Raw genomic sequence first — 461373 nt, forward strand, 5'->3', positions numbered from 1 at the left:
GAGCAGGCGGGAACACCGGTCATTGAACTTGACGAAAAAGAGACGGCGGCGTCTGCTGTAAAAACGCTGCTAAAGGAACGGTACGGCCTTCAGACGATTGACAATGCCATGATCGCAATCAATGAAACATATGTAAAAGACAACAGCATCGTAACAGAAGGTGATACCATTGCCTTTATCCCTCCTGTAAGCGGAGGGTGAAAAAAGAGCCGGATGTGCATCATTGCCATCCGGCTTTTTTGTATATAGGCGCTGAATTCCAGAGAATATCTAAATGGGATTTAAAGGAATTTGCGATTAAGCTGGTTTTGACTGCATGAATAGGCTGAAGACAGTGCCTTCACAAGGCTTTGAGCCTCCCGTCATACCGGTCTGACAATGCTTTTTTTTACATAATTATGGAACGTAAAGCTGAGAATTTGTGTTACAATTTAGCATAAATACGCAAACGGCAAAAAAATTGAAACTTCTCTCAGCCTAAAGCGTACGTATAAACAGAATAATACATAGGAGGCATCAGCAATATGGAACCAAACCTGGAAAAAAGCAATACGGCAGTAACGGAAAAGCCGTCAATTTTCGGCGTCATTACAAGTCCTGTTGTGCAGTTTAAAAGATTAAAAGAAAAGCCGGTCATCGGCATTCCTCTCCTGATTGTCATCATTCTTATCGCGGCCGGCAGTATTTTGCGCGGGCTTGGGATGAATTATGAAGAAGTGCTGAACAGCTCATCTCTTGACGGTTTGACGGATGATCAGATTGAAATGACCAAAACCTTCGCTAAATTCGGCTCGATGTTCGGAGGAATCTTCGGGGGCATTATCGCTCTGTTTATCGTTCCGCTCATTTACTGGCTGTGCGTTAAAATTTCAGGCGGTGTGACAACTTACAAAAAAATGCTCTCACTCAGCCTGTTTACGGCATTTATTACCAATATCGGCTTAGTTATTAACGGTTTTGTTACTTATTTTACCGGTGCGGGCTCATTGTATGCCGTAACATCTTTGGCGAGTGTCATACCGGCCGGAGACGGCGTCGCGGTCTTTTTAAGCGCGTTCGACATTTTCAGCATCTGGAGCTATATTCTGCTCGCTTTGGGACTTCGCTATACAGGCGGCATTTCGAAAAAAGCGGCCTGGACTTCCGCGATTGTCCTGTTTGTTATTATGCTTTTAGTTTCAGCAGTCGGAGGACTGTTAAGTTCAGTGACAGCAGGTGTATAACATGAAAAAAATTTGGATCGGAATCGGCATCGCCGTAATTGTTGCAGTATTCATCGGTATCAATATTTATAAGTCTGCCGCTCCCGCGGGCGGCAGCGCCGGGAAAAAAATCGAAACCGGAACCATTGAAAATAGAGAAATCTCCTCTACGGTTATGGTTCCGGGAACACTTAAATTCTCTAAAGAACAGTATGTTTTTTATGAAGCGGATAAAGGAACTCTTGATAAAGTGAAAGTAAAAGAAGGCGACAAAGTAAAAAAAGGATCGTCGTTAGTCACGTATACAAATGAGCAGCTCAATCTTGATAAAGAACAAAACGAGTTGACAGAACAATCAAAACGGATGCAAATCGAACAAGTTGAAGAAAAACTCAGAGCATTAAACAGCAAGGAACAAGATCTGGCAAAACAAGTGGGAGAAGCGGAAGCCAAAAAACAAATTGAATCCGAACGGACTGATCTGCAGCTTCAGCAAAAAACGGCGGAAATCGAATTAAAGCAATCTGATTTGCAAAAGCAGTCTCTTGAAAATCAGGTGGCGAATCTCAATGTTAAGAGTGAGATGGACGGGACGGTAATCTCGGTAAATCAAGAAGCGGCTTCTAAAAAATCGGATATTCAAGAACCGGTTATACATATAGGAGACCCGGAACACCTGATCGTTGCCGGCAATTTGTCCGAATACGACACGCTGAAAGTGAAAAAGGGACAAAGCGTTACGATTACCTCAGACGCCATCCCCGGTAAAACGTGGAAAGGGAGAGTGGCGGCTGTCGGCCTCGTTCCTGATCAAAAGTCAAGCGCTGCTTCGGGGGAAAGCACGGAACAGGCTGTGCAGTATCCGTTTCAGGTTAAGCTGATCGGAAACCTTCCGGAGGGCAAGCCGGGGTTTAAATTAATTATGAACATTGAAACAGACAAACGGAAAGCCGATACGCTGCCGTCCTCCGCGGTCAAAAAAGACGGAGATGAGCACTGGGTCTTTACGGTAAAAGACGGGAAGGCCAAACGCGTGAAAGTTAAAGTCGGCGATACCGCAAATCAGCTTACGGAGATAAAAGAGGGGCTTTCAAAGGATGATAAAGTCATTCTGAATCCGGCTGACGGTTTGACTGACGGAACGGATGTGAAAGCATAGATGATTCAGCTTTCAAAGGTGAAAAAAAGCTATCAGATCGGCAAGGAGACGTTTGATGTTCTCCGTTCAATCGACTTGACGATTGAAGAAGGAGAATATGTGTCAATTATGGGACCGTCGGGATCGGGAAAATCTACGATCATGAATATCATCGGCTGTCTGGACAGACCGACGTCCGGCAGTTACAGGCTTGCGGGCGAAGATGTTTCTTCATGCACCGAAAAAGAGCTTGCGGCGGTCCGGAACAAATCAATCGGATTTGTCTTTCAGCAATTTCAGCTGCTGCCACGATTGAATGCAAGAAAAAATGTCGAACTCCCCATGATCTACGCCGGTATCGGCAAAAAAGAGCGTGAGGAACGGGCTGAGCATGCGCTGGAAAAAGTCGGTTTGGCGGATCGGATGCGTCACATGCCGAATGAGCTGTCCGGCGGCCAGAAGCAGCGTGTCGCGATTGCAAGAGCCATTGTGAACGAACCGAAGCTCATTTTAGCTGATGAACCGACCGGCGCGCTGGATACGAAAACAAGCATTTCCATTATGGAGCAGTTCACAGAGCTTAATGCAGAGGGCGTGACCGTGGTGCTTGTGACTCATGAGCCTGAAGTGGCGGACTGTACAAACAGAGTGATTTTCGTCCGTGACGGCATGATCGTTTCCCGCGATGCTGAGCAGAGGAGAGTGGGGGAATGAGCCTGTCAGAAAATCTCCGGATGGCCCTCAGTTCCGTAAGAGCTCACAAGCTGAGATCGATTCTGACAATGCTCGGAATCATTATCGGCGTCGGTTCAGTAATTGTTGTTGTGGCTGTCGGCCAGGGCGGAGAGCAAATGCTGAAGCAATCCATCAGCGGGCCGGGCAATACGATTGAATTGTTTTACATGCCCAGTGATGAAGAATTAACAGCCAATCCGAACGCCTTACAGGAAGCGAGTTTTACAGAAGAAGATATTAATGGATTAAAAGGAGTGGACGGCGTAAAGCAGGTTGTCGCTTCCGCGGTAAAATCCATGACGGCCCGTTACCATGAAGAAGACACGGATATTACGCTGAACGGCATTAACAGCGGCTACATGGACGTAAAAAAGCTGGACGTTCAAGATGGACGGACATTTACGGATAATGATTTTCTTTCCGGGAAAAGAGCGGGAATCATCTCGAAAAAAATGGCTGAAAAGCTGTTCGGGAAAACGTCTCCGCTCGGAAAAATCGTCTGGGCCGGCGGACAGCCCGTTGAAGTAATCGGCGTACTGAAAGAAGAGAGCGGCTTTTTATCGTTAGGACTCAGTGAAATGTATGTGCCGTTCAACATGCTGAAAACGTCTTTCGGTACTAACGACTACAGCAACGTTTCCGTTCAGACGGAGTCAGCTGATCAAATCAAATCAACAGGAAAAGAAGCGGCCCGTCTCTTAAATGACAATCACGGTACAAAAGAGGCCTATCAAGTCATGAATATGGAAGAAATCGCGGCGGGCATCGGCCAGGTCACGACCGTCATGACGACGATCATCGGTTCGATCGCCGGTATTTCTCTCATTGTCGGCGGGATCGGGGTCATGAATATTATGCTTGTATCAGTGACGGAACGGACAAGAGAAATCGGCATCCGCAAATCGCTCGGTGCCACGAGAGGACAGATTCTGACACAATTCTTAATTGAATCTGTTGTGCTTACATTAATCGGCGGCTTAATCGGAATCTGTCTCGGCTACGGGGGAGCATCACTCGTTTCCCTTATCGCAGGCTGGCCGTCGCTCGTTTCCTGGCAGGTGGTTTGTATCGGTGTGCTGTTCAGTATGCTGATCGGTGTCATTTTCGGCATGCTGCCCGCCAACAAAGCATCTCGCTTAGATCCGATTGAAGCGTTACGGTATGAATAATCGGCGCCCCATGCAGTCTGCATGGGGTTTTTTGTGTTTTAATGATTGAATGAATATAATAGACTTTTTTCATTTATGATAAAAAGAAAATGTCATACAATTGTCCCCCTTTTTGTCGAATTTACAGTTTACAAACCCTATGTACATACGTTAATATGAACAAATGTGAAAGATTTTGATAGTTATTGAATGAATTTGAGTGATTTTAGTTGCTAGAAGTAAAAAAAGCGTTTACAATTATCTTGCAGCCGAAATGAATACGTTTCCAAAGGAGGCGGAATATGCTCACTCCTGAAAGGTATCAGCTGATTATGGATCAGATTGAAAAGCGTGATGTGGTGAAGATTCAAGAGCTGATAAGCATGACAAATGCTTCTGAATCAACGATCAGAAGAGATTTATCAACACTTGAAGAGCGCGGATTTTTAAAGCGCGTTCACGGCGGGGCGTCTAAACTTTCCAACAGCAGGCAAGAACCCGATATGCTTGAAAAATCCTCCAAAAACCTTCAGGATAAACTGAAGATCGCAGAAGAAGCGGCATCTTTATTAGAAGAAGGTGACTGTATTTATCTTGATGCGGGAACAACTACATTGCACATGATTGATTTTATAGATCCATCTAAGGACATTGTGGTTGTCACAAACGGAGTTATGCATATCGACGCTTTAATAAGGAAAGGGATCCCCTTTTATCTTCTCGGAGGATATGTGAAGCATAGAACAGGTGCGATGATCGGCGGCGCCTCATTAACGGCGGTCAGCCAGTACCGTTTTGACAAAAGCTTCCTCGGGGTGAACGGCGTGCACATTGAAGCCGGCTTTACAACACCCGATCCGGATGAGGCTCTTCTGAAGACAAAGGCTGTGAGACAGGCGAAAAATGCGTATGTTTTAGCCGATCCTTCTAAATTCGGCGAGATTTCTTTCGCAGCGTTCGCCGCCTTGGGCGATGCCGCTATCATTACCACTGAAGCTGAAGAACTTGCATTCGATAATTACCAAGAAAAAACTGTCGTAAAGGTAGTGAAACCATGATTTACACTGTAACCCTCAATCCGTCTGTTGACTATATCGTTCACGTTGAAGATTTTGCCGTAGGCGGTTTAAACCGTTCCAGCTATGACACGAAGTATCCCGGCGGAAAAGGCATCAACGTTTCGAGATTACTGAAAAGACACCATGTGCCGTCAAAAGCATTGGGGTTTGTCGGCGGATTTACCGGAAATTATATCACGTCATTTTTGCAGCAGGAAGGTCTGGAAACGGCTTTTTCTGAGGTGGATGAAGACACGCGTATAAATGTAAAACTGAAAACGGGCGATGAAACGGAAATTAACGGACAGGGCCCGACGATTTCAGACGAAGTGTTCAATGCCTTTTTAGAACAGTTCTCCGCTCTGGAAGAGGGAGACATCGTCGTTTTAGCGGGAAGCATTCCTTCTTCCCTGCCGCATAACACGTATGAAAAAATTGCTGAGGCATGCAGAAAGCAGAATGCCCGGGTAGTCGTGGACATCTCCGGTGAAGCGCTGATGAAAGCGACAGAAATGAAACCGTTTTTGATGAAGCCGAATCATCATGAGCTTGGCGAAATGTTCAATACGGTCATTGATTCAGCCGAAGCTGCCGTTCCTTACGGTAAAAAATTGATTGAACAAGGCGCTGAACATGCGATTGTTTCGATGGCTGGCGACGGTGCGCTTTTATTTACGAAAGAGGCGGTTTTCCTCGCCAATGTTCCTAAAGGAAAGCTTGTCAATTCGGTAGGCGCGGGTGATTCCGTCGTCGCGGGATTCCTTGCGGGAATTTCAAAACAGCTGCCTTTGGAAGATGCGTTCCGTTTAGGAGTTGCTTCCGGAAGCGCAACGGCATTTTCTGAAGAACTCGGAACTGAAGAGTTTGTACAGCAGCTTCTTCCTGAAGTTAAAGTCACACGTCTATAGAGGAGGAAAGAAAAGTGAAGATAACTGAGCTGTTAACAAGAGATACAATTCATCTCAATATAGAAAGCAAAGAGAAAGAAAACGTTATCGATGAAATGGTGACAGTGCTTGACAAAGCCGGCAGATTAAATGACAGAGAGGCTTACAAAGCAGCCATTTTAAATCGTGAAAGCCAAAGCTCGACGGGAATCGGCGAAGGCATTGCCATTCCTCATGCGAAGACGGCGAGCGTCATTAACCCGGCCATCGCATTCGGCCGTTCAAAAGATGGTGTGGATTATGAATCATTAGACGGTCAGCCGGCACACCTGGTCTTTATGATTGCGGCAACCGAAGGAGCGAATAATACGCACCTTGAGGCATTATCAAGACTTTCAACGCTTCTCATGCGTGAGGAAATCCGCAAACAGCTTCTTGAAGCTGAATCAGAAGATGCGATCATTGACATCATCAATCAGCATGACAAAGATGACGATGAGGAAGAAGAAGAGCAGGAAGAACAGGCAGCGCCGTCAGGAAAAGGCAAAATCCTTGCCGTTACGGCATGTCCGACAGGTATTGCCCATACGTTCATGGCAGCTGACGCACTGAAGGAAAAAGCGAAAGAGCTCGGCGTTGACATTAAAGTCGAGACAAACGGCTCAAGCGGTATCAAACATAAGCTGACGGCTCAAGAAATTGAAGACGCGCCTGCGATTATCGTGGCGGCTGATAAACAGGTTGAAATGGAACGCTTTAAAGGCAAACATGTTCTTCAAGTGCCTGTGACGGCCGGTATCAGACGTCCTCAGGAACTGATTGAAAAAGCCGTTAACCAAGATGCGCCGATTTACGAGGGCAGCGGCGGAGGATCTTCCGCTTCAAATGAAGACGGTCCGAAACAGAAATCAGGCACAAGCATCGGAAGTACTTTCTATAAACACTTAATGAGCGGTGTCAGCAACATGCTGCCATTTGTCGTCGGCGGCGGAATTCTCGTTGCGATTTCATTCTTCTGGGGAATTCATTCAGCTGATCCGAAAGATCCGACATACAACACGTTTGCCGCAGCGCTGAACTTTATCGGTGACGGTAATGCGTTAAAGCTGATTGTGGCAGTTCTTGCCGGATTCATCGCAATGAGTATTGCGGACCGTCCGGGATTTGCGCCGGGTATGGTCGGCGGATTTATGGCTACGCAGGCGAATGCCGGATTTTTGGGCGGACTGATTGCCGGATTCTTAGCCGGTTATGTCGTAGTCCTTTTGAAAAAGCTGTTTGTCTTTATTCCTCAGACTCTTGACGGATTAAAACCTGTATTGATTTATCCGCTGCTCGGTATTTTTATCACAGGAGTTCTGATGCAATTTGTCATAAACACACCTGTCGCAGCGTTCATGAATTTCTTAACAAATTGGCTTGAAAGCCTTGGAACTGGAAACCTTGTCTTAATGGGTATTATTTTAGGCGGTATGATGGCTATCGACATGGGCGGCCCGCTCAATAAAGCGGCGTTCACTTTCGGTATCGCGATGATCGGGGCCGGAAACTATGCGCCGCATGCGGCCATCATGGCGGGCGGAATGGCTCCGCCGCTTGGAATCGCACTGGCGACAACATTCTTTAAACACAAATTCTCTAAACGTGACCGTGAAGCCGGTATTACGTGCTACTTCATGGGAGCAGCTTTCGTTACAGAAGGCGCCATCCCGTTTGCAGCGGCTGATCCGCTTCGCGTCATCCCTGCAGCCGTTGTCGGTTCTGCGGTAGCGGGCGGGTTGACAGAGTTTTTCCGGGTAACGCTTCCTGCACCGCACGGAGGAATATTCGTTGCATTCATTACGAACCATCCGCTGCTTTACTTAATGAGCATCGTGATCGGAGCGATTGTAACGGCGGTTATCTTGGGAATCGTCAAAAAACCGGTTGTAGAGAAATAAGCAAAAAGCGTCCTTTACGGGCGCTTTTTTCAATCATGTGCGCATAGAAGCGTTATGTATTTTATGATGAGTTATGATAAAGTAAAGATGGTACATGAACTGATAACAGTGATCGTCTAGGAGGAACCACGTTGACTGAAGAACAAAAACCTACTTCTGAAAAATCGGTAAAAAGAAAATCCAACACATATTGGGAATGGGGAAAGGCCATCATTATAGCGGTTGCACTTGCGCTGTTAATCCGCCATTTCCTGTTTGAACCGTACTTAGTGGAAGGATCATCAATGTACCCGACATTACATGACGGTGAAAGGCTGTTTGTCAACAAAAGCGTCAATTATATCGGAGAAATCGAGCGGGGGGACATCGTCATTATTAACGGCGATACATCGAAAGTCCATTATGTAAAGCGGCTCATCGGAAAACCGGGAGAAACGGTGGAAATGAAAAATGACACGCTTTATATAAACGGCAAAAAAATCGCAGAACCGTACCTCGCGAGCAATAAAAAAGAAGCTAAAAAACTGGGAGTCAACCTCACGGGAGATTTCGGCCCCGTAAAGGTTCCGAAAGGCAAATACTTCGTCATGGGCGACAATCGGCTGAACTCAATGGACAGCCGGAACGGACTCGGTTTAATTGCCGAAAACCGGATCGTCGGCACCTCGAAGTTTGTGTTCTTCCCGTTTCATGATATGCGTCAGACAAAATAAAAACGCCGCGCTGCCCGATTTGGACAGCAGGCGTTTTTTATTTGGCAAACGAGGCGGCGACGGCGATGAACAATACCGTGGCCAGCACTGATCCGACAATGGCCAGAACGCTGAAAAAAAGATTCACCTGCTTCTTCTCTTTGCCGCGTTTTTCAAGCATCCGTTTTGAAAAGAGATGCGAAAACGTATAAATGAGGGCAATTCCGACGTACAAGCCGATGTCACGTGCCGTAAAGCCTGTGACGGCCAGAAAAACCCCGGTGAAGAAAATCATAAGACAGTATTCTGTGAGTGTTAAAAGCTTCAACTTGTTCCTCCGTGATGAATATGTATATATATCTATTGTATCACAGCGCTCCGGGTTTGACGCCTGCATCTTTCAAACCCGTATATTCGCAGGGAAACATTTCTCTTCCCCTTTATTCATGGTATACTTTTAATGATGATAGACACGATGGAGGATTCTAAATGATTGCTGTAAATAATGTGAGCTTGCGTTTTGCGGATCGCAAGTTATTTGAAGATGTCAATATTAAATTTACGCCGGGCAACTGCTACGGATTAATAGGCGCAAACGGTGCCGGAAAATCAACATTTTTGAAAATTTTATCCGGTGAGCTGGAGCCGCAGACCGGCGATGTCCATATGAGCCCGGGCGAACGTCTTGCCATTCTGAAGCAGAACCACTTTGAATATGAAGACTTCGAAGTGCTGAAAGTCGTTATTATGGGACATAAACGTTTATACGAAGTCATGCAGGAAAAAGACGCGATTTATATGAAGCCTGATTTTTCAGATGAAGACGGCATCCGCGCCGCTGAGCTTGAAGGAGAGTTTGCGGAATTAAACGGATGGGAAGCTGAAAGTGAAGCCGCTATTTTGTTAAAGGGCCTGGGCATCTCTGAAGACCTGCATACGAAGAAAATGGCGGACTTAGGCGGTTCAGAAAAGGTGAAAGTGCTCTTGGCACAGGCGCTGTTCGGCAAGCCGGACGTTCTGCTGCTTGATGAACCGACCAACCACTTGGATCTGAAAGCGATTCAGTGGCTGGAAGAGTTTTTAATCAACTTTGAGAACACAGTCATCGTCGTATCCCATGACCGTCACTTTTTAAATAAAGTGTGCACGCACATCGCCGATCTTGATTTTAATAAAATTCAAGTGTACGTCGGCAACTATGATTTCTGGTATGAATCCAGCCAGCTTGCTTTAAAGCTTTCTCAGGAAGCCAACAAGAAAAAAGAAGAGCAGATTAAACAGCTTCAGGAGTTCGTGGCCAGATTCAGCGCCAACGCCTCTAAATCAAAGCAGGCGACATCAAGAAAGAAACTCCTTGATAAAATCACGCTTGATGATATCAAACCGTCATCACGCCGTTATCCTTATGTCAATTTCACGCCGGAACGTGAGATCGGAAATGACGTGCTGCGGGTTGAAGGCTTAACAAAAACGATTGACGGGGTTAAGGTGCTTGATAACGTCAGCTTTATTATGAACAGAGAAGATAAAATCGCTTTTACGGGACGCAACGAACTTGCCGTTACGACATTGTTTAAAATCATTTCCGGGGAAATGGAAGCTGACAGCGGCACATTTAAATGGGGCGTGACCACTTCTCAGGCGTACTTCCCTAAAGACAACAGCGAATATTTTGACGGCAACGATGCGAACCTTGTTGACTGGCTCCGCCAATACTCGCCGCATGACCAAAGCGAAAGCTTTCTGCGCGGTTTCTTAGGACGCATGCTGTTCTCAGGAGAAGAAGTCAACAAAAAATCAAACGTCCTTTCCGGAGGAGAAAAAGTGCGCTGCATGCTTTCAAAAGCGATGCTTTCCGGCGCGAATATCTTAATTCTGGATGAACCGACAAACCACTTAGATTTGGAATCCATTACGGCGCTTAACAACGGCTTAATCAGCTTTAAAGGCGCTATGCTGTTTTCATCTCATGACCATCAGTTTGTACAGACAATTGCCAACCGCATCATTGAATTAACGCCTAAAGGCATTGTTGACAAACAAATGTCTTATGACGAATTTCTTGAAAACGCGGATGTACAGAAAAAACTTGAAGAGCTATACGCGTAATAAAGAAGCAGGGGAGACTCTGCTTTTTTATTTATGAAAAAAGTTTTCAATCTTCTGACTTCCCGTTACAATAAATGAATACATAACTTGAAAAGAGACGGAGGAATGCATCATGAAGTTTTTAGTTGTCGGAGCTGGAGGAGTGGGCGGATATATCGGCGCGCGTCTTGCAGAAAAGGGAAATGACGTGACGTTTCTCGTCCGCAAGAAACGGGCGGAACAATTACAAGAGACGGGATTGACCGTCAAAAGTGAAAAAGGTGATGTTTCAATCAAGCCGAAATTAATCATGGCGGGCGAAGAAGGAGCATTTGACGCGGTTATCATCGCTTCAAAAGCGTATTCTTTGCAGGACGTCATTCGGGATGTCAAACCGTTTGTCAAACCTTCGTCGGTCATTATTCCTTTTTTAAATGGATACAGGCACTATAACCAGCTGTTTGAAGCTTTTTCAAAACGGCAGGTGCTGGGCGGCCTCTGCTTTATTGAGAGCGCCCTTAACGACAAAGGGGACATTCTTCATACGAGCGCTGCCCACCGCTTTGTTTTCGGTGAATGGAGCGGGGAACGCACGGAACGTATGAATGAGCTGGAAAACGCATTTGCAGGTGTGAAAGCGGATGTCATCATCAGCCGGGATATTGAAAAGGACATTTGGAAAAAATATATGTTTATTGCCGCGCAGGCGGGAGTGACCACTCTGTTTCAACAGCCGGTCGGACCGATTTTAGAAACAGAAGGCGGCCGCAACACGGCAAAGCGCCTCTTTGCTGAAATCGGCGCCATTTTCAAGGCTGCCGGCATCCCGAAAGATCCTGGTCTGGAAGAAGAGAGTTATCGCACATTGACAAGCATGTCTTACCATATGAAATCGTCGATGCTGAGAGATATGGAAAAGGGCAGGGTGACGGAAGGTGATCATTTACACGGATTTTTGCTTGAGAAAGCGAAAGGCTTGTCAGTTGATGCACCTGTTTTGGAAACCGTCTGCGCCAACTTGCAAATGTATGAAGCGAAATAAAAAAAGGAGGCCTAAGCGCCTCCTTTTTTTATTAAAATGCCCAGTTTCCGTTTCTGAAGATCGGTTCTCTTTTGCCGTCCGCCGTAATGCCGTCGATATTCATATCTTTGGAACCGACCATAAAATCTACGTGTGTAATGCTTTCATTTAAGCCCTCTTTGACAAGCTCTTCCCGTGTCATTTGTTTGCCGCCCTCAATATTAAAGGCATACGCGCTGCCGATCGCCAAGTGGTTAGAGGCGTTTTCATCGTACAGTGTGTTGTAAAATAAAATATTTGATTGTGAAATCGGTGAATCGTACGGCACTAAGGCCACTTCACCGAGATAGTGTGAGCCTTCATCGGTTTCGACGATGCCTTTTAAAATCTCCTCGCCTTTTTCAGCTTTCACATCGACAATGCGGCCGTTTTCAAAGGTAAGAGTGAAGTTATCAATAATGTTGCCGCCGTAGCTCAGCGGTTTCGTGCTGGAAACCGTGCCGTTCACCCCGTCACGCTGCGGGAGGGTGAAAACCTCTTCTGTCGGCATGTTGGCCATGAATTCGTGCCCGCTCTCATTCACGCTTCCCGCGCCTGCCCATACATGTTTTTTCGGCAGTTCAATGGTTAAGTCTGTTCCTTCAGCCTGATAATGCAGGGCGCTGTAATGTTTTTTGTTTAAGTGTTCCACTTTTTCATGAAGGTTTTGATCATGTTTTTTCCATGCTTCCACAGGGTTTTCTTCATTTACGCGGGTCGTTTTGAAAATTTCTTCCCATAAAAGCTGAACGGCTGTTTCTTCCGGCTGATCCGGGAACACTTTTTTCGCCCAGCCTGTTGAAGCGGCTCCGATCACCGTCCAGCTGACCTTATCTGATTGAATATATTGTCTGTATGTATGCAATGCTTTTCCGGCGGCTTTTTGGAACGCTGCAATCCGTTTGCCGTCAGTGCCTTTTAACAGGTCGGGGTCGGATGAGACGACAGAAATAAACGCAGCCCCTTTTTTCGCGAGCTCTTCTTTTCCTTTTGCTTCCCATTCAGGATACTCTTCAAACGCTTCAAAAGGTGCCATCTCGTATTTTAATCTGGACAGTTCATCGTCCTGCCAATTTACGGTGACGTTTTTTGCGCCTTTTTCATAAGAATGTTTGGCAAGCAGTCTGACAAGTTCCCGGACATCAGTTGAGGCATTGATTACGACATGCTGTCCTTTTTGGACATTGACGCCGACTTCTACCGCCAGCTGAGCATATGTATGTAACTTTTCAGTAAACGAACTCATCGTTCATTCCTCCTCATCGGTTTTTCTCATCATATCAAATATCGCCTCATAAAGGAAAGAAAGGAGCACAAACGAAAAAGACACAGCTTTTGCTGCGTCTTTACGGGTGATTCAGTTTTACGGCGCCGCCGGCCGGAGAATGGGGCATATTGGCCAGTGATATGCTCATACCCCCCAGAATAATTCCGCTTAAAATGACGGCTACTGCTACGCGTCTTCCCACATCTCTAAGCATATGCTTCCTCCTTAATGTTTCTCCAGTTCTCACAATATGAGCCGGCCGGAGAAAAAAGAAGCACAATCTTATTATTTAATCGCTTTTTGCAGCTTGTCGATGACGTCTAATGAACGTCCCGTGCCGATAGCCACTGATTCAAGCGGATTTGCCGCCAAATGAACGGGAACGACGATTTCATCTGTCAGCCATTCTTTCATCCCGTTTAAAAGGGAGCCTCCGCCGGTTAACACGACGCCGCGGTCAACGATATCACCGCTGAGCTCCGGCGGACAATCTTCAAGTGTCGCTCTGATCGCTTCAAGAATATGCAGGAGCGACTCACGCATCGCGTGCTGAATTTCATTAGATTGCAGTCTGATTGTCTTCGGCAGACCGGTTACAAGGTCACGTCCGCGGATTTCCATCGTTTCCGGCACATGTTCGATCAATGCAAAACCGATTTCCATTTTCACTTGTTCTGCCGTACGTTCCCCGATCAGCAGGTTGTATTTTTTTCTGACGAACGAGGCGATATCTTCATCAAGCTGGTCGCCGCCGATTCTGATCGAATGGCAGGATACGACGCCCCCGAATGAGATGATGGCGACTTCAGTCGTACCGCCGCCGATATCTACGACGACGTTTGCGACCGGCTCGTCAACAGGGAGGTCGGCTCCGATTGCAGCGGCTACGGGTTCTTCAATCAAGTGAACGTTTTTCGCTCCGCAGTTTTTGACAGCGTCACTGATGGCTCGTCGTTCAACGGCTGTTGAGCCTGAAGGCGTGCAGACGACGACATTCGGTTTGCGGAAAGTCATGCCGATTTTTTTTCCGGCTTTTTTCATAATGTGTTTTAATAAGTCAGTTGTCATATCATAATCAGCAATGACACCGTCTTTCATCGGCCGAACGGCGACGATTTTCCCCGGCGTCTTTCCGATCATGCTTTTGGCATCCGTTCCGATGGCAAGCACCGCTTTCGTTGTTGTATCTACAGCGACAACGGAAGGCTCGTTTAAAATAATTCCTTTATTTTTACTGTAAACAAGTATATTAGCGGTTCCTAAGTCGATTCCGATCTCAGTTGATTGAAACATGTTTTCACCCAATCCCTATCCTGATTTAATTGATTCTACATTTAAAGTTTCTGAGAAAAACCACGATTTTTGGGGGTTTCCGCCGGGAATGAAATGTTTTTGTAAAAAAGGAGGGAAAGTCTGTATCCCATATTTCAAAAGGATTTTCTTTTGTAAAAAAACATTCAGTTCCGGATGCTGAGAAACTTTTGCTCCGTTCCTTTCGTCTACGTTTATGAAGGATTTTCCTTGGACATAAAGAAGAGACATTAAAGGAAGTAGGGGATTTCTATGAAATCAATTGGTGTAGTAAGAAAAGTAGACGAACTCGGGCGTATTGTCATGCCGATTGAATTGAGAAGAGCATTGGATATCGCTATTAAAGATAGTATTGAATTTTTCGTTGACGGAGACAAAATTGTCTTGAAAAAATACAAGCCGCACGGCATTTGCTTAATGACGGGGGAAATTACTCCCGAAAATCAGGAGTACGGCAACGGCAAAATTATTTTAAGTCCTGAAGGAGCGAAAATGCTGCTTGAGGAAATCGAGGAAGCGTTAAAAGATAGATCATAATCAGCAAAAAGGGCGGAGCATCATTCCGTCCTTTTATTATGAACTTGTGCAAAAACTCACGGGAAAAGTAAGCGAACCTGCTCAATTAATTGGGAATAGTTATCATTTTTTAGTCAATAATGCAGTCAACAATGTTACAATATATGTAGAAATGCTAGCGGCAGGTGGGACTATGGGAAAATATCAAGCGCGTATCATTTCCTTAATCTTGGCAATGATTTTTATTATGTTTTGGGATTATTTATTTTATATGATTGAACGGAATCCGATTAACTGGCCCGTTGACATCACCTTTACCGCCGTCACATTAATCAGCGTCTGGCTGCTGGCTTATTATGTGGATAATAAAAAGCAGCTGCTGGCGGAGCTGAAGGACAGCGAGCAGAAAGCAAAGGCGCTTTCAGATGAGAAAAACCGGATCATGGACAATCTGCAGGAAATCGTTTTTCAGACGGATGCACAAGGGAATATTACATATTTGAATCAGGCCTGGACGGCGATTACGGGCCACTCCATCAGCGAATGTATGGGCACGATGTATAATGATTATTTTATAAAAGAAAAACATATCATTGATTATATTATCTCCCAAATCAAGCAGCAGTCCCCGTCAGGAATGTTTACGGCCAAATATATTAAAAGAGACGGCTCGATCTTTTGGGGAGAAGTCCATTATAAGCTGTATTATGACCGCAGACAGAAATTTGTCGGAAGCCTGGGGACGATGTCTGATATCAGTGAACGGAAAAAAGCGGTCGACGAGCTTCTGGAAACGAACGAACGCCTTGCCATGCAATCTCAAAAGCTGGCCATTGCCGGGGAGCTTGCGGCAGGAATCGCCCATGAAGTAAGAAATCCTTTAACGTCAGTCAGCGGCTTTCTCCAGCTGATGAAAGCCCAGTATCCGGAAAGAACGGATTATTTTGATATTATTTTTTCGGAGATTAAAAGGATTGACCTTGTGCTGGGGGAGCTGCTTCTGCTCGCCAAGCCGCAGACCGTGACGTTTACCGCTCATCATCTCAACCATATTTTACGGCAGGTGGCAACGCTTCTTGACACGAACGCGGTGCTGTCGAACACTGTAATTGAGAAGGATTTCAGGCAGACTGAGTCCTGTATGGTCAACGGTGACGAAAACCAGCTGAAACAGGTATTTATTAATATTATTAAAAATGCGATTGAAGCGATGCCTGACGGCGGGAATATTCATATTTATACAAAACGGGATGAAGAATACGCGGTGATCAGCATACAGGATGAAGGAAACGGCATGTCGAAAGAAAAGCTTGAAAACATCGGGAAACCGTTTTTCTCAACAAAAGATCAGGGAACGGGTCTCGGTCTTCCGATTTGTTTACGAATTCTGAAGGAGCATAATGGTAAACTTAACATTAAGAGCAAAAATGGAGAAGGCAGTACGTTTCAGGTGATTCTGCCGTTAGAAGCGGCTGCTGTCCAAAAGGAGGAAAAATAACTTGCTTCTTTTTGTATACGGTTTGTTACGGAAGCGTGAAGAAAACCATGAACTGCTGAAAGGCGCTCCGTGTGTGTGCGAGCAGGCTGCGATAAACGGCGTGCTGTACGAAACGGATAAAGGTCAGCCTGCGGCGTCTTTAGCAGAAACAGCTTTTGTGTACGGGGAATTGTATGAAACAGATCATCAGATGATCCGTAAGCTGGATGCGTATTATGCTGATTTTGATCGAAAAGAGGTTGCCGTGACGACGGATGCCGGGAATAAAACCGCCTTCGCATATGTCGTAAAGCCCGACCAGTGTGCTTCATTCAGCCGTATCAAAAGCGGAGACTGGAAAGAATACCGTTTTATGAAACGGGAGGATGACAGTCCGGTTTATTATTTCGCTTACGGCTCCTGTATGGACAATGCCCGGTTTAAACAGGCGGGGGTCGACCACTTTTTTGCCGAGCCGGTCGGAGGGGCGGTTGTTGAAGGGTATTCGACGAGATTCACATTAAGGCGTCCTGACGGTTCCAGAGCCGATCTTGTTGAAGACGGGGGACGAACTGAAGGCGTGCTGTACAAGCTCCCGTTTGAAGCGGCAACCTATCTGTACAAAAGAGAAGGTGTTGATAACCACACATACCGTCCCGCGTTCATAGAAGTGTGTGCCGGCGGCCGTGTATACAGAGGCGTCCTGATGTTTCTCGTTCTTGATAAAGCTGAGGAAATTGCGCCTCCGGGTCACTATCAGGAAGAAATCGAACGCGGAGCGGATCTGTATTTATCGCCCGCCTTTTCAGAAAAGCTTAAACGCTATATGAACTCATTGCCGAAAATGTGATACTATTCCTATTAGAGATATTGTTTAAAGGAGTACTGTTATGAGAAAAGAGTTTGCCGTTATCGGTCTCGGACGCTTCGGCGGAAGTATTTGCAAAGCATTAAGTGAAGAAGGCCTTGAGGTCATGGCGATGGATATTGATGAAGATAAAGTAAATGAATACGCCAAAATCGCATCACACGCGGTCATCGGCGATTCAACCGATGAATCGGTGCTGAAAAACTTAGGGCTGCGCAACTTTGACCACGTCATTGTGGCAATCGGCGAAAATATACAGGCGAGCATTTTAACGACGCTGATCTTAAAGGAACTCGGCGTGAACACGATCACGGTTAAAGCGCAGAACGATTATCATGAGAAAGTGCTTGCGAAAATCGGGGCCGATCACATCGTCCACCCTGAACGTGACATGGCAAAACGCATCGCCCACAACATCGTATCAAATAATGTGCTTGATTATTTGGAGCTGTCCGACGAACACAGCATTGTGGAGATCGTGGCCAACAGCAGGCTTGCGGGCAACACACTGCTTGATCTGGACATCCGGGCGAAGTACGGCATTAATATCGTGGCCATCAAGAGAGAAAAAGAAGTGATCGTATCTCCCCTGGCGACTGAAATGATCCAAAAAGAAGATATTCTCATCGTTATCGGCTCTCTTACGGACATTTCCCGATTTGAAAAAAGAGTGCTTCACACAAAGTGAAAAGCCGTCCGTAAAAGGACGGTCTTTTATTATGTCAGAATAGAAAGACATTTATCATGTAAGCGGTATTTTCTGCAATTTTTATTGACTATGATCAGGCGATCCGATAGCATATTGTACCATATACAGAAAAAGAGGAGGCCTCATTTTGAACAAAGAAACACTGGCTGAACGGCTGAATGCATCAGCCGGCAGACAAAAAGCCGATACCGTCATTAAAAACGGAAAAATCATGGATGTATTTAACCAGGAATGGATTTCTGCAGATATCGCCATTACGGGCGGAGTGATCGTCGGGCTGGGCGAATATGAAGGGGAAGAAGTCATTGATGCAGAAGGTCAAATGATCGTTCCGGGCTTTATTGACGGACATGTTCATATCGAGTCCTCTATGGTTACTCCGATTGAATTTGCTAAAGCCGTCCTCCCACACGGAGTGACTACTGTCATTACTGATCCTCACGAAATTGCGAACGTTTCCGGAGCAAAAGGCATTTCTTTTATGATAGAGCAGGCGAAAAAGGCGCCGCTGAACATCCGTTTCATGCTTCCTTCCTGTGTTCCCGCCGCTAGCTTTGAACGCTCAGGAGCCGTATTAAAAGCCGAGGATTTAAAGCCTTTTTATCAGGAGAAAGAGGTGCTCGGACTTGCGGAAGTAATGGATTATGTGTCTGTTGCGGAAGGTGAAGAGGATATGCTTCAGAAACTGCTTGATGCCAAGCGTCACGGAAAACGGATCGACGGGCATTTAGCCGGACTGTCTTCAGATATCATCAATATATACAGAACCGCAATGGTGTCAAATGATCATGAAGTGACGACAAAAGAAGAAGCGCTGGACAGAATCAGACGGGGAATGTATGTCATGCTGCGCGAAGGATCGGTGGCAAAAAATACGCTCAATGTGCTGCCGGCGGTGAATGAAAAAAACGCGCGGCGCTTTTTCTTTTGCACGGATGATAAGCATGTAGATGATCTGCTTTCAGAAGGAAGTGTGAACCACCAAGTCAAAATGGCGATAAAGGCGGGACTTGATCCATTCCTTGCGTATCAGCTCGCCAGTTTAAATGCGGCTGAGTGCTACGGTCTTGAAACAAAAGGGGCGGTAGCGCCGGGTTTTGACGCAGATCTGCTGTTTATTTCAGATGTACGGGAGGCTGCCGTCACGAAGACCATGGTCGCCGGCCGGACCGTTGCCGAGAACGGACGCACGGTTTATGAACAGTCTGCCGGTTCCTATTCGCCGGACCAGGCGCTGTTGGATACAGTGCGGCTGAAAGCGCCGCTGACTGAATCGGATTTTCATATACCGATTCAAGAGGGTAAGAAAATGAATGTAATCGAAATGATACCGAATCATTTGGAGACGAGAAAAAAAGAAGTGCCTGCACCGTCTGCTGACGCGTTTTGTCCTGATACAGAAAATGATTTATTAAAAATCGCCGTCGCAGAGCGGCACAGCGGCGAAAAAATGATAGGACTCGGGATTGTACAAGGGTTCGGGTTAAAAGAAGGCGCCATCGCCACAACCATTTCTCACGATTCCCATAATATCATCGCCGTCGGTACAAACGATGCCGATTTGGCAAAAGCAATCAACAGGCTCCGTGACACCGGAGGAGGATTAACAGCCGTGAAAAACGGAGAATTGCTTCATTCCGTTCCGCTTCCGATCGCCGGGCTTTTGTCTGATAAGTCGGCGGAATGGGTCAATGACAGCTTGGGCGTGCTTCATGAAAAGCTTCCTCTGCTCGGATTCACCGGTGATTTCAATCCGTTTCTCACATTATCGTTTTTAGCGCTTCCGGTGATTCCGGATATTAAAATGACAGCAGCCGGTCTGTTTGATGTCAAAGCCTTTCAGCATATTCCGCTGCAATAAAAAAACTGCACTCATTACGAGTGCAGTTTTTTTAGACCTCCATAATGATCGGAAGGATCATCGGGCGGCGTTTTGTTTTTTCGTATAGGAACGGAGCAAGTGTATCGGTAATTTCGTTTTTAATTTCGGACCACTGCGTTGTTTTCCGATCCATTACTTTCTCCAGATGGTTCGAAATCAGCTGCTGCGCGTCATTGATCAAATCACCGGATTCTCTCATGTATACAAAACCTCTTGAGATTAAATCAGGCCCCGCCGAAACTTTAAAGTCGTCCATATTGATGCTGACAACAACGATAACAAGGCCTTCTTCTGAAAGAATGCGGCGGTCGCGGAGCACGATATTGCCGATATCACCGATTCCGCTTCCGTCAATGTAAACGGAGCCGGACGGAATTTTGCCTGCCACAGCGGCTTCTTCGCCTTTGAGGGCCAGCACTTCGCCATTATCCATGATAAAGCAGTTTTCTTCGGGTATGCCGCAATCAGTCGCGAGTTTGACGTGCATTTTCTGCATTCTGTACTCACCGTGAATCGGCATAAAGAACTTCGGTTTGATCAGGCGGAGCATTAATTTCTGCTCTTCCTGTCCGCCGTGTCCGGATGTATGAATGTCATTCAATGAACCGTGAATGACTTCTGCGCCCGCACGGTACAGCTGGTTGATGGTGCGGCTTACGCTGATTGTGTTTCCGGGAATCGGAGAAGAAGAAAAGACGACCGTATCTCCGGGATTAATGGAAATCTGCCGGTGCGTCCCGTTAGCGATGCGTGATAACGCCGCCATCGGTTCACCTTGGCTTCCCGTACATAAAATCGTTACTTTATTGGCAGGCAAACGATTGATTTCGTTATGCTCAATAAACGTATTTTTAGGACAGGTAATGTAACCGAGATTTTGTCCGATTTCAATAGCCGATTCCATACTGCGTCCGAATACGGCAACTTTTCTGCCGTTTAAAACGGCTGCTTCAATCACCTGCTGAAGACGGTGTATATTCGAAGCGAATGTCGCAAATATAATTCTGCCGTCCACTTTTCGGAAAATATCGTGAATGCTTTCGCCTACGCGGCGTTCTGACATGGTGAAATCAGGAACCTCACTGTTTGTACTGTCAGAAAGCAGGCACAGAACGCCTTCTTTCCCGATTTCAGCCATCTTTGTCAAGTTTGCCGGTTCGCCTACCGGTGTGAAATCGAACTTAAAGTCCCCGGTATGTACGATATTGCCCGGCGGTGTTTTGACGACGATTCCGTATGAATCCGGAATGCTGTGTGTCGTTCTGAAGAAGGATACTGACGTCTTGCGGAACTTCACGATGTCGTCTTCACCGATGATGTTTAATTTGGTCTGTCTTAACAGCCCGTGCTCTTCAAGTTTATTCCGAAGTAAGCCGATCGCGAGTTTACCGCCGTAAACGGGAATATTTACTTGTCTGAGCAGGTACGGAATACCGCCGATATGGTCTTCGTGACCGTGGGTGATAAACAGACCTTTAATTTTATCTTCATTTTTTACTAAATACGTGTAATCGGGGATTACGTAATCAATGCCGAGAAGTTCATCTTCCGGGAACTTGATTCCCGCATCAATCAGTACAATTTCATCCTGAAACTGCACCCCGTACGTATTTTTTCCGATCTCGCCCAATCCGCCGAGGGCGAAAACGGCAGTCTGGTCATTTTTTACAAATTTCATTCCGCTCATAACTCCAATACTTTAAAATTTTCGCTCTGCTTCTCATATTCTAAAAAAGCACCGTCCACAGGCTGAACAAATTCAATGTTGTATTTCTGATCTTTCAGTTTCGTTCTGACGTCCCGTTCTGAAACGCCCTCAATGTAAAGTGAATCTGTTTTTTCCCGAACAGGTACTTCGTCAGCCTTCTCTTGATAAAATACCTTATAAATCATCCAAATCTCTCCTTAAATGCCGTATGTTAGACTCGCTTATTCTATTATATTCGAAAACGGATTATAAGGAAAGTCTCGAGCAAAAAAGGGACTTTCAAAAACCGAAAGATCCCTTCTACGCGATGACTTTTTTCCGGAGCATTCCGCCCCACTGTCTTCTGAGTTTCTTCCGTAATCGGCGCAGCATCGTATACCTCCTTTAAAGCCCTTTATAGCAGTAGTATGCGGAAAAAATGAATTTGTTTTCGTGGGTAAAACTGGAATTTCATCAAGGCGGTTTTCCGGAAGAAAAACTTTCTGTATGATGATATTGAAAAAGACACGACTGATAAACGGGAAAAAGGAGAAATTGACATGAAACCAAAATTGATCTTTTTTGATATTGACGGCACGATCTATGACCATGATAAACATATTCCCGATAGCGCAAGAAACGCCGTGAAGGCGCTTAAAGAGGCTGGCCATCACGTTTTTATCGCCAGCGGAAGGTCCCCGTTTATGGTAAAACCGATTCTGGAAGAGCTGGAGATTGAATCATTTATTTCATACAACGGCCAGTATGTCGTTTTTGAAGGTGAGGTCATTTATAAAAATCCGCTTCCTGAAGATGCGGTTGCGCGTTTATTAAAGCAGGCGGCAGAAGGGGAGCACCCCGTCGTATTTATGGCGGAAGACACGATGAAAACGACCGTCCCCGGACATCCGCACGTCTCGGAAGGAATCGGCAGTCTGAAAGCGCCTTATCCCGAAGTTGATGAAACTTTTTATAAAGGAAAAGAAATTTATCAGCTGCTTTTATTCTGCCGCGGACATGAAGAAAAAGCATATGCCGCTTTTCCGGAGTTTGATTACGTCCGCTGGCATGAATTGTCAACGGATGTGCTTCCGAAAGGCGGTTCAAAAGCGGAAGGCATTAAAAGAGTGCTTGAGCGGCTTCCGTACGGCGTAAGTGACACTTATGCATTCGGCGACGGACTAAATGATCTTGAGATGATCCGTTTTGTCGGCACCGGGGTGGCGATGGGAAATGCGGTTCCGGAATTAAAAGCTGCCGCCGATTTCGTCACAAAGCCGGTGGATGAAGAGGGAATCAGCTGGGCCGTCAAAGAACTGGGCCTTTTGAAATAAAGAAAACCGGCACTTTGGGAAGTGCCGGTTATTTTTAACGGTCAATGGCAATGGCGTTTTCAGGTTCTTTGAACGGATTTTCTTTATCAATATGGTCGTAAAACATCACGCCGTTCAGATGATCGATTTCGTGCTGAAACACGATGGCCGGAAAACCTTTGAGGCGGATGTCAATCTGTTCTCCTTCAAGCGTCACCGCCTTTACGCGGATGCGGGCGTAGCGCGGCACATAGCCGGGAATGGGTTCGTCTACCGACAGGCAGCCTTCTCCGCTCGTCAAGTAGCTTTTTTCCACTGAGTGGCTGACGATCTTAGGGTTAAAAAGAGCATAGCTGTATAAAGTGCCTTTCGCATCTTCTGCATGGACGGCGATCATCCGTTTTTTTACGTCTGTTTGGGGAGCGGCAAGACCGACGCCCGGACGAAGCTTGTATTTCTCGGCTAATTCAGGATTTTGGCTGTTTTTCACAAACTCAATCATATCAGCAAGATGCTGTTTTTCTTCGTCAGAAGCGGGAAGCTGAACCTCTTCAGCGATCTCTCTGAGCGCGGGATGTCCGTCGCGTACAATATTTTCCATAGTAATCAAGAAACTTCACTCCTAAAGCTTAATATGTAAATTATAGCGAATTTCTTTATCGCGGCGCAACGAAACAATTGGCCGGCCATAGCAGGCCGGCCGATGTTCATGGTGTATAATGTCAGCAGCCGCAGCCTAAATAAGCGGCACCGACGATGATTAATAAGATAAACAATACGACGATTAATGCGAATGTGCGGCCGTATCCGCCGCCGCAGCCGTAACCGTAACCGCCGCCATAACCATATCCGCCGCCGCAACAACCGCCGCCAAATCCGCCGCCAAATCCATATCCGTACATAAAAAAACCTCCTCTTTTAATTACGCTGACCCTCTGTCAGCAGGGCCGGCGTCTACTATAAACTATGTAAAAGCCAAAAAGATGTATGGTCATCCGCCCTGTTTTCTCAATTTTTTACGCAAGTATTCTTTGAAAGCACCGTAAGCGTCTTTACACGGTCATGCCAATTACAGCTCAGCTATTGTCAAAAAGCGTTCGGGCTTCTATAGTGGAAATTGTCAAGATTGGGGGATTTTAAGTGAATATGATTCAAAAAAAGGTATTAGCAGGAATCGGAGCGCTCGGCGCCGCAAGTATGCTGCTTGCCGGCTGCGGGGGAAAAGATCCGGTTGAATCGCTTCATGACTCGATGGAAAAAGCCGTTCAAGCGGAAAAACCGTTTCAAAAAGAGCAGAAAACATTAGAAAAATTGGAGAAAAAAGAGCATAAGCTATACGACAGCGCGGTTAAACTGAATATGGATGATTACCAGAAAATTGTCACACTGTCTGATCAGGCTCTGAGCAATGCAAATCAGCGAAAAAAACATCTGAAAGCAGAAAAAGACAGTATTGATGATTCAAAAAAAGCGTTTGAATCCGCAAAAAAAACTTCTCAAGAAATAAAAGATAAGAAAGTAAAAGAAAAAGCCGGGCATGCTGTCGCTTTAATGGAGAAAAGGTATGCATCTTATGATCTTTTGTACAAAAAGTACGAAAAAGCCATTTCACTTGATAAGGACCTTTATAAACTGATTAAAGATAAAAAGCTCACATTAGCGCAGCTGGAAGAGCAAATCAGCAAAGTAAACTCAGTTTACGAAAAGGTGCATAAACAAGCAGATGAGTTCAATCAATTTACTAAAGACTACAACAAAGAGAAAGAACTATTATTCCGCAAATAGTATAGTGAAGGCATATCGGCATGGGCTGATGAACTGATAACAACCGAGTTCAGCCGCCTGTAAAAAGGCGGCTGAAGAATTGGTATATACGTGTGTTTCCCATTGACAACAAGTAAATCATGGTATAGTATTTATTTAGGGAAATATTCACATAAAACCAATCGTTGTTTCGGCACGTTGGAATGTTTTTATTATATTGATATATATAAAACAGAATGAAAATGTGATTTTAATTATCAGAAAATTCCGTTTATTTATATTTACGGCGATATGATATTTGTACATGCTTTTTGCTTTTAAACCTTTATCCGGCATAAAGGTTTTTTTATTTTGCTTCGTAATGCTTATTAAGTAAGGGTGCTGAGAGTAAACGACAATTTTAAAATTGAAGTGAAAAACGTTAATCAAAATCGGAACGAAAAGAAACGGCAGAAATACGGAACAGGAGGAAAACAAAATGCTTGCTTACGTCTTTCCCGGACAGGGAGCGCAGTTTAAAGGAATGGGCAGAGACTTATTCGATGAATTCAGTGAGCTCATTAAAAAGGCAGATCATATTTTAGGATACTCCATAAAGGATTTATGCCTTTCAGATGAAAAAGAGAGGCTGACTGATACGAAGTATACACAGCCTGCAATTTATACAGTGAGCGCACTGCAATATTTAAAGGGTTTAAAAGAAGGTCATACACGCCCTGATGCTGTTGCGGGACATAGTCTGGGTGAATATACTGCGCTTTTTGCGGCCGGCGTTTTTAATTTTGAAACAGGTCTCCGGCTGGTTGCTAAAAGAGGCGAGTTAATGAGTGAGGCTTCCGAGGGCGGAATGGCTGCCGTGATCGGACTGGATGAGCATCACATAAAAAAAATACTTCAAAAGTATGATCTCGGCCAAATAGATATCGCCAATTACAATACATCTTCACAAATTGTGATAGCAGGGGCTGCAGAAGAGATAAAGCGGGCAACCTCTTTTTTTGAAAAAGAAGGGGCGAAAGCTTATATCGTATTGCAAGTCGGCGGAGCTTTTCATTCTCGTTTCATGGAAAGTGCACAGCGTGAATTTGCGGAATTTATCGAGGAGTTTCATTTTTCTGAATTGAATTTCCCAGTCATTTCTAACTATACGGCAAGACCTTATAAACAAGAAGATATCAAACGGAATTTAATTGAACAAATAACAAACTCGGTAAAATGGACTGAAAGCATCAGGTATCTAATGGGACAAGGCGTCACTCTGTTTGAAGAGATCGGTCCTGGAAACATTCTGACTAAATTAATTCAAACCATACAAAGAGATGAGGAACCGCTTACTATCAGTGCGCCGGAAGACAGTCTCTTTTTTTCTGAAGGGAACAAGGACAATTCGGAAAGCGGGAAAGAGCATAGCCTCTTGGCTGAAAATATAGAGAGCGGTGCAGCTTCACCGGTGTCCCGATTGGGTGATCAATCTTTCAAAGAAGATTACGGTTTGACATACGCGTATTTGGCAGGTGCGATGCATAGAGGGATCTCTTCCGCTGAAATGCTGATCCGCCTCGGGAAGAAAGGAATGCTGGGGTTCTTTGGCACAGCGGGTTTACCTATAAGGGAAATTGAACAGGCCCTTATTTCTATTAAGAAGACACTCAAAAATGGCCAGCCCTACGGAATGAATCTGCGATTTGAGCCGGATCATCAAGATAGAGAAAAGGAATTGATAGATTTATATATCAAGCATGACGTACGAGTAATAGAAGCGTCTTCGTATCTTTCTGTCAGCGCACCATTAATTTATTACAAAGCGCATCAGTTGAAGATAGACAAAAGCGGCAGGGTCATACCTCATAATCGGATCATTGCCAAAGTTTCACGGCCGGAAGTTGCGGCCGCATTTCTGAGTCCGCCTCCTCAAAGTATCGTAAAGAGAATGTGTCAGCACGGTATGCTGACGGAAGAGCAGGCGGAGTGGCTCAGCCGTATTCCTGCAGCAGACGATATCATTATTGAAGCAGATTGCGGAAGTAATACTGAACAGGGCTCATTGCCAGCGATGCTGCCGTTTTTTGTTAACCTGCGGGATGAAATGATGGAAACACACAAATACGCAAGGAAGATAAGGATCGGGGCTGCGGGAGGAATCGGGACTCCCGAGTCTGCCGCGTCTGCTTTTTTAATGGGCGCTGATTTTATTATGACGGGATCCATTAATCAATGTACAGTTGAAGCCGAAACAAGCGGTTTTGTTAAAGAAATGCTGAGTGAGACAGGAATATGCGATACTGCTTATGCGCCTTCGGAGACTCTGTTTGAGTTCGGAACAAAAGTTCAGGTGCTGAAAAAGGGCACGCTGTTTCCGGTCAGGGCAAATAAATTATTTCAAATCTACCAACAATATGAGTCTTTGAGTGAGATAGATGAAAAGACAAAGATTCAGCTCGAAAATGATTATTTTAACAAAACTTTTGATGAAATCTACGAAAGCTTAATAGAAAAACAGCCGAACCTCGCCCAAAAAGCTGAGCGCAATCAAAAATATAAGATGCTGTTACTATTTAAGTGGTATTTGCAGAGAGGATGTCTGCTTGCTTTGGAAGGGCAGGAAGAACAAAAGGTGAATTTCCAAGTTCATTGCGGCCCGTCTTTAGGCGCTTTTAATCATTGGGTAAAGGGCACGGATTTGGAATCATGGAGAAACAGACATGTCGATGACATTGGTGAAAAATTGATGAATGAGACCGAAAGTCTGCTAAGGCGCAGATTGGATACGTTATTTCTACACTAAAGAAGGGGCGGGTGGAGGCCAATGGTTCATTTGAATAAACAGAGTGCGGATATCGCGATAATCGGGGTTGCTTGCAGATTCCCTGATGCAGATCATTATCATGAATTCTGGGAAAACATAAATAGCGGCAAAGATTCCATCCGGGAAGTGCCGATTGAACGGTGGGATCCCGATCTTTATTATTCAGCTGATATCAGTATACCGAACAAAACAATCAGCAAGTGGGGAGGTTTTATTCATAAAGCTGACCATTTCGATCATAAGTTTTTTAATATCTCTCCCCGGGAAGCGAAAAACATGGATCCTGAGCAAAGAATCCTTTTAGAAGAAACTTGGCGGTGCATCGAAGATTCCGGGGTTTCTTTGCAGGATCTCCAGTGTAAAACCACTTCTGTTTTTGCGGGTATTATGAATTCTGACTACCGGCAGACAGGTCATGCTGAATCGGAAATCGACAGTTATGCCTGTTTAGGAAGTTTCGAAGCTATGCTTTCCAACCGGCTTTCATACACATTCGGTTTGACCGGAAAAAGCATGTCTGTAAATGCCGCTTGTGCATCATCGCTTGTTGCTTTACATGAAGCGGTTAAGTCATTGCGGACAAAAGAAAGCGATTATGCAATCGCATCGGGAGTAAACTTGAATTTCCAACCCGGAAAATATATTTCTTTTTCCAAAGCCAGAATGCTGAGTCCTGACGGCAAATGTAAAACCTTTGACGCAGCAGCGAACGGGTACGTTCCCGGAGAAGGGGCAGGCGTTGTATTGCTGCAGCGCCTTGGTGATGCAGTAAAAGCCGGTCACCATATATACGGGATCATAAAAGGGACAGCTGTTAATCATGGCGGTAAATCCCGTTCCATAACCGCTCCCAGAGCAGAAGCGCAGTGCCGGGTCATCTCAGAAGCTTTACACAACGCTGCTGTCGATGCTGCGACGGTTTCTTATGTAGAAGCACATGGCACAGGTACATCTCTGGGCGATCCGATAGAAATAGAAGCATTGACAAAAGCGTATCGGCAATATACTGAGGATACTCAATATTGCAGGATCGGAAGTGTGAAAACAAATATCGGTCATACAGAAGCAGCGGCGGGAATGGCCGGATTGATAAAAGTTCTAATGATGATGAAACACCGGAGGGTGCCGAAAAGCCTGAATGTACATACGGTAAACCCAATTATACAGTTTGAAAAAACACCGTTTAGGCCGGCGCTTGATTCAAGTGATTGGAAGGCGGCAGACGGGGCTCCGCTCAGGGCGGGAATCAGCTCCTTCGGTTTTGGGGGTGTCAACTCTCACGTCATCATCGAAGAATTTATACATACAAAAGACGAATCTGACAGGAAAGGAAGGGTACCCTTCCTTTTTTCCGCTAAAAGTGAAGAAAGCATGAAACAAATGATACATCATTGGAGAACCTTTGCTGACGATTCTGAGGAATTTTGCAAAATATCAAATGAAGTGATCAGCAGCACCCTTTTAACGGGGAGGACATCGTTTGATTACAGGGCTGGTTTATTGGCAGGCAGCAAGGAGGAATTTAAAAATCAGCTTAAAGAGGGATTGAGTTTTCGGAGGAAACAAGATTCTGAATGGGCGCTTGCCATCGGTGACTTCAAATGGGAAAGTTATAAACAATTTGCCGTTTTGAAACGGGTGTTCCCTGATTTAGAAAAGAACGTAAGGCCGGTGCTGAAGGGTATACCAACATTGCACAGTTCATTTAAAAGAAAATGGACGCCTGAGAAAATCCGCTTGTATTCTTTAGTTATCAATACGGAAATCATAAAAAGTATCCTGGCATCCGGTTTTAAGCCAAGCCTCATTACAGGCGCCGGAGACGGATATTACGTCGCTCTTGCAGCAGCGGATATCATCAAAATTGAAAAGGCCATTTCTGTAATCACAGGCGCTGAAAAACCTTCGCGCATATCCTGTAAGCCGCCGTCCATTCCATTTGTCAATCCGTACACTTCAAAAACGTACCCGCCGGTTCGATTAAATGAAGAATATGTAAGGATGCTGCTGAACGGTCTGAGCTTCCCGGCTGATTTTGCAGACCGCCTGTACGGGAAAACACGGCTGCTTCTTGAGCACCAATATACGTTTAAAGGGTTTTTAGAAGAGTGGGATAAAGCGGGGAAGACTCAGGAAATCGAGATTTTATCTTATATTGTGAATCGCACGGCGGATAAAAGAAACGCATTGCCGGCTGATGAGGAAGCGGCGATCATGGCTATCCTTGCCTCTATGAGAAGACTGTATAAGAGATGGGATTTAACAGATTATGATGGATTCTTTAATAATGATTATGTTCTGGAAATATTAAATTTACTGGATGAAGGAATCTTGTCTAAAGAACTTTTTCTGAGCATGTTATTGAAAAAGCAAGACGGAATTAAACAGGCTGTTGCTTGTATTAATGAGCAGCCGGCAGGTTTTTATGATAAAACTCGTTTTCCGTTGATGACAGAATACAATCAAATGGATGCCGTGTCTCAGGAGATAGCTGACCATATGCCGCTTCACACGGAAGAAAAGGGAACGGAGCCGGATGTGAATATTTCTGATTTTTCAGTTTTTCAATTTGGATCGCTCCCTCCATCAGCAAAACTAAACAAAGCGGCTGCTTTTGAAGCGGACAAACCAGCCGATGAGGCTCTATATCATTCATTTTTGCAAATGTGGCTTTCAGGAGAAGAGATTGAATGGGCGAAACTAGGTGACTATCATAAAAGAAAAGCCCCGCTTCCGCCTTATCCGTTTGAGCGCTGTCAATTTTCTTTAAACCCTCAGCCGGTAAAATCAGACGCGGCTTTTTCAGAAAAGAAGAATCAGGCACTTTATACGCCGGTATGGAAAGAAACCGCACTTGAGAATGAAGCGGGCAGCGGACAAGCCTGTACTATTTTGTTGTTCTCCGGGAATAAAGACTATTTTGAAGAGCTGAAAAAAAGAGAGGATACGTCCGCATATCTTATTATGCCCGGTGAGCGTTTAGAGCAGATAAGCGACAGTGTTTTCACGATCAACAGGCAGCGTCCCGAAGATTATCAAGGTGTCATTCGTCTGTTAAAGGAAAAAGGCGCAGCGCCCGATGCAATTTTGCATACGTGGTCTGAAAAACAGCCTGAACTGGAAGAAACACTCGAATCAGGAATTTATTCCGTGTTTTATCTGACTAAGGCTTTAATCAGCGAGAACCTTATAAACAAAGTAACGTTCATTTATACATTCAGCGCAGATCAAAAAGAAAAATTGCCGTATTTTGAAGGTGTGAACGGTTTTTTAAAATCGGTAAAACAAGAATATCCGCAGCTGCATTGTAAGACGGTTTGCTTTGAACATGATTCTGCATCCGTTTCATTTTCAGAAAGGGCTGACATTCTTTATAAAGAAATAAACACAGCGCCTGATCGGCATATTCATATCACTTACAGAGGCTGCGTAAGATATGCACGGATGTTAGTGAAGCAGAGAGAAACAAACAGAAAGACCGTTCAATACCCTGAAAAAGATAAAGTGTATTTAATTACAGGGGGATTCGGGGGGATTGGCAGTAAAGTCGCTGAATATTGCGCGAAAACTGAAAGATCCACCATTATCCTATCGGGGCGATCTGTTTTAAACGAAGATAAGCAGAAACATTTAGAATACCTGAACAGCTTTAAAGCAAAGGTTTATTATATACAGGCGAATATATCCGATAAAGAAGCGGTAAAAAAAATGATTGACGGTATTACCGATCAGCATGCAGGTCTTCATGGCGTCATTCATTGTGCAGGAGTTATCAGAGACTCGCTGCTTTTTCGAAAAACAAAGCATGAACTTTCAGAGGTGATTGCTCCGAAAGTTCATGGTGCATTGAATCTTGATCATGCAACGAGGTCGCTCGAATTGGATTTTTTCGCCGTTTTTTCTTCAGTCGTCTCTATTGCAGGGAACGAAGGCCAATGTGATTATGCATATGCCAACGGCTTTTTAGATCATTTTGCCGAATATCGGGAACAGAAACGGCAAAATTCTCTGCGCAGCGGCCGCACGCTGACAATCAATTGGCCTTTATGGCAAGACATCGGAATGGGGGCGAACCTGTCAGGTCAAGGGCGGACGTCTCTTTTTCATGGTTCCGGGCTCGAAGAACTTCCTGCTGAAGACGGAACGCAATGGTTTTCGCGGATTGTAACTTCGGGTCAGCTGCATAATATTGCAGTCTGCGGTGATCATGAGCGCTTTGAACAATTTATGCGGCAGAGATTTTTGACGGACGAAACAGAGACAGGCAGTGCCATTCCTTTGGCTCAAGGCGATATTTTGGATCAGACAGTTTTGTTTTTAACCAATATCATCTCCTCTGAGATCGGTGCAGAACGGGAAGAGATCGATCAAGATGTGCATCTGGCTGAATATGGAATGGATTCGGTTATGATTCATCAATGCAACACAAAGCTGGAGCAGTCACTGGGAGCAATTTCGAAAACGCTTTTATTTGAATTTCATACAATCAGAGATTTAGCAGATCATCTTATAAAGGAATATCCGGATCGGCTGGGGCGTTTATTTTCACGGGAGGAAAAAGGAAAACAGATTCAGAGCATTACCCCCGCCAGGCCGGAACAAAACATCACTGCACCTGCGGCGGAGGAAAGAGAACATCTTGACGGGGTAGCGGTAATCGGTATCAGCGGCCGTTATCCCGGGGCTGAAAATATCGAAGAATTGTGGGAGCTTCTATCAAAAGAGAGAACCGCAATCACAGAAATTCCGAAAGAACGATGGAATTATGAGACCTACTATGATCCAGACCCCGCTAAAGCGCATGAGGGGAAAATTTATTGCAAATGGGGCGGATTTTTAAAGAATGCTGAATCATTTGATTCTTTGTTTTTCCAAATATCGCCGAGAGAAGCAGAAGCGATGGATCCTCAGGAACGAATATTTCTCGAAACCGTGTGGAAAGCATTTGAAGATTCGGGATATACCATTGAAGGGTTGAGAAAGCAGACCGAAAAACATGTCGGTGTATTTGCGGGAGTGACGACCAATTCTTACAAGCTGCTCGGCGAAAGAATACCGACGGACAAAAACGATGTACTTCCAAATTCGTTCCCATGGTCTCTCGCGAACAGAGTGTCTTACACATTTGACTTTACAGGTCCCAGTGTCCCTGTAGATACGGCTTGCTCTTCATCCTTAACGGCAATTCACATGGCTTGCCAAAGTTTAACAAAGGGTGAGTGCTCGGTTGCGGTTGCGGGAGGAGTAAATTTGTATCTTCATCCTTCTGATTATTTATACCGATGTCAGATGGGGATGCTTTCAAAATCGGGAAAATGCAGAAGTTTTGGAGAAGGCGGCGACGGTTTCGTGCCCGGGGAAGGTGTCGGGGCTGTTATTCTTAAACCGCTTAAAGATGCCATACGTGATAATGATACTGTGTACGCCGTCATTAAAGGAACGGCAATTAATCATGGCGGAAAGACAAATGGCTATACGGTGCCTAATCCTGCCGCACAGGCGGATTTAATTCAAGGAGCTCTTAAAGCGGCCGGTTGGAGCGCCAGAAGTGTCAGCTTTATTGAAGCCCACGGCACGGGAACGCCGCTGGGTGACCCGATTGAAGTCCGAGGCCTGACCAAGGCGTTTAGAGCTTATACCGAAGATGTTTCATATTGCTCTCTCGGATCGATTAAATCTAACATCGGCCACCTGGAAGCGGCCGCGGGTATTGCCGGCCTGACAAAGATTATCTTACAAATGAAGTATAAAAAAATAGCCGCAACACTGCATGCTGAACGGGTGCATCCGGATCTTTATCTGGAAGAGACACCTTTTTGCCTCCAGCAGGAAACCGCCGACTGGATAAAACCCGCGAATGAAAAACATTCTGACAGCAAATATCCGCGGCGTGCAGGATTAAGTTCTTTCGGAGCGGGCGGGGCAAATGCTCATATCCTTGTGGAAGAGTATGAGTCTGCTGCTGACTGTCATACGAGGCGTGAGGAAAGTGAGGAACTTATCGTACTCTCAGCCAAGCATTCACTGAGTTTACGGGAATCCGCAAAACAGCTGGAGGAATATCTTCAAAAGGCCCGTCATAAGCAGGGCGAGTTTTTACAGCAAGCGGGAACAAACAAGCCGCTTCACCTTTCTGATATTGCGTATACCCTTCTTGAAGGGCGTGAAGCCATGCCGGAAAGGCTTGCTATCATTTCAAATAATATCGATGATCTGATGTTGAAATTAAATCACTTTTATAATGGAATTGATGATCACGAAATATTTAGAGGGAAAAAACTGAATCATAAACGCAGACAGCAGCAATCGGATCTTCCGCTCAAATCCGGCAGCACCACATTAGCCGAAATGGCTGAATTCTGGGTATCAGGAGGCAATTTAAGCTGGGATGACTTCCGCACCGGCAGAAAACCGAGAAAAATTGCCCTGCCGACTTACCCTTTCTTAAAAAATAGACTGTGGGTGTCAAATAAGGCGCAAACAACATCAGCAGCCGGTACAGCTCCTTTATTTGATTTTTCAGCAGGTGAGTGCCGATTTTATAAAACGCTTTCAAATTCTGAATATTATGTAAAAGACCATGTTGTACATGGGAAAACGGTTCTGCCCGGAGCGGCAATCATCGAAGCGGCCAGAGAAGCGGGAGAGAAGCTGTACGGAAAATCAGTCATAAAACTGAGTCAGGTTGTATGGGCGGTTCCGATAACCGTTGAAAAAGAAAAGACGATAATGATAGATCTGCTGCCGAATCAAAAAGACGGCAGATTTGTGGTGAAAACCGATATGCAACCTGAAGCGGCAGTTCACTGCCAAGGAAACATTATCACATGCGGAGATCAAGATGCCTCTCATACAGAGCATTTTCAATTGGACAGCTGGTTAACCGGACAGAAAAGATTAATCAGCGGCGCTGAGTGTTACAGGGATTTCCGGCAGAGCGGTTTGGACTATGGAACCAGTTTTCAGGTAATAAAACAGCTGTTTATCCATGAAAATGCTGTTCTTGCACGAATATCACTTCCTGAGAGCATTCATAAAAAATCCGGCACGCTGCTGGAACCGTGTTTATTGGATGGCATTTTTCAATCCACAACAGGGTTTACGTCCGGTCAGGAAGACGATCACACCGCATATTTGCCTTTTGAATTAGGTGAGCTGGAGATTCTTCACGCACCTTCGGCAAACGGCTATGCTTACATTACAGCTGCCGATGAAAGACAACATGATGATGTCAAAAGGTTTCATATACTATTTATGGATGAAAACGGATCTGTAAGTCTTAAAATAAAAAACTTGGCGTTGAAGGCATTAAGGGCTGCACCGCAGACTCAGGATGAGCGGCATTCAGTTAAGTATTACACAGATATGTGGAAGCAGGCCCCTATGCTTCATCAGTCTGAAGCCAGCGGTTTAAACAGCTGCCTTGTGATTTCACTCCGTCGGGATATATCAGAACCGCTGATCCGCCAGGCATATAAAGATATCGGCCTGAACATGATCTTTGTCCGCCATGGCGGCAGTTTTCAAGAAAAAGAAGCTGATTCCTTTGAATTGAACAGAGTCAAACTTGACGGCTATAAGAAATTGCTGGCGATTCTTAAAGAAAGACAAGTGACAATTGACCGCGTCATTTTAATCGGGATGAGCCCTGAAACGGGAATTGAGCATAACATTGATGAAAAGCTGGAAGAGGCTGTTTTGCCGGTTTTCAATGTAACGAAAGCTCTGTTAGCAACAATCCCAAGACATAAAATCCTGATATCACATGTATTTTTCACAAGGGAAAATCAAATCTTACCTTATCAAATGGCAATCAGCGGCTTTTTTAGGTCGCTTCATTTAGAACATCCAATGTTGTCCGGTAAAAATATTGAAATACAAAGCGACGAAATTCAGTTACAGCTGAACACCGGTCTGCCTGAATTAAAAAACCTTGTGAAAGAAACAATCATCAGCGATGATGCTTCAGAAATCAGATACAGAGATGGAATCAGGCAGGTAAAGCACTCTGCAGAAATTGAAAGTGCCGAGCCCCCCGAAAAGATGGAAGTAAAAGAAGGGGGAGTTTACCTCATTACAGGAGGAACGGGCGGTCTGGGACTGATTTTCGCCAGACATCTTGTGCGAAAAGGGAGAATAAAACTTGTCCTTATCGGCAGGTCAGAGCTTTCTGAGGAAGCCGTAAGCAATGTAAAAGAGCTCGAAAAAAACGGATCAGAGGTTTTTTATGTAAGAACCGATATTTCTGATAAGGAAAATGTCAACAACCTGATACAACTCGTCAAAAACAAATTAGGTCCTGTTAAAGGAATTATTCACAGCGCCGGTGTGATAAAAGATTCATTACTCATCAATAAGCGTGAAGAGGATCTCGATTCAGTTTTGGCCAGCAAGGTTTACGGAACAATATGGCTTGACCGGTATACAAACAGAGAACCTCTGGACTTTTTTGTTATGTTTTCATCTATCAGCGCAATAATCGGGAATGCCGGACAAACTGATTATGCTTATGCAAACCGGTTTATGGATTATTTTGCGGAAATGAGAGTGGCGGAAAATAAACCTGGAAAAACAGTCTCGATTAATTGGCCTTTATGGAAAGAAGGCGGTATGCAAATTGATATTCATTCAGAGAAGTTCCTTTATGACCGTTTCGGAATGCTGCCTCTGGGAAAACGGGAAGGCCTTGCAGCATTTGATCAAGCAATGACAGGGTGTGAACATCAAATAATGGTATTTAGCGGTAATGAATTAAAGCTGGAACGAATGATAACGATTGACAGCGGAAAAAGTGATCCGGCAATCGCCGACGAAAATCACGAACCGAAAGAGCTGTCAATAACTGAATCTTTAAAAAGCACTTTGACACGCATCATCACCGGCGTATTAAAAATTGAAGAACGGGAATTTGATTTTGAACTGCCGATAAGTGAATACGGATTTGATTCAATTATGTTTACAATGCTGGGCAACGAATTAAACGAAACTTTAGGAATATCAATGATGCCGTCAGATTTTTTCGGTCTTACTGATTTTAATGAACTTCTTGAGTTTTTAAAGAGTGAGTATTCCGAGGAACTTCATCTCTGCGGTTCTTTTTCTTCAGATGAATCTGCGGCGAAAGACCGGAGAGAAAATCTGATTGAGGGCATCGCAAAGATGATATCAAGTATTTTGAAGATTGACAGAAAGGAAATAGAAGAAGAGACTTCATTCGGCGAGTACGGATTTGATTCTATTACGTTTACCAGACTCGGAAATGAAATCAATCAACAATATGGTACGGAATTATTGCCGTCCATTTTCTTTGAATGCAATTCACTGGCTGAAGTGACTGATTATGTAATCGAGCAATACGGAGAAATCCTTTTTGCTGAGACAGAATCTTTTTCTGCAGCTGACGAAAAAACATTGTACAGCACGCCTCCGCCGGAATCTTATGAACATTCCCCTGAGCCTGAAAACAAAACCAGGCAAGAGGAAAGACATATGAATGAGCCGGTTGCAATAGTGGGAATAAGCGGCCGTTTCCCCCAAACAGATTCGCTGGAAGACTTTTGGGAAGGAATTGAAAAAGGGCGGGATATGATTACAGACATTCCTGAAGACCGTTGGAACTGGAAAGAGTTTGACGGCGATCCGGTCAGGGACGTCAATAGAACAAAAATAAAAAAAGGCGGATTTATCAAAGGCGCGGACAGTTTTGATCCGTTGTTTTTCGGGATTTCTCCCGCCGAAGCAGAATTAATGGATCCCCAGCAAAGAATTTTTATGGAGACTGTATGGAAAACAATAGAAGATGCGGGATATAAGCCGTCTGATTTGGCAGGGACGAAAACCGCGGTGTTTGCAGGGGTCGCCACAACGGATTATGCTGAACGTCTGAATGAAAATGGCGTCTCTGTTCAGGCGCAGACCGCAACCGGTTTAAATCATTGTATATTGGCAAATCGTATTTCTTACCAGCTGAACCTGACGGGTCCGAGCGAACCGATTGACACTGCCTGTTCAAGTTCGTTAGTTGCACTCCATCGTGCGGCTGAGGGGATTCAAAGAGGCGATTTTGAAATGGCGATTGCAGGCGGAGTGCATATTATGACAAGCCCTACTCTGTTTATAGCTTTTGATAAAGCAGGTATGCTTTCCAAAGACGGAAAGTGCAAAACGTTCGATAAAAGCGCTGACGGCTATGTAAGGAGTGAAGGGGCGGCTGCAGTATTGCTTAAGCCGCTCAGCAAAGCACAGGCAGACGGTGATCATATATATGGTTTGATTAAAGGGTCAGCTGTAAATCACGGCGGCCGCGCCAATTCTTTGACAGCTCCGAATCCGAACGCACAGGCGGACTTATTAACCGAAGCTTGGCGGAAGGCGGGGGTCAGCCCTGCCACTGCGGGATATATAGAAGCGCATGGCACAGGGACAAGTCTTGGCGATCCGATTGAAGTAAACAGCATCATAAAGGCATTTAAAACGTTATATCAAGAATGGGACATTCCTTTTGCGAAACAGAAATGCTGCGGAATCGGGTCTGTGAAAACAAACATCGGCCATCTCGAAACCGCTGCCGGAATAGCCGGAGTGATGAAAGTGTTACTGGCTTTTAAATATCGCAAACTTCCGGGACTCGCCCATTTTTCAGAACTCAATCCATACATCAAACTGGAAAATACGCCATTTTATATCACAGAAACCGCTCAAAAGTGGAATGCGATAAAAGATGAAGAGAACAACGATCTGCCGAGGAGAGCGGGTGTCAGCTCATTCGGATTCGGCGGTGTGAACGCGCATATTGTTTTAGAGGAATATAGGGAACCTCAAAAAGAAGTGCCGGAAAACAACGGTAACACACATATTTTTGTTTTATCTGCGAAAACCAAAGATCAATTACTTGAGTATATCCGGCTTATGCTTCAGTACTTGGATCGCGTGATTGCCGGTGACATGACCGTTAATGCCAGTGACATGGAATTTACATTGCAAAACGGCCGGGAAGCAATGAACGAAAGAATTGCCGTATGTGCAGCGAGTCTGACTGAGCTGAGAGATAAATACGTCAGCTTTCTTGATGACAGCAAGGTGCAAAAAGGCGTATTTATAAGCGAAAACACTGAAGAGCCCACAGCTGTTTCTGAATATATGATTGAGGAGGCTCTTCAAAGCGGAAAAGAGGAGCTGCTCGCACAATGGTGGGCCAATGGAGCCGAGTTTGAATGGAAGACAATCGGCAATAAGAAATTGAATAGAGTGCCGCTGCCAACTTATCCGTTTGCAAAAGAGAGTTATTGGTTCACCCCGAAAAAGAACAAAAGCGAGGTTAAGGTTAATAGCAAAAGTCTTCACCCATTAATCAGCGAGAATGTTTCAACATTAAAGAAACAAGCATTTAAAACTGTTATTTCCGGAACTGAATTTTTTGTCACTGATCATCTTGTTTCAGGAGACTATGTGCTGCCAGGAGCCGCTTCGCTTGAAATGGCTCTCGTGTGTGCGGAAATAAGCGGAGAAAGTAAAGTATATAAAATAAAAGACGTGATGTGGAACAGACCTATATTATATAAAGGAAAAACGCTGCACATTTATACCGACTTGGAAATGAAACAAGATAAGTTGAACGTAACGATATGTAAAGAGGGTCCGGATGGCGTGCAGCAAATCTGCACACAAAGTGAAACAGTATTCGGAGACATAAACAGCAATGCTGAGTATGTCGATATTGATAAGTTCAAACGCAGCAGTAAGGCTGTCATAAGCCGGGAAGAGTGTTATCACCGCTTCAGTCGTATGGGCCTGACATATCATAGCAGTTTTCAAACGTTGAAAGCCGTATACCGCGGTGATATGGAGTTAATGGCAGAATTGGAGCTTCCGGCTCATTTAGCGAAAGGGTTTTCACATTTTACACTTCATCCTTCATTAATTGACGGCGGTTTTCAAGCGGCGGCATTTTTGTTAAGAGATAATGAGAAAGACGGCTTATTTGTTCCATATTCACTTAGAGAGCTTCACATTAAGAGGGCGCTTACTGCCCGATGCCATGTCTCGGTGAGAGAAACCGGTTTTTATACGTATAACATTGATTTTATTAACGAGAGCGGCGAAATAGCCGTGAGCATGAAAGACTTTTCTGTCAGAAAAGTGACCGGGGGAGAATTAACCGCAGGACGTAAAAATGAAGATCAGGAAATTCTCTTCTTATTAGAACAATTGAAAAACGGTGAACTTTCTGCTGACCAAGTTTATCAGCTGCTGGAGGGAAAATAGTGCAGATCAAACAAATACTTTCCTTAATTGAAGAACAGCAAATGTCTCCTGATGCAGGACTGGAGCTAATTCGCACTTACAGAAAAGAACAAATGGAAAAAAAGGCGGAGCCGGAATCACAAGCTCCGTCCCCAACCATTTTTTTTAAGAACGATTGGGTAAGGACAAATAACATTGATATGCCGAATCAGCAGGCACCGGGGAATATGCTGATTTTTGATCAGGATAACCGTCTGTTTCAGCATGCCGAGATGATGAATGGAGATCATAACCGTGTCATTCTCGTAACGCCCGATTCTGATTATAGAATTGAACGGAATAGATGCACAATCAATCCTTCTGATGAAAATCATGTCGAAATGCTGCTGTCTGATTTGGCTGTAAACGGATTTACACCTGATGTCGTGCTTTATTTATGGAACGAAGAAATCAGAGAATTCACTGAAGAATCCGTTAATGAAACTCTTCGCAGAGGGATCAACTCGCTCTTTTTATTATCAAAAGCTTTAATGCGGAGAAACGAACCTGTTACATTATTGCATATTTATTGGACAAGCGGTCTGAATCAGCCGTTTCAGGAAGCTGTCGGAGGGTTCATGAAAACGGTAAACATGGAAAGCTCCAAGCTTCAAGCGAAAACCATACAGATTCGCCATGAGGATTCTGACAAAAATCCTCCGGTTTCCGAGATGTGGGATGCTGCAATCAGTGAAATACAGCGCTTTCGAACGGATGAATGTGAGGTTTTAATAGACTCACATACCCGTTATGTGAAAGGGCTGCAGCATATTGATAATCCGGAACACGATAACGGATCTGTAACGTATCAAAAAGGCGGTATATATATCATTACCGGAGGAGCGGGAAAACTCGGTCTGCTGTTTGCGGAACACATCGCTAAAGAAAACCAAGCCGTGATTATACTTACAGGCCGTTCTTTTTTAACCGCTGATCAAAAAGAACGGATCAGTAAGCTTAATGAGAGCGGCTCTATTGTTGAATATCAGCGGACGGACATCACAGATCGAACAGAGGCAGAGCGATTCATTTTCGGCGTTAAACAGCGGTACGGCAGCATAAACGGGATCATTCATGCTGCCGGCATCCTTCGTGACTCATTTCTTGTAAATAAAAGTCTCAGTGATTTTACGGACGTACTGAAACCGAAAGTTTACGGGACAATCTGGCTGGATGAGCTGACAAAAGACGAAGATCTTGATTTTTTTGTTCTCTTTTCTTCTTTTTCCGCTTATGGAAATGCCGGCCAAAGTGACTATGCGTACGCAAATCATTTTATGGACAGTTTTGCAGTGCTTCGATCCCAGCTCTCCCGAAACGGAAAAACCCTTTCAATCAATTGGCCGTTATTGAAAGATGGCGGGATGAGTCTCGACAGCAATGGAACCAACCAAATAAAAGAAAAATACGGAATGACTCCGATGCGAACTTCCTCTGTTTTGGAAGCGTTTCTGAAAATGCTGCGGTCTTCATTTACCAGCTTAATGCCTGCAGAAGGAAAGCGGGATAAAATGATAAAAGCGCTTTCTATTCAAAGAAATACAGCTGCAGCAGATCATGATACACTCACGGCGGAACACGATGAAGAAGAGGAACACGCTGCGAAAGAAAAAGTCAATGACTATTTAATCAAGATCATCAGCGGTGTCTTGAAAATCCAAGCTCATAAAATAAATGCGAAGGACTCTTTTGAGAAATTCGGAATCAACTCACTTATGATCATGTCACTTATTTCAAAGCTTGAAGATACTTTCGGGGATCTTCCAAAAACAATCTTTTTTGAATATCAGAACATTGAAGAGCTTTCAAACTTCTTCCTAACATCTTTTAAAGAAAAAGTGCTTAAGTCCGCAGGGGCAGCTCCGGTAACAAGAGTGCAAAAGAAAAGAGAAAATCTGAGTAAAAAACAGCATCGGCAGCAGAGGGTTGCAGCTGCACCGAGCATGGTTCCGCCGGGTGAGGATATTGCCATTATCGGTGTGAGCGGAAGATATCCGAATTCCGATACTCTTGAGGAGTTCTGGGAAAACATTGCCGGAGGGAAAAACTGTATTATTGAAATCCCTGAGGAACGTTGGGATTTCAGATCGAATTACAGTCCCGACAGAATGGAGAAGGGGAAAATCAACAGTAAGTGGGGCGGTTTTATCAGCGGTGTTGATCAATTCGATCCGCTGTTTTTCCACATTTCTCATAAAGAAGCTGAGCTGATGGACCCTCAGGAGCGAATTTTTCTCGAAACCTCCTGGCATACGTTTGAAGATTCAGGATATACAAAAGAGAAGCTTAACGGTATGAAAGCCGGTGTGTTTGTCGGAGCCATGTACGGACAATATCAATTATTCGGCGCAGAAGAAACTGCGCGGGGCAATCCGATTGCGCTCAGTTCCTTCTTTTCATCTATTGCGAACAGGGTTTCATACTTTTTTAATCTCTCCGGTCCGAGCATTGCACTGGATACGATGTGTTCATCATCGCTGACGGCCATTCACTTGGCATGTGAGAGCATTAAAAGAGGGGAAAGTGAAATTGCGCTTGCGGGCGGCGTTAATGTGTCCATACACCCCAGCAAATACCTTTGGCTGAGTCAAGGTAATTTTGTTTCCACCGAAGGATTGTGCAGAAGTTTCGGAGAGGGCGGAGACGGCTATGTCCCGGGAGAAGGTTCGGGCGCCGTCCTTTTGAAACCTTTGGAAAAAGCAATTGCTGATCAGGATCATATATACGGAGTAATTAAAGGAACATCTGTAAATCATGGCGGAAAAACCAATGGATTTACGGTTCCGAATCCGAATGCACAAGCTGAGCTGATTGCTGAAAATTTCAAGAAATCGGGCATCAGTCCGCGATCCGTCAGCTACTTGGAAGCACACGGAACGGGTACCTCGCTCGGAGATCCGATTGAGATTGCAGGATTGACAAAAGCGTTTGAGAAATTTACGGACGATAAACAATTTTGTGCCATAGGTTCAGTGAAGTCTAATATCGGACATCTGGAGTCTGCTGCAGGTATAGCAGCCCTTACAAAAGTTCTTTTACAATTTAAGCATCAGAAATTGGCGCCATCCATTCACTCGGAACAGCTGAACCAAAATATCCGATTTGAAAAGACGCCTTTTTACGTTCAGCAGAAAGAAGAAGAGTGGCGGAAAGAATCAGGCGCCTCCCGCAGGAGAGCAGCAATCAGTTCGTTCGGAGCGGGCGGAGCAAATGCCCATGTCATTGTGGAAGAATATCAAAACCATGCGGACACACAAACAATAAGCGGTCCGTTTGCCGCAGTTCTCTCTGCCAAAAATGAAGACAGACTGAAAGAATACGCTCGGCGCCTTCTGCAATTCACAGAGCGGGAGACAAAGGCCTCGGCAGCTGATATCGCTTTTACATTGCAGACATGCAGGGAACCGATGGAAGACAGACTTGCTGTTGTAGCTTCCGATTTGCCGGAACTAAAGGAGAAACTGAGAACTTTCTGTACTGAAGGAACAATTGGGGAGGGCGTATACAAAGGGAATGTTACGAAAGATTTTGATAAAGTCTTTATCTTTCATGATCAAAAGATGAAAGATAAATTCCTCGAGGTGATGATGGAGACAAAGGACTTGAATCTTCTTGCAAAATTATGGTCTTTCGGGGCTGATATTCAATGGAGAGAGTTATATGAAGAATATACCCCGCAAAAGGTCAAGCTTCCTTTATATCCATTTGCTGAGGAGTCTTACTGGGTGCCTCGAAACCAAAGTGCAGTATTTCCGGAAATATTGCCGCGGCAGTCTTCACTGCACCCGCTTCTGGATTCGAATGAATCTACTCTGGAACAGCAGTTTTTTAAAACGACATTAAGAGAAAAAGAGATTTGGTTAAAAGACCACATCGTAAAAAACAAGAGCATTCTCCCGGCAGCTGCTTTTCTTGAAATGGCATGCGCAGCGGGAACGCGGTCATATCGAAAGAAAAAGGTCACTCGTTTAAAAAACGTGATATTTGCCAGACCGGCCATGCTTTTGAAAGAGAGCCTGACCATTTACACTCACATTTCCGTAAAAGACGGCAGCATATTATTTAACATGTCACCTGACGAGGATGCTGCTGTAAGGACTGGATTTGTGACGGGGGAATTAGATTATGATCATCATTACAGTGATGATGATATAGAGAATATCGACAGACAAGAGATGATAAACAGAAGTGCTTTTGTCCGTGAACAAGATGAATGTTACGAGTATTTTCGGGAAAACGGGTTCCTGTATGGGCGTGCTTTTCAGCCGATTCAACGTTTATGGGGCGGAAAAACAGAAGCGGTTGCACACTTATTGCTGCCAAAAGAAGCCGCATATGCTCTTGAACATTATACATTGCATCCGTCTTTAATTGATGGGGCTCTGCAATCTTTGTTCGGCATTACGGACGGAAGAGAAGAGGCATCTGTTTATGTTCCTTTTTCAATAGGAGAGATTACGATTCGGAAAAAAGTTTCAGCAGAATGCTGGGCTTATGCGCGTAAAACAGGCCAAAAAGGTCAATCCGAGCTTATTTACGATATTCAGCTGCTTAATGAACACGGAGAGAGACTTGCAGGTTTAAAGGATGTAACCATTCGTAAAAAAGAAACGTTTTCCGCGGAGGCACAGAATCATGCAACAGCGGATTCCAATGGAAAGAACGAGAGAGTAAAAGAGCTCCTCAGACAATTAAAAGCGGGCGAACTGACTGCGGAGGAAGCAGATTATGCGCTGGAGCGTATGCAGGATTAGTTTATCATTTTGCGGCAGTGCCATTTGTAAAGGGGATGAAGATTTTTATGAAAGAAGCCCGTCATATTAGAAAAAAAGTACTTTCTGACATAGAAAGCGGCAACATTTCTTTGGAAGAAGGAGTAAAGCGGATACAGCAGCTTGGTTCTCATTCCGCAGGGGGTAACGGACAGGCGATATATTATCAGACGGTCTGGCAGCGGACAGATCTCAATATTCATGTAAAAGGCGGCCGACGTGAGGGCAGCCTTTTATTATTTGATAAAAATGAAGATGTGAGTAAAGAACTTGCTGCATTGCATGATACAAGGGTTATCTTGGTTAAGCCGGGGAAAGAGTTTCGAAAAACCGGGGACGGTGTATTTGAAATCGACCCCCGCTCTGAAAGAGATTACATAAACCTGTTAGGATGGCTTATAGAAGAAGAGAAGTCAGATATACGGGAAGCGGTGCATTTGTGGTCAGACATGCCGTTTGAAAAGACAGAGAGAGCGATTCGTGAACAATGCGACAGCGGAGTCTATTCTTTGTTTTTACTACAACAGGCGCTCTTCAAAAATAACTGCCGCAAACCGATCAAACTGTTATATGGATATTTTTCGCATCTTTCTGGAGAACAGCCTCTTTACGCGGCGGCAAGCGGATTTTTGCGGACATTGCAGCTGGAAAATCCGTTAATCTCAGCAAAAAGCATTGAGATGGAGCAGTCAATAGCAGCCGTTCACGCAGCTGATATCATACGCAATGAGCTGAGTGATTTCCAGCCTTCAGATGTAGAGATCCGTTATAAAGACATGCAGCGTTATGTTAAACAGCTCAAAATGTATGAACCCGAAAAAAATTCTCGAAGCGGAGATGTGCCGCTGAGAGAAAATGGAGTATATATTATCGCAGGGGGCGCGGGCGGATTAGGATTTACCTTTGCAGAATATTTGGCTTTTCAAACAAAATGCTGCCTTGTTTTAACGGGGAGATCTCCGCTTTCAGATCATATAAGAAAACAGCTGAGACGATTAGAGGATGCCGGTTCTTCAGCTCTTTATGTTCAGGCTGATATTACCAATAAGGAAGAAGCCGAATATGTAGTCAAAAAAGCCAAAACTTCTTATGGAAAAGTAAACGGGGTCATTCAGGGCGCGGGAATCATCCGTGACTCTTTCCTTCTTAACAAGTCACGAGAGGAATTCGATCAGGTAATCAGACCGAAAGTATTGGGTACGATGTGGCTGAATGATGCTGTTGAGAAAGAAAATCCTGACTTTTTCATTTGCTTCTCCTCTACTTCCGCAGTGTTGGGAAATGTCGGGCAATCTGATTACGCGTTCGGAAACAGTTATATGGATCATTTCATGAATATGCGTTCTGCCCAGGATTCTGATACGATTTCTCTCTCTCTGAACTGGCCGCTGTGGAAAGAAGTCGGCATGCAAGTGGATGAGCGCACGGTAGAGACAATGAAAAACGCGGGTTTTTATCCTTTAGAAAAAGAGGAAGGTAAAGAAGCGTTTGCAGTCGCATTGTCCTCCGGTTTTTCGCAATTTACTGTATTTTATGGAGATGAGCAAATTGACAATCATGTTCAGCAATTATATGAACGAAAAGACAATAGACAGGCAGATGAAGGAACAGGGAGAAATATCGAATCATTTGATTCAGAGAAACTGAAAGCTGAAACATCTGATTTCATCATAAAAGTGATTGCTGCAGAATTCAGGATGCCTGCGGACAAAATAGATGCAGAAGAGGCATTGGAAAAATACGGACTTGATTCCGTTATGATTATCAATATGACGAATGAGCTTGAAAAACATTTCGGCGCGCTCTCAAAAACGCTGTTATTCGAATATCAGACTGCGGCAGAATTGTCACAGTATTTCGTTGAGGAGCACAGGGATACTCTTCTTCATAAACTCCGGTTAGGAGAAAACGGGAGCAGCACCCCATCACAGAAGAAAAAAGATCATGAACAGACAGCCGATGTTAACGGGAAACAGAAAATCCAGATGAAAAATCAGGTGCAGCAGGAGAAGTATCATGACAATGATATCGCGATTATCGGTATCAGCGGACGTTACCCGATGGCAAATGATCTTGATACTCTGTGGGAAAACTTATTGAACGGTAAAGACTGTATAACTGAGATACCTGAGGATCGGTGGGATTCGGGGCTGCACTATCAGCCTGCAGCGGGCGACGAAGTAAAAAACCAAAGCAAATGGGGGGGATTTATTGACGATGTGTATCATTTTGATCCGTTGTTCTTTAATATTTCTCCTGCCGAAGCTGAATTAATTGATCCGCAGGAGAGACTGTTTTTAGAGACGGTTTGGCACACCATAGAAGATGCGGGGTACGCAAAGAAAACGCTTGAAAGAAAAAACGTCGGTGTTTTTGCAGGGGTTATGTACGGCCAATATCAGCTGTACAGCGTTGGTCACGAAGCGGCCGTTTCTTCCTCGTATGCATCAATCGCCAACCGGGTATCGTACTTCTTTAATTTCAGCGGGCCAAGTATTGCTTTGGACACGATGTGTTCCTCATCATTAACGGCTGTTCATTTTGCCTGTGAAAGTTTAATCAGGAATGAATGTGAAATTGCAATTGCAGGAGGCGTCAATTTATCCATTCATCCTCATAAATATGAACTCCTGACTCAAGGCGGATTTTTATCCAGTGATGGCCGGTGCCGAAGCTTCGGTTCCGGAGGAGACGGCTATGTGCCGGGAGAAGGGACAGGTGCCGTGCTGCTGAAACCTGTAAAAAAGGCTATTGCGGACGGTGATCAGATTTATTCAGTTATTAAGGCAACAGCCATCAACCACGGTGCTAAGACGAATGGATATACCGTGCCGAATCCCAAAGCTCAAAGTGAGGTCATTACGAGAGCCTTAAAAAAAGGATTTATTGATCCAAAAAGCATCAGCTATATAGAAGCTCACGGAACAGGCACCGCCTTAGGAGATCCGATTGAAATTACCGGTCTGACCAGAGCATTTTCAGATGCCGAACGCGATAAGAAAACATGCGCGATCGGATCGATTAAATCAAATATCGGACATCTTGAGGCTGCTGCAGGCATAGCGGGCATTACGAAAGTTATTCTTCAAATGAAACATAAAACGATTGTTCCGTCACTGACTCATTCTGCTGAATTGAATGAAAATATACCGTTTCAAAAAACACCTTTTTATGTACCGGACAGTGCCGAAAAATGGGAGTCATCCGTTCCCAGGCGTGCCGGAATCAGTTCTTTCGGGGCAGGAGGAGCTAATGCCCATGTTATTTTAGAAGAATTTGCGGATGAAGCTATCTCTCCTCTCGCGGCTGAAGAACCTGAACAGCTTTTATTTGTTTTTTCTGCAAAAAATGCCGACAGGCTGGCAGAATATGCAAAAAGCGCAAAAGAACATATAGCAGCCAGAGATTATCCATTAGAAACACTTAGAAATACAGCATTTACTTTACAAACCGGCAGAGAAGAAATGCCGCAAAGATTGGCTGTTATCGCCTCCACAAGAGATGAATTGCTTAAAGGACTGAAAGACTACATTCTCGGAAACGCGACGGATCATATTTTTACAAGCGGCAAAGACACAACAGAAGCTCAAAGGATGAATAAAGTTGAAATTGAAGAAGCAGCCGCAAACAGGGATCTTTTGAAGATTGCTGAATACTGGGTTGGCGGTAACGGGGTAGATTGGCCGTCACTTTATAAAGATGACACTCTGAGACGGGTATCAGCACCCGGATATCCATTTGCCAAAGAGCTATGCAGAATAGATGCGCAAAATATGGGAAGCCGCCGGATGAACGTTAATAACGATCTGCATCCTTACATTTCATGCAATATATCTGATTTTAAAGCACAGAAGTTTCTTATCAATGTAAGCGATACCGGTTTGTATATAAAAACAAAGTATCAAGACAAGGAAATGTTTCCGTTTCTCAGCCAGATTGAAATGGCGAGAGCTGCCGGAGCGATGGCTTCAGGGAATCCGATTATTAAATTAACAGAGCTCTCCTTTAGAGAACCGATGTTACAAAGCGGAAGCAATGAGCAGATCCGGATTGTATTAACCCCGGATAATCAGGGTGCATCGTATTCTATAGAAAAACAGAGCGACTCATCCATTTATTCCTCAGGGCGGCTCGAATTAGAAGGCGGGGCGTACGAGAACGGAAATGTTCATCTTGAGCCGTTTCTGTCTCAGCGCGCAGACCGCATACCGTACGAAGCGTTTTATCAGCGGCTTGCCGAATTCGGATACAGCTGCAGTGACAGTCTGAAAGCGGCAGAGTACTGCGTCAGCAGGAACGGACAGGTACTTTTAAAAATAAAAGCAAAGGCCGGGCCGAAAGGGTGCATAATCAAACCGGAAGTTATTGAGAGCGTATATCAAGCCGTCATATACCTTGCGGGGGAAAATGCCGGAGAGCTCCCGGAAAACATTAAAGAATGTACGATTTTTGATCATGAGACTGAACCCGTTTATGTATATGCAGAACAAACTGAAGAAAGCGATTCGGCTTATGATGTGTATGTATTAGACAATGCCGGCGGGATTTTGATGGAGCTGAGCGGGCTGGTTTTTGGCGAAAAGCCTAATAAAAATGTACGTTTTTATGAGCATAAGTGGGATCAAAAAAAACCTCTGATTGAAATCAAAGATAGGGAGCCAAAAACAATTCTGGTCTTTGCAAAAGATGAAGCATTAGCTGAAGCTCTGAAAAATCAATCAGACAGCCGTGTCATTCTCGTCACGCCGGATCAGCGGCAGACCGATCAAAATCTGCTGACATTCTGTGTAAACCCGGAAGTGACTTCAGATTACATTCGTTTATTCGAAGAATTGGAGAAAAAGGGGGTTGCTCCTGATGTCATCTTGCACACGGGAGAAACATTTTACGCGGGTGACCGCCTTCTCAGCGGCCTGGAATCAATTTTTTATTTATTAAAAGCCCTGAGCGCCCGCAGTGACGCCTCTCTTTATCTTCATTCTCTGCTTCTTGTTCACTCTTTTAAAGAAGGCGTGAATGATCCGTATACGGGCGCTCTTGCAGGCTGTTTAAAAACGGCAAATATGTTGGTGCCATCCGCAGAGAATGTGAAGTCAATCGGTTTTTCAGAACGTATATCAATTGAAAAAATGGCTGAATTTTGTCTTAACGAAATGGTTTCAGGCGTGGAACGGCAGGCTGAAGAAGTTAAATATATCAATGACAAGAGGTATGTTAAGACATTAAAGGAGTATGTGTTCAATCATACAGAGCACTCTCATCAGCTGAAACAGGAAGGGATTTACCTCATAACGGGCGGTTTGGGCGGTCTGGGCCTGATTTTCGCAAAATATTTGGCCTCTCAATATCAAGCAAAATTAGTATTGACGGGAAGGTCACCGTTAACTGCTGATAAACGCCATAACATTGACCGGCTGCAGGCGCTTGGAGGAGATGCGGTATATTATCAAGCTGATGCCGCAGATCAAAAGACGATGGGGCGGGTCATAGAAGAAACGAAACGGACTTGGGGCTCTATTCAAGGCGTTATTCATTCAGCTGGTCATGCCGATGATCGGTTATTTACAGAGATGAATCTGGCTGATTTTTCAGATGGCATGACTGCTAAAATTGAAGGCACGGTATGTTTAGATGAATTAACGAAAGATGAGCCGCTTGATTTCTTTATCGTATTTTCTTCTATTTCTTCGGTCTTCGGAGATTTTGGACAGGTTAACTATGCGTTGGGCAATTATTTTCAAGATCAATATATAAATTGGAGATCCGAACAGAGCCGCCGGCAAGAGAGACAAGGCAAGAGCATTTCGATTAACTGGCCGTTGTGGCGTAAAGGCGGAATGCATTTAAACAAAGAAGCTGAAGAAGCATATCTTTCCGCATCCGGGTTTGATTATTTGGAAACGGAAGAAGGGATAGCGGCTTTTGAGACGATTTTGGCAAGTGACTGCCCGCAAATTTCGGTTGTTACCGGGGATGCCGAAACGACACCAGCAAGAAAAGATCTGCCGCATCAAAAAGTAAATACGCTTCCGGTTCGTCAAGAGGAAATTTCTTATACAGCACCGGCTTATACAGACAATGTCCTGGAAGAACTGAAGCAAATGGTATCGGAATTATTGAAAATTAACATTGAACAGCTGGATACGGCAGAGAATTTCGGCAATCTCGGCTTTGATTCTATCAGTTTGAAAACATTAGCTGTCCGACTGAATAAAAAATACAAACTAAAGCTGACACCTGCCGTTTTCTTTACTTACAGCCATATTAAGTCTCTTTCAGAATTTCTGAACAGTGAACTGCGTACTGTTGCAAAAGGGAATACAGATGCAGAAAAAAACATTTCTGAAAAAAGGAAAGTAGTGCACGCTGGGAAAACCACCGGGAAAACCGTGAAGCCGCCGCGAAGTTTTCCGTTTGAAAAAAAGACAACAAGACAGGCTGACCATCATCCGGAGAAGCAGCCAGTTGCCATTATCGGGATGAGTTGTGTTTTTCCGGGAGCAAAAAATGCAGATGAGTTTTGGCTCAATTTAATCAATGAAAAAGATTTGATTCAGGAAATTCCCCCGGATCGCTGGGATTGGAAAAAATACGCCGAAGGCAAAGGAAGCAGCGAAGTATATTCGAAATGGGGCGGCTTTATCACAGATGCCGATAAATTCGATGAGGCGTTTTTCAATATTAATCCGCGGGAAGCAGAACTCATGGATCCTCAGCACAGAATTTATTTGCAGGAAACCTGGAAAGCGATAGAAGATGCGGGTTACAAAGCTTCAAAGCTGTCTGGCAAAAATATCGGGGTGTTTACGGGCATTCAATTTAATGATTACCGCCAGCTGCTGATGAGGCATTCGGACGGGGCGCACGCGTTTGCGGGAACCGGAAACAGCCAGGCGCTCATCAGCAATCGTGTATCCCACTATTTTAATTTCAGAGGTCCGAGTGAGTCCATTGATACAGCCTGCTCAAGCAGTCTTGTAGCAATCCACAGAGCTGTGCGCTCGATTCAAAATGGTGAAAGTGAGCTGGCGGTAGCAGGCGGGGTTTCGCTGCTTTTAGATCCAGTCACGCATATGTATACTGATAAACTCGGTATTTTGTCTAGGGACGGCCGGTGTAAGACGTTTGATAAACTTGCCGACGGTTATGTCCGCGGTGAAGGTGCAGCTGTTCTGTTATTGAAACCATTGCAAGCGGCAATGAATGACAGAGACAATATTTACGGAGTTCTGAGAGGAACCGGAGCAAATCACGGAGGAAGATCTGCTTCATTGACCGCTCCGAACCCGGAAGCTCAGGCAGAACTGTTAACGTCTGTTTACAAAAATGCCGATATTCCTGTTGATACGATATCTTACATTGAAGCACACGGAACCGGGACAGAACTGGGAGATCCGATTGAGATTGAAGGCTTGAAAAAAGCGTTTGGATCTTTTGAGCCGCATCCAGGAAAGAATCATGATCAATATTGCGGCATCGGTTCAGTAAAAACGAATATCGGTCATTTAGAGCCCGCCTCTGGAATGCCGGGGCTGATTAAAGTATTACTATCCATGAAGTATAAAACACTGCCTGCCACACTTCATGTCAAGGAACTGAACCCTTACATTCAATTAAGCGGAACACCGTTTCATATTGTCAATAAAACTATGAAGTGGGCCAGATTAATAGATCGAAAAGGAAATGAAATTCCGCGCCGTGCCGGAGTCAGTTCCTTTGGATTCGGCGGGGCAAATGCTCATGTCATCGTGGAAGAATTTGAATACGGACAAGATAAAGCAGTAACTGGCGAGCGGGAACAAATCATTGTTCTATCGGCCAAAACAAAGGAAAGACTGATGGTTAAAGCCAAAGAGTTAACAACGTTTTTACATGAAGAACTATCAGTTCAATTCAGTCAGCAAGAGGTGCAGGAACGTGATTTGCAAGAGGCGGTTCGGGAAGCGGCAGCGGGTATCCTGCGTTTAGATACCGCAGATATAGATGCAAAGACACCTCTTTCGGAATTCGGATTTGATCCGTTGGCTTATTCCGAATTAATCTCTTTTATAAACCAAATGTACGGCACAGAAATATCACTTGACATATTTCAGGAATTAAAGACACTGAGCGAGCTGTGCCGCTATATCAGCAGCATCCGGAATCGATCAGCTGATAAACCGTATAAGGGCAATTTTAGAGAGAAGTCCGGAATCAGTCTTGAAGAAATAGCATATACGCTGCAAACCGGAAGGGAACCATTTGAATGCCGCCTTGCGATCACTTGCTCGAATACAGGAGATCTTCTTGAAAAATTAAACGGTTACATCCAGGGGAGCAGGCTGCAAGGTGTTTATGAAGGAAATGTAACGGATTTTGATAGTCTGTACGCTCCTTTATTCGGCGGCCCCGAAGGTCATGCATATGTACAATCACTGATTCAGCAAAACAAGCCGGCCAAACTGGCTCAGTTGTGGACGATCGGTTGTGAAATCAGCTGGGAAGACTTGTATGAGGAGGAACTCAAACCGGTTAAACTGTCTCTTCCTCTCTATCCTTTCAGTAAGAACAGACATTGGATTCATTTAAATAAAGATGAAGCGCAGAAGGCTGAGGCTTTCTCGAACACTGAGCTTCACAACTCAAATAAAGATACAGCAGATGGAGAAATCATGTCGCTTCTTGAAAAAGCACAAACAGGTGAGATGAATACGAAAGAGACGTCAGAGCTGATAGAGGAGTTGCTTTTCCATGAATGAAAAAACGATGCAAATTGAGCAAATCGTGAAAAAGGTGAAAGAATGCAGCCTGACGCCTGAAGAAGGGCTGGAATTAATTAAGAGCTTGGGGACAACCCATCTATATGAAATGGTATGGGATAGACATGAATTTAAAGGCAGTAAAAAATTCCCGCATACGAAAGAGCCAATTTTATTTTTTTGCGAAGACGACAGCATGTATACCGTAATGAAGAGACAGCTTGAAGGTTATGAGGCGCCTTTCATTTACGTGACTTCCGGCGAGCGTTTCGAAGATTGCCGGAACGGTCGTTTTACAATGAACTTTGCAAAAGGTGAGGATTATGATGCGTTATGCGGGGTTCTGCGTTCTCAAAATATAAGACCCCGCCATATTATTCATTTTTTAGCTGCCGGGCTCTTCAAAAATACGGAAGATGCAATGAGAAAGCAGCTCAATAAAAGTCTGTATTCCTTGTTTCAAATGTTTCAGGCCTTCATGGCGAACAAACTTTGTCCGAAAGCAGAAATTTTGTATCTGTATGAAAATGCCGAGGGCGAGGTTCAGCCGATTTATAACGCGGTTGAAAGTTTTCTTAAGACCGTACAGGCCGAAAATCCGAATTTCACATGTAAGGCTGCAGAGCTGAAATCAATGTTTGACGAGCCGTTTACAAAGCAGCATATTGCAGATGTCATCTCTTTTGAATGGAACAACCAATGTAAAACGGACCACTTTACCTGCTATGAGCCGAGGCATTATTATAAAAGGCAGCTTCAAAGAGTAAAAAAAGAAGATGGGGAGAAACATAGTTTCAGTGTAAAAAAGAACGGTGTGTATTTAATTACGGGAGGAGCCGGCGGTCTCGGGTATCTGTTTGCTGAATATCTGGCGAAACAGGCAGAAGTCAAGCTGATATTAACCGGGCGTTCCCCGGCCTCCCGTGAAACGGCGCAAAAATTAAGTGCTCTTGAAAATCTCGGCGCTGAAGCCTTATATGTCCCGGCAGATATTTCAAAGGAAAAAGAGACGGACGCTTTGATTAAGCACATTAAGCAGACATTCGGAGAATTAAACGGAATTTTGCACAGTGCCGGACTTGTTAAGGATGCATTTATCATAAAAAAAACGAAAGAAAGCATAGAAGAAGTTATAGCGCCTAAAGTATTCGGAACCGTTTGGCTGGATAAAGCAGCTGAAGAAGAGCCTTTAGATTTCTTCGTTATGTTTTCATCCCTTTCGGCCGTTCTGCCTAATGCGGGTCAAAGCGACTACGCCTTCGCTAACGGATGTATGGACGGATTCACCCAGTATCGAAGCATTAAGGGACGTCCCGGGAAAACACTTTCTATTAATTGGCCGTTATGGGATGCGGGCAATATGACAGTCGGGCCGGGAGAGCTGCAGGCTTTAAGACATGCAGGGCTGGAACTTTTATCCGCCCAAGCAGGGCTTGCCGCTTTTCAGGACAGTATGAGCCGCTCTGCTTCTCAGCTGGCTGTTATCAGCGGAGACAAAGATAGAATAAGTGAATTACTCTCAACTGACCATAAAAAGATAGAGACTGTGCCTGAAAACAACAGTAATCTGCCGCAATTACATGAAAAAGATCTGAAAAAGCAAACGGTCCGTCTTTTGACAGAGATCGTCGGAGCGGAAACGGGAAGACCGGCGGACAGTATTTTACCCGAGGATACGTTTGACCGTTACGGAATTGATTCTCTAACGATTTTAGGTCTTAACTCCCGTCTGGAAAAGTATTTTGGAAGAGTGTCTAAGACTCTTTTCTTTGAATACAGCAGTGTTGAAGAGCTGTCAGAGTATTTTCTTGAACACTATCAGCATGAGTTGCAGAAGGCGTTTTTACCGGCAGCCGAACAGCGAATTGATCATTCGGCGCCGGCGAAACGAGAGAAGCTTTCCGTTTCCCGCATACCATCCGCACCTTCCGAGGAAGATATTGCAATTATCGGTATAGCCGGCCGCTACCCGATGGCGAAAGATGTGGAACAGTTTTGGGAAAATATTTCTTCCGGAAAAGATTGCATAACGGAAATACCGAAAGAGCGCTGGGATTTTCGGAAATATTATCACACAGGTGACAATGCCCGTCATGACAGCAAATGGGGAGGTTTTATAAAAGACGCTGATAAATTCGATCCGCTGTTCTTCTCAATTTCGCCTCGTGATGCCGAGTTAATTGATCCTCAGGAACGGTTATTTTTAGAGACGGCATGGCACACGTTTGAAGATGCGGGTTACACAAAGAAAAAGTTGAAACGGCATAAGACAGGTGTATTTGTCGGTGTCACCTACAGCCACTATCAGTTATTTGCAGCCGGTGCTTCAGATGATGAGGAACGTCAGGCGCTCTTGTCTTCTTATTCGTCTATCGCAAACCGGGTGTCATATTTCTTTGACCTGCACGGACCCAGCCTTGCAATTGATACAATGTGTTCTTCTTCACTTTCTGCTGTTCATTTTGCATGTGAAAGTATAAAAAGAGGAGAATCCACCCTCGCTATTGCCGGAGGCGTGAATTTATCTTTACACCCGGATAAATATACTTTACTTTCCCAAAATCATTTTGTTTCAAGCGATGGGCGCTGCAGAAGCTTTGGAGCGGGAGGAGACGGATATGTGCCGGGAGAAGGAGTCGGGGCCGTTCTTTTGAAATCGCTTTCTGCCGCGAAGGCTGACGGGGACAGGATTTACGGTGTGATTAAGGGAACATCTGTAAATCACGGCGGAAAAACAAACGGATACACTGTGCCAAATCCGGGCGAGCAGGCAAACGTCATCAGTGAAACTCTTGATAAGGCGGGGATTGATGCAGACAGCATAAGTTATATTGAAGCGCATGGCACCGGGACATCTTTGGGAGACCCGATTGAAATTTCAGGTTTAACCAAAGCTTTGCACAGCTCGAAAAGCGATTATCGTTGTGCAATTGGTTCGGTTAAGTCAAATATCGGACACCTAGAGGCTGCGGCGGGAATTGCTTCTATTACAAAAGTGCTGATGCAAATGAAGTATAAACAGCTTGCTCCTTCCCTTCATTCCGATAACTTAAATCCTAATATTGATTTTGAGGAAACACCGTTTTACGTGCAGTCTGAACTGACTGATTGGGAGACGCCGCAAAATCAAGCCAGAAGGTCAGGCATCAGTTCTTTCGGCGCTGGAGGATCTAATGCCCACATTATCATCGAAGAGTATAAGAATGAAGAAAAGATGGAAACGGTAAAGAGCAACAAGACGCAAATTATTCTGCTTTCTGCCAAAAATGAAGAACGGCTCAGACTCTTAATTGATGCATATATAAATGAACTGGAGCCAAAAACGTCACTAGCTGATGCCGCGTACACTTCGCAGACCGGGAGAAACGCTATGGAAGAGCGGCTCGCTGTTGAGGTTAGCAGCATTGACGATCTTCGCAATAAGCTGATGATGTATTTGCGGTCAGATCATAAGTTAAACGGTTTATATAGGGGAAAGGCCCGCCGAGGCGCTGGTCAAAAGAATGCCCTGTCAGCCGCCCACTTTAAAAGTGCAAGAGAAATGGCCATTCACTGGGTGAACGGAGGAGACGTTCAATGGGAAGAGATGTACACTGCGGAATTACCGAAGCTTATCTCTCTTCCCGCATATCCTTTTGAACGGAACAGATATTGGGTGCCTGCCGCAAAAGCTGCACAGAAACAGAAAAAAACAGGTGTACCGCAGAGTCTGCCCCATGCACCGACTGACTTATCATTTGATGTATTAAAAAAATCGTGGAAAAAACAAAAGGCTGCGCCTTCCGCTTTTACGAAAGGACAGGTGATGATCCTGGCTAATAGTGAAAGTGAGCGGCTTGCATTCGAATTGTTTGATTCAGATCCTCTGATTGAACCCGCTGTCATTTGCGCAGATAACTGGGATCATTCAAATGGGGAAGCCAAAAAAACGGCTCTAGCAGTCATAGAAGAAAATCCGGAAATCATCGGCATGATTGACCTGTCAGATTTGCGGAGTGATCAAAACGGGGCACACACCGGCACAATCGGGAAGCTGACACTGCTGCAGGAAATCATAAAGACACGTAAACAGCTTTTCGTTTTACATGTGACCAGAGGGCTGCAGACATTTCTGAATGACAAGCCGTCGTTAGCCGGAGCCGAAACAGCCGGACTATATAAAATGCTGAGTGCGGAGTATCAAAAGATAAAATCAAAAACAATAGATGTAGACGGGCATGTCGGGACTGCGGCGGAATTGAGACAGGTAATCACAGATGAAGCTTGCGCTGACGGGCTGTATAGTGAAATCTGCTACCGGAACGGTGAACGTTATATTCCATACGTCGAAAAATTACATGCAGCGGAAATAAACCGGAAACTATCCGGCCTGCCGGTATGCCGTACGGATCAAACCCTGGTTATTACAGGGGGAACAAGAGGGATCGGAGCAGAACTTGCCAGACATTATGCCGGCAAGGGAGTCAAAAAACTTGTGTTGATGGGAGTAACCGACCTTCCGGAATCTGATAAAATAGCCGGCATGTTAAAAGACACCGATGAAAAGTCACCTCTTTATTCGAAATTACAACTGCTGCATGAGTTGGATCAAAAGGGAGTTCAGGTGGAAGTGTATTCCGGGCCGCTCACGGAAAAAGAAAAATTACAACGCTTCTTTTCAGAGGTGAGACTGAAGTTCGGCAAAATCGGCGGGGTCATTCATTGCGCTGGTGCAGCCAATCATTCGAATCCGGCTTTTATTCATAAATCTGATAAAGAAATAAGAGAAGTATTTGAGCCAAAGGTGCAGGGGATGCAGGTACTTCATGACATTTTTATTGATGACAAACTTGATTTCTTCATTTTGTTTTCATCTGTTGCGAGCGCCTTTCCTTTATTAGGCGCCGGAACAAGTGACTATGCCGCAGCGAACGCTTTTATGGATTACTTTGCGGCGTATCAGCATGCAGCCGGCAGAACATATTATCAATCAATTAACTGGCCGAGCTGGAAGGACATTGGGATGGGCGAGGTGACAAGTCCATCATATCAGGCACTTGGTTTACTTTCACACTCAACAGAAACAGGTATTGCCATGCTGGATGAAATGATGACGATAAACGGATACCCATGCCTTATACCGGCAAAGACACATCCGGAGAAGTTCATGCTGCAGCAGCTGCTCCAGACAAGAATTCAAGCTGCTAAAAATAACCCGGATGCTGAGGAAAAAGTGATTTCTGGTCAGGGAGACAATGAAGCTATAATTAGGAAGTTAATGGAGATTTTTTCTGCGGAGCTGAAAATACCTTACGGGAATTTAGATCAGGATACGTCTTTTGCGGATTACGGAGTTGATTCAATCTTACTGGTTCAGCTTGTCAAAAAAGCGGAAGATGCATTTCAAATAAAAATTGAACCATCAGCTTTTCTGGAGTATCCGAGTTTTTCACAACTGGGCGTCTATTTAAACGAATTATTTGCAAGTGAGGGGATCAGTCCTCAAATTGATTCAGAAAACATTGAGGTTCGGAAAAAAGAGCAACATATAAATCAAAATGCTTCCGAAGTACGGGACAGCGGATCTCAAATACAACAAACCAGTCTGAACCAAATCGCTATTATCGGAATGGGCTGTGAGTTTCCGGATGCTCCGGACACAGAAACGTTCTGGACAAACTTGAAGAAAGGACAAAATAGTGTCCGCGAAGTCCCGGCGTCGCGATGGGATATTTCTTCATACTACTCTGACACCTATGAAAAGGGAAAAAGTATCAGTAAGTGGGGCGGATTTCTTCAAGATATTGAGTCTTTCGATCCCGCGTTTTTTAATATGAACAAAAGTGAGGCATCAGAGCTTGATCCGTTAATCAAAAAATGCCTTGAGGTCAGTGTCCAGACATTGAGAGACGGCGGCTATACAAAAGAAGAAGTATCAAACAAAGAAGTCGGCGTCTTCATCGGTTCGCGAACCGGGACGTTTATGTCCAAAATAGGTTCCCCTTCAAAAAATACGATCGTGGGTATAGGACAAAATTTCATAGGCGCGCATATCTCACACTTTTTTAATCTGAAAGGACCGAATCTGGTTGTAGACACGGCTTGTTCTTCTTCATTGGTCAGCGTCCATCTCGCTTGTCAAAGCCTGATGTCAAAAGAGTCAGATATGGCGATTGCGGGCGGAGTTGACATTTTGCTGGATCAAAAACCTTACGTCATGCTGAGTGAGGCTCGGGCACTTTCACCTGAAGGAAAGTGTCATACATTTGATGAGAAGGCAGATGGATTTGTACCGGGAGAGGGATGCGGCGCAGTCCTTTTGAAAAGACTTGATGACGCCCTTGCCGAAGGTGACAGAATTTACGCGGTAATTGACTCATCCGCGGTTAATAATGACGGACAGACAATGGGAATGACAACACCTAATCCGAAAGCGCAAAGCGCAGTGATAAAAAAAGCCCTGAAAAAAGGCGGAATTGATGCAGATACTCTCAGTTATGTCGAGACGCATGGCACCGGTACGATGATAGGAGATCCGATTGAATTAAAAGCGCTGACAGAAGTGTTCCGGGAGGTTACGGAAGAAACGCAATTTTGCGGAGTAGGCAGCGTAAAAACGAATTTCGGACATTTAATGAGCGCAGCGGGGATAGCGAGTATTATAAAGGTTGCCTTATCCATAAAAAATCAGATGCTCCCGCCGACATTACATTGTAAAACGCCAAATCCGCGTTTTAAATTTGATCAGTCGCCATTCTTTCCGAACACGTCTTTAAAAGAATGGCGTCCCAGAAAAGGGGTTTTGAGAGCCGGAATCAGTTCTTTTGGATTCGGGGGCACGAACGCACATATGATATTGAGCGACAGCCATCTCACATTAGGATATGGAGAGACAAAAAGACACCCGCTTTCTCCGATTATATTCAATAAGGAACAATGCTGGATCGACAATGGAGAAACTCCAGAAAAGGAAGAGTCAGAATTGCTGATTCCTTTACTTGATTTCAAAGAATTATAAAGAAAAGAAAAGGAATGAGACAGGTGGCCAGTAATCAAAACTATCAGTTCACATTAACAATTAAACATACGGACTATATTGTCAGGGATCACCGGGTGCATGGCACCCGGATTATACCCGGTGTCACATTTTTAGATATGATATACCGTATGGCGCTGAGCAAAGGTTTGCCTATTGAAGAACTCGAGTGTCAGAATATTTTGTATTTGGAACCTGTAGCAACATCGAATACCTTTGACAGAGAAATCCGCATCCGTTTTCAGGGATTGGAACAGGGATGGGAAATTCAGGCGAAGAGCAGAAAGGTAAAAGATGACCGCATCCTGGATGAAAGCTGGGATGAGAATATGACCTGCAGGCTCATGCAGAAATTCCCGGAAAGCATGAGTTCAATTCATATCGATGAAATCAAACATGCCTCCGTCCGTGAAGCCGATATGGAGATATGTTATGACTATTTAAAAAAGGTTGATATAGAGCATTTTGAATTTATGAAGAGTCTGGGGAAGGTTTATGCGTCTGATCATTCTGTACTTGCAGAGTTGTCGCTCAGCCAAATTGCCAATCAATATACCGGCTATTTTCAATTGCATCCCACTTTTCTTGATGCGTCTACCATCATATCGATCCTTTATCAGGCATGTCCCGAATATTTTACACAAGGATCTCCGGCAAGCCGGATGAAAACGTATATTCCCATTCATATTGAATCTTTCCGTATGACGAAGCGCCTGGAAGACAGGTGTTATGTGTACATAGAGAAGCAAGACCAAAATCATGATTCAGGGGATGTCATCCAAGTAAGCTACGGTTTGTACGATGCATACGGGGAGATGATCGCTTATTTTACGCGGCTGTCTGTGAAACATATTCGCTCAAAAGATTTAATTGAAAACCTAAAGCAGACTCGTTTGGAAACTGAAGCGGCTTCTCAGCCAAAAGACAGCCTGATCAGAAAAGATTCAATCATAAATCGAAGCGAAAGCATTGAGACACACCTTAAAGAATTAATATCCGGGGTTTCAAATATAGATCTGCGTGACATAAGGACAGACATTGGTTTTTATGAACAGGGCCTGGATTCAGCTTCTTTGCTTGCCATTGTCAAAGAACTTGAAAACAAAACAGGGGAACAGCTGTATCCTACACTCCTGTTTGAGCAGAAAACGATCCGGGAACTCGCCGCGTATATTAAAGAAAATCAAAAAATGTCCAGTTATTTCTTAACGCGAAATCAATCAGCTGAAAAGCCTGACATGAAAGAAAGTATGAACGAAAATCTTTCCGCTCTTATAACAGAAGGAGACATTCAGCAGCTGATCGCAGATATCAAAGGGACTGCCCCTGAAACACTCTCTGTGGTAAAAGGTTTTTATGAACAAGGCCTCGATTCCGTAACACTTGTGCAAGCCGTAAAGGCATTGGAAGAGAAAACAGGCAGGGAACTGTACCCTACTTTATTGTTTGAGTATCCGACGATTCAAAAACTTGCAAACTATTTTGCAGAGAGCGGCGAAAAAACTTCCGTTGAAAAAGACCTCCCTCTTCATCATGGAGAGAATCATACGGCTCTGACCTATTTAACGCCGCATTGGAGACAAAAGGCTGCCGCTTGGGACCCGAATTGCGGAAATAAAAAGAAAAGAACATGCCTGCTGTTTCAATATGACAGAGAGCTTTTTCATTTTATGCGGGAAAATGCTGAAAATGGATTCGAAAATACACAGATCATTCTCGTTTTATCAGGGAATCGTTTCTCCTATCACGGAGACGGTGTTTATGAGATAGATCACAGGGAGGAAGCTCACTTTGACAGGCTTGCAGCTGATCTGAAAAAAAGGGGGCAAATGCCCGACACCGTGGTTTACGGGTGGCCGGAAGGGTCATTTGCCGGCCCGGAAAAAATAAGTGAACAGCTTTCTAAGGGGGCTTATCCGCTATTCTTTTTCAGCCGGGCATTGATGCGCAGCAAGACGGAAAAAAAGGTTGTATCGCTTTTCCTTTATCCGGCGGACCATAAAAATGATCAGCCGCTTTACGCTTCAGTCCATGGCGCAGGGCAGTCTATTGTGCTTGAGAACCCGAAACTGGCCCTTAAGACAATCGGGATATCAGTTTCAGACAAGTCATCGTTGACGGAACTTACAGCTGAAATCATCAGAGTCGAATCTACGGAAGCTCATCCGGGAGAAACCGATCTTTATTATGAAGGAAATGTGCGCTGGGTCCGTGCCTTACGGGAAGCGGAACCGGCTCCAAACTCAGATTTCTCCTTTAAAGAAAACGGAGTATACATGATTACAGGAGGGGCCGGCGGCTTAGGCCTTATATTTGCTGAACATATCGCAGCCCAAACGAAAGCCAATATTATTTTAGCGGGCCGTTCTGAACTTACGGAAGACAAAAAGAACAAAATCAGCCGAATGAAAGCAGGCGGTTCTTCGGTTCAATATATAAGAGGTGATTTTTCAGATAGCCGTGATGCAGAGCGAATCATAAAAACCATTAAAAGGCAATTCGGAGAAATCAACGGTGTGATACACAGTGCCGGTGTGACGCACGACGCTTTATTGATTCAAAAATCAAAAGATGAAATTCAGGAAGTAATCGCTCCGAAAATAAATGGGACGGTCTTATTGGACAGCTTGCTGCAAACCGAACCTTTGGACTTCTTTGTGATGTTTTCATCAAGCACCTCGATGTACGGGAATATCGGACAGACGGATTACGCATTGGCCAACCGGTTCATCGATCTTTTCGCTGAGTGGCGTGAAGGAATGAGGCGGAAAAAAGAACGCTCCGGCGTCTCAGTAGCCATCGGCTGGCCGCTATGGGAAGACGGCGGCATGAAAGTGGATAAACAAACTGAAAAATGGATGAAACAAAAAATCGGTATGGTTCCTCTTAGTAAAACCAATGGGATCAAAGCTTTTCAAGATTCACTCTCTCTGAACGCATCACAGCTGATCGTGTTTGAAGGTGACAAAGAAAAATTGGAATCTGCACTTCAAGATACCTTCATAGAGGATGAAAACTGCGAGATCCAAATAAATGAGAAAGCTGATACAAGGCATGAGGACATTGCCATTATCGGATTAAGCGGAAAGTATCCGATGGCTGAAGACTTACCTGAATTTTGGGAGAATTTAAAGAGCGGAAAAGATTGTATTACAGAAATCCCGCCTGACCGCTGGAATATGGATGATTTCTTCAGCGAAGACAGAGATATGAAAGGGAAGTCTTACAGCAAGTGGGGAGGTTTTATCAGCGGAGCCGATCAATTTGATCCGCTTTTCTTTCATATTTCCCCAAGGGAAGCAGAACTTATGGATCCCCAGGAAAGGCTCTTTTTAGAAACGGCCAAACATTGTTTTGAAGACTCAGGGTACCCGAGAAACATGCTGGAAAAGATGAAAGTCGGTGTATTTGTCGGTGCAATGTGGGGCCAATATCAACTATTTGAAGGAGAAGAAAATGGAGTGGCTTTCTCGCCGGCGTCCGTCTATTCTTCAATTGCCAATCGGGTGTCTTATTATTTTCATTTAAAAGGTCCGAGTTTGGCTCTGGATACAATGTGCTCTTCATCACTGACCTCTATTCATTACGCATGCCAAAGCATACATTGCGGAGAGAGCGATATGGCATTAGCCGGCGGAGTGAATTTGTCAATACATCCGAATAAATATAAGTTCCTCAGTATGGGACAGTTTCTATCAAGTGACGGCAGATGCCGGAGTTTTGGAAAAGACGGAAGCGGTTATGTTCCCGGTGAGGGAGTCGGAGCCGTATTGTTAAAACCATTGAAAAAAGCAATAGAAGATCAAGATCAAATATACGGTGTGATTAAGGGAAGCGCCGTTAACCATGGAGGAAAGACGAGCGGATATTCCATACCGAATCCGGATGCGCAGGCGGAGGTCATTTCAGAAGCGCTTCGTAAAGCTGACATTGATCCGAATACCGTCAATTATATTGAAGCACATGGAACAGGGACGTCATTAGGCGATCCGATTGAAATTCAAGGACTGAAAGATTCCTATCAATTGAACCATCCTTGCGCCATCGGTTCGGTGAAATCAAATATCGGACATTTAGAATCTGCGGCAGGAATCGCTGCGGTAACGAAAGTGCTTCTCCAAATGAAGAATAAGCAGCTTGTTCCTTCTCTGCATTCCGATATTGTTAATCCGTTTATAGATTTTGATCAGGTTCCTTTTCAAGTGCAGCGGAAAGCGGCTGAATGGAATATTCCGCAAAACAGCAATGCTGTTCATCCTTTGAGAGCCGGGGTAAGCGCTTTTGGGGCAGGAGGAACAAACGCGCATCTTATATTGGAAGCGTATGAGCCGCCAAAAGCTTTTGATCATCAAAGCGGCCGAGTGATCTTTGTTTTATCGGCTCAAGACAAACAACGGCTGATAAAATATGCGGAGGTTATGGCTGATTTTCTATCAGAAAATGAATCGAAGGATAACAATGATAAACTGCGTCTTCAGGATATTGCCTATACACTTCAGACGGGACGCGATCATATGGAAGAACGGCTGGCGATAGTGGCAGATTCCGGGCGGGTCATTGCTGAAGAGCTCTCAGCTTATATCAGGGGTGAAAAAAGCAGCTTGAGCTATACCGGTAATACATTCGAATCAGAAGTTCACAATGAAATGCCTCACGTTTGTTCAGATTACGCCGAAGCAGCATCCAAATGGGTAAATGGAAGAAAGATAGATTGGGAGACTTTTGAGGTGAATCGGAATGCTCGCAGGATTTCTATTCCGGGACAACCGCTGATCAAACAGCGGTATTGGATAGCGGAAAAAGGGGAAGCACTTGTTTCAGCGGATATGAGTAAGCCGGGTCACCCTTTCTTGGGGAGTAACACGTCCGATTTTAATCAGTTCAGTTTCACGAAAAAAATCACCCGTAATCATCCGTTCGCACTAAGTCTGTCTGAAGGAAACGTGTCCTTTTTCCCTTATGCATCTTTGGCTGAAATGGCTATCGTCAATGCAGCGGCGGCATTTGGACAACCAGTTCAAACATTGACTGATTTATTGTGGACCGAAAGCATGAACGGAATAACTGATATACGGGAACTGATAATTACGCTGACGCCTGAGCGCGACTTTGCGCGGTTTGACATATATGCAAACACAAAAGATGAGAATAAAGTACGTCTTGCCAGGGGAAATGCGCATATTGTTAAGCCTGAAAGCGGTATGCTTCCTGAAGCGCTTGATATTGCTGAAGTCAAATCAAAAATGACTGAACATCCGGCTGAAGCGCCTTTTGTCATTGAATCAGCGAAAAACAGTGACGGAATGCTGGCGCTTCATTCATTGCCGGATGAGCTTTATGCAAAAAGAGAGAATTTTACGATCTCTCCTGAAGCGCTTGAGTCCGCGATTCAAGCCAGTGCGTTTTTTGTCAGCGGAGAAACCTTCCCGGAATTGATCGGAATGGGAGCGGCGGATGTCTATCACCCTCTCGCTCAAAATTTTTATGTCTATACTCAAAAAGAGAACCGGCAGAACAGCCGTGATGTAACGTGTCATATGACGTTTACAGATAAAAACGGAAGCATTCTGGCAGAGTGCAGAGATGTGAGATTCAGATATGGTCATGAAAAAGACACTGTTCAGACGGACGACGAACTCATTCGTCTCCTGCGTCAATTGGAAACCAATGATATTGATCAGAAGGCTGTATTGAAACAATTAATGGGGGAAGAATGATGAACGGAAAACGTGAACAACTCAGCGATATTCTTGATCTGATTCAAACAGGACAAATGTCGGCTGACGAAGGCTATGCCCGTGTGACATCCATTCAGAATCAAAAATCACGGGCATCGAACCATCCGCTTTTATATTACAAGCCGGAATGGACAGAATCGTTCATTCCGAGTAAGAAGAGCGTACCCTTGACGGGATTGCTCCTGATTTTTGCAGAAAATGAACGGCAAATACAAGAATTGAGCGGTTTGTTTAAGGACTGTACTCTCTTGTTTGTCATCCGCGGAAAAGAATTTGCTGTTTTACATGATGATACGATTTGTATGAACCACGTGAAAAAAGACGATTATCTAAAGCTGTTCCGATACATTCATGATCATTATCAGCTGCCCGAAAAGATTCTTCACTTGTGGTCTGATTCTCAGGCTGACATGAGTAAGGGAGGTATACAGAAACAATTGGAAAACGGATTGTTTTCTCTTCTGTATATTACACAGGCGCTGATTGAACTAAAATGGAAAAAGATAATAAAGCTGACGCATATTTTTCAAACAGAGAATAAAGAACAACTGCCGCTGCATCATGCTCTCGGCGGATTGGTGAAAACCGTTCACCAGGAACACCCCAATTTTCACTATCAGATTATCAATATCACGCAATCAGAGGGTGAGGGAGCCGCTCTTCCAGCGATAGCGGATATATATCAGAGAGAGTGTGACGAAAAACGGGATATCCATTTTGAAGTGCGCTATGAAAACGGGAGACGTTTTACGAAAAGCTATAATAAAGCCGGCTCATTCGATTTAACCCAGCCGCTGAAACATCATGGGAACTATCTGATTACAGGAGGCCTGGGCGGTCTCGGTTATATTCTGGCAAAACATCTGTCGGAACAATGGAAAGCGAATCTCATATTGACAGGGCGCTCTGATTTAACTGAAGAGCAGGAGAAAAAGATCGAATATTTAAGAAGTTCAGGTTCAACAGTTGAATATATCCGATCTGATGTTTCAAAACAAAGTGATGCTGAACGGATGTTTGCTTTTGCAAAAGAGCAGTTCGGCACCTTACATGGAGTATTTCACAGTGCCGGCGTACTCCGTGACTCTTTTATCTTAAGAAAGACAAAAGAAGAAATTAATCAAGTCACGGGTTCAAAAGTTTATGGCACGCTGTGGCTGGCGGAAGAAATCAAAAAAATGAAAGTTGAATTACTTGTCTTGTTTTCATCCACATCGGCAGTCTTCGGCTCAGCCGGCCAATGTGACTATGCTTTCGCCAATGCCTGTTTGGATCAGTATGCAGCAGTTATGACCGCAAAAGAGTCTGCCGGAAGGGTAGTGTCAGTCAATTGGCCGCTATGGACTTCCGGCGGGATGAATATTGACGATGAAGGAATATCCTACATGAAACAGGAACTCGGTCTTGACCCGTTAGATGACGGTGACGGAATACAGGCTCTGGAGAACAGCTTGTGTCAATCATCTGAACAGCTGATTGCCCTGAAAGGCCGTAAAGAAAAGATTGAGGATGTGCTGAAGCGTGCCGGCACAATCAGCTTACATTCAGACCAGCAGGAAGATGCCGATTTGCAAAACGATGAATTAAGACAAAATATCATCAGTTATCTGAAAAATATAATGTCAGAGGAATTGAAATTACCGGCCTCACTCATAGATGAAAAACAATATCTGGAGAAATACGGCATTGATTCAGTGATGATCATGCGTCTGACCAAAAAGCTGGAGCAAAGTATCGGCAGATTGTCGAAAACATTATTTTTTGAATATCATTCAATATCGCAGTTAGCTGAATATTTCCTGAGTCATCACAGCGAACGAATGATGAAACTGCTGAAACCGGCCGGCACATCTGAACTTGTCTCATATCAAAAAAAGCCAAAAAGAAAACCAGTGGAAACAAAAGCGCCGGTACGCTCTGAAGGAGAAGATTCAAAAGAGCACATGGCGGCCGATTCCCTTTCTGCTGATATAGCCATTATCGGTGTCAGCGGCAGGTATCCGGGTGCGGAAAACATCAGGGAGTTCCAGAATGTGCTGATGAATGGACAGGATTGCGTAAGCGAAATTCCCGATGACCGGAAAGAAATGCTGGAGGGAAGCTGCTATAAGTGGGGAGGTTTTCTGAAAAATCCAGACCGGTTTGATCCTTTATTTTTCCGGATATCACCGAAAGAAGCGGCTTTTCTTGATCCTGAGGAACGTCTCTTTTTAGAGACAGTGTACAATACCATAGAGGATGCGGGTTATAAACCTTCAGATCTGACCCGCAAAAAGGTCGGAGTATTTGCAGGCGTCACATATGGAAGCTATCAATTTTTCGGCGTTGAAGAATCACTTAAAGGAAATGAACTGGCCGTCGGGTCTCCATTTTCTGCAATAGCAAACAGAATATCGTATTTCTTTAACTTTAAGGGGCCGAGTATGGCGGTTGATACAATGTGTTCATCCTCTCTTAACGCCATTCACTTAGCCTGTGAAAGTATACGAAGAGGAGAAAGCACACTTGCTGTTGCCGGCGGGGTCAATCTTACGCTTCATCCGAATAAATATACATTATTAAATCAAAGCCGCTTCTTTGCAAGTGATGGCCGATGCCGGACATTCGGCGAGGGCGGTGACGGTTATGTACCGGGAGAAGGAGTGGGATCCGTACTTTTAAAGCCGGCGGCGGAAGCGGTAAGGGACGGAGATCATATTTATGCGCTGATTAAAGCGACAGCGGTCAATCACGGAGGGAGAACAAACGGTTTTACGGTTCCTAATCCAAATGGTCAGTCTGAACTGATACAGGAAGCGCTTCAGAAAGCTTGTATTGACCCTCGTACAATTAGTTATATTGAAGCTCACGGAACGGGAACTTCTCTTGGAGACCCGATTGAGATCACCGGGTTAACAAAAGCGTTTCGGGAATTTACGGAGCACACTCAATATTGTTCCATCGGTTCTGTCAAATCAAATATCGGCCATCTTGAGGCCGCAGCGGGAATTGCCGGTTTGACAAAGGTTCTTTTGCAAATGAAACTGAAAAAACTGTTTCCTTCCATACATGCGGAGACGTTGAATCCAAATATCGATTTTAAAGCATCTCCCTTTTATGTACAGCGGTCATTGCAAGATTGGAAGAAACCAAAACTGCAGGAAAACGGAAAAACAGTAACTGTTCCGAGAAGAGCGGGGATCAGCTCATTCGGAGCGGGAGGAACGAATGTTCATATCATTATAGAAGAATATGAAGAAACAAACGTCTCAACAGAACATGTTGAGAACGAACCGCATATTGTCCTGTTATCTGCCAAAGACAATGAACGTCTTCTTGAGTATGCCGAAAACATGAGAGATTTTATCCAGCGTTCACTAAGTCCTGAAGTAAAGGATAAGCAGCCTGATATGAAAGAAAAGGTGTATGAAGTACTCAAACCGTTTGTTTCGGAATTGCTTCATATCCATCCGGAAGAAATTAATATTGCTGATCACCTGAGTGAATTTGGCGTAGGGCCTTTGGAATTAAGCCGGATGGCGGATTTTATTAACGAAATGTTTCATATTGAACTCACGATGTATGAATTAACTGATTGCCCCTCCATTCAAGCGGTTACTGAATACGTATTGAAGGAATATGCCGGAGCGATAAGAAACCTGTTCCCGAATGAAGTGATGGAAGGCAGCCAATCGGAAAGCGTCGTTTTACGGGATCTGGCATACACTACACAATCGGGCAGAGAAGCGATGGAGGCCAGAGCGGCGATTATCGGTACCTCTCTTAAAGAAATGAAAGATAAATTATTTGAGTTTTGCCGCGGTGACAAGCAAGTTCCAGGCGTATATGTTAATCAGCAATCAGCAGATGCATTTGCTGAAAAAATGAAGGCGTTAACGGAAGGCAGAGCAGGTGAATTGTTTGTAAAGACCATTATTGAGAACGGTGAAGAGGAAAAGCTGGCTCAATTATGGGTTTGGGGGGCGGATATCGATTGGAAATCCGTTCATCAACATTTACAGCAGCCGGGTAAACGGATCTCAATTCCGACTTATCCGTTTGCGAAAGAACGTTATTGGGTTCCGTCCAGGACTGAGAAGACAGAGATCCCTCAGCATTCTTTTCAACATCACTTGCAAAAAAAATGGAGGGAGAATCCGTTTGTAAATCCATCCGAAACAAAAGAGTACGGACTGACAGTAGCATTTGTAAATCAAGACACAGAATCAATTGCCCGCACCATTTGTTCGGATATAGATCAGGAGAATCTGATTGTCATAAAACATCACTCTTCATTTATAAAACACTCTGATCAAATGTTTGGGTGTTCTTTATTAGATGAAAACCACGCATACGACGTTATCCGTGAGATCTTCTCGGGCGGTGAGCGGCAGGTCGAAAATATATTTGATTTCTCAGATATCGGAAACCAGAGTGAAAATCAGAACGGCATCCCATATGGTAAATTCTTATTTATACAAGAAATAATTAAGAGGAGTAAAAAGGAAACACCATTATCCATTTTACAAATCACCAATGGCTTGCAGGTATTTAAAGCGGAAAAACCAAAGCTGACGGGGGCAGAATCAGCGGCTTTTCTGAAAGCCCTTTCTGCGGAATACGGCTTTGTTCATGTGAAAACAATAGATATAGACAGCATGAAAGAAACGCATGAGCTGAAACAAATCTTTGAGAATGAAAGGGCGCAATGTACCGGAGAGAATGAAGTATGCTACCGCGGCGGCGTCAGATATGTTCCGTATTTTGAAGAAGAAAGAATCCATACCGGCGAGCCTGTTTCATTTCCTGTGGATAAAGCCATCGTGATTACCGGCGGGACAGGGGGCATTGGCAGAGCAATAGCTGAAGATTTGGTGAAACGGGGAGTAAAAAAACTCGTGCTGACGGGTACGCGTCCATTACCTTTGCGAAGTGAATGGGATCATTTGCTGAAAGAGGGCAGACAGGACGAAAAGACAGTCAGCAATATCAAACTGTTTCAAAGTTTTGAAGAGAAAGGTGTCAACTATCTGTATTACAGCGGTTCTCTCACAAATGAAGAGAAGCTGCGTTCATTCTTTCACCAAGTAAGCCTTGAATTTAAAGATATAAGCGGTGTTATACACTGTGCCGGACTGCACAGCGGCGGAAATCCGGCCTTTATTCATAAAAGAATGAGTGAATTTAGGACGGTGTACGGGCCGAAAGTCACTGGACTTCAGAATTTGGAGCGGATTTTTAATAATAGGCCGCTGGATTTCTTTATTCTATTTTCATCAATTGCTGCACAGTCACCCAAACTGTCGAAAGGAATGACTGATTACGCGTCTGCAAACGCATATATGGACTATTTCGCGGCTTATCATTTTCAAAAGGGGAGAACGTATTTCACGTCCATCAATTGGCCGAGCTGGAAAGAAGTCGGAATGGGTACTGTGACGAGTCCTTTATATGATGAATTGGGATTGGACTCTCTTTCCACACGGGAAGGACTGGCGATTTTGTATCATGCACTGGAGAGAAAATCGGCCAATATCATTCCTATCGTGAAAAAAGGAACAGTGTTTCATGCAGACAGTCTCCTGAACATCAATAAAACCGGCGGAGCTTCGGTTCCAGTCCGAAGACAGGAGACTCCCGACACTTTTGATCGTTCAGAAGGGCTTGTCAGTGAACTTTCTGCCGTATTTGCCGAGGAATTGAGCATGCCCCTTGAAAAGCTTAACCCAAATACGGATTTTCAGGAATACGGTGTAGATTCTATACTTCTTGTCAGCATTATACATCGTATAGAAGCAATGATTCAGAAAAAAATTGACCCTACTGTGCTTCTTGAACACAACACGATTCATGGTCTTGCGGAATATATCGGTAAGACGGCGCCGCCGTTGAAAAAACAAATCGAACAGACTGATTCTCAAAGCAGCAATCAGCAAGATATGCAGTCTGTGACGAGCCGAAATACAGAACTTCAGACGGCTTCCTCTGCAAAGATAGCTGTTATCGGAATCGGATGTAAGTTCCCTGGAGCGGCTGATAAAGAGGAATTTTGGGACAATCTGAGAAAAGGAAAGAATCATATTAAAGAAGTACCTGATTCCCGGTGGAATATAGAAGAAAATTACTCTCCGGTGCAGCAAAAGGGAAAAAGCATCAGCAAATGGGGAGGGTTTATCAATGGAATCGGCAGCTTCGATCCGGAGTATTTCCGCATGGAAGAGGAGAAAGCCATCCAAACGGACCCGCTGATAAGACATTTCTTAGAAACGAGTGTACAGACTGTACGGGATGCCGGTTATGAAGAAACGGAATTATCGGGAAAAAAAGTCGGCGTATTTGTCGGTTCCAGAATGGGCGGCTACGGTCACAAACTGCCGAAAGAAAGCAGCAGCCACATCGTCGGGCTTAGTCAAAACTTTATTGCTTCACATGTGTCGCATTTCTTTAATTTTCACGGTCCAAGCATGGTTTCTGATACCGCTTGTTCTTCTTCATTAGTCAGCATTCATTTAGCCTGCCAAAGCATAAAAAACGGTGATTCAGAGATGGCGCTGGCAGGAGGGGCGGATCTGCTTTTGGATGAAATTCCTTACCTGATGTTAACAGAAGGAGGAGCCCTTTCGCCGGACGGTCAGTGTTTTACTTTTGATGAAAGGGCAAACGGCTTTGTACCCGGAGAGGGTTTTGGCGCTGTTCTGTTAAAACCGCTGGAAAAAGCAAAAGCAGACGGAGATCGGATATACGGTATCATTGAAGCATCAGCTATTAATAACGACGGTGCGACAATGGGAATCACGACCCCGAATCCTAAGCTTCAAGAGCAGGTTATTCAAGATGCATTTGAAAAAGCCGATATCACTCCCGGATCAGTCAGCTACGTCGAAACTCACGGCACAGGCACGATGATTGGAGATCCGATTGAGCTTCAGGCTCTGACAAAAGTATTCCGAAGAGACACAAACAAAACGCAATTTTGCGGAGTAGGAAGTGTAAAAACCAATATCGGACACTTATTAAGCGCTGCCGGAGCGGCAAGTTTCATTAAAGTGATTTTATCAATATGGCATAAGGAAATTCCGCCTACATTGAATTGTGAAACGCCAAATCCCCGCTTTGAATTTGAAAAGTCGCCTTTTTATCCGAATACAGAGCTGAGAAGCTGGAAGGATGGAAAACGGAGGGCGGGCATCAGCGCTTTCGGTTTTGGCGGAACAAACGCCCACCTTTTGGTAAGCGGCCTGGATGATTCATATCATTCCGTCAGAACTCCGCTGCCGCCTGCCGAGTTTGTCAGAAAAGAGTACTGGCCGGATTCAAATCGGAAAAAACAAATCAAACAGAATAAAAAACGGCTTCTTGAAATTATTGATGAAACAGAGTAGCACCTGCTCTGTTTCTTTACTTTGTAAAAGAAGAAAGGTTGTCGAGTTGCATGAGGTTCAGCGTATTAGTCAAACATGACGATTATATTGTTTCAGACCATGTCCTTCATCAAGTGCGTACGATACCCGGCGTAACGTATCTGGATTTAATAACACGATTTTTAGCTGAGAAAGGGATATCACCCCGAAGTTTTGAAATCAAACATGTTTTATTCCGTGAACCTGTTGCGACGTCAGTCCATTTTGATAAAAAAGTCACCTTCCAGTTTACGGAACAAGAAAACGGCTGGCTTGTTGAAACAACAAGCAGGAAATGGGTCGCTGAAATGGCGGAAGGTGAAGCGTCAGTTAACTTGCAGGCGGAAATCATAAGAAAAAATGCGATAAACGAAAAGACAATTTCAATCGAAGAATTAAAGAAAGGGGCCGTCCGGACTTCGGATGCTGAATCCGCCTATCGTAATTTGCGCAGGGGCGGCCTGATTCATAAAGATTTTATGAAATTGGAAGGTACGGTATATGAAGGTGAAAATTATATTCTGGGAGAGGTCAGTTTAAGCGGACTTTCAAAAGAATATACAGATGACTTTTACATGCATCCCGCATTTTTGGATGGGTCTCTCAGCTTGTTGGGAATCCTTACATCAGACTTGCCGGATGAAGGAACAAATGCGTTTATCCCTATATATATTGAGACATTCCGGGCACTGCATAAAACAACTGGGTCTTGTTTTGTGTATATTAATAAAACCAGTATAACGCAGCCGCCTTCTAAAGACATTTTATATGCGGACATAGAAGTATACAGGCCTGATGGAGAGCTTGCTTTTTATTATGAGCGATTCGGTGTGAAAAGAGTCAGAAATGAAAAATCAATACAAAGGCTGGAGCATTCCCAAAAAGCTAAAGAGGTCGGCAGCGTAGCGAACAATAAAGAAATGATCAGAAATAATTTGATCCAAGAGATAGCCGGCATGATTGAAAAACCTGCTGAAACAGTGAAGAATGATAGTTCCTTTTACGAGATGGGCTTGGATTCTAAACAATTATTAGACTTATCCAAAAAATTAGAACTGATGTTAGGTTCAAAGCTGTACCCGACTTTATTATTTGATTACTCCACAATCGGTGAATTGACGGAATTTCTGCAGGAGAAATACGGAGCTGACATTACAGACTCTATCTCTGATACAGTTCAGCACCAAGACAGTCATAAAACATTAACAGATGAGCTGTCATCCATTATTGGAGAGGTTACAAACACACCGCCAAATAAAGCGGACAAACACCAATCTTTTTACGAACTGGGTCTTGACTCAAAACAGCTGCTGCATATATCGAAAATGCTCGAGGAAAGATTGGATACACAATTGTATCCGACATTGCTTTTTGATTATAACAATATTCATGATTTAGCGGCTTATTTAGAAGAAAAATATGATGTGCGTAATACGCCGGCCGCAGCTTTTAAAGAAAAAACGCAAACGAAAAAGCCGTCTGAAAAGCCGGTGCTTGATTCCTTGTATTTACAAAAAGAATGGATAGAATCGCCATTAAAGTCCGGAGAAGTACCTAAGGAAAATACATTGATTTTCGATTTCGACAGTTCATTGAGTGATGAAATCCGTAAGTACATCGGCAGTGAAAATGTTATTTATGCGGAAGCCGCCGCTGAATATGAAATAGTAAATGAAAAGCATTATAAATTTAATCCGGAGCAGTCTGCTCATTACACCAGACTGTTAGAAGATATGAAAAAGTCCGGAGCATTTCCGGCGTCAATCATTCATTACCTGTCAAAAAAAGCTTATACTGAGGCAGCGTTAGATTTGACTCACAGCTTTTATTCAATCCTTTATTTAAGCAAAGCGTTGATCCGTCAAAAAACAAAAGAAAACATCAACATTTTGTACGTACATGACAAGGGTCAATATACAAATCCGGTTTACGCCGCGATTGGAGGCTTTTTTAAAACGCTGAATGCGGAGCAGCCGAATATAAAGTGTAAAACGGTTGAGATTTCTTCAAGACAAACCATTGAAAAAGCACCTTTGCTTCTCAATGAATTAAGTGCCGGACATCATCAGGCTGTGAAATATGACGGCGATCAAAAAAGGCGGGTGACAGCATACAAAGACGCTTCGCTGCAAACAGGACAAAAGGCCGCAAAGTTTGCAAAAAACGGGGTGTATCTCATCATCGGAGGATTAAGCGGCATCGGCTGGATTATTTCAGCGTTTCTTTATGCAAATCACGGAGCCAGCGTTATCATTGCCGGGCGATCGAAAATGACAGCAGACATGGAAGAAAAATTAGACAGCATCCGATATGACGGGGCAAGCATTTCTTATATCCAGGCTGACATGTCAGATAAGCAGCAGGTCATCAAGTTAGCGGAAAAAATTCGTGCTGATTTTTCCGAAATCAACGGGGTCATTTACAGTGCAGGCGTGTTAAAAGACTCTCTCATTATGAATAAAACAGACGCGGAAGCTCAAGCGGTGCTGCAATCAAAGGTCAATGGTGTGATTCATTTGGATGAAGCGCTCAGAGATATGCCTTTAGACTTTTTTGTTTTGTTTTCTTCCATCTCCTCAGAAATCGGAAGTCTGGGTCAAGCCGATTACGCTTACGCCAATCGTTTTCTGGAGCATTTTGCCGAGTGGAGGGAATGTATGAGAAAGGCGGGGGGAAGATCAGGAAAAACCATCGCTGTAAATTGGCCTTTCTGGAAAGACGGAGGCATGTCAGTTGATCCCGGCATTCAAGATATTATGAAAAGGGAGTACGGACTTCACCCATTAGAAAATACTGCCGGAATCAAAGCTTTTGAACACTCGCTTCTCGGCCGAGGCCACCAGCTGATCGTGTTATACGGAGAAAAAGAAAAAATACAAAACGATTTCAAGCCGTTATCCGCCCGTTCAGCACCGCCTCTGGTAAGAGATTCAGCGATTGCAGCCGATTTTGATGCTTCGTCAGTCGTTACGGAAGAAGCCGAGAGTCCTTTCCGAATACTCGGCACGGCTTCCAATCGTCATCTCGACGATTATTTGCATTATTGGAGCAGACTGAAGAAAGGAGCCCTTCAGCACAATCAAAGCGATGCCGCAAAAAAACTCATCGCTTTTTACCAGACAGAAGAAACGGAAACCGTTCATTTTCTGGCAAACACAGAAAATGCCCGGCATATGGAAATATTGATGAGCGGTAAGGGTGAAACAATTTTACTGATTTGCGGTTTTGCTACCACTGCTTACATGTGGAAAGAACAAATGAAGGAGTGGGCAGATCAATTTAATGTAATTGTCATACACACACCGGGTTACGGGCTGAGTGAGGGGAGCGCCGATTTTACACTGAGCGGGCTGGCTCAGACTTTTATCGAAGTGCTGAACGAGATAGGGGTTGCTTGGCCGATCCACATTGCGGCAGCTTCTTGGGGAGGCATGATAGGGCAGAGGATAGCCTATGAATACCCTGAAAAAGTAAAAACGCTCATTCTTTCCGGAAGTTACACCGCATACGAAGAAGACCCTGAAAGCAGTGTCGAGGAAAAACTGAAAAATGATTTTATAGCTATAGGAAAGTCGCATGAATATGAAAGTTTATACAGTAATCAATTCTTAAATGCTTCTATTGAACGTTTTATGAAGATACATCAACAAGAAGGCTATTCTACGATCGGCTTTTTAAAAGACATTCATACAAGAACGCTTATCCTTACGGGTGAGAAGGAAAGCGTAGTTGATCAGAAAGAAACAAAAAGGCTGCAGAAACTGCTGAGCAATGCAGAATTAAAGAAAATTAAGGGAGCGGGGCATCTTCCGAACATCACACATCCGGAAGAATTTAATAAAGCGGTGTCAGAATTCATCAAGAAATCAGTAAGTAAGGGATGAAAACGATACATACAGTACAGGGGGAGAAAACAATGAAACAAACATTAAGCAATCCGGCATTTGATATGAAACAAATTAACGCTCTTAACGGCCATTATCAGACGATGATAGACAATGGAGATCTGCAATGTGCGAGTTATATGATGTCAAGAGGAGGTGAGGTTTTTGCAGCTGAGTCGTTAGGGGAATTTACCGGCGGACAAAAAGAAAAGCAAACATTTCAGCTTGATACAATCAGAGAAATCGGTTCTTTGACAAAAGTGTTTACCGCTGTAGCCGTCATGCAGCTCGTCGAAAAAGGTTTGCTCGATCTGAAAATGCCGGTCAAGCTCATTTTGCCAGCGTTTGATAAACCGGGTTTCGGAGAAATTAAAATTTTGCACCTTTTGACTCATACGGCGGGATTAAGTTTTGAGCTGGATATTCAAAAGGCTGAAGGCATTGACTTAACGAATGAGGAAGAATGGATAAACTATCTGGTTCGTACGCCTTTGGAGTACGGAGTGGATGAAGCATGGAACTATTCCAGAACCGGCTTTGTTATACTTGGCATCATTATTTCAAAAGTAACAGGCGTATCCTACGAACAGTATGTAACAAAGCATATTATTGAAGCGCTCGGATTAGAAAGAACGTATTTTTATGTGCCTGATGCTTTAAAAGAAGAAGTTTGTGTGATCAATGAGCACGAGTGCGTACAGCTGGAAAAAAGTCATCACCCGTATTTTCCGAATAAAGCGACAAGCGGTCTGTACTCTTCATTGCGAGATATTTGGAAGTTAGCTGAAATGTTTAGAAATAAAGGCAGATTGAAAGATAAGAAGCTGCTTGGAAGAAAAACAGTCGAAGCGATGCTGAGAAATCAAATAAAGCCCGGTCTTCCTTTTTACTTCTTCGGAGCGCCCAGAGAGGAAGGCGGCTTTGGTTTAGGCATTAATTTGTGGCCGGCCGGTGACCATTATTTCATGACAGAAGGCACCTTCTCACATCTTGGAATGGGGTGGTGCGGCATGTTTTCTGATCCAGCCGAAGATTTTACGTATGTATTTTTCACTCCGATTTCCGAGTTTCATCCTCATGCCGTGCTGACGCCGCTGAATATCGTGTGGGCGGGTATTGAATAATTAGACAAAAGCATCGTCCCGTCTGTTCGGCAGGCGGGGCGATTGCTAACTGCCCGTTTTTATCCCGCGGCATCTTTTCAAAGCCCGCCCCAAAGTTAAATAACTTAATTTACACTTTGTAATTTTTTTTAATTATAGTACAGTAGAGCATTTTTATAATACAGTTTAAAGTCTTTTATAGTACAGTTTGGCGCAATATGATCTTATGTTTTATAAGCGGTTTCAAAATGAGGTTATAAATAATTGACGGCTTTGTTTAATTACTGTAAACTATGGTTGTTGATCATATTGTACTAATAAAAAATCTTTTTTTATTAGTACAGTTTAAACGTCATTATCTTTGCTTAAGCGCTATGTGAATTTCTGAATGATTAATTTTAGAATTGCAGAGCATGATAAGACTGTTTTTAATACGGATGGCTAAACGGTATCCTAACCCTGTTAAATCAAAAGAAGAGGTGGTTTAAAAAATGGCTGCAAAGACAAAAACTTCAATTGTTGATAGCAAAAAACAATTTGATGCTATTCATAAGCAGTTTGAAACGTTCCAAATTTTAAATGCTGAAGGAGAAGTCGTAAATAAAGACGCAATGCCTGATCTTTCAGATGATCAGTTAAAGGAATTAATGAGAAGAATGGTGTATATCCGCATTTTAGACCAGCGTTCAATTTCTCTTTCCCGTCAAGGACGTTTAGGTTTCTATGCACCGACAGCGGGCCAGGAAGCTTCTCAAATTGCATCACACTTCGCGCTTGAACAGGACGACTTTATCCTTCCGGGTTATCGTGACGTTCCTCAGCTGATTTGGCACGGTCTTCCTTTACATCAGGCATTCCTGTTCTCAAGAGGCCATTTTAAAGGTAATCAGATGCCTGAGGGAGTAAATGCTTTATCACCTCAAATTATTATTGGTGCTCAAATTATCCAAACCGCAGGTGTAGCTTTAGGTCTTAAAAAGCGCGGTAAAAAAGCGGTAGCTATTACTTACACTGGTGACGGCGGAGCTTCTCAAGGTGACTTCTATGAAGGAATGAACTTTGCCGGAGCATTTAAAGCGCCAGCGATCTTCGTTGTTCAGAATAACCGCTATGCGATTTCAACTCCTGTAGAAAAGCAATCATCCGCACAGACAATTGCCCAAAAAGCAGTTGCCGTCGGTATTACAGGTGTTCAAGTAGACGGAATGGATGCACTTGCCGTTTACGCTGCAACCGCAGAAGCACGCCAGCGCGCAATTAACGGTGAAGGTCCGACTCTGATTGAAACTCTTACATTCCGTTACGGACCTCATACAATGTCCGGTGACGATCCGACTAAATATCGTACGAAAGAAATAGAAAATGAATGGGAGCAAAAAGACCCGCTCGTACGTTTCCGCAAGTTCTTGGAAAACAAAGGACTATGGTCTGAAGAAGAAGAGAACAAAGTGATTGAACAGGCCAAAGAAGAAATCAAACAAGCTATCAAAAAGGCTGACGGCGAATCAAAACCGAAAGTAACAGAGCTGATTGAGAATATGTTTGAAGAGCCGACGTTCAGCTTGAAAGAACAACTTGAAATTTACAAAGCGAAGGAGTCGAAGTAAGCCATGGCGCAAATGACAATGATTCAAGCGATCACTGATGCGTTACGCACAGAACTGAAAAACAATGAAAACGTTCTGCTTTTCGGGGAAGATGTAGGCGTTGCCGGAGGCGTATTCCGTGCAACTGAAGGCCTTCAAAAAGAATTCGGTGAGGACCGCGTATTTGACACGCCGCTTGCTGAATCCGGTATCGGCGGTCTCGCTCTCGGTTTAGGCCTGCAAGATTACCGTCCTGTTATGGAAATCCAATTCTTCGGATTCGTATATGAAGTAATGGATTCAATCTCAGGACAAATGGCTCGTCTCCGCTACCGTTCCGGCGGACGCTGGACTTCTCCGGTGACAATCCGTTCTCCATTCGGCGGAGGGGTTCATACACCTGAACTTCACGCTGACAGTTTGGAAGGCCTTATCGCTCAGCAGCCGGGTATTAAAGTTGTTATCCCTTCCACTCCTTACGATGCAAAAGGACTGCTGATTGCCTCTATCAGAGACAATGATCCGGTTGTTTTCTTAGAGCATATGAAACTTTACCGTTCTTTCCGTCAGGAAGTTCCTGAGGAGGAATACACAATTGAGCTAGGCAAAGCTGATGTGAAACGCGAAGGTACTGACCTTTCTATCATCACATACGGCGCAATGGTTCATGAGTCGCTTAAGGCTGCTGAAGAGCTTGAAAAAGAAGGCGTTTCTGCTGAAGTTATCGACCTTCGCACTGTAAGTCCGCTTGATATTGATACGATTATTGCTTCTGTTGAAAAAACAGGCCGCGCAATTGTCGTGCAAGAAGCTCAAAAACAAGCCGGCATCGCTGCCAACGTTGTAGCTGAAATCAATGACCGCGCGATTCTGAGCCTGGAAGCTCCGGTTCTGCGTGTTGCGGCGCCTGATACAGTATTTCCTTTCTCGCTTGCTGAGAGCGTATGGCTTCCAAACCATAAAGACGTTCTTGAAACTGCGAAAAAAGTTCTTGAATTTTAATCAGGCATCATAAAAGACGGTAAAGAGAGTCCTTTTCTCTTATATGAAGGAGTCTGTTTACTAGGTTCAATGCTTGCGAATGCATAACTAAAATTTGCTTAATCAACTAGGAGGTCGAAAACTGTGGCATTTGAATTTAAACTTCCGGATATCGGGGAAGGTATCCACGAAGGCGAAATCGTAAAATGGTTTGTTAAGCCGAACGACGAGGTAGAAGAAGACGATGTTCTGGCTGAAGTGCAAAATGATAAAGCAGTGGTAGAAATTCCTTCACCTGTTAAAGGAAAAGTATTAGAATTAAAAGTTGAAGAGGGAACAGTTGCAACTGTTGGACAAACGATTATTACGTTTGACGCACCTGGTTACGAAGATCTTCAATTTAAAGGAAGCCATGATTCAGGAGATGCGAAAACTGAAGCTCAAGTTCAGTCGTCTGCTGAAGCAGGGCAGGATATCTCTAAAGAAGAGACTCCTAAAGAGCCTGTAAAAGAAACCGGCGCAGGACAGCAGGACCAAGTGGAAGCTGATCCGAACAAACGCGTGATCGCGATGCCTTCCGTACGCAAATATGCCCGTGAAAAAGGCGTGGATATCCGTAAAGTAACAGGTTCAGGCAATAACGGACGTGTTGTAAAAGAAGATATCGACAGCTTTGCAAATGGAGGAGCGGCTCAAGAAGCGGCACCGCAAGAAACAGCTGCACCTCAGGAAACAGCTAAACCTGCAGCGGCTCAGGCTCCTGAAGGCGAATTCCCTGAAACACGCGAAAAAATGAGCGGTATCCGTAAAGCGATCGCAAAAGCAATGGTGAACTCTAAGCATACTGCACCGCACGTAACTCTTATGGATGAAGTTGACGTAACAAATCTTGTTGCTCACCGCAAACAGTTCAAACAAGTTGCTGCTGATCAAGGCATCAAGCTGACTTATCTGCCTTACGTCGTCAAAGCATTAACATCCGCTTTGAAAAAATTCCCTGTTTTAAACACATCTATTGATGATAAAACAGATGAAGTGATCCAAAAACATTACTTCAACATCGGAATTGCAGCGGATACCGAAAAAGGCCTGCTTGTGCCGGTAGTGAAAAATGCCGACCGTAAAGCCGTTTTCGAAATCTCTGATGAAATCAACAGCCTTGCTACAAAAGCGCGTGAAGGCAAGCTTGCACCTGCGGAAATGAAAGGCGCTTCTTGCACGATCACAAATATCGGTTCTGCCGGAGGCCAATGGTTCACACCGGTTATCAACCATCCAGAGGTTGCGATTCTCGGTATCGGCCGTATTGCTGAAAAAGCGATCGTCCGTGACGGTGAAATTGTAGCTGCTCCTGTCTTAGCTCTTTCTCTCAGCTTTGACCACCGTATGATTGACGGAGCAACTGCACAAAATGCGTTAAACCACATCAAGCGTTTACTGAACGATCCACAACTTATTTTAATGGAGGCGTAATGTTATGGTAGTAGGAGATTTCCCTATTGAAACAGATACTCTTGTGATTGGTGCGGGACCCGGCGGCTATGTAGCTGCCATCCGCGCTGCTCAGCTTGGACAAAAAGTAACAGTCGTTGAAAAAGCAACTCTTGGAGGCGTTTGTCTGAACGTCGGCTGTATTCCTTCAAAAGCGCTCATCAATGCAGGCCATCGTTACGAGAATGCAAAACATTCAGATGACATGGGGATCACTGCTGAGAACGTAACGGTTGACTTTACAAAAGTCCAAGAATGGAAAGCTTCTGTTGTAAATAAGCTTACCGGCGGTGTTGCAGGTCTTTTAAAAGGAAATAAAGTGGATGTTATAAAAGGGGAAGCTTATTTCGTAGACAGCAACTCTGTCCGTGTAATGGATGAGAACTCTGCGCAAACATACACATTTAAAAACGCAATCATTGCTACCGGTTCTCGCCCTATCGAATTGCCAAACTTCAAATATAGCGAACGCGTTCTGAACTCTACAGGCGCACTTGCGCTTAAAGAAATTCCGAAAAAGCTCGTTGTTATCGGCGGCGGATATATCGGTACTGAGCTTGGAACAGCGTATGCGAACTTCGGAACTGAATTGGTTATTTTAGAAGGCGGAGATGAAATTCTTCCTGGCTTCGAAAAACAAATGAGTTCTCTCGTTACCCGCAGACTGAAGAAAAAAGGCAACGTTGAAATCCATACAAGCGCCATGGCTAAAGGCGTTGAGGAAAGACCTGACGGCGTAACAGTTACATTCGAAGTAAAAGGCGAAGAAAAAACGGTTGATGCTGATTACGTATTAATCACTGTCGGACGCCGTCCGAACACTGATGAGCTCGGCCTTGAGCAAGTCGGTATCGAAATGACTGACCGCGGTGTCATTAAAACAGACAAGCAGTGCCGCACAAACGTACCGAACATTTACGCAATCGGTGACATCATTGACGGACCTCCATTGGCTCACAAAGCGTCTTACGAAGGTAAAATCGCTGCCGAAGCTATTTCAGGAGAGCCGGCTGAAATCGATTACCTCGGTATTCCGGCGGTTGTATTCTCTGAGCCTGAACTGGCTTCTGTCGGTTACACTGAAGCACAGGCGAAAGAAGAAGGCATTGAAGTCGTTGCAGCTAAGTTCCCGTTTGCAGCAAACGGACGTGCGCTGTCTCTTAACGAAACTGACGGCTTCATGAAGCTGATCACTCGTAAAGAAGACGGTCTTGTAATCGGTGCGCAAATTGCCGGCGCAAGCGCTTCTGACATGATTTCTGAATTGAGCCTGGCGATCGAAGGCGGAATGACTGCTGAAGATATCGCAATGACAATTCACGCTCACCCGACATTGGGCGAAATCACTATGGAAGCTGCCGAAGTAGCAATCGGAAGCCCGATCCATATCGTAAAATAATAATGTAACAAAGAAACAGCCCCCGTTTGTAAAAGCGGGGGCTGTTTTTATTGTGCAAGCACATGCTGCATAGGTTTGATGATATCCTCTTTTTTCTTTACGGATCCCTCAATCTTCATGACCACATGCCGATGATTGATCACCATCAGCGCAGGGAACGTGTTGATTTCCTCTTCCCATCCCTTTCTGTTGTCATAAACCTTCATTTGATCGACATGATGGGGATATTTCTTTTCTAAATCAAGAATCGCATCGTAATAAGGCACTTCTTTATCTATATGATTTTCATCGGAAAAAAACAAGATTTGAGTGTGATGAATGCTGTCGATCCGGTTTTTTGTGAATGGACTGACAGTAGAAACCGAACAGCTTGACAGAACGAACAGCATCAAAAAAAAGGGAATCACCGTACGGTAGCGCATCTATCTTACTCCTCTGTTTTATATAATATATGGGTTCATCCATTTAAAAGGACTATATCAAGTGTATCACGAGAGGTGAAAAACCTAAGGCTTGTTACTGAATTGTTATATAATTGAAACCGTTTTTAATGAAGAAATAATACGTGTGACAACTTGCGCAGCCGATGTGTAAAAAAGGCACATTGTTTTTCGTGAGAGCGCTGTTTTTTCGTTATACTGGGAGCAAAACCATATCAGGAGGGATTGTCATGTATAAAGCCGCTGCAGCTGTCATATGTATGTGCTTACTCGCCGGCTGCCAATCAAATGAAAAGATGCAAACAAACAAACCCCATTCTCAAGCCGCGGCCAATCATGCCAAACGGGAAAACCACCATACAAAAGAGGAAAAACAGAAAAAACAGAAGGCGGAGCCCCGTTACTATATCAATCCGAAAAGCTTTTCTGTGGAAAAAATGGATGAACAGAAAGAGAAAAAACCGATCGCATTGGTAACGATCGATGACGCGCCTGATCAGCATGCCGCTGAGATTGCGGACAAACTGCACGATCTCAATGCGTCAGCGATCTTTTTTGTAAACGGACATTTTTTGAAAAAAGATGAAAATAAGAAAGCGCTTAAGCATATTCATGAGTTAGGTTTTATGATCGGTAATCATACAATGACTCATCAAAACTTAAAAGATCTTTCCGAACAAAAACAACGGGAAGAAATCATTGGCGTCAATAAAGCGGTTGAAAAGGTAATAGGAGAGAAACCCGCATTTTTCAGGGCGCCTTTCGGAAGCAATACGGACTACAGTGACAGACTTATAAAAAAAGAAGGTATGGTGAAAATGAACTGGACCTTCGGGTATGATTGGGATCAGAAATATCAATCCAAAAAAGCGCTTACCGATATCACACTGAACAGTCCTTATCTGCGGGACGGGGCCAACATATTGATGCATGACCGGAAATGGACGGCGGAAGCCATGCCGGACATTGTAAAAGGATTGCGTCATAAAGGATATACTGTGATTGACCCTCGAGCTATAAAAAGACCGTAAAAAATAAATGTGTTATACAATTTATCAGTTGACATATTAAATGTGACATAATAATATAATAACAACAAGTGAAAATTAAGCGTTTTCAAATTCTGAGAAATGGGGAATGACAGATGGGTACAATTGTTTGCCAAGACTGTAACGAAGCGATTCATTACTTTGAGGATGAGAAGGTCACGACGTTATACGGAACATGCTGCGGACAATGCCAGTGTCATCTTGAAGAAGAGTAAAAAGCGTAAAAAGGCCCGAAACGATTTCGTTTCGGGCATCTTTATGTTTATTGGATGGCTTTTTGCTCTTTGATGACTCTGATCATTTCAAGCGTTGCATCTTCGGGACCCTGCACAGGAAGGCCGGCGTCCAAGTTTTTAAAAATGTAGCTGATATTTTCTTCAGTAATGATCTCACCCGGAATAAAGATCGGAATTCCCGGCGGGTACACCATGACAAACTCTGCGATGATCCGTCCCGCGGATTCTTTTAACGGAATGACTTCCGTATTTGCGTAAAACGCGTCTCTTGGCGTCATCGCTAACAGAGGAATTTCAGGAAGCAGAACTTCGGTTTGCTGATGAGCATAGTCATTGTCGGAAGCCTGCTTTGAAATGTCTGTAAGCGCGCTTACAAGACGGTCGGCATCTCCCGCTCTGTCGCCGGGGGTGAAAATACATAAAATATTATACAAATCGGACAGCTCGACTTCGATATTATATGATTCGCGGAGCCATTTTTCAACGTCATGACCCGTCAGTCCGAGGTTTTTGACCGAAATGATTAATTTAGTCGGATCATAACTGAATGCAGCTTTAGACCCTGTGATTTCTTCGCCGACACAGCGGATGCCTTCAATTTGATTGAGGCGTTCCCGTGTCTGATCCGCCAGCAGAATCGTATCTTCAAGAAGATCGCGGCCTTCTGTAGCGAGGCGTTTTCTTGCGACATCAAGTGAAGCGAGAAGCAGATAGGATGTTGACGTTGTCGTCAGCATGCTTAAAATCGACTGTACTCTTTCTTTGGAAACAAGACCTTCTCTCACATTTAAAATGGAGCTCTGCGTCAGGGAGCCTCCCAATTTGTGCACGCTTGTGGCTGCCATATCAGCGCCCGCCTGCATGGCGGACAGAGGAAGCTTATCATGAAAATGAATATGCACGCCGTGCGCTTCATCGACAAGCACAGGCACATCGAAAGAATGCGCGAGCTTTACAATGCTGCTCAAGTCAGCTGCCACACCGAAGTACGTCGGATTTATGACAAGCAGGCCTTTTGCGTCAGGGTGCTCCGTCAAAGCCCGCTCGGCGGACTCAAGCGTAATGCCGTGAGAAATTCCGAGCTCATCGTCAATTTCCGGGTGAATAAAAATCGGCACCGCTCCGGAAAATACAATGGCCGACATAATGGATTTATGAACGTTTCTAGGGATGATGATTTTATCTCCGGGTCCGCATACGGCCATGACCATCGTCATAATGGCGCCGCTCGTCCCTTGTACGGAAAAGAAGGTATGGTCTGCGCCGAATGCTTCCGCGGCCAGATCCTGGGCTTCTTTAATGATGCCCTTTGGCGCATGTAAATCATCCAGGGGTTCGATATTAATTAAATCTATGCTTAACGCGTTTTCTCCGATAAATTGTCTGAATTCCGGATCCATTCCCGCGCCTTTTTTATGGCCCGGAATGTGGAATTGGACAGGCTGTCTGTCCGCGTGCTTTTTCAGTCCGCTGTACAGGGGTGTTTCATGTTGCGGCAATTGTTTTCCCACCTTTATCATAATACCTACGGATTAGTTTGTATTACATTCAGTTTTATTACCCGTTTTTTAAACGTAAAACAAATGAATTATATTATGAACTTGAAAGAAAGTAAAGAACAATTTATGATCTATGGAAGATGCTTATTTTGAGCATGATTATAAAGGAGTGAAGACATTTGGAATATCAATATCCGATGAATGAGGACTGGACGACAGAGGAGGCCGTGGATGTCATTGCTTTTTTTCAGCAGGTGGAAAACGCCTATGAAAAAGGAGCTGACCGAGACAGACTTCTGAATGCGTACCGCCGCTTTAAAGAAATCGTTCCCGGGAAAGCGGAAGAAAAGAAAATCTGCAGCCAATTTGAAGCTGACAGCACCTATTCCCCGTATCGGACTGTGAAACAGGCGAAACAATCAGATCAAGCGATTATCAAAATGTAGACAAAGCGAGCCGGCAATCGGCCCGCTTTTTATGTTATGAGACTTTCTGAGTCAGTGTGTATAAAAAGGAAAGCTTCCTAAAAGCATCTTCAATGGTTTGCAGGAATTCATTGTTGTTCATGTTGATCACGTCTTCTTTTTGTAGCTGAATGCCGCACAAAAGCTCTGCTTTTTTCACTGTCTGCAGGCGTTCAAATAATGTTTTCAGCTGCTCCTGATCCATGTCGGACTGCTTGTACGCCCCTGGCTTCGTATGATCCGGCGACCATACAAAATGACCGGGAATCTGTTTTGTGATGTCCTCCTGCTTCGCTTCCAGCAATCTGCCGTATTCCTCTTTTATCGGAGATTCATAAATGATGGCAAACCATACAAACATATGGGTGTCCCATAAACCGATCTGAAAGTGAGGGAGTTTCTTATACCCGCGTTTGCTGTTGGCAAAGGCAACCCAGCTGTCAGCCGGCGGGTTGACAGATCTTCTCGCGTGCTTGGCGACATGCGGGAACATTTCATCGCCTGTCAATGCTGACAATGTCGGTGCGAAATGCTCTCCTAACAAGGTCAGCTTCGGGCGGACTTGTTCTTTTAACACCTCCATGCGCGGATCTAAACCTTCTATTGTAAATGTATCGAAGTCTTCTTTTGTAAAACGCATCTGAGTCATCTTTTTCCTCCTTATCGTAAGTATTCATATTTTACCACAGCCGCCGCCGGCCGCAAAAACATTGAGAACGTTTGAACCGAGAGGATTGGTGGTAAAAAACGAATAGGTAAACACACAATTTTAAGAATGTTGTTACAGCCGAATATAAGTTTCCATACGATATAAGAAGTATCATTAATAAATTGGAAAAATGGGATGCTTTTTTAACAAATGATCTCTGGAAGGGGCGAAAGACAATGAGGCAAGTGGTGAAGGAAGGATTCAGGGAGGAAAAAAATAACCGTGTAGCTGTCTGGAGACTAGAGGTTGATTATGAATTGGCAACCCTGTATGAGGCCATGCAAAAAGAGAATGAAGATCAAATCGATCTCAGCAAAAGAAAACTGGAACGTCTCAGAAAAGAATGGATTCGGCTTAACGGATAAAGAATAGTAAAAACGAACCGCAGGAAATGGTTCGTTTTTACGTGAGAAGGCATTTTTTTCATTTTCCTTGCTTTTTCATCGCCTTTATCAGTATGCTATAGAATAAGCTATACATAGAAAAGAGGTACACGGTATGACAAATTGGACGGAAATTGATGATATCGCAAAACAATGGGTAAAAGAAGCCGGAACGAGAATCAGGCAATCCATGCAGGAAAGCTTGACGATTGAAACAAAATCAAATCCGAATGATTTAGTCACAAATATTGATAAAGAGACGGAACGCTTTTTCATTGACCGTATACAGGGAACTTTTCCCGGACACCGAATTCTCGGAGAAGAAGGGCAGGGAGATAAGCTCCGCTCCCTTGACGGAATCGTCTGGATCATTGATCCGATTGACGGAACGATGAATTTTGTCCATCAAAAGCGGCATTTCGCGATCTCCATCGGCATCTTTGAAGACGGAAAAGGCAAAATCGGCTTAATTTATGATGTGATGCAGGACGAACTGTATCACGCATTCAGCGGAAAAGGGGCTTATCTGAACGACACGCCGCTTGCTCCTTTAAAAGAAGCTTCCATTGAAGAAGCCATTATTGCAATCAATGCAACATGGGTGACGGAAAACAGAAGGATTGACCCGAGTATTTTGGCGCCGCTCGTAAAACGGGTCAGAGGAACGCGTTCCTACGGTTCGGCGGCACTTGAGCTGGCCAGTGTTGCAGCCGGCCGCATTGACGCATACATTACGATGAGGCTCGCGCCGTGGGATTACGCTGCCGGCTGCGTGCTGCTGAACGAAGTCGGGGGCATTTACACGACCACAGACGGCGAACCATTTACGTTTTTAGACAACCACAGCGTGCTTGCGGGCAATCCGGCAATACATAAAATTATCTTTGACGACTATTTACATGCTGACAGGTAGAGATTTTGAAGAAGAAGATCTCGGGTTTCTGGAGCAGCTGGCGGCTGCACACCCGGTGTGGAAAAACGAAGAGTTCGGAACAAAAAATGCGGCGGAGTTTATGCTTGTATACTCCATGTACAATGGAACGTGGCTCGTATGGGAGATTGACGGCGCTCCTGCCGCCGTTAGTTTTCATTTGGAATGGGCGCCTTCAAACGGAAAACCGTGGCTCGGAACCGTGGCCGTCGCTCCGGAGGCAAAAGAGAAAGGAATCGGACGCGCGGTCATTGAAGAGATTGCGGGCCGGCTGAGAGGGGAGCATAAAGCGATGTTTTCAGCCGTTCCCCTGGACAGGCAGGAATGGGTTTTGTTTTTAAGCCAATGCGGCTTTGAACAGCTTAAGCTTGAAAAAGACGATCGGGAAAAGACATATATGATCATGGTGAAGCCATTGTGAAATGTTTCAGATATAAAAAAGAGACCGGATTTCTCCGGTCTCTTTTCTTGTTTACAAGCCGACCGCATTCCAGGCCGCTTCTACGCTTGCAGCGTCTTGAGAGCCGTAAAGGTCCCGCGCTGATTGAATCAAAGCTGCTTTTGCATCTTTAAAGTTTGATGACGGAGTGAGATATACCGTTAGTGCGCGATAGTAAATCTGCTCCGCTTTTTTCACGCCGATTTTTGTAATCGTGTTGTAAGCGGCTTTGTTCGGAATTCCGCTGTTTGTATGCACGCCGCCGTAGTCGCCGGCATCAGTGTTCGGAAGGTTTTGATAATTTTTGTAATGATCGGGCTGTCCGTATTTTGTCGGAGTGGATAAACTGCGGAGAGCCGGCTGGCTGACCGTAATATCTTCACCGATATCCCAGTCCTCAGTATCGTTGAAGTATCCGAATACATCAGAGAAGGATTCATTTAAAGCGCCCGGCTGATTTTCATAGTTCAGGTTGGCTGTTTCCTGTGTAACACCGTGTGTCATTTCATGGGCCGTTACGTCCATTGAACCGGAAAGAGGCGAGAAGAATGAGCCGTCACCGTCACCGTAAATCATTTGGTCGCCGATCCAGGCCGCGTTATTGTATTTGCTGCCGTAATGAACGGAAGATACGATTTTGCCGCCTTTATTGTCGTAACTGTTGCGTTTAAACGTCTGATAGAAATAATCGTACACTTTGCCGAGATTGTAATGCGCATCAACGGCAGCGCGCTGAGAAGAAGTTGTGAACTGGTTGGTAGTGCTTGATACGAGTGTGCCCGGCAGGTTATATTGTCGGTTTTGCAGATCGTACGTAATAATTTGCGTTCCGGTAGGTTTAGAAAGATCACGCATTACATATTTTCCGCTTTCAGAAGAAATATTTAATGAGACCGTTTTTCCTTTAAGAGTCGTACCTGTTCCGGTTGCAGCGGCATGCTCCACTTTGTTTTGCTTTTTCAGGACTTTCCCTGTTTCCGCATCAACGGTTACTTCCCAGTTAGCTGGTTCCGGTTCGATGTAGCGGATGGTTACATCATAGGCGAGGCGGTATTTACCGTCTTTTGTGGCCGCTGCTTTCAGCTCGGCTTTGTTTTTGTTTGCAACGTTGCCGTTAGAGACGGCTTCAGGTGATTTGCCGATTGCTTTAAAAGCATGATCCAGCGCCTGATTTGCAGATAATTTTTTGCTGTTTGCCGTTTTGGCAGAAGCATCGTTGTTTAATTCACCGTTAATCGCATAGACATTGTTGGATTTATCGACGTGAATAATGACTTGTGAGTCTTTCACAGGCACACCGTTAACGACAGGCACATAACGGAAATGCTTGTAGCCGAGATCATCAGTCGTGTGGTCAATCAGCTTCAGTCTCTCAGAAGGGTTGCCTTTGAAGACTTTGCCGTTTTGTTTCAAGTATTGCTTGATTGCTTTGTCACTGACTGAAGGCAATTCAGATTGCACCAAAGAATGCTTCGGCACAAAGTTCGTCAGGTTTTCTTTAAGCTGAGGATTCTCAGCGGCCTGAACACCCGGAAGACTGATGGTTAAACTCATAAAGGAAGCGGCGACAGCAACAGACAATTTCTTACCTAAACCCACAATAAATCCCCCTTTTTGAAAATAATGAAAACTTATATTGTTATAATAAACCAGCATTCTCTCATTCTGCAATATAAAACTAGACTCCGCTGATGAATTGATAGAATCGTCCCGGAAAGGCTTCCAGCGGCCAGCATCGGGGGATAAGCCGAGAGGCACGTGTTGAATCAGACATGAGTCGAATGATGCGATTTATTCTGAAAAAAATGACAAATGAAGTCGGGAAAAATGATAGGGGAAAAATGTTCCGATCTGTAAAACTTTTTTTATAGCCGTTTGTCTAAACGGGTGAGGCCTTAATAAACGAAAAGGATTGTTTCAGATGTCAGAGATTTTCAGTCATTTTATTCAGCATTTCGACAGGTATTTCAAGAGCTGTCTTACGAAGAGATTGCTGATGTTTTGGACTGGAGTCTTTCGAAGGTGAAGAGCACCCTGTACAGGGCGAGAATGCAGCTGAAACAGCACTTGGCGGAAAAAAGGAAGGACGGACAGATATGACTTGCTGTTTAGTGAGAGATTTACTCCCTTTATATATTGAAGGCGATTGTGAAACAGAAACGGAGCGGTTTATTTCCCGCCATCTTGAATCATGCGGTAAGTGCGGGAGTTTATATCATATGATGAAGGAGCCGTTTGACCTCGGCAGCCCTGAGATGAAGGCGCCAGCCTGTTATGCAGAAGAAGAAAGGCGGTTTAAGGAACGGTATTACGGGAAGCTGCTGATAAAAGCAGCCTGTTTGTTCGGCGCTGTTTTCTTTATCATGCTGGTCCTTAAACTGCTGATTTAAAAAAACGCCCGGCTGAATGACCGGGCGTTTTAATCCGTTTACTCAGCCGGATGAAAGGCTGTATAAATGCCTTCAAGCAATTCCTGGGGCAGTGAATTAAAGAATCCGGCACACAGCTTTGCTTCTTTTTTTCCTGCTCCTGCTTTTTCAGCAAGTTCCTGATCAAACGTATACACACCGTCTTCTTCAATCAGCGCAGATTGAAGGATATGAAGGCTTTGGGAAAAAGCGGTGAACAGCTGATCAACGATAAGGGCCTCTTTTTCCGTAAAGCCGAGCTCCACCGCTTTTTCTTTATTAAATGTATATTCGCCGTCCGTTTTCTCAATACATTGGGAAAGTACGGTTAAAAATTCGGTTGAACTGTCCCACAGCTTTTGAATGATCTGGGCTTGTTCTTGATCTAATCCCAATTCAACCGCTTTTTCGCCGTCAAAATAATAGACACCGTCTTTTTCGTAAATCGATTGGCTGATGATGTCAATGAGTTTTGCCGCGTCTTCCGGTGTCTTCTCTGCGGAAGCCTGCAGGGCATGCGGTTCATTTGCCTGGATCGTTTTTGCGCCGGCAGAATCAAGCGGACTGAATGCAAGCAAGGCGGCTGAGGCGGTTGCGGCGGCAGTTACAGCGGTTTTCTTCAAAAAAGATGTTTTCATTTCGTTCTCTCCTTGTCATGTGTATTTGCTTACAGCCACAAGTATAAAAAGACAATGATGGAATTGAAATAGGAGGTATGGTATTTTCTGCATAACGATGCCGGACTATTTCAGACTGCATATTCTGAGGGAATCTGCTGATGTAACTAGAATGGGAGCTGTCATTTCCGGCTTCCTGACTAGGCGGCGGGGGAGATAAGCCTTACATCTCAGCCTGTTTTGAGGATGTAAAAAAGCCTGAATCTTTGATTCAGGCTTCATTAGATATTTTCTTTCCATGTTTACGGAATTTTGCAAAGGGTCATGCTTTTAATCAAGCAGTCCCTGTTCGCGCATTTTTTTCTTTACGGTGAAACCGCTTCCCATCATGGCGATAACGAGAACAATGCTTCCGATGATGCCCCATGCGCTTTTCTCAGCGATTGATACGCCGATCAGCATCATGCTGAAGACTGCTGCGAATGCAAATAATAATAAGAGCCAATTCAATTTTTTCATATTTCCATCCCCTTTAACGTCATACTTTCAGTTTACAGAAAAACGTAACGCTTTTAAAGAGGATGTGTGGTATAATATGAAAGTTATCTAATTTTTTTAGGAGATGAAAATGTGAAACTTCGAAACGATCTTCGCAACATCGCGATTATTGCCCACGTTGACCATGGGAAAACGACTTTGGTAGACCAATTGCTTCACCAAGCCGGAACATTCCGTGCCAACGAAAATATTGCCGAACGCGCAATGGATTCAAACGATCTTGAACGTGAACGCGGTATTACAATTCTTGCGAAAAATACTGCGATTAACTATAAAGATACACGCATTAATATTTTGGACACTCCGGGACACGCCGACTTCGGCGGAGAGGTAGAACGGATTATGAAAATGGTTGACGGTGTTCTGTTAGTCGTTGACGCATATGAAGGCTGCATGCCGCAAACCCGTTTCGTACTGAAAAAAGCTCTTGAGCAGAACTTAAATCCGGTTGTCGTCGTAAACAAAATCGACCGTGATTTCGCCCGCCCGGAAGAAGTCATTGATGAAGTGCTTGATTTGTTCATCGAGCTTGACGCAAACGAACAACAGCTTGAGTTCCCTGTCGTCTACGCTTCTGCGATTAACGGAACGGCAAGTCTGGATCCGAAAAAGCAGGACGAAAATATGGAATCACTGTATGAAACGATACTTGAACATGTCCCTGCCCCGGCAGATAACGCCGAAGAGCCTCTTCAATTCCAAGTGGCGCTGCTTGATTACAATGATTATGTCGGCCGTATCGGTATCGGACGCGTTTTCCGCGGCACGATGAAAGTGGGTCAGCAGGTTTCATTGATGAAACTTGACGGAACGGTAAAATCATTCCGCGTAACGAAAATCTTCGGTTTCCAAGGATTGAAACGCGTGGAAATTGAAGAAGCGAGAGCGGGAGACCTCGTTGCCGTTTCGGGCATGGAAGACATCAACGTCGGTGAAACGGTTTGTCCGGCTGACCACCATGAGCCGCTGCCGGTTCTGCGCATTGATGAGCCTACGCTCCAAATGACATTTGTCGTAAACAACAGCCCGTTTGCAGGCCGTGAAGGCAAATATGTCACAGCCCGCAAAATTGAAGAGCGTCTGAACGCGCAGCTTCAAACAGACGTCAGTCTTCGTGTCGAACCGACTGCATCACCTGACGCATGGGTTGTTTCAGGACGCGGTGAGCTTCACCTGTCCATTTTAATTGAAAACATGCGCCGTGAAGGCTATGAGCTTCAAGTGTCTAAACCTGAAGTTATCATTAAGGAAATCGACGGCGTAAGCTGCGAGCCTGTTGAGCGCGTGCAGATTGACGTGCCTGAAGAGCATACCGGTTCTGTTATGGAATCAATGGGTGCGAGAAAAGGCGAAATGCTTGATATGATTAATAACGGAAACGGCCAGGTCCGCCTGATCTTTACCGTACCTTCACGCGGACTCATCGGCTATTCTACTGAGTTTCTGTCACTGACACGCGGTTTCGGTATCCTGAACCACACGTTTGACAGCTATCAGCCGATGCAAAAAGGCCAAGTCGGAGGCCGACGTCAGGGTGTGCTCGTTTCCATGGAAAACGGAAAAGCGACATCTTACGGAATTCAAGGTATTGAAGACCGCGGCGTCATCTTCGTTGAGCCCGGAACAGAAGTATATGAAGGCATGATTGTCGGCGAACATAACCGTGACAATGATCTTGTCGTCAATGTCAGCAAAATGAAACAGCAGACAAACGTCCGTTCCGCTACGAAGGATCAAACGACTACGATTAAGAAAGCGCGCATTATGTCGCTTGAAGAATCACTCGAGTACTTAAACGAAGATGAATACTGTGAAGTAACGCCGGAATCCATCCGTTTAAGAAAGAAAATCCTGAATAAAAACGAACGTGAAAAAGCGGCGAAAAAGAAAAAAACAGCAGGAATGTCTTAATCACTTGCAGAATTTGAAAAGGTAGAACCCGAACGGAAAAGGGGAGGGGGATCCTTTTGAATGAAGTAAGTGAACGGCTGTCGTTCTTTGCGGCTCTTTACCAAGTGGATGAGCATCCGCTGACGGGAATGTGGCTGTTATACGGAACGATCGTCGTGCTTTCGGTGATTGTATTTAAACTCGGCTTTGCCAAACGGCTGCCGGTGTTGAAGGCTGCGGCAGTTTATCTCTTTCTCGTGCTCGGCTGCACCGTGCTGACTTTTTTCGGTGTGTTTCTGCCGGTCGGAGAAGGGCTTGTTGTCGCCGCCTTGATTTTGATCATTTACAAAATCCGTCTGCACCAGTCCAAAAAAAGCCAGTCAGCTAAACCGCAATAAAAAAATGACCTTGCCTTCCGGCGGGTCATTTTTTATTCGGTTTATTTTTTCAGTTTATCTTTTTTCGCTTTTTGTCCGGGATGAAAGGAAAAGTGTCCGGTATTCAGCCGCGCCTCCGTTTTGACTTTGATTCGGTCATGGCATTCCCGGCACATATATGTATGAATCGGACGATTGCGGAGGCGTTTGGCTGTCAGTGTTTCATCATCAATTTGTTCGATTTTGTCGCAAATGGAACATTTTACTCTCATTGATTTTCACCTCTTTCACTATGACAAGCATTATAACATGGATGCCCCTCCTGCCAAAGGGAAAGAAAGCAGCGCCCTTCCTTTGGAGCGGGCGCTGCTTTTTACCGGCGGTTTTTCATATGATGATCCGATTGATCGTTCTGTTCGTTTTGCAGCTTGTTCTGGTCTCTTTGGTTCAGCTGATCATCATTCGATTGAGTCGGTGATTCTTTTTCATTGTCGGTCACATCATTCGGGACTTCCGGCATGACACGGCCGACGATGGCGGCAAGTTCGTCCAAAATGCCTGAAACGGGGCGGCCGGCCTTAATGTCGCTGCCCATGCCTCTCAGACGGGAAACCGTATCAGGATCAGCCACGACAACGGCATTGGCGCCGTAAGGATCGTTTTTTAACGCCTGGGCAACCGTGTATTTAATGCTCTCCACTTTGCTTCTTTCTAAATTGTCATCCACATCGATACCGACAACGGAGTATCTTCCGAGTACAACCGCGGTGGCATCTGAAATGCCGGGGATTTTTTCGGTTACCTCGACGAGATGCTTAGCGATGTCTGTCCGGCCGGGATTTTCAGCTGTCTCAGGAGCCGTATTTTTCACATGGATCGGTTTTGCATCGCGCTGATCGGCTGATTCGTTCTGAATATTGCGGCCGCGGCCGTCCTGTACAGCAGTGCAGCCGGTAAGGATAAACAAGGCTTGTATGATAATGAAAAGAATTCGCACGTCAGATTTCCTCCTTGAATGCTTTCATTTATTTTATTGTTGAATTAACCTTCTATCTTTATTCACCAAATCATATATTTTAGCAGGCATCCCCGTTTTTCGCGGAAAGAGAAGCACACGATGGGCTTTGATCCTTATTTCAGGAGGCTGAGACTTGAGTAAAATTTATGTGTTAGATACGAATGTACTTTTGCAGGATCCTAACGCCATTTTTTCCTTTGAAGAAAACGAAGTTGTCATCCCCGCCGTCGTGCTGGAAGAGGTCGATTCAAAAAAGCGGTATATGGACGAGGTCGGGAGAAATGCGAGGCACGTATCTAAGCTGATAGACGGGCTCAGGGAGAAAGGAAGGCTGCACGAGAAAGTTCCGCTTGAAAGCGGAGGAACGCTCAGAATTGAACTGAACCACCGGTCATTTCACCAGCTCCAAGAAATTTTTATCGAAAAAACGAATGATAACCGCATTTTGGCGGTGGCAAAAAATTTAAGCCTTGAGGAGGAAACGAAAGAAAACGGCCGCCTCGTCATCCTGGTCAGCAAAGATGTGCTTGTCAGGGTAAAGGCGGATGCCATCGGGCTTTTGGCGGAGGACTTTTTAAACGACAGAGTCGTTGACCATGATGAAATATATAGCGGGTACAAAGATATATTTATGAATAAAGAGCGGTTTGCCTCGTTTTATAAAGACAAACAAATTTCAGTCAAGGAGCTTCAGCAGCATCAGGTTTATCCGAATCAATTTGTGCTGATGAAAGATGAATTAGGAGGATCTTCGTCTGCGGTCGGCATGACAGATAAGAAAGGCGAGACCGTAAAAAGACTCGTTTTCGATGATGAGCACGTATGGGGAATCAGGCCGAAGAACGTCCAGCAGACAATGGCGCTTGAACTCCTGCTGAGGGAAGATATCCCGCTCGTCACCCTGATCGGAAAAGCGGGAACGGGAAAAACCTTGCTTGCTCTCGCGGCAGGGCTTCTGCAGACGGAGGATCTCGGTATTTATAAAAAACTGATCGTCGCGCGTCCCATCGTCCCGGTGGGAAAGGATATCGGATATTTGCCTGGCGAAAAAGAGGAAAAGCTCAAGCCGTGGATGCAGCCAATCTTTGATAATCTTGAATTTTTATTCAATGCGAAAAAGCCGGGTGAACTTGAAGCGATTTTGGCAGGAATCGGATCGATTCAGGTGGAGGCGCTGACATACATTCGGGGGAGAAGCATTCCGGATCAGTTTATTATTATTGATGAGGCTCAGAATTTGACGAGGCACGAGGTCAAAACGCTTTTGACTCGGGTGGGAGAGGGCAGCAAAATTGTCCTGATGGGCGATCCGGAGCAAATAGATCACCCATACTTAGACAGTTTAAACAACGGACTTGCTTATGTTGTAGAACGGTTTAAAGAACAAACCGTCTCCGGCAGCGTGAAGCTTGTGAAAGGTGAGAGATCCGGCCTTGCACAGCTTGCAGCCGATTTGTTATAAAACTTCGATTTCTGTGACGCCCGTTATCGGTTTTTCTAAGTCTCCGTCCACGTAAAAATGGACCGGGCCGCCGTCTTGAAGGGGTTTCCCCCCATCGCTGAAATGCGCGATTGCGTCCATCGCCTTTTCAAGCGCCACTTCGGTTCTTTCTGATTTTGAAATAAATGCGCACAGGACAGCGCTTTCTTTCGGCTCGGCATTTGCTAAAACAGCGCCGAGCTTCATGGCGAAGCTGCCGTTCATCAGTCTTTCTTTTTCATAACGTTTTTCGCTTTTTAAAGTCGGCGGCGAAATGCGCCCTTCTCTGATCACCCGTTCCGGATCAAGCGTATGCTCCTGGGTTTCTGCAGAGCCGTCCGGATGAACAGGCTGATTTTTTTCAAACGGAAACTTACGGTCATCGAAAATCCAGACACTCGGATCAATTGTAATCGGGTATGTAACATTGCCTTTTACTTGAATAACGCTCATGGTGAAGCCCCCCTTTACTTAAAGTATAAAAGTTTTCGCATGAATTGTCACTTTGCGTCGCAAATTAGATGTATACAACGGCAGCGAAGTGAGGATGATCGACATGGTATGCCGGCATTACCAAGAGCTGGACGCATTAGTTCAAGAAGCGAAAAAAAGGACCGAAGAAGGCAAAGTGGCAGACTATATTCCGGCTCTGGCTGAATCTGAACAAGACAGCCTTTCGGTCACGATTTATCATGCGGAAAATACATGTCTGACGGCAGGAGACGCCGACCGGACATTTACGCTGCAGAGCATTTCGAAAGTGCTTTCTCTGGCGCTCGTACTGATGGATTACGGAAAGGAAAAGGTGTTCAGCTGCGTGGGTCAGGAGCCGACCGGCGACCCGTTTAATTCCATGATTAAGCTTGAAACAGTGAATCCGGGCAAGCCTTTAAATCCGATGATTAATGCGGGAGCTCTCATCGTTACGGGTTTCATTAAAGGGCATTCGCCGAAAGACCGCCTGGATTACCTGCTCGGATTCATCAGAAGACTTGCGAATAATCAGGACATTACATATTGCAGACATGTCGCGGAATCGGAATTCAGTTCATCCATGATTAATCGGGCCATGTGTTATTACATGAAGCAGTATGACATTTTTAAAGGCGATGTTGAAGAGGTCATGGATTTGTATACAAAACAGTGCGCGATTAAGATGAGCAGTCTGGATTTAGCCAAAATCGGCTGTGTATTCGCCCTTGACGGCAAGCATCCGGAAACCGGGGAGCAGGTCATTAAAAAAGATGTGGCGAGAATCTGCAAGACGTTTATGGTGACATGCGGCATGTATAATGCGAGCGGGGAATTCGCGATTAAGGTCGGCATTCCCGCTAAAAGCGGCGTTTCGGGAGGGATCATGGGCATTTCGCCGTACAACTTCGGAATCGGTATATTCGGCCCGGCGCTTGATGAAAAAGGCAACAGCATCGCGGGTGTGAAGCTTTTGGAAATCATGTCTGAGAAATACAGGCTGAGTATTTTTTGAAACATTTTTTATCATAACATCTGCTTAAATCCTCTTGCAATTTCATCTGATACCCTTTATGATAAATAGAAGAATTAGGTACTCGCCTGGGGAACGGAGGGATACTTTTGGCTTCAGAGATTATAGTTGACCATCAGCAGAAAGCATTCGAGCTGTTGAAGTTAGATGCTGAGAAGATTTTGAAGCTGATCCGAGTACAAATGGATAACTTAACGATGCCTCAATGTCCTCTGTATGAAGAGGTCTTGGATACTCAGATGTTCGGACTGTCGAGGGAAATCGATTTTGCTGTCCGCCTGGGATTAGTTGACGAAAACGACGGCAAAGAGCTGCTGGACAGACTTGAAAGAGAACTGTCTGCTTTGCATGACGCGTTTACAGGAAAATAAATGATCAAACTCAAACTATTCAACGGTTTGGGTTTTTTTATAACCGTAAACCGTTTTTTTGCATCTTCTTTTCGTAAGACGGTCTCTTAATCTGCATTTCATCCGAAAAACTATAAAGAAACTGCGTAAATTGTTTATGAATTATAGTAAAATATAATACGCTATAGGTATTAAACGTAAGCTTTAAGCAGGAAAGAGGATGTTATGTTTAAAAGAATGTTAAAATCTTACGATTATTCATTGATATGCGCTATCATTCTGCTGTGCTGTTTCGGATTGGTAATGGTATACAGCTCAAGCATGATTACCGCCGTTATGCGTTACGGCGTGAGCAGCGACTATTTCTTTAAACGGCAGCTGTTCGCCGTCATCGCAGGGTTTGTGCTGTTTATCATCGCGGCCGTTTTTCCGTACAAAGTGTTCGCCCATCAAAAGATTCAGAAATTCATACTGCTTGCGTCAGTGGCTGCGCTTTGCGCGCTGTTTGTTTTCGGACATGTTGCCGGAAACGCGCAAAGCTGGTTTAAAATCGGCGGAATGGCCATTCAGCCGGGGGAATTTGTCAAGCTGACCCTGATACTGTACCTTGCCGCGGTATACGCAAAGAAACAAAGCTACATCGATCAGCTTTTGACGGGGGTTGCTCCGCCGGTGATCGTCACCGTAGTCATTTGTGCGCTTATCGCCATTCAGCCCGACTTCGGAACGGCGATGATTATCGGTCTGATCGCGTTTTGCGTCATTATGTGTTCGGGATTCAGCGGAAGGACCCTGCTCAGGCTGGTGCTCATGGCGGGAATCGTATTGCTCCTTGTCAGCCCGATCATCTATATGAAATGGGACGATATTTTGACACCCGGGCGTATGAGCCGGTTTGAAAGCCTTGAAAATCCATTTAAATACGCCAGCACATCAGGCCTGCAGATTATAAATTCGTATTATGCGATCGGCTCAGGCGGTTTTTTCGGTCTCGGTCTTGGAGAAGGCATTCAAAAATACGGTTATCTGCCTGAATCGCATACAGACTTTATTATGGCGGTTATTTCAGAGGAGCTCGGCATTTTCGGCGTCCTGTTTGTCATTGTGCTGCTGGCTTTTGTCGTGTTAAAAGGTTTTTATATTGCGAGAAAATGTGAAGATCCGTTCGGGAGCCTTTTGGCAATCGGGATATCCAGCATGATTGCGATTCAGACCTTTATCAATCTCGGCGGTGTCAGCGGCTTAATTCCGATTACAGGTGTTCCGCTGCCGTTTATCAGCTACGGGGGCTCATCAATGTTGTTGTTATTAATGAGCGCCGGTATATTGGTGAATGTCAGCATGCATGTCAAGTACTCAGAAAAGAAGAAAAAGAGGGAGCCCGTTCCGTCTAAGGGGGTAAAAAGACGGCAGACGGAAAAATCTGTGTATCTCTAAAAAACAAGTGTATACACAGGACGGATATTCCTTTATTATAAACTACATATTTATTAGGCCAAGGGGGAGAAAAGTTTGTCACAACAATCCATCCAAAAAGTGTTAGTAGCAAACAGGGGAGAAATTGCGATTCGGATTTTCCGGGCGTGCACAGAATTGAACATCAGAACGGTAGCCGTTTATTCAAAAGAAGATTCGGGCTCCTATCATCGCTATAAAGCGGATGAAGCTTATCTTGTGGGAGAAGGCAAAAAACCGATTGATGCGTATCTTGATATTGAAGGGATTATTGAGATCGCAAAAAGAAACGGCGTAGATGCCATTCATCCGGGCTACGGATTTCTCTCTGAAAATATCCAATTTGCGAGACGCTGTGAAGAAGAGGGCATCGTATTTATCGGACCGACGTCAGCGCATTTGGATATGTTCGGAGATAAGGTAAAGGCGAGGGAGCAGGCAGAAAAAGCCGGCATCCCCGTTATTCCGGGGAGTGACGGACCGGCTGAAACATTAAAAGATGTCGAACAATTCGCAAAAGTCCACGGATTTCCGTTTATTATTAAAGCATCGCTCGGAGGCGGAGGCCGCGGAATGAGAATCGTCCGAAACGAAAGCGAATTGAAAGAATCGTTTGAGCGGGCCAAATCAGAAGCGAAAGCCGCATTTGGAAACGATGAAGTGTATGTTGAAAAACTGATCGAAAATCCTAAGCATATTGAAGTTCAGGTGATCGGAGATAAAGAAGGCAATGTCGTCCATCTGTATGAGCGGGACTGTTCCGTTCAGAGACGCCATCAAAAGGTCATTGAGGTGGCGCCGAGTGTATCTTTGCAGCCTGAATTAAGGGACGAAATCTGTGAAGCGGCTGTGACGCTTGCGAAAAATGTCGGCTATATCAACGCAGGGACCGTGGAGTTTCTCGTAGCGGGCGGTGAATTTTACTTTATTGAAGTGAACCCGCGCGTGCAAGTGGAGCATACGATTACGGAAATGATAACGGGGGTTGATATCGTTCAGACGCAAATCCTCGTGGCGCAGGGCCACGGACTGCACAGCCGTGCCGTCAATATCCCTGAGCAGAAAGACATTTTTACAAACGGGTATGCGATACAATCACGTGTGACCACTGAAGATCCGCTGAATGACTTTATGCCTGACACGGGTAAAATTATGGCTTACCGCTCAGGCGGCGGCTTCGGCGTCCGCCTTGATACGGGAAACAGCTTCCAGGGCGCCGTCATCACGCCTTATTATGATTCACTGCTTGTCAAGCTGTCGACATGGGCGCTGACGTTTGAACAGGCATCAGCGAAAATGGTCCGCAACCTGCAGGAATTCAGGATCAGGGGCATTAAGACCAATATTCCGTTTCTTGAAAACGTGGCAAAGCATGAAAAATTCCTGACGGGCCAATATGACACATCGTTTATCGACACAACGCCTGAGCTGTTTGTTTTCCCAAAACAGAAGGACCGCGGAACAAAAATGCTTTCCTATATCGGCAATGTCACGGTGAACGGTTTTCCGGGAATCGGGAAAAAAGAAAAACCTGCATTTGATAAGCCTCAGACCGTTACGTTAGGTATCGAAGAAAAGCCGGCAAGCGGTACGAAACAGATCCTTGAGGAAAGAGGCGCCGAGGGGCTTGCAGACTGGGTGAAAGAGCAAAAATCCGTGCTCCTGACCGATACAACGTTCAGGGATGCCCATCAGTCCCTGCTTGCAACCCGGATCAGATCCAATGATTTGAAAAAAATCGCGAATCCTACGGCTGCCCTGTGGCCTGAACTGTTCAGCCTTGAAATGTGGGGAGGCGCGACATTTGATGTAGCGTACCGTTTCTTAAAAGAAGACCCTTGGAAACGCCTTGAAGATCTTCGCAAGGAAGTGCCGAACACATTGTTCCAGATGCTGCTTCGTTCATCAAATGCCGTCGGTTATACAAACTATCCGGACAATGTCATCCAAAAATTTGTCCGGCAGTCAGCGGAGTCAGGTATTGACGTATTCCGGATCTTTGACAGCCTGAACTGGGTAAAAGGGATGACGCTGGCCATCGATGCCGTCCGTGAAACCGGAAAAGTGGCGGAGGCTGCGATTTGTTACACGGGAGATATTCTTGATAAGACCCGGACGAAATATGATTTGCAATATTATCTTTCTATGGCGAAAGAGCTTGAGGCGTCTGGTGCCCACATTCTCGGCATTAAAGACATGGCCGGTCTTTTGAAACCTCAAGCCGCATACGAACTTGTCTCAGCGCTGAAGGAAACGATTGATATTCCCGTTCATCTTCACACGCATGATACGAGCGGCAATGGCGTCTTTCTCTATGCCAAAGCTGTTGAAGCGGGTGTGGACATCGTGGATGTCGCCGTCAGCTCAATGGCGGGTCTGACTTCACAGCCGAGCGCAAGCGGATTTTATCATGCCCTTGAAGGAAACAGCCGCCGTCCTGAAATGGATGTCCGGCAGGTGGAAAGACTGTCGCAATACTGGGAATCCGTCCGTCAGTATTACAGTGAATTTGAAAGCGGGATGAAGTCTCCGCATACTGAGATTTATAATCATGAAATGCCGGGCGGCCAGTACAGCAATCTGCAGCAGCAGGCAAAAGGAGTCGGCCTCGGTGATCGCTGGAATGAGGTGAAAGACATGTACAGCGTCGTCAACCGCATGTTCGGCGACGTGGTGAAAGTAACACCTTCTTCCAAAGTCGTCGGAGATATGGCGCTTTACATGGTGCAAAACAATTTAACAGAACAAGATGTTTATGATAAAGGCGAAACGCTTGATTTTCCGGATTCAGTCGTTGAGCTCTTTAAAGGGCAGATCGGCCAGCCGCACGGCGGATTTCCGGAAAAACTGCAAAAGCTCGTTCTGAAAGGACAGACGCCGATCACGGTAAGACCGGGTGAGCTGCTTGAACCGGTATCTTTTGAAGGCATTAAAGAAGAATGGAAAGAAACACATCAGATGGAATTGAGTGATCAGGACGCAATCGCGTATGCTCTTTATCCGAAGGTGTTTACTGAATATGTTAAAACGGCAGAACGCTTCGGCGATATTTCCGTATTAGACACACCGACTTTCTTCTACGGCATGACACTCGGTGAAGAAATCGAAGTGGAAATAGAGCGCGGAAAAACGCTGATCGTGAAGCTTGTATCTATCGGTGAACCGCAGCCAGATGCGACACGTGTCGTTTATTTCGAATTGAACGGCCAGCCGCGCGAGGTGGTCATTAAAGATGAAAGCATTAAATCGTCCGTACAGGAAAAATTAAAAGCAGATCGGACAAACCCAAGCCACATTGCGGCATCCATGCCGGGAACCGTCATTAAATTGTTAACGGAAACCGGGGCAAAGGTGAATAAAGGCGATCATCTGATGATTAATGAAGCGATGAAAATGGAGACGACGGTACAGGCGCCGTTCTCCGGGACGATACAGCAGATTCATGTGAAAAACGGTGAACCGATTCAGACAGGCGATTTACTGATCGAAATTGAAAAAGCGTAAAAAATGAACCTAAAAAAACCTGATCCGCCCCCGTGTGCGATCAGGTTTTTTATGTGAAAAGGCCGAAGCTTTAATGCTTCGGCCTTTTCATATGCCTCAGATGTTCCGCCGTTTTGATTCATAGCGGAAGCGGGCGATTAATAATAAGAAATAGCATAAGACGCCGAACAGGCCGGCAATAAAGAGCGAATGGGCAAGTGCAAAGCCGGTGGCCATTTCTGAATAAACAACCATGATTCCGGACAGCGCCTGTAATACAACAAAGGCAAGAGCCGCTATCCAGCCCCCAAGAATCTGTTTTTGGTCTTTGTAAGAGCGCACCGCATGTGCAAAAGCGACAAGAATCCATACGAACAGAAGCAGCGCTGCCGTTCTGTGGCCCATCTGCACCCATTCCTGAAAATGGGACGGAAGCCCGTGATTCAGCCTGCTGCAAAGCGGAACGTCAGGGCAGGCAAGGCTTGATTTCGTATGGCGTACATAAGCCCCCGTATAAACGACGATATACGTGTAAATCGAAAGGCCGATCATATGAAACTGCATTTTTCTGCCGATTCTGAGCGGCTTGACGAGCTTTTTGTCTGATTTATCAGCTTCGAATATGAGCAGCGTCAAAATCAGAACAGAAGCGAAAGAAATCAGCGATATGCCGAAATGAAGCGCCATAACGAGCGCATTTGATCCGAAAACAACCGCTAATGCGCCGAGAAGCGCCTGTAAAAATAAAAAGATAATGGACATAATGGCGAGAAAGGTTGTTTCACGGAAAACAGGCGTGACTTTTCTCCATGCCCAAAAAGCGAGACTCAGCACGAGAACGATTGAGACACCGCTTGCGAGTCTGTGGCTCCATTCAATGATAGAAGCGGCGTTAAGCTCCGGGAAAAACCGGCCGTGGCAAAGCGGCCACTGCCTTCCGCATCCGAGACCCGATCCTGTCTTTGTGACAAGAGCGCCGCCGATCAGCACGACGAGCATAACGAATGTCGTCAGCACGCCGAGCGCTTTCAAAGCTTTATTCATTTTACATTCACCTTCTTAACAAACTGGACAAAATGATATACGTACCAAGTGTAAGCGAATATGTGTTTTGTGGCAATTCTCAATTCTGTTTGTTCACAAAAATATAATAGAATCAGGACTTCTTAGATAATGGGGTTGATTATTCCAGATGGGTCTGATAGAAATAAAGTAACCGCTTTATTATGAAACCGGCGGATTTGGTAAAATTCATAAAAAGTTCACAAATAAATTCCTGTTTCTCGTTTAATATTTAAGAGGATGTTTTTTTACAGGTTATTATCTTGTATGATAGAGTTGCAGGTCTTAAAAAACCTGCTTTAGGTTTGTAAGGGAGGTTTACGTTATGGCTAATTCCAGAATTTTAAACGATACAGCTATAGACGGACAGATTGAAGAGACGACGGCATGGAAGGATTTCCTTTCGCTTATTAAAATAGGAATCGTCAATTCGAATTTAATTACGACTTTTACCGGCATGTGGCTTGCGTTACATATATCCGGTCTGAGTTTTTTAGGCAATTTAAACACCGTGCTTCTTACATTAATAGGATCTTCTTTGATCATCGCCGGTTCTTGTGCGGTTAACAACTATTACGACCGTGATATTGATCATTTAATGGAACGCACGAAAGTAAGACCGACGGTAACCGGAAAGATTCAGCCGAATCAAGCGCTGTGGTCAGGAATTTTACTCATTGCTTTAGGACTTATCATGCTTTTGATGACCACCGTGATGGCAGCAGTCATCGGTTTTATCGGCGTGTTTACGTACGTTGTTCTTTATACAATGTGGACGAAACGCCGTTATACGATTAATACGGTTGTCGGAAGTGTATCAGGCGCCGTGCCGCCGTTAATCGGCTGGACAGCGGTTGAAGGGCACATCGGTGTTGTCGCGTGGGTTTTATTCATGATTTTATTCATCTGGCAGATTCCGCACTTTTTAGCGCTTGCGATTAAAAAGACGGAAGATTACAGAGCAGCGAATATTCCGATGCTTCCGGTAGTGCACGGCTTTGAAGTGACGAAAAGACAGATTATCGTCTGGGTCGCATGCCTGCTGCCGCTGCCGTTTTTCCTCGGCAGTCTAGGTCTTCCGATCGTCATTCTCGGCACTTTGCTGAATGTCGGATGGCTTGTTCTCGGACTGATGGGATTCCGCATGAAAAACATCATGAAGTGGGCAACTCTTATGTTTGTCTATTCGCTTAATTACATGACCATTTATTTTGTAGCGATGGTGGTCTTTACGCTGTTTTAATTGAATAATGAGCTTGTTTGATCGCCAAAACAAACAATGACAACTAGTAAACGCCGCCTTGACCTTTTGTTTAATCAGGCGGCTTTGCTTTTATACATAGATGGAATTTTAAGTAAAAAATCTCATATTTTAAGAAATGAGGAAAAGAAGTATTTCGGCTGGAAGCAGATTTACTGCTTGTGCATCTCGTACTGATTCAAAAAAGGGGTTGGGTGAAATGTTAAAGCGTTGGCGTCTTTTATCATTATTAGCCTTAGTGCCGCTTTTATTGAGCGGCTGTGGAAAACCGTTTCTGTCCACACTCAAGCCTGCCGGCGAAGTGGCTGATAAACAATATGATCTGACGGTGCTCAGCACACTTATCATGGTTGTCGTCGTTGCGGTCGTAGCAGTTATTTTCTTTTACGTCATTGTGAGATTCAGACGGTCGCGTATAGGGGAAGACACGATACCGAAACAGGTGGAGGGGAACCGTTTTTTAGAAATCACCTGGACCGTTATTCCGATCCTGCTTCTGATTATTCTTGTCATTCCGGTTGTCATCGATACATTGGCGCTGGCGGATACGTCGCCGATGGATAAGAAAAACCGTAAAGCAGAGGATGCGCTCGTGATTAATGTAAGGGCGAATTTATACTGGTGGGAATTCGAGTATCCTGATTACGGGTTTGTGACAAGTCAGGAACTGATCGTTCCCACAGATGAACGCGTCTATTTCAAGCTGAAGTCCTCAGATGTGAAACACTCTTTCTGGATTCCATCAGCCGGGGGAAAAATCGATACGAATACGGATAATGACAATACTTTCTTTCTGACCTTCGATTCTAAACGCAGCAAAGAAGCGGGAGAATATTTCTTCGGGAAATGCGCAGAGCTGTGCGGACCTTCACATGCGCTGATGGATTTCAAAGTGAAACCGCTGCCGTCAAAAGAATTTAAACAATGGACGAAAGCGATGAAAAATTATAAGCATACAACAGATTCCGGTTTAGCCGCGCAAGGAGAAGAGCTGTTTAAGGAAAAAAACTGCCTGAGCTGTCATGCGGTTGAGCCCAATGATAAACGGGCTGAAGCGGCAAGAACGGCTCCGAACCTCGCTACCTTCGGTGAACGGGTCAAAGTGGCCGGCATTAAGGATGCGAATAAAGAGAATATAAAAGCCTGGCTGAAAAATCCGGACAGCATTAAACCGGGCAATAAAATGACAGGCACTTATCCGAAGCTCTCGGACGCTGAAACGGATGCGCTGTATGAATATTTAAAAGGGCTGAAAGCGGAGAACAAGTGAGGACAGGGAGATATCAGGGGGGAGGTCGTAAATGATGAATACGCTTACAGGACAGCAAAGAAAAAGCTCTTTGCTTTGGGATTATTTGACGACGGTTGACCATAAGAAAATCGCGATTTTATATATGATCGCCGGGGGGTTTTTCTTCGTCGTCGGCGGACTTGAGGCCATGCTTATCAGGATTCAGCTCTTGAGGCCGGGGAACGATTTTATGGGTGCTCAGCAGTTTAATGAAATTATGACGATGCACGGCACGACAATGATCTTCCTGGCGGCGATGCCGCTGTTATTCGGGCTGATGAACGCGGTTGTGCCGCTTCAGATCGGGGCGCGTGACGTATCGTTCCCATTTCTGAATGCGCTCGGATTTTGGCTGTTTTTCTTCGGAGGCATCTTTTTGAATCTGAGCTGGTTTTTAGGAGGCGCTCCTGATGCAGGCTGGACGTCGTACGCGTCGCTTGCGCTGAATTCGAAAGGGCACGGCATAGACTTTTTCGTGCTCGGCCTGCAAATATCAGGCTTAGGTACGCTCATTGCGGGGATCAATTTTCTCGCCACGATTATTAATATGAGGGCGCCGGGTTTGACGTATATGAGACTGCCGCTGTTTACGTGGACGACATTTGTGGCGTCGGCACTCATTTTATTCGCATTTCCTCCGCTCACCGTCGGTTTGGCGCTGATGATGCTGGATCGTTTGTTCGGAACGAATTTCTTTAATCCTGAATTGGGCGGCAATACGATAATCTGGGAGCATCTGTTTTGGATTTTCGGGCATCCGGAAGTATACATTTTAATTCTTCCCGCCTTTGGGATTTTTTCAGAAATCATTCCCGTATTTGCGAGGAAACGTCTGTTCGGTTATTCGTCTATGGTCTTTGCGATCGTGCTGATCGGCTTTCTCGGGTTCATGGTTTGGGTTCACCATATGTTTACGACGGGACTCGGACCGATCGCTAATGCGATATTTGCGGTTGCGACGATGGCGATCGCGGTGCCTACGGGCATTAAAATTTTCAACTGGCTTTTGACCATCTGGGGAGGAAATGTCAAATTCACGACGCCTATGCTGTATGCCGTCGCCTTTATTCCTTCTTTCGTACTCGGAGGAGTCACGGGTGTCATGCTGGCGGCCGCAGCCGCAGATTATCAGTTCCACGATACGTATTTTGTCGTAGCGCATTTCCACTATGTCATTATCGGCGGCGTTGTGTTCGGCATCCTGGCGGGGGTGCATTTCTGGTGGCCGAAAATGTTCGGGAAGGTGCTTCATGAAACGATGGGGAAAATTTCGTTCGTCTTATTTTTTATCGGGTTTCATCTTACCTTCTTCATTCAGCATTTCCTCGGTTTGATGGGAATGCCGCGGCGCGTTTACACATATCTGCCCGGCCAGGGGCTTGATACCGGCAACCTGATCAGTTCAATCGGCGCGTTTTTCATGGCGGGCGCGGCTGCTTTACTCGTCGTCAATATTATTTATACCTCAATAAAGGGGAAATACGTCGGGAACGACCCGTGGCTGGACGGTCGTACGCTTGAATGGGCGGTTTCTTCGCCGCCGCCGGAATATAATTTTAAACAGCTTCCGTTTGTCCGGGGACTTGACCCGCTGTGGATTGAAAAGCAGGCCGGAAATGAAGGGATGGCGCCTGCAGAGCCTGTAGAGGACATTCATATGCCGAACGGATCCATCATGCCGTTTATCATATCTTTCGGGCTGTTTGTCGCAGCGTTCGGGTTTTTATACCACTCCGATTATTCATGGGGGCTTCCGGTTATCTTCATAGGGCTCGGCATCACATTCTTTACCATGCTGCTTCGCTCTGTGGTCGATGATTACGGCTATCATATTCACAAAGAAGATCTGCCGAATGATGATAAAGGGGTGAAGGCGTAATGCAGCTGCAGGAAAAAATGACGGCTGAAACCTTTCCGGCTTCTCCTGAAAAAGCAACGCTGGAAGGGAAAAATAAGTTTTTGGGATTTTGGCTGTTTCTCGGCGGGGAAACGGTTCTGTTCGCCTCGCTATTTGCAACATTCCTTGCTTTACGGGAATCTAAAGCCGGAGGGCCGTCAACAGCTGAGATGTTTGAGCTGCCGATCGTATTTATCGCGACGATGCTTCTTTTAACGAGCAGCTTAACGAGTGTGTATGCGATGTATCATATGAAAAATTTCTCCTTTAAAAAAATGCAGGTGTGGCTTTTGGTTACCGTTTTATTGGGAGCAGGATTTTTAGGGGTAGAAATCTATGAATTTATGCATTACACTCACGAATTCGGCTTTACCATTACAAGCTCTGCGCTCGGCTCAGCGTTTTACACGCTCGTCGGCACACACGGAGCACACGTGGCGTTCGGGCTGTTGTGGATCAGCGCGCTGATGATCCGGAATGCAAAAAGAGGGCTCAGCCTTTATAATGCGCCGAAATATTATGTGGCCAGCTTATATTGGCATTTTATCGATGTCGTGTGGGTCTTTATCTTTACCGTTGTATATTTGATGGGGATGGTGGGATAACGATGGACGATAACAAAAACAGAGGGACTGTCAGTACGGATCTCGAATATCGAAAAAAGAAAAATGCCGAGGAGATGAAATATCAGGTCATATCCTTCGGCTTGATGATCGGTCTTACGCTTGTCGCGTTTTTGACGGTGGCTGCAGACGGCATTGCCGGATGGTTTACGATGCCGTTTCTGATCCTGCTTGCGGTCATCCAGGTCATCTTTCAGCTGTTTTACTTTATGCATATGAGCCAGAAGGGGCATGAAGCGCCGTCATTATTTCTGTATTCGGGAATATTTGTCGCGTTTATCACCGTGCTTGCATTTGTCACGATTATTTGGTGGTAATCGGGACGGCGGGGAGTGAGAGATTTGATTAATTTGGAAATGTTCGGGTTTCGCGCAATGTGGAGCCCGTATCTGTTTTGTATAACTGCCGTGATAACAGGTGTTTACTTTTACTGGTGCAGCCGGCATAAAGGACGTGTGTCCGCTAAGGAAAAGGTGCTGTTTGTGCTTTCCGCGCTATTTTTTTACGCGGCTGCGGGAAGTCCGGTTGATTTATTGGGCCATGTGATGTTCAGCGCCCATATGACGCAGATGGCGGTTCTGTTTTTAGTCGTACCGCCGCTGTTGATTTCCGGAATTCCCGGCTGGGCATGGAAAAAACTGATCTTCCGTCCTGTCGTAAAGCCGCTGTTTTCGTTCTTTTCAATGCCGCTTATCGCATTAGTGCTGTTTAACGGTATTTTTTCACTGTATCACATCCCGTTTATATTTGATTTCGTCAAAACGGATTCGCTGTATCACACGCTGATGAACGGACTCATCTTTGTAACGGCGTTTTTTATGTGGTGGCCGCTTGTGCATAAGGTGGACGGTCTGCCCCGTCTCAGCGGTTTAATGAAGCTGGGGTATATTATGGCAGACGGGATTTTGTTAACGCCGGCCTGCGCGCTCATTATGTTCAGCGGGGCGCCCATGTATGCCACGTATACAGATCCGGCGGCTTGGGCCGAAGCAATGAAGCTTTGCGTTCCTTTAGATTTGCTGGAGGAGATCCCTTTATCCGGACCGGAGATGTTTAACACGCTCCCTCCTCTGGAAGATCAGCAGCTTGGGGCAGTGCTGATGAAAATCATTCAAGAGGCGGTCTACGGAACATATTTGGCTGTCATCTTTTTTCAGTGGGTCAGAACGGAACGGGAAAAAGATACGCTGTCAGAGCCGCCGTATATCGAGCATACCGTCTCATGAAAAAAAGTACAGCAGAATATGCTGTACTTTTTTATTACATTTGCACTGTTTTTAATGACTCTTCCAATTCAAGCAGTAAAGCTTTGCTTTCAGCGACGACTTGTTCCGGAAATTCTTCAGCGCTGCCGTATTCTACGCCGTGCGGATAATAATGCTTTCCTAAAAGAGGGGCCTTCAGCTGAATTACGGCCCGGCTGCCGCCGACATCGCCCTCTTTTGCCGTTCCTTGAATCCGCAGATAAAATGTCCCCTCAGGTACTGAAAACTTTTTGTCGTAAGTCACTCTTTCATAATCCCATTGTCCAGCCAGAATGAGCCCTTTACCTTCCATCAGATCATTCAAGCGGCTGAGCTCCGCTGTTACCCCTTCAAGACCGCTGTTTTCAAACTTCAAACCTTCCCCCTCCTTTTAAAAATGCCCTTTCCTGACAATCATAGTATGAAAGCGTTACACTTTCAATGATTCATACGGTGAAAGTATGCAAAAAGAAAAATTTGACGACAATAGTAGCAGAAAAAAGGAGGAATTCCGCAATGACAAAGATCAATAAGCTCATGACGTCAGACTTGCAATATTGTACAGTATTAGATAATGTATATGAAGCTGCGGTGAAGATGAAAGACGCAGATGTCGGCGCCATTCCGATAGTGGATGAAGACGGCGCCACACTTGTCGGGATCGTGACAGACAGAGATCTCGTATTACGGGGAATTGCTTCAAAAAAGCCGAACTCTCAAAAAATAACCGACGCAATGACAGAGCGGGTTATCAGTGCAGAAGAAGACGCCTCTGTGGAGGAGGTGCTCCATTTGATGGCTGAACATCAGCTCAGAAGAATTCCCGTCACAAAGGATAAAAAACTGGTCGGCATTGTTACGCTCGGCGATCTTTCGTTGGCCGAGCAATCAAATGAGCAAGCAGGCCGGGCGCTGTCTGACATTTCTGAAGACGGCGGTCCGGAGGGGTTTATCCATTAAACATAAATCACGGACGATGCAAATAGGCTGTACTGTATAAGAGTAAACAAAAACAGAACGGTTTGAACATATGGGGGTGAGAGGTTGAAAAATATCGCAAGGGCTCTCGTTATCCTTTTGCTTATTTACGGAGCGTATGTTCTGTTTATACAATATGGATCGGCTCCTCAAAAAAAGACGGATCAGGAGGAGCCTCAGGTTTCCAATGAAGAAGAGAGCGGAAAACGGCTGAAAATGCCGTCATCCGGACTGCTTTCTCTCATGGGGAAATCTGCCGCCGATGTGAAAAAGAAACTTGGGGAACCGTCCCGGAAAGATCCTTCTGCCTACGATTACGAGTGGTGGGTGTACAACCAGGGGAAAGACCAATACGTACAAGTCGGTATTTTGAATGATAAAGCCGTGACTTTATACGCTTCGGGAAGCGGCATCAACGCAAAACCGTTTAAGATCGGCGAATCGACGGGCGAAGTTTTTAAAACGACGCAGGTTTCTCCTTTTGTCAATGTGACTGACAAGGGAAACACGTATCGGTTCGAGTTTTCTGAAGAAGATATCAATACCCGTCCCACCGTTAAGATAGGCGGAATGTATGTTCAGCTGTACATGGACAAATTTGACGGGAATCTGTCAAGCATCAGGGCATTTGATGCGGAAACACTTGTGAAACAAAGGCCGTATGAGGTCATGTACAGAGGAAAGCTGACAGAACCCGAGCCTGTTTCTGATAAAAAATGGAACGACATTGAACGAGCGAGTGAGCAGCAGATTCTCGATATTACAAATGTCATCCGCGTGAAACACGGACTTGCAAGGCTGAAATGGGACGAAGGCGCCGCAAAAGTGGCATTCGGCCACAGCAAGGACATGAAGGATAACAAGTATTTCTCTCACGTCTCAAAGAAATACGGGACTCTGAAGGACCGCTTGGAAAAAGGCGATGTGAAATACCGGGAGGCCGGTGAAAATATTGCCTACAACTATGTGGACGGTCCTGCAGCCGTGGAGGGCTGGCTGAACAGCGAAGGCCACAGAAAGGCGCTGTTAAGCCCGGATTATACGCACCTCGGTGTCGGCGTTGATCAGAAGTATTATACGCAAAACTTCATTAAGCCTTGGCAGTAAAAAACCGCAGAGGGGCGCGTCCCCCGCGGTTTTTTTATGTTTTTTCGCGAGCGGCGCTCCTGCCGAAAAAAACAATTTTTATATATACCTGCTTTTTTTCGCAATTTAGGCGAACATTAAGGCGCATGAACCGATACATTATAGCAGGCAAAACTTTTCGGAGGGGGTGAGAATTGTGGCGAATCAGCAATCACGGCAATCAATCGATGATTTTAAACAATTCGTAAAAAAGCATCCCAAACTGATCCAAAATGTTCGCAAGGAACAAAGAAGCTGGCAGGAAGTCTATGAAAATTGGGTTCTTCTGGGCGAGGATGATCCGATATGGGACCCTTTTAAAGACGAGGCCGTTCAGCCTTCTTCCGACGCGGAAACCAAACAGGAACCAGCTGAAAAAAACGATTTCGTTTCAAAAATGGTCACTGCCGTCAAAAAGATGGATATCAACCAAATGAATGAGCAGATCAATAAAATGAGCCAATCCATTTCATCATTGCAAAGCCTTTTAAGCCAATTTTCGGGGAGCAGCACGAAGCAGCCCCGGCAAGGCTCCGGACAACATCCTTTTTCGTTCAGAAAGGATTAAAGAAGGGGATCGTGTATGCGAAAAGAGGTTCAGGAATTCATATCCGCAGATGAGGAACGGAAACGGTTTATACGGCAGCGTCCCGTCTGGTACCGCAGACTTGCGAGAAAACCGGACGATCTCAATTCCTTTCAGCTTGACATGATGAATTTTTATGAAAAGACGATACCGCATCGGGTAAGCCAATTCTCAAACGGGATTCAAATGGCGCAGATGATGATGCAGATGGTTCACGCCATGCGTTCACAGGATTAAAAAGCGTTTAAACGCCGCATTTTCCAATTGGGTGGTTTCATGGTAAACTAGCAACTGGAGGTGCGTATTTATGTATGCAACAATTGAGTCCGTCAAGCTTCAAAGTGAAGCGGAGCAGCTTGCCGGCATGATTCTGCAGTCTGAGACGGCTGAAAATTACCGCGATTGTTACAAGCGTCTCCGTGAAGATGAAGAGGCAGGGCGGATCATTCGTTCTTTTATGAGCGTTAAAGAGCAGTATGAGGATGTGCAGCGTTTTGGCAAATACCATCCTGATTATAGAGAGATTTCCCGCAAAATGAGAGAAATGAAGCGGGAACTGGATTTAAACGATAAGGTGGCCGAATTTAAAAAAGCGGAGACTGAGCTTCAGTCGCTGCTTGACGAGATCAGCATTGAACTCGGAACGGCCGTCTCGGAGCATGTAAAAGTTCCGACGGGGAATCCTTATTTTGACGGCCTGTCATCCTGCGGCGGCGGGTGCGGTTCCGGCGGCGGCTGCGGATGCAAAGTTTCCTGACGAGACGGCCGTCTCGTCTTTTACATAAAATGAACAGAAAGTCAGGCGGGTGATCATGATGGAAAATAAGCGCCAAGGCATAATCGTATATCTGCATTCCTTAAAACACAGCAAAATGCTGAGAAAATTCGGCAACGTTCATTATGTTTCCAAGCGGCTGAAATACGTTGTGCTGTATTGCGATATGGACCTAATCGAAAAAACAATGGAAAAGATTTCTTCTTATTCTTATGTGAAGAAGGTAGAGCCTTCTTATAAACCTTTTTTAAAGCTGGAATTTGAATCAAAGCTTGATAAGGCGAAAGAGTACGATTATAAAGTCGGTATATAAAAAAATCCCCGCAGATACCTGCGGGGTCCTTCTATTCCTTAACAAGTTAAGGAGAAGGAAAAGGGAGAGGAGAAACCGGAGGAAGAACTTATGGGGAAACGTAAGTCTTCTCCGCGGTTGGCAACAACATCATTCATTGATGCTGTTACACGTAGTCTTGACAGGAATGTGAATATGTATACACGTTTTTCACGTTCATTGTTTGAAAGAATGCTTTATGATAAGATAGGGATTGTTTTGATACATAACGGCTCAGCCGATGAGTAACATCAAAGTTTTCAGAAAAAGTGGTGTGAATAATGAGAGTAATTTCCGGTTCAAGAAAAGGACGAGCCTTAAAGGCTGTGCCGGGCACATCAACAAGGCCGACGACGGATAAAGTAAAAGAGTCTATTTTTAATATGATCGGCCCGTATTTTGACGGAGGAACGGGGCTGGATTTGTTTGCGGGGAGCGGCGGTCTCGGGATTGAAGCGCTGTCGCGCGGATTTGACCGCTGTATCTTTGTGGATCGTGATTTCAAAGCCATCCAAACGGTAAAAGCGAATATCAAAGCGCTTGATCTGCTGTCTTCAGCGGAAGTATACCGCAATGATGCAGAGCGGGCCCTCTATGCCGCGGCGAAACGGGAAAAAGGTTTTGACGGAATTTTCTTAGATCCTCCGTATAAGGAACAAAAGCTGAAAGCGCTTATCGAAATGATTGATGAGCAGAACATGCTGAATGAAGACGGTTTTGTCGTAGCCGAGCATGATAAAGCCGTTGCGCTTCCTGAAGCCGTCGGCGCGCTTTCTGTAACAAGAAGGGAAATTTACGGGCTTACAGGAGTGACGATATACCGAAATAGGGGGTAATGATGTGGCAAGTATAGCTGTATGTCCCGGAAGTTTTGATCCCGTCACCTACGGACATCTGGACATTATCAGACGGGGGGCAAACGTGTTTGAGCAGGTGTACGTATGCGTGCTCAATAATTCTTCTAAGCAGCCGCTGTTTACAGTTGAGGAACGATGTGAGCTGTTAAGAGAAGTGACAAAAGACATACCGAATGTTACGGTCGAGACGTCACAGGGACTGTTAATCGACTATGCGAAAAAAAAGCGGGCGAAGGCGATTATCAGGGGGCTCAGAGCCGTTTCTGACTTCGAATATGAGATGCAGGGGACTTCCGTCAACCGCGTGCTCGACGAATCAATAGAAACTTTTTTTATGATGACGAACAATCAGTACTCTTTTTTAAGTTCAAGCATCGTAAAAGAAGTCGCAAAATATAACGGGCCTGTTTCAGAGTTTGTTCCTCCGGAAGTTGAACAGGCGCTGATGCAGAAATTTAAAGGATGAGAAGCGCTGATTGGCGTCTCATCCTTTTTTTGTCCGTGCTGACAGCCTGTAACAATAAATCAATGCGTATACGGCGAGAGCTGTCAGCGTGATGGCGGGCCCGGTTTCAACAAGTGTATTCCAGCCGCTGACGGCAGCAGATCCCGCTTCCTGATCGCGGAAAGGGAGGAATACGGACTGGTAAGGTTCGTCCAATGCAAGGTAAAGCGGCTTCCACAGTAAGAGAATAAAGAGTGCGGCATAAATGCCCTGAAGGATACGCGCCGCGAAAAACGGTTTAAAGCGGATATCTGTTTCCGATAAAATGCCGGCTACCTGGGCCTGTACGGAAAGGCCGCTGAACCCGAGAATAAAACTCACAATCATGGCTTTCGGCAGCAAGGCGGCATCAGCTTCACTGACCAGCTTGCTCCCAAGTGTAATTTCAAACATTCCGCTGATAAGAGGGATGTCCAGATTTGCCGGAAGATGAAAAAGCGAAAGCAGCGCGTTTGTAAATACAGAAAGCACATCCATGACTTGTACGATTGATAATAACCGGCTGAAAACCGAAAACAATATAATAAAACCGCCCACCATCAGCAAGGTTTGTACAGAAGAGGTGACGGCGTCGCCCAAAATTTTTCCGAGCGGCCGCTTTTCCGAAAGCCGCGCCTTGTGGAGGGCCAGAAATGCTTCCTTCAGAGAAGGGAGAGCGATCGTCTTTTTACCGGTATACTCCGCTTCTTCTTTCCGTCCGTATGAACGCATCGTCAGGCCGACGGCGATGTTTCCGAGATAGTGAGCCGATGCCAGCAGAATGCCGAGAGACGCGTTATGAAAAAAGCCGACTGCCACAGCAGCGAATATAAATAACGGATTGGATGAATTGGTAAAAGAGACGAGGCGTTCAGCCTCTACTCTGGAGATTTGTTTATCCTGGCGCAGCCGTGCAGTCAGCTTCGCGCCGGCCGGATTGCCTGAAGCCATGCCCATAGCCAGTACAAATCCGCCGACCCCCGGCACTCTGAAAATGGGACGCATAAAGGGTTCGAGTAAAAGGCCGACAAACTTGACAATGCCGAATCCGATTAAAAGCTCAGATAGAATAAAAAACGGAAGCAATGAAGGAAAAACTACCTCCCACCACATGGAAAGGCCGGTTTTGGAGGCTTCGAATGAGGCCTGAGGGTGTGAAATAACCGTAGCCGTCAAAAAAATGAAAAACAATGAAATCAAAAATGTATGAAACTTAGACAAATTCATTCTTACCTCCCCGATGCTAAAATTGCACACTGACATTTATATCATGATAAAATATAGAACAGACCTTAAAGGCGGCCGGGCAAGTACCTATTTGTCATCCTGTACTAATATACGAGCATAGGGGTTCAATTTAGACCATAGAATTCATGTATAGGATGTCTATTAGGGGGTTCGTCGCGTTGGCCAAACCTACAATCGGGTTAGCGTTAGGTTCGGGAGGGGCAAGAGGCATCGCTCATCTCGGAGTGTTATCCAGTTTACATAAGCATCAGATTCCAATTGATATGATTGCCGGCAGCAGCATGGGAGCATTAGTCGGAAGCTTTTATGCGGCCGGGCATGACGTGGCCACGATGAAAAAAGTCGCCAAAGCATTTAAGCGGCGGCTGTACGCGGATTATACGATGCCGAAGCTCGGATTTTTAAAAGGAGACCGCATCAGGCAGCTCGTTCATGCCTATACGTACGGCAAGCCGATAGAAGAACTGCGGATCCCGCTCGGCATCGTGGCCTGCGACCTTCAGACCGGCGAAAAACTCGTTTTTACGAAAGGTTCAGTGTCCGAAGCCGTCCGCGCGAGCATCAGCATACCGGGCGTTTTCGTTCCGCAAAAAATGAACGGACGTATGTTAGTGGACGGCGCGGTGGTCGACAGAATCCCGGTTTCCGCCGTAAAAGATATGGGTGCTGATATCGTCATCGCCTCTGACGTATCCCGGGTGAAAAAAACGGAAAAGGCGGCACATATTTTTGATGTAATCATGCAAAGTATGGATATACTGCAAAATGAATTGGTCCGTCACCAGACCATTGCCGCAGACGTCATGATCCGCCCTTCTCTTGAATCATTCAGCTCAAGTTCTTTTGCCAACATTGATCATATGATCACAGCGGGCGAAGAAGCCGCAGACCGGATGATCGGCCGGATTAAACAAGAAATAGAGAACTGGGAGGGCTAATTCATATGAAAGCAAAACATTTTCGCTGGGTGTTTATCATCCTGATCTTATTAATCGCTGTTACATTTATTAAGCTTCCGTATTACATCACACAGCCGGGAGAAGCATCAGAGCTGAGACCGCTGATTAAGGTGGACGGAGGCTATCCTGAAAAAGGAAGCCTTTCCTTGATGACTGTCAAAGTAGGCCCCGCCAATCCGTATACATATCTTTGGGCGAAAGTGCATCCTTACGAAGAAATCGTCCCTGATGAAAGCATAAAAGAAGAGGGCGAATCGGACTCGGATTATATGAAGCGCCAGCTGCAAATGATGAAAAGCTCCCAAGAAAACGCGGTCATTGCCGCTTATCAAAAAGCCGGGAAACAGGTGAAATACTCATTTAACGGCATTTATGCCAGTTCAGTCGTCTCTGACATGCCGGCAAAAGGAAAAATAGAGGTCGGTGATAAAATCATCAGCGCGGACGGGAAAACATACGAATCCGCTGAAAAGCTGATTGATTATATCAGCAGCAAAAAAGCGGGGGAAAAAGTAACGTTTCACATTGAACGGGACACGAAAGAAAAGACCGTTGACATTGTGCTGAAATCATTCCCGGACGACCCGAAAAGAGCGGGAATCGGTGTCGCATTATATACGGACCGGAACGTGAAAGTGAAGCCGGATCTTCATTTCAGCATTGAAAACATCGGCGGGCCTTCTGCGGGTCTCATGATGTCTTTAGAAATTTACAACCAGCTGACAAAACCTGACGAAACAAAAGGCTATAATATAGCCGGAACGGGGACAATCGACGTGGACGGCAAAGTCGGACCGATCGGCGGAATCGATCAGAAAGTCGTCGCCGCAGACAAAGCGGGAAAAGATATTTTCTTTGCTCCGAATCAAAACGGAGCTGAAAATTCTGATTACAAAAATGCGGTAAAAACGGCGAAAGCAATCAAGTCCGATATGAAGATCGTCCCTGTCGACACCATGCAGGACGCACTTGACTATTTGGATCAGCTGAAAGTAAAAAGCACCTGATACAGACAGGTGCTTTTTTTTACGCATTCAAAAAACGCTTTTCGTCTTCATCATAGCGGATCGGCGCTTGTGAAAATTCCTGTTTCTCAAACAATGTGCGTTCAGGTTCGTTTATCGGCAGGCTGTAAACCCGTCCCGCCAGTATGTCCAGATCCAGAGCGGGATGAGAGAAAGAAGAGAGCTTGCTGACGAGAGGTGCGGTAAGCTCTTTTTTCTTTGCCGACAGGTACGCCTGTCCTTTTTTCGTCATTCCGAGAAGACGGATATAAGGACCGCTTGAAGGCTTTAAGAGACGATGCATGTCTTCTTTTTTCGTCCGTGTCAGAATGTGCGTGTTTATCCGCTGCAGCCTCGTCCACGTGTATCGTTTTGTTTTCAATCGTTCCATCATTTCGCGATAGGATCGGGCTTGTCTGATGGTGCGCAGAATTCTGTGCTCAAGGCCTTCTTCCACTTCATAGATTCGGCTCAATTCTTCAGCGGAAAGAGTGCTGAGGCTGTATTTTACATATGAAAAATAGTCTTCCGTGCTGTGCCATATGCCGTATGAATTTCTGTATGCCTCCAGCTCACGCGCAGACGCTTCCGGGAGAAAGCTCCTTGCAGCCGCCGTTCCTTTTTCTATCAGCGCTTTCCGGATGCTTGTTGCGCTGGCTATCCGGCTGTTATCTCCGGGAAGCTCGGCGTCATGATATTGGGAAGCGATTCTGGCTGTCGTATAAGGCTTCATAGCGGAACCGGAGGTGTGTATCGCTCTAACGTAGTGAAAACCGAGAATATTGTTCGGCTTGGACAAATCGAGCATGTCCCGCCCTTTGAATATGTGTGAAAAAGCTTTTGAGGCGGCGGCCGGATAGCTGAGACCCTTTTTCAGCTCCTCTTTCAGAATCAGGCTGCAGTCATCTTCCTTTCGGCTGAACGCTTCAGACGCTTCAAGAAAGGATTCGATCCGCCCGTTTTCGCTGCCGAAAAACAAGCTGCTGCATCCTAAATGATGAAGAAGCGAAACGCTGCCGCGCGCGAATAATTCCGCTTTTTGTACGGCATATATATAAGGGAGCTCGATGACGATATCCACGCCGTTTTCCAGCGCCATTTTTGTCCGGGCCCACTTTGAGACGGCGGCCGGTTCCCCGCGCTGCAAAAAAGGGCCGCTCATCACCGCCGCCGCGACGCTGCTGTCCGTTTTGATTTTTGCTTGTTCCGCATGATAGCGGTGTCCGTTATGAAAGGGATTATATTCAACAACCAGGCCGACTGCTTTCATATTTGTCCCGCCTTTCTTGCTATGTTTTGCTTCGTGTGGTACATTTGCAAATGAAGTGCATATTTTAGTCCGTTTCGTTTAGTGTATGCATAGCCTATCCGGCTGTCAACGATTGCATGACGGCGGCATTATGCTGTAAAGAAAAAATATTGACAAAAACATTCTGAAAAGCTATAATCATGTTTGTTGCTTTCCTGAGGTGATACAAATGAAATGGACGATTTATCAGCTTCATCAAATCGCGAAAAAGAGCTTTGAATTTGATGAAACAGTTGAGTTAAATGAGCTGACAAAATTGAATTCTGATATCCGCCGCATTTCTCCCGTCCGGGTGAAGGGCCGCGCGGAGATTGAATCCAAACAAGTTTCGTTTGACTTTACGATTTCAGGCGAAATGGTTTTGCCGTGCTCAAGAACTTTAGTTGATGTGCCGTATCCATTTACAATCGCGACAAAAGAACTGTTTAGATTTCATAAGTCGGATGATATAGAAGATGAGGACGTTCATTTTGCTGAAGACGATACCGTCGACTTAACTCCGATCATAAAAGAAGAGATTCTTTTAGAAATTCCTATGCAAGTCTTTTGTGAAACTGAACAAAAAGAAGGAGCCGCTCCCCAAGTGGGGAAGGATTGGCAAGTGATTTCTGAGGAAGACAAGAAAAATCAAATCGACCCCAGACTTGCGGATCTGAAAAAGCTCTTAACACAAGATGATGAATCTTAACTCTTTAAGGAGGTGGGAATAATGGCTGTACCTTTTAGAAGAACTTCTAAAATGAAAAAAAGATTGCGCCGTACACATTTCAAACTAAATGTACCTGGTATGACAGAATGCCCGTCATGCGGAGAGATGAAATTGTCTCACCGTGTATGTAAAGCATGCGGATCATACAACGGCAAAGACATAAATGTTAAAAGCAATTAATGTATGAAGAAAAGCGCGGGAATCTCGGTTCCTGCGCTTTTCTTTTTTTTGCCCCTCCGGCCTGCTTCCGCCGAAAAAATTGTGAGCCCCAGTAGTCTATCTAATCTATCAGCGGCATATGCATGAGGTAAATGAGCAAATATGGAGGGAGATACGATTGACGATAACGAGACAAGACGCGTGGACGCAAGATGAAGATTTGCTGCTGGCCGAAGTGGTGCTCAGGCATATTCGGGAAGGCGGGACCCAGCTTTCCGCTTTTGAAGAAGTCGGCAGAGCGCTGACGAGAACGGCTGCCGCCTGCGGGTTCAGATGGAATTCTTATGTCAGAAAACAATATCAGTCAGGGATAGAACTGGCGAAAAAACAGCGGAAGGAATTAAGAAAGCAGATCGGGGTGCATTCCGCCAATCTGCCGGGAACCGTCAAACAGCCTCCGATCCGCAGGGCGGAAGGAGAAAAAGAGCTGTCCATTGATGATGTCATTTTGTTTCTGCAGCAATTTAAAGAGTCGCCAGCCGCAGCGGATATGCGTCATGAAAAAGAAAAACTCACAGAACAGCTGACCGCGCTGCAAAAAGAAGTCGAGGATCTGCGTGAGGAAAATGAAAGCTTGAGAAACAAGCTGGAGATGACGGAAGAAGATTATAAAGCGTTAATTGACATTATGGACAGAGCGAGAAGGATGGTCAATTCAAAAGAAGACGACAGAAAATCGGCGCAGAGCCTGTAAAATGAACCGGCCTGGGGGCGGCGCCCCGCCGGTTTTTTATTATGCCGTTTCTCCGGATGTCATTTCACCGTTCATATCGGGATGCCAGATATAAGGATTTTCTCCTTTATCACGCGCCATATCATATTTAACGGGCTCAAAATTCATCTTATCCCAGAAATCTGCTGATTTCATGCGTGAATTCGTCCTGATCGGCATTCTGAAGGATTTTGCAAAATCAACAAGCGCTTTTCCGTATCCGTTGTTTTGATAGCCCGGAAGAACCTCAAGCTTCCAAAGTTCCAAAAAGTCCTGACGGTGGTCAAAATACGGATTCGCGCCTCCGTTTACCTGATATAAACTCATTCTCGCCACTAGTTTATCCCCGAAGTAAATCCCGTAAAAAGGCGAGGTGCTGTCATTTTCAATGATATTATCCTGAAGATCTTCAAGCATCGACAGCTCCTGCATCCCGTATTCCTTAAACCTTTTAAATTCTTCGAGTGTCTTAAAGTTGATGAGCAGTCGCTCTATTTTCAACACAAACTCCCCCTTTGTTGTGTTCTACCATTATTGTAAACGCTTTAATTGAAAATTCCAACTATAATATGCTTGCCAGTCTTTTTGCTCAAAACGAAATTGAAGTAATTTGCGGCGGCTTCTGCTATGATAATATGGAAAAATGGAGATATAGGGTGTGACAGTGTGAAAATCGGAATTATCGGCGGCGGAGCGGTAGGCCTTTTATGTGCTTACTACTTATCGTCCCGCCATCAGGTAACGGTCATTACGCGGCGGACGGAGCAGGCTGATGCGATTAACTCAGGCGGTATACGGCTTTTGAAAGACGGAATAGAATGTACGGCGGCATGCAGAGCGCAAACCGGCCTCACTTCCGGATTCGACCTCTTAATCGCAGCCGTTAAACAGCACCAGCTAAGTGCTGTGTTGCGGGATCTTGAGACGATAAAAGGGACGAATGTGCTGTTTTTGCAAAACGGCATGGGACACATACACGACATTAAAGATTGGCATACGGATCATTCGCTTTATGTCGGCACTGTTGAGCACGGAGCAAAAAAGATATCAGATCATGCCGTTGAACATACGGGAGCGGGAGCCGTAAGATGGAGTGTATTCAGCGCATCCCGGCCGGAAACGCTCCAAAGCATCTTTTCCGGCATGCACCGGGATTTTCCCGTATATGATGAAAACGACTGGTATCGGCTTTTAACGGGAAAACTGATCATAAATGTATGCATCAACCCGTTAACTGCATTGCTGCGCGTGAAAAACGGAGAGCTGTTAAGAAATGACGCTTACAAAAAATATATGAGAAACGTGTTTGAAGAAGCGGAGACAATACTTGGCCTCGCCGATAGAGAAAAAGCGTGGAACAAGGTTTGCGAAGTTTGCAGACTGACGGAAAAAAATCATTCTTCCATGCTCGTCGATATCATGGCAGGCAGGCGGACAGAGGCCGATGCGATTATCGGCTACCTTGTAAAAGAAGCGGAAAGCCGCGGATTGCCGGCCGTTCATCTCCCGTTTTTACACCGCAGCATAAAAGCGTTAGAAAGAAACTGAAACAAAGTCTTTTGAGGTTTTCCGGTAACATGCTATACTCATTTCGGAAACCTAACTATTTATTGGAGAAAGGAAGTTCCAGACAGATGCAGCTAACTGAACTTTCCATCAAAAGTCAAAATAAGTTTGTGCAGCACTATATAGATGGAGAAAACATGTCTTCATTTTTTGATTATGATATTCATTCAGAGGACGTATGGCAAAAGCGGCTTCATGACCTGTCTTCGCGGCCGTTTGCCAGAGAAGAATTAGCGGATTATTTATCCTCCTATCACGAAAAATTTCACTCCGCCGCCATGCAGGCCTCCATCGAAAAACTGAGAGATCCAAAAAGCGCAGCGGTAGTAGGCGGCCAGCAGGCCGGTCTTTTAACGGGGCCTCTTTACACCATACATAAAATTATCTCCATTATCGTACTTGCCAGACAGCAGGAAGAGGCGTTGCAGATTCCTGTCGTTCCGATTTTCTGGGTGGCGGGTGAAGATCACGATCTGGAAGAAATCAATTTTGTGCATACGTCAACAGAGAATAAAGGTCCGGTGAAACAGAAACTGCCGCAGTCGTACTGGAAAAAAACATCGGCGGCTAAAACCGAGCTTGATCAGGAAAAATGCGCGGCTTGGATTGATGAAGTGTTCGCTGCTTTTGAGGAGACGGATCACACAAACACACTCCTTCAAAACGTGAAGCGATGTTTACGCTCATCAGAGACATTCACGGACTTTTTTGAACTGTTGATCGCCGACTTGTTTCAAGAAGAAGGCCTTATTCTGATGAATTCGGGAGATCCGGGGATTAAAAAGCTGGAAACGGGTATGTTTCAGCAGATTTTAAAACACAATCATGAGCTTGCCAAAGCCGTGTCAGACCAGCAGCGTCTTATGCGGGAAGCCGGTTATCACCCGATTATTGAATCGGACAAAGATCAGGCCAATCTGTTTTACGAACACGAGGGAGAGCGTTTCTTAATTGAAAAAGAAAACGGCGTTTTTGTCATTAAGGAGCTTGATCTGAAGTGGACGAACGACGAGCTTCATACCCATATGGAAGAAAAACCGGAATGTTTCAGCAATAACGTTGTGACAAGGCCGCTTATGCAGGAGTTTCTCATCCCGACTCTGGCGTTTATCGCGGGACCGGGGGAGATCAATTATTGGGGTGAGCTGAAGCGGGCTTTCTCATTAATGGGCTTTCGCATGACCCCGGTAATGCCGAGACTGAACATTACGATTTTAGAGCGCCATATTGAAAAGAAGCTTTCAGAACGGAATATCCCGCTTCAGGAAGCGATCGAACACGGCACCGGACACCTGAAAGACACTTATTTTGAAGAGCAGATTCCGGAAGAGTTTTCTTCTGTAATGGAACAGGCGAAGTCGCAGATTGAAGCTGTCCATAAACGTGCAAGGGACGAAGCGCTGAAGGTCGATTCAAGCCTTGAGCCGCTCTTACAGAAGAATGCCGCCTTCATTCAAGATCAGCTCTTGTTTTTAGAACGGACGGTAACGAAAAGAATTGAAGAAAAAGAAGGCTTTGTGCTGCGTGACTATGAAAGAATCCAAAACAGCATCAGACCGCTCGGCGCTCCGCAGGAACGGATTTGGAATGTGATGTATTATCTGAACCGCTACGGTCCAAAATTCTTCACAACCTTCAAACATCTGCCATTTTCTTTTCAAAACCAACATCAGATTGTCAAACTTTGAAATAAAGTTTTAAAGAACCCTGAATAGTTCAGGGTTTTTTTTTATGTGTAAACAGTGTAAAATGAGGTTGTGGAGAGAAGTGGCGGATAGTGGTGAGTTTAGGGGAGAAAGTGGGGGTCCTTATCATGTTTATGGGTGAATACCGGCATACTGTTGATGCAAAGGGCCGCATGATCGTACCCGCAAAATTCAGAGAAGGCCTCGGTGAGCAGTTTGTGCTGACAAGAGGACTTGACCAATGCCTTTTCGGCTATCCGATGAATGAATGGAAGCTGATTGAAGAAAAGCTGAAGGCTCTGCCGCTCACCAAAAAAGACGCCCGCGCATTTACCCGATTCTTTTTTTCCGGTGCGACCGAATGCGAACTGGACAAGCAGGGAAGGGTTAATATTGCGTCATCTCTTCTGAATTACGCAAAACTGGAAAAAGAATGTGTTGTCATCGGGGTTTCCAATCGAATTGAATTGTGGAGTAAGGTAATATGGGAACAATACACAGAAGAGCAAGAAGATTCATTCGCTGAAATTGCTGAAAACATGATTGGATTTGATATATAATGGATCTTCGTGCATCACAACAACAACTGACAATTCAATTCATTCCTGATAAAGGTGGGACCGACACAAATGTTTCAGCATAAGACAGTACTTCTTCGTGAAACCGTCGACGGTTTAAATATCAAACCGGACGGAACCTATGTGGACTGCACCCTTGGCGGCGCCGGGCACAGTACATATTTATTGCAGCAATTATCGGAAAAAGGACGCTTGATCGCCTTTGATCAAGATGACACGGCACTTGAAAACGCAAAGAAAACATTGTCCGAATACAAAGGACAGCTCATTCTGGTGAAAAGCAACTTTCGTTATTTAAAAGAGTGTTTACATGAACACGGCATTACGAGTGTCGACGGAGTTCTATTTGATTTAGGAGTATCCTCTCCGCAGCTTGATACACCGGAACGGGGATTCAGCTATCATCATGACGCACCGCTGGACATGAGGATGGACCAGTCGGCCGCCCTTACGGCGAAAGAAGTCGTAAATGAATGGCGGTATGAGGACCTTGTGAGGATTTTCTTTAAATACGGAGAAGAAAAATTCAGCAAGCAGATCGCCCGAAAAATTGAAGAGGCAAGAGAAAAATCGCCTATTCAAACAACCGGCCAACTGGTCGATCTAATAAAGGACGCGATACCGGCTCCGGCAAGAAGAAGCGGAGGTCATCCGGCCAAACGTGTATTCCAAGCCATTCGAATCGCCGTAAACGACGAGCTTCAAGTATTTGAAGAGGCCCTCTTGCAAGCGATAGAGGTGCTGAAGCCGGGCGGAAGGGTGTCTGTGATCACTTTTCACTCGCTGGAAGACAGAATGTGCAAGACGACATTCAAGGAAAAATCATCACTTCCCGAACTGCCTCCGGGTCTTCCTGTGATACCGGAAGAATTTGAACCGGAATTAAAACTGATTACAAGAAAGCCCATTACGGCATCAAAAGAGGAGCTTGAAGAAAATAACCGCGCCCGGTCAGCGAAGCTCCGCATTGCGGAGAAACGAAAATAACGGGCAGCAAATGACAACATTAAAGGAGGTCATCAGCCTATGAGCAACTTAGCTTACCAGCAGGAAAAACAACAACGGCCAGTGATAAGTCCCGAAAAAAAGGTGATTGTCAAAAAGAGGGCTTCCATTACACTCGGGGAAAAGGTGCTGCTCGTCCTGTTTGCCATTGCCGTTCTCTCCACATCAATGTTTATCGTATCAAAGGCATACGCGGCGTACCAATCCAATATTGAGGTGCAACAACTGGAGGAGAAAGTATCTGAGAAGAATAAGCAGATCGGTGATCTCGAAAAGACGGCTGCTGACTTAAGCCAGCCGCAGCGCCTGATGGATATCGCTAAAAAGCACGGTTTGAATCTGAAAGATAAAAAAGTGAAAAACATACAGGAATGATAACCCATGCCGAAAAAAAATAAGTTTATGAACAGAGGAGCAGCGATACTCAGTATTTGTTTCGCTCTCTTTTTCTTTGTCATTCTCGGGAGAATGGCGTACATTCAATTAACCGGTAAAGCAAACGGTGTAGAACTTGCAACAAAAGCGACCGAGCAGCACGAAAAAAAGCGGACGATAGAAGCGAGCCGCGGCTCTATTCTTGACCGGAACGGCAAAGTGCTTGCAGAGGACACGGCGACATATAAGCTCATTGCCGTGCTTGATAAAAAAATGACAAGTGATCCGAAGCATCCTCAGCATGTCAAAGACAAAGAGAAAACGGCGGAAAAACTGGCGACCGTTATCAATCTTGATAAAAGCGAGATTCTGGACATCTTAAACAGGGATGGCGCGAAGCAGGTGGAATTCGGTTCAGCCGGCCGCGATATCTCTTATGCGAAAAAACAAAAGATCGAAAAAATGAATCTTCCGGGTATTTCTTTCTTAAGAGATACGAAGCGCTACTATCCGAACGGCGTATTTTTGTCAAATGTTCTCGGGTATGCCGATGTGAATGAAAAAACAAACGAGATACAAGGCTCTTTAGGGCTTGAAAAAATACTGAACAACTATCTGACGGAACGCGACGGATCCGTCACTTACGAAAGTGATAAATCCGGCTGGAAACTTCCGAACAGCAAAGAAAAAATCACCGCACCTAAAAACGGTGACAATGTATATTTAACCATTGATCAGAAAATTCAAACCTTTTTAGAAGACAGCATGACGAAAGTAGCGGAAAAATATAAACCGAAAAAAATTATGGCGGCTGTCGTAGAACCGAAAACAGGCAAAGTGCTTGCGATGGGGCAGCGTCCGAGTTTTGACCCGAATATCAGAAACGTCACCAATTATTACAACGACTTAGTGTCGTACGCGTATGAACCGGGTTCAACGATGAAGATCTTTACGCTTGCCGCGGCGATTCAGGAAAATGTGTTTTCTGCAAACGAGAAATATAAATCAGGAACATATAAAGTGGGAGGCAAACCTGTTAAAGATTGGAACGATGGCGCCGGTTGGGGTATGACAAGCTTCCATGACGGCCTCATGAGGTCATCGAATGTTGCTTTCGCCAAACTGGCCAACGAAAAACTGGGGTTTGATCGGTTTAATGAGTACCTGCACAAATTCGGGCTCTATCAAAAAACAGGGATTGATCTGCCCGGTGAAGTATCAAGTAAAATTAACTACAAATATGATTTTGACAAAGCGTCTACGGCTTACGGCCAAGCATCGGCGATAACGCCGATCCAGCAGCTTCAGGCCGTCACGGCGATTGCCAATAACGGCAAAATGATGAAACCTTACGTCATTGATCATATTGTCGACCCCGATACGAAAAAAGTCGTCAAGCAGACAAAACCAGAGCAGGCAGGCACGCCGATTTCAGCCGATACGGCTAAAAAAGTCCGGAATCTGCTCGGAGAAGTCGTGACGTCAGACATCGGAACCGGAAAACCTTATAAAATTGAAGGATTTGACGTCGCGGGTAAAACGGGAACCGCACAAATTGCCGGGACGGGCGGATATTTAAGAGGAACGAGCAACTATGTGTTTTCATTCATGGGCATGGCGCCGAAAAATGATCCTAAGCTTGTCATCTATGTAGCCGTGCAGCAGCCGCAATTAAAAGCGGGGCAAAGCAGCTCTGATCCTGTCGCGGAAATCTTTAACCCGACGATGAAAAACAGCCTCCACTACATGAATATCGAACCGACGGAAAAAACAGATTCCGGTCAGGAAGAAACGAAAAGCCAAAAGATGCCTGACCTGACAGATAAGACGGTCAAGAGCGCTGAGAAGGAAGCGAAAAATGAACATCTCACACCGATTGTCATCGGCAGCGATGTTGCCGTAAAAGAGCAGTATCCGACAGCCGGAGAAGATGTGATCACCAATCAGAAAATCTTCTTAAAAACAGACGGAAAGATGACGATGCCGGATATGTCCGGATGGTCGAGACGGGAAGTGCTTCAATTCAGCAAAGTATCAGGCATTCACATCGATGTGAGCGGTGAAGGTTACGCTTCAAGCCAAAGTGTGAAAAAAGGCAAAGAACTGAAAGAAAATACCGTGATCAAGGTGAAATTTAAAAATCCTGATTAACGGGACAGAGAAGTCCGCGGATGCCCGCGGGCTTCTTTTTTATGCGCCGCCGTTCTATGTGTCCAAGCTGAGGCATAAATTGAAACAAGCCTAAATAAGGAGTGGACGGTCCCTTGCGCGTTTCAAATGTAACGGTTCGAAAACGTTTATTACTGGTTTTGCTTTTTGGCGTAATCATTTTTTTGATCATTGACAGCAGATTAGGCTATGTTCAATTTGTGATGGGAGAAAAGCTGACTTCACTGGCTAAGGATTCCTGGAGCCGGAATTTGCCGTTTGAGCCTGAGCGGGGAGAGATTCTTGACCGAAACGGCGTGAAGCTGGCTACTAATAAAAGCGCGCCGACCGTCTTTGTCGTACCGCGCCAGATCCAAAATCCCATCAAAACGGGCAAGCTTCTCGCGTCAGTTTTAAATATGTCGGAAGAGAAGGTCTACAAACATATTACTAAGAAAACCTCCATAGAAAAAATCTCACCCGAGGGGCGGAAAATTTCCAATAAAAAAGCGAAAGAAATCAAAGCGCTCGACTTAAAAGGGGTTTATGTGGCTGAAGACAGCATCCGCCATTATCCGTACGGAAGCTTTTTGTCCCATGTTCTCGGTTTTGCCGGTATTGATAACCAGGGTCTTCTCGGTTTGGAGGCTTATTATGATGATGACTTAAAAGGTGTAAAGGGATCCGTGAAATTTTATACGGATGCCAAGGGGAAGAAAATGCCTGATGAAGCGGATGATTACACCCCTCCGAAAGACGGACTTGATATGAAACTGACGATTGACGCCAAGGTTCAGACGATTATAGAAAGAGAGCTCGACAATGCAGCGGCGAAATATAACCCGGACGGAATGATTGCGGTCGCAATGAACCCGAAAAACGGGGAAGTGCTCGGCATGTCAAGCCGTCCTGATTTTGATCCGGCTGACTATCAATCGGTGGATCCGTCCGTTTACAACCGGAACCTGCCGGTATGGAGCACATATGAACCGGGTTCGACCTTTAAGATTATTACGCTTGCGGCGGCTCTTCAAGAGCAAAAAGTAAACTTGCAAAGAGACCACTTTTATGACAGAGGATTTGCCGAGGTCGACGGCGCCCGCCTCCGATGCTGGAAAAAGGGCGGCCACGGTTCGCAATCTTATCTTGAAGTCGTTCAAAATTCCTGCAACCCCGGGTTTGTACAGCTGGGGGAACGGCTCGGAAAACAAAAGCTGTTTCAATATATTAAGGACTTCGGTTTTGGAAAGAAAACAGGCATTGATCTGCAAGGGGAAGGAACGGGGATCTTATTCCCGCTTGACAGAGTCGGCCCGGTCGAACAGGCGACAACCGCTTTCGGACAAGGGGTTTCCGTCACGCCGATTCAGCAGGTGGCAGCCGTTTCCGCAGCAATAAACGGCGGAACGCTTTATACTCCGTTTATTGCCAAAGAGTGGGTTGATCCCGTTACGAAAAAAACCGTTAAGAAACAATCGCCGATTGCGAAAAGGCAAGTTATTTCCCAGGAAACGTCAAAGCAGATCAGATATGCTTTAGAAAGCGTCGTCGCTCAGGGAACGGGGCGGAATGCCTTTGTGGAAGGATATCGCGTCGGCGGAAAAACAGGTACCGCACAAAAGGTGAAAGACGGCAAATATCTCGAAAACAACCATATCGTCTCCTTTATCGGTTTTGCGCCGGCCGATGACCCGAGCCTTGTCGTGTATGTCGCGGTTGATAATCCGAAAGGCACGATTCAATTCGGGGGAACCGTCGCCGCGCCGATTGTCGGAAATATGATGAGAGACAGTCTGCCTGAGCTCGGCGTGAAACCGCGAAAAAATCAAATCGAGAAAAAATATCAATGGAACGACACAAAAACAATAGAGGTTCCGAATGTTGTAGGGATGTCTGTCTCTGATCTTGAGTCGCTGCTTGTCAATTTGAATATTGACTCCTCAGGAAAAGGAAGCAAAATTGTGAAACAATCACCTGCAGCCGGAACGAAAGTAAAAGAAGGCTCAAAGATCCGTGTTTACTTGAGTGAAGAATGAGTCTTTTTGAGGCAGCCGATTGTTTTCGGCTGCCTCTTATCATAAAGAGAAAAAAAGAAGATAACTTTTAAGATTAACTGGATGTATCCTTTTATTTACGCTAAAATATGAACTGTATGTTTAAAAGCCATTCTGACTTTTATAAACGGTTATCATGATAAAAGAATGAATAGAATTTCTGAGAGGTTTGATACAATGAAACTTACAAAGCTGCTTACATATTTAATGGCCGAACCTGTTCAAAATGACTTTCAAGACCCTGACATAACTTCAATTGAGATGGACTCCAGGGAAGTGAGAAAAGGGAGTCTTTTTGTGTGTATAAAAGGGTATACGGTAGACGGACATGATTTTGCCCAAAAAGCCGCAGAAAACGGCGCAGCGGCCATCGTTGCCGAGAAAGAGCTTGACGTCGATGTTCCTGTCATTATTGTCCGCCGGTCACAGCGGGCGCTCAGCGTTCTTTCTGACGCGTTTTACGGGCAGCCGACAAAGCAGCTTCAGCTTATCGGCATCACCGGCACAAACGGCAAAACATCAACGACGCACATGGTTGATGAGATTTTCAAAAAAGCGGGAAGACAGACCGGTTTAATCGGAACGATGTACATTAAAATCGGGGATGAGACATTCCCGGTCAAAAATACAACGCCCGAAAGCGTCACACTGCAAAAAACGTTCAAGAAAATGAATGATGAGCATGTTGACACAGCTATTATGGAAGTGTCTTCTCACGCTCTGTCACTCGGCAGGGTTCACGGCTGCGATTATGATATCGCCGTATTCACGAACCTGACGCAGGACCATTTAGATTATCACAAGACGATGGAAGACTACAGACAGGCTAAAAGCCTCCTGTTTTCCCAGCTGGGCGGCTCCTTTAATCACGAAAAGCCGAAGCGGGCCGTTTTAAACGCAGATGACAAAGCCAGTGCTTATTTTGAAAAAGTGACGGCGGCGCACATCCTTACATACGGAATCGAGAATGATGCCGATGTCATGGCGAAACAAATCGAGATCTCTGCGCAAGGCACAAGCTTTGAACTTGTTACGCCAAAAGGAACAAAGCAGATCACAGTTTCACTCGTCGGCCGCTTCAACGTGTATAACGTACTGGCTGCAGCGGCGACAGCGATCGCAGCGGGTCTGCCGTTTGATACGATCACAAGCGCTCTTGAAGAGCTGCAAGGTGTCAGAGGCCGGTTTGAACTGGTGAATCACAATCAGCCGTTTCCTGTGGTCGTCGATTACGCGCACACGCCTGACAGTCTGGAAAACGTCCTGAATACATGCAAAGACATGACAGAGGGCAAGCTTTTCGTCGTCGTCGGCTGCGGCGGTGACCGGGACAAAACGAAACGCCCGAAAATGGCGGAAATTGCGGTGCGGATTGCCGACGAACCGATTTTCACTTCAGATAACCCGAGAAGCGAGGACCCGCTGGCCATATTAAGAGATATGGAAAGAGGGGTAGAAGGCACTTACTATCACAGTATCGCAAATCGCGAGCAGGCTATCTTTTTTGCCATTGCCAACGCGAAAAAGGGAGATGTGGTTCTGATTGCCGGGAAAGGGCATGAAACCTATCAGCAGATCGGCAATGAAACATTCGACTTTGATGACGCCGAAGTAGCGGGAAGAGCTATTGTTGAGCTGAATAAAAAGTAAAACAGGAAAGAGTGTTAGAATGAGGGAAATGAAAAGAATTACGGGGACACAATGTGAATATGATAAATACGTATGTCGTTTGAACGAAACGGGAGGAGAAAAGAGCAATGCTTGAGCAAGTGATTTTATTTACAATAATAATGGGATTTTTAATCAGTGTTCTGATATCTCCGATTCTTATCCCGTTTTTAAGACGTTTAAAATTCGGCCAAAGTATCAGGGAAGAGGGGCCGAAATCACATATGAAAAAATCAGGGACGCCGACGATGGGCGGGGTCATGATTATTGTATCCATCGCCATTACGGCGATTGTCATGACGCAGAAATTTTCGCATCTGAGCGCGGAAATGTTTCTTCTGCTGTTTGTCACGATCGGATACGGCCTGCTCGGCTTTCTGGATGACTATATTAAAGTAGTAATGAAACGGAATCTCGGATTGACGTCGAAGCAGAAATTGATCGGCCAGATCATTATTGCCATAGTATTTTACGGAGTATATCATTATTGCCATTTTTCAACCGGCATCAGGGTGCCGGGCACACATCTGTCAATCGATCTCGGCTGGGGATACTTTATCCTCGTTCTCTTTATGCTTGTCGGAGGTTCAAATGCCGTCAACCTGACAGACGGTCTGGACGGTCTCTTGTCCGGTACCGCGGCTATCGCATTCGGCGCTTTCGCCATCCTTGCGTGGAACCAGTCACAATATGACGTTGCGATTTTCTCGGTTGCCGTTGTCGGCGCCGTTCTCGGTTTTCTTGTATTCAACGCCCATCCCGCCAAGGTATTTATGGGGGATACCGGTTCGCTTGCGCTCGGAGGAGCGATCGTGACCGTTGCCATTCTGACGAAGCTTGAAATTCTGCTCGTCATTATCGGCGGAGTATTTGTTATTGAGACCTTATCTGTTATCTTACAAGTCATCAGCTTTAAAACGACAGGAAAACGAATCTTTAAGATGAGTCCGCTTCACCACCATTACGAATTGGTCGGATGGTCTGAATGGAGAGTTGTCGTCACATTCTGGACTGCGGGACTGCTGCTTGCCGTTTTAGGAATTTACATCGAGGTGTGGTTATAAGTGGAAAACGAACTTTTTTTGCAAAAACAAAACTTTCTGGTCCTCGGACTGGCGAAAAGCGGATATGCGGCTGCGTCGATTCTTCATGAAAAAGGCATTAACGTCGTCGTGAATGATCAAAAAGCCTTTGAAGAGAACGAACCTGCCCAAAGGCTTGCAGAAAGAGGAATTGAAGTCATCTGCGGTGAGCATCCGACGTCACTTTTTGATCAGCATCACATTACCATTCTGATCAAAAATCCCGGAATCCCGTATGAAAATATCATGGTGGAGGAAGCGCAAAGAAGAGGCATCCCGGTCTGGACGGAAATCGAGCTTGCGTATTATATCACCAATGCAAAATTCATCGGCATTACAGGTTCAAACGGGAAAACAACAACGACGACCCTGATTTATGAAATGCTGAAAGCTGACTCGATAAAGGCGCTGATCGCAGGGAATATCGGCACTGTCGCCAGTGAAGTGGCTTATCATGCTGACGGTGATGAATGGATCGTCACAGAGCTTTCTTCGTTCCAGCTGATGGGGACTCATGCGTTCAGACCTGAAATCGGCCTGATTTTAAATGTGTTCGACGCTCATTTGGATTACCATCACAGCCGTGAAAACTATGAAAAAGCCAAGCAGAACGTGTATCTTCATCAGCTTGAGAGTGATACGGCCATCGTCAATCAAAGCGATGAAACAGTCGTGCGGCTTGCCGAAAGCGGAAAAGCCGGCACCGTTCCGTTTTCAGTCCACCAGGAACTGTCAAGCGGCGCATTCATTAAAGACGGAATGCTGATGTTCGGCGATGAAGCGATTCTGCCTGTTGATGACATCGTACTGCCGGGCGCGCACAATTTAGAAAATATTTTAGCCGCTGTAGCCGCGGCAAAAACGGCGGGCGCGTCTAATAAAGCGATTCAGAAGGTGCTGACAAGCTTTACCGGTGTCAAACACCGTCTGCAGTATGTAACTGCGATCCAGAATCGTAGATTTTATAATGACAGCAAAGCGACGAATATTTTGGCCACAAGCAAAGCGCTCTCCGCGTTCAAAGCACCGGTTATTCTGCTTGCAGGCGGACTGGACCGCGGCAACGGTTTTGACGACCTGAAACCGTATATGGACAATGTCAAAGCGGTCCTGACGTTCGGACAGACAGCGCCGAAGATAGAAAAACTGGGCAATGAGCTGGGAATACAACATGTCAAACGTGTCGATAATGTTGAACAAGCAGTATCTGCGGCGTTTGCGCTCTCAAATGAAGGAGACGTCATCCTCTTGTCACCCGCGTGTGCAAGCTGGGATCAGTTCAAAACATTTGAAGAACGCGGTGACATGTTTATAGATGCCGTGCATATGCTTAAGTAAGGGCTTGTCTCTGTTCATCGGCAGCCCTAAATGACTTATGCTTGGGGTGTCGATTGCTTTGACTACTAAAAAAACAGCGCCTGATTTGTTATTAGTTATCATTACGTTATTGCTTTTAACAATAGGATTAATTATGGTCTACAGTGCAAGTGCGGTATGGGCGGATTATAAATTTGACGACTCGTTTTTCTTCGCGAAACGGCAGCTGCTGTTTGCGGGGATCGGCGTCATTGCCATGTTTTTCATTATGAATGTGGATTATTGGACATGGCGCACATGGTCGAAGCTGCTTCTGATCATTTGTTTTTTTCTGCTTGTGCTTGTGCTGATTCCGGGAGTCGGAATGGTGCGGAACGGTTCAAGAAGCTGGATCGGAGTGGGAGCGTTCAGCATTCAGCCTTCGGAGTTTATGAAACTGGCGATGATTGCGTTTCTGGCTAAATTTCTTTCTGAAAAACAGAAGAATATTACGTCATTCAGACGCGGATTCGTTCCCGCGCTCGGAATCGTGTTTTCTGCATTTATTATTATTATGTGCCAGCCAGACCTGGGAACGGGGACGGTAATGGTGGGCACGTGCATCGTGATGATTTTTGTTTCCGGTGCGCGAATCGCTCATTTTGCGTTCCTCGGACTCATCGGTTTAAGCGGATTTGCGGCACTAGTTCTGTCCGCTCCTTATCGGATTAAACGGATTACCTCTTACTTAAACCCGTGGGAGGATCCGCTTGGAAGCGGATTTCAGATCATTCAGTCGCTCTATGCCGTAGGTCCGGGCGGACTGTTCGGGATGGGGCTCGGCCAAAGCCGGCAAAAGTTTTTTTACCTGCCGGAGCCGCAAACCGATTTCATTTTTGCTATTTTATCTGAGGAACTCGGCTTTATCGGCGGTTCGCTCATATTGCTGCTGTTCACTATTTTATTATGGCGGGGCGTCAGAATTGCCCTCGGCGCGCCGGATTTATACGGAAGCTTTGTCGCTATCGGTATTATTTCTATGATAGCTATTCAAGTCATGATTAATATCGGCGTTGTGACGGGGCTGATCCCGGTAACAGGAATTACGCTGCCGTTTTTAAGCTACGGAGGCTCATCACTGACGCTGATGCTCGCAGCGGTCGGCGTGCTTTTAAATGTCAGCCGGTACTCGAGGTATTGATCTGTATCTTACCTCATCACTCATGATTTATTCGTTATCTATAAAAAAACAGACAACATCAATAACCCTGTCCTAAAAAACAGGGTTATCGCTATGTGATTAAGGGGGACATACGAATGCGTATTGCAGTAAGCGGAGGCGGAACCGGAGGACATATTTATCCGGCCCTGGCCTTTATTAAAGAAGTTCAGCGCCGGCATCCGGATGTGGAATTTTTGTATATCGGAACAGAGAACGGTCTTGAGAAAAAAATTGTTGAACGGGAAAATATTCCGTTCCGCGCCATTGAAATTACAGGTTTCAAACGAAAACTTTCTTTTGAAAATGTAAAAACCGTCATGCGCTTCTTAAAAGGCGTGAAGAAAAGCAAATCATATTTAAAAGAGTTTAAACCAGATGCCGTTATCGGTACAGGCGGCTATGTATGCGGTCCGGTCGTATACGCGGCGGCAAAAATGGGAATTCCGACGATCATTCATGAGCAAAACAGCCTGCCCGGCATCACAAATAAGTTTCTCTCGAAATATGTTAATAAGGTAGCAATTTGCTTTGAAGAGGCAAAATCGCATTTTCCTGCTGAAAAAGTTGTGTTTACGGGAAACCCGAGAGCCTCTGAAGTCGTCTCAATTAAGACAGGCCGCTCATTAACTGAGTTCGGGCTGAAAGACAATCAAAAAACGGTGCTCATTTTCGGCGGAAGCAGAGGCGCGGCTCCCATTAACCGTGCCGTTATAGATATGCAGGAAGAATTGAAAACGAGACCTTACCAAGTGCTTTATATTACCGGGGAAGTACATTACGAGAAGGTAACGGCTGAGCTGAAAGGCGGAAAAGCCGCTGATAATATGGTGACAAAACCGTTTTTGCACCAAATGCCGGAGTACTTACAATCAATTGATGTCATTGTGGCCAGAGCCGGAGCGACGACGATTGCGGAGATCACCGCTCTCGGCATTCCGAGCGTGCTTATTCCGAGCCCGTATGTGACAGCCAATCACCAGGAAGTCAATGCGAAGGCGATCAGCCAGCATGACGCTGCAATCGTACTGAAGGAAACCGAGCTCAGCGGAGAAAAACTGATCGCTGCGCTGGACAAAATCGTCATGAATGAAGAAACCTTAAAAGACATGAGTGAGCGGACAAAATCACTCGGTGTTCCGGATGCGGCAGCCAGACTGTACAGTATCATGGAAGACATAAAAAAATAGAGCAAATGGAATGCGGAGGTTTATGATGGAGAACGTAATTCAGGAATTAAGAGACCGCGAAGTCGGCAAAGTGCTGGAACAAGAACCGCTCGCGAACCATACAACGATGAAAATCGGCGGTCCGGCGGACATTTTGATCATCCCCAACCGTGTGGAAGCGGTCAAAGATATTATGGATATTGTGAAGAAACATGATCTGCCATGGACGGTTATCGGCCGCGGTTCAAATCTGCTCGTGCTTGATGAAGGCATAAGAGGAGTTGTCATCAAACTGGGCGCGGGTCTGGATCATTTGGAGATTGACGGCGATCAGGTGACGGTCGGAGGCGGCTATTCGGTCGTCCGGCTTGCGACTTCCATGAGTAAAAAAGGAATGTCCGGTCTCGAATTTGCAGCGGGCATTCCCGGATCAATCGGCGGAGCCGTCTATATGAATGCCGGGGCGCACGGATCTGATATGAGTGAGATTCTTGTGAAAGCCCGTATCTTATTTGAAGACGGCACAATCGAATGGCTGACGAACGAAGAGATGGATTTCAGCTACAGAACGTCTGTTTTACAGAAAAAACGCCCCGGTGTCTGTCTCGAGGCAGTTCTTCAGCTTGAGCAAAAGGAACGGGAAGCCATTACGGCGCAAATGCAGCAGAACAAAGATTACAGAAAAAATACGCAGCCGTATTCAAGCCCATGCGCCGGAAGCATATTCAGAAATCCGCTGCCGAATCATGCCGGAAACCTCGTTGAAAAAGCGGGATTAAAAGGACATCAGATCGGCGGAGCGAAAGTGTCCGAAATGCACGGGAATTTTATCGTCAATGCCGGCGGAGCGACTGCCAAGGACGTTCTCGACCTGATTGAATATGTGAAAAAGACAATCCGTGAGCAGTATGATGTTGACATGCATACAGAAGTTGAAATCATCGGAGGGAATCGTTAAAAGGTTCTCTGATTACATGAGCTCATGTGATATACTTTTAACAAATGTCAAACGGCATCACAGCATGCCGTTTGTTTTTCAATCAGACGAATGTCAAGCTGTTTCATTCTTAGTGAGGTGGACAGGCAGTGAACCCAAATCATGAAAGAGAAAAAATCGTAAATATTGAAGAGCGGATTCCGAAAATCAAAGAGCAGCGGAAACAAAAAGCAAACCGCCGGCTGATTTCATTCATTGTGCTCTTTTTTATGATGGTGCTGATCATCGTGTACTTGCAGATGCCGATCAGCAAAGTGTCTTCTGTCACCGTTTCCGGAAACGAAAACGTGTCTGTAAAAGAGATCAACGCGCTTTCTGATATACATAACGGACAAACCGAGTTCTGGAGTCTGAACAAGAAACAAACAGAAGAAAAGATTGAGCAGAATAAGCTGGTGAAAAAGGCGGAACTTTCAAAAGTATTTCCTAACAAAGTCAGCATTCACATTGAAGAATACAAGACGATCGCGTATCTGCAGCGACATGATGTGTATTATGAAGTGCTCGAAAACGGCACTGTGCTGCCGAACGAAGTCACGCCGGATGACGCGGGCCCGATTTTGGTTGACTGGACAAACGCGAAAAAGCGGGTCAAAATGGCGGAGCAGCTTGATAAGCTTTCCGGTTCGCTTAAGCAGTCGATTTCTGAAATCTATTATACACCGGTAAAAATGGATCAGGACCGGATCAAGCTGTATATGAACGACGGGTATGTAGTTACCGCTTCTATTAAAACGTTTGCCGGCCGGATGAAGACCTATCCTTCTATCGTTTCCCAGCTGGATGGCGGGAAAAAGGGGATTATCCACTTAGAAGTCGCTACGTATTTTGAAGAATTTAACAAAGGTAAATCCGGCAAGAAAAAAGAAAATGATTAATAGTTCTAAAGAACTAATTTAAAGGCGGTTCAAAAGAATCTATTACAATCAGCGGGGCAGCCGATATAACCGATAGCGGAATCATTATGACTATGTTTGTTTTTGCCCGGGATATGGCTGCCGGACAAGCGGAAAATTCTCAATGCAATGGGCGTGTCTTCTGCAGTGAGCATTACATTTGGAATTTTCCTCCTGTTTCTTCTTTTTTCGGATGTTTCTGGCAATATCTATAGCTTTTCTGGAGGTTCATCTTAGTGTAGACTAAGGGAAAGCGGATATATTTGCATCTGGATTGCACAGTATGACACCGTGACAAGAAATCTTACGGTAAGGTGGGCCGTCTCTAAAAAAAATAAAAAAAATGCGATATAAAAGAGGATATACATAGAATATAACGAATAGTTTCATTAAACATAAATTGTGAGAAATCAGATAAGAATTTGTTGATGCTGTTGTTTTTGTTACACACTTGTAAAGCCACATTCATTGTATTGTTGTTCCGCAAATAATAGAATAGAATTTGATCGAAATGTGAGGAGGTGCCATAGAATGAACAACAATGAACTTTACGTCAGTCTTGACATCGGTACGTCCAATACAAAAGTGATCGTCGGAGAAATGACAGATGATTCCCTTAACATTATCGGAGTGGGAAATGTACCGTCTGAAGGGTTGAAAAAAGGCTCAATCGTTGATATAGATGAAACCGTTCATTCTATAAGAAAAGCGTTTGACCAAGCTGAAAGAATGGTAGGTTTTCCGCTGAAAAAAGCCATTGTCGGCGTTAATGGAAATTATATTCATATTCAAGATACGAACGGCGTTGTCGCTGTTTCCAGTGAAAACAAAGAAATTCACGTTGAAGACGTCCGCAGGGTAATGGAAGCGGCACAGGTCGTGTCAGTTCCGCATGAGCAGCTGATCGTTGACGTCGTTCCTAAACAGTTTATCGTTGACGGAAGAGACGAAATTACCGATCCGAAAAAAATGCTCGGCGTGCGCCTGGAAGTAGAAGGCACGCTGATTACCGGCTCCAAAACGATCTTACATAATTTACTTCGCTGTGTGGAGAGAGCGGGCGTTGAAATTACTGATATCTGCCTGCAGCCGCTTGCGGCCGGTTCGGCGGCTTTGTCAAAAGACGAAAAAAACCTCGGAGTCGCCATGATTGATATCGGCGGCGGCTCGACGACGGTGGCGGTATTTGAACAGGGGCACCTGAAGGAGACAGCCGTCATTCCGCTCGGAGGCGAAAACATCACGAAAGATGTATCGATCGGATTGCGCACTTCCACCGAAGAGGCTGAAAGAGTAAAAAAACAATTCGGACATGCATTCTACGATGAGGCTTCAGAAGATGAAGTATTTGAAGTCACCGTCATAGGAACGAATCAAAAGCAATCTTTTACACAGCAGGAAATTGCCAATATTATTGAAGCAAGAGTGGAAGAGATTCTTGAGATTGCCGCATCCGAAATTGAGCATATGGGAATTACAGATCTGCCCGGCGGCTTTGTGCTGACCGGCGGACAGGCCGCAATGCCCGGAGTGCTTTCATTGGCACAGGAAGTGCTGAGGCACAATGTAAGGGTCGCAAGCCCGAATTATATCGGTGTAAGAGACCCTCAGTATATGACGGGTGTCGGCTTGATACAATTTGCCTGCCGAAATGCCAGAATTCAGGGAAGAAAAATAGGCTTTCATATGCCGGAAGAAGCCGTGCAGGAAATCGCGGTCTCTCACGAAGAAGAACATCATCAGCGGCCAGAGGCGCAGCAGCGTCCAAAAGCAAAACAAAAAACACAAGCCGAACACAACAAACCGAGCAAAATGAAAAAACTATTAAGCATGTTTTGGGAATAGATTGATAGTCATTCGGCAGATTAGGAGGATTTAGCATGTTGGATTTCGAAACAAACATAGACGGCTTAGCATCAATTAAAGTAATCGGAGTAGGAGGCGGCGGTAATAACGCGGTCAACCGAATGATTGAAAATGAAGTGCAGGGTGTAGAGTACATTGCGGTAAACACGGACGCGCAAGCTCTTAACCTGTCAAAAGCGGAAGTGAAAATGCAGATCGGGGAAAAGCTGACCCGCGGTCTCGGAGCGGGAGCGAATCCGGAAGTCGGCAAAAAAGCCGCTGAAGAAAGTAAGGAACAAATCGAAGAAGCGCTAAAAGGCGCTGACATGGTGTTCGTTACAGCCGGAATGGGAGGCGGTACCGGAACGGGAGCCGCACCGGTTATCGCGCAAATCGCAAAGGACTTAGGCGCTTTGACTGTCGGTGTCGTAACAAGACCGTTTACATTTGAAGGAAGAAAACGCCAGCTGCAGGCTGCAGGCGGTATCACGGCAATGAAAGAAGCCGTTGACACACTGATCGTTATTCCGAATGACCGCATTCTTGAAATTGTCGATAAAAACACACCGATGCTTGAAGCATTCCGTGAAGCTGATAACGTGCTTCGCCAAGGGGTGCAAGGTATCTCTGACCTCATCGCGACGCCTGGTTTAATCAACTTGGACTTTGCCGATGTCAAAACCATCATGTCCAACAAAGGTTCAGCATTGATGGGTATCGGGATCGCTACGGGCGAAAGCCGTGCTGCTGAAGCCGCCAAAAAGGCGATCTCCAGTCCGTTACTGGAAGCGGCAATCGACGGAGCGCAAGGTGTTTTGATGAACATTACGGGAGGTACAAACCTGAGCCTCTACGAAGTGCAGGAAGCAGCCGACATCGTCGCTTCTGCATCTGACCCTGATGTCAACATGATTTTCGGTTCAGTTATCAATGAAAATCTGAAAGATGAAATCGTCGTCACCGTTATTGCGACCGGTTTTATCGAACAGGAAAAAGATGACTCAAAACCGCAGCGTCCGACTTTAAACCAAGGATTGAAGTCTCAAGGCCAAAACGCTGCGAAACGTGAGCCGAAACGAGAAGAAACACAGCATCAAAACACGGTGAACCGCCATACATCACAGCCGGCGGATGATGCCCTCGACATTCCTACATTTTTAAGAAACCGCAACAAACGCGGCTGATGTAAAAAAGGACAAGACCACATGGTTTTGTCCTTTTTCTTTTGTGCACAGTCTTCCTTCCTATCCCCGTAATCTACACAGTGAAAAAAGCAACTTTATACCTATGACGAATTGATTGTTTTTTAGTTTCATACGGTTTTCTACAGAATGTGACAATATCTGGATGGAAGATTGTCTACATTTAACGTACAGCATCGAAAATGACAAACGATTCCAATTATGAAGGAGGGATACATATTTTATAGGGCGTTACCAAATAAGGGGGGATACGATTGAAGAAAAAAACGAGAAACAGATTGACAGGCTCCGTTTTAAGCGCGATTGTCGTCAGTTCCCTGTTGTTTCCGGGTGCAGCCGGAGCGAACAGCACACCGGGGGCAGTTTCTTTCACCAAAGATCTTTCTTCCTCTAAGAGCATTCAGCATAAGATTTCCGATTCAGTTAAGAAGCGTTTTGAAAAAAATGATAAAGTCACGTTTCTTATCAAATTTAAAGAGAAAGCCAATACGAAAAAAGCGGTCAAAGAAGCAGAAAAAAACGCCAAGTCTCAATCGCTTTCCGTAGCAAAAACCGAATATCAAAAGCGGTCAGCCGTCGTTTCTTCTTTAAAACTGGCGGCTCATGAAGCGCAGCAGAATCTGAAAACATATTTGGAAAAACAAAAAAAGAAAGGCAAGGCTGATCACATCCATTCCTATTATATTGTCAACGGAATGGCAGTCACTGCTTCGAAAGAGGTAATGGAAAAAGCCGCCTCATTTCCTGAAGTAGAAAAAGTTCTTCCGAATGAAAAACGTCAGCTTAATCAACGACAATCAAAAGCTCCTTTTCAAATGAAGAAAAAACAAAAAGAGATCAAAGCAAAGGAAGGCATCGAATGGAATATCAGCCAAATTGATGCGCCGCAGGCCTGGGCCTCAGGATACGACGGAACCGGCACGGTTGTCGCCTCCATTGATACGGGAGTTCAGTGGGATCATCCGGCGCTAAAGGAAAAATACCGGGGTTACGATCCTGAAAATCCCGCAGCGCCGAATCATGAAATGAACTGGTATGATGCCGTGTCCCATAAAGACGCTCCCTACGATGATCTTGAACACGGCACTCATGTAACAGGGACCATGACGGGTTCAGAACCTGACGGCTCAAATCAAATCGGTGTGGCTCCGGGGGCGAAATGGATCGCAGTAAAAGCATTTTCAGATGACGGAGGAACTGATGCCGATATTTTGGATGCCGGTGAATGGGTGCTCGCGCCTAAAGATAAAAACGGCACGCCGCATCCCGAGATGGCGCCGGATGTTGTCAATAATTCCTGGGCAGGCGGTTCGGGAATGGACGAGTGGTACCGCGATATGGTGAATGCGTGGAGAGCGGCAGGGATTTTTCCGGAATTCTCTGCGGGAAATGAAGACTTATTTACACCGGGAGGACCGGGTTCAATTGCAAATCCGGCCAATTATCCTGAAGCATTTGCGACAGGTGCGACTGACATCGACAAGAAACTCGCTGATTTCTCACTTCAAGGCCCCTCACCGTATCATGAAACAAAACCGGACATTTCGGCTCCGGGAGTGAATATCCGTTCTTCGATTCCTGGAGGAACATACGAAGGCGGCTGGGACGGAACTTCAATGGCCGGGCCGCATGTGGCGGCGACGGCGGCTTTGTTAAGGCAGGCGAACGCCTCTATTACGGTCGATGAAATGGAAGACGTTTTGACGCGCACCGCGGAAAAGCTGACAGATTCCGTTTTTCCGGAATCACCGAATAACGGTTACGGCCACGGCCTCGTTAACGCTTTTGATGCCGTTTCTGCCGTAACGGACGGAATCGGAAGCGTAGAAGGCAAGGTCTCTTCTGCGGGCGAAGATCACAATCCGCCCAGCTTTCATCATGAACCGGTCTCAGTGGCTTACAAAGGGGCAAACCTTCCGTTAACGGTTACAGCAGAAGACGATGTAAGCGTAACTGAAGTCATCCTTTCCTATCAGGTTGATGAAGGAGAGTGGAAAACGACAGCCGCCATTCAAAAAAGCGGTGATGAAAAAAAGGGAACATACCAGGCGGAAATTCCGGATGTAACGGGAAGCAAGATAAGTTATAAATGGACCATAAAAGATTTCGGAGGTCACTCTGTAGAATCTGATACGTACCGGGCTGACGTGAAACCGAGCATTACGGCGGGATACAAAGAGGATTTTGAATCACAGCCGGCGGGCTGGTCCAGTTACGGGACACATGACCAATGGGAATGGGGGAATCCGAGTTCAGGACCCGGCGCAGCATTTTCCGGAGATAAAGTGTATGCGACGAATCTGTCCGGCCCTTATGCAGATTCAGCCAACATGAATTTGGTGATGCCTCCGATTCAAGTTCCGGAAACAGGACGGCTGTTTTTGCAATTTAAAAGCTGGCACAAGCTCGAAGAATTTTTTGATTACGGGTATGTGTTCGTTCTTCCGGAAGGAAAATCAAATTGGGAGCAGGCGGCCGTTTACAATGGTGACTCCGCAGGATGGAACGATGAAGAGGCAGATTTATCTGCGTATAAAGGCCAAAACATAAAACTCATGTTTAATATGCAGTCAGACGAAGTACTGAATGAAGACGGATGGTATATCGATGATGTCCGGCTTTCAAGCAGCTCTCTCGGCAAGGCGGCTAAAAAAAGTAAACACAATAGACAAACACCTCCCGGCCACCTGAAGAAAAAAGCTGTCAGTCCGAAACAGGCCAAACCAGCAGTGAAATCACCCGGAAAAAGAGTAAAACGTGAAACAAACCTCCTGCCGCTCAGAGCGCAAATCAGTGTCGCCGAGACGGGGAAATCCGTATATTCCGACCCTGCAAGCGGAAGCTACAGCCTGTCGCATAAGGCGGGAAGCTATACGCTGAAAGCCGAGTCTTACGGATTTAAGTCCGCTTCTAAACAAGTTTCTATTCAATCAGACAAAACCGCACAGGCGGACTTTACACTGGAGCAAATGCCGTCCGGCACGCTAAAAGGAACCATCACCAATCAGTCAACAGGCAAACCGGTAAAAGGGGCTGCGCTTTATGTGGCCGAGGATGCCGCAATTGAACCGGCGGTGACAAACGATAAAGGGGAATATTCGCTTAAGGCGTACGAAGGCTCCTACACAATCAAAGTAGCGGCAAAAGGCTATTACAATAGCGAATTTTCTGTTGACATCAAAGGGGATGCTGAAAAAAACGTCAAGCTTAAGCCGTATATCGGTTATGAAGGGGAAATTGCCTATGATAACGGGACAGAAGAAGCCGCGCTGTCATATTTTAAAGCCGGCAGCAAATCTGCCGTTAAGATGACGCTTAAAGACGGAAAAGGACACGGTATGCTGACGGGAGGCCTTTTTAAATTTTGGGGCGCAGACTGGCCTGATCCGGGAGGTACCGAATTTCAAGCAGAAGTATATGATGCATCCGGCCCTGACGGCGCTCCGGGCAGCAAAATTGCCGGCCCGTTCCAAGCTGAAGCGCTTCGAAACGGAGAATGGACCAAAGTGGATCTCAGCTCAAAAGGAATCGCGGTCGGGAAGGATTTTTATCTTGTGTTCCGCCAGACGAAACCTGACCCTTATACACCTGCCCTGTCATCTGATGACGGCAGTCCGTACTCGAACAGAAACTGGCAATACCTTGACGGCCGCTGGTCTAAAACCGATAAATCAGACGGAAACTTTATGATCAGGGCTTTGGTCGACTACGAAGCTTCTGTGCCTGACATAACGTCGCCTGAAGACCGGTCATTTACAAACAAGAAGTCAATCACGGTGAAAGGAACGGCTTCACCAAAAACCGCTGTCCGTCTTACCAATAACGGTAAAATCGCCGCAGAAACGAAAGCAGATGCAGAAGGCAATTTCCAGGCCGGCGTCACACTCACTAAAGATGCCAATCGGCTGACGGCGGCATCTGTGACAGACAGCGGGTCAACCGATGAGTCACGCCCTGTCACGGTCATACTGGATGAGGATAAGCCGGATGTGACGATTGACAGTCCGGCAAACGGTGATAAAACAAATAAAGAAACAGTGACCGTAAAAGGAAAAGTGCACGACGCCCATTTAAAATGGGTAAAGGTGAACGGAAAAAAAGCTGAAGTAAATAACGGTTCTTATCAAGCGAGAACCCTCCTGGAAAACGGCAGCAATGAGATCAAGGTCACGGCCTCAGATGAAGCGGGTAACAAAACAACGAAAAAGACGGTGATCGATGTCAATTACAATGCTCCCGTCATTTCCGGATTGGTTCCCGGAGCGGATAAGGAATTAAAAGCCGGAGAATCAGTGAAAATCGCTTTTTCAAGCGGAAAGAAATTAGACGCTTCCTTCGTTATCCGTCTGCCTCTGACAAACGCCCGGGCAGGGAACCAAAACGCAACAGAGCTTCCGCTGAGAGAAATTTCTCCGGGACGATATGAGGGTTACTGGACGGCGACTTCTTCCGTCAAAGCAAGCGGAGCAAAAATTGACGTTATCGCTAGAGATGACTACGGAAATGAAACGAGACAGACGGCTAAAGGAAAACTTTATATCAATGAGTAAAAACAGAGCGCTGCCAGATCACGGCAGCGCTTTTTTAGTTGAAGCGGACAATAGGAAAGCAACCCTTTCGGCCCTCGACAAATAAAACGGTTATCCCTTAAAAATTGTACTTTACCCTCAACATTAATTGACAGACTTTCCCACAGAGCTTGCTTTATACTTATGAAACAAGAGAGAGAAACAGATATGTAAGACAAAAGAGGAAAGGGGTCAGATGTGAAAATCTATCTGGATGTCATTTGGCTGTTGAACTTTTGTTTTGATTCTCTTTTGCTTTTATTGACCGCCTTTATTTTAAAACGCCAGGTAAAAAAAAGAAGAGTGGCCGCCGGCGGTTTCATCGGGTCAGCCATTGTGCTTCTGATGTTTACGCCTGTTTCTCCCTTTGTGGAGCATCCGGCGGGAAAAATGGCGTTTTCAGTAGTCATCGTGCTTGCGGCTTTTGGCTTTAAACGGTTCCGATACTTTTTTCAAAATTTGTTCGCCTTTTATTTCGCGACTTTTCTCGTCGGCGGGGGAATGATCGGCGTACATTCCCTGCTGCAGACAGAATCAATTGTGCAGCAAGGCGTAATGGTCACAAGCCAGACCGGATTCGGCGACCCGATCAGCTGGATGTTTGTAGTTATCGGATTTCCGGCCATATGGTTTTTTTCGAAAAAGAGAATTGAAGACATCGAGACGAAGTCCATTCAGTACGATGAACTTGTCATGGTGCAGGCGGAATTCAGCGGACAGACAATCCGCGCGAAAGGATTGGTGGATTCCGGGAATCAGCTGTATGATCCGCTGACGAAAACGCCGGTCATGATCCTTCACATTGACAAATTCGCTCCGATTCTCAGCGAAAAGGAAACGGCCCTCATCAAATCCGCCAGTCCGCTTGAAGTGATAGAGCAGCTTGATGATTCGTTCCGCCATGCGGATAAGCTGAGGCTGATTCCGTACAGGGGCGTCGGCCAGGACAATCAATTTTTACTCTGTTTAAAGCCGGATTACGTCACGATTTTAACAAAAGACGAAATGATCGCTTGTGAAAAATGCCTGATCGGCATCAGCTCGAAACCATTATCCGCAGACGGTGAATTTGACGGAATCGTCCATCCGAAGATGCTGACAGGGAAGGCTGTAAAACATGTTTCCTGACGAAAAGTCTGTTATTCATCATACTCAAAACGCGTTGTATTTAGAAGGGGGAGGAAGATGAAAAAACTTAAGCTGCGTCTGACATATTTGTGGTATAAATGGCTGATGAAACTCGGACTGAAAAGCGATGAAGTGTATTACATAGGAGGAAGCGAGGCGCTGCCGCCGCCTTTGTCTAAAGAAGAGGAGCAGATGCTCTTATTAAAGCTGCCGAGCGGGGATCAGGCGGCGCGGGCCATTCTGATTGAGAGAAACTTACGTCTTGTCGTTTACATTGCCCGCAAATTCGAAAATACCGGCATCAATATCGAGGACTTAATCAGCATCGGCACCATCGGTTTGATCAAAGCGGTAAACACTTTTAATCCGGAAAAGAAAATCAAACTCGCCACCTACGCGTCGCGATGTATCGAAAACGAAATTTTAATGTACTTGCGCCGAAACAACAAAATCCGTTCAGAGGTGTCCTTTGATGAACCGCTGAATATTGATTGGGACGGAAACGAGCTGCTGCTTTCGGATGTGCTCGGCACAGATGATGATATTATTACAAAAGACATTGAAGCCAATGTGGATAAAAAACTTTTGAAAAAAGCGCTTGAGCAATTAAACGAAAGAGAAAAGCAGATTATGGAACTGCGTTTCGGGCTTGTCGGAGAAGAAGAAAAAACACAAAAAGATGTAGCCGACATGATGGGGATTTCACAATCTTATATCTCCCGGCTCGAAAAGCGGATTATCAAAAGACTGAGAAAAGAGTTTAACAAAATGGTGTAAAATTTTTTCCATCTGACAGCCCTTACTGCTGCAAGGATTGCCGCAGCCGGATGTTTATTTCTGTAAAATGGCGGTGCATATTTTTCCCACCCGAGGAGATACTTAACGTTGTACAGCAGCTCCTAGTGGGAGGGAAAAACGTGTCAAGAAATAAAGTCGAAATTTGCGGGGTGGATACCTCCAAATTACCGGTGCTCAAGAATGAAGAGATGAGAAAGCTGTTTAGGCAATTACAGGATGAGGGCGATGATTCAGCGAGGGAAAAGCTTGTAAACGGCAATCTGCGCCTTGTCTTAAGCGTCATTCAGAGGTTTAACAACAGAGGAGAGTATGTTGATGACTTATTTCAGGTCGGCTGCATCGGACTAATGAAATCCATTGATAATTTTGACCTAAGCCATAATGTTAAGTTTTCAACATACGCTGTACCGATGATCATCGGAGAAATCCGCAGATATTTGCGGGATAATAATCCGATCCGCGTCTCGAGGTCGCTTCGCGATATCGCATATAAAGCGCTTCAAGTAAGAGAGCGGTTAATCAGTGAGACAAGCAGGGAGCCGACAGCAGAGGAAATCGCCAAAGTTCTTGAAGTGCCCCATGAAGAAATTGTGTTTGCCCTTGACGCCATCCAGGATCCGGTTTCACTGTTTGAGCCGATTTATAATGACGGCGGCGATCCGATTTACGTGATGGACCAGATCAGCGATGAGCGCAATAAGGATACACAATGGATTGAGGAGCTCGCTCTGAAAGAAGGCATGAGAAGACTGAACGAACGGGAAAAAATGATTTTGCGAAAGCGCTTTTTCCAAGGGAAAACCCAAATGGAAGTCGCTGAAGAAATCGGCATATCCCAAGCTCAGGTCTCAAGGCTTGAAAAAGCAGCCATTAAACAAATGAATAAGAATATCCATCAATAACGGAAAAAGCCTTTAAACCTTGTTTAAAGGCTTTTTTCATGCGATGGTTTACGTTTGCAAAAAAGTGATGTATTCTAATGTGTAAAAGTTTTTAGAAAATTTAAACAAAGTAAACGGGGGAAACTGCAATGATTTTACAGCTGGACAGTGTGTCATTAAAAAGAAACGGGAAATGGATTTTGAAAGATATCAACTGGCGCGTCGAGAAAAACGAAAATTGGGTGCTGTACGGATTAAACGGAGCCGGAAAAACGGCTTTGCTGAATATGTTATGCTCTTATTACTTCCCCACTTCAGGAGAGATGCAGGTGCTCGGCCACCAATTCGGCAAAACAGAGCTCGGTGACAGGCTCAGAAGGAAAATCGGCCTTGTTTCGGCAGGTCTTCAGCACAAATTATATGCCGCGGACTCCGCTTTTGAAATCGCCCTCAGCGGCGCGTACGCCTCAATCGGGCTGTACGAAACTCCGAGTGAGCAGGTAAGGGAAAAAGCGATCGGACTTCTGAAGGATTTGGGCGCCATCGGTTACGCCGACAGACGGTATGAAACATTATCACAAGGGGAGAGACAAAGAGCGCTGATTGCGCGGGCGCTTATGGCTGATCCGGAACTGCTGATTTTGGACGAACCCGTGACGGGTCTTGATTTTATGGCAAGGGAGCAGCTGCTGGACACGATTACGTCGATCGCCGAAAAAGAAAATGCGCCGTCCATCCTTTATGTCACCCATCACGCTGAAGAAATTCTGCCGGTATTTGATCAGGCGCTTCTTTTAAAACAAGGCGAGGTGTTCGCCTCCGGGAAAATCAGGGACATGCTTTCTGACGAGCGGCTTACAGCGTTTTTCGATATGCCTGTCAATGTCTTATGGAACAATGGCCGCCCGCTTTTAACCCGTGCAAAAGAGGCATCATCTGTAAAATAACATAAATTCACCCTGGGGGTGCTGCCATGCGGCTGAGAGAGACGTTTGTCTCAACCCTTAACGGACCTGATCCGGATCATGCCGGCGGAGGGAAGCGGTGAAAAAAGCGGAGGAAGATCCGTTTTTTACCCGTTTCATTTCATGAATGAAACGGGTTTTTTGATACAGCCAAAGGGGAGATTTCCAATGCATCAGATTGATATGCTGTTACACCAGGCGGAGAAACGGCGGCACGACTTCATACATATTGCTGAAAGACTGATAGCTTTTCCCACTCCGGCCCCGCCAGCAAGAAATACGGCAGAAGCCCAAAAGTGGGTGGCCGGATTTTTAAAAGAAACGGGCTGCTCGGTCGATATGTGGGATGTGTATCCGGAAGATCCGAATGTAGTCGGTGTTTTAAAAGGGACAGATTCAAGCAGGCATCAAAGCCTGATTTTAAACGGACACATTGATGTGGCAGAAGCCGGGGGCGAAGACTGGCACTCTGACCCGTTTCAGCCGCACGTAAAAGACGGCATGCTGATCGGAAGGGGCGCCGCTGATATGAAAGGGGGTTTGGCGTGTGTTCTTTTCTCTCTGAAGCTGATCCATGATGCCGGCATTAAGCTTCCGGGCGACCTCATTGTACAGTCTGTAATCGGAGAAGAAGTCGGTGAGGCGGGGACGCTGGAATGCTGTAAACGCGGCTATCACGCGGATTTTGCCGTTGTCGCGATACGAGCAGCCTGCATATTCAAGGGCAGGGCGGAGTCATCACCGGCTGGATAGAATTGAAAAGCAAACAAACATTTCATGACGGCATGAGGCGCAATATGATTCATGCGGGCGGAGGCACATTCGGAGCGAGCGCCATCGAAAAAATGGCGAAAATCATCACTGCCTTGGGAGAGCTGGAGCGCCACTGGGCGGTAACGAAAAGCTATCCCGGTTTTGCGCCCGGCACCAATACGATCAACCCTGCCGTCATTGAAGGCGGAAGACACGCAGCGTTTGTCGCCGATGAATGCCGGTTATGGATCACCGTCCACTTTTATCCGAACGAAACGCACGAACAAGCAGCCGCAGAAATCGAAGACTATATTAATCGTGTCGCTGACAGTGATCTGTGGCTCAAAGAAAACAGGCCGGTGTTCAAATGGGGCGGATCTTCGATGATTGAAGACAGAGGAGAGGTGTTCCCGGCGCTGGAAATCGACCCGGATCATCCGGCAGTTTCTGTCTTGGCTGCATCACACTCAGCCGTCAGAAAACAGGAGCCCGTCATTGATGTTTCCCAAACCGTAACTGACGGAGGGTGGCTTTATCATGCCGGGATTCCGAGCGTCATATACGGTCCCGGCGATTTAAAAAACGCCCACTCCGTAAACGAGGAAGTGTCCGTTGATGAGCTTATGGACTATACGAAAATTATGCTGAGATTTATCCTCGGCTGGTGCAGCCGCAAAAAAGATTGCCCGATGTGACAAGGTTCAGCCCGGCCGTTCATATAATAGGAAAAAGAACGGGCAAAGGGCGTGATACGGATGATCAGCATATCTGAATTTCAAATAAAAGATGTGGTAAACGTGTCGAACGGAAAAAAACTCGGAAGCATCGGTGATATTGATATTAACGTGACAACGGGAAAAATTCAGGCGATTATTTTAGGCGGCAGCGGAAAAGTTCTCGGTTTTTTCGGAAAAGAAGAGGAAATGATCATTCCTTGGCGAAATATAGTTAAAATTGGGGAAGATGTCATCTTAGTGCGTGTAAACGAACCAAAGGGGGGAGCGTAATCCTCCCTTTACTTGTAAAAAGCCGGAAATCTCAATGTTTCCGGCACATTTATTTATCTCATTTTTCAATCAGCCGCTAAACGTATGCTTAAAATTGTGTTAAAATGAGTGGGAAATTACGCTTTTTTAATGTTTGTCGAAAGGTTGGATCTCCATGAATACATATCACCCGTTTAGTCTTACCACCCCCTCGGCACTCATGATAGAAGACTGGAACTGTGTGAATCAGCTTAACACAAAGGTCATCGCCGGATTCACAACGAAAAACGGCGGGGTCAGCAATCCTCCGTATGAGTCATTAAATACCGGATTGCACGTCCGGGACGAAGCTCATGATGTTGTGACAAACCGTGAAGTCATAGCGTCCTTATGCGGTACTGATCTGGATTCCTGGGTGTTCGCCGACCAGACACATGAAAACCGCGTCCGGCGCGTGACAGCCGGGGATAAAGGAAAAGGAGCGAGAGACTATTCTTCCGCATTCCGCGGGACGGACGGGCTCTACACGAAAGATGCGAATCTTTTTTTGGCCCTTTGTTTTGCGGACTGTGTGCCCTTGTATTTTTATGACCCGGTGAAATCCATTATCGGCGCTGCCCATGCCGGATGGAAGGGGACGGTCAAACAAATCGGACGCATCATGACGGAACGCTGGGTAAACGAAGAAGGCTCCCGTTTAACAGATATTCAGGCTGTCATCGGTCCGTCCATCAGCGCGGGAAGCTATACAGTCGACGACCGCGTCATCAATGAAGTGCGGGCGCTGCCTTTTACGGCTGAATCCGCCATATGCGAAACGGAAAAAGGCCAGTATCAGCTTGATTTAAAAGAGGTCAACCGTCTTCTTCTGATACATTGCGGCATTCCGGAAGAAAACATTTCAGTCAGCGGTTTATGCACCGAACAAGAGCGTGAACTATTCTTTTCACACCGCCGCGACAAAGGGAAAACGGGACGCATGATGTCCTTTATCGGAATGAAGGAGGCGTAAGATCTTGCGTGTTGCTGATCAATTACGACATATAAACGAAAGAATAAACGAAGCATGTAACAGATCGGGCCGAAGCCCCGAAGATGTTACCGTCATCGCGGTTACAAAATACGTATCAGCCGAAAGGGCTCAAGAGGCCGTTGATGCCGGTATTACAAGTCTGGGAGAAAACCGGGATGCCGAGCTTATCCATAAGCAGGAAGTCATCAAAGGCAGCCCGGAGTGGCACTTTATCGGCAGTCTTCAGTCCAGAAAGGTGAAGGCCGTCGTTGACCGTGTATCTTATATTCATTCCTTAGACAGACTGTCATTGGCAAAAGAGATTGAAAAACGGGCGCAGCATGCGGTTCGCTGTTTTGTGCAGGTGAATACTTCGCTTGAGCCGTCTAAGCACGGTTTGAAAACAGAGGAGGTCATCCCCTTTATCAGAGAGCTTTCTGAGTTTAGAAACATTTCTGTAGAGGGCCTGATGACGATGGCTCCCCTGACAGACGATACAGAAACGATCAGAGCCTGCTTCCGGCAATTGCGTGATCTGAGGGATCAGGTGCAAAAACTGCATCAGACAAACGCACCGTGCCGGGAACTGTCAATGGGCATGTCAAATGATTATGAAATCGCTGTTGAAGAGGGCGCAACTTTTATCAGAATCGGCTCTTCATTAGTCGGAAATGAACCGGGGGGTGTAAACAAATGAGCATGAAAAATAAACTGAAAAACTTTTTCTCAATGGATGAGGAGGAGTACGAGTACGAATACATTGAAACGGAGCAGGATCATCCGGAAGAGCATGAACAGCAGAAAGATAAACAGCCTGCTTACGCTCAGAAGCCGCAGGGCAAGCAGAACGTAGTAAGCTTGCAAAGTGTTCAGAAATCCTCTAAAGTGGTGTTGAGTGAACCGCGTGTATATGCGGAAGCGCAGGAAATCGCCGATCATTTAAAGAACAGGCGGGCGGTTGTCGTCAATCTGCAGCGCATCCAGCATGATCAGGCGAAAAGAATCGTCGACTTTTTAAGCGGTACTGTCTACGCCATCGGCGGCGACATTCAGAGAATCGGTTCAGATATTTTTCTGTGCACGCCTGATAATGTCGACGTTTCCGGTACGATTTCGGAGCTTATAAATGAAGACGAACATCAGAGGTGGTAAAGCAGGATGATTCTTTATCAAATTTTTTCCGTTCTGAGTTATTTAATTTACATCTACTCGTTTGCCCTGATCATCTATATCTTTATGTCATGGGTGCCGAGTACGAGAGAAACGGCGGTCGGACGGTTTCTCGCAGCGATTTGCGAACCGTATTTAGAGCCGTTCAGAAGGATCATTCCGCCCATTGCCATGCTGGATATATCCCCGATTGTAGCGATTATCGTGCTTCGGTTTGCCACGACGGGACTTTGGGGCCTATACCGCATGATCGCAATGTATACTTGAATGCGACAGTTTGATACGGGCTTGGCACCAGCCAAGCCTCTTTACATAGAAAGGAAAGAACATGAGCGATATTTACCAGCACTTCAGACAAGACGAGCGGCCTTTTATTGATCAGGCGCTTGAATGGAAACAGATTGTCCTGGACCAGTATCGGATGAAGCTGACTGATTTCTTAGATCCCAGAGAACAGGTGATTGTAAAAGCCGTTATCGGCGACGCCTGCGGTCTTGCGTTTTTCGGAGGATATGACAGAGCTGAGCGCAAGCGCGCGATTTTATACCCTGAATATATGGAACCTGAACAGGATGATTTTGAGCTTCGGGCTTTTGACGTTCAATACGCTGAAAAATTCGTCAGCATTGACCACCGCTCTCTTCTCGGATCATTAATGGGGATCGGCTTAAAGCGGCAGAAATACGGCGATCTGATTTTTTCAGAGGAAGCCGTGCAGCTGATCGTCTCCGGTGAAATCGCCGATTTTGTCAGCACTCAGCTGACCAAGGCGGGCAAAGCGCCGGTAAAGCTTGAGAAAATCGAGCTTTCCGCTCTTCACATTCCCGCTTCAGATGTCGAAATAAGGGATGACACGGTTTCTTCATTGCGTCTCGACGCCGTCTGCGCTTCAATGAGCAGGCAATCCCGGCAGAAAGCGCAGGCGCTTGTGAAAAACGGGCTCGTTAAGGTGAATTGGAAAGCCATTGAAGATCCGTCTTATCAGGTTGCTGAAGGGGACATGCTCTCGATTCGCGGCTTCGGACGATGCAGTTTGGCAAAAGTTGACGGAAAAACGAAAAAAGACAAATGGAAAGTTACATTTGAACGGCAAAAATGAGTCGTTTTTTCAGTTTTTTTCTCCATCTGTGCCGTATTTGTTTTATAATGTGAACTAGATAACCGTACTGAAATGTAAAAATGGAGGTGGCAATATGCCATTAACGCCGAATGATATCCATAACAAAACGTTTACAAAAGGTTTTCGCGGATATGATGAAGATGAAGTAAATGAATTTTTAATGCAGGTCAGAAAAGATTACGAAATCGCACTCCGTAAAAAAACGGAGCTTGAGGCGAAAGTGAACGAGCTGGACGAAAAAATCGGCCACTTTGCCAATATCGAAGAAACGCTGAATAAATCAATTCTCGTAGCTCAGGAAGCCGCAGAAGACGTAAAGCGCAACTCGCAGAAAGAAGCGAAGCTGATCGTCCGTGAAGCAGAAAAAAATGCTGATCGCATCATCAATGAGTCGCTTTCCAAATCAAGAAAAATCGCAATGGAAATTGAAGAGCTGAAAAAACAGTCTAAAGTCTTCAGAACACGTTTCCAAATGCTGATTGAAGCGCAGCTCGACCTGCTGAAGAACGATGATTGGGATCATCTGCTGGAATACGAAGTCGACGCGGTATTTGAGGAAAAAGAATAATTTTCTGATTTTCTTGACATTCTCCGGCCCGTTCGAATATAATACGTTCATAAATTCAGATGAAAAGACGATTGAAAGGGACCGGCATGACTCAAAACAGGCTATAAAGCGACCCGGGGAAGGTGAAAGCCCGGGATGGCCGGAATCATGCAGATCAGCCCTTTAGTTTCCTTTCTGAACCGAGAGTAGGATAGGACGTTCCATCACGTTACGATGTTCGAGAGGAAAAGACGGATGATCCGTTTTTTCTAAAAGGGTGGTACCGCGAGATAAGCTTTCTCGTCCCTTATGGGATGAGAGGGCTTTTTTTATTTTCTGAAAAATGTTGTGGAGGAATGAAAATGGATTACAAAGATACGCTGTTAATGCCGAAAACAGATTTTCCGATGCGCGGAAATCTGCCGAATCGTGAGCCGGACATGCAAAAAGACTGGGAGGAGCAGGACATTTACCGTCTTGTTCAAGAACGGACGAAAGACCGCCCGAAATTCGTGCTGCATGACGGACCTCCTTATGCAAACGGAGACATCCACATGGGCCATGCCCTGAACAAAATCCTGAAAGACTTCATCGTCCGCTATAAATCAATGAGCGGCTACAACGCACCGTACGTGCCGGGCTGGGATACGCACGGACTGCCGATTGAAACGGCGCTGACGAAAAACAAAAAAGTAAACCGGAAAGAAATGTCAGTAGCAGAATTCCGCAAACTATGTGAAGAGTACGCTTGGAAGCAAATCGAGGGACAGCGTGAGCAATTCAAACGTCTTGGTGTCCGCGGTGACTGGGAAAACCCATACGTGACATTAAAACCGGAATACGAAGCGCAGCAAATCCGCGTATTTGGTGAAATGGCAAAACGAGGCTACATTTACAAAGGCCTTAAACCGGTTAACTGGTCACCTTCAAGTGAGTCTGCTCTGGCTGAAGCCGAGATCGAATATCAAGACAAACGTTCAGCATCTATTTACGTCGCTTTTGGTGTAAAAGACGGAAAAGGCGTTCTTGAAAACGGCGAGCGCATCATCATTTGGACAACAACGCCTTGGACAATTCCGGCGAACCTCGGAATCTCAGTGCACCCTGATCTTGAGTACAGCGTGATTGCAGTAGGTGAAGACCGCTTTGTCGTAGCAAGTGCCTTAGTCGAAAGTGTTGCATCAGCATGCGGATTTGATCAGTATGAAGTGACAAGAACGGTCAAAGGAAAAGACCTTGAGAACATTATCGCTGAACACCCGCTATATGGCAGAGACTCTCTCGTTATGCTTGGTGAACACGTAACAACTGATGCCGGAACAGGCTGTGTTCATACAGCGCCAGGACATGGGGAAGATGACTTTATCATTGGCCAAAAATACGGTTTAGATGTGCTTTGCCCGGTCGATGAAAAAGGTGTAATGACAAGCGAAGCTCCTGGGTTTGAAGGCATGTTCTATGATGATGCAAACAAAGCGATCACACAGCAGCTCGATGAAAAAGGCGCACTTGTGAAGCTTGAATTCATTACTCACTCTTATCCGCATGATTGGAGAACAAAAAAACCAACCATTTTCAGAGCGACAGCGCAATGGTTTGCGTCTATTAAAGATTTCAGATCAGACCTGCTGGATGCCATTAAAGAAACCAAATGGGTTCCTGAATGGGGTGAGCAGCGTTTGCACAACATGGTTCGGGACCGCGGAGACTGGTGTATTTCCAGACAGCGTGCGTGGGGTGTGCCGATTCCGGTATTTTACGCTGAAAACGGAGAACCGATTATTACAGATGAAACCATTGAACATGTTTCTGAATTGTTCAGACAGCACGGATCAAACATTTGGTTTGAAAAAGAAGCAAAGGATCTTCTTCCGGAAGGCTTTACGCATCCTGGCAGCCCGAACGGCACATTTACAAAAGAACAGGATATCATGGATGTTTGGTTTGATTCAGGCTCTTCACATCAAGCAGTGCTTGAAGAACGTGATGACCTCGTTCGCCCGGCTGATTTATACCTAGAGGGATCTGACCAATATCGCGGCTGGTTTAACTCTTCTCTTTCTACAGCAGTAGCCGTAACAGGAAAAGCGCCGTATAAAGGTGTGCTCAGCCATGGGTTCGCACTGGATGGAGAAGGACGCAAGATGAGTAAATCAATCGGTAACGTTGTTGTTCCGGCTAAAGTCATGAAACAGCTTGGTGCCGACATCTTAAGATTATGGGTATCGTCAGTGGATTATCAGGCGGACGTTCGCGTGTCTGACGCCATTCTGAAGCAGGTCGCGGAAGTATACCGGAAAGTCCGCAACACGTTCCGCTTCCTTCACGGCAACCTGTTCGATTTCAATCCAAGCGTCAATGCCGTGGATGTAAAAGATCTCCGCGAAGTGGATCAATATATGCTGATCAAGCTGAATAAGCTGATCGATAAGGTGAAAAAAGCGTACGATGAATATGAATTTGCGGTTGTTTATCACAGCATTCACAATTTCTGTACGATCGAGCTCAGCTCCTTCTATCTTGATTTTGCAAAAGATGTTGTGTACATCGAGCATGCGGATCATCCGGACCGCCGCAGCATGCAGACGGTCTTCTATGAAACGCTGCTGGCGTTAGTGAAGCTGACGGCGCCGATTCTCCCGCACACGGCGGATGAAATGTGGTCTCACTTATCATTTGTTGAAGAAGCGAGCGTGCAGCTGACAGATATGCCGGAAACCATTGCTGTTCCGGACAGTCAAGCGACAGAAGAAAAGTTCGACCGCTTCATGGAGCTTCGAAACGACGTGCTGAAAGCTTTGGAAACAGCCCGTAACGAAAAAATTATCGGAAGATCATTGGAAGCGAGCCTGACTTTGTATCCGAACAAAGAAAACCGCGACCTCTTGTCATCCATTAAAGAAAACATCGCGCAGCTGTTTATCGTCTCAGAACTGACAGTAAAAGACGAAAGTGAAGCGCCGGAAAACGCGCAAAGCTTCACAACAGGAAAAATGACCGTAGAAAAAGCGGAAGGCCAGATGTGTGAACGTTCCCGCGTAATTTCTAAAGATGTCGGAGCCAATCCGAAATATCCGACATTATCACTGCGCAATGCGGAAATCGTTGAAAAATATTATCAAAAATAATAAATGAGAAAGCGCCTGGTGACAGCCGGGCGCTTTTTTTACATGCCACTAATGTCATCGATTAGAACGACAGGAAAAATCTTATGGGCTTCAAATGGCGCTCTGGGGGCAACAATAAAGCTATAACATCAAGAGCAGGAGTTGTGATGAATGAATGATCAACTGACCGCAATCCACACGGAGCTTCTCATGATGAAAGAAGAACTTCAATCAAGATTATTCGAATATTCTTGCTTTCAAATGTCAGCATCTGTTGAACCTTCAATGAACGACCAAGAAGCAACTCTGATCTATCATATAAAAGAAGAACTTCAGGACGTTCTTCTTGCCCTGTCTAAGTTTGAAAACAATACGTACGGTTATTGTGAAAAAACAGGCGACCCTATTCCGATTGAAAAACTTGCGGTGCTGCCGACGGCCAGAACCGCTGATGATTTTTATTATCCCGCTCAATTTGAAAAGAAAACCCTTCCATATTGGGAACCCGGAGATTATGCATATGATCAGGCGCTGTATGAGTGACAGCGTCTGTTTGCATGCGCTTATGATCTGCCTTTACTCTGGCATCTTTTACTGATAAAATTCATAAAGGATAAAAGTAACTGTATACTGGAGGAACGTGTGTGCTTTATTATCTAATCGCTCTTTTTATTATTATTGCCGACCAATTGACCAAATGGCTTGTCGTCAGCCATATGGAATTGGGACAAAGCATACCTGTCATCGATCAGGTGCTTTATATCACATCTCATCGCAACACGGGAGCGGCGTGGGGGATTTTAGCCGGCCAAATGTGGTTTTTCTACGTCATTACCGTCGCCGTGATTATCGGAATCGTTTATTACATACAGCGTTATGCAAAAGGGCAGATGTTACTCGGAATTTCTCTCGGCTTAATGCTGGGCGGTGCGGCCGGAAACTTTATTGACCGGGCGGCGCGCCAGGAAGTGGTGGATTTTATTCATGTCATCATCGTGGATTATCACTATCCGATTTTTAATATCGCGGACTCCTCACTGTGCGTCGGTGTAATACTTTTATTTATTCATATGCTGTTTGACAGCGGGAAAAAGAAGGAGCAATAACATGAATCAATTTGAGATAACCGTTCAGCCTGAACAAAAGAGCGAACGGATTGATAAATTTTTGGCTTCAACGGGAGAAAACTGGTCACGCACTCAAGTGCAGCAATGGGTAAAAGAGGGATTGGTATCCGTTAACGGCAAATCCGTAAAAGCGAATTATAAAATGCAGCCCGGCGATCAGGTAAACGTCACCATTCCTGAACCGGAAGAATTGGACGTACTTGCAGAGCCGATGGATTTGGACATTTACTATGAGGATCAGGACGTCTTGGTTGTGAACAAACCGCGGGGCATGGTTGTACACCCGGCGCCCGGCCATGTGACTGGGACGCTTGTAAACGGACTGATGGCTCACTGCAACGACCTTTCCGGCATTAACGGCGTCATGCGCCCGGGAATCGTCCACCGGATTGATAAAGATACTTCCGGTCTGTTAATGGTCGCTAAAAACGATATGGCGCATGAATCACTCGTTAATCAGCTCGTCAATAAAACCGTGACCAGAAAGTACATAGCGGTTGTCCACGGGGTGATTTCACATGATGACGGAACGATTGACGCTCCGATCGGGAGAGATAAAAAAGACCGTCAAAGCATGACCGTAACAAGAGAAAGCAGCAAAAACGCCGTCACGCATTTCCACGTGCTTGAGCGTTTTCAAGATTTCACGCTCGTAGAGTGCCGTCTTGAGACCGGAAGAACGCATCAGATCCGTGTTCATATGAAATATATCGGGTTTCCTTTGGCAGGCGACCCGAAGTACGGACCGAGAAAAACCATTGATTTCAATGGTCAGGCGCTTCATGCCGGAATATTAGGTTTTGATCATCCGCGGACGGGAGAATACATGGAGTTTGAAGCGCCCCTTCCTGAAGATATGAAAAAACTCATTGAAGATTTAAGAAATAGCCATTGACAGCGACTTTCTTTTCTGAAATAATAAAAACAAGCTGAATAGATTCTTTAACACAGTCCAGAGAGGCTGAGAAGGATAACGGATAGGACAGAAGAGATACACGTGTGTCTTCGTCCTGGAAAGGAACCCCTCTATGCTCTGGCAGGAGGGGTTTTTTCTTCTTATATACGAATGGAGAGGTGTCACGAGTGAATCAAAAAGCTGTTATTCTCGACGAACAGGCAATCAGGCGGGCGCTGACAAGGATAGCCCATGAAATGATCGAACGGAATAAAGGAATGAATGACTGCATTCTTGTAGGGATTAAAACAAGAGGCATTTATTTAGCGAAGCGGCTGGCCGAGCGGATCGAACAGATTGAAGGGAATCCGGTCACCGTCGGGGAAATCGATATCACCCTTTACCGTGACGACCTGACGAAAAAAACGAGCAATGAAGAGCCGCTTGTAAAAGGCGCGGACATTCCGGCCGATATTACAGACCAAAAGGTCATTGTGGTTGATGATGTGCTTTATACCGGCCGGACGGTGAGAGCTGCGATGGATGCCCTCGTTGATGTCGGACGGCCGTCATCGATACAGCTTGCCGTGCTTGTCGACAGAGGGCACCGGGAGCTGCCGATCAGAGCGGACTATATCGGAAAAAACATTCCGACCTCAAAAGCTGAAAAAGTGATGGTTCAGCTGAGCGAAGTTGATCAGACTGATATGGTCGCCATTTACGAAAATGAATAATCACCTTTTTAAATGCATTCCAGAGAGTTTGCAAAGAGGATTTTAAAACACAAAGCCGGGCGGATCGACGCGGCCGGGTTTTGTATGCCTCTTTGCGCAAAAAGCAAAGAGGTTTTTTTATACCATTTGAAAGTCAACCGGGAGGAAAACGCCATGAGTAAGAAAAAAGTAAACCTGGGAGTCAGGGACGTCCCCAATCCATTGTCCTGGCTGTCATTCAGCCTGCAGCATTTATTCGCCATGTTCGGTTCAACCATACTCGTGCCGAAACTGGTCGGAATGAGCCCGGCAGTGGCGCTTGTCACGAGCGGAATCGGGACACTCGCCTATCTCTTGGTGACAAAAGGCCAGATTCCCGCTTATCTCGGCTCATCATTCGCCTTTATATCACCGATTATCTTGGTGAAGGCGACGGGAGGGCCGGGGGCTGCCATGGTCGGTGCTTTCCTGGCGGGAATTGTGTACGGCCTGATCGCATTGCTCATCAGGCAGCTTGGAACGGGGTGGCTGATGAAGCTGCTGCCCCCGGTGGTCGTCGGGCCGGTCATCATCGTCATCGGCCTCGGACTGGCAAGCACAGCCGTCAATATGGCAATGTATGCCGATCCGAATGCAAAGGAACTCGTCTACAGCTTGAAACATTTCAGTGTAGCCGGCGTCACTTTGGCCATCACCATTATCTGCGCCATCTTTTTACGGGGATTTTTAAGCCTGATTCCGGTATTGATCGGCATTATAGGCGGCTATCTGTTTGCGCTGACACAGGGCATCGTCAATTTCCAGCCGGTCATTGATGCAAAATGGTTCGCCGTTCCTGAATTTATCATCCCTTTCAAAGACTATACGCCGTCAGTGACATTGGGCATTGCGGCTGCGATGGTGCCGGTCGCTTTCGTGACGATGTCAGAACATATCGGCCACCAAATGGTGCTGAGTAAAGTCGTCGGACAGGATTTCATCAAAAAGCCGGGACTGCACCGCTCCATAATGGGGGACAGTGTTGCGACGATCATTGCTTCGTTAATCGGAGGCCCGCCGACGACGACATACGGCGAGAACATCGGTGTCCTGGCAATTACGAGAGTTTTCAGCGTCTTTGTCATCGGCGGCGCGGGTGTGATTGCGCTGTGCTTCGGATTTATCGGAAAAGTATCAGCGCTGATCAGCTCTGTTCCGTCCGCGGTTATGGGAGGCGTTTCCTTCCTGCTCTTCGGAATTATCGCCTCCAGCGGCTTAAGAATGCTGATTGACAACAACATTGATTATGAAAACAAGAGAAATTTGATTATCACATCCGTCATCCTCGTGATCGGCGTCGGAGGGGCTTTTATTCAAGTATCAAAAGGCGGGTTCCAAATATCCGGCATGGCGCTTGCGGCAATCGTCGGAGTCATCCTGAACCTTATCCTGCCGCATGCAAATGAAGAAGACGCGATTGCATCAGAAAAACAAAATCATATGTAAAACCTTTTAAAGAAAGTCCAGAGAGGCTTGGAAGGGTTATAACGGGAAGAAGCTGTACGCTGCTTCTCTCTTTAACCGCACCCCGAGTCTATAGACCGGGGTGTTTTTTTACGGCCTTCAAGCGGAAACGGAGGAGAAAAACATGAATCATTTAACGGCGATGTCTGAACTGAGCGCGGCTGAAATTACAGAACTGCTGCGTGAGGCAAAAGCGATAAAAGAGGGAACAGTCCGCCCCGATCTCGCGGGAAAATTTGTTGCGAATCTGTTTTTTGAACCGAGCACGAGAACGCGGTTCAGCTTTGAAGTGGCGGAAAAGAAACTCGGGATGAACGTGCTCAGCTTAGACGGCACGAGCACAAGCGTTCAAAAAGGCGAGTCCTTATACGATACGGTCAAAACACTGGAATCAATCGGAGCGGACGCCTGCGTCATCAGGCACAGCACGGATGAATATTACAAAGATCTGACCGGCAGAGTCAATATTCCGATCTTAAACGCCGGCGACGGCTGCGGCCAGCACCCGACTCAGTCATTACTCGATTTAATGACGATTCAAGAGGAATTTGAGGCCTTTCAGGGCCTGACGGTTTCCATTCATGGCGATATCAAACACAGCAGGGTGGCAAGGTCGAATGCCGAGGTGCTGACAAGGCTCGGCGCACGCGTGCTGTTTTCAGGGCCGCCGCAATGGCAGGATGAGAAAAACGCCTTCGGCACCTGTGTACAGACGGATGAAGCCATACAAGCTTCAGATGTCGTCATGCTGCTCCGCATCCAAAATGAAAGGCATCAGACAGAAGCCGACCAAAAAGGCTACCTGGAAGCATACGGGCTGACCGCAAAGCGGGCGGAGAGCATGAAGCGGAATGCCATCATCATGCATCCCGCACCGGTGAACAGAGGAGTCGAAATTGACACAACATTAGTGGAATGCGGAAAATCAAGAATCTTTAAACAAATGGAAAATGGCGTGTATATCAGAATGGCAGTCTTAAAAAGAGCACTGCAAACCAATGTAAAAAGGGGAGAAGCGGCTTATGTCTTATCTCATTAAAAACGGCTGGATGTTAAATGAACAGGGAGAAAAAGTGGCACAGGATATCCGGGTAACGGGTGAATTCATTTCGGAAACCGGGCTTCTGACAGCGAAAGACGGAGAAACGGTGATCGACGCTGACGGACTGTTCGTTTCACCGGGACTCGTAGACCTTCATGTCCACTTCAGAGAACCGGGCGGCGAGAAAAAAGAAACCATTGAGACGGGCTCTAAAGCCGCGGCGCGGGGCGGCTTTACCACAGTCGCAGCCATGCCGAATACAAGGCCGGTGCCGGATACGAAAGAGCAGATGGAATGGCTGCAAAACCGGATCAAAGAAACCTCATCTGTCAGGGTCCTTCCTTACGCATCCATTACGATCAGACAAACCGGCGAAGAAATGACAGATTTTGAGGCGCTTCATGAAGCCGGCGCATTCGCCTTCACCGATGACGGCGTCGGCGTTCAGACGGCCGGAATGATGTATGAAGCCATGAAACGGGCGGCTTCAATGAATAAAGCGATTGTCGCTCATTGTGAGGATAACTCGCTTATTTACGGAGGGAGCGTGCATGAAGGTTCTTTTTCAAAAGCGAACGGCCTGAACGGCATACCTTCCATTTGTGAAGCGGTACATATCGCCCGTGACGTGCTGCTGGCGGAAGCGGCGGGCTGCCATTACCACGTGTGTCATATCAGCACGAAAGAGTCCGTCAGAGCCGTAAGAGACGCAAAAAAAGCGGGAATCCGCGTGACGGCGGAAGTATCGCCGCACCACCTGCTGCTTTGTGACGAAGATATCCCGGGACTTGATACCAATTTTAAAATGAATCCGCCGCTTCGCAGCAAAGAGGACAGAGAGGCGCTGATTGAAGGGCTTTTAGACGGTACGATTGATTTCATCGCCACTGACCATGCGCCGCATACAGAAGAAGAGAAAAACACGGATATGAAGCTTGCGCCTTTCGGTATCGTCGGTTTAGAAACAGCCTTTCCGCTTCTGTACACACATTTTGTGAAAAACGGGGCGTGGACGCTGAAGCAGCTGGTTGATTTCATGACGGTAAAACCTTGCGAGGCATTTGATCTTCCGTACGGAACGCTTGCACCGGGGGCGCCGGCTGACATCACCCTGATTGATCTGGAAAAAGAAGCAGCCATTGACAAAGATACATTTTTATCTAAAGGAAAAAATACGCCATTCAACAAGATGAAGTGCTTCGGCTGGCCTGTTGCAACGATGGCTGCCGGTAAGCTTGCATACGAAGAAGGGAGACTCGTCAAATGAAAAGAAGACTAGTGCTGGAAAATGGAGCGGTATTTGAGGGTGAAGCATTCGGGAGCCTGGAGCATACCGCGGGTGAAGTCGTATTCAACACGGGAATGACCGGTTATCAGGAAATTTTATCAGACCCTTCTTACTGCGGGCAGATCGTGACGCTGACGTATCCTCTGATCGGCAACTACGGAATTAACAGAGATGACTTTGAATCCATCACTCCTTTTGTAAAAGGGCTGATCGTAAAAGAACTGTGCGAGCTGCCTTCCAACTGGCGTTCGGCTTACACGCTTGACGAGTATTTGAAAATGAAAAATATCCCCGGCTTACAAGGGATTGACACGAGAAAGCTCACAAGAATGATCCGCACGGCCGGCGCATTAAAAGGAACGTTTGCTTCAAGTGAGGAGAATGTCGGAGAGGTTCTGGCAAGGCTGAAAAAAACGGAACTGCCGAGAAATCAAGTCGCTCAAGTATCTGCGAAAACGGCTTATCCGAGTCCGGGCCGCGGCAAACGCATCGTACTCGTCGATTTCGGTATGAAGCACGGCATTTTAAGAGAGTTAAACAAAAGAAAATGCGATGTCATCGTTGTGCCGTACAATGTAACGGCGGAAGAAGTGCTTCAGCTCAAGCCGGACGGCATCATGCTTTCTAACGGACCCGGAGATCCGAAAGATGTGCCGGAAGCCATTGAAATGATAAAAGGCATACTCGGGAAGGTGCCGTTATTCGGAATCTGTCTCGGCCACCAATTATTTGCGCTGGCATCCGGAGCGGAAACGGAAAAAATGAAATTCGGACACAGGGGTTCCAATCATCCGGTTAAAGAGCTTGCGACAGGGAAAGTCGCTTTAACCGCCCAAAACCACGGATATACAGTTTCTTCAATAGATGAGACAGAGCTTGAAGTGACGCACATTGCGATCAATGATCAAACGATCGAAGGACTCAAGCATAAAACATTGCCGGCATTTACGGTTCAGTACCACCCTGAAGCTTCACCGGGGCCGGAAGACGCCAATCATTTATTTGACAGATTCATTGACTTGATCGAAACAACTGAGAAAGAAGGGGAAGCGGTATGCCAAAACGCGTAGATATTAAAAAGATTTTAGTGATCGGATCAGGCCCGATTATTATCGGACAGGCGGCGGAATTTGATTATGCGGGCACACAGGCGTGTCTCGCTTTAAAGGAAGAAGGCTATGAAGTCATTCTCGTCAACTCGAATCCGGCAACGATTATGACGGATACGGAAATGGCTGATCGGGTATACATAGAGCCGCTGACGCCGGAGTTTCTCACGCGTATTATCAGAAAAGAACGGCCGGACGCCATCCTGCCGACTCTGGGAGGACAGACAGGACTGAATCTTGCCGTCGAGCTGTCTGAACTCGGGGTTCTTGAGGAATGCGGAGTGGAAGTGCTCGGCACAAAGCTGTCCGCCATCCAGCAGGCGGAAGACCGCGACTTATTCCGTACGCTGATGAATGAGCTGAATGAACCGGTGCCGGAAAGTGAGATCATCCGCACTTTACAGGAAGCCGAGGAATTTGTCGGCCGGATCGGGTTTCCGGTTATCGTGCGCCCCGCTTACACATTAGGCGGAACGGGCGGCGGCATCTGCTCGAATGAAGCAGAACTGAAAGAGATCGTCGAAAACGGATTAAAACTCAGCCCCGTCCATCAGTGCCTTCTTGAAAAAAGCATTGCCGGTTACAAAGAGATCGAATATGAAGTCATGAGAGACAGCAGAGATCACGCGATCGTCGTCTGCAACATGGAAAATATCGATCCGGTCGGCATCCATACGGGCGACAGCATCGTCGTTGCCCCGAGCCAGACTTTGAGCGACCGGGAATATCAGCTTTTGCGCAATGTTTCATTAAAGCTGATCCGCGCGCTCGGCATTGAAGGCGGCTGTAATGTTCAGCTCGCGCTCGATCCCGACAGCTTCCAATATTACATTATCGAAGTAAATCCACGGGTGAGCCGCTCATCTGCCCTCGCCTCAAAAGCGACGGGTTACCCGATCGCAAAGCTTGCGGCGAAAATCGCAGTCGGGCTTTCTCTTGATGAAATGATGAATCCCGTAACGGGAAAAACATATGCGGCTTTTGAGCCCGCGCTTGACTATGTCGTTTCTAAAATCCCGCGCTGGCCGTTTGACAAATTTGAGTCGGCAAACCGCAGGCTCGGGACGCAAATGAAAGCCACCGGAGAGGTCATGGCTATCGGACGCACCCTTGAAGAATCGCTGTTAAAGGCGGTCCGCTCACTGGAAGCCGATGTCTATCACCTGGAACTGAAGGATGCGGAAGAGATTTCTGACGGACTTTTGGAAAAACGGATCAGAAAGGCCGGAGATGAACGGCTGTTTTATCTTGCTGAAGCGTTCAGAAGAGGCTATACAGTCGAGCAGCTTCATGAGTTTTCTGCAATTGACGTATTCTTTTTGCACAAGCTCTGTAAGCTGGTCGCTTTTGAAACAGAGCTGAAAGCGGAAAAAGGCAGCCTTACCGTCCTGCAGACAGCGAAGGAATTCGGTTTCTCCGACAAATATATCAGCCGGGAATGGAATATGCCGGAACAAGAGCTGTATCAAATGCGAAAAGAAGCAGCCATCAAGCCTGTATATAAAATGGTGGATACATGCGCGGCGGAATTCGAATCAGAAACCCCGTACTTTTACAGCACATATGAGGAAGAAAATGAGTCTGAGGTTACTTCAAGAAAAAGCGTCGTCGTCCTCGGTTCCGGGCCGATCCGTATCGGACAGGGCGTCGAATTTGACTATGCGACCGTTCATTCTGTCTGGGCGATCAAGCAGGCAGGCTATGAAGCGATTATTATCAACAACAACCCTGAGACGGTGTCCACTGATTTCAGCATTTCAGACAAGCTGTATTTTGAACCGCTGACGGTTGAAGATGTCATGCATATCATTGATTTGGAGCAGCCGGAAGGCGTTGTCGTCCAATTCGGCGGCCAGACGGCGATCAATCTTGCGGAAGAATTGAGCGCCCGCGGCGTCAAAATCCTCGGCACATCACTTGAAGATTTAGACCGTGCGGAAGACCGGGATAAGTTCGAGCAGGCGCTTGAGGCGCTGAATGTGCCGCAGCCGCTCGGAAAAACCGCTGTGTCGGTGAACGAAGCGGTCAAAATTGCCGCATCCATCGGCTATCCGGTACTTGTCCGCCCTTCGTATGTGCTCGGCGGCCGGGCGATGGAAATCGTCTATCACGAAGAAGAGCTGCTTCACTATATGAAAAATGCGGTCAAAATCAACCCGCAGCATCCGGTGTTAATCGACCGTTATCTGACGGGGAAAGAAATCGAAGTCGATGCCGTATCTGACGGCGAAACAGTCGTTATTCCGGGAATTATGGAGCATATCGAGCGGGCCGGCGTCCATTCAGGGGATTCAATCGCCGTCTATCCGCCTCAGTCTTTAAGCGAAAACATTAAGAAAAAAATCGAACAATACACTGTAGCCTTGGCAAAAGGCCTTAACATTATCGGGTTGCTGAACATCCAGTTCGTACTGTCGCAAGGTGAAGTGTATGTGCTTGAGGTAAATCCGCGGTCAAGCAGAACCGTGCCGTTCTTAAGCAAAATCACAAAGATTCCGATGGCGAATCTGGCGACAAAGGTCATTCTCGGCCAAAAGCTTGCTGATTTCGGCTATCAAGAGGGGCTGCAGCCTGAACAGCAGGGGGTATTCGTGAAAGCGCCTGTCTTCTCATTCGCGAAGCTGAGAAGAGTGGATATTACGTTAGGCCCTGAAATGAAGTCGACGGGAGAGGTCATGGGCAAAGATTCAACCCTGGAAAAAGCGCTCTATAAAGCGCTGATTGCTTCTGGCATTCAAATCCCGAACTACGGCTCAGTGCTGTTGACCGTTGCTGATAAAGATAAAGAAGAAGGACTTCTGATCGCGAAGCGGTTCCATGCTATCGGCTATAACATCATGGCGACGGAAGGAACGGCAGCTTATTTGAAAGACGCTCAGATTCCGGCTCAGGTTGTCGGGAAAATCGGCGAAGAAGGGAAGAATCTCATCGACGTCATCAGAAACGGAGAAGCGCAATTTGTCATCAATACGCTGACAAAGGGCAAACAGCCGGCCAGAGACGGCTTCAGAATCCGCCGCGAATCCGTTGAGAACGGAGTCGCCTGCCTGACATCTTTAGATACGGCCGAAGCCATTTTGCGGGTATTGGAAAGCATGACATTCCGGGCGGATCATATGCCTGCATCCGAAACCAATCAAAAGGCGGCCGTTACGATATGAAGAAAGCGCATTTGACTGTTCAATCCAACTTAGAGATTGCCGACCGGATTTATAAGATGGTGCTGAAAGGAGAGCTTGTCCGGCACCTTACCGAGCCGGGTCAATTTCTACATCTGAAGGTGAGTGACGCGGTCACGCCGCTATTAAGAAGACCGCTCAGCATTGCGGACGTCGATTTCGCCGCGGATGAAGTATCCGTTATCTACAGAGCTGACGGTGAGGGAACGCGTCTTTTGTCCGAGAAAAAAGAGGGCGGCAGGATAGACGTTCTCGGCCCTCTCGGCAACGGATTCCCCGTCCGGCGGATTGAACCCGGCAAAACCGCGCTGTTAGTCGGAGGCGGAGTGGGGGTTCCGCCTTTGCAGGAACTGTCAAAGCGCCTGACGGAAAAAGGCGTAAACGTCATTCATGTGCTTGGATTTCAATCAGCAAAGGATGTATTTTACGAACAGGAATGTCGTGCGTACGGAGACACCTATGTGGCGACGGCTGACGGAACATATGGAGAGAAAGGGTTTGTCACCGATGTCATCCGTGAAATGCAGCTCGAATTCGATGTCCTGCTAAGCTGCGGACCGACACCGATGCTGAAAGCTCTGAAGCAGCAGTACGGCCATAAAGAGGTTTATCTTTCGATGGAAGAGCGGATGGGCTGCGGCATCGGAGCCTGCTTCGCCTGCGTGTGCCGCACGGGTGAAAGCGATACATCCTATGTAAAGGTCTGCCTTGACGGGCCGGTATTTAAAGCTGAGGAGGTGGCGCTGTAATGTTAGAGGTGAATCTGCCGGGTCTCCAATTGAAAAACCCGATCATCCCCGCTTCCGGATGTTTCGGTTTCGGGAAAGAATATGCCGGATTTTACGATTTATCATGCCTCGGAGGCATTATGATTAAAGCCACGACGAACGAAGCCCGCTTCGGAAATCCGACGCCGAGAGTGGCGGAGACAAGCGCGGGAATGCTGAATGCCATCGGACTGCAAAATCCCGGCCTTGAGCATGTGCTCAATCATGAGCTGCCTTGGCTCGAACAATTTGACACGCCGATTATCGCAAATGTCGCCGGTTCTCAGGTGGACGACTATAAAGAAGTGGCCGAGCACATCAGCCAAGCGCCGAATGTGCATGCGCTTGAGCTTAACATTTCATGTCCGAATGTCAAAACGGGGGGGATTGCTTTTGGTACTGATCCCGTCATGGCGGCCGAACTGACAAAAGCAGTGAAAGAAGTTTCCGCAGTGCCTGTGTATGTGAAGCTTTCGCCTAATGTCGCAAACATAACCGAAATTGCTAAAGCGATTGAAGCGGCCGGTGCTGACGGTCTGACGATGATTAATACACTCATCGGGATGAGGCTCGATCTCAAGACGGGACGGCCGATCTTAGCAAATAAAACGGGCGGACTGTCAGGCCCGGCGATCAAACCGGTCGCCATCCGGATGGTATACGAAGTCAGCCAGGCCGTTCAAATCCCGATTATCGGGATGGGCGGCGTTCAGACCGCAGAGGATGCATTAGAATTTCTTCTTGCGGGAGCGAGTGCGGTTGCCGTCGGCACAGCAAACTTTGTCAATCCGTTCGTCTGCCCGGAAATCATAGAACAGCTCCCCCGTGTACTGCGCCAACACGGCTTTCAATCTGTAAGTGAATGCATCGGAAGGAGCTGGAAACATGAAAAACAACCTGCCCATCATCGCGCTTGATTTTGCATCAGGGGAAGAGACTTTAACGTTTTTAGACTTGTTTGAAAAGGAAAGGCTTTTTGTCAAAACGGGGATGGAACTTTTTTATCAGGAAGGCCCCGCCATCATTCACCAATTAAAAGAACGGAACTGTGATATATTTTTAGATTTAAAGCTTCATGATATCCCGACTACGGTCAATAAAGCGATGAAGCGGCTGGCCGGCCTCGGCGTTGATCTCGTCAATGTGCATGCGGCAGGGGGCGCACGCATGATGCGCGCGGCCCTTGAGGGACTTGAAGAAGGCACGCCGGCAGGCAGAAAACGCCCGTCTTTAATCGCGGTGACTCAGCTGACCAGCACTTCAGAGCAGGTGGCGAAGGAAGAGCTTCTGCTGCATAAGCCGCTGTTAGAAACGGTCGTGCATTACGGCAAAATGGCGGAAGAGTGCGGGCTGGACGGAGTGGTATGTTCGGTACATGAAACAAAAGCCATTTATGAAGCGGTCCGGCCTTCATTTCTGACAGTCACACCGGGCATCCGCACGGCCAGTGACGCAGCTGACGATCAAGTCCGGACGGCGACTCCGTCATTTGCGAAAGAAAACGGTTCGTCAGCCATCGTCGTGGGCCGCTCAATTACAAAAGCGGAAAACCCCGTTGAAGCATATGAAGCAATTAAACTGGAATGGGAGGGCGTTCGCCGATGAAACAGGCTATCGCAAAACATCTATTACACATTGAAGCTGTCTTTTTACGCCCGAATGAGCCGTTTACGTGGGCGAGCGGCATTTTATCACCGATCTATTGTGACAACCGTCTGACATTGTCGTATCCAAAAGTGAGAAATGATGTGGCGGACGGGCTCGGCAAACTGCAGAAAGAGCATTTTCCCGAGGCGGAGATGATCGCGGGCACTGCAACGGCGGGCATTCCGCATGCTGCGCTTCTCGCAGACCGTGCAGGCGCGCCGATGTGCTACGTCAGAAGCAAACCGAAAGCGCACGGCAAAGGAAATCAAATAGAAGGCGCCATTAAGAAAGGACAAAAAACAGTCGTGATTGAAGACTTGATTTCTACCGGGGGCAGCGTGCTTGAAGCTGCGGCGGCCCTTCAAAGAGAGGGCGCGGAAGTCCTCGGCGTCATTTCCATTTTTACATACGGACTGCCGAAAGCAAAAGAAGCCTTTAAAAAAGCGGGTCTTCCTTATTACTCGTTAACGGATTATGACACGCTGATTGAAGTCGCGCTTGAAAACGGTACGATTCATTCAGATGACATTGAGAAACTGAAATCATGGAAACAGAATCCCGAGTCAAAAGATTGGTTTAAAAAATAATGACAATAAAAACAGGCCTCAGGGCCTGTTTTATTATTCCTATCAAAAAACTCGGGTTGACTTCTGTTAGAATTGTGCTAAAATTTAGTACAAATCTAAAAAGCTTATCAAGAGCGGCTGAGGGACTGGACCGATGACGCCCGGCAACCTGCGTGTCATGCAAGGTGCCGCATCCAGAAAAATGCACAGCATTTTGAAGATAAGGGCTATACCGGGTCACTGTCTTTCATTCCGCTGGATTGAAAGTTTTTTATATGAAAAAAAGATTGAGGGATAAGACAACCGGCAGAAAACAACAGCTGTTTGATTGTCTCCGGGAGGAGGAAAGGAAAAATGCTAACGTATGACACATGGGAAGAGCCGGCGATTACATTTCCGGAAGACGATTCCTATAAAGGCGCGTTGTCCGTTTTAAAATGGGCATACGGCCACTACGGAGACCAGCTTGTTTACGCGTGCAGCTTCGGGATTGAAGGCATCGTCCTGATCGATTTAATTTCTAAAGTAAAGAAAGACGCGGAAATCGTGTTTCTTGATACGGGTCTTCACTTTAAAGAAACATATGAAACGATCGAAAAAGTGAAAGAGCGTTACCCGGGACTGAACATTATCCTGAAAAAGCCAAGCCTTACTCTTGAAGAACAGGCCGAGGCTCACGGAGATAAACTGTGGGAAAGAGAACCGAACCAGTGCTGCTACATCAGAAAAATTCTGCCGTTAAGAGAAGCGCTCGCGGGACATCCGGCATGGCTGTCCGGCCTTCGCCGGGATCAAGGGCCGAGCCGGGCGAATACGAATTTCCTGAATAAAGACGACAAGTTTCAATCGATTAAAGTATGCCCGCTGATCCATTGGACATGGAAAGACATCTGGAGATATACTTCCAAGCATGAGCTGGATTACAATATCCTCCATGATCAGGGGTATCCGAGCATCGGCTGTGAACCGTGCACTTCACCTGCGTTTACCGCGGAAGATTTGCGGAGCGGCAGATGGAACGGCATGGCGAAAACAGAATGCGGACTGCATGAATAAAGGAGCTGCACGATGGAATTAGCCGCTATTTTATTCTGCCTGTTTTTTGCCATGAATATCGGAGCAAGCGGAGCCGCGGCTTCAATGGGAGTCGCTTATGGGTCCGGCGCCGTTAAAAAGAAAACGTATGCGCTGATCATCTGCGCGGCCGGAGTCCTGTCAGGGGCGGTTATCGGCGGCGGAGAAGTCGTTAAGACGATCAGCGGCGGAATCATTCCCGAACAAACCATTACGCTCACCATTGTCTGCATTATTATCGGATCGGCGGCGCTATCATTATTCACGGCGAATGTGCTCGGCATTCCGCTGTCGACGAGTGAGGTCACTGTCGGGGCGATTGTCGGTGTCGGCGTCGCGTACAAAGTATTGTTTTTACAGCATCTTTTGGTCATCGTGATTTTTTGGGTGCTTGTACCGTTTGTCGCGTTCTGTTTCACGTTTCTCGTCTCGAAGGTATTCAGTTCTCTGAATATTCGAGTCATTTCGAGTCGGAAACAGAAGATTTTAGGGATTGTGCTGCTGATTGCGGGGTTTTGGGAAGCTTTTTCAGCCGGAATGAACAATGTCGCAAATGCGGTGGGCCCTTTGGTTGCTGCGGGCGTGCTCAGCGTGTCCAAAGGAACGCTGTACGGAGGCATCTTTGTCGCTCTCGGCGCTCTGCTTTTAGGACGCAAAGTGCTTGAAACCAACGGGAAAAAGATTACGAGATTTTCAGCCGGAGAAGGCATACTGCTTTCAGGAACCGGCGCGGGGCTTGTCATTATCAGTTCCGTCTTCGGTCTGCCGGTCCCATTGGCGCAAGTCACATCATCATCAATTATCGGTATCGGAATGGCCAAAAACGGGCCGAACGTTTTTCATAAAGAAGTCGTGAAAACGATGCTCAAAGTATGGGTCGTTTCGCCGTTTTTGTCACTGTCGATTTCGTATTTGCTTGTCTCCCTGCTGTTAAAAGGAGATTACTATTCCATCTTTATGATGGCCAGCGTGCTTTTGGCAGCTGGCGGAGCCGCCAGTCTGATGAAAGCCATCCGAAAAGAGAAACGCTCTGTCCATGAACAAGGCGGAGGCATTTAACTATTAATCTGAGTTTATTTATCTGTTAACTGGGAGGAATCATGTATTATGAGTTTAGCACCGCACGGAGGAACATTAATTAATCGGGTAAATGAGCAGTATGATCTTACATCCGTCCAAAAAGAAATTGAGCTTGATTTGATTTCGTTCGCTGATTTAGAGCTGATCGCGATCGGGGGGTACAGCCCGATTGAAGGATTTTTCACAGAAAAAGATTACGTGTCAGTCGTTGAAAATATGCGTCTGGCATCCGGGGTTGTCTGGTCCCTGCCGATCACGCTTCCGGTCGATTCAGAAAAAGCGGCTGAGCTTGCCGTCGGCGACACGGTGAAACTGACTTACGGCGGAGAAACATACGGCGTAGTCGACATCGAAGATATTTATACGCCGGATAAACAAAAAGAAGCCGTTCACGTATATAAAACCGATGATGCCGCGCATCCGGGCGTGAAAAAATTATTTTCACGCGGCGATACGTATGTCGGCGGGCCGATCACATTAGTTAAAAAAGCGTCAAAGCAGTTTCCCGAGTTTACATTTGAACCTGCCGATACAAGACGAAGCTTCGAAGAAAAGGGCTGGAAAACCATTGTCGGTTTCCAAACGAGAAATCCGGTCCACCGCGCCCACGAATATATCCAAAAAACCGCGCTTGAGACGGTTGACGGCCTGTTTTTGAACCCGCTCGTCGGTGAAACAAAATCAGATGACATTCCGGCGGATGTCAGAATGGAAAGCTACCAGGTGCTGCTCGATCATTATTATCCGAAAGACCGCGTGTTCCTCGGCGTATTTTTGGCGGCTATGCGGTATGCGGGGCCGAGAGAAGCCATTTTCCACGCGCTTGTCCGCAAAAACTACGGCTGCACGCATTTTATCGTCGGCCGCGATCATGCCGGCGTCGGTGATTACTACGGCACATATGAAGCGCAAGAGCTGTTTGATCAATTTACAGCGGATGAACTCGGGATTACACCGATGAAATTCGAGCACAGCTTCTTCTGCCAGAAATGCGGCAACATGGGAACGGCCAAAACATGCCCGCATGACAGAGAAGACCACGTCATTCTGTCAGGAACAAAGGTCAGAGAAATGCTGCGAAGCGGCGTCATGCCGCCGGCGGAATTCAGCCGTCCTGAAGTTGTCGAGGTGTTGATTAAAGGGCTGAAAACGAAAGAAGAAGCAGGCGTTTCTTAAGGAGGAAAATAGAATGACAAATCGTGATATCGTGTGGCATGAAGCCTCAATAACGAAAGAAGAATACCAGCAGAAAAACAAGCATAAAAGCTCTATCCTCTGGCTGACGGGCTTAAGCGGTTCAGGAAAATCCACGATTGCAAACGCCGCAGCGCGCGAGCTGTTTGAACAAGGCTATCAAGTCATCGTGCTTGATGGTGATAACATCCGCCACGGCTTAAACAAGGACTTAGGTTTTTCCGATGATGACCGCAAGGAAAATATACGCCGCATCGGGGAAGTGGCGAAGCTTTTCGTTCAGCAGGGAACCATCGTCATCACGGCTTTTATTTCTCCGTTCCGTGAGGACAGAGATCAGGTGAGAGAGCTTGTGGCGGAGGGCGAATTTAATGAAATCTATGTGAAATGCGACCTCGATATATGTGAAAAGCGCGATCCGAAAGGTTTATATAAAAAAGCAAGAAATGGTGAAATTCCGTTCTTTACGGGGATCGACTCACCGTATGAAGAGCCGAAAGCGCCTGAGCTCGTACTTGATTCAGGCAAATGTGAACGCGAAGAATGCACCGGAAGACTGGTTGACTTTGTGAAAAACAGCTTAGCATAATAGGTCCAAAAAGGCCGCGCAATCAGCCGGATATCCCCCGCAATGGCGGGATATGGTAAAATAGCTGAAGTGCGGCCTCGCGGCTGTTCTGGGAAGATTTCAAAACGGATCGGGGAGACATGCTATGGGGAAAGTATTTATCGTTGGAGCCGGTCCGGGAGATCCGGACTTATTAACGGTGAAGGCAATGAAAGCCATACAGAAAGCGGACGTTATATTATATGACAGATTGGTAAGCAAAGAGATTTTACAATATGCCGGAGAAGAAGCGGATCTGATTTACTGCGGAAAGCTCCCGGATTTTCACATTATGAAACAGGATACGATCAACCGTTTCCTTGTGAAGTATGCGAAAAAGGGGAAAACCGTTGTAAGGCTCAAGGGAGGCGACCCGTTTGTTTTCGGCCGCGGAGGCGAAGAAGCGGAGGCTCTCGCACAAAACGCCATTCCGTTTGAGATCGTTCCCGGCATTACATCAGGAATCGCGGCTGCTGCTTATGCCGGCATTCCCGTGACGCACAGAGAGGCGAGCTCCAATGTCGCATTCGTTACGGGACATTATAAACAAGAAGACGACTTTGAAGAAAAATGGAAAGCGCTGGCGACGGGCATTGATACGCTGGTGATTTATATGGGAATTAAAAATATCCGGCAGATTGAAAGAATGCTGCTGGAAAACGGCAGAGACGCCGGCACCCCGGCAGCCTTTATTCATTGGGGAACGACGGACAGGCAAAAAACAGTCGTCTGCACCGTCGGCACGCTTTCAGACACAGTGATAAAAGAAGAAATCAAAAACCCGAGCTTAATTGTTATCGGCGATGTCGTCAATTATCACTGCAAACTGGACTGGTATGCATCTGAACAGAAAAATCTGGATTTGAGCGAGGCGTTGTAAATGAAGCAGGCGATTTTATACATCGGGCACGGAAGCAGGCTGAAAAAAGCGCAGACAGAGTCGGCGGCGTTTTTAAAAGGGTGCATGCCGCACGCTGACGTTCCCATTCAGGAAATTTGTTTTTTAGAACTGCAGGAACCGTCTATTGAAGCGGGATTTGAAGCATGTGTCAGACAAGGCGCCACTCATATTGCGGCCGTGCCTTTGCTGCTGTTGACCGCTGCCCACGCAAAACATGACATTCCGGCTGAAATCGCCCGTGCGGCGGCCCTGCATCCCGATATAAAAGTGACATATGGTGTTCCGATCGGAGTGGACGATGAAGTCGTAAAAGCGGTGCATCATCGCATTGAAGATACCGGAGTGCCCATTGAGCAGGCGAAAGTGGTGCTGATCGGAAGAGGAAGCACAGATCCGGCAGTTAAGAACGCAGTCAGTGAGATTGCCGGAAAACTTGAGGTGATTACACCTGTTAAAGAAGTCATCCCTTGTTTTTTAACAGCATGTGATCCGCACTATAAAGAAGTGTTTGCCGGCCTTGAAGAGGATGACGGAGCACCCGTTTTTATCGTTCCATATCTTCTGTTTACCGGGCTTTTAATGACTGAGATTGAACGGGAAGTTCAAAAGCTTCAAACGGTCAATCAAAATGTTCATCTCGCTTCATACTTAGGTTTTCACCCGCATATTAAGCAGGCGTTTTTGAACCGTGTGTCAGAAGCTGTTCGAAATCCCGGCGGTCAGTTTGATTTTAAGGGGGGACAGTATGCTGCCTCTGCACATTAATTTAAGCGGAAAAAGAATTATCATCGCGGGCGGGGGCAATGTTGCCTTAAGAAGGCTAAAAACGGTGCTTCCGGAAGGCGCGGATATTACTGTAATCAGTCCCGATGCCCTGCCCGAAATTAAACAGCTGGCGGATGAAGGACGTATCCGCTGGGTTTCCCGTAAAATTGAAATGAAGGATCTCGCGCCCGCTTTCTTCATCATTGCCGCGACAAATGACCGCAGCGTGAATCAGGAGATAGCCGCGAGCGCTTCTGAAACGCAGCTGGTCAATTGTGTAAGCGATGCTGAACAGGGCAGCGTGTATATGCCGAAGATCATCCGCAAAGGGCGCATTCAAGTATCCGTATCAACAAGCGGCGCAAGCCCGGCACATACGAAAAGACTGGCTGAGGACTTAGAGCCTCTCATTACTGCTGATTTGGCTGAAGAAGTGGATCGATTATTTGAGAAAAGAAGAAGACCATAAAAAACACCTTGTCTGTCGGGACTGCCCCCCGTTTTTGAGACAGGGGTCAAAACACCTTTTAAACAGCCAATTGCCGATAGTTTATCGGTGATTGGTTGTTTAGTTTGGTTTGAATACGAATATTGTTATAATAATGAATGTATTCTATGACAGTACGTTCTACGATGGCAGTCGTAGTTCGATCAATGCTGTTAAGATAGAACGTTTCAGACTTTAGCGAGGAATGAAACGATTCGATGGAGGCATTATCAGCGGGCGTCCCTTTGCGGGACATGCTCATGGTAATGCCTTTTGTTTTAACAGCTTTTTGATACTCGTAAGATGTATACACAGAACCTTGGTCACTATGTAACACGCAGTTCTCAGGCAGCATTGGTAGCTGATCAAGTGTGTCTAAGACAAAGGCTGTGTCCTGCTTATCCTCAATAGTAAAAGCAATCACTTCTCCATTGTATAAATCTAATATACTGGAAAGGTACAATTGTTTCTGTCCATAAGGCAAATATGTGATGTCCGTTACTAGTTTTTCAAGAGGACGATCAGACTGAAAGTTCCGATCCAATATATTATCGACCACGGCATATGGCTGCCCATCCTTCTTGCGCTTTTTCACCTTAACCCGACACTGCCATTGATTTTTCTGCATAATACGTTGAACCGTTTTATGGTTAATACACATTCTCTTTTTTAGTATGGCTGTGATTTTTCGATATCCATATCGATACTTGTGCTCTCGGCACAACGTGCCGATTTGTTTTTCCAAATGGCGCTTGGGATGATCCTTCATCAGATTCTTCTTCCAACGATAATAAGACGCTCGAGAGATACCTAAATGAATACAGATATCCTGTACGGTCATTGTGCTGTGCAATATTTCTACAAGTTCGACTGACGTTTCGCTATCAACTTCCTTTCCAATTCGTTGTACTTTTTTAAAACTTCATTCTGTTGTCTCAGGTAACGAATCTCTGCCTGCAGTTTCTCTAAATCGGAAGAATACTCCTGACCTTTTCCGTAAGTGTATTGCTTTCCAACAGGCTGTTCGAATCGATGTGTATCACCAGCCTTATACCATCTAACCCATGTCTGAACCTGTGTCTTATTCTTAATATTCAACTCCTGTATGATCTCTTTCATAGGTACGCCTGCCAATCTCATTTCTACAGCCTTCTGTTTCGCTTCAACCGGATAACTCACTCTTGTCCCCATAGAAAAAACACCTCCAAGTCTAATTTCGGATAACAATCATCCGTATTCAAACTTGAAGGTGTTTTTATTTGTCTCATCTTATGGGGTCAGTCCCTGTCATCAGGCAGGGTGTTTTTTATACTGTCCTCACAGTCCCCGAATGTGAACAATTCAAAACGAAAGCGGGCAGTTTGAACGGTATATGCCGGCAAGCGGTCAGGATTGCGAAGTGATGCGGAATATGTATCTGATCCCAATGCCGCCTGGACTCCGCCCGCATGCAAAGGAACGGTCAGAGACCCGGCATGATTATATTGACTGCCCGGATGTGTTCAGATTTGGCGAGGGAAGGTGACAGTATCCGCCGCCAAATCAGGTGTGACCGTTTTAATCAGAGACGGCCCCAGCGGATCAGGCAGACATGACGGGAAACTGATCAGATACTGTATAGATCGGTTCTGACGGCTGGGAGAGTTTCGTCTCCGTTTATACGTAATAAAAAACACCTCCAAGCTGAGTGCGGGTTTCAGCTTGGAGGTGCGTTTATTTTTTCAGCCGTATGACAAGGTCGGCATCAGGTGTGACAAATACGGTATGCTGGCTGTCATAGGTGACAAATCCGGGCTTTGCGCCGTTTGGCTTTTTCACGTGTCTGATTTTTGTATAATCAACGGGAACGGAGCCGGAATCTTTCGCCTTGGAAAAATAAGCGGCGATCGCAGCCGCCTCCAGTATGGATTGTTCATCCGGATCGCTGCTTTTAATCACAACGTGGGAACCGGGAATGTCTTTCGTGTGGAACCATAAATCATCCCTTGCGGCAGCTTTTGTCGTTAAGTACTCATTTTGTTTATTGTTTTTGCCGACAAGAATCGTCAACCCCCGTGAAGATTCATATTGCTCCAAAACAGGGACGTGCTGCTTCTGTTTTTTCTGTCCTCGCTGCTGTTTCGGTCGCAGATATTTGCCTTCCACGAGCTCCTCCCTTATTTCGTGAATATCCTTTGTGGAGGCGGAGGAGAGCTGCTGGATCAGCTGATCGAAATAAGCGATTTCCTCCTCGGCCAGACGGATCTGTTCTTTTACCACCTCGACGGAATTCTTCGCCTTTTGATACTTTGTAAAATACATCTGCGCGTTTTCTGACGGTGTTTTGTTCGGATTTAAAGGGATCGTCACCGTCTTACTTTCTTCATCATAATAATTGATGACTTCCGCTTCTTTGTCACCTTTTTTCAGCATATACAAATTCGCCGTCAGCAGCTCGCCGTATAGCTGGAATTTCTTCGCATTCTCTGAGTAGTCGAGTGTCTTTTCCAGCTTTTTAATCTTATTGGCGTTCTTTTTCCGTTCGTTTGCGACAAACCGCTCGAGATCCTGAGCCTGCTGTTTGACGCGGTCGCGTTCCGCCTTGCCGAAATAAAACCGGTCCAACAGCTCACTCAGTGAGTGAAAGGTGCGCTCCTCACCGTTTACATGTGTGAGAGACAGGAGATAAAAGTATTCCTTTCCGCCGGCTGTCGTAATGTTCGGTGTAAACCTGCAATCTTTCACGGCATGGAACATTTCAATCAGCGTCTTCGGCAGCGTTATTTTGTTAGCGAGGCCCGCTCTGTGCACGGCTTCTTTTGCAAACAGCGGAGAAACACCGGAGAAGTGTCTGACGATCTGCTGGTCAAGCCGTCCTTCCTGAAAACTGAGATAACGCAAAACGTCCTCTTCATCCGCGGCCAGCGGCGAAATTTTTTCCTGAGCGGGAGGAAGCTTGTAATCATAGCCCGGCAGAACGGTCCGGTAGCTGTTCATCGACGGAGATAAATGCTTCAGCCCGTCGATGATGGCTCCTTCTCCGTCAGTCAGAATAATATTGCTGTGCCGCCCCATAATTTCAACATACAGCGTTCTGACGGTTTCGTCGCCGATTTCATTTCTGCTTTTTATCTGGAATATCATAATCCGGTCTAATCCGGCCTGTTCTATTTTCTCAATAAATCCGCCTTCTATATGCTTTCTGAGCAGCATACAAAACATCGGCGGCTCGCTCGGATTTTCATAGGCCTGGTTTGTCATGTGCACCCGTGAATAGCTCGGATGCGCCGATAATAATAATTTATGGTTTTTTCCGTTAGCGCGGATATGGAATATCACATCGTGCTTAAAAGGCTGATGGACTCTCGTAATCCGGCCTCCGGCGATCCGGCTGTTTAATTCATGTGTCATTCCGTATGTAAACATGCCATCAAAAGACATATAAAACACCCTTTCCTTCTTCCTGCATTCGATAATTATAGCATGAAAAGGGACGAGTCAGAATAAGCTTGTTTACAGAGTGACATCTCTAAAGCGAGGCAGGGGAGTGGACGAGAAGAATGAAGTTTCATGAAATGGGACAAACCGATTTGCTGAAAGCAACAAATACGTCCATTAAACAGGGGTTGACCGAAAAAGAGGTGAAAAAACGCCTTGAAAAGCACGGACCGAACGAGCTTCAGGAGGGCAAGAGGACACCGGCGATCGCCGTGTTTTTCGCCCAATTTAAAGATTTTATGGTGCTCGTGCTGCTGGCGGCAACCTTAATATCCGGGTTTTTAGGCGAATATGTAGATGCCGTAGCGATTATGGCGATTGTATTTGTCAATGGGGTTCTCGGTTTTTTTCAAGAGCGGCGGGCGGAAAAGTCTTTACACGCATTAAAAGAGCTGTCAACTCCGTATGTGTCAGCGTTGCGGGACGGGAGCTGGAAGAAAATTCAGTCCAAGGAGCTCGTTCCCGGCGATATCATGAAATTTTCAAGCGGCGACCGGATTGGCGCGGATGTGCGGATCGTTGAAGCGAAAAGCCTTGAAATTGAGGAATCGGCGCTGACCGGGGAATCAATTCCGGTGGTTAAACAAGCTGATAAACTGAGAAAGCCGGATGTTTCGTTAGGCGACATCAGCAATATGGCGTTTATGGGTACGATCGTAACGCGCGGCAGCGGTGTCGGCGTCGTCGTCGGTACAGGAATGAATACGGCAATGGGGAAAATCGCCGATATGCTGGAATCCGCCGGCAGCCTTTCAACACCGCTGCAGCGAAGACTTGAAGAGCTCGGCAAAATTTTAATTATCGTCGCGCTCCTTTTAACGGTATTGGTCGTTGCAGTCGGCGTCTTACAGGGACATGAGCTTTACAGCATGTTTTTGGCCGGGGTGTCATTGGCCGTCGCCGCGATTCCGGAAGGGCTTCCCGCCATTGTTACGGTGGCATTATCAATCGGCGTCCAGCGCATGATCAAACAAAAATCAATTGTCAGAAAGCTCCCGGCGGTTGAAACATTGGGCTGCGCCTCTGTCATTTGTTCTGATAAAACCGGCACGCTGACACAAAACAAAATGACCGTCACCCATATGTGGTCAGGGGGAAAAACATTTAAAGTGTCAGGCATCGGCTATGAGCCGGAGGGCGTTTTCACCCGAGATGAGCGGGAAATCAAGCCGAAAGATGAGAAGATTCTTGAACAGATGCTGGTTTTCGGCGCGTTGTGCAACACATCCGAAATCGCACTGAAAGACGGCCATTATGTACTCGACGGCGATCCGACAGAAGGAGCGCTGCTGACGGCTGCAAGAAAGGGCGGCTATTCAAACGATTGGCTCAGCGGGCACTACCGCGTGGTTGCCGAGTTTCCGTTTGACTCCGTCCGCAAAATGATGACCGTCATTGTAGAGGATCAGGAAAAAAAGCAGTTCGTCATCACTAAAGGAGCGCCCGATGTGCTGATTGACCGCTCGTCACATCTGATGTACGATGCAAGAAGCGCGCCATTTTCAGGAGAAAAGAAAGCAGAAACGGAAGCGGTTCTGAAAGAGCTGGCGTCGCAAGCTTTGCGTACGATCGCGATTGCTTATAAACCGCTTAAGCCCGGAGAAAAGCCGACAATGGAGCAGGCGGAAAAAAATCTGACGATACTCGGCTTGTCAGGCATGATTGATCCGCCCCGTCCGGAGGTCAGACAGGCGATTAAAGAATGCCGTGAAGCCGGCATTAAAACGGTTATGATCACAGGGGATCACGTCGAAACGGCAAAGGCCATTGCAAAAGATTTGCGTCTTCTTCCGAAAAAGGGGCGTGTGATGGACGGCAAGACGCTGAATGAGCTTACGGAGAAAGAACTTATCGAAACGGTCGATGATGTCTACGTCTTCGCACGCGTGTCGCCTGAACATAAATTGAAAATTGTCAAAGCGTTCCAGGAAAACGGACACGTCGTCGCCATGACGGGAGACGGGGTTAATGACGCGCCGGCCATAAAGCAGGCAGATATCGGTGTTGCCATGGGCGTGACGGGAACGGATGTGGCAAAGGAAGCCTCTTCTCTCATTCTGGTAGATGATAACTTTGCTACGATTAAATCAGCCATAAAAGAGGGACGGAATATCTATGAAAATATAAGAAAATTCGTCCGTTATTTGCTCGCCTCCAACGTCGGTGAAATTTTAGTGATGCTGTTTGCGATGCTTCTCGCTCTGCCGCTGCCGCTCGTTCCTATTCAGATATTGTGGGTGAACTTAGTCACTGACGGGCTGCCGGCGATGGCCCTCGGTATGGATCAGCCGGAAGGAGACCTGATGAGGCGGAAGCCGCGGCATCCGAAAGAAGGAGTGTTTGCGAGAAAACTGGGCTGGAAAGTCGTATCAAGAGGGTTTTTAATCGGAGCTGCAACCATTTTAGCGTTTATCATCGTCTATCACCGCAATCCTGAAAATCTGCCCTACGCACAGACCGTTGCATTCGCGACTCTTGTCCTGGCTCAGCTTATACACGTGTTTGACTGCCGGAGCGAAACGTCTGTTTTCTCCCGGAATCCGTTTGAAAATATCTATCTGCTCGGGGCCATCATTTCTTCTATCTTCCTGATGGTCATCGTCATCTATTATCCGCCGCTGCAGCCGATTTTCAAAACAGTGCCGATTACGCCGGGCGATTGGATGCTGATTATCGGTATGTCGGGCATACCTACTTTTTTGCTGGCGGGTTCACTTTTGACAAGAAAAAAATAATTCCATATGATATAATCTAGGGGTAATAGCATGTCTATTGCCCTTTTATTTTGATAACGGGAAAGAATTGGGTGTTTCATATGATACGGAGTATGACAGGCTTCGGCAGCGCAAGCAGCACAAAAGGCGATCTCTCGGCAACCGTTGAATTGAAATCCGTCAATTACCGGTTCAAAGAAGTGAACGCCCGCCTGCCACGGCCTTTGCTATATGTAGAGGATAAGCTGAAACAAACGATATTGCAGCATATACAGCGCGGAAGAGTAGAGCTGTTTCTCACTGTAAACAGTGACGCGCTCATAAAAAGAAGCCTGAACATCGATTGGGAGCTCCTTGATGAATATGTGAGCGCCGCACGCGTCATGAAAGAGCGCTACAGCCTGGCCGCAGAACCCGATGCAATGGAGTTCTTTAAATTTGAACATATTGCGCAGATACACGAAGAACAGATGCGTGATGACAAGCTTGAAGAAGTCATCAGGGAAGCCGCTGAGCTGGCTGTAAAGGAACTTTGTGACATGAGGGAAAAAGAAGGACGGCTTTTGGCGGAAGACTGCTTTCTGCACATTGAGCGGCTTGAGACGCTGTCCGAACAGGTGAAAGAGCGCGCTTCGGCCGTTGTTATTCAATACCGCGAGCGTCTTTACGCCCGAATGAAGGAATGGACGGAGGATGCGCTCGACGAAAGCAGGCTGATCACGGAATGCGCCATTTTCGCCGATCGTTCTGATATAACGGAAGAAATTACCAGATTGAAGAGCCATTTTGTTCAATTCCGTGATATATTAAAAGAAGGCGGGGCAGTCGGCCGCAAACTTGATTTCCTTGTTCAGGAGCTTAACCGAGAAGCGAACACGATCGGCTCAAAAGCCAATGATCATCAAATCACAAAGCTTGTCGTTGAAATGAAAAGTTCTATTGAAAAATTGAAGGAACAAGTGCAAAATATAGAATAGCGACTGTGCGTATTGTTTACAGACGGCCTCTTCAGGTTACACTAGAGACGTCTATTTTACAGGGGGAACGTAGAAGATGACGATTAAACTGATTAATATCGGATTTGGCAATATCATCTCCGCCAATCGGATGATTTCGATTGTCAGCCCGGAGTCTGCGCCAATAAAGCGAATGATCCAGGATGCAAGAGACCGCGGAATGCTAATAGACGCTACATACGGACGAAGAACCCGTGCAGTTGTCGTCATGGATAGTGATCACATTATCTTATCTGCCGTCCAGCCTGAGACAGTTGCACACAGACTTTCTGTGAAAGAAGAAATTATGGATGAAGGGCAGGGGTAATTGCCGCATGAAAGAAAGAGGGTTATTAATCGTTCTCTCAGGTCCCTCCGGAGTTGGAAAAGGAACGGTTCGGCAAGCAATATTTTCACAACAGGACACGAAATTTGAATACTCAATTTCAGTCACGACGAGAAACCCGAGAGAGGGCGAAGTCGATGGCGTCGATTATTTCTTTAAATCTAGAGATGAATTCGAACGCATGATTGAAAACAACAAACTGCTTGAGTGGGCAGAATATGTCGGCAACTATTACGGGACGCCCGTTGATTATGTCGAACAGACGCTTCAAGAAGGAAAAGACGTCTTCTTAGAGATTGAAGTGCAGGGCGCGCTCCAAGTGCGGAATGCATTTCCGGAAGGCCTGTTTATCTTCTTAGCGCCGCCGAGTCTTTCTGAGCTGAAAAACAGAATCGTGACAAGAGGAACTGAAACCGACGATTTAATCGAAAACAGAATGAATGCCGCAAAAGCTGAAATCGAAATGATGGACGCGTATGATTATGTCGTTGAAAACGACGATATCCAAACGGCTTGTGATAAGATTAACGCAATCGTTCTCGCCGAGCACTTAAAACGTGAACGCGTCGCTCCGAGATATAAGAAAATGCTGGAGGTAGAATAACTTATGTTAGATCCGTCAATTGACTCTTTAATGAATAAATTAGATTCTAAATATACGCTGGTGACCGTGTCTGCAAGACGCGCGCGTGAAATGCAGATCAAAAAAGACCAGCAGATTGAACATACCATTTCTCACAAATATGTAGGCAAAGCTTTAGAAGAAATTGACGCGGGCCTGCTTTCGTTTGAAAGAGAAGACAGCGAATAACAAGCACACGTAGCAACCTATCTCTACATAGGTTGTTATTTTTTTCCGTTTGGGATTTGTCCAATGCTTTCATAAAGGGGAGAAGACTTCATGAAAAACCGAAACATTTTGCTATGCGTAAGCGGAGGAATTGCCGTTTATAAAGCTTCCGCACTCACGAGCAAGCTGGTTCAGGCCGGCGCAAACGTCAAAGTGATTATGACTGAGTCCGCGCGTGAGTTTGTTTCTCCGCTGACATTTCAGGCGCTGAGCCGGAATGAAGTATATACAGATACATTTAATGAACAAAATCCGAAGGTGATTTCTCATATTGATGCCGCTGACTGGGCGGATTTAATTATTGTCGCGCCCGCTACGGCAAATATCATCGGCAAGCTTGCCAACGGAATTGCTGACGATATGCTCACAACGACGGTGCTGGCGGCTGAGGCCCCGGTCTGGGTGGCGCCTGCGATGAATGTCCATATGTATGATCATCCGGCGGTGAAACGGAACATCTCTGTGCTTTATCAGGACGGGGTCCGCTTTATCGAACCGAGTGAAGGCTATTTGGCATGCGGATATGTCGGCAAAGGAAGGCTGGAGGAGCCGGAGCTTATTGTTGAGCGTGTCAGAGAGCATTTTAAGGAGCCTGAAGACGATGCGCCGCTGAAAGGAAAACATATTGTCATTACGGCCGGTCCGACGCGCGAAGCCGTGGACCCTGTCCGCTTCTTCACAAATAAATCCACCGGCAAAATGGGCTACGCCGCTGCTGAAGCCGCCGTCCGTCTCGGGGCGCGGGTGACGCTGATTTCAGGCCCGGTGTCAATAGAGCCGCCAGTCGGGCTGTATCAGTTTCTTCCTGTGCAATCGGCAGCTGATATGAGAGAAGCCGTGCTTTCTGTGTTTGATTCATGCGACATGGTGATTAAGACGGCGGCCGTGGCCGATTTTACGCCGGCGGCTGTTTCTGATCACAAAATGAAGAAGAAAGACGGTTCGCTCGTGATCGAATTCAACCGTACGGCAGACATACTGAAAGAACTCGGCGAACGGAAAACACACCAGCTGCTGGTCGGATTTGCGGCTGAAACGCAAGACGTCGAACGCTATGCGCGCAGAAAACTCGAACAGAAAAACCTTGATATGATCGTTGCGAATGATGTGAAAGCAGAAGGGGCCGGATTTGGCACGGATACGAATGTCGTCACCTTCTATTTCCGGGACGGAAGAAAACGGGAGCTTGCGCTTATGTCTAAACTTGACGTTTCCTTTGAAATGCTGAAGGAAATGACCGCTTTGAAAGCCGAGGACCGAAAACCCGTATGAATGTAGCAGAAGTCATTGTCGATGTCAGCTCTAAAAACATTGACAGACCCTTTGATTACAAAATTCCCGATCATTTAAAAGGGATGATCGAAGTCGGCATGCGGGTGATTGTCCCGTTTGGCCCGCGCAAGCTTCAAGGATTTGTGACCGGTTTGAAAGATTCGTCTGAATTAAACGGCGGCTCAATGAAGGAAGTCGAGAAGCTTCTTGATTTGACGCCCGTTCTGACTGAGGAACTGGTGCAGCTGTCTTCATGGCTTTCTGACAAAACGCTGTCGTTTAAAATCACGGCGCTTCAGGCAATGCTGCCCGCCGCACTGAAGGCGAAGTACGAGAAAGAGCTGAAAGTCGTTGACGAAGAAACGCTGACACCGGACATCAAACAGCTTTTCAGGAATCAAAAAAGTCTTCTGTACTCGGATATTACCGATGAAAGCATTCTTTCGTCACTTCAAAAATTCGTGCGCAAAGGAAGCATTGATGTCACATATAAAGTCGCCCAAAAAACGAATAAAAAAATGATCCGCATGATCGAAGCGGGGGCGGACAAAGAAGAACTCGCCCGGCACGCAGATTCATTGACAAAGCAGGCTTCTAAACAGCTCGCCGTGCTTACTTATTTTATCGGCGGGGGAGCAAAGATTTCCGCGGCCGAACTTTGCAAAAAGACCGATTCCAGTTCCGCGACGCTGAAAACACTTCTTAAAAAGGGGCTTCTTACGGAAAGCTTTGAGGAGGTTTACCGCGATCCTTATCAGGACAGAATGTTCAAAAAAACAGAGCCGCTCTCTCTTACAGAAGAGCAGCAGGCCGCTTTTGAGCCGATTAAACAAGCTGTAGCCGATCATGTCCATCACGTCTTTCTGCTTCACGGCGTCACGGGAAGCGGCAAAACGGAAATTTACCTGCAATCCATTGAGAAAGTGCTGGCAAAAGGACAAGAAGCCATCGTGCTCGTTCCGGAAATCTCGTTGACACCGCAAATGGTCAACCGTTTTAAAGGCCGCTTCGGCTCACAGGTTGCGGTCATGCACAGCGGATTATCCACAGGTGAAAAATACGATGAATGGCGGAAGATTCAGCGCAAGGAAGTCCGGCTTGTCGTCGGAGCCAGATCGGCCATCTTTGCCCCGTTTGAAAATCTCGGCATGATCATTATTGATGAAGAGCACGAATCTTCCTATAAGCAGGAGGAAATGCCGCGGTATCATGCAAAGGACGTAGCCATCCGCCGGGCCGAGCATCACAGCTGTCCGGTCGTCCTCGGGAGCGCCACGCCGACATTGGAGTCATTTGCGCGGGCGAAAAAAGGCGTTTATGAGCTGCTTCCGTTAAAACATCGCGTGAATCGCCAGCTCATGCCTGACGTTTCTCTCGTTGATATGAGAGAAGAACTGAGAAACGGCAACAGATCAATGTTTTCAAGAGAACTGATGGAACAGCTGGAAGAGAAGCTTGCAAAAAAAGAGCAGGCCGTCCTTTTTCTGAATAAACGGGGGTATTCCTCGTTTGTGATGTGCCGGGACTGCGGTTATGTGCCGCAATGTCCGCATTGCGACATTTCGATGACTTATCACCGCTACGGACAAAGGCTGAAATGCCATTACTGCGGCCATGAGGAACCTGTCCCGGGAACATGCCCGGAATGCGGCAGCGAACATATCCGCTTTTTCGGCACGGGAACGCAGCGTGTGGAGGAGGAGCTTACCAAAGTGCTGCCTCAGGCGCGCGTGATCAGGATGGATGTGGACACCACTTCAAGAAAAGGCGCCCATGAAAAACTGTTGTCAGCGTTCGGTGAAGGGAAGGCGGATATCCTGCTCGGTACGCAAATGATCGCAAAAGGGCTTGATTTTCCGAACGTGACGCTCGTGGGAGTATTAAGCGCAGATACGACGCTTCACATCCCTGATTTCAGGGCCGCGGAGAAGACATTCCAGCTGCTGACGCAGGTAAGCGGCCGGGCCGGGCGGCATGAAAAGCCGGGAACGGTGGTCATTCAAACGTATACACCGTCTCATTACAGCATTCAGCTGACGAAAACGCACGACTATGAAACTTTTTTTCAGCAGGAAATGGCGCACAGAAGGGCCCAGTCATACCCGCCTTATTATTACGTGGCGCTGGTGACCGTTTCTCATGAAGAAGCGGCAAAAGCCGCGGTCACCGCAGAAAAGATTACAAACTATTTAAGAGCGGGATGCGGGCCTGATACGAAAATTCTCGGGCCGGCGGCTTCCCCGATCGCCAGGATCAAAGATAGATATCGCTATCAATGCGTGATAAAATACAGACAGGAAAACGAGTTGCAGATTCAGTTGAAAAAGATACTGGAGCACTATAAACGCAACATTGCGCAAAAGCATGTCATGATTTCAATCGATATGAATCCGTACATGCTGATGTAACATTAGTTTTTGGAGGGCAAAATTTTGGCTGTGAAAAAAATCGTCACACACCCGGCGGAGGTTCTGGAAACACCCGCTGATGAAGTGACAGTGTTTGATAAAAAATTAAAAAAACTGCTTGACGATATGTACGATACGATGCTCGAAATGGATGGCGTCGGCCTCGCCGCGCCGCAAATCGGCATTTTAAAAAGAGCGGCCGTCGTGGACATCGGTGAAGAAAGCGGCCGGATCGACCTTGTAAATCCGGTTATTCTTGAAAAGAGCGGTGAACAGACCGGAGTCGAGGGCTGCTTAAGCTTTCCAGGGGTTTACGGGGATGTCACCCGCCCGGATTACGTAAAGGTAAAAGCCTATGACCGTAAAGGAAAACCGTTTATTTTAGAAGCGGAGGGTTTTTTGGCCAGAGCCGTTCAGCATGAAATGGATCATTTAGACGGCATTTTATTCACATCAAAAATTACGGCTTACTACACTGAAGAAGAACTGGCAGAAATGGAAGGATGATTGGATGACAAGGATCGTTTTTATGGGAACGCCCGATTTTTCAGTTCCCGTCCTGCGCACGCTTATTGAAGACGGGTATGAAGTGGTTGGTGTCGTTACGCAGCCTGACCGCCCGAAAGGCAGAAAAAAAATCATGACGCCCCCTCCTGTTAAGGCTGAAGCTGAACGTCACGGCATTCCCGTGCTTCAGCCCGAAAAAGTAAGGCTCGAAGAAGAAATAGAAAAAGTGCTCAGCCTGAAGCCGGACCTGATTGTTACGGCGGCATTCGGACAGATCCTGCCCAAGCAGCTGCTGGACGGCCCGAAATACGGCTGTATCAACGTACACGCGTCACTATTGCCTGAATTAAGAGGCGGAGCGCCGATACATTATTCGATTCTCCAAGGCAAGAAGAAAACGGGCGTGACGATCATGTATATGGTTGAAAAGCTTGATGCGGGCGATATGATTTCGAAAATCGAAGTGGAAATTGATGAAACGGATAACGTCGGCACGCTTCACGACAAATTAAGCATAGCGGGGGCAAAGCTTTTGTCAGAGACCGTCCCGAACGTCATTTCCGGAAATATTAAACCGATCAAACAGGACGAATCAAAAGCGACTTACGCGCCTAACATTAAGCGTGAGCAGGAGCGGATTGATTGGGCAAAGCCCGGAGAAGAGATTTACAACCAGATCAGAGGTTTAAACCCTTGGCCTGTCTCCTATACAACTTTGAACGGTCAAAATATGAAAGTATGGGCTTCTGAAAAAGTTGCGGCAAAAACTGAAGCTGCGCCCGGAACAGTCATCCGCACGGAGCAAAACGGCATTGTCGTCGCATCAGGAAACAGCACCGCACTTTTAATTACTGAGCTGCAGCCGGCGGGAAAAAAACGGATGAAGGGCGAAGATTTTGTAAGAGGCAAAAATGTGCAGCCCGGTGACGTGTTAGGAGAAGCAAATGAAGAAAATTAATGTCCGGGAGCTCGCCCTTGAAGCGCTTGAGAAGCTTGAGCAAAATCAGGCATACAGCAACCTGCTTCTTACATCGGTTATCAAAACGAACACGCTCAGCGATCAGGACAGAGGACTGCTGACAGAGCTTGTCTACGGAACACTGCAAAATAAAATCGCCTTAGACTACATGCTGAAGCCTTTTATCCGCAAGCCGAATAAAGTGAAGCCATGGGTGATTCAGCTGCTTCGTCTGTCCGCGTATCAAATGGAGTATTTAGAAAAAATACCGGATCGCGCCGCCATTCATGAAGCGGTTGAGATCGCCAAAAAACGCGGGCATAAGGGCATTGCGTCCTTTGTCAACGGCATCCTCCGCTCTCTGCAGCGTGAAGGGGCGCCGTCATTCGCTGAAATTGAAGACCCGGTTCTCCGTCTTTCCACAGAGACAAGCCATCCCGAGTGGCTCGTAAAAGAGTGGGTCGAGGCGTACGGCTTTGAGGCAGCTGAAAAGATCTGCCGGATTCATCTCATTCCGCCGAAGCAGACGCTCCGTGTCAATCACATAAAGAGCGACAGGGCAACGGTGCTGAATGAGATGGAGAATGCCGGTCTTGAAGCTGAAGCCGGAGACCTTTCTCCTGATGCGATTAAGCTTTTAAAAGGAAGCATCGCGAACACGGCATTTTTCCAAAACGGCCGGGTATCCATACAGGATGAAAGCTCAATGCTTGTCGCGCGGGCGCTGGACCCGAAGCCGGGCGAAACCGTTTTAGACGCATGCGCCGCACCGGGCGGAAAGTCGGCTCACATTGCGGAACTGATGGAGAACGAGGGGAGCCTCACATCGCTTGATCTTCACCGCCATAAAGTGAAGCTGATTAAAGAGGGCGCAGAACGGCTCGGGCTTACGATCATCGACGCGCAAACGATGGATGCGCGAAAAGCGGGAGAGGCCTTTGGCGCAGAACGGTTTGACCGTGTTCTCGTTGATGCCCCTTGCTCAGGTTTCGGCGTCATCAGAAGAAAACCCGATATGAAATATACGAAGACGCCGGAGGACAGCAGACGGCTGTCAGAAATCCAGCTCGGCATTTTAAGGGAAATCGCCCCATTAGTAAAAAAAGGTGGCACACTCGTATACAGTACGTGTACAATGGACCGGACAGAAAATGAAGAAGTTATGCATGCGTTTATACAAGAACACCCTGAGTTTGAACCCGATTTGTCTCTTGAAAAGCGGCTGCCTGAAAAGGCGAGACCCTTTGTTCAGGATGGAAGCCTTCAAATTCTTCCGCATTATTTCGGAACAGACGGTTTCTTTATTAGCAGCATGAGAAAGAAGGGATAAAAAATGACACAATTAAAAAAGACAAGCGTACGGAAAGAGCTGCGGACTGAGCAGCCGTCCATTTACTCTTTTGAATTAGATGAAATCAAACAATGGCTGACCGAGAATGGCGAAAAGCCGTTCCGCGCAGCACAGATTTTTGAATGGCTTTATGAAAAGCGGGTTTCTTCATTTGATGAAATGACAAACCTCTCAAAAAGCCTGCGTGAAAAACTCGAGAGCAATTTTGTGCTGACAACGCTGAAAACGGCTGTAAAACAGACATCTCAAGACGGCACGATGAAATTTTTATTTGAGCTTCATGACGGTTATACGATTGAAACGGTTTTAATGAGACACGAGTATGGTAATTCTGTATGTGTAACGACACAGGTCGGCTGCCGGATCGGCTGCACATTTTGCGCGTCAACGCTCGGCGGACTGAAACGGAATCTTGAAGCGGGAGAAATCGTCGCTCAAGTCGTGAAAGTGCAAAAGGCGCTTGATGAAACGGATGAACGCGTCAGCTCAGTCGTCATCATGGGAATCGGAGAGCCGTTTGATAATTTCAATGAAATGCTCGCTTTCTTAAAAATCATTAACCACGATAAAGGGCTGAACATCGGAGCGCGTCATATCACAGTTTCCACCAGCGGAATCATTCCGAAGATTTACGATTTCGCCGATCAAAAAATGCAGATCAATTTCGCGATTTCTCTGCATGCTCCGAATACGGAAATCAGAAGCCGTCTGATGCCGATTAACAAAGCCTATAAGCTTCCTGACCTTATGGAGGCCGTCAAATATTACATCGAGAAAACAGGCAGACGGATCAGCTTTGAATACGGGCTGTTCGGCGGCGTAAATGATCAGGTCGAACATGCAGAAGAGCTTGCAGAACTGTTAAAAGACGTGAAATGCCATGTCAATTTAATTCCGGTAAACTATGTGCCTGAACGGGATTACGTCCGCACACCGAGAGATCAGATTTTCGCATTCGAAAAAACGTTAAAATCCCGCGGTGTAAATGTCACGATCAGAAGAGAGCAAGGCCATGACATTGACGCGGCCTGCGGTCAGCTTCGCGCGAAGGAGCGTCAAGACGAGACGAGGTGAAGAGGTTGATTACAGCCTTGAAAACAGATACAGGTAAAGTCCGTCGGCATAATGAAGATGCGGCGGGCATTTTCACAAAAGAAGACGCGGTGCTTGCGGTTGTCGCCGACGGCATGGGCGGTCATCTTGCCGGAGATGTAGCGAGCAGGATGGCGGTTGCGGCGATGGAAGAGCAGTGGAACCGGACCGAAACGGTTCCTTCTCTGCCGTCTGCTTGCGAGGATTGGCTGAAAGACCGGATTCATGAGGCGAATGTCAAAGTACATGACCACGCTAAAGCGAATGAAGAATGCCGGGGAATGGGCACCACTGTTGTTTGCGCCTTATTCACCGGGAAGTTTGTCACTGTGGCTCATATCGGTGACAGCCGGTGCTACCTGCTTCAAGAGGGGGAATTCACTCAGCTGACTGAGGACCATTCGCTTGTGAATGAGCTGGTCAAGACAGGGGAAATTTCGAAAGAGGACGCCGAGCACCATCCGCGGAAAAATGTATTGACGAGAGCGCTGGGGACAGATGAAACCATCAGTCCCGACGCCCGTTCTTTTGAACTGTCTGACGGCGATCAGCTGCTTTTATGCTCTGACGGACTGTCAAATAAAATAGAAGATCACGAGATCAAACAAATGCTTCAAGCCGAATCTGATCCTCAGGAAAAAGTAGACCTTCTCATCAGCAAAGCGAATCAAAATGGCGGCGAAGATAACATCACGGCTGTGTTGATTGAGTTTTCCGCAGATGCAAAAGAGGGTGAAGACAAGTGCTAACCGGCAAGCGGATCAGCGGGCGTTATCATATCCTCCGGCCCATTGGCGGCGGCGGAATGGCAAACGTTTTTTTAGCTGAGGACATCATTCTCGAACGTGAAGTCGCAATTAAAATTCTGCGGTTTGACTTTGTGAATGACATTGATTTTATCAGGCGTTTCAGAAGAGAAGCACAGTCGGCATCAAGCCTCGATCATCCGAATATCGTCAGTATTTACGATATCGGGGAGGAAGGCGATATTTATTACATTGTCATGGAATATGTGGAAGGCATGACATTAAAGGAATACATAAACGCACACGGACCGCTTCATCCGAAAGAAGCGCTGTCCGTTATGGAGCAGATCGTCTCGGCCATCGCCCATGCCCATCAAAACCATATCGTGCACCGGGATATTAAACCGCACAATATATTGATAGATCATTTAGGGCATATCAAGGTGACGGATTTCGGCATCGCCACAGCGCTTACGTCTACGACAATCACACATACGAATTCTGTGCTGGGCTCGGTTCATTATTTGTCTCCGGAGCAGGCGAGAGGCGGTCTGGCAACGAAAAAATCAGATATTTACGCGCTCGGCATCGTGCTGTTTGAGCTTTTAACAGGTAAAATCCCTTTTGACGGAGAATCAGCCGTCAGTATAGCGCTAAAGCATCTGCAAACAGAAACGCCTTCCGCCAGAAAGTGGAACCCTTCCATTCCGCAGAGCGTCGAAAACATTATTTTAAAGGCAACCGCTAAAGACCCGTTTCACCGCTATGAAAGCGCCGAGGACATGGAAGCGGACATCAGAACGGCTTTTGACGCCGGCAGGCTGAATGAACAAAAATTTTCCGTGCAGGATGATGAGGAAATGACAAAAGCCATTCCCGTTATTACTGACGGCGCAAAAGCCGCGCCTCAGGCGGAAACGCCGGGGGAGACGGATGATAAGGAACAGCAGCCCGCCAAAAAGAAAAAACGGAAATGGCCGTGGGTTTTGCTGGCCGTCTGTTTCATTTTCATTATGGCGGCTGTTCTTGCGGTCACCGTGTTTCCGTCTTTATTTATGCCTAAAGATGTAAGCGTCCCCGACGTACGGGGCATGAAGTACGAAAAAGCGGAAGCCCTGCTTGAAAAGAACGGGCTCCGGGCGGATCCTGATATAACGGATATTGAAGATGAAAAAATAGAAGAGGAATTAATGGTCAAAACGGACCCAAAAGCGGGGTCTACCGTTAAAGAAGGCTCTTCTGTAAAACTGTACAAAAGCATCGGAAAACCGAAAACCCAGCTGATCGACGTGAAAGGGCGGCAGATCGGCGATGCAAAAAAAGCGCTGAAGGAAAAAGGCTTCAAACATGTCAATGTCAAAGAAGAAAACGATGACAGCGAGGCCGGCACTGTAATTGATCAGAACCCGTCAGCCGGCACCGATATGGTCGCAAGCGACGATGAAGTCAATCTAACGGTCAGCCTCGGCCCCGCGGATGTTACGCTGAGGGACTTAAAGACTTACAGCAAAGAAGCGGCTTCAGGGTATCTTGAAGATAACGGCCTGCAGCTTGTTGAAAAACAAGCCCATTCAGATGACGTGCCGGAAGGACAAGTCATGAAGCAAGAGCCGGCAGCCGGCACTGCGGTTAAGCCGGGAAGTAATGTTGAAGTGACGTTCTCGCTCGGACCTGAAGAAAAACCGGCGAAAACGGTAAAAGAAAAAATCAGCATTCCTTACGAACCCGAACATGAAGGGGACGAGCTTGAAGTGCAAATCGCCATCGATGATAAGGACCACAGCATCTCTGATACGTATGACTCATTTAAAATAAAAGAGCCGACTGAAAAAACAATTGAACTGAAGATTGATCAGGGACAGAAGGGGTATTATCAAGTGATGGTCGATCATAAAGTCGTCAGCTACAAAACGATTGAATACCCGAAAGATAATGACTGACAAGGAGGGACCCTATGCCTGAGGGCAAAATTATAAAAGCGTTAAGCGGATTCTATTATGTCTTGGATGAATCACAGGACAAGATCATTCAATGCAGGGGCCGGGGCATTTTCAGAAAAAATAAAATAACGCCCCTGGTCGGCGATTATGCCGTTTATCAGGCTGAAAATGATAAAGAGGGCTACCTGCTGGAAATCAAAGAACGAACAAACGAGCTGATCAGGCCGCCGATTTCAAATGTCGATCAGGCCGTTCTTGTCTTTTCTGCCGTTCAGCCGGCGTTCAGCACGTCTTTATTGGACCGTTTTCTCGTCCTTGTGGAAGCCAACGGCATTCACCCGATCATCTGCATAACCAAAATAGACTTAGCTGCAGACGGGGAATCGAAAGAGGCGATACTTTCTTACGTGAAAGACTATCAGGCGATCGGTTATGACGTATATGTGACGTCATCAAAAGAAAACAGCGGCTTAACAGGCATTGTGAAACACTTCGAGAACAAAACGACGGTGTTTGCCGGTCAGTCCGGAGTCGGAAAATCTTCGCTTTTAAATGCGATCAGCCCAGAGCTTGAGCTGAAAACAAACGAGATTTCCACGCATTTGGGACGCGGAAAACATACGACGCGCCATGTGGAGCTCATTCATACATCAGGCGGTCTGGTTGCGGATACTCCGGGGTTCAGTTCGCTTGAATTTACCGGCATTGAGGAAGAAGAGCTGGGCAGCACATTCCCTGAGATCAGAGAAATAAGCGCCTCTTGCAAATTCAGAGGCTGTCTGCATCTTAAAGAGCCGAAATGCGCGGTAAAGCAAGCGGTGGAAGAAGGGGAGATTCAGCCGTACCGCTATGAGCATTACAAAGAATTTATGCAGGAAATAAAAGAGAGAAAGCCGAGGTATTAATATGATTAAGGTTGCGCCATCAATTCTTTCCGCCGATTTTGCTTCACTGGGCGAGGAAATTAAAGACGTGGAAAAAGGAGGGGCGGACTATATCCATATTGATGTCATGGATGGCCATTTCGTCCCTAACATTACAATCGGGCCGCTTATCGTTGAAGCCGTCCGTCCGGTGACTGATCTGCCGCTGGATGTCCATCTTATGATTGAAAACCCGGACCGCTACATCCCGGCATTCGCAAAAGCCGGTGCGGACATCCTTTCCGTTCATGCTGAGGCGTGTCCGCATCTTCACCGGACCATTCAATTGATAAAAGAGCAGGGAGTAAAAGCGGGAGTTGTGCTCAATCCGCATACGCCCGTCCAAATGATTGAACATGTGATCGAGGAGCTTGACCTTGTGCTGTTAATGACGGTTAACCCCGGTTTTGGCGGACAGCGCTTCATTCATTCGGTTCTGCCGAAAATCCGTCAGGTCAAACAGCTGGCTGAGGAGAAAGGCCTGTCTGAGCTTTTAATCGAGGTGGACGGAGGCGTTAATAAAGAAACAGCCCCTTTATGCGCTGAAGCGGGCGCCAATCTGCTTGTTGCCGGGTCTGCCGTATATAATCAGCCGGATCGGAAAAAAGCCATCGCTGACATCCGAAACGCGTAATAAACATGCTGAAAAAGAGCCCGGTGAAAGCCGCCGGCTCTTTTCGCGTCTAAGAGAGAGGAAAACATATGAAGACAATCAATATCGTTGCGGGCGGCCCGCGGGAGCTTATTCCCGATCTATCCGAATACACAGACGGAGATACGACGTGGGTCGGAGTCGATAAAGGGACGGTTGCTCTTTTGGAGGCCGGAATCATTCCGCAGGAAGCTTTCGGTGATTTTGACAGCATTACGGAAGAGGAGCTCATGCAGATTCAAAAAGCGGCGCCGGCCCTCCATGTGTATCAGGCGGAAAAAGATTATACCGATCTTGAACTCGCCCTTGACTGGGCTTTACAAAAAGAACCGGAAACCATTCGGATATTCGGTGTGACGGGCGGAAGAGCCGATCATTTTTTAGGGAACATCCAGCTGCTGTATAAAGCCTTACATAAGAATACCGATGTCGTGCTGATCGACCGGCAGAATGACATTCAGATGTTCGGGCCCGGCCGTTATACAATTGAAGAAAAAGCGAGCAGACGCTATATTTCTTTCATTCCGTTTACGGAAGCGGCAGACGGCCTGACACTCGACGGTTTTAAATATCCCCTTGATAATTGTCATATTCCTCTGGGTTCCACACTATGTATTAGTAACGAACTCATTCATTCACGAGGTACTTTTTCGTTTGCAAAAGGCATATTAATAATGGTAAGGAGCGCGGATTAGAAAAGCGGCTTCTGCCATATGCGGAAAAAACCATGAATCCTAAAGTGATGAACGCAGCGGATACGGGACTTATAGGAGGGGACAAAATGAAATTTTATACCATTAAATTGCCGAAGTTTTTAGGAGGAATTGTCCGGGCGATGCTGGGCTCATTTAGAAAAGAGTAAGCCCAAGAAGCTGAAATTGCCCTCTTTGAACGCATAAAAAACGCCTGCCGCATAAAAGGGCAGGCGTTCATTTTTGCTTATACACGCTCAACTTTACCGGATTTTAAAGCCCGGGCAGATACATACACTTTTTTAGGTTTGCCGTCAACAAGGATGCGGACCTTTTGAAGGTTGGCGCCCCAAGTACGCTTAGAAGCGTTCATTGCGTGAGAACGGTTGTTTCCGGCTTTTGTTTTTTTACCTGTAATAAAACATTTACGTGCCATTTGTTTCCCTCCTAACTGCGCGAAACATCTTTTCAAACATAGTGTCTCAGATGCTTTCGTTATACAATACTTTAAATAATTTACCACAGCTAAAAACCGTTTGCAACTATTGTTTCCCTTACTTTCAAGAAAAATCACTTGACATGTAAAACCAATCACATTTCCGCGCTGAAGGCCGCTGTCTGTATCTTTTCTTTTCATAATGGGATACATATAGTAGAATAATGATAACTCTATGCATCTGAAGGAGGAACCTGTGTGTCCATTGAAATGAAGACAAAATACGGACAGATTGATATATCCAACGAAGTCATCGCAATGGTTGCCGGAGGCGCTGCCATTGACTGTTACGGAATAGTGGGGATGGCCTCAAAAAACCAGATTAAAGACGGTTTGTCTGAAATCCTCCGGAGAGAGAACTTCGCAAAAGGCGTACATGTCCGTCAGGAAGCCGAACAAATACATATCGACATGTACATTATTGTCAGCTACGGCACTAAAATATCCGAAGTAGCCCACAATGTTCAGACGAAGGTAAAATACACAGTAAATCAAACAATCGGACTTGCAGTTGATTCTGTAAATATTTATGTCCAAGGCGTACGAGTAACGAACCCGTAGTGAGGAGGATGAGTATTGTCTAGACGAAACTTAGATGGGAGAGCTTTTGCGGCAATGATTCTGGCGGGGGCTGAGACATTGTCTCAAAACGCGTCCGCGGTGGATGCGCTGAACGTGTTTCCCGTGCCTGACGGCGATACCGGAACAAATATGAATTTATCGATGTCATCCGGTGCAAGAGAGGTAGAGCACATTGACTCACCCGACATCGGCAAAGTCGGCATCGCCCTGTCAAAAGGCCTGCTTATGGGGGCGAGAGGAAACTCAGGGGTGATCTTGTCCCAATTGTTCAGAGGTTTCACAAAGAGCATTGAAAACAAAAACCAAATAGACGCCCAAGAATTTGCCGCAGCACTCCAAGCGGGAGTGGATATGGCATATAAGGCGGTCATGAAACCGGTTGAAGGAACGATTTTAACCGTGGCCAAGGATGCGGCTAAAAAAGCGGTCGCCTCGGCCAAAGAAGAAACCGATATTATTTCGGTCATGGAGGCCGTTATTGAAGAAGCGGAAGCGTCGCTGAACCGCACGCCGGATCTGCTTCCTGTTTTAAAGGACGTCGGTGTCGTTGACAGCGGCGGAAAAGGTCTGCTTTGTGTATATGAAGGCTTTTTGGCTGCTTTAAAAGGAGAGGCCGTACCGAAAAAAGCGGTTCTTCCGGCACTCGATGATATGGTGAATGCCGAGCATCATAAAAGCGCGCAGAGCATGCTGAGTACAGAAGACATTGAATTCGGATTTTGTACGGAAGTGATGGTGAGGCTGGATCAAGATAAACGGACGTTCAAGGAAGAGACGTTCAGAAACGAACTGAGCCGTTTCGGCGATTCATTGCTGGTCGTGGCTGATGATACGCTTGCGAAAGTTCATATTCATGCCGAAGAACCAGGGAACGTACTCAATCTCGCACAGCGTTACGGCGATTTGATTAAAATTAAAATTGAAAACATGAGGGAACAGCATACTTCAATCATCAGCCAAGAACATGATGAAAAAAAGCCGGCCGGCGTTATGAAAGAAGCCCGCAAGCCTTTTGGCATCGTGACTGTGGCAATGGGAGAGGGCATTTCTGAATTGTTTACGAGCATCGGCGCTTCACACGTAATCGAAGGCGGCCAGACAATGAATCCGAGCACGGAAGATATTGTTGAAGCCGTTCAGTCTGTCAATGCGGAGACGGTTTTCATTCTTCCGAACAATTCCAATATTGTGATGGCTGCCAATCAGGCGGCGAGCGTGGCTGAAGAAAATGTCATTGTCATTCCGGCAAAAACGGTCCCTCAAGGCATGACCGCCCTGCTTGCGTTTAACCCTGACCAGCCGGCTGATGTAAATAAAGCCAATATGCTTGAGGCCATCCGGAATGTGAAAAGCGGACAGGTGACATATTCAGTCAGAGACACCCATATCGACGGCAAAGATATTAAAAAAGGTGATTTTATCGGCATTTTAAACAGTTCAATTATCGGCAGCGCCGAAGATCGGATTAGTGCGGCGAAATTGCTGCTGGATGAAATGATCGGGGATGAAGATGAAATCGTCACCATCCTGTACGGAGAGGACGCGACGGAAGAAGAAGCTGAGAAACTCGCTGAGTATATTGCAAGCGTCTGTGAAGATATCGAGGTTGAAATCCATAACGGCAGACAGCCTCTGTATCCATATATATTTGCGGCAGAATAGAAGGGCTTATCAGGCCCTTCTATTCTTATGCCTTTATTTACCTGCGGCAGTGCGGCAGTGTGCCTGCTTGCCAATTGAGAAATGTTCAATTAGTCTAAAGAAAAGCGCTGAATGAAGTGATGTTAAGGAGGAGCAAACCAGCATGAAGTATAGAAGCGTTTTTGATATTATCGGCCCGGTAATGATCGGTCCGTCCAGTTCACATACCGCAGGCGCCGCCCGGATCGGCAGAGTGGCCAGAAGCTTATTCAGGCGAGAGCCCCGCCGGATCGTTGTGTCTTTTTACGGTTCATTTGCGGAGACGTATAAGGGTCACGGCACTGATGTCGCGATTATCGGCGGCCTGCTTGATTTTGATACATTTGATGAGCGGATTAAAACAGCGATTCAAATTGCGGAAGAGAAGGGCATATATGTAGAGTTCCGTACAGAGGATGCCGTGCCCGTTCATCCGAATACAGCGCGCATCGTCATTTCTGATGATGAGGGAGAGCTTGCCCTTACCGGTATTTCCATCGGCGGCGGAAAAATAGAAATCACGGAGCTCAACGGTTTTGAGCTGCGTCTGTCCGGAAACCATCCGGCTATTTTAGTCGTTCACAATGATAAATTCGGCACGATTGCAGGCGTTGCCAATGTGCTTGCGAAATTCTCCATCAACGTCGGACATATGGAAGTGGCGCGTAAGGACGTCGGCCAGCTTGCGCTGATGACGATTGAGGTCGATCAGAATATTGAAGAAGAAGTGCTTGACGAGCTTTCAACACTTCCTAATATTATACAGGTTACTAAGATAGCTGACTAAAAAGTCAGGAGGAAAATGACATGTTTCGTAATGTAAAAGAATTAATAGAAATCACTCAAGAAAAACAAATTCCGATTTCGGAAGTGATGATCACCCAAGAGATGGAAGTGACGCAAAAAACGCGGGAAGAAATCTTTCAAGGAATGGAGCGCAATCTCTCCGTCATGGAAGCAGCTGTTGAAAAAGGGCTGAAGGGCGTCACGAGTCAGACCGGTTTAACAGGCGGAGATGCCGTGAAACTTCAGGCATACATCCAATCGGGAAGAAGCCTGTCGGGCAATCTGATTTTAGACGCCGTTTCTAAAGCTGTGGCGACAAATGAAGTCAATGCGGCGATGGGAACGATCTGCGCTACACCGACCGCCGGCTCTGCCGGGGTCGTGCCGGGAACGTTATTCGCCGTAAAGCATAAGCTGCACCCTACGACAGAACAAATGATCCGTTTTCTGTTTACAGCCGGCGCGTTCGGTTTTGTCGTAGCAAATAATGCGAGTATTTCAGGAGCGGCAGGAGGCTGTCAGGCGGAAGTCGGGTCAGCATCAGGCATGGCAGCGGCTGCGATTGTGGAAATGGCGGGCGGAACGCCTCAGCAATCAGCGGAAGCAATGGCGATTACACTGAAAAATATGCTCGGTCTCGTATGTGACCCGGTCGCCGGATTGGTAGAAGTGCCGTGTGTCAAACGAAACGCAATGGGAGCATCCAACGCAATGATCGCGGCGGATATGGCGCTGGCCGGGATTACAAGCCGCATTCCTTGCGATGAGGTGATTGACGCGATGTACAAAATCGGCCAGACAATGCCGACAGCACTGCGTGAAACGGGACAAGGCGGTTTAGCCGCGACACCGACGGGAAGAGAATTAGAGAAAAAAATTTTCGGAGGAGCGCTGAAATCAAGTGACACACCATCAGCAAACTAGTATAGCGGAAATTAAGGGCATTGGGCCGGAAACAGAAAAAACATTGCACGAACTTGGTATCTATGACATTTCTGATCTTCTGAATTATTTCCCTTACCGTTATGATGACTATGAGCTGAGGGATTTAGAAGAAGTAAAACATGAAGAAAGAGTGACGGTAGAAGGGAAGGTTCATTCAGAACCTTCTCTTACCTATTACGGCAAAAAACGAAACAGGCTGACATTCAGGGTGCTTGTCGGCAATTATTTAATTACCGCGGTCTGCTTTAACCGTCCCTACTTAAAAAAGAAACTGACGTTAGGTTCTGTCGTCACGATATCAGGGAAATGGGATAAACACAGACAGACCGTTTCCGTGCAGGAATTAAAAAACGGTCCTCATCAAGAAGATAAAAGCATTGAGCCTGTTTATTCTGTTAAAGAAAACGTCACCGTAAAAATGATGAGACGGTTTATTAAGGAAGCGCTGCAGCATCATTTGGACAGTGCGGCCGATCCGCTTCCTGAAAAATTGAGAATCCGCTACAAGCTGCCTGATTACAAACATGCCCTGCAGACGATGCATCAGCCTGAAACGAGGGAATCGTTACAGCAGGCAAGACGCCGGTTTGTTTACGAGGAATTCTTATTATTTCAGCTGAAAATGCAGGCGTTCCGTAAAGCGGAAAGGGAACAGTCAAAAGGCATCAGCCATGTGTTTCCTGCTGAAAAGCTCGCCGCTTTCACAGACAGCCTGCCGTTTTCGCTCACGACCGCACAGACGCGTGTGCTTCGGGAAATTACCGCTGATATGACATCCCCTTACCGAATGAACCGTCTGCTGCAAGGTGATGTCGGATCAGGGAAAACGGCCGTCGCCGCCATCGCTTTGTACGCTGCGATTTTGTCGGGGTATCAGGGGGCATTAATGGTGCCGACTGAAATTCTGGCCGAACAGCATGCGGATTCTCTCGTATCGTTGTTTGCAAATGAAGATGTAAATATCGCGCTTTTGACGAGTTCTGTCAAAGGAAAGCGGCGCAGGGAGCTTTTGGAGCGGCTTGCTCTCGGAGAGATTGATATTTTAGTAGGGACCCATGCTTTAATCCAGGATGAAGTGGAATTCAAAGCGCTGAGCCTTGTTATTACGGACGAGCAGCACCGGTTCGGGGTCGAACAGCGCAAAAAACTCAAGAATAAAGGTCAGGATCCGGATGTGCTGTTTATGACAGCTACTCCGATTCCGAGAACGCTGGCCATTACCGTCTTCGGAGAAATGGATGTTTCCGTGATAGATGAAATGCCCGCGGGGCGAAAACAAATCGAAACGTATTGGGTGAAACACGACATGCTGGAGCGGATTTTGGCTTTTATAGAAAAAGAGCTGAAGCAGGGAAGGCAAGCCTATGTTATCTGCCCGCTCATTGAAGAGTCGGATAAACTGGATGTACAGAATGCGATTGACGTATATAACATGCTGTCTGACGTTTACCGCGGTAAATGGAATGTCGGCCTGATGCACGGGAAGCTCCATTCTGATGAAAAAGATCAGGTGATGAGAGAATTCAGCGCCAATCAATGTCAGGTACTTGTATCAACAACCGTCGTAGAAGTCGGGGTGAACGTGCCGAATGCGACGATTATGGTCATCTATGACGCCGACCGTTTCGGATTATCTCAGCTCCATCAGCTCCGCGGCCGGGTCGGGCGGGGAGACCACCAATCTTTCTGCATCTTGATGGCAGATCCGAAATCCGAAACCGGGAAGGAACGGATGAGAATCATGTCGGAGACAAACGACGGCTTCGAGCTGTCTGAAAAGGACCTTGAACTGCGCGGCCCCGGTGATTTCTTCGGAAAAAAACAGAGCGGTATGCCCGAGTTCAAGGTGGCGGATATGGTTCATGACTACAGAGCTTTGGAAACGGCCCGCCAGGATGCGGCCAATCTGGTGTCTTCAGAGGCTTTTTGGAAAGATGACGAATACCGCATGCTGCGCGGTCAATTACTTTCAAGCGGCGTCCTGGAAGGGGAGAAGTTAAGCTGATTCTGCAAAATTTGGCGGCTTTCAAAAAACAATCATTGCATTCCAAACTATGAGATTATATACTACTATTAGTACCTAGTCTTAATTGTCCGGATGGTGTTTACAGATGAGAAGAAGCAAGAAAGAACGCCAAAAATTATTGCAGCAGACTATCAAATCGACACCCTTCATCACAGATGAAGAATTAGCGGGGAAATTCGGCGTCAGCATTCAGACGATCCGTTTAGACCGCTTAGAGCTCTCAATACCGGAGCTGAGGGAAAGAATTAAAAACGTGGCAGAACAAACGCTTGATGATGAAGTGAAATCACTGTCTTTAGACGAAGTGATCGGTGAAATTATTGATCTGGAGCTTGACGGCCAGGCCATTTCCATATTAGAAGTAAGACGCGAACATGTCTTCAGCCGCAATCAAATTGCGCGGGGGCATCATTTGTTTGCGCAGGCGAACTCACTCGCCGTAGCCGTCATTGATGATGAGCTGGCGCTGACCGCAAGCGCAAATATCCGCTTTACAAGACAGGTGAAAGAAGGCGAGCGCGTCGTTGCGAAAGCCAAAGTGACGGCAGTCGAAAAAGAAAAAGGCAGAACGGTAGTTGAAGTCAACAGCTATGTGGGAGAAGAAGTCGTGTTCTCCGGCAGCTTTGACATGTACCGTTCAAAACAATCATAAAGGTGGAGCATGCATGAGAATAGCTGTAGATGCAATGGGGGGCGACAACGCACCCAAAGCTGTTATTGACGGAGTAATGAAGAGTATTGAGGCATTTGACGATCTTCATATTACGCTGGTCGGTGACAAGACAACGATAGAATCACACTTGCCAACAACATCAGACCGCATCACTGTGTTGCACGCCGATGAAGTGATTGAACCGACGGATGAACCGGTCCGCGCCGTACGCAGAAAGAAAAACTCTTCTATGGTGCTGATGGCGCAGGAAGTGGCTGAAAACAGAGCGGACGCCTGCATCTCAGCGGGGAATACGGGTGCACTCATGACAGCGGGACTGTTTATCGTCGGCAGAATTAAAGGAATCGACCGGCCTGCGCTTGCGCCGACGCTTCCGACCGTTTCAGGCGACGGTTTCCTTCTTTTGGACGTGGGAGCCAATGTCGATGCCAAACCGGAGCATCTCGTCCAGTACGGAATTATGGGATCTGTATATGCCCGGCAGGTTCTCGGAATCAGCTCGCCCCGCGTCGGCTTGTTAAATGTCGGCACGGAAGAAAAGAAGGGAAACGACCTGACAAAAAAGACGTTTGAATTATTAAAAGAAACAAACGTGAATTTTGTCGGAAACGTTGAGGCGAGAGACTTGCTCGAAGGAGCTGCTGACGTCATCGTCACAGACGGCTTTACGGGCAACGTCACGTTGAAAACATTGGAAGGTTCAGCGTTATCGATTTTCAAAATGCTGAAAGATACACTGACTTCAAGTTTTGTTTCTAAGCTCGCAGCTGGAGTGCTGAAGCCGAAGCTGATGGAAATGAAACTGAAAATGGACTATTCTGAGTACGGCGGGGCGAGTCTTTTCGGTTTGAAAGCGCCCGTCGTTAAAGCGCACGGCTCTTCTGACGCACGCGCTGTTTACCATGCGCTGCGCCAGGCGAGAGAAATGGTCAGCCAAAACGTGGCCGCATTTATAGAAGAAGAAGTAAAAGAAGAAAAAACAGATGAGTAGTCTGGAGGTTACCGCATCATGAGTAAGATTGCATTTTTATTTCCCGGACAGGGATCACAATATATCGGTATGGGAAAAGACCTGTACGAACGCGAAGAAGCGTCAAAACGTATTTTTGATGAAGCGGATGAAACGCTTGAAACAAAGCTGAGCTCGCTCATTTTTGAAGGTGACGCCGAAGAATTAACCCTTACATACAATGCGCAGCCTGCGCTGTTGACAACGAGCATCGCCGTATTGGAAAAGTTTAAAGAATCCGGTATCACCCCTGATTTCACCGCCGGACACAGCCTCGGAGAATATTCGGCGCTTGTTGCGGCGGGAGCGATGACATTTAAAGATGCCGTTTACACGGTAAGAAAACGGGGAGAATTCATGAATGAAGCCGTGCCGGCCGGAGAAGGCGCCATGGCCGCTATTCTCGGCATGGATGCGGAGTCATTGAAAAAGGTGACGGATCAAGTGACGGAAAACGGTCATCTCGTACAGCTTGCAAACTTGAACTGCCCCGGCCAGATCGTAATTTCCGGAACGGCAAAAGGCGTGGAGCTGGCTTCAGAGGAAGCGAAAAACAACGGAGCAAAACGGGCAATCCCATTAGAAGTAAGCGGACCGTTCCATTCTGAATTAATGAAGCCGGCAGCGCAAAAACTCGAGGAGGTGCTCAGCGCCTGTGAGTTAAAAAATGCGGCTGTTCCCGTGATTTCAAACGTTTCGGCTGACGTTATGACAGAAAAAGACGATATCAAGAAAAAACTGATCGAACAGCTGTACTCACCTGTTCGCTTTGAAGAAACCATTAACAAACTGATTGACGAAGGCGTCACGACGTTTGTTGAAATCGGGCCGGGAAAAGTGCTTTCAGGCCTTGTGAAAAAAGTGAACCGCCGCCTTAAAACAATCGCGGTTTCTGACCATGAAACCATCGAACTGGCGATTCAAACGCTGAAGGAGGAGAATCAGGATGCTTAATGAAAAAACAGCAGTGGTAACGGGAGCGTCCCGCGGAATCGGGCGGGCGATCGCGCTTGATCTTGCGAAAAACGGCTGTAACGTAGTAGTCAACTACTCCGGGAATGAAGCGAAAGCGAACGAAGTCGTAGATGAAATCAAATCTTTGGGCCGAAACGCGATCGCGGTAAAAGCCGATGTATCAAATTCCGAAGAAGTACAAAACATGATGAAAGAGGCTGTCGCTGCATTTTCTTCAATCGACATTCTCGTGAACAATGCGGGGATCACAAAAGACAATCTTCTGATGAGAATGAAAGAAAATGAATGGGATGATGTCATTAACATTAACCTAAAAGGTGTATTCAACTGCACGAAAGCCGTGACAAGACAGATGATGAAACAGCGCTCCGGCCGGATTATCAACGTATCATCAATCGTCGGCGTCAGCGGAAACCCCGGCCAGGCAAACTATGTGGCGGCAAAAGCCGGTGTAATCGGCTTAACGAAGTCATCAGCCAAAGAGCTTGCGAGCCGAAATATTACGGTTAATGCCATTGCTCCGGGCTTTATTTCCACGGATATGACGGACAAGCTTTCTAAAGAAGTCCAAGATGAAATGCTGAAGCAGATTCCGCTCGCGCGTTTCGGTGATCCTTCCGATATCAGCAGCGTTGTTACGTTCCTTGCTTCTGAAGGATCGCGTTATATGACGGGCCAAACCCTTCATATTGACGGCGGAATGGTGATGTAAAGATTTGTTTTTAAAATTTCATCCTAGTTTCTCTAGTTTTTTAAAAACGAATCCTCTATAATACTTGAGGGGAGGTGAATTGCTATGGCAGATACATTAGAGCGTGTAACGAAAATCATCGTAGACCGCCTTGGCGTTGATGAAGCTGACGTCAAACTTGAAGCTTCTTTCAAGGAAGACTTAGGTGCTGATTCCCTAGATGTAGTTGAGCTTGTTATGGAACTTGAAGACGAGTTTGATATGGAGATTTCTGACGAAGATGCTGAAAAGATTGCAACAGTCGGCGACGCTGTGAACTACATACAAAACCAGCAATAAGCTGATGCTAAAAGTCCCGCCTGACAGCGGGGCTTTAGCCCTTTAATCGTTCGGTTACCGGCGTCTGACGCTGTACGCGCTGCCGATTCCGTTTACGGCGGGGAGCGCGGTGAACCTGATGTGCCTATGGAGGTTACTATGTCAAAACACTCACATTTTAAAGATAAAAAAAAGTTCTATAAAAAAATAGAGCAATTTAAAGAGTTCCAAGAACGGATTTCGGTTCATTTTCAAAACGAGAAACTTTTGTATCAAGCATTTACACATTCATCTTATGTGAATGAGCATCGGAAAAAGCCGTATGAAGACAATGAAAGGCTTGAATTTTTAGGTGACGCTGTTTTGGAACTGACGATCTCCCAATTCTTATTTGCCAAATATCCGGCCATGAGTGAAGGAGATTTGACGAAGCTGAGAGCCGCTATCGTATGCGAGCCGTCACTCGTCTCACTTGCCCATGAATTGTCATTCGGCGATCTTGTTCTCTTGGGAAAAGGAGAAGAAATGACGGGCGGCAGAAAGCGTCCTGCGCTTTTAGCGGATGTGTTTGAAGCGTTTATCGGCGCACTGTATCTGGATCAGGGCCTTGACCCGGTTCAGCAATTCCTGAAAGTGTACGTGTTCCCTAAAATAAACGATGGTGCTTTTTCTCATGTGATGGATTTCAAAAGCCAGCTTCAAGAATTTGTACAGCGGGACGGAAAAGGATCGCTTGAGTACAAAATTCTCAATGAAAAAGGGCCTGCCCACAACCGGGAATTCGAGGCGCTTGTCTCCCTTAAAGGTGAGGCGCTCGGTATCGGGAACGGACGTTCCAAAAAAGAAGCCGAGCAGCATGCGGCACAGGAAGCTCTTGCAAAAATGCAAAAACATCATACGAAACAATAAAATCCCCCTGTTTCCCTAGGGGGATTTCAGTATGTCTGCGCCTGATATAAGCGGGTGATTATGATAATATTGAGATACTTATACGATAAGGAGGATCTGGGATGTTCCTCAAACGTTTAGACGTTATAGGATTTAAATCATTTGCAGAACGGATATCCGTTGACTTTGTAAAAGGCGTCACGGCCGTTGTCGGTCCGAACGGCAGCGGGAAGAGCAACATTACCGAAGCCATCCGCTGGGTGCTCGGCGAACAATCAGCCCGCTCGCTTCGGGGCGGAAAAATGGAAGATATCATTTTTGCGGGAAGTGATTCGCGCAAGCGGCTGAACCTTGCCGAAGTCACGTTAACGCTTGATAATGAAGATCATTTTCTTCCGATCGATTACCACGAAGTCAGCGTGACGAGACGGGTGTACCGTTCCGGAGAGAGTGAATTTCTCATCAACAATCAGCAGTGCCGTTTGAAAGACATCATTGACTTATTTATGGACTCCGGGCTCGGAAAAGAAGCATTCTCTATTATCAGCCAGGGGAAAGTCGAAGAGATTCTCAGCAGCAAAGCGGAAGACCGCCGCAGTATTTTTGAAGAAGCGGCCGGCGTGCTGAAATATAAAACAAGAAAGAAAAAAGCGGAAAACAAACTGTTTGAGACGCAGGATAACTTAAACAGGGTGGAAGATATTCTCCATGAGCTTGAAGATCAGGTCGAACCGCTGAAAATCCAGGCATCAATCGCCAAAGACTACTTAGAAAAAAAGAAAGAGCTTGAGCATGTCGAAATTGCCCTTACCGCCTTTGACATCGAACAACTGCATGGCAGATGGTCGGGTTTAAAAGACAAGGTGCAGGCTGCTAAAGAAGAAGAATTGGCGGAATCATCGGCTCTATCCGCAAAAGAAGCGATGATAGAAGAGACGAGAGATAAAATCCACGCGCTTGATGAATCCGTCAACGAACTGCAGCAGGTTCTGCTCGTGACAAGTGAAGAGCTGGAAAAGCTGGAAGGCCGGAAAGAAGTGCTGAAAGAGCGCAAAAAAAATGCCGCGCAAAACCGGGAACAGCTTGAGGAATCCGTTACACATTACACGAACAAAGAAGCCGAACTGAAAGCCGACATTGAAAAACAGTCTGCCGTCTATGATAAGCTGCGTGCGGAAGTGAAGCGGTTAAACGCCCAAGTGAAAGAAAAGCAGCAGGCTCTCAGTCTGCATAATGAAAATGTAGATGAGAAAATCGAACAATTAAAAAGCGATTACTTTGAATTGTTAAACAGCCAGGCGTCGATTCGCAACGAGCTGCAGCTTTTAGATGACCAGATGTCCCAATCCGCGGTCCAGCAGGCGAGACTGACAGCAAACAATGAAAAATATCTTGAAGAACGTAACGATATTGCAGTCCGCAAAGCGGCGTGCGAAGAAGAATTGGCTGCCGTTGAAGAGGATATTCACAATCAGGTCGTCCGCTTTCGCGAAGTCCAGACAGCATATGAACAGAAAAAACGCCAATATGAAAAGAAAGAATCTGCGCTGTATCAGGCATATCAATTCGTCCAGCAGGCCAGATCCAAAAAAGATATGCTTGAAACGATGCAAGGCGATTTTTCAGGATTTTACCAAGGCGTAAAAGAAGTGCTGAAGCAGAAAGAGAAGCTTGGCGGCATCCGCGGCGCCGTTCTCGAACTGATTGCCACCGAACAAAAGTATGAAACGGCGATCGAGATTGCACTCGGCGCAGCGGCGCAGCACGTTGTCACAGACGACGAGCAGGCGGCGCGGAAAGCGATTCAATATTTAAAACAGAATTCATTCGGCCGCGCGACGTTCCTGCCGCTTACGGTTATGAAACCGCGCCAGCTCCAAACCCGTGATGAACAGACGGCTCAGAAGCATCCGTCTTTCCTCGGCACAGCGAGCGGGCTTGTCACATATGATGCCGCGTATCGGAATGTCATTCAAAACCTTCTCGGCACCGTGCTGATCACTGAAGATTTAAAAGGCGCGAATGAACTGGCCAAGCTTCTCGGGCACCGCTACCGCATCGTGACGCTTGAGGGCGATGTCGTCAATCCAGGCGGATCAATGACAGGCGGCGCGGTCAAAAAGAAAAACAATTCTCTGCTCGGCAGAAGCCGTGAGCTTGAGACGGTGACTGCGCGGCTTGCCGAAATGGAAGAAAAAACAGCTCTGCTCGAAAAAGAGGTCAAAACGCTGAAGCAGGCCATTCAAGAGCTTGAACATACGCTGAGCGGTCTCCGTGAAGACGGTGAAGCTTTCAGAACAAAGCAGCAGGATGTAAAAGGCAGGCTGTATGAACTCGAAGTCGCTGAAAAGAACATCAATACCCATCTGGAGCTTTACGATCAGGAGAAAGCATCACTGACCGAAAGCAGCCGGGAAAAAGAGACGCGCAAATCAGCTCTGGAAGAACAGCTGAGTGAGGCATCCGGCCAGCTGAAAGAGCTTGAGGAAGAGATGGAAAGGCTGACAAAACAAAAGCAAACCCTATCCTCAACAAAAGAAACGCTCTCTCATGAACTGACGGAATGTAAAGTGGCTGCTGCGAAAAAAGAACAGGCGTGCTCGAGTGAGGAAGACAACCTCAAACGGCTGAAAAAAGAGCTTGAAGAAACGCAGCTCGCTCTGAAAGAAACACGGGAAGATTTAAGCCTCCTGACCTCAGAGATGACGTCCAGCACAAGCGGTGAGGAGCAGCTTGAAGAAGCAGCCCATCACAAGCTTCACGATAAAACGAGAACGATCGAATTGATCGCCAGCCGGCGCGACCAGCGTGTGAAGCTCCAGCGGGCTCTTGATACGAACGAGCTTGAACTGAAAGAGATGAAGCGTCTGTATAAGCAAAAAACAGACATTCTGAAAGATGAAGAGGTAAAACTCGGCCGGATGGAAGTTGAGCTTGATAATCTCTTGCAGTATTTACGCGAGGAGTACAGCTTATCCTTTGAAGGAGCAAAAGAACAATATCAGCTCGAACTCGAGCCTGAAGAGGCGAGAAAACGGGTCAAACTGATCAAGCTTTCAATTGAAGAGCTCGGAACGGTCAATCTCGGCAGCATCGATGAATTTGAAAGAGTAAACGAACGGTATCAGTTTTTAACAGAGCAGAAAAATGACCTGACGGAAGCGAAAAATACACTGTTTCAAGTCATTGAAGAAATGGATTCTGAAATGACGAAGCGATTCCATGAAACGTTTATCCAAATCCGTTCTCAATTCAACGACGTGTTCCGTTCTTTATTCGGAGGAGGACGGGCTGAACTGAAGCTGACTGATCCGAATGATCTTCTTAATTCCGGGGTGGACATTATCGCGCAGCCTCCGGGCAAAAAACTGCAAAACTTAAATCTTTTGTCAGGGGGAGAACGGGCGCTGACTGCCATTGCCCTTTTATTCTCCATTCTGAAAGTAAGGCCCGTGCCGTTCTGCGTCCTTGATGAAGTGGAAGCTGCGCTTGATGAAGCCAATGTATTCAGGTTTGCGCAATATTTAAAAAAATACAGCGGCGACAGCCAGTTTATCGTCATCACCCACAGAAAAGGCACCATGGAAGAAGCGGATGTCCTCTACGGTGTTACGATGCAGGAATCCGGCGTTTCCCGAATGGTTTCGGTCAAACTGGAAGAAACAAAAGAATTCGTTCAGTAACGAGGAAAGAGGTTGAAAGATGAGCTTTTTTAAAAAATTAAAAGAGAAAATCACGAAACAGACAGACTCCGTCTCTGAAAAATTTAAAGATGGTCTTGAAAAAACAAGAAATTCCTTCTCAAATAAAGTGAACGAACTCGTCTCCCGCTACCGAAAAGTCGACGAGGATTTCTTCGAAGAGCTTGAGGAAGTGCTGATTGGCGCTGACGTAGGTTTTACAACCGTCATGGAGCTGATTGATGAGCTCAAAAAAGAAGTGAAGCTGAAAAACATCCAGGATCCTCAGGAAGTGCAGTCCGTCATTTCTGAAAAGCTTGTCGACATTTATAACAGCGGCGACGAACAGATTTCTGAATTAAATATTCAGGACGGGCGCCTGAACGTTATTCTGCTTGTCGGGGTAAACGGCGTCGGAAAAACGACAACGATCGGAAAACTTGCCCATAAGCTGAAGAATGAAGGCAAATCCGTTGTGCTCGCTGCCGGAGACACCTTCAGAGCCGGGGCGATTGAACAGCTTGAAGTGTGGGGGGAGCGTACAGGCGTGCCTGTCATTAAACAGGCTGCCGGAAGCGACCCTGCTGCGGTTATTTATGATGCCGTACACGCGGCTAAAGCAAGAGGAGCGGATGTGCTGATTTGTGATACGGCCGGCCGCCTTCAGAATAAAGTAAACTTAATGAAAGAGCTTGAAAAAGTCAAACGCGTCATCGAACGCGAAGTGCCTGAGGCTCCGCATGAGGTTCTCCTTGCGCTGGACGCGACGACAGGCCAAAATGCGATGGCGCAGGCGAAAGAATTCTCCAAAGCGACGAATGTGACGGGTATCGCGTTAACGAAGCTTGACGGCACCGCTAAAGGCGGTATCGTCCTGGCGATCCGCAATGAGCTTCACATCCCCGTGAAACTGGTCGGCCTCGGAGAAAAGGTTGACGATCTCCAGCGGTTTGATGCAGAATCTTACGTATACGGTCTCTTTTCTGATTTAGTTGAAAAAGCCGAGGATTAATGAATAAAAAACGAGTATAAAATGGACGGTTTTATACTCGTTTTTTTATACGCATTGATAGATCGGAATGGAGGGGGCAATTGTTGGACAAATGGCTGAAAGCTGAATTGGAAAGTAAGGTCGGAGCGATAAACCATATGTCGCTGCTGGATGAACAGGGAGGCACTTCAACCGTTCGAAAAATAGTGGCCGGCCAAGACGCATTTCTGCTGAAAAGTTCTTTTCAACAGAAGTATCGGGAATGGTTAATGAGAGAAGCCTTCGTTTTACAAAAACTGACGGAAACTCGTCGTCTGCCTGTTCCTATTTATTATGGGATGATACAGGAACAGCATGCCAGCCATATCATCATGTCATTTGAGGATGGAATCACCCTGACTTCGGCTTTAAGAAAAGCAAAAGGGGATACTGAAAAGAAAAAGCTGATCAAAAGTTTCGGCCAGTTTCTGCAACGTCTGCATGAAACCGAAATGGTCCCTGGTTTACAGCCGGAATCAGACTGGCTCGATCTGCAAATCAAACGAGCCGGGGAATATGTCAAAAAAGGACAAGCTGAAGGAAGTGCAGAGCTTTTGAAGGAATTGGACAGGTACAGGCCTGTTCCTGTTCAGCAGACAATGATACACGGTGACTGCACGACTGATAATGTGCTGGTGAAAGACGGAGAGGTCTATCTGTTTATCGATGCTGCGGGAATATCGGCGGGAGATCCGCGATATGATGAATCATTAGCGATCAGTCATTTTGTCACAAATGAAGCATGCCTCAATGCTTTTTACGAAGGCTATTGCCGCTATCGTGTATCAAAACAAGAATTCGAGTATTTTAACGACGGTCTATATGAATTTTTTTGAAAAAACTTATTATGTAAAAAGAGCATCATGCTTTGACAAGATAAAAACTTGACACACGCTCTGAAACCATGTAAACTAAGTTTTTGTAAAGGGATTTGACTTAACAAAGGGGAGAGCTCAAATGTCGCTCGAAAAAACGACGAGAATGAACTATTTATTTGACTTCTATCAGTCGTTGCTGACGTCAAAACAAAAGAGCTATATGTCGCTTTATTATCTGGACGATTTCTCCCTTGGTGAAATAGCCGAAGAGTATGACGTTTCAAGGCAAGCCGTTTACGATAACATCAAACGGACTGAAGCGATGCTTGAACAATATGAAGAAAAACTGCTCCTTTTTAAAAAGTTTCAGGAGCGTAAAGAAATGTTTACAAAGCTGAAAGAGCTTGCTTCCGGGTTGCAGGAAGAGGAAAAAATGACGGCTCTGATTGAAGCGCTTGAGAAATTAGATTAGGAGGCGGCAAACAATGGCATTTGAAGGATTAGCCGACCGACTGCAAAAGACGATTTCAAAAATCCGCGGAAAAGGAAAAGTCAGCGAACAAGACGTAAAAGAGATGATGCGTGAAGTTCGTCTTGCGCTTCTTGAGGCTGACGTTAACTTTAAAGTCGTAAAGGATTTTGTGAAAAAAGTAAGTGAACGGGCTGTCGGACAGGACGTTATGCAGAGTCTGACACCCGGTCAGCAGGTTATTAAAGTCGTAAAAGAAGAGCTTACCGAGCTGATGGGCGGCGAAGAAAGCAAAATTGCCGTCGCCAAACGCCCGCCGACCGTTATTATGATGGTCGGGCTCCAAGGTGCCGGTAAAACGACAACCACGGGGAAGCTTGCCAACCTGCTGCGCAAAAAACATAACCGCAAACCGCTGCTCGTGGCTGCGGATATTTACCGCCCCGCCGCGATTAAACAGCTGGAAACCCTGGGGAAACAGCTTGATATGCCGGTCTTTTCGCTTGGCGATCAGGTCAGCCCGGTGGAAATTGCCAGACAGGCGATTGAAAAAGCGAAGGAAGAGCATCATGATTATGTGATTTTAGACACCGCCGGACGGCTGCACATCGATCATGAACTGATGGATGAGCTCTCCGGCGTAAAGGAAGTCGCAAATCCTGAGGAAATTTTCCTTGTCGTCGACTCAATGACCGGTCAGGATGCGGTAAACGTCGCCAAAAGCTTTAATGACCAGCTCGGTTTAACGGGTGTCATTTTAACAAAGCTTGACGGGGATACCCGCGGAGGTGCGGCGCTTTCTATCCGCGCGGTCACCGAAACGCCGATTAAATTCGCCGGAATGGGAGAAAAGCTCGATGCTCTTGAAGCGTTCCATCCTGAACGGATGGCATCCCGGATTCTCGGAATGGGTGACGTGCTGACCTTGATTGAAAAAGCTCAGGCGACTGTTGATGAAGACAAAGCCAAAGAGCTTGAGCAGAAAATGAGAACGATGAGCTTCACATTGGATGATTTTCTGGAGCAGCTCGGCCAGGTCCGAAACATGGGGCCTCTTGACGAACTGCTGCAAATGATGCCCGGCGCAGGCAAAATGAAAGGCTTAAAAAACATCCAAGTCGATGAAAAACAGCTGAATCATGTGGAAGCGATCATTAAATCAATGACTGTTCTTGAAAAAGAACAGCCGGATATCATTAACGCCAGCCGGCGGAAGCGGATTGCCAAAGGAAGCGGAACATCCGTTCAGGAAGTCAACCGTCTTTTAAAGCAGTTTGAGGAAATGAAAAAAATGATGAAGCAGATGACCAACATGACAAAAGGGAAGAAAAAAGGCTTTAAATTACCTTTTATGTAATCGGTTATACATGATAAAACCGTTGTTAAGAAAAAACACTTTACAAACACTTTTATCATTGTTAATATACTATCTTGTTGAAATATTTTCGGAGGTGCTAGTAAAATGGCAGTAAAAATTCGTTTAAAACGTATGGGAGCAAAAAAATCTCCTTTCTATCGTATTGTTGTAGCAGATTCTCGTTCACCGCGTGACGGCCGTTTCATTGAAACAGTCGGCACATACAACCCGGTTGCAAAGCCGGCTGAAGTGAAAATCAACGAAGAGCTTGCTCTTAAATGGCTTCAAACAGGAGCTAAACCTTCTGATACAGTCCGCAACTTGTTCTCAAGCCAAGGAATTATGGAAAAATTCCACAACGCTAAACAAGGCAAGTAATGACTGATCAGAACTTGGAAGATTTGATTGTCAGCATTGTGGCTCCGCTTGTCGACCATCCGGAAGACATAACGGTCACAAAGGAAGAGACTGATCAAAAGATTGCGCTGCGCTTATCTGTCAATAAGTCAGATACCGGTAAGATTATCGGAAAGCAAGGCCGGACTGCAAGAGCGATTCGAACCGTCGTTTTTGCAGCTGGCGCACAGTCTTCTAAGAAAGTTCAATTTGAAATATTTGACTGAAAAAGGGAGAGGGCCGGCACCTCCCCTTTTTTTACACGTAAAAAAGGCAAATGAACAGAAATATGTTGGAAGAGTGGGGAGTCTGGTCCTATGCAGATTATTCACAGGGTAACCGTTATGCAGGTTCTGACCGAGCAAAGCAAGGAAAAGCTTTTGGCCTCTTTTGCAGAAAAAAAGCAAACGCTTGAACGAGAATGCAGCCAGCTCTATTTTCAGCTTAGAAAACATGAAAAAGATCAGCAGAATCCCGATGTAGCGGAATCTTTTAAAAAAGCCATTGAGAAAAGACAAGACAAAATCAAAATGATCGATTTCCAAATAAGCCAGACAGAGTCGCTCCCGCTTGGAAGCGAAGTGAAGGAAAAGGAGATCGATGCGCTGCTTTCAATCAATGTCGGTGATAACTGGCATGAAAAAACAGCGGCAAATACCATCGTCATAAAAGACGGGGTAGTAATTGAAATCCGCCCGAGGTGATAATATGACAAACAGATGGTTTAATGTAGGCAAAATTGTAAATACCCATGGCATTAAAGGCGAAGTGCGGGTCATTTCTAAAACGGACTTTGCCGAAGAACGGTACAAGCCCGGCAATACGCTCTATTTGTTTGCGGAAGGGGCTGCGGAGCCAATCAAAGTAACGGTAAGCGCCCACAGGCTTCACAAGCAGTTTCACCTGCTGCAATTCAAAGAAATGCCGAGTCTCAATGAAGTCGAACACCTAAGAAACATGGTGATCAAAGTCCCTGAAGAAGACTTGGGAGAGCTTGAAGAAGATGAATTTTATTTTCATGAGATCATCGGCTGCGAGGTTGTGTCAGAAGACGGGGAACTGATCGGCACAGTGAAGGAAATCTTGACGCCAGGGGCTAATGACGTATGGGTGGTTGCAAGAAAAGGCAAAAAAGATGCGCTCATTCCGTATATTGCTTCTGTGGTAAAGGATATTAATATAAATGAGAAGAAAATTAAGATTCATGTAATGGAAGGGTTAATAGACGAATGAAAATCGACTTTTTAACACTGTTTCCCGAAATGTTTCAAGGGGTGCTCGGCTCCTCCATTCTGCAAAAAGCACAGGAAAAAGAGGCTGTCCGTTTTGACGTCATCAATTTCCGGGCTTTTTCGGATAATAAACACCAAACGGTTGATGATTACCCGTACGGCGGGGGAGCCGGGATGGTGTTAAAGCCGCAGCCTGTATTTGATGCGGTTGAAAAGCTGACAGCCGGTACGGACGCCAAGCCGCGCATTATTCTCGTCTGCCCGCAAGGTGAGCGTTATACGCAGAAGAAAGCCGAGGAGCTGGCACAAGAGGAACATCTCATGTTTATTTGCGGACATTATGAAGGGTATGATGAACGGATCCGGGAACATCTTGTCACTGATGAAATCTCCATCGGGGATTTTGTGCTGACCGGGGGAGAGCTCCCTGCCATGATGATTGCCGACAGCGTTGTCAGGCTTTTGCCGGGCGTCCTCGGAAAAGAAGCATCCCACGTGGAGGATTCCTTCAGCACGGGGCTTTTAGAGCATCCGCACTATACGAGGCCTGCAGATTATAGAGGCTTAAAAGTGCCTGAGACCCTTCTGTCGGGCAACCATGCAAAAATACAAAAATGGCGCAATAAAGAATCAATCAGAAGAACCTTTTTAAGACGTCCCGATCTTCTTGAAAACTATCCTCTCACTGATGAGCAAAGAAAATGGATTTCCGAGTGGGAAAACGAATAGATTCTATTGCGCAGGCGATGAAGATATGATAAGATACTACTTGTGGCTTAAGGAGGCTTATCCTTCAGAAGCTTGAAAACGATGTTCCGCTGTGCCTTGCAGTTGTGGCCAAGAGCATCTGTTGGAAGGAGTTGAAAACGATGCAAAAACTAATTCAAGATATCACAAAAGAACAGCTTCGCACTGATCTTCCTGCGTTCCGTCCTGGTGACACTTTACGTGTACACGTAAAAGTTGTTGAGGGTAATCGTGAGCGTATCCAGATCTTCGAAGGTGTTGTGATCAAGCGTCGTGGTGGTGGAATCAGCGAAACGTTCACAGTTCGTAAGATTTCTTACGGTGTTGGCGTTGAACGTACATTCCCTGTACACACACCAAAAATCGCGAAAATCGAAGTTGTACGTTACGGTAAAGTACGTCGCGCTAAGCTTTACTACCTGCGTGAACTTCGCGGAAAAGCGGCTCGTATTAAAGAAATCAGACGATAATGATAACGAACGAAAAGAGCTTGTTACCCGTAACAGGCTCTTTTTTTATATGAAATTTGTAAAAGCAGAACAAGCAACGTAAAATACATAAGAGATCATCGGAACATCCGGTTCCGGTAAATAAGGCAGGTGTCGAAGTCACATGACCATTCAATGGTTCCCAGGCCATATGGCTAAAGCGAGACGGGAAGTAACAGAAAAACTGAAATTAATTGATATCGTATACGAATTGGTGGATGCGAGAATCCCGATGTCATCGAGAAATCCGATGATTGAGGAGATTTTAAAGAATAAGCCGCGCATTATGCTTTTAAATAAAGCCGATAAGGCGGATGCGGCTGTGACTGCTCAGTGGAAGGACCACTTTCAGGAACAGGGCATTCCCTCTCTTTCAATAAACTCCGTTAACGGGCAGGGACTGCATCAAATCGTGCCGTCATCGAAAGAGCTGCTGAAAGATAAGTTCGATAAAATGAAAGCAAAAGGTGTTAGGCCAAGAGCAATCCGCGCATTAATCATCGGCATTCCGAATGTCGGCAAGTCTACGCTCATTAACCGGCTGGCCAAAAAAAACATTGCCAAGACGGGAGACAGGCCCGGCATTACCACTTCACAGCAGTGGGTAAAGGTAGGCAAGGAATTAGAGCTGCTCGATACACCGGGAATTTTATGGCCTAAATTTGAAGATGAGCTTGTCGGCTTGCGTCTGGCGATCACCGGGGCGATTAAAGATACGATTATCAACCTGCAGGATGTGGCCGTCTTCGGGCTGCGCTTTCTGGAAGAGCATTATCCCGACCGCTTGAAGGAGCGCTACGGACTTCAGGAAATCCCTGAGGATATCGCCGCTCTTTTCGACGCGATCGGCGAAAAACGCGGCTGTTTGATGGGCGGCGGAATGGTTGACTATGATAAAACAACGGAAGTCATCATTCGGGACATCCGGACGGAAAAATTCGGCAGGCTTTCATTTGAAACACCATCAGAATAAAGACGCGCAGCGATGCGGGTCTTTATTTTTTCCGCAGAATACCGATATACATAATGTAAGGGAGAAGAGAACGTGAATACATTAACCGTAAAAAGCGTAAAAGAACGCCTGCAAGAGGTCAGGGACGAAAGCGCCCCCTTCCTTGCCCAATGTGAGAAAGACCCGAGAAAAAGCGTACAGACGCTTTTAGAGCAATGGCTGAAAAAGCACGCGAAGGAAAAAGCTCTTAAAGAGCAATGGCTGAACATGACGGCATACGAAAGACTGTCATCCAAAAAGGGCTTCCGCCTGATTGCGGGTGTTGACGAAGCCGGAAGAGGGCCGCTTGCCGGACCGGTTGTCGCCGGCGCCGTCATTTTGCCGGCAGAATGCGAGATTCTCGGTCTCACGGACTCGAAGAAATTGTCGGAAAAGAAGCTCGAGGAGTATTACAGCCGGATCACGGAAGAAGCGGCGGCTGTAGGAGTCGGCATTGTCCATGCGGACGTCATTGACCGGATCAACATTTATGAGGCCGCGAGACTGGCGATGGTAAAAGCCGTCAATGCTTTAACGGAAACACCTGATTATCTGCTTGTTGATGCCATGACCCTTCCGCTTGACATTCCGCAGTCATCAGTTATAAAAGGGGATGCCAAAAGCGTGTCAATTGCCGCCGGAGCCTGCATCGCAAAAGTAACGCGGGACCGTCTCATGGCTGAGTACGCCAAAACCTACCCCATGTACGGCTTTGAAAAAAATAAAGGCTACGGAACGAAAGAACATCTTGAAGCTCTTCAGGCATACGGACCGACAACTATTCACCGAAAAACGTTCGCTCCCGTTCAATCTTATTGTTAGAAAAGAGGCTTAAGACATGAACATAAGCGGCGAAATCCAAGCGGCTTTCAGACAGCTGACGGCGGAAATCCCTCCGGACCGGCAAGACGGCGGTAAAGACAGCGGCGCTCAAAGGCTGCTGTTAGGGAAGGTTCTCCGTTTGCTGGACGATCAAAGCGCTCTTATCCAAATCGGCGGCCGGACGATGCAGGGAAAACTTGAAACCCCCCTTCGTCCGCAGGCGTATTACTGGTTTTCTTATGACAAACAGCCGGCGGAAAAAACAGGCCGGCTTCATGTCATTGACCAATTCGAAGGAAGCCCGAAAACCGTTCAGGAAGCGGCGGGAAGACTGTTAAACGCTCTTTCTGTCAAACCAGGCCCTGTGTCTCTGCAGATTGCCGAAACGTTTATGCAGCAGAAGCTGCCGATGACGGAAAACAGCCTCAAAGCCTGCATCCGCTGGGCTGAATCGCTTCCGGCCGCTGAATTGAAAAAAGCGGCGGAAACAATCGTATTTGCGCTGAAACGGGAACTGCCCGCACATCCGGAAGTCTTGTCAGCCATTCATGCCGTTAAATATCCGGTTCCGACCCGTCGCCTCCTCTCAGGACTGCTTCAGGCAATCAATCAGGCTCCGCAATCGGCAAAAGAGCTGTCTGTGCTCAAAGAGGCGGTTTCTGACGTGTTAAACGCGGAAACGGATCTTCATGCAGAACGTCTCTTGAAGAAGCTTGCCGAGGCTGCACGCATGCCGATTTCAGAAACCGGGCTGATGAATGAAGGAGAACGGACGGAATCAAAACAATCACCATTTGTCCGAGAGACTCGTGAAAACGGAAAGGCAGTCTCAAGCCAGCCTTCTCCTCCGAGTGCACGGACAGATACGGAACTGCCTGAAAAAACGGCAAAACAGATTATAGAGAAATTAATGACATCGGCAGAAAAAACTGAAAACCGTCCCGTAAAAGTAACGGCGGAGATCATGAAGGCTTTCATTTCTCAAGAAAAAACATTGAAAACAACACCTGTTCTTCAAAACGCACATCTGACAGAACAGGAGGCGGCTGTTTTCGAAAAAGCCGCTCAGCTCACCGAATTGAAATATGCGGAAAAACATGATGTATTAAGCCTTTTGCAGAAAATCAAAAAAGGACTGGGCACCCGTGATGAATTATCATTCATTACAGCGCTTGAAAAAGGCGTGTCTCCGCAGCCGGAGAAACAAGCGCTGAAAACAGCCCTCCAAGCCGTCCGGACGCTTCAAGAAGCGCCCCAATCCGTTAAACAAGAGGCGGAACCGCTTATTCATAAATTAAACGGCCAGCTGTTTATTGAGCAGCATAACCCTTCTTTTACGCAGATGGTGCTGTCATTTCCGCTGGGAGCGTCCGCGTATGAGAATGATATCACAGTTCTCTTTAAAGGACGGAAGAAGCCGGACGGAAAACTCGATCCGTCACATTGCAGGCTCCTGTTTTTGCTGCATCTTGAAACACTGCAAGAAACCGTTGTGGACTGCATGATTCAGCAAAATGTAATGACCATTACGGTTGAGACTGATTTTGAGCTTCAGGCGGCCATCGACCCTCTCGTACCGGCTTTAAAAGAAGCCGTAAAAGAAACGGGCTTCAGCCTGTCAGGCGTCACGGCTAAAAAACGGCGCCCGAAAGACCAGAGCGCTCTTGTGGAAGAGTTTATAGAAAAAGACGGCGGAAGAAAAGTGGATGTGAAAATATGAAAGAGCAAACGCCGTTAAGAAGAGCTGTCGCCCTGCATTACGACCGGCAGAAAGACCAAGCCCCGAAGGTTGTCGCAACAGGCAGGGGGCACGTGGCGGAAAATATTATAAAAGAAGCTGAGAAGGCTGGGGTCCCCATTCAGGAAGACAGAACCCTTGTCGAATTAATGCGCCATTTGACGGTTGACGATCAGATACCGGAGGCGCTTTATGAAACCGTTGCCGAAATTTTTTCATTTGTTTACAGACTGGACGAAACCCTGAAAAACGAAAAATAAGGACCATTCATTTCCCGGACTCCGTTTAAATTTATATTTTCAATAAAATAAAAGTTAGAATGTTTGGAAGGATATAAAGATTTTGTTTTGAACCCTAGACAATTCTTCCAGTATTATATAGAATGAAAGCGCAGTCTATTTTTAGTTTTGCTACATAAGTTAGGAGGATGGGAAATGAATATCCATGAGTACCAGGGAAAAGAAGTCCTCAGAAAATACGGGGTGTCTGTTCCTGAAGGTAAAGTGGCTTTTACAGCAGAGGAAGCAGTTGAAAAAGCAGAGAGCCTGTCAAGCTCGGTTTATGTCGTAAAGGCGCAAATCCATGCTGGCGGCCGCGGCAAAGCTGGTGGGGTAAAGATTGCAAAAACAAAAGATGAAGTGAAAGAGTATGCCGAAGAACTGTTAGGCAAGACGCTCGTCACACATCAAACGGGTCCGGACGGACAAGTAATAAAACGCTTACTTATTGAAGAAGGCTGCGATATTAAAAAGGAATACTATGTCGGGCTTGTACTTGACCGCGCTACTTCAAGAATCGTTTTAATGGCGTCTGAAGAAGGCGGAACGGAGATTGAAGAAGTAGCGGAAAAAACACCTGAAAAAATTAAAAAAGCGGTAATTGATCCGGCTGTCGGCCTTCAGGGCTATCAGGCAAGGGAAATTGCATTCGCAATTAACATCCCGAAAGAGCTTGTCGGCAAAGCCGCTAAATTTATGCTCGGCTTATATAAAGCATTTGTTGAGAAGGACTGCTCCATCGCCGAGATCAACCCTCTCGTCGTTACGGGGGACGGAAACGTCATGGCGCTGGATGCTAAGCTGAACTTCGACAGCAATGCGTTATACAGACAAAAAGACATTATGGAATACAGAGATTTAGATGAAGAAGATCCGAAAGAAATCGAAGCGTCAAAATACGATTTAAGCTACATTTCCCTTGATGGAAATATCGGCTGCATGGTAAACGGCGCGGGTCTTGCAATGTCTACTATGGATATCATTAAACACTACGGCGGAGAACCTGCAAACTTCCTTGATGTCGGGGGCGGCGCAACCGCAGAAAAAGTGACGGAAGCTTTTAAAATCATTCTTTCCGATCAAAACGTAAAAGGAATTTTCGTTAATATTTTCGGAGGCATCATGAAGTGTGATGTCATCGCCGAAGGCGTTGTTGAAGCGACGAGACAAGTCGGATTGACATTGCCGCTGGTCGTGCGCCTTGAAGGGACAAACGTAGATTTAGGAAAGAAAATCCTGAATGAATCAGGCTTAAACATCACATCTGCGGAATCAATGGCAGACGGCGCACAGAAAATCGTATCCTTAGTTTAGGAAAGAATGAAAGGCAGGGGACCAGATAATGAGTGTTTTTATCAATAAAGATACAAGAGTTATTGTACAGGGGATTACAGGTTCTACCGCTTTATTTCATACAAAGCAGATGCTGGAATACGGCACGAATATCGTTGGCGGTGTAACACCTGGAAAAGGCGGAACGGAAGCGGAAGGCGTACCGGTATTCAATACGGTCGCAGAAGCGGTTCATACAACGGGTGCAGATGCGTCAGTTATTTACGTGCCGGCTCCGTTTGCGGCGGACGCAATTATGGAAGCGGTTGACGCGGAAATTGATCTTGTCATTTGTATCACTGAGCACATTCCGGTTTTGGACATGGTGAAAGTGAAGCGCTTTATGGAAGGCAAGAAAACGAGATTAATAGGGCCGAACTGCCCTGGTGTTATTACACCTGAAGAATGCAAGATCGGCATTATGCCGGGATACATTCATAAAAAGGGCCATGTAGGCGTTGTGTCCCGTTCAGGAACATTGACATACGAGGCTGTCCATCAGCTTTCAGAAGCCGGCGTAGGCCAATCTACCGCTGTAGGGATCGGCGGCGATCCGGTCAACGGCACGAACTTTATTGACGTGTTAAAAGCGTTCAATGAAGATCCTGAAACACATGCCGTCATCATGATCGGAGAAATCGGCGGCACAGCTGAAGAAGAAGCGGCTGAGTGGGTAAAAGCGAACATGACGAAGCCTGTTGTCGGCTTTATCGGCGGTAAAACCGCGCCTCCGGGAAAACGTATGGGCCATGCGGGCGCCATCATCTCCGGAGGAAAAGGCACGGCAGAAGAAAAAGTCAAAACGATGAACGCCTGCGGAATTGAAGTCGCGGAAACCCCTTCTGTAATGGGTGAAACGCTGATTAAGGTGTTAAAAGAAAAAGGCTTATTTGAAACGTGCAAAACGCACTGATCGAAGCAGGGGCAGCCGTAACGGCTGTTCCTGTTTTTGCTGAAAAAAAGAGGAGGTTTCCAGATTTGGATCAAGCATCGCGCTGTTTAATGGTCTGCAGTATTAATCAAATCATTTCCCCGTCTCTTCTATTAAAATGGTGGAAAGCTGATCATTCTCTGTCTTTTTTACCGAATCCGCATCCATTAACTGTTTTATCAGAAGGGAAAACAGCCCCGGAAGCAATTTTTCGGGAAATAGAGCGCAAGAATTCGGAACTTGATGAAGTTCTGTCCGATTACCGCCGCGAAGGCATTACTGTCATTCCGATTTCATCAAGCCGCTATCCAACATGGCTTAAAGCGATTTATGATCCGCCGGCTGTCTTGTATGCAAAAGGGAACACGCTGCTTCTTGAAAAAGGCAGAAAAATCGGGATTGTAGGAACGCGGAAACCGACGGAAGACGGAATAAAAGCGGTTGGGCATCTTTCCGCCGAACTCTCAAAAAAAGGCTGGATCATTGTAAGCGGGCTTGCATCCGGTATAGACGGATTGTCTCATAAGGCGAGCATCAGGGCAAAAGGGCTTACGATCGGCGTGATAGCCGGCGGATTCCATCACATCTATCCCCGGGAAAATCTCCTGTTGGCAGAATACATGGCTGAACGCCATCTCCTACTCTCAGAACATCCTCCTGAAACAAAGCCGAAAAAATGGCACTTTCCGATGAGAAACCGCATAATCAGCGGACTAAGTGAAGGAATTGTGGTCGTGCAGGGAAAAGAAAAAAGCGGTTCGTTAATCACAGCTTACCAGGCTCTCGATCAAGGCAGAGAGGTATTTGCCGTTCCGGGTTCCATATTTAATCCATATTCCGGAGGACCTATAAAACTCATTCAAGAAGGGGCGAAAGCTGTATTATGCGCAGAGGATATTGACGGAGAGCTGACCGCCCGATGCGTTCAGTATACGGAACCCTTTTGAAATATCGTTTGACAAACGGTATTGTAATATTTAATAATAGTGAGGATTTAAAGTTGCTCATTATTTTCATGTATAAAATGACGTTCATCATAAAGAATGAAATGTTGAAAGCCATAAAAAGGCAGCTCTAAAATGAATTGATACTTGAAAAGAGAGAGAACACCTCTTGAGGGGGATGAAAATGTCTGATTATCTAGTCATCGTGGAATCGCCGGCAAAGGCGAAAACGATTGAACGTTATTTAGGGAAGAAATATAAAGTCAAAGCTTCAATGGGACATGTCCGGGATCTTCCGAAAAGTCAAATGGGAGTTGACATCGAACAGAACTTTGAACCGAAATATATTACGATCCGCGGAAAAGGCCCTGTTTTAAAAGAATTAAAAACAGCGGCAAAGAAAGCAAAAAAAGTCTATCTCGCGGCCGACCCCGACAGAGAAGGGGAAGCGATTGCATGGCATCTCGCACACAGTCTTGATCTGGATCTCAGCTCGGACTGCCGGGTCGTCTTTAATGAAATAACGAAAGACGCCATTAAAGAATCATTTAAACATCCGCGCATGATTAATATGGATCTTGTCGATGCGCAGCAGGCGCGCCGCATACTAGACAGACTCGTCGGATACAAAATCAGCCCGATTCTTTGGAAAAAAGTAAAAAAAGGCCTCAGTGCGGGCCGTGTGCAATCCGTTGCGCTCCGGCTGATCATCGACCGGGAAAAGGAAATCAACGACTTTAAACCTGAAGAGTACTGGACGATTACCGGCTCATTTTTAAAAGGAAAAGAGACATTTGAAGCCGGATTTTTCGGGAAAAACGGCAAAAAGCTTCCTTTAAAAAGCGAAGAAGACGTAAAAGCCATCCTTGCTCAGCTGAAAGGCAATAAGTATACAGTTGACAAGGTTACGAAAAAAGAGCGCAAACGAAATCCCGCTCTGCCGTTTACAACGTCCACTCTGCAGCAGGAGGCTGCAAGAAAGCTGAATTTCAGAGCGAAGAAAACGATGATGATTGCGCAGCAATTATATGAAGGAATTGATCTCGGCAAAGAAGGGACAGTCGGGCTCATCACGTATATGAGAACGGACTCAACGCGGATTTCCAATACAGCCGTTGAAGAAGCGTCAGCTTTTATTGATCAGGCGTACGGAAAAGAGTACTTAGCGGGAAAACGGAAACCGGCAAAGAAAAATGAAAACGCTCAAGATGCCCACGAAGCGATCCGCCCGACTTCGGTGCTCAGAAAACCTGCCGACTTAAAAGCGGTGCTTGGAAGAGACCAGCTCAGATTATACAAGCTGATTTGGGAGCGCTTTGTTGCAAGCCAGATGGCCCCTGCCGTCCTTGATACGATGAGCGTCGATCTCAGCAATAACGGATTGACATTCCGGGCAAACGGAAGTAAAGTCAAATTCGCCGGCTTTATGAAAGTCTATGTAGAGGGTAAAGACGATCAGCTGGAAGAAAAAGACCGCATGCTTCCGTACCTTAAAGAGGGAGACACGGTTTTATCGAAAGATATTGAGCCTGAGCAGCACTTTACTCAGCCGCCTCCGCGTTATACAGAGGCGCGCCTGGTTAAAACGCTTGAAGAACTGGGGATTGGCCGTCCTTCGACATATGCGCCGACTCTTGACACCATCCAGCGCCGCGGTTACGTGGGATTAGACAATAAACGGTTTGTGCCGACTGAGCTTGGGCAGATCGTGCTGGATCTTATCATGGAGTTTTTCCCGGAAATCATCAACGTTGAATTCACGGCTAAAATGGAAAGAGACCTTGACCATGTTGAAGATGGCCAGACAGAATGGGTTCAAATCATTGACAGCTTCTATACCGATTTCGAAAAACGCGTGAAAAAAGCGGAAGCCGAAATGAAAGAAGTGGAAATTGAACCTGAATACGCCGATGAAGATTGTGAGTTATGCGGCTCCCGGATGGTTTATAAAATGGGCCGATACGGCAAATTTATGGCGTGCTCCAATTTCCCTGACTGCCGGAATACAAAACCGATTGTCAAACAAATCGGCGTAAAATGCCCTAAGTGCCATGAAGGAAACATTGTCGAACGAAAATCAAAAAAGAAACGCATCTTTTACGGCTGTGACCGTTATCCTGAATGCGACTTCGTATCTTGGGACAAACCGATTGAACGAAAATGCCCGAAATGTGAAAATATGCTCGTAGAGAAAAAGCTTAAAAAAGGCATACAAGTCCAATGCGTCGAATGCGATTATAAGGAAGAACCACAGAAGTAGCGGTGAGCAGAGCCTTGCTCACCTTCTTTGTGTGGAAGGGACAAACAACAGGAGATGAAAAGAAATGAACCAGCAAACAGTTAATGTAATCGGAGCAGGCCTTGCCGGAAGTGAAGCGGCATGGCAGCTTGCAAAAAGAGGAATTCAAGTGAAACTATATGAAATGCGGCCCGTCAGGCAGACGGCAGCCCATCATACTGATAAATTCGCCGAACTGGTATGCAGCAACTCCCTCCGTTCAAATACACTCGCCAATGCGGTAGGCGTATTAAAAGAAGAAATGCGGGCCCTTGACTCGGCAATCATTCAATCTGCTGATAAATGCTCGGTTCCGGCCGGGGGAGCGCTTGCCGTTGACCGTCATGAATTTGCGCAAAGCGTGACGGATCTCGTGAAAAACCATCCGAACGTAACGGTTCTTACTGAGGAAGTAACAGAGATTCCGGAAGGCCCGACTGTTATCGCGACCGGACCGCTTACGTCAGAATCGCTTTCACAGCAGCTGAAAGAGCTCACGGGAGAAGAGTATCTGTATTTTTATGACGCGGCGGCGCCGATTGTCGAAAAAGACAGCCTCGATATGGAGAAAGTGTACTTAAAATCCCGTTATGACAAGGGAGAAGCGGCGTACTTAAACTGCCCGATGACAGAGGAAGAGTTCGACCGTTTCTATGAAGCATTGACGACGGCTGAGACGGTACCTTTAAAAGAATTCGAGAAAGAAATCTTCTTTGAAGGCTGCATGCCGATTGAAGTCATGGCGAAAAGAGGCAAGAAAACAATGCTGTTCGGACCGATGAAACCGGTCGGACTGGAAGATCCGAAAACAGGCAAGCGCCCTTATGCAGTCGTTCAGCTCAGACAGGATGATGCGGCGGGAACGCTTTATAATATTGTAGGTTTTCAGACACATTTAAAATGGGGAGACCAAAAAGAAGTGCTTAAACTGATCCCCGGTCTTGAAAATGTTGATATCGTCAGATACGGCGTCATGCACAGAAACACATTTATCAACTCGCCGAGCCTTTTGAACCCGACATATCAATTTAAACAGCGGAACGATCTGTTTTTCGCGGGCCAAATGACCGGCGTAGAGGGTTATGTTGAATCTGCCGCTTCAGGTCTTGTAGCGGGAATCAATGCCGCCAAACTTGTGCTCGGTCAGGATCTTGTGACATTCCCGCAGGAGACGGCGATAGGAAGCATGGCTCACTACATTACGACGACAAATCAGAAGAACTTCCAGCCGATGAATGCAAACTTCGGCCTCTTAAAAGAATTGCCTGTAAGAATTAAAAACAAAAAAGAACGAAATGAAGAATACGCTAAACGCGCAATTGAGACTATTCAAACTATTTCGAAAACGATATAGCTTTTCATTGCAACTTCGATGCATTATATGATACCATTTAAAAGCCCTTCGGAGAGGGAGGTCTTCATAATGACTGAGAATGTTAACTTTTTTTTAAAGTTATTCGTTGAATATTTACAAATTGAAAAAAATTATTCACAATATACTATTGTGAATTATGTTAATTCGATTGAAGAATTTGGGATGTTTCTGCATGCTCAAAATATAAATGGAATGAAAGAAGCTGCATATCATGATGTGAGAATATTTTTGACAGAGGCTTATGAAAAAGGCCTGTCAAGAAAAACAATCAGCAAGAAAATTTCAGCTTTGAGAAGCTTCTATAAATTTTTAATGAGGGAAAAGCTTGTTGAAGAGAATCCGTTTCAGCTTGTTCATCTGCCGAAACAAGAGAAACGGATTCCGAAGTTTCTTTATGAAAAAGAACTTGAGGAACTATTCGCTGTTTCAGACAGAAGTCAGCCGTCAGGGATGCGCGATCAGGCCCTGCTTGAGCTTCTTTATGCGACCGGAATGAGGGTCAGTGAGTGCTGTACGCTCACTGTCGGCGATCTTGACCTGTTCATGGATACGGTGCTCGTTCACGGGAAAGGCAAGAAGCAGCGCTATATCCCGTTCGGCTCATATGCCCGTGATGCGCTGGACCTGTATATCAACAGCGGAAGGCAGTGCCTGCTTGAAAAAGCAAAAGAGCCTCATGATGTGCTGTTTGTCAATCAAAGAGGCGGCCCTCTGACCGCCAGAGGAATCCGGTATATTTTAAGCGGGCTTGTAAAAAAAGCATCCGGCACTTTACATATACACCCGCATATGCTTCGGCACACGTTTGCGACTCATCTGCTGAATGAAGGGGCTGATTTAAGAAGCGTCCAGGAGCTTTTGGGCCATTCCAATCTGTCTTCTACGCAGATTTACACGCATGTATCGAAGGAAATGCTGAGAAACACATATATGTCCCACCACCCGAGAGCTTTTAAAGAAAATTAAAAGGAGGCCCTTCTCATGTCATCTTTTCATGCGACAACGATTTTTGCCGTCCAGCATAACGGGAAAAGCGCTATGTCAGGAGACGGCCAGGTCACATTCGGTCAGGCTGTAGTCATGAAACATACTGCAAGAAAAGTGAGAAAGCTGTTTAACGGAAAGGTTCTGGCCGGATTTGCGGGATCTGTTGCAGACGCTTTCACACTTTTTGAAATGTTTGAGGCGAAGCTTGAAGAATACAACGGCAATTTAAAACGTGCGTCGGTTGAGCTTGCGAAAGAATGGCGCAGCGATAAAGTGCTGCGCAAGCTGGAAGCCATGCTGATTGTCATGAACCAGGATACCTTGCTTCTCGTATCGGGAACAGGTGAAGTGATTGAGCCGGATGACGGCATTTTGGCAATCGGCTCCGGCGGAAACTACGCCCTGTCAGCAGGAAGAGCGCTGAAAACCTATGCCGGAGAGAATCTGTCCGCCAAAGATATTGCAAAAGCCGCTTTGAAAATCGCGGGCGAGATTTGTGTGTACACAAACGATCAGATCATTTTGGAAGAACTTGAATAGAAAGGACTTGAGGCGCATGGAAAACAAACCGTTAACACCGAGACAAATCGTAGATCGGTTGGATCAATACATTGTAGGACAGCAGGATGCGAAAAAAGCTGTCGCCGTGGCATTAAGAAACCGCTATCGCAGAAGTCTTCTTGATGAAAAACTGAGAGACGAGATCGTTCCCAAAAACATCCTGATGATGGGCCCGACCGGGGTGGGGAAAACAGAGATCGCCAGACGGATCGCCAAGCTTACCGGTGCGCCATTTATAAAAATTGAAGCGACAAAATTTACAGAAGTCGGCTATGTAGGCAGAGATGTCGAATCAATGGTCAGAGACCTCGTTGAGACATCCGTTCGGCTCATTAAAGAAGAAAAAATCAGCGAAGTGAAAGAACAGGCTGAAGAAAATGCAAACAAACGTATAGTGCGGCTTCTCGTTCCGGGAAAGAAAAAACAAGCGGGTGTGAAAAATCCGTTTGAAATGCTTTTCGGAGGAAGCCAGGCGGCAAATGATGATGAAGCCGACCAGCAAGAAGAAGCAAGCCTTGAAGAGAAAAGAAAGCGCATGGCGCATCAGCTCGCATTGGGAGAGCTCGAAGACCATTACGTCTCCGTAGAGGTGGAAGAGCAGCAGCCATCGATGTTTGACATGCTGCAAGGCTCCGGGATGGAGCAGATGGGCATGAATATGCAGGATGCGCTGAGCAATCTGGTGCCAAAAAAGAAAAAACGCCGCAAAATGACGGTCAGAGAAGCAAGGAAGGTTCTGACCAATGAAGAGGCAGGCAAATTAATCGATATGGATGAAGTCGGCCAAGAGGCCGTGTTAAGAGCTGAAGAGGGCGGCATTATCTTTATTGACGAAATAGATAAAATCGCAAAAAACGGAGGGGCTTCTTCCTCAGCAGATGTATCGAGAGAAGGCGTTCAAAGAGATATCCTTCCGATTGTCGAAGGATCTACCGTCGTCACGAAATACGGCTCCGTCAAAACAGATCACGTGCTGTTTATTGCAGCCGGGGCATTCCATATGGCCAAACCGTCTGATCTGATTCCGGAGCTGCAGGGCCGCTTTCCGATTCGTGTAGAATTGAGCAAGCTGACGGTAGATGATTTTGTGAAAATTCTCGTCGAACCCGATAACGCGCTGTTAAAACAATATCAGGCTTTATTGCAGACAGAAGGTATATCTCTTGAATTTTCTGACGAAGCTATTCGTAAGATCGCCGAAGTGGCTTATCATGTGAATCAGGATACGGACAACATCGGAGCGAGAAGGCTTCACACGATATTGGAACGTCTCTTGGAAGACCTGTCGTTTGAAGCGCCGGACGTGACGATGGAAAAAGTAGCCATCACACCGCAATACGTTGAAGAAAAGCTCGGAACGATTGCAAACAACAAAGATCTAAGTCAATTTATATTGTGAAAATTTAATAAGAGGAATTCTAGGAGGATTATTTATCATGGCTTTACTACAAAAAACACGAATTATTAACAGCATGCTGCAGGCTGCGGCAGGCAAACCCGTAAACTTTAAAGAAATGGCTGAAACGCTTCGTGACGTCATTGATTCTAATATTTTCGTCGTCAGCCGCAGAGGAAAGCTTTTGGGCTACTCTATTAACCAGCAGATTGAAAATGACCGTATGAAAAAAATGCTTGAAGACCGCCAGTTCCCGGAAGAGTACACGAGAAATCTGTTCAATGTTCCGGAGACGTCTTCAAACCTTGATATCAACAGCGAATACACGGCGTTTCCTGTGGAAAACAGAGACCTGTTCCAAGCGGGCTTAACAACGATCGTGCCGATCATCGGCGGAGGAGAGAGACTGGGCACGCTCATTCTGTCCCGTCTGCAGGATCAATTTGAAGATGATGATCTCATTCTTGCTGAATACGGAGCAACCGTTGTAGGAATGGAGATTTTAAGAGAAAAAGCGGAAGAAATCGAAGAAGAGGCGCGAAGCAAAGCGGTTGTTCAAATGGCGATCAGTTCTCTGTCTTACAGTGAACTTGAAGCGATTGAGCATATCTTTGAAGAGCTTGACGGAAACGAAGGCTTGCTTGTGGCAAGTAAGATTGCGGACCGTGTCGGCATTACGCGTTCAGTAATCGTTAACGCGCTGAGAAAGCTGGAAAGCGCAGGCGTCATTGAATCCAGATCACTGGGAATGAAGGGGACGTACATTAAAGTTCTGAACAACAAATTCCTTATTGAATTGGAAAACCTTAAATCTCATTAAGACAAAAGCAGGATCCCTGAAAATGGGGGTTCTGCTTTTTTTATGGACAATAGGTGAAAAGTTGCAGTTTAAAGTTGCTTATTGGAATCTGATCTGAGATAATCCATCTTGCTGTGTGAAAAAAGGAGGAAGAAACAGAAATTCTGCTATTTTCAGTCTTATATTAAACAAATCCTTGTAGTACAAATATTCTAGGACTTAATACCTACATGCAAAATAGATATAATTGAGCACTTTTTTTTAGCCTAACTTCATAGACTTTAAGCCTGTTATTTCTTACAATAAGCATATGGTTTTACAATTCTCGACAAGGATTTTTAGGAGAAAAATATCTGAAATGGAGGTAAGTGGATTTGGACTTATTTTCTGGAACTATACAAAATCTTGAGAATGCCTTGGGGAGAGCGGACATTAAGCAAAAAGTCTTAACTAATAATATCGCCAATATAGACACACCGAACTATAAGGCAAAAAAAGTCTCTTTCCGAAATTTGTTAGATCAGGAAACATCCAATCTTGAGGCTGTAAAAACCGACTATCGGCACGTTGACTTTACGGGTTCGGGGGACGATTATTCTATCGTGTCCAGCAGTGATACATCGTACCAGCAAAACGGAAACAATGTCGATATCGACAAAGAAATGACAGATTTAGCCGAAAACCAAATTAATTATCAGGCTTTGGTTGAAAGAATGAGCGGCAAATTCAATTCTCTGAAAACCGTCTTGACAGGAGGAAAATAATGAGTGGCTTTCAAAGCTTAAATATTTCGGGTTCCGCTTTAACTGCACAGCGTGTCCGGATGGACGTCGTATCGTCCAACCTGGCCAATATGGATACAACGAGAGCGAAGCAGGTAAATGGCGAATGGGTGCCTTACAGAAGAAAGCTGGTATCTCTCCAATCCGGAGGCGAATCATTTTCGTCCCTTTTACATTCCAAGATGAACGGAACAGGAAGCGCGGGAAATGGCGTAAAGGTATCTGGTGTTACGGAAGACCCGTCCGCTTTTAATCTCGTTTATGATCCGGAGAATCCTGATGCGAATAAAGACGGATATGTACAAAAACCAAATGTAGATCCATTAAAGGAAATGGTGGATCTTGTCAGCAGCTCGAGATCATATGAAGCAAACGTAACTGCATTAAACGCCTCCAAAGGCATGCTTTTGAAGGCGTTAGAAATCGGAAAGTAAGGTGATGTAAGTGGTTAACGCTATTACTCCTTTTCAGCTTCAACAAACCCAAAATACTCAAAACGTAACGAATCAATTAAACCAAACTCAAAAAACTGATTCTTCAAACCAAACAAGCTTTTCGGAGCTTTTAAAAAACTCTATTGATTCGTTAAATGAGTCACAAGTGAAATCTGACCAAATAACGAACGAACTGGCTGCAGGAAAGGATGTAAACCTTGACGAGGTCATGATCGCTGCCCAAAAAGCAAATATTTCTCTGACGGCCGCTACCGAATTCCGCAATAAAGCCGTGGAAGCCTATCAGGAAATCATGAGAATGCAGATGTAGTGGTCAGATTGAAGAGAATGACTGGAATGACCGGGGGTTAACATGAATCGTACTCTAATGCAAATGAAAACCAAAACGGCAGCGTTTTGGAACAACAGATCAAAAACACAGAAGATACTCATGGTAAGCGGCTTGGCCGCATTCATTATTTTACTCATCGTCGTTATTATTTTTACTTCGTCTGAAAAGATGGTGCCTCTTTATAAAGATTTGTCCGCGGAAGAAGCGGGGAAGATTAAAGAAGAGCTCGATACGAAAAAGGTGTCTTCTGAACTTGCTGACGGCGGCACGGTCATTAAGGTTCCTGAGAGCCAAGTGGATTCGCTTAAAGTCCAGCTTGCCGCGGAAGGCCTGCCGAAAACGGGATCAATTGATTATTCGTTTTTCGGACAAAATGCGGGCTTCGGCCTGACGGATAATGAGTTTGACGTTTTAAAGGTTGAGGCGACTCAGACCGAATTGTCAAACCTGATAAATGAAATGGACGGTATTAAAAGCTCGAAGGTCATGATCAACATGCCGAAAGAAGCCGTGTTCGTCGGTGAAGATCAGCCGGCAGCGTCCGCTTCAATCGTTTTGCAGATGAAACCGGGCTACTCGCTTGATCAAAACCAGATCAACGGGCTGTACCATCTCGTTTCTAAAAGTGTTCCGAACTTAAAAGAAGATAATATCGTCATAATGGATCAAAATTCTACATATTATGACAAAAGTGACAGCGGTGCAGGGTCCGTTTCTGACAGTTATGCTTCTCAGCAAGGTATTAAGTCGCAGGTCGAAAAGGACATTCAAAAACATGTTCAGTCACTGCTCGGCACAATGATGGGGCAGGATAAGGTCGTTGTTTCCGTGACGGCGGATGTTGACTTCACGAAGGAAAAACGCACTGAAGACACTGTCGAACCTGTCGATAAAGATAACATGGAAGGCATAGCGGTAAGCGCCGAAAAAGTTGCGGAAACGTATAAAGGCGACGGCGCGGCCAACGGCGGCACGGCCGGAACGGGAAGCAATGACACCGCGAACTATGCCGAGACAAACGGCGGTTCAAACAGCGGGGACTACGAAAAAAGCAGCAATAAAATCAACTATGAAGTCAACCGCATTCATAAAGAAATCGCTGAAAGCCCGTATAAAGTGCGTGATTTAGGCATTCAGGTCATGGTGGAGCCGCCTAATCCGAAAAATGCCGCTTCCTTATCAGCACAGAGACAGGCTGATATACAGAAGATTTTAGGAACGGTCGTCAGAACGTCTCTTGATAAAAACGAAACGCAAAATCAAAACCTGACAGACAATGATATCAACAATAAAATCGTTGTATCCGTTCAGCCGTTTGACGGAAAAACAAGCCTGAACACAGATTCGGCACAATCTTCAGGTCTTCCGATCTGGGTATACATTACAGGCGGCGTACTGCTTGCGGCCATTATTCTGCTTATTATTCTCCTCATCAGAAAGAAACGCTCACAAGAGGATGAATACGAAGAATATGAATATGAAACACCGCCCGAGCCGGTTCGATTGCCTGATATCAACGAAGAGAAAATTGAAACGGAAGAAACAGTCAGACGAAAACAGCTTGAAAAAATGGCTAAAGAAAAACCGGAAGACTTTGCTAAATTGCTTCGAAGCTGGCTGGACGAGGATTAGGGGGAATGGAAAATGGCGAAACGTGATCAGAACAAGCTTACAGGAAAACAAAAAGCAGCCATCCTCATGATTTCCTTAGGCCTTGATGTATCAGCTTCTGTGTACAAGCATTTGTCTGAAGAAGAAATTGAAAGATTGACACTCGAGATTTCGGGAGTCAGAAGCGTCGATCATCAAAGAAAAGATGAAATCATTGAAGAATTTCATAATATCGCAATCGCTCAGGACTATATTTCACAAGGCGGTTTAAATTACGCCCGCCAAGTGCTTGAAAAAGCGCTCGGAGAAGACAAAGCGGTAAGCATTTTAAACAGGCTCACCTCTTCTTTGCAGGTAAAGCCGTTTGATTTCGCGAGAAAAGCGGAGCCCGAACAGATTTTAAATTTCATTCAGCAGGAACATCCGCAAACGATGGCGCTGATTTTATCCTACCTTGACCCGGTGCAGGCCGGACAGATTTTGTCTGAGCTGAACCCGGACGTTCAGGCTGAGGTGGCAAGAAGGATTGCGGTTATGGACAGAACGTCTCCTGAAATCATAAATGAAGTGGAGCGGGTCCTTGAACAAAAGCTGTCCTCCTCCTTTACGCAGGATTATACGCAGACCGGCGGCATAGAAGCCGTTGTTGAAGTGTTAAACGGCGTAGACAGAGGAACGGAAAAAACGATCCTTGATTCATTGGAAATCCAAGATCCTGAATTGGCGGATGAAATCAAAAAACGGATGTTTGTCTTTGAAGATATTGTCACCCTTGATAACCGTGCGATTCAGCGCGTGATCAGAGACGTTGAAAACGACGACCTCCTGCTTTCATTGAAGGTTGCGAGCGAGGAAGTCAAAGAGATCGTCTTCAGCAATATGTCACAGCGTATGGTTGAAACGTTTAAAGAGGAAATGGAAATTATGGGGCCTGTGCGTTTGCGTGATGTGGAAGAGGCGCAATCAAGAATCGTGGGCGTCGTCCGCAAGCTGGAAGAAGCCGGAGAAATTGTAATCGCGCGAGGCGGAGGAGACGATATTATTGTCTAATATCATTAAACAGCAATCATCATTTTCTCCTGAACAAAAACGGCGCAAGCTTTCCTTGCAGGAAGTCAGGAAAACACATTCCCATCCAGACCGGGAGGAACCCGAAAATCCAGAGGCTCTCATGGCTTTTGCCAAAGCAGAAGCCGACAGGGTGTCTGAAGAAGCGAAAAATCAATTAGAGCACACTCTTCTGCAGATTGAAGAAGAGAAAAACCGCTGGGCGGAAGAAAAACAAAGATTGATAGAAGAAGCAAAGGCAGAAGGATATGAAGAAGGCATGGCATTGGGAAAAGCCGAGGCTCAAGCTGAATACGCCAATCTCATCAGCCGGGCCAATGCCGTTATGGAAATGGCGAGACAGTCAGTCGAGGAAAAACTGGAAAGCGCTGAGGAAGAGATTATTGAGCTTTCCGTTGCGCTCGCTAAAAAAGTATGGCGGCAAAAAAGTGATGATAAAGAGGCTTTCCTTCTGCTGGTCAAACAGGTAGTAGCCGAAGTAAAAGATTATGATGACATCTCCATCTATGTGGACCCTGAATATTATGAGACGGTTCATCAGCATATGGACGAAATTCAGCAGCTGTTATACAAAGAATGCAGATTAAGCTTATATGCCGATGAAAAAGCCGCAAAGGGAACGTGCTCGATAGAAACTCCGTTCGGACGGGTTGATGCAGGCATAGACACCCAGCTGATGCAATTAAAGCAAAAACTTTTAACGGCGCTTGAGGCGGGAGCGGAGCAATGAAGACACAGTATTTAATAGACTCAATTGAAACAGCGGATCCGTACAAACGCTACGGCAAGGTTAAACGGGTCATCGGGCTGATGATTGAATCAAAAGGGCCCGAAAGCTCAATCGGAGATGTTTGTCTCATTTATCCGAAAGGCCATGCGAGAAAAGCGATTAAAGCTGAGGTTGTAGGCTTCCAAGATGAAAACATTCTGTTAATGCCTTATCTGGAAGCGGCCAGCATCGCGCCGGGCAGCATTGTGGAGGCCACTGGCGAGTCGCTCCGCATCAAAGTAGGCGCGGGTCTAATCGGACAAGTTGTCGACGCGTTCGGCGAGCCTCTTGACGGCCGGGCGCTTCCGAAAGGTTTGTCCCCCGTTTCGACGGAACAGCCGCCGCCAAACCCGATGAAACGCCCGCCGATACGGGAAAAGATGGGTGTCGGCGTCAGATCGATTGACAGTCTGCTGACGGTAGGAAAAGGGCAGAGAATCGGGATTTTTGCCGGAAGCGGAGTCGGAAAAAGCACCCTGATGGGAATGATCGCGAAGCAGACTGAAGCTGATTTAAACATTATCGCACTCGTCGGTGAACGGGGGCGCGAGGTGCGTGAATTCATCGAGAAGGATTTAGGTGAAGAAGGCCTGAAACGCTCGATAGTCGTAGTCGCGACCTCTGATCAGCCTGCCTTAATGCGTTTGAAAGCGGCGTATACGGCCACCGCCATTGCAGAGTACTTCCGCGATAAGGGCCGGAATGTGATGTTCATGATGGACTCTGTCACGAGGGTCGCGATGGCTCAGCGGGAAATCGGCCTGGCAGCGGGAGAACCGCCGACAACAAAAGGATATACACCTTCTGTGTTCGCTATTTTGCCCCGTTTGCTGGAAAGAACGGGCGCGAATGAACAAGGAACGATAACCGCTTTTTATACGGTTCTCGTAGACGGAGATGACATGAACGAACCGATTGCCGATACTGTGCGCGGAATATTAGACGGGCATATCGTTCTCGATCGGGCGCTTGCCAACAAAGGGCAGTTCCCGGCCGTGAACATCCTGAAAAGCATCAGCAGGGTCATGTCTAATATTTCAGACACATCGCATATAGAGGCGGCCAACAAATTCCGCGATCTTCTGTCAACTTATCAAAACTCTGAAGATCTCATTAATATCGGAGCTTACAAAAGAGGATCATCAAGAGAAATTGATGAAGCGATTCAGTTTTATCCGCAGCTTATTCAATTTTTAAAACAAGGAACGGAAGAACCTGCTCAATTGGAAGACAGCATTGCGGCATTGACGAGTCTGACAGGAAAAGAGGAATAAACATCGTGGCATACCAATTCAGATTTCAAAAGCTGCTGGAATTAAAAGAAAATGAAAAAGACCAAACATTGACTGAATACAGACAATCGGTTTCTGAATTTGAGACAGTGGCTGAAAAACTATATGAAAATATGAGCAAAAAAGAATTGCTCGAAAAAGACAAAGAATCAAAGCTGAAATGCGGGATGAGCGTTCAGGAAATGAGACATTATCAGCAATTCGTTTCCAATCTTGAGAACACCATCTATCATTATCAAAAGCTTGTCATCATGAAACGAAATGAAATGAATGAGAAGCAGGAACAGCTCACCGAAAAAAACATTGAAGTAAAGAAATTTGAAAAAATGCGGGAAAAACAATTTAATATGTTCGCACTTGAAGACAAAGCTGCAGAGATGAGGGAAATGGACGACATTTCAATCAAGCAGTTTATGATTCAGGGGCATTAGGAGCGAATGAAATGGCCGATAAAGAAAAGAGATCTGGAAAGTTCGGTTCAATCCTGCTTTTTATCATGATCCCGCTGATTTTTCTGATCATCGTCGCAAGCATCATCCTTTGGGCTGCCGGCGTTGATGTGATGAAGCCGATTCAGGAAACAGCCGCTAAAACGCCTGTTTTAAAAGAATTGGTTCCCGAAACGAAAGAAATGAAAAGCGCGGCGGAAAAGCAGAAGGAAGACAGAACGGCTTCTCTTGAAAAGACCATAAAGGAACAAAAAAGTGAAATTAACATTTTGAATAAAGATTTAGACACAAGTAAGTCCGAAATCGATAATCTGAATCAGAAAATCCGTTCACTGAAACAGGAAGCTGAACAGCAGCAGAAAACGAAGACGGATGAAACGAAAAAAGACGCTGCGGATTCAGCCGGAAAAGATAAAATGATCAACATCTATAAAAGTATGGACAGCGGTAAAGCGGCAAGCATTATCGTAAAGCTGAAAGAAAAAGAAGCCCTCGATATTTTAAACGGATTAAGTAAAAAGCAGCTTGCTGAAATCTTGACGAAAATGACTCCTGAACAAGCGGCTAAATATACAGAAAAACTATCCGCTGACGGAAATAAGGAGTGATGTAAGTTGAAGCTGCTTGAATTAACGGGTAATCGTACGCAGACTGTGCAAAACAGCAATGCGAAGATGAATGTAAACAGCTTAGGTCTATTTCAGAACTGGCTCCTGTCGGAAATCACTTCTCCCCGGCAGCCCGGAGATGAAACAAAAACAAGTGACGCAGAGCTGAATGATGCCCTATCGAAAATCGGTGATTGGCTGAAAGCCGGCCCGGAAGATAAAGAATTGCAGCTAAAAAAGCTGCTTGAGGCGGTAAAAGCTCTTGAAGGAAAGCAGACGGCTGAAACAGCTCTTCCTTTATTGAAACAGCTTGCCGAATCTGTAGAAGACATGTTAGCGGGCAAACAGCATGGGGCGAAGCCTGAAACGGATGAGCCGGATTCTTCCGCAAAAGACGGGGATTCCGTCAAGGATGCGCTTGAGAAGGGGCTGCTTTTCATTCAAGAAGCCGTATCCCAGCTCTTCACATCTCAGCAGGAACTGCCTGACAGCGCGCAGGCAAAGGCGGTTTACCAGGAAGGCGCCCGTTTATTAGAGGCATTGAAAAAACAAGGCGTCCCAGACCGCGTGATTCAAGACCTGCGGCAGACATTTTTTCCGAAAAACGAATCTGCATCTAAACTTTACCCCATGACAGCCGCTGAGCTGAAGAGCTTTCAAAGCGTCGCGGAGCAGCTTGCGGGCCTTTCTCAAAAGGGAACAAAGGAATGGGATATGGCTGAAACTGAGCTGAAAGCTTTTGTGTTATCTCAATCATCTGAATCATCCCAAGAGTCAGCCGGGAAAACAGAACAGCAAAACGGCGGCACGGTTTCTCACGCAAAGGCGTCTGACAGCAAATTGTCTGCACATATACTGTTGTCGGGAACGAGAAGCCTTGCCGGCATTCAGCAAACGTCCGCAGGAGCTGAACAGCAGCCGGCAGAAAATAAACCGTTAACGGATCAGGTCATAAGCGGCTGGAAACAGATGAAATACACGCCTTTCGGGAAAACAACCGGAAGCTTTACGATTCGTCTTAATCCCGAAAACCTCGGATTTGTCACAATTAAGGTGACAAACGAAAACGGGATGTTTCAAAGCAAAATAATCGCATCCAGCCAGTCCGCGAAAGAGCTGCTGGAACAGCATCTTCCTCAGCTGAAACAGTCGCTTCCGAATATGGCGGTCCAGGTCGACCGTTTTACAGTCCCGCTTCAAAGCGGGGATCAGCAGCCTGTTTACGGGCAGACGGCCGATCACAATAAACAGCAGCATCAGGGACAGAGAGAGCAGAAGAACCAGCAGCAGTCAGGCGATTTCGGAGATATGCTGGAGGAGCTTTCTCTCAATGAAATGGAGGAAGAATAGTTGACATCAGTAAACTCGGATTATGCCGCGGCGGGCGCTTCAACCACTTCAAGCGCGAAGAGCACCACCGCAGTAAACAGCAGCACGAATTTAGGGAAAGACGAATTTCTGAAGATCTTAATGACACAGGTTCAAAACCAGGACCCGCTCAATCCGGTTGATGACAAAGAATTCATCAGCCAGATGGCGACATTTTCTTCATTGGAGCAAATGATGAATATGAATACGACGATGACTAAATTTGTAGAAAATCAAGATCCGTTTACGATGTATGTGAACTGGATCGGCAAAAATGTCACATTCAGCGACAGCGACGGGAAGGATCAGACAAGCCCAGTCAATTCAGTCAAGCATTCAAACGGCAATTACGTGCTCGTGCTTGAAAACGGCAAAGAGGTCAGTCCGTGGAATGTCACGGCCGTCAGCGAAACATCTAAATAATAAGAAACTCAGGGGGAATTTAACATGTTACGTTCATTATATTCCGGTATCAGCGGCATGAAAAACTTTCAGACAAAACTAGATGTAATCGGCAATAACATCGCCAACGTCAACACAGTGGGATTTAAGAAAAGCCGCGTTACATTTAAAGATATGATCAGCCAGACAGTCGCCGGCGGTTCAAACGTGACCAATTCAAAACAAATCGGCTTGGGTGCCGCGACTTCTTCCATTGATGTTGTTCATTCAACCGGCGCCCCGCAGGCTACACAGAATAAAACCGACCTAGCCATTGACGGAGATGGCTACTTTCAGATTAATACAGGTGCGGGGATTGTTTACACACGTGCGGGGAATTTCGGAAAGGACAATCAAGGGAACCTTGTTACGACTGACGGGTACTATCTTGAAAAAATCGGCGGCGGCAAAATCAATATTCCGACTGATGCGAAAGATTACAGCATCGGTGCAGACGGAACCGTTACATACACTGATGCAGGGGATGAGGTTCATGATGCCGGACAAATCGGTCTGGTCACGTTCCCTAACAGCGCAGGTCTGGAAAAAATCGGAGGAAACCTTTACAGAGAATCATTAAGTTCAGGAGCTGCGAGCGCAGTCACCACTCCGGGCGAAAACGGAACGGGTAAGCTTTTGGCAGGCTATCTTGAAATGTCAAACGTAGATCTGACAGATGAATTTACCGAAATGATCGTTGCTCAGCGCGGTTTCCAATCAAACTCAAAAATCATTACGACTTCAGATGAAATCCTTCAGGAGCTGGTTAATCTGAAACGGTAAGGAGGGAGGAGAGGCGGTTAGGCCGCTTCTCCGGATTGCATGATTCAAGTCACCCGTTTAAACGGCCAGCCTTTTACGCTGAACGCGCTGTTTATCGAACAGATTGAGTGCTTCCCCGACACGACGATTACACTGTCCAACGGCAAAAAGTTCGTAGTGAAAGAACCGGAAGAAGCAGTTCTCAAAAAAGTCATATCGTTTTACCATAGCATACAAATATTTTCACTGGATCAGGGAATAGAGGAAGAAGAATGAAGAAAAAATTAGTCATCATTTTGCTGATTATTTTAATTGTCATCGCCGGCCTCGGAACGGCAGCATATTTTGTCGTCAGCGGACATTCCGGCAAAGATAAAAAGCCGACAATTGACGAAGTCGTTGCAGCCACTGTGTCTGTCGACGATATCACGACAAACTTAAAGTCTGACAGCATCATCCGTATCGGCATCAAGCTTGAAACCGACTCGGCTAAAGCGAAGGAAGAACTTGAAAAACGCGATTTTCAGGTGAAAGACAACATCATTTCCATTTTAGCTGACACAAGCGCCGGAGAGATTGAGGGAGATAAAGGAAGAGAAGCGTTTAAACAATCATTAAAAGAGAAAGTAAACAGCTATCTCCAAGAAGGAAAAGTTCAGAAAGTGTACATTACCTCCTTTAATCTGCAATAAAAACAAATTTGACAGAATACGGAGGTGAAGAAAATGTCAGGAGAAGTTCTCTCCCAAAATGAAATAGACGCACTGCTTTCCGCCATTTCCACGGGTGAGGCGGATGCGGAAGAGCTGAAAAAGGAAGTTAAAGAGAAAAAAGTAAAGGTATATGATTTTAAACGGGCTCTCAGATTCTCGAAAGATCAGATACGCAGTTTAACCCGGATACATGATAACTTTGCGAGGCTTCTCACAACACACTTTTCCGCCAAGCTCAGAACGTATATTCATATATCCGTCAGCTCAGTTGACCAGGTGCCGTATGAAGAATTTATCCGTTCCATACCGAACATGACGATTTTAAATTTATTCGATGTTCATCCGATGGAAGGCAGAATCATGATGGAGGTTAATCCCTCCATCGCATACGCAATGCTTGACCGCGTCATGGGAGGCATCGGCATCACTCATAACAAAGCTGACAGCCTTACGGAAATTGAAACGAATATTATTTCTAACTTATTTGAAAATGCACTGGGCAACTACAAAGAAGCTTGGCAATCGATTGCTGATATTGACCCTGAAATGACTGAATTTGAAGTGAATCCTCAGTTTGTGCAGATGGTTTCCCCAAATGAAACAGTCGTTGTCATTTCTCTCAATACACAGATAGGTGAAATCAGCGGTGTCATTAATCTTTGTATTCCCCATGTCGTACTTGAGCCGATTATCCCTAAGCTTTCCGTACATTATTGGATGCAATCAGACCGGAATGAAGCGAAGCCCGAAGAAACGAAGTTGCTTGAAAAGCGCATCATGACGGCTCAAATTCCCGTTGTGGCTCTCTTGGGCGCTTCTGAACTGACAATAGAAGAATTTTTAAGTTTGGAAGTCGGGGACTGTATAACTCTGGACAAATCAGTGACTGATCCTCTTACTGTATTGGTCGGAAACAAACCGAAGTTTTTAGGGCAGGCCGGCCGGGTGAATCGAAGACAGGCAGTGCAAATTTTAGATCACGACATAAGAGGTGAACAAGATGAACAATAGATTATCTCAAGATGAAATCGATGCTCTTCTTAACGGCACAAGCAGTCAGTCAGAGGATACAGAACAGCCTCAAGGGGCGAACTTGTCTGAACTTGAGCGCGATGCGATCGGAGAAATCGGGAATATTTCGTTCGGCAGCTCGGCTACGGCGCTGTCCACTCTTTTAAATCAAAAAGTGGACATTACGACGCCGAGTGTGACCGTCATTTCAAAAAGCAAAATCAGTGATGAATTTCCTCATCCGTATGTTGCCATTGAAGTGAACTACACAGAAGGCTTTGACGGCAGCAATTTGCTCGTCGTCGAACAAAGCGACGCGGCCATCATCGCGGATTTGATGATCGGCGGGGACGGCCGGGGCGCCGATCCGTCACTCGGTGAAATCCACCTGAGCGCCGTGCAGGAAGCAATGAATCAAATGATGGGCTCGGCTGCTACGTCAATGTCGACCGTGTTCAGTAAAAAGATTGACATTTCTCCGCCAAGGGTTGAACTTCTGGATGTGACGGAAGAAAAAGGGACTGACAGAATACCTGAGGATGACCTGCTCGTAAAAGTGTCATTCCGTCTGAAAGTCGGCGAATTAATCGATTCGAGCATCATGCAGCTTTATCCGATTACGTTTGCGAAAGATCTGATCGCAGACCTGATGACTGCAGACCAGCATGAGTCAGAGGCCGCAGAAACCGTATCAGAACCACAGGAAACATACGAAACGCCGCAGCCGGAACCTGCCATGCAGCCGGAGCCGCAGGCAAAACCCGAGCTTCCGAAGAGACAGGGAACCGCAAAAAAAGCTGCTCCTGTTCAAGTCGCTCCGGTAGAATTCCAGGCGTTTGATCATAACGAAGCGGCGCAAGGATCAAGGAATAACCTTGATATGCTGATGGATATTCCGCTTTCCGTTACGGTTGAGCTCGGCAGAACGAAGAGAAGCGTCAAAGAAATCCTTGAACTTTCTGCGGGAAGCATTATTGAGCTTGACAAGCTGGCTGGTGAACCTGTTGACATCCTGGTCAACCAGCGGATCGTGGCAAAGGGCGAGGTCGTTGTCATAGAAGAAAACTTCGGCGTGAGAGTCACTGATATTTTAAGTCAGGCAGACCGCCTTAACAATTTAAAATAAGCGAACATAGAGGAGAGAAACAGATTATGGCACACAGAATTTTAATTGTAGACGATGCAGCATTTATGAGAATGATGATCAAGGATATTTTAGTGAAGAACGGTTTTGACGTTGTAGCTGAAGCTTCAGACGGAGCGCAGGCAGTCGAAAAATTCAAAGAGCATTCCCCCGACCTTGTGACAATGGATATTACAATGCCTGAAATGGACGGGATTACAGCTTTAAAGGAAATTAAACAAATCGATCCGCAGGCGAAAATCATCATGTGTTCGGCTATGGGCCAGCAGTCAATGGTTATTGACGCGATTCAAGCCGGCGCAAAAGACTTTATCGTGAAACCGTTCCAAGCGGACCGCGTGCTTGAAGCTATTAATAAAACATTAAGCTAAAGGGTGTACGACTGTTGAAAAAGAGTCATGGTTTACTAGCTTTGATTTGTTGTTTCGTTTTACTCAATGTACATCCGTTCCCTGCTTTTGCGGCGGAGTCTGACAATTCCACCGTCAACGAATGGTTTGACAAACAATCAACAAACAAAACAGAGAAAAAAAGCGATACATCGAAACAAACGGCTGATCAAGAGATAGGGGATGCTTCTGCATCTTCTGTCTCCGCTTTTGATTTTGTAAAGATGATTGGGGCGTTATTATTCGTCATTCTGCTGATCTATGGATTTGTCAAACTGATGAATAGAAGAAACCGTCTGCTGAAGCCGTTTCAATATGTAGAAAATATCGGCGGAACGTCAGTCGGCCAAAACCGTTCCGTGCAGCTGATCAAAGTGGGAAACAGCGTTCTCGTAGTCGGTGTGGGCGAAACGATACAGCTTTTAAAAGAAATTGAAGATGAAAAAGAGCGCGAGGCGATTCTGAGCCAATACGAAGAGTCGATGTCTTCAAAAGTGGAATGGACCAAGCTCGTAAATCCGCGTAAGGATGGAGAAAAAAAGCCGCAAACGATGCTTCCGTCGTTTTCAAAAGCGCTGAAAGAACAGCTGAACGAGCTGAAACAAAGCCGTTCTGAAGGAAAGAAGAAAGGCCCTTATCACCATGAATGAATTCATTAATCTTTTTAATTCAAACAGTCCGACCGAAGTCAGCTCCACTGTTAAATTACTGCTGCTTTTGACTGTCTTTTCAGTGGCGCCGGGGATTCTGATTTTGATGACCTGCTTTACGAGAATCGTCATCGTCCTGTCTTTTGTAAGAACCTCACTGGCGACGCAGAACATGCCTCCCAACCAGGTTTTAATCGGCCTTGCGCTGTTCTTGACGTTTTTTATTATGGCGCCGACTTTTTCAGAGATTAATAAGGAAGCCTTAACGCCGCTGATGGACAACAAAATCAGTCTCGATGAAGCATATACAAAAGCCGAGAAGCCGATTAAAGAGTATATGAGCAAGCATACAAGGCAGAAGGATCTGGCGCTGTTTATGAACTATGCCAAAATGAAAAAACCTGAATCGATTCAGGATATTCCTTTGACGACGATGGTGCCCGCTTATGCGATATCAGAACTCAAAACCGCTTTTCAAATGGGCTTTATGATTTTTATTCCGTTTTTAATTATCGATATGGTCGTGGCGAGCGTCTTAATGTCAATGGGAATGATGATGCTACCGCCGGTTATGATCTCTCTGCCCTTTAAAATATTGCTTTTCGTTTTGGTCGATGGATGGTATTTAATCGTGAAATCTTTGCTTGACAGCTTTTAGGGTAGGTGCTAATTGTGAGTTCAGAATTTGTAATTTCCATGGCGGAAAAAGCCGTATATGTAACACTAATTATCAGCGGGCCGCTGCTTGCGATCGCGCTGATCGTCGGTTTGCTCGTCAGTATCTTTCAAGCGACAACTCAAATCCAGGAACAGACGCTTGCGTTCATTCCGAAAATCGTGGCGGTAATGCTTGGACTGATCTTTTTCGGTCCTTGGATGCTGTCGACGATTCTTTCGTTCACAACTGATCTGTTCTCTCATCTGAACCGATTTGCAGGGTAGAATCAAATGAATTCCATCATTGATTTATTTCCCGCTTTTTTATTGGTCTTTATCAGAATCTCTGCTTTTTTTGTAACGGTGCCGGTGTTCGGGCATCGGAATCTGCCGGCGGTTCACCGAATCGGCTTTGCTTTTTTTCTTTCGGTGATCTGCTTCAGCACGCTGAAACATGCGCCGGAAATAGAAATAGGGGAACAGTATATGCTTCTTGTCATAAAAGAGGCCGTTGTGGGCTTGAGCCTCGGGCTGATCGCTTTCATGATGCTGACAGCCATTCAGATAGCAGGTTCCTTTATTGATTTTCAGATGGGCTTTTCCATCGCCAATGTCATTGATCCGCAATCAGGAACGCAAAGCCCGCTGATCGGACAATTCGTTTATACGCTGGCGCTGTTATTTATGCTCAGCATAAACGCCCATTATCTTTTGTTGGACGGGATTTATTACAGCTTTCAGTATATCCCGCTTGATCAGGCATTTCCGTCGTTTGGAAATGATCACTTTGGACTTTTTATCGCAAAAAGCTTCAATGCCATGTTTATTATCGCTTTTCAAATGTCTGCGCCGGTTGTGGCCAGTCTGTTTTTAGTTGATTTGGCGCTCGGTATCGTGGCGAGAACGGTGCCGCAGCTGAATGTTTTCGTTGTCGGGCTTCCTCTGAAAATAGCCGTGAGCTTTATTATGCTGATCGTTTGTATGGCGGTGATGTTTGTCGTTGTCCGCAACATCTTCAGCCTTACCGTTGAAACCATGCGGAATCTATTGGCATTGGCCGGTGTGACATGATGAGGCTCAGACTGAATCTGCAATTCTTTGCCGGTGAAAAAACGGAGAAAGCCACGCCGAAAAAACGGAAGGATACAAGAAAGAAAGGACAGGTCGCGAAAAGTACGGATGTGAATACAGCCGTTTCTTTACTGATTATCTTTCTTTCGCTGATCGCGCTCGGTCCTTATATGCGGGACAGGCTGCTGTCCTTTATTAAAACGTTTTATACGAAATCGATATCATTACATCTGTCTGCATCTGCCGTGCATGAACTGTTCGTGGATACGGTGAAAGATATCAGCCTCATCCTCGCGCCGATTATGCTGGTCGCGCTTGTGGCAGGTGTCGTGAGCAATTACATGCAGGTGGGTTTTCTGTTTTCTGCGGAAGTCCTCAAGCCTGACTTGAATAAGCTCAGCCCGCTGAAAGGATTTAAGCGGATTTACAGCATGAGGGCGATTGTTGAACTGGTCAAATCCATTTTGAAGATTACTGTGGTCGGTTTTGCCGCCTTTATGGTGCTCTGGCTGCATTATGGCGATATTCTCCGCCTTCCGCTTTTGACTCCTGCGGAAGTGCTCACTTTCGTTTCCAAGCTCACTCTTTGGATGGGGCTTGCGGGATCAGGGGCTTTAATGCTGCTGGCCGGGCTTGATTACTTATATCAGCGTTTTGATTATGAGAAAAATATCAGAATGTCAAAACAGGATATAAAAGATGAATACAAAAAATCGGAGGGTGATCCGATAATCAAGTCCAAAATTAAGCAGAAGCAGCGGGAAATGGCGATGAGGCGGATGATGCAGGAAGTGCCGAAAGCGGATGTCATCATTACCAACCCGACCCATTATGCGATAGCTTTAAAATATGATGAAAAGAAAATGGACGCCCCTTACATTGTTGCCAAAGGGGTCGACCATCTCGCATTAAAAATCAGACAGATCGCCAAAGAACACGATGTCATGACGATTGAAAACAGGCCGCTCGCACGTGCGTTATATGATCAGGTTGACATTGACCAGGCCGTGCCGGAAGAGTTTTTCAAAGTCATTGCGGAAATTTTGGCTTATGTATATAAAACGAAACAAAAAGTATAGTGAATTTCAGATTCAAAAGGAGAGAAAAACAGCATGTCAACAAGAGATTTATCGGTTTTAATAAGTGTTGTCCTCATTGTGGCAATGCTGGTGATTCCATTCCCTCCATGGTTGTTAAGTATTTTGATCATCATTAATATCTCTCTTGCGTTGATCGTGCTTCTCACCACAATGAATATGCAAGAACCGCTGCAATTCTCGATATTCCCGTCATTGCTGCTGTTATTGACGCTGTTTCGGCTTTCGCTCAATGTGTCGACGACACGTTCGATTCTTTCTCACGGAGAAGGGGGAAAGGTTGTTGAGACATTCGGGAATTTCGTTGTCGGCGGAAATGTGCTGGTAGGGCTTGTTGTCTTCATTATCTTGATTATTATTCAGTTTATCGTCATTACAAAAGGCGCCGAGCGGGTATCGGAAGTGGCGGCGAGATTTACGCTCGATGCGATGCCCGGAAAGCAAATGAGTATTGACGCGGATTTAAATGCCGGCATGATTACGGAGCAGGATGCAAAGCACAGACGTGAAAAAGTCGCCCGGGAAGCGGATTTTTACGGCGCCATGGACGGTGCGAGCAAATTCGTCAAAGGGGATGCCATCGCGGGTATCATCATCGTGATGATCAATATTATTTTCGGAATCGTAATCGGCATGCTGCAGCAGGGGATGAGCATACAAGAAGCTGCGTCTCACTTTACAATGCTGACGGTCGGTGACGGTATCGTTTCTCAAATGCCGGCCTTGCTCATTTCAACGGCTACGGGGATTGTCGTGACGAGAGCGGCATCTGAAGGAAACCTCGGTCATGATATTACAGGCCAGCTGTTTGCTTATCCGAAGCTCTTGTATGTAGCCGCGGGAACTGTACTTTTGCTCGGTCTTCTTACACCGATCGGCATTCTGCTGACGGGGCCGATCGCCGGTCTGCTTGCATTCGGCGCTTACATGCTGTCCAAAGCGGATAAGCCGAGCGAAGAAGAGGAAGAAATTCTTGAAGAAGAGGCTCAGGCGGATGAACTGAAAAGCCCGGAAAGCGTTGTGCAGCTTTTACATATTGATCCGATTGAATTTGAGTTCGGATACGGACTCGTGCCGCTTGCAGACGCGGGGCAGGGCGGTGATCTTCTTGACCGCATCGTCATGATCAGACGTCAGCTTGCGCTTGAATTGGGACTTGTCATTCCGGTTGTGCGCATCAGAGATAACATCGCGCTCCAGCCGAATGAATACAGATTGAAAATTAAAGGCAATGAAGTCGCTAAAGGAGAGCTCCTGCTAGATCATTACTTAGCGATGTCACCGACGCCTGAAGATGACGTCATTGAAGGAATTGAAACGATAGAGCCGTCGTTCGGACTTCCCGCAAAATGGATAAGTGAAGCTGCAAAAGATGAAGCGGACATGCTGGGGTATACAGTTGTTGATCCGGCGTCAGTCGTATCTACGCATATTACAGAAAAAATTAAGCAGCATGCCCATGAACTGGTCGGCAGACAGGAAACAAAGCAGCTGATCGATCATCTGAAGGAAAATTATCCTGTGCTTGTTGAGGAAGTCACGCCAAACCCTCTTTCTGTCGGCGATATTCAAAAGGTGCTTGCCAAATTGCTGAGAGAAAAAGTTTCAATCAGAAACTTGGTGACCATTTTTGAAACTCTTGCCGATTACGGAAGATTAACGACAGATTCAGACCTTTTGACAGAATACGCGAGACAGTCGCTTGCCAAACAAATCACGGCACAATATGCGAGAGAGCATGAAACGCTGAAGGTCATCACATGCTCAGGCCGGGTGGAAAAAGCGATTGCAGACGGGGTTCAGCAGACTGAACAGGGCAATTACCTGTCACTCGACCCTGAGGTTTCAGACAGCATCATCCGTTCTGTCGCTAAAGAGGCCGAGCAGCTTTCCATCCGCCAGGAGTCGGCGATTCTTCTTTGCTCGCCTGCTGTCAGAATGTATGTAAAACAGCTGTTAGAACGGTATTTCCCTGATCTTCCGGTTCTTTCTTATAATGAGCTGGAAGCAAATGTTGAAGTACAGAGCATTGGAGTGGTGGATATTTAATGAAAATAAAAAAATTTACAGCCGCTTCAATGCAGGATGCCGCGAAGCAAATCAAAAAGGAACTCGGCAATGATGCCGTTATTTTACATTCCAAACAAGTAAAGAAACGAAAATGGCTGGGGCTGCGGTCGCAGCAGGCCGTCGAAGTGATAGCGGTTTTAGATCGTGACGTCAGGGAAGCGAGAAAAACGCCGCCGGCTGCCGCTGAAGAAGTGAAAAAGACGAAAACGGCGGAGAAAGCTGAGCCTGTTCAGCCGCCGCGTCTTCCGGATCAAAGTATTTCCGGCGAACTGGCGCATTTTAAAGAAGTGCTCCCTGAACCATTAAAAAAAGCCGAGAGACTATTGAAGCAAGCCGGGCTTCCTGATCATACGCAAAACGCCGTACTCAGTGAACTGCTCCGTTCTTCAATTGTTTCCGGAGATTTAACTGAAGATAATGTCAGCTCCAAACTGCAGGATTTGTTAGTGAAAAAACTCCCTTCGGCAGACAGGTGGCAGGAAGGGATTCAATCAAAATACGTCGTGCTTTTCGGTTCAACCGGGGCCGGCAAAACGACTACACTTGCGAAACTCGCGGCCTCATCAATGCTGACAGAGCATAAAAAAATTGCCTTTATGACGACGGATACTTACCGGATTGCCGCGGTCGAGCAGCTGAAGACATATGCGGAGCTGCTTCAGGCTCCTCTTGAAGTATGCTATTCAAAGGAAGAATGTCTGAAGGCACTGGAAAAATTCGCTGAATATGACCATGTTTTCATTGATACAGCCGGTAGAAACTTTAAAGAAGAGCAGTATATTACGGAATTACAAGAGATGATTCCGTTTGAATCAGGCTTACAATCCTTTCTCGTATTATCGGCATCTGCAAAATATGACGATATGAAACAGGTGCTGAAACAGTTTTCAGGTGTGCCGGTCAATCAATTCATTTTCACGAAAACGGATGAAACCGCCTCACTCGGCTCCGTGTTTCAAGTGCTGTCGGAATCAAGGATCGGCGCCGCCTATTTGACAAATGGACAGGATGTGCCTGAAGACATCCTATCGGCTTCACCAAAAGAGTTTGTAAGGATGCTTTTGACATGAAACCCGATCAGGCAGAGTCATTAAGAAGGAAAATGAGAGAGCGGCAAATGATCAAGCCGGAGCTTTATGAGAAAAAAGCGAAGACATTAGCCGTCATCAGCGGTAAAGGCGGCGTCGGAAAATCTAATTTAACATTAAACATGGCAGTTGCCCTGCAGGAAAAAGGAAAAAAAGCACTCATCATTGATCTTGACATCGGAATGGGCAACATTGATGTGCTGATCGGCGCTGCTTCTTCCCGCACCATTATTGATGTGATGGAGAATCGGCACGCATTGGCGCAATCACTGTCCTCCGGTCCGAAAGGCCTTCGCTACATATCCGGAGGAACGGGGCTTGAGGCGATCTATCAAGCAGACGGAGAGAAGTGGGCGGCTTTTATGAATGGTCTTTCCGCTGTATTAAGCGATTTTGATTACGTTCTGTTTGATATGGGAGCGGGACTTTCAAAAGAACAGCTGCCGTTTATTTTATCGGCGGAAGACATTCTCGCCGTGACAACGCCTGAGCCGACGGCCATTATGGATGCCTACAGCGCGATCAAACATCTCTTGCTCGCGGATGAACGGCTGACCGTAAACATTGCCGTCAATCGCGCCCGCGCCCAAAAACAGGCGCTGGACACGTACAACCGCCTTTCTCATGCAATTCACACGTTTTTAGGCGCGGAGGTGCGTTTCGCCGGCTCCATACCCGATGACCCGCTAGTAAGTCAAGCCGTCATTGACCAGGTGCCTTTTTTAATAAAAAGTCCTCAAGCAAAAGCCAGCAGGTCCGTCCGTCTTCTGACGGATGTCTTGTTTCAAACGGAAGAAAACAAACCAAGAGAAGAGAAACCGGCATTTATTGAGAGATTATCTTCTTTTTTATTGAGGAGGACTTTACAGTGATTCGTGTGCTTGTCGTTGATGACTCAGCTTTTATGAGAAAGATGATTACCGATTTTCTGGCTGCGGAAGTGCAGATAGAAGTCATCGGGACAGCCAGAAACGGGGAAGAGGCGCTGAAGAAAATAGAGCTTCTCAAGCCTGATGTTGTCACGCTTGATATTGAAATGCCGGTCATGAACGGAACGGACACATTGCGGAAGATCATCAGCATATATAAACTTCCCGTAATCATGGTATCGAGCCAGACACAGCAAGGGAAGGACCAAACGATCAACTGTCTGGAAATGGGCGCTTTTGATTTTATCACCAAGCCTTCCGGAGCGATTTCACTTGATCTTTATAAAATTAAAGAGCAGCTGATTGAGAGGGTGATTGCAGCCGGGCTGTCCTGCGCACAAAAACCTGAGGCGGCAGTGAAAGAGTCTTCTATCCCGGAACGTCCGGCTTTGGCGGGATTTGAAAGACCGAAAGCAAAATCCGCCAAGCAGGCCGTATTCATCGCGACCTCTACAGGCGGACCGCGGGCTCTGCAAAAGGTGATTCCGAAACTGCCGAAGGATTTAAAGGCGCCTGTATTTGTCGTTCAGCACATGCCTGAAGGCTTCACCGCTTCACTTGCAGACAGACTCAACCATTTGTCAGATATTCAGGTCAAAGAAGCGGAAAACGGTGAAGAAGCGAAAGACGGATGGGTGTACATCGCGCCCGGCGGAAAAAATATGACGGTTGCAGAGGAAGGCGGAAGGCTCCGCATCATTCTTGACGTTCATGATACGGAAAGCCGGCATAAACCGTCAGCCGATTATTTGTTTCGGTCGGCAAGCCGCTTATCCGATTACGAAAAGGTAGCCGTCATTATGACCGGCATGGGCAGCGACGGAACCGAGGGCGTAAAAGAAATGCTCAGAACAGGCGGCGTTAAAACGATTGCGGAATCGGACGAATCCTGTGTTGTGTTCGGAATGCCGAAGTCAGCGATAAAGGCGGGCCTCATTCATGAGATTAAACATGTGGAAGATATCGCGGCATCCATCACCGGATGTGTGAAAAAAGAGAGGGTGTGAATCAATTGGATATGAATCAATATTTAGATGTCTTTATTGATGAAAGTAAAGAGCACTTACAGACATGTAACGAAAAGCTGCTGCTGTTGGAAAAAGATCCGGCAGACCTTCAGCTTGTGCATGACATCTTCAGAGCTGCCCATACGCTGAAAGGCATGAGCGCAACGATGGGATATACAGATCTGGCGCATTTAACCCACCTGATGGAAAATGTGCTGGACGCCATCCGCAACGGAGAAATGCCCGTTACATCAGATTGGCTGGATGTGCTGTTTGAAGCGCTTGATCATCTAGAAGAGATGGTGCAGTCCATTATTGACGGAGGAGACGGCAAACGTGATATTTCTGAAGTGAGTGCGAAGCTCGACGTAAATGCGGTGCATGAGACTGCGGCTTCAGCCGAAACAGCAGAACCGCCGGCTTCAGAACAACAGGCTTCAACTGAATGGAATTATGACGAGTTCGAACGGACTGTTATTGAAGAGGCGGAAGAGCAAGGATTCAGCCGCTATGAAATAACGGTTTCCCTGAATGAAAGCTGCATGCTCAAAGCCGTGCGCGTGTACATGATATTTGAAAAGCTGAATGAAGCCGGGGAAGTCGCAAAAACGATACCCGCCGCGGAAGTGCTTGAGACGGAAGATTTCGGAACGGATTTTCAGGTGTGTTTCTTAACAAAGCAGCCTGCTGAAGAAATTAAAGAACTCATCAGCGGCATTTCAGAAGTGGAGAATGTCGAAATTTCTGCCGGTGCGCCGTTAAAAACGGCCGAAAAACCGCAAGCGGCTGAACCAGTGAAGGAAGCTCCGGTTAAAAAGACTGAGAAACAGCCTAAGCCGCAAGCGAAAACGGAAGAACAGCCGAAGCATCACAGCGGCTCGAAAACGATTCGCGTCAACATTGAAAGACTGGATTCTTCAATGAACCTTTTTGAAGAACTTGTCATTGACCGCGGGCGTCTTGAGCAGATCGCCAAAGAGCTTGACCACAATGAGCTGACTGAAACCGTTGAACGCCTGACCAGAATCTCGGGCGACCTTCAGTCTATTATTCTTAATATGCGGATGGTGCCGGTAGAAACCGTCTTTAACCGTTTCCCGAGAATGATCCGCCAGCTTCAAAAGGAATTAAACAAGAAAATCGAATTGTCCATCATCGGAGCTGAAACGGAGCTGGACCGCACGGTGATTGATGAAATCGGCGATCCGCTTGTCCATTTAATCAGAAACAGCATCGATCACGGCATTGAATCGCCTGAAGTGCGGGTGAATAAAGGAAAACCGGAATCAGGTCATGTCGTGCTTAAGGCATATCACAGCGGCAACCACGTCTTTATTGAGGTTGAAGATGACGGGGCCGGCCTGAACAGAAAGAAAATTCTTGAAAAAGCGCTCGAGCGGAGTGTAATCACCGAACGTGATGCTGAAACGCTTGAAGATAATGAGATTTACGAGCTTATTTTTGCTCCGGGCTTCTCGACTGCCGATCAAATTTCTGACATTTCAGGGCGGGGCGTCGGCCTGGATGTCGTAAAAAATAAACTCGAATCACTCGGCGGCTCTGTCAGTGTCAAATCCGCAGAAGGTCAAGGTTCTCTTTTCAGTATCCAGCTTCCGCTGACACTTTCAATTATATCCGTTCTTCTCATTAAACTGGAAGAAGAGACGTTTGCGATACCGATTTCTTCTATTATAGAGACGGCTGTTATTGATAAGAAAGATATCCTGCAGACGCATGACAGAGAAGTGATTGATTTCAGAGGCCAAATCGTTCCGATCGTCTATCTGAAAAAAGAATTCGGCATTACGGATTCAAAACAGGATGCCGATCAGTTCCATGTAATCGTCGTGAAAAAGGGCGATAAATCCACTGCTTTTGTCGTGGACTCTTTTATCGGACAGCAGGAAGTCGTACTGAAATCACTCGGCGACTATTTAACAAGCGTCTTTGCGATTTCCGGCGCTACGATTCTCGGAAACGGAGAAGTGGCGCTGATTATTGATTGCAATGCGCTGATCTACTAAAACGACACGAGGAGGTGCCCGAATGACTGCTGAAATCAAAACAGGTGAAAAAATGATTGTGTTTATGATAAACGGGAAAGAATACGCTATCTCAGTTTCCCAGGTGAAATCAATTGAAAAGTGGCAAAAACCGACGAGGGTCCCGGGTGTGGAATCTTATATCCGCGGTGTTATCAATCTGCGCGGAGTGATTACCCCGGTTCTTGATTTAAGAAAACGTCTGAATCAGCCTGAACAGGACATCACAGAAGAGACTCGGATTATCATCATTTCTTACCGTGACGCCGATGTCGGATGGGTCGTGGATGAGGCCAATGACGTCATCACCGTGCATGAAAATGAAATCGAATCCGCGCCTGAAAGCCAGACAAAGGAAACGGATGTGTGGATTAAACAGATCGTCAAGCAAGATAACAGGCTCCTCAATATTATCGATGCGCATGCGGTGCTGGATAAAGGTGCTTCGGCATCTGCGTCCGGAGAGCCTAATGCTTAAAGGGGAAAAGACAACATGAGTAAGTTTGAAGCGATCAAAGAAGAGCAGATGGATATTTTGCGGGAAGTCGGAAATATCGGGGCGGGTCACTCGGCTTCTGCAATGGCTCAGCTGCTGAACAGAAAGATAGACATGGAAGTGCCGTTTGCGACTTTATTGACATTTGATGAGCTTGCTGATTTTTTCGGCGGGGCTGAAACGCCGGTCGCCAGTATCTTTTTAAGAATGGAAGGCGACATGACCGGCTCTATCTTTCTCATCATGCCTTTCCATCAGGCGGAACAGTTTATCAGAGAGCTGATCGGAAATCCGGATTTTGATATTGACCAGTTGGGCGAAGATCATTTGAGTTCTTCTGCTTTACATGAGTTCGGCAATATTTTAGCAGGTTCCTATTTAACGGCATTGGCTGATTTGACAAAACTTGAGATTTACCCGAGCGTGCCGGAAATCTCACTTGATATGTTCGGCGCGGTTATCAGTGAAGGGCTGATGGAGCTCAGCCAAGTCGGAGAGCATGCCATTGTCGTGGATACTTCTATTTTTGACCAGGGCAGCCGGCAGGAGCTCAAAGCTCACATGTTTATGCTCCCGGACTATGATTCTTTTGAAAAGCTCTTCGTCTCATTGGGTGCGGCTTTATGAGCCGTGCGGAAGCCGCAGTCGTTAAAGTGGGGATTGCGGATGTTCAAGTCGCGCGTTACCCGGATAAAATCCGGACCTCGGGACTCGGTTCATGCGTGGGGCTGGTTTTATACGATAAAGACAAACAAACGGCAGGACTCGTTCACGTCATGCTGCCGGACTCCGGTTTATCAAAAACGGCGGAGCTCAACCGTGCAAAATACGCGGACACCGCCGTTAAGATGACGATTGATATGCTTTTGAAAGCCGGCTGCCGCAAGTTTGCCCTGAAGGCAAAACTCGCCGGGGGAGCGGAGATGTTTAAGTTTAAAATGACAAACGACCTGATGAAAATCGGTCCGAGGAATGTAGCGGCCATCAAAGAGCAGCTTTCATTGTATAACATTCCGGTCATCAGTGAAGATACGGGCGGCTCAAGCGGCCGGACGATTGAATTTGAGCCAAGGTCCTGCATGCTGCACATTCGAACTGTTAAACAAGGTGAAACAACGATTTAATAAAGGTATGAGGTAGGGGGATAACAATGCAATCCTTGAATTATGAAGATCAGGTGCTTTGGTCGCGCTGGAAAGAGTGGAAAGATCCTAAAGCCGGTGATGATTTAATGCGCCGTTACATGCCGCTGGTCACATATCATGTCGGCAGAATTTCCGTCGGACTGCCGAAATCGGTGCATAAAGACGATCTAATGAGCCTTGGTATGCTTGGTTTATATGATGCCCTGGAAAAATTTGACCCCGGCCGGGATTTAAAATTTGATACCTATGCCTCGTTTAGAATTCGCGGTGCAATCATCGACGGGCTGCGTAAAGAAGATTGGCTGCCCAGAACTTCACGGGAGAAGACAAAAAAAGTCGAAGCGGCGATCGAAAAACTTGAACAGCGCTACCTTCGGAATGTGACGCCTTCAGAGATCGCAGAAGAGCTGGGGATGACGGAGCAGGACGTAGTATCAACGATGAATGAAGGGTTTTTTGCCAATCTCTTATCAATTGATGAAAAGCTTCATGACCAGGATGACGGTGAGAATATTCAAGTGATGATCAGAGATGACAAAAATGTGCCGCCGGAAGAAAAAATCATGAAGGACGAGCTGATCGCTCAGCTTGCGGGCAAAATTCACGAGCTCTCTGAAAAAGAGCAGCTTGTCGTCAGTTTATTCTATAAAGAAGAACTGACTTTGACCGAGATCGGACAAGTCCTGAACCTTTCGACGTCGCGGATTTCACAGATTCATTCAAAGGCGCTGTTTAAATTAAAGCATCTGCTTGAAAAAGTAATTCAATAATGAACTCATGGTTAGCGAGTGAAAAACATGTCAACACTATTATGGCTTTTAAGCTTTTTGCTTCACGGCGTACTGCTTTATGCCGTCATTATTCTGTACACGAGGTTTTCAGCCCTCAAGGAGACAGAGCGCCAGCAGAAGAAGATTCTTGAAGAGACGGAAAACACCCTTGCAGCGTTTCTGCTTGAGCTGAAAGAAGAAAATGAAAGACTCGAAGACGCAAAAAGCCGTCAAGCGCCGGACGCAGAAGACGCCGAACCCCTGGCGGAACCGAAAGAAGAGCCTGATATTCCGGACCACATGGAAAAGCTCATCAGTGCAACGGAACGGGCTGAAAGTGATGAAAACAACGGCGCGCATTCGTTTGAAGAACGTGTTTCAGAATTATATGAACAAGGGCTCACCCCCGCGGAAATCGCCAAACGGATGCAGAGCGGAAAGACAGAAATCGAGCTGTTTTTAAAATTTCGCGGCAAAGCTGTAAAGGATTCTTGATTGTCGCATAAAGCTGTGTTATATTATGTCTTGGTGTTAAATACACACGCTTAACGATTTATGCAGAGGGTGCTGCAAACGGCAGTTCTGCACAAAAATGACCTAAGCGGAGGAAAAAAACCATTTTATTAGGAGGAAATCACATGTCAGTTATTTCTATGAAACAATTGCTTGAAGCTGGTGTTCACTTCGGCCACCAAACACGCCGCTGGAACCCAAAAATGAAGCGTTACATTTTCACGGAGCGTAACGGAATCTACATCATTGACCTTCAAAAAACAGTGAAAAAAGTAGAGGAAGCTTACAACTTCACGAAAAACCTTGCTGCTGAAGGCGGAAAAATCCTTTTCGTCGGCACAAAAAAACAAGCTCAGGATTCTGTTAAAGAAGAAGCTGTACGCTCTGGCATGTACTATGTCAACCAACGCTGGTTGGGCGGTACACTGACAAACTTCGAAACAATCCAAAAACGCATTAAGCGTCTGAAAGACATCGAGAAAATGCAAGAAAACGGTACATTTGAAGTACTTCCGAAAAAAGAAGTTGTTCAATTGAAAAAAGAATTAGAGCGTCTTGAAAAATTCCTCGGCGGAATTAAAGACATGAAGGATCTTCCTGATGCATTATTCATCATCGATCCTCGCAAAGAGCGCATCGCTGTTGCGGAAGCTCGCAAATTGAACATTCCTATCATCGGAATCGTAGATACAAACTGTGATCCTGATGAAATTGATGTCGTAATCCCTGCAAACGATGACGCAATCCGCGCTGTCAAACTTCTTACTTCTAAAATGGCAGATGCTATTCTTGAAGCGAAGCAAGGCGAAGAAGAAGCGGAAGCTGCTGAAGAGACTGCACCTGAAACAGAAACGACAACTGCGTAACCTAATCAAAAGGTGATAAGAGGGACTGCCTTTTATCACCTTTTTTCAAGAAAAATGTATCTATACATATCTTGTTTACACATATAAGGAGGAATTCAAATGGCTATTACTGCACAGCAGGTAAAAGAACTGCGTCAAAAAACAGGCGCTGGTATGATGGACTGTAAAAAAGCATTGACTGAAACTGACGGAGATATGGACAAAGCAATCGACCTTCTGAGAGAAAAAGGAATTGCGAAAGCAGCTAAAAAAGCTGACCGTATCGCTGCTGAAGGTTCTACTCTTATTAAAACTGACGGCAACAAAGGCGTTATCTTAGAAGTAAACTCTGAAACTGATTTCGTTGCGAAAAACGAAGGCTTCAAAGAGCTTCTGAACACGCTTGCTGACCACCTTCTTGCAAACGCTCCTGCTGATCTTGAAGAAGCAATGGGTCAAAAGATGGAAAACGGTTCTACTGTTGAAGAATACATTACAAGTAACGTTGCTAAAATCGGAGAGAAAATCACTCTTCGCCGTTTTGCTGTTATTTCAAAAGAAGACAGCGAAGCGTTCGGTGCTTACCTTCACATGGGAGGCCGCATCGGCGTATTATCCGTTCTTAGCGGAACAACTGACGAAGATCTTGCAAAAGACATCGCGATGCATGTTGCAGCGGTAAATCCTCGTTACATTTCCCGCGACCAAGTGTCTGAAGAAGAAGCAAACCATGAGCGTCAGATTCTGACTCAGCAAGCTCTTCAAGAAGGCAAACCGGAAAACATCGTAGCTAAAATGGTTGAAGGCCGTCTGAACAAATTCTTCGAAGAAATTTGCTTATTAGACCAAGCTTTCGTTAAAAACCCAGACGAAAAAGTGAAACAAGTTGTGGCTGCGAAAAACGCATCTGTTAAAACTTACGTCCGCTACGAAGTTGGAGAAGGTATTGAAAAACGCCAAGAAAACTTTGCTGAAGAAGTTATGAACCAAGTGAAAAAATAATGGCGGAAAGCCTTGGCGAATCTTTCGCGGCTTTTCAGGCAGTATAGGGGACACTACTTGTGTTCCCTATTTTTAAAACTATATTTACAAACCTTTTTTTCTCTTGCATAATAGGAAACGGCAATGTTTACACTTGGAGGTTATTATGGAAAAACCAAAATACAATCGTATCGTTTTAAAGCTTAGCGGAGAAGCATTGGCAGGAGAGCAGGGAAACGGCATTAATCCGACTGTCATCCAATCCATCGCTAAACAGGTAAAAGAAATCGCTGAGCTTGACGTCGAAGTGGCCGTAGTCGTAGGCGGCGGCAACTTATGGCGCGGAAAAACGGGCAGTGACTTAGGAATGGACCGTGCGACGGCCGATTATATGGGCATGCTTGCTACTGTCATGAACTCACTTGCCCTGCAGGACAGCCTGGAAACGCTCGGAATTCAGTCCAGAGTGCAGACATCAATTGAAATGCGTCAGGTCGCTGAGCCTTACATCAGAAGAAAAGCCATCCGCCACCTGGAGAAAAAACGCGTTGTTATTTTTGCCGCGGGAACAGGAAATCCTTATTTCTCTACGGACACAACCGCAGCGCTGCGTGCCGCTGAAATCGAAGCGGACGTGATCTTAATGGCGAAAAATAATGTCGACGGTGTGTATAATGCTGATCCGAGAAAAGATGAGTCAGCCGTTAAATACGAAAAATTATCTTATCTCGATGTGTTAAAAGACGGGCTGGAAGTCATGGATTCTACGGCTTCTTCACTATGTATGGATAATGATATTCCGCTGATCGTCTTTTCTATTATGGAAGAAGGAAATATTAAGCGTGCCGTAATCGGCGAATCAATCGGAACGATCGTAAGGGGGAAATAACGTTGTCAAACGAAGTATTAACACAAACAAAAGAACGCATGGAAAAAGCGGTTGCCGCTTATTCACGTGAATTGGCGTCAGTCCGTGCAGGACGTGCCAACCCATCTCTATTGGATAAAGTGACAGTAGAATACTACGGTGCCCAAACACCTTTAAACCAGCTGTCTTCCATCAATGTGCCTGAAGCGCGTATGCTTGTTGTCACACCGTATGACAAAACGGCAATCGGCGATATTGAAAAAGCGATTCTGAAAGCTGATCTTGGCGTAACGCCGACAAGTGACGGCACAATTATCCGCATCGCGATCCCGGCTCTGACGGAAGAAAGACGTAAAGAACTTGTCAAAGTCGTGAAAAAATACGCGGAAGAAGCGAAAGTAGCAGTCCGTAATGTCCGCCGTGACAGCAACGATGACCTCAAAAAACTTGAGAAAAACGGAGACATTACAGAAGACGAGCTTCGTGCTTCCAGTGAAGACGTTCAAAAGCTGACAGATGAATATGTGTCAAAAATTGACAGCGTCACGAAGGACAAAGAAAAAGAAATCATGGAAGTTTAATGAAAAACTATGTACAATAGATAATGTGAAAAGACCCTCTCATGTTTACAGGGGGTTTTTTTGTTAATACTGTTGATTACATTGATCATCAGCAACGCAACCTTTTTGGGTGACGGAGGAATCTCATGCTCAACATACTCAAAAATTGGAAGAATCAGCAGAATGCGGCTTCCAACTTAGAACGGTATACAAAAGAAGACATACTGAAGGGTGAAATTCCCGCACACATTGCCATTATTATGGACGGAAACGGACGCTGGGCGAAGAAGCGCTCACTCCCTCGGATTGCAGGACATCATGAAGGAATGAAAGTGGTAAAAAGGGTGACAAAGCTCGCAAGTCAGCTCGGCGTTAAAGTTCTGACTCTTTATGCGTTTTCAACGGAGAACTGGAAGCGCCCGAAGATGGAAGTCGACTTTTTGATGAAGCTTCCGGAAGAGTTCCTGAATACGTATCTTCCTGAATTAATAGAGGAAAATGTACAGGTGAAAATTATCGGAGATGAATCCGCGCTCCCTTCTCATACGTACAGGGCGATTGAGAAGGCCGTAAAAGATACAGAACAAAATGACGGGCTGATTCTCAATTTCGCTTTGAACTACGGCGGACGCACGGAAATCGTCAATGCGGCAAAAGCACTGGCTGAACAGGTGAAAAGCGGCACGCTGAATATCGAAGACATTGATGAAGCGCTCTTTTCCGGGCATTTAATGACAGAATCAATCCAGGACCCGGAGCTGCTCATCAGAACGAGCGGAGAAATCAGATTGAGCAACTTTATGCTTTGGCAGGTGGCTTACAGTGAATTTGTTTTTACAGATGTCCTGTGGCCCGATTTTAAAGAAGATCACTTTCTGCAGGCAGTGGGAGAATTTCAACAGCGGGGCCGGAGGTTTGGCGGAATTTAGAGGATGGTGGAAATGAAACAAAGATTGTTAACGGGTGTTCTGGCAGCGGCACTATTTTTATTTTTGGTTATTTTCGGAGGATTGCCGTTCACCGTATTTGTTTACGTGATGGGAAGTATAGCGCTTTTTGAGCTTTTGCGGATGAAAAAGCTCAGATTTTTTTCTTTTCCGGGTCTGATCAGCCTCTTGTTGTTATGGCTGTATATGATGCCGGACAAGTATCATTTTTTCGATGCGAAAATGGAAGTAACGATTTTCGCCGTATTGATTCTGCTCAGCTATACGGTGCTCGTGAAAAACACTTTTACGTTTGACGAAGTCGGGTTTATCGTTCTCGCGACGGTATATATCGGACTGTGTTTTCATTATTTTATTGAAATCAGAAACATTGAAACAAACGGGCTTTTGTATATCTTTTATGCCTGCGTTGTCATATGGTCAACGGACTCAGGCGCATATTTCGTCGGAAAGTCGCTCGGGAAGCGGAAGCTGTGGCCCGAAATCAGTCCCAACAAAACGGTGGAAGGGTTTCTCGGCGGTATTGTCATCGCCCTTATTTTTACGGCTGTTTTTCAGCTGTTTGCGCACCTTCCGATTTCATACCCGGTTCTTTTGGTCATCACGCTTGTTCTGTCTGTATTCGGACAGATCGGGGATTTGGTTGAATCAGCGCTTAAGCGGCACTATGATGTGAAGGATTCGGGAAAAATCCTTCCCGGGCACGGGGGCATTTTAGATCGATTTGACAGCTTTTTGTTTGTCATGCCGTTCTTATACTTTCTGCTTGCGCTTTTTTCATGAGAAAGGCTAATATGAAAATAAGACCGATCTGGACGCATAGAATGGGAGTGGCATTTTGAAGAATATTTGTCTTTTAGGAGCAACAGGATCAATAGGCGAGCAGACGTTAGACGTATTGCGCATGCATCAAGATCAGTTCCGTCTCGTCTCGATGACTTTCGGTAAAAACGCCGAGAAAGCGATCCCGTTGATCAGAACGTTTCAGCCGAAATATGTAGCAGTCGGCGACATGGATACATATCAAAAAGTGAAAGAAGCGACTTTTTCTCATGAATGTCAAATCGGCATCGGAGAAGAAGGCCTGATTGAAGCGGCAGTCATGGACGAAGTGGATATCGTGGTCAATGCGCTGCTTGGAAGCGTCGGTTTAATCCCGACTTTGAAAGCGATTGAACAGAAAAAAACAATTGCGCTTGCAAATAAGGAAACTCTCGTCACTGCCGGGCATATAGTGAAAGGACACGCAAAACGATACGGTGTTCCTCTTCTTCCGGTCGACAGCGAACATTCCGCTATTTTCCAGGCGCTGCAAGGCGAACAGAGCAAAAATATCGAGCGCCTGGTCATTACGGCATCCGGCGGCAGTTTCAGAGATAAAACACGGCAGGAGCTTGAGTCTGTAACGATTGCCGACGCCCTTAACCACCCGAACTGGTCGATGGGTGCAAAAATTACGATTGACTCGGCTACAATGATGAATAAAGGACTTGAAGTCATTGAGGCGCATTGGCTGTTTGACATTCCGTATGAACAGATTGACGTTGTATTACATAAGGAGAGCATCATTCATTCGATGGTTGAATTTCACGACAGAAGCGTCATCGCCCAGCTCGGAAATCCGGACATGAGGGTGCCGATTCAATATGCGCTGACATATCCGGACCGTCTGCCTCTGCCTGAAACTAAAAGGCTTGAATTATGGGAGATCGGAAACCTCCATTTTGCGAAAGCTGACTTTGAAAGGTTCCGCTGCTTACAATTTGCCTTTGAATCAGGTAAAATAGGGGGAACGATGCCGACGGTTTTAAATGCGGCCAACGAAGAAGCCGTTGCCGCTTTTCTTGCCGGACGGATTTCATTCTTATCGATTGAGGACCTGATTGAAAAAGCATTGGACCGCCACAGCGTAATTCAGGATCCGAGTCTTGCGGATATCCAAGAAGTGGACAAAGACACCCGGGGATACGTTAATTCAATACTCACATAAGGTGGTATGTTCGTGAATACAGTTATCGCGTTTATTATTATTTTCGGAACGCTCGTTTTTTTCCATGAGCTCGGGCATTTATTGCTCGCCCAAAGAGCGGGAATCCTTTGCCGTGAATTTGCGATCGGCTTCGGCCCTAAAATCTTTTCATTTAAAAAGAATGAAACCGTGTATACGATCAGACTCCTTCCGGTCGGCGGGTTCGTCCGCATGGCCGGTGAAGACCCGGAGATGATCGAAGTCAAACCCGGTTATACCGTCGGGCTTCTTTTTAATAAAGATGACGAAGTGGAAAAAGTCATCATTAATCAAAAGGAAAAATATCCCGACGCTTTAATTATTGAGGTGGAGACGGCTGATCTTGAGCACGAAATGAAGATTACCGGGTACGAGCAGGGGAAAGAAGATGAACTGGCGGGCTTTACTGTCAGTCAGACCTCCTTTTTTATCGTAGACGGAGAAGAAGTGCAGATTGCGCCTTACAATCGACAATTCGGGTCTAAACCCGTATGGAAGCGGATTAAGGCGATTGCTGCCGGTCCGATAATGAACTTCATCTTAGCGTATGTCATTCTCGTCATGCTCGGATTCATTCAAGGCGTGCCTTCGAATCAGCCTGAGATCGGGAAGCTGACAGACAATGGACGCGCAGCGGCTGCCGGTTTAAAAGAAGGCGACTATATCCAGAGCATTAACGGTGAAAAAATGAGGTCATGGACCGACATCGTGACAGCGGTAAAAGAAAATCCCGGAAAAAAAATCGATGTCGCCGTCAAACGGGACGGCAAATCGTTTCATATCTCGGTTACACCTGAAGCTGTAAAAGATGAAAATAAAAAAACAATCGGCCGCTTCGGCTCTTATGCGCCGACTGAAAAAGGCGCGCTTGCAGCGATTGCCTACGGCGCAACATCTACCGTTGATGTCACAAAAGCGATCCTGACCAATCTGAGCAAACTTGTGACAGGCCAGTTTAAGCTTGATATGCTTTCGGGTCCTGTCGGCATTTATGATATGACGGATCAAGTTGCAAAAACCGGTATTATCAACCTATTCCAGTTTGCGGCGTTTTTAAGCATCAACCTGGGAATTGTCAACCTGCTGCCGATACCGGCGCTTGACGGCGGGCGGCTGCTGTTTTTATTCATTGAAGCAATCCGCGGCAAGCCGATAAACCGTGACAAGGAAGCATTTGTTGTATTTATCGGCGTAGCTTTCTTAATGCTTCTTATGCTGGTTGTCACATGGAACGATATCCAGCGTTTATTCTTATAATTGACTAGTAAAAAATCAGAGGTGCGAAGACATGAGACAAAGTTTGACGCTTATTCCGACCCTGAGAGAAGTGCCGGCTGATGCTGAAGCAAAAAGCCATAAGCTTCTGCTGAGAGCGGGATTTATCAGACAAAATACGAGCGGGGTTTACAGCTACATGCCCCTGGCTTACAGGGTCATTCAAAACATTCAGAAGATCGTGCGTGAAGAAATGGAAAAAATCAACGCGGTGGAAATGCTGATGCCGGCCCTTCAGCAGGCTGAAACATGGCAGGAATCAGGCAGGTGGTATACGTACGGGCCTGAATTAATGCGTCTGAAAGACCGCCACGGCCGTGAATTTGCTTTAGGCGCGACACATGAAGAAGTCATTACTTCTCTCGTGCGCGATGAGGTGAAATCTTATAAGCGTCTGCCGCTCACTCTTTACCAGATCCAGTCTAAATTCAGAGATGAAAAACGCCCGCGTTTCGGCTTATTGCGCGGACGCGAATTCATCATGAAAGATGCGTATTCTTTCCATGCTTCTGAAGAAAGTCTTGAGGAAACATACCAAAACATGTACGGCGCATACAGCAGCATTTTCGCACGCTGTGAATTAAACGTCCGTCCCGTTATTGCCGACTCGGGCGCGATGGGCGGAAAAGACACGCATGAATTTATGGCTCTTTCTGAAATAGGGGAAGATACCATCGCTTATTCCGATGGATCCTCTTACGCAGCCAATACGGAAATGGCGGAAGTTGTCATGAACAGCGAGCCGTCAGATGAAACCCCCGAGGCATTGGAAAAAATTGATACGCCGAATGTCAAAAGCATTGAAGAGCTCGCTTCGTTCTTGCAGATCGAGCCGAGCGCCTGCATCAAATCAATGCTGTTTAAAGCTGATGACCGATTTGTTCTCGTGTTAGTAAGAGGCGATCATGAGGTCAATGACGTGAAAGTGAAAAACCTTCTGAACGCGGAAGTGGTTGAGCTTGCGTCTCATGAAGAAGTAGCAGAGAAACTTGGCACGGAGCCGGGATTTGCGGGGCCGATCGGCGCTGCCGGCGACATTGAGATTTATGCCGACCAAGCCGTAAAAGTAATGGTAAACGCCGTTAGCGGCGCGAATGAAAAAGACCGTCATTACCGAAACGTAAACATCGAACGTGACGCGTCAGTAAAAGCGTATGCCGATCTTCGAATCATTCAGGAAGGCGATCCGTCACCTGACGGAAAAGGCACGATCCGTTTCGCTGAAGGGATTGAGGTCGGACAAGTCTTTAAACTCGGCACGCGTTACTCTGAAGCGATGAATGCGACATACCTTGATGAAAACGGGCGTGCGCAGCCGATGCTGATGGGATGTTACGGAATCGGCGTGTCCAGAACGCTTTCAGCCATCGCTGAACAGCATCACGACGAAAAAGGCTTGATCTGGCCGAAAAGCGTTGCTCCGTATGATCTTCATATTTTGGCGCTGAATATGAAAAACGAAGCGCAAAAAGAGCTTGCTGAACAGCTTTACGGCAAATTCCAGGCGGAAGGTTATGAGGTATTATACGATGACCGCGCTGAACGCGCAGGCGTGAAATTTGCTGATTCTGATCTGATCGGCCTTCCGATCCGCATCACTGTCGGAAAACGTGCCGACGAAGGCATCGTAGAAGTGAAAATCCGCAAAACCGGTGAATCTGCCGAAGTTTCAGTGGATGAGCTTTCTGAATTTATCAAGACGAAGTAATCACCATAACGAATCATACAAAATCATGTTAAAATAGAGAAAAAAGAAGGTACCTCATCACCTGCGGAGGTACCTTCACTTATGATGTTTTAAGGGAGGGATACTGTCTGAATGGAACAGTTATCAGTAAACAGAAGACAGTTTCAGATTCTTCTGCAGCAGCTTAATATGACAGATGATACCTTCATGACATACTTTGAAGACGGAGAGATTGATAAACTGACAATCCATAAAGCAGAAAAGGTCTGGCATTTCCAATTTCGCTTTAAGGCTCTTCTGCCTTATCAAATATATGACTCATTCATGATGAGGTTAACACAATCGTTTGCTCACATCGCCCGTGTCACATCGTCTGTTCAGGTCATCGACCCTACAGTGACAGAGGAGCTTGTACAGGATTATTGGACACGCTGTATTGAAGAGCTTGAAGGAACCTCGCCGCCGATGGTGGCTCTTTTGAATCAGCAGAAGCCGAAGCTCAAGGGAAACAAACTGATCGTGAAAACAAAAACAGATACAGAAGCATCTGCGCTCAAAAATAAATACAGCGCGCTGATTCAGCACAGCTACCGCCAATTCGGCTTTCCGGAACTGCAGCTGGATACCGAAATTTTCGTATCTGACCAAGAAGTCCAGAAATTCCGCGAGCAAAAGCTTGCTGAAGATCAGGAGCGGGCGATGCAGGCGCTTATCGAGATGGAGAAGAAGGAAAAAGAGGGCGATGAGGATCAGGCACCGTCCGGACCGCTTGTCATCGGCTATCAAATTAAAGAGAACGAAGAAATCCGGACGCTTGACAGCATCATGGATGAAGAAAGAAGAATTACGGTGCAGGGGTTTGTGTTTGATGCTGAAACACGCGAGCTGAAAAGCGGACGCACGCTCTGCATTTTCAAAATCACGGACTATACAAACAGCATTTTAGTAAAAATGTTCGCCAGAGAAAAAGAAGACGCCGCTTTGATGAAAACGCTGAAAAAAGGCATGTGGGTGAAGGCGCGGGGAAGCATTCAAAACGATACATTCGTCAGAGACCTCGTCATGATTGCAAATGACGTGAATGAAATAAAAGCCAAAACCCGTGAAGACACCGCTCCTGAAGGCGAAAAACGGGTTGAGCTTCATCTGCATTCTCCGATGAGCCAAATGGATGCTGTAACGGGCATCGGAAAGCTTGTCGAACAGGCGAAAAAATGGGGACATGAAGCGATTGCGTTAACTGATCATGCCGTTGTGCAGTCTTTCCCGGATGCCTATTCCGCCGCGAAAAAACACGGCATTAAAATGATTTACGGAATGGAAGCCAATATCGTAGATGACGGCGTTCCGATCGCATACAATCCAGCTCACCGTCTACTGGAAGAAGACACATACGTCGTCTTTGACGTTGAAACGACAGGTCTGTCCGCAGTGTATGACACCATCATTGAGCTTGCCGCAGTCAAAATAAGAGGCGGAGAAATCATCGATAAATTCGAAGCGTTCGCCAATCCGCACCATCCGCTGTCAGCAACGACGATCGAGCTTACCGGTATTACGGATGACATGGTCCGCGACGCTCCCGATGTCGTTGACGTCGTACGGGATTTTAAAGAATGGATCGGCGATGACGTGCTTGTGGCTCATAACGCCAGCTTTGATATGGGATTTTTAAATGTGGCGTACAAGCGTCTTTTGAAAACGGAAAAAGCGAAAAATCCGGTCATTGATACGCTGGAACTCGCGCGTTTCCTGTATCCTGAGTTTAAAAATCACCGCTTAAATACGTTATGTAAGAAGTTTGATATCGAATTAACCCAGCATCACCGAGCGGTCTTTGACGCTGAAGCAACGGGCTACCTGCTGTTGAAAATGCTCAAAGATGCCGCTGAAAAAGACATTTTTTATCATGATCAGCTGAATGAGAATATGGGACAATCCAATGCTTATCAGAGATCAAGGCCTTATCACGCTACATTGCTTGCCGTGAATGAGACCGGCCTTAAAAATCTGTTTAAGCTCGTGTCCATTTCTCATATTCAATATTTCTACAGAGTGCCGCGCATTCCGAGGTCGCAGCTTAATAAATACAGAGAAGGTCTCTTAATCGGTTCTGCCTGTGACAGGGGAGAGGTCTTTGAAGGCATGATGCAAAAATCTCCTGAAGAGGTTGAAGATATCGCATCCTTCTATGATTATCTTGAAGTGCAGCCGCCGGAAGTATACAGACACCTTCTGCAGCTTGAGCTCGTCCGGGATGAAAAAGCGCTGAAAGAAATCATCGCCAACATTACAAAGCTCGGAGAAAAATTGAATAAGCCGGTCGTGGCTACGGGAAATGTCCACTATTTAAACGATGAGGATAAAATTTACCGGAAGATCTTAATATCTTCCCAAGGCGGCGCCAACCCGTTAAACAGACACGAACTGCCTAAAGTGCACTTCAGAACGACAGATGAAATGCTGGAGGCTTTCTCCTTCCTCGGTGCGGAAAAAGCGAAAGAAATCGTGGTTGACAATACGCAGAAAGTCGCTTCGATGATCGATGAGATCAAACCGATCAAAGACGATCTGTACACGCCGAAAATTGACGGAGCCGATGAAGAGATCCGTGAAATGAGCTATCAGCGCGCCAGAAGCATTTACGGTGAAGAGCTTCCCGAAATTGTGGAAGCGAGAATAGAAAAAGAATTAAAAAGTATCATCGGTCATGGATTCGCCGTTATTTATCTCATCTCTCATAAGCTTGTAAAACGGTCTCTGGATGACGGTTATCTCGTCGGCTCCCGGGGGTCCGTCGGTTCATCGCTTGTGGCGACCTTAACGGAAATTACTGAAGTGAACCCGCTCGCTCCGCACTACGTGTGCCCGAGCTGCCGATATTCCGAATTCTTTAATGACGGATCAGTCGGTTCCGGTTTTGACCTTCCGGATAAAAGCTGCCCGTCTTGCGGCACCCCTTTGAAAAAGGACGGACATGATATCCCGTTTGAAACGTTCTTAGGCTTTAAAGGTGACAAAGTACCCGATATCGACTTGAACTTCTCAGGTGAGTACCAGCCCCATGCCCATAACTACACGAAAGTATTGTTCGGTGAAGATAACGTGTATCGCGCGGGAACGATCGGCACCGTCGCGGAAAAGACGGCTTACGGATATGTGAAAGGCTATGCGGGCGATCACAACCTACACATGCGCGGCGCGGAGATCGACCGTCTGGTTCAAGGCTGCACCGGCGTTAAGAGAACGACCGGCCAGCACCCGGGGGGGATTATCGTTGTCCCGGATTACATGGATATTTACGATTTTTCACCGATACAATTCCCGGCAGATGCGACGGGGTCTGAATGGAAAACGACTCATTTTGACTTCCACTCCATTCATGACAACCTGCTGAAGCTTGATATATTAGGGCACGATGATCCGACCGTTATCCGGATGCTCCAGGATTTAAGCGGAATTGATCCGAAGACGATTCCGACAGATGATCCGGAAGTTATGAAGATTTTCCAAGGCACAGAATCGCTCGGCGTTACTGAAGAGCAGATCGGCTGTAAAACGGGGACGCTCGGCATTCCTGAATTCGGGACGCGATTTGTGCGGCAGATGCTTGAGGATACGAAGCCGACGACGTTCTCCGAGCTTGTCCAGATTTCCGGGCTTTCTCACGGAACGGACGTATGGCTCGGCAATGCGCAGGAACTGATACACAACAATACGTGTGAACTGAGCGAAGTGATCGGCTGCCGTGATGACATTATGGTTTACTTGATCTATCAGGGCCTTGAGCCTTCACTGGCCTTTAAAATCATGGAATTCGTCCGTAAAGGCAAAGGCCTGACGCCGGAATGGGAAGAAGAAATGAAAAAGAACAATGTGCCGAACTGGTATATTGATTCATGCAAAAAAATCAAATACATGTTCCCGAAAGCCCACGCCGCCGCATACGTGCTGATGGCGGTGCGGATTGCATACTTTAAAGTGCATCACGCGCTTTTATATTATGCTGCGTATTTTACCGTCCGCGCAGATGACTTTGACATTGATACAATGATTAAAGGCTCGACTGCCATCAGAGCGGTGATGGATGATATCAGCTCTAAAGGGCTTGATGCTTCGCCGAAGGAGAAAAACCTCCTTACCGTGTTAGAGCTTGCGCTTGAAATGTGTGAGCGCGGCTATTCCTTCCAGAAGGTCGATCTATACCGTTCGAGCGCTTCGGAATTTATCATTGACGGCAACAGTCTCATCCCGCCGTTCAACTCAATTCCGGGACTCGGAACCAACGCCGCTCTCAATATTGTGAAAGCGCGGAAGGAAGGGGAGTTCCTTTCAAAAGAGGATCTTCAAAAACGCGGAAAAGTGTCAAAAACCATTTTAGAGTATTTAGACCGTCACGGCTGTCTTGAGTCGCTTCCGGACCAAAATCAGCTGTCTCTGTTTTAAGCTTTGTGCACAGCCTCCGAGCGGAGTTTGATTTGCATTAAATATATGGTTATGGTATAGTTTTATTGGAAATGCTAACGATTACCGAGGCAAAGAGTGGGGAAACCCGCTCTTTTGTATTGAACAGGCAATTTTGCCTCGACATGTCCATCGTTTTCTCAATGCCCCTGCTCTTTTGAAGCAGGGTTTTTATGCAGAGGAACGGCTGATATGATATCGACAGCACAAGGAGGAAAAACATGAGCAAAAAAGTGACTGATACCGTTCAAGAAATGGCTCAGCCCATACTGGATGACCTTCAGCTTGAACTCGTAGACATTGAATTTGTCAAAGAGGGTCAAAACTGGTTCCTTCGCGTGTTTATTGATTCCGAGAACGGTGTTGATATTGAGGAGTGCGCCAAAGTCAGCGAAGCGTTAAGCGAAAAGCTGGATGAGGCCGATCCGATCACCCAGAACTACTTTCTTGAAGTATCTTCTCCTGGAGCCGAGCGTCCATTAAAGAAAAAAGCCGACTTCGAAAAATCACTGGGCAAAAATGTGTACATGAAAACGTACGAACCGATTGACGGTTTAAAAGTGTTTGAAGGCAAATTGGCTGAATTCGATGGACAAACTGTTACAATAGAGATGACGGTCAAAACAAGAAAGAAACGGGTCAATATTCCGTATGAAAAAATAGCTAACGCAAGATTAGCTGTAACATTTTAATGAATGAAGTATTAGTGTTTAAGGGGGGAGACCGCTAACATGAGCAGTGAACTATTAGATGCTCTCACTATTCTTGAAAAAGAAAAAGGCATCAGTAAAGACATTATCATCGAAGCAATTGAAGCTGCCTTAATTTCCGCGTACAAGCGAAATTTTAACCAGGCGCAAAACGTACGGGTCGATCTGAACCGTGAGACGGGCACGATCCGCGTGTTCGCAAGAAAGGATGTCGTAGACGAGGTATACGATTCAAGACTTGAAATCTCGCTTGACGACGCCCAGCACATCCATCCGAACTACCTTGTCGGAGATGTCGTTGAAATAGAAGTAACGCCGAAAGACTTCGGCCGCATTGCTGCGCAGACGGCGAAACAAGTGGTGACGCAGCGTGTCCGTGAAGCTGAGCGCGGCGTGATTTACTCAGAATTTATCGATCGTGAAGAAGACATCATGACGGGAATTGTACAGCGCTTAGACAGCAAGTTTATTTACGTGTCTCTCGGCAAGATTGAAGCGCTGCTGCCCGTCAATGAACAAATGCCGAATGAGAGCTATAAACCGCACGATCGGATTAAAGTATTTATCACAAAAGTCGAAAAAACGACAAAAGGGCCGCAGATCTATGTATCAAGAACGCATCCTGGTCTGTTGAAGCGTCTTTTTGAAATCGAAGTGCCGGAAATTTATGACGGAACGGTCGAACTGAAATCCGTTGCCAGAGAAGCGGGCGACCGCTCTAAAATCTCCGTCCGCACTGATGACCCTGACGTTGATCCGGTCGGTTCATGCGTCGGTCCTAAAGGCCAGCGCGTGCAGGCGATCGTCAATGAACTGAAAGGCGAAAAAATTGATATCGTCAACTGGTCTGATGATCCGGTTGAATTTGTTGCCAATGCGCTCAGCCCGTCTAAAGTGCTGGATGTCATCGTCAGCGAAGAAGAAAAAGCCACGACTGTCATCGTTCCTGATTACCAGCTTTCTCTGGCAATCGGAAAAAGAGGGCAAAACGCCCGCTTAGCCGCGAAACTGACAGGCTGGAAAATCGATATCAAAAGTGAAACGGATGCAAGAGACCTTGGCATCTATCCGAGAGAGCATGAAGAAGATGACGATTTAGAGCCGCTCTTTATGGAGCCTGAAACAGCCGAATCGGATGAATAAGAGGTGACTTTAGGTGAATAAGCGAAAAAAAATTCCTCTGCGCAAATGCGTGGTAACGGGGGAAATGAAGCCTAAAAAGGAACTGATCCGTATTGTCCGTTCTAAAGAAGGAGAGATTTCAGTCGATCCGACCGGAAAGAAGAACGGGCGGGGTGCCTATATCACCCTTGAGAAAGAATGCATCTTAGCTGCGAAAAAGAAAAACACATTGCAAAATCAATTTCAATCACAAATCGATGACCAGATTTTCGAAGAATTGCTGGAACTGGCGGAAAAGGTGAAAAAATAACATGTCTGGAATGGAATGGTTTCCCTTGCTGGGTCTGGCCAATCGAGCTCGTAAGGTCGTGTCGGGCGAGGACTTGGTTATAAAAGAAATTAGAAATGCGCGTGCAAAACTTGTTCTGCTGACAGAAGATGCATCTGCGAATACTGCAAAAAAAGTATCCGATAAATGCAATTATTATAAAGTGCCTTATAAAAAAGTCGAAAGCCGCGCGGATCTCGGCCGCTCTATCGGCAAGGAATCACGTGTCGTTGTCGCCGTCACTGACCAAGGTTTTGCGAATAAGCTGATCAGCTTGCTCGATTAATATTTTTGGGGGTGAACGAATGGCTAAAATGAGAGTTTACGAATATGCAAAAGCCATCAATGTTTCAAGCAAGGAAATTTTGACTGCGCTGAAAAACATGGATATAGTAGTAAATAACCATATGGCAATGCTTGAAGAAAAGACCATTAAGCAGCTTGATGCGAAATTTAAAAAAGGCGGCGCCGGCGTTACATCTCAGAAGCCTGCGGAAACGAACAAAAACAAGCCGCAAGGGATTAATCAGCAGCCTGCTGGGAATCAACCAAACAAAATTCGAGACGGAAAGAAGAATGACGTGCAGAATAATCAATTTAACAAAAACAAGAAGAACAACAACAACAAAAACAAAAACAAACGCAATCATAACAACAAAAATCAGTATCAGCAAAAACCGCTGAAGCCGAAAAAAGAGCTTCCTGAGAAAATTACGTTTTCCGGCTCTTTAACAGTCGGAGCTTTAGCCGAGGAACTGGGCAAAGAGCCGTCTGAACTCATTAAAAAACTGATGCTTCTGGGCGTAATGGCTACGATTAACCAGGAGCTTGACAAAGACACAATCGAACTGATCGCATCTGAATACGGTGTAGAAACAGAAGAAGTGATTGTGCTTGAAGAAACTGAGCTTGAAAAATATGAAGAGGCTGACAAAGAAGAAGATCTTCAAATCCGTCCGCCTGTCGTGACGATCATGGGCCACGTTGACCACGGGAAAACGACCCTCCTTGACAGCATCAGAAAAACAAAAGTTGTTGAAGGTGAAGCCGGCGGAATCACCCAGCATATCGGGGCTTACCAGATCGAAGAAAACGGCAAAAAAATCACGTTCCTAGATACTCCGGGACACGCGGCGTTCACAACAATGCGGGCGCGCGGTGCGGAAGTAACTGATATTACCATTTTAGTCGTAGCGGCTGATGACGGCGTTATGCCGCAAACAGTCGAAGCCATCAACCATGCGAAAGCGGCTGAGGTTCCGATTATCGTTGCCGTGAATAAAGTGGATAAAGAAAGCGCGAACCCTGACCGCGTCATGCAGGAGCTGACTGAATACGGACTCGTTCCTGAAGCATGGGGAGGAGAAACGATTTTCGTTCCTCTGTCCGCTCTTACAGGCAAGGGAATTGACGAGCTTGTCGAAATGATTCTGCTTGTCAGTGAAGTGGAAGAGCTGAAAGCCAATCCGAACCGTCAGGCAAAAGGAACGGTTATTGAAGCTGAGCTCGATAAAGGAAGAGGGTCTGTCGCGACACTTCTCGTTCAAACGGGAACATTGAATGTCGGAGATCCGATCGTTGTCGGAAATACATTCGGCCGCGTGCGGGCCATGGTCAATGATCTCGGCCGCCGCGTGAAAACAGCCGGACCGTCCACACCTGTAGAAATTACTGGCTTAAACGACGTACCGCAGGCTGGCGATCAATTCCTCGTCTTTAAAGACGAAAAAACAGCCCGTTCTGTCGGTGAAGCACGCGCTTCCAAGCAACTGGAAGAACAGCGCAGCGACAAAGCGAAGCTGAGCCTCGATGATCTGTTTGAACAAATTAAACAAGGCGATGTCAAAGACATCAATTTAATCGTAAAAGCTGACGTTCAAGGTTCAGCCGAAGCGTTAACAGCCGCTCTTCAAAAAATTGAAGTAGAAGGCGTAAAAGTGAAAATCATTCACACAGGCGTCGGTGCGATTACGGAATCAGACATCATTCTCGCATCTGCTTCAAATGCAATTGTTATCGGGTTTAATGTGCGCCCAGACGGAAATGCTAAGAGCACGGCTGAAGCTGAAAATGTAGATATCCGTCTTCACCGTATCATTTACAAAGTCATCGAAGAAATTGAAGCGGCGATGAAAGGAATGCTTGATCCTGAATACGAAGAAAAAGTCATCGGTCAGGTTGAAGTGCGCCAAACATTCAAAGTGTCGAAAATCGGCACGATTGCCGGCGGATATGTAACAGACGGCCACATTACACGTGACAGCGGACTCCGCCTGATCCGTGACGGCGTGGTCATCTTCGAAGGGGAAGTAGACGTTCTGAAACGCTTCAAAGATGATGTGAAAGAAGTTTCACAAGGATATGAATGTGGTATTACAATTAAGAAATACAATGACATTCGCGAAGGCGACATCATTGAAGCGTATGTCATGCAGGAAATCGAAAGAAAGTGATCGGATTTGCGGAATGTGAATGCATCATTTATGATGCGGGATCATTAAAGGAGAAACGAGCCGTTCTGAAGCGGATTATAACGAGGGTTCAGAATAAGTTCAACGTGTCGGCCGCAGAAATCGGCTATCAGGACACTTGGCAGCGGACCAGCTTCGGAATCGCCGTCGTCTCCTCCTCTCACGTTCAGGCGGAAAAGGAGATCCAGCGTGTACTCGCGTTTATTGACTCCTTTCCCGAAATAGAACGGACGATCACTAGAACAGAGTGGTTTTAACTTAGAGGTGATTGAATTGAGTATGAGAGCAAACCGTGTCGGCGAGCAGATGAAAAAAGAGCTCGGGGATATTATCAGCCGAAAGCTGAAAGACCCGAGAATCGGATTTCTCACTGTAACAGACGTACGTGTTTCAGGTGATTTACAAATAGCGAAGGTGTATATCTCCGTTCTCGGCGGAGAGAAAAAGAAAGAGGAGGCGCTGAAAGGGCTTGAGAAAGCGAAAGGATTTATCCGTTCCGAAATCGGCAGCCGAATCAGACTTCGAAAAACGCCTGAGCTTGAATTTGAATTTGATGAATCAATTGAGTACGGCAACCGTATTGAAACATTGATTCACGAACTGCATTCAGATAAACCGTCTGAATAACAAGGAAAGAGGATGGGCGAGTGTCGTCTGTCCTCTTTTCTGCGTTTTACGGGATACAATTGATAACAAAGGAGCGAAAGACATATGGTTAACGGAGTTCTCCTTTTACATAAACCGGTCGGCATGACTTCTCACGACTGTGTCATGAAAATAAGAAAACTGTTAAAAACAAAGAAAGTCGGACATACGGGAACGCTTGATCCGGCAGTGTCAGGCGTACTGCCGATCTGTGTCGGACGGGCCACAAAGATTGTTGAGTACGTCACCGACAAGTCAAAAACGTATGATGCTGAGATCACTCTCGGCTTCTCCACATCGACCGAAGACCAGACTGGAGAAACGGTCAGCGTAAAACCTGTCAAGGAGCCGCTGAAAGAAGCGGATATCAAAGCCGTTTTAGACGAACTGAAGGGACCGCAGGAGCAAGTGCCGCCGATGTATTCCGCTGTAAAGGTCAACGGGAAAAAGCTCTATGAATACGCCAGAGCCGGTATTGAAGTGGAGCGGCCGAAGCGGAATATCACGATTGAAGATATCGCGCTCACTTCCCCTGTCACTTATAAAGAAGACACAGCATCATTCCGCTTTACAGTCACGTGCTCAAAGGGCACTTACGTGAGAACATTGGCGGTGACAATCGGTGAAAAACTCGGCTATCCCGCGCATATGTCGCATCTCATCCGCACCGCTTCCGGCGATTTCAGCCTTGATGAGTGTTTCACGTTTGAGGAACTTGAACAGCAGGTTTCAGACGGCATGGTTGCAGAGCATGCCGTGCCGATTGAAAGAGCGCTCAATCATTTGCCGAAATGGGTCATAAGTGATACATTAGCTAAGAAAGCTGAAAACGGGTCAGTGTTTGACATCCCGGCGGAATTTTCTGCAATGACAGCTGACGCCCGTATAGCGGTCTGTACTGAAGACGGAGAATGTGTGGCCATTTATATGCCGCATCCTTCAAAAAAAGGACTGCTGAAACCGGCTAAAGTGCTCATGCAAAAAAGCGAACAATAAGAAAAAAGGTGACCGTTCTGTGAAGACGATACATATTTCTCATCCGCATCATTTACAAAAAGAAGAGCAGCCGGCGTCTGTCATGGCGCTCGGCTACTTTGACGGCGTTCATTTGGGACACCGGAAAGTAATCGGAACAGCCAGACAAATTGCCGAAGATAAAGGCCTGTCGCTGGCCGTTATGACGTTTCATCCCCACCCTTCTCATGTGTTGGGCAGGGACAAAGAGCCAAAGGATCTGATTACGCCGCTTGAAGATAAAATCAGCCAGATCGGGCGTTTAGGCGCTGATGTGCTGTATGTCGTAAAGTTTGATGAAGCGTTTGCGTCTCTGTCTCCAAAACAGTTTGCCGAGGAGTATATTTTAGGGTTAAACGCGCGGCACGCTGTGGGAGGCTTCGATTTTACGTACGGAAAATACGGAAAAGGCACGATGGAGACGCTGCCGGACGATTTAAATGGCAAGGCCGGATGCACGACTGTCGAGAAACAGACCGAGCAGGACAGAAAGATCAGCTCCACTTATATCCGGTCAGCGCTGCAGGATGGTGACGTTGAACTTGCGCACACTCTTCTCGGCCAGCCGTATTTTATCCGGGGCACTGTGATTCACGGAGACAAAAGAGGCCGCACCATCGGTTTTCCGACCGCGAATGTCGGCCTGCAAAACAGCTATATCGTGCCGCCGACAGGCGTGTATGCAGTGAAAGCCGAAATAAAAGGCGAGGTGTATGAAGGCGTCTGCAACATCGGCTACAAACCGACCTTTTATGAAAAGCGTCCCGATCAGCCGTCAATTGAAGTTCATTTGTTTAATTTTCAGCAGGATGTATACGGAGAAGGCGTTAAAATCGAGTGGTACAAACGAATCCGAAGCGAACGGAAATTTAACGGCATCGAAGAACTGACGGCTCAGATCGGGAAAGACAAACAAGAAGCGATCCGTTTTTTCAGCAAATAACGGAAAAAACATCAAAAGTACACAAATTTTCTTCTAAAAGATTTGCATATGGGCGCGATTTTTAGTATCATATGTTTCGTAGTCTTAAAACCATTGCTTGGCAATCCGAAGTCACCGACGGTTGCTAGGTAACTGGGGCTAATTATGATATGGAGGTGAAACAGGATGGCAATTACTCAAGAGCGTAAAAATCAACTCATCAGTGAGTTCAAAACACACGAATCTGATACTGGATCTCCAGAAGTTCAGATCGCTATCCTAACAGACTCAATTAACAACTTGAACGAGCATTTGCGTACTCACAAGAAAGATCACCACTCACGTCGCGGTCTTCTTAAAATGGTAGGTAAACGTCGTAATCTTCTTACGTATCTGCGTAATAAAGACGTAACTCGTTACCGTGAGTTAATTAACAAACTAGGCTTACGTCGATAATCGTAAAAAGCGGGAGGATTCCCGCTTTTTTATCGTATTAAAGCGAAAAAAATAATGATAAAAAAACAATGAAATCCTTTTACATACTACTTTGACATTGATATGTTCAATTCATTTCGTTCATAATAGGAGTAATTGATTATTTCACACATTAAGAGAGGAGCTCGTAATCGAATGGGACAAGAGAAACATGTCTTTACCATAGATTGGGCCGGCAGACAGCTTACAGTAGAAGCCGGCCAGCTTGCCAAACAGGCAAACGGCGCTGTCATGGTCCGCTACGGCGATACTGCAGTGCTCAGCACAGCAACCGCATCAAAAGAACCGAAACCGCTAGATTTTTTCCCGCTTACCGTTAACTATGAAGAAAGATTATACGCAGTAGGTAAAATTCCGGGCGGTTTTATTAAAAGAGAAGGCCGTCCAAGTGAAAAGGCCGTTTTAGCCAGCCGTCTGATCGACCGTCCGATCCGCCCGCTTTTCGCAGACGGATTCCGTAACGAAGTACAGGTCATCAGCATTGTCATGAGTGTTGATCAGGACTGCTCATCTGAAATGGCTGCAATGTTCGGTTCATCACTCGCTCTTTGCGTTTCCGATATCCCGTTTGAAGGCCCGATCGCGGGTGTGACGGTAGGCCGCATTGACGGGAAATTCGTCATCAATCCGACGGTTGACCAGCTTGAAAAAAGTGATATCAACCTCATCGTTGCAGGCACAAAAGACGCCATCAACATGGTGGAAGCCGGAGCGGATGAAGTACCTGAAGAAATCATGCTTGAGGCGATTATGTTCGGTCACGAAGAAATTAAGCGCCTGATCGCATTCCAAGAAGAAATCGTCGCAGCAGTCGGCAAAGAGAAAACAGAAATCCAACTGTATGAAATTGACGAAGAGCTCAGCGAAAAAGTAAAAAGCCTTGCGGAGCCGGATCTTCTCAGCGCCATTCAGGTTCACGAAAAACATGCTCGCGAAGACGCGATTAATGAAGTGAAAAATGCAGTTGTCGCGAAATTCGAAGAAGAAGAGCATGATGAAGATACGATTAAAAAAGTGAAACAGACACTGTCTAAACTTGTGAAAAACGAAGTGCGCCGTTTGATCACAGAAGAAAAAGTCCGTCCGGACGGCCGCGGCGTTGATCAGATCCGTCCGCTTTCTTCAGAAGTCGGCCTTCTGCCGAGAACGCACGGCTCCGGGCTGTTTACGAGAGGACAGACGCAGGCGCTCAGCGTATGTACATTAGGCGCCCTTGGGGACGTTCAGATTCTTGACGGTTTAGGCGTGGAAGAATCAAAACGCTTTATGCATCATTATAACTTCCCGCAGTTCAGCGTAGGGGAGACAGGCCCGATGCGCGGACCGGGACGCCGTGAGATCGGTCACGGTGCTCTTGGAGAGCGTGCGCTTGAGCCGGTCATTCCGAATGAAAAAGACTTCCCGTATACGGTCCGCCTCGTATCCGAAGTGCTTGAATCAAACGGTTCCACTTCACAGGCCAGCATTTGCGCGAGCACGCTTGCCATGATGGACGCAGGTGTTCCGATTAAAGCCCCTGTTGCGGGTATCGCGATGGGACTTGTGAAATCAGGCGAGTACTATACGGTATTAACGGATATTCAAGGGATGGAAGACGCCCTCGGTGACATGGACTTTAAAGTAGCCGGCACGGAAAAAGGCGTGACAGCGCTGCAAATGGACATTAAAATTGAAGGCCTTTCAAGAGAAATTCTTGAAGAAGCGCTTCAGCAGGCGAAAAAAGGAAGAATGGAAATCTTGAACAGCATGCTCAGCACGCTTGGTGAATCAAGAAAAGAACTTTCTCAATATGCGCCGAAAATTTTAACGATGAACATTAATCCGGATAAAATCCGTGATGTTATCGGACCGAGTGGTAAACAAATCAACAAAATCATTGAAGATACCGGTGTTAAAATTGACATTGAACAAGACGGCACCATCTTTATTTCTTCTACTGATGAAAGCAGCAACCAAAAAGCGAAAAAAATCATCGAAGATCTTGTCAGAGAAGTCGAAGTCGGCCAGCTTTACCTCGGTAAAGTCAAACGGATTGAGAAATTCGGCGCTTTCGTTGAAATCTTCAGCGGAAAAGACGGTCTCGTTCACATCTCTGAACTAGCGCTCGAACGGGTCGGCAAGGTTGAGGATGTTGTGAAAATCGGTGACGAAATCCTTGTGAAGGTAACTGAAATTGACAAACAGGGACGAGTGAATCTGTCGCGTAAAGCAGTGCTGCGCGAAGAGAAAGAAAAAGAACAGGAACAACAACAATCTTAAATGAAAACCTAACAAGGAGCCTGGGAGACCCGGCTTCTTTATTTTGAGAAAGACAACAGACGGGTTCTACCTTGTCCTCCTCATACATAATGTGTGGTGAGGGGGGAAGGACATGTTGAAAAAATTCGTGCCGTTTGCCGTTTTTTTATTTCTTTTTTTTGTTTCGTTTGAAATGTTAAAAAATCCGTATACAGTTGATTACATAGACGCAATGAAAAAAGACGCTGTAACTGTGTCAGCATCAAAAGATCCGCTCTATGAAGAATTACTGCAAAAAGCGTCAGAGTATGAAGTGAAGCCGCAAGACGCGCGGATTGATAAAATATGGAAGAGCATACCGGGATATAACGGTTTAAAAGTCAATGTGGAAAAATCCTATAAACAAATGAAAAAGGACGGAGAATTTCACGAAGACGGCCTTGTCTATGAGCAGGTAAAACCGAAAGTCCATCTTGATTCTCTCGCGCCCGAACCCATTTATAAAGGAAATCCCGACAAACCGATGGTCGCTTTCCTGATAAATGTCGCCTGGGGAAATGAATACGTGGAGCAAATGCTGCCTATTCTGAAGCAGCACCAGGTCAAAGCAACTTTCTTTCTTGAAGGGAAATGGCTGAAAAACAATCAGGAGCTGGGGAAAAAAATAGCGGCAGACGGACATGAAATCGGAAATCATTCATACAATCACCCTGATATGAGCAAACTGACTTCAGGAAGCATTTCCGAACAGCTTGACAAAACCAATGCACAAATCAGCGAGACGCTCGGCATAAAGCCGAAATGGTTTGCGCCGCCAAGCGGCAGCTTCAGAAAAGCTGTGGTCGATCTTGCGGCGGAAAAAGGAATGGGCACCATCATGTGGACCGTGGACACCATTGACTGGCAAAAACCGTCTCCGGCTGTTTTACAAACAAGGGTGTTGAGCAAAATACATAACGGAGCCATGATTTTAATGCATCCGACTGATCCGACTGCGAAAAGCCTGGATACACTGATTGCAAAAATCAAAGAAAAAGGCTACGCGCTCGGCTCAGTGTCTGACTTAATGGATGAAAACAGGCTGATGAAGTAGCAGGCGGCAGTTGCCTGTCTTTGAATAGGAGGAACAGACTTGATAAAACGCTATACATGCCAAAACGGTGTAAGAGTTGTGCTTGAAAATAATCCAACGGTGCGGTCTGTGGCAATCGGCGTATGGATCGGGACGGGATCACGTCATGAAACGCCGGATACAAACGGTATTTCGCACTTTCTTGAGCATATGTTTTTTAAAGGAACAAATACCAGGTCCGCACGTGAAATCGCAGAATCCTTCGATCGGATAGGCGGCCAAGTGAATGCCTTCACTTCAAAAGAATATACGTGCTATTACGCCAAAGTGCTGGATGAGCATGCAAACTACGCACTTGATGTGCTGGCTGATATGTTCTTTCATTCTGCTTTTGACGAAGATGAGCTCAAAAAAGAAAAGAACGTCGTATATGAAGAAATCAAAATGTATGAAGACGCGCCGGATGATATTGTCCACGATCTGCTGAGCAAAGCGACATACGGCAATCATTCGCTCGGCTACCCGATTCTCGGGACGGAGGAAACGCTTTCGTCATTTAACGGCGATTCTCTCAGACAGCATATGGATGACTTTTACACGCCGGACCGCGTCGTCATTTCTGTCGCCGGAAATGTAACGGAACAATTCATTAAAGACGTGGAGAAATGGTTCGGTACATACGAAGCGAAGGGCAAAGCAAGCGGCATCAGCGAGCCTGAGTTTCATTATGAAAAGCTGACCAGAAAAAAAGACACCGAACAGGCGCATCTCTGTCTCGGTTTCAAAGGCCTGAAAGTCGGAGATCCGGACATTTACGATTTGATCGTCTTAAACAACGTGCTGGGCGGAAGCATGAGCAGCCGTCTTTTCCAGGATGTGCGCGAAGATAAAGGACTGGCCTATTCTGTATACAGCTATCACAGTTCCTATGAAGACAGCGGTATGCTGACGATTTACGGAGGCACCGGCGCGAATCAGCTCGGACTTCTGTCTGAAACCATTCAGGAAACGTTATCGGTTCTAAAACGTGACGGTATCACCCCGAAAGAGCTGGAAAACAGCAAAGAGCAAATGAAGGGGAGCTTAATGCTCAGCTTAGAGAGCACAAACAGCAAAATGAGCCGGAACGGGAAAAACGAACTCCTGCTCGGAAAGCATAAGACCATGGATGAAATTATCACTGAATTAAATGCGGTCAGCCTGGAAAGCGTCAACGGCCTCAGCCGCCGCTTATTTACGGATGATTACGCACTATCGCTCATCAGCCCGACCGGCAATATGCCGGCCTCGTCTTAATCGGAAAAGCAGTCTGCCTCTATACGGGGCAGGCATTTTTTTTTGCTCCGGGTCATATAGTACAAGGGGGTGGCTATCATGAGGCTCAGTGAACTGTCAGGTAAAGAAATTGTAGACATTAAACGGGCAGAGCGGCTCGGCGTGCTCGGCCAGACCGATTTGGAAATTAATGAACAGGACGGACAAATTACCGCGCTGTTGATACCGACGGTAAAATGGTTCGGATTGCGAAAACAAGGCCACGACATCCGCGTCCCCTGGAACCATATCCAAAAAATCGGGTCAGACATGATCATTTTAGACGTTCCGGGGGAGATCACGCCTCCCGAAGAGTAGATCTTATTCTTTTTTGCAAGCACCGGCTCATACAGCCGGTGCTTTTTTCATGAAAAAGAACGCTGTACATTCACCGCCCTTTCTCTTTGCACATACGATGAAGAGGAGGATGACACTTAAAAGATCCAGTAACTGTAAAGAAGGTGAACGTTTCAGATGTTAACCGGATTGACAATTGCGATCATTGGCGGTGACGCAAGACAGCTTGAGATTATAAGGAAGCTGACAGAACAGCATGCCGATATTTATCTTGCAGGGTTTGACCAATTGGATGACGGTTTTACAGGAACCGTCAAATGCAAAATTGATGAGATTCCCTTTCAAAAAATAGACAGTATCATCCTGCCCGTATCGGCAACAACCGGAGAAGGCGTTGTTTCCACGGTTTTTTCAAATGAAGAAGTGGTATTAAAGCAGAGCTATCTTGAGCGGACACCGGAGCATTGCGTCATTTATTCAGGCATCTCCAACACGTATCTTGAGGGGATCGCCAGCGAAGCCGGCCGCAAACTTGTGAAATTATTTGAACGGGACGATATCGCAATATTCAACTCGATTCCCACTGTTGAAGGAACAATCATGATGGCGATTCAGCATACGGATTATACCATTCACGGATCAAATGTCGCCGTTCTCGGCATGGGGCGCACCGGTATGACGATCGCCCGGACGTTTGCGGCGTTAGGAGCGAAGGTAAAAGTGGGCGCGCGGAGTTCGGCTCATTTGGCCCGTATAACGGAAATGGGGCTTTCTCCTTTTCAACTTGAAGAGCTTACTGAACATGTAAATGATATTGATATCTGCATTAACACCGTACCGAGCTTGATTCTGAATCAAAGCGTTTTATCGCGCATGACGCCGAAGACCTTGATTTTGGATTTAGCATCCCGTCCGGGCGGAACGGATTTCAAATATGCTGAAAAACAAGGCATTAAAGCGCTGCTTGCTCCGGGTCTTCCGGGAATTGTGGCCCCGAAAACAGCCGGACAGATTATTGCAAACGTTTTGAGCAAGCTTTTGGCAGACTTAAAGAAAGAGGGGAAATAACCATGTCTCTGAAAGGGAAAAGAATCGGATTCGGATTAACCGGCTCGCATTGCACATATGAGGAAGTTTTTCCGCAAATAGAGGCGCTTATCAGTCAAGGAGCTGAAGTCCGGCCGGTCGTGACATCAACCGTTCAATCGACCGATACCCGCTTTGGGGAGGGGGGAGATTGGGTCAGAAAAATTGAAGAAGCAACAGGCTTTGAGGCGATTGATTCCATCGTAAAAGCGGAGCCTCTCGGGCCGAAACTTCCGCTCGACTGCATGGTCATCGCCCCTTTAACCGGAAATTCAATGAGCAAACTCGCAAATGCGATGACTGACAGCCCCGTCCTTATGGCTGCGAAAGCCACGATCCGCAACGGCCGCCCGGTCGTGCTCGGAATTTCGACAAACGACGGACTCGGTTTAAACGGAACGAATTTAATGAGGCTGATGTCCGCAAAAAACATATATTTCATCCCGTTCGGCCAGGACGACCACGTGAAAAAACCGACATCGCTCGTCGCCAGAATGGATCTCCTTCCGATTACGGTAGAAAAAGCTCTTTTGCACCAGCAGGTTCAGCCGGTGCTCGTACACCACCATGAATAAAAAATCATGATGACAGAAAATCATTCCGGAATAAAAAAATTCGATCAATCCGTGACTATTCTATGGTAAAATAAAACGTAAAATGCAAAGTCAATTCAACAAATGATGCTTAATTGGCGGAAGGAGTTTTACAGATGGGAAGAGGATTACACGTAGCAGTTGTCGGAGCGACGGGAGCCGTAGGACAGCAAATGCTGAAAACACTGGAAGACAGAAACTTTGAAATCGAAACACTCACACTACTATCCTCAAAGCGTTCTGCTGGTACGAAAGTAACGTTTAAAGGCGAAGAATATACAGTGCAGGAAGCTGTTCCTGAAAGCTTCGAAGGCGTTCATATCGCGTTATTCAGCGCCGGCGGAAGCGTATCACAAAGCTTGGCGCCTGAGGCTGTAAAACGGGGAGCCATTGTGATTGACAATACCAGCGCATTCCGTATGGACGAAAATACACCGCTCGTGGTGCCTGAGGTGAACGAAGGTGATCTGCACAAACATAACGGCATTATCGCCAACCCTAACTGTTCAACGATTCAGATGGTGGCTGCGCTTGAACCGATCCGCAAAGCGTACGGATTGAAAAAAGTCATTGTATCTACTTACCAAGCTGTGTCCGGGGCCGGCAATGAAGCGGCGAAGGAATTGTACAGCCAGACAAAAGCGATTTTAAACAATGAACCCGCAGAACCGTCCATTATGCCGGTTAAAGGCGACAAAAAGCATTATCAAATCGCATTTAACGCCATTCCGCAAATTGATAAATTCCAAGACAACGGCTATACGTTTGAGGAAATGAAAATGATTAATGAAACGAAAAAAATCATGCATATGCCGAAGCTGGAAGTGGCTGCGACATGTGTCAGACTGCCGATTGAAACAGGGCACTCAGAATCTGTTTACATTGAGCTTGACCGTGATGACGCAACCGTTGAAGATATGAAACAGCTTTTAAAAGAAGCTCCGGGTGTTACGCTTCAGGATGATCCGGCGGAGCAGCTTTACCCGATGCCTGCTGATTGCGTCGGCAAACGCGATGTATTTGTAGGAAGAATCCGTAAAGATTTGGACAGAGCAAACGGTTTTCATTTGTGGGTTGTTTCTGATAACCTGTTAAAAGGCGCCGCTTGGAACTCAGTCCAAATCGCGGAAAGCCTGCAAAAACTGAACCTCGTATAAAACAAACGTATTTTCTATAGGCGAACAGAAGAGAGTAAGGCTCTGCCTGCTCTCTTCTGTTACGTCAGACTAATTTGGAGTGAAAATAGTGAAGATCATTGTTCAAAAATTCGGCGGAACATCCGTAAAAGATGACAAAGGCCGCAAGCTTGCGCTAGCACACATTAAAGATGCCATCAGTGAAGGTTATAAAGTTGTTGTTGTCGTATCGGCGATGGGAAGAAAAGGAGACCCGTACGCGACAGATTCTTTAATCGGGCTCCTTTACGGCAGCCAGTCCGACATTTCTCCGAGAGAGCAGGATATGCTTCTGTCTTGCGGAGAAACGATTTCGTCCGTTGTTTTTTCCAGCATGCTGAAGGAAAACGGCATAAAAGCCGCAGCTTTAACAGGAGCCCAGGCCGGCTTTTTAACCAATGCCCAGCATACTGACGCCAAAATTATAGAAATGAAAACAGAGCGGCTTTTCGCTGCACTTGCCAGCCATGACGCTGTCGTTGTCGCAGGATTTCAGGGAGCGACTGAAAAAGGCGACACGACGACGATCGGCAGAGGAGGAAGCGATACTTCAGCAGCGGCGCTCGGCGCGGCGGTTGATGCTGAGTTTATCGACATTTTTACGGACGTGGAAGGCGTTATGACAGCCGATCCGAGAATCGTGGAAAATGCTAAGCCGCTTCCGAACGTCACATATACGGAAATCTGCAACCTTGCCTATCAAGGCGCGAAAGTCATTCATCCGCGCGCGGTGGAAATCGCCATGCAGGCAAAGGTGCCGATCCGCGTGCGCTCCACTTATTCAAAAGACAAAGGCACTTTGGTGACGTCCCATCATTCGTCTAACATCGGCAGCGATGTATTCGAACGGCTGATCACGGGGATCGCCCATGTGAAAGATGTGACGCAATTTAAGGTTCCCGCCAAAATGGGGCAATACAACGTTCAGACTGAAGTCTTTAAAGCAATGGCAAATGCCGGAATCAGCGTAGATTTCTTTAACATTACGCCGAGTGAAATCGTATATACCGTAGCCGGCAGTAAAACGGAAGCCGCGCGCAGCATTTTGGCTGAATTAGGATATGAGCCGACAGTGACGGAGAGCTGTGCGAAAGTGTCAGCGGTCGGCGCCGGGATAATGGGTGTTCCGGGTGTCACGTCAAAAATCGTCTCCGCACTTTCTGATAAAGGCATTCCGATTCTGCAATCTGCCGACAGCCATACGACGATCTGGGTGCTCGTTCATGAAAAAGATATGGTAACGGCCGTAAATGCGCTGCATGAAGTGTTTGAACTTTCAAAGTAAATGTGATTGAATCATGATGAGGTGAAAAAAATGAATGTCGGAAATATATCTACAGCGATGATTACCCCCTTTGACAGTAAAGGGAATGTAGACTTTCAAAAACTGTCTACATTAATCGACTATTTGTTGAAAAACGGTACGGATTCTTTAGTCGTCGCAGGCACGACCGGCGAATCTCCGACACTTTCAACGGAAGAAAAAATTGCACTCTTTGAATTTACAGTCAAAGAAGTGAACGGACGCGTGCCTGTTATAGCGGGTACGGGAAGCAACAATACGAAAGACTCCATTAAACTGACAAAAAAAGCTGAAGAAGCCGGCGTCGATTGCGTTATGCTTGTCACGCCGTATTATAATAAGCCTTCCCAAGAGGGGATGTACCGTCATTTTAAAGCCATAGCTGAAGAAACGTCTCTTCCTGTGATGCTTTACAACGTGCCGGGCAGAACGGTCGCTTCGCTTGCGCCGGAAACGGCCATCAGACTTGCGGAGATACCGAATATCTCTGCGATTAAAGAAGCGAGCGGCGATCTTGATGCCATTACGAAAATCATTGCCGAAACACCGGAAGATTTTTACGTCTATTCAGGTGATGACGGGTTAACGCTTCCTATTCTCGCAGTCGGCGGAAGAGGAGTCGTGTCAGTGGCCAGCCATATCGTAGGTTCTGACATGCAGCAGATGATTAAAAACTATACGAACGGGCAGACGGCAACCGCGGCACTGATTCATCAGAAGCTTCTGCCGATCATGAAGGAGCTCTTTAAAGCGCCTAATCCGGCTCCGGTCAAAACGGCGCTACAGCTGAAAGGCCTTGATGTCGGATCTGTGCGTCTTCCTCTTATCCCGCTGAATGAAGATGAACGTCTGAGCCTGAGCAGCGTCATCAGCGAACTGTAAGAAAAAATTTATACAGTTAAAATGCGCGGTCATTCTCATTTTTATCGTGAGTTTGACCGTTTTGTATACATATTGGTTTTCCCTAAACCTTCCGCTTCTTCTTGTTTTCTAAAATTGATATCAGTTATAATAGGAACAAGTGATGATGGACGGGTATGAGACTAGGAGGATACAGATTTTGAAAAAGAAAAATACAGAAAACGTCAGAATTATCGCCCTTGGCGGCGTCGGAGAAATTGGGAAGAACCTATATGTCATTGAAATTGACTCAGACATATTTGTAGTGGATGCAGGGCTGATGCACCCTGAAAATGAAATGCTCGGTATTGATGTCGTCATTCCGGATATTTCCTACTTAGTAGAACGGGCTGACCGCGTGAAGGCCATCTTTCTGACACACGGGCACGATGAAAACATCGGGGGCGTCTTTTATTTATTGAATAAGCTGTCGGTGCCGGTATACGGAACGAAGCTTACGCTTGCATTACTGAGAGAAAAACTCAAGCAGTACGGGCATAATCGAAAAGCTGATTTGCGTGAAGTTCACTCTAAATCAGTCATTACATTTGAATCAACGAAAGTATCGTTCTTTAAAACGATTCACAGTATTCCGGATTCAGTGGGAGTCAGCTTCAAAACATCACTTGGCTCTATTGTATGCACGGGAGACTTTAAATTTGACCAGACGCCTGCTTATCACCAATCATGTGATATTGGCGAAATTGCCAAAATCGGAAACAGCGGCGTGCTCGCCCTGCTTTCTGACAGCGCCAATGCGGAGCGCCCGGGGTATACTCCGTCAGAAGCATATGTAAGCGGTGAAATTTCCGATGCGATGAACAATTCAGAAAACCGTGTCATCATTGCTGTATTCGCGTCTAATATCAACCGGATCCAGCAAGTGATACAGGCTGCCGTCCAGAACGGCCGCAAACTTGCAATCGCCGGAAAAAATCTGCAAAACGTGCTTCAGCTTGGGCGCAAGCTCGGCTATATTGAAGCCGAAGATGAAATGTTTATTCCTGTGCAGGATGTGAAAAAATATCCGAAGCGGGAAGTGGCAATTGTTACAGCCGGAAGCCATGGTGAGCCGCTGGCCGCTCTTACGCGGATGGCCAAGCAGGCGCACAAGCAGCTTAACATTGAAGAAGGAGACACCGTTGTCATTGCATCAACACCGATTCCGGGGCATGAATTGATATATTCCAAAACCGTCAACCTGCTTGCCCGCGCCGGCGCTCAAGTCATTTTCGCCCAAAAACGCGTGCATGTGTCCGGGCACGGTTCGCAGGAAGAATTGAAACTCATGCTTAATTTGCTGAAACCGAAATATTTAATTCCGGTTAACGGTGAATTCAGAATGCAAAAAGCGCATTCCAAAATCGCAGAAGAGATCGGCATGAAACGCAGCGATATTTTCTTGATTGAAAAAGGTGACGTCGTTGAATTCCGCGGCCAGAATGTGAAAATCGGGGATAAAGTCACGTACGGAAACGTTCTGATTGACGGCCTCGGAGTCGGCGACATCGGCAACATCGTGCTGAGAGACCGCCGCTTATTGTCACAAGACGGCATTCTCATCGTCGTGATTTCACTCGATAAGCAGAAAAAGAACCTCGTATCAGGTCCTGAGATCATTACGCGCGGTTTCGTGTATGTCAGAGAATCAGAGGGTCTAATTGTACAAGCTACTGAGCTCGTCCGCTCTATCGTGACTGAAGCGACGGAAACATCTGCCGTAGAATGGTCCACGCTGAAACAAGCCATGCGTGATGCGCTGAATCAATTCCTTTATGAAAAAACAAAACGCAAGCCGATGATCATTCCGATCATTATGGAAGTATAATGTATACACAGCCGGAGCGCATGATGCTCCGGCTGTGTTTTTGTTCATGTCCCGGATGGAAATCATCATCTTTGTTCATAATACAAAGAGACATTCGGAAAGGGTGAAAGATAAAATGGATCATCGTATGGAAAACACCGAAGAACAGCAGCCCGAAAAATCAGATGCGAAAGACAGCATTATGAGCAAAATTCAGCAGCTGGGAGAGACATCTCTGCCGCAAATGTCCCAAGATACCAATATTCACTGCCTGACGATCATCGGCCAAATTGAGGGGCACGTCCAGCTCCCGCCGCAAAATAAAACAACCAAATATGAACACGTCATTCCGCAAATCGTCGCCATTGAGCAAAATCCGAAAATCGAAGGACTTCTGATCATCTTAAACACCGTCGGAGGCGATGTGGAAGCGGGGCTTGCGATTGCGGAAATGCTCGCATCCTTATCAAAACCGACCGTCTCAATCGTACTCGGCGGGGGACACTCGATAGGTGTGCCGATCGCCGTGTCATGTGATCATAGTTTTATCGCGGAAACAGCGACTATGACCATTCACCCCGTTCGGCTTACAGGTCTGGTTATCGGGGTTCCGCAAACATTTGAATACTTGGACAAAATGCAGGAGCGGGTCGTCAACTTTGTGACCCATCATTCAAATATTTCCGAAGAAAAATTCAAAGAGCTGATGTTTTCAAAAGGAAACTTAACCAGGGACATCGGGACGAACGTAGTCGGAAAAGATGCGGCTGATTACGGATTAATTGATGCCGTGGGCGGCGTCGGACAGGCGATAAAAAAGCTGAATCAGCTGATTGAGGAACGAAAGGGCGAGGAAGGAAGGATGATTCAATGATCCTTTATACCGTCATGCCCCAAGAAGTCGTTTACGGTCAGGATATAGAGCAAAGCGTGCATGAACAGGTAGATTACGCCGGCGTGCCGCTGCTAGTTGAGATGAAGGGAAATGAAGCTGAAGTCGTACAGATTTTAAGTACGAACCCGATGGATTTCTTGAATCCGGACATCGCTCCTGGACAAAAAATCAAGCTGAAAATCTAACCGGCATTCAGTCCGTTTCTCGGGGGCAAAATATGCTATAATAGGGGAATCCTACAGAAAAATGCAGCCGGCAAAAGGCTGCTTTTCTTCATGATGTATGATTTTACATTTTTTAACGCAGTAAGGTGATGAGTGTGGCAAAGAAAAAACGGAAATCTAAAAAGAAACAAGAGAGTAAGCTCAATCTAAAATACGAACTAAGCGGACTGCTCTGTGTTGCAATCTCAATTATTGCTGTTTTGCAGCTCGGCGTTGTGGGACAGACATTTGTGTACTTGTTCCGTTTTTTTGCCGGAGAGTGGTTTATTTTATGCTTAATTGCGCTCTTCCTTCTCGGAATTTCGCTGTTTTGGAAAAAGAAGAGTCCAAGCCTTTTAACGAGAAGAAAGGCAGGGTTGTACTGTATTATCGCCAGTATATTGCTGCTGTCTCACGTGCAGCTCTTTAAAAATCTGTCTCATCACGGGTCGATTCGGTCGGCAAGTGTCATCGGCAACACGTGGGAGCTGTTTATGATTGACATGAAACAGCAGGCTGCTTCCCCTGATTTGGGCGGCGGCATGATCGGCGCGGTACTGTTTGCAGCTTCCCACTTTTTATTTGCATCAACGGGTTCACAGATCATGGCGATCGTGCTGATCTTAATGGGGCTGATTCTTGTAACGGGCCGTTCACTGCAGGAAACGCTCAAAAAGTGGACGAGCCCCGTCGGCCGGTTTATCCGCGGTCAATGGCAGGCATTTCTTGAGGATATGAAGACGGTCAGAACGAATATGTCTTCGCCGAAAACAAAAACAAAATCGGGCAAAAAACAAAAAAGGGTTCAAAAGAAAAAAGAAGAGCCTGAACCGGAGGAAGAGGATGAGGAAATCATTTCGCCGATCATCCATTCAGAGCCGATTATTTCAAGCTTTTCAGACCGTCAGGAAGAGCCCTCCGAACCGCTGATTCCGGAAAAAACGCAGGAGGCTGCACAAGCGGCAAAAGATGAGCCTTCCGGCGGCGCTCAAGACAGTGGCGAAACGGCTGCGGCTCCGCCGATGACGTTTACAGAGCTTGAAAATAAAGATTATCAAATGCCTTCATTGGACATACTGGCTGACCCGAAACATACCGGCCAGCAGACCGATAAGAAAAACATTTACGAGAATGCAAGAAAACTCGAACGGACTTTTCAAAGCTTCGGCGTAAAGGCGAAAGTGACGCAGGTTCATCTCGGTCCGGCGGTCACAAAATATGAGGTGTATCCGGACGTCGGGGTCAAAGTCAGTAAAATCGTGAATCTGAGCGATGACCTCGCGCTCGCGCTTGCCGCGAAGGATATCCGGATCGAAGCGCCGATTCCGGGTAAATCGGCAATCGGCATCGAGGTGCCCAATGCTGAAGTTGCGATGGTTTCGTTAAAAGAAGTGCTTGAATCCAAGCTCAATGACAAGCCGGACGCGAAGCTTCTGATCGGCTTGGGACGAAATATTTCCGGGGAAGCCGTGCTTGCCGAACTGAACAAAATGCCCCATCTGCTCGTAGCGGGGGCAACGGGAAGCGGAAAAAGCGTCTGTGTCAACGGTATTATTACGAGCATTCTGATGAGGGCCAAACCGCATGAAGTGAAGATGATGATGATTGACCCGAAAATGGTTGAGCTGAATGTGTATAACGGCATTCCTCATCTGCTTGCGCCGGTCGTGACAGATCCGAAAAAGGCCTCGCAGGCTTTGAAAAAGGTCGTCAATGAGATGGAGCGCCGCTATGAGCTGTTCTCCCATACGGGTACGAGAAATATAGAAGGCTATAACGATCATATTAAGCGGTCAAATGCCGAAGAAGAAGTCAAGCAGCCTGAGCTGCCGTACATCGTCGTCATCGTTGACGAGCTTGCCGATCTGATGATGGTCGCTTCTTCCGACGTGGAAGATTCAATTACGAGACTTTCACAGATGGCGCGGGCGGCGGGAATTCATTTGATTATCGCGACACAGCGGCCTTCAGTCGACGTTATTACCGGTGTTATTAAAGCCAACATCCCGTCAAGAATCGCCTTCAGTGTCTCATCTCAGACCGATTCACGGACGATTTTAGACATGGGCGGCGCTGAAAAGCTTCTGGGGCGCGGAGACATGCTGTTTCTGCCTGTAGGCGCAAATAAGCCGGTGCGTGTGCAAGGGGCATTCTTATCCGATGAAGAGGTTGAGCATGTCGTCGATCATGTCATTACGCAGCAAAAAGCGCAGTACCAAGAAGAGATGATTCCGGAAGAAGTTTCGGAAACACACAGTGAAGTAACGGATGATCTCTATGACGAAGCGGTCGATTTGATTATCGGCATGCAGACGGCATCAGTCTCCATGCTCCAAAGACGGTTCAGAATCGGATATACGAGAGCTGCCCGTCTGATTGACGCAATGGAGGAACGGGGCGTCGTCGGGCCGTATGAAGGAAGCAAACCGAGGGAAGTACTATTATCTAAGGAACAATATGATGAGCTCTCTTCTTAAAAAGGAGAGAGTTTTCACTGAAAATGATATCACCAAAATCATTCCTATTTATTTTTTTATTAAAACATGATATAGTTGTCCCAATTGTTCAATAATTTATGAAAGTGGTTTACGGAGGGGAAACATGTCTACAAAAGCTGACAATCGTCACTTGTATCTAAAAGTGATTGAGCGAATCAAAGAGGATATACAAAACGGAATTTACACCGAAAAGGAAAAGCTTCCTTCTGAATTTGAGCTTTCAAAATCAATGGGTGTCAGCCGGGCAACTCTGCGTGAAGCTTTGCGTATCCTTGAAGAGGAGCATGTGATTATCAGAAGGCACGGTGTGGGCACTTTCGTCCATACAAAACCGCTGTTTCTTTCAGGTATTGAACAGCTCAACAGCGTGACGAAAACGATTCAGCAGGCGAACATGGTGCCGGGTACGATTTTTTTGTCGTCTCAGGTCATCACGCCGTCTGATGAAGATATCGCTAGATTCCGGCTTGAGCCTGAGCAGGAGCTTTTTTATTTGGAACGCGTGAGAACGGCAAGCGGCACTCCGGTCGTTTACTGTTTAGATACGATTCCGATGCACATTCTGCCGAATTCTTTCTGTCATGAACAGGAGTCTATTTTTGATCTTTTGGAAAAAAACTCCGGGTCTGTGATCAGCTATGCCGTTGCTGATATCGAACCGATCGGATATCACGATACGATTTCACCGGTTTTGGAATGCGAGCCGGAGACGGCGCTTTTATTGCTGAAGCAAACCCACTATAATCAGAATGATGAACCTGTACTGTATTCATTAAATTATTTCCGGGCTGATAAGTTCAGTTTTCATGTTGTAAGAAAACGTTTTTAAGACAGACGCGTCATGTGTCTGTTTTTTTTATTTGCCGTTTCAGTACATACTTTATTTTCTGCAAGGCACAATAAAACAGGAAACAACCAAGTATAGTGAATGGGTGAATAAGTTGAGTAAGAAGAAAAATGGAACGAAAAATATCATTGCTCTGGCTTCTGTACCGCTCGTGATGACACTCGGGAATTCCATGCTGATTCCTGTGCTTCCGATGATTGAAAAGAAGCTGTCCATATCGTCTTTTCAAGTATCGTTAATTATAACGGTCTATTCGATTGTGGCGATTATTTGTATTCCGATTGCCGGATATCTGTCCGATAAATTCGGAAGAAAAAAGGTTCTTCTGCCTTGTCTTCTCATAGCCGGTGCGGGCGGAGCGCTTGCCGCGATAGCTTCCACCGCGTTCAAGCATCCTTATCCCATTATCTTGGCGGGGCGGGTGCTGCAGGGAATCGGTTCGGCAGGGGCGGCTCCTGTAGTGATGCCGTTTATCGGTGATTTATTCAAAGGGGATGATGAGCGGATTACCGCGGGGCTCGGCGATATTGAGACGTCTAACACTGCCGGGAAAGTAATAAGCCCGATTCTCGGTTCGCTCTTGGCTGCATGGTTTTGGTTTATGCCATTTTGGTTCATTCCGTTTTTTTCGCTCATCAGTTTTTTTCTCGTATTGTTTTTGGTGGCTAAGCCGGAGGAACAAAAAGAAGCGCCTTCTATTTCCGAATTTGTGAAAAATGTCGGCCGCATATTTAAGCGTGACGGACGCTGGCTCTTTACGGTTTTTATCATCGGCTGCGTGATTATGTTTTTGCTGTTCGGGGTTCTTTTTTATTTATCAGACTCACTGGAGAAGAAATACGGCATTGACGGTGTGGCTAAAGGAGCGCTTTTGGCAATCCCGCTTTTATTTCTATCCGTCAGTTCATATATATCAGGCAGGAAAATCGGAAAAGACCAAGGCAAAATGAAGTTTTGCATCGTTTTCGGAATGAGTGCCGTGACACTGTCGTTTATCGGCCTATGGTGGAATCACAGTTTTTATTTATTATTTATCTTTTTGTGTGTCAGCGGTATCGGTATCGGAATGGCATTGCCGGCTTTAGACGCTGTCATCACAGAAGGCGTAGACAACGAGGAATCGGGAACCATCACCTCATTTTATAACAGCATGCGGTTTATCGGAGTAGCGGCGGGACCGCCGATCTTTGCTGCCCTGATGTCAAATGCAGGCTGGCTGATTTTTATTTTATCCGCTTTTTGCGGCATTGTGTCTGTATTTTTAGCGCTGTTAAATATCTCATCACAAGCAAAAGAAAAAAAGGAATCATTAAAGACGGTGTAATCTGCACTGTCTTTTTTTTATTTTATTTTGAAGATTGACATGATACCGTCAAGTCGTTATCCTTTTTAATAGTTAAACATATTAACTATCGGAAGGAGGGGGAAAAGGTGCATGAAGAAAAAGTAAAGCAGCTGATTCAGCGTTATTCCGATGTATACCTGCACGTCTTAAAAAAAATTGACAGCATTATCGCTGAAAAAGTGAACAAAGAACTGACATTGGATCAATATTACATCCTCCGCTATATTATGCTCAATCCCGATTGCAAATCAATTGAACTGGCCGCGGTGTGCCACGTCAATAAAAGCGCCATTACATCTATGACGAACCGCCTGTATGAAAAAGGCTACATCAATAGAGAACGCAGCCAAAGCGACCGCCGGAGCATACTTTTAAATGTCACGGAAAAGGGGACGGAAGTATTTCACCGTGTGGAGCGGCGGATTGAGGAACTCGTCCGATCATATATTATGTATTTTGATGAAGACGAGGCGGAGATGTTCGTGAATACATATGAAAAATTATATCGATTGATGATGACTGAGGAGGATCAGCAGACATAATGAAAAACATTATCCGAGCCCGCTGGATCATCGCCGCGGTGTGGGTCGCCGCAACGGTGATATTTATGCTTACAGCGCCTGATATGGCTGAATTGACACGGGAGAAAGGGCAGATTTCCGTACCGGACGGATATTCCTCTTCTTACGCCCATGAATTGCTTGATGAAATGTCTGATTCCGATGCACCGTCTTCTTCTGCCGTCATCGTATTTCACGAAAAAGGCTTAATGACAGACAAAAAAGATCGTCTGGAAAAAGCCGTCAGCACTTTATCTGAACATAAAAAAGCGCTTCAGATTAAAACGGTGACCTCATACTTCGGGGAGAAAAATGACGACATTAAAAAACAGCTGCTGTCAAAAGACAGACAAACGATGCTCGTTCAGCTGCAGCTTGATACATCCAAAAACGATATCATCGAAATAAAAAATAAAATTGATAAAGAGCTGAAACCGTACGGCGTATCATACGGCATTACAGGCCAATCGCTGATCGACGAAGATGTGTTAAAAAGCTCACAGGACGGCTTGAAAAAGACTGAATATATAACGGTCGCTTTTATCCTGATCGTGCTGATCCTTGTATTCCGGTCAGTGGTCGCTCCGTTCGTGCCGCTTTTATCAGTATTGATATCTTATTTAGTCAGCCAGTCGATTGTCGCATTTTTAGTCGATCAGCTGAATTTTCCGCTCTCAACTTTTACTCAGATTTTTATGGTTGCGATTATGTTCGGGATCGGCACAGACTACTGCATTCTGCTTCTCAGCAGATTTAAAGAAGAACTGTCGCATGGCGCTGACATAAGAGAAGCGATCGTCGTCACCTACAAAACGGCCGGAAAGACGGTTTTGTACAGCGGCGGTGCGGTGCTGATCGGATTTGCCTGCATCGGATTTGCGACATTTAAGCTGTATCAGTCGGCAGCAGCCGTTGCGGTCGGTGTCGCGGTGCTGCTGCTTGCGCTCATGACGATCGTGCCGTTTTTTATGGCTGTTTTAGGAAAAAGCCTGTTTTGGCCTGTTAAGGGCGATATTTCCCATCCTCAAAGCAAAGCATGGGAAACGTCAGGGCGGTTTTCATTTAAAAGGCCGCTCATCAGTCTTGCAATCGTTGCGGTATTCACCGTCCCGCCTATCCTTCTTTACAAAGGGTCGCTGTCTTACAACAGTCTTGACGAAATCGGGGATAAATATGAATCCGTCCGCGCGTTTCATACGATTTCAGACGCCTTCGGCCCGGGAGAACTTCTTCCGGCCACAGTCGTCATCAAAAATGATGAGACATTAAATACCGAAAAACACCTGATTGATATCGAAAAAATCAGCAGAGAACTTGAAAAAACAGAGGGTGTAAAAACGGTCAGAAGCGCCACGCGCCCTGCTGGAAACGGATTGAATCAATTATTTGTCACAAATCAGGCAAAGCAGCTTCAAGAAGGGCTTGATAAAGGCAATACAGGACTTGAAAAAATCACGGACGGATTAGGGCATGCCGCAAAGTCGTTAGCTGATTCACAGCCGCAGATCGAAGAGTCGGGGAATAGCGTCAATCAGCTTATTGACGGAACATTGTCTCTGAAATCCGGGCTTTCTGATATAGGAGAAAACCTGAATAAACTGCAGGCTGGCGTGAACGAGAATAAAGCCGGCGTCGCCCAGATGAGAAAGCAGATTGAAGAGCAAAAACAAATGCTGACTTCACAGCTCAAACAAAACAGCGGTCTCGCTTCAGAAACGCAAAACGCTTTAAAATTGGTAAAAACCGTCCTGCCGATGAAAGATGAAGCCAGCAGACAGCTTGCCGATTTGAACAAGCAGCTTGCCCGGCTGCCGTTTGCAAAATTGGAAGCGTCAATACCGTCAGTCAAAACCGATCCCTCTTACCAAGAAATCAAATCAGCCTTTACGGGTGTACAGTCAGCCGTTTCCAAGGCAAACGCGGATGCAGAAGCGTTTTCTAAACAGGTCGACAGTCAAAAGGCTCATCTGCAGCAAGCGGAAAAACAATTTGCCCGACTGGCAGCCGCTCAGAAGAAGATTGACACTCAAATTAACGCAATGATCAATGGTCTGACCAGTATTGAAAACGGTCTGCAGCAAGTGTCAGACGGACAGGGGGCTCTCGCGGGACAAATGCCGCGCCTTGAATCGGCGGCAGGACAGCTCGCGGAGGGCCAGAAAAAAATGAAGAGCGGTCTCGGTGATTTTTCTTCCCGGCTCAGCGAACTTTCTTCCGGCCTTAACGACAGTGTAAAAGGGCTTAAGAAAGTATCAAGCGGCATGATGGGGGCGAATGATTACCTGGGTGAGCTTCACAAGTCGTCAGACAAAGAAATGACAGGCTGGTTTGTGCCGAAAGACGCGTTGACAAACAGTGATTTCACAAGCGTGTTTAATACGTACATGTCAGATGACAGAAAAACGACAGAATTGACCGTCGTTCTTGATAACAATCCTTACTCAAATACGGCCATTCAAGATATTCAAGCGATCAAAGCGAGCGTAAAAAGGGCCATTCCGAACACGGATCTGAAGAATGCTTCCTTCGGCGTTTCGGGAGTCTCCAGCATGAATGCCGATCTGAAGGAAGTATCGGATTCAGACTTCAAACGGACGGCCATGTTTATGCTGGCGGGAATTTTTCTGATTCTCATCGTGATGCTGCGCTCCCTCATTATGCCTGTTTATTTAGTGGCGTCGCTCGTACTGACGTATTTCGCATCCATCGGCGTGACGGAATACATCTTTACACACTTCTTCGGGTACCCGGGCGTAAACTGGGCCGTGCCGTTCTTCGGCTTTGTCATTTTGATGGCTCTAGGCGTGGATTATTCCATCTTTTTAATGGACCGCTTTAATGAGCTTAAAAAAGAAGGAACGGAACCCGCAATGATCAGCAGTATGAAAAATATGGGTTCCGTCATCATTTCTGCAGCCATTATTTTAGCGGGAACCTTTGCGGCCATGCTGCCGTCAGGCGTTCTTTCCTTATTACAGATTGCAACCGTGGTATTAACAGGCCTTCTCATGTACGCAATTGTCGTCCTTCCGTTTTTTGTACCGGTCATGGTGAAAATATTCGGAAGCGCCAACTGGTGGCCTTTCAATTTGAAAAAATAACGTTAATGCCTCTGCCTGTTTTCGGGCAGAGGTTTTTTGTTTCCTTATAAATCCTCCAGTTGATATAATTACATCTGCGCACTCTTTTTTGCGAATGCTGAAATTTGGTCATAATACATACTATGAAAGAATGAACGAAGGAGGTTTCACATGACTTACGTAAATGAAATGAAGTCAAAGCACGGCGGGATCACCGCCCACATCGTAAAGACCGAGAAATTTAAAACCGTTTCGCTGACGTTTAAAATGCTGGCTCCTTTAACGAAAGAGCTCGTAACAAAAAGGGCGCTGTTTCCGCATGTGCTTCTGCGCGGAACAGAAAGCCGCCCGAAAACCGCTGATCTGCGGTCTTATTTTGATGAGCTGTACGGCACATCCGTTTCAGCTGATCTGACAAAAAAGGGAGAACGTCATGTCATTACGTTCAGACTTGAGATTCCTAATGAAAAGTATCTGAAGGACCGCACACCGTTATTGGAAAAAGGCCTTCATCTTTTATCAGAGCTTGTCTTTTCGCCCGCTTTGGAAAACGGCGCCTTCCTGCCCCTTTATGTCACGCAGGAAAAACGGACGCTGAAACAGCGGATTCAAGCCGTATATGATGATAAGATGAGATATTCTAATCTGCGTCTCGTTCAGGAAATGTGCAAAAGCGAACCGTATGCCCTTCACGTCAACGGCGAGTTCGATGATGTTGAACACATTACACCGCAAGATTTGTATGAAGCCTATCAAAAAGCCATACGCGAAGATCAGCTGGACCTGTACGTCATCGGCGATGTTGATACAGATCAGGTGAAAACGGCCGTTGATACGTATTTTAAAACGGAAGAACGGGAGCTACAGCCTTTTGAAAGAAGCGCGGCGAATGAACAGCCCGATCCGAAGGAAGTCATTGATGAAGAGGACGTCAAGCAGGGCAAGCTGAATATCGGATTCCGGACCAATACGACATATACAGATCCGGATTATCCTGCATTGCAGGTGTTTAACGGGCTGTTCGGAGGTTTCTCTCATTCAAAGCTGTTTATAAATGTCCGTGAAAAAGCGAGCCTCGCCTATTATGCAGCCTCAAGGGTGGAAAGCTTCAAAGGGCTTTTGATGGTCATGTCGGGCATTGAGGTGAAAAATTACAAGCAGGCCGTCACCATCATTGAAGAACAGTTTCAGGCTATGCAAAACGGTGACTTTTCAGAAGATGATATCGCCCAAACGAAAGCCGTTATTAAAAATCAAGTATTAGAAACCATTGATACGGCATACGGCTTAGCGGAATTTCTGTATCAGCAGGCCTCAGCCCAAGTAGAGATACCGATCGAAAGATTCCTTGACAATATCGAGAAAGTGACAAAAGAGGACATTATCAATGTCGGAAAGAACATTAAGCTGGATACGACTTATTTCTTAAAAGGGACGGGGGGAGCATCTTGACTAAACCGATAAACTTCGAACAGCTTCAGGAAACGCTGTATCATGAAAAAATGGCAAACGGCCTTGATGTCTATGTGCTGCCGAAACAGGGCTTTAATAAAACATACGCCGTGTTTACGACAAAGTACGGTTCCATTGACAATCAATTCGTTCCTTTAAATAAGGAAGAAATGGTACACGTCCCTGACGGAATCGCGCATTTTCTGGAGCATAAACTGTTTGAAAAAGCGGACGGCGACGTGTTTCAGGACTTCAGTAAGCAGGGGGCGTCGGCAAATGCCTTTACATCATTTACACGAACCGCTTATCTGTTCTCCAGCACTTCTAATGTGGAGAAAAACCTGGAAACACTCGTAGATTTTGTTCAGGACCCGTATTTCACGGAAAAATCAGTTGAAAAAGAAAAAGGCATCATCGGCCAGGAAATCAATATGTATGATGATAATCCGGATTGGCGGCTGTTTTTCGGCCTTATCGAAAATATGTATAAAGACCACCCCGTGAAAATTGACATTGCCGGAACGGTGGAGAGCATCTCACATATTACGAAAGATCTGCTGTATGAGTGCTATGAAACGTTTTATCACCCGAGCAATATGCTGCTCTTTATCGTCGGTCCCGTAGATCCTGAAGCGGTCATCAGCCAGGTGCGGAAAAACCAGGAGAAAAAGCCGTTTACAGACCAGCCCGAAATCAAACGTGAAGAAGTTCAGGAGCAGGAAGCGGTTTTCCGCCGGGAGCAGGAATTAAAAATGAACGTGCAAGGCTCAAAATGTCTTGTCGGCTTAAAGGCGAAAGACCCTTATAAAACGGGGCAGGAGCTGTTGAAGCACGAGCTCAGCATGAACCTCTTGCTTGAATGTCTCTTCGGAAAAAGCTCACCGCATTACGGTGACTTGTACGACAAAGGCTACATTGATGAGACCTTCAGCTTTGATTACACGGCTGAATACGGATTCGGTTTTGCCTCTGTCGGAGGAGATACACCGGAGCCGGATAAGCTCGCTGACGAATTAAAACGCATGCTGCTTGATGCAGAATCAGCCGTGACTGCGGAAAAACTTGATCTTGCGAGAAAAAAGAAGATCGGGTCATTCTTAAAAGCGCTCAATTCGCCTGAATATATCGCCAACCAATTCACACGCTACGCCTTTTTAGATATGAGTCTGTTTGATGTCGTAACCGTACTGGAGCAGATTACGCTGGAAGACGTAAAGCGGGTTATTAAAGAAGAAATATCAGAAGACAGGCTGACAGTCTGCAAAGTCGTGCCAAAATCATAACAAAAACATCCCTCACGCGCTGAGGGATGTTTTTCTGGGGAAAGAAGGAGTATTGATTGATGAAACAGACAGCGCTCGTAACCGGAGCAAGCGGCGGAATCGGACAAAGTATAAGTGAAGTCCTCGCAAAAAACGGGTATGACGTCCTTTTGCATTATCATTCTAATAAGGAAGCCGCACACAGGCTCGCGGAAAGGCTGAGCGCATCATTCGGCGTAAAAGCCTCCGTTATTCAGGCGGATCTGTCCTCACCGGATGGCGCGGAGACACTCAGCCGTTCCGTTAAGCAGCCTGTGGATGCTCTGATATTAAACAGCGGCAAAAGTCATTTCGGCCTGATTACGGACGTTACGGATGACACGGCGCGGGAGATGGTGCAGCTGCATGTGACGAGTCCGTTTCTTTTGGCGCGTAATCTGATGCCCGGCATGATCCGGAAAAAAAGCGGGGGCATCGTCGCGATCGGTTCCGTCTGGGGAGAAACAGGCGCATCGTGCGAGGTATTATACAGCATGGTCAAGGGAGCGCAGCATTCGTTCGTCAAAGCGCTTGCCAAAGAGCTTGCTCCGAGCGGCGTCCGCGTGAATGCAGTCTCGCCGGGTGCCGTTGATACAAATATGCTTGATCAGTTCACGTCTGATGAAAAAGAAGCGTTGGCAGAGGAAATTCCCGCGGGCCGGCTGGCAAAGCCGGAGGAAATCGCCGAAGCGGCGGCCTTTTTATTATCGGACAAGGCTTCCTATATTACGGGGCATATATTATCCGTAAACGGCGGCTGGCACTGCTGAAAAAAATGTGTGTATAGTTTGCATCTGTACGGACAAAATAATTTTGTAACAACAGATGAAATGGAGGAACCCAACATGTCAGTATTAGAAAACTGGGATAATTGGAAGAATTTCCTTGGCGACAGATTGAACTATGCGCAGGAAAAAGGGATGAGTGATGAAACGATCACTGACCTCGCTACAGAAATCGGCGGTTACCTTGCGAACGAAGTCGACTCGAAAAACCATCAGGAAAAAGTGCTTGCTGATCTTTGGAGCGTTGCTTCTGAAGATGAACAGCGCGCCATCGCAAATATGATGGTGAAGCTTGTTGAAAATAACAGCACTCATTAAGAGGGGGGATTTCTCCTCTCTTTTTTTATGTTTTCCTCTATAGAGCAACATTCTTCTTTCTAATTAGAGAAAAATGTTTTATGATAAAGGAAGGTAAAAATTTGCCACAATGGAGGGGGTATATCATTTGGCAAAGCTCGAATGGTATTTTGAATATGAAATTCAAGTGAACCGCCCCGGCCTGCTCGGGGATATTTCATCTCTTCTCGGGATGCTGTCAATTAATATTGTCACAATTAACGGTGTCGACCTTTCCAGAAGGGGAATGCTGCTCAGATGCCGGCATATAGATCAAATTAAACGATTGGAATCAATTTTAAAAACAATGGAGACCATTAAAGTAACGAAGCTGAGAGAACCGAGGCTTCGCGACCGTCTCGCAGTCCGCCACGGAAGATACATTCAGCGTGATGCCGATGACAAAAAAACCTTCCGTTTTGAAAGGGACGAGCTCGGTCTTCTGGTTGACTTTATGGCCGAGCTGTTTAAAAAAGAAGGACACAAACTGATCGGAATCCGGGGAATGCCGAGGGTCGGAAAAACGGAGTCCATCGTTGCGTCAAGCGTTTGTGCCAGCAAAAGATGGCTTTTCGTATCATCAACGCTGCTAAAACAAACGATCCGGAGCCAGCTGGTTGCCGATGAATACAGCACGGAAAACGTGTTTATCCTCGACGGCATCGTTTCGACAAGACGGGGATCTGAGCGCCATCTTCAGCTCGTCAGTGAAATTATGCGGCTTCCGGCGACAAAGGTCGTGGAGCACCCCGATATTTTTGTTCAAAATTCGGAGTATACGCTCGATGATTTCGATTATATTATCGAACTCAGAAATGATCCTGACGAAGTTATTACATATGAACATGCAGAAGAACCGCAAATATTTGATCAGACCGGTTTTTCAAGCTTTGATTTTTAATATTGGAAGGTGTTTGTTGTGACAGAATTAGCAATCCGGCTTAAAGAAGCCAGAGAGGAAAAAGGGATGTCATTGGATGAACTCCAGGCGGCGACGAAAATTCAGAAAAGATACTTAACCGCTCTGGAAGAAGGCAATTATGACGTCATTCCCGGCAATTTTTATGTGCGGGCGTTTATCAAGCAATACGCTGAAGCTGTCGGGCTTGATTCAGATCAGTTATTTGAAGAATATAAAAAAGACATCCCTAACACGTACCATGACGATGTGTCGGAAAAAATCTCCGGTCTCGCCATGCAAAGGGAGCTTCCTAAGTCCGCTTCAAAGGCGGCGGAATGGCTTCCGACCGTCCTTGTCGTCATCGGTGTCATTATCGTCATCGCGATCATTTATGCGATTATTCAGCTCGGAATGAGCAAATCCGGGCAGACAGACGGAGATAAGGCAGTCACCCAAAGTGAGAGCAAGTATGAGATTCCTAAGGATTCTGCGCTGAAAAACGACGGCAATACAAATAACGAAGCGCAATCTGACAGCAAAAAAGACAAAAAGGACACAAAAGCGTCAGAGCAGAAAAAGAAAGAAGAAAGCAGTGAAAAGACGGAGATCAAAGCGGCCGGAACGGAGGGCTCGGCTTCTTCATACAACGTCTCCGGGGCAGATAAGTATAAGCTTGAACTGATTGCTTCTGACAGCGCATGGATTCGCGTCCGTGATGACAGCGGCGGTTCTTTAAAAGAAGGAACGCTGCAAAAAGGCGAAACCTTTAAAAAAGACGTCACGGATCAAAAGCAGATTGAAATCCGCACGGGCTATGCCCCTAACCTGAAAATTAAAATCAACGGAGAGGTTCTGTCCTATGAGCTCAATCCGCATGATGTGATGGCGCAGACCATCACAATCAAGATGAAAAAATAAAAGGGGAAAAGTCATCTGAACGATTAAGATGACTTTTTCTTCACGTCCGAGTACATATATTGGAGGGGCTTTATGTTTAACTTACCGAATAAAATCACACTGGCAAGAATCGCTTTAATTCCTGTATTTATGATTATCATGCTTGTTCCTTTTCAGTGGGGCAGCGTTCATATAGGGGATGAATCGATTCCGGTCGCGCATCTTACGGGAGCTGTTTTGTTCATTATCGCATCAACGACTGACTGGGTGGATGGCTACTACGCCAGAAAACTGAACCTCGTGACAAATTTCGGGAAATTTTTAGATCCGCTGGCTGACAAACTGCTGGTGTCCGCGGCATTAATTACGCTTGTGCAGTTTGACCTTGCGCCGGCGTGGATGGTCATCATCATCATCAGCCGCGAATTTGCCGTAACGGGATTAAGACTTGTGCTGGCGGGAACGGGGGAAGTTGTAGCCGCCAATATGCTGGGGAAAATTAAAACATGGGCTCAGATCATCGCTGTTGCCGCGCTTTTGCTGCATAATCTTCCGTTTGAGCTCGTTTCTTTCCCGTTCGGCGATATCGCTTTATGGGTGGCCGTGCTGTTCACAGTCATTTCCGGCTGGGATTATTTTGCGAAGAACTGGGATGCGTTAAAAACATCTAACTAAGAAAGAAGGACTTAAAGATGGAAATAGCAAAAAAAGCAGAAATCATTGCAGTCGGCTCGGAGCTTCTGCTAGGCCAGATCGCCAATACGAACGCGCAGTTTATCAGTAAAGAGCTGGCGGAAATTGGTGTAAACGTGTTTTATCATACCGCTGTCGGTGACAATCCGGAGCGGCTTAAGCAAGTCATCCGCATTGCCGAAGAGCGCTCAGACCTGATTATTTTTTCAGGCGGCCTCGGACCGACCAAGGACGATTTGACGAAAGAAACCATTGCAAACACACTGGGGCGCCCGCTCGTTCTGAATGACGAAGCGTTCCGGTCGATCGAAGAATATTTCGCGAAAACAAAACGGACCATGTCGCCGAATAACCGCAAACAGGCGCTCGTCATTGAGGGCTCAGACGTTTTGGCGAATCATTTCGGCATGGCGCCGGGAATGCTTGCAGAGCACGGCTCAAGGCTTTATATGCTGCTTCCCGGGCCGCCGAGCGAGCTGCGTCCGATGTTTGAAAATGAAGCGAAGCCGCTGCTTCTTAAAAAGCTCGGTTCTAATGAGAAAATCGTTTCAACCGTGCTGCGGTTTTTCGGAATCGGTGAATCCCAGCTTGAAGCTGATTTAGAAGATATCATTGATGCGCAGACGAACCCGACGATTGCGCCGCTTGCTGCTGACGGAGAGGTCACGCTGCGTTTAACGGCGAAACATGCTGACGAAAAAGAAACAGAACGGCTTTTAAAAGAAACGGAAGCCGCCATTTTAGAACGTGTCGGTGAATTTTTCTACGGATATGATGATACGTCTCTGGTGAAGGAGCTTTCAAAAGCATGCAGACAAAACGGAATTACGATTTCTTCTGCCGAAAGCTTTACAGGCGGCCTGTTTTCAGAGTGGGTGACTGATTTAAGCGGTGCGTCTCAACTATTTGCAGGGGGTGTTGTCTGTTATTCCGACAGCGTGAAACAGCATGTGCTCGGCGTGAAAGCTGAGACGCTCGCAGCAAGCGGAGCGGTCAGCAAAGAGTGTGCGAAAGAGCTTGCAGCCGGTGTGAGAAAGCTGACCGGAAGCGATATCGGCATCAGCTTTACCGGGGTGGCGGGTCCCGACCCGCAGGAAGGGCATGCGCCGGGCCGCGTCTTTATCGGCATTGCGGCGGAAGGAAAAGAAGAGGTGCACGAATTTAACTTTGCCGGCTCAAGAACCGGAATCAGAAAGCGCGCCGCTAAATACGGCTGCCATCTCATTTTGAAAATGCTGGATCAAAAATAAAGTTTTAAAGAGGCGTTTTCTCTGATTTTTAAGTTTTACAAGGGAAATTATGCTCTTTTGCAGAAAAGCGAACGCGGAAAAAATCCGAATATGCGTTCGCTTTTTTCTTGGCAAATGCCAGTAAACAAGGTATAGTATATGTAGTGGCAAGATAAAGGAGGAAAAAATAAATGAGTGATCGTCAGGCAGCCTTAGATATGGCTCTTAAGCAAATAGAAAAACAATTCGGCAAAGGTTCCATCATGAAGCTCGGAGAAAAAACGGATACAAGAATTTCAACGGTGCCAAGCGGTTCCCTTGCACTTGATACCGCTCTCGGAATAGGCGGATACCCGCGCGGACGGATTATTGAAGTATACGGACCTGAAAGCTCAGGTAAAACGACTGTAGCGCTTCACGCAATCGCTGAGGTTCAGGAAAAAGGCGGACAGGCAGCATTTATTGATGCTGAGCATGCTCTTGATCCTGTTTACGCGCAAAAGCTCGGTGTCAATATCGAAGAGCTTCTGCTTTCTCAGCCGGATACGGGAGAGCAGGCGCTAGAGATTGCTGAAGCGCTGGTGCGAAGCGGAGCTGTTGACATCGTAGTCGTTGACTCTGTTGCGGCGCTTGTTCCAAAAGCTGAAATTGAAGGTGACATGGGTGATTCACACGTCGGTTTACAGGCGCGTCTCATGTCTCAGGCGCTCCGTAAGCTTTCCGGCGCCATCAATAAATCTAAAACAATCGCAATCTTTATTAACCAGATTCGTGAAAAAGTCGGCGTTATGTTCGGAAATCCGGAGACGACACCGGGCGGCCGCGCGCTGAAATTCTATTCTTCCGTGCGCCTTGAAGTGCGCCGTGCCGAGCAATTAAAGCAGGGCAACGACGTCATGGGGAATAAAACGAGAATTAAAGTCGTAAAAAACAAAGTCGCTCCTCCGTTCCGTACGGCTGAAGTGGACATTATGTACGGTGAAGGAATCTCCAAAGAAGGGGAAATCATCGACCTTGGAACTGAACTGGATATCGTGCAAAAAAGCGGTTCGTGGTATTCTTATGAAGAAGAACGCCTCGGTCAGGGCCGTGAAAACGCCAAGCAGTTCTTAAAAGAAAATAAAGACATCATGCTGATGATTCAGGAACAAATCCGTGAATATTACGGTTTAGACAATAACGGTGTAACGGACAAAGCGGAAGAAGTTCAGGAAGAGATGGAATTAGAAGAATAAAAACACGATCAAAAGAGCGGAATAAGCAATTTCCGCTCTTTTTTTTGTGTGTTTCAAAAAACACTGGCTGTTTCGGAAAATTTTATCTGGAATGTTACAACTTTTTTCACCCTTCACTCGTCTAACATCATGGCGAAAGTTGAAATTATATCTGAGGAGGAAAAAAGATGACGAGCCCCCGCCGCACAAGAATAAATAAAAAAAGAAAGAAGAAGCTGATGAAAACGGGAGGGCTGTTTCTTTTTCTGCTGCTTGTCACTGTTTTTATTATGATCTGGACCGTCACAGCGCATCACCGGGAGAAGGAATCCGTTAAAAACGCTCCCGCCGCTCAATCTGATACTTCAAAAGACCAGACTCAACAGAAAAAAGAAAAGACGCAAAAAGAGAAAACACCTAAATCAATCGATCACAATAAACAGATCAGCAATTACTTGCAACAGATCGGGTTCAGCGGCACAGCAATGATCGTAAAAGATGGAAAAGTTGTGCTGAAAAAAGGCTTTGGCTATGCGGACCGAAAACAAAAAATTAAAAACAATCCGGAGACATCATATTATATCGGTTCTTCACAAAAAGCGTTAATCGCGACGGCTGTCCTGCAGCTTGAAGAAAAAGGGCTGCTGCAGACGAGTGACCCCGTCAGTACATACTTGCCGAATTTTCCTAACGGCACGCGCATTACATTGAAAAACCTGCTCAATCATACGTCCGGCATAAACGGGCATATTGAGGGTCAGGGACCGATTTCTCCAATTGATTTAATCAAGGATATAGAATACCGCGGAATTAAACGGCAGCCCGGGGTTTGGGATTACAGGGATTCCAACTATTCAGTGCTTGCTTATATCGTATCTCAAGTCAGCGGGGAGTCTTATGAACAATATATAAAAGAACACGTGTTCAAACCGGCCGGAATGAAGCATGCCGGATTTTACAAAACATTTGTCAAAGCCAAATATCCTGCCGTCGGCTACAAAGTCGATGAGAGCGGCAGTCTTGTAACGCCGCACCTTTTGGACTTATCGCAGCTGTACGGGGCGGGCGACATGTATATGAGCGCTGAAGATCTCTATAAATTTGATAAAGCGATCGTAAACGGCACGCTCCTTTCAAAAGAAAGCTTCACAAAAATGTTTACAGCAGGAAGCAGTGCCGCTTACGGCATGGGGTTTTACATTGATCCGGGAAGCTATTCCAATCACGGTGTTATGCCCGGTTACAACATTTTGAACAGCTTCAGCCATTCGGCAAGCAAATATGTCATATTACTGTCAAACATTCAGAATAACGCCAAATTAGGACAGGTGAACAATAGAATTTACCAATTGCTTAACCAGCCGGACTAACAGAGCCGTCATTCACGAAAAGCGGATCTAGGTATGGTATGATATATACATGGGCGAAGATCCGAGCTGAAGGCGAATCGTTAAGCTGGCAAGCTTGACAAGTATTTCCGACACAATTACAATGAAGTTGTAACATTTGTTTTTTTAACATGATTGTTAAACCATTTAAACTTGACAAGGGCATGAGAGACTCATTCCCTGTGAAGGTTCTGTATGTTGAGAAAATCAGACAATGTACATGCCGGCACTTATTTAAGCAAAAACCAAGTTCATAGCAAGAGGAGGTGAAAGTATGACCCCAATGACGGTTCTCATCTCCATTTTGCTGACTCTGCTCGGTTTAGTTGTTGGCTACTATGTTCGTAAAACCATTGCCGAAGCAAAGATTGCGGGCGCACGCGGTGCTGCCGAGCAAATCCTTGAAGATGCAAAGCGTGATGCTGAAGCACTGAAAAAAGAAGCTCTGCTTGAAGCAAAGGACGAAATCCATACACTTCGAATAGATGCTGAACAGGAAGTTCGTGAAAGACGAAATGAGCTTCAAAAACAAGAAAACCGTTTACTTCAAAAAGAAGAAAATCTTGACCGTAAACATGAAGGAATTGATAAACGGGAAGCGATGTTGGAGAAGAAAGATCATTCTCTGAATGAACGACAACAACATATTGAAGAGATGGAAAGCAAAGTGGATGAGATGATTCGTATGCAGCAGTCAGAACTCGAACGCATTTCGAGCCTGACACGGGATGAAGCGAAACAAATCATTCTTGACCGGGTTGAAAATGAGCTTTCACATGACATCGCCATCATGACAAAAGAAACCGAAAACCGTGCGAAAGAAGAGGCAGATAAAAAGGCGAAAAACATTCTGTCGCTTGCTTTGCAGCGCTGTGCAGCAGATCATGTTGCCGAAACGACGGTATCGGTCGTCAATCTTCCGAATGATGAGATGAAAGGACGTATCATCGGCCGTGAAGGGCGTAACATTCGTACGCTTGAAACGCTTACAGGTATTGACCTGATTATTGATGACACACCTGAAGCAGTCATTCTTTCCGGATTTGATCCGATCAGACGGGAGACGGCAAGAATCGCTCTTGATAAACTCGTTCAGGATGGCCGTATTCACCCGGCGCGCATTGAAGAAATGGTTGAAAAATCCCGCCGTGAGGTAGATGACTATATCCGGGAAATGGGTGAGCAGACGACGTTTGAAGTCGGCGTTCACGGACTCCACCCGGATCTGATCAAGATCCTCGGCCGGTTGAAATTCCGTACAAGCTACGGGCAGAACGTACTGAAACATTCTATGGAAGTTGCGTTTTTAGCCGGTTTAATGGCTTCCGAGCTTGGAGAAGATGCAAAGCTTGCCAAGCGGGCCGGTCTTCTGCATGACATCGGAAAAGCAATTGACCATGAAGTGGAAGGAAGCCACGTGGAAATCGGAGTGGAGCTTGCGACCAAATATAAAGAGCATCCAGTCGTCATTAACAGTATTGCGTCACACCACGGAGACGAAGAGCCGACTTCCATTATCGCCGTTCTGGTTGCTGCCGCTGATGCACTGTCAGCCGCAAGACCGGGCGCGAGAAGTGAAACGCTCGAAAACTATATCCGCAGACTTGAAAAGCTTGAAGAAATCTCCGAGTCTTACGAAGGTGTTGAAAAATCATTTGCGATTCAGGCCGGCCGTGAAGTTCGCATCATGGTGAAGCCGGACTCCATTAATGATTTAGAAGCCCATCGTTTGGCACGTGATATCCGTAAACGAATTGAGGACGAGCTTGATTATCCGGGCCACATTAAAGTGACCGTAATCAGAGAAACTCGAGCCGTAGAGTATGCAAAATAAAGTGATGCTTAGCGCATCACTTTATTTTTTTGAGTCCCTGAAAAGGAAGGAATGGAATGTATGAGAATTTTATTTATCGGAGATGTTGTCGGTTCCCCGGGCCGCGACATGGTAAAAGAATATGTCCCGAAACTGAAAGCGAAACATAAACCGCATTTTACAATTATTAACGGAGAAAATGCAGCACACGGAAAAGGACTGACAGAAAAGATCTACCACAGCCTGATGGAAGCGGGAGCAGATGCCATTACAATGGGAAACCATACGTGGGATAAAAGAGAGATCTTCGACTTTATTGATGATGTGCCGCATCTTGTCCGGCCGGCGAATTTCCCGGAAGGTACGCCGGGCAAAGGCATTACCTATATTAAATCGAACGGAAAAGAGCTTGCCGTCATTAATTTACAGGGACGGACGTTTCTTCCGCCGCTTGATGATCCGTTTGCTAAAGCGGATGAATTAATAGAAGAAGCGAAAAAGCGCACGCCGTACATTTTTATTGATTTTCACGCCGAAGCGACAAGCGAAAAAATTGCGATCGGCTGGTACACAGACGGAAGAGCCTCTGCCGTGGTAGGCACCCATACACACGTGCAAACGGCAGATAACCGCATTTTGCCGAAAGGAACGGCATATATTACTGATGTAGGCATGACGGGTCCGTACGACGGAATTCTCGGTATGGACAGAGAAACGGTCATCAAGCGGTTTAAAACCAATCTTCCCGTCCGGTTTACGGTGGCGGAAGGTAAAACTACGCTGAGCGGAGTGCTCATTGACATCGACGATCAAACGAAAAAAGCCGTAAATATCGAACGAATATTAATCAATGATGACCATATGTTCTTTGAATAGGTGATCATGTGTTTATTTTATAAAAATATTAAAAGGAAAAGCAGGAATATAGCAACTTCTTAGTGAATATAGTAGAAATGGAAGGTAGCCCGCTATTTTTGAAAAGCATTGTGGGGATGGCTTTTTGGATAGCAACATCTAATAATGATTGTTCTAATGAACACTCACTTATCCATTGTAAAACTAAGGGGGAGCAGAAATGGAAATCTTAAAAGTTTCAGCAAAATCAAGTCCAAATTCAGTAGCAGGCGCGCTTGCCGGTGTATTGAGGGAACGCGGAGCCGCCGAAATTCAAGCAATTGGGGCGGGTGCCTTAAATCAGGCTGTTAAAGCGGTTGCGATTGCCAGAGGCTTTGTCGCGCCAAGCGGCGTAGATTTGATTTGTATTCCGGCTTTTACAGATATACAGATTGACGGAGAAGAAAGAACGGCGATTAAGTTAATCGTCGAACCCCGTTAAAAACAAAAACATGACATTCTCAACCTGCTTGCGTAAGGCGAGCGGGTTGTTTTTATTGTTGTCATATTTTCTCACAATATTATATTGATAGTACGAAGAGATGATAAATGGCTTTATTCATATAATATTCAAAAAAAATCCCGCCCATTTTTCCGGACGGAAGCAGTTGTTTTCTCGGAGTGGACACTGGTGTTTACCTCCTTTTTATATCATGTTACAATCCAGTTATTACAGTGTTTTTTCGAGGAGGAGTGTACATGTTGGGAGGAAAGATGAAAGCTATCGTCAAAAATGAAAACGCTTTCGGAGCAACTCTGAAAGAAATTCCCATACCTTCCATTAATGAGAATGAAGTTCTCATTAAAGTACAGGCCGCATCTATATGCGGTACAGATGTACATATTTATAATTGGGATCAATGGGCGCAGAAACGAATCAAAACACCTCAAGTATTCGGACATGAATTCAGCGGTATCGTAGCGGAAACGGGCAAGCACGTCACAAATGTCAAAACAGGTGACTATGTTTCGGCTGAAACCCACTTCGTCTGCGGTACTTGTGTCCCTTGTTTAACAGGAAAACATCATGTGTGCACCCATACAAAGATCCTCGGCGTAGATACAGCCGGTTCCTTCGCTGAATATGTCAAAGTGCCGGCTCGAAATGTTTGGAAAAATCCCGCTGATATGGACCCCGCCGTCGCTTCTGTTCAAGAGCCGCTTGGCAACGCGGTGCATACGGTGCTGGAAAGCAGCCAGCTTGCAGGCGGTTCCGCTGCAATTATCGGCTGCGGACCGATCGGGCTGATGGCGGTGGCAGTGGCTAAAGCGGCCGGTGCATCCCGTATTGCGGCCATTGATAAAAATGATTACAGGCTGGCTCTTGCGAAGAAATTGGGAGCCACGATCACCATTTCAGCTGATAAGGAAGATCCGCTTGAGGTGATCGACACCTTAACAGGCGGAGAAGGGATCGACCTTGTCTGCGAAATGTCAGGCCACCCGGCAGCTATAGCACAAGGATTAAAGATGGCGGCCAACGGGGGAAGGTTCCATATGCTGAGTCTGCCGGAACGTCCGGTGACGGTTGACCTGACAAATGACGTGGTGTTTAAAGGACTTACCGTCCAAGGCATCACAGGCAGAAAAATGTTTGAAACATGGCGGCAGGTATCGCACCTGCTTGAATCCGGCCTTGTTGATCTGACGCCGGTGATCACGCATCAGTTTCCGCTTGAAGACTTTGAAAAAGGGTTTGACCTGATGAGAAAGGGCCAGTGCGGCAAAGTCATTTTGATTCCATAAGGGGAGGGTTCTATAATGAAAGAATTTGAATTTCTAAAAGCAGAGCTTGATAAAATGAAAGAAAATAAAACGTGGCAGCAAATGAAACAAATTGAAACGAAGCAGGGTCCGTCGGTGGAAGTCAAAGGGGAAAACGTGATACAGCTTTCATCGAACAATTATCTCGGTTTGACGTCGCATCCAAGGCTTGTCGAAGCGGCCAAACGCGCCGCGGAAGAATTCGGAGCGGGTACGGGGTCCGTCCGGACAATCGCCGGAACATTCACAATGCACAATGAGCTGGAGAAAAAATTGGCAAACTTTAAAAAAACAGAAGCGGCACTTGTTTTTCAATCGGGGTTCACAACGAATCAGGGCGTCTTATCAAGCATTCTTACAAAAGAAGATATCGTGATCTCTGACGAACTGAACCATGCTTCCATTATTGACGGGATCAGGCTGACGAAAGCAGATAAAAAGGTGTACCGCCATGTTGATATGGACGATTTGGAAAGGGTGCTGAAAAAATCAATGAATTACCGCATGCGCCTGATCGTCACCGACGGCGTATTCTCAATGGACGGCAACATCGCTCCTTTGCCTGACATCGTCAAACTTGCAGAGGCGTACGATGCCTTTGTGATGGTCGACGACGCGCATGCTTCCGGCGTACTCGGAAAAAACGGAAGGGGAACGGTTAATCACTTCGGTCTTGACGGAAGAGTCCATATACAGGTGGGCACATTAAGCAAAGCCATCGGAGTGCTTGGCGGTTACGCCGCAGGGTCGCAGGTTCTGATCGATTACCTGCGCCATAAAGGGCGTCCTTTCTTATTCAGCACTTCTCATCCGCCTGCGGTAACAGCCGCATGCATAGAAGCCATTGACGTCCTGCTGGAAGAGCCTGAGCATATGGAAAAGCTATGGGAGAACACGGCGTATTTCAAAGACAAACTGGTTCAAATGGGGCTGACCCTCACAAAAAGCGAAACACCGATCGTGCCGATATTAATCGGGGAGGAAGAAAAAGCCCTGGCATTATCAGACCTTTTATTGACCCGCGGCGTCTTTGCACAAAGCATCGTGTATCCGACGGTCGCCCAAGGAAAAGCGAGAATCCGCACCATTATTACGGCGGAGCATACAAATGAGGAGCTTGACCGGGCCTTGGAAGTTATCCGTTCAGCCGCAAAAGAGCTGCAGCTTGTGTAAGGGGGAAATGATTCCCTCTTTTTTATTTCTTATTGATTCTTATTCTCAATAAGGTGTACAATAATAGGCTGGCGGTTGTGCCAAACGCTTTTAACCAGTATACTTGAGGGTGGAAGTTTCGGTTGAAAGGAGACATTCGAACATGAATGAAAAGCAAAAGCAGGAAAGCGGACAAGTGAATCCGGCGGACAAAACATCCGAAAAGGATTACAGCAAGTATTTTGAAGCCGTATATATTCCGCCTTCTTTAAAAGATGCGAAAAAACGGGGCAAAGAATCCGTTCAATATCATAACGATTTTAAAATCTCAGAAGAATTTAAAGGCCTCGGTGAAGGCAGGAAATTTTATATCCGCACGTACGGATGCCAAATGAACGAGCATGATACGGAAGTCATGGCGGGTATTTTTATGGCGCTCGGTTATGAAGCGACAAATTCGGTTGATGACGCGAACGTTATTTTATTAAACACTTGCGCTATCCGGGAAAATGCTGAAAACAAAGTGTTCGGAGAGCTCGGCCATTTAAAGGCGCTCAAAAAAAATAACCCGGACTTGATTCTCGGCGTCTGCGGCTGCATGTCACAGGAAGAATCAGTCGTAAACCGCATCCTTAAGAAGCACCCGTTTGTCGATATGATTTTCGGCACGCACAACATTCACCGTCTGCCGGAACTGTTATCAGAGGCATATTTATCAAAAGAGATGGTCATTGAAGTGTGGTCGAAGGAAGGGGATGTCATTGAAAACCTTCCGAAAGTCCGCAACGGAAAAATTAAAGGCTGGGTCAACATTATGTACGGCTGTGACAAGTTCTGCACATACTGCATCGTACCGTATACCCGCGGAAAAGAACGAAGCCGCCGTCCTGAGGAAATTATCCAGGAAGTCAGAAGACTTGCAAGTGAAGGCTATAAAGAAATCACGCTGCTCGGTCAAAACGTGAATGCGTACGGAAAAGATTTTGAGGATATGACGTACGGACTCGGTGATTTAATGGACGAACTGCGTAAAATTGATATTCCGAGAATCCGATTCACGACGAGTCATCCGCGTGACTTTGATGATCATCTGATCGAAGTGCTCGCCAAAGGCGGCAACCTTCTTGACCATATCCATCTTCCAGTTCAATCAGGAAGCTCAGCGATGTTAAAAATGATGGCGCGCAAATATGACAGAGAACGCTATCTGGAGCTTGTCGGAAAAATTAAAGCAGCGATGCCAAACGCTTCACTGACGACCGATATTATTGTCGGTTTTCCGAATGAAACCGATGAACAATTTGAAGAAACGCTTTCGTTATATCGCGAAGTGGAATTTGACAGCGCATATACGTTTATTTACTCTCCTCGTGAAGGCACGCCGGCAGCGAAGATGAAAGACAATGTTCCGATGAGGGTCAAGAAAGAACGTCTTCAGCGCCTCAATGATTTGGTGAAAGAAATTTCAGCCAAAAAAATGAAGGAATATGAAGGCAGGACTGTCGAAGTATTAGTTGAGGGAGAAAGCAAAAATAACCCTGACATTCTTGCCGGCTATACGGAAAAAAGCAAGCTCGTCAACTTCAAAGGGCCGAAAGACGCCATCGGCAAGATTGTACGCGTCAAAATCGAACAGGCGAAAACATGGTCGCTTGACGGTGTGATGGCAGGAGAAGCAATCGAGGTGAAATAATAATGACGCTTTACTCAAAGAAAGACATTGTACAGCAGGCTAGGAACCTTGCGAAAATGATTTCTGAAACAGAAGAAGTTGATTTTTTCAAACGCGCCGAGGCGCAGATTAACGAAAATGAAAAAGTCTCTGCGATTATTAATCAGATTAAAACCCTGCAAAAGCAAGCCGTTAACCTGAAGCACTACGAAAAGCTTGAAGCGCTGAAACAAGTGGAAAGTAAAATTGACGCCCTGCAGGAAGAGCTTGAAGGGATTCCGATCATTCAGGAATTCAGAGATTCCCAGATTGAGGTCAATGACCTTCTTCAGCTTGTCGCACATACGATCTCAAATCAGGTGACAAACGAAATCATTACATCTACCGGAGGCAACCTGCTGACGGGAGAAACCGGTTCAAAAGTAAAACATTCGAATAACAGCTGTTCTATTTAAACACGGGGCCTTCATCGGCCCGTGTTTTTTTGCTTTTGAGAACTAATTGTAATATGTACTAAATTTTCATTAACTCACCGTTTTGTCCCATTTTACTGGAAAGTTTTATCATACTTAAAAGTAAAGTTTCTGGGCAGGGCTGCATACAATGAAACAGAAACTTTGTATTTTTATATTTTTATTATAAAAATGCACATGAGACAAATGCCCAGCATAAGATAACACGAAGAAGAACAAGGAGGCCTGCCGGAATGTCTGAATACAGGGAAATTATTACGAAAGCGGTAGTTGCGAAAGGAAGAAAATTCACCCAATGCACCAACACGATCTCACCTGGAGAAAAACCGTCAAGTATATTGGGCGGCTGGATTATCAACCACAAGTACGATGCCGAAAAGATCGGGAAGACTGTAGAAATTGAAGGGTATTATGATATAAACGTCTGGTACTCTTACGCCGATAATACAAAAACAGAAGTTGTAACCGAGAGAGTAAAGTATGTCGATGTGATTAAACTCAGATACAGAGACACAAATTACTTAGATGACGAACACGAAGTCATTGCCAAAGTGCTGCAGCAGCCGAATTGTCTTGAAGTCACCATTTCTCCTAACGGAAATAAAATCGTGGTTCAGGCAGAGAGAGAATTTTTAGCAGAAGTGGTCGGTGAAACGAAAGTCGTCGTCGAAGTCAATCCTGATTGGGAAGAAGACGATGATGATGATTGGGAAGACGATCTTGATGAAGAATTAGAGGACATTAACCCTGAATTTTTAGTCGGAGATCCTGAAGAATAAGTTGAGGCTAGGGGAGTTTAACACCCCAAGTCTCTTTTTTATATATAAAGATATCACTCTTTTGTTTATGTTATAATGGGATTCGGATAAGAGAAGATACATAGTGAGGGATTAAATGATGGCTAGTTACACGCCTATGATACAGCAATACTTGAAGATAAAGGCAGAGCACCAAGATGCCTTTTTATTTTTTCGGCTTGGTGACTTTTATGAAATGTTTTTTGAAGATGCAAAAAAAGCGTCACAAGAGCTTGAAATTACACTGACAAGCAGAGACGGAGGTTCGGCTGATAAAATTCCGATGTGCGGCGTGCCGTATCATTCCGCGGCGGCTTATATTGAACAGCTGATTAAAAAGGGCTATAAAGTGGCGATCTGTGAGCAGACGGAAGATCCGAAGGCGGCTAAAGGCGTTGTAAAAAGAGAAGTCGTCCAGCTGATCACACCGGGAACCGTGATGGATGGAAAAGGCATTCATGAATCGGAAAACAACTTTATCGCTTCCGTTTCCGAATTCCGTGACGGATACGGTCTCGCTTTATCGGACTTAACGACTGGAGAAAACCTGGCCGTATTTATTGAGCGGATTGAAGATGTCATGTCAGAAATTTACTCAGTCAGCGCAAAGGAAATTGTCGTATCAAGCAAGTTTAACGAACATACAGCTGCTCAGCTGAAAGAACGGTGCGGCGCCACGATTTCCATCGAAGACGGGGAAATAACAGAACGCATTGAAATCGCAAAGCACTTGCCGGGCGAAGAGCTGACAGAGACGTTTATGCGTTTATATACGTATTTGCAGAAAACGCAAAAACGGAGCCTGGATCACCTGCAGCCGGTTCAAGTATATGAATTGGAAGAAGCGATGAAAATTGACCTGTATTCAAAACGGAATCTTGAGCTGACGGAAACGATCCGTTCGAAAAGCAAAAAAGGGTCATTGCTTTGGCTTTTAGACGAGACGAAAACAGCGATGGGCGGCCGGCTTCTCAAACAATGGATTGACCGCCCGCTGATCAGGGCATCCCAAATCGAAGAACGCCAGGAAATGGTCGAGACGCTGATCAATCATCTGTTTGAGCGTGAAGATCTGCGAGAGCGCCTGAAGGAAGTATACGATTTAGAACGTCTGGCGGGCCGGGTCGCATTCGGAAACGTCAACGCAAGGGATTTAATCCAGCTGAAAGAATCTTTAAAACAAGTGCCGAGCATCAAAGAGCTTGTAGGGTCTCTTAACCATAAAAAAGCAAAAGAACGCGCCGGCTTGATTGATCCGTGCGGAGATTTGCTTGACCTGTTAGAAGAAGCCCTTCATGAAAACCCGCCGTTATCGTTAAAAGAAGGCAATTTAATTAAAGACGGCTATCATCAGAAGCTCGATGAGTACCGTGACGCCAGCAAAAACGGCAAAGACTGGATTGCCAGACTGGAGCAGCAGGAACGCGCTTATACGGGCATCCGTTCATTAAAGGTCGGTTTCAATAAAGTGTTCGGCTATTATATTGAAGTCACAAAAGCAAACCTTCATCTGCTTGAGGACGGACGGTATGAGCGGAAACAGACCCTCACAAACGCCGAACGGTACATTACGCCGGAATTGAAGGAAAAAGAAGCGCTTATTTTAGAAGCGGAAAACAACATCTGCGAGCTGGAATATGAGCTTTTTGCCGGACTGCGTGAAAAGGTGAAACAATTTATTCCGCGCTTGCAGCGTCTTGCCAAACAAATGAGTGAGCTGGACGCACTGCAATGCTTTGCTACGATCAGTGAAAACAGGCATTACACAAAGCCCGTCTTTTCTGATAATGAAGTAAAAGTCATTGAAGGGAGACACCCCGTCGTTGAAAAGGTGATGGACAGTCAAGAATACGTGCCGAACAACTGCCTGATGGGCGATTCGCGGGAAATGCTCCTGATTACGGGTCCGAATATGTCAGGTAAAAGCACGTATATGAGACAGATCGCACTTCTATCGATCATGGCTCAGATCGGCTGTTTTGTGCCCGCAAAAGAAGCGGTTCTGCCGATTTTTGATCAAATCTTCACGAGAATCGGGGCAGCGGATGATTTGATTTCCGGACAAAGCACCTTTATGGTGGAAATGCTGGAAGCGAAAAACGCGATTGTGAACGCCACAAAAGACAGCCTGATCCTGTTTGATGAAATCGGCCGCGGGACATCAACGTACGACGGAATGGCGCTGGCACAGGCGATTATTGAGTATGTCCATGATCATATCGGCGCTAAAACACTGTTCAGCACGCATTATCATGAGCTGACGGTGCTTGAAGATAAGCTTCCTCAGCTGAAAAACGTTCATGTGCGCGCAGAGGAATATAACGGAACGGTCGTGTTTCTCCATCAAATCAAAGAAGGAGCCGCAGATAAAAGTTACGGCATTCATGTCGCCCAGCTTGCCGAGCTCCCGGACGATCTGATCAGCCGCGCGCAGGAGATTTTGAAACAGCTTGAGCAGACGGGAGATAAACCGGAGCTTCCGGCGGTATCTGAGAAAAAGTCCGCCGTCAGAGAAGAACCGGCACAGCTGTCCTTTTTTGCTGACGGTGAAAAAGAACAGAAGGCACCGGCTGTTTCTAATAAAGAAAAACAAGTGCTTGAAGCCTTTAAGTCAATCAATATTCTCGATATGACGCCGCTTGAAGCGATGAATGAAATGTACAAGCTGCAAAAAAAATTAAAATAGAAAGAGGTGACGGACTTGGCAAAAGTCATCCAGCTGTCAGATGAACTTTCAAATAAAATAGCGGCCGGCGAGGTGGTCGAACGGCCTGCCTCAGTCGTTAAAGAATTGGTGGAAAACGCCATCGACGCAAACAGCACAGTCATTGAAATCGACATAGAGGAAGCGGGGCTTTCGTCGATTCGGGTGCTCGATAACGGCGAAGGTATGGAAACCGATGATTGCAAGCGGGCTTTCCGCCGCCACGCGACCAGTAAAATCAAAGATGAAAACGACCTGTTCCGGGTGAGAACACTCGGTTTCCGCGGAGAAGCTTTGCCAAGTATCGCGTCTGTTTCTCATCTGGAAATCAAAACGAGCATCGGCGAGGGAGCGGGAACCCATCTCATTCTTCAGGGCGGGAATATCATTTCTGAGCAGAAATCCTCCAGCAGAAAAGGAACGGAGATTATCGTTACCAACCTGTTTTTCAATACACCCGCCAGATTGAAATATATGAAAACCGTGCATACGGAGCTCGGCAATATTACGGATGTTGTCAACCGGATCGCTCTTGCGCATCCGGAAGTATCGATCCGTCTCCGCCATCAGGGGAAAAATCTGCTGCAGACAAACGGTAACGGGGATGTGCGCCATGTGCTGGCCGCAATTTACGGGACGGCGGTTGCGAAAAAAATGATACCGCTCCATGTCAGCTCGCTTGATTTTGAAGTCAAGGGCTACATTGCGCTTCCGGAAATCACGCGTGCATCCAGAAACTACATGTCATCTGTCATTAACGGAAGATACATTAAGAATTTCCCGCTTGTAAAAGCGGTGCATGAGGGCTATCACACACTTCTGCCGATCGGCCGCCATCCGATTACGTTTATCGAAATTACGATGGACCCGATTTTGGTTGATGTCAATGTTCATCCGTCGAAGCTTGAAGTCCGCCTCAGCAAAGAGACGGAGCTGCATGAGCTGATCCGTGACGGGATAAAGGAAGTGTTTCAAAAGCAGCGGCTTATTCCGAGCGCCCAGCTCCCGAAAAAATCAGCGCCGGCACCGGCCAAAAACGAACAGCAATTTATGACATTCGAGGAAAGCGCGCCTGAGCGGAAACTTCCTGAAAAAACGCCGGAGCCGTCTTACTCACCAATGAAGCTGAGTTCGGTCGTAAAAGAGCCTGAGCCGGTAATAATAGAAGAAGAGATCCTCCCGAATGAAGCGGATCACGATGTGCCGCCGAAGATCGGTATGCCCGAAACGGCAGCGCCTGTTTCCGATACTCCGGAACCGGAAGCTGTCGCTGAAGAAATACGGGAAGAAAGAGTTCCGGTGATGTATCCGATCGGCCAAATGCACGGGACATATATTTTAGCCCAAAACGAAAACGGCTTGTATATCATTGACCAGCATGCGGCCCAAGAACGGATTAAATACGAATATTTCCGGGAGAAAGTCGGGCAGGTCGAGCCTGAAGTGCAGGATATGATCGTGCCGCTCACCTTTCATTACGCGGCAAATGAAGCGCTGATCATTGACCAGCATCAGCATGAGCTTGAAAGCGTCGGAGTATTTTTAGAAGCATTCGGCACGAACAGCTACATCGTCCGCTGCCATCCGGCCTGGTTTCCAAAAGGGGAAGAAGCTGAACTGATTGAAGAAATCATTCAGCAGGTGCTTGACGCCAAACAGATCGATATTAAAAAACTGCGGGAGGAAGCGGCCATTATGATGAGCTGCAAAGGCTCAATCAAAGCGAACCGCCATTTGCGAAACGACGAAATCAAAGCGCTCTTGGACGATCTGCGCCGAACGACAGACCCGTTCACATGCCCGCACGGCCGGCCGATCATTATCCACCACAGTACGTATGAGATGGAGAAGATGTTTAAACGTGTGATGTAGCAGGGTTCTGTGTGGGTTGTACCCCTCGTGCCCACATTTTGCCCACAAGCAGCCTTACTAGTTTGAATGACCCGGCCTTTCAGAGATAACTTTTGAGTTTTTTAATTTCTGGCATAATTGTTGCATCGGTATGCCGTCAATCATGAAAATGATTGGTTTAACATCCAGCTGCTTTTCCGTCATATAAAAATTGTTTTTGGAGAGTATTTGGGGTTGGCGATGTAGTATCCTGTGTTTGGTGTAACCGTCTATATCGTCAATTGACTGCATTAATAGTAAAATAATTGGAGAAAACGGTTCCTGAAAAATCTGTGAAGAATTTAAATCAAATTGGAATTTGGTGAGATGACAATGTGCAAGTCAAGGGGGACTAGTAATTAGCCCCCTTACATTTAGTTATTCCTGCGGTTTTTTCTATTTTTGATCAAACTGAAAACCACTAAGAGAACCACACCGATAGCAACAATATAAAATGAAATTTCTGCTGCTGCGGTATTAATATTCTTAAGAACAAGGATAAGTCCTATTAAAACTATAGGAATGATGCAAGTTAGAATTTTTATAGCTTTTGGGCTCGGTTCAGCATTACTTTTATGTTCCATAGTTACCTCCGATCTTAGCACTTTAGAAAATAATCACTTTAAAGCTTAACACAGGATAAATTTGTTAAACACCAACAATAGCCCCGTTTAAATGAAAAGCCTAAGAGTTTTAGTAATCCGCCAAGCGGCTGTTGGGTTGCCAGTTCTTTTAGAGCACCCGCATAGCACGCATCTTCAACTGCACCAGTAAAATTGTCGATCATATTAAGAATTATTTCAAAACGCCGATTCCGCCCATAGCAGCTTTAACTTTAGCAGGTATTGCATCCCAATCTGCTCTTAGTGCTTTTGCATCCCAGGGCAATTTACCTTGAGCAGTAAACTCCGACCCATATAACATAGTCTATTTGTCTAATGTTTAATATTTTATATTTACTTTTTACACTTAATGATTTTATGTTAGTTTTGTTTTTGCACAGTAAAAAGCTGCGCGGCGCTTTCGTGAATTGTTGCAGCTAGGGCTGATTTGAAAAGAGTGTAAATTACGCCGTACTTTTCTAAGTTCAATTATGTTAATGTCAACATAACGTTGAATTCGGTGTAAGAACTAAGGTATTCTGATATATTTCGAGAGCCCGTATGGTTTAGTTTATCTTGAAGAAAAGGATTGAAATAATAGTCTTGATTGCTGGTCATTTCTAAAAACTGATTATCCCCTTCGGCCGCTTCGGCAATTGCTTTTCAAAACAAAAGCTCAATTTGTTTTCTTTTTATCCGAAACCCATATTCATCCTTCATTTTCTGAATAAAATTACCTAAAGAATTCATCTAAATTAATATTCTGATTTACTTATATATCAGCATAGCAATTTGTAAAAAAGGTCCAGACTGGTGCTTTTGTCGGGAGCAGAAAGTTTTTTTAACTTTACCGGAAAATCCATGGAAAAACGTGGTGTCATCTGGTAAAGTGGTTACAGTCGGCTGGGCGGCGGCAGCAGTCTGCCCGGATCTTTTAAATGGGAATGGTGACAATGGATCATACATATGAAGTGCATCAAATCAAAACTTATCACCAGATGTGGTCCAACTATTGTTATATTATCGCAGACCGCTCAAAAAAATCTGCGATAGCGGTGGACCCGTCCTGGGAAATCGATAAAATAACCGATAAACTGCATGAATTGGATGTTGATTTATCCGCTATTTTATTAACACATTCGCATTATGACCATGTAAACTTGGCGGAGCCGCTTCAGCAAATCTATCATTCTGATATATACATGTCGTCGGCGGAAATCGATTTCTATCAATTCCGGTGCAGAAACTTAATAGCGCTTGAAGACGGCCAAACCTTTGCGGCCGGAGGGTTTATCATCAGAAGTATACTGACCCCGGGACATACGGCCGGGGGAATGTGCTATTTGCTATCTGATCATCTTTTTACCGGTGACACCGTGTTTACAGAAGGGTGCGGTATATGTGGGGACAGGGGCAGCTCAGCTGAAGATATGTTTCACAGTATACAGAGGATCAAAGCCTCCATTCCGCCGCATGTGCGTGTGTATCCGGGGCACTCCTTCGGGGAGAAGCCGGGTCAAAAAATGGAGAGTCTTTTGAAAAACAATATTTACTTTCAGATTGAAAAAAAAGAACATTTTGTGAATTTCCGCAACAGAAAAAATCAAAAAGGGCTGTTTCATTTTAAGTAATGTGTAATTTAGTTCTATCTAACTAGCTTTTCTTTTGAGGCAAGGAACTTCTGAAATGGAATGGAAGTTATTACTAGATTTCTGGTGATGAATGGCTGAGTAACGGGAGTTTGCGGAAGAGAACGCCGGGCAGGCCGGATGGGACATTCTGCTTACGCCTGTTCCGAAAGCCCTGAGTCCGCCTTTCGACAGGGAAAAATAGGCATTATTCAGGAGTTCGCATAGGATAAATTAACTTGACATGGTATTTTTGTGAAGTTACTATCAACTTGAACATGCTTCTTATCTGAATCCGAGAAAGGATGGCTGAGAAAATGATCACATACTTATTCCCCGGACAAGGTTCTCAAAAGCAGGGAATGGGGAGCTCATTGTTTGAAGAATTTAAAGACTTAACGGAGCAGGCTGATGAAACACTCGGATATTCTATGAAACGGCTTTGTCTTGAGAATCCGTATTCCAACCTTCACAAGACGCAGTTCACCCAGCCTGCTTTATATGTTGTAAACGCGTTAAGCTATTTGAAAAAAATCCAAGACAATGACATAAAGCCGGATTATGTGGCCGGCCACAGTTTGGGAGAATATAATGCGCTGTTTGCAGCAGGTGCTTTTGATTTTATTACCGGTCTGCAGCTTGTCCGTAAAAGAGGCGAATTAATGAGTATGGCCACTGACGGAAAAATGGCCGCTGTTATGGGGTTAACTGCAGCTCAAGTGTCAGACGCCCTTCAAACGCACGGATTACATACGATTGATATTGCCAATATGAATTCTCCTTACCAAGTTGTCATATCCGGACGCAAAGAAGACATTGAAAGAGCCAAAAGCGTATTCGAAGGATTAAAAGACGTTACGATGTTTCATCCGTTAAACGTAAGCGGCGCTTTTCACTCGAGATATATGAGTGAAGCAAAACAAGAGTTCGAAAAATTTTTACAGTCATTTCATTTTTCTGCTATATCAATTCCTGTCATTTCTAATGTTCATGCCAGACCTTATGAGCAAGACGGAATCCACTCCGTTCTGGCCGATCAGATCGACCATTCAGTGCGATGGAACGACAGCATCCGCTATCTGCTGGACAAAGGGCGGATGGAATTTGAAGAAGTCGGCCCGGGCCATGTGCTGACAGGACTTATTCACCGCATCAAAAAAGAAACTGAAGCTTCACCCGCCATGTAGCGGAATGCAAGTCAAAATTCTTATCTCACACAATAGTGCCAGCCATACAACATCACGACCACTTCACCTGCACACGACATCACGAAAAACTCACAAATCAATATTTTGAAAAAATAAAGAGCGAAAAGGAGAACAAATGAACCAGCCAATTGTTTTCATGTTTTCTGGACAGGGTTCCCAATACTATCAAATGGGGAAAGAGCTGTTTGCACATAACGCCGCTTTTCGGCAGAAAATGCTTGACTTGGACGATTTTGCAGTCAGCCGTTTCGGTTACTCTGTCCTAAAAGAGATGTATCATACAGGCAATCGTCTGTCTGATCCATTTGACCGCCTTCTTTTCAGCCATCCTGCCATTTTCATGGCTGAGTACGCACTTGCATATGCTTTGGAGCAAAGAGGCATACGTCCCGATTATGTGATCGGAGCAAGCCTCGGAGAGTATGCAGCGGCCGCTGTGTCGGGCGTGCTGAGCGCCGAGGATGCTTTAGATTGCGTGCTGGAACAGGCCCGAATCGTTACGGAAACTTGCCGTAACGGCAGCATGCTTGCGATACTGGGTGATCCGGCTTTATATCAAGATGATCCGCTGCTCGGCGAACATAGTGAATTGGCATCTGTAAACTATCATTCTCACTTTGTCATCTCGGGAGAGCGGGAACATATCAAAAAGATCATGGACGATCTGAGAGAAAAGCAGATTCCTCATCAGCTATTGCCGGTATCTTACGGGTTTCACTCAGCGCTGGTTGATCAGGCGGAACAGCCGTACAAGCGCTTTTTAGCTCGGATATCAATCCGGACTCCGTTTATACCGTACATCTCCAGTGCGACCGGAGGGGCTGAGACCGATATACAAGCGGACTTTTTCTGGGATATCGTAAGAAAGCCGATTCGATTCCGCGAAGCGCTTCAATTCGCAGACAGCCGCCAAAAAGGATTGTATATTGATGCCGGGCCTTCCGGAACATTGGCCGCATTTGCCAAACAGATTCTTCCTGCAGGATCGGCTGAACGCATCCGTGCCATTATGACGCCGTTTCATAAAGAACAAACACATTTGCAGCAAATAGAAGACAGCATTTTATCACCGCCCGGAAGGAGACTGTAAGATGATCAGCTTTGTTTTTCCAGGCCAAGGCTCGCAAAGAATAGGGATGGGAGAGGACCTGTTCGGCCGCTATCCTGAATTAACCGCAAAGGCCGATCACATTCTCGGATATTCCATTCAGGAGCTGTGCCGGGACGGAGAACGTCTCAATCAGACTCAATTCACTCAGCCGGCGCTCTATGTCGTCAATGCCCTCAGTTATTTGAAAAAAACAGAAGAAACCGGCTTGAAACCGGATTTTACCGCCGGACACAGTTTGGGCGAATATAACGCGTTATACGCTTCGGGCGCCTTTGATTTTGAAGAAGGCTTACAGTTGGTCAAAAAAAGGGGCGAACTGATGAGCCGCGCAAAAGGAGGCGGCATGGCAGCGGTGATCGGCCTGACTCATGAGCAGGTGACGGATGTTTTAAGAGAAAATCACTTGGATATGATTGATATCGCCAACATGAACACACCGCAGCAAATTGTCATTTCCGGATATAAAGAAGATATTGAAAAAGCAGCATCCGTTTTTGAAGCCGTAAACGGCGTAAAAATGGTTCACCGCTTAAATGTCAGCGGCGCCTTTCATTCCAGATACATGCTGGAAGCGAAGGAAGAGTTTTCACGGTTTATTGAATCTTTCCATTTTAAGCCGCTGTCCATCCCGGTAATTTCAAATGTGACGGCAAGACCCTATGAGCAAAGAGAGCTGAAAGAGACACTCACCGGACAAATAACGGGATCGGTGAACTGGACAGACAGCATCCGTTTCTTAATGGGAAGAAAGAACATGAGCTTTGAGGAAATCGGTCCCGGAAAAGTGCTGACGGGGCTGATACAAAGAATTACGGCTGAAGCGGAGCCGATAACAGATGAAATCAAAGTCCCGGCTGAGGCTGGAAAAAGCTCAATTACGGCGGCGTCTTTAGGAAATGAAGAGTTTAAGCGCGATTATCAATTGAAATACGCCTACTTGGCCGGCGGCATGTACCGCGGAATTTCTTCGAAGGAAATGGTTGTCAAACTGGCTGAAAAAGGAATGATGGGCTTTTTCGGAACGGGCGGTTTGAACATCGCGCACGTTGAGGACGCCATTTTGTCAATTCAGCATGAGCTTCGTGACGGCGGTTCCTTCGGCATAAATGTTGTACATAACATGAAGCATACAGATTCAGAAGAAAAAATGATTGATCTTTTACTGAAGCATGGGATTCAGAACTTGGAAGCATCAGCGTTTTTAACGGTTACTCCCGCTTTAGTAAGGTTTCGCGCTAAGGGGTTAAAACGCGGTGCCGGCGGCCAAATAATAGCGCGTCAGCGAATTATCGCCAAGCTGTCCCGTCCGGAAGTAGCGGAAGCGTTTCTCAGCCCGGCGCCTGATCACATTCTGCAGAAACTTGCAGCCGAAAACAAAATTACCGCTGAAGAAGCAAGTCTGATGAGAGAAATACCCGTTGCGCATGACATCTGCGTAGAGGCTGATTCAGGCGGCCACACTGACGGCGGAGTTGCTTACAGTCTCATGCCGGCGATCATCCGTTTACGAGATGACATGATGAAAAAATACCGATACGGCAAAACCGTCCGCATCGGAGCCGCAGGGGGAATCGGAACGCCCGAGGCTGCCATGGCCGCATTTATGCTCGGCGCTGATTTTATTGTGACCGGATCTATTAACCAATGCACCGTTGAAGCAGCGACGAGCGGCCTCGTAAAGGACCTCCTGCAGCAGATGAATGTACAGGACACGGCCTACGCGCCGGCCGGCGATATGTTTGAATCAGGCAGCAAGGTGCAGGTATTAAAGAAAGGGCTGTTCTTTCCGACCCGCGCCTCTAAGCTGCATGAACTGTATCAGCGTCACCGCTCAATTGAAGAAATTGATGAAAAGACACTCAGACAAATAGAAGAGAAGTATTTTAAGGCAAGTGTAAGCAGTATTTATCACAAAGTGAAGGCTCATTATTCGAATGAAGACATTTCAAAAGCCGAACGGAATCCGAAACAGAAAATGGCGCTCATATTCAAATGGTATTTCAGGCAAAGCTCTGCTTCGGCGATTAAAGGAGACCCGGATGCCAAGGTAGACTTCCAGATTCATTGCGGCCCGGCATTAGGCGCCTTTAATCAATGGGTGAAAGGTACGGAGCTGGAGTCCTGGAAAAACCGCCATGCCGATGGTATCGGCCTGCGGCTTATGGAAGAGACGGCCACGCTTTTGAATCAGAAGTTAGGTTCATTTTTGCAAACGTGTTGACAAGACGAAATGATAGATTGAAAACATGGAATATTCATAAAAGATGAAACAGGGAGGAACTGACAATGAGTAAAGAAAGAATCTTTGAATTGCTGCAGAACACAATCTACGAGGTTTTACCTGATTTAGAAGGCGAACAGCTTTCACAGGAAGACCGGTTAGTTGATCTGGGGGCGGATTCAGTGGACCGCGCCGAAATTATCACGATGATGCTTGAAGAATTATCACTGCAGATCCCGCGTGTTGAGCTGACGGGAGTGTCAAACATCGGCGAATTGGCGGAAAAGCTTTATGAAAAGGTACAGGCTGTCTGATAAAACGGTGGAAAAATCGGAAACTCAAAATTCATATTGGAGGCGAAGTTCATGGCGGCTGCCGGAATAGAAGCGATAAATGTGTTTGGCGGGACAGCATACCTTGATGTCATGCAGCTGGCGGAGTACAGAAACTTAGACCCTGCCAGATTTGAGAATTTACTGATGAAAGAAAAAGCGGTGGCGCTTCCGTACGAAGACCCTGTTACATTCGGCGTTAACGCGGCAAAGCCGATTATCGACCGATTGACAGAGGCTGAAAAAGACAGAATCGAGCTGCTGATTACCTGCTCGGAGTCCGGCATTGACTTCGGAAAATCACTCAGTACATATATTCATGATTACTTAGGCCTCAACCGGAACTGCCGTTTATTTGAACTGAAACAAGCCTGTTATTCAGGAACGGCGGGTTTGCAGATGGCGCTTAACTTTATTTTGTCGCAGACATCCCCCGGAGCGAAGGCGCTTGTCGTCGCGACGGATATTTCCCGGTTTTTAATTGCCGAAGGCGGCGATGCGTTAAGCGAGGATTGGTCTTACGCAGAACCGAGCGCCGGAGCGGGTGCCGTCGCCTTATTGATCGGTGAAAATCCAATTGTATTTCAGGCGGATGCGGGCGCTAACGGCTACTACGGCTATGAGGTGATGGATACATGCCGTCCGATCCCGGACAGTGAAGCCGGTGACGCCGATTTGTCATTGATGTCTTACCTCGATTGCTGTGAACAGACATTTCGCGAGTACAAAAACCGTGTGCCGGGCGCTGACTACAAAGAGACGTTTCACTATCTTGCCTTCCATACACCGTTTGGCGGCATGGTCAAAGGGGCCCACCGGACGATGATGCGCAAGCTTGCAAAAGCGAAAAACGCTGAAATCGAACAGGATTTTCAAACCAGAGTAGAGCCGGGGCTCCGCTATTGCCAAAGAGTCGGAAATATTATGGGAGCAGCCTCTTTACTGGCTCTTGCAAGCACGATTGACCAAGGGGGATTCGACACTTCTAAGCGGATCGGCTGTTTCTCCTACGGCTCCGGATGCTGTTCAGAATTTTACAGCGGCGTTGTGACGCCTGAAGGGCAAGCGCGGCAGCATTCTTTCAAAATAGAAGAGCATCTGAACAACAGATACAGGCTGTCCATGGAAGAGTATGAAGAACTGTTTAAAGGCAGCGGTCTGGTGAAGTTCGGAACCCGGAATGTCAAATTGGATATGAATATGATTCCGAACATTTTAGACCATCATGCCGGGAGCCCTCGTTTATATTTGGAAGAAATCACGGAATTTCATCGGAAATACAGGTGGATATCGTGACCTATGAAACGATAAACGTCCGTTTTCAGCAAAATGTCTGCTTCATCACCTTTGATCGGCCTGAAGCCAACAATACGATTAATGAGCGTTTAGTGGAGGAATGCCTGCATATTCTTTCTGAATGTGAAGACTCCGTGACCTCCGTAGTGCTTGAAGGGCACCCGGAGGTATTTTGTTTCGGGGCGGATTTTGATGAGATGTACCGGAAAATGAGGCAGGGAATGCAGCATGCGGAATCGCAGGAGCCGCTTTACCGTTTGTGGCTGGCATTAAAATCCGGGCCGTACATCACAATCGCTCGCGTCCGCGGACAAGTAAATGCGGGAGGTGTCGGTTTTGCCGCCGCGTGCGATATCGTCATTGCAGAGGAGAATGCTTCGTTCAGTTTATCTGAACTGTTATTCGGACTTTATCCGGCCTGCGTTCTGCCGTTTTTAATTCAAAGAATCGGATTTCAAAAGGCGCATTATATGACGATTATGACAAAGCCCGTGCCGGCACGCCAGGCGCTTGAATGGGGACTTTGTGACGTATGCGTCCCGGACTCAGCAACAGAGCTGAGAAAGCATTTGCTGCGTCTTCGCCCTCTGTCGAAAAAAGCAGTCATCCGCTATAAACAATACATGGATTCCTTAAACGACCTTGTTCATCGTTCGAAATCCATTGCTTTAGCCGAAAATCAAGCGATGTTTTCAGATCCGGATAACCAATCAGCCATCACCCGTTATGCAGAAACGGGACGGCTTCCTTGGGAAACGGAGAACAGTTAGGAGGATATCATGCCGAACGCCGCAGTTGAACTGCTCGAAATTGAACCGGATATTATCCAAGTGACAATGCAGGATAAAGCCCATAAAAACGCCTTCTCCAAAGAACTGACGGATGGATTGATGGAAGCATTCACCCGTATAAAAAAATCGTCAGTCTATAAAGCTGTGATTTTAACAGGATACGGCCATTACTTTGCTTCCGGAGGCACACAGGAAGGCCTGCTCAGGATTCAGCAGGGCATCACGAAGTTTACGGAAGACAAATTGTACTCTTTGGCGCTGGAATGTGATATCCCCGTCATTTCCGCCATGCAGGGCCACGGAATCGGAGGCGGGTTTGTCATGGGGCTTTTCAGTGATTTTGTCATTTTAAGCAAAGAAAGCGTGTATACCGCAAACTTTATGAAATACGGTTTCACCCCCGGAATGGGCGCTACCTTTATCGTTCCGGAGAAGCTTGGGGCAAGCCTCGGCCATGAAATGCTGTTAAACGGCGGCCACTACCGCGGCGGTGACCTGGAGAAAAGAGGGGTGCCTTTTCCGGTGCTTCCTCGGCAGGAAGTATTAGACTATGCGCAGGAATTGGCCCGTGAGCTTGCAGAAAAACCGAGAAACTCTTTAATTACATTGAAAAGGCACTTGGTGACGCCGTTTCGCGAGCAGCTTCCGGCTGTCATTGAGAAGGAGTTAATCATGCACGATGAGACGTTTCATGATGATGAAGTGAAAAAACGAATCACGACGATGTACGGAGTATAAGACATACATCTTACATACAGATGAAATGGAGGCAGCTCTATGAAAAGTGATATGAAGGCAAGCGGGTTACTCAAGCCATCTGTCAGCTATGGAAAATCATTGCGGCTTTCAGCGGATCAGCCGATGACGATTCCTGAAGTCCTGCACAAAACCGCCGCGGCAGCGGGAGATCAAAAGGGTATCACATATATACAGCCTGACGGCACCAAAGTGTACCAGACTTACAGCGGCCTGAAAAAGATCGCTCTTTCGATTGTGAAAGGGCTCCGCCAATCAGGAGTGAAGGCTCAGGATGAAGTCATATTACAGCTCAGTGACAATTCCCAGCTCATTCCTGCTTTTTGGGGCTGTGTTTTTTTAGGAGCGATCCCGGTTCCGCTTGCGGCCGCTCCGGCTTATACAGAAATGAACAGCGGGACGCAAAAACTGAAAGACGCCTGGACGCTTTTGAATCAGCCGTATGTCATCACAAGCCGTGACGTGCTGCCGGAGATGACTGAATGGGCGGAGGAGCAGGGGCTTTCCGGGTTTTGCGCTTTGGCGGCAGAAGATCTCAGTGCGCACGAAATGGATACGGACTGTCATCATCCCCGTCCCGAAGATTTGGCGATGCTGCTTTTGACCTCGGGAAGCACGGGCACGCCGAAAGCCGTGATGCTCAGCCATGAAAACATCGTCTGCATGGTCAAAGGAAATATTCAGATGCAGGGCTATACAAGTGAGGATGTCACGTTTAACTGGATGCCTTTTGACCATGTCGGCGGCATCGGAATGCTTCATCTGCGTGATGTTTATCTCGGATGTGAGGAAATCAACATACCGAGCGAATCCATTTTGATGGACCCTTTAAAATGGCTCGACCTGATTGATCATTACCGCGCTTCGGTCACGTGGGCCCCAAATTTTGCCTTTGGGCTGCTTGCTGATTTTGCAGAAGAGATTCAAACGCGGAAATGGGACTTATCTTCCATGCGTTACATGCTGAACGGCGGGGAGGCCGCGGTTGCGAAAGTCGGACGCAGAATCATGGAGCTTTTAGAGCCGCACGGTCTGCCGGCTAATGCCATCCGACCCGCATGGGGAATGTCCGAAACGTCTTCGGGCGTTATTTTCTCAGATGAGTTTACACTGGAAAACACGAATGACGACGATCGTTTCGTCGAGATCGGTCTGCCGATCCCGGGATTTAATATGAGAATTACGGATGACCGCAATCAAGTGGTGGAAGAAGGAGAAATCGGCCGCTTCCAAGTGTCGGGTCTGACTGTAACGAGCGGATATTATGAGCGCCCGGACTTAAATGAGAGTGTCTTTACAGAAGACGGCTGGTTTGAAACGGGAGATCTCGGATTTCTGCGTGAAGGCCGCCTGACGATAACGGGGCGCACGAAAGATGCCATCATTATCAACGGTGTGAATTATTACAGCCATGCCATTGAATCAGCCGTTGAGGAATTGCCGGAAATTGAAACGTCATATACAGCGGCATGCGCCGTCCGGCCGAATCAAAGCACGACAGATGAGCTGGCGATTTTCTTTGTGACATCTGTTCCGTTGGATGAGAACCGCATGACGAAGCTTCTTCACCACATTCACCAGCACGTGACACAGAGAATCGGCGTTACCCCTGATTATCTGCTTCCGGTCGCAAAAGAAGACATTCCTAAGACGGCGATCGGGAAAATCCAGCGCACTCAGCTGAAACATTCATTTGAACAAGGGCAATTTGATTCATTACATAATAACAGACAAGAAGGCGGCAATTCAGACACGGCTTCTGCAGAGAAAGAAATTGAACGGGATTTTATCCGTTTTCTGAAAGAGGAACTTTCCATCGCGGATGAGCTCGTTGATCCAAATACACCGTTTCAAAGTCTTGGCGTCAATTCCATCAAGATGATGAAACTCGCCAGATCAATTGAAAAAACGTATCACATCCGGCTGACAGCAAGAGAGCTGCACAAAAACCCGACGATTGGCGCTTTAGCGGCTTATACTGCTGAAAAAGCGGCAAACATGTCAGCGGACCATCATCCCCAAAAAGCCGAACCGCCGGCAGAACGGGAGAGACGGCAAACGGCGCCAGCGCTTTCAGAAGTCCAAAAAGGGCTGTGGACATTGCAGAAAATGTCGCCTGAAACGACTGCATACCATGTCCCGCTCTGTTTCCGATTCACATCCGGAATCGACAAAGAGAAACTGAAACAGGCGTTTCAGCTCGTATTAAAGCAGCATCCGATGCTCAAAAGCGCCGTGAATGAAACAGACGGCGGGTTTTATTTCATAGAAGCGGCAGATCCTTTTGTATTCTCGGAAGAAGATATTTCTGACGTCAATGAATCACAAATATCCGCTCTGATACGGAAAAAAGTGAAAGAGCCGTTTGTCAAAGAAAGCGGACCTTTACTGCGCGTGCAGCTGCTTTCAAAATCCGCCGAGGAACATTATCTTTTGACGGTCATTCACCACATCGTGTTTGACGGCATTTCATCCATTACATTTATTCACAGTCTGCTGGAACATTATCAGGCGCTGCTGGAGGGAAAAGAAGAGTTTACGGCTGCCGCTCCCGGTATTCATCCCGATTTCGCGGCTTGGGAAAAGCGGTATTTAGCGGGTGAAGAAAGCAAAGCTGCCCGCGCTTACTGGATGAAACAGCTCGAGGGCGATCTGCCTGATCTTCAGCTTCCGCCGATGCGCACGGACAGCAGTGTTCCGGAGTTTACAGAAGATACGCTGACACGCCGTCTTCCCGAACGGCTGCTGAATAATATAACGGCGTTTGCCGCATCCCGTTCGATTCATTTGTCTACCGTCATGCTGAGCTGCTATATGGTGCTTTTAAGCAAATATACGGATAAGGAAGATATTGTGACAGGCATGCCTGCAATGGTCAGACCCGAAGAACGCTTTGACGGAGTGGTCGGCCATTTCCTCAACATGCTTCCCATACGGAGCAGAGCCGGACGAAAAGAAACATTTGCTGACTTTGTTCAAAAGGTGCAGGATGCCGTTCTGGACGGACTGGATCACTCCTTTTATCCGTTTCCGAAAATGGTACGTGATGTGCATGCGAAACCCCTGCAGAACGGTTCGCCTGTTTTCAGCAATGCCTTTTTCTATCAGAACTTTCTGCAGCATTCCAGCTATCAATCGATGCTTGATGAATACAAGGAATTCTCCTGTGAGTTTGTAAAAGACATTCATCAGGAGGGGGAATATGATCTTGTATTTGAAATGTGGGAAGAAGCATCAGGTATGGATCTTACGATTAAATACAGCACCGAATTATTCGACGAAGCAGGGGCGGCCAGACTTTTCAGCCAATTTGTACAAGCTGCTGAAGCTTTGACGGCGAATCCGGATAGGCCGCTTGAGAACGTTTCTCTCATGACAAAAAGAGAGGAGCACATGATTCTTAAGACTTGGAATGAGACAAGCCGTGAATATCCGGATGCCTGCTTCCATGAATTATTCGAACGTCAGGCGGCAGAAACGCCGGACGCTTGTGCGGTCGTGTATGAACAGCAACAGCTGACGTACCGTGAGCTTAATGAAAAAAGCACGAAGCTGGCGCTCTATTTGCAGGCGCACGGTGCAGGCCCTGATGATCTCATCGGCATTTATACAGACCGTTCATTGCATATGGCTGTCGGACTTCTCGGCATTTTAAAAGCCGGGGGAGCGTATGTGCCGCTTGATCCTTCTTATCCCGCTGACAGATTGGAATATATGATCGCCGACAGCAGGATTTCAATGTGCCTGACGACAGCTGATTTAGAGCACTCTTTGAACTGGGGAGGCGTGCAGACAACTGCCATTGACCGCGATTGGTCTCATATTGAAAGTACAGCCGCGGAAAGAACGTCGCTGAAGCGGTTAGTGACACCTGACGATCTGGCGTATGTCATTTACACGTCGGGCAGCACGGGCAAACCGAAAGGCGTGATGATTCCGCACCGGGCGCTGACCAATTTCTTAATCTCGATGGCGAATGAACCGGGGCTTTCGTCCGAAGACAAACTGCTTGCCGTCACGACATATTGCTTTGACATCGCGGCCCTGGAGCTTTACCTTCCTTTAATTAAAGGAGCGGAGTGCAACATCTGTAAGACAGAAGTCACAAAAGACGCACGGAAGCTGAAAGAGCTGATTCAAGAGTACAAACCGACGATCATGCAGGCGACGCCGTTTACATGGAAAATGCTCTTTCATTCCGGATGGTCAAATGAAGAAAATGTGAAAATCCTTTGCGGCGGAGAGGCGCTTAGCGAACAATTGAAGCAGCAGTTTCTCGATACGAAAAGCGAGGCTTGGAATATGTTCGGGCCGACAGAGACGACAATCTGGTCCGCGGCGCAGCGGATAACGAAAAATGAGAGCGCGCTTACGATCGGGCGCCCGATCGCCAATACCCGCGTGTATATTATGGATTCCGGTCTCAACCCTGTTTTAGAAGGGGTGCCGGGAGAACTTTGTATTGCGGGAGACGGATTGGCAAGAGGGTATTTCAACAAGCCTGAGCTGACAGATAAAGCTTTCGTCAGCCACCGGCTCGAACTGGGATCAAAGCTTTATAAAACAGGCGATATGGCGCGTTTTCTTCCCGGCGGCCGCATTGAATACATGGGACGGATGGATACCCAAGTTAAAATCCGCGGCTACCGGATTGAACCCGGAGATATTGAGAGCAGGCTGAATGCCTATCCGGCCGTACAGGAAAGTGTAGTGGTTGTGAACAATCACTCCGGAAATGAGAAGCTTTGCGCGTTTTATATCCGGAAAAACGGAGAGCCGCTTCCGTCTGCAAAGGAATTGCGCAATCATTTGAAACAAGCGCTGCCGGCCTATATGACGCCAGCTTCGTTTATCCGTCTTGAAGAGCTGCCGCTTACGCCGAACGGAAAAGTGGACCGCAAGCTTCTTGCTGCCCGCGATCTGACGGAAAAGCAGCCGGACACACAAACATTTTCATCATCTCATATCCAGCAGGCGGTGCTGGCGATTTGGCAGGATGTATTGAAAAGCAAAGATGTAGAGCTTGATGACCGCTTTTTTGATGCGGGGGGAGATTCGCTTCTTGCCGTGACTGTCACTGACCGGATGACGCAGGAACTGGATTGTGAATTCAGTGTAACGGAGCTGTTTGAATACGCGACGGTAAAAGACATCAGCCGGTATATCGCTGAACAAAAACCGAAAGAAGCCTTTTTGGCTCCTGTACCGCAAAAGAAAGTGAATGCAGAAGACCGGGAACATCCGGCGGGAGAATTTCCCGATTATTACGAGGACAGCCTTGCGGTTATCGGTATATCCTGTGAGTTTCCGGGAGCGAAAGATCATTATGAATTTTGGAATAACATCAAAGAAGGCAAAGAAAGCATCACCTTCTTTTCAAAAGAAGAGCTCCGCCGATTCGGTATTTCTGAAGAACTGGCTGATCATCCCGGCTTCGTTCCGGCTAAATCAGTTTTAGAGGGGAAAGAAATGTTTGATCCCGGTTTCTTCGGCTTTTCACCGAAAGATGCGGAATATATGGACCCTCAGCTGAGAATGCTTTTGCTCCATTCATGGAAGGCAATCGAGGATGCGGGGTATATCTCCAAAGAAATTCCAGAAACAAGCGTGTATATGTCTGCCAGCACGAACTCTTACCGCAGCCTGCTGCCGGAGGAGACGACAGCACAGCTGGAAACGCCGGATGGCTACGTGTCATGGGTGCTTGCCCAAAGCGGTACGATTCCGACGATGATTTCTCATAAACTCGGGTTGAAAGGGCCGAGCTATTTTGTCCATGCCAACTGCTCATCTTCGTTAATCGGCCTGCATTCGGCTTTTCAAAGCCTGCAGTCCGGCGAAGCCAAGTACGCCCTTGTCGGCGGTGCGACCCTTCATACGGAATCAAGCGCCGGATATGTTCATCAGCCGGGGCTGAATTTTTCGAGCGACGGGCATATTAAAGCGTTTGACGCGGATGCTGACGGAATGATCGGCGGTGAAGGAGCCGGCGCCGTGCTCTTGAAAAAAGCGTCTGATGCCGTTAAGGACGGCGACCATATTTATGCGCTGCTGCGCGGAATCGGCGTCAATAACGACGGAGCGGATAAGGTCGGATTTTATGCGCCGAGCGTCAAAGGACAGGCTGAGGTCATTAAGAAGGTCATTGATCAGACGGGCATACATCCCGAAACGATCGCGTACGTCGAAGCTCACGGCACAGGAACAAAACTCGGTGACCCGATCGAACTGTCCGCACTTCAATCGGTGTACGGCCGATATACAGATAAAAAACAATACTGCGGCATCGGTTCAGTCAAAACAAATCTCGGGCATTTGGATACAGCGGCCGGAATGGCGGGCTGCATCAAGGTTGTCATGAGCTTATATCATCAGGAAATCGCGCCGAGCATCAATTACAAAGAGCCGAACCCGAATCTTCATTTAGAAGACTCTCCGTTTTACGTAGCGGAAGAAAAGAAAGAGTTAACTCGTGAGAACAGAGCGCACCGCATGGCTTTAAGCTCTTTCGGTCTTGGCGGGACAAACACACACGCGATTTTTGAACAATATCCGGATGCATCTGAAGCAGCAGACGCTGCGGGTCCGTTCATCATTCCGTTGTCTGCCAGAAAAAAAGACCGTCTGAAGGAGTACGCAAAACAGCTGCTGGCTTTTCTGGAAAGAAAAACGGACACAGACCTCGCTGATCTTGCCTACACGTTCCAAGTCGGAAGGGAAGCGATGGAAGAGCGCGCGGCCTTTATCACAAGCGGCACTGCGGAGCTGAAGCGGCAGCTTGCCGATTTTATCAATGATAAGCCGGCAGTAACAGGCTGCTTCAGAGGAGAAAAACAGCAGGCGAAAGATATTGCCTGGCTTTCTGATGATGATGACAGCGCTGAACTCATTGAGAAATGGCTTGCGAAAGGAAAAGGACCGAAGCTCTGTGAAATGTGGAGTAAAGGCGTCGCCATTAATTGGCACAAGCTTTACAAAGACAAGCATCCGAAACGAATCAGCGTGCCGGTCTACCCGTTTGCAAAGGAGCCGTACTGGCCGAAAAAAGCAGAAAAGAACACATCTGCCGCACACACCGGAGTCTCAGTTTTACACCCGCTCGTGCAGCAAAACACGTCGGATTTGGCCGTTCAGCGGTTCAGTTCACGGTTTACAGGCTCAGAATTTTTCCTAAAGGATCATGTGGTCAGGGAAAAAGCGGTGCTGCCGGGAGCGGCATATTTGGAAATGTCTTATGAAGCGGTAAAACGGGCGCTTGGCAGCTTATTAAAAGACCAAGACAGAATAACGCTCCATCATACCATCTGGATGAAACCGATCGTCGTTCACGAACAAGAGCGCCAGGTCCATATTGCGCTGTTCCCTGAAGAGGACGGCATCATCTCATATGACATTTACAGCGTAAACGCTGACGGCGAAGAAGTGCTGCACAGCCAAGGACGGGCCGAGATCATAAAGGCTGAACGAGAGCCTGAGGCCGACCTTTCTGCCATACAAAACAGGTGCACAGCGGACATTCTTGATCCGGCGGCCTTTTATCGGGAGGGCCGGAGCAGGGGGATGTTCCACGGAAAAGCCTTCCAAGGCATTAAGTCCGCCTTTATCGGTGATAAAGAAGTGCTCTCGGACATACAGCTTCCGGATTCTGTTTCTCACACGAACGGACAATTTACGCTTCATCCGAGCATCATTGATTCAGCTATTCAGACGGCGACGATCTGCATTATGCAGGAGTTTTCCGGACAAAAGCTGATTCTGCCGTTTGCACTGGAATATCTTGAAGTCGTCAAAGCATGCACGCCGGCTATGCGGGCGCATGCACGCTTCAGTGAAGGATATCAAACCGGTGATTCCGTGCAGAAAGCCGACATTGACCTGTTCGACGAAACAGGAGCGCTTTGCGTGAAGGTGAGAGGATTCTCTACGAGAGTGCTTGAAGGCGATGCAGAATCGGCTCAGCCGCCATCAGGATCGGAAAAGGTCTTGTTTGCACCGGTCTGGAAAGAAGCAACCGCATCCGAGAAAGCTTCTGTCCATGCTGATGAGCATTTGATCATACTTTCTGAAGATGCCTGCCGTATAAAAGATGAAGCGGCATCAAGCCTGAAAGACGCCGAACTGCTGATTGCAGAAGGTGAGGGTGAAACAGCCGCTGAACGCTTCCAAAGCTACGCGCAGACAATCGCTGAACACATCCGGCGGATCATCAGCGAAAAAAGGCAGGGCCGCATTCTGATTCAGACTGTTATTTCAGCAGACGGCAGCCAGCAATTGTTTGCGGGGTTAACAGGTTTGTTAAAAACAGCCGAGCTGGAATACGGAAAACTTGACTGTCAGCTCATCGAAATGGAATCAATCGGCGAAATGCCGGCTGTCGCTCAAAAACTGAAAAATGACAGTCATCGGCCGCATGATAAACATATCCGTTATAAAGGAGAAAAACGGTATGTGAAGGCTTGGGAAGAAATGCATCCCGCAGGGGGCGGCATCGTCTGGAAGGACGAAGGCGTATATCTGATTACGGGAGGGGCAGGAAGCCTGGGGTTGATGTTCGCAAAAGAAATCGCAGGTCGCGTAAAACATCCGAAAATCATTCTGACCGGCCGCTCAAATCTGACAGAAGCCAAACAGCGTGAGCTTGCTATGCTTCAGCACTCAGGCGCAAATGTCGTCTACAAAAAGCTGAATGCGGCAGACCGGCGGGAAAATGAAGCGCTGATAAAAGAGATTACGGCGGAATTCGGAAAGCTTAACGGAATTATTCACGCTGCGGGAGTGATACAAGACCGCTTTCTGCTGCAAAAAACGAAGGAAGAGTTCAGAGAAGTGCTTGATCCGAAAGTCATCGGAACCGCTTATTTAGATGAAGCCAGCAAAGACTGCAATCTTGACTTTTTTGTATTGTTCTCCAGTGTTTCCGGCGTTCTCGGCAATGTCGGGCAGGCTGATTATGCCGCCGGCAACGCGTTTATGGATGCATACGCCGCTTACAGGCAATCCCTTACGGAGAATGGCCTTCGGCACGGAAAAACGGTCGCCTTTAACTGGACGCTGTGGAAAGATGGCGGGATGCAGGCGGGAGACGAGACGGAGAGAATGATGAAAAAAGCTTTCGGCATGGTTCCGCTTCAAAAGGCGTCAGGCCTGGCTGCATTTTATGAAGGAATGGCTCAGGAAAAGCCGCAGCTTTTAGCAGCCGAGGGACACGCAGCAAAATTAAAACAGTCGTTCCTATCCGTTTCTGAAACTGAAAAGCCGCAGGTGGAGAAAATTGAGCCTGTATCCGCCGTTTCGGGAGACAAATGGCACGGTGCGCTTATCCGATTGGTCAGTTCAATTTTAAAAGTCGGCCAAGACGAGATTGATATTGATACGGAACTGAGTGAATACGGTTTTGATTCCGTATCGTTTACCGTCTTTACGAATCAATTAAATGAAGTGTATCAGCTGGAGCTGGCGCCGACGATCTTCTTCGAATACGGGACGATCCGCAGTTTAGCAGAGTATTTGACGGATGAGGCAGAAGCCGGCCTTCCTTCTCAGCCGGAAGAAAAACACGATGCAGAAGAATCTCTTCAAACGCTTCACACCGCTTTGACAGCCATGGTAAGCGGCATTTTAAAAGTGGACCGTGAGGACGTTGAGACAGATACGGAATTGAGTGAATACGGTTTTGATTCCGTATCGTTTACCGTCTTTACGAATCAATTAAATGAAGCGTATCAGCTGGAGCTGGCTCCGACGATTTTCTTTGAGTACGGAACGATCAGCAATCTCGCCGGATATTTGGCAAAAGAGCATCCGGGCCGTTTCGGCGAAAAGAAGAAAGAGTCTCCGAAAAAAGAGCAGCCAAAAGCCCAAAAACCGAAAATGCAGCGGAAAAAGCGCTTCGCAACGGTAATGAACGCCGCGGCAGCGACACAAGAGCCGCGCCGCTTGGACCCGGTTGCCATTGTCGGAATCAGCGGCCGATTCCCGGGTGCAAAGGATATAGAGGAATTTTGGCGCAATTTGAAAGAAGGAAAGGATTCGATCACAACCATTCCGAAAGAACGCTGGGATTGGCAAGCGTTTGATGGCGACCCGAATCTTGAAGGGAACAAAACGAATATCAAGTGGGGCGGCTTTATCGACGGAATAGCTGAATTTGATCCGCTGTTCTTTGGGATTTCACCGCGGGAAGCCCAATATTTAGATCCGCAGCAGCGGCTGTTATTGACTTATGCATGGCGGGCGATAGAAGATGCGGGCTGTAAGCCGGAAAGCCTCTCCGGCACAAATACGGGCGTCTTTATCGGCACCGGAAATACCGGTTATAAAGATTTGTTCACAAGGGCAGGTCTTGCGCCGGAAGGACATGCGGCGACAGGCAGCATGATTCCTTCCATAGGTCCGAACCGTTTGAGCTATTTGTTAAATCTTCACGGGCCGAGCGAGCCGATTGAAACGGCATGTTCAAGCTCGCTTGTGGCGATTCACCGGGCGGTATCCGCTATAGAAAACGGAGAATGCGACATGGCGATTGCCGGGGGAATCAATACGATTCTGACGGAAGAAGCGCATATCAGCTACAGCAAAGCAGGCATGCTCAGTAAAGACGGAAAATGCAAAACCTTCTCCAAAGATGCCAACGGGTATGTCAGAGGAGAAGGCGCGGGAATTCTGATGCTGAAGAAACTGACAGATGCAGAACGTGACGGCAATCCGATTTACGGCGTGATCCGCGGTACGGCTGAAAACCACGGCGGCCGGGCGAATACGTTAACCTCGCCGAATCCGAAACTGCAGGCTGATTTATTGGTGAAAGCATACCGGAAAGCGGGAGTGGACCCGAGCACCGTCACGTATATTGAAGCGCACGGTACAGGAACGGAATTGGGCGACCCGATTGAAATAAACGGTTTGAAAGCAGCGTTTCACGAGCTGGCGAAAACAAATCAAGAGCCTGAAGTCTCCGGTCACCGCTGCGGCATCGGTTCGGTCAAAAGCAATATCGGCCATTTAGAGCTTGCCGCGGGGGTATCAGGCGTGATGAAAGTGCTTTTGCAAATGAAGCACAAAACGCTGGTGAAAAGCCTGCATTGCGAGACGATCAATCCGTACATTCAGCTCGATGACAGTCCTTTCTACATCGTGCGGGAAAATCAGGAATGGACGGCAGCAAAAGATAGAAACGGAAATGCCATTCCGCGCCGGGCCGGGGTCAGTTCATTTGGCATCGGCGGGGTCAACGCCCATATCGTCATTGAAGAGTATGTCCCGAAAGCAGCCGCTCAGCCTGAGCACAGCCCGGAAAATCCGGCAATCATCCTTTTGTCCGCCAAATCAAAAGAAAAACTGTTTGAACAGGCGCAGCAGCTGCAAAAAGCGATCCGTCAAACGCCGTATACAGATCAAGACTTGGCGGGCGTCGCTTATACGCTGCAAACCGGAAGGGACGAAATGGAAGAGCGCTTGGCCATTCTTGCAGCGACGATGGCGGAATTGGAAACAAAGCTGGAAGCATTTACGAAAAATGAGAAAAACATCGCCGGGCTGTATACCGGCCAGTCTCACCGCAATAAAGATACGTTTGCCTTGTTCACGGCAGATGAAGATATGGACATCGTCATTGACGCCTGGATCAGAAAAGGAAAATTCGCCAAGCTGGCAGAAGTATGGGTGAAAGGCGGCGTATTGAATTGGAACCGGCTGTATGAAAAGGGTACGCCGCGTTTACTCAGTCTTCCGTCATATCCGTTCGCAAAAGACACGTATTGGGTGCCTGAGAATCCTGACAAAAATAAGGTCCATACAGAGGAACGGATGAAACGTATTTTGACGAAACAATGGGAACTGAGCCCGCTCGAACTGCGTGAACCGTGCGCACGTTCCGTTGCGATTTTGACAGGCCGGGACACGATCAATCTCGCAGAAGAGATCGCAGCGCATCTGCCGAATCACCGTATCATCACCGCATCAGACCTTACCGGTGAATATGACTGGCAGGCGTTTGACGGAGTCATCGACCTCCTCGGCGCAGCGAAAGAAGATTCTCAAGACATGGCCGGAATCAAATGGCTTCAGCAATTGATTGAGCATGGGCATAAAGAAGGGATGGCACTGCTTTGTGTCACGAAAGACCTTGAGTCACTAGATAAAGAAGCCAATCAAACAACAGGAGCAAAACGGGCCGGTCTGTACAGAATGCTGGCATGCGAGTACGGTCACCTGTCTTCAAGGCATCTCGACCTTGAAGGAGCGCTTTCGGATGACGAACTGGCGAAGCAGATTGCCGATGAGTTTCATGCCCGTACTGATGACGCGGAAGTTTGCCGGAGGGACGGCTTGCGCTACCGCGCCGTATTGAGCGGATCAGAAAATATGAATATGCAAGGCGAGAGAATTGATTTTTCGGACAACCATGTGCTTCTGATCACCGGAGGGACGAGGGGGATCGGTCTTTTATGCGCACGCCATTTTGCCGAACATTACGGAGTGAAAAAACTGGTGCTTACAGGCCGTGAGACCCTTCCGCCGCGAAGTGAGTGGACGGGCGGACTGAATGGGGTGCCGGCTTCTGTAAAAGCGAAAATTGAAGCTGTTCTCGACTTGGAATCCAAAGGTGTACAAGTGAAGGTATTGTCAGTCCCGTTAGCTGATGAAGCCGGGCTGAGACAGGAACTGAGTCAGATAAAACAGACGCTCGGACCTATCGGCGGCGTGATTCACTGCGCGGGTGTGACCGATAAAGAGACGCTCGCATTCATCAGAAAAACCGATGAAGACATACAGCGCGTGCTCGAGCCGAAAGTAGACGGGCTTCAGGCGTTATACAGTGTGCTCAGCGAAGAGCCGCTGAAGTTTTTCGTCTTGTTCTCTTCCGTGTCAGCTGCGATACCGGCGCTTTCGGCAGGACAGGCCGACTATGCCATGGCCAATGCGTATATGGACTATTTTGCAAACTCATACAAAGAGCAGCTGCCGATCGTAAGCATTCAGTGGCCGAACTGGAAAGAAACCGGAATGGGCGAAGTAACGAACAAAGCTTATAAAGAGAGCGGGCTATACAGCATCACGAATGCAGAAGGATTACAGCTCCTTGACGGAATACTTCTTGAATCAGCAAGGGGCCCGGTGCTGCCGGCCGTTCTGAATCCTAAGCTGTGGAAGCCGGAGCGGTTCCTGCGGCGGAGCAGGCAGGATCAGCCAATGAGTCCGGCTATGGTAAAACCGGCGGAAAAAACCGCTTATGCTGCCGCAGACAACGCTCAATTAACAAGGAAAACAGAAGAATGGCTGAAAGAATTATTTTCTGAAGAGCTGCGGATTGACCAGGACCAGCTTGAGACAGACGTATTATTCCAGGATTACGGAGTGGATTCCATTATTCTTGCTCAGCTTCTGCAGCGGATCAATCGGAATCTCTCGGCATCGCTTGACCCGTCCATTCTGTATGAATATCCGACGATTCAATCTTTCGCAAATTGGCTTCTCGAAGGATATACAGAAGTTTTGTCAGAACGGTTTGATTTGGCGGCGGAGCCTGTTAAGAAGAAGCCGGCTGAGCCGGTGATTGAAACACAAGCCGTTAAGGTGCAAGAAGAGGCGGCCGGAAAACAGATTCACCGGGAAGATATCGCGGTCGTCGGCATGTCCTGCCGGTTTCCGGGGGCGGCTTCCTTAGAGGCGTACTGGTCGCTTTTGGCTGAAGGCCGTTCGGCTATCGGTCCTGTTCCGGCTGAGCGATGGGGTTTGAAGACGCCTTATTACGCGGGGATGCTTGATGGAATTCATCAATTTGATCCGGACTTCTTTTTACTGGCTGAAGAAGATGTAAAGGCAATGGACCCTCAAGCTTTGGCCGCTCTGGAAGAATGCCTTAACCTGTGGTATCACGCTGGCTATACGCCGGATGAGATAAAGGGAGAAGCAATAGGTGTGTATCTCGGCGGACGCAGCCGTCACAGACCGGGTGAAGAGAAACTGCTGGATGCGAAAAACCCGATCGTCGCGCTGGGCCAGAATTATTTGGCCGCCAATCTCTCTCAATATTTTGATATGCGCGGCCCGAGCGTTGTCCTCGATACAGCTTGTTCTTCTGCTTTAGTCGGAATGAATATGGCCGTGCAGGCTCTTGTAACAGGAGAAATAAAAGCGGCCGTCGTCGGCGGCGTGAGCCTGTTTGAATCAGAAGAAACCCATAAATTATTTGAACAGCGCGGCATATTAAGTAAAGCGCAGTCGTTCCATGTATTTGACGAACGCGCCGATGGAGTCGTGCTGGGCGAGGGTGTCGGAATGGTTCTTTTAAAAACCGTGTCTCAGGCGATTGAAGACGGAGATTCTATTTATGCCGTAGTGAAGGCGGCATCCGTCAATAATGACGGAAGAACGGCAGGCCCTGCTACGCCGAGTCTGGAAGCGCAAAAATCCGTCATGAAGACGGCTCTTGAAAAAAGCGGAAAACAGCCGGAAGACATTACTCATATTGAAGCGAACGGTTCAGGCACGGTCGTGACGGATCTGTTAGAACTGAAGGCCATTCAATCCGTCTACCGTTCAAAAGACTCCGGCCCGCTCGGAATCGGATCTGTGAAACCGAACATCGGGCACCCGCTTTGCGCGGAAGGAATTGCAAGTTTCATAAAAGTTGTTCTCATGCTGAAAGAAAAGAGCTTTATCCCGTTTTTATCAGGCGAGCATGAAAACACACATTTTGATAGAGAAAAGGCCAATATTCAGTTCAGCCGCACTCTGGCAGACTGGCCGTCACCAATGCCGGCGGCAGGAATTAACTGCTTTGCCGACGGCGGAACAAACGCCCACGTCATTGTGGAAGCGTGGCAGGAAGACGAAGGGCGCCGAATCAAGCGCCATCCTTTAACACCGCCTGCATTAAATAAGCGGCTGATTTCGCCGGACAGCAAAGAAGAAACGAACGAAAAAGCTGCGGCAAACATCTGGGATACCTATGAAGTGGAGGTTTAACGTGAAGAACTTCAATAAGCAAATCACTTTATCGCTGAAAAATCCGTTTATTTTACATCATGACGTTTACGGACAAAAAGTCCTTCCGGGATTGGCTTATATTGATATGTTTTATCAGATTTTCAAAGAGCGCGGCTATTCATACGACGGGCTTCAGCTGCGCCATTTATCCATATATCAGCCGCTTATTGCGAAAGAAGACAGCGCCGTCAAGCTTACGGTTGAATGTACAAAGGTAAAAGAAGGGCGCTGGAAACTTACCGCAAAAGGGACTGAGGTCAGCGGCGGACGAGTCCAGCCGGAAGAACGCATTTACGTCAAAGCGGAAATGCACGAGACGGCACCCGCAATTTTCAGTGACACGCTTGATCTTGACTCTGTCAAACGCGAGGCGGAACGCACCATCGATTTAAATGAGCTGTATGCACAATGCAGAAGCCAGGAATTGGTTCACAGCGGATATATGAAAGCAGAAGGAGAAGTGTTTGAGGAGCGGGACGGCGTCATCTTTGATGTATCGCTCGGAAAAGACGCGATGGGACAGGCCGGGGGGTTTTTGTTCCATCCGACTCTCCTTGACGGAAGCGGCGTCGGCGCAAACCTATTGATCTCATCGCTGTTAAATGGGGAAAAGAGGCTGTTTCTGCCTCTTTTCTACGAATCTTTTTCAGCTTCCGAACCTTTGCAGGCCGGCTGCATCACGAGAATCAAACGTTCGTCGCTTCGGCAGGAAAAGGAGCTCATTTACATTACACTGGAGTTTTTTAACACATCCGGCCGAAAAGTAGCCGAGCTGAAAGATTTCACAAGCAAGCTCGTGCGGGATGCCGAGCTGATCAATACAGAACGAAAGACTGCTGAGAAGTCTCCTGAAAAAGCCGGTTTACCGGAAGTTGCGGCATCGCTTGAAGGCGGACACCCGCATGAGGAAGCAGAACGGTATGTCATGAATCTGATGGCGGAAAAAATCGGCAAGCCGCTTGAACAGATTGATTCTCAAGTCGGCTACTATGAAATGGGGCTGACATCGTCCGGACTGCTTGACGTCGTCGAAACGATCAGCGAAAAAATCGGCGAAACCCTTTCTCCGACTTTGCTGTTTGAATATACGACGGCAGCAGAGCTGGCGGCTTTCCTGACTGAGCAGTACGGGAGCCATTTCAGCGCGCCTCCGGCAAAAATGGCGAAGCCGGTTGAGCCGCAAACAGAAAACAGGCGGAAAAGCAGTGTTCCGCAAGATGAAGATATCGCGATTATCGGCATGGCCGGCCGCTATCCGCAGGCCGAAAATATTCATGAATTCTGGGAAAACCTGAAAGAAGGAAAAAACTGTGTCACCGAAATTCCGGAGTCTCGATGGGACTGGCGCCGGTTTGAAAATGTAAAGTCGCCTTCCGGGAAGAGCATTTCAAAATGGGGCGGATTTATCGATGATCCGGATTGCTTTGATCCTCAATTTTTCAGGATTACGCCGCGGGAAGCTGAAACAATGGACCCTCAGGAACGGCTGTTTTTACAAACCTGCTGGGAAACGATTGAGGATGCCGGCTATACGCCGAAGTCGCTCGCAGAGGCGCGCGGACGGAATAAGAGACAGCGCGTCGGCGTCTTCGCAGGGGTGATGCATAAGGATTATACGTTGGTCGGGGCTGAAGCTTCTTCTGAAGATCATGTATTCCCGCTTTCTCTTAATTATGCGCAAATTGCAAACAGAGTTTCATATTTTTGCAATTTTCACGGGCCGAGCATGGCGGTCGATACGGTCTGTTCATCTTCGCTGACTGCGGTTCACCTTGCTGCGGAAAGCATTCGGCGCGGGGAATGTGAATCGGCGGTTGCCGGAGGCGTCAACTTGTCGCTCCATCCGAATAAATATCTGACATACGGTTTATGGGACATGTTTTCAACAGACGGGGTTTGTCATACATTCGGGAAAGACGGAGACGGCTATGTACCGGCTGAAGGAATCGGTGCCGTTTTATTAAAACCGCTGCGAGAGGCGGTAAAAGACGGAGACCGGATTTATGCGGTGATAAAGGGCAGTGCCGTCAATCACGTGGGGACAGTGAGCGGAATTTCCGTGCCGAGTCCTGTCGCGCAGGCCGATTTGATTGAAGAATGCCTGGACAAAGCGGGCATCGATCCGCGCACGGTCAGTTATATTGAGGCGCACGGGACGGGAACTTCTCTCGGCGATCCGATTGAGGTTCAAGGCCTTGTCAAGGCGTTCCGCCAGTACACACAGGACAAACAGTTCTGTTCGATCGGATCAGTGAAGTCCAATATCGGCCATGCGGAATCGGCGGCGGGCATCAGCGGCTTAAGCAAAGTTGCCCTGCAGCTTCACCATAAAACTTTGGTGCCGTCTCTTCATTCCGAGGAGCTGAATCCGTATTTAGATTTTGAACAATCACCGTTTTACGTCCAGCATCATACCGAAGAGTGGCAGCAGCCTTCAGTGAAGGAAAACGGAAACGAAACCGTATATCCCCGGCGTGCAGGCATCAGTTCTTTCGGGGCGACAGGTTCAAACGTGCATCTCATTCTGGAAGAATTTATTCCGGAAGAATCACTCGAAACAAATGCTGAACCGGCGGAAGAACAGACATTCATTTTTCCGGTTTCAGCCCGGAATGAAGAACGGCTAAAAGAGTACGTTGCGAAGCTGTCTGCATTTATTCATCCCGGCCTGCCGCTTGAGGATGCGGCGTATACACTTCAGATCGGCCGTGAACAGATGGAGGAGCGGGTTGTTTTCACCGCACAGAATATGATACAGCTCAAAGAGCGGCTGGAAGGCTTTCTGGCAGGTAAAACGGTCAGCGGGTGCTGGCGGAACCGAGCTGATAAAAGCAAACAGGCAGAGCTTGCTCCGGACTTGATACATAAATGGTTTTCTTCCGGAAGTCTGGAGATGATTGCTGAGAAGTGGGCCGGCGGAGGAACAATGGATTGGAATCTCTTATACGGAGAAAACAAACCGAATCGGGTCAGCCTGCCGACATATCCGTTTGAAAAAACACGGTATTGGGTGCCGAAGGCGGAGAATAGAGAATCTCTGCCGCAAAAAAATGCAGGCATGCTGCATCCGCTCCTGCATGAAAATGTATCAAACATGTCAGGCGTCCGTTTCCGCTCTGCGTTTAGCGGCGGAGAATTTTACCTGAAAGATCACGTCGTCAAAAACGAGCGGACGTTACCGGGCGCGGCTTATCTGGAAATGGTTAGGGCGGCTGTTGAACACGCGGCAGAAACGAAGGAAGAAGGAACAGTCCGTCTGAAACATGTCGTATGGATACGTCCGTTTACAGCGGCGGATGAGTCCGCAGAACTGTATCTCCGTCTTTATGACGAAGAAAATGGGAAGATGGGATTTACGGTTTACAGTGAATCGGCTTCCTCGGAACAAGAGCCCGTTCTCTATGCGCAAGGAAGCGCGGCGTTTGTCCGAGCGGGCGAACCGGCCAAAATCGAGATTGACAAATTAAAAGAGTCATGCCGTCTGATCACACCTGACGCTTGCTATCAGGCATACAAACAAATGGGGATTGAATACGGGGATGCTCACAAAGCGGTCACGGAAATCTATGCAAAAGACAGCAAAGTGCTCGCGAAGCTCTCACTCCCGTCATCTATTTCTCATACAAAAGATCAGTTTGTCCTCCATCCGAGCCTTTTGGATGCGGCCTTCCACGCGACAATCGGGTTAATGCTTGACAGAGACGGGACTGACATACGCCCGATGCTGCCGTTTGCTCTCGAACAGATTGATGTGTTGAAAAGCTGTAAAAGCGATATGTGGGTATCCATTGCGTACAGCGGCGAAAGCAAGGCTGAAGATGCCGTGCAGAAGCTGGATATTGATGTATGTGACGAACAAGGCAATGTATGTGTGAAAATAACTGGTTATTCCGCACGGGAAATTGAAACGGATAAAACAGATACACTATATTTTGAACACGTATGGGAAGAGAAGGCCGCTGTACATGAAAAAGCGCCGATCCATTTCAAAGCCCGTCACGTGATGATATCTGACCGGTTTACGGATCAAATGAACAGCATACAGACAGACTTCAGCTGTCATGTGTTCCGTGATCAGCATAAGAGTGAAGACGAACGGTTTGAGGCTTGTGCGCTTCAAGCGTTCGAAGAAGTGAAGAAAATCCTCGCTTCAAATTCCGGCGGGCGCGAGCTCATTCAGATTGTCATGCCTCAAGAAGCGGATACGCAGCTCCTTTGCGGCTTAACGGGGCTTTTGAAAACAGCGGCGCTTGAAAACCCGAACCTGACCGGCCAGCTGATTGAATTGGAGCCGGACGTCAAGGCAGACACGCTGTCACGATATGTAAAAGAATGCAGCGCTCATCCTGATGACAAGCATATTCGCTATGAAAACGGCAGGCGCTATACGGCACAATGGCAGGAAACAGGGCTTGAACAGTTCGGCGCCAAAAAGCCGTGGAAGGATAAAGGTGTTTATCTGATCACAGGCGGTGCAGGCGGTCTCGGATTTTTGTTCGCCAAAGAAATCGCCCGGCATGCAAAAGACGCCGTTCTTATTTTAACGGGGCGTTCTCTGTTGGATAACCGTAAAAAAGCCCAGCTTCAAGAACTGTCCGATCTCGGCGCGCAAGCCGTGTACAAACAAATGGACATGACGGAAAAACAAGAAGTTCAATCGCTCACAGCGGACATCTGCCGGCAGTACGGCGGATTAAACGGTATCATACACAGCGCCGGAACGATAAAAGACAACTATATTCTGAAAAAACACAAAGATGAAATCCGTGATGTACTGGCGCCGAAAGTCTCCGGACTGGTTCATCTTGATGAAGCGGCAAAGGACATTGAGCTTGATTTTCTGATTCTTTTCTCTTCCGGAGCCGGAAGCGCCGGAAGCGCGGGCCAGGCTGATTATGCGATGGCCAATGCGTTTATGAACGCCTTCAGTGAAAAAAGAAACCGTAAAAAAGCCCGAAATGAACGCTATGGACACACCCTTTCAATCTGCTGGCCGCTTTGGAAAGACGGCGGCATGACGGTTGATGCTGAAACGGAAGCCATGCTGACAAAAGAAAGCGGCATGGTCCCTATGCAAACAGAAAACGGCATTCAGGCTTTGTACTGCGGGTGGGCGGCAAACACATCCCAAGTCATGGTGACGGAAGGCTACGCCGCAAAAATCCGGGCGTTTCTGAAAAAATCAGCGGATGATCAGCCGGATAAGGGCAGCGAAACCGAAGAACCGGCGGGTCTTACAGCAGGCGGAGAGAACATGCTTGCAGAAAAAACGGAGCATTTCTTGAAACAAGTGCTTTCGGAAGTGACCAAACTTCCTGTCGGCAAAATTGATGCCAAGGCGCCTATGGAAGATTACGGAATTGATTCGATTATGATTATGCATTTGACGGGCCGGCTGGAAAAGAGCTTCGGTTCATTGTCAAAAACATTGTTTTTCGAGTACCAGAATATCGAATCGCTGGCGCAGTATTTTATGAAAGCACACCGGGACACGCTGCTGGAAGTGACCGGGATGAAAACAGAAGAAACCCCTGCAGCCAAACCTGCGCTGTCTGAGAAAGCGAAAGTAAAGCCCGTTTTCAAACGGAATGAAGGCAAAAAAGGCTTTGCGCAAGTCCGTCCGGACACGCGGAAAAATCAGCAGCTGACAGAGCGTGAAGATATCGCGATTATCGGTATATCAGGACGATATCCGCAGGCCGAAAATCTTCAGGAATTTTGGAAGAATTTGAGTGAAGGCACTGACTGCATAACCGAAATTCCAAACGATCGATGGGATCACAGTCTTTATTACGACGCTGATAAAGATAAAGAAGGCAAGACGTACGGAAAATGGGGAGGATTTTTGAAAGACGTGGACAAATTTGATCCGCAATTCTTCTCTATTTCGCCCCGGGATGCAAAATTGATGGACCCGCAGGAGCGGTTATTCCTGCAATGTGTCTACGAAACGATGGAAGATGCCGGTTACACGCGCAAAAAGCTCACGGAAAAATCGGGTGATTTGCTTGGCGCCAATGTCGGTGTTTACGTCGGCGTCATGTACGAGGAATATCAGCTTTACGGAGCAGAAGAACAGGCGCGCGGAAAATCGCTTGCGCTGACCGGAAATCCGTCATCAATCGCGAACAGGGCTTCCTATGTATTCGGTTTTAACGGCCCGAGCATGGCTCTGGATACGATGTGCTCTTCTTCTTTAACAGCCATTCATCTGGCATGCCAAAGCTTGCGGAACGGGGAATGCGAGGCAGCATTTGCCGGTGGTGTCAATGTATCCGTTCATCCGAATAAATATTTGATGCTCGGCCAGAACAGATTTTTATCAAGCAAAGGCAGATGTGAAAGTTTCGGAGAAGGCGGGGACGGTTATGTGCCCGGTGAAGGAGTGGGCGCCGTACTCCTTAAGCCGCTTTCTAAAGCGAAAGCGGACGGTGATCATATTTACGGCCTGATCAAAGGAACGGCCGTGAACCATGATGGAAAAACAAACGGGTATTCCGTACCGAATCCGAACGCCCAAGCCGCGGTGATCAAACAGGCGTTAAAAGACGCGGGAACCGATCCGAGGGCGGTCAGCTACATCGAAGCCCACGGCACCGGGACTTCACTCGGCGATCCGATTGAAATCACGGGTCTGACAAAAGTCTTCTCAGAACAAACACAAGATAAACAGTTTTGCTCTATCGGCTCAGCGAAATCCAATATCGGGCACTGTGAAAGCGCGGCGGGCATCGCGGGGCTGACGAAGGTGCTGCTGCAAATGAAATACAAGAAGCTTGCGCCGTCACTGCATTCCCGGACGCTTAACCCGAATATTGATTTTCTCGCTACGCCGTTTAAAGTGCAGCAGACGCTTGAAGAGTGGAAAAGACCGGTCATAAATGAAAACGGAGTAAATAAAGAATTGCCGAGAACCGCGGGGCTTTCCTCATTCGGAGCCGGCGGCGTCAACGCTCATATCGTCATCGAAGAATATTCCGCTGATGAGGATAAGGAGACGGCTTTTGCCGCGCCTCATCCGTCGATGATCGTCCTTTCCGCGAAAAATGAGCAACGGCTTCAAAAACGGGCGAAACGTCTTCTTAATGCACTGCGGAGCGGGCGTTACCGGGAAGCGGATCTGAGCCGGATCGCATATACGCTTCAAGTCGGACGTGAACCGATGGAAGAGCGTCTCGGAATGATTGTCAGCAATTTGCGCGAGCTTGAAGAGAAGCTTGACGAATTTACGGGCGGCAAGGAGTCAATTGACCAGCTCTACCGCGGACAAGTCAAACAGAATAAAGACACGATGGCGCTGTTTACGGCTGATGAGGACATGGAAAAAACCATTGAGGCGTGGCTTGAAAAAGGCAAAGCCGCAAAGGTATTAGAGCTTTGGGTGAAGGGCCTTCCGCTGAATTGGGATAAGCTGTATCAAATGGGCAGACCGCAAAAAATCAGTCTTCCGGCCTACCCGTTTGCAAAAGACCGTTATTGGATCGACACATCAGCTGATGCAGCTGTCAAAAGACCGGCCGAAACACAGTCTGCGCCGATCGCACCGGCGGCCGCCCCGGAACCGGTCATTGAAGTAACAACTCTTCACGAGGAGACTGTCAAAGAAAAACCGTCAAACATTACACTGCAGACTTTGAGCGGCGCGAAACCGAAAAGAACCGTACAGCCCGCTTCCCGTCCGGCGGTTTCCGCTGAAAAAGTAAGTGCCGTATTGACCGAAAGTTTGGCAGACGTTTTATATATGGATGCCGACGATATCGACGCAGACGACACATTTATTGATATCGGCATGGATTCAATTACCGGTCTTGAATGGATAAAGTCTGTTAATAAAGCATACGGCACGTCCCTTACGGTGACGAAAGTATATGATTATCCGACAATCCGCCAGTTTGCGGCTTTCTTGCAAAAAGAGCTCGGGACAGAACCGATCCTTGAGGAAGCAACCGAACCGCAGAAAACAGAGGCCGTGAAAAAACCGTCAAACATCATGCTGCAGCCTTTAAACGCTCATAAGCAGCATGTGACACAAGCAGAAGCGGATATTCTGGAGGCGATGTCTGAAACGGCAGCTTCCGCCGAACCGGAAGAACCGATTGAAGCGGTGCATGACGAGTTATCAAAAGCACTGGCTGATGTATTGTACATGGAGCGGCATGAAGTAGATATTGATGAGGCCTTTATTGACTTGGGTATGGATTCGATTACCGGTCTTGAATGGATAAAGGCCGTCAATAAACGGTACGGCACGGACTGTAACGTAACGAAAGTGTATGATTATCCGACAATCCGCCAATTTGCCGATTTTCTGCGTACGCAGCCGTCCGTCCGCGGCAGAAAAAAACAGGCGGTTCCCGTACGTCCAAAGCCGCTTACGCAGCAACATGCCCCGCAGGAGAAAACACCTGCCGAGCCGGAGAGATTAACGGTTCAAAAGGAACCTGAACCGGTGCAGGCCAAACGGGAGCCTAAAGACGAGATAGCGGACGCGATAGCCATCGTCGGCATGTCGGGCAAGTACCCGGATGCGCCGGACCTAAAGACATATTGGGACAACTTAGCCCGTGCGAAAAACGCCATTCGCGACATCCCGCTTTCCCGCTGGGATGTAAACAAATACTATGATCCGGCCTTAAACAAGAAGGGCAAAGTATACTGCAGATCAATCGGTATGCTTGACGGCATTGAAGAGTTTGATCCGCTGTTCTTTAATATATCTCCGTCTGAAGCGGAACTTATGGACCCGCAGCACCGGATATTTTTACAGGAAGGTTTTAAAGCCTTTGAAGATGCGGGTTACAGCTCAAAAGAATTAAACGGGAAAAATTGCGGCGTTTATTTGGGGATTATGAACAATGAATACGGCATGATGTTAAACAAACATCAGACAGGAGGAAGCGCGACGGGCAACAGTTTCAGCATCGCGGCGGCCCGCCTGCCTTATTATCTCAATTTGAAAGGGCCGGCCATTCCGATCGATACGGCATGCTCTTCATCTCTCGTCGGGACTCATTTGGCGCGTCAGGCGCTGTTGAATCATGAAATTGACATGGCGCTTGTCGGCGGTGTGACCTTGTATTTAACGCCTGAATCATACATCAGCATGTGTGAAGCAGGAATGCTGTCTCCTGACGGCCAATGTAAAGCATTTGATAACAGTGCGAACGGATTTGTGCCTGGCGAAGGCGCGGGGGCGCTCGTTTTGAAGAGGCTGAAAGATGCGGAAGCCGATCAAGACCATATTTACGGAGTCATTATCGGATCTGGAATTAACCAGGACGGAAAAACCAACGGCATTACCGCACCAAGCGCGAAAAGCCAAATGGATTTAGAGCGCCGAGTGTATGAAGCGCACAACATCCACCCTGAGAGCATCACCTATGCGGAAATGCACGGCACCGGCACAAAGCAGGGGGATCCGATTGAATTAGAAGCCCTGTCTTCTGTATTTAAGGAAAAAACGGATCGCAAACAATTTTGCGCCATCGGTTCGGTTAAATCGAATATTGGGCATACGTCGGCGGCGGCAGGTGTAGCAAGCGTCCAGAAGGTTCTGCTGTCGATGAAGCATCAGCAGCTTGTGCCGACCCTACATTTCAGCACGCCGAATGAACATTTTGATTTCGATGACTCGCCTTTATTTGTCAATACCGAACTCAAACCTTGGGAAACAGGCGGAGCACCGCGGCGGGCCTGTGTCAGCTCATTCGGCTACAGCGGCACAAACGCTCATCTCGTTATCGAAGAGTATCAGCCGAAAGACCGGGGAAGCCGTAAGCCTGATGAGACAAACATTTTTGTGCTGTCGGCGAAAAAAGCGCCCCAGGTAAAAACCTATGCCGAGTCTGTGATCGAATTTGCAAAAGCCAATCAGAATATCAATCTTTCAGATATGGCGTACACGCTTCAAACCGGGCGTGATGCGATGGATTACCGTCTTGCGGTTACAGCCGGTTCGAGAGAAGAACTGATCAGCCGTTTAACCGATTTTGTAAACGGAAATACGGGTGAAGGGATATATGAAGCCCATATCAAAACGGCTAAAAAAGAAATCAAAGCATTTGAAACGGACGATGACCTGAAGCAGCTTGTGAGGTCATGGTTCGATAAGAAAAAATACGCCAAAATAGCGGAATTGTGGGCCAAAGGGCTCCAGATGGACTGGGACAGACTCTATCAAGGCGAAAAACCCCGCAGAATCAGTCTGCCGGCTTATCCGTTTGCGAAGGAGCCGTACTGGCTGCCTGAGCCGAAAGCCGTACCGCAGGAAACAGAAGACCGGCGCGAGGCTGTGCTTTTAGAAAAGCAATGGGTTCCGTGTGAGATCGATTCGGCCGGTGAGAAAAGCGGCAGGACTGTCATGATTCTGGCTGATGCAAGAACAGCGGAGCTAGCCGAAGAGACTGCAAAGCATTTCACTGACTCATTCATTCTCCCGGTCGATTCGGCTGACACTGCAGCTAGCGATTGGAATCACATAGATGGCGCAATCGATCTGACGGGATGCGGAGACGAAGACCCTTCACTGGACGGGATCAGCCGGCTCCAGACTCTGATTGATACAAGCCGCCGGCAGGCGCGGCCGCTGACGCTGCTATATGTAACAAAAGGCTTGGAGCCATTTCAGCAGAAAACGATTCAACTTGCAGGAGCGGCAAAAAGCGGCCTGTACAGAATGCTTCAAAATGAGTATCAAAACGTGACGTCCAGACACATGGATGCCGATACAGATACGGATCAGCAGACGCTTGCCAAACAGATTGCAGATGAATTTTCGGCGGACAGCACAGAACCGGAAATCTGCCGCCGAAACGGACAGAGATACCGTGCTTTATTCAGGGAGATTCCAAGCGGGAAGCGAGCAGAACATAAGCCCGCACCGTTTCCTGAAGACCATGTGCTTTTCATTACCGGAGGCACGAGGGGACTGGGTCTCTTATGCGCCCGCCATTTCACAGAAAAACACGGCGTGAAAAAAGTAGTGCTGACAGGCAGGGAGCCGATTCCTCCCCGTCATAAACGGTCAGCCGTTAATACGAGGCTGAAAGAGAAGATACGGGCGATTGAAGAGCTTGAAGCAAAAGGAGTGCAAGTGGCGGTGATCAGTCTGAAATTGTCTGATCATGATGCGGCGGCAGCGGAAATTGAAACGATCCGGCGCACGATGGGACCGATCGGCGGCGTCATTCATTGTGCGGGATCGGTTAATTCAGTAAATCCGGCATTTATCAGAAAGACTGCCGACGACATACAAGAAGTGCTGGAACCGAAAGTCGCAGGGCTTCAAACATTAAGCAGCCTTTTCACAAATGATCCTTTGCAATTTTTTGTCTTATTTTCTTCAGTATCTGCAGTCGTTCCGGCGCTCGCGGCGGGACAGTCGGATTATGCGATGGCAAATGCGTACATGGATTATTTCGCGGCGGCTCATCAGCATCAATATCCGTTAGTCAGCATTCAATGGCCGAACTGGAAGGAAACCGGATTGGGTGAAGTCCGCACAGAAAGCCTGAAGCAGACCGGGCTGCTGGGACTGTCCAACGCGGAAGGACTTGACTTGCTGGATCGTATTTTATCTGAAAACATCCGCCCGTCCGTTCTGCCGGCTATCGTTGATCGGAGCGAATGGCATCCTGACAGGCTGCTCTGTCAAGAGAAAAAACAAAAAGAGACTGAAGCCGTAATAACCGGCAAAGCCGCTGAAAAACATTCAGACAGAGAACTGCTTCTTGATACGAAGGCGTGGCTTGTGAAACTGTTTTCCGATGAGCTGAAAATCGCTCCGGAAGAGCTGGAAACAGACGAACCGTTTCAGGATTACGGGGTTGATTCGATCATTTTAGCGCAGCTTTTACAGCAAATGAATCAAGCGCTCAAAGAGGACTTAGATCCGTCTGTTTTATATGAACATCCGACGATTGACGCGTTTGCCGAATGGCTTGTATCCAATGGGCAGCCGCTGCTTGCAGAAAGGGAGGAACCTGATACAGAAATCTTGGCTCCGGCTGCCGTACAAACGGTTCATACTGAACAAAAGCGTGATGCCGTAACTGAAGACATTGCCGTCGTCGGAATGAGCTGCCGTTTTCCGGGAGCGGAATCGTTAGAACAATATTGGGACTTGCTGAGAAGCGGCAGGTCCGCAATCGGCTCCGTCCCAGCGGAACGTTTCGGATATGCAAATCAATACGTTGCGGGATTGATTGACAATATGGATCACTTTGATTCCGAATTCTTTTTCATTCCGGAAAACGACGCGAAAGCGATGGACCCTCAGGCATTGGCGGTGTTGGAAGAGAGCTTGAAACTTTGGTGCCATGCCGGCTATTCCCGTGAAGAAATCAAGGGTATAGAGGCCGGTGTGTATATCGGAGGCCGAAGCCAGCATCAGCCTGATCCTGAAATTCTTGCGAATACCCGCAACCCGATCGTTGCGGGCGGGCAGAATTATTTAGCGGCAAATGTTTCGCAATTTTTTGATCTGCGCGGGCCGAGCATCGTGCTTGATACGGCTTGTTCATCGGCTTTGACAGGAATGAACATGGCCGTTCAGGCACTGAGAAGCGGCGATATCAAAGCGGCGGTAGTTGGCGGCGTCAGCCTGCTGAACACGGATGCGGCGCACCGGATGTTCCAAGAGCGCGGGCTGTTAAACGAAAAGCCGGCATTTCACGTATTTGACAAGCGTTCAGGCGGAGTTGTCCTCGGTGAAGGCGTCGGCATGGTGCTGTTAAAAACAGTAAGCCAGGCGCAAAAAGACGGCGACACGATACACGCGGTCATTAAGGCCGCCGCCATGAACAATGACGGCAGAACGGCAGGCCCGTCAGCTCCTAATATGCAGGCGCAAAAAGATGTCATGCAAAGCGCGCTTTTCAAAAGCGGCAAAAAGCCGGAAGACATCAGTTATATCGAAGCAAACGGATCGGGTTCCGCTGTAACTGATTTGCTTGAGCTGAAGGCGATTCAATCCGTATACCGTTCTGGCCAGCATGTTCCGCTCGGCATCGGGTCAATTAAGCCGAACATCGGGCATCCGCTTTGCGCAGAAGGCATCGCAAGCTTCATTAAAGTCGTATTAATGCTGAAGCATAAACAAACGGTTCCGTTTCTCTCAGGAGACGAACCGATGCCGCATTTTGATATAACAAAGACAGATTTTCATTTTCATAAAACAGCCGGCGAATGGGATGCAGCCAGACCGTCAGCAGCCATCAACTGCTTTGCCGACGGCGGAACGAACGCCCACGTCATTCTGGAAGCTTGGGAAGAAAAAGATACCCGAATGAAAAGAAAGCCGCTGCCGGTACCGTCATTAAGACGTAAGGCTCTGGTAAAAGAACCTGACGTACTAGCGGAGAAACAAGAGCTTCCTGCGAAAAAAATGTTTTGGAAAGCATTTAAATGAGAGAGGAGTGGGAAGGAATGATATCGGAAAAAATCAATATCTCACTGGATCATCCCATCATGAAGGGCCATAAGGTCTTTGGTGAAGCGGTATTGCCCGGTCTTGCTTATATCGATTTGATTTATCAGGTTTTTCAGGAACACGGTTATGTATACAATGAGCTCGAATTGAAGCACGTTACGATTTATCAGCCTTTAACCGTAAGTGAAACGGCTGCAATCATTCTGACCATTCAATGTTCTGATAGCGGAGATGGAAAGTGGCTCATCTCCCTTTCAGGGCAGAAACAGCAAGGTGACGAGCTGTCAGACGATATACAATATGCGACGGCTGAAATGGTGAAAAGAGACGCTGTGACATTTGACGAAACCATTGATTTCAGCGATGTGAAGCAGTCAGTCAGATCTCTGAATCTTGATGACATGTATAACCGCTGCCTGGATCATGACTTGGTTCATTCCGGCATGATGAAATCGAACGGACGATTGTACGAAACAGAAGGCGGCATGCTGGCTGAGCTTTCTTGTGAAGAAGGAAAGGATTTCTTTTTATTCCATCCGGCCCTTTTGGATGCGAGCGGAATCGGGGCGAGCGGTTTGCTTTCTGAAACAAACCGGCTTCATCTGCCTTTATATTATGAATCGTTCACGGCCGCCGACAGGCTGCAATCAGAGTGCACGGCGCGTATCGCCGCTTCCGGCGTCCGTCAGGAAAAAGAACTCACAACGATGACAATCGAGTACTTCAGCCGATCCGGACAAAAGGTGGCGGAGCTTAAAAACATTACGGGAAAAGCGGTTCGGCTTGAAGAAGACGAGAATACAGCCGAACAGAATCAACAGGCTGCAGCTGAGCCGGAAAGCACAGATGAAAAAGACATCATTCTGTTTTTAAAGAAGCTTTTGGCTGATAAGCTTGGGCAGCCTTGGGAGACGCTGGACGTTCTTGCAGGCTACTATGAGCTTGGGCTGGATTCATCTTCTTTGCTTGAGATTGTACAGGATATCAATAAAAAGACGGGTGCGGACCTCGCGCCCACTCTTCTCTTTGAATATACAAATATAAAAGAACTCGCAGCCTATCTGAAAAAGACCGTTTCATTTGAATGTGCGGAACGTGCAGCCGAACCATCACGGTCTGAAGCTGAAGCGCCGGACGCGCCAGAACATCATAAAAACACCGGAGACATCGCGATTATCGGAATGGCCGGCCGCTATCCGAAAGCGAAAAGTGTGGCGGAGTTTTGGGAAAACCTTAAGGCAGGCACGGATTGCATCACTGAAGTTCCGAAGTCCCGATGGGATTGGAAAACATATCAAAACGTAACGTCCCCATCAGGAAAAACAGTATCAAAATGGGGCGGTTTCATTGACGATGCCGACTGCTTCGATCCGCAGTTTTTCAGAATCTCACCGCGTGAGGCGGAAACGATGGACCCGCAGGAGCGCCTGTTTTTAGAAACATGCTGGGAAACGATTGAAGATGCGGGGTATACGCCTGAAACGCTGGGAAATAAAGGGGAAAAACAGCATCAGATCGGCGTATTTGCAGGGGTGATGCATAAAGATTATTCCTTAATCGGCGCAGAACAATTATCTGAAACTGATCCTTTTCCGGTTTCACTGAATTATGCGCAGATCGCCAACAGAGTGTCCTATTATTGTGACTTCCACGGGCCGAGCATCGCGGTGGATACCGTTTGTTCCTCATCATTGACCGCCGTCCATCTGGCCATTGAAAGCATCCGCCGCGGCGAATGTGAGGCCGCGCTTGCGGGAGGGGTGAACTTGTCGCTGCACCCGGCGAAATATCTCAGCTACGGAAGCATGGGCATGCACTCAAGTGACGGCCGCTGCCGTACATTCGGCGAGGGCGGGGACGGCTACGTTTCCGGAGAAGGAGTCGGTGCGGTATTGCTGAAGCCGCTGGAAAAAGCCGAACAAGACGGCGACCGCATTTACGCGGTCATTAAAGGAAGCGCCGTTAACCACGTCGGGAAAGTAAGCGGAATTACCGTCCCGAATCCTGCTGCACAGGCAGAAGTCATTAAGGCCTGTATGAAAAAAGCAGGTATCAGCCCGCGGACCGTCAGTTATGTGGAAGCCCATGGCACAGGTACTTCGTTAGGAGACCCGATTGAAATTGAAGGTCTGTCAAAAGCGTTCAGTCAAGGGACGCAGGATCAGCAATTTTGTTCCATCGGTTCGGTCAAATCAAATATCGGCCACGCAGAATCAGCGGCGGGGATCAGCGGGTTAACAAAAGCGGCGCTGCAGCTTCATCACAAAACGCTTGTCAAATCACTGCATTCTGCGGAATTAAATCCTTACCTGAAATTTGAGGAATCTCCTTTTTACGTACAGCAGCAGACTGCTCCGTGGAAGCAGCTGTCAGCTGAAGAAAACGGTAAAGTCACACATTATCCGCGCAGGGCCGGGCTCAGTTCCTTCGGTGCATCAGGTTCGAATGCCCATATCATTTTAGAAGAATACATTCAGCCTGAACAAAAAGCGCCTGCACCTGAAAACGAGGCAGCAAAACTCATCCCGCTGTCAGCAAGAAATAAAGACAGGCTTCTGGCCTATGCGGAAAAACTAGCCCGATCGCTTTCAGAAAAGACGGTGCTGTCTGAACTGGCTTATACAATTCAGACAGGACGTCAAGCAATGGAGGAGAGAGCTGTCTTCCTTGTAAATGACATCCGCGACTTGAAGCAAAAGCTGAATGATTTCGTAAAAGGAAACGAAAACATCCCCGGTTTATGGCGCGGACAAGCTGAGCTGCCGGAGATGAGCGAAGCCGCTCCTGAGACGGACGATCCGAAACGGCTTGCCGCGTTATGGGCAGAAGGGAAAACAGTAGATTGGAATAAGCTGTACGGTTCGGGTAAACCGCGTAAAACAAGCGTTCCGACTTATCCGTTTGCAAAAGAACGCTATTGGATTCCGCAACAGAAAAAACAGGAGAAAAGCCCGTCAGGCACAGTGCTGCATCCGCTTTTACAAGAAAATACGTCAGATTTTTCGCAGCAGCGTTTCACGTCTCTTTTTACGGGAGATGAATTTTTCCTATCTGACCATGTCGTCAACGGACAAAAAATACTGCCGGGCGTCGCCTATTTGGAAATGGCCGCAGAGGCGGTCAAAAAGGCCGCTGCCGTGACGGAAAAAGACCATAGCGTCACACTCAGACAGGTTGTTTGGGTCCGGCCGGTCATGATTGAAGACAAACCGAAGGAAATACATATTGCCCTTTACCCAGAAGATAATGGTGAGATTACCTATGAAATATACAGTGAGGCAGAAAACGGCGAAGATCCGGTTATTCACAGCCAGGGTGAAGCGGTCATTACCGAACCGGGAAGCGCCCAGATTGATATCGAGTCTGTCAAAACTTCCTGCAATTTAGGAATCGTGACTGCGGAAGAATGTTACGGTGCTTTTGAGAAGATCGGTTTGGATTACGGAGAGGCATACAGGGGCGTACAGCAATTGCTGCTCGGAGAAGACCGATTATTGGCCCGTATTTCACTCCCAGCAGCCGTACATGACAAAAAAGAACAGTATACGCTTCACCCGAGTATGATGGACGCCGCTTTTCACGCATCCGTCGGTCTGCTTGTCCGCTCGATACATGATGATGCAGACAGCCACGAGCTTTCTTTGCCGTTTGCGATGCAGGAAGTGGAAGTGTTCGGACCGTGTCCTGAACATATCTGGTCATATATCCGGTACACAGAAGGCAGCAAAGCAGATGACAACGTAAGAAAATTTGACATTGATATGTGCGATGATGCCGGTACAGTTTATGTCCGGATGAAAGGCGCGTCTGTCCGGGCGCTTGACACAAGCCAAACAGCGGGCGGAGAAACCTCGGAGGCGCCTGTCGGCCATACGATGCTGATTCCGGCTTGGGAGCCTGTTGCGCTTGAAAAAGCCGGGGAAGCAGCGGCGGATAAGCAGACGGCAGTATTCGGCGGAACGGATTCGAGACATACGCGCATAAAAGAACACCTGCCGAACGCTTCCTATTATCCGATCAGAGGTACGGATGATATCACATCTCTTACGCACATGCTTGAAGGACAAAAAGAACTGGAGCAAATCATTTGGCTTGCTCCGCAGGCTGAGAGTGCGGACAGCCTCAAAGAACAGGAAAGAAACGTTCTTCATGTGTTCAAGCTGATGAAAGCATTACTTGCCTTAGGGTACGGAGAAAAACGTTTGGACTGGTGCATCGTCACAGCAAATGCCCAGCCGTTTTCGGATCAAGACAGCGCCGACCCGTCACAAGCCGCAGTCAGCGGACTTGCCGGAACAATGGCGAAAGAATATCCGCATTGGCATATCCGCATGATTGACACAGAAACGGACGGCAGCTGGCCGATCGAAGAGGCGCTCAGTCTTTCTGCCGGGAAAAACGGTCAAATTTGGGCGTACCGCAATCAGCAGCTGTTTGAGCGGCAGCTGATACCGCTTGACAATATGCCGAAAAACGGCACGCTGTACCAAACAGGCGGGGTTTATGCCGTGATCGGAGGCGCGGGGTATCTTGGCGAGGCATGGAGTGAATACATGATCCGCCGCTACAAAGCACGCATCATTTGGATCGGAAGAAGCACACTGAATGATTCCATACAGGCGAAACTCGACCGGCTCAGCGCATTCGGCCCGGCGCCTGAATATGTTTCCGCCGATGCCGCCGACAGTGCTTCCTTAGAGCGGGCTTATCAGTTCATAAAAGAGCGCCACACAAAAATGAACGGAATCATCCACTCGGCAATGGATCTGTCTGAGCAAAGCTTAAATAATATGAAGACAGAAGAGTTCAAATCGGTGCTGCGGGCAAAAGCCGATGTAAGTGTGTCCATGGCGGAGGTATTTGGACGGGAGCCGCTTGACTTTGCGCTCTTCTTCTCCTCGCTTGTGGCATTTATCCATAACGTGAAACAAAGCCATTATGCCGCGGGATGCGCTTTCAGTGACGCATTTGCGAAAGAACTTGATCAGACATGGAATTGTCCGGTCAAAGTGATGAATTGGGGCTATTGGGGCAACAGCGAAGCGGCTGAAGACGGCGATTTTATTCAGCTGATGGATCAGATCGGATTGGGATTGATCGAACCGGACGCTGCAATGGAGGCGCTTGAAACCCTTATGACGCTGCCGGTTGATCAGGCGGCTTTCATTCATACGACAAAACCGGTCGCAGTCGAAGGGATGAGTGAAAGAGAAAAGATTTCCGTTTATCCGCCTCAGCCGCTTGTCTTTTCACAACAGCCGAAGGTCGCTCCGCCCGGCGCACGTCTTGTTAGAGAGGCTGAACATCAGGAGCTCGATGATTATCTGTATCAGCTGTTGATCGCCCAGCTTAAAGAAGCAGACTTGCTGACGCCGCAAAGCCTTAAAGCGTATGAGCCCGAACATGAATACTTTAAAAAATGGCTCAATCAAACGATCGCTTTCCTTCTGGAACATGGCTATCTGGAAGGGAATGCGGATTCATATAAACTGTCGGCGCGAGCCGAAAACACAACCGCCTCCCTATGGAAAAAATGGGAGCAGGAAAAAGAGGAATGGCTCAACAACGCCGATACAAAAGCGATGACTGTTTTAGCCGAGACGATGCTTAAAGCACTGCCGGACATTCTGCGCGAAGACGTGCCGGCGACAGACATCATGTTCCCGCACTCTTCAATGGAACTTGTTGAAGGAATTTATAAGCACAATCAAGTCGCGGATTACTTTAACAGCGCCCTGTCAGATACATTAACGGCTTATGTGAAAGAAAACATCAGCAAACATTCAAAAGCCGAGATCCGCATCCTGGAAATCGGAGCGGGCACAGGCGGCACAAGCGCAGGCATATTTGAAAAGCTTAGGCCGTATCAAAACCATATAAAAGAATACTGTTACACCGATGTATCGAAAGCTTTTCTTGTGCATGCGGAGACGGAATACGGCAAACGGAATCCTTATCTGACGTATAAGCTTTTGAACGCAGAAGCGCCGCTTGCCGGCCAGGGCATAGAGCCGGGCGCATACGACATCGTCGTTGCGGCCAATGTGCTCCACGCGACGAAAGACATCCGCCAGACGCTGAGAAACGCCAAAGCCGTTTTAAAAGACAACGGTTTGCTGCTCTTAAATGAAATGGCGGGAAACAGCCTGTTCCCGCATATTACTTTCGGACTGCTTGAAGGCTGGTGGCTGCATGAAGATTCCGCCCTTCGTATTCCGGGGTGCCCGGGCTTGTATCCGGAAAGCTGGAAGCGCGTGTTAGAAAGTGAAGGCTGGCATTCTGTCTTCTTCCCGGCAGAAGCGGCACATGAATTAAGCCATCAGATTATAGCGGCAAAAAGCAACGGCATTGTTCGCCAAAAAACGCTTAACGCAGGGGCCGGAAAACGGACCGCTCCGCCAAAAGCAGCACATGCGCCGGAACTTCAGGCGCAAACAACGGTGCAAAAAGGTGACACGTCTTTAACAGAAAAAAGCACCGAGTACTTGAAAACGTTAATCGGAGAAACATTAAAAATTCCGCCGGCTCAAATTGATCCGAAAGCGCCGCTTGAAAAATACGGAATTGATTCTATCGTCGTCGTACAGCTGACAAACGCGTTACGAAATGTATTGGACCAAGTCAGCAGCACTTTATTTTTTGAATATCAGACGATTGAGGCGCTCGTCGCTCACTTAATCAAAACGAAAAAAGACGCGATGATCAAACTGACGGGACAAACGCCTGTTCAGGAAGAACGGAAGGCATCACCAGAACCGCAGGCTGTACAGCCGGCTAAGCCGCTTCGCACTGACTGGCGGCGGAGGAAAAAACGGGCAGCCAAAGAGACCGTCCGGCAAAGTTCGGTTCGCGACGTGGCCATCATCGGTGTTTCAGGACGCTACCCGCAGGCAAAAACAGCGGCTGAGCTTTGGGCTAATATTAAAAAAGGAAAAAACTGCATAGAAGAAATCCCGCGGGAACGCTGGAACTGGCAGGATTACTACGATGAAGAGAAAGGTAAAGAAGGCTCTATTTATACGAAATGGGGCGGCTTCATTGAGGATATGGACAAGTTTGATCCGCTGTTCTTTCAGATTTCTCCTTTGGAAGCGGAGCGAATGGACCCGCAGGAGCGATTATTTTTAGAAACGGCGTATGCGAGTATCGAGGATGCCGGCTATACGCCTGACAACCTGTGCCAGAGCAGAAAAATCGGTGTTTTTGCCGGCGCGATGAACAAAAACTACCCGACAGGCTACGGCTATTGGTCCATTGCCAACAGGGTATCTTACCTTTTTGATTTCCAAGGGCCGAGCATTGCCGTTGATACAGCCTGCTCCTCTTCTTTGACGGCCATTCATCTGGCGCTTGAGAGCATATACAGCGGTTCAAGCGAATGTGCGATTGCCGGGGGCGTAAACATAGTGACCGACCCGATCCATTATATGAATCTGTCAGTCATGAACATGCTTTCCGCAGGCGGCACGTGCAAATCGTTCGGAGACCGCGCGGATGGTTTTGTCGACGGAGAAGGGGTAGGAGCGGTCGTATTAAAGCCGTTGGACCGAGCGATTGCCGACAACGATCACATTTACGGTGTGATTAAAGGAAGCACCATTAACAGCGGAGGTAAAACGAACGGATACACCGTTCCGAATCCGAATGCGCAGGCCGCCTTAATAAAAGAAGCTTTCGAAAGGGCAAACGTCCCGGCGCGCACCGTCAGTTATATTGAAGCCCACGGTACGGGGACCGCATTAGGAGATCCGATTGAAATCGCCGGATTAACGAAAGCATTTGAAGAGGATACAACAGATAAACAGTTTTGCGCCATCGGCTCCGCAAAATCAAATATCGGCCATTGTGAAAGCGCCGCGGGCATTGCGGGTCTGACAAAAATATTATTCCAGCTCAAAGACCGACAAATTGCGCCGTCCCTGCACGCGGATCAGCTGAATCCGAATATTGATTTCGTGTATACGCCGTTTGCCGTTCAGCAGGAGCTCGGTGAGTGGAAACGTCCCGTCATCGGCGGCAAAGAGCTACCGAGAAGGGCGGGGTTAAGCAGTTTTGGCGCGGGAGGAGCAAACGCCCACCTCGTCATAGAAGAATATACGGCAGACAAAGAGCCTGATGAGACGCCGGCAGATCAGCCCGCCATCATCGTCCTGTCCGCGAAAAACAGCGAACGGCTCACTGAAAAAGCAAAACAGCTCAGAGACGCCATCCGTGAAAAAAGATACAGCGGCCGCGACCTTATGAGCATAGCCTTTACTCTTCAGACGGGCCGGGTGCCGATGGAAGAGCGTCTCGGTTTTATCGTCCATTCACTTCATGAACTTGAGGAAAAACTGAATGGATTTATCGCCGGACAAAACAGCGCCGGACTGCACCGTGACGGCACGGAAGAAAACAAACGGATGCTTGCCGTATTTTCGGCGGATGATGATATGGAAACAATCATAGACGCTTGGATCAGCAAACGGAAATATTCTAAGCTGCTTGAGCTTTGGGTAAAAGGATTGGACATCGATTGGGCGAAATTATACGGAGACCGTCCTCCGGCCCGCATCAGCCTGCCTGCTTATCCGTTTGCGAAAGAACGCTTCTGGCATCAGCAGCCTGTACAAAGCAAGGCCGCGCCCGTTAAGGCGCCGGCTGATGAAAATGATCCGGCGGAACAGTTTGAAGTGATGGCTTTTAGAGAAGTTCTTAAAGAACAGGCTCTGCCGGCTGCCGGAGAAAAGCAAGTCAAAACGGTGATTTCTTTCTTATCTGATCAGAAGAAGCAGCAGGAAGCCGTCTCTGTGATCAAATCGTATGACAGTGGCATTGACGTTATTTTTATCGCTCAGGGAGACCGGTATGAGGCTCTGTCCGCCGGCCGCTGCCAAGTGGTGCTGGAAGATCCGCAATCATATGTGAACGCTTTTGCGGATATTCAAAAAGAGTACGGTGAAGCTTCTGCCATTTTGTATTTATGGGCGCTTGAAGATAAAAGCTGCATCGAAGATTATTCATGTATCGTCCATATTCTCAAAGCAATGGCTGAGACCGGTCTGCAGCCGGAAAGGCTGTTATTGGCGGGGGAATATGCATCCGGTCTGGAAAAGTGCTACTTGGAATCATGGATCGGCTTTGAGCGTTCGCTCGGCATTGTTCTCCCGAAAACAAGTGTTACCGGCCACTTCAGAAAAGCCGGTGCGGCCATAACGGACTGGATGAGAACCATTTGGGACGAGCTGAAAGCTGAAACAGACCATACCGTTTTCTTGGAAGAGGGAAAACGATATGTCTATCACACCGAACCAACCGGACTAACGAAAGAAAACGGCAGGATCAGAACCGGCGGAACATATCTCATTACAGGCGGATTAGGAGGGCTCGGCTGCTTATTTGCCCGCCATCTCGCCCGGAACTACCAGGCAAATGTCATTCTCACGGGGCGGTCGCCGATCAATGAGGAAAAGAAAGAAAAAATGAAAGACCTGGAAAATCTCGGCGCGGGTGTTCTTTACGCCGAAGCCGATGTTTGTGATCCGATCGGAATGGGCGACTGCATCAAGCGCGCGAAAGAACGATTCGGAGCCATTCACGGCGTCATTCATGCGGCGGGCATCGAAAGCAGAACATCCGTCTTTGAAAATGAAATCGGGAATTTCCGCAGTACGCTTGAACCGAAAATAAACGGAAGCCTGCTTCTTGACGAGTGGCTGAAAAACGAAACGCCTGATTTCATCTGCTACTTTTCATCCACATCGGCTGTTTTAGGAGATTTCGGCTGCTGTGATTACGCGGTCGCGAACAGGTTCCAAATGGCGTATGCCCGCTATAAAAACGAACAATCCGAAAGCGGAAACGCTTTTGTCATCAACTGGCCGGTCTGGAAAAACGGCGGAATGGCCGTCGGCGGTGAAGAGACGACGGGCATGTACCTGAAATCAAGCGGCCAGCGCCTGTTAGAAACAGATGAAGGCATTGAGCTGTTTGAGCGCGTTATTTCTCAAGACAACACCCAGTGCCTTATCATTGCCGGCAAAAGAAGCCGTGCCGAACGATTTTTAGGCATACGGCGGGACGATTCATCAAAACCGGATGCGCTTTTGGAAACCGTGAGCCGCCGCATCCCGGAAGAAAGCACGGAAAAACGGCTCGAAGCGAATTTGAAAGAGCTGATACACAGTCTGCTGAAAATATCCAAAGATAAACTCGTCCTGCATAAAAACTGGGCGGAATTCGGATTTGATTCCATCTATTTAGCCAAATTTGCCGCTCTTTTGACGAGTCATTACGGCATTGAAGTCACTCCGGCGTTATTTTACAGCTATGCCACGCTCGGAGACGTCATCAGCTATTACCTGACAGAACATAAAGAAACGATCGAAACGTTTTACCGAACGGAAGAAACCGAAACAGAAGCCGCCGCTCCGGAAAGCAAGGAGTATACGGATCAGGAGATCATCGCCATGATGAAACAGGTCTCTGAGGGGACATTAGATTTTAAAAGAGTGCAAGACATCATAGAAGGGAGTAAGACCTATGAATCATAAAGAACTTCTCGATGCCTACAGATCAGGAACGCTCACCATCGCTGAAGTAGAACAAAAGCTTCAGGCTTTCAAGCGGACAACTGCAAAACGTCCGCTTTCTGAAGGCCAGAAAGGTTTGTGGATGCTTCAGAAAATGTTTCCGGAGATGAGCGCATATAACATTCCGTTATGCTTTCGTTTTCAAAAGCTGGATATCGAGACATTCAAAAACGCCCTTTTGTCCGTGCAGCGCCAGCACCCTATTTTGACCAGTGTGATAAAAGAGGAAAACGGCCTTCCGTATCAGATAGAAGATACGGATCGGCATTTTCCGATTGAAGAAATGGATCTTTCTGAATTAAGCGGGCGTGATGCGCTTACGTTTATTAAAGAAAAAGCAAAAGAACCGTTCTCGCTTGAAACCGGGCCGCTCCTGCGTGTTCAAGTATTCCGGCGGGCGAAGCGGGAGCCGATTGTGTTAATCACCATTCACCATATCATTTTTGACGGCGTCTCTCTTATGACGTTTATGTCGGCGCTGCTGGACGCTTATGTAAAAGCAAGCGAAGGCAAAGAACCTGTCATGCTTCAGCAGGCCGCAGATTATCATGACTTTGTGAAATGGGAAAAAGAGCTGCTGGAAAGCGAAGCGGGAAAAACGCATCTCTCTTATTGGAAAAAGCAGCTGGAGGGACCGCTGCCGGTGCTTGAGCTTCCGTCGGATTATCCGAGATCATCGGTTCAAACTTGCAAAGGGCAGGCGTATCAGCGCTTGCTTCCTGATGAACTGAACCGGCAGATTAAAGTTTGCGCCAAAAAAAATAATGTCAATGAATCCGTTGTGTATCTCGCTATTTTCAAAGGACTGCTCTATCAATATACGAATCAGGAAGATGTCATCGTCGGCATGCCGACGATGGGGCGTTCTGAGGCTCAATTTGAGTCTGTCATCGGATACTTTATTAATATGATCGCGGTCAGAAGCAGGGAGACGGGCGTCAAATCTTTTACGTCGTTTTTGAAGGAGCTGCAGCTGACACTGGCAGAAGGGCTGGACCATGCCGCGTATCCGTTTCCCGCGCTTGTCAAAGAATTGAAGACGGAACGCTCGCCCGCGGTGTCGCCTGTTTTTCAAACCGCGTTTTTCTATCAAAACTTCTTCCGGACAGAAGGAGCGGAAAAGCTGGCGGAACTATATCAATCACTCGGCATTGAAATGATAGAAGACATTCATCAGGAAGGCGAATTTGAGCTTGCGCTTGAAGTCTATAAAAAAGAAACGGGAACCGTCCTGCAATTTCTGTACAACCCGGATGTCTACAGCCCTTCTTTCATCGAACGAATGGCGGAGCATTATATGAAACTGGCAGAAAAGGTGCTTTCTGATCCGGAGATCGCTTTTGAAGCCTGTTCCGGCCTGCTCAATCAAAAACGGGATGAAAGCCGTTCATCCCATCAGCCGAATGAGCGCTGCATTCATGAAGTGTTTGCGGAAAAAGCCGGACGCCACCCTGACAGAGAAGCCGTCACATTCGGTGAAAACAGTCTTACATATCGCGAATTAGATGAACGAAGCACGGCGCTCGCTGTGTACCTGCAAGAAAAGGGCGTCACACCGGAATGCCCGGTCGGCATTTGCACGGAGCGTTCTTTTGAGATGGTCATCGGCATCCTCGCCATTTTAAAAGCGGGAGGCGCGTATGTACCGCTGGACCCGGCTTTTCCAAACGAACGGATGGCCCACGTGTTGACTGACAGCGGCGTGTCAATCGTATTAACGCAGGAAAAGACGCGCGGCATGATTGAACAGTTGGCCATCGGCGGTGTAAGCACGGTGGAAATTGAAAACAGCGGACGTTCTGCGAGCGGGGCAAAACTGACGCCGCGTTCAAAACCGCATCATCTCGCTTATATTCTATATACGTCCGGAAGCACGGGAAAACCGAAAGGCGTCATGGTTGAGCACAGGGCCATCATGAATACGCTGCAGTTTTTGGAAGCTGAGTATCCGGTCGCTCAAGAGGATGCCTATCTGTTAAAAACGAATTACGTATTTGACGTTTCGATTTCTGAATTATTCGGCTGGTTTATCGGAAACGGACGGCTTGTCATTTTGCCGCCTGGTGCAGAAAAAAATCCGCAGCTTTGCATGGAATATATCCAAACCCACCAGGTCACGCATCTGAATTTTGCGCCCGCCGTGTTTAATGTATTTCTGGAAACGGTAAAGCGGCATACGGCATTTACAGAAGACGGCCCTGTGAAATATGTGATGGTGGCCGGTGAGGCGTTTCCGAAAGATTTAGTCAAAAAGTCAGTTTCCATCTTCAAACATGCCAGAATTGAAAACATATACGGCCCGACGGAAACATCCATTTATGCCGCTTACTACAGCTGCGGCCAAAAGGAAATCGCAAGCAGGAATACGCCGATCGGGAAACCGATTCACAATACGCGGCTTTATATCGTCGATGAAAAGCTCAGCCCCGTCCCTGACGGTGTGGCCGGGGAGCTTTGCGTGGCCGGCGCCGGTCTGGCCAGAGGCTATTACAATCAGCCTGAGCTGACGGCGGCATCATTTATTGATAATCCGTTTAGTGAAGGAGAAAAACTTTACAAGACAGGTGATTTGGCCAGATGGCTGCCTGACGGAAATATAGAATATGCCGGCCGGATTGACAGTCAGGTGAAAATTCGCGGCTTCCGCATCGAATTGGGAGCGATTGAAACGAAATTGAGCGAACATCCGGACATTCTTGATCAGGCGGTTGTGGTTCAGGAAAAGAACGGACATAAAAAGCTGATTGCTTATTATACGGCCCGCTCCGGTCATACGACAGATGAAAAAGCGCTCCGCAACCATCTTTTATCGAGTCTGCCGGATTATATGGCGCCTGCCCATTTTATCCGCCTGGATGCACTGCCGTTAACACCGAGCGGAAAAGTGAACCGCAAAGACCTAAAACAGCGCAAGGTAATCGTTCACCGGTCTGAAAAGACGGGCAGACTGCCGTTATCAGAAGCGGAAGCGAAAGTGACCGCAATATGGGAAGACCTGCTGAATACGGCGGGCATCAAAATCGAAGACGGCTTTTTCGATGTGGGAGGCGACTCGCTTCTGGCTGTTGCGGCAGCAGAACGCATTAAACAGGAGCTGGAATGCGATTTTACCGTCACCGATTTATTCGAACACTCTACCATTCAGGCGATCAGCCGATTTATTGTTGAAACAAAACAGGCGGCTGAATCAGAGGCGTCCTGCCAAGATGAGAGAGAAAGAGAACAAACACCGCAAAACGGGGTGCCGTCTTACTTTGATGACAGTGTGGCGATAGTGGGGATTTCCTGCCAGTTCCCCGGCGCGAAAAATCATCATGAGTTTTGGAAGCAGTTAAGAGAAGGAAAGGAAAGCGTCCGGTTCTACTCGGAAGAAGAACTTCGGGAAGCCGGCGTGCCTGAAGATTTGATCGAAAATCCCGACTATGTGCCGGCATTATCGACGATAGAAGGAAAAGATCTCTTTGACCCTGAGTTCTTTCACATTTCTCCGAAAGACGCAGAATTTATGGATCCTCAGCTTCGGCTTCTGCTGCTTCATTCTTGGAAAGCCGTCGAGGACGCGGGATATGTATCGAAAGAGATTCCGAAGACAAGCGTTTATATGTCGGCAAGCAATAATTCGTATCGGTCGCTTTTGCCGGAAAAAACGACAGAAGGCCATGAATCTCCCGACGGCTATGTGTCATGGGTGTTAGCGCAGAGCGGCACGATTCCGACGATGGTTTCCCATAAGCTCGGATTAAAAGGGCCAAGCTATTTCGTTCATTCCAATTGCTCATCATCATTAGTCGGTCTTTATTCAGCCTACAAAAGCATAACGAGCGGAGAATCGGAATACGCGCTCGTCGGCGGAGCAACTCTGCATGCAGCGACCGGCATCGGCTATGTGCACCAAAACGGATTGAATTTTTCAAGCGACGGGCATGTCAAAGCATTTGACGCTTCAGCCGACGGTATGGCGGGCGGAGAAGGAGCTGCCGTCATTCTGCTGAAAAAGGCGTCACAAGCCGTTCAGGACGGAGATCACATATACGCCATGCTCAGAGGCATCGGTCTGAACAATGACGGAGCGGATAAAGTCGGTTTTTACGCACCGAGTGTAAAAGGTCAGACTGATGTCATCCAGCATGTTTTAGACAGCACGAATATTCACCCGGAGACGATTTCCTATATCGAAGCGCACGGCACTGGAACGACATTGGGTGATCCGATTGAAATGTCCGCGCTGCAGCAAGTGTATAAACGTTACACGGACCGGGAGCAGTATTGCGGGATCGGCTCCGTAAAAACGAATATCGGACATTTGGATACAGCAGCAGGTCTGGCCGGGTGCATCAAAGTCGCCATGAGTTTATATCATCGGGAGCTGGCGCCTACCATTAATTACACGTCACCGAATCCGAATATCAAATTCAGCGGTTCGCCGTTTTATGTGGCGGATAAGAGAAAACCGCTGCCGGAGAGAGAGACGCCGCACCGCGCAGCGTTAAGCTCATTCGGACTCGGAGGAACAAACGCACACGCCATTTTTGAACAGTATGAAAACAAAACGATCAGCGGATCAAATGACGGACAGCCGCCTTATATCGTTCCGCTGTCCGCGAGAAATAAGCAGCGTCTTACTGCCTATGCATCTTGTTTATCCGGCTTTCTGGATGAAGCCGAAAACGATGTTTCCTTGCATGATCTGGCATTTACGTATCAGACCGGACGTGAAGCGATGGAAGAGAGAGCCGTTTTTATCAGTCATGATCGTCACGATTTGAAGCGTCAGCTGCAGGATTTCATCAACGGCAATGACCAAAACATCTTACGGGGCGAAAAAGTGAGAAGCAGAGAAGTGTCAGCTCAGGAGATGGAAGAGCTTGCGGCATGTCAGACACGGGATGAAAAGCTGAAAGCACTCGCGGCGCTCTGGCTTGAAGGAGCGCGTGTCGATTGGGGCTTATTGTATCCGGATTCCGCGCCGCAAAGAATCAGTGCGCCGACCTACCCGTTCGCAGAGGAGCGCTTCTGGCCGGAAGAAACCGTGAAGCAAACGGATACCAAGCTTTTGCATCCGCTGGTACATCAGAATACATCCGTCTTGCAGGAGCAGCGGTTCAGTTCGGAATTCACGGGAAAAGAGTATTTTATTGCCGAGCATATCATTAAAGGAATGGCGATCGTGCCGGCTGCCGTTACCCTTGAGATGGCACGGGCCGCGGCGGAGAAAAGCATCGGCGGGGCAACAGAGGAATCTCTGGGCCTGCGCTTAAAGAATATTGTATGGGTCCGTCCGGTGATAGCCGATCAGGAGGCTGTCCGTGTCCATATCGGACTTTATGAAGAAGAGGACGGACAGATTCAATACAGAATGTACGGGGATAACGATTCTATCGGTGAAGAAGCTCCTCTTTATAATCAGGGCATCGCTGAAATCATCCGGAAGGAACCGGAGGAAGCGGCGGATATTGAGCAGCTGAAGCGCCGGTGCACACAGGGAACAATCGAATCTCAAGCGTTTTACAAAGGAATGATCGGTGCTGATTACGGGCCGGGTTACAAAGGGGTGCAGCTTGTATACAAAGGCGAAGACCGGCTGCTTGCTAAATTGAAGCTTCCTGAATCCGTCTCTCATACAAAAGCTGATTATATCCTTCATCCGAGTATGATGGACGGTGCGCTTCAGGCCGCCGAATATTTGCAAAACGTGACGAGAGCGCTGCTTGCAGAAAGCGGGGAACCATTCAAAGCCGCATTGCCGTTTGCTTTAGAGGAGCTGGACGTTCTGAATCCGTGCGCTGATGATATGTGGGTGCACGTCACGTTCAGTGCGAACAATAAAGCCGGCGATCCTATCCAAAAAGCCGATATTGATTTATATGACAATAACGGCGGGCTTTGTGTGCGGATGAGAGGTTTCTCAACACGGATCATGGAAGAAAACGCGGGTGCAGGCGATCCTGTCAGCCGTACGGACACATTGCTCGCTGAACCGGTCTGGAAAGAGCAGCCGGAACCGGCCGATCACGAGCCTTCGTATGAAGAGCATATTATTTTCCTTTGTGAGTACGATGAAGCCGTAAAACAGGCCGTGGAAGCAAAGCTTGAACATGCAAGCGTCATTATCTTGGACGATCGTCCCGCATCTATTGCAGAGCGGTATCATTCTTATGCGGGCCAGCTGTTTGACCATATCAAAACCATAATGAAAAGCAAGCCGAAGGGCCGCGTTCTTTTTCAGGCTGTTACGCGGTCAGCAGGCTTACAGCGGGTGTTCTCAGGCATTACCGGCCTCTTCAAAACCGCATGCCTTGAACATTCCAAGCTGATTTGTCAAATGATCGAAGCCGAGGAGAAAGAAAGTGCTGAAGGCATAGCGGAAAAAGCGTCCGAAAACCGTATGCATGCCGAAAGCGTCCATGTGAAATATGAAAACGGCAAGCGCTTTGCCGCTGATTGGGAAGAGATGGATATTTCTCAAGCGGAGCCGGACATTCCGTGGAAAGACGAAGGTGTTTATCTCATTACAGGAGGTGCGGGAGGTTTAGGTCTGATCTTTGCAAAAGAGATCGCAAACTGTACAAAAGACGCCGTCATCATACTAACCGGCCGGTCCGCTCTCAGAGAAAAGCAGAAAGACATGCTGGAAACAGTACGTGCTGCCGGCGCTTCTGTTTTCTACGAGCAGACCGATGTCACGGATGAAGCAGAAGTATACCGATTGATCCGCAATATCCGCAAACGGCATGGCAGGCTGGACGGGATTGTTCACAGTGCCGGCATTATAAAAGACAACTACATGGTGAAGAAGACGGCAGAGGAATACCAACACGTTCTCGCTCCGAAAGTGAAGGGCCTTGTGTATCTTGATGAAGCGTCACAACAGGAGAAATTAGATGTCTTTATTGTCTTTTCATCCTTATCAGGTGTGCTTGGAAGCGTCGGCCAGGCTGATTATGCGTCTGCAAATGTCTTTATGGAGATGTATGCCGAGTACCGCCGTTCTTTACAAGCCGCAGGACAAAGATACGGAAAGACGCTTTCTGTCAGCTGGCCGTTATGGAAAGAAGGCGGAATGCAGGCAGGAAAGCAGACGGAAGATATGCTGATGCAGGAGGCGGGAATCGCACCGCTCGGCACAGATGCCGGCATCAAGGCTTTATATCAAGGCTTGATGAGCGGGACAGCCCGGATGACGGTTGTTGAAGGAGATGTGAAACACATGAAAGCAAAACTGTTCCGCAAAGAGAATGATCATCCGGAAGCAGAGACCGGCGTACGTCATGACATTGATGCTGACAGCCTGCTTGAAAAAGTGAAGCATCTGTTAAAACAGCAGACGGCCTCACTGTTAAAAGTAAACATTGACAAAATTGATCCTCATGAAGAAATGACAAAATACGGGCTGGATTCCATCTCGATGACTGAGTTTACGAACCAGTTAAACAAAACGTACCGGCTTACGTTAACGCCGACGATTTTCTTTGATCATCCGACAATCCATGAATTTGCCGTTCATTTAATCAGTGAATACGAAGAGGAATTTGCCGGACGGTTTGCGGTAAATACAAAAACGGTTCAATCGGCAAGACCGGTAAAAGAGACTCAAATCACGCGCCCGGCCGTTAAGCGACGCCGCACTCTGCCTGAGACACTTCCGCAGACAGTGCAGCGGGGCCAAGGGCCGGAACCGATCGCAATCGTAGGCATCAGCGGGATTTTCCCGATGGCAGAAGACATTGAAGCTTTCTGGCAGAACCTGAAAGAAGGCAAAGACTGCATGACCGAGATTCCGAAAGACCGCTGGGACTGGCGGGACTATTACGGGGATCCCGCAAAAGAAGCCAATAAAACAAGCGTCAACCAAGGCGGGTTTATTGACGGAATTGCTGAATTTGATCCATTATTTTTCGGGATTTCACCCCGGGAAGCGGAGCAAATGGACCCTCAGCAGCGCCTCTTGCTGACGTACGCGTGGAAAGCGATCGAAGATGCCGGGTATGCGTCAAAGAGTCTCTCAGGCACAAAAACAGGTGTGTTTATCGGGACCGGAAATACCGGCTACGGTTCTCTTTTAGCCAATGCCGATGCGGAGATTGAAGGGTCATCCGCGGCGAATACAAGTCCGTCTGTCGGACCGAACCGTGTCAGCTATACGCTCAATCTGCACGGGCCGAGCGAACCGATTGATACCGCCTGCTCAAGCTCGCTCGTTGCCATACACCATGCCGTTTCTTCAATTGAAGAAGGAACGTGCGACATGGCTTTGGCGGGAGGAATCAATACGATTGTTCTTCCGGATGTGTATATCAGCTTTGATAAAGCGGGCGCGCTGAGTAAAGAAGGAAGATGCAAAACGTTCTCTGATCAGGCTGACGGTTTTGCCCATGGTGAAGGAGCCGGTCTCTTTTTCCTCAAAAAGCTGAAAGCCGCTGAGGCGGATGGGGACCATATTTACGGCGTCATTAAAGGAAGCGCGGTGAATCACGGCGGCCGCGCGGCATCTTTAACAACGCCTAACCCGAAACAACAGGCGGAAGTCATTAAAGCCGCATACAAAAAAGCGGGCGTTGATCCGAAAACAGTCTCTTATATCGAAGCGCACGGCACCGGAACAGAACTGGGAGATCCCGTTGAAGTTAACGGACTGAAACAAGCGTTCAGCTCGTTTGCAGACGGAAAAGAGAAAGCGGCCGGCTATTGCGGCTTAGGGTCGGTCAAAACGAATATCGGCCATTTATCCCTTGCCGCGGGAGCAGCGGGCATTATTAAAATTTTGCTGCAGATGAAGCATCGGACACTAGTAAAAAGTCTCCACTGTGAGACGGTAAATCCGTACATTCAGCTTGAAGACAGCCCGTTTTATCTGGTGCGGGAGACAATGGAATGGAAGACGCAGACGGACGAACGCGGAAACGAACAGCCTCGCCGCGCGGGCATCAGCTCATTCGGCATCGGAGGCGTAAATGCCCACGTCGTCATCGAAGAATACATCCCAGAAGACAGAGAGGAAGCAGATGATTTTCATATCGACCCATGTCTTTTCGTTCTGTCCGCCAAAAATGAAAAACGCCTGAAAGAGCAGGCAAAACAGCTGAAACGTGCGCTTACTGAAAAACGGTACGATCAATCCTCCCTCGTTTCTATGGCATATACCCTCCAAATCGGAAGGGACGCCATGGAAGAACGTCTGGCGGTTATTGCCGGATCTGCAGAAGAACTGCAGGAAAAACTGTCACAGTTTATCACTGGAGATAAGCACGCGGACTTGTACAGAGGAAGAATAGACAAAGGCACGCTGCAAATGCTGACGGAAGATGAAGAAATTCAAGAAGCCGTTGAAAAATGGATGGCACGCGGCAAATACGCGAAGCTGCTTGAATTATGGGTCAAAGGGCTGAACGTCGATTGGGCGAAGCTGTATGGAGACCGGCCGCCTAAACGCATGAGCCTGCCATCGTATCCTTTTGCAAAAGACCGCTATTGGGCGGCAAAAAGCACCGGAAAACACGAAAAAACAAGCACTGTATCTGCCGGAAAACAAGACGCGCTTCATCCGCTTCTGCACAGAAATACTTCAAACCTTGCAGAACAGCGGTTCAGTTCAATCTATACAGGAAAAGAATTTTACCTTGCGGACCATGTTGTAAAAGGGGTGCCGATTTTACCGGGAGTGGCACATCTTGAAATGGCGCGCGCAGCAATGGAACAGGCATCTGAAGTTCCGGCCGGACAAGGAAGCGTCAAGCTTAAGAATACGGTTTGGGTGCGGCCGATCACCATTGAAGACGAGCCGGTTCATGTCAACATCCGTCTCATTCCTGAAACGGCAAATGACGTTCAATTCGACATTTACAGCGGCCGGGAAACAGATCAGCCGTCCGTTTACAGCCAAGGGGCAGTATCAGTCCGCCCTGACGCCGAGGCTCCGGTCATTGATCTCCAAAAGCTGAGATCACAATCCGCCGAGACACCGTTTTCTGCAGATGAAGTGTACGATATGTACCGCAAAATCGGTTTTGATTACGGCCCGGCTTTCCGGGGTGTCAAAGCGATTTATACAGGTGATGATTTCGTATTGGGCAGACTGTCACTTGATGCGGCTTGTGCGGACACGGTACAGGAGTATGTCATGCATCCGGGCTTAATGGACTCTGCATTGCAGGCATCAAGCATATTAACCGGAACAAATGATGAAAAACTGATGCTTCCGTTTGCGGTTCAGGAGCTTGAAGTATTCAGCGCATGCGCTGCCGAGATGTGGGTTTACGCCAGACTTTCTGAAGACCACAAAGCCGGCCAGATTGAAAAACGCGATCTTGATATTTGTGATGAAAACGGCAAGGTTTGCGTAAGGCTGAAAGGTTTGTCATTCAGAACGGCTGAAAAAGAACCTGAGAAAAAAGAAAAAGCTCCGGAAACGCTCATGCTTGAGCCGGTATGGACCCGAAGCGATGAAACCGCCGTTCAAACGGAACCGGTTTTTGCCCGGCATATCGTGTTGCTTTGTGACACAGACGCCGGATTGAAACAAGCCGTTGAAGCCGCGGGAGCTGAATGTATTGAAATGACCTCCCGGCACGGGAAAGCGGCGGCGCGCTTCCGTGATTATACAGGACGGATATTGGAGACGCTGCAAAAACTGCTGAAGGAAGAGACGGATGGAGACGTCCTCATCCAGACGGTTCTCTCTAAAACAGATAAGCATCAGCTGCTCTCAGGCATTTCAGCTTTGTTAAAAACAGCCGGCCTGGAACATAAAAAACTGAAAACCCAGCTGATTGAAATAGAACCGGCGGAAAACGGCAGAATCACAGACATCATCAGAGAAAATAAAACACGGGCTGATGACAGCCATATCAAATATGAAAACGGCATCCGATACAGCGCAGATGTCAAAGAAACGGCCGTGTCCGGCGGCAAAATACGCATTCCGTGGAACGACGGAGGCATTTATCTCATTACCGGAGGAGCCGGGGGCTTAGGCTTTATTTTCGCGAAAGAAATCGCCCGCAAAGTCAAAGAGCCGACACTGGTTTTGACAGGCCGTTCCGCATTAAGCGAGAATCAGCGGATGCAGCTGCAATCGCTTGAATCACTCGGAGCAAAAGCGGAATACAAGCAGGCTGACGTAACAAACGCTCAAACTGCGGCAGACCTGGTCAAAACAATTGAGACGGAATATGGCGGCCTTCACGGCATCATTCATAGCGCGGGTGTGATGAAAGATCAATATATCGCAAAGAAAACAACCGAAGAGTTTTACAGTGTATTGGCTCCTAAAACGGACGGATTTGTCAACCTTGATGAAGCAACCGAGCATTTAGCGCTGGACTTTTTCATCGTTTTCTCATCCATTTCCGGCGTCACCGGGAATGCGGGACAGGCGGATTATGCGGCGGCAAACGCATTTATGGACAGCTATGCGGCATACCGCAACGCACTGGTTACCGCAATGTACCGCCACGGTCACACATTGTCGGTCAATTGGCCGCTTTGGAAAAACGGCGGAATGCAAGTCAATGAAGAAATGGCGAAGCTCACCGAAAAAAGAACCGGCGTAACGCCGATGCGCACTGAGACCGGAATAGAAGCTCTTTACAAAGCATGGAGCACGGGAAAAACAAGCGTGCTCGTCATGGAAGGAAACCGCGCCGTAATGCGGGAAAAGCTGCTTCAAAAGACTCCTGCATCCGCTTTTGCACCGGTTAAGAAAACGGAGGAAACGCCTGTGCCGAAAGACCTGACGGCAAAACTTCAGGAATTGCTGGCAAAAGAGGTTTCCGGGCTTCTGAAAATAAACATTGAAGAAATCGATATCGAATTGGAGTTTAATCAATACGGATTTGATTCCATTACGCTGACGGAATTCGCCAACAAGCTGAATGACACTTATCAGCTTGATCTGACACCGACCGTATTTTTTGAATATGCGACGATTCAAGCCTTGGCGCATCATTTAGCAGAAGACTATCAAACACAATTTGCCGGCAGCACACAGCCGAAAGAAGAAAAACAAAGCGGCGTAACTGATGATGGCGGTATCAGACTGGCAGGGAACAAACGATTTGCAAAAACTGCCGTACAGCCTGTTCAGACTGCGGCTGAACATAAACCGGAACCGATCGCCATTGTCGGCATGAGCGGAGTGTTTCCGAAGGCCGCAAATATTGATGAGTATTGGCGCAACTTAGAAGAAGGAAAAGACTGTATAACAGAGGTGCCGGCGGATCGCTGGGACTGGCGTGAGTATTACGGTGACCCGCTTAATGAAGCCAACAAAACAAATGTAAAGTGGGGCGGATTTATTGACGGAGTTGCGGATTTTGATCCGCTGTTCTTCGGAATTTCACCGCTGGAAGCCGAACAGATGGATCCCCAGCAGCGCTTGTTAATGATGTATGCGTGGAAGGCGATAGAAGATGCGGGATATTCCGCTAAAAGCCTTTCCGGCACGAAAACAGGCCTGTATATCGGCACGGGGAATACCGGATACGGCTCACTGTTTTCCGACCTGGATATCGGCGGTGCGTCAGCCGCGAATATGAGTCCGTCAGCGGGGCCGAACCGCGTCAGCTATATGCTTAATCTGCACGGGCCGAGTGAACCGATCGACACGGCTTGTTCCAGCTCGCTGGTCGCGATTCATCACGCCGTATGCGCCATTGAAAACGGGAACTGCGATATGGCGATCGCCGGCGGCGTGAATACCGTCGTCACACCGCAAGGCCACATCGCTTATGACAAAGCCGGCGCGCTGAGCAAAGAAGGGAAATGTAAAACATTCTCCGACAGGGCGGACGGATTTGCCGTCAGTGAAGGTGCCGGAATTCTGTTTTTGAAAAAGCTGTCAGAAGCGGAAAAAGCGGGCGATCATATCTACGGCGTCATTAAAGGCAGCGCGGTCAATCACGGCGGACGTGCGAACTCCTTGACGACGCCGAATCCGAAAGCCCAGGCGGAAGTCGTCAGAACGGCTTATGACAAAGCAGGCATTGATCCAAGAACAGTCACTTATATTGAAGCGCACGGAACCGGAACGGAGCTTGGCGATCCGGTCGAAATCAACGGCCTGAAATCCGCCTTTCAAAAGCTGTACGAAAAAACAGGCGATCCCGCCGTTTACGCGAGTCACTGCGGTCTGGGATCGGCTAAAACCAATATCGGCCACCTGTCACTGGCAGCCGGTGTCGCGGGTGTGATCAAAGTGCTGATGCAGATGAAGCATAAAACACTTGCAAAAAGCCTCCACAGCGAGGTCATCAACCCGTATATCAAGCTGAAAGACAGTCCGTTTTACATCGTACAGGAAAAAAGAGAATGGACGGCATTGAAAGACGAAAACGGCAATCTTCTGCCGCGCCGTGCGGGAATCAGTTCTTTCGGCATCGGCGGCGTAAACGCCCATGTCGTCATTGAAGAATATATCCCGAAGGAAGAAAGAAAAACAGCTGTTTTCACACACCCTCAAATCTTTGTGCTGTCGGCCAAAGAAGAAGAGCGTCTGCAGGAACAGGCGCAGCAGCTGGCGCAAGCTTCTTTTACGGATGCGGATCTTGCCGATGTTGCTTACACGCTTCAGCAGGGGCGTGATGCCATGGAAGAAAGAGCGGCCATTATCGCTTCCTCGGCTGAAGAACTGCGGGACAAGCTAAAGAGCTGTGCGAAAGGACGTTATGATATAGCGGGCATTTATAAAGGAAAAGCGGGTAAAACCTCCCTGAAATCCATTCTGGCAGGCGCAAACGGGGAAGCGGATATCGAAGAGCTGATAAGCCGCCGAGAGAATGACAAGCTTGCGGAATTATGGGTGCAGGGCGCGGATATCAAATGGGACGGCCTATATTCTGATATCAAGCCTCAACGGATGAGTCTTCCTGCTTACCCGTTTGCGAAAGAGCGGTACTGGATCACGGATAATCGGCCGAAAGCAGAGAAACCGCAAGCTGTGCCGACGTCGCGGGTGCTGCACCCGCTGCTTCACGAAAATGTATCAGATTTAACAGAGCAGCGGTACCGATCCGAATTTACGGGACAAGAGACGATTTTCACCGATCATCTTATTAAAGGCAAGCCGGTTATGCCGGGCGTTGCCTACTTGGAAATGGCTAGGGCGGCGGTTGCTCAGGCACTCAAAGGGCAAAAGGAACGTCCATCTGTCACCCGCCTGAAAAACATCGTTTGGGTTCGGCCGATCGAAGCGGGAAACCGCCCGATTGAAGCGCAGATCAGCCTGAACCCGAGGGAAAACGGTGAAATCGTGTATGACGTTTACACGGATTCACAAACAGAAGCAAGCGGCAGGCAGATACACTGTCAGGGGGCTGCCGGCATTCTCAGCGCCGGGGAGGCTCCGCACCGTGATATAGGCGCACTGAAAGCTCAATGCGGCCTCAGTATACTGACTTCTGAACAGTGTTACAGCTTATTCAGCAAAATCGGCATTGACTACGGTCCCGGACAACAAGGAATTCAGCAGATTCATATCGGAAGCAATCAAGCATTAGCTGAGCTCCGGCTGCCTTCCTTCCTCGAAGAAACGGCAGATCAATACGTTCTTCACCCGTGTATGCTTGATTCAGCTTTGCAAGCGACAATCGGTCTGAAGCTGCACGCAGATGATAACCAGCTGTCACTGCCGTTCGCCCTTGAAGAACTGGACATTTTCAGCCCGTGCACGACAAGCATGTGGGCGTATGTCAGCTCCCGGGGAACGGATGAAAAAATACAGCGTATGGACATTGACTTATGCGATGAGACAGGCCGGGTCTGTGTCAGAATTAAAGGGATTTCTTCCAGAATGATGGAAGGCCCCGCGCCGGAAACATCATTAAATGGAGCAAACCTTCTGGCTCCGGTGTGGGATCTCGCGGAATTCCGTGATCAAAGCCCGGCATATAAGACGGAAGAGGTTGTCTTTATCGCGGGGGATGAGGAAAGCGCGGCTTTTCAATTGCATCATCCTTCTGCGAAACGGCTTCATATCAACCCGGAGGATGAAATAGAGGCTGTTGCGGCTGAACTGAAAGCAACAGGGTCTTTCGGGCATATCGTATGGATCGCTCCTTTTCACAGCGCTGATGACATGGTAAAAGCTCAGGATGCGGGCGTCATTCAGATGTACAGAGTGATTAAGGCCATGCTTGCTTTAGGATATGGAGGCAAGCGAATCAGCTTGACTTCAGTCACAATAAAAACACAGTCCGTACAGCCGGCGGACATTATTGATCCGGCTCATGCAGGCATTCACGGTTTGGTCGGCTCGCTCGCAAAAGAGTATCCGAACTGGCAAACAAGGCTGATTGATGCCGGATGTCCGGAAGATGTTTCAAAGGCGGAGCTGTTCTCAGCGCCGTTTGATGAGCAAGGCAATACATGGGCGTACCGGAACAATCACTGGTACAAACAGCGCCTTATTCCTGTACAGCAGCCGGTGTCAAGCCGGCCCGCCTACCAAAAAGGCGGCGTTTATGTCGTCATCGGCGGTGCGGGGGGCATCGGCGAGGCATGGAGCGAATATGCCGTGAAAACATATCAGGCGCGAGTCGTTTGGATCGGCAGACGAAAACATAACAGCGCCATCCAGGAAAAAATCGACAGACTCAGCCAATTCGGCCCGGCGCCGATTTATATTGAAGCTGACGCGGCAAATCCGAATGAGCTCACACGGGCGTATGAAACGATCAAACGCACGCACCCGCAAATTAACGGAATCATCCATTCCGCAATTGTTTTAGAGGATCAGAGCCTGGCAAATATGCCGGAAAGCCGTTTGAAAAGCGTGCTCGCTGCGAAAGTCAATGTCAGCGTGAATATGGCCCGCGTGTTCCGAAATGAGCCGCTGGACTTTGCTTTGTTCTTCTCATCTGTTCAATCATTTGCACGAGCGGCCGGACAAAGCAATTATGCTGCCGGATGCAGTTTCAAAGATGCCTTTGCCGCTCATTTGGCTCAAGTTCGGCCGTATTCGGCGGCAGTGATGAATTGGAGCTACTGGGGCAGTGTCGGAATCGTATCATCTGCCGACTATCAAGAACGGATGAAACAGGCGGGAGTCGGATCAATTGAAGCGCCGGAAGCAATGGCGGCGCTTGAACGATTGCTCGGCGGCCCGTTGAATCAGTTCGTCATGATGAAACAGGCGGAAGAGCCGGAGGAAAAACCGCAAGAAATGATAGAAGTATACCCTGAACATCACGGCTCGGCGATGCAAAAACTGCGAAGCTATCAGCCTAAAGTAACAAGACATGTACAACAATTGAGTTAAGGAGGGGACGGCTTTGCAAAACACTGAAGATCTTCTTTACAAACTATTGGCAGGCCAGCTGAAATCTGTCGGATTTTTTACGGAAAACGAAACGCAGCCTGTCATGCAGGGGTTTTACGGCAGGTGGCTGGAAGAAAGCATCTCCATCTTGGTGCAAAAAGGCTTTTTGAAACAGTCAGGCAGTACGTATGTGTTAACGGGTCCGATAGAGCGTGCGGACGTTCTGTGGCAAGAATGGGATGAAAAGAAAGCTCCTTTACTCAAGGACAGCAGCAAACAGGCGATGATCACCTTAGTGGAGACCGCTCTCAGAGCTTTGCCGGATATTTTATCCGGCAGAGTTTCTGCCACTGATATTCTGTTTCCTGATTCCTCAATGGAATTGGTGGAAGGAATCTATAAAAACAATGAAACGGCAGACTACTTTAATGAGGTGCTCGCTGACACATTGACGGCTTTCATTGAAGAACGCCTGAAAGAAGACCCGAACGCGGAAATCCGGATATTAGAGATCGGAGCGGGGACGGGCGGGACGAGCGCGGCCGTGTTCAAAAGATTAAAAGAGTACAAACATCATATGAAAGAATATTGCTACACCGATCTGTCAAAGGCCTTTTTCATGCATGCTGAAAAAAAATACGGTCCCGACAATCCGTATTTGACTTATAAGCGGTTTAATGTGGAAGAGCCCCCGGCTTTGCAGGGTATAGAGGCGGGCGCATATGACGCGGTAATTGCGGCAAATGTGCTTCACGCGACAAAAAATATTCGGCGGACACTTCGCAATGCCAAAGCGGTGCTTAAAAAGAATGGGATTTTGCTATTAAATGAGATTAGCAGCCATTCGGTTTATTCTCATCTGACATTCGGTCTTTTGGAAGGCTGGTGGCTGTATGAAGACGCCAAACTGCGCATTCCCGGATGCCCGGGGCTGTATCCTGAAGCGTGGCAGTCTGCGCTGGAAAGCGAGGGATATCGGTACGTTACATTTATGGCGGAATCGTCACATCACCTCGGCCAGCAGATCGTGGCGGCAGAAAGCGACGGCGTCATCAGGCAAAAGCAGCCGGACGCGCAGGCGGTTGAAGAAACTGCGGCTTCCAAAGAGCCGGCTGATTTCACAGAACCGTCTTTCTCAGTCACAGACCAGACTGTGCAATTCATAAAAGAAACGTTAGCCAAGTCCATAAAGCTTGCTCCCGAGCGCATTCAGCCTGAGACGAGCTTTGAAAAATACGGCATCGACTCCATTTTGCAGGTGAATTTTATCCGCGAACTGGAAACATTGACGGGCGAGCTGCCGAAAACGGTCTTATTTGAACACACGAATACGAAAGAACTTGCCGAGTATTTGCTGGAAACTTACCCGGATAAGCTGCAACAGGCATTCGGAGCCGAACAAGCGCCTCCTGAAACAAAGCATCCGGAACCTGCAATGAATGAACCGGTGCCGCTTGTCACGGAAACGCGGCGGTTTATCACTGAACAAAAAGAGCCAAAAGCGCCAAAGCCGGAAACAGAAACAGAAACCGTCGCCGTTAATCGTTCTGATCGTGACGACATTGCCATTATCGGCATCAGCGGCCGCTATCCCGAGTCTGAAACCCTCGATGAGCTGTGGGAGCATTTAAAAGCCGGAGACAGCTGTATCACGGAAGCTCCGGAAAACAGATGGAAATCCGGTCTTCTGAAAACAATGGCAAAAGAAACACGAAAAGAAGAACGCAAAACACGGTACGGCGGATTTCTGCAGCATATTGAAGCTTTTGACCATCACTTGTTTGACATCCGGGAAGACCATGTGATGGAGATGACGCCTGAGCTCCGTCTAAGCTTAGAAACCGTATGGGAAACATTTGAAAATGGCGGTTACTCGTTAGAAAGAGTAAACGAATGGCAGGAATCAGACAGCGGCATCGGTGTATTTATGGGCAGTATGTACAATCAATATTTCTGGAATATCCCGTCATTGGAAAAAGCTGCGCTCAGCTCTAACGGAGGGGATTGGCATATCGCCAACCGCATTTCCCACTTTTTCAATCTAACGGGCCCGAGCATGGGCGTTACGACCGCATGCTCCAGCTCACTGAGCGCCATTCATCTCGCCTGTGAAAGCCTGAAGCTTAACAGCTGTTCCATGGCGATTGCCGGAGGGGTCAATCTCACGCTTGAACCGTCTAAATATGATGCGCTCGAACGGGCGAATTTGCTTGAACAGGGAAGTGAAAGCAAAAGCTTCGGAACCGGCACGGGCCTGATGCCGGGAGAAGGAGTCGGGGCGGTGCTCTTGAAGCCGCTCTCCAAAGCGCTTGCCGACAAAGACCATATTTACGGGGTCATTAAAAGCAGCGCGTTGTGCCATAGCGGCGGAAGGCAGATGTACACGGCTCCGGATCCGAAACAGCAGGCGAAGCTCATGGCGGCTTCCATCGACAAGGCCGGAATCAATCCGGAAACAATCAGTTATGTTGAATCAGCGGCAAACGGCTCTGTATTGGGAGATCCGATTGAGGTCATTGCCCTGACAAATGCGTTCGCGCAATATACTGATAAAAAACGTTTTTGCGCGCTTGGATCCGTCAAGTCAAATCTCGGCCATTTAGAGGCGGCTTCCGGCATGTCCCAGCTCGCGAAAGTGCTGCTGCAAATGGAGCGGGAAACATTAGTCCCGTCGATTAACGCAAAACCGCAAAATCCGAATATCAACCTTGAACAAACGGCTTTTTACCTGCAGGAAAAAACCGAGTATTGGGAGCGTATGAGGGATGCCGAAACGGGGGACATCATCCCGCGGAGAAGCATGATTAATTCCTTCGGAGCAGGCGGGGCATATGCAAATCTCATCGTAGAAGAATATATCAGCCCGAATTCCGATCAGGCCCGTCACGGCGATGAGGAATATATTTTCCCTGTGTCAGCGAAAACAAAATGGAGTTTTGAAGCCTATCTTGAGAGACTGGCGGCCTTTTTAGAAAAGACGCCATCTCTTCATCCGGCCGCCATCGCCTCCGCGCTGCAAAAAAGAACACATCATTCGGAGTATCGGGCGGCATTTACGGCTTCCTCCGTTCAGGAACTGTTGAAAAAGCTTGCCGCTTACCGCATGGATCAGCGGAATCTCAATTTCTCTGAATCTGATATTGAGCGGCGTGCGCGGCAATGGGAAAAAGGAGAGAATATCGCGTTTGATCAGTTGCAGCAAGAGCACGCCGTTCATCTGCCGGCCTACGCTTTTGACCACGGGACTTCTTTTCAATTCGGTGAATCAGAAAACGCTGCCGGCGTTCAGGCGGTATACAGTGATGACGATCCATACGTGAAAGGGCATCAATTCAGCGGAGAACCGGTACTCGTCGGCGCTACATATAACAGTCTGGCAGTCGATCGCTTTTGTGAAATTTTTCCTGAAGCGGAAGGAGGACAAATTAAAAAACTGAATTACGCGAGCCCCATTACCGTAAAAAAAGGCGATCGCATCGAGCTGAAAACAGAATCGAAACAAAATGGGGATGGATTTGAACTGAGCATAATGCATCGCAGCCGCACGTCTCCTGATTGGAGCATAGCGGCGTATGCCGAGTGCAGCCCGTATCTGTTTCAAAAGCAGCACGCGGATCTGGCGGCCATTCAGCGCTCTTACCGGGAAGTGGGCCGGATAGATGAGTTATACGGAGACGGAACGGGACCCGTCGTGTGGGGAGAAGAATTTAAAACGATCACCCGCCTGTACAAAGGCTCTGATGCCGTTTTAGCGAAAGTGAACCTGAACAATAGCGACTCACAACAAGCGCATCATTATGCCATAAATCCGTTAATCGCCAACAGTGCTTACTTGGCCTCACTTTCTTTATTGGATCAAACGGAGGCGGAAAGCTATCTGCCGTTCGGCATTAATTCCGTCACCTTCAGCAGCCCTGAAGATCTTACCGATTGCTGGCTGCACATCAAGCTGACCAAACAAACGGGGGAAATGATTCTGATTAACGCAGATGTCATCAGCAGCCGATCGGAAGTGGTGATGCGTTTTGAAGGCTATGCCCTGAAACGGTTCCGCCCGAAAACCGAACAGATGAATCAGCCGGCCCGAACGGCTGTTAAGAATGCGGGAGCACCGATTTCTGCCGGCAGTCTGACAGATGATATCCGCAGCTACGTCCTTGGCAAGCTCGCCAAGATGATGGGTGAACCCGGGCCATCTCTTCGTTCTGACGCGAATATCATGGAATTGGGACTTGATTCAGCGAGCCTGATCGGGCTGACAAAAGAGATCGGCCAAGAGGCGGACATCGATGTGAATCCAACATTGTTTTTCGAGTATCCGACCGCGGAGGAGCTGACCCGCCACTTCGCGTCAGCATATGAGAGCAAGTTTTCTCAATTTCTTGCCGATCATAAGCATTCAGAAGAGGCCAGGGTCACGGAAACAGAAGAGCGCACTTTACCGAAGAAACAGCATACGCCTTGTGATAACGCCGATATCAAGCAAGGAATCGCGATTATCGGTATGTCAGCTCAGTTTCCGCAATCCCCGGATATCCAGTCTTTTTGGGAGCACATCGTAAACGGGGATCACTGTATTACCGAAATTCCGGCGGACCGCTGGGACTGGCGCCGTTACGCCGATGATGAGAATGACACGAGTCTCAGATGGGGCGGTTTTATTGACGGTGTCGGCGAATTTGACCCGCTCTTTTTCGGAATTTCCCCTAAAGAGGCATCACAAATGGGGCCGGAGCAATTTCTGCTTTTGATGCATACATGGAAGGCAATGGAGGATGCGGGCCTGACAAATAAGGCGTTATCAAGCAGACCGACAGGCGTTTTCGTTGCCGCGGGCAACAGCGATCCGAACAATGGAACAGCCATCCCGTCCATCATTCCGAACAGGATATCATATGCCTTGAATTTACAAGGACCGAGTGAATATTACGAGGCTGCCTGCACGTCAACGCTGGTGGCATTGCACAGGGCGGTTCAATCAATCCGTCATAACGAATGTGAGCAGGCTGTCGTGGGCGCCGCCAATATTCTGCAATCGCCGAAGGGCTTTATCGGTTTTGACTCAATGGGATATTTAAGTAAAAACGGCCGGGCGAAATCGTTCCAAAAAGATGCCGATGGCTTTGTCAGAAGCGAAGGGGCGGGCGTTATCATCATCAAACCGCTTGAGGCGGCAATTGAAGACGACGATCATATTCACATGGTCATTAAAGGAACAGGAGTGTCTCACGGCGGTAAAGGCATGTCGCTTCACGCACCGAATCCGGCGGGAATGAAGGCCGCGATGAAAAAAGCGTACGAAGACACCGATGTTGATCCGCAAACTGTCACTTATATTGAAGCGCACGGCATTGCCTCCGAAATGGCAGATGCGCTGGAGTTTAATGCAATCAAAGCGGGTTACGGCGAGTCTGCAAATCAAGAGGAAATCGCGCCTTGTTATATCAGCACCGTGAAACCTTGCATCGGGCACGGCGAACTCGCTTCCGGACTGGCCGCCCTTATAAAAGTGGCGATGGCCATGAAGCATCATACCATCCCGGGCATTACCGGATTTACAGCTGCAAATGAGCAAATGGCCATTCAGAAAAGCCGCTTCCGTTTCACCGAAGACAATCAGGAATGGACACAGCTCACCGACCATACGGGCAGACCGATCCCGCGCCGGGCCGCAATTAACAGCTATGGCTTCGGCGGCATGAATGCGCATGTCGTTTTGGAACAGTACAGCCCGAGCCATAAAGACAAAGAATCTGTGCATGAACTGCAGCTTATCGTGCTTTCTGCTAAGAGCGAAGGGCGTCTTAAGGCGGCCGCAGGTCAGCTGGCTGATTTTGTGCAAACTGGAGATACTCCGTCATTGCGGGATATTGCTTATACGCTTCAGACCGGCCGTGAGGCGATGAACTGCCGCCTGGCACTCGTTGCCCGCAATCAAGATGAATTGCTGGAAAAACTGAAAGAGTACAGAGCATTTTCCGAAGAAAGCAATGGAATGAAAAGCTTCTTTACAGGCAGTCAGCAGACTGGATCAGGAGATATCGGCATTTTACTGGAAGGGACTCTCGGTACAGTCGTCACGGAGACGCTGTTGGCTGAAAACAATCTGGAAAAACTTGCATTTTGCTGGGTGAAAGGTGCGGATATACCGTGGGACAGACTCCACCAAGGCAAATCTGTTCAAAGAGTGCCGCTTCCGACATATCCTTTTGAAAACCATAAGTATTGGAACGGCGGTCAGCCAGAAGACATCAGCCTTGCACCGGTTTCACAGGACCCTCAGCTCTGCCGCGGGAGCGCAGCTGACATTGTGGCTGACATTCTGGGGATGAAGGCAGCGGAAATTGATCAAAATAAGCCGCTGACTGAATACGGCTTCGATTCAATCTCCTCTATTCAGCTGTTGAAGAAACTTGAGGACGGAGACAGCCGCATCAGTCTGGAGGCTCTTCAGAAATGCAGCACTCTTCAGGAGATCGGCATGCTGTTAAAAACGAACCAACCGCAGGAGACGGGCCGGAATTTTCCCGAACTCGTCAAGCTGAATGAAAGAGAAAAAGGCCGTCCTGTTTTTTGGTTTCACGGCGGAACGGGAGGCGTGGAAGCATACCAGCCATTCGCCAAAAAGAGTCAGCGACCTTTTTACGGCATCCAGGCAAGAGGTTTGACAGGGAAAGAGCCGCTGCAAGGAATCGAAGAGACGGCCGCTTCTTATAAGAGAATCATCCAAGCGGTACAGCCGAAAGGCCCTTATGACCTCGGCGGATATTCCTTGGGCGGCATGCTTGCATACGAAACCGCGCGCCTCTTGCAGGAGGAAGGTCATACGGTAAAAAGCGCCGTCATGATCGACACCCCGTACAGTGAAAAATGGAAAGAAAGAAAACCATCTGTTAAGTCAGTCATGCTGCAAACGATCAATACGATGCTTACAGCATATCTTAAGCCTGAAAACCTTGAAGAGGCATTAATCAGCAGAGAAGACATTACCGTCCAGGCTGAGGAAGAAGAAGTATTGAAAGAATTGATCGACCTTGCCAAAAAGCGCGGTCTGCCAAAATCCGAAGAAGCGATCCGGGTGCAGCTGGAGCAAATGATGAAGACGCAGCTCGCTTACGGAATGGAAGAGTATGACATGAAGCCGCTGCCTCATCCGGAAGCGCTGCAATGCTACTACTTCCGTAATAAAAGCGGTTTGTTTCTCGGAGATCTTGAACGTTATCTGACAGCAGAGGAAGAACAAATTCCGTTAGACCATGATGCGTATTGGAAAGAATGGGAACGCCAGATGAAACAGTTTCACCTGCTGGACGTCCACTCTTCCAATCATGTCACGATGCTGTCGGAACCGAAGCCGCAAAACGCCATTAAGGCATTCTGCGAAAAACTGTACGCAAACAAAGGAACGATAAGCGCAAATTTCCTTAAATCTTTCAGAAAAAAGCTGGACGAAACAAATGAGTTGGTAAAACGGTAATAGAGAACGGCCGGAGCAATCCGGCCGCTTTTTTTATCCATATAGAACTAAATTTACTATGTACTAAATTTTCATTGTTGTAATGATTTCTGTTTATAAGACATTAAAAAAACCCCCGATAAACAGGGGGGCGATATTAAAATCTGACAGGCAATGTTTCAAGCCCTCTCAAAAACACATTTTTTCTCCATGTTACATCCTCGGCCGCGCCTTTCAGCTCTATATTCGGAAACCGTTTTAAAAGCGCAGTAAAGGCAATGGATGCTTCCATCCGGGCGAGCGGAGCCCCGAGACAAAAATGAATGCCGAATCCAAAAGAGATATGACGGTTCGGTGTTCTCGCTATATTTAATGTATCAGGATCATCGAAATATTCCGGGTCCCGATTGGCTGAACCGATGCCGATAAATATCATATCGCCTTTTTTAATGGAAACATCTTTATAGGTGAAATCTTCAATCGCCCATCGATTTGCCATCATGATGACGGGAGAGGTATAACGCAAAAGCTCTTCGACCGCCGTCTGGATATTTTCCGGCTGCCGCTTTATCTTCTCCATCTGGTCTTTGTGCAGAAGAAGCGCCAGGGTGCCGGAGCCGAGAAGGTTAACCGTTGTTTCAAGCCCGGCAACGACTAACAAAAACAGCATGGAATACAGCTCTGATTCACTCAGCTTTTGGCCGTCCTCTTCAGCGTAAATAAGCTTGCTCGTCAAGTCTTCACCCGGATGTTTTCTTTTTTCTTCGATCAGTGTTTTCATATATTGTTTAAATTCTTTGAGAGCCTGGTTGGTCGCATCTTGTCCGCTTTCTGACGTGTCGACCATTGCGTTTGTCCACACTTGAAATTTGGCGCGGTCCTCTTTCGGAATTCCGAGCAGCTCGGAAATGACGATAAACGGAAGCGGTGCGGCGAAATCTCTCATGATATCAGGGTCTGCTTTTGTTTCCATTTCATCCAGCAGCTCTTCTGTGATCTGCTCTATCCCGGTGCGAAGCTGCTCAATCATCCGGGGAGTAAACCCCTGATGCACCAAAGATCGAAGTCGTGAATGATCCGGGGGGTCTTTTGCCAGCATCTGCTCTGAGACAAAATCGATATCTTCACTGACATTCAGCTTCGCGATCAGCTCCTTCGGCATGACTCGTTTTACATCTCTCGTAATTCTGCCGTCTTTCAAAAACGCCATACAATCATCATAACGCGTGATGAGCCAAGCCGGAAATGTGCCTCCAAAACGCTGCAGTTCGAATTTATGTATGGGGTCCTGCTCTCTGAATCTGCTTAAAACCGCAAAAGGGTTTTCGTGAAACTCGGGTGAGTGTGGGTGAAACATTGTTTTTTCCATCTGGATTTCCCCGCCTTCATGTTTTTGAAACGACATAACAAACAGCCGGTGCCTGCCGACCGGACGGCATTCCTCCTTTTATCTGCCGAAGACACTGATCACAACGGCTCATAAGTATGTCTAAAATATATAAGGAAACAGAAGCCGGTTCAATAGACAAATCGTAAAGCCGCCATTTTCGTTGATTATCAACAAAACAGCAAACTTTTTTTTCCATTTCATCATGTGTGTTAAATCCGGCTAATATACATATTTACGCTTCATATCAACTTCTTAAGGAGGATGTGAATGAATGCGTTTATGAAATGGGCGGCAAGTCTGCTTTTGGTGATCTCTCTTCAGTTCGGCCTTACGGGCGCCGGTATCCATTCGGACAGTGCTGCTCGTGCCGCATCCCGATACGATCAGGTGCTGTATTTCCCGCTGTCAAAATATCCGGAGACGGGAAATCATATAAAAGACGCCATTTCGACAGGTCATTCTGAGATTTGTACAATTGATCGGGGCGGAGCAGAGAATAGAAGGAAAGAATCATTGAAAGGAATTCCGACAAAGCCCGGGTTTGACCGTGATGAATGGCCCATGGCAGTCTGCACAGAAGGCGGGGCGGGGGCTGATGTCAGATATGTAACCCCATCAGATAACCGCGGGGCCGGTTCATGGGTTGGAAATCAAATGAGCGGATATTCCGACGGCACGAGAGTATTATTTATCGTTCAGTAGCTTCTCCGGTTCGCCGGAGTTTTTTTATGCTCTGAAAAAGCGGCACGCCGGCTGGACATATGAAATGGCAAAGAGTAAACTTATATGTTGGAATCAGCATGAGAAAGGATTGGATCACATTGACAGTGACTACATACCGAAATATTGCACTTTTACTTCTTTGTTTAACAGCGGGAATTGTGGATGTGATCGGTTATTTAAGCCTGGGACATATCTTTACCGCCAATATGACGGGGAACATCGTTCTGTTCGGCCTGGCGATCGGCAACTCGTGGCACCTTGCCGTACTCAAATCGTTAACCTCGTTAATCGGATTTATTGCCGGCGTTATTGCCGCGGCCCTGCTTGTGGGCAATAAAAAGAAATCATTCTGGCCCCCTGCGGTAACTGCCGCTTTAGCTATTGAAGGAGCTGTTTTGCTGCTGTTTGCTTTGTTCTCCTGCTTTTTTGCAGATGCCATTTCTGTTTATGTGCTGATTATGCTGCTCAGCTTCGCAATGGGAATGCAGACGACAGCCGCGAGAAAACTTGGTGTAGCGGGGATTTCCACGACCGTATTAACGGGAACGCTCGCTAATTTTTTTGAAGATCTCACCGCAAGGTTTTACAAAGCGGACAAGCGGAAGCAGTTTACAAGAGATGCTGTATTGCGCGCGCTTGCCTTGGTGCTGTATTGCTTTGGGGCGGTCATCGGCGCTTTTGCCGAACCGGATTATAAGTTTGCCGTGATCTGGCTCCCGATTATCATTATTTTAGGCATTATGCTTTGCGCACTCACGATGTTCCATGGATATTCAGAAGAAAAAAACCAATAAAAAAACGCCGCTGATGGGGACTGACCCCATAATATGAGACAAACAAAAAACACCTTCAAGTTTGAAAACGGATCGTTGTTATCCGAAATTAGACTTGGAGGTGTTTTTCTATGAGGGCAAGAGTGAGTTATCCGGTTGAAGTCAAACAGAAGGCTGTAGAAATGAGATTGGCGGGCGTGCCTGTGAAGGAGATCATGCAGGAATTGAATATAAAGAATAAGACGCAGGTGCAGACATGGGTCAGGTGGTATAAAGCTGGGGACACACATCGATTCGAACAACCTGTCGGAAAGCAATATTCTTATGGAAAAGGTCCAGAGTATTCTTCCGAATTAGAGAAACTGCAGGCAGAAAATCGTTATCTGAGACAACAGAATGAAGTGTTAAAAAAGTACAACGAATTGGAAAGGAAGCTGATAGCGAAACGCCAGTCGAGCTTGTAGAAGGATTGCGCAGCACAATGACCATAAAGGATATCTGTATTCATTTAGGTATCTCACGAGCATCTTATTATCGTTGGAAGAAGAATCTGATGAAAGATAACCCTAAATACCATTTAGAAAAACAAATCGGCACGTTGTGCCGAGAACACAAGTATCGATATGGCTATCGGAAAATCACAGCCATATTAAAAAAGGGAATGCGTATGAATCACAAAACGGTTCAGCGCATTATGCAGAAGAATCAGTGGCAATGCCGGGTTAAGGTGAAAAAGCGCAAGAAGAATGGGCAGCCATATGCCGTGGCCGAGAATATATTGGATCGGAACTTTCAGTCTGATCGCCCTCTGGAAAAGCTAGTAACGGATATCACATATTTGCCTTATGGGCAGAAACAATTGTATCTTTCCAGTATATTGGATTTATACAATGGAGAAGTGATTGCTTTTACGATTGGCGATAGACAGGACACAGACTTTGTCTTACACACACTTGATCAGCTGCCCGCACTGCCAGAGAACTGTGTGTTACATAGTGACCAAGGTTCTGTTTATACATCTTATGAGTATCAGAAAGCTGTTAAAACAAAAGGCATTACCATGAGCATGTCCCGCAAAGGGACGCCCGCTGATAATGCCTCCATCGAATCGTTTCATTCCTCACTAAAGTCTGAAACGTTCTACCTCGACAGGTTGGAAAGCACTATGACGACCATCGTAGAACAAACTGTCGAAACCTATATACACTATTATAACAACATTCGTATTCAAACGAAACTAAACAACCAGCCGCCGGTCACATACCGACAGCTGGCTGCTTAAAGGTGTTTTGATCCCTGTCTCAAAAACGGGGGTCAGTCCCGATTCAGGGCGTTTTTTCTTTTTATTGCTCTTTCCGGGTCCCGATTGTATAAACGGCCCGATCTGTATGTACCTTTAATCCGTCTTGCTCCTTTTGGATGGTGATGTCGCCGAGCAGAGGGATTTCATACGCATCTTGGGGAAGCGGGACATTTCCTTCCTCCGTATAGGTTGTGCCGTGCCCTTTTAAGACGAGTTCTTCGTCCGCTACATAGTCATCGGGATGGTTTGTCCGGCGGACGAGAACATCATCAAGGTGAAGCATGATCTGATCCATATCAGAAATCTCGTTTCGGCTGTCTGTCAGCTCTCCTTTTCTGATATCAAGCGTTTGTCCGATCTGTTTTTGCAGCCATTCAGACAATTCGGTGTTTGTAAGTGCCATTGTGATTCCTCCTTTTATCTACACCATACTTATTCCCTATTTTTTTAGAAATACACTGCCTTGCATTGATCTTTTTTTCTGACAGCCGGTTCTGAAGCATTCCGAGTTCCTTCATTATAAATGTTTCATCTGTTCACCTGAAAAACGGGGTCATCTGCAGGTTTAGACGACCCCGTTCTCATGATAAAAAGGTTACTCTTTCGGCACGGCGTTTTCAGCGTTTACTGCGCCCGCTCCGTAAATGTTCGGATCTTCATTTGTCCATTGATCCGGACTTTGTTTGATCAGTGTTTTCACTTCGTCAGGCGAAAGCTGCGGGTTCTGCTGAAGGATTAAGGCGGCAATGCCCGCACAGATCGGAGTGGCCATGGACGTGCCCGACAGACTGAAATACAAGGAGCCTACACGGTTTGATTTCTGTAATTTGTCAAGGTATGAACGCGGAGAACGGAGAGATACGATATCGACCCCGGGCGCAAGAATGTCAGGCTTCTCTTTTCCGTACACAGTCGGTCCGCGGCTTGAGAAAGAAGCGACCGTATCGTCCTCATTGCCGGCCGTATCATTGTCATCATAGGCGCCTACCGTGATGACCTTCTCGCTGACACCGGGGCTTGAAATCGTTTGAGCTTCCGGACCGGAGTTGCCCGCGGCGACGCAGACGACGATTCCTTCATTCCATGCCTTTTCAACGGCCTTGACGAGCGGGTCGTCCGTTTCTTTATCATATCTGAGCGCATCTCCGCCCAGTGACATGCTGATGATTCTGATCGGATTCTTTGTGTGTTCTTTATTATATTGTATGCACCATTCCACACCTTCAATGATATCAGCCAAGGTTCCTGATCCTGATTTGTTTAATACCTTGACTCCGATCAGATCGGCTTCCGGCGCCGGCCCCTGATATTTACCGGAAGATGAAGCGCCGCTGCTTGCGATATCACCGGCGCAATGGGTGCCGTGTCCGTTGTCATCATACGGTTCTGTCTTTTGGTTGACAAAGTCCGCAAATCCGATAACTCTGCCTTCTAAATCGGGATGCTGATAGATTCCGGTATCAATAACGGCGACGGTTACGCCTTTTCCTGTTAATACGGTGCCGTTACGTGTCACTTCTTTTGCATGAGACGATTCAGCTGCCGTATCAAGGAGCGCTTTTACTTCACGGTTTAAATAGATTTTACGGATATCCCGGCATTGCGAAAGAAGCATGTGAAGGGCGGACGGAGTGACTTCGGCGCTGCAGCAATTGATTGTTTGAAACTGCTTTTTTATGGTGCAGCGTTTTTCTTTTGATAAGACCTGTCCTGTGCTGTGAAAACCGGATTCATGGCAGCCCTCTTCAAATTCAATGATGACTGACATTTTCTTTCTGTTTTTCACCTTTTTTTCGAAAAACTTGTGCAAAAAGCAAGGTGTCCATTTGAAAGGTTTATATAACTGTAATACGTTTTCTCTGAGCGGCCAGTCCAGCTTATGAGCATTTGACCGCACCATTTGTACCATTGAGTAACCAAACATATATACTTTTCCTCCCATTCTGGCGATTCTCTCTATACCATATGAACAGGCCGTATGTTCGGTCAGTTTGTTTGTCCTTCAGGAGCGCTGGTTACTTGCGGCTTTTTCAGGAGAAGAAATCGAGTTGAAACAGAACGTTTGTTCGTTTATAATGAAGCCGGCGGAAGGAGGTATATACATGAACATAATATTGAGACATTCCTTGGAAAAACAGCTTCCGATTGATATTATATATATGAAAAAAGACGGTTCCATTTCAAAACGGACCATTATGATAAAAAAAGGGGATGAGCGGGCTGTAACGGCATTTTGCTGTACAAAAAGGCAGATGAGAACTTTTTTGACGGGCTCCATTCTGTCCTGTGCATTTGCTTCGGGAGGCGGATATTCATTTTTAAAAGCGTATTCTTGATGCCGTCCGTTTCCGGCCGTGAATCTCCCGCCCCTGAAAATTCGGGCGTTCCTCCCTTTTTTTTTGCCCTCTCTCAACCTTTTTTCACTGATGCCCGGCATTTGAGCGCTTGAACCGTGACAATCCATTGATTTTTCGAAACCGGGAAGTTTTTCACTGATGATAATGTTAATAGAATGTTAAGATAAGACCTATTGACAAAAATCCATATAATGAACATGTCATTTTTCAGAAAGGAGCAAAGAAGGAGAGCTGATGAAAAGAATTTTACTTAATGTCATCATTATCGTAGCAATGGTCTTACTAATAAGATGTGCTCATTATGCGTCAGACCCTGATCCCTCGAATTCTTCTGATACATACACAGATTTTAAAGATTTGGCTGAACATGAAGACCCCGATGATTATCATATATCGTACAATAAGCGAAAGGGGAGCCCCGTATTGATCATGTCGCCGCACGGAGGGAGAATTGAGGGCGGGGTGAGCGAGATCGTCCGCTCTTTCAGAGATGATTACTCAACCTATCTGTTTGAGGGATTAAAAACGCATGATAACCAGACTCTTCATATTACGAGCACCAGGTTCGATGAGCCTTCAGCAGTCGAAAGCATTAAGCAGCACCATTATGTTATCGCAGTTCACGGTTATAAAGGCGACGAGAAAAATACTCTTGTCGGAGGAAGCGACCGGAAGCGGGCGAAAAAATTGGTGAGAGCTCTCGAACGAAACGGATTTTCTGCAGAATTGGCAACCACAAAAACCGGTCTGGCCGGGGTTGACACCGAAAATATCAATAACCAGGCGCAAACCGGGCTGAGCATACAGCTTGAGATCAGCAGAGAACAGCGGGAAGCGTTTTTTGATAATTTTGATTACCGCGAAAGGGAATTCACAAAAACGGAGGAATTTTACCGGTTTGTCCGTACGATAAAAAGAGTGATCAATCAAGAGTATTCGTAAGCTTAAAAAAAGACAAACGAGTGAAAGATGAGTAAACTGAAAAAAAGGAGGTTTGTCCCTTGGCAAAACATCACTTTTATTTAAAAGCAAATTGGCCCGGAAATCGCAATGACGTCGGCGATATTAAAAGCGGCCGGCTGGAAACGGCTGTGTCCATTCCTAAGGAAATGGACGGACCCGGAGAAGGCACAAATCCTGATGAAATGCTGCTTGGAGCGGCCGCTACCTGTTATATTATAACGCTTGCGGCGATGATGGAAAGAAGCGGCCTGGATAAAGAAGATCTACATATGGAATCTGAAGGAATTGTAGACGTCACGAACGGTGTGTTCACGTACCAGAAAATCATTCACCGTCCGTTTATATTATTAAAGCCGGATGCAGCCGAAACGGACTTTACGCTCGCCAGGAAGTTAGCGCATAAAGCAGAGTCCTCATGTATGATTTCACGAGCGGTCCAAGGAAACGTGGAGATGGAGCTTGAGGTTGAAGTAAAAGCTGCCCGCGCTTGACGAGTTCAAACGGTCAGCTCCGGGCCGTTTGATTTTTTTTAGCTTTTTGAGACTTGGAACGGTTCAGCAGGATGACGCCCGTGATGACCAAAACAAGCCCGATCATCATTTTGACTGTCATGGCCTCCTTAAAAACAAAAAAGCCGACAATTGCCGTTAAAGCGGTGCCGACACCTGACCATGTCGCGTATGCGGCGGATAAATCAAGGCTTTTCAATGAGAAGCTCAAAAACATAAAAGAGGCTCCGATTCCGGCAATGACGCCGAGAGCGGGCCACAGGTGCGTAAAACCGTCCGACAGCTTCAGCATCGTGCTCCCGAACACTTCTGATACAATGGCTAATGCCAAGCAAAGTAATCCTTTCATCAGCATGCCTCTCCTTTCTACCAATTCATCAAAATGACACCGGCCAATAAGAAAAAGAGTCCGATGACGGCCTGCTTGTCCAGTTTTTCATGAAACCATTTCGCTCCGATAATGGATGCGAGCACCGTTCCGGCTCCGCTCCATGTTGCATAGGATAAGCTGAGCGGAATGAGATTCAGTGTCAGTGAAAGCATATAAAAGGCCAATGAATAGCCTGCCACTACAAGCGCGCTCGGCAAAAACCGCGTAAATCCGCGGGAGACCTTCAGCATGGCCGCGCCGATTGACTCTGATAAAATAGCAATTGTGAGGAAGATATAACCCAGAATCATATCAAATCCCCCTCTCATCATAATCCTTATGCCTTTTGTTTAAGGCAGTAAAATAAAATAATATCCGAACTTTGCCCGCCAAGTCAAGACATTAGGCCTATATAAAAAGGCCCCCGGGGAGGAGCCTTTTTGATTCGTCAATAGTAATACGGATAACCTCCGTACGGATAGCCGTAGCCGTAACCTCCGTACAAATACGGATTGAACAAAGCGCTTCCGACAAGCCCCCCGACAAGCCCTCCGACAAACGGTCCGCCGTAAAAACCAAACGGCCGTCCGAACCCGCCAAACCAAGGGCGGCCAAACCAAGGCCGGCCAAAACCAAAACCCGGCCGCCCGAAGCCGAATCCGAATCCGGGACGCCCGAATCCGAATCCCGGCCGTCCGAACCCAAATCCGGGCCGTCCAAACTGTCTCATATCACTATCTGCTTCGTATGTGTATTCTTCATTCATAATTTAGGTACCTCCAAGAATAAATTTGAGATGATAACAGAGTATTCAGCCCACCAATTTTTGATTGGGCGTTTATCAAAAAAATAAAGGAGTGAGCTTTTGTGGGCCTGTATCAGTCCGATTGGTCAAAAAAACCTCCGCACACACACGCATACCGGGCTGTTACGGATGTAGTGCAGGGACATTACCATTTGATCGAAGGCTTTTCGCAGCCGGAGAACGGCAGCAATACAGATGAGCATACACATTTCTATACGGGCATCACCTCGTTTGAAAACGGCCATTTTCATAGGTATTACGGCATTTCCGGCCCTGCCATCCCGAGGGTTGACGGAACACATTACCATGAGCTTTCAGAGACCACCTTTGCCGCCTACAATGAGCCGATTCAGATCCAGCACGGCGGCGTCGTTTACGATCCGCGGGAGGAAGGACGGAAAACGCACCGCCATACGCTCAAAGGAAAAACGAGAGAGGTTGTCGGAAACGAGCCGATCGGGTGGTAGCGGACGTTTAGCGCTCAGGAAAAAGGGCAAAATGGATAGGTGCCTGAAGAAATGAATGCTATAATTAGGGGGAGATTTATAAAAGAGAGTGATACATATTGAAAAATAAAAAACAGCCTGTCGTCATACTTGTCGGACCGACGGCAGTCGGAAAAACAAAACTAAGCATCGGACTCGCGAAAATGCTGAATGCGGAAATCATCAGCGGAGATTCCATGCAGGTATATAAAGGGATGGACATCGGAACGGCCAAAGTCACCGAAGAAGAGACAGAAGGCGTGCCGCATCACCTGATTGATATTTTGGAGCCGTCCGACACTTTTTCAACGGCGGATTATCAGAAAATGGTAAGGGGAAAAATCACCGAGATTGCCGATAGAGGAAAGCTGCCGATGATTGTCGGGGGGACGGGTCTGTACATTCAGTCCGTGCTGTATGACTATACGTTCACGGAAAACTCCGGCGACCCTGTATTCCGGGAGCGCATGGAGAAACTGGCGGCTGAAGAAGGGGCGGAAGCGCTTCATGCCAAGCTTGCGGCAGCCGACCCGGAAGCGGCGGCAGCCATTCATCAAAACAATACGCGAAGAGTCATCCGCGCGCTCGAAATCTTGCATGTATCGGGAAAAACAATGTCAGAGCATCTTAAAACCCAAAAACGGGAGCTGCTTTACAATGCTGTTCTTATCGGTCTTACAATGGACAGAGAAGTGCTGTACGGCCGGATTAACGAGCGCGTTGACCTGATGCTGGAAACCGGCCTTCTTGACGAAGTAAAGCGGCTGTATGATATGAATATACGGGACAGCCAATCGATTCAGGCGATCGGCTATAAAGAGCTGTATGAATATCTTGATGGAAAAGTGCCGCTCCCTCAGGCTGTGGAGCAATTAAAACAAAATTCTAGGCGATATGCGAAACGCCAGCTGACCTGGTTTCGCAATAAAATGCCCGTTTCATGGACAGATATGACCCCGCCTGTTGATATTGAGCAGAAAAAAAAGGAAATTTTCAAGTGCATAGCAGGAAAACTGGAAATTTAATCGAAACAGTATTGTATTGAGAACCAAGGAGGACGAAACATGAAACCGATTAATATTCAAGATCAGTTTTTGAATCAAATCCGAAAAGACAATACGTTCGTCACGGTGTTTTTACTCAACGGCTTCCAGCTTCGCGGCCAGGTAAAAGGCTTTGACAACTTTACCGTTTTGCTCGAAACGGAGGGGAAGCAGCAGCTTATTTATAAACATGCCATCTCCACGTTCGCCCCGCAAAAAAACGTCCAGCTTGAGCTTGAATAGACTTTTTGAAAAAAGACCATGAACAATGGTCTTTTTCTATGCGCATCTGTATATTGCAGGCTGTATATCGGAAACATAAAAGGGGGTTCGGAAAATCGTGTTCGAAAGTGAAAATGAACTGAGAAGAATCAGGATTACGCTCGTTTGGATCGCTGTTTTTTTGCTGTTTGGAGCTTGCAGCAATCATGAGACGGTGGTGACGGATGATGACGGCGGCTCATCGGATGCCGAACCGCAGACAGAAGGCATGGTGCAGCTGGAACATAATCGTTTCGGCATCGTCGAGGACGGTTACTTAAAAATATACCGCTATGATGAAAAAACGAATAAAATCGAACTGAAAAAAGAAGCGGCGCTGGATGAGCTTGAATAAATTTCACAAGCGTTCGAATTTACAAAGCGGGCCGCACAAGCTACACTAAGTACTGACATTGATCATGCAGAGGGTGAGACGATTGAAACACAAGGTGATAATCAACCATTGGGAAGAAACTTGTGAAGATGATTCCTGCTATGAATATGGAACCAGCATCATCGTTGACGGCAAAGAACTGATCAGAGAGGCTTCCATCACAAGCGCTCTGAAAGCCGTACTGAAAGAAATCGGTGCTGATGTGGAGATTGAAGAAACCGTTGAAAGCGAAAAAAAATGTGATTCTTACAAAAAATAAGAATAAAAGTCTAGACTACTAAGCAGTTTTTTTTCATGTTATGATAGACATCGGCTTACACATGACACCTTGAGTAGGATGAGAGATGATTCTCGTTCTGCTCTCTTTTTTGGGCGTTAATCGGGCCAGAGCCAAAGTCCGCTCTTTCAAAAATATGAATTTTTTATAAATCGATCTCAATATGTTGTGTTTTTCTGAGAGGTTAGTATACTATATATAGTGTTAAGAGATTCATTATTTTTGATAGGTCGTGATAAGGATGGTTCAAATCATATTTGATTCAAAGACAGGGAATGTTCAGCGTTTTGTGAATAAAACAGACTTTCAGCTGATCCGCAAGGTGGACGAAACGGACCACGTGGACACTCCGTTTGTTTTGGTCACCTACACGACAAACTTCGGTCAGGTACCGGCATCAACACAATCATTTCTCGAAAAATACGCCCATCTCTTATTAGGAGTCGCTGCGAGCGGCAACAAAGTATGGGGCGATAACTTTGCAAAAAGCGCCGATACCATTTCAAGACAATATCAGGTGCCAATCTTGCACAAATTTGAACTCAGCGGCACATCTAAAGACGTTGAATTGTTTACTCAGGAGGTAGAAAGAGTTGTCACAAAATCAAGTGCCAAAATGGATCCAGTTAAATAACGAAATCATGATCCAACAGGATGGAAAATTCCAGTTTGATAAAGATAAAGAGGCTGTACATAGCTATTTTGTTGACTATATCAATCAAAACACAGTTTACTTTCACGATTTAAAAGAGAAGCTGGATTATTTGATTGAAAACCAATACTACGAAGAGGAATTCTTAAGCCTTTACTCTTTTGAAGACATTAAAGAAGTGTTTAAGACAGCTTACGCAAAGAAGTTTCGTTTTCCTTCCTTCATGAGTGCGTTTAAATTTTATAATGACTATGCTTTGAAAACGAATGACAAGAAAAGAATCCTCGAGCGTTATGAGGACCGAATCTCAATCGTCGCGCTGTTCTTCGCAAACGGCGACACTGAGAAAGCAAAAGAATATGTAAACCTGATGATCAACCAGGAATATCAGCCGAGTACACCGACATTTTTGAATGCCGGCAGAAAACGCCGCGGAGAACTGGTGAGCTGCTTCTTGCTCGAAGTCAATGATTCCTTAAACGATATTTCACGGGCGATCGATATTTCCATGCAGCTGTCTAAATTAGGCGGCGGGGTTTCTCTTAATCTGTCCAAGCTTCGCGCGAAAGGCGAAGCGATTAAAGATGTTGAAAACGCCACAAAAGGCGTTGTAGGCGTCATGAAGCTTCTTGATAATGCGTTCCGTTACGCTGACCAAATGGGCCAAAGACAAGGCTCAGGCGCGGCGTATTTAAATATTTTCCACCGCGATATTAATGATTTTCTTGATACGAAAAAGATTTCTGCGGATGAAGATGTGCGCGTCAAAACGCTTTCTATCGGTGTCGTCATTCCGGATAAGTTCGTTGAGCTTGCACGTGAGGATAAAGCGGCTTATGTATTCTATCCGCATACGATTTATAAAGAATACGGCCAGCATATGGACGAAATGGACATGACGGCGATGTATGAAGAGCTTGTCGACAACCCGCGTGTCAAAAAAGAAAAAGTGAATGCGCGCAAACTGCTTGAAAAGCTTGCCGTTCTCCGTTCTGAGTCAGGTTATCCGTACATTATGTTCCAGGATAACGTAAACAAAGAGCACGCGAATAACCACGTATCAAAAGTGAAATTCTCGAACCTTTGCTCTGAAGTGCTTCAGGCGTCACAGGTTTCGGCTTACACAGATTATGACGAGGAAGACGAAATCGGCTTGGACATTTCCTGCAACCTTGGTTCATTAAATATACTGAATGTCATGAAACATAAATCGATTGAGCGCACGGTGAAACTCGCGACGGATTCCCTGACTCATGTATCTGAGACGACGGATATCCGCAACGCGCCGGCAGTCAGACGCGCGAACAAAGCGATGAAGTCCATCGGTTTAGGCGCTATGAACCTTCACGGTTACCTGGCCCAAAACGGCATCGCGTATGAAAGCCCGGAAGCAAGAGATTTCGCGAATACGTTCTTTATGATGGTGAACTTTTATTCCATTCAGCGTTCAGCTGAGCTTGCGAAAGAAAAAGGCGAAACGTTTGAGCATTATGAAGGCTCCACTTATGCAACGGGAGAATATTTCAATAAATACATCGAAAAAGAGTTCTCACCGGCATACGAAAAAATCGCTGCGCTCTTTGAAGGCATGCACATTCCGACAATCGAAGACTGGAAAGAGCTGAAGGCGTTTGTCGCTGAAAACGGCATGTACCACAGCTACAGACTGTGCATCGCGCCGACAGGCTCCATTTCCTACGTCCAATCCAGCACGGCGTCCGTTATGCCGATCATGGAACGGATCGAAGAAAGAACATACGGAAATTCAAAAACGTATTACCCGATGCCGGGGTTAGCGTCTAATAACTGGTTCTTCTACAAAGAAGCTTATGATATGGACATGTTCAAAGTGGTGGATATGATCGCGACAATCCAGCAGCATATCGATCAGGGAATCAGCTTTACCCTGTTTTTGAAAGATACGATGACAACTCGTGATCTGAATCGTATTGATCTGTATGCCCACCATAGAGGCATCAAAACCATTTACTATGCAAGAACGAAAGATACCGGGCAGGACAGCTGTCTTTCTTGTGTCGTTTGATTAAAGGAGAGTTTACAGTGACAAAAATTTATGACGCAGCAAACTGGTCAAAGCATGAAGATGATTTCACCCAAATGTTTTACAACCAAAATGTAAAGCAGTTTTGGCTTCCGGAAGAGATCGCATTAAACGGCGATCTTCTCACTTGGAAGTATTTGGGTAAAAATGAACAGGATACGTACATGAAGGTGCTTGCCGGCCTGACACTGCTTGATACAGAGCAGGGGAACACGGGCATGCCGATTGTGGCCGAGCACGTCGAAGGTCATCAGCGAAAAGCGGTTCTTAATTTCATGGCGATGATGGAAAATGCGGTGCACGCAAAATCATATTCAAATATCTTTATGACGCTTGCTCCGACTGAAACGATTAATGAAGTATTTGAATGGGTTAAACAAAATAAATATTTGCAGAAAAAAGCGCAAATGATTGTCGGGCTTTACAAAGCCATTCAAAAAGATGATGAAATTTCACTGTTCAAAGCGATGGTTGCTTCCGTCTATCTGGAAAGCTTCCTTTTCTACAGCGGTTTCTATTATCCGTTATATTTCTACGGACAAGGAAAACTGATGCAAAGCGGTGAGATCATTAACCTGATCCTTCGTGACGAAGCGATTCACGGCGTGTATGTCGGTCTCCTTGCTCAGGAAATTTATAATAAACAGACAGAAGAGAAAAAAGCAGAGCTTCGTGAATTTGCGATTGACCTTCTGAATCAGTTATATGAAAATGAACTTGAATATACAGAGGACTTGTACGATCAAGTCGGACTCTCACACGATGTAAAGAAATTCATCCGCTATAACGCCAATAAAGCTTTGATGAACTTAGGGTTCGATCCTTACTTTGAAGAAGAGGATATTAATCCGATCGTATTAAACGGATTAAACACCAAAACAAAATCACATGATTTCTTCTCCATGAAAGGGAACGGCTACAAAAAGGCGACGGTAGAACCGATTAAGGACGAAGATTTTTATTTTGGCCAAGATGAAGAGCAGATATAATATCTGCTCTTTTGGCTTGAATGGAGAGGTAAGACAGGAGGAACGGGCATGAATAAAATGGATGAAATCATCTTGGCTGCACCGCGGAGTGACGTCTTTCAAAACGAAATGCTGACATTTCAGGGAGTCAACAGTGAGAATGAACGTATCGTAAAAATCATGGCTCAAATTGAGGCGCATTTTTTTGAAATCAGAAGAGGCGACGCGGAAGAGGACCCGCGATTTAAACAGCCGATTCCGTATGTCGTCATCCGCTGCGATGATGAGGTGTTTGTGTATGAACGGCTCGCGGGCGGAGGGGAATCGCGCCTCCATAATAAGCTTTCTCTCGGCTTCGGCGGACACATGAACCCTATGGAAGGGGCGGCTTCATTTTCGGAAGTGCTGAAACAGAATACCGACCGGGAGCTGGCGGAAGAACTGTACATTCGCGAGGAGGACAAACAAAACATTGTCACACTCGGCCTGATTAATGATGATGAAAACGATGTAGGGAAGGTGCATATCGGCATCCTTTCTGCGCTTCAGTTAGCGTCTGCGGCACAAGTCGAAGTGAAAGAAAAAGATCAAATCGCCGGGCGCTGGATGAAACTGAGCGAACTGAAAGAGGAAAATGTGTATCAGCGTCTTGAAGCTTGGTCTCAGTTTGTCGCCGATATACTTCAATAACAAAAAACCCCTGTTCGTCCCAAAAAAGGGAGAGCAGGGGTTTTTTCATTTAGTCTTGCACAATGAAGGCATCAAATCCGGCTTTTTCGGCCCGCGCTGCCAACGCTTCAGCATAATCTCTGGAAGAGAATGCGCCGATCTGCACTTTAAATAAGCCGCCTTTTGGAAGCACAATCGCGTCAAAACCTTTAGACTCCGCATCAGCATTTGCTTTCACTTTGAATGCACCGATTTGCACTTTATATAAGTCAGCCTTTTTTTTTAGACCGAAAGCTTGCTCCAAGCCCTTGGCATGTCCTCTTGCAAGGCTTTCAATAAAACTGGCTGTTTTCAGTTTGTTTGCATCAGCTGACGTATCAACAAAACCATTCTCCGTCAAAATCGCCGGCATACTTGTCTCCCGCAGCACATGGAAGTTGGCTGTTTTTTTTCCTCGGTCATTAAAACCTGATGCTTGAATCACTTGCGTGTGGACGGCTGATTGGTAAGTCGAGGTCGGCGCTCCGACACCGGGGTAAATATAGCTTTCGAATCCGGTTCCGCCTCCTGAGTTAATATGAATGGATAAAAAATAATCTGCGCCCCAGCTGTTGGCGGCATCCGTTCTTTCCGTCAGGCTGACCGTCTTATCGCTTGTCCTGCTCATCGTGACAGAAACTCCTTCATACTCATTCGTCAGAATCGTGCGCAAAGCCAGCGCGATCTCCAGCGTGACCGCTTTTTCCTGAAGTCCGTTTCCGGTTGCACCTGAATCAGTTCCGCCATGACCGGGGTCTATAAAAATTTTAACCATTCTCCATCACCTCATTACAGCATATGATGATATTCAAAAGGTGCTTGTACGGCTGTCATTCATGAAAAAAATGAGAAACACACCCAACATTTCCCGGAAAATAAAAATAAATGGTTTGTCCTCCCGTTTCTGTTGAATACAATAAGAAATGAAAAATATTTCTCGGGAAAGCGCAGGATTCAACATCATTCCCGAAGAGAACGGAAAAAGTGACAAATAAAGAGGAAAACGGGTCTCATGATGATAGGCGGATGTCACGGAACCGCTTCATCATGAGTAAGATAAAGAGAGAACAGAGAGGTGAGCATGTTGGAGCGCGCTGTAACCTATAAAAATAACGGACAAATTAACATCATTCTTAATGGCCAAAAGCAAGTGCTGACAAATGCAGAAGCTGAGGCGGAATATCAGGCCGCCCTGCAAAAAAATGAAGCCAAACACAGCATTCTGAAAGAAATTGAAAAAGAAATGAACACATTAGTGGGTATGGAAGAAATGAAACGCAACATTAAAGAAATTTACGCGTGGATATTCGTCAACCAAAAACGGGCCGAACAAGGGCTGAAAGTCGGAAAACAAGCTCTTCATATGATGTTCAAAGGGAACCCCGGCACCGGGAAAACCACCGTCGCGAGACTGATCGGCAAGCTTTTCTTCGAAATGAACGTGCTTTCCAAAGGACATCTGATCGAAGCGGAACGTGCCGATCTGGTCGGTGAATACATCGGACACACGGCGCAAAAAACGAGAGATCTGATTAAGAAATCGCTCGGCGGCATTTTATTCATTGATGAGGCATACTCACTTGCAAGGGGCGGAGAAAAGGATTTCGGTAAAGAGGCGATTGATACGCTTGTCAAGCATATGGAAGACAAACAGCATGAATTTATTCTGATCCTGGCAGGGTACTCGAGAGAAATGACACATTTCCTGTCATTAAATCCCGGCCTGCAATCGCGTTTCCCTATCAGCATCGATTTTCCGGATTACTCTGTCACTCAGCTGATGGACATCGCAAAGCGCATGATAGCAGAGCGGGAGTATCAATTAAGCCAGGAAGCCGAGTGGAAGTTAAAAGATTACTTAATGACAGTGAAAAGCACGACAAGCCCCATTAAATTCAGCAACGGGCGCTTTGTCAGAAACGTGATTGAAAAATCGATCCGCGCTCAGGCTATGAGACTTTTAATGGGAGACCAATACTTAAAAAACGATTTAATGACGATCAAGAGCCAGGATTTACTTATAAAAGATGAGGCGGCAGCTCACGAATAGACCTCTCAGCCGGTCTGAGGGGTCTCTTTTTTATTTCTCTCTTTAAAACCCGCCGGATGTGTGGTATACGCCCTGCGGGTTTGGTATGATAGTACTACTGCCCAATACGACACAGAAAGGAACATCCATTTGAACGAACAGGAAGGAAAAAAAGAAACGGTCATTTTGGTCGGCTGCCAGCTTCCGCACATGACAGATGAGCACTTTGAACATTCCATGGAAGAGCTTGCTTCATTGACAAAAACGGCTGACGGAACGGTGCTGACCCGGATTACGCAAAAACGGAACAGAGCGGATGCCGCTACATATATAGGCAAGGGGAAAGTAGACGAGCTGAAGGCGCTGTGTGAAGAGCTTGAAGCGGATCTGGTCATTTTTAATGATGAACTGTCACCGAGCCAGCTTAAATCACTCGCCACTGCAATTGAAGCGAAGATCATCGACCGCACGCAGCTAATTTTGGATATTTTCGCAAAAAGGGCGAAGACGAGAGAAGGAAAGCTTCAGATCGAATTGGCCCAGCTTCAATACGCGCTGCCGCGTCTGAGCGGACAAGGAATCAATCTCTCAAGACAAGGCGGCGGAATCGGGACGAGAGGGCCCGGTGAGACAAAGCTTGAAACAGACCGGCGCCACATTAGAAACCGCATACACGAAATTAACGTGCAGCTGTCAACGGTTATCCGCCACAGAAGCCGTTATCGGGAGAGACGTAAAAAGAACGGCGTGCTTCAGGCTGCGCTCGTCGGGTATACCAATGCCGGAAAATCAACATGGTTCAATCAATTAACGAGCTCAGACAGCTATGAAGAAGATCTGCTGTTTGCAACACTTGATCCGATGACGAGAAAGATGGCGCTCCCAAGCGGCTACAGTGTCCTTTTGTCTGATACGGTCGGCTTCATTCAGGATCTGCCGACGACGCTGATTGCCGCTTTCCGCTCAACGCTTGAGGAAGTGAAGGAAGCAGACTTGATCATTCATGTCATTGATTCATCCAATGAAGATTATGCCGGGCATGAACAGACGGTCCTCGGTCTGTTAAAAGAGCTTGAGGCAGATGATATTCCGGTGCTGACCGCTTATAACAAACGTGATGAGACACTTCCTGACTTCATCCGGACAGCGGGAGAAGGCCACATCATGATCAGCGCCAGAATCGCCGGGGATGAAGCAAAACTAAAAGCGGAAATCGAAGCTTATTTGCGCCGGGAGCTGATGACGCCGTATGAAGTTCATGTGCCTGCCGCCGAAGGCAAATTGATGTCACGCATCAAATCAGAGACCATGATCGACAGCCTTTATTTTAATGAAGAAAATGAACGCTACGAAGTCTCAGGTTATGTACAGGAAGAACAAAGCATACTCGGAGAACTGAAGAAATTCATGTAAGGAAGGTATACACAACATGTTTGACACACTGACCCACGGCGCTCTTTTACAAAAAACCGCCGAAGAAACAGAAGCGGAAATCTCCGCCGTTCATAAAAGAATAGAAGAAATCAGTGAACGGAATGAATGGAGAGTCCTGCAAAGCTACAGAAAACATAAAGTAAGCGATACGCATTTTACGCCTTCAACCGGATACGGTTATGATGATATCGGACGAGATACACTGGAGAAGATCTATGCTGATGTGTTCGGAGGAGAGGCGGGACTCGTGCGGCCGCAAATCATTTCCGGAACGCATGCGATTTCAATCGCGCTCTTCGGTGTGCTGAGACCCGGGGACGAATTGCTTTATATCACAGGCAAGCCTTACGATACACTCGAGGAAATCGTCGGAGTAAGAGGCGGGGAGTATTCAGGCTCGCTTAAGGAATTTCAAATCGGATACAATGCAGTCGATTTAACATCAGAAGGCAGAGTGGACTTTGAAGCGGTCCGGGCTGCAATCCAGCCGAATACAAAAGTGATCGGCATCCAGCGTTCAAAAGGATATGCGAATCGTCCGTCTTTCAGAATAAATGAAATTGAAGAGATGATTCGTTTCGTAAAGGAAATCAAAGAAGATGTCATTGTTTTTGTGGACAATTGCTACGGAGAATTTGCAGAAGAGCGGGAACCCTGCCACGTCGGAGCGGATCTTATGGCCGGCTCCCTGATCAAAAACCCGGGCGGCGGCCTTGCTAAAACGGGCGGCTATCTTGTAGGGAAAGCCAAGTGGATTGAGGCCTGCTCTTACCGGATGACCTCCCCGGGAATCGGAAGTGAAGCCGGCGCTTCGCTCTATTCACTGCAGGAAATGTATCAAGGTTTCTTTCTCGCTCCGCATGTAGTGGCGCAAAGCTTGAAGGGAGCGGTATTTACCGCCCGTTTTCTTGAAAAGCTCGGCTTTACGTCAAACCCTGCATGGAATGCGCCGAGAACGGATCTGATTCAATCAGTTGAGTTTCAGGACCCTGATAAGATGATCGCTTTTTGCCAGGCGATACAATATGCTTCACCGATTAATGCGCATGTGACGCCTTATCCGAGCTATATGCCGGGATATGAAGACGATGTCATTATGGCAGCGGGCACTTTCGTACAGGGAGCAAGCATTGAATTATCAGCAGATGGACCTATCAGACCGCCTTATGTCGCGTATGTCCAAGGAGGATTAACCTACGCGCACGTGAAAAATGCGATTTGCAGCGCCGTAAATGCTTTAATGGAAAAAGAGCTGATTTAGGCCGTTTGCAATTTTCAAAGAATTTGATGTTAAGATTCCTTACATTGTGTTGACACAAAATATAACATCACCTATAATGAGACTAAGATAAGAAAAGGAGGAAATTGAGATGAGTGATAACATTCGCCGCTCAATGCCTTTATTTCCAATTGGGATTGTCATGCAGTTAACAGAACTTTCTGCCCGGCAAATTCGATATTATGAGGAAAATGGATTGATATTTCCAGCGAGAAGCGAAGGAAATAGACGATTATTTTCATTCCATGATGTAGATAAACTGTTAGAAATCAAAAATCTGATTGAACAAGGCGTCAATATGGCGGGGATCAAACAAATTCTGGATAAGGCATCTGCCGAACCGGAAGAAAAATCCGAAAAAACCGCCAAACCGATGAAGCACAATCTGTCTGATGACGAACTCAGAAAGCTTCTGAAAAACGAACTGATGCAGGCAGGCCGTTTCCAGCGGGGAAATACTTTCCGCCAAGGTGACATGTCCCGATTCTTTCATTAATCCGTTAGCAACTGTTTTGCTATATACATTTACCTTTTAGAGGAGGAGTTTTACGAAATGGCAAAGTACACAAGAGAAGACATCGTAAAATTAGTAAATGAGGAAAACGTAAAGTATATCCGCCTTCAATTCACAGACATTCTCGGAACGATTAAAAACGTGGAAATTCCTGTGAGCCAGCTTGAAAAAGCACTTGATAATAAATGCATGTTCGACGGTTCTTCCATCGAAGGTTTCGTCCGTATCGAAGAGTCTGATATGTACTTATATCCTGATCTGAACACATTTGTAATCTTCCCATGGACGGCTGAAAAAGGTAAAGTAGCACGCTTCATCTGTGACATTTACAATCCGGACGGCACGCCGTTCGAAGGTGACCCGCGTAACAACCTCAAACGGATTCTGAAAGAAATGAAAGAACTCGGTTTCAGCGATTTCAATCTTGGACCTGAGCCTGAATTCTTCCTGTTTAAATTAGATGAAAAAGGCGAACCGACGCTTGAATTGAACGATAAAGGCGGATACTTCGACCTGGCTCCGACTGACTTGGGAGAAAACTGCCGCCGCGATATCGTGCTTGAGCTTGAAGAAATGGGCTTTGAAATCGAAGCATCTCACCATGAAGTTGCTCCGGGTCAGCACGAAATCGATTTTAAATATGCCGGTGCCATCCGTTCTTGTGACGACATCCAAACTTTCAAACTGGTTGTCAAAACGATCGCCCGCAAACACGGTCTGCATGCGACATTCATGCCAAAACCGCTGTTCGGCGTAAACGGTTCCGGTATGCACTGCAACCTATCACTCTTTAAAGATAGCGTTAACGCGTTCTTTGATAAAGACGCTGATCTTCAGCTGAGTGAAACAGCAAAACATTTCATTGCCGGTATCGTAAAACACGCGACAAGCTTTACGGCTGTCACAAACCCGACAGTGAACTCTTACAAACGCCTTGTTCCGGGCTATGAAGCACCTTGCTACGTGGCATGGAGCGCGCAAAACAGAAGCCCGCTGATCCGTATCCCGGCTTCCCGGGGCATCAGCACGCGTGTTGAAGTCCGCAGCGTAGACCCGGCGGCAAACCCGTACCTGGCGTTAAGCGTATTGCTTGCAGCAGGCCTTGACGGAATCAAAAACAAACTTGAAGCACCGGCTCCGATTGACCGCAACATCTACGTCATGAGCAAAGAAGAGCGCATGGAAAACGGCATCGTAGATCTTCCGGCGACACTGGCGGAAGCTCTCGATGAATTCAAATCAAACGAAGTCATGGTTGCGGCGCTCGGCGAGCACCTGTTCGAACACTTCATCGAAGCAAAAGAAATCGAATGGGATATGTTCCGCACACAGGTTCATCCGTGGGAGCGCGAACAATATATGTCTCAGTATTAATCTCTCAATCCCTTGGCACTATTGGTGTCAGGGGATTTTTTGATTTGTTAACAAATTTAATAATTTAATATAGATCATACACCACCCACAAAACACCCACAAAAAATCAATAAAAAATTACTCCATAATTGTGGAGATATAATTCTCATTCATATGCTACACGTAAAAAAAGGTATGTCATCGCTATTGAAAAACTCCATATTGTATTCTCGTTTTTTATTTGTTTTGATGATCCATTCGTTTTTCTTTTCCAGCTACATCCAATTGAACCTCTTTTTTTGTGGAAAAACCACGCTTAGACTTTTCTTTAAATTTTTGAAGGAATCGGTTGATGCTGGTATCAGCCTGTTTCCTTCAATCAGAGATTCTTTCATATTAAATGAACTGAAGGTTAAGCAGATGGAAAGGGCGTTAGAAAACAGCCTGGACGATGAAGAACGCATGATCATTGAGAAAAAATACTTAGCAGCCAGCCAAACGAAAGACATTCATATTTATATGGAACTCGGCATGAAGAAGGACACCTATTATGAAATAAAACAGCGTGCCATTTTACGCATTGCTACAGCACTCGGAATAATCTGAGTGCTTTTTTGTAGTAAGCAGTTGCGTGGGTGGGATTTCCTATTTTAACGTTATATGGTGTATTTTTCATTATGACTATGTTAGTCTCCTTAAAGGAAGGACTTGAAAACAAAAATAGTAAGCTTGCTTCTTGTATTGAGTTTAGTCTGCGGATTTGCACTTCCTTCTTATGCTAAGACATCGATGAATGAAAAGGTAAAAACCAATGTTTCTGGAATGAATGTTATAAGTCAGTCTGAAGGTGAAGCATCTTATACAATCGAATATGGCGGAAAACAGTATTTTATTGATCAAAAAACTCTAGATAAAGGAACCTCTAAAGAGTCGATTAAAGTTGATCAATATTTGTTAACTGATGGCCATCGAACACTAGTCGATTCTGCTACAGTTAATATTTCCGATGAATCAAGTGAGATGTCAACTCTAGCAAAATGTAGAGGGAAACAAGGTGTTTCGGTAGCAATTCCTATAGTCAAGGTGAGCATGAATTCGTGTGTAATTAAAAAATTCTTAGATATTGTTGAGGATGCTGACGGTATGGCAGGGGCTATCGCCGGGATAGCAGCATTGATAAAAAAAATACCTGGGATTTCAGTATATGCTGGAGCAATTGCAGGGGCAATGTTTGCTGGTAAGTATGCCATAAAAAAAGTATCCGATAATGGAAAGTACGGAATTTCTTATAATTGGATAATTGGTACCCCTGTTGTTGTACCCTGGAGAAATGGTTAATTATTAAGGTGGTAATATCAAATGAATCGTATATTAGTCTCAATAGCTATTATTATATTCCTGATTGAATATATTGTAGCTCCACTCACAGATATAGATACCGGAAAATACGGCACGTTTATAGGCTTAATATTATTGAGTATTACGGTTCTAAGGCTATCTGATAATGACAAATCATAAACTTTTGAAGGGAGCAGACTTCGGTCTGCTCTTTTTTGTTTATTTTATTTGGGTGGGAAAACGACAAATAAGCGACAAATTCCCGACAAAACAGGGGACAAATTGGGGGAGAAAAGGGGAGACTATATATGTTTGAAATCTCGATAAACTTAACCTATCAACAAAACACGGGTGACGCGCCTAACCCTTATAAATGGCGTATCCGGATACGGAACAAAGTTGTTGAGGAATGAAGTCGAATGAGAGGAACATTCTGAGCCTGGATAGCAGCTAGTCTGCGGTGGCCGTATCGGGGAATAGTATTATCGTGGTTCATTGTGCGATCTTGCTATACTTGGCCTTCCTCTCGGAGTATATGTTAGATCAATTTAATAAGCAATTAGCATAAGGAGGTTAATGATTAAATTTATCTTGAACTTTCTTTCGACAAATTTTGCATATTGTTTCTTTGTCCTTTTCTTTCACCGATAATAAGGTGGGGGCGATTAAGTTGAATTTTGAATCGAAATATTTAGTAAGATGGGGATTACCAGGATGGGTGTTTATGATATTTATAACCCTGTTGTACTTAATAAACGAACCAGGGTATATACCCCAAATTCTAAAGTATAAAGGTTTCTCGCTTGTAGGCTTTACTGCACTAGCAGCAGCACTAGGAATAATTTTAGGGCATATCATTCATCAGATTAGCTTGTTTTTGTGGTTTGTAATTCCTGAATACAGAAAAAGAAAATGGTTAGTTTACTTTGATAGAGAGTTTAAGATAGACAAGCGAATCGTTGAAGAAGAAGAACTTGGTAAGGGAATCAAAAACATATACAGTTATCGTTTAGGGCAACTACATGGAAGAAGGGGCTTGCTTACAAGTTTAATGCTGTCATTTATGACTATAATAATCCTCTGTTGTACAGATCTAAACTTACTCAGCGTAAAAACGATAATACTTGAAAGTGGTAACGGTGCTCTAATAATGATTATGCTGATAAATTATTATTATTTTGATAGGAACCTAGAATATTTTATGGACAGAGTAAATGAGTTTGAAAATCAAAGTAATTCAAGTGATAACTCTCAATAATATAATAATGAATAAAATTGCACCTCTATTAAGGTGCTTTTTTATATTCTCTGTAAACTGCGTCCGGTAAAACTCAGGGTAGACTATTGGCGGTTAACAGTATGAGTGTGGGGAGAGGTTAAAACAACATTATTAGGCTGTTTTTTCAATCCAATAGGGAGGACGTTATTGTTTCTTAATTCCTTTTTTATGTATAATGAATAAAAAAAGGATGAATAATTTGGCTATAGTACCTCTCATTATAAGTAGTTTTGCAGCTCTTATATCTTTATCTAGTTATTTCTTAACACGTAAAAATCTTCAAATTAACGATGCTCCCCGTCTAATAGCTAGCAATATAAAAAAGAGACTCGAGAATCAAAAAGTTACTATTTCTTTTGAAGTGAAGAACTATGGAAAAGGGGTAGCTTTAAAAACCTTTTTAATTATCACCGTAAAAGGTGGAAATAAAAAGGGAGATCAACATTACTTATCTAAACCATTAGTAACTCTAGAACCTGGGAAAACAGGAGTTTTGGAAATAGTCTTTAAAAAAAAGGAAACAGAAGATCAAATCTCTGGTGCTATTTTGGTAAGTCAAGATTTTTTTGATAATTTTCATATAACAGAAACTAATTTACAATTCAACAATCAGCATTTGAAGGAGTTTAGTAAACCAGTTAAGCAGATTTCAAAAATATTAAGAATGTGTACTCATAGAAGAATAAGGAAAATGATGAACCTTGCAAGCGATCAAGGCAACACAGCTGTTGACAGAAAACAAAAAGAGCAAAAAGAAATTATTGAAGAATTACAAAAAGCATTTCGAAAGTAAAAAATCTCTTATTACTTATTGTATTTTTTAAAATTGAATCTTTAAACCTTACTATATTTAATGCTGGTGCTGAACATCATTGACATCATTACCGGTATGATAAAAGCATGGAAATTCAAGGAGCTTCGCAGCCGGATCGCATGGTTCGGCTATGTCCGTAAAATGCTCAGTTTCCTTGTGGTTATCGTGGCAAATGCTATTGATACGATTATGGATCTGAACGGCGTCATGACCTTTGCAACCGTTCTTTTTTATATCGCAAATGAGGGCCTGTCCATCACGGAAAATTTGGCACAGATCGGCGTTAAAATTCCGGCCGTCATCACTGACCGGCTTCACGTAATTGAAAGCGACAACGATCAGAAAACAGAAAAAGAGGACAAAGCTGCTGAGTAAATTCAGCGGCTTATTTTATTACTCAAAAGGAGACGATAAAACATGGTGAAAATCACTAGAGACTTTATTCCAGTGGGGCACAATAACAGACCGGGATACGCAATGAACCCGGCAACATCACAGTTCATAACACGGCAAACACGGCACAAGGGGCAAGCGCAGCCATGCACGCCCGTTATGAGAAAAATCCGGAAACACCCACCAGCTGGCACTTTACAGTAGACGACAAAGAGATTTATCAGCATCTGCCATTGAATGAAAACGGATGGCACGCGGGAGACGGAAACCGCGGAACCGGCAACCGGAAATCTATCGGCATTGAAATTTGCGAGAATAGCGATGGGGATTTTGAGAAAGCCGTGGCGAATGCTCAATGGCTGATCAAAAAGCTCATGAAGGAGCAGGGCATTTCCCTTGCAAACGTGGTCCCTCACCAACACTGGTCCGGTAAGTATTGTCCTCGTAAGCTACTTGATCGTTGGGACTCTTTTAAGGCCGGCATAAGCGGTGCCACATCTTCACCTGCGAAAACAGAATTCAAGATCGGCGGGGCGACGTACACCGTGAAGAAAGGAGATGCCCTTTCTGTCATTGCACAGAAAACAGGCGTAAGCATGGCAACCCTGCAAAGCTTGAACGGTATCAAGGACCCGAACTTTATCAAAGCCGGTCAAGTATTAAAGTTGACTGGCTCGGCCAGCTCTCCGTCCAACGGAAAGAAATCATCTTACACGCTGCCGTCAGGCGTTTTAAAAGTGACAAGCCCCTTAACTAAGGAGACGGCCGTAAAACAGATTCAAACAGCGTTGGCGGCTCTCTATTACTATCCAGACAAAGGGGCAAAGGACAACGGAATAGATGGCTATTACGGACCGAGGACAAAAGCAAAGCTTGAAAAATTAATTTGAAAGAATAAAAAAATAACCGATACATTAAATGGCGTGCTATTAAAAGTTAGGAGAGATATATGTGAAAAAAAGCTTGTTAGTGGTTTTTGTAATTTTAGCTTTTGCTGTGTTAGTAAGTTATGTACCAGTGCAGGCAGAACAAACATCATCAGATTCAAAAGAATGGGTGCCGGAGGCTAATTTACCTGAAAGTCGTACCTCTGCTATGACAGCAAGTGTTAACGGGAAAATTTATGTGTTGGGAGGAACCTATAACGGAAATTCTACGAGTACAACTTATGTTTATGACCCGAAAAGTAATGTATGGATACAGAAAAAAAGTATGCCTCAAATTGTATCATCAGGTTCAGCTGTTGTGGTAGGGGAAAAGATATATGTACTTGGAGGGTCTTATTGGAGCAATGGCACACGTGTTCAACTACAGACCGTTTTAATATACGATACTCAAAATGATACTTGGGAGAAAGGAACAGATATGCCTGTTAAAGGATCAAGTTTTGGTTCTGCAGCAGTTATCGGCAATAAAATTTATGTGGTGTGGGGGAACAATGAGGGTCCTTCATCTAACTATTGTTACGATACAGAGCAAAAATCATGGTCTAAAAAAAATGATTTACCTTTATCAATACATGGTGCAACAGTACAGACTGTAGACAATAAAATTTATTTAATGGGCGGCTCTGATCAAAATTTGATACCTCCGAAAACAACCTATGATGTTATTTATGAGTACAATCAGAGTACTGATTCGTGGTTGGAAAAACAAAATTTAATTACTGGTGTAGCATTTGCTGCATCTACTGTATTAAATGGGGAAGTTTACATCATAGGTGGAGCAACTAGCAATAAAGAGGTTTCCGCAAAAGTCCAAGTATACAATCCAAAAGACAATACAATATCAGAGTGTAAAGAAATTAAGAATGCTAGAATGGCGGCTGGAGCAGCAACTATTGGACAGGATCTTTATATTATTGGTGGGCAATCTAAATATGATCCAATAACAAATGCAAAACTAGGTGTTTTAGATTCTGTCGAGATGTTTTCTACCAATGCTCAAACAGATGGGAATACCGATACATCAGATAAACCAACATCTGATCAGCACAGTGAGGGTGATCGAGCTATCCTTACTATAACAATGACAACAGGACTTGAAAAAGAATTTGATCTTTCGATGGAAGAGGTAAATGATTTCATTAACTGGTACGATCAAAAAGATTCAGGAACAGGCCCTTCGAGATACGAGATTGACAAGCACAATAATAATATTGGACCGTTTGAGAACAGAAAAGATCATGTAATCTTTAAGAATATCCTTACTTTTGAAGTAAATGAGTACTCAACGAATACAAGCAATAATCAAAGTGCTAAAACCACTTAACACGTATAGTCCCAAAACAGCAAATGCGGTCAAACGGTTCCAATCTATATACGGGTTAACTGCTGACGGAATTTACGGACCAAAAACGAAAGTAAAACTGGAAATATTATCGAAATAACAAAAAACCCTTCTCAAAAGGGAAGGGCTTTGTTTATATGGACTTTTTGTTTCTATTCTTCGTAGAGCTTATCTACCAATTCCGTAAACGAATTACATATGTGACTCAGAGCACCCTCTGGGTTTTCAAATGCAATTTCATGATCCCAAAAAACAAGAGAGGGATTACTATGATTCTTTCTAAAATCGTAGCAGATCTCATTACCAAACACATCATCCGCAATAGGAATTACTTTATCTGGCATTCTGCCGTCTCGATAACGATTAGAAACGTTAATTATGTATGACTCACTATCCTCATGGAAACTATGTAAGTATCCGAAAGCAATCCCTTTTCTTCCTTCAAAATCAAAAGTCTCAGGAGTTGGGGTAGCGCCAGAATAGCTTTTGACATATTCTAAATAATCTTTTGGAAACTTTACTTGTAGCGTATTTTCAACTTCTTGAATTTCTTCGTTACTGATAGGATGTTCACCGAAATCCCATTCAACCATGTTATAACTCTCCTTTATCTGTATTCGGAACCTCCGCCCCAGATATTTCTTCCACCAGTGTGCCCTGTCTTACCATGTATATCTGAATCAACTAGCTGCATTATACCTTCATTTTGATGATGATGCCACGTAAACCCTTTTGGTTTTTTCCCTTTGATAATTTGCTTCAACTGCATTTCTGTAAAGTGATTTTTTAACTCGGGATTTTTGTTGATTTCTTGCAACAGGAGTTCGGTTGCTTTTTTAAACTGTACAGTATCTTTTTCAAGATATAATGATTTATCAATTTTCACTTCTACAATGGAATCAAATATTGGAAAACCATCTTTATCATAAGGTATACCTGTTATAGGATGCACATCATTTTTTAAATGACCATTTTTTAAGTTAGTTGTTACTGTATTTCCAAAGGCATCTTTATGTGTGAACGGCGCGGCCTGTGTCAGCATATCTTGCTTTTTTTGAATTTCTTTCTTTAAAAGCGGGGTGTTTTTTACGTTATAGGTGTTTTCAATATCTTTCGCTATTCCAACAAGGGCAGGTTCGTTTTTATTTTTCAATAAAGAGTTGATATAGTCTGTTCCGTTTTTTATTCCTGTGTGTACATGGCTTGCAGCACCAGGCTCCAATACTTTTCCTACCTTGGAGATGCCTGTTTTTGCGAGTTTGCTTGATACGTTAACCGTCGAGCCCACACCTTTCAGGCCGACAAGGCTGCCCACCGCATAGGAGACGTAGTGCGCTCTAGAGTACGTATCACCATTCACCATTTGATCATTCCACGAATCGGCTAGGTGTGTCCATATGATTTTTGCGTAAGACGGAGTATTCAATACAGTAGAAATCGTTTTAACAACCTTTTGTTCATCAGAGAGCTGATAAAAGTCCCAAGTGCCGACAGCGAGATCTTTCAGCCCTAACACAGTATCTTTCCCAACATCATAAAGGCCGACTGCAACCCCTTTGAAACCGTCTGTGAGTTCTTGCGTGTTTTGAATTTGAGTAAAGTATCGCTGCTGTTCTTTTGTCAGGTTTTCATAACCGATCGTTTTGGCCATTGAGTAGAACTCAGCAGCATTCTCATAGTCGAAATTGTTCAGTCTATCTTTCAGTTTTTCAATCTCACGTTCCCTTGCTTCTTTTTCCTTAATCGTAAGATAAGCATCAGAGTGTCTTGCAATCTCGCCTTTTTTCTTATGTATGTCGCTTTCACGGTACGCCTTGGCGTTGTAGTGAAGGGGAGTGGCGTTTTTCCCTTTGCCTGTGGCGTTTTGAAGCTGCTGGAAGTCAGCTTGGATGAACTGTTCGTTCGCTTCGGTTTCTGCGTATTCTCTGGTTAGATCGTGATCAAGCTTGCTGAGTTTATGTATTGTTTCGCTTCTTTTTTTGTCAGCTGAAGTAAGCTTCTGATCTGTGCTCTCGGTTGAAAACAAATCGAGCGAGATGATGTCTTCGATCTCACCGAGGATGGAGCGCATATCCTTTTTCTGCTCTTTCATAATCGCCTTTGATTTATTCAAGGCGTGAGTGAGCTCGTGCTCCAGAAATGATTCTTCTACATGAGACTGGGAAAGACCTGCTTCTTCGACTTTGCCGGGAAGGCTTGTGAGAAATGCGATTTTCATGTTAATAAGATCGAGCCACTGGTCGGCAAATCCAGCATGGTCTTGAAAGTACGCCTTTATATTATCCGCGCCTTTTCCGGAAAACTCATCGGCACCCAGATCGGCAACACCTTGGAAAGCTTTTTTCAATTCGATCATCTGATGCCGTAACTCTTTATACTCGTTTACACGTTTTTCTGCGGCAGAAAGTAATGTTTTCGCTTCAAAAACTTTCATAGACACACCCTTTCATATGGATTTATAACAAGATTTTACCATATGATTGACGTGCCTGCAGTTAACTGTTAACCTGCTTTGGCGGTACGAAGGGAGGGAAGTCTATGAAACTACGAGATATAAAGCCTGGGAAACTGGAAATTGCTTTTGCTTTCGCATAGTCAAAAAGGCTCTTTGAGTCAAAGAAGAGTAATGTTTTATCAGTGCTTCTGAATAATTTTTCAATTTTATGACTGACATCCTTTGCAGGATTTTGTTCAGTTTCATAAATCCCGTATGCAATGTATTCCGTTTCTGAATCTGATATGGCTTTAATAAGATGCCTGTCATATTCTTCATTGAGATCCTGACCGAATATAGTTAAGCCGCCGCCAATACGCCTTAAACTTCTATAACAATATGAAAGATACGGATTTTGCTTTATTTGTGTCAGTTTCATATTGGAATTACCCTCCGAAACATATAAGGGGAACTTCTTTTCTTCAAATTGTTCTGTTATTGCCATTAACAAGTCGCCGGAGGACGGGGTTTTTTTTATGTTTCCATACTCTTCATAAAAATGAAGGGCTCCATGCAGGTAAAATACACTCAGCTTATTTGTCTTTTCAAATACCTCTTCTGAAAAAATTACTGTTTGATCATGGTAAGACCTCCAGCCAAAGCCATCGCTTACTAATTTTTCGTCAAACATAGGAGCGCAACCCCAATATGTCAATAGATCATAATTTGTGGTAAAAATATTTTGCCTAAACATGTGAAAAGTCCAAGCTATCTTATCTTGATTTACGTCCCAAAAAGGCGGATGCATGTCCTTTACAGCTTTAATTAAAAGGTTTTTAATATTACGGTAACTTTCGTGCAGGTGATCAGACGATATTTGATATGCATTATTCACCGCTTCTGTTTTCAAGAGAGAATTAAGTACCATTTCGAAATTTGTAGTGTTTAATACTGTTTCAAACAGTTCTCTATCCACAGAAGTTAATTCATCCTTTATCTTTTCATAAAACCCTATGTAACCAAAACCGCGGTTAATAGCTTGTGAAAAACCATTGCCATACAAAAAATTATCTAATACTTCGGGATGATCTGTAACTATGTCTTCGAACTTATTCAATGTGATAACACCTCATTTTGTTTATTATGCGCCGCGTTGCGTACAAGTTAAACAGAGTAGTATACTTTTAATAACAAATTTCGGAGGTACAATAAGTGGAATACAAAACAATCACTGTTACAAAACCTCGTTTCGGAATCGGGAGAATCCTGTGTTTATTGGTTGGATTATTTCTTTTAGCCAGCGCGTTACTTGTGAGCCTGACTATCATCGGAATTTTTGCCGGCGCATTCTTATTGATATTGAGCCTACCTTTTTTCGCTGCTGCGAAAGGCGGGGCTCGATATACGTGTCCAAACTGCGGTTACCAAAAAAATGGGGTGGCTAATGGGAAGGTAAACGCCTCCTGCAAACGTTGCAGGCAGAACATAGCTGTCAATTGGATAGACAAGTCCACAAAAAATTCAGAAAGCATAAGTTAGAAAACACCCTTTCCTTAAATCGGAAGGGGTGTTTTTTACGTTTATGATATCCGCAACCTCACGAAATTACCACCCCCTCATAAGCCCTTCACGCGAAATTCCTTTCGTTTTCAGAGTAGTTCTATCAAAGAGAGGGAGCGTCTGCCCATTATTTCTTATTCCCCCCTAAAAACCTCTACTCGATTGTTTAAGGTGTTATTCCCTTTATATGTATATCTTTAGATTACAATAAAAATCCAAAAATGAATAGATGTGGGCACCCACAAAGACACCCACAAAACACCCACAAATATAATATACTTGATGATTTCTTATTCGAAGAGAAATAATAAAAAGTCTGTAATTCAACATTTATCATGCACTATGACATTGCAATATTGCCTAGGTTATAATCCGCACACAGGTTCATCCGTGGGAGCGCGAACAATACATGTCTCAGTATTAATCTCTCAATCCCTTGGCACTATTGGTGTCAGGGGATTTTTTGGTTTTGGTCATAAGATTAAAAGAACAACATTTTTGTCCTTGGCCAAAATATGACCAAAAAAAATTGAAGTTATGAATCTAACTCCATAATTGAGGACACGTATTTATTGTAATCCCTTATTCGGTTTAGGATGAAGGCTAAATGAAGCCAATTATGTTCTAAAAAATTGAACCGGCCATTTTTATTTTCAAAAAGCAGGAGCAGGAAATTCATCAATTTTGATACGAAGTAAACTATAAGGTTTCTGTCGTAAGTCCTTTCCATAATGAAATCTAGCCTGCCGATGTAATTGGTTCACGATGACATATAAGTATTCATCCGGACCAATCGAAAAAGTATCCGGCCATAAAATTCTCGGATCATGTGCGATGGTTTCCATTGTGCCATTCGGCAGCATCTTTCGAATACTATTGTTCTCATAATCTCCGGCATAAATGGCTCCTTTTGCATCTGTAATCATTCCATCAGACGCGCCTTTTTCTCCCCAATACGCCACATGATAAAGTAAATCCATGTCCGGTATATTTCTATCTCTCAGGGCTTCTGTTGAGATCGAGAACAGATGACGGCTGGTCAGTGGACAAAAAAATAATACCTTTCCGTCAGGAGAAATCGCAATACCGTCGGATGCCAGCCTAAACGGGGAAGTTGAACCATCCCTGTTACGATTCATCAAAATTTTGCCTTCTACTTTCGGTATAAAAGAGGAATCCGGTGAAGTTGGATTTGCTCCATTTAACCGTCTAAATGCGTTTCCGGTTTCTAAATCCACGACGATAATAGCTCCTGGTCCTTTGGAAGAAGAATCCGTTATATAGGCATAAGCTGCAGTTCCAACACGAAAATCAAATCGGACATCATTCAGGTAAGTTGTTGGAAGGACAACATCTTCTGTAAAGGTATAAACTCTTCTGATTGTATTGGTTTTTAAATCAACAGCGACTAATTTTGCCCCGCCTTTAATTGGTTCAGAAAAATTGGGTGCCGCCGTATCTAGTACCCAAAGGGTTCCTCTCCCATCAGTAACTACACTTTGGACACTGATGAAAGTCATTTTGATATTCTCAGGGTTAACCAAATTGGTTTGTAAATCAGGATAAGGCTGCAATTTATCCCCAATTATCTCCGCCACCGTAAATTTAACATCGTCTCCCCATTTCGGAAAACAAATGAAAATACGACCACTTTCTGAAACCGTAACACCGGTAGGCATAGCTCCATAAAATGCATAAACCAGTTCTAAATCACCGAAATAATTTTCAAAAGGCAGCATAGGTTTCATCATATCCTCCTCAACCAATTAAACGGGATATCACTTATATATGATTCCCATTTTTTCTAGTGCATGTTTCTTAATAAGTTTTTCTAAACAAAAGATGATGGAAGTGCTTATCATTTAATAAATCAGTCAGGTGACACAGGGGGTTTTTACTTAACGTCTGTCGAAGCAGTCGGCAATTACAACATGGTATGTCCTTTGCCGGTTTTAAATTCTCTGAAAAAAGAGTTGAAAAAGCAGAAAAGATTTTATAATATGAAATCAAGTTAGTTTGTTCGATCAACAAACTAATAAAACCACTTTAATTGTCCATCATGTAAAGGTCTTAAATGGGAGGGGGATAAGAGGCTCGATTTAATTGGAGGTATATAAAAAGCGAAAGCCAAGCTTTTATCCTGTTCACTGCTATCTGATCACCATTTGGATGTTGAAAATGCTCTGTGAAAGTAAACCGCTATCAATCTTTTGAAAGCGCTTTTATATGCCGCTCACTGGCCGATAATTTTAAAGAAATGTTATACCATTCATCATGTTCCTTATGTAAAGGATCGAAAAGGGGAGAAATCATGCTCAGTGAAAATGTAAAGAAGATCAGCATGGTTGAAAAAGTTGGATATGCGTCTGGAGATTTTGCATGTAATTTAATTTATGCAACAGTGTCTACGTATCTTTTGTTCTTCTATACAGATGTTTTTGGTTTATCGGCAGCAGCAGCCGGTACGATGTTTTTAGTGGTGAGAATCATCGACGCTCTCGCTGATCCTTTTATCGGAACAATAGTTGACAGAACAACTAGCAGGTTTGGCCGCTTTAGACCGTATCTTTTATTCGGAGCTTTTCCCTTTGTCATATTGGCCATCCTCTGTTTTACAACCCCGGATTTTTCGGATATGGGGAAATTAATATATGCCTATATCACCTATGTCGGCTTATCGCTTACATACACAATGATAAACGTGCCATATGGCGCGTTAACATCTGCAATGACCAGAAATAATCAAGAAGTTGTTAGTATAACGTCTGTCCGTATGTTATTTGCGAATCTTGGAGGACTTGTCGTTGCATTTTTTGTTCCCTTACTGGCTGCTTATTTAAGCGATAATTCCGGCAGCGAATCTCTTGGCTGGCAGCTAACCATGGGTATTATGGGAGTTATAGGCGGGTGCCTTTTAATCTTTTGTTTTAAAAGCACAAAAGAGCGTGTCACGCTTAAAAAATCTGAAGAAAAAATTAAATTTTCTGATATATTTGAGCAGTTTCGTGTTAATCGGCCTCTAGTTGTATTAAGTATTTTCTTTATTATTATTTTTGGAGTGAATTCAATCAGTAATTCGGTTGGCATCTATTACGTAACGTATAATTTAGGAAGAGCGGATTTAGTGAAGTGGTACGGTTTGTTGGGAAGTTTGCCTGCTTTGGTCATTTTACCGTTTATTCCAAAGCTTCATCAATTATTAGGGAAGAAGAAATTACTAAACTATGCATTATTACTGAATATGATCGGTCTCTTAGCATTACTTTTCGTTCCGTCAAGTAATGTATTCCTCATACTTTCCTTTCGATTGCTGGCCGCTGCAGGAAGTCTCACTGCCGGGGGGTATATGTGGGCGCTTATTCCTGAAACAATAGAATATGGAGAGTATAAGACCGGGAAAAGAATGGGCGGTCTCATATACGCTATTATCGGATTTTTCTTTAAATTCGGCATGGCCTTGGGAGGGGTTGTACCGGGTTTGGTTCTAGATCAGTTTGGATATGTGGCAAATCAGGTGCAAACGCCGGAGGCATTGACGGGAATTTTAATTACAACAACCATTATTCCCGTGTTCTTACTGGTTCTGGCCATGATTGATATTAATTTCTATAACTTAGATGAGAAAAAATATAAAAGCATGGTTCGAGAATTAGAGAATAGAGACAAAGTTTATTTGGATCATATTGACGATTTCAAAGCTTAAAAACATGATGAGTCAACAGAAAATAGCTGAGGAGGAGTTCAAAATGAAGATTATCAATCCAGTACTTAAAGGATTCAACCCCGATCCGAGTATTTGCAGGGTTGGAGAGGATTATTATATCGCTGTATCTACATTTGAGTGGTTTCCGGGAGTCCAGATACACCACTCAAAAGATTTAGTCAATTGGCACTTAGTTGCACATCCATTACAGAGAGTATCACAATTAGACATGAAAGGAAATCCTAATTCAGGCGGGGTCTGGGCGCCATGTTTAAGTTACAGCGACGGAAAGTTTTGGCTGATCTATACGGATGTTAAGGTCGTAGATGGCGCCTGGAAAGATTGCCACAATTATTTAGTGACTTGTGACACGATTGATGGTGATTGGGGGGAGCCGATCACATTAAACAGCTCGGGTTTTGATGCTTCTTTGTTCCATGATACGGATGGGAAAAAATATTTATTAAATATGTTATGGGATCAGCGTATTGATCGGCACTCCTTTGGAGGCATTGTCATGCAGGAATATTCTGATAAGGAGCAAAAACTAATCGGTAAACCGAAAGTGATTTTTAAAGGAACTGAAAGAAAGCTGACAGAAGCGCCGCACCTTTACCGTATCGGGAACTATTATTATTTATTAACCGCAGAAGGAGGAACACGGTTCGAACATGCTGCTACAATTGCCCGTTCTGCAAATATTGAGGGTCCATATGAAGTACATCCTGATAATCCTATCTTAACGTCATGGCATGCGCCGGAAAATCCGCTGCAAAAATGCGGACATGCATCAATTGTACAAACACATACAGGCGAGTGGTATTTAGCTCATTTAACGGGACGTCCCATTCATCCGGACGATGATTCAATTTTTCAGCAGAGAGGATATTGTCCTCTGGGCAGAGAAACAGCTATTCAAAAGCTCTATTGGAAAGATGGCTGGCCTTATGTAGAAGGCGGAAAAGAAGGGAGCTTGGAAGTGGATGCGCCTTCTATACCAGAAACAATGTTTGAAGACACGTATCCGGAAGTTGATGAATTTGAGGATGCAACATTAAATATTAATTTTCAAACGTTAAGAATTCCGTTTACGGAGAAATTAGGATCATTAACTCAAGTGCCAAATCATTTACGATTATACGGCCATGAATCCTTAACTTCGACATTTACTCAGGCATTTGTAGCCAGACGCTGGCAAAGTCTCCATTTTGAAGCGGAAACGGCTGTTGCGTTTTATCCGGAAAATTTTCAGCAAGCCGCTGGTTTGGTGAACTATTACAATACAGAGAATTGGACGGCTCTTCAAGTCACGTATGATGAAGAACTTGGCCGTATTCTTGAATTAACGATATGTGATAACTTTTCTTTTTCACAGCCATTAAAAAATAAAATTGTGATTCCTCGTGAAGTCAAGTATGTCTATTTAAAAGTGAATATTGAGAACGAAAAATATTTATATTTGTATTCATTTAACAAAGAAGATTGGCACAAAATCGACATTGCATTAGAATCGAAAAAATTATCAGATGATTACATCCGCGGCGGGGGATTCTTTACAGGAGCTTTTGTAGGGATGCAATGCCAAGATACGAGCGGTCATCATATTTCGGCCGACTTCAGATATTTTCGTTATAAAGAAAAATAATTAGCACATGAAAAAGGAGATTTCTATTTTAGAACTCCTTTTTCATATTAGAAGGTGCCTATGTCAGTATTGATTCAGAAATACGCCTAGAATAAAAAAACCCATCTTTAAAGATGAGCGTAAAACATAGAAGTATGTACATTTCAGTTATGAACCATGTCGAGAAAATGATCAATAACAATAGAGGACATTCCTAGAGCAGGGGCATTTTTTCCTAAGATAGATGGTAATAATTCATAGCTATTGTCTAGTTGGGAATAAACCCTGGATGACACTTCGCTTTTAATTGAATGTAAAACCATAGGATGCGATTCAATGATGCTGTTTCTTAAAATGATGGCTTGCGGATTAAATGTATTTAAAATATTGGTCAGGCCTATTCCTAAATAGAAACCAAAATTCTGTAATGCCTGTAAAGTTCCAACATCATTCAGATGGGCAAGGTCTATGATATCTTGGCTGGACACTTTTTTCTCTTTCGTCTGAAGAGATGTTAATAAAGCCTTCTCTGAAGCATACAATTCCCAGCAGCCTCGGTTTCCGCAGCTGCATTTAGGACCCTTAAAGTCTATTGTCATATGTCCCATTTCTCCAGAGAATCCGCCAACCCCTCTATATAAATGATTGTTGATCATAACGCCGATCCCTATTCCTGTACCGATACTTGCATAAATAATGTTATCGTGATTTTTTGCAGCACCAAATACTTTTTCTCCATATGCGCCGGCATTTGCCTCATTTTCAATAAAAACGGGCACATTGAACTTCTTTTGGATGAAAGATTTTAAGTCAATATCTCTCCAGTTGGCGTTCGGAGCGAAAACAATTTTTTGATTTTTGTCAATCAGCCCGGGCGCGCATATCCCTATACCAATAAGACCGTATGGAGATTGCGGCATTTTTGCAATAAAGTGATGAATCATCTCAATTAAAATATCTTTAGTGATTTCTGGAGAATTGCATTCCAAATGATGGTGTTGATCAAGGACGATCGTCCCTTCAAGATCTGTTAAAATGCCATTAACATAATCCACGCCAACATCTATTCCTACGGAGTATCCTGCTTTTTTATTAAAAACAAGCATGACGGGTCTTCTGCCGCCGCTTGATTGTCCCTGACCTATTTCAAATACGAGGTTTTCTTTCATTAATGTGTTTACCTGTGAGGAAACAGTTGATTTATTTAATCCGGTCATTTCAGATAATTTTGCTCTTGAAATAGGTGAATTTTTAAGTATTTCGTTTAGTAATAACTTTTGGTTAACTTTTTTGACAAAGGCTTGATCAGCGATATCCACTTCATCCACTCCATTTGTATAATCTTTAAATTAAGTTGAACGTTCTGTGTTATCGTGCGAAACGCAGTACATAGCGAATCCAACCTTTATTATATCTAATGTGTTCGTAAAAAACTAAAAAAAATATTGAAAATACTGATGAGGTTATATAAGATGAAAATAAGTTAGTTTGTTTAGACAACAAACTAATGTGCAACATGATATAAAAGCATTTGTATTTGAATGATCATGTTTAGAATTTATTTTTAAGGGGGAAATCACACATGGCTCACTCTCATTCCGGTTCGGTCAACTATTTTGAAAGCGCAAACAAAGTGATTTACGAAGGGAAAGAATCCACGAATCCTTTAGCATTTAAATACTATAATTCTCAAGAAGTAATTGGCGGAAAAACGATGAAAGAGCATTTGCGATTTTCTATTGCCTATTGGCATACATTTACCGCTGACGGCACAGACATTTTTGGCGCAGCTACGATGCAGAGACCGTGGGATCACTATAAAGGCATGGATCTGGCGAGAGCGAGGGTAGATGCAGCGTTTGAGCTGTTTGAAAAACTGGATGCGCCATTTTTTGCTTTTCATGACCGGGATATCGCACCGGAAGGAAGTACGTTAAAAGAGACAAATCAAAATCTGGATTTAATCGTGGATATGATAAAAGACTACATGAGTACCAGCGGCGTTAAGTTATTATGGAATACTGCAAACATGTTTACGAATCCCCGTTTCGTCCATGGTGCGGCGACTTCTTGTAACGCAGATGTATTTGCGTATGCCGCAGCCCAAGTAAAAAAAGGATTAGAAACAGCAAAAGAGCTTGGCGCCGAGAACTATGTATTTTGGGGCGGACGTGAAGGGTACGAAACTTTGTTAAATACCGATTTAAAATTTGAGCTTGATAATATGGCCAGATTTATGCATATGGCAGTGGATTATGCGAAGGAAATCGGGTATACAGGGCAGTTTTTGATTGAACCAAAACCAAAAGAGCCGACTACCCATCAATATGATACGGACGCAGCAACAACCATTGCCTTTTTAAAGCAATATGGCTTAGACAATCATTTTAAATTAAATCTCGAAGCCAATCATGCCACATTAGCCGGGCATACATTCGAACATGAATTACGCATGGCGAGAGTGCATGGCCTTCTTGGCTCTGTTGACGCGAATCAGGGTGATCCGCTTTTAGGCTGGGACACAGATGAATTTCCGACAGATTTATATTCTGCGACATTAGCAATGTACGAAATTCTGCAAAATGGCGGTCTTGGAAGCGGCGGATTAAACTTTGACGCAAAGGTCAGGAGATCTTCTTTTGAGCCTGATGATTTACTATATGCCCATGTTGCAGGGATGGATACATTTGCAAGAGGGTTGAAAGCCGCCCACAAATTAATCGAAGATCGTGTGTTTGAAGATGTGATTCAACACCGTTACCGCAGCTTTACTGAAGGGATTGGTCTTGAAATTGCAGAAGGAAGAGCTGATTTTAAGACACTTGAGCAATATGCGCTGAACAATCAGCCAATTAAAAATGAATCAGGGAGACAGGAGCGGTTAAAAGCGATATTAAATCAATACATTTTACAGGTATAATGAAAAAAGAAGCTCCAGATCCCGCTGTAAAAAGATGCAGGCAGCCAAGTTCCCGGAATGGCCCGTCATGAAGTTACTGTTATGGCGGGTCATTTCAATGGGGATCTATTTAGAGAGGAAGGAGTGAAAAAATGAAGTATGTCATTGGAATAGATCTTGGAACGAGTGCCGTTAAAACCATTTTAGTCAATCAAAACGGCAAGGTTTGTGCAGAAACGTCCAAAAGTTACCCGCTCATCCAAGAGAAGGCGGGATATAGTGAGCAAAATCCTGAAGACTGGGTGCAGCAAACAATTGAAGCATTGGCTGAATTGATTTCGATATCCAACGTTCAACCCGGGGATATTGACGGGATTAGCTATTCAGGACAAATGCATGGGTTAGTACTGCTTGATCAAGATCGGCAGGTGCTGCGTCATGCGATTCTTTGGAATGATACCAGAACGACGCCTCAATGTAGCAGAATTACCGAGACATTTGGCGATCATCTGCTTGATATCACAAAAAACCGTGTCCTTGAAGGGTTTACATTACCTAAAATGTTATGGGTGAAGGAACATGAGCCTGAACTTTTTCATAAAACCGCTGTTTTTTTGCTTCCGAAAGACTATGTGAGATTCCGCATGACTGGCGCCATTCACACCGAATACTCCGACGCGGCGGGAACGTTACTTTTACATATGACCCGCAAAGAGTGGAGCGAGGAGATTTGCAATCAATTTGGTATTTCAGCGGAAATTTGTCCTCCGCTTGTTGAATCCCATGACTGTGTAGGATCGCTGCTTCCGAGCGTTGCGGCGGAGACTGGGCTGTTGGAAAAAACAAAAGTGTACGCTGGGGGAGCAGACAATGCTTGCGGTGCTGTCGGAGCCGGTATTCTTTCTTCCGGAAAAACATTATGCAGTATCGGGACGTCAGGAGTCATACTTTCCTGTGAAGAAGACAAAGAAAGGGACTTTAAAGGGAAAGTGCACTTTTTTAATCATGGAAAGAAGGATTCTTTTTATACGATGGGAGTCACGCTCGCTGCAGGGTACAGCTTGGACTGGTTTAAAAGAACGTTTGCGCCGAACGAATCGTTTGAACAATTATTACGGGGGGTGGAATCTGTTCCGATAGGAGCAAATGGACTGCTGTACACTCCTTACTTAGTCGGTGAAAGAACGCCGCATGCTGATTCATCTATTCGGGGAAGCTTGATCGGAATGGACGGAGCCCATAAAAGAGAGCACTTTTTGAGGGCGATAATGGAAGGCATCACATTCTCTTTATATGAATCAATTGAGCTATTCCGCGAAGCGGGAAAATCAGTTGATACGGTTGTCTCTATTGGCGGGGGAGCTAAAAATGAAACGTGGCTTCAAATGCAGGCTGATATTTTCAATACGAGGGTGGTTAAGTTAGAGAATGAACAAGGTCCCGCCATGGGGGCTGCGATGTTAGCTGCCTTCGGAAGCGGGTGGTTTGACTCTCTTGAAGAATGCGCAGAGCAGTTCATTCATGAAGCAGCTGCATTTTATCCAAAAGAACAAAACGTTCAAAAATATAAAACACTATTCGAGTTGTATAAGAACATTTACGTTCACACAAAAGATCTCAACACAGCTTTAAAGAGTTTTAGACAAAAATGAAGAAAGAACCTCGCCAAATTGGCCAGGTTCTTTTTATATTGCACAAAAACAGACACGGTGATATAATCAGAACACGCGCGCTTTCTGTGTGAAAAGTCATAGTTATCCATCTTATATTATGATTATATCATGCTGAAAAGCTCTTGTCAAATTTTTTTGAAGGGGAGATATAGAATGAGTTCTTTGGTTCTCGGCATTCACGAAATTGAAAAAACACAGCCTTTGCTCGTTGGAGGAAAAGGGTTACATTTAGGGGAATTATCAAAAATTCAAGGAATACAAGTACCGGAAGGATTTTGTGTCACAACCGCAGGATATCAAAAAGCCATTGAACAAAACGAAACATTACAAGCGCTGTTGGATCAACTGACTATGCTGAAAGTGGAGAATCGCGATCAAATTGGTGAAGTCAGCAAAAAAATCCGGCAAACCATTATGGAAGCAGAAATTCCTTCAGGTGTAGTCAAAGCAGTTGCTTGCCATCTCTCCCGGTTCGGCGACGAACATGCCTATGCCGTACGTTCCAGTGCGACAGCTGAGGATTTACCGCATGCTTCTTTTGCCGGTCAACAAGACACCTATTTAAATATTACCGGCGTCGATGCGATCTTGCAGCATATCAGTAAATGTTGGGCGTCCCTATTTACGGATCGCGCGGTCATTTACCGTATGCAAAATGGGTTTAATCACAGCCAAGTTTATTTATCCGTTATCATCCAAAGGATGGTGTTCCCTCAGGCTTCGGGAATTGTATTTACCGCTGATCCGATGACCGGAAACCGAAAGCTGCTATCCATCGATGCCGGTTTTGGACTTGGTGAAGCACTGGTCTCCGGCTTAGTCTCTGCCGATTGTTATAAAGTACAGAACGGGCAAATCGTCGATAAGAGAATAGAACCCAAAAAATTGGCTATCTATGGACGAAAAGAAGGCGGAACGGAAACACAGGAGATCGCTCTTGATCAGCAAAAGGTTCAAACACTGACTGATGAACAAATTTTACAGCTGGCACGTATCGGGAGACAGATCGAAGCTCATTTCGGCCAGCCGCAAGATATCGAATGGTGTTTGGACCGCGATACTTTTTATATTGTCCAAAGTCGTCCGATCACAACGTTATACCCCGTTCCTGAAGCGAACGATCAAGAAAATCGCGTCTATATCTCTGTTGGTCATCAGCAAATGATGACGGATCCCATAAAACCCCTTGGATTGTCATTTTTTCTGTTGACGACTGCTGCACCCATGTGTAAAGCCGGCGGAAGGCTATTCGTTGATGTCACACATCAACTGGCATCTCCTACTGTCAGAGAAGTTTTCTTAAAAGGCATGGGGCAGCACGATCCGCTCTTAAAAGACGCACTTATGACCATAATAGAGCGAGATGATTTCATTAAGCCGATACCTGATAAAACGGCACCGATTCCCGGCAAAGGCAATGCAGATATGCCGGATCAAGCTGAGAACGATCCGGCCATTGTTTCTGATTTGATTAAGAGCAGTCAAGCATCGATAGAAGAGTTAAAACAAAACATCCAGACGAAATCAGGATCTGATTTATGTCGTTTTATTTTGGAAGATATCAAGGAATTAAAGAAGATTTTATTTAACCCAAAAAGTTCGGTGTTGATTCGAACTGCAATGGATGCTTCATCATGGATTAACGAAAAAATGAACGAGTGGTTAGGTGAAAAAAACGCAGCAGATACGCTTTCTCAATCTGTACCCCATAATATTACCTCGGAAATGGGGCTTGCGCTATTGGACGTCGCCGATGTGATCCGCCCTTATCCAGAAGTAATTGCCTATTTAGAGAATGTAAAAGATGATCACTTTTTGGATGGGCTGGTGACGTGTGAAGGCGGGCGGGAAACCCGTGACGCTATCTATGCTTATCTCAACAAGTACGGAATGCGATGTGCCGGAGAAATTGATATGACAAGAACTCGATGGAGCGAAAAACCAACTGCACTTGTCCCTATGATTCTTAATAATCTCAAAAACTTTGAGCCAAATGCCAGCCAGCGGAAATTTGAGCAAGGGCGGCAGGAGGCGTTGAAGAAAGAACAAGAGTTATTAGACCGATTGAAGCAATTGCCGGATGGTGAACAAAAAGCCAAAGAAACCAAACGAATGATCGGCATCATCCGGAACTTCAGCGGGTTCAGAGAATATCCAAAATACGGCATGATCAGCCGCTACTTCGTTTATAAGCAGGCTTTACTGAAAGAAGCCGAACAACTCGCAGAAGCGGGCGTTATTCATGAAAAAGAGGACATATACTATCTCACTTTTGAAGAACTTCAGGAAGTCGTACGCACACATAAATTGGATTACCAAATCATCAGCACACGAAAAGGCGAGTACCAAGTATATGAAAAACTATCTCCGCCGCGTGTTATCACATCTGACGGTGAAATCGTTACAGGCGAGTACAAACGAGAAAATCTCCCGGCCGGAGCGATTGCAGGGCTGCCCGTTTCCTCGGGAGTCATAGAGGGGCGGGCACGGGTTATTTTAAACATGGAAGATGCCGATTTGGAAGATGGGGATATATTAGTTACCCCTTATACTGATCCCAGCTGGACACCATTGTTTGTATCCATAAAAGGCCTGGTCACTGAAGTTGGCGGACTGATGACCCATGGAGCGGTTATCGCGCGTGAATACGGCTTACCTGCAGTTGTCGGAGTTAAAAATGCAACCCAATTGATAAAAGATGGGCAGCGAATACGCGTTCATGGAACAGAAGGCTCTATTGAAATATTATAATAGCGGGGGTATGCAGCGCGTCACCAGATATTTCCCGCATTTTAACTAAAAAAGACCGGAACCTCTTAAAGGAGGAATCCGGTTTTTTTTATGTGAAAATGACTTAATGTGTGAACACCGTATTTTGTGGGCGGACCCTTTTTAAATGAGTGTGGAAGGCCGCTAAGATACCAAACAAATAAGATTCAGTGACTAAATCTAACGAATGACAATTTTATAAGGGTGAGTAATATCCTTTTTAAGTTCACAACATCTGTAATCCTGATGAATTAAAAACGCCTTAGTAACAACTATTTAGGGGCTATGTTCATGAACAAGTCTTTATTCAAAAACAAAATGACATTTTGGGTTAATGGCGTTAAAGATGAAGATAAGTCTGGTGTCTTTGAAAGAGAAAGGTCTGCAGAAGATACAACGGGGCCATCATCAACATGCTGAGTGCTAAGTGTTGGACTGGATATGTATCAGATTGTTTAGGCGATAAGAATATTAGCCAATGGGCAATCACTGGTTTAGCTATTTTATATGGAACTGCTAGCAAATTGTTGATCTTCGGAATCGTTTTTAAAGAATGGATCAATGCTTTTTGGATTATTCGCCTCATTCTTCATAGCGGCAATATTGGCGCAGGCAGGTGAGGAAACGTTCCCGCTTACCAGAGCAAAAATAAAAAATGGTTATCTTAGATGGATTTTTTTAAAAAGTAAAAACGCCATAAAACTTCTTATGGCGTCTGTCCGAACTAAGGGATGCAATGTTTGGGAGACGAATATAAATCGTCAATGTGCTAGAAAAGGAATGCAGCACCTACAATGATTAACAAAATGAACAGCACAACGATCAATACGAAAGAACTTCCACCGTAATTTCCACCGTAGTTCCCCATATTATTGCCACCTCCTGTTGTTAGGATAGTACATAATATGCCGGACGATAAATTTCGACATAGATTTAAGTCTAAATAAGAAAAAATGGATGTTATGTCTAAAATGAAGAGCTTCTAAGAATATAAAATAATGGAAAGTTAACTGAAAGAGAGAAATGGATTAAACGGTTTGCTGTTTAAAGAGGAGGGATATGGCTAAACATGCAATAAAACTGTGTATGAAAGTGGTGAGCCATGAAGTTACTTCATCATGCAGAGCCACATACGAAGAGGTACAGGGAAATTATAGTTAACGAAAATATTCATCATTTCCCGGGCAAGCGCAGTATACGACAAATCAAAACAAATCACAAAGGGACGGAAGGTACGATACAAGGAGGCTGCTTGCGGGTTTGTGATGCCGATAAAGTTTCCGTTTCAAAAAGGTCATATGTTTATTCGAAACTTTACGTTTATTCCTGCAGAAGGCTTGTAAAAGAAAGTCGGCAAAACTGCCGACTTTCCTAACGGAATTTAAATCTCAACAGATCTAAAGAAACCATCGACACTATCACCGGTGCCGCTATCATATTTCAGGATGTATTCTCCTTTTTGGTTAACGCTGAATTCCTGAATGAACGTTTTCCCCGCATTTAATGTCGTAGAGGATAAGAGTGTATTCCCATTAGGATAATTAATGGTGAATTTGAAAGATTTGCTGCCGTCATTCGCAACAAAAACTCTGATTTTTCCTGGAGAGCTGCCTTGATAGTTGAATGAAACCTTACCGGTACCGCCAGAAAAAGGCTGACAGGCAATATACGGAGCGTCACATGACCAACCAGCAGGTTTCATAACTTTATCTGGATTTGGCAAGGATTTTGCAGAAACATCTTCAGTCCCCATTAATGGAATTAACCCAAAAGCAAGAGCGCCGGCAATAACTTTCTTTTTCATTCGTATTCCTCCTCTTAATAGTGAATGTGATACAGCTATAAATTTACAATATTTATAAAATAATTCCTTCTTTTTCAAATTGAGAGAAGAAGAAAAAATTTTAAGAGGACAAATAAATGTCACAAATTTACAATCCGTACACTGCAGTAAACTGGTCAAAGCATGAAGATGATTTCACTTAAAATGAAAAAGCGGCCTATTGGGTGGGGTATATTTGTAGGCAACGATGACCGGGGCGGCTGCGGATCAACTGAAACGAAGTATATTCCCAGGCAAGAAGTATTTCTTTAACCTGAAACTTTTATAAAGCATTAACGTATTACTTTATAAAGGTAAATAAGGAGGCTTCTGAATGGGATTAAAAAATTTCTTTAATACTGAGTTAAAATGCTCTATCTGCGGAAAAACATTAAAATCAGGGGATGAGATAACAGCTTATCTTACACTTCCGAGTGAGAATAAGATGCCTGTGGGGAGAATGGATAAAGTGTTAAGCAAACACTCTGATAAGGTCTGCTGTAAAAAGTGCAGTGAGTAGGTTTTTAGTGTTATGAGGAACCTCTGGCGGGTTTCCTCATAACAAATATCAACCAATTAAATTAGAAAAAAGCGAAATTGTGATGATTAAAGTAGATAAAGAACTGAGGGATACCAAAGGGATCATTTTTCGTTTACTTTGTTTTTTTGAAGGTTTGTTTAGCTCGTGGATCACTGCACCCCATAAAAGCATGGATGCTAAAATGATAAGACTCATATGTAACAACACTCCCTTATTTTTATGAATTTTACCATATTTATCACAAGGATGTCGATAGAACGAACATCTCTATAAAAAGAAGATTTTTATCTAAAGTTGTTGAGAGATTCAGTGAACTATTATGTAGATTAAATTGGGCCTCAAATTACTCAGTGAAGATGAAGCTGTATACATAAGCAAAGGTTCAACATGCGTTTTATTGAATATCAGATGAAGCGATAGAAGGGTTTATCGGGGTCGCAAAGCATATGGTTATTCGCATATTATGCGGTTGGGTGGAAAAATTAAGCTTTCTGCGTGGTATCTTGAAGTGACAGGAGGTGAGCGGCATAAATGTGTCAGAGCCAAAAGAGCACTTCCAACCCTAATAAGGAAAGGAATTGAGAATTGAAATTAGAACGTTTGTTATCAATCATATTCAAGCTCTTACATAATGAAATTTTATCTGCTTCCAGTTTAGCTGATGAATTTCAAGTATCAACGCGGACAATTTATAGAGACATCGAAGCGATTTGTGCAGCTGGAATACCAGTCGTTTCATACCAAGGGGCTAACGGCGGTTTTGGGATAATGAGAGGATACAAATTTGATAAAAGTTTAATCGGTTCTCATGATGTATTGAATTTAATTACAGTATTAAGCAGTTTGTCGAGTGTTTTTGAAGATAAGGAAGTTGAACACACGATAGATAGATTAAAATCTCTGGATACAAGCGAAAGCAGCAGGACTTTGTATGTTAACTTGGAAAACCTTAGAACAGAACCGAATTCATTAATCCGGCTGCGAAAAGCTATACAGGAAAAAAAGGCAGTACGCTTTGATTATGTCAGTAATAAGAATGAATTTACATCACGTGAAGTAGAACCTATCCACCTTCATTATAAGTTTCGTAATTGGTATGTATATGGCTTCTGCAGAGAACGTCAAGACGATAGAGAATTTAGAGTATCACGTATGATGAATATAACGCTTACTCAAGAAGAGTTTTTGCGCAGTCACAAAGTGAAAGATGAACCATCTTATTCAGAATCCAATGCGGAAGGGTTTGAGGATGTTGTCATTTGGGTTGATCCCAATTCTCTGGCAAAAGCTTTAGATCAATTTCAGAACGCGTCTAAAGTCATGAACAGTGATGGAAGTATGACGTTTACCATTTCTGTTTATCAGCCTCTTCATGCCGGATGGCTTATATCAATTCTCTTAAGTTTTGGCAGCGGAGCTAAAATGATAAAACCGGTGCAGCTGCAATCAAAATTAATCGCTGAAGCCAAAAAAATAATGAAAGTTTATCAAGATGTATGACGATCTGCTGTCATATATCTTTTTTTATAATCATAAGCATCAACTTTAAAGGAGAAGATGTTAAATGAACCATGCGAAAAATATGTATCAGTACCATGTTTGGGCGAATAAAGCGTTATTAGAAAGAATAAAGGAATTACCAAGTAACGTTCTTTATAAAGAGGTTCGCAGTTCATATCCTACAATTGCTCAAACGTTCAGTCACATCTTCGCGGTGGATGCTATGTGGCTGCAAGTACTTAAAGGAATAGACATGCAGGAAGCAGTGGAAGGTTCTGCGGCTTATGCAGAAAGGGCTCATTTATATTCTGCAGATGAATTTGCGGCGTCTTATGAAGAACTGGCTTCACAGTTTGAAGAATGGATGAATAGCCAAACAGATTTAGAACAAAAAATGAACTTAAATAATCCTTGGTTAGGTTACAGAGAAACTGCTTACTCAGAAATTTTATTCCATGTTGCCAATCACGGAACTTATCATCGGGGCAGCATAACAACTATGTTAAGACAGCAGGGCTACACTTCGGCAATGAATGACCTTGTATTATATTGGTATCAGGATTAGTTCAGAGAATACTTGCAAAATGAATAACCGCTGAATGGTCTGTAAAGTTTCTTTTCTGAACTAAATGACATCTGGGTGGGGCGCTGAGCAAGAATAGAGATCAAAGGCTGCCGTATCATTCCCGGCAGCCTTAATGATTAGGAAGTAAAATCGATAACCATACGGCCGGTCACTTTGCCTTGCTCCATTTCTTCAAAAATATCATTCACATCTTCAATCGGGCGTTTTGTCACTTTAGGTACAACTTTACCGTCTGCAGCAAATTGAAAAGCTTCCTTCAGGTCTTCTCTGGTACCTACTAATGAACCTACTACCTGAATTCCATCTAACACGAGACGGGGAATATCTAAATCCATTTTGTCCACCGGTAAACCGACGGCGACTACGCGAGCTCCTGCTTTTACAACATCAATCGCTTGATTGAAAGGGGTTTTAGAGACAGCCGTGATGACCACTGCATCAAGCCCTAAATCGTTAGTCACTTCTTTTGCTTTAGCGACGGGGTCTTCGTTTAAACTGTTTACAACCGCATCAGCGCCTAAGCTCTTAGCAAAATTCAATTTTTCATCGCTAATGTCGAAAGCGATCACTTTAGCGTTAAAGATGTTTTTTGCATATTGAACAGCCAAGTTGCCTAAACCGCCGACTCCAAATACACCGATCCATTGACCTGGTTTAATTTCACTGACTTTAACCGCTTTATAAGTTGTTACACCTGCACAAGTAATGCTGCTTGCTGCTGCAGGATCTAAATTTTCCGGCACCTTTATTGCATAATCAACCGCTACGATTGCTTCTTCAGCCATTGCGCCGTCAACTGTATAGCCGGCATTTTTTACATCCCGGCACAAGGTTTCACGGCCAGTTAGGCAATATTCGCAGCGGCCGCAGCTTTCAAACATCCAGGCAATAGAGACGCGGTCTCCCTTTTTTAAATTTGTTACGCCTTCACCAATCTCAGTTACAATGCCTATTCCCTCATGACCTAAAGTGACGCCAGTAACATCCCCGAAATCAGCATTTTTAACATGTAAGTCAGTATGACATACACCGCAGTATTCCATCTTAACTTTGGCTTCACCATGTCGCAAAGGACGTAATTCTTTTTGTACGATCGCTATACTTTTGTCTTTTGTTGCTACTACTGCTTTCACATCATACACCCCTTTTTATTATTCGCAGAAAATTGTTACTTATCTTACAATTTAGCACATCGCTCTTGTTTTGAAAACCCTTACATTATTTTACGGACAAGTGTTTCTGCAAAAATTGTGGGAGCTATGCAGGGAGGAATCTATGGATGATTTGTCATCCGAATGGTGTTTAAATGGGGGTTTGTCGTCTCCAAATGCCACAGAATGCTTTGAATTTGTGGTCGTAATCGTTCTGCCGATATTTGAGCTTAAACTGCAGAGAATTACACTGGCAGGAGATGATTTTACCCTTAGTGAAAAGAATTTCACGGGTAATCATTTGAAATTGAGCGCGGCTGATAAGGTGAATGGTGATGCAAACAGAAATCATTACTTATTGATCACAAAAGGAGCCGGCTGCGGAGATGTGTGCATTAAAGGCTTTTACGGATTCGAACACGATGAGCCGGATGCAGATTGGTGAGCGATACACAGTCAAGGTATTTCCTTGACCTTTTTTATGGCTATACTGATAATTAAAAGTAATCATAGTAAACTAAAGTTACAATAAAAGTAACGAAATACAAATTTTAAGGAGTTGCATAAAATCATTCTTTTAAAGAGAAGGGGATTAGGTTGGATCAGTTAATAAATCCTACGAAACATTCTTTTTATTTTAGGCTAAGTAAACATGACTGTTATAAAGTTAGAACAGGAAAGTGCTCCTTAGATTTAACTGATAAGGAATTTAATGCTTTAGAAGGCGAAGATCATGAATATGCACTAAAATGCAGAAGATTGGCTGCGCACTACATAAAACCAGACATGCATAAAAAACATTCAGGAATATATGCAAGCGTAAATGCTTGCGGTCATATTTCGTTTAGTAATGGTCAGCACAGGATGTGTATTTGTAAAAGGTCAGGTGTCGATAAATTACTTATTCATTTATCAAACAACGGAGATTATATATGTCATATATGTCAGGACAAAAACAAAAAAAAATTAACAGTTAAAGAAAAACTGAAGCAAAGGTTTTTTAAAAAGGATTCGAATAAACTTGCAAGAGAAAATGATTTTATTGATGATGAGTTTTTTGATTAAACCAATCTTTTATTTCAAATGGAGGGGTACATTTGGGTATACTCAACATTTTCAAGAACAAAGTTAAAAATGAACAAAATGAGAATAAAAATAATAATATTAACACTGTTGGCGTTAATAACGAAACAGAGATGGTATCGAAAAAAGAAAATTTCCCAATCTTGATTCAAGAGACAGGCTTCTCAAGGAAATATGAAGAAAAGTCTGCATTTTTCGAGTATATAGACTTTAAGGTTGCAGGAACATCACACTATCAAAAAGATATTAAGAAAGCCATCAAGACTGAGGATGAAGATAGCTTTTTCTTCGATAAAAAATATGATGGTATGACAAATAAAGAGATTCTAGAATCAACTTTTGATGAGCCGATATTTATTTATCATAATTCCCTTTTCTCAAATTGTGAATTGCGGTTAGAAGAGAACAACAAGTACGATCCGGAAGCTATAGCTGTCTATGTAAATGATTGCAAAGTAGGACATGTTCCTCGAAAGAATTTTCAAGAAGGCAAGAAATACATTTACGATCACTTAAAGAGTGGTATAAGGCACCCGATATCAGCAAGTTTGTATGGAGGGAAATATAAAGTTAACCGCGATGATACAAAGATTGAAACAGGAGAAACAGATTATAAAATTGAATGTCAAATAGTGATTAAAACAGACAAATAGACAATAAAACTAAGATATTGTAAGTGCGAAGTAAATGAACGGGGCGGTGACTTGAAGCTGAATTCAACAAGATTAAAGAGCTATACCTACACATTGGTTTTTTCAAGTTTGTCGTATGGTTTGATCTTCGGGCTATATATGTTTGTATACTCGGGTTTTGTGCCATTTGCATTGGTTACTGTGGTTATCATTGCTTTTTACGCATTTATTACTTACTTTTTGTTTGCTGTTCCTGTGCAACTATGGCTAAGAAAGAAGCCTAAAAAGTTTAGCTTGGTTCATCTTTTCATTTATACAGCAGTCGCTTTTTTAGCTGTGTTCTTGTTCTGGCACATAGATAATCCGTCAATTGATTTCACAGTTTTCAGAAGTTTCATTTATTACATAATGAGCATTGTTGCTGCGTTCATATATTGGTTCTGGGACTCTATATTTCTGAGAAATTACAATGTTCACTGCAAGTAAAGCTGGTGTTCCAAAAGAAAGCGGGTGAGGAAAAATGAAATACATTGAGTTGACTAGAGGCAATATTGATGACAATCATATTTGCTGTGCATTAGGTACGAAACAATATGAGGATGCGGTAAATGAAAAGAAGAGCTGGCTCAAGGATCGGATGATTGATGGCTTGGTGTTCTATCGCCTAAACGAACAGGCAAAAGTTTTTATTGAATATTTACCTGCAGAAGAAGCGTGGGTTCCGGTAAGCGCACCTCATTTTATGTTTATTAATTGTCTTTGGGTCTCAGGTAAATATAAGAATAACGGACATGCGAAACACTTGTTAGAAAAATGTGTGTCAGATGCAAAATCCCGCGGTATGGATGGGATAGTTCATATAGTGGGGAAGAAAAAACTCCCTTATTTAAGTGATAAGCATTTCTTTGAACATATGGGATTTGCTGTGCAAGATGAAGCAGAACCCTATTTTCAGTTGATGTCACTGACGTGGAATGAACATGCACATCCTCCTGTATTTAAAAAACAGGTGAAAAGTAATTCAGTTAATGATGAGGGAATCACAATATTTTATACAGCTCAATGCCCATTTGCAGTCGGATTGTTAAAGGATTTAAAGGAACTGACTGAAAAGAAAGGACTTCATTTTCAGGCCCGGCGAATAACGTCAAAAGATATGGCGCAAAAATCCCCGGCAGTTTGGACGACTTTCAGCGTGTTTTATAATGGGACATTTCTCACTCATGAGATGATGAGCGTGAATAAGTTTGAAAAAATACTCAATAAGCTTTTAATGGCTTAACTTTGTTTTAATTACTATTCCTCGTTTCTATATTCGATACTGAGGGTTTTTCACGAAAATTGTTCAGTACTTTACACCGCGGGTGGCAAATGAATGATTATTGTTTTTGACAAAGATGATAACGTCCATCATTATAGTAAAAATAGATTGAGATAAGTTCTTCAACAAACGAATAAGATCTGTTGAAGAAGTTCTTTTCAAAGATCGATAACAATGAAACAGGAGACTGCAAATGCAAAAAATTGAAACCCTTCGCTTAATTTTAAGAAATTTTACCGAGAGAGATGCGCAAGGTCTGTTGGAATATTCTGCACATCCGAGAGTGAATTGCTTTCTTGATGACAGAATGTCTACGTTAGAAGAAGCTGCCGTAAACGTTCAAAAAAGAAGCCGAGATGACTCTTATATTGCAGTTTGTTTAAAAGACAGTAATGATCTGGTCGGAGAACTATTTTATTTAAAAGAAGAGCCAGATACCTATTCTGTTTGTTGGAATTTCAATGCCCGTTTTGAAGGGAAGGGATACGCAAGTGAAAGTGCGAAGGCTTTCTTTGAGTATCTCTTTATGCAAAAAGAAGCAAGAAGGCTTTATGCATATGTTGAAGATAATAACTGCAGGTCACAAAAATTATGTGAAAGATTAGGAATGCGTAAAGAAGGTTATTTTCTTGAATTTATTTCATTTACTGCACACGAGGATGGAACACCTAAATATGAAAACACTTACCAATACGCATTGCTAAAGAAAGAATGGTTAAAACAAAAACATAGTTAATAGAATTTGTGGGGAAATAATCTCCCCTTTGTCGAAAAAACCTTGCTGAAAGCAGGTTTTTTTGTATTTAAGTTAAATACTTCATTAGGTTACCGATCATACCAATGGATTATGGAATTGAAAAAAGTACTTAGATTAGTAACGATCAAAAAGATTAAGCTTGAAGGTTGGGAAAAACATAAAATTCGTTATAGCAACGTTGTAAAATTGGAGAGAGGATGAATGTGATGGACATTTTGCAGTTTAACGACAGAAGGAGCGGGAAGTAATCGAATCAGCAATGATGCGCTCGAGAATGGAAAAGTGGTTGATAATCAAAATGTTAAAAGCTGTTCAGAATGAAATCACCAGTTTGATTATTGGAAATCCAGAATAACTGGTGGACGAGTTGTAACTGAAACTGATAATCAAGTGCTGGATATCATCAAACAAGCATACAATCTTGGAATGGTTGCGAAAGATAAATATGCTTTTGAGAAATCAAGCAATTAACGCTTATAAAACATCTATTTAATTTTAAATCGGCGTTTCAGGTGAACTTTATATGATTTCTGTTTTATTAAACATATTTAAAAACGAAATAAGAATTAAAATATGCAGACAAAGCAGCGAAGCATATCGCATAAAAGGTGTTATCAGATGTATGACCGTTCCTAAAAATAAAACTTATGAAGAAAGGAACTCTAACGTGAAATCAAATTTAGTTTCGTTTCTATTAGCATTGTCAGGATTTATATTCAGTATTTATATGCAGTCAATGGCTTACTGGAGCAATGACTCTATGCTGTGGTATTGGGTCGGTGCGGTTTTGTCGTATCTATTTGCTGCAGGATCAATGGTTACTCTGATTCTTAACAAAAACAAAGACTCAATTCTAACAATAAGTTGTCTCATTTTAATGATTGTAACCGTTATGCTTATTTTAGTCACAACTTTTTGGACGACTTTTATCATTATTGCATGGCAATCTGGGATGTGAAGCTAAGGGGAATATGATCTTCTTAGTATTTTTTTATTCCTGGGATTAGAATCCCTTTTTATTATTCTTTCAAATTAAATGTAACAATTCTAATATTCATACGTTCTAAATGATAAAGGCGGGATGTCATGAAAAAACGTAAAGTCATTAAAACATTGCTGGTTATTATCACTGTTCTCATAATAGCAGCAGGATTTGCACTGTTTTCTTTAATTTCAGGAGAAAAAGTTAAATATATCGGCTATAGCCAAAGCAAGACTGGGAAGCGTCAATCGAAAAATCAGGCAAGACATCTATCGGCCCTAACTATTTCTTGAATTTGTATTACAGAGGTAATAAAGTGAATGAAAAGAACACGGTGATTAAGAGATTAACATTATTTGTTGACGGCCGGAAATATGGTGAAGATAAAGACTATCATCTTTCAGAATACACCGGAGAGAAATTAGAAGGCGGCGGAACGGGAGAAGACCATATTCAAACGTTTGAATATATGCCGGAACATGAAGTGATCGGTCATGAAATCACTGTTGAAGCAGCATGGAAAACCGATCATGAGTCCTATTCAGAAAAATTCAATCTGAAAAGAACGCATTGGTATGACTGAAAGAATAAAAAGAGGGCGGTATAACCCTCTTTTTGACGCAGAGCCTTTATTTTTGTCTGTTTTTCCTCGATTTGCTGAAGTCGATAAAAGAGGCATTGGAGCCGATAAAATTACTTACTAAGACATACATAAAGAAACCATTAAAAGCTCCCTGCCGGCATCCGTAAAAAAGAATGGATAATGAGATAAGCAATACAGCCGTAAGCAAGTCTGCAGCCAGACCTATTTTACGGTGAGACCGGAAAAATTCTCTTAATCTTCTGATGTTGTTCAAAGCTGACACCTCTTGATGCTCATGTATAAGAAAATAATACCATTGAAATATATGTAATATCAATGAATAGGGTTGGAAACGGAGGGGTTCAAAGTTGGGCGATCTTGTGTAAAAGAAAGGATCAGGATGAATGTGACCAGCATCCACCCTGATCAATGGGGTTCACAGTGTTCTATTTCATTGTATTCCAATCGGAATAATATTACAAGGGTGAAAAAGAAATAAGCGGAATGTTTTCGGCTTCTTCTGCTTCTAGAGCGGGAAAAGGAAAGTGAGATGTTTGAATGAAAATAAATAATTATCTGAAGGAAAGGTTTCCGACTTTAAAATTAGTGCCCGGCATTTATCATCAATGGGACGTGGGAATTCATTTTTCTCTCGGCGGCAATATGTATCAATTTAATGAAAGCGGTACTTTGAATCTTGAGTATTTTCAGCTTGTCCATCATCAAACCGCAGCACTTTTCAATGAGCTGTTTGAACATAGCGATGACTTGTTTCTTGTTGCCAACGTGTATAAGCACAAAACTCAAGGTAATCACGCGAGAAAATTAAAGGTTTATCAGCCGTTTCTGAAGTGTAAGGATGATTTATATCGGATTCAAGTGAAGACCTGTCCATGCCCGGTCGAAGAAGAATATGAAATGCAGCAGTTTTCTCTATTATGTAAACGGAAAGATCTGCGTATTCCCAAATTACTTAAGGCAGCCGTCCACGAAGATTTTCCGCTGAAGCCAAGGTTCGGGGGCTGTTCCGTTGGGTATCCCGATGTTTTCTTTGTGAATATGACAAAAGATATTATTTTCTTTCTGTATGATGACAGAGGGTGTGAAGTCATTGCTCTTGATGCCGGAAGAATACGAAAGCTTTATGATCAATATCACGATTGGATTGAATTGGACTGAAAATGAACACATGAATTCGAATCCGCTTGTGCCGGCTTTGTTCTTGCCTAGTCCGGCTGCATGAGTATAATGGGCAGAATTGAAGGACGCCAGAAACTTTTTTTTCTCTCATACCGACCTTCTGCATGTTAAGCTTCTGTATTTATTTTGAACGAATTCCTATTTGTAAAACGGCTGAATAGAATAACATAAAAGCTTTTTTTACACAGTGCAGGAGGAGAGAAATGTGAGGGCTGAACACC

353 protein-coding genes, 7 pseudogenes and 2 riboswitches (2 of these 362 cut by a window edge) are annotated in these 461373 nt (G+C 46.0%); of the genes and pseudogenes, 318 read left to right on the top strand and 42 right to left on the bottom strand.

Features of this window, described 5'->3' with window-relative positions; genetic code table 11:
• The 9 genes from moaD to sipT form a co-directional block, all read left to right on the top strand.
• Positions 1-201, top strand: the 3' portion of a protein-coding gene (gene moaD, locus JNUCC21_RS07535) for a molybdopterin converting factor subunit 1 (protein ID WP_007409633.1). The gene continues 33 nt to the left of window position 1, outside the view; the window shows 201 of its 234 coding nt (coding positions 34-234); its start codon lies beyond the left edge, outside the window; the stop codon is at positions 199-201.
• A gap of 323 nt (positions 202-524) precedes the next feature.
• On the top strand, positions 525-1223 hold the full coding sequence (locus JNUCC21_RS07540) for a Yip1 family protein (RefSeq protein ID WP_060561749.1): 699 nt from the start codon (positions 525-527) through the stop codon (positions 1221-1223).
• A 1-nt stretch (position 1224) separates the two neighbouring features.
• Positions 1225-2361 (top strand): efflux RND transporter periplasmic adaptor subunit, encoded by a 1137-nt coding sequence (locus JNUCC21_RS07545; protein WP_060561748.1) that lies wholly within the window; start codon positions 1225-1227, stop codon positions 2359-2361.
• On the top strand, positions 2362-3054 hold the full coding sequence (locus JNUCC21_RS07550; RefSeq protein ID WP_007409637.1) for an ABC transporter ATP-binding protein: 693 nt from the start codon (positions 2362-2364) through the stop codon (positions 3052-3054).
• Positions 3051-4244 (top strand): ABC transporter permease, encoded by a 1194-nt coding sequence (locus JNUCC21_RS07555; protein ID WP_025284665.1) that lies wholly within the window; start codon positions 3051-3053, stop codon positions 4242-4244. The genes JNUCC21_RS07550 and JNUCC21_RS07555 overlap by 4 nt, the downstream gene beginning before the upstream one ends.
• Before the next feature lie 281 nt (positions 4245-4525).
• The gene (locus JNUCC21_RS07560) at positions 4526-5281 is read left to right on the top strand and encodes a DeoR/GlpR family DNA-binding transcription regulator (protein ID WP_007409639.1); all 756 of its coding nucleotides are present in this window, start codon (positions 4526-4528) and stop codon (positions 5279-5281) included.
• Positions 5278-6189, top strand: a complete 912-nt coding sequence (gene pfkB, locus JNUCC21_RS07565) for a 1-phosphofructokinase (RefSeq protein WP_003154572.1) — start codon at positions 5278-5280, stop codon at positions 6187-6189. The genes JNUCC21_RS07560 and pfkB overlap by 4 nt, the downstream gene beginning before the upstream one ends.
• 14 nt (positions 6190-6203) lie before the next feature.
• Positions 6204-8108, top strand: coding sequence for a fructose-specific PTS transporter subunit EIIC (locus JNUCC21_RS07570; protein ID WP_369878710.1), 1905 nt, complete (start codon positions 6204-6206; stop codon positions 8106-8108).
• Between the two features lie 131 nt (positions 8109-8239).
• Positions 8240-8821, top strand: a complete 582-nt coding sequence (gene sipT / locus JNUCC21_RS07575; protein WP_003154568.1) for a signal peptidase I sipT — start codon at positions 8240-8242, stop codon at positions 8819-8821.
• Positions 8822-8858: 37 nt separating this feature from the next.
• Here the strand turns inward: sipT and JNUCC21_RS07580 are convergent, their stop codons facing one another.
• Entirely contained in the window at positions 8859-9128 is a 270-nt protein-coding gene (locus tag JNUCC21_RS07580; RefSeq protein WP_021493749.1) for a hypothetical protein, read from the bottom strand.
• Between the two features lie 161 nt (positions 9129-9289).
• Between JNUCC21_RS07580 and JNUCC21_RS07585 the strand changes: the two genes are divergently transcribed.
• Positions 9290-10909 (top strand): ABC-F family ATP-binding cassette domain-containing protein, encoded by a 1620-nt coding sequence (locus tag JNUCC21_RS07585; protein WP_369878711.1) that lies wholly within the window; start codon positions 9290-9292, stop codon positions 10907-10909.
• A 112-nt stretch (positions 10910-11021) separates the two neighbouring features.
• Positions 11022-11930, top strand: coding sequence for a ketopantoate reductase family protein (locus JNUCC21_RS07590; protein WP_032871368.1), 909 nt, complete (start codon positions 11022-11024; stop codon positions 11928-11930).
• Between the two features lie 31 nt (positions 11931-11961).
• Here JNUCC21_RS07590 and JNUCC21_RS07595 read toward each other — a convergent pair whose 3' ends face one another.
• The 3 genes from JNUCC21_RS07595 to mreBH all read right to left on the bottom strand — a co-directional run bounded on the left by JNUCC21_RS07595 (position 11962) and on the right by mreBH (position 14508).
• Positions 11962-13194 (bottom strand): aminopeptidase, encoded by a 1233-nt coding sequence (locus JNUCC21_RS07595; RefSeq protein WP_007409644.1) that lies wholly within the window; start codon positions 13192-13194, stop codon positions 11962-11964.
• A gap of 100 nt (positions 13195-13294) precedes the next feature.
• On the bottom strand, positions 13295-13429 hold the full coding sequence (locus JNUCC21_RS07600; protein ID WP_003154559.1) for a protein YkpC: 135 nt from the start codon (positions 13427-13429) through the stop codon (positions 13295-13297).
• A gap of 71 nt (positions 13430-13500) precedes the next feature.
• On the bottom strand, positions 13501-14508 hold the full coding sequence (mreBH, locus tag JNUCC21_RS07605) for a cell shape-determining protein MreBH (RefSeq protein ID WP_003154558.1): 1008 nt from the start codon (positions 14506-14508) through the stop codon (positions 13501-13503).
• Between the two features lie 270 nt (positions 14509-14778).
• Here mreBH and JNUCC21_RS07610 point away from each other — a divergent pair, with 270 nt between their 5' ends.
• The 5 genes from JNUCC21_RS07610 (at position 14779) to ade (ending at position 19957) form a co-directional block, all read left to right on the top strand.
• Complete coding sequence (locus tag JNUCC21_RS07610) at positions 14779-15063, top strand: AbrB/MazE/SpoVT family DNA-binding domain-containing protein (RefSeq protein WP_003154557.1); 285 nt, start codon at positions 14779-14781, stop codon at positions 15061-15063.
• Positions 15064-15235: 172 nt separating this feature from the next.
• Positions 15236-16540: an ATP-binding protein gene (locus JNUCC21_RS07615; protein ID WP_007409646.1), complete on the top strand. Its 1305-nt coding sequence runs from the start codon at positions 15236-15238 to the stop codon at positions 16538-16540.
• Between the two features lies 1 nt (position 16541).
• Positions 16542-17369 carry a gamma-glutamylcyclotransferase gene (locus tag JNUCC21_RS07620; protein WP_369878712.1) on the top strand — a complete coding sequence of 276 codons (828 nt, stop codon included), beginning with the start codon at positions 16542-16544 and terminating at the stop codon, positions 17367-17369.
• Between the two features lie 40 nt (positions 17370-17409).
• A complete protein-coding gene (gene ktrC, locus JNUCC21_RS07625) occupies positions 17410-18075 on the top strand; it encodes a Ktr system potassium transporter KtrC (RefSeq protein ID WP_003154554.1) in 666 nt (221 codons plus the stop codon).
• Between the two features lie 148 nt (positions 18076-18223).
• Entirely contained in the window at positions 18224-19957 is a 1734-nt protein-coding gene (ade, locus tag JNUCC21_RS07630) for an adenine deaminase (RefSeq protein ID WP_043021212.1), read from the top strand.
• 31 nt (positions 19958-19988) lie between these two features.
• On the opposite strand, the gene rnjA is transcribed toward ade, so the two are convergent.
• Both rnjA and JNUCC21_RS07640 read right to left on the bottom strand, forming a co-directional pair.
• Positions 19989-21656 carry a ribonuclease J1 gene (gene rnjA, locus JNUCC21_RS07635; protein ID WP_007409649.1) on the bottom strand — a complete coding sequence of 556 codons (1668 nt, stop codon included), beginning with the start codon at positions 21654-21656 and terminating at the stop codon, positions 19989-19991.
• A 5-nt stretch (positions 21657-21661) separates the two neighbouring features.
• The gene (locus JNUCC21_RS07640) at positions 21662-21871 is read right to left on the bottom strand and encodes a DNA-dependent RNA polymerase subunit epsilon (RefSeq protein ID WP_003154548.1); all 210 of its coding nucleotides are present in this window, start codon (positions 21869-21871) and stop codon (positions 21662-21664) included.
• A gap of 354 nt (positions 21872-22225) precedes the next feature.
• Between JNUCC21_RS07640 and JNUCC21_RS07645 the strand changes: the two genes are divergently transcribed.
• Entirely contained in the window at positions 22226-22999 is a 774-nt protein-coding gene (locus tag JNUCC21_RS07645) for a Cof-type HAD-IIB family hydrolase (RefSeq protein WP_015239775.1), read from the top strand.
• Between the two features lie 34 nt (positions 23000-23033).
• Here JNUCC21_RS07645 and def (JNUCC21_RS07650) read toward each other — a convergent pair whose 3' ends face one another.
• On the bottom strand, positions 23034-23588 hold the full coding sequence (gene def, locus JNUCC21_RS07650; RefSeq protein WP_003154544.1) for a peptide deformylase: 555 nt from the start codon (positions 23586-23588) through the stop codon (positions 23034-23036).
• Between the two features lie 112 nt (positions 23589-23700).
• Positions 23701-23880, bottom strand: coding sequence for a YjcZ family sporulation protein (locus JNUCC21_RS07655; RefSeq protein WP_007409651.1), 180 nt, complete (start codon positions 23878-23880; stop codon positions 23701-23703).
• Positions 23881-24124: 244 nt separating this feature from the next.
• On the opposite strand from JNUCC21_RS07655, the gene JNUCC21_RS07660 reads away from it, so the two are divergent.
• The 14 genes from JNUCC21_RS07660 to lpdA all read left to right on the top strand — a co-directional run bounded on the left by JNUCC21_RS07660 (position 24125) and on the right by lpdA (position 83916).
• Positions 24125-24763 carry a YkyA family protein gene (locus JNUCC21_RS07660; RefSeq protein WP_032865273.1) on the top strand — a complete coding sequence of 213 codons (639 nt, stop codon included), beginning with the start codon at positions 24125-24127 and terminating at the stop codon, positions 24761-24763.
• A 457-nt stretch (positions 24764-25220) separates the two neighbouring features.
• Positions 25221-27527, top strand: coding sequence for an ACP S-malonyltransferase (gene fabD / locus JNUCC21_RS07665; protein WP_072589044.1), 2307 nt, complete (start codon positions 25221-25223; stop codon positions 27525-27527).
• Between the two features lie 21 nt (positions 27528-27548).
• The gene (locus JNUCC21_RS07670; RefSeq protein WP_369878713.1) at positions 27549-39812 is read left to right on the top strand and encodes an SDR family NAD(P)-dependent oxidoreductase; all 12264 of its coding nucleotides are present in this window, start codon (positions 27549-27551) and stop codon (positions 39810-39812) included.
• On the top strand, positions 39812-44584 hold the full coding sequence (locus JNUCC21_RS07675) for an SDR family NAD(P)-dependent oxidoreductase (RefSeq protein ID WP_369878714.1): 4773 nt from the start codon (positions 39812-39814) through the stop codon (positions 44582-44584). The genes JNUCC21_RS07670 and JNUCC21_RS07675 overlap by 1 nt, the downstream gene beginning before the upstream one ends.
• A 47-nt stretch (positions 44585-44631) precedes the next feature.
• The gene (locus tag JNUCC21_RS07680) at positions 44632-53340 is read left to right on the top strand and encodes an SDR family NAD(P)-dependent oxidoreductase (RefSeq protein WP_369878715.1); all 8709 of its coding nucleotides are present in this window, start codon (positions 44632-44634) and stop codon (positions 53338-53340) included.
• Entirely contained in the window at positions 53333-60337 is a 7005-nt protein-coding gene (locus tag JNUCC21_RS07685) for an SDR family NAD(P)-dependent oxidoreductase (RefSeq protein WP_369878716.1), read from the top strand. The genes JNUCC21_RS07680 and JNUCC21_RS07685 overlap by 8 nt, the downstream gene beginning before the upstream one ends.
• 23 nt (positions 60338-60360) lie before the next feature.
• Positions 60361-66072 (top strand): SDR family NAD(P)-dependent oxidoreductase, encoded by a 5712-nt coding sequence (locus JNUCC21_RS07690; RefSeq protein WP_369878717.1) that lies wholly within the window; start codon positions 60361-60363, stop codon positions 66070-66072.
• Positions 66072-73454 (top strand): SDR family NAD(P)-dependent oxidoreductase, encoded by a 7383-nt coding sequence (locus JNUCC21_RS07695; RefSeq protein WP_369878718.1) that lies wholly within the window; start codon positions 66072-66074, stop codon positions 73452-73454. The genes JNUCC21_RS07690 and JNUCC21_RS07695 overlap by 1 nt, the downstream gene beginning before the upstream one ends.
• 50 nt (positions 73455-73504) lie before the next feature.
• Positions 73505-77356: an alpha/beta fold hydrolase gene (locus JNUCC21_RS07700; protein WP_369878719.1), complete on the top strand. Its 3852-nt coding sequence runs from the start codon at positions 73505-73507 to the stop codon at positions 77354-77356.
• A 32-nt stretch (positions 77357-77388) separates the two neighbouring features.
• Positions 77389-78480, top strand: coding sequence for a serine hydrolase (locus tag JNUCC21_RS07705; protein WP_082997962.1), 1092 nt, complete (start codon positions 77389-77391; stop codon positions 78478-78480).
• Positions 78481-78950: 470 nt separating this feature from the next.
• Positions 78951-80066 (top strand): pyruvate dehydrogenase (acetyl-transferring) E1 component subunit alpha, encoded by a 1116-nt coding sequence (gene pdhA, locus JNUCC21_RS07710; RefSeq protein ID WP_150941195.1) that lies wholly within the window; start codon positions 78951-78953, stop codon positions 80064-80066.
• Positions 80067-80069: 3 nt separating this feature from the next.
• Positions 80070-81047 (top strand): pyruvate dehydrogenase complex E1 component subunit beta, encoded by a 978-nt coding sequence (gene pdhB / locus JNUCC21_RS07715; RefSeq protein ID WP_003154528.1) that lies wholly within the window; start codon positions 80070-80072, stop codon positions 81045-81047.
• 123 nt (positions 81048-81170) lie between these two features.
• Positions 81171-82499 (top strand): pyruvate dehydrogenase complex dihydrolipoyllysine-residue acetyltransferase, encoded by a 1329-nt coding sequence (gene pdhC, locus JNUCC21_RS07720; RefSeq protein WP_369878720.1) that lies wholly within the window; start codon positions 81171-81173, stop codon positions 82497-82499.
• Between the two features lie 4 nt (positions 82500-82503).
• Positions 82504-83916, top strand: coding sequence for a dihydrolipoyl dehydrogenase (gene lpdA / locus JNUCC21_RS07725; RefSeq protein ID WP_007409663.1), 1413 nt, complete (start codon positions 82504-82506; stop codon positions 83914-83916).
• Positions 83917-83963: 47 nt separating this feature from the next.
• Here the strand turns inward: lpdA and JNUCC21_RS07730 are convergent, their stop codons facing one another.
• Complete coding sequence (locus JNUCC21_RS07730) at positions 83964-84338, bottom strand: hypothetical protein (protein ID WP_007409664.1); 375 nt, start codon at positions 84336-84338, stop codon at positions 83964-83966.
• A gap of 248 nt (positions 84339-84586) precedes the next feature.
• Between JNUCC21_RS07730 and JNUCC21_RS07735 the strand changes: the two genes are divergently transcribed.
• Entirely contained in the window at positions 84587-85387 is an 801-nt protein-coding gene (locus tag JNUCC21_RS07735; RefSeq protein WP_007409665.1) for a polysaccharide deacetylase family protein, read from the top strand.
• A 113-nt stretch (positions 85388-85500) separates the two neighbouring features.
• Entirely contained in the window at positions 85501-85620 is a 120-nt protein-coding gene (locus JNUCC21_RS07740) for a GapA-binding peptide SR1P (RefSeq protein ID WP_003154518.1), read from the top strand.
• Positions 85621-85667: 47 nt separating this feature from the next.
• Here the strand turns inward: JNUCC21_RS07740 and JNUCC21_RS07745 are convergent, their stop codons facing one another.
• Entirely contained in the window at positions 85668-87140 is a 1473-nt protein-coding gene (locus tag JNUCC21_RS07745; protein WP_015239787.1) for an aminotransferase class I/II-fold pyridoxal phosphate-dependent enzyme, read from the bottom strand.
• Between the two features lie 179 nt (positions 87141-87319).
• On the opposite strand from JNUCC21_RS07745, the gene JNUCC21_RS07750 reads away from it, so the two are divergent.
• A complete protein-coding gene (locus JNUCC21_RS07750; RefSeq protein ID WP_007409667.1) occupies positions 87320-87586 on the top strand; it encodes a UPF0223 family protein in 267 nt (88 codons plus the stop codon).
• A 34-nt stretch (positions 87587-87620) separates the two neighbouring features.
• Here JNUCC21_RS07750 and JNUCC21_RS07755 read toward each other — a convergent pair whose 3' ends face one another.
• On the bottom strand, positions 87621-88253 hold the full coding sequence (locus JNUCC21_RS07755) for a DUF1054 domain-containing protein (protein WP_007409668.1): 633 nt from the start codon (positions 88251-88253) through the stop codon (positions 87621-87623).
• Between the two features lie 236 nt (positions 88254-88489).
• Here JNUCC21_RS07755 and JNUCC21_RS07760 point away from each other — a divergent pair, with 236 nt between their 5' ends.
• The 3 genes from JNUCC21_RS07760 to JNUCC21_RS07770 all read left to right on the top strand — a co-directional run bounded on the left by JNUCC21_RS07760 (position 88490) and on the right by JNUCC21_RS07770 (position 90048).
• A complete protein-coding gene (locus JNUCC21_RS07760) occupies positions 88490-88678 on the top strand; it encodes a hypothetical protein (protein WP_003154513.1) in 189 nt (62 codons plus the stop codon).
• Positions 88679-88811: 133 nt separating this feature from the next.
• Complete coding sequence (suhB, locus tag JNUCC21_RS07765) at positions 88812-89609, top strand: inositol-1-monophosphatase (protein WP_007409670.1); 798 nt, start codon at positions 88812-88814, stop codon at positions 89607-89609.
• On the top strand, positions 89596-90048 hold the full coding sequence (locus tag JNUCC21_RS07770; RefSeq protein ID WP_064108147.1) for a GNAT family N-acetyltransferase: 453 nt from the start codon (positions 89596-89598) through the stop codon (positions 90046-90048). Before suhB ends, JNUCC21_RS07770 begins: the two co-directional genes overlap by 14 nt.
• A 51-nt stretch (positions 90049-90099) precedes the next feature.
• Here the strand turns inward: JNUCC21_RS07770 and JNUCC21_RS07775 are convergent, their stop codons facing one another.
• Positions 90100-91665: a M4 family metallopeptidase gene (locus tag JNUCC21_RS07775; protein WP_007409672.1), complete on the bottom strand. Its 1566-nt coding sequence runs from the start codon at positions 91663-91665 to the stop codon at positions 90100-90102.
• 366 nt (positions 91666-92031) lie between these two features.
• Between JNUCC21_RS07775 and JNUCC21_RS07780 the strand changes: the two are divergent.
• Positions 92032-92166, top strand: a pseudogene (locus tag JNUCC21_RS07780) (RNA polymerase sigma factor); the annotation flags it as partial.
• Entirely contained in the window at positions 92163-92456 is a 294-nt protein-coding gene (locus JNUCC21_RS07785) for an anti-sigma factor (protein ID WP_015239790.1), read from the top strand. The pseudogene JNUCC21_RS07780 and the gene JNUCC21_RS07785, both read left to right, overlap by 4 nt.
• A 38-nt stretch (positions 92457-92494) precedes the next feature.
• Here JNUCC21_RS07785 and JNUCC21_RS07790 read toward each other — a convergent pair whose 3' ends face one another.
• Positions 92495-93112 carry a hypothetical protein gene (locus tag JNUCC21_RS07790; protein ID WP_038463860.1) on the bottom strand — a complete coding sequence of 206 codons (618 nt, stop codon included), beginning with the start codon at positions 93110-93112 and terminating at the stop codon, positions 92495-92497.
• A 309-nt stretch (positions 93113-93421) separates the two neighbouring features.
• Positions 93422-93610 (bottom strand): YlaF family protein, encoded by a 189-nt coding sequence (locus JNUCC21_RS07795; protein ID WP_003154504.1) that lies wholly within the window; start codon positions 93608-93610, stop codon positions 93422-93424.
• Between the two features lie 111 nt (positions 93611-93721).
• Here JNUCC21_RS07795 and typA point away from each other — a divergent pair, with 111 nt between their 5' ends.
• Entirely contained in the window at positions 93722-95560 is a 1839-nt protein-coding gene (gene typA, locus JNUCC21_RS07800) for a translational GTPase TypA (protein ID WP_015239792.1), read from the top strand.
• Positions 95561-95616: 56 nt separating this feature from the next.
• Positions 95617-95937, top strand: a complete 321-nt coding sequence (locus JNUCC21_RS07805) for a YlaH-like family protein (RefSeq protein ID WP_015239793.1) — start codon at positions 95617-95619, stop codon at positions 95935-95937.
• A gap of 41 nt (positions 95938-95978) precedes the next feature.
• Here the strand turns inward: JNUCC21_RS07805 and JNUCC21_RS07810 are convergent, their stop codons facing one another.
• Complete coding sequence (locus tag JNUCC21_RS07810; protein WP_007409677.1) at positions 95979-96188, bottom strand: YlaI family protein; 210 nt, start codon at positions 96186-96188, stop codon at positions 95979-95981.
• Between the two features lie 101 nt (positions 96189-96289).
• The gene (locus JNUCC21_RS07815; protein WP_012117484.1) at positions 96290-96913 is read right to left on the bottom strand and encodes a YhcN/YlaJ family sporulation lipoprotein; all 624 of its coding nucleotides are present in this window, start codon (positions 96911-96913) and stop codon (positions 96290-96292) included.
• 154 nt (positions 96914-97067) lie between these two features.
• Between JNUCC21_RS07815 and JNUCC21_RS07820 the strand changes: the two genes are divergently transcribed.
• Positions 97068-98396: a PhoH family protein gene (locus tag JNUCC21_RS07820; RefSeq protein ID WP_015417407.1), complete on the top strand. Its 1329-nt coding sequence runs from the start codon at positions 97068-97070 to the stop codon at positions 98394-98396.
• On the opposite strand, the gene JNUCC21_RS07825 is transcribed toward JNUCC21_RS07820, so the two are convergent.
• The gene (locus tag JNUCC21_RS07825) at positions 98391-98867 is read right to left on the bottom strand and encodes a hypothetical protein (protein ID WP_043021054.1); all 477 of its coding nucleotides are present in this window, start codon (positions 98865-98867) and stop codon (positions 98391-98393) included. The genes JNUCC21_RS07820 and JNUCC21_RS07825 overlap by 6 nt on opposite strands.
• A gap of 103 nt (positions 98868-98970) precedes the next feature.
• Between JNUCC21_RS07825 and glsA the strand changes: the two genes are divergently transcribed.
• The 4 genes from glsA to pyc all read left to right on the top strand — a co-directional run bounded on the left by glsA (position 98971) and on the right by pyc (position 105227).
• Positions 98971-99900, top strand: a complete 930-nt coding sequence (glsA, locus tag JNUCC21_RS07830; protein ID WP_015239797.1) for a glutaminase A — start codon at positions 98971-98973, stop codon at positions 99898-99900.
• A gap of 107 nt (positions 99901-100007) precedes the next feature.
• Entirely contained in the window at positions 100008-100289 is a 282-nt protein-coding gene (locus JNUCC21_RS07835) for a YlaN family protein (RefSeq protein WP_003154494.1), read from the top strand.
• 204 nt (positions 100290-100493) lie between these two features.
• A complete protein-coding gene (locus JNUCC21_RS07840; RefSeq protein WP_369878721.1) occupies positions 100494-101705 on the top strand; it encodes an FtsW/RodA/SpoVE family cell cycle protein in 1212 nt (403 codons plus the stop codon).
• A gap of 75 nt (positions 101706-101780) precedes the next feature.
• Complete coding sequence (gene pyc, locus JNUCC21_RS07845) at positions 101781-105227, top strand: pyruvate carboxylase (protein WP_369878722.1); 3447 nt, start codon at positions 101781-101783, stop codon at positions 105225-105227.
• Positions 105228-105323: 96 nt separating this feature from the next.
• On the opposite strand, the gene ctaA is transcribed toward pyc, so the two are convergent.
• The gene (gene ctaA / locus JNUCC21_RS07850) at positions 105324-106250 is read right to left on the bottom strand and encodes a heme A synthase CtaA (RefSeq protein WP_319937182.1); all 927 of its coding nucleotides are present in this window, start codon (positions 106248-106250) and stop codon (positions 105324-105326) included.
• A gap of 343 nt (positions 106251-106593) precedes the next feature.
• Here ctaA and cyoE point away from each other — a divergent pair, with 343 nt between their 5' ends.
• The 6 genes from cyoE to ctaG all read left to right on the top strand — a co-directional run bounded on the left by cyoE (position 106594) and on the right by ctaG (position 112566).
• Positions 106594-107511, top strand: coding sequence for a heme o synthase (gene cyoE / locus JNUCC21_RS07855; protein ID WP_003154486.1), 918 nt, complete (start codon positions 106594-106596; stop codon positions 107509-107511).
• Between the two features lie 217 nt (positions 107512-107728).
• Positions 107729-108799: a cytochrome c oxidase subunit II gene (gene coxB, locus JNUCC21_RS07860; RefSeq protein ID WP_003154484.1), complete on the top strand. Its 1071-nt coding sequence runs from the start codon at positions 107729-107731 to the stop codon at positions 108797-108799.
• A gap of 31 nt (positions 108800-108830) precedes the next feature.
• Positions 108831-110699, top strand: coding sequence for a cytochrome c oxidase subunit I (gene ctaD, locus JNUCC21_RS07865; RefSeq protein WP_007611227.1), 1869 nt, complete (start codon positions 108831-108833; stop codon positions 110697-110699).
• Positions 110699-111322 carry a cytochrome c oxidase subunit III gene (gene ctaE / locus JNUCC21_RS07870; RefSeq protein ID WP_003154482.1) on the top strand — a complete coding sequence of 208 codons (624 nt, stop codon included), beginning with the start codon at positions 110699-110701 and terminating at the stop codon, positions 111320-111322. Before ctaD ends, ctaE begins: the two co-directional genes overlap by 1 nt.
• A 2-nt stretch (positions 111323-111324) precedes the next feature.
• On the top strand, positions 111325-111657 hold the full coding sequence (gene ctaF, locus JNUCC21_RS07875) for a cytochrome c oxidase subunit IVB (RefSeq protein WP_007409686.1): 333 nt from the start codon (positions 111325-111327) through the stop codon (positions 111655-111657).
• Positions 111658-111681: 24 nt separating this feature from the next.
• Positions 111682-112566, top strand: a complete 885-nt coding sequence (gene ctaG / locus JNUCC21_RS07880) for a cytochrome c oxidase assembly factor CtaG (RefSeq protein WP_020953993.1) — start codon at positions 111682-111684, stop codon at positions 112564-112566.
• A gap of 34 nt (positions 112567-112600) precedes the next feature.
• Here the strand turns inward: ctaG and JNUCC21_RS07885 are convergent, their stop codons facing one another.
• Positions 112601-112960 carry a YugN family protein gene (locus JNUCC21_RS07885; protein ID WP_060675442.1) on the bottom strand — a complete coding sequence of 120 codons (360 nt, stop codon included), beginning with the start codon at positions 112958-112960 and terminating at the stop codon, positions 112601-112603.
• A 140-nt stretch (positions 112961-113100) separates the two neighbouring features.
• On the opposite strand from JNUCC21_RS07885, the gene JNUCC21_RS07890 reads away from it, so the two are divergent.
• The 8 genes from JNUCC21_RS07890 (at position 113101) to coaD (ending at position 117702) form a co-directional block, all read left to right on the top strand.
• Entirely contained in the window at positions 113101-113544 is a 444-nt protein-coding gene (locus JNUCC21_RS07890) for a CBS domain-containing protein (protein ID WP_014417702.1), read from the top strand.
• Between the two features lie 84 nt (positions 113545-113628).
• On the top strand, positions 113629-114669 hold the full coding sequence (locus tag JNUCC21_RS07895) for a CAP domain-containing protein (protein ID WP_007409690.1): 1041 nt from the start codon (positions 113629-113631) through the stop codon (positions 114667-114669).
• Positions 114670-114844: 175 nt separating this feature from the next.
• Positions 114845-115255 carry a YlbD family protein gene (locus JNUCC21_RS07900; protein WP_007409691.1) on the top strand — a complete coding sequence of 137 codons (411 nt, stop codon included), beginning with the start codon at positions 114845-114847 and terminating at the stop codon, positions 115253-115255.
• A gap of 15 nt (positions 115256-115270) precedes the next feature.
• Positions 115271-115510 carry a YlbE-like family protein gene (locus tag JNUCC21_RS07905; protein ID WP_003154475.1) on the top strand — a complete coding sequence of 80 codons (240 nt, stop codon included), beginning with the start codon at positions 115271-115273 and terminating at the stop codon, positions 115508-115510.
• A gap of 70 nt (positions 115511-115580) precedes the next feature.
• Complete coding sequence (locus tag JNUCC21_RS07910) at positions 115581-116030, top strand: YlbF family regulator (RefSeq protein WP_003154472.1); 450 nt, start codon at positions 115581-115583, stop codon at positions 116028-116030.
• A gap of 58 nt (positions 116031-116088) precedes the next feature.
• Positions 116089-116361, top strand: a complete 273-nt coding sequence (locus JNUCC21_RS07915) for a YlbG family protein (protein WP_003154470.1) — start codon at positions 116089-116091, stop codon at positions 116359-116361.
• Between the two features lie 299 nt (positions 116362-116660).
• A complete protein-coding gene (gene rsmD / locus JNUCC21_RS07920) occupies positions 116661-117215 on the top strand; it encodes a 16S rRNA (guanine(966)-N(2))-methyltransferase RsmD (RefSeq protein WP_007409693.1) in 555 nt (184 codons plus the stop codon).
• A 4-nt stretch (positions 117216-117219) separates the two neighbouring features.
• A complete protein-coding gene (gene coaD, locus JNUCC21_RS07925; protein ID WP_007409694.1) occupies positions 117220-117702 on the top strand; it encodes a pantetheine-phosphate adenylyltransferase in 483 nt (160 codons plus the stop codon).
• An 18-nt stretch (positions 117703-117720) separates the two neighbouring features.
• Here coaD and ylbJ read toward each other — a convergent pair whose 3' ends face one another.
• The gene (gene ylbJ, locus JNUCC21_RS07930) at positions 117721-118947 is read right to left on the bottom strand and encodes a sporulation integral membrane protein YlbJ (protein ID WP_072589069.1); all 1227 of its coding nucleotides are present in this window, start codon (positions 118945-118947) and stop codon (positions 117721-117723) included.
• Between the two features lie 179 nt (positions 118948-119126).
• On the opposite strand from ylbJ, the gene JNUCC21_RS07935 reads away from it, so the two are divergent.
• Both JNUCC21_RS07935 and JNUCC21_RS07940 read left to right on the top strand, forming a co-directional pair.
• Positions 119127-119906 (top strand): patatin family protein, encoded by a 780-nt coding sequence (locus JNUCC21_RS07935; RefSeq protein ID WP_007409696.1) that lies wholly within the window; start codon positions 119127-119129, stop codon positions 119904-119906.
• Between the two features lie 5 nt (positions 119907-119911).
• The gene (locus JNUCC21_RS07940; RefSeq protein WP_007409697.1) at positions 119912-120934 is read left to right on the top strand and encodes a SepM family pheromone-processing serine protease; all 1023 of its coding nucleotides are present in this window, start codon (positions 119912-119914) and stop codon (positions 120932-120934) included.
• Positions 120935-120953: 19 nt separating this feature from the next.
• Here the strand turns inward: JNUCC21_RS07940 and JNUCC21_RS07945 are convergent, their stop codons facing one another.
• Positions 120954-122201, bottom strand: a complete 1248-nt coding sequence (locus JNUCC21_RS07945; RefSeq protein ID WP_369878723.1) for a nucleotidyltransferase — start codon at positions 122199-122201, stop codon at positions 120954-120956.
• Between the two features lie 208 nt (positions 122202-122409).
• On the opposite strand from JNUCC21_RS07945, the gene JNUCC21_RS07950 reads away from it, so the two are divergent.
• The 3 genes from JNUCC21_RS07950 to gerR all read left to right on the top strand — a co-directional run bounded on the left by JNUCC21_RS07950 (position 122410) and on the right by gerR (position 123862).
• On the top strand, positions 122410-122928 hold the full coding sequence (locus JNUCC21_RS07950) for a DUF177 domain-containing protein (RefSeq protein ID WP_012117495.1): 519 nt from the start codon (positions 122410-122412) through the stop codon (positions 122926-122928).
• Positions 122929-122949: 21 nt separating this feature from the next.
• On the top strand, positions 122950-123129 hold the full coding sequence (gene rpmF, locus JNUCC21_RS07955) for a 50S ribosomal protein L32 (protein ID WP_003154457.1): 180 nt from the start codon (positions 122950-122952) through the stop codon (positions 123127-123129).
• Between the two features lie 157 nt (positions 123130-123286).
• Positions 123287-123862 (top strand): sporulation-specific transcriptional regulator GerR, encoded by a 576-nt coding sequence (gene gerR / locus JNUCC21_RS07960; RefSeq protein WP_015239811.1) that lies wholly within the window; start codon positions 123287-123289, stop codon positions 123860-123862.
• Between the two features lie 39 nt (positions 123863-123901).
• Here gerR and JNUCC21_RS07965 read toward each other — a convergent pair whose 3' ends face one another.
• Positions 123902-124384 (bottom strand): N-acetyltransferase, encoded by a 483-nt coding sequence (locus tag JNUCC21_RS07965; RefSeq protein WP_369878724.1) that lies wholly within the window; start codon positions 124382-124384, stop codon positions 123902-123904.
• Between the two features lie 162 nt (positions 124385-124546).
• Between JNUCC21_RS07965 and JNUCC21_RS07970 the strand changes: the two genes are divergently transcribed.
• The 50 genes and pseudogenes from JNUCC21_RS07970 to JNUCC21_RS08215 all read left to right on the top strand — a co-directional run bounded on the left by JNUCC21_RS07970 (position 124547) and on the right by JNUCC21_RS08215 (position 181626).
• Positions 124547-125428 carry a 2-dehydropantoate 2-reductase gene (locus JNUCC21_RS07970; RefSeq protein ID WP_032871411.1) on the top strand — a complete coding sequence of 294 codons (882 nt, stop codon included), beginning with the start codon at positions 124547-124549 and terminating at the stop codon, positions 125426-125428.
• 86 nt (positions 125429-125514) lie between these two features.
• Positions 125515-127134, top strand: a complete 1620-nt coding sequence (gene bshC / locus JNUCC21_RS07975; RefSeq protein WP_015239813.1) for a bacillithiol biosynthesis cysteine-adding enzyme BshC — start codon at positions 125515-125517, stop codon at positions 127132-127134.
• A 125-nt stretch (positions 127135-127259) separates the two neighbouring features.
• The gene (mraZ, locus tag JNUCC21_RS07980; protein ID WP_007409703.1) at positions 127260-127691 is read left to right on the top strand and encodes a division/cell wall cluster transcriptional repressor MraZ; all 432 of its coding nucleotides are present in this window, start codon (positions 127260-127262) and stop codon (positions 127689-127691) included.
• Positions 127692-127760: 69 nt separating this feature from the next.
• Entirely contained in the window at positions 127761-128696 is a 936-nt protein-coding gene (rsmH, locus tag JNUCC21_RS07985) for a 16S rRNA (cytosine(1402)-N(4))-methyltransferase RsmH (RefSeq protein ID WP_015239814.1), read from the top strand.
• Between the two features lie 39 nt (positions 128697-128735).
• The gene (ftsL, locus tag JNUCC21_RS07990; protein ID WP_015239815.1) at positions 128736-129089 is read left to right on the top strand and encodes a cell division protein FtsL; all 354 of its coding nucleotides are present in this window, start codon (positions 128736-128738) and stop codon (positions 129087-129089) included.
• A gap of 6 nt (positions 129090-129095) precedes the next feature.
• Positions 129096-131240, top strand: coding sequence for a penicillin-binding protein 2B (gene pbpB / locus JNUCC21_RS07995; protein WP_015239816.1), 2145 nt, complete (start codon positions 129096-129098; stop codon positions 131238-131240).
• Positions 131241-131353: 113 nt separating this feature from the next.
• On the top strand, positions 131354-133273 hold the full coding sequence (locus tag JNUCC21_RS08000; protein ID WP_025284695.1) for a stage V sporulation protein D: 1920 nt from the start codon (positions 131354-131356) through the stop codon (positions 133271-133273).
• 195 nt (positions 133274-133468) lie between these two features.
• Positions 133469-134941 carry a UDP-N-acetylmuramoyl-L-alanyl-D-glutamate--2,6-diaminopimelate ligase gene (locus tag JNUCC21_RS08005; protein ID WP_094031690.1) on the top strand — a complete coding sequence of 491 codons (1473 nt, stop codon included), beginning with the start codon at positions 133469-133471 and terminating at the stop codon, positions 134939-134941.
• 107 nt (positions 134942-135048) lie between these two features.
• Positions 135049-136023: a phospho-N-acetylmuramoyl-pentapeptide-transferase gene (gene mraY, locus JNUCC21_RS08010; RefSeq protein WP_007409707.1), complete on the top strand. Its 975-nt coding sequence runs from the start codon at positions 135049-135051 to the stop codon at positions 136021-136023.
• Positions 136024-137379: a UDP-N-acetylmuramoyl-L-alanine--D-glutamate ligase gene (gene murD / locus JNUCC21_RS08015; RefSeq protein ID WP_015417422.1), complete on the top strand. Its 1356-nt coding sequence runs from the start codon at positions 136024-136026 to the stop codon at positions 137377-137379.
• Positions 137380-137437: 58 nt separating this feature from the next.
• Positions 137438-138538 (top strand): stage V sporulation protein E, encoded by a 1101-nt coding sequence (spoVE, locus tag JNUCC21_RS08020; protein ID WP_015239818.1) that lies wholly within the window; start codon positions 137438-137440, stop codon positions 138536-138538.
• Positions 138539-138654: 116 nt separating this feature from the next.
• Entirely contained in the window at positions 138655-139746 is a 1092-nt protein-coding gene (murG, locus tag JNUCC21_RS08025) for an undecaprenyldiphospho-muramoylpentapeptide beta-N-acetylglucosaminyltransferase (protein WP_369878725.1), read from the top strand.
• Between the two features lie 25 nt (positions 139747-139771).
• Positions 139772-140683: a UDP-N-acetylmuramate dehydrogenase gene (gene murB / locus JNUCC21_RS08030; RefSeq protein ID WP_015388267.1), complete on the top strand. Its 912-nt coding sequence runs from the start codon at positions 139772-139774 to the stop codon at positions 140681-140683.
• Positions 140684-140811: 128 nt separating this feature from the next.
• Positions 140812-141600, top strand: coding sequence for a cell division protein FtsQ/DivIB (locus JNUCC21_RS08035; protein WP_007409710.1), 789 nt, complete (start codon positions 140812-140814; stop codon positions 141598-141600).
• Positions 141601-142149: 549 nt separating this feature from the next.
• Positions 142150-143463: a cell division protein FtsA gene (ftsA, locus tag JNUCC21_RS08040; RefSeq protein WP_007611286.1), complete on the top strand. Its 1314-nt coding sequence runs from the start codon at positions 142150-142152 to the stop codon at positions 143461-143463.
• Positions 143464-143498: 35 nt separating this feature from the next.
• The gene (ftsZ, locus tag JNUCC21_RS08045; RefSeq protein WP_044801395.1) at positions 143499-144647 is read left to right on the top strand and encodes a cell division protein FtsZ; all 1149 of its coding nucleotides are present in this window, start codon (positions 143499-143501) and stop codon (positions 144645-144647) included.
• Between the two features lie 272 nt (positions 144648-144919).
• Positions 144920-149215, top strand: a complete 4296-nt coding sequence (locus tag JNUCC21_RS08050) for a S8 family serine peptidase (protein WP_369878726.1) — start codon at positions 144920-144922, stop codon at positions 149213-149215.
• 216 nt (positions 149216-149431) lie between these two features.
• Entirely contained in the window at positions 149432-150361 is a 930-nt protein-coding gene (gene spoIIGA / locus JNUCC21_RS08055; protein WP_150941201.1) for a sigma-E processing peptidase SpoIIGA, read from the top strand.
• A 57-nt stretch (positions 150362-150418) separates the two neighbouring features.
• On the top strand, positions 150419-151138 hold the full coding sequence (sigE, locus tag JNUCC21_RS08060) for an RNA polymerase sporulation sigma factor SigE (protein WP_150941202.1): 720 nt from the start codon (positions 150419-150421) through the stop codon (positions 151136-151138).
• 140 nt (positions 151139-151278) lie between these two features.
• Entirely contained in the window at positions 151279-152061 is a 783-nt protein-coding gene (gene sigG / locus JNUCC21_RS08065) for an RNA polymerase sporulation sigma factor SigG (protein WP_003154420.1), read from the top strand.
• 128 nt (positions 152062-152189) lie between these two features.
• Complete coding sequence (locus tag JNUCC21_RS08070; RefSeq protein WP_072589078.1) at positions 152190-152987, top strand: ABC transporter ATP-binding protein; 798 nt, start codon at positions 152190-152192, stop codon at positions 152985-152987.
• A gap of 4 nt (positions 152988-152991) precedes the next feature.
• Positions 152992-153097, top strand: a riboswitch (TPP riboswitch).
• A gap of 76 nt (positions 153098-153173) precedes the next feature.
• A pseudogene (locus tag JNUCC21_RS08075) lies at positions 153174-154453 on the top strand (acetylornithine deacetylase).
• 60 nt (positions 154454-154513) lie between these two features.
• Complete coding sequence (locus JNUCC21_RS08080; protein ID WP_003154415.1) at positions 154514-154765, top strand: YlmC/YmxH family sporulation protein; 252 nt, start codon at positions 154514-154516, stop codon at positions 154763-154765.
• A 154-nt stretch (positions 154766-154919) separates the two neighbouring features.
• A complete protein-coding gene (gene pgeF / locus JNUCC21_RS08085) occupies positions 154920-155756 on the top strand; it encodes a peptidoglycan editing factor PgeF (protein ID WP_369878727.1) in 837 nt (278 codons plus the stop codon).
• A gap of 4 nt (positions 155757-155760) precedes the next feature.
• Positions 155761-156453 (top strand): YggS family pyridoxal phosphate-dependent enzyme, encoded by a 693-nt coding sequence (locus tag JNUCC21_RS08090; protein ID WP_007409718.1) that lies wholly within the window; start codon positions 155761-155763, stop codon positions 156451-156453.
• Entirely contained in the window at positions 156450-156908 is a 459-nt protein-coding gene (sepF, locus tag JNUCC21_RS08095) for a cell division protein SepF (RefSeq protein ID WP_007409719.1), read from the top strand. The genes JNUCC21_RS08090 and sepF overlap by 4 nt, the downstream gene beginning before the upstream one ends.
• Positions 156909-156914: 6 nt before the next feature.
• Positions 156915-157193, top strand: coding sequence for a YggT family protein (locus tag JNUCC21_RS08100; protein WP_003154408.1), 279 nt, complete (start codon positions 156915-156917; stop codon positions 157191-157193).
• A gap of 61 nt (positions 157194-157254) precedes the next feature.
• Positions 157255-158025 (top strand): RNA-binding protein, encoded by a 771-nt coding sequence (locus JNUCC21_RS08105; RefSeq protein ID WP_007409722.1) that lies wholly within the window; start codon positions 157255-157257, stop codon positions 158023-158025.
• 94 nt (positions 158026-158119) lie between these two features.
• Entirely contained in the window at positions 158120-158614 is a 495-nt protein-coding gene (gene divIVA / locus JNUCC21_RS08110) for a septum site-determining protein DivIVA (RefSeq protein WP_003154406.1), read from the top strand.
• 341 nt (positions 158615-158955) lie between these two features.
• On the top strand, positions 158956-161721 hold the full coding sequence (gene ileS, locus JNUCC21_RS08115) for an isoleucine--tRNA ligase (protein ID WP_012117512.1): 2766 nt from the start codon (positions 158956-158958) through the stop codon (positions 161719-161721).
• A 150-nt stretch (positions 161722-161871) separates the two neighbouring features.
• Positions 161872-162243 carry a TraR/DksA family transcriptional regulator gene (locus JNUCC21_RS08120; RefSeq protein ID WP_007409725.1) on the top strand — a complete coding sequence of 124 codons (372 nt, stop codon included), beginning with the start codon at positions 161872-161874 and terminating at the stop codon, positions 162241-162243.
• A gap of 101 nt (positions 162244-162344) precedes the next feature.
• Positions 162345-162806 (top strand): signal peptidase II, encoded by a 462-nt coding sequence (gene lspA / locus JNUCC21_RS08125; protein WP_369878728.1) that lies wholly within the window; start codon positions 162345-162347, stop codon positions 162804-162806.
• Position 162807: 1 nt separating this feature from the next.
• Positions 162808-163722, top strand: a complete 915-nt coding sequence (locus JNUCC21_RS08130; protein ID WP_072589081.1) for an RluA family pseudouridine synthase — start codon at positions 162808-162810, stop codon at positions 163720-163722.
• Between the two features lie 188 nt (positions 163723-163910).
• Positions 163911-164456: a bifunctional pyrimidine operon transcriptional regulator/uracil phosphoribosyltransferase gene (gene pyrR, locus JNUCC21_RS08135; protein ID WP_003154392.1), complete on the top strand. Its 546-nt coding sequence runs from the start codon at positions 163911-163913 to the stop codon at positions 164454-164456.
• Between the two features lie 153 nt (positions 164457-164609).
• Positions 164610-165920, top strand: a complete 1311-nt coding sequence (gene pyrP / locus JNUCC21_RS08140) for a uracil permease PyrP (protein WP_007409727.1) — start codon at positions 164610-164612, stop codon at positions 165918-165920.
• Between the two features lie 142 nt (positions 165921-166062).
• Positions 166063-166977, top strand: coding sequence for an aspartate carbamoyltransferase catalytic subunit (locus tag JNUCC21_RS08145; protein ID WP_064107849.1), 915 nt, complete (start codon positions 166063-166065; stop codon positions 166975-166977).
• The gene (locus tag JNUCC21_RS08150; RefSeq protein WP_094031696.1) at positions 166961-168247 is read left to right on the top strand and encodes a dihydroorotase; all 1287 of its coding nucleotides are present in this window, start codon (positions 166961-166963) and stop codon (positions 168245-168247) included. The genes JNUCC21_RS08145 and JNUCC21_RS08150 overlap by 17 nt, the downstream gene beginning before the upstream one ends.
• Entirely contained in the window at positions 168244-169338 is a 1095-nt protein-coding gene (locus JNUCC21_RS08155; RefSeq protein WP_043021066.1) for a carbamoyl phosphate synthase small subunit, read from the top strand. The genes JNUCC21_RS08150 and JNUCC21_RS08155 overlap by 4 nt, the downstream gene beginning before the upstream one ends.
• The gene (gene carB, locus JNUCC21_RS08160) at positions 169323-172538 is read left to right on the top strand and encodes a carbamoyl-phosphate synthase (glutamine-hydrolyzing) large subunit (RefSeq protein WP_369878729.1); all 3216 of its coding nucleotides are present in this window, start codon (positions 169323-169325) and stop codon (positions 172536-172538) included. The genes JNUCC21_RS08155 and carB overlap by 16 nt, the downstream gene beginning before the upstream one ends.
• Entirely contained in the window at positions 172535-173305 is a 771-nt protein-coding gene (locus JNUCC21_RS08165) for a dihydroorotate dehydrogenase electron transfer subunit (protein ID WP_132106053.1), read from the top strand. The genes carB and JNUCC21_RS08165 overlap by 4 nt, the downstream gene beginning before the upstream one ends.
• Positions 173305-174240, top strand: coding sequence for a dihydroorotate dehydrogenase (locus JNUCC21_RS08170; RefSeq protein WP_003154377.1), 936 nt, complete (start codon positions 173305-173307; stop codon positions 174238-174240). The genes JNUCC21_RS08165 and JNUCC21_RS08170 overlap by 1 nt, the downstream gene beginning before the upstream one ends.
• On the top strand, positions 174209-174928 hold the full coding sequence (gene pyrF, locus JNUCC21_RS08175) for an orotidine-5'-phosphate decarboxylase (protein ID WP_023356886.1): 720 nt from the start codon (positions 174209-174211) through the stop codon (positions 174926-174928). Before JNUCC21_RS08170 ends, pyrF begins: the two co-directional genes overlap by 32 nt.
• On the top strand, positions 174925-175557 hold the full coding sequence (gene pyrE, locus JNUCC21_RS08180; RefSeq protein ID WP_369878730.1) for an orotate phosphoribosyltransferase: 633 nt from the start codon (positions 174925-174927) through the stop codon (positions 175555-175557). The genes pyrF and pyrE overlap by 4 nt, the downstream gene beginning before the upstream one ends.
• Before the next feature lie 101 nt (positions 175558-175658).
• Positions 175659-175763: riboswitch (SAM riboswitch) on the top strand.
• Between the two features lie 127 nt (positions 175764-175890).
• A complete protein-coding gene (locus tag JNUCC21_RS08185; protein ID WP_003154369.1) occupies positions 175891-176592 on the top strand; it encodes a phosphoadenylyl-sulfate reductase in 702 nt (233 codons plus the stop codon).
• Positions 176593-176604: 12 nt separating this feature from the next.
• A complete protein-coding gene (locus JNUCC21_RS08190) occupies positions 176605-177669 on the top strand; it encodes an inorganic phosphate transporter (RefSeq protein WP_015239832.1) in 1065 nt (354 codons plus the stop codon).
• A 48-nt stretch (positions 177670-177717) separates the two neighbouring features.
• Positions 177718-178866 (top strand): sulfate adenylyltransferase, encoded by a 1149-nt coding sequence (gene sat / locus JNUCC21_RS08195; protein ID WP_369878731.1) that lies wholly within the window; start codon positions 177718-177720, stop codon positions 178864-178866.
• 13 nt (positions 178867-178879) lie between these two features.
• Positions 178880-179473, top strand: a complete 594-nt coding sequence (gene cysC, locus JNUCC21_RS08200) for an adenylyl-sulfate kinase (protein WP_007611313.1) — start codon at positions 178880-178882, stop codon at positions 179471-179473.
• A gap of 124 nt (positions 179474-179597) precedes the next feature.
• Complete coding sequence (gene cobA / locus JNUCC21_RS08205) at positions 179598-180371, top strand: uroporphyrinogen-III C-methyltransferase (protein ID WP_007409740.1); 774 nt, start codon at positions 179598-179600, stop codon at positions 180369-180371.
• Entirely contained in the window at positions 180372-181157 is a 786-nt protein-coding gene (locus JNUCC21_RS08210; RefSeq protein ID WP_369878732.1) for a sirohydrochlorin chelatase, read from the top strand.
• Positions 181138-181626: a bifunctional precorrin-2 dehydrogenase/sirohydrochlorin ferrochelatase gene (locus tag JNUCC21_RS08215; protein WP_076424117.1), complete on the top strand. Its 489-nt coding sequence runs from the start codon at positions 181138-181140 to the stop codon at positions 181624-181626. Before JNUCC21_RS08210 ends, JNUCC21_RS08215 begins: the two co-directional genes overlap by 20 nt.
• 58 nt (positions 181627-181684) lie before the next feature.
• Here JNUCC21_RS08215 and JNUCC21_RS08220 read toward each other — a convergent pair.
• Positions 181685-182835 (bottom strand): IS3 family transposase gene (locus tag JNUCC21_RS08220; protein WP_369878733.1). Its coding sequence is split into 2 segments (ribosomal slippage): positions 181685-182562 and positions 182562-182835, totalling 1152 coding nucleotides; the frame shifts between segments, so codons are not numbered across the junction.
• Positions 182836-183357: 522 nt separating this feature from the next.
• Positions 183358-185064, bottom strand: a complete 1707-nt coding sequence (locus tag JNUCC21_RS08225) for an NFACT family protein (RefSeq protein WP_369878734.1) — start codon at positions 185062-185064, stop codon at positions 183358-183360.
• A gap of 119 nt (positions 185065-185183) precedes the next feature.
• Here JNUCC21_RS08225 and JNUCC21_RS08230 point away from each other — a divergent pair, with 119 nt between their 5' ends.
• From JNUCC21_RS08230 to spoVM, 17 genes are all read left to right on the top strand, one after another.
• A complete protein-coding gene (locus JNUCC21_RS08230; protein WP_025284709.1) occupies positions 185184-187856 on the top strand; it encodes a calcium-translocating P-type ATPase, SERCA-type in 2673 nt (890 codons plus the stop codon).
• 80 nt (positions 187857-187936) lie between these two features.
• The gene (locus JNUCC21_RS08235) at positions 187937-188812 is read left to right on the top strand and encodes a YicC/YloC family endoribonuclease (RefSeq protein WP_007409745.1); all 876 of its coding nucleotides are present in this window, start codon (positions 187937-187939) and stop codon (positions 188810-188812) included.
• Between the two features lie 76 nt (positions 188813-188888).
• Complete coding sequence (remA, locus tag JNUCC21_RS08240) at positions 188889-189158, top strand: extracellular matrix/biofilm regulator RemA (RefSeq protein WP_003154355.1); 270 nt, start codon at positions 188889-188891, stop codon at positions 189156-189158.
• A gap of 7 nt (positions 189159-189165) precedes the next feature.
• On the top strand, positions 189166-189780 hold the full coding sequence (gene gmk, locus JNUCC21_RS08245) for a guanylate kinase (RefSeq protein ID WP_003154347.1): 615 nt from the start codon (positions 189166-189168) through the stop codon (positions 189778-189780).
• A 3-nt stretch (positions 189781-189783) separates the two neighbouring features.
• Positions 189784-189987 carry a DNA-directed RNA polymerase subunit omega gene (gene rpoZ, locus JNUCC21_RS08250; RefSeq protein WP_003154346.1) on the top strand — a complete coding sequence of 68 codons (204 nt, stop codon included), beginning with the start codon at positions 189784-189786 and terminating at the stop codon, positions 189985-189987.
• Between the two features lie 90 nt (positions 189988-190077).
• Positions 190078-191298, top strand: coding sequence for a bifunctional phosphopantothenoylcysteine decarboxylase/phosphopantothenate--cysteine ligase CoaBC (coaBC, locus tag JNUCC21_RS08255; RefSeq protein WP_003154345.1), 1221 nt, complete (start codon positions 190078-190080; stop codon positions 191296-191298).
• Entirely contained in the window at positions 191295-193706 is a 2412-nt protein-coding gene (priA, locus tag JNUCC21_RS08260) for a primosomal protein N' (RefSeq protein ID WP_369878735.1), read from the top strand. Before coaBC ends, priA begins: the two co-directional genes overlap by 4 nt.
• Positions 193707-193730: 24 nt before the next feature.
• The gene (gene def, locus JNUCC21_RS08265; RefSeq protein WP_012117530.1) at positions 193731-194213 is read left to right on the top strand and encodes a peptide deformylase; all 483 of its coding nucleotides are present in this window, start codon (positions 193731-193733) and stop codon (positions 194211-194213) included.
• Positions 194214-194217: 4 nt separating this feature from the next.
• Positions 194218-195171 (top strand): methionyl-tRNA formyltransferase, encoded by a 954-nt coding sequence (fmt, locus tag JNUCC21_RS08270; protein ID WP_369878736.1) that lies wholly within the window; start codon positions 194218-194220, stop codon positions 195169-195171.
• The gene (rsmB, locus tag JNUCC21_RS08275) at positions 195158-196501 is read left to right on the top strand and encodes a 16S rRNA (cytosine(967)-C(5))-methyltransferase RsmB (RefSeq protein WP_025284713.1); all 1344 of its coding nucleotides are present in this window, start codon (positions 195158-195160) and stop codon (positions 196499-196501) included. Before fmt ends, rsmB begins: the two co-directional genes overlap by 14 nt.
• A gap of 3 nt (positions 196502-196504) precedes the next feature.
• Positions 196505-197596: a 23S rRNA (adenine(2503)-C(2))-methyltransferase RlmN gene (rlmN, locus tag JNUCC21_RS08280; RefSeq protein WP_003154339.1), complete on the top strand. Its 1092-nt coding sequence runs from the start codon at positions 196505-196507 to the stop codon at positions 197594-197596.
• A 5-nt stretch (positions 197597-197601) separates the two neighbouring features.
• Positions 197602-198363: a Stp1/IreP family PP2C-type Ser/Thr phosphatase gene (locus tag JNUCC21_RS08285; RefSeq protein WP_007409750.1), complete on the top strand. Its 762-nt coding sequence runs from the start codon at positions 197602-197604 to the stop codon at positions 198361-198363.
• Positions 198357-200300, top strand: a complete 1944-nt coding sequence (gene pknB / locus JNUCC21_RS08290) for a Stk1 family PASTA domain-containing Ser/Thr kinase (RefSeq protein WP_012117534.1) — start codon at positions 198357-198359, stop codon at positions 200298-200300. Before JNUCC21_RS08285 ends, pknB begins: the two co-directional genes overlap by 7 nt.
• A 14-nt stretch (positions 200301-200314) precedes the next feature.
• Positions 200315-201205 carry a ribosome small subunit-dependent GTPase A gene (rsgA, locus tag JNUCC21_RS08295; protein WP_369878737.1) on the top strand — a complete coding sequence of 297 codons (891 nt, stop codon included), beginning with the start codon at positions 200315-200317 and terminating at the stop codon, positions 201203-201205.
• Between the two features lies 1 nt (position 201206).
• Entirely contained in the window at positions 201207-201857 is a 651-nt protein-coding gene (gene rpe, locus JNUCC21_RS08300) for a ribulose-phosphate 3-epimerase (protein ID WP_014417749.1), read from the top strand.
• Positions 201858-201925: 68 nt separating this feature from the next.
• On the top strand, positions 201926-202570 hold the full coding sequence (locus JNUCC21_RS08305) for a thiamine diphosphokinase (protein WP_015239840.1): 645 nt from the start codon (positions 201926-201928) through the stop codon (positions 202568-202570).
• 86 nt (positions 202571-202656) lie between these two features.
• Positions 202657-202737 (top strand): stage V sporulation protein SpoVM, encoded by an 81-nt coding sequence (spoVM, locus tag JNUCC21_RS08310; RefSeq protein WP_003154329.1) that lies wholly within the window; start codon positions 202657-202659, stop codon positions 202735-202737.
• Positions 202738-202814: 77 nt separating this feature from the next.
• Here the strand turns inward: spoVM and rpmB are convergent, their stop codons facing one another.
• Positions 202815-203003 (bottom strand): 50S ribosomal protein L28, encoded by a 189-nt coding sequence (rpmB, locus tag JNUCC21_RS08315; protein ID WP_003154328.1) that lies wholly within the window; start codon positions 203001-203003, stop codon positions 202815-202817.
• A gap of 258 nt (positions 203004-203261) precedes the next feature.
• On the opposite strand from rpmB, the gene JNUCC21_RS08320 reads away from it, so the two are divergent.
• The 124 genes from JNUCC21_RS08320 (at position 203262) to mutL (ending at position 330905) form a co-directional block, all read left to right on the top strand.
• Positions 203262-203624: an Asp23/Gls24 family envelope stress response protein gene (locus tag JNUCC21_RS08320; protein ID WP_003154327.1), complete on the top strand. Its 363-nt coding sequence runs from the start codon at positions 203262-203264 to the stop codon at positions 203622-203624.
• A gap of 15 nt (positions 203625-203639) precedes the next feature.
• Positions 203640-205307, top strand: a complete 1668-nt coding sequence (locus JNUCC21_RS08325) for a DAK2 domain-containing protein (RefSeq protein ID WP_015239841.1) — start codon at positions 203640-203642, stop codon at positions 205305-205307.
• Between the two features lie 142 nt (positions 205308-205449).
• The gene (sdaAB, locus tag JNUCC21_RS08330; RefSeq protein WP_003154325.1) at positions 205450-206112 is read left to right on the top strand and encodes an L-serine ammonia-lyase, iron-sulfur-dependent subunit beta; all 663 of its coding nucleotides are present in this window, start codon (positions 205450-205452) and stop codon (positions 206110-206112) included.
• 20 nt (positions 206113-206132) lie between these two features.
• Positions 206133-207035 carry an L-serine ammonia-lyase, iron-sulfur-dependent, subunit alpha gene (gene sdaAA / locus JNUCC21_RS08335; RefSeq protein WP_012117539.1) on the top strand — a complete coding sequence of 301 codons (903 nt, stop codon included), beginning with the start codon at positions 206133-206135 and terminating at the stop codon, positions 207033-207035.
• On the top strand, positions 207013-209061 hold the full coding sequence (recG, locus tag JNUCC21_RS08340; protein WP_012117540.1) for an ATP-dependent DNA helicase RecG: 2049 nt from the start codon (positions 207013-207015) through the stop codon (positions 209059-209061). Before sdaAA ends, recG begins: the two co-directional genes overlap by 23 nt.
• 106 nt (positions 209062-209167) lie before the next feature.
• A complete protein-coding gene (fapR, locus tag JNUCC21_RS08345; RefSeq protein ID WP_003154320.1) occupies positions 209168-209734 on the top strand; it encodes a transcription factor FapR in 567 nt (188 codons plus the stop codon).
• A 13-nt stretch (positions 209735-209747) separates the two neighbouring features.
• Positions 209748-210746 (top strand): phosphate acyltransferase PlsX, encoded by a 999-nt coding sequence (gene plsX, locus JNUCC21_RS08350; protein ID WP_007409758.1) that lies wholly within the window; start codon positions 209748-209750, stop codon positions 210744-210746.
• 18 nt (positions 210747-210764) lie between these two features.
• A complete protein-coding gene (fabD, locus tag JNUCC21_RS08355; protein ID WP_007409759.1) occupies positions 210765-211718 on the top strand; it encodes an ACP S-malonyltransferase in 954 nt (317 codons plus the stop codon).
• A complete protein-coding gene (fabG, locus tag JNUCC21_RS08360; protein WP_003154312.1) occupies positions 211711-212451 on the top strand; it encodes a 3-oxoacyl-[acyl-carrier-protein] reductase in 741 nt (246 codons plus the stop codon). The genes fabD (JNUCC21_RS08355) and fabG overlap by 8 nt, the downstream gene beginning before the upstream one ends.
• A gap of 84 nt (positions 212452-212535) precedes the next feature.
• On the top strand, positions 212536-212769 hold the full coding sequence (gene acpP, locus JNUCC21_RS08365) for an acyl carrier protein (protein WP_003154310.1): 234 nt from the start codon (positions 212536-212538) through the stop codon (positions 212767-212769).
• Between the two features lie 138 nt (positions 212770-212907).
• Positions 212908-213657 carry a ribonuclease III gene (gene rncS, locus JNUCC21_RS08370; protein WP_012117543.1) on the top strand — a complete coding sequence of 250 codons (750 nt, stop codon included), beginning with the start codon at positions 212908-212910 and terminating at the stop codon, positions 213655-213657.
• A gap of 101 nt (positions 213658-213758) precedes the next feature.
• Positions 213759-217319, top strand: coding sequence for a chromosome segregation protein SMC (smc, locus tag JNUCC21_RS08375; protein ID WP_039063090.1), 3561 nt, complete (start codon positions 213759-213761; stop codon positions 217317-217319).
• 19 nt (positions 217320-217338) lie between these two features.
• Positions 217339-218328, top strand: a complete 990-nt coding sequence (gene ftsY / locus JNUCC21_RS08380; protein WP_003154301.1) for a signal recognition particle-docking protein FtsY — start codon at positions 217339-217341, stop codon at positions 218326-218328.
• 83 nt (positions 218329-218411) lie between these two features.
• The gene (locus JNUCC21_RS08385) at positions 218412-219182 is read left to right on the top strand and encodes a phosphotransferase family protein (protein ID WP_072589091.1); all 771 of its coding nucleotides are present in this window, start codon (positions 218412-218414) and stop codon (positions 219180-219182) included.
• A gap of 121 nt (positions 219183-219303) precedes the next feature.
• Positions 219304-219636 (top strand): putative DNA-binding protein, encoded by a 333-nt coding sequence (locus JNUCC21_RS08390; RefSeq protein WP_003154299.1) that lies wholly within the window; start codon positions 219304-219306, stop codon positions 219634-219636.
• Positions 219637-219649: 13 nt separating this feature from the next.
• Positions 219650-220990, top strand: a complete 1341-nt coding sequence (gene ffh / locus JNUCC21_RS08395; protein WP_007409763.1) for a signal recognition particle protein — start codon at positions 219650-219652, stop codon at positions 220988-220990.
• Positions 220991-221095: 105 nt separating this feature from the next.
• Positions 221096-221368, top strand: coding sequence for a 30S ribosomal protein S16 (gene rpsP / locus JNUCC21_RS08400; RefSeq protein ID WP_003154296.1), 273 nt, complete (start codon positions 221096-221098; stop codon positions 221366-221368).
• Complete coding sequence (locus tag JNUCC21_RS08405) at positions 221368-221613, top strand: KH domain-containing protein (RefSeq protein WP_007611392.1); 246 nt, start codon at positions 221368-221370, stop codon at positions 221611-221613. The genes rpsP and JNUCC21_RS08405 overlap by 1 nt, the downstream gene beginning before the upstream one ends.
• 90 nt (positions 221614-221703) lie before the next feature.
• Positions 221704-222090 (top strand): YlqD family protein, encoded by a 387-nt coding sequence (locus JNUCC21_RS08410; protein ID WP_003154291.1) that lies wholly within the window; start codon positions 221704-221706, stop codon positions 222088-222090.
• Positions 222091-222094: 4 nt separating this feature from the next.
• Positions 222095-222619 carry a ribosome maturation factor RimM gene (gene rimM, locus JNUCC21_RS08415; protein ID WP_003154290.1) on the top strand — a complete coding sequence of 175 codons (525 nt, stop codon included), beginning with the start codon at positions 222095-222097 and terminating at the stop codon, positions 222617-222619.
• Positions 222616-223347 carry a tRNA (guanosine(37)-N1)-methyltransferase TrmD gene (gene trmD / locus JNUCC21_RS08420; protein ID WP_007409764.1) on the top strand — a complete coding sequence of 244 codons (732 nt, stop codon included), beginning with the start codon at positions 222616-222618 and terminating at the stop codon, positions 223345-223347. Before rimM ends, trmD begins: the two co-directional genes overlap by 4 nt.
• Before the next feature lie 140 nt (positions 223348-223487).
• The gene (gene rplS / locus JNUCC21_RS08425) at positions 223488-223835 is read left to right on the top strand and encodes a 50S ribosomal protein L19 (RefSeq protein ID WP_003154288.1); all 348 of its coding nucleotides are present in this window, start codon (positions 223488-223490) and stop codon (positions 223833-223835) included.
• A 142-nt stretch (positions 223836-223977) separates the two neighbouring features.
• Positions 223978-224826, top strand: coding sequence for a ribosome biogenesis GTPase YlqF (gene ylqF / locus JNUCC21_RS08430; RefSeq protein WP_007409766.1), 849 nt, complete (start codon positions 223978-223980; stop codon positions 224824-224826).
• 72 nt (positions 224827-224898) lie between these two features.
• A complete protein-coding gene (locus JNUCC21_RS08435) occupies positions 224899-225666 on the top strand; it encodes a ribonuclease HII (RefSeq protein WP_369878738.1) in 768 nt (255 codons plus the stop codon).
• Positions 225667-225682: 16 nt separating this feature from the next.
• Complete coding sequence (locus JNUCC21_RS08440) at positions 225683-227386, top strand: glycosyl transferase (protein WP_369878739.1); 1704 nt, start codon at positions 225683-225685, stop codon at positions 227384-227386.
• The gene (locus JNUCC21_RS08445) at positions 227383-227664 is read left to right on the top strand and encodes a FlhB-like flagellar biosynthesis protein (RefSeq protein ID WP_007409769.1); all 282 of its coding nucleotides are present in this window, start codon (positions 227383-227385) and stop codon (positions 227662-227664) included. Before JNUCC21_RS08440 ends, JNUCC21_RS08445 begins: the two co-directional genes overlap by 4 nt.
• Before the next feature lie 174 nt (positions 227665-227838).
• The gene (gene sucC / locus JNUCC21_RS08450) at positions 227839-228996 is read left to right on the top strand and encodes an ADP-forming succinate--CoA ligase subunit beta (protein ID WP_003154283.1); all 1158 of its coding nucleotides are present in this window, start codon (positions 227839-227841) and stop codon (positions 228994-228996) included.
• A 28-nt stretch (positions 228997-229024) separates the two neighbouring features.
• Complete coding sequence (gene sucD, locus JNUCC21_RS08455) at positions 229025-229927, top strand: succinate--CoA ligase subunit alpha (protein ID WP_003154281.1); 903 nt, start codon at positions 229025-229027, stop codon at positions 229925-229927.
• Positions 229928-229992: 65 nt separating this feature from the next.
• Positions 229993-230892: a DNA-processing protein DprA gene (gene dprA / locus JNUCC21_RS08460; RefSeq protein ID WP_150941213.1), complete on the top strand. Its 900-nt coding sequence runs from the start codon at positions 229993-229995 to the stop codon at positions 230890-230892.
• A gap of 181 nt (positions 230893-231073) precedes the next feature.
• A complete protein-coding gene (gene topA / locus JNUCC21_RS08465) occupies positions 231074-233149 on the top strand; it encodes a type I DNA topoisomerase (RefSeq protein ID WP_369878740.1) in 2076 nt (691 codons plus the stop codon).
• A 64-nt stretch (positions 233150-233213) separates the two neighbouring features.
• Positions 233214-234521, top strand: a complete 1308-nt coding sequence (trmFO, locus tag JNUCC21_RS08470) for an FADH(2)-oxidizing methylenetetrahydrofolate--tRNA-(uracil(54)-C(5))-methyltransferase TrmFO (RefSeq protein WP_032871468.1) — start codon at positions 233214-233216, stop codon at positions 234519-234521.
• A 69-nt stretch (positions 234522-234590) separates the two neighbouring features.
• Positions 234591-235508 carry a tyrosine recombinase XerC gene (gene xerC, locus JNUCC21_RS08475; protein ID WP_150941215.1) on the top strand — a complete coding sequence of 306 codons (918 nt, stop codon included), beginning with the start codon at positions 234591-234593 and terminating at the stop codon, positions 235506-235508.
• 15 nt (positions 235509-235523) lie between these two features.
• The gene (hslV, locus tag JNUCC21_RS08480) at positions 235524-236069 is read left to right on the top strand and encodes an ATP-dependent protease subunit HslV (RefSeq protein WP_003154267.1); all 546 of its coding nucleotides are present in this window, start codon (positions 235524-235526) and stop codon (positions 236067-236069) included.
• A 16-nt stretch (positions 236070-236085) separates the two neighbouring features.
• A complete protein-coding gene (hslU, locus tag JNUCC21_RS08485) occupies positions 236086-237489 on the top strand; it encodes an HslU--HslV peptidase ATPase subunit (protein WP_007611413.1) in 1404 nt (467 codons plus the stop codon).
• 37 nt (positions 237490-237526) lie between these two features.
• The gene (gene codY, locus JNUCC21_RS08490; RefSeq protein ID WP_003154263.1) at positions 237527-238306 is read left to right on the top strand and encodes a GTP-sensing pleiotropic transcriptional regulator CodY; all 780 of its coding nucleotides are present in this window, start codon (positions 237527-237529) and stop codon (positions 238304-238306) included.
• Between the two features lie 353 nt (positions 238307-238659).
• Entirely contained in the window at positions 238660-239049 is a 390-nt protein-coding gene (gene flgB / locus JNUCC21_RS08495) for a flagellar basal body rod protein FlgB (RefSeq protein ID WP_003154260.1), read from the top strand.
• Positions 239049-239501: a flagellar basal body rod protein FlgC gene (gene flgC / locus JNUCC21_RS08500; RefSeq protein WP_015239851.1), complete on the top strand. Its 453-nt coding sequence runs from the start codon at positions 239049-239051 to the stop codon at positions 239499-239501. The genes flgB and flgC overlap by 1 nt, the downstream gene beginning before the upstream one ends.
• Before the next feature lie 10 nt (positions 239502-239511).
• Positions 239512-239832 (top strand): flagellar hook-basal body complex protein FliE, encoded by a 321-nt coding sequence (gene fliE, locus JNUCC21_RS08505; RefSeq protein ID WP_007409777.1) that lies wholly within the window; start codon positions 239512-239514, stop codon positions 239830-239832.
• Between the two features lie 42 nt (positions 239833-239874).
• Positions 239875-241485 carry a flagellar basal-body MS-ring/collar protein FliF gene (gene fliF / locus JNUCC21_RS08510; RefSeq protein WP_012117551.1) on the top strand — a complete coding sequence of 537 codons (1611 nt, stop codon included), beginning with the start codon at positions 239875-239877 and terminating at the stop codon, positions 241483-241485.
• Positions 241486-241497: 12 nt separating this feature from the next.
• Positions 241498-242514: a flagellar motor switch protein FliG gene (gene fliG / locus JNUCC21_RS08515; protein ID WP_003154256.1), complete on the top strand. Its 1017-nt coding sequence runs from the start codon at positions 241498-241500 to the stop codon at positions 242512-242514.
• Positions 242507-243262: a flagellar assembly protein FliH gene (gene fliH / locus JNUCC21_RS08520; RefSeq protein ID WP_015239852.1), complete on the top strand. Its 756-nt coding sequence runs from the start codon at positions 242507-242509 to the stop codon at positions 243260-243262. Before fliG ends, fliH begins: the two co-directional genes overlap by 8 nt.
• Positions 243259-244575 carry a flagellar protein export ATPase FliI gene (gene fliI, locus JNUCC21_RS08525; RefSeq protein ID WP_015239853.1) on the top strand — a complete coding sequence of 439 codons (1317 nt, stop codon included), beginning with the start codon at positions 243259-243261 and terminating at the stop codon, positions 244573-244575. Before fliH ends, fliI begins: the two co-directional genes overlap by 4 nt.
• 5 nt (positions 244576-244580) lie before the next feature.
• Positions 244581-245024: a flagellar export protein FliJ gene (gene fliJ, locus JNUCC21_RS08530; protein ID WP_003154253.1), complete on the top strand. Its 444-nt coding sequence runs from the start codon at positions 244581-244583 to the stop codon at positions 245022-245024.
• 11 nt (positions 245025-245035) lie between these two features.
• A complete protein-coding gene (locus JNUCC21_RS08535; protein WP_007409780.1) occupies positions 245036-245650 on the top strand; it encodes a MotE family protein in 615 nt (204 codons plus the stop codon).
• 6 nt (positions 245651-245656) lie between these two features.
• Positions 245657-247000 (top strand): flagellar hook-length control protein FliK, encoded by a 1344-nt coding sequence (locus JNUCC21_RS08540; protein WP_369878741.1) that lies wholly within the window; start codon positions 245657-245659, stop codon positions 246998-247000.
• Positions 247001-247441, top strand: a complete 441-nt coding sequence (flgD, locus tag JNUCC21_RS08545; protein ID WP_012117554.1) for a flagellar hook assembly protein FlgD — start codon at positions 247001-247003, stop codon at positions 247439-247441.
• Positions 247442-247465: 24 nt separating this feature from the next.
• Positions 247466-248242 carry a flagellar basal body rod protein FlgG gene (gene flgG / locus JNUCC21_RS08550; protein WP_007409783.1) on the top strand — a complete coding sequence of 259 codons (777 nt, stop codon included), beginning with the start codon at positions 247466-247468 and terminating at the stop codon, positions 248240-248242.
• A gap of 39 nt (positions 248243-248281) precedes the next feature.
• Complete coding sequence (locus JNUCC21_RS08555) at positions 248282-248497, top strand: flagellar FlbD family protein (protein WP_003154243.1); 216 nt, start codon at positions 248282-248284, stop codon at positions 248495-248497.
• Positions 248494-248913, top strand: a complete 420-nt coding sequence (fliL, locus tag JNUCC21_RS08560) for a flagellar basal body-associated protein FliL (RefSeq protein WP_003154241.1) — start codon at positions 248494-248496, stop codon at positions 248911-248913. The genes JNUCC21_RS08555 and fliL overlap by 4 nt, the downstream gene beginning before the upstream one ends.
• Positions 248914-248946: 33 nt before the next feature.
• A complete protein-coding gene (gene fliM, locus JNUCC21_RS08565; RefSeq protein ID WP_369878742.1) occupies positions 248947-249945 on the top strand; it encodes a flagellar motor switch protein FliM in 999 nt (332 codons plus the stop codon).
• Entirely contained in the window at positions 249935-251071 is a 1137-nt protein-coding gene (gene fliY / locus JNUCC21_RS08570) for a flagellar motor switch phosphatase FliY (RefSeq protein ID WP_025284727.1), read from the top strand. Before fliM ends, fliY begins: the two co-directional genes overlap by 11 nt.
• Positions 251072-251097: 26 nt before the next feature.
• Positions 251098-251460 (top strand): chemotaxis protein CheY, encoded by a 363-nt coding sequence (gene cheY / locus JNUCC21_RS08575; RefSeq protein WP_003154238.1) that lies wholly within the window; start codon positions 251098-251100, stop codon positions 251458-251460.
• A gap of 14 nt (positions 251461-251474) precedes the next feature.
• Positions 251475-252128, top strand: coding sequence for a flagella biosynthesis regulatory protein FliZ (gene fliZ / locus JNUCC21_RS08580; RefSeq protein WP_003154237.1), 654 nt, complete (start codon positions 251475-251477; stop codon positions 252126-252128).
• On the top strand, positions 252121-252786 hold the full coding sequence (gene fliP / locus JNUCC21_RS08585) for a flagellar type III secretion system pore protein FliP (protein WP_012117556.1): 666 nt from the start codon (positions 252121-252123) through the stop codon (positions 252784-252786). Before fliZ ends, fliP begins: the two co-directional genes overlap by 8 nt.
• Positions 252787-252800: 14 nt before the next feature.
• Positions 252801-253070, top strand: a complete 270-nt coding sequence (fliQ, locus tag JNUCC21_RS08590; RefSeq protein WP_253599908.1) for a flagellar biosynthesis protein FliQ — start codon at positions 252801-252803, stop codon at positions 253068-253070.
• A 6-nt stretch (positions 253071-253076) separates the two neighbouring features.
• On the top strand, positions 253077-253856 hold the full coding sequence (fliR, locus tag JNUCC21_RS08595) for a flagellar biosynthetic protein FliR (RefSeq protein ID WP_369878743.1): 780 nt from the start codon (positions 253077-253079) through the stop codon (positions 253854-253856).
• Positions 253856-254935, top strand: coding sequence for a flagellar biosynthesis protein FlhB (gene flhB, locus JNUCC21_RS08600; protein WP_007409787.1), 1080 nt, complete (start codon positions 253856-253858; stop codon positions 254933-254935). The genes fliR and flhB overlap by 1 nt, the downstream gene beginning before the upstream one ends.
• A 33-nt stretch (positions 254936-254968) precedes the next feature.
• Positions 254969-257002, top strand: coding sequence for a flagellar biosynthesis protein FlhA (gene flhA / locus JNUCC21_RS08605; protein WP_007409788.1), 2034 nt, complete (start codon positions 254969-254971; stop codon positions 257000-257002).
• Positions 257002-258093 carry a flagellar biosynthesis protein FlhF gene (flhF, locus tag JNUCC21_RS08610; RefSeq protein WP_099566742.1) on the top strand — a complete coding sequence of 364 codons (1092 nt, stop codon included), beginning with the start codon at positions 257002-257004 and terminating at the stop codon, positions 258091-258093. The genes flhA and flhF overlap by 1 nt, the downstream gene beginning before the upstream one ends.
• On the top strand, positions 258090-258983 hold the full coding sequence (locus JNUCC21_RS08615) for a MinD/ParA family protein (RefSeq protein ID WP_015239860.1): 894 nt from the start codon (positions 258090-258092) through the stop codon (positions 258981-258983). The genes flhF and JNUCC21_RS08615 overlap by 4 nt, the downstream gene beginning before the upstream one ends.
• Positions 258980-260047, top strand: a complete 1068-nt coding sequence (locus JNUCC21_RS08620; RefSeq protein WP_015239861.1) for a chemotaxis response regulator protein-glutamate methylesterase — start codon at positions 258980-258982, stop codon at positions 260045-260047. The genes JNUCC21_RS08615 and JNUCC21_RS08620 overlap by 4 nt, the downstream gene beginning before the upstream one ends.
• A 5-nt stretch (positions 260048-260052) precedes the next feature.
• Entirely contained in the window at positions 260053-262071 is a 2019-nt protein-coding gene (cheA, locus tag JNUCC21_RS08625; protein ID WP_015239862.1) for a chemotaxis protein CheA, read from the top strand.
• 22 nt (positions 262072-262093) lie between these two features.
• A complete protein-coding gene (cheW, locus tag JNUCC21_RS08630; protein ID WP_003154225.1) occupies positions 262094-262567 on the top strand; it encodes a chemotaxis protein CheW in 474 nt (157 codons plus the stop codon).
• A gap of 15 nt (positions 262568-262582) precedes the next feature.
• A complete protein-coding gene (cheC, locus tag JNUCC21_RS08635) occupies positions 262583-263212 on the top strand; it encodes a CheY-P phosphatase CheC (protein ID WP_003154222.1) in 630 nt (209 codons plus the stop codon).
• A complete protein-coding gene (gene cheD, locus JNUCC21_RS08640; RefSeq protein WP_015239863.1) occupies positions 263209-263709 on the top strand; it encodes a chemoreceptor glutamine deamidase CheD in 501 nt (166 codons plus the stop codon). Before cheC ends, cheD begins: the two co-directional genes overlap by 4 nt.
• A 26-nt stretch (positions 263710-263735) precedes the next feature.
• The gene (gene sigD / locus JNUCC21_RS08645; protein ID WP_003154217.1) at positions 263736-264500 is read left to right on the top strand and encodes an RNA polymerase sigma-28 factor SigD; all 765 of its coding nucleotides are present in this window, start codon (positions 263736-263738) and stop codon (positions 264498-264500) included.
• 27 nt (positions 264501-264527) lie between these two features.
• Entirely contained in the window at positions 264528-264995 is a 468-nt protein-coding gene (locus JNUCC21_RS08650) for a hypothetical protein (protein WP_015239864.1), read from the top strand.
• A 143-nt stretch (positions 264996-265138) separates the two neighbouring features.
• A complete protein-coding gene (gene rpsB / locus JNUCC21_RS08655; protein WP_003154215.1) occupies positions 265139-265879 on the top strand; it encodes a 30S ribosomal protein S2 in 741 nt (246 codons plus the stop codon).
• Between the two features lie 99 nt (positions 265880-265978).
• Positions 265979-266860 carry a translation elongation factor Ts gene (gene tsf, locus JNUCC21_RS08660; protein ID WP_007611455.1) on the top strand — a complete coding sequence of 294 codons (882 nt, stop codon included), beginning with the start codon at positions 265979-265981 and terminating at the stop codon, positions 266858-266860.
• 145 nt (positions 266861-267005) lie between these two features.
• Positions 267006-267728, top strand: a complete 723-nt coding sequence (pyrH, locus tag JNUCC21_RS08665; RefSeq protein ID WP_003154213.1) for a UMP kinase — start codon at positions 267006-267008, stop codon at positions 267726-267728.
• Between the two features lie 2 nt (positions 267729-267730).
• Positions 267731-268288 (top strand): ribosome recycling factor, encoded by a 558-nt coding sequence (frr, locus tag JNUCC21_RS08670; RefSeq protein ID WP_003154212.1) that lies wholly within the window; start codon positions 267731-267733, stop codon positions 268286-268288.
• Between the two features lie 125 nt (positions 268289-268413).
• On the top strand, positions 268414-269196 hold the full coding sequence (locus JNUCC21_RS08675; RefSeq protein WP_007611457.1) for an isoprenyl transferase: 783 nt from the start codon (positions 268414-268416) through the stop codon (positions 269194-269196).
• A 3-nt stretch (positions 269197-269199) separates the two neighbouring features.
• Entirely contained in the window at positions 269200-269997 is a 798-nt protein-coding gene (locus JNUCC21_RS08680; RefSeq protein ID WP_007409796.1) for a phosphatidate cytidylyltransferase, read from the top strand.
• A gap of 55 nt (positions 269998-270052) precedes the next feature.
• On the top strand, positions 270053-271204 hold the full coding sequence (gene dxr / locus JNUCC21_RS08685) for a 1-deoxy-D-xylulose-5-phosphate reductoisomerase (protein WP_072589094.1): 1152 nt from the start codon (positions 270053-270055) through the stop codon (positions 271202-271204).
• Between the two features lie 6 nt (positions 271205-271210).
• Positions 271211-272479: an RIP metalloprotease RseP gene (gene rseP / locus JNUCC21_RS08690; protein WP_095532164.1), complete on the top strand. Its 1269-nt coding sequence runs from the start codon at positions 271211-271213 to the stop codon at positions 272477-272479.
• A 31-nt stretch (positions 272480-272510) separates the two neighbouring features.
• The gene (proS, locus tag JNUCC21_RS08695; RefSeq protein WP_007611460.1) at positions 272511-274205 is read left to right on the top strand and encodes a proline--tRNA ligase; all 1695 of its coding nucleotides are present in this window, start codon (positions 272511-272513) and stop codon (positions 274203-274205) included.
• 111 nt (positions 274206-274316) lie between these two features.
• Positions 274317-278630 (top strand): PolC-type DNA polymerase III, encoded by a 4314-nt coding sequence (locus JNUCC21_RS08700; protein ID WP_025284735.1) that lies wholly within the window; start codon positions 274317-274319, stop codon positions 278628-278630.
• 239 nt (positions 278631-278869) lie between these two features.
• Positions 278870-279340 carry a ribosome maturation factor RimP gene (gene rimP, locus JNUCC21_RS08705; protein WP_007409801.1) on the top strand — a complete coding sequence of 157 codons (471 nt, stop codon included), beginning with the start codon at positions 278870-278872 and terminating at the stop codon, positions 279338-279340.
• 39 nt (positions 279341-279379) lie between these two features.
• Positions 279380-280501, top strand: a complete 1122-nt coding sequence (gene nusA / locus JNUCC21_RS08710; protein WP_003154195.1) for a transcription termination factor NusA — start codon at positions 279380-279382, stop codon at positions 280499-280501.
• 13 nt (positions 280502-280514) lie between these two features.
• A complete protein-coding gene (gene rulR, locus JNUCC21_RS08715) occupies positions 280515-280790 on the top strand; it encodes a glucose-induced regulator RulR (RefSeq protein ID WP_003154193.1) in 276 nt (91 codons plus the stop codon).
• A 1-nt stretch (position 280791) separates the two neighbouring features.
• Entirely contained in the window at positions 280792-281094 is a 303-nt protein-coding gene (locus tag JNUCC21_RS08720) for a YlxQ family RNA-binding protein (RefSeq protein ID WP_003154192.1), read from the top strand.
• Positions 281095-281113: 19 nt separating this feature from the next.
• Positions 281114-283261: a translation initiation factor IF-2 gene (gene infB, locus JNUCC21_RS08725; protein ID WP_053573443.1), complete on the top strand. Its 2148-nt coding sequence runs from the start codon at positions 281114-281116 to the stop codon at positions 283259-283261.
• Positions 283258-283536 (top strand): DUF503 domain-containing protein, encoded by a 279-nt coding sequence (locus JNUCC21_RS08730; protein WP_003154188.1) that lies wholly within the window; start codon positions 283258-283260, stop codon positions 283534-283536. Before infB ends, JNUCC21_RS08730 begins: the two co-directional genes overlap by 4 nt.
• Positions 283537-283552: 16 nt before the next feature.
• A complete protein-coding gene (gene rbfA, locus JNUCC21_RS08735) occupies positions 283553-283906 on the top strand; it encodes a 30S ribosome-binding factor RbfA (RefSeq protein ID WP_003154185.1) in 354 nt (117 codons plus the stop codon).
• Between the two features lie 84 nt (positions 283907-283990).
• The gene (truB, locus tag JNUCC21_RS08740) at positions 283991-284920 is read left to right on the top strand and encodes a tRNA pseudouridine(55) synthase TruB (RefSeq protein WP_025284736.1); all 930 of its coding nucleotides are present in this window, start codon (positions 283991-283993) and stop codon (positions 284918-284920) included.
• Between the two features lie 19 nt (positions 284921-284939).
• A complete protein-coding gene (gene ribF / locus JNUCC21_RS08745; protein ID WP_025284737.1) occupies positions 284940-285881 on the top strand; it encodes a bifunctional riboflavin kinase/FAD synthetase in 942 nt (313 codons plus the stop codon).
• Positions 285882-286046: 165 nt separating this feature from the next.
• Positions 286047-286316, top strand: coding sequence for a 30S ribosomal protein S15 (gene rpsO / locus JNUCC21_RS08750; protein WP_003154182.1), 270 nt, complete (start codon positions 286047-286049; stop codon positions 286314-286316).
• 174 nt (positions 286317-286490) lie between these two features.
• Positions 286491-288614, top strand: a complete 2124-nt coding sequence (gene pnp / locus JNUCC21_RS08755) for a polyribonucleotide nucleotidyltransferase (RefSeq protein WP_015239868.1) — start codon at positions 286491-286493, stop codon at positions 288612-288614.
• 112 nt (positions 288615-288726) lie between these two features.
• Positions 288727-289686, top strand: a complete 960-nt coding sequence (locus JNUCC21_RS08760) for a polysaccharide deacetylase family protein (protein ID WP_012117569.1) — start codon at positions 288727-288729, stop codon at positions 289684-289686.
• A 39-nt stretch (positions 289687-289725) separates the two neighbouring features.
• Complete coding sequence (locus JNUCC21_RS08765) at positions 289726-290961, top strand: pitrilysin family protein (RefSeq protein ID WP_012117570.1); 1236 nt, start codon at positions 289726-289728, stop codon at positions 290959-290961.
• A 78-nt stretch (positions 290962-291039) separates the two neighbouring features.
• Entirely contained in the window at positions 291040-291297 is a 258-nt protein-coding gene (locus JNUCC21_RS08770) for a YlmC/YmxH family sporulation protein (RefSeq protein ID WP_003154176.1), read from the top strand.
• A gap of 156 nt (positions 291298-291453) precedes the next feature.
• Entirely contained in the window at positions 291454-292344 is an 891-nt protein-coding gene (gene dpaA, locus JNUCC21_RS08775) for a dipicolinic acid synthetase subunit A (protein ID WP_025284738.1), read from the top strand.
• Positions 292345-292346: 2 nt separating this feature from the next.
• Complete coding sequence (dpaB, locus tag JNUCC21_RS08780) at positions 292347-292937, top strand: dipicolinate synthase subunit B (RefSeq protein WP_007409809.1); 591 nt, start codon at positions 292347-292349, stop codon at positions 292935-292937.
• A gap of 134 nt (positions 292938-293071) precedes the next feature.
• Positions 293072-294112, top strand: a complete 1041-nt coding sequence (asd, locus tag JNUCC21_RS08785) for an aspartate-semialdehyde dehydrogenase (RefSeq protein WP_025284739.1) — start codon at positions 293072-293074, stop codon at positions 294110-294112.
• An 88-nt stretch (positions 294113-294200) separates the two neighbouring features.
• Positions 294201-295415, top strand: a complete 1215-nt coding sequence (gene dapG, locus JNUCC21_RS08790; protein ID WP_003154168.1) for an aspartate kinase — start codon at positions 294201-294203, stop codon at positions 295413-295415.
• 30 nt (positions 295416-295445) lie between these two features.
• Positions 295446-296315 carry a 4-hydroxy-tetrahydrodipicolinate synthase gene (dapA, locus tag JNUCC21_RS08795; protein ID WP_003154166.1) on the top strand — a complete coding sequence of 290 codons (870 nt, stop codon included), beginning with the start codon at positions 295446-295448 and terminating at the stop codon, positions 296313-296315.
• A gap of 178 nt (positions 296316-296493) precedes the next feature.
• Complete coding sequence (rnjB, locus tag JNUCC21_RS08800) at positions 296494-298161, top strand: ribonuclease J2 (protein ID WP_007409811.1); 1668 nt, start codon at positions 296494-296496, stop codon at positions 298159-298161.
• Positions 298162-298276: 115 nt separating this feature from the next.
• Positions 298277-299014: a ClpP family protease gene (locus tag JNUCC21_RS08805; RefSeq protein WP_003154162.1), complete on the top strand. Its 738-nt coding sequence runs from the start codon at positions 298277-298279 to the stop codon at positions 299012-299014.
• Complete coding sequence (locus JNUCC21_RS08810) at positions 299011-299220, top strand: YlzJ-like family protein (protein ID WP_003154161.1); 210 nt, start codon at positions 299011-299013, stop codon at positions 299218-299220. The genes JNUCC21_RS08805 and JNUCC21_RS08810 overlap by 4 nt, the downstream gene beginning before the upstream one ends.
• 134 nt (positions 299221-299354) lie before the next feature.
• Positions 299355-301715 (top strand): DNA translocase FtsK, encoded by a 2361-nt coding sequence (locus tag JNUCC21_RS08815; protein ID WP_025284740.1) that lies wholly within the window; start codon positions 299355-299357, stop codon positions 301713-301715.
• A 124-nt stretch (positions 301716-301839) separates the two neighbouring features.
• Positions 301840-302565 (top strand): GntR family transcriptional regulator, encoded by a 726-nt coding sequence (locus tag JNUCC21_RS08820; RefSeq protein WP_007409813.1) that lies wholly within the window; start codon positions 301840-301842, stop codon positions 302563-302565.
• Positions 302566-302596: 31 nt separating this feature from the next.
• Positions 302597-303907 (top strand): MFS transporter, encoded by a 1311-nt coding sequence (locus JNUCC21_RS08825; RefSeq protein ID WP_205829149.1) that lies wholly within the window; start codon positions 302597-302599, stop codon positions 303905-303907.
• Positions 303908-304014: 107 nt separating this feature from the next.
• On the top strand, positions 304015-304470 hold the full coding sequence (locus JNUCC21_RS08830) for a MarR family winged helix-turn-helix transcriptional regulator (protein WP_003154157.1): 456 nt from the start codon (positions 304015-304017) through the stop codon (positions 304468-304470).
• Complete coding sequence (locus JNUCC21_RS08835) at positions 304470-307589, top strand: MMPL family transporter (protein WP_072589099.1); 3120 nt, start codon at positions 304470-304472, stop codon at positions 307587-307589. Before JNUCC21_RS08830 ends, JNUCC21_RS08835 begins: the two co-directional genes overlap by 1 nt.
• 150 nt (positions 307590-307739) lie before the next feature.
• Positions 307740-309020 carry an EF-P 5-aminopentanol modification-associated protein YfmF gene (gene yfmF / locus JNUCC21_RS08840; protein ID WP_015239875.1) on the top strand — a complete coding sequence of 427 codons (1281 nt, stop codon included), beginning with the start codon at positions 307740-307742 and terminating at the stop codon, positions 309018-309020.
• A complete protein-coding gene (yfmH, locus tag JNUCC21_RS08845) occupies positions 309017-310303 on the top strand; it encodes an EF-P 5-aminopentanol modification-associated protein YfmH (RefSeq protein ID WP_072589100.1) in 1287 nt (428 codons plus the stop codon). Before yfmF ends, yfmH begins: the two co-directional genes overlap by 4 nt.
• 59 nt (positions 310304-310362) lie before the next feature.
• Positions 310363-311091: an elongation factor P 5-aminopentanone reductase gene (gene ymfI, locus JNUCC21_RS08850; protein ID WP_015239877.1), complete on the top strand. Its 729-nt coding sequence runs from the start codon at positions 310363-310365 to the stop codon at positions 311089-311091.
• A 75-nt stretch (positions 311092-311166) separates the two neighbouring features.
• Positions 311167-311424 (top strand): DUF3243 domain-containing protein, encoded by a 258-nt coding sequence (locus JNUCC21_RS08855; RefSeq protein ID WP_003154150.1) that lies wholly within the window; start codon positions 311167-311169, stop codon positions 311422-311424.
• Between the two features lie 127 nt (positions 311425-311551).
• On the top strand, positions 311552-312343 hold the full coding sequence (locus JNUCC21_RS08860; RefSeq protein ID WP_007409819.1) for a YmfK family protein: 792 nt from the start codon (positions 311552-311554) through the stop codon (positions 312341-312343).
• 18 nt (positions 312344-312361) lie between these two features.
• Positions 312362-313261 (top strand): RodZ domain-containing protein, encoded by a 900-nt coding sequence (locus tag JNUCC21_RS08865; protein WP_072589101.1) that lies wholly within the window; start codon positions 312362-312364, stop codon positions 313259-313261.
• 72 nt (positions 313262-313333) lie between these two features.
• Entirely contained in the window at positions 313334-313915 is a 582-nt protein-coding gene (gene pgsA / locus JNUCC21_RS08870) for a CDP-diacylglycerol--glycerol-3-phosphate 3-phosphatidyltransferase (RefSeq protein WP_007409821.1), read from the top strand.
• Between the two features lie 17 nt (positions 313916-313932).
• Positions 313933-315183, top strand: a complete 1251-nt coding sequence (locus JNUCC21_RS08875; protein ID WP_072589102.1) for a competence/damage-inducible protein A — start codon at positions 313933-313935, stop codon at positions 315181-315183.
• A gap of 170 nt (positions 315184-315353) precedes the next feature.
• Positions 315354-316397 (top strand): recombinase RecA, encoded by a 1044-nt coding sequence (gene recA / locus JNUCC21_RS08880; protein WP_003154145.1) that lies wholly within the window; start codon positions 315354-315356, stop codon positions 316395-316397.
• Positions 316398-316564: 167 nt separating this feature from the next.
• Entirely contained in the window at positions 316565-317746 is a 1182-nt protein-coding gene (locus JNUCC21_RS08885) for a serine hydrolase (RefSeq protein WP_015239879.1), read from the top strand.
• A 292-nt stretch (positions 317747-318038) separates the two neighbouring features.
• Positions 318039-319598, top strand: coding sequence for a ribonuclease Y (rny, locus tag JNUCC21_RS08890; protein ID WP_003154140.1), 1560 nt, complete (start codon positions 318039-318041; stop codon positions 319596-319598).
• A 60-nt stretch (positions 319599-319658) separates the two neighbouring features.
• Positions 319659-320453, top strand: coding sequence for a TIGR00282 family metallophosphoesterase (locus JNUCC21_RS08895; RefSeq protein WP_003154137.1), 795 nt, complete (start codon positions 319659-319661; stop codon positions 320451-320453).
• Positions 320454-320652: 199 nt separating this feature from the next.
• Positions 320653-320913 carry a stage V sporulation protein SpoVS gene (gene spoVS / locus JNUCC21_RS08900; protein WP_003154135.1) on the top strand — a complete coding sequence of 87 codons (261 nt, stop codon included), beginning with the start codon at positions 320653-320655 and terminating at the stop codon, positions 320911-320913.
• A gap of 257 nt (positions 320914-321170) precedes the next feature.
• The gene (tdh, locus tag JNUCC21_RS08905; RefSeq protein ID WP_043021104.1) at positions 321171-322217 is read left to right on the top strand and encodes an L-threonine 3-dehydrogenase; all 1047 of its coding nucleotides are present in this window, start codon (positions 321171-321173) and stop codon (positions 322215-322217) included.
• Positions 322218-322229: 12 nt separating this feature from the next.
• Positions 322230-323408 carry a glycine C-acetyltransferase gene (locus tag JNUCC21_RS08910; protein ID WP_139134431.1) on the top strand — a complete coding sequence of 393 codons (1179 nt, stop codon included), beginning with the start codon at positions 322230-322232 and terminating at the stop codon, positions 323406-323408.
• A gap of 142 nt (positions 323409-323550) precedes the next feature.
• On the top strand, positions 323551-325080 hold the full coding sequence (miaB, locus tag JNUCC21_RS08915) for a tRNA (N6-isopentenyl adenosine(37)-C2)-methylthiotransferase MiaB (protein WP_012117585.1): 1530 nt from the start codon (positions 323551-323553) through the stop codon (positions 325078-325080).
• A 2-nt stretch (positions 325081-325082) separates the two neighbouring features.
• Positions 325083-325514, top strand: coding sequence for a RicAFT regulatory complex protein RicA family protein (locus JNUCC21_RS08920; protein WP_003154113.1), 432 nt, complete (start codon positions 325083-325085; stop codon positions 325512-325514).
• Positions 325515-325765: 251 nt separating this feature from the next.
• Positions 325766-326311, top strand: a complete 546-nt coding sequence (gene cotE / locus JNUCC21_RS08925; RefSeq protein WP_003154111.1) for an outer spore coat protein CotE — start codon at positions 325766-325768, stop codon at positions 326309-326311.
• Between the two features lie 118 nt (positions 326312-326429).
• Positions 326430-329015, top strand: a complete 2586-nt coding sequence (gene mutS, locus JNUCC21_RS08930) for a DNA mismatch repair protein MutS (protein ID WP_069007018.1) — start codon at positions 326430-326432, stop codon at positions 329013-329015.
• A 15-nt stretch (positions 329016-329030) separates the two neighbouring features.
• On the top strand, positions 329031-330905 hold the full coding sequence (mutL, locus tag JNUCC21_RS08935) for a DNA mismatch repair endonuclease MutL (protein ID WP_069007011.1): 1875 nt from the start codon (positions 329031-329033) through the stop codon (positions 330903-330905).
• 392 nt (positions 330906-331297) lie between these two features.
• On the opposite strand, the gene JNUCC21_RS08940 is transcribed toward mutL, so the two are convergent.
• Positions 331298-331507: a hypothetical protein gene (locus JNUCC21_RS08940; RefSeq protein WP_369878744.1), complete on the bottom strand. Its 210-nt coding sequence runs from the start codon at positions 331505-331507 to the stop codon at positions 331298-331300.
• Positions 331508-332478: 971 nt separating this feature from the next.
• On the opposite strand from JNUCC21_RS08940, the gene JNUCC21_RS08945 reads away from it, so the two are divergent.
• The 13 genes from JNUCC21_RS08945 (at position 332479) to JNUCC21_RS09005 (ending at position 403588) form a co-directional block, all read left to right on the top strand.
• Positions 332479-333156 (top strand): MBL fold metallo-hydrolase, encoded by a 678-nt coding sequence (locus JNUCC21_RS08945; RefSeq protein WP_012117588.1) that lies wholly within the window; start codon positions 332479-332481, stop codon positions 333154-333156.
• A gap of 314 nt (positions 333157-333470) precedes the next feature.
• Positions 333471-334340, top strand: coding sequence for an ACP S-malonyltransferase (gene fabD / locus JNUCC21_RS08950; protein ID WP_025284752.1), 870 nt, complete (start codon positions 333471-333473; stop codon positions 334338-334340).
• Positions 334341-334476: 136 nt separating this feature from the next.
• Positions 334477-335451 carry an acyltransferase domain-containing protein gene (locus tag JNUCC21_RS08955; RefSeq protein WP_072589106.1) on the top strand — a complete coding sequence of 325 codons (975 nt, stop codon included), beginning with the start codon at positions 334477-334479 and terminating at the stop codon, positions 335449-335451.
• Position 335452: 1 nt separating this feature from the next.
• On the top strand, positions 335453-337693 hold the full coding sequence (fabD, locus tag JNUCC21_RS08960) for an ACP S-malonyltransferase (RefSeq protein WP_369878745.1): 2241 nt from the start codon (positions 335453-335455) through the stop codon (positions 337691-337693).
• A 65-nt stretch (positions 337694-337758) separates the two neighbouring features.
• On the top strand, positions 337759-338007 hold the full coding sequence (locus JNUCC21_RS08965; protein WP_012117592.1) for an acyl carrier protein: 249 nt from the start codon (positions 337759-337761) through the stop codon (positions 338005-338007).
• 51 nt (positions 338008-338058) lie between these two features.
• A complete protein-coding gene (locus tag JNUCC21_RS08970; RefSeq protein ID WP_061581364.1) occupies positions 338059-339321 on the top strand; it encodes a hydroxymethylglutaryl-CoA synthase family protein in 1263 nt (420 codons plus the stop codon).
• Positions 339318-340091: an enoyl-CoA hydratase/isomerase gene (locus JNUCC21_RS08975; protein ID WP_168984987.1), complete on the top strand. Its 774-nt coding sequence runs from the start codon at positions 339318-339320 to the stop codon at positions 340089-340091. Before JNUCC21_RS08970 ends, JNUCC21_RS08975 begins: the two co-directional genes overlap by 4 nt.
• Positions 340092-340100: 9 nt before the next feature.
• A complete protein-coding gene (locus tag JNUCC21_RS08980; RefSeq protein WP_094031721.1) occupies positions 340101-340850 on the top strand; it encodes a polyketide synthase in 750 nt (249 codons plus the stop codon).
• A gap of 39 nt (positions 340851-340889) precedes the next feature.
• Positions 340890-355838, top strand: a complete 14949-nt coding sequence (locus JNUCC21_RS08985) for an amino acid adenylation domain-containing protein (protein ID WP_369878746.1) — start codon at positions 340890-340892, stop codon at positions 355836-355838.
• 1 nt (position 355839) lies between these two features.
• Positions 355840-369267 carry an SDR family NAD(P)-dependent oxidoreductase gene (locus JNUCC21_RS08990; protein ID WP_369878747.1) on the top strand — a complete coding sequence of 4476 codons (13428 nt, stop codon included), beginning with the start codon at positions 355840-355842 and terminating at the stop codon, positions 369265-369267.
• A gap of 17 nt (positions 369268-369284) precedes the next feature.
• Entirely contained in the window at positions 369285-379820 is a 10536-nt protein-coding gene (locus JNUCC21_RS08995) for an SDR family NAD(P)-dependent oxidoreductase (protein WP_369878748.1), read from the top strand.
• Positions 379810-396111 carry an amino acid adenylation domain-containing protein gene (locus JNUCC21_RS09000; protein ID WP_369878749.1) on the top strand — a complete coding sequence of 5434 codons (16302 nt, stop codon included), beginning with the start codon at positions 379810-379812 and terminating at the stop codon, positions 396109-396111. The genes JNUCC21_RS08995 and JNUCC21_RS09000 overlap by 11 nt, the downstream gene beginning before the upstream one ends.
• Positions 396112-396124: 13 nt before the next feature.
• Positions 396125-403588: a beta-ketoacyl synthase N-terminal-like domain-containing protein gene (locus JNUCC21_RS09005; RefSeq protein ID WP_369878750.1), complete on the top strand. Its 7464-nt coding sequence runs from the start codon at positions 396125-396127 to the stop codon at positions 403586-403588.
• Between the two features lie 136 nt (positions 403589-403724).
• On the opposite strand, the gene JNUCC21_RS09010 is transcribed toward JNUCC21_RS09005, so the two are convergent.
• Positions 403725-404936: a cytochrome P450 gene (locus tag JNUCC21_RS09010; RefSeq protein WP_369878751.1), complete on the bottom strand. Its 1212-nt coding sequence runs from the start codon at positions 404934-404936 to the stop codon at positions 403725-403727.
• A gap of 288 nt (positions 404937-405224) precedes the next feature.
• Here JNUCC21_RS09010 and JNUCC21_RS09015 point away from each other — a divergent pair, with 288 nt between their 5' ends.
• From JNUCC21_RS09015 to JNUCC21_RS09025, 3 genes are all read left to right on the top strand, one after another.
• On the top strand, positions 405225-405659 hold the full coding sequence (locus JNUCC21_RS09015; protein WP_136396382.1) for a NucA/NucB deoxyribonuclease domain-containing protein: 435 nt from the start codon (positions 405225-405227) through the stop codon (positions 405657-405659).
• 59 nt (positions 405660-405718) lie between these two features.
• Positions 405719-406474, top strand: a complete 756-nt coding sequence (locus tag JNUCC21_RS09020; protein ID WP_369878752.1) for a YoaK family protein — start codon at positions 405719-405721, stop codon at positions 406472-406474.
• Positions 406475-406584: 110 nt separating this feature from the next.
• Positions 406585-407735, top strand: a protein-coding gene (locus JNUCC21_RS09025) for an IS3 family transposase (protein ID WP_369878753.1) whose coding sequence is annotated in 2 segments (ribosomal slippage) — positions 406585-406858 and positions 406858-407735 — 1152 coding nt in all. Because the reading frame shifts where the segments join, the coding sequence is not laid out codon by codon here.
• Positions 407736-407796: 61 nt separating this feature from the next.
• On the opposite strand, the gene JNUCC21_RS09030 is transcribed toward JNUCC21_RS09025, so the two are convergent.
• Together JNUCC21_RS09030 and JNUCC21_RS09035 are read right to left on the bottom strand one after the other, a co-directional pair.
• Positions 407797-408159, bottom strand: a complete 363-nt coding sequence (locus JNUCC21_RS09030; protein WP_007410383.1) for a hypothetical protein — start codon at positions 408157-408159, stop codon at positions 407797-407799.
• 192 nt (positions 408160-408351) lie between these two features.
• Positions 408352-409680: a S8 family peptidase gene (locus tag JNUCC21_RS09035; protein ID WP_012117603.1), complete on the bottom strand. Its 1329-nt coding sequence runs from the start codon at positions 409678-409680 to the stop codon at positions 408352-408354.
• Positions 409681-409858: 178 nt separating this feature from the next.
• On the opposite strand from JNUCC21_RS09035, the gene JNUCC21_RS09040 reads away from it, so the two are divergent.
• The 3 genes from JNUCC21_RS09040 to JNUCC21_RS09050 all read left to right on the top strand — a co-directional run bounded on the left by JNUCC21_RS09040 (position 409859) and on the right by JNUCC21_RS09050 (position 411567).
• A complete protein-coding gene (locus JNUCC21_RS09040) occupies positions 409859-410092 on the top strand; it encodes a hypothetical protein (RefSeq protein ID WP_015239897.1) in 234 nt (77 codons plus the stop codon).
• Positions 410093-410347: 255 nt separating this feature from the next.
• Entirely contained in the window at positions 410348-411055 is a 708-nt protein-coding gene (locus tag JNUCC21_RS09045) for a poly-gamma-glutamate hydrolase family protein (protein WP_012117604.1), read from the top strand.
• A gap of 59 nt (positions 411056-411114) precedes the next feature.
• Positions 411115-411567, top strand: coding sequence for an OsmC family protein (locus JNUCC21_RS09050; protein WP_012117605.1), 453 nt, complete (start codon positions 411115-411117; stop codon positions 411565-411567).
• 13 nt (positions 411568-411580) lie between these two features.
• Here JNUCC21_RS09050 and JNUCC21_RS09055 read toward each other — a convergent pair whose 3' ends face one another.
• From JNUCC21_RS09055 to JNUCC21_RS09065, 3 genes are all read right to left on the bottom strand, one after another.
• Positions 411581-411934, bottom strand: coding sequence for a multidrug efflux SMR transporter (locus JNUCC21_RS09055; protein WP_007410379.1), 354 nt, complete (start codon positions 411932-411934; stop codon positions 411581-411583).
• A 17-nt stretch (positions 411935-411951) separates the two neighbouring features.
• Positions 411952-412266 carry a multidrug efflux SMR transporter gene (locus tag JNUCC21_RS09060; RefSeq protein ID WP_007410378.1) on the bottom strand — a complete coding sequence of 105 codons (315 nt, stop codon included), beginning with the start codon at positions 412264-412266 and terminating at the stop codon, positions 411952-411954.
• 137 nt (positions 412267-412403) lie between these two features.
• Entirely contained in the window at positions 412404-412721 is a 318-nt protein-coding gene (locus JNUCC21_RS09065; protein ID WP_032866021.1) for a hypothetical protein, read from the bottom strand.
• A gap of 101 nt (positions 412722-412822) precedes the next feature.
• Here JNUCC21_RS09065 and JNUCC21_RS09070 point away from each other — a divergent pair, with 101 nt between their 5' ends.
• From JNUCC21_RS09070 to JNUCC21_RS09110, 9 genes are all read left to right on the top strand, one after another.
• On the top strand, positions 412823-413227 hold the full coding sequence (locus tag JNUCC21_RS09070; protein WP_014417831.1) for a YmaF family protein: 405 nt from the start codon (positions 412823-412825) through the stop codon (positions 413225-413227).
• Between the two features lie 98 nt (positions 413228-413325).
• A complete protein-coding gene (miaA, locus tag JNUCC21_RS09075) occupies positions 413326-414270 on the top strand; it encodes a tRNA (adenosine(37)-N6)-dimethylallyltransferase MiaA (protein ID WP_015239900.1) in 945 nt (314 codons plus the stop codon).
• Between the two features lie 39 nt (positions 414271-414309).
• Positions 414310-414531, top strand: coding sequence for an RNA chaperone Hfq (hfq, locus tag JNUCC21_RS09080; protein ID WP_003154064.1), 222 nt, complete (start codon positions 414310-414312; stop codon positions 414529-414531).
• A 97-nt stretch (positions 414532-414628) separates the two neighbouring features.
• Complete coding sequence (locus JNUCC21_RS09085) at positions 414629-414904, top strand: YmzC family protein (RefSeq protein WP_032871539.1); 276 nt, start codon at positions 414629-414631, stop codon at positions 414902-414904.
• Positions 414905-414986: 82 nt separating this feature from the next.
• Entirely contained in the window at positions 414987-415202 is a 216-nt protein-coding gene (locus tag JNUCC21_RS09090) for a hypothetical protein (protein ID WP_003154062.1), read from the top strand.
• A 259-nt stretch (positions 415203-415461) separates the two neighbouring features.
• Positions 415462-415854: a class Ib ribonucleoside-diphosphate reductase assembly flavoprotein NrdI gene (gene nrdI / locus JNUCC21_RS09095; RefSeq protein WP_003154061.1), complete on the top strand. Its 393-nt coding sequence runs from the start codon at positions 415462-415464 to the stop codon at positions 415852-415854.
• Positions 415814-417916: a class 1b ribonucleoside-diphosphate reductase subunit alpha gene (gene nrdE, locus JNUCC21_RS09100; protein WP_007611605.1), complete on the top strand. Its 2103-nt coding sequence runs from the start codon at positions 415814-415816 to the stop codon at positions 417914-417916. The genes nrdI and nrdE overlap by 41 nt, the downstream gene beginning before the upstream one ends.
• A gap of 17 nt (positions 417917-417933) precedes the next feature.
• Positions 417934-418923 carry a class 1b ribonucleoside-diphosphate reductase subunit beta gene (gene nrdF, locus JNUCC21_RS09105; protein ID WP_012117608.1) on the top strand — a complete coding sequence of 330 codons (990 nt, stop codon included), beginning with the start codon at positions 417934-417936 and terminating at the stop codon, positions 418921-418923.
• A 48-nt stretch (positions 418924-418971) separates the two neighbouring features.
• Positions 418972-419592 carry a hypothetical protein gene (locus JNUCC21_RS09110; RefSeq protein ID WP_369878754.1) on the top strand — a complete coding sequence of 207 codons (621 nt, stop codon included), beginning with the start codon at positions 418972-418974 and terminating at the stop codon, positions 419590-419592.
• Between the two features lie 49 nt (positions 419593-419641).
• Here JNUCC21_RS09110 and JNUCC21_RS09115 read toward each other — a convergent pair whose 3' ends face one another.
• The gene (locus JNUCC21_RS09115; protein ID WP_369878755.1) at positions 419642-420385 is read right to left on the bottom strand and encodes an N-acetylmuramoyl-L-alanine amidase; all 744 of its coding nucleotides are present in this window, start codon (positions 420383-420385) and stop codon (positions 419642-419644) included.
• A gap of 306 nt (positions 420386-420691) precedes the next feature.
• On the opposite strand from JNUCC21_RS09115, the gene spoVK reads away from it, so the two are divergent.
• From spoVK to JNUCC21_RS09180, 13 genes and pseudogenes are all read left to right on the top strand, one after another.
• Positions 420692-421660, top strand: coding sequence for a stage V sporulation protein K (spoVK, locus tag JNUCC21_RS09120; RefSeq protein ID WP_015417523.1), 969 nt, complete (start codon positions 420692-420694; stop codon positions 421658-421660).
• 129 nt (positions 421661-421789) lie between these two features.
• A complete protein-coding gene (hflX, locus tag JNUCC21_RS09125; RefSeq protein ID WP_369878756.1) occupies positions 421790-423052 on the top strand; it encodes a GTPase HflX in 1263 nt (420 codons plus the stop codon).
• A 16-nt stretch (positions 423053-423068) separates the two neighbouring features.
• Positions 423069-424334, top strand: coding sequence for an aminotransferase class I/II-fold pyridoxal phosphate-dependent enzyme (locus JNUCC21_RS09130; protein ID WP_012117612.1), 1266 nt, complete (start codon positions 423069-423071; stop codon positions 424332-424334).
• A 109-nt stretch (positions 424335-424443) separates the two neighbouring features.
• Complete coding sequence (locus tag JNUCC21_RS09135) at positions 424444-424848, top strand: MerR family transcriptional regulator (protein ID WP_007410366.1); 405 nt, start codon at positions 424444-424446, stop codon at positions 424846-424848.
• Between the two features lie 57 nt (positions 424849-424905).
• Positions 424906-426240: a type I glutamate--ammonia ligase gene (gene glnA, locus JNUCC21_RS09140; protein WP_007410365.1), complete on the top strand. Its 1335-nt coding sequence runs from the start codon at positions 424906-424908 to the stop codon at positions 426238-426240.
• 318 nt (positions 426241-426558) lie between these two features.
• Positions 426559-426825: pseudogene (locus JNUCC21_RS09145) on the top strand (ArpU family phage packaging/lysis transcriptional regulator); the annotation flags it as partial.
• A gap of 102 nt (positions 426826-426927) precedes the next feature.
• Positions 426928-427557, top strand: coding sequence for a hypothetical protein (locus JNUCC21_RS09150; protein ID WP_041482194.1), 630 nt, complete (start codon positions 426928-426930; stop codon positions 427555-427557).
• 670 nt (positions 427558-428227) lie between these two features.
• Positions 428228-428815, top strand: coding sequence for a hypothetical protein (locus JNUCC21_RS09155; RefSeq protein ID WP_144664669.1), 588 nt, complete (start codon positions 428228-428230; stop codon positions 428813-428815).
• 220 nt (positions 428816-429035) lie between these two features.
• On the top strand, positions 429036-429629 hold the full coding sequence (locus JNUCC21_RS09160) for a hypothetical protein (RefSeq protein WP_144664668.1): 594 nt from the start codon (positions 429036-429038) through the stop codon (positions 429627-429629).
• A 60-nt stretch (positions 429630-429689) separates the two neighbouring features.
• Complete coding sequence (locus tag JNUCC21_RS09165; protein WP_064107798.1) at positions 429690-430025, top strand: holin family protein; 336 nt, start codon at positions 429690-429692, stop codon at positions 430023-430025.
• 42 nt (positions 430026-430067) lie between these two features.
• A pseudogene (locus JNUCC21_RS09170) lies at positions 430068-430933 on the top strand (N-acetylmuramoyl-L-alanine amidase).
• 61 nt (positions 430934-430994) lie between these two features.
• The gene (locus JNUCC21_RS09175) at positions 430995-432314 is read left to right on the top strand and encodes a Kelch repeat-containing protein (protein ID WP_369878757.1); all 1320 of its coding nucleotides are present in this window, start codon (positions 430995-430997) and stop codon (positions 432312-432314) included.
• A gap of 4 nt (positions 432315-432318) precedes the next feature.
• A pseudogene (locus JNUCC21_RS09180) lies at positions 432319-432432 on the top strand (peptidoglycan-binding protein); the annotation flags it as partial.
• A gap of 52 nt (positions 432433-432484) precedes the next feature.
• On the opposite strand, the gene JNUCC21_RS09185 reads toward JNUCC21_RS09180, so the two are convergent.
• From JNUCC21_RS09185 to JNUCC21_RS09200, 4 genes are all read right to left on the bottom strand, one after another.
• Positions 432485-432925 carry an SMI1/KNR4 family protein gene (locus JNUCC21_RS09185; protein WP_048367302.1) on the bottom strand — a complete coding sequence of 147 codons (441 nt, stop codon included), beginning with the start codon at positions 432923-432925 and terminating at the stop codon, positions 432485-432487.
• Positions 432926-432939: 14 nt separating this feature from the next.
• Positions 432940-434766: a T7SS effector LXG polymorphic toxin gene (locus JNUCC21_RS09190; RefSeq protein ID WP_369878758.1), complete on the bottom strand. Its 1827-nt coding sequence runs from the start codon at positions 434764-434766 to the stop codon at positions 432940-432942.
• 61 nt (positions 434767-434827) lie between these two features.
• Positions 434828-435883, bottom strand: a complete 1056-nt coding sequence (locus JNUCC21_RS09195; RefSeq protein WP_369878759.1) for a DUF4917 family protein — start codon at positions 435881-435883, stop codon at positions 434828-434830.
• A gap of 1096 nt (positions 435884-436979) precedes the next feature.
• Entirely contained in the window at positions 436980-438074 is a 1095-nt protein-coding gene (locus JNUCC21_RS09200; protein WP_369878760.1) for an L-dopachrome tautomerase-related protein, read from the bottom strand.
• Positions 438075-438637: 563 nt separating this feature from the next.
• On the opposite strand from JNUCC21_RS09200, the gene JNUCC21_RS09205 reads away from it, so the two are divergent.
• Together JNUCC21_RS09205 and xynB are read left to right on the top strand one after the other, a co-directional pair.
• Positions 438638-440029, top strand: coding sequence for an MFS transporter (locus JNUCC21_RS09205; RefSeq protein WP_369878761.1), 1392 nt, complete (start codon positions 438638-438640; stop codon positions 440027-440029).
• 43 nt (positions 440030-440072) lie between these two features.
• A complete protein-coding gene (gene xynB, locus JNUCC21_RS09210; protein ID WP_369878762.1) occupies positions 440073-441674 on the top strand; it encodes a xylan 1,4-beta-xylosidase in 1602 nt (533 codons plus the stop codon).
• Between the two features lie 143 nt (positions 441675-441817).
• Here the strand turns inward: xynB and JNUCC21_RS09215 are convergent, their stop codons facing one another.
• The gene (locus JNUCC21_RS09215) at positions 441818-442972 is read right to left on the bottom strand and encodes a xylose repressor (protein WP_007410360.1); all 1155 of its coding nucleotides are present in this window, start codon (positions 442970-442972) and stop codon (positions 441818-441820) included.
• Positions 442973-443235: 263 nt separating this feature from the next.
• Here JNUCC21_RS09215 and xylA point away from each other — a divergent pair, with 263 nt between their 5' ends.
• From xylA to JNUCC21_RS09240, 5 genes are all read left to right on the top strand, one after another.
• Positions 443236-444573, top strand: coding sequence for a xylose isomerase (gene xylA / locus JNUCC21_RS09220; protein WP_369878763.1), 1338 nt, complete (start codon positions 443236-443238; stop codon positions 444571-444573).
• A gap of 131 nt (positions 444574-444704) precedes the next feature.
• Entirely contained in the window at positions 444705-446204 is a 1500-nt protein-coding gene (xylB, locus tag JNUCC21_RS09225) for a xylulokinase (RefSeq protein ID WP_369878764.1), read from the top strand.
• Between the two features lie 174 nt (positions 446205-446378).
• A complete protein-coding gene (gene ppsA, locus JNUCC21_RS09230) occupies positions 446379-448976 on the top strand; it encodes a phosphoenolpyruvate synthase (protein ID WP_369878765.1) in 2598 nt (865 codons plus the stop codon).
• Between the two features lie 309 nt (positions 448977-449285).
• Positions 449286-449414, top strand: coding sequence for a hypothetical protein (locus JNUCC21_RS09235; RefSeq protein WP_369878766.1), 129 nt, complete (start codon positions 449286-449288; stop codon positions 449412-449414).
• Positions 449408-449614: a hypothetical protein gene (locus JNUCC21_RS09240; RefSeq protein WP_369878767.1), complete on the top strand. Its 207-nt coding sequence runs from the start codon at positions 449408-449410 to the stop codon at positions 449612-449614. The genes JNUCC21_RS09235 and JNUCC21_RS09240 overlap by 7 nt, the downstream gene beginning before the upstream one ends.
• 149 nt (positions 449615-449763) lie before the next feature.
• Here JNUCC21_RS09240 and JNUCC21_RS09245 read toward each other — a convergent pair whose 3' ends face one another.
• Together JNUCC21_RS09245 and JNUCC21_RS09250 are read right to left on the bottom strand one after the other, a co-directional pair.
• Positions 449764-449862: a YjcZ family sporulation protein gene (locus JNUCC21_RS09245; protein ID WP_003154037.1), complete on the bottom strand. Its 99-nt coding sequence runs from the start codon at positions 449860-449862 to the stop codon at positions 449764-449766.
• A gap of 513 nt (positions 449863-450375) precedes the next feature.
• Entirely contained in the window at positions 450376-450798 is a 423-nt protein-coding gene (locus tag JNUCC21_RS09250) for a hypothetical protein (RefSeq protein WP_369878768.1), read from the bottom strand.
• Positions 450799-451150: 352 nt separating this feature from the next.
• On the opposite strand from JNUCC21_RS09250, the gene JNUCC21_RS09255 reads away from it, so the two are divergent.
• The 3 genes from JNUCC21_RS09255 to JNUCC21_RS09265 all read left to right on the top strand — a co-directional run bounded on the left by JNUCC21_RS09255 (position 451151) and on the right by JNUCC21_RS09265 (position 453422).
• A complete protein-coding gene (locus tag JNUCC21_RS09255; protein ID WP_369878769.1) occupies positions 451151-451336 on the top strand; it encodes a hypothetical protein in 186 nt (61 codons plus the stop codon).
• 606 nt (positions 451337-451942) lie between these two features.
• Positions 451943-452857, top strand: coding sequence for a YafY family protein (locus tag JNUCC21_RS09260; RefSeq protein ID WP_224181744.1), 915 nt, complete (start codon positions 451943-451945; stop codon positions 452855-452857).
• Between the two features lie 64 nt (positions 452858-452921).
• Positions 452922-453422 (top strand): DinB family protein, encoded by a 501-nt coding sequence (locus JNUCC21_RS09265; protein WP_369878770.1) that lies wholly within the window; start codon positions 452922-452924, stop codon positions 453420-453422.
• Between the two features lie 137 nt (positions 453423-453559).
• On the opposite strand, the gene adhP is transcribed toward JNUCC21_RS09265, so the two are convergent.
• Positions 453560-454576, bottom strand: coding sequence for an alcohol dehydrogenase AdhP (gene adhP, locus JNUCC21_RS09270; protein WP_369878771.1), 1017 nt, complete (start codon positions 454574-454576; stop codon positions 453560-453562).
• Between the two features lie 142 nt (positions 454577-454718).
• Here adhP and JNUCC21_RS09275 point away from each other — a divergent pair, with 142 nt between their 5' ends.
• From JNUCC21_RS09275 to JNUCC21_RS09315, 9 genes and pseudogenes are all read left to right on the top strand, one after another.
• Positions 454719-455039 (top strand): hypothetical protein, encoded by a 321-nt coding sequence (locus JNUCC21_RS09275; RefSeq protein WP_225307349.1) that lies wholly within the window; start codon positions 454719-454721, stop codon positions 455037-455039.
• 152 nt (positions 455040-455191) lie between these two features.
• Positions 455192-455659 (top strand): hypothetical protein, encoded by a 468-nt coding sequence (locus tag JNUCC21_RS09280; RefSeq protein WP_251248437.1) that lies wholly within the window; start codon positions 455192-455194, stop codon positions 455657-455659.
• 32 nt (positions 455660-455691) lie between these two features.
• Positions 455692-456330: an HIRAN domain-containing protein gene (locus JNUCC21_RS09285; protein WP_251248436.1), complete on the top strand. Its 639-nt coding sequence runs from the start codon at positions 455692-455694 to the stop codon at positions 456328-456330.
• 51 nt (positions 456331-456381) lie between these two features.
• Positions 456382-456795: a UPF0715 family protein gene (locus JNUCC21_RS09290; RefSeq protein WP_251248435.1), complete on the top strand. Its 414-nt coding sequence runs from the start codon at positions 456382-456384 to the stop codon at positions 456793-456795.
• Positions 456796-456829: 34 nt separating this feature from the next.
• Entirely contained in the window at positions 456830-457591 is a 762-nt protein-coding gene (locus JNUCC21_RS09295; protein ID WP_015239918.1) for an N-acetyltransferase, read from the top strand.
• 232 nt (positions 457592-457823) lie between these two features.
• Positions 457824-458366 (top strand): GNAT family N-acetyltransferase, encoded by a 543-nt coding sequence (locus JNUCC21_RS09300; protein WP_015239919.1) that lies wholly within the window; start codon positions 457824-457826, stop codon positions 458364-458366.
• A gap of 273 nt (positions 458367-458639) precedes the next feature.
• A pseudogene (locus tag JNUCC21_RS09305) lies at positions 458640-458880 on the top strand (hypothetical protein).
• Between the two features lie 30 nt (positions 458881-458910).
• Positions 458911-459345, top strand: a complete 435-nt coding sequence (locus JNUCC21_RS09310; RefSeq protein ID WP_015239920.1) for a DUF3902 family protein — start codon at positions 458911-458913, stop codon at positions 459343-459345.
• A 128-nt stretch (positions 459346-459473) separates the two neighbouring features.
• Positions 459474-459952 (top strand): annotated as a pseudogene (locus tag JNUCC21_RS09315) (DUF4944 domain-containing protein).
• A gap of 46 nt (positions 459953-459998) precedes the next feature.
• Here JNUCC21_RS09315 and JNUCC21_RS09320 read toward each other — a convergent pair.
• Positions 459999-460226: a hypothetical protein gene (locus JNUCC21_RS09320; protein WP_007410342.1), complete on the bottom strand. Its 228-nt coding sequence runs from the start codon at positions 460224-460226 to the stop codon at positions 459999-460001.
• A gap of 284 nt (positions 460227-460510) precedes the next feature.
• On the opposite strand from JNUCC21_RS09320, the gene JNUCC21_RS09325 reads away from it, so the two are divergent.
• Entirely contained in the window at positions 460511-461131 is a 621-nt protein-coding gene (locus JNUCC21_RS09325) for a DUF3885 domain-containing protein (RefSeq protein WP_369878772.1), read from the top strand.
• A 226-nt stretch (positions 461132-461357) separates the two neighbouring features.
• A protein-coding gene (locus JNUCC21_RS09330; RefSeq protein WP_369878773.1) for an LLM class flavin-dependent oxidoreductase crosses the window boundary here: on the top strand, positions 461358-461373 show its 5' portion. 1058 nt of this gene lie beyond the right edge of the window; the window shows 16 of its 1074 coding nt (coding positions 1-16); it begins with the start codon at positions 461358-461360; its stop codon lies beyond the right edge, outside the window.

Source organism: Bacillus sp. JNUCC-21, assembly GCF_041222765.1.
GTDB lineage: Bacteria > Bacillota > Bacilli > Bacillales > Bacillaceae > Bacillus > Bacillus velezensis.

Coding starts and splice junctions, on each gene's coding strand:
- cyoE (WP_003154486.1), top strand. CDS start 106,594: ATGGCTAATTCCAGAATTTTAAACGATACAGCTATAGACGGACAGATT.
- pyrE (WP_369878730.1), top strand. CDS start 174,925: ATGAAACAGGCTATCGCAAAACATCTATTACACATTGAAGCTGTCTTT.
- fliI (WP_015239853.1), top strand. CDS start 243,259: ATGAAGACACAGTATTTAATAGACTCAATTGAAACAGCGGATCCGTAC.
- mreBH (WP_003154558.1), bottom strand. CDS start 14,508: ATGTTTCAATCAACTGAGATCGGAATCGACTTAGGAACCGCTAATATA.
- JNUCC21_RS09115 (WP_369878755.1), bottom strand. CDS start 420,385: ATGGTTAAAATTTTTATAGACCCCGGTCATGGCGGAACTGATTCAGGT.
- JNUCC21_RS07940 (WP_007409697.1), top strand. CDS start 119,912: ATGAAAGCAAAACATTTTCGCTGGGTGTTTATCATCCTGATCTTATTA.
- divIVA (WP_003154406.1), top strand. CDS start 158,120: ATGCCATTAACGCCGAATGATATCCATAACAAAACGTTTACAAAAGGT.
- fabD (WP_369878745.1), top strand. CDS start 335,453: ATGATCAGCTTTGTTTTTCCAGGCCAAGGCTCGCAAAGAATAGGGATG.
- tdh (WP_043021104.1), top strand. CDS start 321,171: ATGTTGGGAGGAAAGATGAAAGCTATCGTCAAAAATGAAAACGCTTTC.
- fabD (WP_007409759.1), top strand. CDS start 210,765: ATGAGTAAGATTGCATTTTTATTTCCCGGACAGGGATCACAATATATC.
- pdhA (WP_150941195.1), top strand. CDS start 78,951: ATGGCTGCAAAGACAAAAACTTCAATTGTTGATAGCAAAAAACAATTT.
- JNUCC21_RS07740 (WP_003154518.1), top strand. CDS start 85,501: ATGGGTACAATTGTTTGCCAAGACTGTAACGAAGCGATTCATTACTTT.
- JNUCC21_RS08650 (WP_015239864.1), top strand. CDS start 264,528: ATGTCAACACTATTATGGCTTTTAAGCTTTTTGCTTCACGGCGTACTG.
- rplS (WP_003154288.1), top strand. CDS start 223,488: ATGCAAAAACTAATTCAAGATATCACAAAAGAACAGCTTCGCACTGAT.
- JNUCC21_RS09045 (WP_012117604.1), top strand. CDS start 410,348: ATGAAAAGAATTTTACTTAATGTCATCATTATCGTAGCAATGGTCTTA.
- miaB (WP_012117585.1), top strand. CDS start 323,551: ATGAATGAAAAGCAAAAGCAGGAAAGCGGACAAGTGAATCCGGCGGAC.
- JNUCC21_RS09325 (WP_369878772.1), top strand. CDS start 460,511: ATGAAAATAAATAATTATCTGAAGGAAAGGTTTCCGACTTTAAAATTA.
- fliL (WP_003154241.1), top strand. CDS start 248,494: ATGAAGAAAAAATTAGTCATCATTTTGCTGATTATTTTAATTGTCATC.
- sepF (WP_007409719.1), top strand. CDS start 156,450: ATGAGCATGAAAAATAAACTGAAAAACTTTTTCTCAATGGATGAGGAG.
- topA (WP_369878740.1), top strand. CDS start 231,074: ATGTCTGATTATCTAGTCATCGTGGAATCGCCGGCAAAGGCGAAAACG.
- JNUCC21_RS09010 (WP_369878751.1), bottom strand. CDS start 404,936: ATGGAAAAAACAATGTTTCACCCACACTCACCCGAGTTTCACGAAAAC.
- sdaAB (WP_003154325.1), top strand. CDS start 205,450: ATGAAGTATAGAAGCGTTTTTGATATTATCGGCCCGGTAATGATCGGT.
- mraZ (WP_007409703.1), top strand. CDS start 127,260: ATGTTTATGGGTGAATACCGGCATACTGTTGATGCAAAGGGCCGCATG.
- JNUCC21_RS08130 (WP_072589081.1), top strand. CDS start 162,808: ATGAATCAATTTGAGATAACCGTTCAGCCTGAACAAAAGAGCGAACGG.
- JNUCC21_RS07550 (WP_007409637.1), top strand. CDS start 2,362: ATGATTCAGCTTTCAAAGGTGAAAAAAAGCTATCAGATCGGCAAGGAG.
- spoVK (WP_015417523.1), top strand. CDS start 420,692: ATGTTGGAGCGCGCTGTAACCTATAAAAATAACGGACAAATTAACATC.
- ctaE (WP_003154482.1), top strand. CDS start 110,699: ATGCAGCTGCAGGAAAAAATGACGGCTGAAACCTTTCCGGCTTCTCCT.
- JNUCC21_RS08405 (WP_007611392.1), top strand. CDS start 221,368: ATGACTGATCAGAACTTGGAAGATTTGATTGTCAGCATTGTGGCTCCG.
- JNUCC21_RS07685 (WP_369878716.1), top strand. CDS start 53,333: ATGAATGAAAAAACGATGCAAATTGAGCAAATCGTGAAAAAGGTGAAA.
- ppsA (WP_369878765.1), top strand. CDS start 446,379: ATGAGTTCTTTGGTTCTCGGCATTCACGAAATTGAAAAAACACAGCCT.
- JNUCC21_RS07790 (WP_038463860.1), bottom strand. CDS start 93,112: ATGAAAACATCTTTTTTGAAGAAAACCGCTGTAACTGCCGCCGCAACC.
- JNUCC21_RS08995 (WP_369878748.1), top strand. CDS start 369,285: ATGATATCGGAAAAAATCAATATCTCACTGGATCATCCCATCATGAAG.
- rpsO (WP_003154182.1), top strand. CDS start 286,047: ATGGCAATTACTCAAGAGCGTAAAAATCAACTCATCAGTGAGTTCAAA.
- JNUCC21_RS09235 (WP_369878766.1), top strand. CDS start 449,286: ATGAACAAGTCTTTATTCAAAAACAAAATGACATTTTGGGTTAATGGC.
- rimM (WP_003154290.1), top strand. CDS start 222,095: ATGACAAACAGATGGTTTAATGTAGGCAAAATTGTAAATACCCATGGC.
- JNUCC21_RS08215 (WP_076424117.1), top strand. CDS start 181,138: ATGCTGCCTCTGCACATTAATTTAAGCGGAAAAAGAATTATCATCGCG.
- pyrH (WP_003154213.1), top strand. CDS start 267,006: ATGGAAAAACCAAAATACAATCGTATCGTTTTAAAGCTTAGCGGAGAA.
- JNUCC21_RS08760 (WP_012117569.1), top strand. CDS start 288,727: ATGTTGAAAAAATTCGTGCCGTTTGCCGTTTTTTTATTTCTTTTTTTT.
- flhF (WP_099566742.1), top strand. CDS start 257,002: ATGAAAATAAAAAAATTTACAGCCGCTTCAATGCAGGATGCCGCGAAG.
- JNUCC21_RS08680 (WP_007409796.1), top strand. CDS start 269,200: ATGGTGGAAATGAAACAAAGATTGTTAACGGGTGTTCTGGCAGCGGCA.
- coxB (WP_003154484.1), top strand. CDS start 107,729: ATGTTAAAGCGTTGGCGTCTTTTATCATTATTAGCCTTAGTGCCGCTT.
- JNUCC21_RS07760 (WP_003154513.1), top strand. CDS start 88,490: ATGAGGCAAGTGGTGAAGGAAGGATTCAGGGAGGAAAAAAATAACCGT.
- JNUCC21_RS08230 (WP_025284709.1), top strand. CDS start 185,184: ATGAAGTTTCATGAAATGGGACAAACCGATTTGCTGAAAGCAACAAAT.
- JNUCC21_RS07695 (WP_369878718.1), top strand. CDS start 66,072: ATGAACGGAAAACGTGAACAACTCAGCGATATTCTTGATCTGATTCAA.
- JNUCC21_RS07825 (WP_043021054.1), bottom strand. CDS start 98,867: ATGAGCGTTATTCAAGTAAAAGGCAATGTTACATACCCGATTACAATT.
- JNUCC21_RS08855 (WP_003154150.1), top strand. CDS start 311,167: ATGTCAGTATTAGAAAACTGGGATAATTGGAAGAATTTCCTTGGCGAC.
- JNUCC21_RS09250 (WP_369878768.1), bottom strand. CDS start 450,798: ATGAAAAAGAAAGTTATTGCCGGCGCTCTTGCTTTTGGGTTAATTCCA.
- xerC (WP_150941215.1), top strand. CDS start 234,591: ATGACTGAGAATGTTAACTTTTTTTTAAAGTTATTCGTTGAATATTTA.
- JNUCC21_RS07595 (WP_007409644.1), bottom strand. CDS start 13,194: ATGAGTTCGTTTACTGAAAAGTTACATACATATGCTCAGCTGGCGGTA.
- hfq (WP_003154064.1), top strand. CDS start 414,310: ATGAAACCGATTAATATTCAAGATCAGTTTTTGAATCAAATCCGAAAA.
- spoVM (WP_003154329.1), top strand. CDS start 202,657: ATGAAATTTTATACCATTAAATTGCCGAAGTTTTTAGGAGGAATTGTC.
- spoVS (WP_003154135.1), top strand. CDS start 320,653: ATGGAAATCTTAAAAGTTTCAGCAAAATCAAGTCCAAATTCAGTAGCA.
- sdaAA (WP_012117539.1), top strand. CDS start 206,133: ATGTTTCGTAATGTAAAAGAATTAATAGAAATCACTCAAGAAAAACAA.
- JNUCC21_RS08535 (WP_007409780.1), top strand. CDS start 245,036: ATGGCCGATAAAGAAAAGAGATCTGGAAAGTTCGGTTCAATCCTGCTT.
- hslU (WP_007611413.1), top strand. CDS start 236,086: ATGGAAAACAAACCGTTAACACCGAGACAAATCGTAGATCGGTTGGAT.
- coaBC (WP_003154345.1), top strand. CDS start 190,078: ATGAAAAACCGAAACATTTTGCTATGCGTAAGCGGAGGAATTGCCGTT.
- sigE (WP_150941202.1), top strand. CDS start 150,419: ATGAAAAAACTTAAGCTGCGTCTGACATATTTGTGGTATAAATGGCTG.
- sat (WP_369878731.1), top strand. CDS start 177,718: ATGAGTTTAGCACCGCACGGAGGAACATTAATTAATCGGGTAAATGAG.
- ffh (WP_007409763.1), top strand. CDS start 219,650: ATGGCATTTGAAGGATTAGCCGACCGACTGCAAAAGACGATTTCAAAA.
- flhA (WP_007409788.1), top strand. CDS start 254,969: ATGTCAACAAGAGATTTATCGGTTTTAATAAGTGTTGTCCTCATTGTG.
- sigD (WP_003154217.1), top strand. CDS start 263,736: ATGCAATCCTTGAATTATGAAGATCAGGTGCTTTGGTCGCGCTGGAAA.
- JNUCC21_RS09200 (WP_369878760.1), bottom strand. CDS start 438,074: ATGAAACCTATGCTGCCTTTTGAAAATTATTTCGGTGATTTAGAACTG.
- pfkB (WP_003154572.1), top strand. CDS start 5,278: ATGATTTACACTGTAACCCTCAATCCGTCTGTTGACTATATCGTTCAC.
- ileS (WP_012117512.1), top strand. CDS start 158,956: ATGGATTACAAAGATACGCTGTTAATGCCGAAAACAGATTTTCCGATG.
- tsf (WP_007611455.1), top strand. CDS start 265,979: ATGGCTATTACTGCACAGCAGGTAAAAGAACTGCGTCAAAAAACAGGC.
- ftsY (WP_003154301.1), top strand. CDS start 217,339: ATGAGCTTTTTTAAAAAATTAAAAGAGAAAATCACGAAACAGACAGAC.
- priA (WP_369878735.1), top strand. CDS start 191,295: ATGAATGTAGCAGAAGTCATTGTCGATGTCAGCTCTAAAAACATTGAC.
- JNUCC21_RS09165 (WP_064107798.1), top strand. CDS start 429,690: ATGCTGGTGCTGAACATCATTGACATCATTACCGGTATGATAAAAGCA.
- JNUCC21_RS08190 (WP_015239832.1), top strand. CDS start 176,605: ATGGAATTAGCCGCTATTTTATTCTGCCTGTTTTTTGCCATGAATATC.
- cysC (WP_007611313.1), top strand. CDS start 178,880: ATGACAAATCGTGATATCGTGTGGCATGAAGCCTCAATAACGAAAGAA.
- JNUCC21_RS08675 (WP_007611457.1), top strand. CDS start 268,414: ATGCTCAACATACTCAAAAATTGGAAGAATCAGCAGAATGCGGCTTCC.
- JNUCC21_RS09265 (WP_369878770.1), top strand. CDS start 452,922: ATGAACCATGCGAAAAATATGTATCAGTACCATGTTTGGGCGAATAAA.
- JNUCC21_RS09300 (WP_015239919.1), top strand. CDS start 457,824: ATGCAAAAAATTGAAACCCTTCGCTTAATTTTAAGAAATTTTACCGAG.
- hslV (WP_003154267.1), top strand. CDS start 235,524: ATGTCATCTTTTCATGCGACAACGATTTTTGCCGTCCAGCATAACGGG.
- fliG (WP_003154256.1), top strand. CDS start 241,498: ATGGCGAAACGTGATCAGAACAAGCTTACAGGAAAACAAAAAGCAGCC.
- recA (WP_003154145.1), top strand. CDS start 315,354: ATGAGTGATCGTCAGGCAGCCTTAGATATGGCTCTTAAGCAAATAGAA.
- rimP (WP_007409801.1), top strand. CDS start 278,870: ATGAGCAAAAAAGTGACTGATACCGTTCAAGAAATGGCTCAGCCCATA.
- JNUCC21_RS09065 (WP_032866021.1), bottom strand. CDS start 412,721: ATGAATGAAGAATACACATACGAAGCAGATAGTGATATGAGACAGTTT.
- pbpB (WP_015239816.1), top strand. CDS start 129,096: ATGCCGAAAAAAAATAAGTTTATGAACAGAGGAGCAGCGATACTCAGT.
- dpaA (WP_025284738.1), top strand. CDS start 291,454: ATGTTAACCGGATTGACAATTGCGATCATTGGCGGTGACGCAAGACAG.
- JNUCC21_RS07755 (WP_007409668.1), bottom strand. CDS start 88,253: ATGACTCAGATGCGTTTTACAAAAGAAGACTTCGATACATTTACAATA.
- fabD (WP_025284752.1), top strand. CDS start 333,471: ATGATCACATACTTATTCCCCGGACAAGGTTCTCAAAAGCAGGGAATG.
- JNUCC21_RS08145 (WP_064107849.1), top strand. CDS start 166,063: ATGAATCATTTAACGGCGATGTCTGAACTGAGCGCGGCTGAAATTACA.
- JNUCC21_RS07910 (WP_003154472.1), top strand. CDS start 115,581: ATGTATGCAACAATTGAGTCCGTCAAGCTTCAAAGTGAAGCGGAGCAG.
- JNUCC21_RS08210 (WP_369878732.1), top strand. CDS start 180,372: ATGAAGCAGGCGATTTTATACATCGGGCACGGAAGCAGGCTGAAAAAA.
- pgsA (WP_007409821.1), top strand. CDS start 313,334: ATGTTTAACTTACCGAATAAAATCACACTGGCAAGAATCGCTTTAATT.
- fliF (WP_012117551.1), top strand. CDS start 239,875: ATGAATCGTACTCTAATGCAAATGAAAACCAAAACGGCAGCGTTTTGG.
- ylbJ (WP_072589069.1), bottom strand. CDS start 118,947: ATGAATTTGTCTAAGTTTCATACATTTTTGATTTCATTGTTTTTCATT.
- rlmN (WP_003154339.1), top strand. CDS start 196,505: ATGACACAATTAAAAAAGACAAGCGTACGGAAAGAGCTGCGGACTGAG.
- carB (WP_369878729.1), top strand. CDS start 169,323: ATGCCAAAACGCGTAGATATTAAAAAGATTTTAGTGATCGGATCAGGC.
- JNUCC21_RS09035 (WP_012117603.1), bottom strand. CDS start 409,680: ATGTTTGGTTACTCAATGGTACAAATGGTGCGGTCAAATGCTCATAAG.
- JNUCC21_RS08305 (WP_015239840.1), top strand. CDS start 201,926: ATGAAGACAATCAATATCGTTGCGGGCGGCCCGCGGGAGCTTATTCCC.
- xylA (WP_369878763.1), top strand. CDS start 443,236: ATGGCTCACTCTCATTCCGGTTCGGTCAACTATTTTGAAAGCGCAAAC.
- plsX (WP_007409758.1), top strand. CDS start 209,748: ATGAGAATAGCTGTAGATGCAATGGGGGGCGACAACGCACCCAAAGCT.
- rsmD (WP_007409693.1), top strand. CDS start 116,661: ATGAGAGTAATTTCCGGTTCAAGAAAAGGACGAGCCTTAAAGGCTGTG.
- ftsZ (WP_044801395.1), top strand. CDS start 143,499: ATGTTGGATTTCGAAACAAACATAGACGGCTTAGCATCAATTAAAGTA.
- rsmH (WP_015239814.1), top strand. CDS start 127,761: ATGTTTCAGCATAAGACAGTACTTCTTCGTGAAACCGTCGACGGTTTA.
- JNUCC21_RS08225 (WP_369878734.1), bottom strand. CDS start 185,064: ATGTCTTTTGATGGCATGTTTACATACGGAATGACACATGAATTAAAC.
- JNUCC21_RS08920 (WP_003154113.1), top strand. CDS start 325,083: ATGACGCTTTACTCAAAGAAAGACATTGTACAGCAGGCTAGGAACCTT.
- JNUCC21_RS08235 (WP_007409745.1), top strand. CDS start 187,937: ATGATACGGAGTATGACAGGCTTCGGCAGCGCAAGCAGCACAAAAGGC.
- JNUCC21_RS09310 (WP_015239920.1), top strand. CDS start 458,911: ATGATTTCTGTTTTATTAAACATATTTAAAAACGAAATAAGAATTAAA.
- JNUCC21_RS07730 (WP_007409664.1), bottom strand. CDS start 84,338: ATGCGCTACCGTACGGTGATTCCCTTTTTTTTGATGCTGTTCGTTCTG.
- JNUCC21_RS08390 (WP_003154299.1), top strand. CDS start 219,304: ATGTCGCTCGAAAAAACGACGAGAATGAACTATTTATTTGACTTCTAT.
- nusA (WP_003154195.1), top strand. CDS start 279,380: ATGAGCAGTGAACTATTAGATGCTCTCACTATTCTTGAAAAAGAAAAA.
- JNUCC21_RS07655 (WP_007409651.1), bottom strand. CDS start 23,880: ATGTACGGATATGGATTTGGCGGCGGATTTGGCGGCGGTTGTTGCGGC.
- JNUCC21_RS07640 (WP_003154548.1), bottom strand. CDS start 21,871: ATGATTTATAAGGTATTTTATCAAGAGAAGGCTGACGAAGTACCTGTT.
- JNUCC21_RS09040 (WP_015239897.1), top strand. CDS start 409,859: ATGAACATAATATTGAGACATTCCTTGGAAAAACAGCTTCCGATTGAT.
- fabG (WP_003154312.1), top strand. CDS start 211,711: ATGCTTAATGAAAAAACAGCAGTGGTAACGGGAGCGTCCCGCGGAATC.
- rpmB (WP_003154328.1), bottom strand. CDS start 203,003: ATGGCACGTAAATGTTTTATTACAGGTAAAAAAACAAAAGCCGGAAAC.
- JNUCC21_RS08720 (WP_003154192.1), top strand. CDS start 280,792: ATGTCTGGAATGGAATGGTTTCCCTTGCTGGGTCTGGCCAATCGAGCT.
- cheC (WP_003154222.1), top strand. CDS start 262,583: ATGAGTAAGTTTGAAGCGATCAAAGAAGAGCAGATGGATATTTTGCGG.
- rpmF (WP_003154457.1), top strand. CDS start 122,950: ATGGCTGTACCTTTTAGAAGAACTTCTAAAATGAAAAAAAGATTGCGC.
- truB (WP_025284736.1), top strand. CDS start 283,991: ATGGTTAACGGAGTTCTCCTTTTACATAAACCGGTCGGCATGACTTCT.
- JNUCC21_RS08940 (WP_369878744.1), bottom strand. CDS start 331,507: ATGGAACATAAAAGTAATGCTGAACCGAGCCCAAAAGCTATAAAAATT.
- JNUCC21_RS09060 (WP_007410378.1), bottom strand. CDS start 412,266: ATGATTCTGGGTTATATCTTCCTCACAATTGCTATTTTATCAGAGTCA.
- xynB (WP_369878762.1), top strand. CDS start 440,073: ATGAAGATTATCAATCCAGTACTTAAAGGATTCAACCCCGATCCGAGT.
- JNUCC21_RS08810 (WP_003154161.1), top strand. CDS start 299,011: ATGATCCTTTATACCGTCATGCCCCAAGAAGTCGTTTACGGTCAGGAT.
- trmFO (WP_032871468.1), top strand. CDS start 233,214: ATGAACCAGCAAACAGTTAATGTAATCGGAGCAGGCCTTGCCGGAAGT.
- JNUCC21_RS08445 (WP_007409769.1), top strand. CDS start 227,383: ATGAAAGAGCAAACGCCGTTAAGAAGAGCTGTCGCCCTGCATTACGAC.
- JNUCC21_RS09110 (WP_369878754.1), top strand. CDS start 418,972: ATGAATAAAATGGATGAAATCATCTTGGCTGCACCGCGGAGTGACGTC.
- mraY (WP_007409707.1), top strand. CDS start 135,049: ATGCTTGAGCAAGTGATTTTATTTACAATAATAATGGGATTTTTAATC.
- JNUCC21_RS07945 (WP_369878723.1), bottom strand. CDS start 122,201: ATGAAAGCAGTCGGCCTGGTTGTTGAATATAATCCCTTTCATAACGGA.
- JNUCC21_RS08005 (WP_094031690.1), top strand. CDS start 133,469: ATGAAACTTACAAAGCTGCTTACATATTTAATGGCCGAACCTGTTCAA.
- cotE (WP_003154111.1), top strand. CDS start 325,766: ATGTCTGAATACAGGGAAATTATTACGAAAGCGGTAGTTGCGAAAGGA.
- JNUCC21_RS08155 (WP_043021066.1), top strand. CDS start 168,244: ATGAAAAGAAGACTAGTGCTGGAAAATGGAGCGGTATTTGAGGGTGAA.
- rncS (WP_012117543.1), top strand. CDS start 212,908: ATGTCAAAACACTCACATTTTAAAGATAAAAAAAAGTTCTATAAAAAA.
- fliY (WP_025284727.1), top strand. CDS start 249,935: ATGAACAATAGATTATCTCAAGATGAAATCGATGCTCTTCTTAACGGC.
- pyrP (WP_007409727.1), top strand. CDS start 164,610: ATGAGTAAGAAAAAAGTAAACCTGGGAGTCAGGGACGTCCCCAATCCA.
- flgC (WP_015239851.1), top strand. CDS start 239,049: ATGAGTGGCTTTCAAAGCTTAAATATTTCGGGTTCCGCTTTAACTGCA.
- JNUCC21_RS08100 (WP_003154408.1), top strand. CDS start 156,915: ATGATTCTTTATCAAATTTTTTCCGTTCTGAGTTATTTAATTTACATC.
- fmt (WP_369878736.1), top strand. CDS start 194,218: ATGACAAGGATCGTTTTTATGGGAACGCCCGATTTTTCAGTTCCCGTC.
- nrdI (WP_003154061.1), top strand. CDS start 415,462: ATGGTTCAAATCATATTTGATTCAAAGACAGGGAATGTTCAGCGTTTT.
- JNUCC21_RS09255 (WP_369878769.1), top strand. CDS start 451,151: ATGGGATTAAAAAATTTCTTTAATACTGAGTTAAAATGCTCTATCTGC.
- JNUCC21_RS08185 (WP_003154369.1), top strand. CDS start 175,891: ATGCTAACGTATGACACATGGGAAGAGCCGGCGATTACATTTCCGGAA.
- JNUCC21_RS09240 (WP_369878767.1), top strand. CDS start 449,408: ATGCTGAGTGCTAAGTGTTGGACTGGATATGTATCAGATTGTTTAGGC.
- JNUCC21_RS09055 (WP_007410379.1), bottom strand. CDS start 411,934: ATGAAAGGATTACTTTGCTTGGCATTAGCCATTGTATCAGAAGTGTTC.
- JNUCC21_RS08965 (WP_012117592.1), top strand. CDS start 337,759: ATGAGTAAAGAAAGAATCTTTGAATTGCTGCAGAACACAATCTACGAG.
- JNUCC21_RS07660 (WP_032865273.1), top strand. CDS start 24,125: ATGATTCAAAAAAAGGTATTAGCAGGAATCGGAGCGCTCGGCGCCGCA.
- JNUCC21_RS08120 (WP_007409725.1), top strand. CDS start 161,872: ATGAATGATCAACTGACCGCAATCCACACGGAGCTTCTCATGATGAAA.
- fapR (WP_003154320.1), top strand. CDS start 209,168: ATGAGAAGAAGCAAGAAAGAACGCCAAAAATTATTGCAGCAGACTATC.
- flgG (WP_007409783.1), top strand. CDS start 247,466: ATGTTACGTTCATTATATTCCGGTATCAGCGGCATGAAAAACTTTCAG.
- cobA (WP_007409740.1), top strand. CDS start 179,598: ATGGGGAAAGTATTTATCGTTGGAGCCGGTCCGGGAGATCCGGACTTA.
- ktrC (WP_003154554.1), top strand. CDS start 17,410: ATGAGAAAAGAGTTTGCCGTTATCGGTCTCGGACGCTTCGGCGGAAGT.
- remA (WP_003154355.1), top strand. CDS start 188,889: ATGACGATTAAACTGATTAATATCGGATTTGGCAATATCATCTCCGCC.
- JNUCC21_RS07610 (WP_003154557.1), top strand. CDS start 14,779: ATGAAATCAATTGGTGTAGTAAGAAAAGTAGACGAACTCGGGCGTATT.
- JNUCC21_RS08080 (WP_003154415.1), top strand. CDS start 154,514: ATGATCAGCATATCTGAATTTCAAATAAAAGATGTGGTAAACGTGTCG.
- ftsA (WP_007611286.1), top strand. CDS start 142,150: ATGAACAACAATGAACTTTACGTCAGTCTTGACATCGGTACGTCCAAT.
- rny (WP_003154140.1), top strand. CDS start 318,039: ATGACCCCAATGACGGTTCTCATCTCCATTTTGCTGACTCTGCTCGGT.
- JNUCC21_RS08700 (WP_025284735.1), top strand. CDS start 274,317: ATGGAACAGTTATCAGTAAACAGAAGACAGTTTCAGATTCTTCTGCAG.
- JNUCC21_RS08885 (WP_015239879.1), top strand. CDS start 316,565: ATGACGAGCCCCCGCCGCACAAGAATAAATAAAAAAAGAAAGAAGAAG.
- dpaB (WP_007409809.1), top strand. CDS start 292,347: ATGTCTCTGAAAGGGAAAAGAATCGGATTCGGATTAACCGGCTCGCAT.
- fliR (WP_369878743.1), top strand. CDS start 253,077: ATGAATTCCATCATTGATTTATTTCCCGCTTTTTTATTGGTCTTTATC.
- JNUCC21_RS08980 (WP_094031721.1), top strand. CDS start 340,101: ATGCCGAACGCCGCAGTTGAACTGCTCGAAATTGAACCGGATATTATC.
- rsmB (WP_025284713.1), top strand. CDS start 195,158: ATGAAGAAAATTAATGTCCGGGAGCTCGCCCTTGAAGCGCTTGAGAAG.
- rnjA (WP_007409649.1), bottom strand. CDS start 21,656: ATGAAATTTGTAAAAAATGACCAGACTGCCGTTTTCGCCCTCGGCGGA.
- JNUCC21_RS08440 (WP_369878739.1), top strand. CDS start 225,683: ATGAACATAAGCGGCGAAATCCAAGCGGCTTTCAGACAGCTGACGGCG.
- JNUCC21_RS07705 (WP_082997962.1), top strand. CDS start 77,389: ATGAAACAAACATTAAGCAATCCGGCATTTGATATGAAACAAATTAAC.
- pnp (WP_015239868.1), top strand. CDS start 286,491: ATGGGACAAGAGAAACATGTCTTTACCATAGATTGGGCCGGCAGACAG.
- ctaA (WP_319937182.1), bottom strand. CDS start 106,250: ATGAATAAAGCTTTGAAAGCGCTCGGCGTGCTGACGACATTCGTTATG.
- JNUCC21_RS09015 (WP_136396382.1), top strand. CDS start 405,225: ATGAATGCGTTTATGAAATGGGCGGCAAGTCTGCTTTTGGTGATCTCT.
- trmD (WP_007409764.1), top strand. CDS start 222,616: ATGAAAATCGACTTTTTAACACTGTTTCCCGAAATGTTTCAAGGGGTG.
- JNUCC21_RS09185 (WP_048367302.1), bottom strand. CDS start 432,925: ATGGTTGAATGGGATTTCGGTGAACATCCTATCAGTAACGAAGAAATT.
- JNUCC21_RS07735 (WP_007409665.1), top strand. CDS start 84,587: ATGTATAAAGCCGCTGCAGCTGTCATATGTATGTGCTTACTCGCCGGC.
- JNUCC21_RS08070 (WP_072589078.1), top strand. CDS start 152,190: ATGATTTTACAGCTGGACAGTGTGTCATTAAAAAGAAACGGGAAATGG.
- asd (WP_025284739.1), top strand. CDS start 293,072: ATGGGAAGAGGATTACACGTAGCAGTTGTCGGAGCGACGGGAGCCGTA.
- JNUCC21_RS07615 (WP_007409646.1), top strand. CDS start 15,236: ATGGGAAAATATCAAGCGCGTATCATTTCCTTAATCTTGGCAATGATT.
- ftsL (WP_015239815.1), top strand. CDS start 128,736: ATGAGCAACTTAGCTTACCAGCAGGAAAAACAACAACGGCCAGTGATA.
- glnA (WP_007410365.1), top strand. CDS start 424,906: ATGGCAAAGTACACAAGAGAAGACATCGTAAAATTAGTAAATGAGGAA.
- JNUCC21_RS09205 (WP_369878761.1), top strand. CDS start 438,638: ATGCTCAGTGAAAATGTAAAGAAGATCAGCATGGTTGAAAAAGTTGGA.
- JNUCC21_RS08770 (WP_003154176.1), top strand. CDS start 291,040: ATGAGGCTCAGTGAACTGTCAGGTAAAGAAATTGTAGACATTAAACGG.
- mutS (WP_069007018.1), top strand. CDS start 326,430: ATGGCTAGTTACACGCCTATGATACAGCAATACTTGAAGATAAAGGCA.
- JNUCC21_RS08170 (WP_003154377.1), top strand. CDS start 173,305: ATGTTAGAGGTGAATCTGCCGGGTCTCCAATTGAAAAACCCGATCATC.
- JNUCC21_RS07540 (WP_060561749.1), top strand. CDS start 525: ATGGAACCAAACCTGGAAAAAAGCAATACGGCAGTAACGGAAAAGCCG.
- ymfI (WP_015239877.1), top strand. CDS start 310,363: ATGAAACAGACAGCGCTCGTAACCGGAGCAAGCGGCGGAATCGGACAA.
- JNUCC21_RS07645 (WP_015239775.1), top strand. CDS start 22,226: ATGAAACCAAAATTGATCTTTTTTGATATTGACGGCACGATCTATGAC.
- JNUCC21_RS07785 (WP_015239790.1), top strand. CDS start 92,163: ATGACTTGCTGTTTAGTGAGAGATTTACTCCCTTTATATATTGAAGGC.
- rpoZ (WP_003154346.1), top strand. CDS start 189,784: ATGTTAGATCCGTCAATTGACTCTTTAATGAATAAATTAGATTCTAAA.
- proS (WP_007611460.1), top strand. CDS start 272,511: ATGAGACAAAGTTTGACGCTTATTCCGACCCTGAGAGAAGTGCCGGCT.
- JNUCC21_RS07545 (WP_060561748.1), top strand. CDS start 1,225: ATGAAAAAAATTTGGATCGGAATCGGCATCGCCGTAATTGTTGCAGTA.
- dapA (WP_003154166.1), top strand. CDS start 295,446: ATGAATGTCGGAAATATATCTACAGCGATGATTACCCCCTTTGACAGT.
- JNUCC21_RS07915 (WP_003154470.1), top strand. CDS start 116,089: ATGGAAAATAAGCGCCAAGGCATAATCGTATATCTGCATTCCTTAAAA.
- fabD (WP_072589044.1), top strand. CDS start 25,221: ATGCTTGCTTACGTCTTTCCCGGACAGGGAGCGCAGTTTAAAGGAATG.
- JNUCC21_RS07770 (WP_064108147.1), top strand. CDS start 89,596: ATGCTGACAGGTAGAGATTTTGAAGAAGAAGATCTCGGGTTTCTGGAG.
- JNUCC21_RS08105 (WP_007409722.1), top strand. CDS start 157,255: ATGAGCGATATTTACCAGCACTTCAGACAAGACGAGCGGCCTTTTATT.
- JNUCC21_RS08945 (WP_012117588.1), top strand. CDS start 332,479: ATGGATCATACATATGAAGTGCATCAAATCAAAACTTATCACCAGATG.
- pyrF (WP_023356886.1), top strand. CDS start 174,209: ATGAAAAACAACCTGCCCATCATCGCGCTTGATTTTGCATCAGGGGAA.
- JNUCC21_RS09190 (WP_369878758.1), bottom strand. CDS start 434,766: ATGAAAGTTTTTGAAGCGAAAACATTACTTTCTGCCGCAGAAAAACGT.
- flhB (WP_007409787.1), top strand. CDS start 253,856: ATGAGGCTCAGACTGAATCTGCAATTCTTTGCCGGTGAAAAAACGGAG.
- sucC (WP_003154283.1), top strand. CDS start 227,839: ATGAATATCCATGAGTACCAGGGAAAAGAAGTCCTCAGAAAATACGGG.
- gmk (WP_003154347.1), top strand. CDS start 189,166: ATGAAAGAAAGAGGGTTATTAATCGTTCTCTCAGGTCCCTCCGGAGTT.
- JNUCC21_RS08410 (WP_003154291.1), top strand. CDS start 221,704: ATGCAGATTATTCACAGGGTAACCGTTATGCAGGTTCTGACCGAGCAA.
- JNUCC21_RS07555 (WP_025284665.1), top strand. CDS start 3,051: ATGAGCCTGTCAGAAAATCTCCGGATGGCCCTCAGTTCCGTAAGAGCT.
- glsA (WP_015239797.1), top strand. CDS start 98,971: ATGGTATGCCGGCATTACCAAGAGCTGGACGCATTAGTTCAAGAAGCG.
- cheW (WP_003154225.1), top strand. CDS start 262,094: ATGACTGCTGAAATCAAAACAGGTGAAAAAATGATTGTGTTTATGATA.
- cheY (WP_003154238.1), top strand. CDS start 251,098: ATGGCACACAGAATTTTAATTGTAGACGATGCAGCATTTATGAGAATG.
- rpsB (WP_003154215.1), top strand. CDS start 265,139: ATGTCAGTTATTTCTATGAAACAATTGCTTGAAGCTGGTGTTCACTTC.
- fliM (WP_369878742.1), top strand. CDS start 248,947: ATGTCAGGAGAAGTTCTCTCCCAAAATGAAATAGACGCACTGCTTTCC.
- JNUCC21_RS09295 (WP_015239918.1), top strand. CDS start 456,830: ATGAAATACATTGAGTTGACTAGAGGCAATATTGATGACAATCATATT.
- JNUCC21_RS08150 (WP_094031696.1), top strand. CDS start 166,961: ATGTCTTATCTCATTAAAAACGGCTGGATGTTAAATGAACAGGGAGAA.
- JNUCC21_RS08555 (WP_003154243.1), top strand. CDS start 248,282: ATGATTCAAGTCACCCGTTTAAACGGCCAGCCTTTTACGCTGAACGCG.
- cheD (WP_015239863.1), top strand. CDS start 263,209: ATGAGCCGTGCGGAAGCCGCAGTCGTTAAAGTGGGGATTGCGGATGTT.
- rsgA (WP_369878737.1), top strand. CDS start 200,315: ATGCCTGAGGGCAAAATTATAAAAGCGTTAAGCGGATTCTATTATGTC.
- lpdA (WP_007409663.1), top strand. CDS start 82,504: ATGGTAGTAGGAGATTTCCCTATTGAAACAGATACTCTTGTGATTGGT.
- suhB (WP_007409670.1), top strand. CDS start 88,812: ATGACAAATTGGACGGAAATTGATGATATCGCAAAACAATGGGTAAAA.
- JNUCC21_RS09275 (WP_225307349.1), top strand. CDS start 454,719: ATGGATGATTTGTCATCCGAATGGTGTTTAAATGGGGGTTTGTCGTCT.
- pdhB (WP_003154528.1), top strand. CDS start 80,070: ATGGCGCAAATGACAATGATTCAAGCGATCACTGATGCGTTACGCACA.
- ylqF (WP_007409766.1), top strand. CDS start 223,978: ATGACCATTCAATGGTTCCCAGGCCATATGGCTAAAGCGAGACGGGAA.
- acpP (WP_003154310.1), top strand. CDS start 212,536: ATGGCAGATACATTAGAGCGTGTAACGAAAATCATCGTAGACCGCCTT.
- JNUCC21_RS07670 (WP_369878713.1), top strand. CDS start 27,549: ATGGTTCATTTGAATAAACAGAGTGCGGATATCGCGATAATCGGGGTT.
- fliP (WP_012117556.1), top strand. CDS start 252,121: ATGAATGAATTCATTAATCTTTTTAATTCAAACAGTCCGACCGAAGTC.
- JNUCC21_RS08955 (WP_072589106.1), top strand. CDS start 334,477: ATGAACCAGCCAATTGTTTTCATGTTTTCTGGACAGGGTTCCCAATAC.
- murG (WP_369878725.1), top strand. CDS start 138,655: ATGCGTATTGCAGTAAGCGGAGGCGGAACCGGAGGACATATTTATCCG.
- bshC (WP_015239813.1), top strand. CDS start 125,515: ATGCAGCTAACTGAACTTTCCATCAAAAGTCAAAATAAGTTTGTGCAG.
- ctaF (WP_007409686.1), top strand. CDS start 111,325: ATGGACGATAACAAAAACAGAGGGACTGTCAGTACGGATCTCGAATAT.
- JNUCC21_RS09135 (WP_007410366.1), top strand. CDS start 424,444: ATGAGTGATAACATTCGCCGCTCAATGCCTTTATTTCCAATTGGGATT.
- ctaD (WP_007611227.1), top strand. CDS start 108,831: ATGATGAATACGCTTACAGGACAGCAAAGAAAAAGCTCTTTGCTTTGG.
- sucD (WP_003154281.1), top strand. CDS start 229,025: ATGAGTGTTTTTATCAATAAAGATACAAGAGTTATTGTACAGGGGATT.
- yfmF (WP_015239875.1), top strand. CDS start 307,740: ATGACTTACGTAAATGAAATGAAGTCAAAGCACGGCGGGATCACCGCC.
- JNUCC21_RS07590 (WP_032871368.1), top strand. CDS start 11,022: ATGAAGTTTTTAGTTGTCGGAGCTGGAGGAGTGGGCGGATATATCGGC.
- JNUCC21_RS08875 (WP_072589102.1), top strand. CDS start 313,933: ATGGAAATAGCAAAAAAAGCAGAAATCATTGCAGTCGGCTCGGAGCTT.
- codY (WP_003154263.1), top strand. CDS start 237,527: ATGGCTTTACTACAAAAAACACGAATTATTAACAGCATGCTGCAGGCT.
- JNUCC21_RS08820 (WP_007409813.1), top strand. CDS start 301,840: ATGTCTACAAAAGCTGACAATCGTCACTTGTATCTAAAAGTGATTGAG.
- murB (WP_015388267.1), top strand. CDS start 139,772: ATGGAGAACGTAATTCAGGAATTAAGAGACCGCGAAGTCGGCAAAGTG.
- JNUCC21_RS07680 (WP_369878715.1), top strand. CDS start 44,632: ATGAAAGAAGCCCGTCATATTAGAAAAAAAGTACTTTCTGACATAGAA.
- JNUCC21_RS08615 (WP_015239860.1), top strand. CDS start 258,090: ATGAAACCCGATCAGGCAGAGTCATTAAGAAGGAAAATGAGAGAGCGG.
- xylB (WP_369878764.1), top strand. CDS start 444,705: ATGAAGTATGTCATTGGAATAGATCTTGGAACGAGTGCCGTTAAAACC.
- JNUCC21_RS07600 (WP_003154559.1), bottom strand. CDS start 13,429: ATGCTTAGAGATGTGGGAAGACGCGTAGCAGTAGCCGTCATTTTAAGC.
- JNUCC21_RS09130 (WP_012117612.1), top strand. CDS start 423,069: ATGTTTGACACACTGACCCACGGCGCTCTTTTACAAAAAACCGCCGAA.
- JNUCC21_RS07840 (WP_369878721.1), top strand. CDS start 100,494: ATGTTTAAAAGAATGTTAAAATCTTACGATTATTCATTGATATGCGCT.
- JNUCC21_RS08805 (WP_003154162.1), top strand. CDS start 298,277: ATGGATCATCGTATGGAAAACACCGAAGAACAGCAGCCCGAAAAATCA.
- JNUCC21_RS09245 (WP_003154037.1), bottom strand. CDS start 449,862: ATGGGGAACTACGGTGGAAATTACGGTGGAAGTTCTTTCGTATTGATC.
- JNUCC21_RS09000 (WP_369878749.1), top strand. CDS start 379,810: ATGAATCATAAAGAACTTCTCGATGCCTACAGATCAGGAACGCTCACC.
- JNUCC21_RS09020 (WP_369878752.1), top strand. CDS start 405,719: ATGAAATGGCAAAGAGTAAACTTATATGTTGGAATCAGCATGAGAAAG.
- JNUCC21_RS07890 (WP_014417702.1), top strand. CDS start 113,101: ATGACAAAGATCAATAAGCTCATGACGTCAGACTTGCAATATTGTACA.
- JNUCC21_RS07560 (WP_007409639.1), top strand. CDS start 4,526: ATGCTCACTCCTGAAAGGTATCAGCTGATTATGGATCAGATTGAAAAG.
- rpsP (WP_003154296.1), top strand. CDS start 221,096: ATGGCAGTAAAAATTCGTTTAAAACGTATGGGAGCAAAAAAATCTCCT.
- JNUCC21_RS08835 (WP_072589099.1), top strand. CDS start 304,470: ATGAAAAACATTATCCGAGCCCGCTGGATCATCGCCGCGGTGTGGGTC.
- JNUCC21_RS07905 (WP_003154475.1), top strand. CDS start 115,271: ATGCGAAAAGAGGTTCAGGAATTCATATCCGCAGATGAGGAACGGAAA.
- infB (WP_053573443.1), top strand. CDS start 281,114: ATGGCTAAAATGAGAGTTTACGAATATGCAAAAGCCATCAATGTTTCA.
- JNUCC21_RS08895 (WP_003154137.1), top strand. CDS start 319,659: ATGAGAATTTTATTTATCGGAGATGTTGTCGGTTCCCCGGGCCGCGAC.
- JNUCC21_RS08985 (WP_369878746.1), top strand. CDS start 340,890: ATGAAAAGTGATATGAAGGCAAGCGGGTTACTCAAGCCATCTGTCAGC.
- JNUCC21_RS07700 (WP_369878719.1), top strand. CDS start 73,505: ATGAGGTTCAGCGTATTAGTCAAACATGACGATTATATTGTTTCAGAC.
- JNUCC21_RS07810 (WP_007409677.1), bottom strand. CDS start 96,188: ATGAGAGTAAAATGTTCCATTTGCGACAAAATCGAACAAATTGATGAT.
- JNUCC21_RS08165 (WP_132106053.1), top strand. CDS start 172,535: ATGAAGAAAGCGCATTTGACTGTTCAATCCAACTTAGAGATTGCCGAC.
- smc (WP_039063090.1), top strand. CDS start 213,759: ATGTTCCTCAAACGTTTAGACGTTATAGGATTTAAATCATTTGCAGAA.
- JNUCC21_RS08970 (WP_061581364.1), top strand. CDS start 338,059: ATGGCGGCTGCCGGAATAGAAGCGATAAATGTGTTTGGCGGGACAGCA.
- JNUCC21_RS07950 (WP_012117495.1), top strand. CDS start 122,410: ATGAAATGGACGATTTATCAGCTTCATCAAATCGCGAAAAAGAGCTTT.
- rseP (WP_095532164.1), top strand. CDS start 271,211: ATGTTCGTGAATACAGTTATCGCGTTTATTATTATTTTCGGAACGCTC.
- pgeF (WP_369878727.1), top strand. CDS start 154,920: ATGAATACATATCACCCGTTTAGTCTTACCACCCCCTCGGCACTCATG.
- rpe (WP_014417749.1), top strand. CDS start 201,207: ATGATTAAGGTTGCGCCATCAATTCTTTCCGCCGATTTTGCTTCACTG.
- JNUCC21_RS09030 (WP_007410383.1), bottom strand. CDS start 408,159: ATGGCACTTACAAACACCGAATTGTCTGAATGGCTGCAAAAACAGATC.
- JNUCC21_RS07585 (WP_369878711.1), top strand. CDS start 9,290: ATGATTGCTGTAAATAATGTGAGCTTGCGTTTTGCGGATCGCAAGTTA.
- JNUCC21_RS07795 (WP_003154504.1), bottom strand. CDS start 93,610: ATGAAAAAATTGAATTGGCTCTTATTATTATTTGCATTCGCAGCAGTC.